Raw genomic sequence first — 461,373 nt, forward strand, 5'->3', positions numbered from 1 at the left:
CACTTCTAGCTTCGGCTCTCGATCGCCCATCAGTTGAAATAATTCGTCGAATCAAGATCTTGTGCTGGCTCATCTTTCGGTATCCTCAACTTTACTGCATTTGATTGCTATTTGTTCGACACACTGACATAGATCGAGGTGCTATTTGATCGCGCGATCGCGGTATTGTATTGCGCTGCGGCTAGCGCATAGGCATCTGCATTTGCATTGCTGGAATATAAATAGCCAACGTTATTAATCCGTGTGGATGTTTTTGTGGAAGTATAGGTCATTGAACCACTTGCACCTGCATTCGCATTCGCATAAGTAAAATTCTTCGTGCTGTAAGTTGTGGTACTGACGCTCACACTGACGCCGCCATGAATGCTCTCTTTCACAGTCGAGTCTACGCGATAGTCTAGATCAGTGATCATCAAACAAGTCATTCTTTTTCCTCCAATACTATGCAATTTGCACAAGCAATTTTGGTACGACAATATCGCCCTTAAATTTTTCAATTTAATCATTCGTGCAAAAAGCTTAAGGCAGAACAAAACAAATTAAGGTAGGGCAACAACGGAGAGATTCCATGGTTGCCCTACCTTAAACTAGTCACTCAATAATTAATTGAGTTCTAGTTGGAAGCAGAGATAGAAGTACCGCTCGAATAAGACGAGTAAGGCGTAGTTTTCGTGTAGGTGAAAATCTGAGCCAAACTGTCTTTTCCATAAGCTTCTGCATCAGATTCAGCAGTAGCGACGTTACCTTTCAGATTGACTTTCGAGTTGATGTATTTGTTGATTTTTACGGTTTCTTTGAAGGAGACAGAGGGATAAGTAAAGCCACCGAAAACTTCTGTTTGAGCGGTTTCTAAGTAGTTGAGATCAGAAATAATCATTGGATTTCTCCTTGGAATTTTTGTTTCTTAGTTGTTTCAACTCTGTTGTTTGAGTTGATATTTATAAGATAAAGGATGCGTTTTTTAGAGGTTGCCATTTTGGCAGTTTTGTTTGTGTTTTAGTAATTTTTTTCGACATTACATTTATGAGATTGAATTCTGCCAGAATGGCACATCGATACATTTTTTGATTGCTAAAATCCTTGGCGGCGGCAGAAATATTGATTGTTGATAAACAATTTCAGGAGAAACCAGATATGGAAGACATAGAAATTGACATTATTGATGATTTTGAAATGTTTCAGACGATTAGAAATACCTGGGAATCCATATACAATGCTGATCATCAGGCTCGATTCTTCTCATCTTGGATCTGGCTATCTGGAGTACTGAAACGGTATGATCAGTTTCATGAATCGTGGTTTATATTAGCAGCCAAATCAAGGAGCCGCGGTTCAGAGTATGTCGCATTTTTTCCGCTATACCTTACAGCACTTGAGAATCCAGATGGATCATTTCATAGTGAACTTGTGATGGCAGGAGTAGCTGATGCAGACCATGTTGGATTTATCTGTTTGCCTGAATATGAAATAGCTGTAAGCTCTGCGTTTGCTGCATTTCTTCAACAAGAAGAATGGTGGACTTTTGAGCTAGATAATATTGCGACGATCGAGGGAAGAATTAGCCTAATTTTGAAGGAGTTTCTGACAGAAGGATTTGAATTGAAGGAACGATGCTACGTTAGTGACTTAGATCATATCGACAATAACATTGTTCCATATATTGATTTGCCAGGCACCTGGGAACAGTATCTTCAGACCGTTGTTAGCTCAAATACTCGGCACAAAATCAGACGCTTTTTCAGAAAAATTGAGGATTCTTCTGAATTCCATTTGACCTATGCCAACGCAGATAATTTTGAGGATCATCTTGAGGTACTTTTGGAACTCTGGAGATCAAACTGGGAAAGCAGAAAAGGGGCGGATCAATGCCAGAAGATTTTGGATAAGATTGGGCATACATTGCGGCATTGCTTTGAACATCAAGCCTTGTCTTTGTCTGCGCTATGGCAGGGAGAAAAGCCACTCGGCGCGATCGCGAATCTCTTAGATTGGAGCCATAAAACGGTTTTGTTTTTGATCGGAGGACGCGACGATACTGTGAAAGATCTGGCTCCAGGAATCATTCTCCATGCGGACGCGATTCGGGATGCGATTCAGAAGGGGTTTCAAGTTTATGACTTTCTACTGGGCAATGAGGCGTATAAGTTTTCTTTTGGCGCAAAAGAGCGGCGAATTAAGATTGTTGCGATCGAGCGTAAGCACTTGCTCAATCCAATTCAGCCGCTAAATATTCGGCTGATTCCTAAAGCACTTCAAATTGCAGCAAGTTACCAACAGACGAATCAACTGAGTCAGGCTGAGCAAGCATACCGCCAGATTCTAAGGGTGCAACCTCAATATCCAGAAGCTCTGTATAACTTAGGAGTGGTGATGCATCACCAGGGAGATTATCCAACTGCCGAGGAGTGTTTTAGAAGTTTGCTACAGCTACAGCCGAACGATGTCAGAGCTTGGTTTAGTTTAGGAAACTTGTACCAAATTCAAGAGCAGTTACTAGAAGCAGAAAAGGTGTATCGGCAAGCTTTAATGCTTCAGCCTCAATCCTCTAATGTTGCATTTGCTCTCTATCACAATCTGGGCTATGCCTTACAGCAGCAGAACAAATGGGACGATGCGATCGCTTGTTATCAAACGGCTCGTGAACTGAAACCGGATTCGATTGAAGCAGAAGTGATTTGGGCGAATGCACTTTACGCTCAGGGCACATTACCCCCGGAACAACAGGAGCACTATGCTGTCATCAATGCTACTTTGGGCAACAAACGCCAACAAGCAGGCGACTTAAAGGTTGCGATCGCATATTACCAGCAGGCGATCACCATGAACCCAGAGTTAGCTGAAGCTTACTATACTCTGGGGCGTGCTCTACAAAAACAAGAGCGCTGGGAAGACGCGATCTCAGCTTATCAAAGAGCGCAGGAGCTTCAGCCGGAGGTGCGTGAAATCGCCGTTTGTCTAGCAAATGCTTTTTATGCTCAGGGGACGCTCCCATTAGACCAGCAGGTGCATTATGCAACAGTCAATTCTGAGCTAGGCGACGAGTGCCAACAGATGGGTGATGATAACGGCGCTATTGAGTGCTATCAGCAAGCGATCGCGATGAATCCAGCACTAGTAGAAGCTTACCTTGCTCTGGGGCTTGTCTTGCAAAAACAGAAAAGATGGGAAGCCGCGATCGCGGCTTATCAAAAAGTACAGACACTTCAACCTGATAATCTTCAAGCCGAGTTGGGTATCGCTGCTGTGCTTCATGCCCAGAACAAATTATCGATTGAAGATCAAGCTCGTTATGCTGCACTCAGCTACGAATTAGGGAATGCTCAGCGGCAAGCGGGTGATTTAAAGAGCGCGATCGAATCTTATCGGCAGGCAATTACTTTACGACCCGATTTAGTTGAGGTTCGCAATCATCTACGACTTGCATTGCAAGATCAGGGCAACGTCAAAATTAAGGTCAGTTGTGCAAAACAGTAGCAAAAAAGTAGGGGTGAGATACTCTCTACTCTCGCCCCTATCAAAATTAAAGAAAATCAAAAAGCTTGAGAGCTTGAACTGGGTAACTGACAAAACGTTGAACATCATCTTGGCTGCGTTTCTGTCCCGCACCAGATTCAAAACCCGGTGCTAACCATGCGAACTCCCTAAAGGGACTCCTGAACCCAGCTAATGGCTTAGGAATACAGTCTCTTCAGAGACTTCGTTCGATGAGCACGGGGTTTCAACCTCGTGCGGAGCAATGCGATCGCGTGCAAGCCATGCGAGATGAGAAAGATTTGTCAGTCAATCAGGAGCTTGAGACTAAGGTTTATCGATGACCAGGATTTTACCCTTAACAATCATCGTGTCTTTGTTTGAAAAGTATTTTACTTTTGTCTTCTCGATCACCTTGTCTCCCGAGCCAAAGAGATCAACTCCAGCCAGCGAATCGGTTCCGGTCGCAACTGCTATCCCACTGCCTTTTCCGATAGATCCTCCATTTCCCAATTCTTTCACTTTAGTTCTGGTATCAGTTAGGGTGAAGCTTGAATCTCCGGTAGCGGATGCGTCAGCCGTTACACCGACAATAACTCCTCCTGAAATTGTCTTGATGTCTAGAACATGTTCTAAATAGTTCAAATCGTTGATCTGCATAGGATGTATCTCACAGATAAAGCTATTTTTACAATCTAAGCAGGTGTTCGTTGAAACAAATTGCCAATTTGGCACATTCTACTCAATAGTCCACATCGAGAGAATGGCAAAGCTTTGTTAGCAGAATTAGCCAAAATGGCAACATCTAATTTTTTTCAATCCCTACACTAGCTAAAAAGCCTTATTTGATCGTTTAGCTTTATACATCTTCAGGGCTGCTTGAGTCTCAATCATCTCATTTCATCTCTTGTATAAACGATCATGAAAGCGATCGCGAATAATTCCGTCTCAATACACAATCGCCCTGCCTCCATCAGTCGGTAAAATTAATTCCTACTGTAGAAGGCTGGATAGATCCTTCAATTATTCTTTCAACTCTACAGGTTCAGTGATGTTTATTCAGATTGAAAACGGCATGGTTTCCTCGTCATACTCTTCGATTCAACCTGATGAGATTGTTGGTTACTTGAAGAAGAACCTGCAATTCAAAGAAGTGTGTCAGGCGATTTTCACTCAAAAAATTATTGATCAAACGGCTCGTGAGCGTGAGATTTTTGTCTCGCCTGAGGAAATCCAAGCAGAGGCCGATCTCATCCGACGTGACCTACGGCTAGAGCGTGCCACTGATACATTAGCTTGGCTGGCAGAGCAGCAAATTACAGTTGAAGATTGGGAAGCGGGCATCCGCGATCGACTACTCACCCAAAAATTAAAAGAGACGCTATTTGGGCAGCAAGTTGAAGGTTTTTTCGCCCAGAATCGCCTGAATTTTGAGCGGGTGATTCTGTATCAAGTTCTTGTTCCTTACGAGCATGTGGCTCGAGAAGTTTTTTATCAAACCGAGGAACGAGAAATTAGTTTTTATGAGGCGGCTCATCTTTACGATATGGATAGTAAACGGCGATATCAGTGTGGATATGAAGGAGCCGTATATCGTTGGAATTTGAAACCAGAAATTGCAGCGGCAGCATTTGGTGCGACCCCAGGAGAAGTGGTGCGCCCCATTCAGACTGACCAAGGGTTTCACCTTTTATTAGTCGAAGAGTTTATTCCCGCTCAACTGACTCCTGAAATTCGCGAAGAGATTCTCTCGACTTTGTTTAGTGAGTGGCTGAGTGGAGAATTAAATCATTGGCTGAATCAATAGGTTGTCAATGGTGAACTGGCTTTCTCAAGTGGCTTTCTCAGGGCTTCGGCAACCAGTGTCATCGATCGTGGATCAGTCACCATCCACGCATGAAGCGGAACTTTGATTTGAATCGCTTCTCCAACGGGAAGAACAGAGCTATTTGCTGGAACGATAATGCCATCCAAAGGTGTCCAAATCGAAGTGAAATTAATGCGATCGAGCATTTGCACATCTTGATTCAAATCACGCAAAAAAGAGCTATTCGGGCGCATCTGTATGCAGCCAGGACGTTGAGAAAGATAGGCTGCAAGTGTGCCATTGTGCGGTGTAGAAATCGTGATAAATCGCTGCACTCGGCTAATACCACCCAAGCGCTGAACGTAATAGCGACTGACCAGTCCACCCATGCTAAAGCCAACGAGATCAATCTGTTGATCGGCGGGAATGGTGGCTTCGATATAGGCTGCAAGTTGTTTTGCTAAGAGATCAAGGTGGCTATCTCCATTGGCTGGAATCAAGTCTAATCCATAAGTCTGCCATCCTGAACGCTCTAGGTACTGTGTCATCGGGTCGAAGAGAGCGAAGGTATCGGTGATGCCGTGAACGAAAATGACGGGATTGAGAGGCATGATTGAGCACTAGAAATGTCTTTCTTCTAGCGTAAATCGGTCAACCGTTTTTGGGATGATAAATTGGACAGGTGGTGGAATGTCCTACGATTACGGCGGAGAAACTCAGTGTGGATTTAACGACTCGGACAGAAACAGATAGTATGGGCGCGATCGCGGTCGAGTGCGATCGCTATTGGGGAGCGCAAACTCAGCGATCGCTCACGTATTTCGCAATCGGACAAGACAAAATGCCGACAGAACTGATTCGGGCATTTGGCATTTTGAAAAAAGCTGCCGCGATCGTCAATCAAGACTTAGGCAAGCTCCCTGCGGAAAAAGCAACATTGATGATTCAAGCCGCTGATGAAGTGATTGCTGGCAAGCTCAATGATCATTTTCCCTTGTCTGTCTGGCAGACCGGAAGTGGAACGCAAACGAATATGAATGCGAATGAGGTGATCTCGAATCGTGCGATCGAGATAGCGGGCGGAGAGCTGGGAAGTAAAACTCCCATTCATCCGAATGATCATGTCAATATGTCTCAATCCTCAAACGATACATTCCCAACTGCAATGCATATTGCCGCAGCAGAAGCGATTCATCAACGATTGCTCCCGATGATTAAAAAGTTGCGCGATGCGTTGCAAAGTAAATCCAATGAGTTTGAGGACATCATTAAAATTGGGCGGACTCATTTGATGGATGCTGTGCCTTTAACTTTAGGTCAAGAATTCTCCGGCTATGTGGCACAGTTGGAGCAAGCGATCTCCAGAATCGAAGCAACTCTCCCCGGATTGTATGAACTCGCCATTGGTGGAACCGCAGTTGGAACCGGAATCAATACCCATCCTGAGTTTGCAGTGCGATCGGCAAGTAAAATTGCAGAATTAACCGGACTTCCTTTTGTCAGTGCCCCGAATAAGTTTGCGGCCTTAGCGGCTCATGATGCGATCGTCTTTACGAGCGGAGCGATTAAAACGCTCGCTTGTGCGTTGATGAAAATCGCCAATGATCTGCGCTGGATGGGGTCAGGTCCTCGCTGTGGATTAGGAGAATTAGTGTTACCTGCGAATGAGCCTGGATCATCGATTATGCCTGGTAAGGTCAATCCGACTCAATGCGAGGCAATGACAATGGTCTGTGTGCAAGTTATGGGCAACGATAGTGCGATCGCGATTGCAGCAAGCCAAGGTAACTTTGAGCTAAATGTGTTCAAGCCTGTGTTGATTCATAATTTGATTCATTCGATTCGCATTCTTTCTGATGCGTGCTCTTCGTTTACCGATCACATGGTTGTGGGAATTGTGCCGAATCGCGATCGCATCAATCATTTTTTGGAAAACTCCTTGATGCTCGTGACAGCTTTGAATCCTAAGATTGGATACGATAACGCTGCCAAAGTTGCTTACAAAGCTTACAAGGAGAACTCTACTTTGCGTCAAGCTTGTATTGAACTCGGATTGCTCACGGGAGAAGAATTCGATCAATTCGTGCGTCCAGAGCAAATGATTAATCCAAGTTAAGTTCCCTCAAAAGCCTGTCTCGAATTGGCTGAATGTTCTTGTAAAGCTGCATTTCTGGCGACAGCGATCGCACATTCTCAGCAAGTCCCTTCGCCAATTCGGGATACGCTTTCAAAATCTTGATCGGATAACGATAGGTGCGAATCCCAAACAAAATACTATGCTCAAATCTTCGCAGAGTTTGCCGTTCAACCCGAATCCATAGATGCTCTCCTGTATTGTGTGACTCGCTTTGATATCCCAAAAATAGCTCTGGCGTATCCACAATGCTCCAATTCAATCGAACGCCAGGAAATTCAGGCTTTAAGCGATCGAAGAACCGATCGACCGGATGTTCTAACTGCTCTGGATAGTCAGGCACAGGTTGGTGAATCTCGACTAAAGGTCGTCCAAGTTTGTCTCTCAATCGCCATCGGGACGGAAAACAAAGTGATGCTGCACTCAGAAAATACTGATTCTCATGCTTTTGCATCACACACAGGTCTTCTTGAACTAAGCGACCGGCTAAATCTAAAGGATTTTCAAATTCAGAGATTTGCCAAGTTTGATCCGTAAGCCGAATTGTAATGCGATCGCCGATTCGCTGATAAAAATCAGGAAAGTAATGCAAGAGATGATCGAGTAAGCGATCGAGAACTTCCCGCTGTGCAGCCTCGCTCCCTGCTAAACTCGCGAATACTTCTGAATAGTTCGTTTCTAGTAACTTTGCTTTTCGCTGCAAATACGACTCAAACTGATCATCAATTTCGATCCAGTCTTCCACCCTGAGTGATTTCAAACCGAGTTTCAAAGTTCGGTTGCCCTCAAACGGCAAATAAATTCGTTGACTTCTACCCGTAAAATAAGAATTCAACCCCTTTCCTCCCCGCATCTTTATGTCCGGTGACTACCTAGAACGCATTCTCAATGCCCGTGTATACGATGTTGCACAAGAAACGCCGTTAGAATTTGCTCCGAATCTCTCTGCTCGGTTGAACAATCGAGTCTTGCTCAAACGCGAAGACATGCAGTCTGTTTTTTCTTTCAAACTGCGCGGAGCTTACAACAAAATGGCGCAACTCTCGCCAGAGATCTTAGCGCAGGGTGTCATTGCTGCCTCAGCGGGAAATCATGCGCAAGGTGTTGCTCTGGGTGCAAAGCGCTTAGGCACAACGGCAATCATTGTCATGCCTGTCACCACACCGCAAGTGAAAATTGATGCTGTGCGATCGCGCGGTGGAGAAGTCGTTCTACACGGAGACACCTACGACGATGCGTATGCGTATGCCCGTCAATTAGAAGCCGAAAAAGGACTGACGTTTGTGCATCCTTTCGACGATCCCGATGTGATCGCGGGACAAGGCACGATCGGCATGGAAATTCTGCGGCAGTATCAGCAACCAATTCATGCGGTCTTTGTCGCGATCGGTGGGGGCGGTTTAATTTCCGGAATTGCAGCTTATATCAAACGATTGCGCCCAGAAACAAAAATCATCGGAGTCGAGCCTGTTGATGCAGATGCGATGACTCAATCTCTTAAGGCGGGACATCGGATCAAATTGCCGAATGTCGGACTGTTTGCGGATGGGGTTGCCGTGCGAGAAGTGGGAGCCGAAACGTTTCGGCTGTGCCAGCAGTATGTGGATGACATGATTTTGGTCGATACCGATGACACTTGTGCGGCGATTAAAGATGTCTTTGAAGACACCCGATCGATTCTCGAGCCTGCTGGAGCTTTAGCGATCGCGGCAATGAAAGCCTATGTCGAACGCGAACAAATGACCGGACAGACTCTTGTCGCGGTCGCTTGTGGGGCGAATATGAACTTCGATCGTCTGAGATTTGTTGCCGAACGTGCAGAACTGGGAGAACGCCGAGAAGCCATTTTTGCCGTCACCATTCCCGAAGAACGCGGCAGTTTAAGAAAATTCTGCGATCTTCTCGGGGGAAGAAGTATTACTGAATTCAATTACCGAATTGCTGATGAGAAAATCGCTCACATTTTCGTTGGGATGCAGGTTTCAGGGCGCTCTGATGCGGCTCAAATGGTCACAACTTTTGAATCGAATGGATTCAAGACGCTGGATCTCACGGATGATGAATTTGCGAAACTGCATCTGCGGCACATGGTCGGAGGTCGCTCTGCTTTGGCAGAGAACGAGGTTTTATACCGATTTGAATTTCCCGAACGTCCAGGAGCCTTGATCAAATTTCTTACCTCAATGCGTCCAGACTGGAACATCAGCCTCTTTCACTACCGCAATCACGGAGCCGACTACGGGAGAATTGTACTCGGAATTCAAGTCCCACCGCATGAAATGGAAGACTGGCAAGCTTTTCTCGATACGATTCACTATCGATATTGGGACGAAAATCAAAATCCCGCCTACAAACTCTTCTTGGCGTGAACCGCTCTCCCCTACAATTCAGAATGGTAAAACTGTTTAGCTTGGAGAAACGCAGTGGATTTATCACGCATTCCCGCCCAACCCAAACCGGGCTTAATTAACGTCTTGATCGAAATTCCCGCAGGCAGCAAAAACAAATACGAATTTGACAAAGATCTCAATGCCTTCGCCCTCGATCGCGTTCTGTATGCCTCGGTCATGTACCCCTTCGATTACGGCTTCGTCCCCAATACCCTCGCGGATGATGGCGATCCGCTCGACGGCATGGTGATTATGGATCAGCCCACTTTCCCTGGATGCGTGATCGCAGCCCGTCCGATCGGCATGTTAGAGATGATTGATGGTGGCGATCGCGATGAAAAGATTCTCTGCGTTCCCGACAAAGATCCTCGGTACGCAAACGTCAAATCACTCAATGATATTGCCTCTCATCGTTTAGACGAAGTGGCAGAATTCTTTAGAACCTACAAAAATCTGGAGAAAAAAGTCACCGAAATTCTCGGTTGGCAAGATGTGGATAAAGTGATGCCACTGGTTGAAAAATGCATTAAAGCTGCAATCTAGATTCCGTAAATTTACGTAGATTACAAGGCTCAGGAAAATTCCTCAGCCTTTTTTTATATCTGCGTCTATAATTCATGTCAACTTGGTAGTCGTGAAAACCTGTTGGGTAGCTTAGAAGTAGGGACAACCCTCCCACCGTCAAATCATACGGTTCTGTCGCAAACTGCTTGTGGCAATCGACACAATAAAGATAGTTTTATCTGCCGAAGTCGAGTTCATGAGCGCTTGAAGTAAACGCAAATCCAGCAATGACCCAGTCTTCCGATTTTTTCATTCACTTTTGGGGTGTTCGAGGCAGCATCGCCGTTCCCGGAAAAGAAACCGTTCGCTATGGTGGCAATACATCCTGTATTGAAATGCGAGTTGGTGGCAAACGCTTGATTTTTGATGGCGGGACTGGGTTGCGAGTTCTTGGCAAGTCGATGCTCAAGCAGATGCCCGTCGAAGCCCACATGTTTTTCTCCCATTCCCACTGGGATCACATTCAAGGCTTTCCTTTCTTCGTTCCTGCCTTTATTCCTGGCAATTGCTTTCACATCTATGGTGCGATCGCTCCCAATGGCGCAACGATGCAAAAGCGACTCAGCGATCAAATGCACGACCCCAATTTTCCAGTGCCGATGCAGATCATGAAGTCCGATCTCAAATTCACCGATCTGATGGTGGGGGATGTCATTGACCTAGACGGCATTCGCATTGAGACCGGACCGTTAAATCATCCGAATAGTGCGATCGGCTATCGCGTCACCTATAACGGTAAAACTGTTGTTTATGCAACCGATACCGAACATTATCCCGATCGCATTGATGAAGATTTGGTCTATCTTGCTCGTGATGCAGATATTTTGATCTACGACGCTTGCTATACCGATGAGGAATATCACGATCCCAAAGCTCCGAAAATCGGTTGGGGACATTCCACCTGGCAAGAAGCACTGAAAGTCGTAGATGCGGCACGCGTGAAAAAAGCAGTGATGTTCCACCATGATCCGAATCACGATGATGACATGTTGGATCAGATTGAAGCAGATGTGAGATCGGTCTTTCCCAATAGCTTGTTAGCGCGTGAAGGAATGATTCTCCCCGTCGATTAAGGTCGCCCAAGAGTATCATTGTCCATCGTGCAATTGCGTTGAAAAAAGCCGCCTTCATTGAAGGCGGCTTTTTCTTAGGTAAAACGATCAGCTATTTCACAAACAGCATCTCTTGATAAGTCGGCATCGGCCACAGATCATCTGCGACCTCACCTTCGAGGGCATCTGCATACTCGCGCACCTTGTCCATTAAAGGACGAATGGTTTGAGAGCAGTACTGCATATGAGCCTCTACACTCTCAAAATCATGCTGGCTCATGGCTGTGCTCAATTTACTAACGTTATCCATCATCGATTGAATCAAAGCTGCCACTTTTTCAGCCGTGTCTTTCTCAAGCGTCAAGCCAATACCGCTAATTGCTGAGATCGAAGTTGCTAAATCTGTTAGATACCTGACTGCCGCAGGGTAAATGATCGTTTTCGCCATGGTTACGACGAGCTTCGCTTCAACCTCGATCGATTGAATATACTGCTCCGCATAAACATCAAAGCGGCTTTCAAGTTCAACGGGAGTGAGCACTCCAACCTTCTCAAAGAGATCTTCGATCGCCTTATCTTTCAACACCGGCAAGGCATCGGCAGTTGTCCGAAGATTCGGCAGTCCGCGCTCTTCCACTGCCATGCGATGCCATTCTTCAGAGTAGCCATCTCCTCCAAAGATGACAGCACTATGTTTGTCCATCACTTCTTTGAGCACAGTGAACACTGCTGCACTCAATTCGGTTCCTTTTGCCAGTTCAGCTTCCAGTTGGTCAGATACCCAGGACAGCGAATCTGCCAAGATCGTATTCATTGCGACCAAGGGACCCGAAACAGATTGACCCGAGCCAACCGCACGGAATTCAAAGCGGTTGCCAGTAAAAGCAAAGGGAGACGTACGATTGCGATCGCCCGGATCTTTCGCAAATATCGGTAAGGTATCGACTCCTAGATCCATCATTCCGCCGTGGGTCGAATCTTTGACTTCACCTTTGGCGATCTGTTCAAACACTTCTTCGAGCTGCGTGCCGAGATAGACCGAAATGATGGCAGGTGGAGCTTCATTTGCTCCGAGACGGTGATCGTTACTCGCCGTTGCCACAACCGCTCGTAACAGTGAGCCATAGGTATGAACCCCTCGAATCACTGCGCCACAGAACAACAGAAATTGGAGGTTTTTGTGCGGTGTATCACCTGGATCTAGCAAATTCCCTTGAGTGGGATTGCCGACCGACCAGTTTACGTGCTTTCCTGAACCATTCACGCCTGCAAATGGCTTCTCATGCAGTAAGCACATGAAACCATGCTTTTTAGCAGTCGTCTTGAGAATGGTCATGATCAACTGCTGGTGATCACTCGCAACGTTGGCTGCTTCAAAAAAGGGCGCAATTTCAAACTGCCCAGGAGCGACTTCGTTGTGTCGAGTTTTGGCGGGAATTCCCAGTCGGTATAGTTTCTCTTCCACGTCCTGCATGAAGACCTGAACCCGTTCTGGAATTGCACCGAAGTAGTGGTCGTCAAATTGCTGACCTTTCGCTGCAGGTTTGCCAAACAAAGTTCGACCCGTGAGCAGCAAATCTGGACGATTGTGGGCAAAGTGAGCATCCACTAAGAAATACTCTTGCTCTGCACCACAGCTTGAGTTGACAGGAGCAACTTCAGTGTAGCCCAGTAGTTTCAGGGCGCGAGTCGCAGCTTTATTCATTGCAGCGATCGAGCGCAGTAACGGCGTTTTTTTATCGAGTGCTTCGCCTGTCCAAGAGACAAACACCGTCGGAATGCACAAGGTCACGCCGTTATCGGTTTCCATCACATAGGCAGGACTCGTCACATCCCAAGCCGTGTATCCGCGTGCTGCATTGGTGGCTCGCAGTCCGCCATTCGGAAATGATGAGCCATCCGGTTCACCTTGAACCAGCACTTTGCCCGTAAATTCTGAGATCACAGACCCATCACTTTGTACGGAAATGAATCCATCGTGCTTTTCAGCCGTTGCATTCGTGAGTGGGTAAAAGACGTGAGCATAATACAGTGCGCCCTTCGAGATTGCCCAATCTTTCATGGCTGCCGCAACGACACCTGCGACAGAAACATCGAGTTTCCCACCGGTTTTAACTGTGCTTTGGAGTGATTTGAAGACATCCTTGGGTAAGCAAGCTTGCATCTTGCTCAAGGTAAACACATCGCTTGCCCAGATTGCTTCTAGACGAGCAGGAACTTTCGGAGGAAGGGGAACTCGATCGGTAACTTGAGAGATCGCTTTAACACGCAATTCGTGGCTCATAGGGATTGTCCTGAGAAAGTGGAAAACTTAGTAAACGTGGGGAACAAAGAACTGTTCGTTGCGAGGGGGACGCACATAGTCGTCTGGGGCAGCGCGGCGTGGAGGAAGTTCCAGCGCTTCGGGGGTCATATCGGTGTAAGGAACCTTGCTCAAAATATGGCTGAGACAGTTGAGACGTGCCCGTTTCTTGTCATCTGCCTCGACCGTGAACCAAGGAGCTTCAGGAATATTCGTATGAGCAAACATCGTATCTTTTGCTTTGGAATATTCCACCCAGCGATCGCGCGATTCGAGATCCATTGGACTGAGCTTCCAACGACGAGCCGGATCGACCGTTCGCGATTGAAATCGCCGTTCTTGTTCTTCGTCACTGACGGAAAACCAATACTTCAGCAGCATGATTCCCGATCGTACAATCATCCGCTCAAACTCTGGGCAGGATTGCATAAATTCGGTGTACTGAGCGTCGGTACAAAAGCCCATCACATGCTCAACGCCTGCTCGGTTGTACCAACTGCGATCGAACAAAATAATCTCTCCGGCTGCGGGCAAGTGTGCGACATAGCGCTGAAAATACCACTGTGTTTTTTCACGATCGGAGGGAGTCCCCAGTGCAACAATGCCACAACCGCGAGGATTAAGCGGTTCTACAATGCGCTTAATGGTTCCTCCTTTTCCAGCAGCATCGCGCCCTTCAAATAAGATCACGAGACGATAGCCTGTGTGCTTGATCCAGTACTGCATTTTGACCAACTCACACTGCAAACGTGCAAGTTCTAGCTCGTAAGCTTGCTTGCCGAGCTTTTTTTGCTCAGGAAGGTCACTTTCAAAAGGCTCTGATGGATTTTCAGCAGAAGGTGGATGGGTCTGATGTTTATTCTTTTTATGTTTCTTGTGTTTCTTTTCCTTACTCGATGACTGATTGTTTTCCTGTTGTCCAGCTAAACCATTTAGATTTTGGAATTCCATGACACTAAACCTCCGAGAAGCTAGGACTCAGAAAGGGAGAAACCTCTAGAACATTGTGAGCGTCTCTCCCTCCCTAATGCTTTCCAGTGAGGAAAGGTCTGAGAAGGGGACGCGAACTGTGAATCTGAATTGTATCAGCGCAATGGCCAAGACTCCGGCAACCCCTTGCGGGAGAGCCTTGATCGCACAGTTCCTTACAAATCAGCAGAAAGCACCTTTCAGACACAGCTAGATGCCCCAATTCGCGATCGTTAAACATGCCTATCGCGAATCTGCAATATGTTCAAACGTTTTCAAGATAAATCTGATAGATGTCATCAAGATCCATCCATCAAATTGCTTGAAATCAGCATTTGGATACTTGCAAAGGTTTAACCTCCGTCACATGGTAGGAACAGTCCCCTTAGAAATTTGTATCAGAAAATACAATCTGTAGGGAAAGTAAAAAACTTTACACAATTTAATATTTAACAGGATGATGTATCATTAATTATTATATAGCTTGAGCTTATCTAAAAAACCGAATTGCGATCGTATGCTTGCTAGCCATTTCATTTTGCGCTGTACTCATTGAGGCATCTAGACTGATGAGCGATTCTTGCAAATCATGATTCAATCCTTACTCTTCTTTGTTCTCGCAGCACTGTGTGAGATTGGTGGCGGTTATCTCTTTTGGCTTTGGCTCCGAGAAGGCAAAAGTTCGTGGTTAGCAGTGATGGGCGTGATCATTTTGGCGATTTATGGTGTGGTTCCAACGTTACAGCCTGCCAATTTCGGTCGCGCCTATGCAGCGTATGGTGGGATTTTCATCGTTTCATCTATCTTGTGGGGCTGGTTTGTCGATCGAGTTGCTCCTGATCGATACGATTGGCTTGGAGGCTGGCTCGCGCTTCTGGGCGTTCTAGTCATGATGTATGCGCCTCGAAGCTAAGCTGATTCTTCATACAGTGGGAGGCAGAATACTGTAATCGGAATAGAGCTAAAGAACGGGTGATCTATCGACTGTAGCAATTTCGACAGACCCTTCCAGTTCAGATTTTGCCGTAATACTCAGTCTTTAGATTGAAAAATATTTGATCCGAAAAGAGCTACAAAGAAAGGCATACTTTGCAGGCAAAAATAATTATGTCTAGAAGACTCTACTATCTACCATTAGCAGGATGTTTAGCGGCAGGAATCACGATTTCGCTAAATACCACTTCTAATGCTCAGCAGAATTCTCAAGGCAGCTTTCCTGACACTCAAAAGCACTGGGCACAGCCTTTTATTAATGCACTTGCTCAGCGTAATATTCTCCAGGGCTATCCAGATGGAACATTTCGTCCCACTCGTCCTGTAGAAAGAGATGAATTTGCAGCAATTATCCGGGAAGCATTTAACCAAAACCGAGAAAGACAGATTTCCAGTGGCAGTGCGTATCGAGATGTTCCGAGTGGGTACTGGGCGTCTCTTGCGATCGAAGAAGCTTATGAGATGGGCTTTATGAATGGCTATCCTGATAAGACGTTTCGCCCGAGACAATCCGTTACACGGGCTGAAGTTCTCACGTCACTTGCTCGAAATCTAGAACTCAGTCAGCGGGTTCCGAGTACTGCTACAACGGCGCAGCAAGCTCAAAATGCGAAGGCTCCCGCCCAACAAGCTTCTGCTCAACAAACTCCCAGACAGCAAACTCGGCGACCGATCGTACTGCCGTTCGCGGCTCTAACCTTGATGCAGCCTCTGATGAGTGCTGCTAAGACTGCAACTCCGTCTGCTAAGGCTGCAACTCCACCTGCTCAGCCTGCTCAATCCCAAACGGTTGCCAGTGCAAATTCTACTTCAGTTCCTGCTAGCCAGACCCTCAACAGTTACTATGATGATGCAGATCAAATTCCACAGTTTGCGAGAGATGCGATCGCATCTGTGACTCGTGCTGGGATTGTGGTGAATCATCCGCAGCAGCGTCTTCTCAATCCGAATCAGCCTGCAACTCGTGGCGATATGGCAGCTTTTATCCATCAAGCCCTCGTCAATAAGGGACAAGTGCCGCCTCTGAACAGTGAGGTTGCTGCTTCTCGCTATATTGTGGGACGGGAACCGAATCGCTCTACTCCATAGCTCGATTTGCATTGCGTTAGTGGCGAGGATACTGACGCAATGCTGAACTTTTGACAGGGCATTGCGATCGCACTTATTGTTGGTCTAGTCGGATTCATCCCCAGCCAACGCGATTATGATCAAGCGATATTTCTGTCTTGCTATTGTAGGTCTGATTTTACTAGGATGTAAACCAGAGGCTGAACTGCCCCCTACTCCTCAGTTGAAAACTGTGACACTCACAAACAGCATTAAAATTGCTAGAGGTCAAACGGTCTATGTCCCTGTCTACTCTCATATCTATTCGATAAGTCGTAGTCAGAAGATGGACTTATCAGTGACTCTGAGTGTGCGAAATACAGACCAATCCCACCCGATGATCATTACTTCTGTGTTCTACCACGATACAAATGGCAAGTTAATTCGGAAATATTTAGAGCAGCCTGTAGAACTGAGACCGCTTGCCTCAACCTATTTTTTTGTCGATCAAGCAGATACAGGTGGGGGTGCAGGAGCGAGCTTTTTAGTCGAGTGGGTCGCCCAGCAGAAAGTAACTGATCCAGTCATTGAAACGGTGATGATCAACACAATGGGCAACCAGGGAATTTCATTTGTGAGCGAGGGACGAGTGATTAAACGTCGAGAGGCAAGTACCTCGTCGAAGTAAATCTGACTTGAAGATTGATAGCGTTAGCCGAATCTAGCCATTCAAGGTTAAGATTGGTGTCTAAGCAGATTAAGGGCAGGTTTAAACTGTGCACTATGCGGACAATCGTAGTCGGCGATATTCATGGTTGTTATCGAGAACTTTTGCGGTTGCTTGAGAAAGTGCAACTGGCGGATGAGGACTGTCTCATTTCACTAGGAGATATCGTCGATCGCGGTCCTGATTCTGTCAAAGTGTATGATTTTCTCAGAAATCGCCCGAATACGATCGTCTTGATGGGCAATCATGAGCGTAAGCATCTGAAACAAACGTTGTCCTATTCTCAAGAGATTGTCAAATTGCAGTTCGGCGATCGCTATACGGAGTTTCTAGACTGGATTCGCCTGTTTCCCTACTATTACGAAACGCCTGAAGCGATTCTAGTTCATGCTGCGGTCGAAAATGGTATCGACATTGCACAGCAACGAGAAGAGGTACTGTGTGGCTGCACAGCAGGTGAGAGGTATCTAGAAAGGCAGTACGGTCAAGCCTATTGGACTCAGTTTTATCGGGGCGTAAAGCCTGTGATTTTTGGTCACCACGTGGTCGAAAATCGTCCTTTGGTCGTTGAGCAGAAAGCCTATGGGATTGATACCGGAGCGTGTCATGGGGGACGATTAACAGCACTGATTTTACCGAGCTTTGAGATTGTCCAGGTTCAAGCTGCAAAAGATTATTGGCGTGAGGAAATTGTCAAATGGCAATTACCTGTGCTGAAAGCCAAGCCTTGGAAAACGTATAAGTGGGAAAAGATCAAGGCAATGTGTGAGGAGAATCGCAATTCTTCGATTCCAGACCTGGCTGCGTTTACGATTCAGAAGGAGCGATGGATGAGCAACTTACTGGCTTTATCGACGATCGCAATTCCGAAAATCGAACAGCAACTGGCAACTTTAATTGCACAGTATGGGGTAGATGATTTCAAGAAGCAAGCCTGCCATTTCAGCTATGCTCCTTTGTTGTATAAGGCAAATTCCAGCCAACTCACGCTTGAATTTCTCAAACAAACTCTTCCGACCCCTGAGCGATGGCTTCAGGTGATGGCTGATCTCGGCATTGATATAGATACCTCAATCTAGAGTAGAAAATTCTGGTTCTAGCAGATAGTAAAGCCGTTGGTAACGATCGAATAACTTGTGATATTGCTGCGATCGCTCTAAGTTTGGCAGATGTCGATCGTGAATCCGAATCATCGACTGTACAGCTTCGAGTTTGACGATTTCCCCAACTGCATACATTGCAAGTACTGCTCCGCCGAATCCGCTTGCCTCATAGACTTCAGGTGCAAGAACTTCTATCCCAAATAAATCCGCCATCATCTGCCGCCAAATGCGCGATCGTGTCATTCCACCGGATGCCAAAATAGTCTGACTCGCGTCAGTCAAGTCACTCAACACAGTTGTAATACTATACGCTGCAAACAAAATCCCTTCTAAAACGGCTCGAACAAAGTGCGATCGCTGATGTTGCAAAGACATGCCAAAAAATACCCCCCGTGCATCTGCATTCCAGTAGGGCGCGCGTTCTCCAGACAGAAACGGCAAAAACAGTAATCCCTCTGCTCCGACTGGAATAGATTCGGCAAGCTGAATTAAGTGTGCATAAGCGTCTTGCTCGGGTTCGATTTCAAGCTGTCCAAAGGTATCGCGGAACCATCGCAGAACAATCCCACCATTGTTAGAAGCTCCACCAATCACCCAGTATTTCTCAGTTAAGGGATAGCAGAAGCTGCGACCTTGCTCGTCGGTAATTGGCTGAGAGACAACTTTTCGGACGGCGCTACTGGTTCCAACGGTGATCGCTAACTGATCCGATGCGATCGCGCCGACTCCTAAATTTGCAAGTACACCATCGCTTGATCCAACGACAACCGGAACGTTCGGATCGAGTCCCATTGCTGCTGCATATTCAGGCTTCATGCCTTGCAGAATATGAGTGGTTGGAACTAACTGGCTCAGTTGATCGACCCGCACTTGAGCGAGGTTAAGCACTTCTTGATCCCAGTTCAAAGCTTTGAGATTGAGCAATCCGGTTGCCGCTGCGATCGAGTAATCAACCACATATTGTTCAAACAACTGATACAGGACGTATTCTTTAATCGAGATAAACTTCACTGCTTTGTTAAAGCGATCGGGGTCACATTCTCGCATCCACAGCAACTTGGTTAAAGGCGACATCGGATGCAGCGGTGTGCCTGTCTTTCTGTAGATCTGAATTCCATGTGGGCTTTGCTTTAATGCTGCGGCTTGTGCCACACTGCGATTGTCTGCCCAAGTGATGCTCTGACTCAGGGGAAAATGATCTGCACCCATGACAATCAGACTATGCATGGCAGACCCGCACCCAATCGCCGCAATGTCGCGGCTAGATAAATTGGCGCGCTGAATTGCTTCTCGAACTGATTCTAGAACTGCGGAAAAAATCAGGTTGGGATCTTGTTCAGCAAATCGCGGTTGAGGGGAAAGCAACGGGTACTCTCGACTGGCAAGACCTTTCATTTCGCCGATCGAATTAACGACGATCGCTTTTGTGCTCGTCGTACCGATATCAATTCCAATAAAATGATTCATGACTCGATTTTAAAGCCCGTGACGAGGATTGAACTCGTGACCTCACCCTTACCAAGGGTGACAAAAATAATTAAATGCATGACTTTCAACTCCTGTTTAATTATTTATGCCAATTTTATGCCAATTTGTGTGATACAAATAGGGGAAACTTCCTATCTCCTTAAGCCAACTTTATGCCATCTGCAAAGTCATTCAAACCGATCGATAACAATGGATCGATCGCTGTCAGATTCACCTATCCCAAAGGTCAACGCCGCACGATCCCTTTAGGTGGCAGATATGGCGACCCAGAATCTATGAATCTTGCTCAAAAGGTCTGTGATCGCATTTATCGGGATATTGTTGCAGGCGAATTTGATTTTACAGAGACACGTTACAGGAACGTTATTGAACGTACTCAAGCAGACAGACGGAAGCGAGAGGAGTTAGATAGACTTAAGCAAGTGCGAGATGAAGAATCCAAAAGGCTAGCGCAAGAAGCAGAGAAATCCAGAAGGTCTGAGAAGGAACCCAGTTCTTGGGAGAAATCAATCAAGAGACTGGAAGGTATCAATGCCGCAATTGAAAGAGACAGAAAGCAGAAGCAAGAAAAGGAGAATCCTCACTTTCTGCCTCTGTGGGATGAGTGGGTTAAATCTCTAGAACTACCCGCTAGAACGAAAGAGAAGCACTATGATGCTATTCGTAGAATGGCTGAGAAGTCAGGAAATCCTAGACTAACTGAATTGGAGTGGTTTACAAAAGCCGAACTGAAACATACAACATTTAACCAGAGACGATCCTACCTCGTTAAGTTTGAAAGATGGGTTTTAGAGTCCAGAGGTATCAATCCCAAGTTCAATCTGAAGAGTAGGAAAGCTGAAGAGTTTGAGGAAGACGAAGAACCATTTACTAGAGAAGAGATGAAAGCTATTTTAGATGCTTTCAGAAAAGATTCTTTCTGTCCTAAGAAATCTGCATTCAAACATTCTCATTACGCTGATTACGTGGAATTCTGCATCTTGACAGCATCTAGACCACAAGAAGCGATCGGTCTTCGGTGGAAAGATATAGACTTTGCTCACCATAGATTAATTATTTCTACAGTGCTAGCTAGACAGGATAAAGGTGCAAGAAAAAGAAAAGAGCTTAAAGCAGGAAATATCAAAGTCTTACCATTAAAAGGCAGATTACTAGAGATTCTAGAGACTAGAAAACCTGAGAATGTCGAGCCTGAGTCTTTAGTTTTTCCTGGTACTAAAGGGAAACCCATTGATGATACAAATTTCAGAGATAGGCAATGGATTCCCATTTTGAATGGCTTGAAAATTGAATATCGACGATTTTATAACATTCGTCATTCCGTCTTAACCGCAGTGGTGAAAGAGACAGGAAACCTTATGGAAGCAGCTAAGCTTGCAGGACACAAAAATCTAAGAATGGTTCAAGAAAGATATGGTCATCTTGTTGGAGATACCCAAGCTTTTGAACTCTAGTTCTCCACTTCGCCTAAACTAATTGAATTTGATTCTATAAGTGTTTAATCATTAGATTAGGAGAGATACTTTAATTCTTCTAATCATCCAACTTGGATCATTTTTAGAATTCCTGGTTATCCTATTCCACACATACTTAAATAGGAGAGGAAGCCTATTATGTCTAAGAAAACAATTCAAGCCAATGATTTACCTAAAGTAGATGGACGTTCTAATGCTAGAGGAATCTTATTGAAGAACTTCTCAATCGAGGATATGACTAACAAAAATCCTGAGTTATATCAGCGATTATTTGTAACGTTTAAGCCTCTAGGAATTGAGGATAAGCCTAAATTACTTCATCAGTTAATTGATGATTTTGCGGTCTGGCAAGAAGCCAATAATGCTGAATTACAAGGCAGAAAAGCTTAAGGCACAATCTGAGGCAATAGAGAGAGCTAAGCAGTTACTCGCTAGGCAGGGTATTGATCCTAAGACTGCGTTCAATGATATCAAATAACCAAAACCAAAAGACCCCTGAAACTTAGCTCTCAAGGGTCTTTTTTCATACCTACTTAAGTCTCGTTCTTACCAATTGAATTAAACAATGAAATTGATTTAGGGAAGAGAGAAACAGGAGTAAGTAGCGGTTGGATAACGGTGCGCCTGAGCGGCTGCAAACAACCTTCGTAATACACCAGGATCTTTTTTCAATCCGCTCCAGCCGGATTGTTATGCGCCTGGTTCATGTGTAGATTCATAATTTCTTAAAAAACCTCTTGTGCAACTGGGGTCAAAAACTCTATTGGAGACAGTATGGAACCATCTCGCAAGACACTAATTGCACTATAGAAAGGTTGAATATCAGGAAACGTGTCAATTTCAGTAATCGAAGCCAATCCTCTCCGGGCTACCGAAGTCATAATACGAAAAATGGATTCTTCAACTCCAAAGAATGTCCCGGTTCCGACATCTAGCCTTAATGGATCTACTGACCTGAAGATAAACCGCCCACTTTGCTGTTCAAGTGCGAGCGTTCCTTCGGTGGATGGAAAGTAACCTCCAACAAAGCGTCTACCCTGAAGCGGATATCTAACACCCTGAACGGGAGAAGCTTGAAATTCCCACACTACAGCAGGAAAGCGAATTTCATCAGGAACGAGAAATCCTTCTGTAAGCGATGCAGCTAGAATTGGTTGTCTAAGTTTTGTCGCAATGTTGCCATAATGAATTGAAGCAACCATTGCACCAAGATTTCCATCAACATCATCATCATTGATACTGCCGGGAGTTCTGGGATCTTCGGCACTTATTCTTGATTTAACAGATTGCCTATTTTGCTCCGTTGCGAATCGTGTCCCGACAATAAATCCTTTAAGAGATACTGAATTATCAGATCTATCCTTCGCAATTACTCTACTAAATTGATTACGCCATGAGTCAAATTCACTACTATTAAAGCTAATAGAAGAATAACGCCCTTTTGCCTCTGCTATATAAGCTATTTGGGCATTTCTTGAGCATAAATAATCTGGCACATCGCCCTCAGAAATACGATCAATACGTAGATTGCAAAACTTTGATTGAAATCCTTTGTTAAGGACATGCTCTATGTGAGCAAAGTAAGTTACACCTAAATAATCGTGTAAAAAATAACGACAAAAAGCTTGACCTAATTCATTAGAACGATGGCGACGCGCTGCTGTTGATGCGCCAATACCATCACCTGCAAGACGAAAATCTCTAGTATTTGTTAAGAATCGCAAATACTCAAACTGAGCAGGATCAGGATTAGGCGGAGCCTGCCCATAACAATCAAGATAATAATGATGATATAGGGTGGCAAGGTTGATAGGGATTTGAGATTTTGGCGTTCTGGATGACGCTTCACACAACGAAGTGGGAATAGGTGAGAACTTATTTAATGCGATATTAATTATTTTGTTCATATCAGCTCAAACTGAATGACTAGGAAAGGGGCTGGAGGATAAGGCGTATAACGGCAGAACGCGGCGGCACATAACCTCAAACTCAGCACCGAAGCTTCAGCCCATCTGCTGCCGTAACGTGTTAGGCGAACTCACACTCTCCATTCTTGTTTCAGGCAGCACTTCTTATATTTTTTGCCGCTACCGCATGGGCATTTTTCATTACGCCCTATTTTCTTCGATTGTTTAGTCGTAGGGGCGAAATTAATCTTATTTTTCCTCTTAAGGTTTTGGGGCTTGGGCAAATCTCGCACTAATTCATCCATTTCATTGGACTGAACCCAGTCATATTCTTTATTTACGCCAAACCTTAGCCTTGGAACTTTTTGCCCAATACAAATTCCAAACCATGAACTTGCTTTATGTGCATACTTTCTTTGTTCACAGTGACTTTCTAAATGAGGTCCAGATATAGATTCGTGGTAATCGTTGCAATGAATAGTCAAACCTGATGTCTCTTCACTCATAACAAGAGTTAGATCATGATGCTGCCCATCCTTTCTGCCTCGCTTAATTAATTCAGCGATACCATCATTTATCATTTCAATAGTATTTTCACTCAGTGAGAGTAATGTAAATCCAAGATTAATTATTGCGGAGTGCTCAAGCTGTTCTATACCTCTTATTATTTGATCAAATGCCGTCCCTCTGTATTTTGTTAAAATCCCTTCTGGAATAGCTGCGCCTAAAACGCCATTTCGTCTTGCTTGCATCGCAATATCAAGATCAACGGGTATATCATCCGCAAGTGTCAGCATTGTATATTTATTATCTACCCACAAATTATTCTTCAAATGATAAGAAAGAATGGTTAGCTCATGAGTAGAATGGATCTTTTCACCGTAAGCTACCCGCCTATTTACATAGCTCAAGAAATGTAAGGGAGACTGTAACATTTCTGTCATTACATCAAGCAAAAAAACATCCATTACAAAGGGAGGTTTTATATTTTTGGTTTGCTGAAAAGTTAAAAATTGCCTTACTTGGAATGAAAGAGCTGGATAGTGCTCAGAAACTACACAAAAAGGATAAATTTCTCTATACTCTCGATTAATATTTAGCTCGTTTCCACTCTTGCCAACAAGCCTGTATTTTTTTTCGTTTAATAGCTCGGCACATGAAAAAGCCTGATCGTAAGCATCTTGAATAGCTTTCTTAAAATCAGACTGCAAACTGTTATCGTTACCCTTGCGTGAAGCAATAGTCAGCTTCTTTGATTTCGCTTGTAAAATTATTGCTCTGTCTGCAAAAGTAACTAATACATCAATTTCACCAACCTTGCGTTTAGAATCATAGATGTCAATATTCGAAAATACGCGATCCTCGCCAAATACAAGCTTCAATCTCTCAACAGAAAAGTTTTCAGTAAACTCACCCCTATGCTGCATCGCCGCCGCACGATAAGCTGCATCATCGTTAAACCAGAAAAATGGTGTTTCATATAGTGCCTGTGTCAAACTATAGAGCTGAAATAGTAAATACTCATCCTCTGAAAGCTGAATAATCGGATAGGCGTTTTTGGGGTTAAAGTCATCTAGAGAGTTGAATTCATCCATGCCAATGGGTGACACAAATGATTCGATGAGAAGCCTTACAATATCAATTTCAATATTTGAAATGTCACTAACTTCTTTAGCTGTAAACTTAAATACTGGAAGAAAGGTCCATTTGTCAGGATTTTCATTAGAGAGTTCTTGGAGTAAGTTATTAGCCTTATTGTTTTGTAGCAACTGTATTGACATCACAACATCAATAAGTTGCTGAGTAGAAAATCTCTTATTCTTTAAGAACCAATCATTATCCTTTTCGTATTTTATCTTTGAAAGGTCTATATATTGAAAATCATAGGCACTCTCTCCGCCGTAAAAAATCGGTTCCCGCAAGACTAAGCCATTTCTAAAGGGATTGAAATCCTGCTCGCCAACTTTACTTGAATCAAATATGTATTCTAGCTGCATCATAGACTGATGAATTTCTTGCAACAAAGAATTAGTTTTGTCAATGCATCTTTGCATTACTTCAGGCAATGGTAAGTCAATGTTTAGTCGCTTTTTGCAAGCAAGCCCTATAAGAGTTGATATTTCAGTTCTCACGCAAATATCCCCAGAGGACTGATAAAGCACGTCCTCTGGAGTTAATGTATCAACATATTGAATTAGGTTGTTCTTATAGCAAAGGTACGCAATTACATGAACATATCCTGGAGTAGCGCATATTTCAGCTAGCTCTGAAAAAATCTCGGATTCTTTTCTGACTGTCTCCCTCACAAATACTCACTCCAATACTTTTGAGCGCCTAACGTTCCGGTTGAGCGGCAACAGATCGACCTCAACGATAGACGAAAAGACAGCTCAATTGTCCGCTCCAACCAGAACGTCCTACGTCGTGCCTCTCAATGAATAGCTGACATAAAGCTGTAAAGCTATCTAGATTTGCTACGACTGCTTAACCGATTGACTAGATGCTTGTGCAACCCTTTGCTAATAAAGCCTTGAGATAGCAGATTGTCGTAAGCATCTCTTATGTAAGTTTTACTTTGAGAATTTGGCAACACCTCCTGAATCTGAGAGTTAGGGAAAGTACGAGAATTTTTCAAAGGAGAATCTTCAGACTTTAATCCGACTATTAATTTTTTCAGTAGATCTTCAACTTCATTAAATTGAAGTTGCTTTTCCTTTAACTCCTTTCTAAAGGAGAGATCAATAAGAAGGAGTTGTGTAATAGTCGGTATTAATACTTCAATGAGATTTTTATGGTCATCTCGTAGGACGTAACACAGTATGCCTATCAAAACTATTGCAAGTAAAAATCTTAACCACGATACACCGAGAATACTCATCTTTGCTTGAAATTCAATTAACTAAGTAAACGAATCACCAAATCGACTGGAAACTTCCTGCTCAACTCTTTTTGTCTCCTCCTTAAGTTGTTTCAAAGATATAGCGCCAACTTCTTCCTCATAAAAGTCTCGCATTCCCTGAAGTCCACGAGATTTTATGGCTAACTCAAGCATCGCAAACCTCTCATGAATAATCCTACGTTCGCCTTCATAGAGGCGCTGGTAGCGCTTACACATAGATTCAAGGAAATTATAATTATCTAATCTAACTTTTGCTGCTCTTCCGCTACTAAACGCTACCTCGGCATCTTGTAAAGTATCAGTATACTCATCCCAAATTTTGTATATGTGCGAACGTTCGAGAACATCTTTATCAAGTAACTTTGGCATGTTTTTTATGTCGAGATATGCCCATCTGATATCATCTATCTGATAGTCGATTGAAGGATTGCGTTCTATCAGAAGACCCTCGACAAATTCGATCTCTTCACGGCAAGTCAGTAGCATCGCGTCAATTCTTCGTGAACCTGCCTCTAAGTTCACAATCTCCGTAACTTCTGAGCCGATCGCGTTCTTCTTTTGATATTCAAAATCTATCTTAAGCCCCTTAACTAAGCTAATCATTTCGTCAAGGAGAGTAATAGATACTCTCTTAGAAGCGTCCAAATTTTCGATTATTTGTCTGCTAGCTTCTCTGCTTGCTTCTCTAAATTTTATCTCTCTCCTTTCTGCAATCCGACTATCAGCTATGTGACCTCTACCAGTGACATACAAGATTCGCTCGTAGAAAGTGGGTCTTTCCCGTTGTTCTGCTCGTCGATTTATCTCAGCCAATTTATGCTCAAAGTTCTCATATATTTGCTGGTATCTAGTAGATTGACGAATAATAGCGCCTGCATCTTTTTCACTTCTTTCTACTAAATTTTGATTTTTATCTTCAATGTTCATCTTAGAATCTCTCGATTTTCGAGTTTGAGACAGAATCTACAAAGTTAGCCACAAAAGCTAAATCAGAATTGCTACTCTTCAACAACTGAAGCCGTACAACAATTGTTTAGACTGACTCTTTCCGCCTAATCATCTAGCTCTAGACATTAGACCGAAAATAGTCGGCATAATATCCTAAGCTAGAATATCAGACTGACTCTTTCTGCCTAATTCGGAATTAGAAACATTAGACTGTCTCATTGTTCCGGATATTACCTGTCGGTAGGGTAATTAGACTGAAAACTTCAGTATTTCTTCCAGAAGAGAAGCTGTAATGGTTTGCCTAAGCGTCGGTTTAACTAGATTCAACTGATGAGCAGAGTTTCCTAGTCTTTTTCAGATCAATTGAATCGTTTAATTGAATTAAACAGGAGAAGATTTCCTATCTTTGTCTGAATCTAATGATTAGAACTAATCATCGGTCTAGGACAGACCCAATATAGGTGCGATCACTCTGTGGCAAAAGTACCTCTGCCTTATTTTCGGATTAATTCAATCGGTTGAGAGATAGGGTAAATCAGGGTTAGAAAGGGTATGAAGTGCTGAGACTGTGGCTATCAGAGGTATTAGAGCCTTTCAACGCAATCGCTCAATTCAGACAGCCTTTCTTCCATCCTGTCTATGCATTCCGTTGGATCGTAGTCCTCTAAGCTCATCCTGATATACGCTCCATTTTTGTTTTCCTCTACCTTCTCAATCTCATCTTTGAACTCATCTTTGGCAATCGCGGTTTCATTCTTAACGGAAACATCTGATTCAAGGGTTTCTCTATGCAGTGCTTCTCTTCTCAGTAGATCAGGACAGATATACCACTGCTTAGGAAAGTAGCGATCGGTTCCATTCTTCTTACATCTTGCCAGCAGTACTGGATCTGTACGCTTTGCAAAATAGGATGACAATTTCTAAACTCCTTTTTGAAAGGATCGATTAACTCGAAATAATGATCCGGAGGCATTGGAATATGATCGCCTGAAACTTTGCTGATTCCCAAATATATGCTTCTTACTAACTGTTTCTGATCGAATAATGTCTCTCTATTCTCATCAAGATAGAGAAGAAGAATGTTGATATCAAAATGAGGTTTACCAGTAGCAAGAGTACGGAATTTAGAAAGCTCAAACTTGAGTATCCAAGGCATTAATAAATCTGCTTCTTTTGCTTTATCTATGCCGAATATTTTCCTGTATTTGTTATTAATTGAATCTTTTATTTTCTTGCAAACTTCATTTAGATTGAGATGAAAATTCTCATACTGTTCTAAGGTTAGAGAGTCATACTTCATAATCATCCAAGCTAATCGTTCAGGATGCAAGCACCATAGATAACTAGCGAAATTATAAAGCTCTTGTTCCTGCTTCTCCCCTATTCCATTAGAGCCTTTGATTCTGACTGACTGTGCTAATCGATCGGTTTTGCGACAGTAAACCGATGTGTTTTTTGATTTCTTTCCTACCCTCAAATTGCCTGAGAAATCGGCACTGAAAGTCGTAATCTTCTCTGAGGATTTATCTCCAGAATCGGAATTTCTGTTAGTATTCATGTTGAACCTTTTGTGATTTTTGGCTGCTTCCCCTAACCGCAAATTAGGGGTCTATTTTTTTGGAATTATAAGCGACTACTGAAGAGATTTAACGTGAGGTGATTCACGAATAGAACCACAGAATAAAGATTCGCGATCAAAATCCTTTTGGCTTCCATTCATCTCTTACCTGAAATCAGTTTGATCTATCAATTGATTAAAAATTTCGGCTCAAATAGAGAACGAGAAATCAAGGGTTTCAGAGTTTTTTTCACGAATACAACATCTGAAAATCAAGACCGGGTATGAAAAAACCTCTGGTAGTCCTAAACAGGTAAGGATGCGTTGTAGTGATGAATGAAGTACCAGATCGCTCCAATGTGATTGTCCACCTTCTTGGATTGGAGAAAGACAAGGTTTTTCGCACCAGTCGAGAGATTCTTTGGCGCAGGGTGCAGTTGAATCGTTCAATCCGATTGGTCAAACCACTCTCCTTGCCAACTGCCCGATGCCGTTGACTGGGTAAGACTGCTGCATACGCTGCCCAGAAGTCGGTATAGCAGATGGCACATTGTCGGTAGACTGGCGGCAAAGATTGCCACAAGGCTTTAGCTCCCGCTTCTGAACGGTTTCCGATATGCACCCCCACAATTTCCCGTGTCTTTGCATCTATCGCTAACCAAACCCACTGCTTGTTTCCTTTGTGGTCAACGAACGACCACAACTCGTCGCACTGGATCGTTAATCGCCCCTTTTTTTAGCGCTCACGCTCACCCGTCGTGGCACAGCAGCATATTTGGCGTTCACGTAGCGTTGCAGCCATAACTCAGACACCCCGGTGACTCTCGCAATTCCTGCCAATGACAACCGCTCTAACAGCAACTTATCAATCAAGTCTTTAGTCGCTTGATTGATAAGTTTGTTCTGCGGGTCTTGCACGAACTGTCGTCCACAGTCCCGACAGCGATAGTTCTGTTTGCCGTTATGGATTCTGCCATTTTTGACGACGTGTTTTGACTCGCAACTGGGACAAGAAAGCATGACTGCGACACCAGGAAAACCTAAACATCGGTTTTCATTTTATCCTTACCTGTTTAGGACTACCAAACCTCTCTAGAACTGAATCTAGAGAGGCTTTGCTGAGGATTTCCCGATAAGTACAACGCAATGCCCAATACTAAAAACTTACTGCGCTTAGTTCTTACTCAAGACTAATGATTAAAATTAATGATTGAACTTGAACAAGGAAAAGAAGCACTTGAATCAACCGAGTAAGACAAGTTACTAGCTATTTATACTAAACGCAAAAGTAAACGCCATTAATTCACTTCCTGGAACATGTTAATAGGGATTCAGAACATGATGAGAGAGTATGTGTAAGAACTCCTCTGAATGCCCTCACACTAACAATTAGATATCAATCAGTATATTGTAGTATCCCTTGGGTTCTACGTTCTCTGATCAGTAACGCATACCTTTTTCCACAGATTGTCAAAGTTCTTCCAAGAACATCTTTGACAATCTGTGAATTTTGAGATGAATGAGACTCATTATGAGACTTTTACTTCACCAAGAATGATCTGTAAGGATGTCTGAAAGGGCTAAGAGTTTAGATATATCTTAAGTACTGAGAGGGGGTTAGAAGGGCAGATTTTAGGGTACTGACGTACTGAGAGGGAATGAAAAAAGGAGCAAGAATAAATCTCACTCCTTCCAGTTCAGAAAATGCGATCTCGCTTAGCTGGCAGTCGGAACTTTTTGAGGCAACCCAGTAGCTACATGAATCGCCATTTCATCGTTAGGGCATGACTCGTACAGCTTCATTACCTCATCTAAGCGATACTCAGAGTCAATCGACTGATTCGGGTCATGCTGTTCATCTCTCAACAGAACAAACAGTTTCAAGCCTGTCTCAGCTTCGATATAGCAGAGAAAGATCAGGTGTTCTAGGGAGAGACAAGAATACTTAGAACCGACTTCCTAGAATTGGCATAAAGTTAGAGAGATTTATGCCAATTTCCTAGATTCTCTACAGACCTCAGCCGATAGGAACTTTCTCTGTTTATGCCAATTTTATGCCAATTTTTTCCTAAATTTACCTAGGTTTTGGTTCAAAAGTACTGAAAATGAAGGAATAGAAAAAATAGAGAAAATAGCCGGAAGCTCCTGACATTAGTAGACTTTCAGCTATGCTTTCTAAAGCCCGTGACGAGGATTGAACTCGTGACCTCACCCTTACCAAGGGTGTGCTCTACCACTGAGCCACACGGGCAAAATGTGAATGGGCCGAGCTGGATTTGAACCAGCGTAGGCGTAGCCAGCGGATTTACAGTCCGCCCCCATTAACCACTCGGGCATCGACCCTTGTCATTCACAAGAATTTATCTTAGCACAGGTTCTTGAGGAAAGCTACATAAAAACTTAGTTTTTTTGGTGAGCAGCGATCGACGGGATTAAAAACTGGGTCAAGGTATGGGCATCAACACCAAGCTCCGTCCGGGTTTCAACGGCAAGAATCCCCGCTTGAGCATGCCACCACGCAGCAGTTTGAGTCATATCGAGAAGCGAAATTTGGCTCTGGGCGGCGATCTGTTGAGCCAATAATCCGCCCAATAAGCCCGTGAGCACATCCCCACTGCCGCCGCGTGCAAGCGCCGGAGTACTTTCTGGATTAATTCTTAGTTCTCCTTCAGGATTGGCGATCGCAATTCTTGCTCCTTTCAACAACACGATCGCTGTCGTTGCTGCTGCCGCTGCTCGAACTGCTGTAGCCCGACAGGTTAAATCAGCATTCGGAAATAATCGCTTGAATTCTCCTAGGTGCGGGGTCAAAATCGTCGCAGCTTGACGGGTTTTGAGCGTTTCTGCACCCAGTTTTGCCAGCGCATTCAGTCCATCTGCATCTAAAACTAAAGGTCGATCGCTGTCTAAAACTTGTCGCACAATGTCAGCCGCTTCTAACGTTAGACCCGGCCCACAGGCGATCGCATCAAAGGCAGTGAGATCGAGATCAAGCTGCGCGATCGCACCAGACTCAGTTTCAGGACAACCGATAACGAGAGCTTCTGGCAGGTGAGAAGACAGCATCGGCTTGAGAGAATTCGGAACCGCGATCGAGAGCATTCCTACCCCGCTGGCTCGTCCACCTAATCCAGTCAATAACGCTCCTCCTGCATATCGCTCTGAACCGCAAATCAGTAAGAGATGACCCATTTTGTATTTATGGGTCGAAGCGGGACGTTCTAGCGGCAACGCAGACATTGCCCACGTTGAAGTCACGCGCTGATTTTGGGGAGATTCGCCCAAAATCGCGAAAATATCAGCCAGCGGAATATCGAAATCAATTAACTCCGCTTTGCCAACGAATTCAAGGGCAGGTTCTTGCAGTAAGCCGAGTTTCCATAAGCCAAGGCAAAGCGTGTGCGTCGCTCGAATTGCGGTTCCTAAGGCTCGACCTGTATCAGTCTCTAATCCAGACGGGAGATCAATACTAATCAAGGGGATCTGCCAGGTATTCACTTGATGAATGAGAGACAGAATTGGATCTTCGATCTCTCGCGTTAATCCGAATCCAAACAAGCCATCAATGATCAAATCGCATGATTGCAAATCCTCAACACAAGGAATTCCTAGAGACTTTGCATATTGAAGATGGGTTGCAGTCAAATCCTTGAAGCGAGAGAAGGGACTGAAAACCTGAACTTCATATCCGCGAAAATGGAGTTCCCGCGCCACTACGAGAGCATCTCCGCCATTATGACCGGAGCCGACGAGAATGCCCACCTTACATGCTGGATACAGTTGAACAATACGATCGCTCAACTTTCCTGCGACTTTCTCCATCAGTGCCGCAACGGGCATTCCAGCCTCAAAAATGCGATGCTCGATCGATCTCATCTGATCAGCCGTTACCAGAATCCGGGAAAGGTGTTCTAATCTGGAATTCACGATCGCCCTGCCAATAACCGCACCTACAGCCTATCAAGAACTCTTCCCGGGTTCCATCAGCCGCAGATACAGAAATGTTGCAAAAAAGAAGAACGGCACAAAAAACCATTCTGGAGAATTGCGGTACACCCAAATCATCAGGATAAGCCAGCAAATCAAGCTCGTAATGGCGAGAAGCTCACGCATAGAATACCTCGGTGATTTCCAGGGGATTGTTTTACATATTTCAGCAGTCTCACCGAAACTTCAGGCAGATCAGCAGAAGAAGTTGATTAAGATTCCGTGAAGATGGGCAAAATCTCGCATTCATTGCCCTCTACGGCTTTGAGTCGAGACTACTGAACTCCGTAGAAACGCACATCTAACAGAAGAAAGATCTTATAGGTACGGACTCCCCCAAATCACACATGTCTCTAAAGCAGAATCGCTTCGCTACAATAAACGAAAACGAACCCTGCGCGAGGCTTGCTTGATGCAATCACCGACTCTTTTAATTTCTAAAGAGCTACCTAGCTTGACTTATACTTATGCTCCTGATCGATTTGATGAATCATGGGAAGCTCCATTGTCGATTCTGCTTGGACTCGGACGGGCAGCGGGGGCAGATTTTATTGAATTTTTCTTAGAGCGCGTCAACTACATTAGCTGCATGGCAGAAGATGATGCGATTACGAGCATTGCGCCTCGATTGGCAACAGGGGCAGGCGTGCGGGTGTTTCGAGGCAAGGCAGACTGTTACGTTTCGACGAATGATTTGTCGTTTAACGGGCTGAAGGCTGCCTTGGAAAAAGGCTTATCGATTATGGGCTTGCATTTGCCCGCACCCAATTCGTTTGTGCCTGAAATTCACTTAGAAATTCTGCGCGATTACGCCACTAAGAAAGGCAAAGAAGCTTGGCTCGGGCAGTCTAGTTCGATGCGGGAAATGGGCGATGTTTTATTGGCAGCGAATGGAGCGCTTTCTCAGAAGGCGAGTCACATTCAGTCGCGCCGCGCCGTGTATTTCCGCGACTGGCAAGAAGTGTTAGTAGCGGCAAGTGATGGAACTTTTGCGCGCGATATTCGCTTGACGCAATCTGTCGGATATAGCTTGCTCTGTGCAGACGGTACGAATCGATCGTCGATCAGTAAGCGGGTTGGCGGAACGAGTGCACCTGATTTTCTCAGAACGTGGAATTACGCGCATGACGCAGAAGAAGTGGCAGAATCGGCGGCGAAAATGCTGTACGCCGATTATGTCGAATCGGGAACTTACCCGATCGTCATGGCAAACGAGTTTGGTGGGGTAATTTTCCACGAAGCTTGTGGTCACTTGCTCGAAACAACGCAGATTGAGCGTAAGACGACTCCGTTTGCCGAGAAGAAAGGCGAGAAAATCGCGCACGAAAATCTCACGGCATGGGATGAAGGGATTACCTCGGATGCATTTGGCACGATCGATATGGATGACGAGGGAATGCCTGCTCAACGCACTTTGCTGATTGAAAATGGCATTTTGAAGAATTTCATTTCCGATCGCGCTGGCTTTATGAGAACCGGACATCCGAGAACAGGAAGTGGTCGTCGTCAAGGGTATACCTTTGCAGCAGCAAGCCGGATGCGGAATACGTATATTGCTCCCGGTGAGTATGAGATCGATGACTTGTTCGCGTCGATCGAGAAAGGAATCTATTGCAAAAAAATGGGCGGCGGCAGTGTCGGTGCGACCGGACAATTTAACTTTGCCGTAGATGAAGCTTATCTGATTGAAAACGGGAAAGTGACGAAGCCATTGAAGGGCGCGACCTTAATCGGGGAAGCAACTGAGATTATGGATAAGATCTCGATGTGTTCCAAGGATTTGGGGCTGGCAGCAGGATTCTGTGGATCGGTCAGTGGCAGCGTTTATGTCACGGTTGGACAGCCGCATTTGAAGGTGGATTCGATTACGGTTGGCGGACGATAGTTCGAGGTTTGTTGGTTTCGTTGCAGTAGGATCGCTGTTTGTTCAATCCTTTAGGTTTGGGGACGTTGAAGACCTTCAGGAATGTTCAGGGGTGAAACTGCTGACAACGAAGCGGAAACCATCGAATTCTCGTAAAGTGAGACATCTTGGAGCAAAGAGAATATGGCGAAAGTTCAGGAAATTGCGGCAGCAGCACAGAATGCTGCTCAGAAACTTGGGATTGAGAAGTTTGATATTTTTGGATCTGCGATCGACGAAACGAGTGTGCAAGTCGATCAGGGTGAACCCCAACAAATGAAGGCGTCTCAGCGCTCAGGTGTAACGGTACGAGTGTGGAATGAAGACAATAGCGTTGGCGTAACTTCCACGACCGATGTTGATCCGATTGGATTAGAACTCGCACTCAAAACGGCGAAAGAAGCGAGTTACTTTGGCGTGAAAGAGAATGCGCCAGATTTTAGCCCAGAAGCAACTTCAGCGATCGCTGAAGTCAAGCAAGAACATCTTCCGCAAGCTGCGGTTTCACAGTTACTAGAGACTCTGATTCAGGCAGAAAAACAACTCTTAGCAGCACATCCTGCGATTGTTGGTGTTCCTTACAACGGATTAGCTCAGCGAGATATCGATCGTTTTTATCTCAACAGTCAGGGTGCTTTACGGCATGAGGCACATTCTTATGCGTCAGTTTACTTGTACACCAAGACGGAAGAAGAAGGAAGAAAGCCTCGCAGTGCAGGCGCATTTCGGGTCAGTCCTGGTGTTGAAAAGCTCGACATTGAAGGCTGTTTGAAGGAAGCAGCCGAGAAAACCATCAGTCATCTGAACTACGACAAAGTCAAGACGGGAAAATACCGGGTTGTCTTTTCGCCGGAAGCGTTTCTAGGTCTGATTGGTGCGTTTTCTAATATGTTCAATGCTCAAAGCATTTTGGATAAGCAGAGCCTTTCGACTGAGGAATCTTTGGGAAGCACGATCGCATCTCCTCTGTTGTGTTTAGATGACAACGTGCTGCATCCAGACAACATTGGTGCGGAAGCATTTGATGGAGAAGGGACTCCCACTCGTCCAGTTTCTTTGATCAAAAACGGTGTGCTTTCTAGCTTCTTGCATAGTGCTGGAACGGCGAAACGCATGAATGTACAACCGACTGGACATGCCAACATGGGTGCGAAGGTCACGGTGAGTCCTCACTTTTTCCATGTGTATGCAGGAGAACCTGCGGCACAGGAATACAGTTTGGACGATGCAGACAACGTGATTTTGATCGATGATTTGAGCGCGCTTCATGCAGGTGTGCAGGCGCTGCAAGGCTCATTCTCGCTGCCTTTTGATGGGTGGTTGATTGAGAATGGCAAGCGCACAAGTATTGAATCGGCAACCGTTGCAGGTGACATTCGAGAAGTGTTGAAGTCGATTATCTATGTGGAGAAAGAAACGGAATTCACTGGCTCAGGGGTTGCGCCTAGAGTTTGGGTAGACGAACTCTCGATTACAGGAGAGTAAAGTGAAGTCTCGCGAACGGAGCCTTGGCGAATAGATTTCGCAGCAATAGGACAAAGCGCGTCGTCGTGCAGGAATAGCTATACAAACGGAACGAGCCAGTCATTGCTGGCTCGTTCCGTTTGTAGTCTAAGCCAATCAGTCCAAGCTAATCAGCAAGCAATTGTTGTGATCAATTTTTAAGACTAAGACGCTCTGTCTTTTGACAGCAGACTGGAAAAACCTCTATACAGATGATTGTCAGTGCCGCTTAAGTTCAAAGCCTGAAAGGCTGCTTAACTATGGCTTAGTCTCATAATTCTAATGAAACTCTCTTTATTTGGCATCGCGTTTCTCTCTAGCGCGGCATGGATTTGTGTGTTTACGCAATCAAGCTATGGTGCAGAAGCATCAGCTAAACCGAATCTGATTCCGTCTGCTATACCTCCTGATCAGTCTTTACCTGATACAGCAAGTTTAACCCCTGCTCATCTTCAAGACTTCCAAAAGCCGCTTACAGAGGCTCGTTTACTTCAATCAAACTCTGCAACGGTGAGCTTAGAGCGCAAGGCAACAGACATTGCACAACAAGAAGAACCTCTAGACTCATCACCAGAAGAAGAAATTGTTGGGGTTGAAAAGCTACAAAAGCCAACTTCAACTCCGGTTTACACAATCGAAGCGGATGAAATTCGCCGTGAGAGTGCAGATAGTTTAGCTGAGATTTTACGCGGATTGCCTGGATTCGCGGTCAATGATGTCGGCTTTGGTGCAGATATTCACACTGGAACCTTTTATCGTGGAGCTTCGATCAATCAATCTGTCTTCTTGCTCAATGGTAGACCGATCGGCACAAACGTCAATACCTATCATGGTGGCACCGATTTAAACTCAATTCCCACAGGTGCGATCGAGCGAGTTGAGCTATCGAGTGGAACGGCTGCAACCCTTTACGGTTCTGAATCAGTAGGGGGTGTCGTGAATGTTGTTACCAAGAAAGGAACGGGCATTCCGCAATTCAATGGCTTTGCTCAGTTGGGATCGTTTAGTTCCTCAAACTATCGAGGCAGCTATTCTGGTTCACTTGGAGCCGTTGATTATCTATTCAGCTATCAGCGTTTCAAAGCAGAGAATGATTATCGTGTCCCGGTTGGAGCCGCAAATCGGGGGGCAGATGGGCGATTGTTCAATGGGGATTCGACTCAAGATAATTACTATGGCAATTTGAGTTTAGATCTCAATGATCGTAATTCGCTCAGTTTAGATGTTTCAACTGTTACGAGTCGGCGCGGTCTATTGTACTTTGGATTCCCATTGCAGCGCGATCGCTTAGACCACGATACTGTAAATCTCGGGTTGACCTGGAAAGCGCTTGTAGGGAATGGAGAAGACTCCACGCTCAACACAACCTTATCGTTTAATCAAGATTACTTTAGTACTTACGGACCGACACAAGCGGTTTTCTTTCGACGCGGCATTTTGAACTCTCGCAGTTTCAATGCCAGAGTTGAACACGATTGGCAAACGAGCAAGACGAACAATCTACGTTGGGGCTTTGATCTACAAAATTCACAACTTAATGGAGAAGCTTTTAGTACACTGCCGCGACTAGCTCAATTAAATGGCGAGTTCGATCGCGATCGCTTTCAAGCTGCTTTGTTTGCCTTGAATACTTGGCAGATTACCAATAATTTCCAAGCAGAATTAGGTCTGCGCCAAAACTTTACGAGTGAATTTGGGAGTTATCTTAATCCGAGTGTTGGAGCGCGTTGGGCACTATCGCCCAATCTTGCCCTGCGGGGAAGTTGGGTCTCTGTGCATCGCAATCCAGGTCTGGATCAACTTTATGCGTTTGATACGGTGCATAATTGGTTGCCCAATCCGGATCTCAAGCCTGAAACCGGATCATCTTGGACGACTGGTTTTGATGTACAACTGGCTAAAAGTTTTACAACACAGGTTACTTATTTTGGGAGTCGGTTAAACGATCGTATCTCAGTTCAGTCCGGGCGATGGGCGAATATTGGGGTAGTCAATACGAATGGTATTGAGGCAGCTTTGCGCTGGCAGGTTTCTTCGCAGTGGTCTACCTTTGCAAACTATACCTACACCGATGCAAAGATTGGTAGCGGTGTAGAACGAGGATTGCAATTGAGTACAGTTCCCTTCTCAGTGGCGCGATTTGGCATTGGTTATGCCTCAAACGGATGGGAGGTAAATCTATATGCGAACTACTTCAGCGGTGCACGTCGTGCTTTATTTACGCTAGCAAGTGATAGTCCCCGCGACTTTTCACCCTCCTGGTTCAGCTTTGATCTAGGTTTGCGAATTCCGGTTACTCGTGGGCTTGGACTGACTGTATTTCTCGAAAATCTTGCCGATCGTAGCTACGAAAAAGCCAATCGCATTTACCAACCTGGGTTGACTTATCGAGTGGGCTTGGTTTCAGATTTCTAGTGCTGATTCACCGTACTGCCCGTGATTAGAAACCACGGGCAAGATGATCAAACAATTAGGGTAGATTAGTTTCGCCCATCAGATAGAGATCGCATTCTCTCGCCGCGCCACGACCTTCATTGAATGCCCAGACAACTAAACTTTGTCCTCGACGGCAATCTCCGGCTGCAAACACCTTGGGAATACTGGTCGTGTATCTACCGTATTCGGATTTGATGTTACTACGGGCATCGCGATCGAGTCCCATTGCATCGAGTAAAGGTTGCTCAGGTCCTAAAAATCCCATTGCGAGTAGTACTAACTGAGCCGGAATGATTTTCTCAGTTCCCGGAATTTGCTTAGGAATGAACTGTCCTTGTTCATTGCGTTCCCATTGCACCTCGACCGTGTGAACTGCTTTGACATTGCCCTGCTCATCGCCTTCAAAGTGCGTTGCCGTTCTCAGATAAGCCCGAGGATCACCTCCGAATTTTGCGGCAGCTTCTTCTTGTCCATAGTCCATTTTGTAGACTTTTGGATATTCAGGCCAAGGATTGTTGGGAGCGCGTTCTTCGGGTGGTTGAGGTAAGATTTCGAGTTGGACAAGACCGTTACAGCCGTGTCGAATCGAAGTCCCAACACAGTCCGTTCCGGTGTCTCCTCCACCAATGATCACAACATCTTTGCCTTGAGCGGTAATCGCTGGCTCGGTTTGGTCTAGTACAGCTTGAGTGTTCGCGGTGAGAAAGTCCATTGCGAAGTGAATGCCTTTAAGTTGGCGACCTTCGATCGGTAAATCACGCGGTTTCGTCGCACCTGTGCAGAGTACAACTGCATCAAAATCTCTCAGCAAGTCTTCAGCAGGCAGATCTTTTCCGATTTCAGTATTGCAAACGAATTTCACACCTTCGGCTTCGAGGATGTTTAATCGCCGCATCACGACTTCTTGTTTGTCGAGCTTCATGTTGGGAATGCCATACATGAGCAAGCCACCGGGACGATCAGCCCGTTCAAACACAGTTACCCAATGTCCGACTTTATTGAGCTGAGCCGCAGCAGAAAGTCCAGCAGGCCCAGATCCTACGATCGCAATTTTCTTACCTGTTCTTTTGGCAGGAGGTTCGGGCTTGATCCAGCCTTCGTTCCAGCCTTTTTCTGCGATCGAGTATTCAATGTTCTTGATCGTGACGGGTGGATTGTGAATGCCGAGTACACACGACCCTTCACAAGGAGCAGGACAGACCCGCCCAGTGAATTCGGGGAAATTGTTGGTTTTATGTAAGCGATCGAGTGCTTCTTTCCAGAGTCCGCGATAGATCAAATCATTCCATTCAGGAATGAGATTGTTGATTGGGCAGCCGCTCGCCATGCCGCTAATTAAGGTTCCCGTATGGCAAAACGGAATGCCGCAATCCATACAGCGCGCGCCTTGAGTGCGAAGATTTTCCTCAGGCATGGAGAGGTGGAATTCGTCCCAATTGCGAATGCGATCGAGTGGTGCGAGTTCGGAAGGAAGTTCGCGCAGATATTCGATGAATCCAGTTGGTTTTCCCATAGGTTAAGAATGTTTTTTAGGTAAAGGGTTTGAGAAGGTGGGGAGTGGGGGAATGGGGAGAAGCAGAAACTTCTTTACTGCTGCCTAGCTCCCTATTCCTCTATCTCTAACTTCCTCCTACACGGGCAACGTCGCGGGCATTTTCCTCAAACGCTGCTGTTAAAGCATCATCACCACTCAGGCCTGACTCTTCAGCTCGTCTTAGTGCTTGGAGTACTCGCTTGTAATCTTTTGGCATGACCTTCACAAACCGCGATCGCGCTTGCTCCCAGTTTTCCAGGATGTCTTTTGCCTTATGACTATGCGTGTAATTGGCGTGATTCTGGATCATCTGACGCACGATCGCAATGTCTTCGGGGTCTTCAAACGGCTCGATCGCAACCATCTGCATATTGCAACGGGTAGCAAAATCTCCGGCTTCATCATAGATATAAGCCGCTCCGCCGCTCATCCCTGCTGCAAAGTTCCGTCCAGTTGCTCCGAGAACTACGACAGTTCCGCCGGTCATATACTCACAACCGTGATCGCCAACACCTTCGACAACGGTATTCACTCCAGAGTTGCGAACACAGAATCGCTCCCCAGCAATGCCATTGATATAGACTTCGCCTTTGGTTGCTCCATACATTGCAACGTTGCCGATGATGATGTTCTCAGATGGATCAAACGAAGAAACTGCCGGAGGATAAACAATCAGCTTCCCGCCACTTAAACCCTTTCCGAGATAGTCATTGGCATCGCCTTCGAGTTCGAGGGTGACTCCTTTCGGCACAAATGCCCCAAAGCTCTGTCCCGCACTTCCTTGGAAATGGAGATGCACTGTATCTTCAGGCAAGCCATTCCAGTGTCGTTTTGTAATCTCATTGCCAAGAATTGTTCCGACCACGCGATTGACATTCCGAATCGGTAGCGTTGCTTTAACGGGTTTGCCTTCTTCGATCGCATCTTTACACAGATCGACTAGCACAGTTAAATCCAGCGACTTGTCTAAGCCGTGATCCTGCGGAATCTGGCAATACAAGCCAACAGAGGGATCAACATCAGGCTGATACAGGATCTTGGAGAAATCTAGACCTTTTGCTTTCCAATGTTCGACTGCTTGTTTTGCTTCTAAGATATCTGTCCGTCCGACCATCTCATTCAAAGTGCGGAAACCGAGCTGTGCCATGATTTCGCGGACTTCTTGAGCAATGAACTTCATAAAGTTCACTGTGTTGTCCGGATCGCCGATAAAGCTCGCGCGCAATTGAGGATCTTGAGTCGCAATCCCAACCGGACAAGTGTTGAGATGGCAAACCCGCATCATAATGCAGCCCAATGTGACGAGTGGAGCAGTTGCGAAGCCGAATTCTTCAGCACCCAGCAACGCTGCCATGACCACATCGCGTCCAGTTTTCATTTGTCCGTCAGCTTCGACAACAATGCGCGATCGCAAATTGTTTAACACTAACGTTTGATGAGTTTCAGCGAGTCCCAATTCCCAAGGTAAACCTGCATGTTTGATCGAAGTTTGGGGAGATGCGCCCGTTCCGCCATCGTAACCAGAGATCAAAACGACATCAGCATGAGCTTTGGAAACACCTGCTGCAATCGTTCCGACTCCCACTTCCGAAACGAGTTTGACACTGATGCGTGCGTCTCGGTTGGCGTTTTTCAAGTCGTGGATTAGTTCAGCTAAATCCTCGATCGAGTAAATGTCATGGTGCGGTGGTGGCGAAATCAAGCCGACTCCCGGAGTCGAATGTCGAACTTTCGCAATCCAAGGATACACTTTGCGTCCTGGAAGCTGTCCGCCTTCTCCAGGCTTTGCACCTTGAGCCATTTTGATCTGGATTTCTCTCGCCTGAGACAGGTAGAGACTGGTTACTCCAAACCGACCGGAAGCAACTTGCTTGATGGCGCTATTCTTAGAATCGCCTTGTTCATTGCTCCAAGTGTAACGATCTGGATCTTCGCCGCCCTCACCCGTATTGGATTTACCGCCGATGCGGTTCATGGCGATCGCTAACGCTTCATGAGCTTCTTTCGAGATTGATCCGTAGCTCATTGCTCCAGTTTTGAAGCGTTTCATAATTGCTTCAATTGGTTCAACTTCTTCGAGTGGGATGGGTTGGCGAGGCTTAAATTGCAACATGCCGCGCAAGGTAAAATGCTGCTGATTTTGCTCGTTGACTAACGCAGCATATTGCTTGAATAGCTCGTAATTTCCTTCTCGAACTGCTCTTTGCAGCGTGTGAATCGTTTGCGGGCTGAAAAGGTGAGCTTCACCTTCTTTACGCCATTGATATTCACCGCCGACTCCCAAAGTTTGTCCACTGGGTTGACGCTCTGAGAACGCTTGATGATGACGAAGCAGTGCCTCTTGGGTAATGACTTCGAGATCCACGCCTTCAATCCGAGAAGCAGTCCAGGTAAAGTAACGATCGACAACCGAACGGTTTAAACCAACTGCTTCAAAGATCTGTGCGCCTCGATAGCTCTGAATGGTTGAAATGCCAATCTTCGACGCAACTTTGACCACGCCTTTGGTTGCTGATTTAATGTAGTTCTTGCAAGCCGTTGCATACTCTAGATTCGGGAGTAAGCCTTGAGCAATCATCGATTCGATTGTCTCAAATGCTAAGTAAGGATTGATTGCGCCGCAACCATATCCAATCAGCATGGCAAAGTGATGAACTTCACGCGGTTCGCCCGATTCGAGTACTAAGCCAACTCTGGTTCTCGCACCCGTGCGGATCAAATGGTGATGTACACCAGCGACAGCAAGTAACGCCGGAATGGGAGCATTTTCAGCATCCACACTGCGATCGCTCAGAATGATGAGATTGATTCCAGCTTCAATTGCTTGGTCGGCTTGAGTACAGAGATTGTCGATCGCGCTTTCTAAGCCTTTTACACCGGATTTGGGATCAAATACGATCGCAATTGTCGTCGATTTGAAGCCTTGCTCATCGACCTGTTTGAGTTTTGCCAAGTCCTCATTGCTGAGAATTGGGCTTTTTAGCTCAATCAAATGACAGCTTTCTGGCAAAGGTTTGAGCAGGTTTTTCTCAGCTCCAATTGTCGTTTCGGCTGAAGTGATGATCTCTTCTCGAATGGAATCGATCGGCGGATTGGTCACCTGAGCGAATAGCTGTTTGAAGTAGTCATACAGCAGCTTGGGTCGATCAGAGAGAACAGCTAAAGGCGTATCTGCACCCATTGCTCCCACAGCTTCAACGCCATCTCGCGCCATCGGAGTGATCAACAAGCGCAACTCTTCAAACGTATAGCCAAATGCTAATTGACGCTGAAGCACAGTATTGAGATCAGACGAAGACGGAGGTGCATCTTTGAGATCAGCAAGGCTGACCATATGTTGATCAATCCAGTCTTGATATGGCTCAGCACTGGCAATTTGGTGCTTGATTTCTTCATCCGCTACAATCCGACCTTGTTCCATATCAACGAGGAACATTCTTCCGGGCTGCAACCGACCTTTTTGAGCAATCCGCTCAGGCTCGATCGGTAAAACTCCGGCTTCAGATGCCATGATCACCAAATCATCTTTGGTGACATAGTACCGAGACGGACGCAAGCCATTGCGATCGAGAACAGCTCCCATCATTCGACCGTCCGTAAATGCGATCGAAGCTGGCCCATCCCAAGGTTCCATCAAGCAAGAATGGTACTTATAAAATGCCTTGCGCTCAGGACTCATCGACTCATGGGCTGTCCAAGGTTCCGGGATCATCATCATCACGGCATGAGGCAGCGATCGACCGGATAGTGTCAGCAATTCCAAAGCATTATCAAAAATCGTGGAATCACTTCCGTCAATGTTAATAACAGGCTGTGCTTTTCTTAAATCGTCGCCAAATAAATCAGATTCAAACAAAGATTGCCGAGCGTGCATCCAGTTGATGTTGCCGCGCAGGGTATTAATTTCGCCATTGTGAGCGATATAGCGGTAAGGATGCGATCGCTCCCAACTCGGGAAGGTATTGGTACTAAAGCGAGAATGCACTAATCCCAAAGCACTTTGCAAATCGGGATCGCTCAAGTCAGGATAGTACTCTTTCACCTGCAAAGGCATCAACATGCCTTTATAAACCAAGGTGCGGCAAGAAAGACTAGCCGGATACCAGAACGGATCAATCCCAGTTTGGCGAATGGCACTATGCGATCGCTTCCGAATCACATACAGCTTCCGCTCAAATGCTAAATCATCTGCTAAATCCGCCGAGCGTTGAATAAAGACTTGCTGCATAAAGGGTTCACTGGCTTTTGCCGTTTCCCCTAAGGTCGAATTGTCAGTTGGAACGTCTCGCCAGCCGAGAACTTTTTGTCCTTCCTCTGCCACGACTTGCTCAAATATCCGCCGCCCTGCTTCGCGCTGAGCACGATCGGGAGATGAATAAACCATCCCGACCCCGTACTGTCCAGCATCGGGCAAAGTAATGTTCAATGTCGCAGTCACTTTCTGAAAAAAGCCATGCGGAACCTGCATTAAAATGCCTGCCCCGTCTCCCGTGTTCGTCTCAGCTCCACATGCTCCCCGGTGCTCCAAATTCGCCAAAATCGTTAAGGCTTGCTGCACGATCGAGTGAGATGGTTGTCCTTTCATCTGCACAATGAACCCAACTCCACAGGCATCATGCTCGAACTGCGGATCATACAAACCTTGCTTCGCGGGCAGTCCGTATCTAGTCATTATCATTACCCTAACAGTGGCAGAGAGAGTGTTCACTAGAGCTTCAATGAAGATATCTCTAGTACTTTTGAAATTCTCTAATACACTTCCGAGATCCCCTTCAGGTCTTAATAAAGATCTCAGATCTGTATCTCCAGAGCTTTCAATTCAGGATCTTCTATCTTGCGGCAGGTTGAATTTCTAGGGTTTAAAGTTGATAAAAATCAACAATTTTCCGGCAAATCTTGCGGCTTTGTAACATGATTCAACATCTTGCAGCGAATTTTCTGTCGAGAAAGTGCTAATTCGCTGGCATCAAACTCTTTCGCTTCCATATAAAAATAATATACAATAAATCGATAGGCTTACCGTACTTTAACAATTTAGGAGAAAAATGATGTCTACGAGTACGAACATTGACCGGACGACTGAGCAGCGCATCCGCATCCGCATTCCCCGGCACTACCATCAAGAGCCTGTGATTTCGCAACTCGTCTCGCAGTATCAGTTAACAATCAATATTGCTGCGGCGATTTTGGGTGCGAATGCGAGTGGAGACGGCTGGTTTGATCTCGTTCTAAAGGGACATCACACCAATATTCAAGCGGCTTTGAGTTACTTGGATGAGTTGGATTTGGAGGTTTGGCAGGGTGAGGAATCAGACGGGTGGTAAGCGCCGCGTTATACTCAATGTAAAGTTTTGTAAAAACAACTGATGATGAGTAAGGCAGCGCTAGTTGTAGGGGCGAGTCAAGGAATTGGGCTGGAATTTGCCCGACAATTGCTCGATCGAGTGGATCGGGTTTATGCGACTTATCGCAGTCCTGATTGCGATCTTTTTCAGCTTGATTCGCCTTCTCTAGAGCGGCTGCAACTTGATCTCACTGATGAGGCTCAGATCGAACGTACGATCGCCAAAATTAAGTCAGAAACGTCTGAATTGCACTACATCATCAACTGTGTGGGTGTATTGCACGATGGAGCGATGCAACCAGAGAAAAGCCTGCGACATCTCAATGGGGATCAGCTTCTCAAGTATTTTCAAATTAATAGTATTGGCGCGGTCTTGTTAGCCAAGCATGTGCAGCCGTTGTTGAAGCATCGCGATCGCTCCGTTTTGGCGACAATTTCGGCAAAAGTTGGCAGCATTGGAGACAATCAGCTTGGGGGCTGGTATGGTTACCGGGCTTCTAAAGCAGCGTTGAATATGTTCATGCGAACAACTGCGATCGAATATAAGCGGACTTGTCCGAATGCAATTGTGGTGAACCTGCATCCAGGGACAACGGATACAAGACTATCTAAGCCGTTTCAGAAGTCTGTGCCGCCAGAGAAATTATTTTCGGTCGATCGTACCGTTCGGCAACTGCTCGACGTGATTGATCAACTGGAAAATCATCAGGGTGGCGAGTTTTTCTCCTGGGATGGGACACAGATCCCTTGGTAAAGTTTTTCAGCCTCAACCTGGAGAGTGGTGTGATTTAGGTGAATCCTAAATTAGACCTACTTGTCTATTAAGAGGTTGAGGAAAAGCAATGAATCCGAATAAAGCTAGGGTGTTAATCTCGTTGGCATTGATGGTCGCAGGAGGTGTGGGCGCTTTAGTCGCACTGAATCAATCGCCGTCTGACATATCATCTTTTCAGACTCCGCCTGCACAACCTGAACCCGTGGTTGTGCAAAAAGTTGCTCAAAAACCGATTCAGCAAGCTCCGCAGCAAAGTCGATCGCAAGAAATTGCCACTCAGCTTGATCAATCGATGGCCGGACAATTTTTGAAGCAACTGTCGGGTCAAGCGGATGCGAAAGTAGAAGCATCCAAAAGCGCGATCGGGAATTTTATCAAGCAGAAAACTGACGAGCAGCGGCAGTATGTGAAGCAAATTGTGATCGATGCTTTAGAAGAAACGGTTTCAGGGGAAGTCAAAAAACAGACTGAATCGCTCAAAGCTGAATTCAAAGGCGTTCAACTTACCCCAGATCAGTCGGCTCAAATCCAGCAAGCTCGACGTGAAATGCAAGCTGAAATCGTCAAAGAACTGCAAGCCAATCCAGAATTGCTGAAACAGATCCAAACGGGCAAAGTCGATCAAACTTTATCGCAGCCGTTGAAAGACTATAGCCAGGTTGTGACCACTGTTTTAACTCCGCAACAGCGAGCACAATGGCGCAAGAATTTCAATGCGCTGCACTCTCAAGCTGTGAATCCCTAGTCGGTTCAAACAATCGCACCCCAGATAAATTCACTTTGACGCGCACTCGTGTGCCAATGTCTAACGCAGGCTTCACAGCGCTCAGGACTTTCAGGCGAGTCCCTGAGCTAGTTTGAATACAGTATCGATGCTCACGCCCTAAAAATTGACGATCGACAATCACAATCGATCCCGCTGGAGCAGGTTCTAACTTAATGTCTTGCTGTCGAATCATCACATCAGCTTGATGGGCAAATTCTCCAGAATCTTCCACCATTAATGTTCCGATCGCAGTTTTCCAACCTGTACCACTATAAGTCGCAGGTAAGAAATTTCCTTGAGTCACAAATTCTGCAACGAACCGGGTTGCAGGCTCGTCGTAAAGCGTCTCAGGAGTTGCTAACTGTTCTAATTTGCCTTGATTCATCACGGCAACTCGATCCGAAATGGACAACGCTTCTTCCTGATCGTGCGTGACAAAAATTGCAGTTGTTCCAGTGGTTTTGAGAATGGTGCGAATTTCTTGTCGGAGATGCGATCGCACTTGCACATCCAAGTTACTCAACGGCTCATCGAGCAGAATCAAAGCAGGCTGAGGCGCTAATGCTCGCGCTAATGCAACTCTTTGCTGTTGTCCACCGGAGAGTTCGTGCGGATAGCGTTTTTCTAACCCCGATAAGCCGACTTGCGCGATTGCAGCCGAGACCATTTCTTTTGCTTGCTGAGCGGGATAACCCGATCGCTTGCGTCGAGATTTTTTTAAGCCAAATCCCACATTTTCTGCCACATTCAAATGCGGAAACAGCGCATAGTCCTGAAAGACCATGCCAATATCTCGCTGTTCAGGAGCTTGCCAGTATTTCCCACCTGCAACTTGCTGACCTGACAATTCGATGGTTCCAGATTCAGGTCGCTCAAATCCTGCAATCAGTCTCAATAATGTAGTCTTTCCACAGCCCGATGCCCCTAGTAGGCTTAATAACTCACCTCTTCGCAGCTTTAGCGAAACGGCATCTACAACAGGCGTAGCGGAAAATCGCTTTGAAACCTGGTCTAATTGCAAAATGATCGAGTCAAGCATTAGAGTTCTTATAGCGGCAAACTTATTGAGACTAATCATCAACAATTTTGAAGCCCTAGTAAAGTAGTTTTACAAGATTTCTTGAGAGCATATGCAAATTTCGCGGGCGAGAGAGACTCGACGTTCTAGATTGAGTGCATGGACGATCGTTGTAATTGCGATCGCAGTTTTAATTGCATTCCCAATCTTTGCTGTATTGAGCGGATTATTTGCAGATGCCAGATCAGTTTGGCAACATCTCGCAAGCACAGTTCTGACCACTTACATCACGAATTCGCTCTATTTAATGCTTGCGGTGGCGCTAGGTGTCACGATCATTGGAACGGGCACAGCTTGGCTGGTGACGATGTGCCGATTTCCAGGAAGTAGAATTTTAACTTGGGCATTGCTGTTGCCGCTGGCTGCTCCGGCTTATATTTTGGCGTATACCTATACGGATTTGCTCGAATACTTCGGGATTGTGCAAACGACGTTGCGATCGTGGTTTGGCTGGAAAACGGCACAAGAGTATTGGTTTCCCAATGTGCGATCGCTTTGGGGTGCAGCAGTGATGCTGATTTTGGTGCTGTATCCCTATGTCTATTTGTTAGCGCGATCGGCGTTTTTATCTCAGTCAGTCTGTACTTTAGAAGCCAGTCGTAGCTTAGGCTGTAGCCCGTGGCAGAGTTTTAGAAAAGTGGCTTTACCTTTGGCACGTCCCGCGATCGTAGCAGGGTTGTCTTTAGCTCTGATGGAAACTTTAAATGACTATGCAACCGTTCAGTTTTTTGAGGTCAGCACGTTCACGACTGGAATCTATCGCACTTGGTTTGGTATGGGCGAACGGCTTGCAGCAACTCAATTAGCTGCATTTTTATTGATATTTATTTTTGTCTTGATCTGGTTAGAACAACTTTCAAGAGGACGAGTCCAGTACTATCAATCTTCCAATTCATCGCCTGTTCAGAAATATCAGCTTCGGGGCATCCGTGCGATCGTCGCGATTGTATTTTGTATCATTCCTCTATTTCTCGGCTTTTTGATTCCGGCAGGTGTGCTGCTCAATATGACGTTAGAAAATTGGGAAGATGCTTTTGATCAGAGATTTTGGGGCTTTGCAACGAATAGTTTAACTGTGTCCGGGATTGCAGCCTTGGTTGCGATCGTAGTGGGAATTATCTTGGCGTATGGGTTGCGTTTAGATCGCTCCCTGATGATGCGAGGGGCGACTTACATTGCTTCAATGGGTTACGCTATCCCCGGTTCTGTGATTGCTGTTGGGATTTTAGTTCCGTTGGGATTGTTTGATAATGCGATCGATGGCTGGATGCGATCGACGTTCAATTATTCAACGGGCTTATTGCTGAGTGGAACGATGTTTGCGCTGGTGTTTGCTTATTTAGTTCGATTTCTTGCCTTGTCGTTTAATAGTATCGATGCGAGTTTGGCAAACATTAAACCGAGTTTGGATGATGCGTCTCGTAGTCTCGGATTTGGCGCGACGAATACTTTATTCCGAGTCCATGTGCCGCTGTTATGGAAGGGAGTTTTGGCAGCAGCAATTCTCGTTTTTGTCGATGTAATGAAAGAATTGTCTGCAACGCTGATCATTCGTCCGTTTAACTTTGACACGTTGGCAGTGCATGTATTTAACCTTGCGTCTGATGAGCGACTCACGGAAGCCTCTGGATCAGCTTTAGCGATCGTACTGGTTGGCTTAATTCCCGTCATTCTTCTCAGTTGGCAAATGGAGCAGAAGCGGTAAGAAGATGAGTGAGAGCCGTATTGTTCCTCATCTCTCCCACTATGACTTTCAAACTAAAAAAGCTCCAAGTTTTTAGAAAGCTTGGAGCTTTTTTAAGTCGAAATCTTGCTACTTCGCTTCCGGCAAAGCATCCGTTGATCGACGAGTCACAATCCATTCGGTATTGCCAACAATGTGGTCATAAATTGCCGTAATCGCAATCACACTCTTAAACACACAGTAGAACGGAATAAAAAAGCAATAGACCAAGAAATCTCGTCCAGACTGCTTGATGGCATCAGTTCGTACAAGCCAAGCTGCCAAAGCTTGTAACGGACCACTTGCCAAAGTCAATGCTGTCATTGTCCAGATATATTCCGGTGCAATATCCGGTGCATTCTCTCCCGCTAAGGTCAGACTCAATGTAATTGGAAACGCTTGCAGGGCGACAAAATGGAATCCCGCACTGTAGACCAAAAGCAACGTCCAATAAAACTTTTGCCAGTTATCGAGTCTTAGCGATCGCGCAATCGTGCCTTGATATTTCAACGTCACTTCTAGCCAACCTTGTGCCCACCGCTTGCGCTGGAACCAGAACGATCGCACATCCACAGGCGCAAGTTCAGTTACCACGATCGTCGGATCATGGACGATATTATGTCCGCTCAACAGGGTTCTAAAACTCGCATCGATGTCTTCAGTCAACATCTTCGACGAGAAGCCAATCTTCTTTAGTACCTCAGTCCGCCAATATCCGTTTGCCCCACAGAACACGCCTGTATCGACTAAAAGTGACTTCGCCGGATGACTCACCCCATAAATACACTCAAACTCCACCGCAATCATGCGCGTCATGAAGTTCACATCCTGGTTGCGAATCACATTTCGTCCTTGTACCGCGCTGTAGCGATAATTCGATAACCAACGCCAAGCGCGAGTAAAGCTGTCTGGATTCGGGTGATGGTCTGCGTCCAAGATTCCAGTCACTTCGCCCGTGACGATTTCTAAGGCTGCATTAATGTTTTGCGCTTTCGATCGACTGCCTTCAACACAGAGCAATTTCAACTCCGGATGTTCTTCTGCCATCCGGTCTAATCGATCTTCGACCGGTAAGCGTTCTGGGCGGTTGTACGCCAGAATCACTTCTAATCCCCCTTCCGGGCGTTCCATCGTGCTGAGAATGTGATCTAGCGTATTGGTAATAATATGCTGCTCATTGGGCAAATAGGCTGCAACAATCAGCGAACACTTGGGAACCGCGCCCGGCGATCTCAACAGCGGATAAAGCGGTTGAGTTCTCGGCGATCGCATAAAGCGCTGCACCATCCCGAACTTCGGCATCTTGGCGGGGCGACCGCGACGATATGTAATTGCCGTCGAAACTGCCTCACCGATCACAACGATCGACGTAACAAAATACAAAATCGGAATCAAAACATGGAGAAACGACAAATTCCAACCATTCTCCAGAATGTAGTAGTAGAGCACCGTTGGTAGCCCAATTACCACAAAATGGGTCAAAAGAATTTTGTCCAGAATCGGACCGAAGAGGTTAACCGGTTTGTGCAGCAGTCCCTTACGCATAACAGTTTTTTAACAACCTAAAAGGGTTCTTCATAGATAGAAACCATGTGTTACAAGAAGTTGTCAAATCCTGAAACCGCCAATTCTGAGAAGAAGTCGCGGAAAGCCTTACTGCTTGCACCCTTCGGCAAATTAGGTAATATGGCTCAGGATTCAAACGATCCTGGTTTAGATTTCTCTCAGACACGGACTAATCCGGATCACAAGAAAACTTCACATGTTTTCGCTTGGATTACGGAATTTTGACAAATAAAAAGGTCTTGTGAACATAAACTTTTGCCCACAAGACCTTTTTTCGACAACTGATTAGTTTTATTAACCAATTTCGACTAGTTGTATATCAAATGTTAAATCTTCTCCAGCGAGCGGATGATTTGCATCCAGGGTGACATCAGCATCAGATACGTCCGTAATTACGACTGGAATCGATTGTCCAGTTGGCTGTCGAATTTCCAACTGTTGTCCGACCTCTGGCTGTAGGTCTGGCGGCATTTGAGCACGCTCAACGACTAAAACCATGGCTTCTTGATAAGCGCCGTACGCTTGATCTGCCGGAATGATTTCCGTTTTGGAATCGCCTGGACTCATCCCCATTACTGCATTCTCAAATCCAGGAATAACATTCCCTGCGCCCAACGTGAATTCTAGCGGATCAGCGTTGACAGAAGAGTCAAACACTGTCCCATCGTCGAGTTTTCCCGTGTAGTGAACTCGAACTGTATCGCCTAATTTTGCTTGTGCCATTTGAAAGTTTCTATTAGCGTTTCCTCAGTCTAAAGGGTTTTCCAATTTTGATCACCCCTTTTTCTACCGCTGCAAACTGCGCGGATCGAGCGCATCCCGCAAGCCATCGCCGAGTAGGTTAAACGCCAAAACCGTCAACACGATCAAAATAGCGGGAGGCCACACTAACCAGGGTTGCAGCACCAGAATTGAGGCATTCGTGGCGAGCGACAACATATTTCCCCAAGAGGGATCGGGCTGCTGAATGCCAAGCCCAATCAAGCTCAGAACCGATTCTGCAATGATAAAACTGGGGACTTGCAACGTCGCTGAAATAATCACATAGGTTGCGGTCTGAGGTAAAACGTGTCGAGTGATGATGTAGAGTGACTTTCCACCCATGGCGCGTGAGGCTTGAACAAATTCTCGTTCTTTGATCGATAACACTTGCCCCCGAATCACCCGTGCTAATCCTGCCCAACTGATAAACGAGGTAATAAAGACGATCAGTAGAAATCGCTGCGCGCTACTTAAGCCCGGTGGAAGGACTGCGGCTAATGCAACAAGTAAGTAGATGCTTGGGATCGTCATCAATACTTCTACAATCCGCATCAGCACCGCATCGACCCAACCTCCGACATAGCCTGAAATGCCACCAACGAGCATCCCGATCGGGAAAGACAACGCGATCCCGACGAGTCCAATACTGAGACTAATCCGACCACCGTAAAGGAGCCGACTAAACAGGTCGCGCGCTTGCTCATCAGTTCCCAGAAGATTAAATTTGCCCTCCCCTGCCGTGCCAAACAGATGCAGATTGCCTGGAATTCCAGAAAAAAGTTCGATTTCTTCAAACTTGGGATCGCTGAGTGAGAAGTTCGTTGGTAACGGTAAGCGAATTTGGAACAATCGATACGGTTCGCCTTGTACGAAGAGTCTGAGTGGTGAAGGCTTTGATCGATCAACTTGCAATTCGCGATCGCCCGTATTCACATCAATGGGACCTTGAGTGGTTGGGTAAACATGAGGTCCAATGAATTGATTATTTTGATCCGTCCAATAAATCTGAGTGGGCGGTAACAATGCGCCATCCGTTTGTGGTTTACAGGCTCCACTGGTAATGGAAGCCGTATCACAGGGGCTATAAGGAGCAACGAATTCTGCCGCAATCACGGCAACATAGAATAACGCTAGTAAGATTGCTCCAAACTTAGCTAACGGATTGCGTTTGAGCTTTTGCCACCAGTCCATAGGTCAGAAGAAATAAAGGATTAATGCGAATCTTTGACGATCACAGTAACATTCGGTTCGATATCGGGATCAACCGAAAGCATGGGTTCCAGAATACTATTTTCCACAGCTTCCGAGAAAATTGATCCAGCTTGTGGCGGGAGGTCAGGATTCATCAGGATTTCGACGATCGTTTTCACGACACTGGTCAAGGGAATTGCCAGAATCACGCCTAATAGTCCTGCTACTCTAGCACCCACTAGCAAAGACGTGAGAATAATCACGGGACTCAATCCTGTCAGCTCGCCCAAAATCCGAGGCGCGATCGCATTATCTTTGACCTGCTGAATCGCGATCGCGGTTCCTAACACTTCGATCGCCATCCACCAATCAATAAATGCCACTAAAATCCCAACCGTGGCAATTCCTAGCGATGCCCCAATAAATGGGATCACTTCCATCACCCCAATAAACACCGCAAACACGAGAAAGAATGGAACTTTTAACCACCAGAACGCCAATGAAAGCGCGATCGCCATAAACAGCCCTAACAGCAATTGTCCTGAGGCAAATCGCTGCAAACTATCCCGCATCGAATTCGTTAAACTCTCCTGAATCGGCTGAGAAAAGATGCCTGTGATCCCGCCCCAAATCTTCGCTCCGTCTAGGACTAAATAGAACGAAATCACCAGAATCAGGATCAGATCCAAAACCCAATTAAAGGTGTTCAGAACCAATCCGATTCCGGTTGATGCGATCGTTTTTGCTTGCCCTTGTAATTGAACCGAGAGTTGTTGTTCTAAAAACGAGAGATCAAAGCCTAAATGCCGAGATTCTCCCCACGTTTGAAAGTCTTGGAGTTGTTGCTGTCCCGATGCAATCAGATTCGGTAAATTTGCCGTCAGTTGTTGAGTCTGTTGAATAATAGGCGGCGCGATCGTCACGGCAACTACCGTTAAAATCAACCCTGCAAATAGATAGACCACTCCAGCAGCTAACGCCTTGGGCATAACTTTTCCCAATCTTGCCACCGGGTAATTCAGCAAGAAAGCGATTAATCCTGCCGTGACGAGTACGCTGATTAATTCTCCAAAGTAAGTGAGTGCATTCAGCGTCAGCCACCCTGAGACGAGAATTAACAGCCAGGTAATCAGAAATTGTTGAATCGGAGAGAAAAAACGATCCATACAGCAAACAGCGCGATCGAGTACCCCTCAATTTTGCCGTTAATCGCGTAATTTCGCCGTTCAATTCACGAGACACCGCTTTCTCTAACCGATTTCAGGTGCAATACTCGTCGGAGGGTTCATGCTCGACGACAAACACGTTTGAGTAGAGATTGGCAACGATTTGCTTGCCTTGTTGAGTTAAGGAGAGATAGTAGAGCGCCTGTTTGACATAGGGATAAACACCCTGCCAATAGAATTTTGGATAATTTTTTCGTAGATCTCCTGGATGGCGATAGCCTAAAGCTTTGTTCACCCCAGTTTCCTCGAATTCGTAATAGAGTGCGCTGATTTTCTTCAGATAACGCGGATCGCTGAGTTGTCCAATCAGATCAGAAGCGCGCACCAGTCCTGGATAATTGCTCGTGTCTTGATGGTCTTCAGCCGCAGGAACGGGGAAGCGGGTCAGTTCAATATTACGTTTGACCACTTCGACATCGATGAGTTTATGACCACCAAATCGTTCGTCAATGAAGAGTTTAGCGCGATCGACATGATACGGAGTCATGGCGGCATCAGATGAGCCAGGCGGTACTGAAACCATCGCGCCATCACGACCTGTGGCATATAGCCCGGTCTTATCTTGGCGGCAAACGCCTCGGACATACCCGATATCGTGGCAAACGAGCGAAACAATAAAGTGCAGCCAGTCCTCACACGACACCCCGCCGTCTCGAATATGCCGTCCTCGTAAGATCTCTTGACCCACCAGGGTGACTAAAATCGAATGTTCAACGTTGTGATAGAGCGCGTCACTGTTGGCAATATTTTCCATCGCCATCGACCCAACCCAACCAATAATGTCTTCGTAATCTGATTTCCAGCCGCCATAGGTTCGGTGATAGCCTTCTTTCAGTTGGCGAACAAAGTCATCAATGAGAAGTTCTGTGGCGTTAAACATGTTGGGGCGAATTTAGATAGAGGAACCCTCTTAGGTTTCCCGCCCAACTTTATAAAGTAAAGATAGGGCTTAATCTAATCTTTCAATTCAAGATAAGCCCTAAAAAATCAGCCCATTCTGACCAAGGCTGAAATTTTGGCAAGTTTATCGGCTGCCAATCCTTTGAGTTCATTGAGATCCAACCACTTTTCGCGGACGAGTTGGGCAAACACAAAAATCAAAACCGAGTCACGATAGTCATATTTCCCGTCGATTTCGTGCCGTCTGGCGCTCAAAAAATCGTGGAATTGCCACAGATCGCTGACTTCTGAGACCTGATTGGCTCGTTCAGCAACGTCTTGCATGAGCGCCTGAATCTCTCGTTGATACGCTCGATCGAATGCGGATCGAGAAATCTCTTGTTCGGTCTGAGTCCAATGAATTTCGCTCACTTGCTTCGTTTACTCACATCACAGTCTGCCAATATACAAATGAATGGACGCTCCTAAGATTCAGAACATCCATTCTTTGAGAATTTACGATCGCAAATTTATGCTTATCGCATTAGATTTAAAAGTTCTTTCGGCGAAGCGAGCAGGTCGATCGCAACAAAGAAAATTTTACCTTCAGGATTGAGCAGGAATCTCCACGCCATATTCATCCCAACTGCTGCACCAAACCAAGGTGTTTGAACTTTTCCAGTGACTTTGATTTGGGTATAGCCATCTTCTGCGGGTTCAGAAACGCCGCGTTCGGGCATCAAGTTGAGGTTCTGGCATTCTTCACGAAAGAAGCGCATCACTCCTTCTTTTCCAACGATCGGTTTTTGGAAAGGAGCTTGCAGTGCGCCATCTTCACTAAAGAGTTGGATCAGCGCATCGAAATCGTTGGCGTTCATGTTGTTCATGTACTGCGTCACGGTCTGATTGTCGATACCTTCAATCTTGACTTGAGTACGTTGAGCTTCTGCTTTTGGAGCGACGACGGGTTCAGAAACTCGGTTGTAGCTGCCCAGTTTATTGACGTCGTAGCCCATGTTGACGACTGAATTACGCAACACAGTAATTTGCTGACCTTGATCTAGACCTCTCAAGGATTGCAGCACCGCAGAAGCGTTGGCAGATAAGGTGTATCCGGTTGGAATGGGGGCGACGATGCCTTGCTCCATCCATTGTCCAAGCTGATACCAGAAACCAAGTTTGATGTTTGCCGACCAGGTGGAGTAGGTACGGCAAATCGGCGTGTCGGCATTGTTTGCTAAGTCACACATGACCTGAGTTTGCTCAGAAAACGGCATTCTCTTGATTTGCGCTAGGGTCGATTCTGCAAATTGCATGCTTGCAGCGCCGGGAGCCGCGATCGTGATCGTCTTGCCCATTTCGAGGAAGGCAAACCATGTCCAGGCGAGCTGGTCTTCTGCACTCAATTGATTGAATCGAGCAGTGAGGGCAGGTACAGCATCGGCTGCGAGAGTGTTGGGGAAAATACTACGCGCTGAGTCAATCGTAATCGCCATAAGAATACCTGCAATATTGGAGTGAATTCAGTGGGAAGTGTCACTCAGAACACTTGGGTCGCTCTGTTTCCTCACTAACCATTAGTCTACATCAAAGTTAACAATTCTCTTTATATTTATTTACATTTGTCTAATCTGGCGAAATCAATGCTGCATTTTTCATAAATATCGCCAATTCATCAGAAATCAAGGCATACAGTTCTTAGAATAGGGAGGAGAAGTCTTCATGTTTTGATACAAATCTAGGAGCGGTGGTATGACTTCTGCGGTACGAATTGAGAAATTACAGAAGCGCTACGGCTCAGTTGAAGCCGTGAAAGAGGTTGCGCTAGAGATTCAGCCTGGTGAGATTTTTGGTCTTTTAGGGCCAAATGGAGCCGGGAAAACAACGACGTTGCGGTGTTTGTGTACGTTGACGGAACCGGATGCGGGAAAAATCGAAGTGTCGGGAATTAGCGCGATCGACAATCCCCGGGCTGCGCGTCAAAAACTGGGCTACGTGGCGCAAGAAGTCGCGATCGATAAAGTTCTCACGGGTCGCGAACTGCTCGAACTGCAAGCCGCCCTTTACCATTTGCCAAAGCAATCGATTCAGGAACGAATTGCCGAGGTTCTCAATTTATTAGGACTCAACGAATGGGCGGATAAAAAGAGCGGTACTTATTCTGGAGGCTTGAAAAAACGGCTCGATCTAGCGGCGGGATTGCTTCATCAACCAGACGTACTGGTTCTGGATGAACCCACGGTTGGATTAGATATTGAAAGCCGAGTGGTCGTTTGGAATTTCCTGCGCCAGTTACGCGAGCAAGGCACGACCGTTTTAATTACGAGCCATTATTTAGAAGAGATTGATGCACTTGCCGATCGCGTAGCGATTATCGATCGCGGAGTGGTGATTGCATCGGGAACGCCTTCGGAGTTGAAAGATCAAGTGGGAGGCGATCGCATTACGCTACGAATTCGAGAGTTCTCTCCGCTTGATGAAGCAGAAAAGGCAAAGTCTTTATTAGAATCAATTCCGGTCGTTCAAGAAGTGATTATTAATAAGGCACAGGGGAATTCGTTAAATCTCGTTGTTGCGCCCAATAGTGATGCACTGATGACGGTGCAGCAAGCGCTTCAGCAAGCGGGGTTACCGACCTTTGGCATTGCTCAGGCTCGTCCGAGTTTGGATGATGTCTATCTTGCAGCAACGGGTCGAACTTTAATGGATGCAGAACTTGCCGCCGCCGCAAGCCGAGATCCAAAAGCAGAACGTAAACAAAGCATGAGGTAGTCAATTATGAGCACAACGATTACTCCTTCAAAACCTGCGTCAGAGCAGCAAATCGCGACCACTCAACCGAATTTGTTTGGCGAGTTTCTCCAAGAAACATTGGCGATGACGCGCCGCTTGTTTATTCAACTGCAACGCCGCCCTTCTACTTTGGTTGCGGGTATTGTTCAACCGTTGATGTGGTTGATTTTATTTGGAGCACTGTTTCAGAATGCGCCGCAAGGATTGTTTGGCAATCAGGTGAATTATGGACAGTTCCTCGGCGCGGGCGTGATTGTATTTACAGCATTTGGAGGAGCGCTGAATGCCGGACTTCCAGTGATGTTCGATCGAGAATTTGGATTTCTCAATCGGTTACTCGTCGCACCATTGGCTTCTCGGTTCTCGATTGTGATGGCTTCTGCAATTTTCATCACGACTTTGAGTTTGATTCAGACTGCGGCGATTATTGCGATGAGCGCATTTTTAGGCTCAGGATTGCCGAGTGCGATCGGGCTTGCGTTAGTCGCTTTGATCGTGTTGCTGTTAGTTGTTGCAGTCACAGCATTGAGTTTAGGATTGGCGTTTGCGTTGCCGGGACATATTGAATTACTTGCGGTGATTTTTGTCACGAATTTACCGCTACTGTTTGCAAGTACTGCGTTAGTTCCGTTGTCGTTTATGCCGACTTGGTTACAGGTTGTCGCAACTTTGAATCCGTTAAGTTACGCGATCGAGCCAATTCGCTATCTCTATTTGCATCCAGACTGGAATCTCGGCAGTGTGATCATGCACGCTCCGTTTGGCAATGTGACTTTGGGTGGAGCCTTGCTGATTTTGGTTGGACTTTGCGCGATCGCGCTGATCAGTGTTCAGCCATTGATGAAACGCCGCTTAGCTTAAGTGGGTATTTCTCAAAACAGATTCTTCGTTAGATTTAGGATTCGACTTCGCTCAGCTCTGGATATTACACCCCATCTCACACCAGGTTAGAAAATTAGAGAAAATCCCCGCGTATTTCGCTTTGTCTAAAATGCGCGGGGATTTTCGTTCCTTTCATAGATATCCAGAAAATAGTGCTTCTAGATGATCACGATCATCCCTCTTTAACTGTGCAAAAATTATGCCTACTAGCGCCTGTACTCTAACACTCACCGATCTGTACCAAAACTTCGGCATTCGGCTTAATTCCGGTAATCGCTTCTTTTCTCGCTGACTCAACCAAGCCACTCTGTTAACTGCTCCTTACAAATAGCATTTCTCACTCTAGAAAATAGGTTGACATCATGACGCTTACTATTCCAATCAAGGCGATTCAACTTGCTCCTGGCAGCACCGTCAGCATTCATAACGTTTCATGGCAAGACTTTGAAACGCTTCTCGCTGACTTAGGTGAAAAGCGAAACACGCGCATCGCATACTATCAAGGCACACTAGAAATCATGTCTCCACTGGCCCGCCACGAACGTCCTCACCGAATTATTGCGCATATTCTGACTGCCATTCTTGAATTACAGGGGCGTGATTGGGAAGATTTTGGTTCCACAACCCTTAAACGTCCTGAAGTCGCTGGCATTGAGCCTGATACTTGTTTTTACATTCAAAATGCTCACCGAGTTCAAGGCTGTACTGACCTCGATCTAGACATTTATCCCCCGCCCGATCTTGCGATCGAATCCGATGTCATCTCACTGACAACAGTCAGCGCCTATCAAGCCATGAAAGTTCCTGAAATCTGGGTGTACCGTAACCAGGCTCTAAAAATTAGCGTCCTTGATGGTGATCACTACGTTGACGCTTCAAGCAGTTCAACCTTCCCCGATTTACCCATCACAACTTTGATTTCTCAACTGGTACAAAGTGCGATCGATCAAGGGACGAGCCAAATGCTACGGAACCTTAGAACTCAATTCCGTCAATCTAATGAACCATGAGTGACTTCCACGTTCAAGATGGCTCTGCACCTTACTTCTCTAACTCGATGAGAAATCAAACTTAGAGAAAAGTCTCATCTCAGGAAAGCAAGTTTTAGCAGACAACTTTTTCAGGCGTTGCGCCGATCGGAGTTTGACCGGGCATACCCAAGCCGAAGCCTTGACCGAGGTTGACTCCAATCGATCGACAAAATTCGATGTCTTCTAGGGTTTCTAACCCTTCCGCCAAGACCGTAATTTCAAGCTCTTGGGCAGCTTGAACAAAGCTCTTGACCATGACTTGCTTCATTTCGTATCGGCTACAGCCGTGGACAATTCGACGATCGAGCTTAATCACATCTGGTCGCAACTCGGTACAGTAATGATCGAGCGCAACATTACTTCCCAAATCATCGAGTGCTAATCCGAACCCATTCGCCCGAATTTGGTGAATGACTTTATGCAGATTGGGATGATGGGTCAACGCTTCAACTTCGGTCAGTTCAAATACGATTTGCCCTGGATGCAGCCCTAAATCGAGAATCTGCTGAAAATTCTGTTCTAACGATTCGGGATTATGTGCGATCGCATTCGGTAAGACGTTAATAAAAAAGATGGGACGATCAGACTGATTCCATTCTGCTAGGGCTGTTAAGCAAATCGATCGTGCCAAATTATCAAATTCGCGCGTCAAGTTCATCGACAGCGCTGCATCGATCAATTGCTGTCCATTGAACTGTTGCCCTTGAGCATTGCGCGCTCTGGCTAAACATTCATGTGCGACCACCCGACGCGAATCGAGATCAAAAATCGGCTGGTAATTAAAAAATAATTGTTGCTTTGCCAGAACTTGGAAAAACCAGGCGTGTTTGACCAGCTTTGTCATTTGGTGCAGCGGCTGGGCTTTCAGAAATTCATGTAGCAAATGTTGAGCATCTAACGGCGATCGCGTCAGAACATAGCGTGACATCGCTTGACCAATCTCAGAAACTCGCTGGCAAAGCCCAACAAAGAGCGCAGAGAGTTCAAATTCGCTGACTGCACGATAGAGCAGTTGCGGCAAAGCTGCAACTTTCTGAAACCCCAATTGATACAATGCTAAATGCGTTTCTCGATCTCCCGGCTGGACGACTAAATTCAGCGAGGGATTGAATTGATTCTGAATCTGCACAAACAAACACCCTTTCCTTTGCAAGCTGAATGCTAATAATGCAATGGAGATGACCTGATACCCTTCTCAGCACAAGTCGCGAAAAATTTGCTACTTGATTTGGCGGATAAATAATCCGCATCTCCACGGTATCAAGGATTGATCGAATCTTGGGTCATTTGCCCATTACTTCATGTAATTTCCACAATTTGGGTGAAAAATCCGCAAGAAATCCGATGCATGAGATTATTTTAAAGCGCTATTTCGCCCTATATTTTCTATGATTTCCCCGACAATAGAGACTAATCAATGGTCAGAACTGCTTCAGCAAATTCTCGATCGAGATTCTTTATCGATCGAACAAGCTTCAACCCTCATGCAGGGCTGGCTCAATGATCAGATTCCGCCCGTTCTATCGGGTGCGATTTTAGCTGCATTACAGTCGAAGGGGGTTTCAGCCGCAGAATTGGCGGGGATGGCAACGGTTTTGCAGTCTCAGGCACACGTGAGCGATCGCCTGGCTTTCCCTGTGATTGATACTTGTGGAACGGGGGGAGATGGGGCTTCAACGTTTAATATTTCGACGGCAGTTGCTTTTGTGGCGGCGGCAGCAGGGCTGCGTGTGGCAAAACATGGCAATCGATCGGCATCAAGTCGAGTCGGCTCGGCAGATGTTCTAGAAGCGTTAGGTGTCAATTTGGCAGCATCGCCGGATCAGATTCAAGCAGCAATTTCTGAAGTCGGTATTACGTTTCTTTTTGCTCCGGGTTGGCATCCTGCGCTGAAAGTGGTCGCTCCGATGCGACGAATGCTGAAAGTCCGAACGGTGTTCAACCTGCTAGGACCTTTAGTTAATCCGATGCAGCCGACAGGACAGGTCATTGGTGTGTTTAATGCGACGTTACTCGAACCGATCGCGGAAGCTTTGAAAATGTTAGGGAAAGAATCTGCGATCGTGCTTCACGGTCGAGAAAAACTCGACGAAGCAGGACTCGGAGACCTAACCGATATGGCAGTTCTTAATCAGGGACAGGTTGAACTGACGAGCATTGACCCGCAGGAATTTGGTTTACAGAAAGCTGCGATCGAGTCATTGCGCGGCGGAGATGTGGATGAGAACTCCGAAATTCTCAAATCAGTGCTACAAGGAAAAGGGACGCAAGCCCAACAAGAAGCTGTGGCGTTAAATGCTGCATTAGCGCTCCGCGTCGGGCAAGCCGTGGATTCCTATCAGCAAGGCGTCGATCGCGCAAAAGAGGTCATTGCTTCTGGTGCGGCTTGGGACAAACTGAATCAACTGGTGGAATTTCTAAAATAACTATGGCTGCTCTTAGTTGGGAAGAACTGGAAGCTCTGACAGATTTTCAGATCGATCGAGTCAATGGCAATACCAATGCTCAGTCTCGATTGCGTCTGTTTGGCAAGTCCGAATCAGATGTCGGAGTGACGCTATATCGCGATCATCATGCGTGGTGTCCCTATTGTCAGAAAGTTTGGCTCTGGCTCGAAGAGAAGCAAATTCCCTATCGAATCGAGAAAGTGACGATGTTTTGCTATGGGGAAAAAGAGAGTTGGTATAAGCGGAAAGTGCCTTCGGGTATGCTACCTGCGATCGAGCTAGACGGACGGATCATTACCGAAAGCGACGATATTCTCATGGCGCTAGAGCGAGAATTCGGTGCCTTGGGTTGGAGTATGAATGATCCTAAGGTTGTTCCTCTGCGGCGTTTGGAGCGGTTGTTGTTTCGCGCCTGGTGTGCTTGGCTCTGTTATCCGGCGAATTCAGCCCGGGAAGACCAGCGCAATCGGGAGCAGTTTGTGCGGATTATGGCTCAGGTTGAAGCAGCATTGAGTCAAACGCCTGGGGCGTATTTCTTAGAAGACTTCGGCATTGTCGATGTGGTCTTCACTCCCTATGTAGAACGGATGAATGCCAGTCTTTATTACTACAAAGGCTATTCGATGCGAGAAGAGAATCCGCGCATGTCGGCTTGGTTTGATGCGATGGAAACTCGATCTACGTATCGCGGGACTCAAAGCGATTTCCATACGCATGCGCATGATCTACCGCCGCAAATGGGTGGGTGCTATGAGAATCAAGATCCTCAGACTCAGATCAATCAGTCCCGCGTCGATCGCGGAGCATGGGACGGTTTACCGGATGTGACTTACCCAGAGCCTGAAACGTCTCGTGCGGAGGCATTACATCGGGTGGTGAAGCATCATCAGAACATTATTCGCGTCAATCCGGCAGACGATCGCTTAATGGATGAAGCGCTGCGTTGTGCGTTGACCTTCATGATGACGGGTGAAATTTGTACGCCGCCTGCTGGGTCAGATGTGGCTTTGAGATATTTGCGCGATCGCATTAGTGTTCCGCGCGATATGTCGATTTATGCTGCAAAACGATTGAGAACTGCATTAGAAAAAACGGCGGCATTAGTCGGCAATCAACAGGGTACGCCCATTCCTAGTAGACATCGACGCGATCAAGATCCAGCGAATTTCGTCAGCTTGTAACGTGCTGCTTTCTCAATGAAGCATTACGATAGAGCGAGCAGCGATAAGTTCTGATCTTCATAGAATGATTTGATTGCGTTAAAGTCTCGTCTAGGCAACTGTTCAACATCGCAAGTTGAACAGTTGCCTAGACGAAGCCAAATCACTTTTGGGGGATTCCCAAATAATAAGCTCAGGTCATGCATGTCTGCATCTTTTGAGACAATCATCAAATCATTGTCTTTTGCATAATCCCAAACAATCGGATCGATTGTTGCTTTCATGCCCACATCTCGAACATGAAGCGAGTTTGGAAAAAGATCAATCAAACGATTCGGCAACTTGGGGGACAAGTTTTCATCAAAAAGTAACTTCATGCGGATCAGGGAGCGATCATAACTCGACGCTCACGATCGGCGGCATAAGCAATGCAAGCTTTTAAGTCTTCTCGCGTCAAATCTGGAAAATCCTCGAGAATTTCTGCTTCGGTCATCTCGGAGGCTAGATACTCAAGTACTTCATAAACTGTAATTCTTAAGCCACGTACGCAGGGCTTTCCACCACGTTTATTGGGTTCAATTGTGATGAAGTCTCGGTAATTCATAGTTTTAGTCATTCATCATTATTGGCATTTTGGAATAATTTTGTAGCAAGCTTAAAAACCATTGAATGTCTTGCGTGTAATAGCTTTAATCTCTTGCCCCAGATAACCTTTGTCTTTCACCGATCACTCAGCATCGTTTTGTGACAGCAAAATTATTATAAAGCGATCGCTGATTTAGTCGAGCTAGAAAATAATCCTAATTTCGTTAAGAGCCAGAAATTTCATTGCATTCTGCAGCAATATGCTTGTGATTGGCCTGTATTAGCTGCATTGCAGAGTGATCAATTCCCATACCATAACGCCATTCACCGTTGAGATATAACCAAGCTGGTACCTGACGCACGAGATTGCGATCGCCCTCAAAACAGATTGTCTCTTGCTGAAGGGCAAGCTTCAGAGGCGTATATCCCATCCAGACGTGGGTGAACACACTCAAATCAGCCGATATTAAGACATCGACTTCAAAGCCTGGATTTTTTTGACACACATCGACTTCTCCATCCTCGATTACCAGCCACCAACTGCGCCGGGTTTTGCGCTGTTTGGTTAATCCTTGAAAGTCAAACTGTAGGACTAGCTTTTGCGAGGGTACAGCCTCAAGGTTCACTCGCCGTCTCATTCCCCACATCAATAAGGCATCATCTAAATCTTCTGGGGCAATTTGTTCACTCCCCCATTGTTGTGCCCAAACACCCATTGCTTCAACGATCGGTCGTAGCGCTTCTCCGGCTGGCGTTAGCAGATACTCATACCCCTGCCCTGTTTCTTTTTCATGGCTCATGACAACACCCATCTTCTCAAGTTCTTTGAGCCGTTGAGATAAGAGGGCACGGGACATTAACGGCACACCTCGACTGATGTCATTGAAGTAGCGATTGCCATACAGCATTTCTCGCAGCACAAGGAGCGCCCAGCGATCGCCAACGACTTCCGCTGCCTTTGCTACCGGACAGAATTGCCCATACCCCTTTCTCATAATGCTTTGGGAGAGAATTGCCATCAGGTTCAGATATTGAACTTGTAGCACTTTATTCGCTCAATCAGAATGGGAGCATCACAAGACTTAAAGGAGCCATGATTTATGCCGGAACTACAAACTATATCGATGGTGCAGCAGCAAGTTGTGGATTGGGCATCCCTAGCAGAATCTTTAGGCAAACAGTTTGCAGCAAGAGAGACTGAAGCAGATGAAGCAGACTTATTTGTTGCTGATAATATTGCCAGATTGAAATCAGTTGGGCTGACTGCTGCGGGTGTTCCAAGTGAACTGGGTGGAGGGGGTGCTAGTTATGCTGATCTCTGTACTGTACTGCGTATCTTAGGACGCTATTGCAGTTCAACTGCGCTTGCCTTTTCAATGCATACCCATCAGGTGATGATACCGACTTGGCGATGGCAGCATCAAAATGCTCCAGTGGATGGATTGCTCAAACGAGTCGCGGCTGAGCAACTTGTGCTGCTGAGCAGTGGGGGTTCAGATTGGTTACAGAGTGCTGGTACGGCTGTCAAAGTAGAGGGTGGATTTCTAATTAGCGCTCGTAAAGTATTTGCGAGTGGTGCGCCTGTGGCGAATTTATTAATGACGAGTGCGGTTTATCAAGACCCAGAACTAGGATCTACAGTCTTACATTTTGGCGTGCCGATGACTGCCCAAGGCGTTTCGATTGAACCGACTTGGCAAGCAATGGGGATGCGGGGAACGGGTTCCCATGATGTGGTGTTGTCTGATGTGTTTGTCCCGGATGCGGCAGTTGCTCTACGGCGGGAACAAGGAAAGTGGCATTTTATTTTTCACCTGATCTCGATGATCGCGATTCCATTAATTTATTCCGTTTATGTTGGGGTTGCAGAAGCGGCACGCGATCGCGCAGTTCAACTCGCAATGAAACGTCATACCGATGAACATTGCTGCTATATGGTGGGAGGTTTAGACAATGAATTGATGGCGGCAAAGTTAGCGCTTCAGCATATGATTTCTACTGCTGTCGTCAGTCAACCTAGCTTTGAAACTACAAATCAGATCATGACGGGACGGACATTGGTTGCGAAAGCCGTTCTCAATGTCGCTGATCTAGCAATGGAAGCTGCGGGGGGAAGTGCGTTCTATCGCAAACTGGGGCTAGAAAAATTGTTCCGTGATGTGCAGGGAGCGCGCTATCATCCTTTGCGGGAAGAGGCTCAGCGCAAGCTGTCGGGACAACTGGCACTCGGGTGGGATACGTCTTCTTTATAGAGCAGTGTCTTTTGTGTAGAGCGATCTATTGTTTAGAGAGTAAAAAATAGATCGCTCTTTCCCTGCCAACTTTCTAAGTGAGCGGCGGCGAGTAACTTTGGCAATTCAATATCTTTCAACTGCTCCCTGCATTTGGATCGATGTTATGCGTCGTCATCGCTATCCACAACAGCAATATCGAAATGAAGGACATCTTCGCGTGTTCCAAGCTTGGTATAAAGTGCGATCGCAGGATCATCCACAAGGTCTGCCTGCACGAAAATAACATAAGCTGATCGCGCGACAGCAATCTTCTTCAGTTCCTGAATTAGTGCGGTGGCAATGCCTTCGCGTCGATGCGCTGCTGCAACAGCGAGATCGTAAATATAAATTTCACTACGCTCCTGCTCAAACTTCTGAAGTTCATAAGCAGCAAGACCTCCAACGACTGAACCATTCTTTAACGCTGCAAGCGCGATGAAATAATCGCTGCTGAGCAACCGCTTGAGATAGGTATGACTTGGGCGAAATGAGTTATAGGTATCAACTTCGTCGAAAGCCTCACCGAAGGTAGCCAATAAGTCTTCCATCAGTGTCAAGTCGTTGGAGGTAAGCTGACGAATGCTAATTGGCTCAGAAGATGGCGTTTTCATATCTATTGATTGGGGCAACGCAGAAAAATGATCGGTGAAAATGTATAATGTCTCGCTTTACTTGCTGCAAGGAGCTTTCGGACTTCAATAATCTCGGTTCTAAACGGCCGGGTGTGGGTTGTTGGACATAGCTACTATATCCTTCTCAAACCTTGATCTTTCTTAAACCTATCTTATTAGCGCCAATTGTCTAATACAAAAACGTCTACTCGATTGTAACCAGGCTCGTTTGGTCTCTGCATAACGACATCTACAGGTTCAGTGTAGAAAACGTTGAGCAAGCATCCTGGTATAGGCTGTCTCATGACTCGTATTCACTCCAGCAACTAGATGCAGCAGTTTTTGTACGGTCGGTGTGCAGAGGGAGTTATGGGTAGACAAGAGCAGTACCGGAATGATCAATTCCCACACCATATCGCTATTCACCCTTGAGATATAACCAAGTTGGCACCTGACACACGCGATCGCCCTCAAAACAGTGCCATAAATCACACGATGAGGGGAGCAAAACGATGCGTTGGCAGAAACGCTACATTGTGAAATTAGCCTCCTCACAGATTTGCGATCAGAATGGGCGCACCCGTATGTTTTTGAGGAGCATCGCTATCTTCAATTGTGACTGCAACTTTCGTCACCAGTTTTTTAGAACGGTAGGCTTTGGGAACTGAGAGCGTTTGGGAAAATTCGCTGCGATCATTAACCTGGAAAGCTTCTGTCAAGATTGCCTGTTTCTGGTCTGTAGTGAAGGGGGCATCTGGTTTCAAAACAGTCCATAACGCATAAACTTTGCCCGGGGGTAGAGGCGGTAAGTTCTTGACGACAAGCGTTGCTTCTAGTGTGTTTGGATTGACCACCATTGTTGCAGACCCCTGGTTACCACTCGTTGCATCTAGAATATAAGTCAGTGCCGCATAGCGCTGTGTTTCAGTTTGGCTAGTTTGTAAAGCTTGCCGCAACCCGTAATTGTTAATTCCTAACGCAACAATCAGGACTGCTGCCGCAACCTCCATTCCACTTCGCCAAGAAAGAGATCGACCCGGTCTGGAGACAGTCCGTATGCTGGTTTTAGAATTAGCTATCTGGGCATTCTCTAAAATCATGGAACGTAGAGAAATTGGAGGTGCCAACTCGGGTGAAACGTGAGACACTTCTAGAGCTTTTTGCATTTGGGTAATTTCTTCTGCGATCGCTGGCTCTCGCTCCAATAGACGCTCAAATTCTGCTGCCTCCTCTGGGCTGAGGTCACCTAGGACATAACCTGCAATGAGTAGCTGTAACTCTTCTGAAGGCATCGACATCGCCATCCCCATCAACTCTTTAGTTTAAACTTGTCAGCGCTTTGCGTAATTTGAGCAGTCCTGTTCTCGCTCTCCCTTTTACCGTACCCAGTGGAATCTCCAGTTGTTTAGCAATTTCTGATTGGCTAAGCCCATCATAGTAAGCCATTTTCAAAATTTGCTGTTGATCGTCTGACAACTGAGCTAAGGCGTTACGGACTTCCTGGGATTGCTCGTGTTGAAAGGCACGCTCAAGCGGAACATTCGGGGCGCTCTCAGCCTGTCCACCCAGTTTCCAACGATCGAGCGTTTGACGTGCACTGTTGCGCGATCTCAATCGATCCCGTGCCCGCGATCGCGTCAAAATTGCCAGAAAAGTACGCAGAGATCCTCGCTTTGGGTCGTAGGTTGTCCCTTTTGCCAGAGTTAGAAAGATGTCTTGAGTTAAGTCTTCAGCTTCTTGAGCATTGCCAAGGGTATTGAGTGCGATTCCGTAGACTAACCTGGCGTGGCGATCATAGAGCACACCGAGCGCAACAGTCTGACCATTGCTCAATGCCAGAATTAATTCTGCATCTGTCTGGTTCGACTCGGGGGAGGCTTGGTTAGCAGACGGCTCAGACGGCATACACAAAACAATTTGTTTTTGGGGACGAGGGCATAGAGTCGGAAGTTTGCAGAAAACGAATAAAGATGAAAAACACAGGCAATCTCAATCTCTGGTACGGCAAAAGCTACCGAATCCGTCCAAGAGGTTGCCCGTGAGTTGGTTAAATTATCCTTGCAAGTATACTACGCTGTTCGCAGAAGGCTACGCTTGCTAGATATCGTTATTGCTACTTTAGCCCTCATTTTGGTACGGTTCTCAATCAAAGCATCTGGATTAGAGTGCTCGAAAAATGCCGCGCAATTCTCCAGCCCGATTCTGCTTGGTGTGAATATCGACATAGAGGTTGCCTTCAGAGAGTGCCTGAAGCTGTTCAGCCGTCAGAGTATACTCTCCGGCAAATCTACCGCCCATTGCAGTATCGTTCAAGGTTACAGTTAGCGCATATTGGAAGGGTCCGTTCTGGTTAGGTTCGCCCCGATGGATGTGAACCGCAGAGGTGATGTTAGGATTCGGAGGATTAACGGGGTCTGCTGCATAGTCACGTAAACCACTAGATAGCCCCCCAAAGTCTCCCCGAACAATGAGACGATCTCCTGCCAATGCTGCGCCAGCTACACCCGTTGCAGAAGTTGAGGGTGCGTTCGGTACTACATTATTGTTCGTCAAGATGGCTGCATAGCGTTGCAAAGAACTGCTAGACATTCCTTGAGCCATGAGAACGGACTCAGCTTCTTGTAAATCTGCCATCAAATGCTGATTGATTGGATTCTGAATCTGGGTTGGTTGAGCCGATTGGAATGTGTTGAAGGATGGTGCAATTTTACTCAAAGAAGCTGCTGTTGAGAGACCAATTATCAATACACAGGCGATCGTGCCAAGCAGAAAATTGGAGAGTACTCGCTTTGTCTTATTCATCAGGACTAGCCTTAGTTAGTAGATTTCTAGCAATAGTACGAAGCAGGCGATGATTTGGATGTATGGGGATTCTAATTTTTTAGTTTTTAGAGAAGAGCATTCGTCGGCTTGCAAACAGAATCGGTTGGGAAAACAGCGTGGCTAAGCGTTCGATGGTGATTCTGTGCTCTCTTTAAAACAGTTCGACTAAGATTTCTGGCATTACGAATTGCCTATTGCACAGTTGAGTGTATCAACAGGTCTGATAAAATGTCGCCCTCATTTGAGTTGTGCGGAGTTGGCATATGCGGCATGACGATTATTTGGACTGAAAGATACTGAATTGTGTGATCTTCCGTTAGCTCTGTTTCAGCGATCGTAGTAATTCCCTTGGTCTTGCATCTCGAATCACAGAATATCGATCGAGGTAATTGACATAAATATAATGCTCGTACTCATACCAATTCATTTCAGCTTTTTCGCGATTACACTGCTGGCAAATCACCCAGAAGTTTCGGAAATCCATTGAGAGCCAAGGATATTGTGCGCGGGGCAATTTGTGATCGATCGTTCTGCCACTTTTGAACGAATATTTCTGATCACAAATCGGACAGTCTCGATCGGAATGTTCTTTGACCCAGGTTTGGCTCTCTAACGTCGTTCCACATTCACTATCCCCATTGACATATCGCCAATAGTCATATTTTCGATAGTCCTCAAAATCCTGAGCCGTCAGCTTGTGATATCGTTTGTTTCCAACGACAGCGGCGAGTTTGAAGAGTTCTTCTAAGCTTTTATCGTCAAGATTCATCGTCTGGGCTTGGGTTTAGAGAAGTCAATGATTTCAGGCTCAGTATCAGGAAATTGTCGATCGACTAATTCTCCGATTTCGGCAACTTCTTTGGCGAGCTTTTGATTAAATTCTTCAATCTCTTCTTGGGTTTGATATTTTTTGCCAATTCGATCGACTTCGAGAAAGAGTTCTTCGAGTGAGAGATCTTCAGAAACGCGATCGCTGTCGAGTAACTCCTGGATGCGCTGATACAACGCAATCACATTATCCCATCCAGTATTCTTGAGTCCGCTTGCTTTTAAGAGCTTCTGGCTCTCTTGACTAAGCTGCGATCGAATCTGTGAGTTTGCTTTTTGCAACTCACGATAGTTCATACCTTGAAAAGTTCGTTTCGCCATTATCCGAGCGTCCAACGAAACAACCGAATAATCGCTTTCCGAAGCTGACTATCTTCGTACTGCAACAGTTCTTTAGTATCTCTTGCTAATCGCAACTTGATCGCATCGACAAACGTTTTCAACGCTTTGTTATCTTTTTTCAATTGCTCATTTGCTCCAACCAGCTCAAGATTCTGCGAAGAGAGCGTTTCAACTTTTGTCGAAAGTTGTTGAACTTCAGTAGATAGCTTTGCGTACTCTTGTTCTAATTGTTGTTTACGATCGAGTAATTTCAATTTATCAGCTTCGATCGAGGAGATAGATGCCTCTAATTCTTGGTACTCAACTTGCAATGATTTGAGTTCAGCTTCTGCCTTACTTTTAAGTCTGCCATAGTAAGCATTATTGCTTCCTAAGCTAGAATTCTTGACTGCAAAGGACTCGACTAATTTTGCAGCGCTCGGCTCAAGACTTAACACATCTAACAAGCGTTCACACTCCTCTTTGCTCAACGCTTGACTAATATTTTTATTGATTCCGTATTTTGCTTTCAAAACACTTTGAAGCTGATCCTTTGATGCCATACTCGACCTCGTAAGCTTCACTTATTATACGAATTCAACGAATCCAGAAATAAGTCATACATAAAGTTATCAGTGTCAATGGCAACCCAAATTTCAAATGCTCCAAAAACGATAATCGATATCCTAATCTCCCCGCTGCTTCAATCATGATCAAATTTGCAACCGATCCAAAAATGGTCAAATTGCCTGCTAAGGTCGAACCTGCTGCAAGTCGTAACCAAGATTGAGAATCATTCTGTGCAATCAAAGGATGCAATAACAAAACGGCTGGAACATTAGAAACGAGATTCGACAAAATTGCAGTCACGCTGAGAAATTTAGCTGGATGATCAATCGCTTGAGTCAGTGGTGCAAATACATTCAAATCTTGGGTCGCTTTGGTGAGAATAAACAATCCCGAAAATAGAACAAGCAAATTCCAATCGACAGGTTGCAGTAAGCGATCAGGCTTTAACCTCCGAGTAATCAACAAAATACTAGCAGCGACCAAAGCAGATTCCGCTAAAGGCAATCCCACAACAAATGCAATCAACATTGCTGCCGTCACGCTCACAGTTTTGAACAACAAAGGTCGATAGACGCGAGGTTGAGGCAGCGAAAATTCTTGTGGAGTCGTCGATCTAACTTCGGGATACATCCAATACAGCAACACAAGTTGAACACATAAGCCAAAAATCGCGATCGGCGTGAGTGCCTTAGCAAAGTCCAAATAGCCGATTTTGGAAAATGATCCAATCAAGATATTCTGTGGATTCCCGCTAATTGTGGCAACAGAGCCAAGATTCGTTGCCCCTGCCATGGCTAGTAAATAAGGAATCGGATTGATTCGCAAAGTTCGCGCCAAATCCAAAATCAGCGGCGTGAAAATCAGCGCCATTGCATCATTCAGAAAGAAAGCCGATAATGCAGCGACTCCAAAAGTAAGAACGGTGAGTAACCCGAATGGACTATGGGTAATGTTGAGAAGATGAGCGATCGCCAGTTGAAAAAATCCAGCTTGGGACAAGCCTGCATTCACAATCATCGTGCTGAGCAAGAATACAATCGTGGTTACATCGATTGCGCGCCAAGCGTCTTGCAGATTCAATACGCCTAAAGCAATGAGAAATCCTGAACTTGCAAGTGCAATTGTGGCGCGATTCATGCGCAGTCCAGGGAAAGAACCAATCGCTAAGCCGAGATATGCGATCGCAATCACGAAATACTTCACCAATAGACGGTTTCTCCCCCTTCTTTAGACAGTTTTCCCCCCAAGACAGCTTCTCTAGGATTTGACATGATAGAAAGCATCAAGTGAGAGCACACCAAATTATGAAGCTTCCATTTTACGATTGGTATCGCAATCTCGTTCGCAACTCGAAATACCGTTGGTTGATTATTGCAGGAACCCTGGTTTACTTGTTTAGCCCGATCGACTTACTCCCTGACATGATTCCTCTGATCGGTCAGATTGACGATACCGTCGTTCTCGGCTTACTGGTTGCTGAAGTCTCTTCAATGCTAATGGATCGTCTCAAAGCCCAGAAGGGTACAACGACCGCAACGGTTGATGGCACACCTGCTGAAGCAGTCGATGTTGAAGCAAAAACGATCAGCTAAAAAAATTGGGAGAATGGGGGAGTTGGGAGAAGTGATTTCTTATCCCCCATTCCCCTAATTCCCCACTCCCCTAAGCACAAACTCAAGCACAAAAAAACGGGCTAACTACAAAAGCTAACCCGCCAGCTTGGGAACGCGCAGAGAAACTAATTTTGAACGACCAACTTCACGTTAGCGTTGTTCAAGCCAGGGCGCTTGACTTCAGCCAAGGTCTTGTTAACCGCATACTTCTGGTTGATCGAGTTGATCAATTCGGTTTGATTGTGCTTCTTCGCTACACCCCAAAGGTCAGCGATCAAATCGAAGGAACCATCAGCGTTCCGCGACCAGCCCAAATCATACTCGCCATCGAGAACTGCAACGATGTCAGAACGAACCCGCTGACCGTTGTAGCCGCGAACATCAGCTTCGGTCTTAACCGAGATGCCCAAATCGCGCAGAGAAGACTTGAGGATTTCTGCGTCGGTGATCTTGGTGCGAAGAGTGCTAAAGTGAGACATTTTAGGGTTTCCTCCGTGGAAAGTTGAAAACAACGACAACGTTTAGGTTTAGATGTTTTGAGGCTTACATGCTCAAAAAATGGTTTGTGCATTCAAGCTTTCAAAACGGTGTTCAAACTGCTGGTACTAGCCCAGCCCTTCATCCTGTTGGGAAGACAGGAGAAAGCCTTTTAGAACTCCAGTCGCTGATATTCAGCAACTGATGCTGCCGCAGGTCGCGCGCGCTGCCTAGCCCAATCCCGAAGGGCTGTTACCTGCTCAGTCATAGTCTTGGACAACGGCATTGTGGCTCTTGATGCCGCAATGATGTCCAATTGAGTAAACTCTCGATCTTGAGCAAAAGCTTCATACATCGCTGCAACTAATGCTTGCTCAATTTCAGCTCCAGAAAATCCATCACAGACGCTTGCTAACTGGTCGAGATCGAAGCGTTCAATTTCTCGTCGGCGTTTTGCAAGGTGGATTCTGAAAATTTCTTTCCGCTCTTCTGCATTCGGGAGATCAACAAAGAAGATCTCGTCGAATCGTCCTTTCCTTAAAAACTCGCCAGGTAAACGTTCAACTCGGTTCGCAGTTGCCATCACAAACACTGGAGAAGTCTTCTCTTGCATCCAGGTCAGGAATGACCCGAAGATCCGGCTTGAAGTTCCACCGTCTGAATCGGCTGATCCGGATGTTCCAGCAAATGCTTTGTCCATTTCATCAATAAACAAGATCGCCGGAGAAATCGATTCAGCAGTCTTCAAAGCATTTCGCAGGTTCGCTTCTGATCGACCCACCATCGAGCCATCATACACACGTCCCATATCTAATCTCAGCAAGGGCAATCCCCACAATCGGGAAGTTGTCTTGGCAATGAGAGATTTTCCACACCCCGGAACGCCGAGAATCAACATTCCTTTCGGCTGGGGTAATCCATACTCTCTCGCTCGCTCAGTGAAGGCGTTCGATCGCTGTTTTAGCCAGTGCTTCAATTCGTCTAAGCCACCAACTGCCTCAAGCGTCTCATCTTCTTCCATGAACTCTAGGATGCCGTTCCGACGAATCAGCTGCTTCTTCTCAGAAAGAACAATATCAACTTCTTCTTCGGTCAAACGCCCGTTCGTAACCTGAGCCTTACGGTAAACTTTTTCTGCCTCATCTCGCGTCAACCCTAATGCTGCTTTTAACAACTTCTCGCGGGTTTCAGTCGTAATGCGGCGATTTCGGATCTGATCTAATTGAGTAGTGAGAACCTGATTCAACTCAGTCATCGTTGGAAGTGGGAAGTCCAGAACGATAACCTCTTTCTCTAGCTCAATCGGAACCGTTTGAACCGGAGACATTAAGACGATCGCTTTTTGCGTGCCTTTGAAAGATGCGATCGCATCGCGCAGCCATCGATTCACAGCGGGCGAATCAATAAACGGATGCAAGTCTTTGAAAACAAAGAGTCCAGGCTCTCGCTGGCGCATCACCCACTCGATCGCGGCTTCGGGAGAAACCGTATTGTGCTGGGTCACACTGCGGGGCTGACCATACTCGACAATCCCGTGAGTCACCGTCCACAAATACAATCGCTTGGGGGGCTTGGTTTGGGCAAGCAGGGCAAGTGCTTGCTCTGCCCGTTCCTCTTCTGAGGTTACAAGATAAATTAGAGGATATTGAGCCTGTAATAGGATGTTTAACTCTTCTTGCATAACCGCGACCCACTAGAGTGTAAAGCGAACCTGTTCAGGCTGCGAACGCTACTGAGGATAAATCCTTAGCAGGGAACGACCACCTTTTCCTCACTGGAAGATCCGATCGAAACGGTCGATAGCTCATCTTCGAGAATGATGTCTGAGTTTTGCCCTAAAGCGGTCAGTTCACCATTCTTTAAAACAACCGGAGTGGTACAACTGGGACAGTCATAAATCCGGTGAGTTTGTCCATGAGCTTCCTCTTGCTCAACTACCTCCGGGTATGTGAGGTAAAAGCTGAGTGCCCTCTCTGCGAGGACGGACATTGCCTCTGAACTCATTGCAGCTTGGATTTTTAGCTTGCGGTGAAGTTCGGGCGGAAGATACAACGTAACTTTCTGCTTGTCTTGCATAGAACTTTCAGTCGTTTTACCCGGGTATGTGATTACGATATCTGCCTAATCTCAGGCTGTCAAGACAGTATGCCCGCATGACAGCATTATTGTTACAATCATTTACATTATGAAGCAAGGTTTGAGTTGGATTTTGATAAGTTTGATAGGTTTGACAGGGTGCAATGACTTGCCGTGGAGCGGTTCGCAGTCTCAGCAGGAGCGGCTTCCCGATCGCTGGCAGACCTATCGCAATGAACGCTATGGCTTTGAGTTTTTGCATCCAGAGGGATGGATTGATTCGATACCGCCAGAGGCTCAAGATGGGATTGCCTTTAGTGATCCGAGAAATCCCGGTGTAGAGATTCGGGGCTGGGCGGAGTTAAAGCGATCGACCGATAAAAAATCTCAGAATCCGAAGTCGAACTTTACAACTGATCAGGGGGTTCCTGCGCGTTTAGATATCGCGGTTGAGAATCAGTCGAGTGTGATGACGTTGACGATTCATCAGAAGGATGTGGAATATCACTGGCGGGCGACGGCTCCGACTGTGCAGTTTGGCAATTACTATCGATTCTTTGACTTTATTGCCAAGCGATATCGCGTCTCACAGTGATAGGATTCTGTTTTACAAATTTCTGTGCAGGTGGATGGATCTCCACTGAGATGTAGAGAAACGAAGATCGACACTTTTGTACAGAATCAATTCAAGAGGAAATCGGGAATGCTGGCGAAGCGAATTTTGCCTTGCTTGGACGTGAAAGCAGGGCGTGTAGTCAAAGGAGTCAATTTTGTTGATCTGAGAGATGCAGGCGATCCGGTGGAACTTGCACAGGCTTATAACGAAGCGGGTGCGGATGAATTGGTGTTTCTTGATATCACCGCGACTCATGAAGATCGCGACATTATTTATGATGTGGTGTATCGCACAGCAGAACAAGTTTTTATTCCACTGACGGTTGGCGGTGGAATTCAGAATCTCGACACGATTAAGAAATTATTGAGAGCCGGAGCCGATAAAGTCAGTATTAATTCGGCAGCCGTTCGAGATCCAGATTTGATTAATCGAGCCAGCGATCGCTTTGGAGTCCAATGCATTGTCGTTGCCATTGATGCGCGTCGTCGCCAAGATCCTGAAAATCCAGGTTGGGATGTTTACGTTCGAGGTGGACGGGAAAACACCGGAATTGATGCTGTCTCTTGGGCAAAAGAAATGGCACAGCGGGGTGCAGGAGAATTGCTGATCACCAGCATGGATGCGGATGGAACGCAAGCCGGATACGATTTGGATCTGACTTCAACGATCGCGTCTCAAGTCGAAATTCCTGTGATTGCCTCAGGAGGTGCAGGAAATTGTGAACATATTTATCAAGCTGTAACAGAAGGTAAAGCTGAGGCGGCTTTATTAGCGTCTTTGTTACATTACGGTCAGTTAAGCGTTCAACAAATAAAGACATACTTAAGCGATCGTGCAATCACCGTTCGAGCGACATAGAATGACGAGACTCAGAGCGGACGAGCATTTTCAAAATCGACTGATAAGAATCTGCTACCACCAAGATTAGAAAAATGCGATTCAAATCGTGTTTCTACAGGGATGCTCTTTTCTGAGCATCTGTTACAATGTGTAAACTATGGTGATAACAATCTTATTTATTGTCATTGCTCTTGTAGCTTGGGCATTGCACCTAATGCAAGAAGCGATCGAGCAGAAAGAGTTTTCCCTGATGCTGGCTGGCACATTGGTCGCAGTGGCAGCATCAGCACTGGTTGGTGTCTATTTTGTCATGGGCAATTACATGGGATACGTGAGTCATCTCTCTCCCCGTGAGACTGCCTTGAATCAAGAAGCCTACGAGTCGGTTGCCCGCTATTTAGAAGAACAAGATCAGATGTACATGAGTGCTTCGGCATCTCGCTCAATTTCTCAGGCTGTGCGAAACATTTCGCCATAAATTCGATTACGATAAACAAGTGTTATGAAATTTTGACAAATGGGGTAAGTCGTCTTACGCCATTTTTTAGTGGGATTTTTATGAGTTATTACATCGCTCCCCGTTTCCTCGATAAGCTTGCGGTTCATATTACAAAGAACTATCTGGCGCTGCCGAATGTGAAAGCACCTCTAATTTTGGGCATTCACGGGCGCAAAGGTGAAGGAAAATCGTTCCAGTGCGATCTGGTGTTTGAGCGCATGGGACTTGAGGCAGTTTATATGTCAGCCGGGGAATTAGAAAGTCCTGATGCGGGCGATCCAGGACGGTTGATTCGGCTGAGATACCGAGAAGCAGGCGAATTGGTGAAAGTTCGCGGCAAAATGGCGGTTCTGCTAATTAATGATTTTGATGCGGGTGCGGGACGGGTTGATCAGTTCACGCAGTACACCGTCAATACGCAACTGGTGCATGGAACGTTGATGAACATTGCGGATAATCCGACTAATGTTCAGCTTCCCGGCAGTTATGATGCCGAGCCGACGCAGCGGATTCCGATTATTTTGACCGGAAATGATTTCTCGACGTTGTATGCGCCGCTGACCCGTGACGGACGGATGGATAAGTTTTTCTGGGAACCTGATCGTGACGATCGCGTTGGAATTGTCAGCGGAATTTTTGAAATCGATCAAGTTGCACAGCGCGATATTGAACAACTTGTCGATCACTTTCCAGATCAATCGATCGATTTCTTTGGTGCATTGCGATCGCGGCTTTATGATGAGCAAATTCGCAGATTGATTGATGATGTCGGACTCGATCGTATTTCTCAGCGAGTGGTCAATAGTACAGAAAAACCGCCAGAGTTCCGCCGACCAGATTTCAGTCTGCCTCACTTACTAGAAGTGGGAGCGGCAATGGTGCGCGAACAGAAACGATTACAAGAATTGCGTTTGGTTGAGGAATACAATCAAACGATTAAGAATCGAGGATTGGGCGAAATTAAAATGACTCCCGACCCTGAACCTGAACCCGCTCGTAGCTATAGCGGCAGGCCTTCGAGTACGCGGCTTACTTCTGAAATTGTTGGAGAGGTGAATCGTATTTTGGGACAAGGACAGCGACTCGGCATTGAAGTCGTAGACGATCGCCGATTCAAAATGAATTCCTGGAGCTGTTATGGCATGTTTGAAGGAGATGGAGCAGCAGCAATTGCAGCGTTAGAGACTTGCTTGAATGAGCATCAGAAAGATTACATTCGATTAGTTGGAATTCGCGATCGTCAAAGAGTGACTGAAACGATCGTGCATCGTCCTGCTTACAATCATGCAGGCTAGGAATCTCAATGCTAAAGGAGTTTCATGCTCTGGCTAAGCAGCCATTTAATCATTCTCAATCTGGCAGATACTCAGAATTCAGTACTTGCTCAGGAAAATAAGGGCAATTCACGGGAAAAGTTTCTAACGGCAAACCCGTTTCGTCTGCTGCCTGCTCACGAGCATTCGCATAGCATTCCGCAAAAACCTCTTGAAAATAGGGAGTTAAGCTTGGTGAATCTTTCAAGTCATCGTTGACTCGCCGACGATGTTCTCGAATACTGCCCCGCCAACTTCCACTTCGCAACTCTGGTTGATGTTGCCATTTCAGCAGGTGAAGCAGAATCACCACGAGATTGCTTTTGAGGCTTTTCCGTTCCCGTCTCGACATATCTTCGATTTCTTCGATCAGGTTTTGCCAATCCACACAACTGTAGTTTTGAGATCGCAATTGCTCCACTGTCGTCTCAATCCATTGAACAAAATCGGCTTCATAAAGAGTTTTTTGACTGGCTTTCAGTTCAGTTGACATCGCTATGCCTCATGATTTTTTGGTTTATTGTCACTCAGATCGTTCGGAGTGCGATCGCACAAACCCCGCAATACTATCCACAAATTCCTGAGTCGATTCATAGGGCAATACATTTCGACCGGGAATGATGACACCTTCAGAATTCGGAAAATGTTCGAGGTAATCGGTTAAGCGATCTTCCACTTTCTCCCCTTTCCCTTCGCGGCTAATACTCGAAGCTTTATCTCCAAAAACTGCCAAAACAGGTTGCTGAATCTTTGTCATTCTGTCTGTGTAATCCTGCCGCCAAAAGCTCGATAAAAACGCAAACACCGCATGACGACTTTCTAAATCGTCTGATCCTTGTTTCAACGTCGATAGCCATTCAGAATCAACTTGAGTTTCATCCGCAAACAGTTGGCGAATCGAAAATCGTCTTAGGAATTCAGTGCGACGAGCATAGCGATAAAAGGCATTTCCAAACGGAGAATCGAACAGATTCCAGGCGATTCGATGGGAGGTTTCTGAAGTGTCTCGACTTAACAGCGACATTGCAGGAGAACCGCTCAGCACGATCGCTTTAACAAGATCCGGTTCGATATTGGCAAGCTCGATCGCGACTGGAGATAGCGCTCCTTGAGCAACCACGATCGCAGGCGTTTTGATCACGGTTTGCAAAAAGAATTGCAGTTGACGTGCCCAATCGATCGGCGCATAAGCAATTCGCGGCATATCAGAGTCGCCACAGCCGAGTAAATCAGGGTTGTAAATCGGATTCGGTCGCCAGGAATTGATGAATCGTTGCCAGAACTGACGCGAAAGACCAACCCCGATTGGATGAATTAACAGCAGCGGAACACCCTGACCTTCGTGAAAGTCATAGGCGCATCGATACTGATTCCATTGATAAAACTGGGTTTTGTTAAGTTGCTTCATCTCTCCACTTTAAAGGGAAATTCAGCATGAATTTGCCAGCGTTGCCCATCGTGTTTAAGTAGTGTCAGATGAGTCGCGTCAAATTCAAAATGTAACGGTTGCGCTTTAAATTCTTTCCAGGCAAGTTTAAAATTCTCTGGGGTTAGATCGCGAAATGCGACCGTCATATGGGGTGCATAGGGACGGGAGTTCTCTCTGGGATCACTAAGTTCGATTGAGGTTTCTAGGTGCTCAATCAACTTTTGATGGAGATTTAAGAGCGCATCAGAGCGATCGACATGAATAAAAATCACACGCGGTGGAAAAGCCCCGAAGCCATCTAGTGTAATAGAAATAGCAGGGTGTTTCGTCGTAAAAGTAGCAAGAGATTCAGTCAGTATATCTAAGCGCTGATGTCTCCATTTAAATGGGGGAAATAGCGTGATATGCGGAGGTGAGTTGAAAGCATGACGACTGTCATAGTACTGATCAAAATGGCATTTAACTTCGGTAGCATAGTTTTGAATTGCTTGTGGGGGTAGCAACGCAATGAAAAATAAGTGCTCTGCGTTCATAAGCTGCTCTACTTAGGAAAAAACTGACTCACGCCCCTTAAAGTCACGTAAAAACTTTACTCCACTGCTGTCGCGATCTTAAGCTACAGCATAGGTTCCCTTTGACAAAAATGATAGAGGAAAGCGGTCAATGCCTTGGTTCGTCAAAATTGAAGAAGGAATTGTCGATAAAGCGACATTTGATCGGTACGTGCCAGCCCATAAAGCATTTGTAAAAGATTTGATTGCGAAGGGCTATGAGGCAAAGACCGGGTATTGGGGTTGTTTTGGCGGTGGAATGTTGATGTTTAAGGCAAAATCGATGGATGAAGCCGAAAAAATCATTCTTGAAGATCCGCTGATTCGCAATCACTGTGTCCATTACAAGCTGTATGAATGGAAGGTGGTCGTGGAATAACTTCAGAATTTGTCATCGGTCTGTCACAGAGAGTGCTATGCTAGTAAATGACTCGGATCTATGCGATCGTAACGCCCAAACTTTGTCAGGACCGGAAGGTAGCAGCAATACGGGATGCTTATGGTAGGCGTAGTCTCCGGGTCACCTTCGTTTTAAAGGGTCGGTTCTCTTCACCTCGACTCGTCGGATTTTTCACTCTGGGCAATCGGTAGAATTCTGCGTATCTTGGAGGTAACGAGTACCAGGAGCACGATTGTTATGGGTTTGGGAGATATTGTACAAAAAGCGATGTATTTAGGGATTGGAGTTGCTTCCTACGCGGGTGAGAAAGCTGGCGAGAAGTTGACCGAACTGCGATCGCAGGTGCAAAAGTTGGCGGATGAGATGGTGGCACGCGGCGAGATGAGTTCAGAAGAGGCGCGCCGTTTTGTCGATGAGATGGTGCAGCGAGCGCAACAACCTAGTGTGTCTGCTCCAACTTCAGAGAGTGAAAAGCCGACTGAGCCGCGCAAAATCGAGATTTTAGATGATGATGAGCCTGCACCCACGCAGACGACAACAACAGTCGATGAGATGCGTCAACAGGTTGCAGATTTACAGGAAGAATTGCGGCGATTGAAGAAGAATTAGAGTAGGGTTCCTAGTCATCAGCAATTTTGGATTGGGGAGGGGGAGAGAATGCAAACTTAGATGGCTCCCCCTCTCCCTATCAATCGTGGTGAATTAGTAGAGATTTCTGAACACTCTACTTTTTGAAAGCCTTATTTTTTGACAGTGGTGGCAAAATCTTCAAACCAGCCTTTGCGTTTGAAATAGAAGACTAGCGCGATCGCGATCGACAACATGACTGCCCAGCAGACCGGATATCCCCAATACCAATTCAATTCGGGCATATTTAACGGCGACTTCTCCGGATTGAAATTCATTCCATAAACGCCAGCTACAAACGTCAAGGGAATGAAAATGGTTGAAATTACAGTGAGCACTTTCATGATTTCATTCATTCGATTGCTGACTGAGGAAAGATACACATCCATCAAACTTGCAGCCAGTTCGCGATAGGTTTCAACCATGTCTAGTACCTGAACCGTGTGATCGTAGCAATCACGCAGATAGATCTTCGCCTCTTCACTGACAAGATCATTGCTGCTATCTCGGATCAGAGAATTGATGGCATCTCGGAGCGGCCAGATCGATCGACGTAGCGTTAAAAGTTCTCGCTTGACGTGATGAATTTTTTCTAATGTCTGCCGACTTGGACTCTCAACGACTTCTTCTTCGAGTTCTTCAATTTCCTCTCCATAGACTTCGAGAATTGGGAAAAAGCCATCCACGATCGCGTCTAGTAAGGCATAGGCAAGATAATCTGCATTGCGTTTGCGAATCGAACCTTTTCCAGAACGAATGCGATCGCGCACGATACCAAAGCAGTCATGTTTCGATTCTTCCTGAACCGATAAAACGTAATGTTTGCCCAGAATCAAACTCACCTGTTCTGAATAAAATCCTTTGCCTGACTCTTTCAAAACGACCATTCGCGTAATAATGACCACCTGGTCGTCGTATTCCTCCATTTTTGGACGCTGCGGCACATTCACCACGTCTTCCAACAACAGCGGATGCAGACTAAAGACTCGTCCCAGTCGCAGCAAGATATCTTCACTCCCTAAGCCACGCACATCGACCCAAGAAACCGATTCTGTATCAAGGTAAGGTTGGCATTTTTCAGGTTGATCAATGGGCAAACGCACAGCATTTTCCTCGTTGTAATCGATCAGATCAATCACTGGAGGTTCTGCGTCTTTGGGAATTGTTAGCGTTCCAGGAACCGTTCCGGGAGCATCGTAGTGATATTCGATCGATTGATCGTCATCGTCCGGATCGACGACCAGACTCGTCAGTTGAATTCGCTTTCCTACCATGCTCAATCCCCTTACAATCAACAGAAGTCTTTCTACTGTAATCGAATCAAACTCAGCTATAACTAATACCTGATATGCTTCGATCGACTTTGAACAAGGGAGTGCCCTTTGACTGAATCGCCCGACAACTCTTCTTCTGCATTAGGACGATGGAGCCGACGCTTGATTGCCGCCATTTTACTGGGGGGACAAGTGATCGTCCATTTGTTGTCCCGTAAACTGAATCGTCGAAATACAGTGGAGCAGATGGCAGCCGTAGGCCCAGAATCGCTGTTGATTGCATTGTTGACGGCGATGTTTGTCGGCGCTGTATTTACGATTCAAGTCGCTCGCGAGTTTATTAATTTGGGTGCTGGAACGGCAGTTGGCGGAGTTTTGGCAATTTCGCTGTCCCGCGAGTTAGCTCCGGTTCTGACTGCGGTAATTTTAGCGGGACGGGTGGGGTCGGCATTTGCAGCAGAAATCGGGACAATGCGAGTGACAGAGCAGATTGATGCTTTGTATATGTTGAGAACTGATCCGATCGATTATCTGGTCATCCCCCGTGTGATTGCGTGCTGTTTGATGTTGCCGATTTTGACCTTGCTCTCTCTCGTAACAGGGATGACAGGGGGAATGTTTATTGCGGAATGGCTGTATGGCATCTCGCATAATGTTTTTCTGAATTCGGCAAAAAATTTCTTAAGTGTGTGGGATTTATGCAGTTCGCCGATTAAGGGATTTGTGTTTGGAGCGTTGATTGCGGTCATTGGTTCGAGTTGGGGACTAACGACAACCGGAGGCGCGAAAGGAGTGGGACAATCCACAACAACTGCCGTTGTCACGTCGCTGCTAGCCATTTTTGTCGTGAATTTCTTCTTGTCTTGGTTAATGTTTCAAGGCCCAGGACAGGCGCTTGGGCGAGGATTGTAGTTGTTTTCTGCAAAATTCATACGATTGATTGACAGTTTTTCTACTCAGAACGTCTGTACTTCTTGCAGATTTTTCTGTATCTTTATGGGCATCAGGGAAAATCTAGTCAGAAAGATCTTGACGCTTGACTATATGTAGTGTTTTATAGTGAAGCGGCTTGGAAAGAGACGCTATATCTAAATTCATTCGCCCTAATTTAGAGAGATAACCCCTATGGTTTCGCAAGTTGAGACACCGACGTTTGATGCACCACGATCGCGCAATCTGAGCGTGGAAGGATTGGTGCAGGTGTTTACCTCGTTTCATCGCAGTTTTTTTACTGGGGTGATGGCGCAGGCGATGCGGATTGCAGGGCAGGGCACACCTGTTTTGGTGGTGCAGTTTCTCAAAGGGGGCATCGGGCAGGGATACGATCGACCGATGCAGTTGAGCCAGAATCTCGATTGGATTCGGTGCAATGTGGTGCGGTGCATTGACACCCCTCAGATTGATCCACAAGAAGCGCGATCGCTGTTAGAGCTTTGGCAGCATACCCGCCGAGTTGTTGAGCAAAATCGTTACGACTTAGTGGTTTTAGACGAGCTAAGTTTAGCGATTCATTTTGGGTTTATTCCTGAGGTTGAAGTGCTTGACTTTTTGCAAAATCGCCCGCGTCATGTGGATGTGATTTTGACGGGACCTGATATGCCTGAAGCGATTTTAGATGTAGCCGATCAAATCACAGAACTGCGCCGCACTCACCAACCGTAGGATGATTTTGGCACCTGAATCCAAAATCCCGAATTCAAACTCCCCAATCTAAAACAAACAGCGTCATGATCAAGAACGACACCTGGATTTCGCAGATGGCACAAGAGGGCATGATTACACCTTTTGAGCCTCAGCTTGTACGCCGTGCTGAAGGGCTGCCTGTGATTTCGTACGGGTTGAGCAGTTACGGATATGATTTGCGCTTGTCGGCTTCTGAGTTTCGGATCTTTAAGCACATTCCAGGAACGGTGGTTGATCCGAAGAATTTTAGCGATGCAAATCTGGAACCTGCCCCCTTGCATCACGATGAGAATGGAAGCTTCTTTATTTTGCCTGCTCATTCTTATGGGTTGGGTGTGGCGTTGGAGCGGTTGGAAGTGCCGGATAATGTGACGGTAATTTGTATTGGCAAATCGACTTATGCGCGGATTGGATTGATTGCGAATTTGACTCCGGCAGAAGCAGGCTGGAGAGGGCATTTGACGCTTGAGTTCTCGAATTCGTCGAGTGCAGATTGTCGGATTTATGCCAATGAAGGCATTGTGCAATTGCTGTTCTTAGAAGGGTTGCCCTGTGCGGTGAGTTATGACGATCGACGCGGTAAATATCAAGATCAAGTTGAACGGGTGACCTTAGCACGAGTCTAAATTCTGGTTTGCGGATTTGCCAATTGAAGCTGTGGCGTTGTACAGGCGGGATATCCTGCTTGAGGTAGCGCCGCAGCTTTTTTAGGTTCATGGCTCTTGGTGCTTATGATGGATAGACCGCTGCATGAATGCCTTAGCAAATTTCATTCAGAGAGGATTTTCGATTCATCTCGTCATTGCTGAATGATGTCTTCTTATCCGTCGAATCTATTACACCGTTTCTTACAACTCGCGATCGTCAATATCATCTCGAATCTGCTCGTTCCGATCGCGGGCCTGCTCGATGTGGCATTTCTTGGACATTTGACTGAAATTCGTCACTTGGCAGGAGTCGCGATCGCGACTGTAATTTTTAACTATTTGTACTGGACGTTCGGATTTCTCCGCATGGGAACGACCGGGATGACCGCACAGGCGATCGGGCGCAATGATCCAGAAGCGGTCAGAATGATTGCGCTGCGTAATGGCGGAATTGCGATCGCAATTGGCATCTTGATTCTGATCTTTCAAACTCCTCTGCAAACGCTCGGGTTTGCCCTTCTCAGCGCGACTCCAGAAGTCAAAGCATCGGGGCAGGCTTTCTACAATGCACTGATTTGGGGTGCGCCTGCGACCTTAGTGAACTTTGTCTTGATCGGGTGGTTTTTAGGGCGATCGCAAAGTGGGAAAGTTCTGCTCTTGTCTGCGGTGAGCAACATTGCAAATGTCACTTTAGACTATCTATTTGTCGTCAAATGGGGCTGGGCAAGCACTGGAGCAGGCGCATCAACCGCTTTGGCTCAGTATTTGATGCTATGCGTCGGTTTGTTCATGAGTCGAGACATCTTTGGACAAGTTGCGATCGCGCAATTATTCGATCGGACTGAACTCAAAGCCATCTTTACCCTAAATCGCGATTTGCTGATTCGGACATTGGCACTGATTTCAACGTTTGCCATCTTCACGAATGTCAGCTCGACCTTGGGAACCACGGTTTTAACTGTTAATACGTTGCTGCTTCAGGTTGTCACGTTTTCGGCTTATTTCATTGATGGATTTGCTTTTGCGACAGAAACACTTGCCGGAACGTATTATCAATCGCGATCGCACTTAATCCGCTTGCTGAAAATCGCCGGCATTCATTGTGTCAGCGTTGGCATTTTGTTCGCGATCGTCTTTATTACATTTCCAACCGCTTTATTTCAGTTACTCACCAATCATCAATCCATTCTGGGCGAAATTCAGCACTTTACAGGCTGGCTCTTACCTGTCTTAGGATTTGGAGCAATTGCTTATTTATTAGATGGATATTTCTTAGGATTAACTGCCGGACGAAGTTTAAGAATCTCCTCACTTTGGGCGACATTCGTTGGATTTTTGCCAATTGCAGTATTCGCTACAGTTCTACGATCGAGCCATTTACTCTGGCTTGGATTGACGACTTTTATGTTAGTTAGAGCTGTGACCTTAGCGATACAAGTTCCATTGACCTTCCAATTGAAAGCTGCCAAGAATTGAAAGGATTTCTGTCGAGAATAGCCCGAATTTTAACTTCAAATTCGCGAAAGAAATTTCACCGTTTTTCATGTGGTTAGGATTTCACGAAAGCCTCATGAAGTCTAGGATTTCGGGGTTTATTTTTGCTTTAGATTTTAGCTTTGCTTTAGATTTACTTTACACTTAGAGACTCGGATTAAAGTAACTGCTCATGTGAATATTTCGCTACATTTTGAATCGCCACGAAACGTTAAATGATTCAGGAATAACCAAGTTCAATTGAAATTCATGACTACTATAGGTCGTAGAAAAGTAGGGGTAACAGGTTAACAATGGATACTATCCAAATTCAAATTAACGCTCTCAATAGCAAGGTTGATTCCCTGCATCAGATCATCGAAAATTTAGGGTCAAACGTCACACAAGCGCTGACTGAAATTCGATCTGACAACAATCAGGGAATCAGTCGATCGAGCTTTGGAACCTCGAATAGTCGGTTTAGCTATTCCTATGCGCGTTCTGGCAATGCTTCGCTCGAACACAAGGATGTTTTATCGGATGATCACACGGTTGAATCTACTTCTCAAACTGGCGAAAAATCTCTCTCGCCAGAGATCCAAATTCAACGCCTGACGGCTCAGTTGACGGCTGCTTACAATCGCATTGCAGCGTTAGAAGAACAACTTTTGGCACAGCGCATTCACTAGCCCAAAGAAGTGAGTTGATGAATGTATCGATGTGTTCATAACTCAATCGAATAGATTGGCTCTATTCAATCTGTTGGTTTCTCTGTTCAATAAGGTGTTCGATCGCGGCTAATAATTCAGCCTGTCCCCAGCTCTGGAAGACCGTTGCTGCGATCGCGCATCCACCCGCTCCTACACCTTCTTTGACAAAGCCTTGTTCATACATTTGCAGGGCTTTCCATCGCGACTCTGCAAAGCTTAATCGAGTCGCAATTAGAGAGACATTTTGCAAAGTTTTTGCTAATCCAATAGTATCCCCGGTCGGATCTTCTGCAACCCAGCGCGTTGTGCCGATGAGAATTTGCTCTGGATTCCACACGATCGCTTTGGTTTGCACAAGCGCTTCTGCTAACGCATAAACGGCTAACATCTGCGTGCCGCCTGCCAGCAATACGCCACAGATTCGGCTGGCTGCGATCGTCATTCCTGCTACGACAATTTGCATCGGATCACCAACTGCAGCAACGACTGCAAACGGATCACCCACCGAATCACAGTGTGATTGTCTCAGTCCTTGCTGCACGAGTTCCCATTTCTGCGTGTGATTGCAAACTGGGTGACTGCTGTTGATTTTTCCGATCGCATCGATTCCTAAGCCCGTCAGCACAGCGAGAGCCGTCGTTGTGCCACCGACGACACATTCTCCTAAAACTAGATAGTCTGCACTTTGTGCTAGCTTTTCGCCCCATTTCAAGCCTTGGTTGAATAAGTGATGCACTATTTGCAGATCGATCGCGTTTCCAGTACTCACACATCGAGCAGGAGCACCGCCTAAATCTACGGCTAGAATTGCAGGCGATCGCGGTAATCCCGCATTCAAAACAGTCACCGGAATCTTCAAAGCCTCAATCACTGCGCGAGAAATAAAAACGGGAGAAATTCCCACATGTAAAGGTGGCAGCGGAAATTCAGGATTCGGTTGAATGCCATTGACGAGAAATTCGGCATCGGCGATCGCTGTAAATTGGCGATCGTGCGGCGTTGCACCCGCAGCAGAAATTCCTGGAATTAATCCCGTGTCCGTAAATCCTAAAATGCAAGCAAAATGAGGCTTTTTCCCCTGATGCCGAGCGATCCAAGCCTTTGCTCGATCGACTTCTGTATAAATCGCGAGTGCATCAATCATTGTCAAATAGCACTTGCACCCAGTTCGGCGGACGGGGAATCGGAGAGTCTAAGCGATCCAATAGTAGCCATGCTACGAGATGAACGACCGAGAGATATATCGTATTGACTAACAGAATAGATACAAAGACAAACGCTTGAACCAACGCTAAGGAAGGCTGAACCATCAAGCCTACCAGCGTAAAAATCCAATCGAGAAAGTTCGTAATCTGAGCTGTACTGTAAAGCCACAGATCATCGCCAAGCAGCAGCGATACTAACCAAATTCGGAAAAACGATCCCAATACGCCGAGCAGCGTGCCGAGCGGAATCGAGACATACCAAGTCACCCGGCGATACCACAGCGCACCCAGTAAAACGCCCAAAAATCCATAGGGCATTACATATTGAATACTTCTGACCGGAGCCAATAAAACTGAGAGTAATAAAGCTGCGATCGCGCATCCCATCCAAGCTGCCCGACTTCCCCAACGTAGATAAATTAACGCGATCGGAATGGGGAAAAAGATCTGCAAAATTGGCCCCATTGGGAAATAGGTATTCACCAGCCAGACTAAACTGGCAGCACTCGCCATAAATGCAGTTTCGACCATAATGATCGGACTATCCGGATCGACTTGACGACGAACCGGACGGCGATCCTCAATATCGTGAGGGGTTGGATCGCTGTCCGGTATCCATTCTTCGTCGAGTTCAGTCGGATCAATTCGATCGTTTGGCAAATCAGTCATTGAATTTGATACTGGCGGGCTGATCTACTTTAGTGCAAATTCTCACAAGCGATCGCAGGAAGCTTTCAACCTGTTTTCGTTGGAAAACCGCAACCAAATTCGTGATCAGACAGAGACTGCCAAGACTCAACAAAATATAAGTCGGCATCATCACGACACCCACTAAAAACCAGGTGAGCACATGCAACACCATGACCCCTGAAAATAGCGATGCAAAACCAGCAGCAATTAAAACTTGGCGAGTGGGGCGACCTAGACCTGTCAGCGTCAAGGTCAAACCAGTGAGCAACAAATTGGTGGGAACCAGCACCGCGCAAATCCCGACACAATTTGCTCTAGAGAGTTCAAATAGTAAGTTTAAATCCAGCATTTTCTTAAAGGGTTGCAAGCCTCTCAATAGTCGCATCGGACTTTAAAGAATGCCGCATTTTTCAACTAAACTTTATGAAATTCTGTGTCAAAGGTGGTCTTGCAAGAAGTTGAGATCGAGGCTATCTTCCCACGGTGGCTCTGGATAAAGCAGCGCCAAATGATAGTCGATATCCCGTTCAACTTCGTTCATGTCAATGCGATCGAACCAACTTGACATAATGGCAAGATCTTGATCGCGCAGAGGCGAAATCGGGGCAGCATGATCAAACGGCTCTGCTCGATAGCGCCGCCGATTGACCGTCTTAACATAGCGCCACGGATTGACAGGAGGCGGATCAAGGCTGAGACGCTCCAGAGATCGAATCGGCGGCAGAGAGGGACTTTCATGAAGCGGAGTCTCGTCGATCGAGTCATGATCCGCGGGTGACACGTTTAACATAAGACAATCAGGCTGAAAGGCTGTGAGAGTAAACCCTGAGATCAAGCGCCCTGAAGTCAAGTCTGAGTTGAGAAATAAGCAGAATGCGTGGATCTACTGTATCGAGAAATAGGTAGAACCTCAATCGGTCTTTTGTCATGTGCAGTTCAGTCGAATCTCAGCCGCATCATTGTGCGATCGTCACAGTTTGACTGCCCCTTGTCTCAAGACTGCCCAGTCTTCTCCCGTCCATTTCACGACCGTTGAAGGTGTGCCAGATAAAGGTTCTGCTGATTCAATCGGCAACATAAGCACGTCTGGAAATTCGGTTGCGATCGCATCCATTGACAGTAAAGCGGGCTGTCCAGAACGATTAGCGCTTGTTGTCGCTAATGCCCCAGTTTGTGCCAAAATCTGTCGCGCCAGCGTATGATTCGGAACTCTTACACCGATCGTCGTGGGATCAGTGGGATTCATAATGGCTGGAACACGATCGCTCGATGGTAAAACGAGCGTTAAGGCTCCGGGTAAATATTTTTGGGCAGTTTCGTTCCAGATTTCAAGTTCTCGATCGCTGCCTTTGACGTATTGCCAGAGTTCGTCGATCTCACTTGCCATCAGAATCAGCGGTTTGTCGAGACTGCGTTGTTTAGCGGTGAAGATGAGATCGGCTCGATCGGGTTTGGCAGCGAGTGCAGGGACGGTATCGGTCGGGAAGCTAGCAAGATGAGTTCCAGCCCGAACGGAGGTAACTAGGGTCGCTAGGGAGACTTGAGGCATAAAAGAAAGTTGGAATGAATGTGGCTCTTGGATAGAGTTGCATGTTTGGGAAGATCCCAAGTGCTGAAAAATCAATTTAATACAACTTGGGATGCTTAATTTCCCAAGTCAGCAGAGGTAATAGAGCTAAGCCCCTAGTAGTATGCACACTTGTACATACTATAATTGAGATGGTTTACCAATGGAATAGAGACAAGGCAGCAGCCAATCTTCGCAAGCATGGTATTGACTTCGCTGATGCAGTATCCGTTTTCTCGGATGATCTGGCAATCACTATTCCAGATGAGCGGTTTGACGAAGAGCGATTTGTCACGATCGGTGTCGATGCATTTGGAAGAGTTTTGGTGGTTGTCTACACCTTGCGGGACGATGAAATCCGGGTTATCTCGGCTCGCAGAGCGACTCGGCAAGAACGGCAGCAGTATGAGGAAGGATAATTATGGAAGCTGAATACGATTTTAGCCAGGGGAAACGAGGGGCGATCGACCCAACACCAGCAGGAAAAACTCGGATCACCATTCGATTAGATGACGAGGTTTTAACATGGTTTCGTGAACAAGCTCACAGTGCAGGCGGAGGGAATTATCAAACGATGATTAACGAAGCTTTACGCCAGCACATTCAACAGAGCCATGAGCCTTTAGAAGAAACCCTACGTAGAGTTGTTCGTGAAGAATTAGAGCGTATTGAGCAGTGAGGTTTTACTGAGGGTTAATCGTTCGCGGTGACGGACAGACGAAAGATACTGATGCTGAGTTTAAGGCTATCTGCCGCCGCTGCTGTTTGCCGTTCTCAATCTTTCTGACAGCGATCGACCTGTTCCTCCCCGTCGCACCATAATCAACTCTGCACAGATACTCACGGCAATTTCTTCTGGCGTTAAGGCTCCAATCTCTAATCCAATCGGTGCGTAAATCGATCGTAATTTCTCCGGGTCAATCTCCAACGTCTGATAAACCTTTCTCACTCGCTTCTCGCTGCCGATCATGCCCAAATAGCGGCAAGGCAATTTTCGATTCAATAAAGCTTTTAATGCAGCAAGGTCGTACTGATAACCGCGTGTTACTAAAGCTGCATAGAGTTCCGTGTGATTCGCAAGTTCATCGACAACTTGCTCGATCGCACAATGAGCAACTCTTGCCTGCGGATACAACTCTGCATTTGCCCACTCTGCTCGATCGTCTTGCACAATTACCTGAAATCCAACCAAATCTGCAACCTTTGCCAACTGAATACCGCAGTGACCCGCTCCGACAATCAGCAGCGTTGGTGCAGGGTGCAGCGTTTCGATAAAGGCTTGCTCCGGGCAGTCTTGCGACAAATAAGGAAAGCGATCGTCAAAAGGAGTCACGATCGATACTGCCTGTCCCGATTCCAGCATCGTCATCATTTGACGAACTAGAGAAAGCGATCGCTCACCTTGCCAGCGTTCTAACCAAACTCGCATCATGCCACCACAGATTCCTTGAGTTTCTCGGTTTGGTGCACCTGTCAGATCGATCTCAACCCATTGTTTACGACCTGTTTCGAGAATGGCGCGAGCTTGCTGAATCACTTTCGCTTCCCCTGCACCGCCCCCAATCGTTCCCAAAATGCGACCATCTGCACAAATCAGCATCTTTGCACCCACTTCACGCGGAACAGAACCTTGGGTTTGAATCACGGTTGCGAGTACCGCAGGCATGGTTTCTAGAACTTGCGCAAATTGGCGATCGAACATGGACTATTCACATCCAAACTGACTTTGTTGACGGCATTGGCGATCGCCTTGAATCGTACCATTCAAGCTTTCTAGAGGCAGTATCGTGAAATGATAAAACTTTCGCCCGTCATTTGCTTCTTTGAAGGCAGTCGTGCGATATCCAAACTGCTTGCCGCGAAAATATCGATTTTCTACTGAATGATAGTCAACCTTCGCGATATATTGCGAGGCTCGAAAATCATTGGCGATCGCACTGCTATAAATCCGGCGAATCAAATCCAAATTTTGCCGAGTAAATCCAGCAAACGGCTCAGCCGTAGCGAATGCGATTGTTTCTCTTTGCGAAATTTTATCTTGACGATCCGGACTCATCGAAAACACAACCGTACCATTAGATAGCGTGGCTTGACTCGTATAGAATGGCAACCCACTTAACTCAGCAATCCCTCGACCTAACGGCGATAAAAGCGAATGTTGTTTCGCCCAATTTTTCACGGTTTGCACAGAATTACCCGGAACTGCGTGTGCAGAAGTATTGAAATTACACAGTAGAGAAAATCCGACACTCAGAATAATCAGATTGCGTTTCATAGATGGCGAGCAAGACAACACCGAATGCTACAGCATAAAATTCAGCGAATCCTGATGCATTCAAAGTTTTCCATACGGAAAAACTCAGTGCAAAAAACACACTCAAAATACCCAGATCTCCTTTAATATTCAATTGCCGAAATACTCGCACCTATGTTAGACAGTCGCCGTCCTAGTTCTCAATCTCCAAAATCTCGTCCTGCTTGGATCAACTGGTTCTACAACTTACCAATCGGGCGCAAACAACTTCTCGCCTTAACGCTGTGTGAATTCATTCCCATGGTGGGATTTGGGATTGGCTCGACCTTCGTGCTCACCAACAGTTTGAGAACTCAACTGCTGTCTCAAGCCAAATCCGAACTCGCGGTCACGGAAACGAACTACAACATCAAAGTCAATCAGATGGGATTCGGCTCTCGGGGGCAATCTGACAATTCCGCCGTGATCGCAGCGACTAAAAATCATCAAAACAATCAAGCTCCACCTGCGGACTTGCAAAAGATTTTGCAAAACGAAGTCAAAGCCCGCCGCATGGAATATGCCACGCTCGTCGGCAAGGATTTACGCATCATTGCCAGTGCCAATAATTCGCGATCGAAGGAAACGATCACTTCACCCAAACTCGTCGCCCTGATTCAGCAAGTTCTCAAAGACGGCAATCAAATCAAAGCCAACGAAATCGTCAGTGGAGACGAACTCAGCAAAGAAGCTCCACCGCTTCCAGACGGATTCAAACCTCAAGATGCTTTAATTCGCTATGTCGTCACGCCCGTCCGTGATCCTGATAACGAGAACGTTCTCGGCGTGCTGATTTTTGGAGACATTGCCAATCGCAAACTCCCGATCGTTGAAAATACCCTCAATTCATTTGGTGGCGGCTATAGTGCGATTTATCTACGCCGCGCAGATGGTAACTTTAGCTTAGCTACCTCACTCACAAAAGACGATTCCCAACAGTCTCAAATTGATGTCGCACTGGCTGATCCTGCGATTCTCCAATCCGCGATCGCGACCAACGGAGAAACTGTGACTCAACGACTTGAGATTAATGGACAAATGCATACTGTCGCGGTCAAAGCTTTGCCAAATCGAATTATCGAAACCCCAGAGCGAGCCGTTCGCATCAATGCGGATCAACCCACTGCGCTGATTGTCCGGGGAACTCCTGAAGGCGCTTTGAATCAATTGCTCTGGGAGAGTATGCAGCAACAAGGCATGGCGTTTGCGCTGGCATTCGTGACGATCGTGGCTTGGACGGCTCTGTTCCGTCGCATGGTCGTCAAACCGATTCAGAACCTTCAGCAAACGACAGAAGCATTTGCGGACGGGGATCGCACAGTCCGAGCCGAAATCTATGCGAAAGATGAAGTCGGGAAACTGGCGATGGCGTTTAATCACATGGCGGATAGCATTCGGTCTTCGGAAAGTGCGCTCGAAACGGAAGTTTCGCGTCAAGAAGAACAGACCCGAGAAGCCAGAGCCTTGAGTGAGATTACGGTGCGAATGCGGCGATCGTTGAATGCTGCTCAGATTTTGCAAACGGCAATCACTGAAACTCGGAATTTTCTCAAGCTCGATCGTGTGATTGTGTATCAATTCCAAAATCCGGAAACGCTTGATGCGCTGATCTCGAATGAATCGATCGGCAATGAAAGCTTTAGTGTCATCCATCAATCCATTCAAGATCCCCTAGGACTGCAACGCATTGAGCAATATCAGTTCCAGTCACCTTGGGTGATTCAGAACTCAGCTGCAGAACCCAACGATACGTACAGACAGCAAGCCGCAACCCTGAATACAAAAGCTGAACTGATCGTCCCGCTCAAGCAGAATGAGCAAGTTACAGGATTAGTGTGTGCTCAGATGTGTAATTCCCCGCACAAGTGGCAACAATCTGAGGTCAATTTCCTGTCTCAACTGGTGACACAAATCGGTTACGCGCTCGATCAAGCAAATCTGCTTCAAGAGCACCAACGCGCGCTACAAGATGCCGAAACTCGCAAAGATTCCTTACAGCGGCAAATCATTCAACTCTTAGGCGAAGTGCAAAACGTTTCCGCCGGAGATTTGACCGTGCATGCCAATACGAATGCTGGTGATTTAGGTATCGTCGCAGACTTCTTTAATGCGATCGTCGAAAATCTCCGCACGATCGTTGTCAAAGTCAAACAATCGTCTGCACAAGTGAATGACCTGCTCAGCCAAAACGAAGGCGAAGTCGAACAGCTTGCCGTGCAAGCGAGACAGCAAGCTCAGGAAACAATTCGGACGTTAGATTCGGTTGAGCAAATGACGCAAGCCATGCAAGCTGTAGCAGAACGGGCGCAAAAAGCTGCGATCTCTGCCGAACAAGCTGCGATCGCGGCTGAATCTGGCGAAACGATCATGGATTCAACCGTGACCAGCATTTACAGCCTCAGAGCAACCGTTGAAGATGCGACGCGCAAAGTCAAACAACTCGGCGAATCGTCTCAACACATTGGACGAGTCGTATCGCTGATTAATGATTTAGCAACTCAAACGGATTTACTCGCCATTAATGCCAGTATTGAAGCAACTCGCGCTGGCGAACACGGACGAGGATTCAGCATTGTGGCAAATGAAATTGCAGAATTAGCCTCTCGATCAGCAAATGCAACTCGCGAAATTGCTGCCATTATTGAAACGATCCAACAGCAAACGGGTGAAGTTGTAAGCACGATGACGCATGGTGCAACTCAAGCCGTCGAAAGCGCTCATTCTGCCCGCAATGCGAAGCAGAGCTTGCTGCATGTGGTTCAAGTCTCTCAACAGATGGATCAGCTCGTGAAATCGATTTCGGAAACGATGGCAGCTCAAGCGATGACTTCTCGCTCAGTCACGAGCTTGATTCAAGAAGTTGCCGAAGTGTCAAATCGCACATCTGATTCTTCGCTGCGAGTTTCAGATGCATTGCGGCAAACGGTTGGTGTAGCTGAAGAACTGCAATCCTCAGTGGAAATGTTTAAAATCCAGGCAGGCGATCGAGCAGATATATAGCGAACATTCAAAAGCGCGATCGATCTGCGAAGATAAGCATCCAATCTTGTTGAATCGTCATCATGCAATCCCCACTCAGGCGAATTCTCACGGGAGTCATCTTCTTTCTCATCACAGTTTTGGCGGCAACAGGCGGCTATATTTTAGCGGGCTGGTCGCCGCTCGATGCGATCTATATGGTTGTGATTACGGTGTTTGGGGTGGGCTTCGGGGAAGTGCAACCGATTAATACACCCGCTCTGAAGGTCTTTACCATTTTGGTGATCATTAGTGGCACATCTTCAGCCGTATATGCGGTTGGAGGATTTGTGCAGATGATTACAGAAGGCGAAATCAACCAGCTTTTAGGAAAACGACGTATGACGCGCACGATCGAAGGTTTGAAAGACCATGTGATTATTTGCGGCTTTGGGCGTATGGGTCAAATTCTGGCAAAAAGACTGACAGACTCGCTCGTTCCGTTTGTGGTGATTGATAACAATGCTGAGCGGATTGAGCAAGCCGAAACGTTAGGGTATTTGGTCTACACCGGCAATGCAACCGATGACACTGTGCTGTATCAAGTGGGTATCGATCGAGCAAGAGCTCTAACAACCGTTCTCCCAGATGATGCGGCAAACGTTTTCATTACGTTGACAGCCCGTGAACTGAATCCCAAATTAATGATTGTGTCGCGGGGTGAATTGCCTTCAACTGAAAAGAAATTACGTTTAGCAGGCGCGGATCAAGTGGTGCTTCCGGCTTCAATTAGTGCGTTCCGTATGGCACATATGATCACTCATCCAGCGACACTCGATTTCTTCAGCCAAGGCGATGAGCGCGCGACGTTGAATGAGTTACTAGGACAACTCGATATTCAAGTCGATGAATTGCTGATTGATTCAGCGTCTGGACTAATTGGAGCAACGATCGGGGATATTGAACTTCGGGGCAAAGGCACGATGATTATTGTGGCGCTGCGACGAGCGGACGGGACAACGGTGACGCATCCGTCTCAGTCTACTTTCTTGCATGAAGGCGATGCCGTGATTATCTTAGGTCATCAAGTGGATATGCCGCATGTGATGCGGAACTTAGGTGCGCGTCGAAAAATGCGGTATCGCGGCTCATCGCGAGTCTGGAAAGGCTAAAGCCCCAAATCAACAGCAACTCGATGCGCGCAGGCAAACCCCGAGAATGCCACTGCATTTAAACCTTGTCCCGAAAATGTGCTATCTCGTACACAGTAAAGATTCGCGATCGCGGTTCAAGATTCATCAGGTTGTACAGGCTTCAACATCTGCCAAATTGCTGCATCAACTTGCACCAGATATTCTGACTCTAGCTGTCCAATCTTGCGGATGATGCGTTTTCGATCGATTGCCCGCATTTGGAAAACCATTGCGACTGACGGTAAGGTCAACCCATTCTGCTTCGACGGCTTGATTTCTACCGTAAATGAGAAACGAAGCGCACCTAAAGAAGATGTGATTGGGATAACCATCAACATTGGGGAGTTTCCAAGATCGGTCTGTACTGCGATCGCAGGTCGGTTGCCTTTTTTTTCTCGCTTATCTGAATCTGGCAGACTGACCAGGAGAATGTCTCCTCTTGCCATCTAGTTTTCCTGAGATGCCAGTGTTGCGTCTAAATTGATCCAATCCTCATCGCTTGCAGCTTCCCAATCCGCAAATTCTTGTGCGAGAGATGAATCGTCGATCAAGGAAGCAAGCAGTGAGACAATTTCGCTATTGACAGATTTTCCTTGTCCCTGTGCCCGATGCGCGATCGCTTGATATAAGTTGATCGGCAACGTCACTTCTGTACTAATTGTGTCTGAAGCATTCATGACATCACTAATAATGAAGACGATTGTTTACATTATGACTTAGGATTAAAGCCCCAAATCGACTGCAACTCGATGCGCGCAAGCAAAGCCCGAAAACGCGACTGCATTTAAGCCTTGTCCCGGAAATGTACTATCTCCCACGCAATAAAGATTGGCGATCGCAGTCCGATTAAATGGCATTCCGAGCAATCCAGGCAATTTCCGTGCAGGAATCGGACCATAGGTGCCATTCTCCCGTCCTAAAAATCGTCGATGCGTTCTTGGGGTTCCGACTTCTTGGTAATCTAAGCCCTGAATTAAATTCGGGAAAAGTTGAGTTAAGCGATCGATTAATCGATTCGCTGCTGCCTCTTTTTTCGCCTTATATTCACTGGGTGAAAGATTCTCCCATTCCTGCATCCAACTGGGCGTAAAGGTATGCACAATATGATGTCCTTCAGGCGCTAAGCTCGGATCAAGCAAGGTTGGAATCGAAACAAAGATTGTGCCTTGTTCGGCTTCCATTTCATCCCAAGTTTCCAGCAAAATGTGATGACATTCTACATCCGCAGGCAATGCTTCAGCTTTGACTCCTAAATGTAGACTCAAGAAACTAGGAGATTGTTGATAGCGTTGTTGCCATTTTGTTTCTGAGTTGGGCTTTTGCGATGCAGGAAGTAACTTTTCAAACGTATCCCATCGTGTTGCATTTGAAACCACTCTCTTGGCTCGCAATGTTTCACCGGATGCGAGTTTCACGCCGACTGCGCGATTGTTTTCAATCAAAATTTCTGTGACGCGCGTCTTGTATTTAATCTGACTACCCGCCTTTTCTAACCCTTCAACTAGCTTCTGCGCGATTTGTCCAACGCCACCTTTGGGATAGTTAATTCCGCCGTAATGGCGATCGCTAAACACCATGCCCGCATTGATCATCGGCGTACGATCGGCTGGCACAACTGACCAGATATAGCACTCTGCATCGATGAACTTCAGCAATTGCGGATCGTGAATGTATCGGCGGGCAATATCTCCAGCATTCTGCGGCAAGTACTTAACTAACCCTAAACAAGCAAAAGGATGCTGGAAAAACACTCGCGTCAAGTATCCCAATTCTTCAAGCGAGAGTAGCTCCATGACATTGAGACAGTTAAACACTTTCCAGCATTCATCATAAAACTGCCGAATGCCTTTCTCTTCATGGGGAAAGTAAGCGATCAATTCTTGGAGAAACTTCTCATAGTCTTTGTGAACTTTGAGATCTAACCCATCGGGCAAATGATAGTGAACTTGTACCGGATCAGGAATTGTTTCGATCGACATTCCGACCCCATCCAATGCCCGAGTCAGTAAATTGGTTGTGCCTTTATCGCCAAATCCAAAAATCATGGATGCACCGACATCAAAGCGATATCCACTATCGCGATCGAAGTATCCAGCACTCCCACCCGGAATCAAATACCGTTCTAAGACTAAAACATTTGCTCCTTTTGCCGCGAGTTGGGAAGCGGTGACTAATCCGCCAATGCCAGACCCAATCACAATTACGTCGTAGTCGGTAGAACTCATGAAATTTAGCGATCGCTCAACTTTACAGTTCTTAGTGTATAGGGATTTGGGGACGAAGTGGGGAGTCCCCAAATCTTCTACCCAACCTTCCCCCCTCCCATCAAATACAACAACGCCATCCGCACCGCTACCCCACTCGTTACCTGCTGCGAAATCAAACTCAGCACCGGATCATCCATCAAATCCGAACTGATCTCAACGCCTCGATTCACCGGGCCGGGATGCAGCACTCTCACGTCTGGATTACACAGCTTTAAGCGATCGCGCGTGATCCCAAACTGTTGATGATACTCGCGCAAACTCGGCAACAGATGGCTGGTCATTCGTTCTTTTTGCAAGCGCAATGTCATGACAAAATCTGCATCAATTAGCGCAGGCTCTAATGTCCAATGAATGAACAATTTTCGAGAAATTTCTGGATTGCTTGTTTTAACAAAATCCGCGAACTCTTTTGGCAGCAATGTCGGGGGCGCAGCTAAGTGAACTTCTGCTCCACTAGCAGTCAAGCTCCAAATGTTGGATCGAGCCACCCGAGAATGCAAGATATCGCCCACGATCGCAATTTTTTTGCCTTCGAGTAATGTCGATCGCGGTTTTTCGACATCCATCAACGAACAAATCGTAAACAGATCGAGCAAGGCTTGAGACGGATGTTCATGTTGTCCGTCACCTGCGTTGAGTACGCCGACTTTGACATTTAAGCGATCCATTTCATCAGCGATCGCTTGTGGCACTCCGGCTTCTTTATGCCGAATCACCATCATGTCCGTTCCCATTGCTAAATATGTTTTAGCTGTATCGAGAATGGTTTCTCCTTTGGTAATCGAAGAAGTACTCGCAGCAAAGTTCAATGTATCAGCTGACAGACGTTTCGCTGCAAGTTCAAAACTACTGCGAGTTCGAGTCGAAGGTTCAAAAAACAAATTTGCCACGACTTGACCTTGCAGCGTCGGAACCTTTTTAGTACGACGAGTCAACACTTCTCGAAAACTACTTGCAGTCTGCAAAACAGTGTTATATTCTTCAACCGAAAAATCGGCAAGCGATAAAACGTGGCGACGATTCCAAGACATGACTGACACTCGACAATCAAAAAGCGTCCTAATGATACGTCATCATGAAGAGCATCCGATTTTTTTGAACAAATTAATTTGCCCAAATGTGCAACACTGTTTTTGCAAAACGATGATTTGCTTTAGACGGAAGCGTTGATTTTTAGCTGGCATGTACAGATGAATGAATTGCATTCAAAATTTCTTGAAAGAGAACGGATCGTCGCATGGGAAGTTTTTATTTTCACGAGAACAACTGCTTGAATGCTTTCAAAGCCTTTAAACTCCAAGCTTCAACACATTCAAACTGAATGTAATCAGAGTCAGGAAGGTAATAAAGCCGATCGTATCGAGCAATGTCGTCACCAATGGGCCACTCACCAACGCTGGATCAAGGTTCAATCGCTTCAAGCCCATCGGTAGCAGCGTTCCCAACGTCACAGCAACAATGCTATTTGATGCCATCACAAAGCCCGCTACAAATCCAACCCACCGTTCCTCCGGCTTTGTCCAAATCAACGACAGCAATAACATCGTCAATCCCAGCGCCAATGCCGTTCCAACTCCTGCAATCAATTCTTTTCGCAGAATTTTCATCGTATCTTTTGAAGATACTTCTCCAACGCCGAGCGATCGAATCGTCACCGTCAACGCCTGAATTCCGACCGTTCCGCCCGTATTCGAGAACAAAGGCATAATCACCGCCAAAACTGGAACAGCCGCGATCGTCGTTTGAAACGGCGCGATTGCACTCGACGCTCCAATATAAAGCGCCATAATTCCTAACAACCAAGGCAACCGATTGCGAAGTTTATCGATCGGCAGCGACAGCGAAGACTCATCGCCACCGCCACCGCCAAGTTTTTGGATATCCTCGGTTGCTTCTTGTTCGAGAATATCGACGACATCATCGACCGTGATAATTCCAACTAGACGATCTTCGCGATCGACAACCGGAACCGCTAGCAAGTCATAGCGCTTCATTAACTGCGCGACTTCTTCTTGCTGCATTTCAGTCCGGGCTTTGATCACACGATCGCTGCCAATGTCCTCAATTCTGGCATCCGGGATCGAAAATAATAATTGTCGCAGCGAAACCACCTGCTTCAGCTTGCGGTTATTATCCGTGACGTAAGCGTAGTAAATCGTTTCCTTATCTCGGTCAGCGAGTCGAATCTTACTCAACGCCTCGCCCACCGTCAGTCCTTCTCGCAAGCGGACATACTCGGTCGTCATCACCCGACCTGCTGTCCCCTCGGCGTACCCCAAAATTGTTGCCGTCGCCTGCCGTTCTTCTGGACTCAGTTGTTGAACAAGCCGTTTGACAATCCCCGCAGGCAATTCATCAAATAATTCTGCGCGATCGTCAGGACGCATCGATTCGACAATTTGACAAACCTGGATATTGTGCAGCGAACCGATCAGCGATTCGCGCACATCCGGTGGCAAATACTCGAAGACATCCGTTGCCTGAGTTTTATTTAATAAGCGAAATGTAATGGCTCGTTGTTCAGGAGCCAGGTCAGAAATATAGTCGCCTACATCGATCGCAGGCAGTTCGTTTAGCTCTAACTTTAAGCGATTGAGATCCGAGATACGATCGAGCGTTGCCCGACTGTCTTGAGTCAGCATCTAACTTTCCCTCCATAATCTTCCGCGCGCTGGAAGACCTCAGAGGGTAACCAGGCTAGGAAATGCGTGTTGTGTTGCCTAAATGGACGTCGTCCATGAAATTAAAAAAAATCAACATCAATACCAGTTGCAGGCATTGCTACGCTTATGCTACCCCTGAAACAGCAATTTCACAATCTGTACAAGCGCATAAGATAGAAAATCCTATCTTTAGTCGAAAGAGACGCAGCACGATGCTCTACCGAGATTGGTATAGTTTCTCTTTCCAAGTACGGAAGCAAAAACAGGAAAATCATACGACGATGATGCGCAATCTATTTCTCTTGGGTGCCGTATTGCTGACACTGAGTAGCTGTCGATCGCCCGACCCGATCAAACTCGAAATATCTCCTTCCCCAGTTGCAGCTTCTCCGGTTGCTAAACCCACAACGAAAGGAAAGACGCTGACGATCAACATCTATCAGATTGATAGCGAATGCAATAAATTCAAAACGACCAAGGCAACCGTTCCTGCGAGTCAGCCCGTGACTCAAGCGATCGCTCAAACTTTAGAAAAAGCAAACAGTGAAAGTTTGGATGTTGCAGGATATCGCGTTAAAGTCAAATCTAGAGTGGCGACCGTCGATTTCCGTCCGGTTCCAAATGCACGAAAATCCTTAACCACGCTTGCGAACTGCGAACAACTTGCTTTATTTGGCAGTGTGCGACGCACGCTCACGCAAAATCCAGCCCTGAAAATTAAATCAGTCCGATTTACCGATCGCGGACAATTGATTAAACCGCAATAGTCTCTCCTTGGGTAAATCTGTGATTAATCTGTGATTTGATAAACTTTCAGCAATCTGGCTCTAAAATCGTTCACAGTTCGTAGCATCACTTTGTATTGTTGCTCCTGTACACTCATAAATAAAAGATTCAAAAGGTTGTAAGCGATTATGGATGTAAAACTCGTCTTACTAGTTCTCAGCGTCGTATTTACCGTCGCTTGTCTGTTCTTTGGCACGCGCAATGGGTTTTATGATACCGATAACTATCACGGCAATGGTTCCGCACACTAATCTCCAGAAAGCAGAATTCTGAGTTGCCCAATCCGTTCTCGGAATTCCGCCTTCTCTCCGCCGAATTCTGAATCGTTTTAGGGTGAATTCGTGACGCAACTGGACTGTTTTCCCTACGGTGCGGGACATGGCGACGAGGGAGTCGCACTCTTAGTTCGGATGGGTCCCTATCGGATTTTGCTGGATTGCGGACTCCCCGATATTTCCGCGCTCTCTGATAGTGCAGCCCCGCTCCCGGCAGACGTGGTTCTCTGCAGCCATGCCCATCCTGATCATGCTCAAGGCTTGCTTGCCTTATATCGATCGTTTCCCAAACTGCCAATTTACGCCAGCGAAGCAACCACTCAACTGTTGCCGCTCAACTGGATGGATGAGGCGGACAAAGTGCCGCAATTTGTCCAGGCTTTGCCTTGGCGATCGCCAGTTGAGTTTCAAGATGGTCTGACGGCTGAACTGTTTCCGGCGGGACATCTGCCAGGAGCAGCAGCGATTTTATTAACCTATGCGCCGAGTACGGGAGAACGTCCTTGCAGTGTTCTCTATACCGGAGATTTTTTCCTGTCGAATTCTCGATTAGTAGAAGGACTGCGCCTGGAAGAATTACGCGGATTGCATCCCGATGTCGTGATTATTGAAGGAACTTACGGCACGGCTCGATTTCCCCATCGACGACAGCAGGAAAATCAACTTGCAGAAAGAATCAGCCGAGCATTAAGCGATCGACATTCTGTTTTACTGCCCACTCCGATGATTGGATTGGGGCAAGAGTTGCTGATGTTGCTCAGAAGCCATCATTCGTTTACAGGGCGGGATCTCGATATTTGGGTCGATGGCATGGTCGCGGCGGGCTGTGATGCGTATTTAGATTTGCTGCCTCATCTGCCTGCTTCTGTGCAAAACTTTGCGCGTCATCAGTCTTTGTTTTGGGACGATCGCGTGCGTCCGAGAGTGCGACGATTGCATCCAGAACAGCGATCGACGGTCAGCGCGTCTCCGTGCATTGTGCTGACCGATTTCTCAGTCAATTGGGATGAGTTCTTTGACGATCAGCCAGAACGTTGGCTCACTTTACTACCGCAGAACCTTGAAGGATCTGTCTTTAACATTCCTCAGAACTATGCAGTCGAAACCTACCTGCTCGCACAGCATTGTGATGGCGCAAGCACGACGCAATTTATTCACAATCTGCGCCCTCAACACGTAATTTTCGTCCACGGAAATCCGAGCTATTTGACAGATTTAACAGGACTCGATGAGTTGCACAATCGCTACCATCTGCATTGTCCTGCATCCGGCACGCTCGTTGAGTTACCGATCGGAGAAACATTCTTACAGCCTGTCTTGCCGGAGACAACTTACGAAGGAGAAATTACAGAACTGGCAACAGAAGTCATCGTCTCTTTACCCGAGGCAATTACGGCTGATCCGCGCTGGCGATCGCTGTCTGACACTGGATTAATCGAAGCGCGTTGGCAAGGACAGGATTTAATCTTGCGGGGATTGAATCAGCGAGAATTGATGAATCAAGATCGATCGTCGATTTGGTTAGAAGAAGCTGAAAGAGATAGCTGTTTTCGCTGTCGGCATTTCCGAGGGCAACGCTGTTGGAATCCAGCATCGCCCTTGTTTAATTTCAAAGTCACGCCGGAGGGATATTGTCCCGCGTTTGAGTCGGCGCGAACCGAGCTTGATCCACAGCCGACTCAACAAGATGCAGATCACGCACCGGGATAGCAGACTTTTGTACCACCTAAGCCACAGTAGCCATTGGGATTTTTAGCCAAATATTGCTGATGATAAGCTTCTGCGTAGTAAAACTCTGGTGCGTCCAGAATTTCGGTCGTGATGGCTTTGTAGCCTGCTTTCGCCAGTTCCGCCTGATAGGTTTTCAGAGAAGCCTCGGCGAACTGACGCTGCTCATCCGAATAGACATAAATGCCCGATCGATATTGCGTTCCCGCATCATTGCCTTGGCGCATTCCCTGAGTCGGATCATGGCTTTCCCAGAAGACCTTCAGAAGTTGCTCGTAGCTGATTTTTTTCGGGTCATAGACGACGAGAACGACTTCATTATGTCCAGTCATGCCAGAACACACTTCTTGATAAGTTGGATTCGGCGTGTATCCGGCTGCATACCCGACGGCGGTTGTGTAAACGCCTTCTTGCTGCCAGAATTTGCGTTCTGCACCCCAGAAGCATCCTAATCCGAAAACGGCGGTTTCCAGACCTGCGGGAAACGGCGCTTGCAAAGGATGACCATTGACAAAGTGCTTCTCAGGAACGGGCATCTTTTCCGATCGCCCTTTTAAAGCCTCACTCTGCGACGGCATCGCTGATTTTTTCCCAAATCCAAATAACACCATTGATTTTGACACTCACGTTATTTTCCTCGGATTCTAACGCGATCGCTGATGGGGATTGCAGTGTGGATTGCCGATGTATGCAGTATCATGCTTTGAATCGCATCGGCAAAATCTAGCCTGAAATTCAGAATTTTCAGAATACTAAGATTTGTGTTCATATCCTCAGCCAGACCTGCATTTTCAAGAAAAATCAGGTTAAATCTAAAGAAAGTATTAAGTTATTAAAATTTCGTCGTTTTTGCCCTGTTATCAAAGTGTTCTTATCGTTTAGGAGCGGTTTCAATGCAGCTAGTCCCCAGACCGTCTCACTCCTCCTTTCCGGAAAATTCTTCTTTAGGCAAAACTTCTCAATACAAACAACTGATTCCCTCTGATCCAGAAGAACGAGTCGTCATCCTGATTGATGGTGCAAACCTGTTTTATGCAGCGATGCAGCTTGGCATGGAGATTGACTATACTCGCCTCTTACAATGCCTAACCGGAGATCGATCGCTAGTTCGCGCCTATTTCTACACCGGAGTCGATCGCGCGAACGAAAAGCAACAGCGATTTCTCTTATGGATGCGCCATAACGGATTCCGGGTTGTCTCTAAAGAGCTAATTCAGCACCCAGATGGCTCCAAAAAAGCGGATCTCAACATTGAAATGGCGGTGGATATGATCACCCTTTCCCAGCACTGTGACACGATCATCTTGCTCAGCGGCACAGGCGACCTCACCTATGCCGTTGATCATGTGTCCTATCGCGGAGTCAAAATCGAGGTCGTTAGCCTACCGACGATGACCAGTGACAGCTTGATTCATGTGTCGGATCACTTTATCGATCTCACCCACCTCAAACCCAATATTGAGAAGCTCCGTCCCGCTCAAGAGCGAATACCCGACTGAACTCGCCACAAGGCAGCATAAACGCCATCATGAGCCAGTAATTCTTCATGCGTTCCTTGCTCCACAATGCGCCCATACTCCATTACATAAATGCAGTGTGCCTGTCGAATTGTCGAGAGACGATGCGCGATCGCAATCGTCGTGCGATGTTGGGTGATCGTATCCAGTGATCGCTGAATGGCTGCCTCAGTCTCGTTATCGACTGCAGAGGTTGCTTCATCCAAAATCAAGATAGGTGGATCTTTCAGAATGGCACGCGCGATCGCCAGTCTTTGTCTTTGCCCACCCGATAATTTCTGACCGCGTTCTCCAACGATCGTGTCATACCCTTGGGGTAAAGCTTCGATGAATTCATGCGCTTCAGCGAGTTTCGCAGCTTGCATAATTTCTGCACGACTCGCCTCAAAACTGCCATATGCAATGTTTTCCGCCACCGTTCCATGAAACAGGAAAACCTCTTGACTAACCCAACCAATACAGCGTCTCAGATCCCGGAGTTGCAGCTCTCGAATATCAATTCCATCAATCAGAATTTGCCCTTGCTGAATTTCATAAAATCGCAGCAGCAATTTGACTAAGGTGCTTTTCCCTGAACCCGTCGCGCCGACAATGCCAATCGTCTGTCCCGCCGGAAGATGCAGAGAAAGATTCGTCAAGGCAGGCGTGCGATCTGGGTATGCAAAAGTAATGTCTCGAATCTCCACTTCGCCTCGAACTTGATGGGTCGGAAAAGCTCGATTTCCAGTGGGAATTGCGATCGGTGTATCGAGCAAATTCATGACGCGGTTAATCGATGCCATCGCTCGCTGATATTGATCCAAGGTCTGTCCCAATTGCGTAAAGGGCCACAACAACCGTTGGATAATGAACACCATAAATCCATATGTTCCAACCGATAGCCGACCATTTGCTGCTTCCAATCCGCCGAGAAACAAGGTTGCAGTAAATCCAACCAGAATCACAAATCGAATCAACGGCACGAATGCAGCAGAAAGTGCGATCGCGTTTCGATTACTGCGGCGATACGCTTCACTCTCAATGCCAACTCGTTCGAGTTCATAATCCTCAGCCGTAAAGCTTTTAATCGTTGCAATCCCTGACAAGTTATTTGCCAATCTGGCATTGATCAAGCCTGACTTCTGTCGCACATCGGCATAGCGAGGGGCAAGCATTTTCTGAAACACCAACGTGCCCCAAATAATGAATGGAATCGGCAACATTGCCAGCCATGAAACCGAAGGTGCAAAGGCAATGAACGTTCCACCGACGAGCAATACAGTCGTGAAGAATTGCAGAATCTGATTGGCACCACTATCGAGAAAGCGCTCAAGCTGATTGATATCGTCATTGAGAATGGCAAGTAAATTGCCTGTTGTCTCAGTTTCAAAAAAGCTTAGCTCTAACTCTTGCAAATGCTGATAGGCATCGAGCCGCAAATCATGCTGCATGGTTTGGGCGAGATCTCGCCATTGTCGATCGTAGAAATATTCAAACAGGGATTCTAACCCCCAAATCAATAAGGTCAGAAATGAAATGACCGTTAACTGTCCTGGAATGCTTTTCACCCCAAGTTGAGCAATCCAAGATTGATCCCGCTTAACGACGATATCCACTGCAATCCCAATCAGATAAGGAGGCGCAAGGTCAAATGCCTTATTGAGAACAGAGTTGAGACTCGCTTGTAGTGCTTGAGAACGGTAAATGCGATCGTAGTTAAACAACCGTTGCAGTGGGTGAGGCTTCTTCTGAGTCATAGCAACGTGATTTTAGGAAATCTCACCATACTACAACTTGTGGTATCGCATTTCAACAAACAAATAGAGAGATGTAGCGCTTACATCTCTCTATAAAATATCCTCACAGAGAAAAATTGTAATTGACAATGCTATTGCTGCATGGAAGGAGCCGAGAAAATCCGGCTGCTCAATGGCACTCTGGTTTGGATCTTTTGAGCAACGGGTTTTTCCGCATCGGATTGTGACACGAGAACGGGCTGATCCTGCTTTGGAGCTTCTTTCTGCACGACAACCTGCTGATTCTCAGTAACAGGTTGCTGGACTTCAGGAGCCGTCTCAGCCACTGCCGGATTGACCATCGCACCTGCAAAACTCAAAAGAACAATCGAACGCAAGAGTGAAGAAGACATAATCAGCGTGAAAAATGGATGCTCACACCCTAGTCCTTCTCCCTAGTCGATCGCGTTGAGCACTTCTACTGATTTTCTTGTGAAGAACTGATAAACCTAGAATGCGAAAGTTGTCCGGACAACCCCTGTCACAAACGAATCGCTATCTGGTGTATGTCTAGGTTGAATGATCCAAATCAGTCCAGGGGTCACACTGATATTGTTATTCAGCTGCCAGCGGTAGAACGCTTCAACGTGTGTCGTCGTTCCAGGTTGTCCACCTGAGCGACCCAATCCAGTATTGAGTGAATCCGGAATATTACTCCCGATGGGTAAGCTACTCCGCGTAATTTTCGGTGGCTGTCCCACATACAGACCTCCCAGATTTCCTTTGCCAAACAGATCCAGGAAATTCAAGTAGACCATGTAATTCGTCGTCTCAACTCGGCCCGATTCGCCCGGAATGTAAGAGTTGGTATAGCCAAACCATCCTCCCAGATTTAGCCGCGGATTAATTTGCCAGTTTACCGTTCCCCCAAATGCATTGGTTTGAGTAGGAGCAGAACTTCCGCGTACCGGATCGATCGCTGTCAGTTGAGCATCCCCCACAAAACTAAGCAACTGACCATTCGGAGAATAGTTGTTGATGTAGTACAGGGCAACATCGACTTGATCGGTCGGAGTCACAGCAAGCTGGACACCTGCTGTATTGTGTCCTTTGCCGCCAATTGAGTTAGGGAAGAATCCAGGAATATTGGTGGAGTAAATAGCCTGCAAACTTGCCCGCTTGGCAAATTGCCAATCAAAAGCAACGCCACCTCGACCAAAGCCAATATTCAAGATCGGATTACGCTGAGCAAAGTAAGAAACCGGGCCTGTAAATGCTCCTTCAGCTCGATTAGGTCCTCGAAATGCCAAACTGCTGTAAATGCCTTCTGTTCCAACCATCCCGACCAATTTGTCCGTGACCATAAAGTGATATTTTAAGTCACTGATATAGAGGGGGAATCCACCAGCGTCATAGCCGACTCGAGCATCATTGGTGAGCCGAGGATCGCCACTTCCATTTTGTTGCCAGAATGCGAAGTAGAGAAAATCGCGCGGGCTGAACTGCGTGGTGAAAGACAGATAGTTGTTTGTGATGACATTAAAATTCGTTCCTGGATCATCGGTATCCCGTTGCCCATCTCTGGGATTACGATCGCCCCGATTGGGTGTCCTTCCCTGTACGCCAATGACCGAAAATCCATTCATTTTGGTCGTGGTCGAAAACTGTTGAGATTCGAGCTTTGCAGTGCGTGCTTCTAGAGTGTCAACCTTACCTCGAAGTGCAGTTAACTCCGATGAGAATTGAGTTTGCAGCGTTTTCAGTTTCTCTAAGTCTTCCTGCTTGACCAAATCAGCGGTGCTAGGCGCAATCAGTTCATTCACACGATCAAGACAAGCATTCAAGCCTGCTGCAAATTCGTACCGAGTCAGGGCGCGATTGCCGCGAAAGGTTTTGTCAGGATAGCCTGCAATACAACCATAGCGCTCGACTAGAGACTGCAATGCCTGAAATGCCCAATCGGTCGGCTGAACATCGGTTAACTGAGAAACAGAAGTGACCTGATCTAATTCTGTTGCTTCAGGTGCTTCCGGCTCTCCTGCGATTGCAGGAAACGAAATGAAGCTCAGCAATAAACCGACAAGCAGACGATCGCGCAAACGTTGAGACATGATTGGAGAAGAACTCAATGATGCTCATCAATCTACGGATTTCCTCAGGGTTTCAATCCGTAATCTTGCCCAGGATTTTTATGTTCGTAGAAAACGCGAGAAATTTTACGCAAAAAAAAACTCGCCCTCATTGAGAGCGAGTTGAATTGAAATTGATTTAGCCGCCAGCGATCGCCGGAATGATGCTGACTTCATCACCATCTTTCAGTGCCGTATTCTCGTTATCGAGAAAGCGAATATCTTCGCTGTTGACATAGAAGTTGACGAAGCGGCGAAGCTTGCCTTGTTCGTCTACGAGACGAGCTTTGATGCCCGGACAGCTCGATTCGAGCGATTCTAGCAATCCACTGATCGTATCGGCACTGCATTCAACAGTCGCTTGATCGTTGGTAAGTTTTTGCAAAGGGGTGGGAATGAGGACTTTGACAGCCATAGTTCAGAAAATGCGTAAAAAGAACAGAAATTAATTAAACCAAAACTTGTTGCCACTCTAAGCGATCGAGGGTGCGAGATCTTTCTAAAGCACGCTCAAAGCTTTCCAGCTTCGGCTCGATCGTTAAGGGTTCACCGACGTAACCTTGAACCGCTTCTTGCGTCTTCAAGCCGTTACCCGTGATGTAAACCACAGTTGTTTCATCAGGATTGATCTTACCGGCTTCAACCAATTTCTTCAGAACTGCGATCGTGGTTCCACCTGCGGTTTCTGTGAAAATGCCTTCAGTTTCAGCCAAGAGTTTGATGCCATCTACAATTTCCGCGTCGGTGACCGATTCGATATTTCCATTGGTCTTCCGAGCAATGTCAACGGCATAAACGCCATCTGCCGGATTTCCAATTGCGATCGATTTTGCGATCGTGTTTGGCTTAACCGGAGAAATGAAGTCTCTGCCTTCTTGGAATGCTTTTGCGATCGGAGAACAGCCTTCAGCTTGTGCACCACTAAACCGCACTGCTTTTTCTTCGACCAATCCCACTTCGACGAATTCGTTGAAGCCTTTGTAGATCTTGGTGAACAACGAGCCAGAAGCGAGCGGAGCCACAATATGATCCGGCAATTGCCAGCCGAGTTGCTCGATCACTTCGTAGCCCAAGGTCTTCGACCCTTCTGAGTAATAAGGACGCAAGTTGATATTGACGAAGCCCCAGCCGTGAGTGTTTGCCACTTCAGAGCAGAGACGATTCACTTGGTCGTAGTTGCCATGAACTGCCATCAGGGTTGGGTTGTAGATTAAAGTTCCAAGAACTTTACCCGCTTCTAAGTCAGAAGGAATGAATACACAGCAATCTAAACCTGCGTGAGCCGCGATCGCTGCTGTTGAATTTGCCAAATTGCCAGTACTTGCACAGGAAACCGTCGTAAAGCCCAATTCGCGCGCGCGGCTCAATGCTACTGAAACGACGCGATCCTTAAAGCTGAGCGTCGGCATATTAACCGCATCATTCTTGATAAACAGCTTTTTCAGACCTAACCGACGTGCCAAACGATTTGCTTGAACCAGGGGAGTCATTCCGGTTCCGACATCAATCACATTGTCAGTTTCGACAGGCAAGAACTGACGATACCGCCAAATCGAGTTCGGGCCTGCTTCGATCGTTTCACGAGTGACCGTTTTGCGGAGCCAATCGTAGTCGTACTTCACTTCCAACGGGCCAAAGCACAATTCACAAACGTGAGTCGCTTTCGGTTCATATTCTGCGCCACACTCTTTACACTTCAGTGCTTCAAACGCAGATTGGCTGGAACGGGTTTTAGAATACGTTGCGGTCATCTCTCGAAACTCCCTAACTGCAAGCTTTTTATCGTTTGACTGTGATTTCGTTTGAAATCGTAGCACGGCAAAAATACGGAGTCAAACATACCCGACAAATTTTATCGGGTATAGCTCAACCGCCGCTCACAGGCGGGATCAAGACAATTTCGTCACCATTTTGCACAACGGTGTCCGGTTCGACAAATTGCAGGTTTACACCGAACCGAGTAATTTCTTTGAATGCAGAAAGTTCTGGATGCTCCAGGATTAAGCGATCGCAAATCTGCTCCACCGTTTGCCCAGTCGGGATTTCCAATGAGAGTTCGGGTACGCCATACGCATCCTGATATGCCGCAAAAAGTTTCACGGTTACGGTAATTGAATTATTCATTTCAGCAAAATTTACAAACGCTTGTTCAAAATCAGGCAGAAAAGATCAATCTAAAGATGACGATCCTCGCCCTTCTCTGAGTATGACGTACTGTATTAACCCGGATTGCCCCCAGCCTCAAAATCCAGATGGACTAGACTCCTGCCAAACTTGCGGTACAACATTAATCGACCGCCTCAGAGGGCGCTATCGCATTCTCGAACCCCTGGGGCAAGGGGGATTTGGGAAAACATTTTTGGCAGCAGATGACGATCGTCTTGGAACTCGCTGCGTCATTAAACAATTTTCCCCGCAACTGAAGGGCACAAAAGGACTAGAGAAAGCGATTCAATTATTTGAGCAAGAAGCGGTTCGCCTGCATGAACTGGGCGAACATCCGCATATTCCAACTCTGCTGGCATATTTTGAGCAAGACCAACGCTTATACCTCGTTCAGCAATTTATTGAAGGATCAACGCTCTCTCAAGAATTGAACAAAAATGGTCCTTTCAGCGAACAGAAGATTCGCGAGGTGCTGGTACGGCTCTTACCGCTGTTGAAGTTCGTTCACGATCGCAATGTGATCCACCGCGATATTACCCCTGCCAATATTATTCGTCGCAACATTGACGGGCGGCTCGTTTTAATTGATTTTGGAATTGCGAAGGTGCTCTCAGAAGAGAATGCCAGCAAGCCTGGAACTAAAATTGGCACAGAGGGGTATGCGCCGATCGAACAACTTCGTAATGGCAAAGCTTATCCAGCGAGTGATCTCTACAGCTTAGGTGCAACTTGTCTCTATCTATTGACGCAAGTGCGACCTGAAGACCTGCATGATCCGCTTTCGGGTAAATGGTTGTGGCGTGAACGCTTAGCCAGTCATGGCGGCGGTATTAGTGAAAATATTGGACAGATTCTCGATCGCATGTTGAAGGATTTAGTCAGCGAACGGTACCAAACTGCTGATGAAGTTATGCACGATTTACGCATGGCACTCTCAAAACCTGCGGTCGGTGCGGCTCCTCAGACTTCAATCCCCAGCCGTGGCAGAAGCATTCATCTTTCGGCGATCGCGTATCCTGCAACTCAACCGCCTGCTGACCTCCCATCTCCCTTATCTGCACCGCAAAGAGTTTCAACACCCCCGCCCCCGCCGTCTCTGCCTCTCAGCGCGACGCGACACTCTGGGATTCCGAAACCTCAGCCAAGAAAATGCTTCTACACGCTGACAGGTCACACCTCATGGGTCGTATCGCTTGCCATCAGTCCTGATCGTCGCACGCTTGTCAGTGGCAGCTTAGACGATCGCATTATGCTCTGGGATTTAACCACGGGCGAACGCTTAGGAACTCTAACCGGGCACAAAAACTCGATTAATTCACTGGCTTTTAGTCCTGATGGGCGAACGTTAATTAGCGCGAGCGATGACGACTCGATTAAAATGTGGCGACTGCCCACTGGAGAAATGATTCGATCGCTCCAAGGTCATTTGCGCGATGTGAACTCGATCGCAGTCAGCCCGGATGGGAGCTTTTTTGCCAGTGGTAGCGAAGATCGCTCGATTGGCATCTGGCGAATGAATACAGGTGAAATGATTCACAGTTTTACAGGCTTGTCTGGCATGGTGAAAACCGTAGCAATTAGTCCGAATGGGCAAATTTTGGCAAGTGGTGGATTGAACAATCTCGTCAAACTATGGAATCTGATCACAGGGCAACCTGTCAGAGAATTAGCAGGACATCAAAATTCGATCACCTCGATTGTGATCAGTTCAGACGGCAAACATTTAGTCAGCGCCAGCAAAGATAAAACGATTAAAATTTGGGAACCCAATACTGGGCAAGTGGTGCAAACTTTAACCGGGCATTCGGACATCATTAACTCGGTCGCAATTACGCCCGATAGTAAGACGCTCATTAGCGGTAGCAACGATAAAACCGTGAAATTGTGGAATCTTAATACTGGTGATCTAATTTGCACTCTGACGGATCATTCTCATTCTGTAAATGCGATCGCGATGAGTAGTGATGGTCAATGGTTTGCCAGCGGCAGTTCTGACAATACAATTAAAGTCTGGCAAACATTTCCCTGATGCCAAAAATGAGACGTAGGGATGAGCACCGATCGCCTTGGTTTCGATTACGCTAAAACTATTCGCTTCGATTCCGATCCTCTTATCCTTTCCCGGAACTCTAAATCGATGGATGCAGCTAGAAGCCCGCTTCGACGAATTGACTACTTGTTGCGTAAGGCTGACTATGTGAATTGGCATCGCCAGCAGAGTAATCGCCAAATTCTGCGATCGCAACAGGGATTTAGTGATGTAGAACCGTCTCGCCCAAGAGCTTGCCGAGGCTGTGCAAATTATCACGGGGTTGCCTACGGCTATAGCCGCGAGAGCCGCACTGCATTAGTCTGCGGATTTCATCCCTATGGCTGGCTAGACAGTTCAGATTGCCCAGATTGGCAGGAAATTCGCTGATGGATAAAGTCGAAGAGTTGGTGTGCAAGTTCTAGTTTTGTACAGGGTGGAATCGCAACTTGTCGTCCAGTGCGATCGATGAACACCGCTTGATTCGTCTCGCTTCCAAATCCACTATTGGGCTGATCAATCGGATTTGCAACGATGACATCTAAGTTTTTACGGTGCAGTTTTTCGAGTGCAGGAGTCACAAAATCTCCGGTTTGCGCGGCAAATCCAATCAAGTGTTGATTCGGGCGTTTCAAGGTTGATAGCTCTGCCAGAATGTCAGGAATGGGAACGAGGTCTAACGTCTCTGGTAATTGACTTTTCGGCAACTTAGCATCGCTGTAAAAATTAGGTTTGACATCCCCGACCGCAGCAGACATAACAATATAATCTGCACTGCTAAAGTTCTGTTTCATCGCTTGCTGCATGTCTTGTGAAGTCGTGACCGGAATGCACTGAATCGAGCGGAGGGGAGCGAGTAAATGCGAGTCGATTGGCGCGTGGACGAGGGTCACTTCTGCGCCTCTGTGTAATGCTGCTTGTGCGATCGCAATTCCCATTTTTCCAGTTGAAGGATTGCCGATAAATCGCACTGGATCAAAGTGTTCTCGCGTTCCGCCTGCACTGACGAGAATCTGTTTGCCTGTTAAATCGCGATCGTGAGTTTGTAAGAGCGATCGAATTTGTAGCAGTAATTCTTCTGGCTCTGCCATGCGTCCCGTGCCGACACGATCGCACGCGAGAATTCCTTCTCCGGGAGCAGCAGAGTGATAGCGTGTGTCAGACAACAGTTCGCGCCAATTACGTTGAGTCGATCGCTGTTCCCACATGTCGGTATTCATCGCAGGAGCGAGCAATATCGGACAGGTTGAAGCGAGAACTGTATTCGTGAGTAAATTGTCTGCAAGTCCATAGGTTAACTTTGCTAGTGTATTTGCCGTCAAAGGTGCGATCAGAAACAGATCTGCCCATTCGCCTAATTCGATATGCAACGGACGAGGACTTGACGCATCCCAAAACATTTGATCGGTGTAAGCAGGATTGCGGCTCAACGTTGCAAACGTCAGAGGTGTGACAAAGGCTTGAGCCGAATCGGTGAGAATCACGCGCACCTCAATTTGCTCTTTAGCTAGGGCTGAAACCACATGACAGACTTTGTAAGCTGCGATTCCGCCACCCACACCGATTAGAACTCGTTTTGGTATCTCACTCATTTTGTGATGACTAATTGTGATGATTCAGTAGATGGGCGTAATTCAACATCTGCTCGGCATCTGCTCGGCAAGTTCTCTCGCTTCGTTGCTCACCCGCCCCGGAATGAATTCGGGGCTAGCGGTGCGAAGTCCGCTCCGGGACTAACAGCCAATGAAAACGCTTTCTTCAGTGGGTTTCAACCCAGTTCGCACGGTTAGCCCTGGAATTCTATTCCGGGGCGGGACACAGACGAGAGCGACTCTCTTCCCATTTCATCTTCCTAATTTATGTCCAGTCATCATCGTCCCAAACATCTGAAGTGGAGGACTGCGATCGCTGAGATTGAGGTTGAGATTGAGGTTGAGGCGCTTTCACTTCTGGTTTTGTTTTAACTTCTGGCTTCTTGGATGGTTCCATTTCCCAATCGTCCCAGGGATCAGGATCAGAAGAAGGTGCAGTATACGGCTCGGTTTCTTCCAAGGCAATTTCTTCGACAAATTCATAGGTCTGTTCGGCAACTGATAGCGCTTTTTCTTTTAATCGACGCGCTTTTTCACGTGCCAGTTCAGCTAGCGATTTTACTTCTTGGCTGACTTGTTGAGTGACTTGCGATCGCTCTTCTTTCAGGCGATCTTTCACCTTTGAGAATTTCTCCTGAACGCCACCTCGATACACTGCAAACGATTCGACCGACTCTTGAGGCACAAGCACCCGCTGATTGCCAAATCGCAGAATATAGTTTGCTGGCAACAGATAAACGCTGCCGACAATGCCGCCCCACCCATCCGATACATAGAGATAATGTTGAATCTCGCCCGTTTCGAGATCGAATAAATAATCCACAATTCGACCGACCTGATCGCCTCGATCTGTCCAAACTTCGGAGCCAACCAGCGATTCGAGCTTCTTCACTTTCTCGGCATCGGTTTCAACAGGCGCAGAATTGACCAAAACGCCGTTACTGCCGATCGTGTCCAACTGATCGAGATTAAACGCCGTTTTCTTACTGCCAAGCCAACCCGACTTACAAATAAACCCAAGCACCCGATGCACTTTCGGATACATCCAAAGCACTTCGATCTGTCCTAGCTCTTGCATCGAACCGCGATCGAGGACAGTCTGATTCAGAACCTCACTTTGCCGAACGATCTCCGCCATATCTTGCCAAAACGCTGCTATTTCTTAGAGTTTATCTCGCAAATGCCAAAAATGTCGCTTGACATAAACGTGTTACATTTTGCATACTAGTTAACTGGCTATTAATTCATGCTCGGATCAGGTATTGGCAACTGCGATTCTCGACGATCGCGACCTGTACGGCGCTTATCAGGATAAACTCATGGCTCACGCAATTATCGAAATCGCAGGACAGCAAATTCGGGTTGAACCGAGTCGTTTTTATGATGTGAACCGTCTCGTCGGAGATGTAGACTCGCAGCTCGAAATCGATCGTGTCTTGTATGTGAATAACGCAGGCGAAGTTAGCATCGGTGCACCCGTTGTAGAAGGAGCAACCGTTCAGGCAACGATTTTGCGTCACATGCGCGGACGTAAAGTTCTCGTCTACAAGATGAAACCGAAAAAGAAAACCCGCAAAAAACGCGGTCATCGTCAAGAACTCACCCGCATCATGATCGATTCGATCACGGTCGGTGGAACCGCAATTGATACCAAAGATCAGCCGCGCGGTTAGTCTAGTCAATACAAGCACGAATTTCAGAGGAAATCATGGCTCATAAGAAAGGTACAGGAAGTACAAGAAACGGACGCGATTCTAACGCTCAGCGCTTAGGCGTGAAGCGTTACGGTGGTCAGAAGGTTTTGGCTGGAAACATCTTGGTTCGTCAGCGCGGAACCAAAGTGCATCCAGGTAACAATGTCGGACGCGGTAGCGATGATACCCTGTTCGCATTGATCGAAGGTGAAGTGAAATTTGAGCGCTTGGGCAAGAGCCGCACGAAAGTGAGCGTTTATCCTGTTTCGGCATAGATCGAAATCTGAGGATATTGAAAAGCCGCCTAAATTTTAGGCGGCTTTTTTGGTGTTGATGCTGTCTAGATTCTAAACAGGTGCTGTGACTGCGGGGACAGCAATGATGGATAAATCTACTCGTTCGTTTGCGGGTTGAGTCACATCAACGCGGACATTTGGGCCGAAGAATGAAGTCATTTTTTCAATCTTTTTCTGCCACATTTCCAGGGTAATAAAGGGCGAATCGAATTCGAGAATCATGGCGTAGGCTCCGTCGATATTCTCTTCGCGGATGCCAATGATTGTGGGTCGATCGTCATCGGTCGGAGCAAGACCCAAAAATTTCAAAGCGCTGTCTAAATGTGCTTCTTGCCCATAGCGATACCGAGTCAGGTCATCAAAAATTTGCTTCTGAGTGTCGGTCGCTTGGGTCGCTTTGAGTGCTTCTACTTCGGAAGTTGTGGGAATCGTCAGAGGCACGGGGCGAAGTTCAGTAATTTTGAGCGCTACGCCGCCTAGGAGTAACGGAATTCCATAGAAGAAGCCAATCATGTTGAGCGCTGCATAATTGAGCGCGTAGGCGGTAAATCCGATGATTGTGATGATGGCTCCTCCACCGAGGCACAACGCAGCCAAAGGAGGCAATCGACGAAGTAGCGATGACATAAGACGAGTTTTTTGCAAAGTTTGTTAACTTTTATTATCACCGCTTTCGGGAACGTGCAGCAAAGCGGATTGATTCTCGATCGCAGATTTACACAGGTTTACGTTTCTGCCCTTCGGAACGCAGGATCTTTTACCCTAGAAACTGTATTCAAAATGATGATTTCAATATGACTCGTGCTGTAATTAAGTTCTCGTCTGAAGATTGCGGAATTTGCCACAAAATGTCGTTCTATGACCAGAAAGTGGTGGAAGAATTGGGCTTAAGCTTTGTGGATGTGAAAATGCAGGATACCGCGACTTATCGGATGTATCGCAAGATTTTGTTGGCGCAATATCCGGATAAGGCGGATATGGGATGGCCGACTTACATTATTTGTGATTCACCAGAAGCGGAATTTAAGATTTTGGGTGAAGTCAAAGGAGGGCATCCCAAAGGAGAGTTTCGCAGCCGATTGCAAGCGATTTTGGCGGAATCGAATTAGTTAGATTTCGGCTACGCTTAGGGGATGGTTTAGTTACGCTTAGAGGATGTTTAAAAGGTAGTCGTTGAGACGCATTCGCCCGCCCCGGAATGGAATTCCAGGGCTAACTGTGCGAAGTCCTTTAAAAGGACTGCATTGCTCAAGCCTCTGGTTAGTCCAGTTTAGGGGACTTCGTTTTGGTAGCCCTGAATTACATTGCGGGATAGCAAGGCGAGCGAAGAGGCTTTTTATACCTTTAAAGCATCCTCTCAAATCGCACAGCATCTCAAGTTTTTTGGATGCTGCGCGTCGTTGAAACGTATTTCAAGCTGTGTTTTAGAGCAATTCAAACGTTTTCACTTCGAGAATCTGTCCGACCATTGCAAAACTCATCACATCATCGCGAATCTCGCCGTCAACTTTGACTTTCAGACCTGCTTTTTGCAAGTCTTTCGGCGGTTTATGCAATTCGTAGGTTTTCCCGTCTTCGGCATCGATCGCCCAAGTTCCGGTTCCAAATCCTTTTCGCTGAATCACACCTGTGACTGTCATACCCATCGATCCTTCGGTTTCAACGCTAAGCGAGCTAAGCCAAAACAGAGCAGTGCATTGATGCTCAAATAAGCACGTCCAATCCATCCGTCACCAAGCCACATGACTTGCGGATCGACGATCGCGCTAATTCCTAAGCAAGCCGCAACACCGATCGTTGCTCCGATCGCGAACGGTTTCCCCCAGGAATGACCTAACAATAGCGCAAGCAGCAGAAATGGAATCAGCACACTGGCAGAAATCGGGTTTAGTGCTGCACTACCTTGAACAGCACTGCCTAACTCTGGAAGCGAACTTCCCAAAATCCGGAACGGAAATTGCGGCAAGTCAAATAAATAGAAGCCTTTGAGCAAGAACAAACCAGAGCTACCCGCGACTAAACCTGAACCCATTGCCCAACTCCAGTTGAAAGGGAAATAGACCCGCAGGAACCAGGCAAGTAGATAAGATCCAAGCACCATCGCAATTTTAGGCAACAGCGCAACTACGCCCCCATCAATCCAGAATCGCGGATTGAGATAGCCATTATCTCGCAACCATCGGAAGAAATCGTTAAAGGTAATTTTGCCGTGTAGTGCCAGCTTCACAGCCGCCGCCGCATCTAATTTTCCGGCTCCGTAATGATTGAGATCATCGGATTCTACTTTGCGTGCAGATTGCTTCAGAACTGCTAAGACTTCATCTGGATTGTCTACACCTGCTGCTTTGATCAAGGCTGCTACGCCTGCTGCATGAGGAGCGGCCATACTTGTGCCTTGGAAAGCCGCAAAGACAGATTCTCCTGTTTCTGGATTGAGTGTATTTTGCAGAATGCCACCCGATTCGCCTTGCTCAGTTGAGCCACCTGGAGCCGCAATATCAACGCCTGCACCAAAGTTAGAATAGGGGGCTTTGGCTCCCGAAGCATCGAGAGCGGCAACTGCGATCGCATGGGGATATCGCGCTGGATAATCGGCTGCATTACGATTCGAGTTTCCGGCAGCAGCGATGACGACGACCCCTTTACTGTGGGCATAGTCGATCGCATCTCGCATCACTACGCTTTCACCGCCTCCACCTAAACTGAGGTTAATCACATCTGCTTTGTTATCTGCGGCAAATCGAATTGCTTCGGCAATGTCTGCAACCGTTCCGCCTCCAAAAGAACTGAGAACTTTGAGCGGCATAATATTGGCTTCGTAAGCAATTCCAGCCACGCCAAAATTGTTATTGGTCGATTGTGCGATCGTGCCTGCTACGTGAGTTCCATGCCCGTTATCATCTGCGGCATTTTCTTGATCGTTGACGAAATCGAAGCCTTTGACAAAATTCGTTTTTTCTAAATCAGGAACTTTTGATACTCCGGTATCAATCACGGCAACCGTTACACCGCGCCCTTTTGTCTCAATCCAAGCTTGCTCAATTCCGATGTTATGCATATTCCACTGTTTGCTGTACATCGGATCGTTTGGAGCCTGACTTGCATTTGGCTCTGAGGTTGAACCGACCAATTTGCGAGATTCGCCGTCTGGGATGCGATAGATATAATCTGGCTCGATCGCTTCGGTATAGCGTTTCAGATCAGATTTTCTCAAAGCATCTAGCAGTGATTTATCACCTTTAACGATGTAGAGATGTTCTGGTTTAGAGAACTGGCTATTGAATTGAGGACGAACCTTATAAGTTTGTGCGATCGCGTTAAGCTGCTGCTGAATTGCTGTATCTGCAATATCTTCGCGAAAATCGAGAACAATCTGATCGTAATTTCCTTGCATTGCCAACCCAGGAAACTGTGCAATTGTCCACCCCAATCCAACCAGAAATAGGGCGATGATCAGGAGTTTTTTCATACTTAGAAATCGTGCTTGCGATCCAACGATAGCGAATCAAATCCGCCCTTGGGGAGACAAAATCGTAAAGAGTAGTAAAGCTGTGGCAGGATGAAGGGTGTCGATCGTGCGTTTACGTTATGATTCACGGACTGTTATGGTTTCCTTTACTTGCGGTATTCATCGGCTTGGCGTATGCCGGATGGAATGAATATCAAACTCTAGAAACGTATCGACGCTGGGCAGACCCGTTTCAACGGGCGAAGTATGATATTTATTCCGTTTTAGGACAGCAAGGCGATACGCTGATTTTCGGCAAGGCTTCTCGGAAAGAGATTCAAGAAATCGAAACGTTCTCACTCAAAGCAGTCAAAAGTATTCAATTGCAGGTAAACGGGCAAACGGTCGATATGGCAGCACCCCCTGAAAAAGGCAAGCAGATTGTGTTGGGGTTTAACTTGGGCGATCGAGCGATCGAAGTACCGTTTACCAATGTCAAACTAGCAGCAAAATGGGGCGAAGTTTTGACCAAAGATTGGCAGGACTTGAACTCTTAAATTTTGCATCACGAACGTTTATGAAAATGCTTGTGCTCTCGAATTTCTGCGATCGTACTTGCTTGCGAACTGATTACACTGGATTGATATCTTGAAACAAGAATCAGTATGACCGACACTACAGTTAATCCTCTCGCATACGATGTCGAGCAAGCGGTCTTAGAGCGCTATGAAGCCGGAGCACGACAGCCTGAAGCTGCGCTCTGTTGTCCGACCGATGGCTATGAGAGTCGCTATTTAGAGATTTTGCCACAAGAAATTATCGAGAAAGACTACGGCTGTGGAGATCCAACGCGCTATGTGAATGCAGGCGAAGTCGTGGTTGACTTGGGATCTGGGGCTGGCAAAAATTGCTATATTTTGGCGCAGAAAGTTGGTGAAAATGGGCGAGTCATTGGCGTTGATTTTAATGATGAAATGCTCAGCTTGTCGCGCAAATATCTTGCACCGATGAGCGAGAAGCTTGGCTATCAGAATGTGGAATTCGTGAAAGGTAAAATTCAGGATCTAGCATTGAACTTAGACTTAGTTCAAGCTTGGCTGGAAAAGACACCCATTACTTCGGTCGGGCAAATTGCAGCATTTGAAGCAGAATGCGATCGCTTACGCCAATCTCAACCGCTGATTTCAACCGATAGCGTTGATGTTGTCATTTCCAATTGTGTTTTGAATCTGGTACGTCCTCAAGATAAAAAACAATTGTTTCAGGAGATCTTTCGGGTTCTCAAACGCGGGGGACGAGCTGTAATCTCTGACATTGTTTGTGATGAAGCTCCGACAGCCAAGATTCTAAATGATCCTGAATTGTGGAGCGGCTGTATTGCTGGAGCCTTTCGAGAGAATGAGTTTCTCCAAATGTTTGAGCAGACTGGATTCTATGGCATTGAGATTTTGGCAAGGCAGAGTGAGCCTTGGCAAGTGATTGATGGTGTGGAATTTCGATCGCTGACAGTTCAAGCTTTCAAAGGGAAAGAAGGTGAATGTTTAGACCGCAATCAAGCGGTAATCTATCGTGGCCCTTGGAAAGCGGTACAAGATGACGATGGACATACGCTACAGCGTGGAGAACGCATGGCAGTCTGTGATAAGACTTTCCATATCTATACCAATCCAAAAGGGGCTTATCATGCCGATATTATTGCGATCGCACCTTATGAAGAAGTCCCATTAGATTCAGCACCGCCCTTTCCTTGTACAAAAGACATGATTCGTGATCCAAAGCAAACGAAAGGATTGAACTATAACGTGACGACCGAAAGCGGTGATTGCTGTAGTCCACAAAGCTGTTGTTGAATGAAATCACCTTAAGCAACCTTAATCGTTCAAGTTGGCTAGCTCTGCTCAGTTTAGCTCTGCTCAACGGCTGTTGTGAGCAGAGCTAAACTATCGCTTAATCCTGCTCAAATACTTTCCCCAATGCAGCAGGTGGAGTACTCCGAATCAATTCCGAAGCTGTGCGATCGAGAGGTGAAGGTAGAGCTTTCAACACTCTTTCCACCCATTCGCTCGAAGTCAAAACCAACAGCACAATCATCAGCAAAAATGGCGCAACAGTGAACACTTGCGTCGGAACATCAGGAATTGTACTTTGAGCGACCCCAGCTAGAGATTGCAAAATGCCAAACAGGTAGCAGCTAATCGCCACTCTTAAAGGATTCCAACCACCAAAAATGACGATCGCCAAAGCAACCCAACCATATCCAGCAGTATGTAACTGGCTCCAACCCGCTTTGAAATTCAGCGAGAATGCTGCTCCTGCAATGCCCATGAATGCACCGCCCACCAAAGTATAGATGTAGCGCATCAAAACAACATTTGTACCTCTAGCGAAGGCAGCATTCGGCTGTTCTCCGATCGCTCTCAGCATCAATCCGGCACGAGTCCGATAGAAGTAGATCCAGGCAAACGCGATCGCGAAATAGCTCAAATAAACGAGCCAATCACTCTGAAAGAAAAGCTGCCCAATCAAGGGAATATCTTGCAGCAATGGAATTCTAAAACTGGGAACAGTCGGTCCTGGAATTCGCACAAACGGATTCCCCAAAAATGACGATAAGCTCGCTCCTAACAGTGCCAACACAAACCCGATCGCAACTTGAGACTGTTTCAGCGTCAACGCTCCAAACGCAACAATGAATGCGATAGCGGCTCCAACACATGCCGCTCCTGTAAAGCCTGCGATCAAACTGGGAATTGTACCCGCGTCTTCGAGCGTTTTCGCCATCGCAAATCCGGTCATTGCACCCATTAAAATCGTGCCTTCAGCCGAGAGATTGATCACTCCCGCTCGTTCTCCGATCGTTTCGCCCAGGCAAGCAAAAACAAGCGGAGTAGAAGTCGCGATCGCAGTTGCAAAAATCGGAATCAGTTGAGCTGCATCCATGGATTTCAAACCTTTTTGCTCACTGTATCATCCTTTCAAAGTGTCACTTTGTCGTAAATTTCAGCAATCGACAAGGTGACATCAATTGATTTCAGTTTAATTTCAGTGTCTTGATCGTCAAACTGATCAATTTGCCAGTGTTTCGGTTGGGTTTTGTAGAAATGATCGATCGCGATCTGGCTTTGATCAATCAAGAGATATTCCTGAAAAGACGGAATCGATTGATAAAGTCTGAACTTATCTTCTCGATCAAATTCTTCTGTAGATTCCGATAAGACTTCAATAATAATCTGTGGATTTGTAACCGTTGTTTTGCGATTCTGATAGTATTCTGGTTCTCCAGCAGTCACCATAATGTCTGGATATCGAAACTTTTGGGAAGTTGGAACCCAAACTTTCAAATCTGAAATAAATACTTCAAACCTCTGTCCTCTTAACCCGATTGTTAAAGCAGTACAGAGATTCCGACAGATGCGATTGTGATTTGCAGTTCCACCTGTCGTTGGGGTAATCACTCCGTTATCGTATTCGCTTCTAAATTCAGCGTTTGTTTCTAGATCAAGATACTCTTCTGGTGTGTAAAGACGCTGTTCTTGTGCGGTAGCTCCGCTGTACGAAGTGGTCGCTTGAGTCATCAGAAATGCTCCAAATCCATGAATTGATTCTATCAATCACAAAGAGAATGCCTGCTAGATCGCTTGAACCTCTCCAAGCGATCTAGCAGGCATTAAATTTTGGTTCAAAATTCAATTTAGAACAAACCGAGCGTCAAACCTTGGCTGACGGGCATAATTGCACCAATTCCAAGCCACATGGTCACAAAGGTTCCAAACAAGAACACTGCCATCGCCACAGGACGACGGAAGGGGTTTTGGAATTTGTTGACGTTTTCGATGAACGGAACGGCAATCAAACCTAAAGGCACAGATCCCATCAAGACCACACCCAAGAGCTTGTTCGGCACGAGGCGCAGAATGTTGAAAACAGGATACAGATACCACTCAGGCAGAATTTCCAGCGGAGTTGCAAAGGGATTTGCAGGCTCACCATTCATTGAAGGGTCAAGCACTGCCAAACCGACACAAAGCGCGATCGTACCTAAAATTACGACCGGGAAAATGTAAAGCAAATCGTTGGGCCAAGCAGGTTCACCATAATAGTTGTGACCCATGCCTTTCGCCAACTTAGCGCGCAATTGAGGATCGCTAAGATCCGGCTTCTTAATCGTTGCCATTTAACGGAGGCTCTCCTAGTTCTAGAGATCAGCAGAGACAGAATTTAGACTTTGATTTCATCTTACGGTTGAATCCAAAATCCAAAATCTAAAATTCATTACAACGGACCGGAAATTCCTTGCTTCCGAATCATCAGGAAGTGCGCCAGCATAAAGACGGCGATCAACCAAGGTAAGACAAAGGTATGAGCACTGTAGTAGCGAGTCAGGGTCGATTGACCAACACTTGCACCACCGCGCAGCAAGTCTGCAATCAGGGTTCCCACAACTGGAATCGCTTCAGGCACACCGGATACGATTTTCACCGCCCAGTAGCCGACTTGATCCCAAGGCAAGGAATAGCCCGTCACACCGAAAGAAACGGTGATCACAGCCAAGATAACGCCCGTTACCCAGGTCAATTCGCGGGGCTTTTTGAAGCCACCAGTCAAATAAACGCGGAACACGTGAAGAATCATCATCAGCACCATCATGCTGGCAGACCAACGGTGGATGGAGCGAATCAGCCAACCGAAATTGACTTCGTTCATGATGTACTGAACAGAAGTGAATGCTTCGGCAACGGTGGGCTTGTAGTAAAAGGTCATTGCAAATCCAGTTGCGAACTGGATCAAAAAGCACACCAGAGTAATGCCGCCCAAGCAATAGAAGATGTTGACGTGGGGAGGCACGTACTTGCTGGTTACGTCTTCGGCGAGCGCACCGACTTCTAGGCGCTCATCGAACCAGTCATACACATTTGCCATAAAGCAAGCGTTCCTAAAAAATGATTGCTGTTCATAAAAAATGTAACATATGAGAACGCTTCATTTCATCGCGGAAAGAGTCAATTCGTCAGGGGTTTTACGGCTTTTTGGGATGTTAGGCTTTTATAAGTCTTCATGAAGAATAATTTCATTCTGAGAATTTTTTATCGGAACGTTCGATTTCTGGCAGAGTGAATCATGCTTGAATTGGGACACCGATTGACGCAATATTTGGCGCTACTATCACGATCGCTATGGAAAAACGATTCATTTGGGTTCGCTCTCTTACGATTGTTGGGTTGTCGATCGCGGCGGCGCTCCTGTTTCTTGCGGCTCCAGCACTGGCACTGACGGAAGAACAAAAGTTAATCAACGAGGTTTGGCGGATTATCGATCGCGGATATGTCGATCCAACTTTTAATCATAAAAACTGGTGGGCGCTGAGAGAAAAATATCTCAAGCAATCTTTGCCGAATCGAGAGGCGACGTATGGAGTGATTAGCCAAATGTTGGCAGTGCTTGACGATCCGTTTACCCGATTGCTCAAGCCCGATCAGTATCGCAGTTTGCAAACGAGTACGTCAGGTGAATTGACAGGCGTGGGTTTGCAGATCGCGCTGGATATGGAGACGAAGCGATTGAAGGTGATTTCGCCGATCAGCGGATCGCCTGCGGCAAAAGCGGGGATTTTGGCGGGAGATAGCATTCTTGAAATTGATGGCGTGACCACCGAAGGCTTGAGTCTCGATGAAGCGGCAGAGAAAATGCGCGGGACGATCGGAAGTCATGTGATGCTGACAGTCAAGAGAGAAACCGAAGAACGCGAATTTGATTTGGTGCGCGCTCGTGTGGAATTAAATCCGGTTGTGGCTGAATTGCGATCGCAGCCGAATGGATTGAAGGTTGGATATTTGCGGTTGAGCCAGTTTAATGCGAACGCAGCGATGGAACTGGGACATGCGATCGCGTCATTAGAGAAAAATGGAGCCGATCACTATATTCTCGATTTGCGGAATAATCCAGGTGGATTGTTGAATGCTGGAATTGAGATTGCGCGATTATGGCTGGATGAAGGCGCGATCGTTTACACGGTCAATCGCCAAGGGACATTAGGAAGTTTTGAAGCGACTGGGAAAGCCTTGACGCATGATCCGCTTGTTGTTTTGGTCAATCAAGGTACGGCAAGTGCCAGCGAGATTTTAGCAGGAGCACTGCAAGATAACGCACGAGCAACGATTATCGGAGAGAAAACATTCGGCAAAGGGTTGATTCAATCGTTGTTTGATTTGTCAGATGGATCGGGCTTAGCTGTCACCGTTGCCAAGTACGAAACGCCAAATCACACGGATATTAATCGGTTGGGGATTCAGCCCGATCGAGTTGTACCGATCGACCAAACGTTTACGCTGGAGCAGATTGGAACAGAAGCGGATCGCCAATATCAAGCTGCGATCGCGGCGTTTTCGGATTCGCTCGTAGCTGGGGCGAAGTAGTGAGTGAATTAGTTTTCAATAGTCATGGTTGAGCGCGTTTATCACGATCCGTTACATGGCGCGATCGCGCTCGATCAAAGCGATCCGACTGAGGCATTGTTGATTCAATTGATCGATACGCCTGCATTCCAACGATTGCGGCGGATTCGGCAGTTGGGTCCTGCCAGTTTGACGTTTCATGGCGCGGAAGGATCGCGGTTTACGCATTCTTTGGGCGTGTTAGCGGTCGCGAGACGGGCATTTGATCGGATTGCACGGGATTATCCGCAATTGCTTCCGCATCGCACGATCGTACTCTGTGCGGCATTGCTGCATGATATTGGACATGCGGCGTTTAGCCATACGGCAGAAGAGATTTTTGGCAGTGATCATGAGCTTTGGACGCGGCGGATTTTGCGGGAGTCAGAGCCAATTCGGCAATTGCTCGATCGGTTCTCGCCAGATTTGATTGATCAACTTGAAGCCGTTTTCTTGAAGAAATATCCATTGCCATTGGTTTGGCAGTTGGTTTCAAGTCAGTTAGATTGCGATCGCTTAGATTATTTGATGCGAGATAGTTACTTTACGGGCGCATCTTATGGACATATTGATCTCGATCGCATTTTGATGGCGATGCGCTACGATCCGGTCACTCAGCAGTTAGTGGTTGCGAAAAAGGGAATGGCAGCGATCGAGCATTATTTGATCGTGCGCTATTTTATGTATTCTCAGGTTTATAACCATCGTAAAAATATTGCTGCGACTTGGGTTTTACTCAAAACATTTCAGCAAGCTCGATATCAGTTGAAGCTTGGCAATCTAGAAGCCGATCAAAATGTTCGAGCTTGGCTGAATCAAGACGGTAATCAAATCGAATTAGACCAGTATTTAGCCGGAGATGATGGAGCTTTTCTCTATCATTTTCAGCAGTGGCGATCGCATAGTGATCCTGTTTTGGCGGATTTATCCCGGCGATTTCTCGATCGAGATTTGCTGAAATCTTTGGATATTTCCCAATTAGAAGAAAGCGATCGAGATTTACTGCTAGAAAAGGCTCGATATTGGACAACGCAAGCGGGATTTGATTCATCGACTTACTGCGGATTGAGAATCGCAGTGAGTCGAGGGTATACGTTATACGATCGTGGCATTCATATTCAAACAACAACCGGACTGCGAGAAATTGGAGAGCTTTCTGCTTTGGTACAAACGTTGACACAGCCAATTCAGAAAGTGTGGCTAATCTATTTGCGCGAGATTGATGACAAGATTAAAAGCTTTGTGGATAAAGCAGGCGAATTGCTGTGAAATTTGAGGATAACGCTTTGGATAGAGAGATCGACTGTTGAGAGATGTTCTAAGAGGATGCAAAAGACTCTTCGCTCACGTTTCCATCCCGCCCCGGAATGAATTCGGGACTAGTGGTGCGAAGTCCGCTCTGGGACTAACAGCCAATGAAAACACCTTCTTCAGTGGGTTTCAACCCACTTCGCACGGTTAGCCCTGGAATTCATTCCGGGGCGGGTGAATGCGTCTCAACGATTACTGTTCAAACATCCTCTAAACGACCAAATGATGTTCCATCGCAAATCGAACGAGTTCTGCTCGATTACTCGTTTCAGTTTTTCTCAGCAAACTACTGACATGCTTCTCAACAGTTCGCGCACTCAGATGTAAATGATTGCCGATTTGAATATTCGATAGCCCATCACTCAAGAGCGCTAAAACCTGTTTCTCACGATCGGTTAAAGCAATATCGATATCTGCGATCGGTTTTTCTCCAATCTCACCCGAAGCTTCAAAGCCTTGCCGCGATCGCCATTCTGTTTCGATCATCTGAGTGCGATCGAGTAAATTTCGCACGACCGCACCTAATTCAGACAATTCAAACGGTTTGGCAAGATAAACATCACAGCCAAGCTGATACCCTTTCACTCGCTCCGTTGTCTCAGTCCGTCCTGTGAGGAACACGATCGGCAAAAGCCGCAAAGCGGGACGGCGACGGACGTGGCGAACTAACTCGTAGCCATCAATTAAAGGCATCGAAACATCGGTCACGATGAGATGGGGTTGATGCGTGTCAAGCAGTGCGATCGCATCAGCCCCATTCTCAGCCGAGACCACGGAATAACCAGAACATTCAAGGTAGTCGCTGATCGAGAGTCGAGTTCCGACATCATCCTCAGCAACGAGGATCGTCAGGGGCATGAAACACAGGTTAGCAAGAACTCCAGATGCCGGAAATTGCGGCATATCGGATATTAAAGCGATTTATTATGCGGCACTAGGACGCAAAAATTCTTGGAGTTGGTGAGCAATATCTATATCGTAGGGGATTGGTCGGCGCATTGGACGATAATCTTGCTCGATCGCGGGTCGGTGACGCAGCACAGCATTCACTAAAACACAGGGCGAATCACTCAAGTTAATGGCTCCATGTGGCACTCCTGGCGGAATCTTGACCACTTGCGGGTAAGACTCACTTAATGGAATGTATTCATACTTACGATTTTGTAACACAACCAGGATAAAACTTCCCCGTACTACCAGCAATTGGTCGGTTTGAGTCCGGTGAACGAAAAGGTCATCGATCGTATTGGCGGGGACATTCACCAACATGGTTTCATGACTCGATTGCGGCGTGTAGAATTCTGCCATTCCGCCTTTAATCGATTGCAATTGAATGATCTCAATTTGCGTTGTGATACCCATACGAATCTCCTAGTGACGATCGCATTTTTTCTAATCTAATCGCTGCTCTGGGAAGCGGCTGTGCTTATTATTACAAAAGATAATAAATACTTCTAAAGTGTGACACTTTATGGTAAGCATCCCATTTTTACGTTTTTTGAACTTGCCTCTTGACTTCTGATGAATCGTACATTAATACTATTTATAGTACTTGCGTACTAAAGATTCATATGCCTTAGGAGCCGCGATGACAGAACTTAAAACAGAAAGTCAGTCTACTCGGATCGTTCAGACCCAACCGACTGCAAGACGACAATCTAAGAAATCAGCGATCGCGGCTGGCAAAGAATCCCCGTCTGAAGCGCCTGCTGAGTCTAACACTGAAGATATTGCGAAAAAAACTTCGCGCACCACGAAAACTAAAAAAACAACTCAAACCCGTCAAGCGGCAAGTAAGTCTACCAATCAATCCGCTTCTACCCGCGTGAAATTAACTTGGGAGCCGTCTCCTTCGATCGAAGCAAGCTTGCAACAATTCAATGAGCAATTAAATGCGACTTGGATGGCGATCGACGAACTCAAAGCTACCGTCGAACAGATGCAAATTCAAACGGCAAGACCCGCAAGCGTCCAACTGCCTTTAGAACCACCTAAGGCACAGATGAGCGATGTTGCACCTCACCAACCTGCACAATCTGTTCCAGTCCCGCGAACACGGGCACGTGTACCAGAGACAGCGCCGCAGTCTGCGATCCCACCCTTTCGCCCGACTTCTGGTTTTCCGACTTCGGTGCGAGTCCGTCGCCGCAAGCCGTTTGATCTGCTGATGCAGAGTGTCTTACGACTTCCGGTACAAAATTCTGGCATCGCGATCGATGCTGCCTTGTGGGTGATGGCTGCTGCCGGACTGAGAGTTGGCTTGAAATACGTCGTCATGGCATTTCCAGTGTTGGAACTTCCCGTGATGATTCTTGTGTTTGTGCCAGCATTGCTCGCTGCTTATGCTGCATTGTTTATTCCGAACGTCAATCGAATCGGGGTCTATCGACTGTTGCTTTTAGCCTTAGGACTGTTCGTTGGAGGACGGCTATGATTGATAAACTCAACTCGAATCAATTTTTAGCAAGCATCGCTGGTGTTCTCGCCATTGGGATTTTCATTCAAGCGATGGGCTTACCGTCTTTTGGAAGTAAAGAGGCGACTTTAGAGTGTCAGGGAACAGTGCGATCGGACTCTGCACTTGCGAAAGACAAAATCGCGAATCTGATTCAATTCAAAACAGGAGACACAAAAGACTCAGTTCGCAAGGTGCTTAAAGAGCCGTACTGTGTTCTGCCGAAAATTGCCATTCGCAGCGGGATGCAGACTGAGCGGGAAGCGTATCGGGTCGCATCCGATGCCCTAGAAAAATCAACTTCTCAAACGTTTATTGTGGTTTCCTATGAAGGTGATCAATATCTGGGGTATAAGTTCTGGATTCGTTAAGCTCGGAACTATTTTTTTGTTGCTGCTGCTGATTTCGGGTTGTACTTCTTCTCAACAGCCAAACCATAGCATTTCAGAACCGAAGTTGTACCAAAGTTGGCAACTGAAGCTCGGAGATCAAATTGCTGGATCAACTGTGATAGGAGGATTAGGAGATATTTCGATCGCATTAAACGGTAAGTCTGTCTACGCTCCATCGACAGGCAATGTTTATTTAGGTCAGCGAGGCTGTGTGTACTTTGCAGGGACAGATACTCCAGCCTATTTGTTTCGGCTCTGTGGATTAAAGTCTCCGAAGCTCGGAGCATTGAAAGCTGGAGACGCGATCGCGACTGGAGACATCTTGCAATTTGCAACGTTACTCAAGCAATCCGACGGAACTTGGGCACTCGTCGAGCCTGATAAAAGCCTATTGGAACGAACCCTGAAGCCACGATGAAGAAAATTGTTTCCCTGATGATAAGCGTGATTGTTCTCACCTTAAGTGGAGTACGATCGACGCAAGCTCAAGTACTGGAATTCACCCCAAACCTACCCAAATCTGAAGTAAAAAAATCTCCAAAGATTCAAGAAAGTACCCCGTCTGAGATTCAAGAGAGTCCCTCTTCTAAGACTCAAGCAAGTTCGCCTGCAATTCTCACTCCTCTCAAACCATCGAGTCCACCACAACCCCAACCGAAACCCCAAAACATTGATACTTCAACCGATGACACTCGCTTAGTTGCCGTTGCACCGGATGAACTCTTTGCAGGAGGATCGGATTCGCTCGTTGCAAGAGCAGTCGGAAGTGCTGAAGGAACTCGCACACCAGAAGGAGGAAAGACTTGGGCGTACTATGGACATGTTGATCCAGGTAATGGGGCTTGGAATATGGGAAGCTTTTCTTATCAGCATGGTGCTAGCTCTCCAGATGATGCCGATCGCCGACAGCTTGATCGCTTATGGCGGCAGTATCAGGTGATTCAAGAATCTGCGATCGCGGCTGGATTGCGATTAGGGTTAGAAGAACAACTCAATGGCATTGATTTAGCAAACCAAGCACCACTTGCAGCTTTGGATGAAGGAGGTTATGTCGATCGATTACGGCAAGCTTATGAGCGAGGTTTTCGCGGTTCTGAGGCAGTGTTGCAGGCTCGAACTTACTCTTACCTCAATCCTCGCACCAATCGATGGGAGGCTCCTGGATTGGGCAATACGCTAGAAGGGATTAGTCGAGATCAGGCGCGGCGGCAAGGAGCGATCGCAGAAGCAATGAGCTATCATCAGCAGAGCCAGGTTGCGCGATCGCGGACATCGGATGATGAGCGGGTTAGTGCGGTTCCGAAGTGAGAGTTTGTCTAGTCGTCGAGCATTTTGTGGAGTAGGGAGTAGGGAGTGGGGAGTGGGGAGCAACAACCATGATTTTAGATCTTCTACCTATCCCCCTATCAGATTAATTGTAGTGAACTACTAGGTCGAGACAAAATACATCGCATCTCGACCGGAAGTTTAACGATTCTACGATCGCAAATAATCAACAACCGCTTGAGCGATCGTAAGATTCCCATCTTTCGGCAATTTTTCAGATTTGCGTGGCGGATTCATTGGTTGACGAATGTTGCTCCAATCTCCGTTAAAAAATTCATCGAGTGACCAGATTTGATGTTCAGCGTAGTCTTGAATGCCTTCTAGTAAAATCGGAGATTCTGCAAAGCCTTCACGAGTCACAGTCATCACCGGAATTTCATAACGGCAGGCTTCAGAGAAAGTACTATATCCAGGCTTTGACAGTAAGCGACCGCAGATGGGCATTAAGTCGATCGGACGGTAAAATCGATCGTCTACTTTAATCAAATTGGGCAAGTCTGGAGCATTGTTATCAAAACAGAGAAACTGATAGTCAGACAGGTGAGTGAGATTCTCGTACGGAACTCGATCAAGTCCTAGTCCACCAAACGTTACTAGGATGATTTTTTCTTTTGGAGTATCCGTGAGGTTGAACTTTGCTAAAACTTCTGCTGCCTCGAATCTTGGAGCAACGCCAGTTAGACCGACATCTGTGACAGTTGGAAACGCTTGCATCGATTCGTGAAATGGCATTCTGAATAAGCGATCGCACTGTGAAAAACAATCGCTGATCCAATCTGCCATTTCTAGAAACTCACCACCCCAATCTCGATAGATAAAGTCCCACCCAAAGTTACTCATCATCCAACCTGGAACACCTGCTGCTTTGGCAATGGGAGCCGCTAAAGGTGGAATATCTCCAAGCACTAATCCGGCTTTGTTTTGCAAAATAAAATTCGCTTCTGATGCGATCGTTGCTTGTTGACGCGATCGAATTTCTCTTAATTTCTCTAGCGTTGCAGGCTTATCCATGATTAAACTGTCTTGCTGAATAATTCCCACGTCTAATGCTCTGGGGCGATGGATAAAATCGCCGGGAATGTAAGCTTCTAAGACCGAGCGTGGAGCCGTTGTCGCCAGGATTAAAACAATTTCGGGATCAAGGCGTTGAATTTCAGCCGCGATCGCTGCCGCGCGAGTTGCATGACCAAAGCCATGATTCGTAATTGCAAGATAGAGAATGGGTTGGGCCATAGGGAGTTTAGAGAAAGCAATCCGTAAACAAGCTTAAGCGATACCTATCAAAACGCAACAAGTTGTAGAATTTTACTCATTGAGCTTTTCAAGATTTTGTCTCAGGGCTTGTCTTAGTACCGAATTGATTGAGCGTGATGGTGCAAGTATAAGAGGATGTTTGACAAAGTATCGTTCATCGCATTTACCCGCCCCGGAATGAATTCGGGGCGAGATTGAACAGAGCGAGGAAACTGTTGATACTTTCAAAACACCTTTTGAGAGATGAAAAGACATCATCTCGAACCTTCATAACTTGCGCCAATCATTCGCTTATCTCCTACCCGGTTCAGATTTTCGCCTACAAAATTTTGCTCAAAGAGGGTTCCCAGATGGCTCGAATTGGTTGGATAGTCGGCTTGTTCTCCGGCATCACACTCGCATTTAGTCAAGCTTCGATTACACTTGCCAAAGCAGTTCTTTCTCCGTCTGAAATTCGCCAAACGGCTCAACCACTGACCGTTCAGATCTTAGGTTTTAGTCCAGAAGGAAGTCAGACGGGATCAGGTGTGATCATTGCGAAACAGGGCAATACTTATGCAGTGTTAACCAACCGCCATGTAATTTGCAATTTGGATTTCGCGGGACAATGCGATCGCAATTTAAGACTTCAGATTCGGACTGCCAATGGTCAGCGCTATCCAGTCGCAAATACTCATACATTTGAGCAGTTAAAAGGCATTCCTGACGTTGCAGTGGTTTTATTTCAATCTCCACAAAACTATCCAGTTGCAACATTCGGGGATTCAACCCAATTAGCTAAGCGGGATCTGATCTGGATTAATGGTTATCCAGGCAGTCCGCAGCAATCTCCTGGGACAGAGCCTGTTGCATTTCACAAAGGCTTTTTCACCTCTCAGGTGAATGATCCTCATAGTGAAGGTTACTCATTGATGTTTACAACGATCGCGGCTCCTGGAATGAGCGGTAGCCCGATCTTTGATGCAAGCGGGCGAGTGATTGCCATTTTTGGGCAATCCGGCGATATGGGCGTTTTAGCAGGCATTCCCTCGAATTTTGTCTCGGATTTATTGCAAAAATCGTCGAAGTTAAATCAGATGACACTGACTGTCGATCGCTCTGCTCTCACCGGAACTCGACCACAGTTGAGCACACCTCAAACGGCTGAAGATTACTTTTTGCGAGGAGTCAGTCAAATTGATCAACCCCAATCTGCACTCGCTGATTTGACAAAAGCAATTGAGCTAAATCCCAAGTTGATGATGCCGTATCGAACGAGAGCTACAATTCGAGCCAGAATGGGCGATCAACAAGGTGCAATGCGCGATTTTGAAACAGTACTGAAGCTCAATCCAGATCGCAGTGATGCGTTGTCTGCACGGGCACAAATGCGCATTCAATGGAATGATCTCACAGGCGCGATCGCAGATTACACCGAAGCCCTGCAACATGCTCCTCAGACCCCAAGTTTGCTCTTCAATCGAGGCATGACACACAGCCGACTGGGGAACTATCAAGCCTCAGTAGACGATTTTACAGCGGGAATTGTACTTCAGCCTAAAGATGCAGTTGCTTATCGAGAACGAGGACGTAGCTATCTCGGACTGCAACAATTACCGAGTGCATTGAAAGATCTCGATCGCTCGATTGCACTCGATCCTAGCTCAGCCGTTGCTTACGATCTGCGCTGCTTTATTCAAATGGGAATGGATCGTTATCAGGCAGCTTTGAATGATTGTAATCGCGCGATCGAGATCAATCCTACTTATGCGATCGCGTATGCTGATCGAGCATTTGCTTGGCTTGGCTTAAACAATCCTCAGAATGCGATTCAAGATGCGAAAACAGCGAGTCGGCTTGATCCGAAATTGAGCGAATCTTATACGGTGCAAGCGATGGCGTATGAGCGGATAGGAGATCTGCAAAATGCGATCGTTGCTTATGAGGCTGTGATGAACTTGTTGCGAGAGAATGGTCAGATCAATTCCAGAGCATATCAGGGAATTTCAGCGACGATCGCGCAACTAAGAAGCAAGGTAAAATCACAAGAATCTCGATAACGAGGTTTTTGTCGTGGGGATTTGATTTTGACTGCGTTTAAGAAGGCGTTTGTTAAGTATCAACCTTTCCTCGCTCCGTTCGATCTCGCCCCGGACTGAAAGTCCAGGGCTAACGGTGCGAAGTCCTTTGAAAAGGACTAAAGAGCTGATTCTGATTGGCTGTTAGTCCCTTGAGTGGACTTCGTTCAACTAGCCCGGAATTCCATTCCAGGGCGGGTGATTGCGATGAACGATACTTCTTTAAAATCCTCTAACCTCCGAGGACTCAGATTTGAATTTTTGAGCAAAGTCTCACCGCACCTTACCCCGTATTTCACTCAATTTTTCTTATGGCAAATCAGGGCTGGCAGTTTTGGATTGATCGAGGTGGCACATTCACTGATGTTGTTGCTCAACGTCCAGATGGCACGATCGTCGTTCACAAATTGCTGTCTGAAAATCCTGAATGCTATCAAGATGCTGCAATTCAAGGCATTCGAGATGTGTTAGGACTGACGAATGATCAACCGATTCCTTGCGACCAAATCGCAGTTGTGAAAATGGGAACGACTGTAGCAACCAATGCTTTGTTAGAGCGTCAAGGCGATCGCACTGTATTACTGATTACTCAAGGCTTTCGAGATGCGCTGAGAATTGGCTATCAAAACCGCCCCAACATCTTTGCTCAACAGATCGTGCGACCAGAAATGCTGTATGAGCGAGTGATCGAAGTAGAGGAACGCTTTAGCGCTCAAGGCGAAGAACTTTGTCCGGTTCAGATTACGGAGGAACTTATTCGATCGCTTACTGCTGCTTATGAGGACGGAATTCGAGCTTGTGCGATCGTGTTACTTCACGGATATCGCTATCCTCAACATGAACAACAGCTCGCTGAGATAGCTCAAAAGATTGGATTTACTCAAATCTCTGTTTCGCATCAGGTGAGTCCACTCATGAAGCTTGTGAGTCGAGGCGATACAACCGTTGTTGATGCTTATCTTTCTCCAATTTTGCGCCGTTATGTCGATCAAGTTTCAGCCGCGCTCAACAACACTGATTTGATGTTTATGCAGTCTAATGGGGGCTTAGTCAATGCTCAGCAATTTCAAGGGAAAGATAGTATTTTATCGGGACCTGCGGGTGGAATTGTCGGAGCGGTAAAAACCAGTGCACTAGCGGGGTTTGATAAAATCATTGGCTTTGATATGGGCGGGACTTCTACAGATGTTTCGCATTTTAATGGACAGTATGAACGCACCTTTGAAACTGAAGTCGCCGGAGTGAGATTGCGATCGCCAATGATGGCAATTCACACGGTTGCAGCAGGAGGCGGATCCATCCTTCGCTTTGATGGATCTCGGTATCGAGTAGGTCCGGAATCAGCCTTATCCAGTTCGCAATCCTCAGCAGAATATCGCTGATTTGCAAGCTCAGATTGCAGCGAGTGAGAGAGGATCACAGCAGCTTTTACAAATGGTTGATCGCTATAGGTTAGAAACGGTTCAAGCTTACATGCAGCATATTCAAGACAATGCTGAAGAAGCTGTACGTCAAGCAATTACAGTGCTGCAAGATGGCGATTTTACTTACGAAATGGATGATGGCAATCAAATCCAAGTCAGTGTCAAAATCAAAGACCACAGCGCGATCGTCGATTTTACTGGCACTTCTCCGCAGCAGTTATCGAACTTAAATGCACCGCTCGCGATTTGTAAAGCAGTTGTTCTCTATGTCTTTCGTACCTTAGTTCAAGATGATATCCCACTGAATGCAGGGTGTTTGAAGCCTTTAGAAATTATTGTGCCTGAAGGGTGCTTGCTGAATCCTCAATATCCGGCAGCAGTCGTGGCTGGCAATGTGGAAACATCACAAGCGATCGCGAATGCTCTCTATGGTGCATTAGGAGTTTTAGCAGCTTCTCAAGGCACCATGAACAATTTTACCTTTGGCAATGAGCAGTATCAGTACTATGAGACGATTTGTGGCGGGTCTGGAGCAGGCGCGACATTCGATGGGACAGATGCAGTTCAAACTCATATGACCAATTCGCGATTGACTGACCCTGAAGTGTTGGAATGGCGCTTTCCTGTCTTAGTCGATATGTTTGCAATCCGGGCAGGAAGTGGCGGTCAGGGGAAGCATTCAGGCGGAAATGGGGTGATTCGTCGGATTCGGTTTCGCGAGGCAATGACTGCTGCAATCTTGTCAGGGCATCGGCGCATTCAGCCGTTTGGATTAGCCGGAGGTCAAGCCGGAAAGACAGGACGAAATTGGGTCGAACGATCGAATGGAACGATCGTAGAAGTGTCGGGAAAAGCGGAAGTTCAGATGTTGCCGGGAGATGTGTTTGTAATTGAAACTCCGGGCGGGGGTGGGTTTGGGGAAGGCTAGTAGTTTGCCGGAATTTAGATGATAGGGAGTGGGGATTTTTAAGAGCTATGATGCGATCGCACTTTTTCGCTTCACGACAACCATTGAATCTCCTACGATCGGCGGTCGTGCTAGTAACACACCTCGCGGATCACGAACCTCTAATTTGGGAAGCTTGAACGTCTGAGATCGTGTCCACAATTCGTCTGCAAATCGGTCTTGCTGTTCAGCATTAAATCGATACCAGTCATTTGAAACCGTAACTTTCATCTGACCTCGTGTTTCGTTCTGCTCAACTGACACGACTAGACCATTGATAAAGCGATCGCTAATTTCTATCACTTGATCCTCGATCGCAGCGATGCGTTTCTCTTCAGGTGTCAATTCTGGTTGAGGAATAGCTGGTTCTGCAACAACTTCCGGCACTTCTACTTCTGGCGTTTCTACAATCGGTTCTGCTGCTTCAACTGGAATCTCTGCAACGACTTCTGGTTCGCTAACCGCTTCTGGTTCACCGACGACAATCGGTTCACTTACAACGATTGGCTCACCAACTACTTCTGGTTCACCGACGACAATCGGTTCGCTGACCACTTCTGGCTCACTGACGACAATCGGTTCACTCACTACTTCCGGCTCGCTCACCACAGGAGTCGTCACGGTTTGTGGTGCAGTGTCAGGAGTGGATAAATCAGAGGGAAAAGACGATTTTGTCTGATCTGGCAGAATCAGCGGGGGACGATTTGCGACTTGTGGGTGAGGGGGTTTCGAGGAAAAAAGCGATGTCGTGAACCAGAATAAAATCACGATCGCGCCTGCCAAAATCCTGCTTAAAGCGCGATCGCCTAATTTCTCATTCCATTCGGGCGAGAGTCGATCGCGTACCAGTTTTAACAACTGATTCCAAATCGGTAAAAACTTCTCCCACACGACAGAGAAGAACTTCAAAATCTTCGCAACCGTTGGATTCGGTTCTGACGAACCTTCTAGCGTATTGGCAGTTTTTTCGAGAAACTGAATCGTCGATCGTAAGAGCTTAATCGTGCCAGTTTTTAGCGAAAAAATAAAATCCGTTGTCTGAGACTGTGCCACACTAGACTGGGATTCTGGGGTTTGGTTTGAGTCTTGTGACATAGATGTGACCTCCTCGACAACAGAAATCTGTATGAATCCAGTAGAGTAAAGAGCGGTAAGATCTTCAATCTACCATCTGAGCGATCGCAACTGTTGTTAAGAACAAAGTCGTATGAGATTAAGTCGTCGTCAACTGCTGGTGTTAGGGGGAGTCGGTGCAGCCGGACTTGCCGTCGCCGGAAAGAGCTTTAGTCGGCAATTTGAGCCAATGCCACAAACGGTTTCTGAACCGCCTAAACCTGCAAGTCAAGAATTGATGCTGCGATTTGTTGCGGTCGCAGATTCAGGAGCAGGCGATCAAAATCAGTTTGATTCTGCGAATGCAATGGCAAACTATCACAAGAAGCATCCCTATTCACTCGTCACGCTCGCCGGAGATAATATTTACAACAGTGGCGAAATGGAGCGGATTGGCATTGCTTTCGAGCAGCCTTATGCACCTTTGTTGAAGCAAAATGTTCGCTTCCAAGCCTGCCTGGGCAATCATGACATCCGCACAGCAAACGGCGATCCACAAGTTCAATACAAGAACTTTCACATGACAGGACGGTACTACACCTACCGCGAAAAAGATGTGCAGTTCTTTGTGCTGGATACTAATGGCAATGCTGACTGGAAAGATCAAATGGCTTGGCTGAATGCTGAGCTAGGACGGAGTAATGCTCCGTGGAAAATTGTCTATGGACATCATCCGATCTATTCCTCCGGGCATTACGGAACCGATCGAGAGATGATCCGAAAATTTGCGCCATTGTTCAAAAAACATCAAGTGCAGCTTTATATCAATGGGCACGAGCATCACTATGAGCGATCGACATCCATTGATGGCACGACTTACTTAGTCACTGGTATTGGAGGCGCAAGTCTCCGTCCCGTCGGAACCTCAAAAACAACTGAATACTCCGTTTCTCGCTTTGGATTTAGTGCGATCGAAGTCTATCCGGATCGACTCCAAATCGAAGGCATCGGCACAGATGGGCTAGTGTTCGATCGCGGTATCATTGCTCGGCAAGCTCAGGTAGCAGTATGACAGATGCATCTACTCGCACCGTTCAACTCGCAACTGACTTCATCGGCAAGGGCGACCCCTTGGGATGGTTTGAAGAACTCTATGCGACTGCAAACGGAGATCCCACCACAGTTCCTTGGGCAAGGTTAACCCCGCATCCACTGTTTGTGGAATGGTTAAATCAACACTCGCTTGTCGGAAAAACGGCGATCGTCATCGGTTGCGGATTAGGAGACGATGCCGAAGAACTCGCAAAACGAGGCATGGAAGTGACAGCTTTTGATATTTCGGAAACCGCGATCGCTTGGTGCAAAAAACGATTTCCCGACTCATCTGTGAACTATCAAGTCGCTGATTTATTCCAGCTTGCATTGGGCAAATTCGACTTTGTTCTAGAGTCTTACACGATTCAAGCGATGCCGCCAGAATTGCGCGCTCAAGCGATTCCCAAAATCGCCGAACTTGTTGCAGAATCGGGACAACTGCTTGTGATTTGTCTCGGCAGAGAACCGGAACAGCCGTTAGCGACCGTGCCATTTCCGCTGACTAAAATAGAGCTATCTGGTTTTACTCAAGCTGGACTGCATGAAGTCAAGTTTGAAGACCTGAACGAACCAGAAACGGTCAGACGTTGGCGAGTGCAGTATCAAGGTTAATCCAATGGCAAATATGATTTGGATGGAAGACATCACGAAGACCTATCGCTTAGGTGAAGTCGATGTTCCGGTTCTCAAAGGGATTGATCTGGCGATCGAAGAAGGCGAGTATGTTGCGATCATGGGCATGTCCGGATCGGGTAAGTCCACTTTGATGAATATCATCGGATGTCTGGATCGCCCATCTGATGGCAATTATGTTCTTGAAGGTCGGAATTTAACCACCTTAGATAATGATGAACTTGCCTTTATTCGCAATCAACGCATTGGGTTTGTCTTCCAGCAGTTCAATTTGCTCAGCCGGGCAACGGCTTTAGAAAATGTGATGTTGCCGATGGTCTATGCAGGCGTTGCCCGATCGCAAAGAAAACGCCGAGCCGAAGAAGCTCTCACACGAGTTGGACTCGCAGAACGTTTATCCAACCGTCCCAATCAACTGTCTGGAGGACAACAGCAACGAGTTGCGATCGCACGAGCTTTGGTCAATCGTCCGGCGCTCGTCCTCGCTGATGAGCCAACAGGTGCTTTAGATACGCAAACTTCAGCCGAAGTGATGGCATTGTTGACTGAACTCAATCAGCAAGGAATTACGATCGTGATTGTGACGCATGAACCTGATATTGCCGCACAAACTCAGCGGACGATTCATGTGAAAGATGGGTTGGTCGTTGATGGGTGAGTACCCGAAGCATCGAGTTTCGAGGAAGTGATATGTAGCGATCCTGTCTGAGTTGCAACGGCTAGAAAAAGTGGGGAGTAGGGGGTAGGGAGTAGAGAGCTACCAAACAAACAACTCCCTACTCCCCACCCTAGCAATTAAGCAAACTTGAATGAGCATCCTCAACTTGCAGGCTTGACTGTCCCCGCCGATTGATTAAACAACAGTTCTCGTGCTTGTTCTGGGCTAATCTGATCTGCCTTAAACGCCTCTGCTTTCTCATAAGCTCGTACCGTTGCTGGACGAGATTGAATCGTCTCAAACCAGCGCTTCAAATTGGGAAAATCTTCGAGCTTTTGCCCCTGACGCTCGTAAGGCACAATCCACGGGTAGCAAGCAATATCCGCGATCGAATATTCGCCTGCTAAAAATTCGCGATCGCTCAACTGTTTGTTCATCACCGCATAAAGCCTTCCCGTTTCATTCACGTAGCGATTGATCGCGTACGAAATTTTCTCAGGCGCATACTGGCTGAAATGGTGATTCTGTCCTGCCATCGGACCTAACCCTCCCATCTGCCAAAACAACCACTGCAATGTATCTGCCCGACCTCGAAGATCACTTGGAATCAATTTGCCTGTCTTTTCAGCCAGGTAGAGCAAGATCGCACCCGATTCAAACAGAGAAATCGGCTCACCGCCGTCTGCTGGTTCATGATCTACGATCGCCGGAATCCGATTGTTTGGAGAAACCTTGAGAAATTCAGGTTGAAACTGATCGCCCTTGCCAATATTGATCGGCACAAGATTATAAGGTAGCCCTACTTCCTCTAGAAAGATTGTAATTTTATGCCCATTGGGTGTTGTCCAATAGTAGAGATCGAGCATGAGAGTTTGTGTTCCTGAGAATGTACTTCAATTGCACGATCGTAGCGAATCTCCGTCTCATCGATTTGCATTAAGATATCTAATTCTTATTCAAATCTGAATCAACTCTGCCGATGTCAAAAAGTTCCGGAGAGCAGGAATCCGTCACGTAATAGAGGAAATATTGGTATTTTTTATTACATTCTCTCTGGCTACGCAAGCGAATTAATACAAGAAAACAAACTAAAAAATTGTGATGGAAGAGTTTCAATGTAGGCATGTCTACAGTTCAGTCCCATGAAGATTGTTTGTTCTTGCTCAGCCCTCTAGCATAAGCAATTTATGTCGCCCTTATCTCAAGACACTTTTGCCCCTTTGAGTTCTCAAGATGACCTTGAGCTAGCCTTACTCCTATGCTGTGCCAGAACTCATCGCGATGCTACAACAGTGGCTCAGATTCATCAACTAGTACACCAGCCGATTCGATGGGAAAACCTCATTCCCCTAGCCGAGTGGCACAGTGTCCTGCCGCTGGTCTATCAAACCTTAAACACAGTCTGTCCAGAAAAGATTCCTCCTGAAATTTCTAAGCGGCTCCGGCAGTCCTTCTATGCAATCTCACTCAACAATCAACTGTTGATACAAACGCTGCTTATCCTATTAAAACAATTTGAGGATGCAGAGATTCCCGTTCTCGCTTTCAAGGGTCCATTGTTGGCGATTTCGTACTACGGCGACTTGAATTTAAGGCAATTTAACGATCTCGATCTGCTTGTTGCTCGAAATGATTTTGAACGTGCTCAAACCTTATTGCGGGAAAAAAATTACCAGCCTTATCAAGTATTAGGGTGGCAAACGGCTTTCGCTCATTCATCAAGTGGAGTAGGAATTGATCTCCACCGTGCCCTAACTCCACCCTATTTCAAATTCGATTTGCAGTTTGAAGAACTGCGATCTCGCCTTCAATCTTGTTCGTTCGACAATCAGCAGATCGCCTGTCTCTCCCCGATTGATATGTTGCTCATCCTCTGTGTGAGCTTTTGCCGCGATCGCCATGAACAAAAATCTCGGCTCATTCAACTGTGCGATATCGCTCAACTGATTCAAGCTTATCCCAATCTCGACTGGCATCAGGTTCTCAACCAATCTCGTCGATTCGGCATCCTACATATGGTTCTAGTGACACTAGCACTTGGACAGCAGCTTTTGCAGATTCCCTTACCGAAAATGATGCAAACTCAGATTCAACACAATTCAGCGATCGAGTCGTTGCTGCATCCACTTGCAACCAATCTACTTAAAACCAATTTACAGCCTCAGCTTCTACAGTTTGATTCAGAAACATTCTGCTTGGATCACACTTTCTATTTGGCGCTCAGAGAACGCTGGTCGGATAAAATCCCTTACTTTCTGAATTATGCTGCGCTGCCCGTTGATCATCTGCAACGCATCCAGTTACCCAAAGCATTCGATCATCTATACTTAATTCGCCGAACAATTGGACCGAAGACTAATCTATTTCGGCTGAAAGTATTGCTACACAGAGTAAAGCTTTTCTTGCGCCTTTCTCCACAAGACAGCATTCGTTTCATCTGTGCCTTAGCATTGTTTCCTTGCATCGCGATCGCACTACAGCATTGGAATATTGCACAGATTCAAGGTGTTCTCACTCGCTTATGCCGACCGCTCTCTCCTGCATCACCAGTTCAAGTAGCGCGAACAGTCAGATTAGTCGAAATTGCAGCACGGCAATACAGTTCTCGCTGGGCAAATTGTCTGAAGCGATCGCTAGTGCTCTGGTATCTGCTGCGCTGTCAAGGAATTGCGAGTGAACTCAGAATTGGGGTGCGCCGAGAGCAAGGGGAATTTCAAGCCCATGCTTGGGTGGAATGTCAGGGCAAAATCCTGAATGATATCCCCGATGTGCACCAATCGTTTGCTGCCTTTGACTCGACACTTATGCATAAGCTCTCATCTGACTAATCTCCGGATTGGAATAAATTGCTGTGGATACAGCAAAGCACTATTAACAACTATCACTTCTCAAACCAATGCTTAAACATCCTCAAATCACCCTAACAGATTCACTTCTTAATCAGCAGAAATACCAGATTGCGGATGATGTACTCTATCGCCAAGTTGATACTGAAGCAATCCTGCTCAGCATTTCTGGTGGCGCTTACTATAGTTTGAATGAAACCAGTATTTACATCTGGGACGCGCTCAAAAATCAGCAGCCGCTCGCCTCTGCGGTAGACCGCATTCTGGATGAATACGACGTTGAGCGGACTCAAGTTCTCACGGATTTGCAACAAGTACTCCAAGACCTATCAGCTTATGGTCTGATTTCTCCCGTTAACCTAGAGTGAGCTATGAGCGGAATTTTAGGAATCTGGAATAGCCAGCAGCCTAGCCCTTGGGAAGCAATGCTGAGCGATTTAACCGTGTTGGGAAGAGATGGACAAGGCAGTTGGCATGATCCATCGATTGGACTCAGTTTAGGGCGATCGCAGTTATTTAATACACCAGAATCTTGCTTAGAAGCACCTGTTGTTGAGCAAGATGGCTGTGTACTCGTTTGGGATGGGCGACTTGACGATCGAGAGACGTTACTCGCAGGGCGTACTCAAGTCCCAGATGCTCAATTGATTATTGAAAGCTATCGACGTTGGGGAGTGGATAGTCTGCGCCATCTCGTGGGTGAGTTTGTATTTATCCTTTGGGATGCGAGCCAAGACCTATTATTCGTCGGCTGTGATCCTGTCGGCAATCGTACGATCGCTTATGTCTGGGATGGCAATACTTTATTGCTTTGCTCACGGGTTTTGACTTTATTGCTTCACCCGCAAGTGAGCCATGAATTTGATGAAGGTTACATGGCTCATACGATCTGCGATGCCTGGGCACATCCTGCCGAAATTACTCCATTTCAGGCAATTAAACGGCTCCGACCTGGATACGGCTTAATCCTCCAATCAGGACGACTTCAGCAGCGTCAACTTGCAAAATTAGCACCGACAAGCTACGACTTACGGGACTCACCGGAAACCTACTTCGAGAAATTTTGGTATCTTCTCAATCAATCCGTTCGCGATCGCTTACGCAACTACCGTCCGGTATGTACGACCTTGAGCGGTGGGTTAGATTCTACAACGGTAACAGTTGCTCTCCTCAATCATCTTTCCAATCTTGAAGCATTCTCAGTCACTACAGAGCGTTATGCTGCAATTGATGAAAGCGAACCCATTCAAGCATTTCTCGATCGATATTCCCAAGTCAAATGGCATTCCATTAACTGTGATGATGCTTGGGTATTGAGTGAACCGTGGGAACAGTTACCGCTGCCTGATGATCCGTTTACGAGTTGTGTTGTACCAATGCATTTACGGATGATGCAAGAGGCTCAAAAATTGGGCTTTGGTCTGATATTTGATGGCGAGTGGGGCGATGAGTTTTGCTATATATTCTGGCGCGATCGCATTCAAGTGGGAGACTGGCAATTTCTGTGGCAACAGCTTAGAAGCCCAGGAAATCGTCGATCGTTTGTTTTGCAAGACCTCATTTTGCCCAATTGTCCAAAGCCCTGGCAAACTCAGTGGATGATGTCACGCCTGAAGCTCAGAAATCTTGCGCCGCAATGGATTCAATCCACCTATCTAGCACAGATACAACAGACTCAAGTTGCAGAACAGCTTGCGATGAAGTCTTTTGGATTAGATCGAGTTAAGGCTTTGAATCAAGAGATCGAAGATGCTAGTTTTGTTGGGACGATGCAAGTTCACCGATTGCTTCGATCTGCTCATCAATTAGAATATACTTCGCCACTACGCGATCAGCGCGTAGTTGAATTTGCAAATCGGTTACATCCTTCGCTACAACTGGATTCAAACTATCAAAAAGTCTTTTTGCGCCATGCAAACCGAACAACTTTACCAGATGCAGTTAGGTTACGTCCAAAAATCAACTACTTCGATCCATTGAAGTATGCTGGACTCGGTAGAGGAAGCCAAGCTCTTGAATTGCTAGAACAAGCAAAACAAAATTCCTATTTACAAGAAGCAATTGATTTCAAGCAGCTAGAGAATTCGCTCTTGTCCTATCGGCAGTCATACGAGCAAGATTATCGACCAGACGAACCTTTCCACGATGGAATTGCGAATCAGTTGATCAGCACACTTGGATTAGCCAATTGGTTAACGCAGTTGGATAAAAAATATCTTGCTAGAAAGGTAATCTAATGATGATTAAAATTCATAAGCAATCCTATCGTTATTTTTATCAATTGATTGACTTGCTCACGGCTTGTTTTGTTGGCTTCTGGTTAGGAGTGCTCGATCGCAATTCGATGTATCAAATTGATCAACAGTTTTACGATAGCGAAGCCATCTATCGAGATGAAGAATATAATCAAAGCGGTTTTTGGGAGTGGGAATTCAAGGCGATTCAAACTCATTTTAAAACCTGTAAAACGATTCTGCTTGCAGGCGCAGGAGGAGGACGAGAAATCTTAGCCTTGCATGCCTTGGGATATGAAGTAGATGCATTTGAATGTAATCCTAATTTTGTCAAATTTGCAAATGAATTTCTTCAGGAAAAGCAGATCAATTGCACAGTTCAAATCGCGGTGAGAGACACTTGCCCGGTTTACGAAGAAATATACGACGGACTAATTGTTGGTTGGGGAGCTTATACCTTAATTCAAGGGCGGCAAACTCGGATTGATTTTCTAAAACAAATGCGAGATCGTGTTAAGAGCGGATCGCCAATTCTCTTATCATTTCTGTACGCTTATAAGCCTGCAAAATATTACAAGATGATTAGTACGATCGCGAATCTTATTCGAGCAATACGATGGCAATCTAAAACCGAAATCGGCGACTTTATACTTCCAGAAAACTTTGTCCATTACTTCTCGAAAGAACAGATTTCCTCCGAATTAAAGGAAGCAGGATTTAGACTTGAGTTCTATTCAGAACTCAACTACGGACATGCAGTCGGAATCGCCGAATGATTGAAAAAGAATCAATCGATTACTCCTAATAATTTATGAATTGATGTTAGAAGAGTTTTCTATCAGCTCCTTCAAAACTGATTTTCAAACTCCTCATTTTTCTCATATATTTACTGAAACTTTATCTTTAAACTAATAGACTGAAACTAGTATATATACAGGGTGCGCTTCGTAATTTATAAGACCATAAGGAGGTCAATCACAATGAAGAAGACATACCTATCGATGCAGGTTTCGCAACTAGGAAGTCTTGCAGAACTGACTCAACAAGCGCAAGGGAATCCTAAATCAGGTCCATTTCAAGATGGAATTAACATGAGAGTCACCAATCCAGGTGGTTTTGATGGCAGCGAAAATATGCGCTAAACATCGATGTGAAGAGCATTGTTACAGTTTGCACACTTAGTAAGTAAAATTTGCTCAGTTCAGCAACTTAACAGGTGCTCAGATCATTCATCAAGGGAGCATTCCAGTTGACGGAATGCTCCTAGCAAGTTTATCAAGATTGACCCATGAAATTTCAGAGCATTCTGCAGGCTGCTACCGACGAACTCAGACATATCTCAAACACTCAACTAACCTTAGAGTTAGTTACCGAACTTCCCTTAAACTCAGGAGCAGGCTCTATATATAAGAATAGCTCTGCACAAAATACTTCACATCATTACTGGATTCCTTGGACAGAAGAGATGGGTGCATGGATTGATGCCAATGGTCATCATGCAATCCTTGTCGTGGTTGAATCAGCCCCAATCGAGAACATTCAAGGCTCTCCCGTATTGTGTTTTGCTGCTCATATTGCTGCTACTTGTTTAGGGTTACAGGGACAAATCGCACTTCATGCAAATGTTGTCGCTTTAGATGGAGTCGCGATCGCGTTTGCAGGATGTTCTGGAAAGGGGAAATCGACCTTAACTACATATTGTGTAAGCCGTGGTGCAAGCTTTGTCACCGATGATGTTTTAGTCGTCAATGACCAAGGGCAAGTTCGCCCTGGAAGTCCTCGGATTAAGCTGTTTCCTCATACGGGAGAAAGCTTTGGATTAGACGCTTCCGAAACAACAACCTACAAAATTCATTATGCAATAGAACAATTGGGGATAACTCCTCAGAACCAATCTTTCCCATTGGGTACCATTTACCTACTCGAAGAAAGCGATCGCATCTATATTGAGCAGCTTTCACCCAGCCAAGCCCTGCTCGATCTGCTGATTCATAGCTATCACGTGACCGAAATCATGCCCGATCAGCCGAGCTTGTTTTATGCCTACACCAATTTAGTGGCACAAGTCCCCGTCAAAAAACTGTTCTACCCACGATCATTCGAGAGCCTACCCAAGCTCTACGACTTCTTGCAAACCGAAACGCATTCTTTTACTCCTCAACTTCTATGAGCTATCTTCTTCTACAGGGGCAGCAGGTGATGACCCTTGATGCTAGACGCAATGCAGCTTATCTTCAGGCGATGCAAGCAGTCATCACCCCAGACAGTGTGGTGCTAGATTTAGGAGCAGGTCTAGGAATTTTTGGACTGCTGGCAGCTCAACTGGGCGCAAAACGAGTTTACATGGTCGAGCCAGAAGACATTATCAGCTTGACACAGCAGATTGTGAAAGCGAATGGATACAGCGATCGCATTCAGTGTTTACAAGGCAAAATCGAAGAAGTGACGATCCCTGAGCCTGTTGATGTGATTATTTCAGTCTTTACAGGGAACTTTTTACTCTCAGAAGATCTCCTACCTTCGCTATTCTACGCCCGCGATCGCTACCTTAAGCCAAGTGGCGTGCTCATTCCCTCAGCGGCAGTCATGGAGACGGTTCCTGCCTCTGTCCCCGCTTTCTATGAACGAGAGATTGCAGTGTGGTCAAATCCACATCTGAATTTAGATCATAGTCCAGTTCGTTCCTATGTGAGCCAAGCTATGTTCTTTGCACGTCAAGACCTTGGACAGGCTCAATATCTGGCAGAACCCGAAAAAGTCATGGCATTAGATTTCTATCAAGCCACTGATACGAATTGTCGTGCAGAGATACACCATACCATCACTCAAGCAGGCATCTGTCACGGTTGGATCGGTTGGTTCAAAATGCTACTTGGAGATCAGTGGCTTTCGACTGCGCCGCACGAACCTCCGCTCCACTGGTCATCTGCATTCATGCCGATCGATCCACCTGTTGCTTTTGAAGTAGGTGAGACTGTTACTTTCAAATTACAACGCCCGCCTTATGGGGACTGGATTTGGCAATTTAAGAGCCAGCAGACACAGCAACAGCGATCGACATTCTTCTCTGTGCCCAACACCCTAAAAACCCTGCAAAAGATGGCTCCTGCTTATCAGCCTAATCTAAATACCAAAGGCAAAGCCGTGCATTATATTTTGGCTCATGCCGATGGAACTCACTCTGTACAAGAACTCGCACAGCAACTCGTTTCGCTGTTTCCAGATACATTTGCGACAGATCAGAAAGCCACAAAATTTATTCAAACGCTCGTCAGTTGGTTGGCATAACGAATGTTGTCTCTCCGTTATTTGATTCGCAAACTTCAGGGTGCAAGCCATTTGCTTCCTGCACTGCGCTTTGTCTGGAAAGGTTCGCCGCGATGGACTTTAGCCCATGTGACGCTAATTTTCATTCAAGGGCTTTTGCCGATCGCATTACTCTATCTAACCAAACTCATTATTGATATCGTTACAAGTAGTATTGCGCTGCCTGATAAAACATTGCTGTTTCAGCGTTTACTTGTCTTACTTGGATTGATGGGTGCTGTTACCGTCATCGCTGCGATTCTCGCTGCTTTAGCCGAACTAGTTAACAGTGCCCAGACTCAGCAAGTCACTGATTATATGCAAGGCATTGTTCATGCCAAGTCACTAGAAATTGACCTAGAATACTACGAAAATCCAGACTATCACAATAGCCTACAACGTGCTCAACAAGAAGCTTTTTACCGTCCTAATCAAATCTTGGAGCACTTGATCCAGCTTGGTCAAACAATGATCACGTTAGTGCTGATGGTCGGCTTACTCGTTGCGCTACATTGGGGAATTGCAGGCATTCTCTTTGCGGCTTCGGTTCCATCCATTCTCGTTCGTTTGAAGTACGCCTCTATCCTACATGCTTGGCAACGTCGTCGAACTGAGATGCAGCGACAAGGAGAATACTTAAGCTGGTTACTCACAGGGGATTGGTTTGCAAAAGAGCTACGCCTCTTCGATCTCGGCAACCTTTTTAGTCAACGCTTTCAGCGGATTCGCAAGCAGTTGTATCAAGAAACTTTGCAGATTGGAACTCAGCGCGCGATCGCGAATGTTCTCGCCCAAAGCCTCTCTGCTCTGCTCCTTTTTTCTGCTTACAGTTTTGTGGTCTATCAAGCGTTTCAGGGTCAACTACAAATCGGAGATTTAGTCCTTTACCATGCTGCACTCCAACAAGGACAAGCTGCTTTGAAAGGGTTACTTGGAAGTTTGTCTGCACTCTACGAAGACAATCTCTTCCTGAGCAATCTTTATGAATTTCTAGAACTCCAGCCAAAAATCGCCGCACCCCTTCATCCTAAACCACTCCCTCGACCGATGCGATCGGGGATTGTATTCGATCGCGTGAGCTTTCAATATAGCAATACGCCCCGTTGGGCATTGAAAGACGTTAGCCTGACAATTCGCCCTGGTGAGGTCATTGCTCTCGTCGGCGAAAATGGTTCTGGAAAAACAACTCTGATTAAACTGCTCTGTCGGCTATATGAACCTACACAAGGCAAGATTACCCTCGATGGCGTTGCCTTAGAGCAATATGATCTCGTAGACTTGCGCCGACAGATTAGTGTAGTTTTTCAGGACTATGTGAAGTACTATTTCACAGCTTGGGAAAACATTTGGTTCGGCAATATCGAACTTCCACCTGGGGCAGAAACGGTGATGCAAGCTGCTAAACAATCGGGAGCCGATGCGGTGATTCAAACATTACCCCAAGGCTATGACACGATGCTCGGAAAATTATTTGAACAAGGCGAAGAGTTAAGCATTGGACAATGGCAAAAAGTTGCGCTGGCGAGAGCGTTTTTGCGCCAGTCCCAGTTAGTTGTCTTAGATGAGCCGACCAGTGCAATGGATCCGAAAGCAGAATATGAAGTTTTTCAGCAGTTTCGGCAACTGATTCAGAATCAATCTGCCATTTTGATTAGCCATCGATTATCTACGGTTAAGATGGCTGACCGAATTTATGTCGTCGATCGTGGAACGATCGTGGAACAAGGCACGCATACTGAATTAATGCAGTTAAACGGCAGATATGCTCATTTATTTGAAACTCAGGCTCAGAACTATCGCTAGGAATTCTTGAGCACTGTAGAGATATCAATGCTTTATCTCAGTCAGCAACATCTTCCCCAACTCTGATTTTCTAGAAAATCCCAAAGTGGCTGTTTTGTAAAACAAGTTGAATCTGGCGATCGCAGAAATCAAAGTCCCATCCAAACTATGCAGATTCGCAAGTTTCTCTACAAGTTCGGATTAGATTGAGGAAATCTAATCCGAAGCCGTTTATCAAAGTGGAGGGGCGGCTCCTGAGAAAACTGCGTTCCAAGAATTCTTGTGAAGCGATCGCTGCTCCGGATCTTCTCGGCTTGGGAGAGCGATTCTTTAAACTGCATAAGCGAGCAGGCTTGAACATATTAATTAATATCAGCCACAATCTGCGGAAGATTGGGTGTTGCAGTTCGCATTAGGTAGCAAAAAATGCGAACTAACCCCCTACGGTTGCTGTATCTATCGAGAGTACGTTGTAATCTTGATAGGGAGTATCGTCACATTTTCCGCGTTTTATGACAGAACGGACACATTCGTGTTGTTTCGCTTGAGGTCAAGAAATGCCCCCAGTCGGTGTTGGTGCGAGTCGATTTGCTTCCGCCTTAGAAACAGGTGAAGCAAAACTCTGGGTAATGATGCTTGGGATCAATGATTACCAAGATGCAACATTGCCAAAGTTACGCTATGCCGCTTTTGACTGTCAAGGGTTGAGCCAAGCACTCGCTGAAGCAACGCAAGCATTTCCGCAGAAAGAGTTTTTTATTCATCACGATCTGACTCCAGACAAACCGACGCTACAAGCAATTCAGGCGAGCTTAGACCGCATTGTTGCCTCGGCAAAAACGCAAGATACAGTTTTATTCTATTTTTCTGGGCATGGTGTTCTAGAACCGGAGAGCCAGCAAACCGTGTTATGTCTTGCGGACACACAAAAACAGCATCTGCTCAAGACTGGGCTATGTTTTCAAAATCTATTAGCGACTTTGGGCAACTGTGCGGCTCATAGTCAACTGATTTGGCTCGACGCTTGTCACAGCGGCAATATTTCCCTATCTGGTGCGCGTGGACACTTCTCTGAACCTGCTCTGCTCAATCCAACGCCGCAACTTTTAGAAATGCTGCGCCAAAGAGCAGCAAAGAGTCGCGGATTTTATGCTTTACTTTCGTGCGATCAAGGACAGCAATCTTGGGAGTTTCCCGATCTGGGTCATGGTGTATTTAGTTACTATTTAATGCGCGGATTGCGCGGAGAAGCGGCTGGAGCTTATGGCATTATCGATGCAGATGCTCTTTATCGTTATGTGTATCATCAAACACTTCAGTACATTGAGCAGACGAATCAGCAGTTGCGGTTAATCAATCAGCAGAAACGGAATAAAGGCGAAACAGATTTACATCCAGAGTATTCCCTGCAAACACCGAAGCGGATTGTTGAGGGGATCGGAGAGACAATTTTAGGACTTAAACCAACTCACACTGAAGTAGTGCAACAACGACAAGCTTTGATTGTGGACGGGCTGATTCATCATACAGTCAGTCCTGCCGTATCGGACGTTCTGCGTCAGGATGGTAATTTTGACCTAACTTACTTCCCTCAGCCCAGTGATGCTTGGTCGAATGTTCGATCTGAGATTGCAACATTTCTTCAGCAAGACATGACTGTGCCGGAACAGCGATCGTCCGGGTCGATTCAAACTGTGGCAACGCGATTGTTATATCTGCGAGGACGGATTGAATCTTCAGAGGATGGCGATTCCTGGTTATTTTTGGGAGATGGGGCTTGGCTGAGTCGAACTTGGCTGCGGCAAGAACTTCGGCGATCGCGCACGGCTCAGCAAATTGTCATTCTCGATTGTCCGGGCGCAACTTCTTTAGAAGATTGGGTCGAGGATCTCAAGTTTTCGTCGGATCATGGTCAGTGCATTCTTGCCTGTGCTTCGCCTCAAGATGAACCAGAATTGTTTGCTCAAGTCTTGCTCGAAGCATTGATTGCGGCTCCGGCTCAAACAGGGTTGTCGATGGCAGGATTGCTGGCAAAGCTGCAAACGAACTTAGATGGTTTGGGATTGACGTGCTACCTTTGGCTGTCTGGGACGCAGGGATTGATTGAAATGCTGCCTCCAGTCCTAGAGACGCAAACCGTTCAATCGGTTCAGTCAGACACTTCGCATGATTCGCAAGCGGCGAGTACTGAAATTCCGTTGGATGAATTCATCGCTCGGATTAAGCCCTTGTTGTTGAAATTAGTCGGGCCGATCGCGCCGAGTTTAATCGAGCAGGCAGCAGAACCGCTGCAAGAAAGCAGTCCTCAACTTTTGATTCGCGCCTTGTCTGCACTGATCCCCGCCAAGCATCGCACATATTTTGAACAAGAGGCAGGATCGCTGATCCAAGTTCCTGCTCAGCCTGAAAATGTCAGTGAAGCAAGAGCGATCGCTTTACCGATCCCCGAGCAAATTCAGCCACAAACTCATCCATCTATCCAGCAAAGCGTACCCCCTCAGCAACGCGACCAATTTGTCGATCAAACGGCTCCCCGTCTCACCGCAGAACAGCTTGCAAGCATTGAGCAATTTCTGATTGAACTTGTAGGACCGATCGCACCCATGCTCTTAGGGCAACTCTCTCCCGCAGCTTGTGATCCGATAGTCATGCAGGAAGAGTTAGCCGTGCATCTATCACCTGTGCAGCAGACAAAATTAGCGCAGCGCATTACTGCACTGATGCAGTTGCCTCCGAAATCACAGAGTCCTCGCTTGAGTACGGCAAAAGGGTATGGAGTTGCTGTCCGAGAGCCACAGCAGACTCAAGAAGCGCTGAGCGATCGCTTAGTCAATGCTCAATTAATTCAGGTCTGTGAGCAAGAACTGACCTGTTTGATTGGGCCGATCGCGAAGTTTATTGTGACAACGAAACGAGATTTAGAGAATCAGGTGTCTCTGACCACGTTTGTGGAGGAGTTGATCACAGAGATTCCCGATCGTCAGAAAGCAGACGAGTTTCGGCGGAAGATATTGAGAAATTAAGAGATTAGAATCGGCGCGAATTCGATTCGTCGATCGCTCATATGTTAATTAAACATCTCGGCGAACTTAGATTCATTGAGGCTGTATGAATTGGGTCTCGACTTCGCCCCAACCTGCGAAAAATCCTCAATTTTGAGCGGTTCGCGAAGCGCATCTGAGCGGGTGAATGAAAAGTTTTCGCTGATACGCGTTCACCCGCCCTGACTTCTACAGGAACGGGTGAACGCGATAAACAACAGGATTTTATTGAATCGTAAATCCTTTACTTGCGCTTGTTCAGCAAGTTCATTGAAATCTCCAGGCTCGACTTCATCCGATTAAAAGCTGCGGCCAACGCGCCAATCTCATCTTGAGTATCTTGCTCAAACTCCATATCCATTTGCCCCATACTGACTGCTTCCGCAGCATTCGAGATCCGACGAATCGGACGAATCACCGATCGTCTGAGCAAGGTGTTAATTAACAGCGCGAGCGCAATGAAGACTGCCGTTAAAATTGCCATCACGGTTAAGAGCGATCGCCAAGCGTTATTAATCACTTCACCTGCTGGTACAGCAATAATCTGAGTTGCAACAATCTCATTGAGATTCCAACCAAATCCACCCGCATCGCCATAGGTTGCAATTTGACTTTTCGGTGCTTTATCGGGGGTCGAATGGCACTCCAAACAGCTTTGCTTACTCACACTTAACGGACGAGCAATATAGTAAACCTGCCCACCCGGTAAATCGCGAAACCCAGAGATTTCCTTAGTGTTAGGTTCTTTTTGAAACCGCTCGACTAAAGAAGCCTCAAATACATCTGCCTTATCTCGCGGGTTAGTTGGATTCAAAGTGGCTTCTTTGTAAAAGAAATCTTTGTACTCGTTATTTTCACGAAACCGCTGAAAGACTTCGTTTGCAGAGTAAGCAGGAACCGTTTCAGCAATAAAAGTCGGCTCTGTCTCTAAACGCGATTTGAGCAACGGCTGAATCTTAGTACTCGTATAATCGCGCACTGAGTTCATGGATTGAATCAGAATCAAAGCTTTCGTCGTCACTTCTCCCCTAGCTCGATTTTCGAGCACCTGCGATAGTGCCAAACTACTCAACAGCAATCCAATTAAAAATGCGGCTGCTAACAAGACATTAAATTTAGCGCCAAGCTTTAGTTTCTTTAAAATCATGACTCAGACAACCTCGCGGGGATCAAGAAACATCAACAAATAGATGCTCATTCAGGCAGGGAAAAGGAGATCGAATCAATCTGTATGCTCTTCTTAAAAGTAGCGAATTTTGGGTCTTTTCCTATCAAAGCGCTACAAACAGTTACGGTTCACAAAACGTTAGGTAGTATTCCGAGCAAAACAAGACGAGCATCCGGCAGTATGAAACAATAACTAGCATTCATAAATTCATTCAGCAATGGATAGCAGAACCTCCCGGCGCTCATTTCTAATTCTGTTATTTCTATCGGGATGTGGCATCGGTTCACGTTCAGTTCAAGCAATTCAACTCACCATTGGAACGGTTAGCTACGGAGCCGCCAATTCTGGCAATCAGTACGATCGCTTTAAACAATATCTGGCTGAGAAACTGCAAGCGGTCATCCAATTTGAGCCTGCTTTTAATGAACGCAAAGCCTTAGAGCGCATCAAAGCACAAGCTTGGTCAATCGTGTTTGCACCTCCTGGACTTGCCGCGATCGCGATGTCGCAATATCAATACACGCCGCTGTTTCCCTTAGTCGGGGTGAACAATCTGCGCTCGGTTCTGGTCGTTCCCAAAGAGAGTCCTATTTCAGACTTGCAAGCCTTATCAGGTAAAAGGTTAGCAATCGGACAACCTGGATCAGCGACAGGCTATTACTTTCCCATTTTTAATCTCTATGGTTTGACACTCAAAGAGCTTCTGGTGACATCCACTCCCAAAGCAGTCTTAGAAGCGATCGCACAAGGAACAGCAGATGCGGGAGCGCTGTCCCTCGAAGAATTCAATCTTTACAAATCGCAACTTAGCTCAGCAGAGTTTCGCATTTTGTACAACGACCCGCACAAAGTTCCAGCGGGAGTCGTGCTAGTTAGTCCGAGTGTCGATCGCACACTGCTAGAATCGATTCGCAAAGTTCTGGGAGATACGCCTTCAGTCGTTGCCCAGGAAGCAGGATTTGTTCCGACGGGAACTGTTCCGGACTACAAATATATGATTTCGGTCGTCGATCGTGTGCGTGCAATTTTTCCGGCAGATCGCGCTGAAGGTGCAGCTTTACTCGCCCAAAAACCCGTTCGACTGTTTACAGATGGACAGCCAGCAGCGCCTCAAGCTGCTTCACCTGCTCCTGCTTCGCCCACTGCTTCGCCTGCGTCAGAATCTCCTGCATCAACACCTGATGCTTCACCGACCGCAAGCTCTTCTCCTGCTCCTGGCTCACCTTGAGCGATCGCCAATCATTCATCACCCACCTCCAAAAATTGCTTCTAGTCATTCTTACGACGGGGTGAAGAAGAATATGCAGTTCTGGTGCTTTTTCTAGAAAATGGATATAGTTTGAAGACTAGCTCTCGCTCAATCTGAACTCATGCGATCGCGACAAAGTATTCTTGAAATCTTTTCCACGTTTCTACAGTTTGAGAGCGATTCAGCGACTCGATGGGTTTCAGATGCTCGCCTGCGTCGGAGTATGCAACGCTGTCTTGAAGAATCCGATGAACAAGACCTTTCCGAAATGGTTTGGTCGCTGTATTGGCATCGGCTCTGGCAAGCCGACAGTCATCCTCTCGCAGTCGCTCATTTATCTGCTTATTTGCAAGAAGTCTGCTTTTGGTCAGCTCGAAAGCTGGCATTGAATATCGGCAGCAGTCAGTCGCTTGCGGATTTCTTTCAAATCGCGATCGTCAAAATTCACCGTGTCCTGCAAGGGTTCAATCCTCAACACAGTTCAGGTCTGAAACGCTACGCAAGTCTAGCGTTTAGCAATGTGATTAAAGATACATTGCGCCTGCGCCAAGAAGTCGATATCTGTACAGATTGGGCACTGATGCACAAGTTAAGTCACAAACGATTTGTCGAGTCGTTGCAGAATTTTGGGCTAGATGCTTCTGCGATCGCAGAGCGAGTCTTCGCTTGGCAATGTTTCAAAATCATCTACGCACCTGCTCAAGGCAAAGGCTTACGAAAATTAGCAAAACCTGACCTTTCGACCCTGCAAGCGATCGTCGATCTTTATAATCGCGATCGCGTTGCCACGTTAGGCGCAACTGCCCAACCTTGCAATCCAGCTTTATTAGAGCAATGGCTGACCACTTGCGGCAAGGCAGCGAGATCGTATCTCTACCCGTCTTTGATTTCGGCAGACACGCCGCAGCCGGGAGCCGAGAATACGGAAATGTTAGACAATTTTGAATCGACCTTTCAGGAGTCAAATCTCAGCCAAATTATTGAAGCAGAAGAGGAAGATCAGCGGAAACAAACGCGATCGCAGTTGAATGCGACCCTTTTGAAAGCCCTCGTCAAACTGGATTTACCCGCGCAACGCTTGCTGCAAATGTACTATGGGAAAGGCATGACGCAGCAAGAAATTGCGAAAGAATTAGACACAAAACAATACACAGTTTCGCGACGATTAACCAATCTCAAACAAAGCCTGTTACAAATTCTTGCAGAATGGAGTCAGACAACCCTGCATCAAACTCTCAACTCGAACGTAGTGTCTAATATGAGTACGATTTTGGAGGAATGGCTGAAACTGCACTACAGTCATCCAGACCTGCCCTCCTAAATATCGAGCGATATTTAGCGCGTTCTGAGGCAAGTCCTATGTCTTATCCTGGTACATCACCCATTATGATCGCTGACACCCCGCAACTTCAATTAGAAATTCCGAGCGATGCGTTGTCCCAGGTTTGGCAGCAACAAGCATTTACGACGGATGGAATTCATTGGCAAGCGGCACTCAATCAAGCGAGTCTCAAAACGCTCTTGCCCTGGGTACAAAGTTTTGCGCCGAATGCGCGAATTTGGGCAAATTCAGCCGCGCTTTCTAGTTTTTGGGAAGTGGTGAACGGCGGAGCGATCGAGTTTGAGAATCAGCGTTTAGTGGTGATTCCAACTGCTGCGATCGACGATCGTGAACTGCGAGTGCCCCAAGAGTGGGTGGATCTTCCCAGTTGGGCAGGGGATTATTATCTATCGGTTGCCGTCAATTTAGAAGACGATGAAATTCAGGTTTTGGGATACACCACCCATCAAATGCTCAAGCAGCGCGCTCAGTATGATCCTCTTGATCGAACATATTCGCTCAATGAAGCCGATCTGATTCCTGATACGAATGTGCTGTGGATTACGCGACGGCTTTGTCCGGATGAAGTTTTGCGATCGCAGCTTGCGCCTTTACCTGCGCTTTCCCTTCAGCAAGCTGAAAATCTACTTGCTCGGTTGGGAACTACGGATGTGGTTGTGCCGCGTTTAGCGATACCCTTTCAGCAGTGGGGCGCATTACTGGAGCATGGCGGTTGGCGGCAACGTCTGTATCAACGACGCTTAGGTCTACCCGAACAATGGTCAGTACAACAATGGCTTCAGAGCGGCATTTCCACGCTAGCAGAACAATTCGGCTGGGGAGCAACAGAGATGCAGTCAAATCTGGCTTGGGCGCGTGGGTCTGAGATTAGCTCACAAAAGGCATTGTTACGCCATTTGTCGATCGCTGGAAAACCTTATGAGTTGAGAGTGTTTCAAAAGAGCGATGATGTCTGGCGCTTTGAGCTACAAAGTACTTCTGGAGCATTAATTCCAGGTGGCTTTAAGCTGCGATTGCTTCTAGAAGATTTGATGCCGTTTGAAAATAACGAAGATGTCGCCATGAATGCGATCGAGTGTCTTTATCTAGAAGTGCGGCTTAGCCCTGGCGATACTTTAGTCTGGGAAACAGAACCCTTGCCAGAGAACTACGATCGCGAAATTCTTTGCTTTTAGAGGGTCTTTGAAATGTATCAACAGTTGCTCGCTCCGTTCTAGCTCGCCCCGGAATGAATTCGGGGCTAACCGTGCGAAGTCCTTTGAAAAGGACTGAAGACCCCATTCTTATTAGCTTTTAGTCCCTTGAGTGGACTTTGTTCAACTAGCCCGGATTTTCAATCACGGGCGGGTGAAGGCGATGAACAATACCTTTTAAACATCCTCTTAGTCCTCATCCAGGCAGCGATCGCGCTTCTGCTAAAAACACCTGAATCCGATCCCAAACTCGATCGACTAAATTTCCTGCATCCGCATCAAACCATTCCAGTTCCGGGACAGCTCGGAACCAAGTTCTTTGCCGTTTTGCAAACTGCCGCGTGTGCAGCACCGTCAACCGCTCCGCCTCTTGCAGAGAGATCTCTCCTCTCAAGTACTGCCGCATCTCTGCATAACCCAACGTATTCAACAGCGGCAGATCCTCGCCATACTTCTGGCACAGTCGTTCTACTTCTTCGACAAATCCCATTTCAATCATTTGTCCTGCCCGTTTCGCAATCCGCTGCTCCAACTGATCCGACTCCAATCCAATCTGCAAAATCGGATAATTCGGCGGATTCTCCCCTTGCTGTTCAGAAATCGGACGACCCGTCACATAAAAAACTTCCAACGCTCTCAACGTCCGCACCTGATCATTTGCATGAATCCGCTCTGCCGCAGCCGAGTCTACTTGTTGCAGCATTGCATAAAGCGTCTTCTGCCCGAGTGTTTCCAACTGCGATCGCAATTCCAACTGAGGCGCAACTCGCGGAATTTTCATCCCACGCGCGATCGCTTTAATGTAGAGTCCAGTTCCACCAACCAGGAAAAGGTGGGGAGTGGATCTACTCCCCACTTTCTCAATCAACCCATTCGCCCGCTCCTGATAATCCGCCACCGTCAACGTCTCCGTCGGCTCGCAAATATCAATCAAAAAATGCGGCACTTGATTTAACTCTCGCTGAGTCGGTTTTGCCGTTCCGATGGTAAACTCTCGATACACTTGGCGCGAATCGGCACTCAAGATGATAGACTGCGAGCGTTTTGCAAGCTCGATCGCTAAACCTGATTTGCCACTTGCCGTCGCGCCAGCGATTATAATAAGTACAGGTGTATTGCTTAATCTTTTTTGATCGTTTTGCGATTTATAAGCCAAAATAGACCGATCCATCCTACTTTCAAAATTCATCAGAGACTGTCCTAAAACCGCTCATAAGCCATTTGTGCTATAATTTTGGTGAAATTTGTCTCTCTCTTACTGATTTCGCTCCTTATTGCCCTAAAAGAACGCTTCCTATGACGACAAACTACGATGCGCAGCAGATTCAAGTCCTTGAAGGTCTTGAAGCCGTAAGAAAACGCCCCGGCATGTATATCGGCAGTACTGGACCTCGCGGACTGCACCATCTTGTTTACGAGGTTGTCGATAACTCCGTCGATGAAGCACTTGCGGGCTACTGTAAAGCGATCGATATTTCAATTAACGCCGATGGTTCTGTCACCGTAACCGATGACGGACGCGGCATTCCCACTGGAATTCATCCTAAAACCGGGAAGTCAGCACTGGAAACCGTGATGACGATTCTACACGCTGGCGGTAAGTTTGGCGGCGGTGGATACAAAGTCTCTGGCGGTCTGCATGGGGTTGGGATTTCAGTTGTCAACGCACTCTCCGAATGGGTCGAAGTCACCGTCTGGCGCGAGAAGAAAGTTCACCTGCAACGATTTGAGCGGGGAATTGCGATGGGGGAATTGCAAGTCGAGCCTTATCCTCAAGCGAGAACCGGAACATCCGTCACCTTTCTGCCCGATGCTTCGATCTTCACGGAAACCACGAAGTTCGACTACACTACCCTCTCTGGACGATTGCGGGAGCTTGCTTATCTTAACGGTGGGGTTCGGATCAAATTCGCCGATCACCGAGAAGGCTCTGAACGAGAAGATGTCTACTTCTACGAAGGCGGAATTCGTGAGTACATCTCTTACATGAACCGCGAAAAGCAACCGCTGCATGAAGAAGTCATCTTTGTTAGTGGGGAACGCAACGGCATTCAAGTTGAAGTGGCGCTGCAATGGTGTTCCGATGCCTACAACGACAATATTATTGGCTTTGCGAATAACATTCGTACCGTCGATGGTGGAACGCATTTAGAAGGCTTGAAAGCAGTTCTGACTCGCACCCTGAATACGATCGCGCGCAAGCGGAACAAGATTAAAGAAAACGAATCGAATCTTGCCGGGGAAAACATCCGAGAAGGCTTAACGGCTGTGATTTCGGTGAAGGTTCCTGATCCTGAGTTTGAAGGTCAAACCAAGACGAAATTAGGCAATACCGAAGTTCGTGGGATTGTTGATTCGCTGGTCGGTGAAGTGCTGACTGAGTATCTAGAATTCCGTCCGAACGTTTCGGATGCGATTATTGAGAAAGCAGTTCAGGCGTTCAAAGCAGCAGAAGCGGCTCGACATGCACGAGAAATGGTGCGCCGCAAGTCGGTTCTCGAATCTTCTACACTGCCTGGAAAACTCGCAGACTGTGCATCTCGCGATCCAAGCGAATCCGAGATTTACATTGTGGAAGGGGATTCTGCGGGCGGTTCTGCAAAACAAGGACGCGATCGCCGATTCCAAGCGATTCTGCCGTTGCGCGGTAAGATTCTCAACATCGAGAAAACCGATGACTCGAAGATCTACAAGAACACTGAAATTCAAGCTTTAATTACTGCATTGGGCTTGGGTATCAAAGGCGAAGAATTCGATGTGTCTCAGCTTCGCTACCACCGCATCATCATCATGACGGACGCAGACGTAGATGGAGCGCACATCCGCACCTTGCTACTGACCTTCTTCTATCGCTATCAGCGCATGATGGTCGATCAAGGCTATGTGTATATTGCTTGTCCTCCATTGTTCAAAGTCGAACGTGGACGCAATCACTACTATTGCTACAGTGAGCGAGAACTGCAAGAACGCTTAGCAACCTTCCCAGACAATGCGAGCTATAACATTCAGCGCTTCAAAGGGTTGGGTGAAATGATGCCACAGCAGCTATGGGATACAACGATGAATCCTGAAACTCGGACACTCAAACGAGTTGAAATCGAAGATGCAGCAGAAGCCGATCGCGTCTTTACGGTGTTGATGGGCGATCGCGTTGCCCCCCGTCGCGAATTCATCGAGACTTATGGCTCGAAGATGAATTTAGCAGACCTCGATATCTAATTGGTTTGCTATTTCAATTGTCTTGAAGCTCAGCTAGTTTAAAAGCACTAGCTGAGCTTTTTGTTGATGAGTGCAGCTTCTCCAAATCCGGATTGCATAAACTGTCGCCGCTGGCGTTCTGCCATCCAGCAGGTCACATCCCACACATCCGCGATCGGCATTTTCGTAAACGGCAAGGTCTGCATATAGCCATCCCATAGAAACTCTGGATTCATTGTGACTTGAGAGAATCCTCGTTGCCTTTGCGCCTTCCAAATGAGATCCCACCAGCGTTCATGCGCCGCCAAAGCTGCCGTATATTCGGGCGCTCGCGGATCAGGAACTTGAGCATGTTGAGCATAGCCGACTCGACAATGAATATGCATCGCTCGCTGAGCGCACTGCTCTAGAATTGCCCATTCACTATCGAGTAACCGTTCACAGACGACGCACCAATGGCTAAAATCACACGTCAATTTCATCTCTGGAAATTGTGCGAGTAAATCTCGCGTAATCCAAGGATTAAACAGCGATCGACTTCGATGCGTCTCAAAGCTAATTGTTACTCCTGACGTTTGCTCTAGTTCAAGCGCTTGTCCAAAAAAGTCCACATTCTGCTGCCATGACCAAGCATCATACCCACACATGGTCGAAACAAACATCGCTCCCATGTCGATCGCATGTTCGACAGTCCAGCGTAAATCATTGAGATGATCTTGAATTGTGCGATCGCGCTGAGGAATCCACCAATCTTCAGGTGTATCGGGATTCACCCCCGTCGTCGCTTCAGCAATGTAGACTAGTTGATGTTCAGCTAATTTTTGACGTAGCTTGTGGCGGTGTTCGATTTCGTTTGGAATCGGGCCTTCTAGCCCATCGAATCCGCCCTGAAGCGTCTGCTCGATCAGTTCATCGAGATCGGATGAACCTGACCAGACTGAACGTAGCATCAATAGTTTCATTGTGAATTGGCGCCTTGAATTTGCTGGGCTAGATATTTTTGAAATAACCAAATCGGCATTTCTAAATGTCCCAACGCTCCGGGTGAATAAACCGACGATCGCAATCCTCGCTGTACCGCAGTACAAACCTCAACATCTTCTAAGTGAAACTCTTTGAGTCCAGCAATCTCTCGTTCGAGAATCTGCGGAAACTCTGGCATATCCTTGCTTTCAGAAGTCACTAACAATGTTGTATGCAGCGTCATTTCACCTGCGCTCGTCGGCAGTAGCAAGTACCAATAAACGCGATCGGGTCCTGTAAACAATAAGAAATTCGGATTCCCAAGATAGACTGCATATTCATAATGATCTTGAGGCAGCAGATTCACTGGCGTTTGAAACACTGTCGGAGACTGCCCTGCGTTAATCCGTTCTACGATCGATTTTGCTAACGGTAAATGACAGACAACTCCGTTTAAGACTTCTGGCTCTGTCCATGTCTTTGCCGCAGGCAGCATCGGTTCAAAGGTTTTAGCGTGAGTCCCTAAATGATGATAGGGTTCCATAAAATTCTCAACTAAGACCTTCCAATTAAATTGGCAATTCCACTCTAGGTTCGCAACCATCTGCATTTCTGCAATGTTCCACCGTTCTAGATAGGGAGAGAGTGCAGCATAGTGAGTGCTAACCGATTCAATCTCAGGGTCGAAGGTGATAAAAATAAAGCCGTGCCAGATCTCAGATCGAAACTTGGGTAAACAAACTTTGTCCGGCTCAAACTGCTGACTCTGGTGCATTTCTGGCGCGCCGACGAGCGTTCCGTCTAATCCATACACCCAATGATGATACGGGCAGAGAAAGCTCCGACGATTGCCTTGTGCTGCATGTCCAAATCCTTCTGGCATCATGTCCATCCCGCGATGAGCACAGACTCGCGACAGCACTCGAATCTGATTATCTTTGCCTCGGACAATTACAAGAGGTTCATCGATTAGATCAAGGTTAATATAATCGCCGGGCTGAGGCACTTGTGAGCAATGCCCGACACAGAGCCATTGTCGTTTGAAAATGTGTTGAACTTCCCATTGGTAGAAGTCTGGATCAGTGTAAGTTTCTGCGGGTAGTGCGATCGCAGTTTCTAAAGGTCTACTCGCAGCTTCTAAGATCTTCTGTTGGAGTTCAACAAGCTTTTGCGGATGGGAACAGACGGTCATAAATGCAACTCCTTATTGATCGATCTAAGCTTGAATCCCTTTCAGAAAAGAGGTATTGACGACCGAATCAGCTTTAACAGTCTTCGTCATCAATCCTGCTTCTATCCAAACTTGTTGTGCTTTCGGAAAGCTTTCAAAGAATGGAGCAGTCCCATTTCCCTTTAAGCCAAAATAAGTGGCGTTCTCTTGGAGATCTGCGTACTTACACCCTTTGACCATTTCGCTGACTTCTTGCTCAGACACACCTAAACCTTTCGCAATCACAGCATTTGCTTGAGTTGGGTTCGCTTTCCAGTATTCAACTGCATCAAACCAGGCTTTAATTACCCCGCTCACGGCATCTGGATTTGTTTTGGCATATTCCTGATGAACAATCAACAAGTCGAGTAAAAGTCCTGGTTTTTCTCGGCTAGTGGTCAGGATATGAGCATTCGGGGCTTGTTTTGCAGAAGTGGATAGATATGGCTCCCAGGTTACAGCAGCTTTGGCACGCCCTGCGCTGAATGCGCTTGCCGCATCGCCTGCGGTTGGCATGTATATGGCTTGAACATCTTGAGCCGATAACTTAGCTTCTTTCATCAAAGATAGGAGAAAGAAATGAGAGGGAGAGCCTTTTTCAACGGCGATCGATTGTCCTCGCAAGTCGGCAACTTTCGCAATTTCTTTACTCGAAACAATGCCATCTGCGCCGTAAGAATCATCTAATTTGAGAATGCAGGATGCAGGGAGTCCCTGAGCCGCTTCGATCGCAAACCAGTCGAGTGTAGAAATCGAAAATTGCACTTCTTGCGAAGCTAAGGCACTGCGACGGGGGGCTGCATCTTCAATTTTGAGAATTTCTGCATCGAGTCCATACTTTTCAAAGAGTTTCTGGTCTTTCGCAACAAAGAAAGGACCATACCCAACCCAGGTCAAAATCGCAATTTTGATCGGTTTGAGAGAACTGGGTTTGTCTGATGATGAGGAGTTCGTTCGATTTTGACAGGCTGCGATCGCTGTTGTTGTTCCAGCCAGCAAACCATATTTCAGCAGTTGACGACGCTGTATCACTCTAGTCACTCTCCAATCGTTTTAGATGGAACTGTGTAGTCACTCAAAGGCACGACAAACAAGCGATAGGGATAAAATCATTGTCTAGGTTAGGAGGATATCTAGTAGAAAAATGTGTCTCAAGCAACAAAATTCGTACTTATGTGCCAAAATAATTGCGAATTTAGAGCCTCAAAGCTATTCAAATTTGTTTTAGCTACAAAATTCTGCCTATAACTGCGAATATCGAATTTAACTCTATCGAATGAGTTGCAGACATTCCGATGTATACTACGGGTTCCGTGCGATAAAGTTGGTGCTATGTCTGATGAACCCGCATCTCAAGGAGTCGAAGGCGCTCAGTCCAACTTAGATGAGTTGGACATTGAGATTGTTCAACTCCTGCACAAAGATGGGCGGATGCCGTTTACGGAAATTGCGAAGCAGCTAGGTGTGTCAGAAGCCACGATCCGCAATCGGGTTCAGCGTTTGACAAATTCTGGCGCAATTACGATTCAGGCTTACTTGAACCCGAATAAGCTAGGATTCCGCAGCATTGCGCTGATTGAATTGAAAATGGTTAATTTAGAGCGAGCACAAGCGATCGCCTCTGAGTTAGTCGAGCAAGATTCAGTGAGCTATGTTGCGTTTGTCGCAGGAAGCTATGATCTATTTGTAGAAGTTACTTACGATACGAATGAAGGATTGCTTGACTTTCTAACCGCGTTAAGAGCAAAACCTGGCATCATTAATTGTGAAACAGCCACAGTTCTGAAGCTACTGAAAACTCAGTATTCATTTCAGATACGATCGACGAAGAGTTCTAGCTTTTCATCTTAATTCTGCCTCTAAGAGGCTGTTTGAAACGTATCAACAGTTTCCTCGCTCCGTGCTATGTCGCCCCGGAATGAAATTCCAGGGCTAACGGTGCGAAGTCCTTTGAAAAGGACTGAAGACCCGGTTCTAACTGGCTGTTAGTCCCTTGAGTGGACTTTGTTCAACTAGCCCGGAATTCCATTCCAGGGCGGGTGAATGCGATGAACGATACTGTTCAAACATTCTCTAAGACTTGTAAAATCGCCTTCGGGAGCAATTGATCCTTAAACCAAACAATTCGAGCAGGTGTATCTGAGATTTTCACCCCTGCATTCTCTAAATTCAGTCGCTCTGAAACTGCCAAAATCAAATCATCCCGCCCTGATTGCCTAACTTGTGAAAACTTTTTCCGCAAATATTCAGGTCGCCAATATCCGACAATTTCTACTAGAAACGATCGACCATCTGGATGCACGACTCGAAAATCTGGAATCATCACACTGCCAGGAATCGGAATTAAATCAACTTCTCGTTCCAATCGCCATTCCGTCTTCGCTTTATTCCAGCGATCGACAAATCCTGCTTCTAGTAGACTATCGTAGGTCTTTCCAGGCGGATAGTGGCTGACCAATCCACATTCAGAATCTAGAGCAAATCGCCCTTGTCGCTTTTGACCTGAATAGCTATCGTTGATCTGCAATTCTGCTGCAAGGCTCCAGCGAGTTACATGCAGTAAAGCAGGAAGTAACTTTGCGATCGCAAGTCCATACCGAGTTGAAGGCTTAAACAAACTGGTCGGACCATCGATCGTCAACGTAAATCCATGATCCGCATCGCCTTCGATATACGTCATCAACTGAAACAATTTCATGTACCGAAACAAGAGCTTATACTGTCCCGGATCATTGCGGTGAGCATTGATCACCAGATGACTTGCCCGATAAAACACACCTTGCACTTGCGATAAATTGTAGCGATGGAGCAGTGCTTCTGGGGTTGGAGCTTCAAAGCTCGTTAGAATTTGATTCTCTGGTAAATCCGCATACAATCCAGCTTTTACTTGTTCTGGTAAGACTTCGCGATCGAGTTCTTGACCCAAATCATTGGCAATCTTCTCGATCGTCATCTGAGTTGCCTGAGCACTCGGAACACTTTGCGCGGACAATGCAAACACCCGCTCTCGTAACATCGGCGGATCAAGGGGACTCACAGTTTCAAAGGTACTAAATGAGCTATTGAGTAAATGCGCTAATCCTCGCTTGACTCGATAGTCCGTCTCTTCTCCTTCAAGCTCTTGCAGTTGCCGATTGAGTGCGCCTCTAGTTCCGTTCCGAGCTTCTTGAAATAAAGTGATTAAATCTTCAGCGATCGCTAAAACTTTCGCATCAAACTCTAACCGTTTTGGTGCAATTTCTTCTCCATTGAATCGATGAATTAATAACTCAGTCGGTAACATGATTGCAATACATTTCTCTATTTCTTAGAAGTAGCGGGCACATCACTACTCTAGCGTTAAGATTGAACACTTTGCGTACTATGGAAGTCAAAAACCACTGCATAATGGTGTCCAAAAGATTAGTTTTCGTATGCTGAAACCTCGTTGGCAAATTTTCGCGATCGCGGCTCTGGTCATTGCCTTAATTGTAGGCGGCATTATTTTAATCAATCGCCCCAAGGAACCGACTGGAACTCAACCCTTTCTCCCTCCAGTTGTCGGCAATGTTCATCTGACGATGGGGATTCCGAGCAAAGCAACTCGCGACATTCAAAATGCCAATGATTATTTAATTGACGACAATCAGCGCCCCTATGCACTGTCATACAACAACACCAAACGGATTCCCAACTGGGTGAGTTGGCAGCTCAATAAAAGCTGGTTAGGTACGGCTCCTCGTAGCAATGATTTTCGTGCCGATACCACTTTGCCCAAGGGTTGGTATCAAGTGAAATCAAGCGACTACAACGGTAGTGGATACGATCGTGGACATATGGCGCCTTCTGCCGATCGCGCCAAAGATATCGCGACGAATTCTGCAACTTTCTTGATGACCAACATTGTTCCCCAAACGCCAGATAACAATCGTGATGTTTGGGAGAGCTTAGAAAGCGAGTCTCGTCGATTGGCAAATCTGGGCAAAGAACTTTATATCATTGCAGGTGGAGTTGGGGAAAAAGGCACGATTGGGGCAGCAAAAATTTCGATTCCTGCTTCGACTTGGAAAGTAATTGTCGTTCTGGATAAGCCGGGGTTAAGGGCGGCGAATGTCACGAATAAAACGCGGGTGATTGCAGTCGATGTTCCCAATATTCAAGGCATTAAAGATAAGACTTGGCGAGACTTTCGAGTGAGTGTCGATCAGCTTGAAGCAAAAACAGGCTATAACTTTTTGACCAACGTACCGGAAGCCGTGCAAACCGCGATCGAGAGCCGAGTCGATCGCGGATAGCCAAAATTAGATTCTGAACAAACAATTCTCAGCGACAGCTTTTGTCTCGATCGCTCTTCCTCTGGTTAGACGAAGTTCGGATCCTGACTCTCTATCATCCGTCCAAGTGTTGTCTCTGCTTTCAGCCTGCCAACAAATGGCGAATGACATCGACTTCACGGTTCAGACAATAGAGGAACTTAGTGATGAAAGCTGTTGTGTTTCACGGAGTCGGTGATATTCGGTTAGATAATGTCCCTGAACCCAAGATAAAAGATCCCCTAGATGCGATCGTGCGCCTAACTGCCAGTGCGATCTGTGGAACCGATCTCCACATGATTCGCGGAACGTTTACAGGCATGAAGCCAGGAACAATCCTCGGACATGAAGGCGTAGGAATCGTTGAAGAAGTCGGCGCAAATGTGCGGAATTTGAACAAAGGCGATCGCGTCGTGATTCCATCTACCATTGCTTGCGGCTACTGTTCATATTGTCGATCGGGCTACTATGCTCAATGCGACGTTGCCAATCCCAATGGACCTGAGGCAGGAACCGCATTCTTTGGTGGTCCCGAACCCACTGGTCCAATCGATGGATTGCAAGCCGAGTATGCGCGAATTCCCTATGCTAGTACCGGACTCGTCAAACTGCCTCAAGGTGTGACTGACGACGAAGCAATTCTACTCTCAGATATTTTTCCAACCGCTTACTTCGGAGCAGAACTAGCAGAAATCACGTCTGGAGATACAGTCGCAATCTTTGGCTGCGGGCCAGTTGGACAATTTGCTATTAAGAGCGCACAACTCTTGGGTGCAGGACGAATTTTTGCGATCGATACGATTCCTTCTCGTTTGCAAATGGCAAAGGCACTCGGAGCCGAAATCATTGACTTTAATGTTGAAGATCCGGTCGAAACACTGAAAAGTTTAACGGGAGGAGCGGGAGTCGATCGAGCGATCGATGCTGTCGGTGTCGATGCTGTTGCGCCGCATTCAGGTGCCGCTGCTCAAAAAGCTCAAGCACAAATGCAGCAGTTTCAGCAACAAGTCCATGAGATTGCGCCTCAAATCAATCCGCAGAATGGGAATTGGCATCCGGGAAATGCTCCTTCTCAAGCGTTGGAATGGGCAGTCCAAGCACTAGCAAAAGCAGGAACATTATCGATTATTGGGGTGTACCCCCTGACGCATAAGTTTTTCCCAATCGGGATGGCAATGAACAAAAATCTCACGATCAAGATGGGAAATTGCAATCACCGCAAATACATTCCGCAACTGATTGATATGGTACAAAGCGGAATGGTAACACCCACACAAATTCTGTCGCAAATCGAGCCGATGACTTCGGTGCTAGATGCTTATAAATCGTTTGATCAACGTAAACCAGGATGGGTCAAAGTAGAATTAGTACCCGGAGCCACAGCTTAAAACTATTTCTAACAAATCCAGCAACGTCTAAGAGCAGAGTTTAGAACATTTGGCAGAAGTCTTCCTAAAGGTCAAGGTACTTCCTAAAACCCTGACCTAATCTCTTAGATGTGTTTCATTCACCAAACGATAAAGCCTTCTAAGAAAGTATTTTCATAAGCTAGAACAAGGGGACAAAATGTTTTTTCACAAAAAAGAATCTATCCATACTGTCAATGTTGACGACGCAAATCCAAAATTTGCTCAATTACTATTAGAACAATTCGGGGGTGCCACGGGTGAGTTGACTGCTGCTCTACAGTACTGGGTACAGTCTTTTCACTGCGAAAATCCTGGCATTCGAGATATGCTCCAGGACATTGCGATCGAAGAGTTTGGGCACTTGGAAATGGTGGGCAAACTGATCGAATCCCATACCAAGAATGTAGACCAAACCGAAGCTTACAAGAGTTCTCTGTTTGCTGTGCGCGGGATGGGACCTCACTTCCTCGATAGCCAAGGCTCAGCTTGGACGGCTGCCTACATTAACGAAGGCGGTGATGTTGTCCGTGACTTACGCGCTAACATTGCCGCAGAAGCAGGAGCGCGACAAACTTATGAGGCGCTGATTAAACTCGCTCCAGACAAAGGAACTGAGAAAACGCTAGTCCATTTGCTAACTCGCGAAATTTCGCACACCCAAATGTTCATGAAAGCATTGGATTCTATGGGCAAACTGACTGATCCGATGTTTGGTAATATTCAACCGGATGAAACCGTGGATATTTACTACAACCTCTCTCAAAATGGTCAAGATCAGCGTGGTCCCTGGAATTCAGAACCCACGTTTAAGTATATTGCTGACCCAATGTCACAACAATCATAACCAGATCTAAATTCTCTTTCATGCTAGGAGCCTTGAAGATCAAGGCTCCGTTTTGCTATATAACCTCATGGGTCCTCGTTACTGTTCTGCCTGTGCGATCGCCATTCTCGTCTTCAATACAGAATCAGGATTCAAGCTAATCGAATCAATGCCCTGCTGAACTAGGAATTTGGCGAACTCTGGATAGTCACTGGGAGCCTGTCCACAGATGCCAATCTTACGTCCACAGCGTTTCACTTTCGCGATCGCCAGTCCGACCATTTGCTTGACCGCTTCATTACGTTCATCAAACAAATGAGCAACCAGTGAAGAATCGCGATCGAGTCCTAATGTTAACTGAGTCAGATCATTCGACCCGATCGAGAAGCCATCAAACACTTCACAGAACTGAGTCGCTAACATGACGTTACTCGGCAACTCACACATAACATATTCCCTGAGCTTCTCTAAGTCAAGTAAGAATGTGAAAAAGTGCTTCTACCATCATTGTTAGATTCATTCTAGACATCACAATTCTATCGATTCTCAATCTGATAACTTCAGTAAGTTTAGAATCGAAAATCTAAATTACATTGAGTTTCATTCCTACATTCACACCATGACAAATGTCGCGTTCATGCTTGTGAAAGAATTTGCTGTGCTAAGGGTGACCCTTTTTGGTGCAATGCCAGGAGGTACTTGGCTTCATCATACGGAACTCGGTCTTGCCAGCAACGAAATAGAATCCGAATCCACTTAAACGCCAGTGCTCGAATTGCAGCTTGATGCGTCTTTCCAGCTTGTTTCTGAGCTTGATAGAATGCCTTTGCCCAGAGGGACGCTTTGCGCGATTCATTCGCCCACTCAATGAAGGTTTGGCGTAAGAATCTCGGTGCTCCCCAACGCCAATGTATCCAACACTTTTTCCCACTGCGTTCGGTTACCGGAGCAATGCCTGCATACTGCAACAAGTCTTGGGCAGTTTGATAACGAGTGCGATCTTCTCCAAACGCCAGCAGCAATCGTGGCGCGAGGTTAGTTCCAGCATGAGGGAGCGCCGCAAAGATCGCAGCATCAGGCAGTTGATTGAATTCGCGATCTATTTGGGCTTCAAACTGACGCACCGATGTGAGCAAGCTACGAAGTTGGCTGACCAAGGCTTGCACCATGAGTTGAGACGATTCGACGATCGCCGAATCTTGCGTGAGTGGAATACCGTTGCGTAAACACTCAATTCGACGAGCATTGCAGTCTTTGTAGCGAGAATGATGCTCACAGAAAAACTGCTGCAACTGTTCATCGCTGACTTGCTGCACCGCACTCAAAGTTGACCATTGTGTGAGAAAGTCACAGAACACCATCGTATCGCGATGCTCGAAACAGTCAATCGCTTGAGGAAAGTATCCTTTGAGCACATCGACGAGACGATTGGTCGTGCGTCCAATATCTTCAATCAGCGTGCGTCGCCATTCGACGAGTGCTTGCAGTTTTCTGAGCATTGGGCTGGCAGGTTGCCAAACCGTCAGTTTATCCCGGTGTTTCCGAAGAAGTTCAACCTGCAGTGCTGCATCCGTCGGATCATCCTTTGCACGACTCGGAGTAAAGACTTGACGATACTTAGAGACGGTTTGAGGATTGACGGGATAGAGGACAAGGAACTCGTACTTACACAATGCATAGATCAACGGTCCTCGTTTCTGTTCCAGGCAAACAGCAATCGGTTGTCCTCCATAGCGCACCCGCAATTGCATTGCCCAGGCTTCAATCGCTTCTGGTCGAGCGCCAATCACGCAATGTTCTTGAGTTTGAGCCGCACAATCATACAAACACACATCGTGCTTTTGGTCTGCCCAATCTAAACCAATCAAAGCCACATAAGGCATGTCAGTCATCTGAGTCCACCTCCGAAGGAATGTGTCATCATGAACTTGGTTTCAATCCCAGTCTTCAGGCGAAAGTATTATGGCAGACATAAAAATCTGTCCCTGAGGATTCGTTCATTGAGGACTAGGAAGCGAGGTCAGTGCGACAATATGTTAGAAGTCATCTGGCTGTCGCCCGTTGCATAGTCGTCACTGACCTTGCCTATTCTCAGGGCAATTCTGATCTCTTCGGTACTGCCCTTGTCTACCCATAATACACTTGCAGCCCATTTTCGCCACGAGTCAAACCGTATTTTGCCATCTCGGCTAGGACTCGTTTTCCTTCTTCGGGCGTTCGACAGAACGGAATCATCAGAATCACATTCGTCAATCCCATCTGATCTCGAACTCGCTTCATGGCTTGACATTCCAAGGCGAAGCCTTCTTGATACCGCTCATCATAGTAACGAGAAGCTCCACGCCAGCCAATCATCGGGTTTTCTTCGCGGGGTTCAAACTGCCGTCCACCAAGTAAGTTCGCATACTCATTGCTCTTGAAGTCCGACATGCGAACAATCACAGGTTTCGGATAGAACGCAGCCGCGATCGTGCCAATTCCATAGGCTAACTTATCGACAAAGAACTGAGATTTGTCGTCGTATCCGGGAGTGAGTGCTGCAATTTGAGCTTGGGCAACGCGATCGTCTAGCTCATCAAAGTAAATCAATGCGAGTGGATGCGTTTGAATTTGATTGGCAATGATAAACTCCAAGCGTGCTAGCCCAACACCATCGTTTGGAATGGCAGCAAGACTAAAGGCTTCCTGAGGATTGCCGACATTCATCAAAATGTCGGTTTTGGTCTGCGGTAAGGTTTCTAACTCAACTTCATTGATTTCAAACGGGATCATTCCCGCATAGACTCGCCCGGTTTCGCCTTCTGCACAACTTACGGTAATCGTTTGACCCGTATAGATTTGAGTCGTCGCATTGCCGCAGCCGACGATCGCTGGAATCCCCATTTCTCTTGCAATGATTGCCGCATGACAAGTTCGACCGCCTTGATTCGTCACGATCGCGCTTGCTTTTTTCATGATGGGTTCCCAGTCTGGATCAGTCCGATTCGTCACCAAAACATCCCCAGTTTGAAATTGATCAAGCTGATGCACATCAAGAATCACTCGTGCTTTACCTTGCCCGATCATTTCACCGACAGCCCGCCCCGTGATCATGGGTTCTGGAGGCGTAGCGACTAACCGATACGTGCGCAGAATTTGCTGAGTCTTTTGTGATTGCACCGTTTCGGGTCTAGCTTGCACAATAAACAGTTCGCCTGTGATGCCATCTTTTGCCCATTCAATGTCCATCGGCGTCGGAACGCCACGCACTTGTGAATAGTGGTCTTCAATGATGCAAGCCCAGTTTGCGAGTTGCAGAATCTCCTCATCTGCGATCGCAAATTGCTGCCGTTGTTCGAGTGAAACCGAGCGATTCTTCGTCGATTTAGTTCCACCGAGGTCATAGACCATCTTGATCTCTTTAGAACCCAGTCGTTTGTCTAGAATCGGACGATAGCCTTGTTTCAACGTCGGTTTGAAGACAACATACTCGTCAGGATTGACGGCTCCTTGCACCACGTTTTCGCCTAAACCGTAGGCTGCCGTGATCAACGCTGCATCTCTAAATCCCGTTTCAGTATCGATCGAGAACATCACGCCCGACGCAGCAAGGTCTGAACGCACCATTTTTTGCACCCCGACTGATAGTGCAATTTCTAAGTGATCAAAGCCGCGCAGTTGACGGTAAGAAATTGCGCGATCGGTAAAGATCGATGCAAAACATTTATGGCAAGCTTCCAGTAAACTCGGCAAACCATGAATGTTCAAATAGGTTTCTTGTTGTCCTGCAAAACTGGCATCTGGCAAATCTTCTGCGGTCGCACTTGAGCGGACTGCTACATCGGTATCTGTTCCATATTCCTCACAAAGCGTTTGGTAAGCATTCGCGATCGCTTGTTCTAATTCGACCGGGAAAGGAGTTTGGAGAATTAGCGATCTTGCTTTTCTGCCCCGTTCTTGCAAATTTTGCACATCTTCGACATTCAAATCCGCGAACAGTTGACGCAGTTGTGTTTCTAATCCTGCACCTGCAATGAAAGAGCGGTAAGCAAATGCGGTCGTCGCAAATCCATTGGGAACATTCACGCCTTTGGATGTAAGTTGTTGAATCATTTCACCGAGTGAAGCATTCTTGCCGCCGACGATGGGAATATCTGCAATTCCAACTTGCTGAAATGGCAACACCAGCGCTTGCGCTTTGGTGGATTCATTGATGAGGGAGTTCGATACTTGAGCTTCTAGCATAATTGCACTTCCCAACGGAATGTATCGGATAGGCTTCAAACCTGCTGAATTTATAGAAAAAAAGTTTGAGGAACTTGTGAGGAAAAAATCAGCAGCCCCTGTCCTACATACCTTGGGAATGAAAGACTTGCCACTGCACCTTATCTGGCTCGATTGTCATAGTGTGTTGATAATCCATAAAAGAGAACCCTTTTCCCAATAGATAGCTCATCACTAGACAAGTAACAGTTGTACTCAGAATCGATAGCAAATACGATACTGTAGAGTCAGAAATTAGAAGAATGGCAGGTTTTATGTCAACTACGTCTGAGATCGCATCCCCACAATTCGCGCTAGAGCACTTGCAATGGCGGTATGCTACGAAGCAATTTGATCCTGCTAAGAAGATTCCGACCGAAACCTGGAACGTCCTCGAACAGAGTCTAGTCCTCTCACCCTCTTCCTTTGGTTTACAGCCTTGGAAATTTCTAGTCATTCGCAATCTAGAACTTCGCCAACAACTGCTGGAGCATTCTTGGGGACAGAAGCAAGTTGTCGATGCCTCTCATCTCGTTGTATTCGCAATCCAGAAAAACATTGATGCCGCATACGTCGATCGCTATATTGTGCGGATGGCTGAAGTTCAACAAGTGCCTGTAGAGTCACTCCAAGGATTTGCTAAGGTCGTCAAAGGCTTCCTTGACCAGCGCCCCTCTCCTTCAGATGTGCAGGCTTGGGCTACCCGCCAAGTCTATATTGCCCTGGGGCAGTTTATGACGACTGCTGCAATGTTGGAAATCGATACTTGCCCAATGGAAGGATTTGTTCCAGCCAAGTATGACGAGGTGTTGGGATTGAGTGAACAAGGATACGCTTCCGTTGTGCTTTGTCCTACGGGCTATCGGTCTGCTGAGGATAAGTATGCAGCCAAACCGAAAGTGCGGTTTGCAACTCAGGAGGTTGTTCAAAACCTCGACTAGGAGAGCTGTAGCAGAACTGAGAATGCAATTGTTGAGAACACAATTCTAGGGTAAGAGACTTTTCAAATTTCCACCTTCTTGTTGCTTAGACGATAAACGGGTTCCTTGAAAAATTCGTTTTTATAGAGAAGAGATGTAGAAACGCGGGACGATAAGCTTCATTCTTCTCAATAGCGTCTATTTTTCGAGGTGCCCTTTCGTTTTCCAAGGCGGATTATGGCTGCACAATAAGAAGCAGTCCTAAACTTCGATCGAGTCCTGTGCAGTTAAAACAAGTTCTGATTATTCACAAATCCGGTGATGCGCTCAGCCAACGATGGGCGAAAAAGTGTGCTGAAGCGTTAGAAAAGCGGGGTTGCAACGTCCTCATGGGACCAAGTGGTCCGAAAGACAATCCCTATCCTGTATTTCTAGCCTCCGTGTCTCTGCCGATCAATCTCGCTGTCGTACTTGGGGGAGATGGAACCGCATTGTCTGCTGCTCGGAATTTAGCCTCTGATGGCATTCCGATTTTAGCGGTGAATGTTGGGGGACATTTAGGCTTTCTGACCGAATCACCCGATGATTTTGACAGTGAGACGATTTGGGATCGATTAGAAGCCGATCGCTATGCCGTGCAGACCCGAATGATGCTTCAAGCAACCGTACATGAAGGAAATCGCACAAATTTAGAGCCTGTCAGCGATCGCTTTCTCGCCTTAAATGAGATGTGTATTAAGCCTGCATCTGCCGATCGTATGATTACCTCAATTTTAGAAATGGAAATTGATGGAGAAGTCGTCGATCAGTATCAAGGCGATGGACTGATTATTTCAACGCCGACCGGATCAACGTGTTATACCGTTGCAGCGAATGGTCCAATCATTCATCCCGGTATGGCAGCGATCTCCGTTACGCCGATTTGTCCCCTGAGTTTATCTAGTCGCCCGATTTTGATTCCGTCTGGATCAGTCGTGAGTATTTGGCCTTTGGCAGATTATGACTTGAGTACAAAACTTTGGATGGACGGAGTGCTGGCAACTTCGATTTGGCCTGGACAGCGGGTGGATATTCGGATGGCAGCAGAAGAAGCAAGATTTATCGTGCTGCGCGAAAATTACTCTTACTACCAGACGTTACGCGAGAAATTACAATGGGCAGGTGCTAGAATTCACTACCACAATAATCATCGCAATTAGATTACTTCTAGATAGCGATCAACCGCTTGTTCAATACTGAAATCATCGGCGCGAAATTTTAGCAGTCTCGGTGAGATGGGATGTTGAATTGAATTTTTCATCGCAGCAGCCATTGCTACTGGATCTGCGATCGGAACAATTTGCCCAAACTCGCCGCCAGATAAAATCTCATCTACGCCTGATCGGCACTGAGTTGCAATCACTTGACACCCACATGCCATCGCTTCAATCAAGACGGTCGGCAGAGCTTCCCAGCGCGAGGATAAAACAAAAGCAGTGGCGCGACTCATATATTGGTAGGGATTATAAACAAAGCCTGGAAGCTCGACATCGGCTTGTAACCCTAAGGATTGGATTTGAGCTTCTAACTGAGATCTCAAAGCTCCATCTCCTAAAATCACCAATCGAGCTGGCATCTCTTGTCGCAAAATTGAGAACGCTCGAATCAGCGTCGTAAAATCCTTTTGCGCTGCGAATCTTCCGGCTCCCAGAAAGACCGGAATCTCATCGGATGCAAACCAGGGATGATCTAGGTCTGATTGCGCTTGTTCAGTGAGACGAGAATTGACGACCGCATTTGCGATCGCCAGCACATTCGTGAGATTGTACTTACTTCTCAATTCTGCACCGATTTGCTGAGACACAGAAATCACAGCATCCGCATGTGGATAGAGCACTCGAATCAGCAGTGGGAGAAGTTTACTGTGAGGTTCACCGTCATGTTCATCGGTAGAGAGGGCAAGATGCTCCACCAGAACCAGTTTTGGGGCTGGAAACGTGAGAAATTTGCTGAGGGTCACGATCGCATTTGCAAAACACAAATTCGAGATCAAGGTTTTGGGTTGAACACGCCGAAGGTAATGAAGCAACGGAAACAACAGCTTGATCATACTAGACGTGCGGGCGGTGACAGGAGTCTGCAGATCAATCACATTCACCTGCTTCGACAAATCTGATAAAACAAATTGCGCAGAAGATGCGAGCAGTAAATCAATTTCAAACCCTCTAGCAATCAGTCCTTCGGCTAAATTAAAGATAACTCTCGTGTCGCCAGTCATCTTATTACCGGCTAGCAAAATTGCAATTCGATCGCTCATGTCTTTCCCTCATTTCTCAGTCTAGAGAGTGCCCGAACGATCTCAGTATCTAAAACGTTCATGCTAAAAATCATGAATTGCAGAGCAGAACACTTGATTTATCTGATCAGAGCATTTGAGAATTAATGGACTGCAAGTTTAAGACAGAGATCTGCTGTGAGTGTTTTAATTCGATTAATTTTGGGGCTGATCTTCGCGATCGGGGGATTGTTTAGCTACTACGGCAATACTAGCCAAAACCCAGTCACAGGCGAAAATCAGCGAGTCCAACTCACTCCTCGACAAGAAATTGTGCTCGGACTGCAAAGCCGTCAACAAATGGCAGCCAGGCACGGTGGATTATTTCCTGACCAGGGCTTGCAAACTTATATGGATGAGGTAGGACAGCGGATTGTACAGCGCTCTGATGCGTCAAAATCGCCTTATACCTATGAGTTTCACCTCTTACGCGATCCGAAAACCGTGAATGCTTTCGCTTTACCGGGTGGGCAAGTTTTTATCACAGCAGCATTGCTTGGACAAATGAAGTCAGAAGCACAGTTAGCAGCCGTATTTGGACATGAGATCGGGCATGTCGTGGGTCGGCATGGAGCAGAACATTTAGCAAAACAGCAGTTAGGAAGCGCGCTAGTCACAGCAGTCGGGGTGGCAGCCAGTGGGGGACAAGATGGCGGACAGGGCGCAGCTGCAATCGCACAAGCCACGAACCAGTTAGTGAATCTGCGCTACGGTCGCAATGATGAATCCGAAAGCGATCGCTTAGGACTCAAGTTTATGCTGGACGCAGGTTACGATCCCCGTGGCATTTTAGAAGTGATGCAGATTTTGGCAAAGAGTGCAGGGAGTGGACGACAGCCGGAGTTTCTCAGTTCTCATCCCGATCCCGGCAATCGGTTGCAGGCATTAAAAGCAGCAATTCAGAAACAATTTCCACAAGGATTGCCGAGAGATCTAGAAGATGGGCGCGATCGATTTGCTCAGGCAGTCTTGCGTAGATAGGGCGAGTTTGGATAGGTCAGACGGAGTAAAACTATGGAATTGACAGTGCTCTATTGGATATTGGTGGCAGTAATGGTGGTCGGAGTCGTAGGAGCAGTCGTTCCAGGGATTCCGGGGCCGAGTTTAATCTTAGTGGCAATTTTGCTGTGGTGCATTGTCACGAAATTTGCGATTCCGCTGCTGCCGCTCGGATTGATTTTTGTCGCCTTGCTGCTCAGTTCGGTTGTGGAATGGCTGGGATCTTACTGGGGTGCAAAACAGATCGGCGCAAGTCGGTGGAGCCAGATGGGGATGTTTATCGGGATGGCGATCGGCTTTTTTGGATTGCTGCCTGCACTGCCGCTCGGTGGACCGATCGCTGGAATTTTAGTCGGCGGATTGCTCGGGGGATTTATCGGTGAGTTTCTGTATCGCAGCGATTTGCCGACTTCAGAGCGGCTGAGAACGGCTGGACGAGTCACATTGGGAATTGGCTTTGGCGCACTGATTGGAAATCTTATTGAATTGGTTCTGGCGATCGCTGCGGTGGCAGTTTTTGTTTGGGTAACTTTGCCGTCGGTAATGTGGACATGATTCTGGGTTTGCCGTCTGCTACTCCAAAAGCATCACGCGGAGGTTTGAAAAAACTACAGACGGCTTCAGCGGTTCCGTCTTGCTCAAACAGTTCTAAAACTTTGTTGTCTTGAATCGTTGTTTTCGATCGACAATCGTCAATCTGTAAGGGTTTGACTGCGCCATCGACTTTGACGATCGCTCGGTATTCCCAATAGTTTTTAGCACTGCGCCGAATTGAAACAATGCAGACTTCCTGATCGTTGACTGGGCGACAGCGTTCAGCAGCGTAGGCGGGAAATGCAATGCTCAACCATAAAAGCAACGCAATCAGAAATCTTTTCACGGTTCTCAGCGACAAGTTGGAATTTGCTCGATCGTACAGGGTGCGCCGCCATCAATTCAAGCTTGCCGGTCGGGATATCTTTCGTGATCGAGCGATCACCCACTGGCTAACTTATGAGCATGTCGGGTGGTTTCTGGCAATCGATATTTTGTTGTACAACCCATTACATACGCGATCGCACTTTCTAAACGAATGCGATGTCCAGATGAAATATAAAGCGGTTTCGTTCCTGGACGAGTTCTGAGAACGGCTCCGATCGTGTTGCCTTTATAAATCAGAGGAACCCAAGCCCCGCGCTGATCCGGCGGTTCTTCGTGCTTGCCCACCAATCGAGACTTGCCGACTCCGATCGCGGGAAGATTCGTCAAGATCCCCAAATGACAGGCAATCCCAAACCGTCTCGGATGAGCTAACCCTTGACCATCACACAGCAACAAATCCGGGCTTGTCTTGACTTGCTCCAACGCATCTAGCACGGCTGGAACTTCACGAAATGAGAGAAAACCGGGAATGTAAGGAAAAGTAGTAGGGCGACGCGCGATCGCATGGTCACAGAACTCTAATTCGGGATACTTTAAGATCGCGACAGCAGCACGGGTAATCGTTCCCTCTGCTTCAAATCCGACATCGATCCCCGCCACATAGTTCACTGTCCCAAACTGATCGTCTGTGATCACTTCTTGGGATAGTTCTTGTTGAATGACGATCGCGGCTTCTGCGGTCAACACCCATTCGTGACGCTGTTCAATTTTCATGACTGGATGTGCCTGAACTTGTCGATCGACCTACAATGCCATTATCGCTTTTCAGGGCTGCAATGCTAGGACGTATACTCGACGCACGGTACAAAATTCTTCAACCCCTTGGCTCTGGTGGCTTTGGGCAAACGTACATCGCCGAAGACACTAAACGCCCCGGAAATCCTCGCTGTGTTCTCAAACATTTGAGTTTTTCGAGTCAAGATGAAGCCATTCTACGTCAAGTGCGGCGCATGTTCTTTGCAGAAGCAGAAACCCTGGAACGCTTGGGCAGACACGATCAGATTCCACGGCTTCTCGCTTATTTTGAAGAAGATCAAGAGTTTTATCTCGTTCAAGAATTCATTCAAGGGCATCCGTTGAGCGAAGAAATCGGCGGAGATCGCAGACTTGCAGAAGCACAAGTCGTTGACCTGGTTGAAGATGTGACTCAGGTTCTAGGATATGTGCATGAGCAAGGCGTGATTCATCGCGATTTGAAACCCGAGAATTTAATCCGGCGCGATCGCGATCAGAAACTCGTACTGATCGACTTTGGAGCCGTCAAAACGATCTTAGAATCGTCGATCGCAACTGAACCCGTTGATCTCAGTGTTCCAATCTATACGTCTGGCTATGCCGCCAGTGAGCAATGTTTAGGTCAGCCCCGATATAACAGTGATTTCTATTCGTTGGGCATGATTGCCATTCAGGCTTTGACTGGAGTACGCCCGTCTCAACTGGCTTACGATCCTAATACTCATAACTTGCTTTGGCGAGATCGCGTCACGGTCAGCCATGATTTTGCCGCCGTTTTAGAGAAGATGACGCAGTTTCACTTCAACGATCGCTATCAAACTGCGGCAGAAATCTTAGAGGCGCTCAATCAGGTCAAGTCCTCGATTTTTACGCAGATGCCAATTTCCGAGGCAAAAAATCGACTGCGATCGCCACAACCTGTCTTGAACAAGCCGTTGAAAATGAGCGCGATCGCGGCCGGACTCACTGCGATCATTGGCGCTTCAGCTTGGACACTGACCCGCAACACTCCAACCCCGACCGACCCACCCGGACAACGCGGGCAATTTCTCAGCGTTGGACAAACGTTACTCAGTCCAAACACACCGCCACAACCCTTGAAACAAGCGGCAATCGACAAAATGAAAAGCGGCGAGTTTGCAGAAGCCGTCAGTTTGTTTGAACAAGCCCACAAAATCGATCAGAGCGATCCTGAAACGCTGATCTATCTCAACAATGCGCGAATTGGTTCCGAGCAGGCAAATACGATCGCTGTCGTTCTGCCGATTCGGACAAATCCAACCGCTTCGGCTGAAGTCTTGCGAGGAATTGCTCAGGCACAAGATCGGATCAATCAAACGAAAGCGATGAAATTGAAAATCGCGATCGCGTCTGATGATGCGAATCCGGATCTCGCTCGCCAAATTGCGACCCAACTGGTTCGCGATCCGACCGTCTTGGGCGTGATTGGACATGGAACGAGCGATACGACGCTGGCAGCAGGCAAGATTTACCAAGAAGGAGAACTGGTTGCAATATCTCCGGTGAGTTCAGCCAAGAATTTATCCGGATTTAGTCGCTATGTGTTCCGCACAATGCCAAGCGATGAACTGCCAGCCAAGCGGCTCGTAAGTTATATGACCAAACAATTGAAGAAGCGAAAAGCTGCCGTCTTTTTCAATTCCAAAAATCTCTATAGCAAATCGCTGACAGAAGCATTCAAAGATGCACTCTACTATGCGGATAAAGGTAAGGTCGTGCATGAAGTGGATTTGAGTAATCCTGCGATCGAAGTTGCAGAAAACGTTGCCCAAGCGATGAAAAAAGGCGCAGAAGTGATTTTCTTGGCTCCGAATGCAGAATTGCTCGATCGCACTCTACTTATCATTAATGCCAATCAGAAACGTCTGCCCATTCTCGCAGGAGATGCGTTGTACAATTCTCGAATTTTGACTGAGTTAGGAAGCGCAGCGAGTGAAATGGTTGTGGCGATTCCTTCGGCACAGACTCAGCTTCAGAATTCGCCCTTTGAACAGCAAGCGAAATCCGTCTGGGGGCGTGCCCCAGGCTGGCGATCGGCGTTAGGTTACGATGCGACGCAAGCCATGATCGCTGCACTGCAAAAAGCCCCAACGCGAAATGGTATTCGAGCGACACTTTCAACCCCAAGCTTTACCACAATTGGGGCAGTTCAGTCCGTCAGTTTTACCCCAGAAGGCGATCGTGAAACAGAAATTACGCTCGTGCGAGTCACAGGTGCGAAATCTGGCAAATTTATCTTTCAACCGATTCCGAAATAGCAGAGGGTTCGAGACTGCGTTCCTGTCCTGCACCGGGTTTTGAATCCGGTGCTAACTGTGCGAACTCCCTCAAGGGACTCCCGAACCTAGCTAATGGCTTAGAGATACAGTCTCTTCAGAGACTTCGTTCGATGAGCACGGGGTTTCTAACCTCGCGCGGGGTTATTTCAATGGCTGAACTAATTCAATGGCTGTACCACAGGCGCAGGTGCGACTTGAGGCTGAGTTTGCAGCATTTGGCGACGTTTATTGAGAAACTCTGCTGTTGCAGCGTCTAGGCTTTCTCGCTGCTGTTGACGAAAAGCTTCGGGATCAACGCTACCTTGCGAAACTCGTTGAATCAAGTCCATCAGACTGCTCGTTGCGTTATCGCCTCGGTTGTTGAATAAGTTGCTGAGCGAATCTTGAGATTGGGGATCTCTGAGCAGATCAGCACTGCTCGGAGCTTGTTGGGCATGTGAGGGAGCAGCGATCATTGCTATTCCAAACCCTGCAATCAAACCGAGCGCGAATTTTTTCTTAGACATGACACTGAACTCCACAGGATGGTTTTTGTAAGTTGCCCTATCGATATTTTACAAACGACGAAATCTTTTGAAAATTTCTCCTGAAAAATTGTTGAAACAGCGATCGACTTAATTTAGCGCTTCTCTATCAGTTCTAAATCAATTGTGAAGTGGGGAGTGGTTTTGGATCGCGATTTTAGAATTTCTCCCCGAATCCAAATTGGAAACGCCCTTCGCCTTGATCGTTAATTCCATAGCCTGCTCGAATTGTTCCCAGAGGCGACTTTAAGCGAATCCCTAAGCCAAACCCAAAACCAGTTCCCGGACGATTCCGAACAATGCCAGGTTCACCTAACACTGTATCTGCAGATCCGAGATCAGACGCAAAGTCGGCAAACACGGCTCCGCCAATGATGCTGTAAATCGGGAAGCGATACTCTGCCGAAGCTAAAACAAAACTCCGTCCGACTCCAACTTCTCCGACTCCATACCCTCGAACTGAATTGGGGCCGCCGAGCGTATAGGCATTGTAGGGCGGCAAATCTCCGATCGTGGTTCCTGCCTGCACATTAAATGCCAACACTTCTGGCTGTTGCTGCGTTTTTTCTAAATTAAAGAAATTTACTGGCATATACTGCGAGTAGTTCGCTTGCAGACGATTCGAGAGAATATTTCCTCGACCGATCGGAATCGATTGCTCGGTACTGAGCGTCAAAATCGAACCACTTGACGGATCGATCGCACTATTGCGCTGATCTCGAACGGCTGTAAAACTGAGCGTCGTCAGATCATCAATCCCAGTACCACTCCAGGAAAGCGGTGCGCCATTTGCATCGCGTCGCGCGACATCACCATCGCGATCGCGAATACTCACTCGCGTATAGTTCAAGCCCAACGTTCCATCCCAACCATTCCCAATTGGACGATTGACCGCAACGGTTCCCCCAAATCGACCTTCTCTTGGGCGATCGCCATTCGCTAATTCGCTCTGCTCGTCATCAAACACCCGCGACACCCCACGTCGCCGGAATCCGCTGATACTGTAGCCAAGCTTATCGGGTTCTGTCGCGCGATAAGGACTGACAAATCTGCCATCAAACTGTGCATCTTTTGTCCCGATCGAGGCATTCCCACTCAACTGTTGCCCAACTCCATTGAAGTTGTTATCGCTGTAGTTGAAGTTGCCAAAGATGCCTAAATCATCATTAAAGCCACCGCTGACATTTAAGGCACGACTGCGCGCCTCAGTCAGGTTATACACGACCGTGGTTTGACGGGCATCGCCTTCGAGTGAAACCCGCCCATTTGTAAACAGTCCTGTTTGCAAAATGCGCTGAAGATCTTGACGAGCCGCAGATTCTTGAAAGATCTGACCGGGCTTTAGTTGGATCTGATTGCGTAGAAAACTTTCGCGGGTTCTGCCGCGCACAGGTTCACCTTGATCATTAACCAGTCTGCCTTGCTCATCCGTAAAGCGAATTTGAATATCGCTCACTGCCCCTTCTGCAACTTCCAGCGTTAAGACTCCATCCCGACTCGGAACGACCCCAATCACACGCGCTAAAGTGAATCCATTCTGGCGATACCAAGCATTGATTTGACGAATGCTTTCATTAATTGCTGTTGGGCTGACGGGCGCGCCAAGTTGTGATTGGAAAAATTGATTAGCGATCGCAGGTGTCAACGCCTGAGCATTCACCAAATTCACTGTGCGTACTGTCGTCGGTTGCACTTGAAACGTCACACTCAATCCATTCGGATTCGCCTGAGTCGTAAAGTTTGCCGTACTAAACAGCCCCGTTTCTAAAATGGCGGCGATATCGCTCTCGAGCTGAGGAGTACTAACATTTCCGCCCGCTTGAGTGCGGATCTTAGAGCGAATGATCGATTGCAGTTCCGAATCTGCGCCCACGATTTGCACATCGGTTGCTGTGAGAACGAGATTAGCAGGAACCGGAGCCGGGGTTGCAGGAGTCGGGGTTGGACGCGGCGGAGTTTGGCGAGGAGCAGTTTGAGCGGTTGAGGCAGGCGAACGACTCGGAACGATCCACTCTTGCGTCGGAGAAACGGGTTGATAGGTCTGCTCAAATTGGGCTTGAGCAAGTTGGGAAGGGCGCGAAAATTCTGGAGCCGCGACAGGAGTTGCGATCGCAGGAACGAGTTGAGCGGAGCGCGAAAATTCTGGAGCCGCGATCGCTTGCTTAACAGCAGCACTCTTCGGACTCGGAGCGTCTGAAACGCTCTGCGTCTGAGTAGACTCAGCTTCAATCGGAACAATTTCATCGAGATTCGTCGCGCTCGTTGCTGCTGCTGTTTGCGCGAGATCTGATATGGAAATTAATCCGATCGTACAAGCCGTTAATGTAGAAATTCGCATTGCTAAACTCACAGAATTAGAGCACTCAATTCAACAATCAGAAGCCAAGATTTAAGAGTAGTTGTATCAGAAAATTGAGCTGATCTCACGGATGAATTCGTGATCCCTCGAACAGCTTTGTGATCAAAAGTTGTAGTACCTATTGAAGAAGAATTGAAACCTAGAGTTCCCCAAATATGAATGAGCCGATGTATCCACTCGGTCTTCCACCGAATGCCTGGTATGTGAATTCCACGATCGCAGATCTAACTCGATCTCCTATTCCTCCTCAAATCATTACGGTCGAAACCGCAACAAAAAAAATACGATTAGACCTAAACAAATCTGCATTGATTGTCATCGATATGCAGAATGATTTTTGTCACCCGGATGGATGGTTAGCCCATATCGGAGTGGATGTTACCCCTGCACGATCGCCAATTGTGCCGATTCAACAATTTCTACCGATCGCGCGACAAGTTGGTCTATCGATCGTTTGGGTCAATTGGGGAAACCGTCCTGACTTACTGAATATTAGCCCCGCAACACGATATGTCTACAATTCAGACGGACAAAGTGTAGGACTCGGCGATCCGCTCCCGAAAAATCAGGCTCCTGTTTTACAAAAAGATAGTTGGGCGGCAGCGATCGTCGATGAACTTCAACCGATAGAAGGTGATATTCAAATCGATAAATATCGAATGAGTGGATTTTGGGATACACCGCTGGATAGTATTCTGCGAAATTTAGGAAAAACGACGCTATTTTTTGCAGGCGTAAATGCAGATCAGTGTGTGATGGCAACTCTACAAGATGCAAATTTCTTAGGATACGATTGCATTTTGTTAGAAGATTGCACGGCAACAACTTCGCCGGATTTTTGTTGGCAAGCCACTCTGTATAATGTCAAACAATGCTTTGGATTTGTATCCAGTTCCATCTCTGTTTTGAATGGGATAAAATCCGGGGTTAAAGATAAAAATTAACTGATTAGCTCTCATCACTTTACATCTGCCTGCTGAATTCATGATTGAGTTCATCACGGAGTCCATCACTCTGATACTCAAGCAACGGAATTCCAGCGTGCCATCTTGTTGCTGAGTTCCTATGTGAGGAGAAGTATGACATTTTTTGATAGTTTGAATTCGTTCAAAGCACCTGATTTTAATGGAGATGGGCGGACTGATTTATTCAGTTTTGATCTCACGACACGCATTCCAGAAATTAATTTATCAGCCAATATCAGAACGAGTGCATCAAGTCCGATCTTCTTCATTCCAGAAGGTTGGCAGACTCCAAAATATGGCGACTTTAATCAAGACGGTAAAACGGATCTCGTTTGGCGAAATCCCAAAACTGGAGAAAATGCAATTTGGCTGATGGATGGAACTTCATCCTTGGATGCCCAATGGCTTGATTCTCTGCAAGGTACATGGACAGAAGTGATCGGCGATTTTGACGGCAACGGAACCAGCGATTTGTTTTGGTATAACTCTACGACTGGGGAGTTCCAGATCTGGGCAATGAATGGGGCGCAGCGTGTGAAACGCTCGATCGCTCAGATTGAACCGGGTTGGGAACCTGCTGCTGTAAATTTTATAAGTGATCATCGCCATGAATTATTCTGGCGCAATCCGTTGACAGGACAGAATGCGGTCTGGACAATCGATCCGCAGACGCTGAGTACTTCCGGAGAATGGATTGAGACGAAGTCTCCGACCTGGAACTATGAAATGATTGACTACAACGGAGATGGGCGCAGTGATCTGTTTTGGCGCGATCGCTTAACCGGACAAAACCAAATTTGGCTTTGGACAAGCGACAGTCTGCAACCTGATCCAATCGCGATCGATTTACCCAGCACAAGCAGGGATTTTGTGATCAAAACGGGCGATTTTGATGGCAATCACAAAACAGATTTTCTCGTTCGCAATCCAAGTACAGGCGAGAATCAAATCTGGCGCGCCGGAGACATCGAAGTGCAAATTTCCGATATTCCAGCGCAGTCTGCTACATTCTTTCCCGAAATTGGAGATTACAACGGCGATCGGTTTTCAGATATTCGTTGGGTCAGTGTGACGGGTCAGGAAAATGTGATTTGGTTCAGCGATGGGAAACTACCTCAGTCAATAGCAACCGAGTAAATCTGATGGGAGATAGGGCAAAGCTCTAAAATCATGGCTGTTTCTCCCCGTCTCCCCGTCCCACAAGATGGATGCAACCGATCGCTTAATACTTAAACAATCCAACCCCTTGAACTTTATAGCCCGTCGGTTCCAGAATTTTCTGAGCCGCCTGCTTGCCTGAAATCGTTGCACCTTCCATGCTATCGATATAGTCCTGTTGGGTGTAACTGCCTGCTAAGAAGAAATTCTCGATCGGCGTTTTTTGCGAAGGACGATAGGGATCTTTTCCGGGTTCTTCACGGTACAGCGACTGTGCTAGCTTCACCACGTTAAACCAGGTCATATTCAGTTCGCGCGAGGAAGGAAACAGATCATGAATTTGCTTGAGAGCATGTTGAGCAATGTCTTCATTACTCATTGGCACAAACGGATCACCCGGCGTGAGCACGACTTGCATCAAAGAGCCTTGACCTTCTCGGTAGTAATCTTTCGGACTCGTCAGCGCTAGATCTGCAAAACAAGAAAAATCTGCGTCCGAACTGTAGAGCAAGTTATCAATTCCTGCTGCATGGTCAACTTGCTTTCTCGCGGCTGGATCATTCATTTCTGTCACCCAGCCATCAAATCTCATTTGCACTGTTGCGACTGGAACTGCTTCGAGTTTGTAGATATTGTCAAACTCCTTGATACTGCGCCATTCCTGGGGAAGCAGTCTCTGAATTCCAGGAACATCACAGGCTGCAAGATAGGCATCAGCAGTAATAATCTCTTCTGTTTCACCATTCGCGATCGCAAGTCCAGTGACAGTCGTATTCGTCCCTTCACCTTCAAACAAAATGCGGCGCGTTTGTCTGCGGGTGTGAATCTTTGCGCCTCTCGCTTCCAAATAATCTACGATCGGCTTGTGCAAATATTCCGCAGGTGAGCCAGATAGCATGTTCAATTGCGACGCTTCTGTTTTCGCGGCGAACATCATAAAGATGGTTAACATGCAGCGTGCAGAAATATTTTCGGTATCGATGAAGCCGAGAGCGAGAGCGATCGGGTCCCACATTTTCTTCAAACTATTCTGAGAACCGCCATGACTGCGGAACCAATCAGCAAAGCTGACTCCATCCAAAGCGCGAATCATTTTCATCGCGGCATCGAAATTAATCAGCCCTGGAACAATCGGACTTGTGCCCAGCGCGATCGCGTTTTGCAATTTATCTTGAATCGTGAGTTGTCCGGTTGTAAAGAACGCCTTCAATCCGTGAAATGGCGCACCGACTAAGAAGCGAAAATCTAGCTTGCCAAGTTCACCGCCACGATTCACAAACGTGTGAACATGTTCTTTCGGCAGCAATTCTTGATATACGCCGACCTTTTTCATTAAGGCGAATAGATTCGCGTAATTGTTGAAAAACACATGCAATCCCATCTCAATGTGATTGCCATCCGCATCGATCCAACTGCCCACTTTCCCGCCGACAAACGATCGTGCTTCAAAGATTTCAACTTCGTGACCCGCATCGACTAATTCTACGGCTGCGGCTAATCCCGCTAATCCTGCCCCAACGATCGCAACACGCATTCGCTCATCTCACTGACATGACTTCATTAAGAAATTTTAACGCTGTTGTGTGATCAAATGTGGAAATTGAGGCATTCTAACGGGGTCGAATTTGTTCTCTGCTCATGGTTAAGGTTTTGTTACTCGTCGCAATGCTAGGATTTCTCACAAGCTGTACTCCTTTACCTACAAAGATCAGAGCCTACGTCGAGTCTCGTCCCGTTGATCCAACGCCCTACGAGAAACAAGGTTTGGTTGCAGTACAACCTGATGCACCCAAGCCTTCTGGATCTGAGATAAAGCTCCCGCCAACGGTCACAGTAAAACCGGGTCAGAAACTTTCTGAGGAAGAAATCAAGACTTTACTGACTCAAGCCGATGATAAAGCAGCGAGTGCTGCGAATCTTTCAAGAGTGGCGCAGTCGAAGGATGATTGGAGACTGGTGATCGATCGCTGGAAATTAGCGATCGATATTCTCAAACCTGCGGCGCAAATTCCTCGAATTCGCAAGCAATTGTCCGAGTATCAAACCAATTTGACAGCAGCACAGGTACAAGCCAGCACGAATCCAAGACAAATAGAAGCAACCGAGCGATCGACCAGTGATGGGATTCCCCTAACAATTCAAGCGCCTTCACCGTCGCCGTCGCCGTCTGCATCGCCATCTCCGACAGCATCTCCTTCATCGACAGCATCTCCGTCCCCATCTCCATCTCCCTAGAGTTGGTCAAGATTCTCACACTGTCAAACCTGCTCAAGCCGCAGCACATCAGTCTGAATTCAACAACAATTCAATCAACGCTTGCGTGATTGGAAATCCAGTCTGTTGTTCAAAGGCTAAGAAGGATGGATTGGGATTCGCTTCGAGAAAGAGATACTTGCCGCTCGGTGTTAATCTCCAATCAATCATCAGCCATTCCGCATCCAAGGCTTGAGCGATCGCAATTGCCTGCTGGCACATCGCTTTCGGAAAGATGATCGGAATGACTTTAACATCGTCATCCTCATGAAAATCCAATGCAGCACTGCAAATCTCGGCTGCATAAACCGTGTCACCAATGACATACGATCGAATATTCGCTCCGGCAATGTATTCGCACAGCGTCACAGGCGCAATTTTTAGACTCAATTTCAAGCGTTCAGGATTCAAGTGTTCTGCTGAAATGAGTTGGGTTCTAGCTCCGCCATAAATTGGTTTGAAGGTCGTTTTGGAATGTCGATAGACGAACTCTCGCACTGAAGTTGGATCATTCGTGACGATCGTATCGGGAAGGTTGACTCCTAATTGATGAAGTTTGCTGAGTTGCAGCGGTTTCTCGCGATGCAGTTGATACGCCTGTATGGGATTCACCCAGTGGATTGAAGGAATTTGAATCAGAGAGCGCACGAGCGCGATCGCATCTTGATACGCGGCTTTTTGCACCGATGCATGAGGTAATCTGGGCACTCGTACCCCGGCAAAATGTCGCCAGAACACACTGCGAATCTGGCTGACTGCTAAGTGCCGCCCATCTGCCAGACGCAATAAGCCTTCTTGAGATACGGGCGACCAAGTAATTTGTGCTTGGGTCGGAAACGTTGCCACATCCCAGTAGTGACAGACAATTCCCAATCGTTCTAAGGTTTGATACAGATGTGATGCATGAAGATCCGCGGCATGTCCCAAAATCAGCACGGTCATATAGATGTAAGTCAGAAGTTTGCCAGATTGAGAAGCAATCGACGGACAATTGATAGTTTCTATCTACGATCTTGTGACCCGAAATCAGGGTAATTTGGTACGTTAAGGATAACGTTGCACAGGAATGATCATGACGGCAGTAGTGACCCAACCCAATTGGCAAGCGATCGCACGCGAATTTGAAGCAGTTGTGGGAAAATCGGGGGTTGTGCAACGCCGCGAAGAACTTTTGGTTTATGAGTGTGATGGCTTGACGAGCTATCGAGAACGTCCCGCGATCGCAGTGTTACCGCGCACGACAGAAGAAGTCGCAGAAGTCGTGAAGATTTGCGCGCGCGCTTCGGTTCCCTTTGTAGCGAGAGGTTCAGGCACAGGACTGTCGGGTGGTGCTTTACCGATCGAGAACTGTGTCTTGATTGTCACCTCTTTGATGCGGAAAATCCTTCAGGTGGATTTGGAGAATCAGCGCGTGATTGTTCAACCGGGCGTGATCAATAGTTGGGTAACTCAGACGGTGAGTGGAGCCGGATTTTACTATGCACCCGATCCATCGAGTCAGATTATTTGTTCGATCGGCGGTAATGTAGCTGAGAATTCCGGCGGGGTGCATTGCCTGAAATATGGAGTGACGACGAATCATGTATTGGGTGTGAAGATTGTCACTCCCGAAGGCGCGATCGTGGATTTGGGCAGTGAGATTCCCGAATCGCCAGGATACGATCTCACCGGAGTGTTTGTTGGCTCAGAAGGAACGCTCGGAATCGCGACTGAAATCACGTTGAAAATCTTGAAAACACCGGAGTCGATTCGGGTGCTTTTAGCAGATTTTATGAGTGTTGAAGCAGCGGGAGCGACAGTTTCGGACATTATTAGTGCGGGCATCATCCCAGGCGGAATGGAAATGATGGATAACATGAGTATCAATGCAGTCGAAGATGTCGTCGCGACTGGGTGTTATCCACGTGATGCGACTGCGATTTTGCTGGTGGAAGTAGATGGCTTAGAAGTTGAAGCAGACTTGAACAGTCAGCGAGTCGCGGAGATTTGTAAAAAAAATGGAGCGCGAAATGTCACGGTAGCAACCGAGGCGGATGAGCGACTAACGATTTGGAAGGGACGAAAAGCAGCATTTGCAGCAATGGGTAAGATGAGTCCCGATTACTATGTGCAAGATGGCGTGATTCCGCGCACGAAGTTGGAATATGTGCTGCGTGAAATTGAAGCCTTGGGACAAAAGTTTGGCTACAACGTGGCAAATGTGTTTCATGCAGGCGATGGGAATTTGCATCCGTTGATTTTGTACAACAATGCAATTCCAGGCGCGTTAGAACAAGTCGAAGCGTTGGGTGGAGAGATTCTGAAGCTCTGTGTGAAAGTGGGGGGAAGTATTTCTGGAGAGCATGGCATTGGGGCGGATAAACGGTGCTATATGCCAGAGATGTTTTCGCCTGCGGATTTGGAGACGATGCAGTGGGTGAGATTGGCATTTGATCCACAGGGAATTGCTAATCCAACAAAGTTGTTCCCGACTCCTCGGACTTGTGGAGAAGCGGCTCAGGCGCATGGACAGAAGGTTTTTGAGGGCATTGAGCGGTTTTAGGTGAAGGTGCGATCGCAAATTGGAAAATAGCAATTGCCCTTCAGAAATGGCGCGCCAATTTTGAAGTCGCGTAAAATGAAATAGATCGTCTAAGTACTGCTTTATGAGAGCGATTGAAGTAACAGGCAGCGTGAATGAGGAAGGTTGTATCCAGATCGATCAACCGCTCCCTGCAGCAAAATCAACCAGATTTCGAGGGATTTTGCTCTTCCCTGACTCAGAGAGTTCTTTGAATCAAGAGTGGTCATCCTCTGCAGTTCAACCTTCTGTTCAGGATTGGTTAGATGATCCGGCGGAAGATATTTACACGTTAGAAGATGGCGAACCTGTGAGTGATGAAGCATAGGTATTGTCTTGATCGAGTTTCCTTAATGATGATCTTTCAGCTAGCAAGATTCGTCCTGCATATTGTCTCACTGACCCAATTGGAGAGAATCGCCATCTGATTTTTGCACTGATTACGAGTCGGATTCCGGCCATGCTACTCGATTCGGATCTCGTTCTAGATTTGTCTCACCCAGATTTTGTGATGAGTGGGTTGCGAAAGCCTTCTACGCTCCGTCTGAATCATCTGATTACGCTTCGTCGATCGATGGTTCAGCGTCGCTTGGGCGAATTATCTCTGCAGACTCATGCTGTATTAGTTGAGAAGCTCTGTAGCTTGCTAAATGGGTAATTGAGATCGCGCTTGGAAATTCCGCCGCTGTCTACGCTTTCTCATTTCGCAAGCGTTGGAGTGATTTTCAAAATTTCTACAGGCATTCAGTCAGCTCAATCCACTGAATTCTTTGATGCAGTTCTCCGGCTCTCTGCACCTGAGACATCCCCTAAGTTTTACAATTAAATCTGTGATGTATTGCGGATTGTCTCATGCAGGTCGCTTCTTCGATCGATACGGTTCCAGGACAGTATTGGAACTGGCGAAACGAGCCAGTTTACTATGTAAAAATGGGCGAACGGAACAATCGCCCCCCGCTGTTATTGATTCATGGATTTGGAGCTTCGACTGATCACTGGCGCAAAAACGTGATCGGATTGAGCCAAGAGTTTGAAGTGTGGGCGATCGACTTACTCGGATTTGGGCGATCGGCAAAACCAGACTGGAAATACAGCGGTGAACTGTGGCGCGACCAGATTCATGAATTCGTCACTGAAGTCATCGGTGCGCCTGCCGTCGTTGCTGGAAATTCGCTCGGTGGCTATGTTGGACTTTGTGCCGCTTCCCAACGTCCCGAATCGTCAGCAGGATTAATTTTGATCAATAGTGCAGGTCCCTTTACCGATATTCAAGGCACAACCAAGCCTGATCCGATTCGCCAAGTCATGGGAAGCTTTGTGATGAGCTTATTTCACCAGGACTGGGCAAGTTGGTTGCTCTTTCAGTATGTGCGGCAGAAATCAACGATCCGAAAAACCTTAGAAAAGGTCTACTTAGATCAAACGGCAGTCACAGATCGCTTAATTGAGGAAATCCAACGCCCTGCCTTTGATCAAGGCGCAGATAAAGTCTTTGCATCAGTCTTCCGCACTCCACAAGGAGAAAAAGTCGATGTATTGCTCGGACAACTAACGCGACCCTTGTTAATGTTGTGGGGAGAAGCTGACCCCTGGATTAACGCGCGCGATCGCGGTGCAAAATTCCGCAGCTATCATCCCCAACTGACCGAGCATTATTTGAATGCAGGACATTGTCCGCATGACGAAATTCCTGACCAAGTGAACGCACTGATTCGGACTTGGGTCACATCGGCAGTCAATTAAGCGATCGCAGCATCAATTCCAAAATCCCCAGAAAATCACCGTTCCGTTAATCAAGGATAACAGTGATTTTCTGGGGATTCTTTGTGATAATCAGCCTCACGCTAGCGCTCTACAACCATCACAACTTCCGACTTAAATCTCAATCACATTCACCCAGTCGCGATACGTCTCATTCCGATTTTCCGTTACCGCCGTCACCGCTTCACGCAGCTTATCCGTCACTGGACGATGCTTACTAAACTCAAACGTCTCAATGCGTTTCACAGGCGTTACCTTCGCTGCCGTTCCGCTTAAGAACACCTCATCCGCGATGAATAACTCTGACTTATCCACCGGACGTTCGATCGTTTTAATCCCCAAATCGCGCGCGATCGTCAACACACTATCCCGCGTAATCCCCTCCAAAATATCCTGGTCATATCCTGGCGTAATCAATTCCCCATTGCGCACCAAGAAAATATTCATTCCCGATGCTTCACTGACTTTGCCTTGCGAATTCAGCAAAATCGCCTCATCAAACCCACAAGACACCGCCTCTGTCTTCGCCAATGAAGACGTAATATAGGCTCCACTAATCTTGCCGCGCAACGGTAGACTGCGATCCTCCTGCCGATACCAAGAACTAATGCGGCAACTCACCCCATCCGGCGACAAATAATCCCCTAACTCCAGCCCATACACAAAGAAATCATGTTCAATATTGTGTAATCGCGGTGCGATCCCCAGATCCGAGGTATAGACAAACGGACGAATATAAAACGATGTTTTTGGCTGATTTTTCTTAACAAAATCCGTAATAATCGATTGGATCTTATCCGCAGGCAGCTCAAAATTCAGCAATCTTGCACTATTACTCAAGCGTTGACAATGGCGATCGAGGCGAAACAGCAAAATCTGATTTGGATTCTCTGGATTCGGAATCCCGCGTAATCCGCCGAACGCACCCGTTCCGTAATGCAGCGCATGGGTTGCGATCGACAAATTGGCATTCTCAAAAGGGAGAAATTGATTTTTGAAATAGGCGATGGGGAGGAAATTGTGCATGGGAGTGAGGATCAAAAACTAGAAAACGCGTCCCGATAAGACAGATTTCAAGATTACCTTGAAATTCGCGTTCTGGTTTGATTCACCTCCTGCTGAATCCTTTTCATCGAGGAGAAATTTTTATTTTGCCGCGTTCATCTCCTGACCTAACTATGGTTTAAATAAAACGTGGGCGATAATTCTCCACGATGAAAAATACATATGGCTTCTCACTCGCGATTTCAAATTCTGCTCCTGTCGCTACTTCCTCTTGTTCATCCGTCGCCTGCTCTCGCTCAGCGCGTTTTGCCAATTCCCCCACCTCAAGATTTACCCAGACCGCAACCGCCGCAGCCTTCTCCACCAGAACCCACTCCAACTCCACTTCCCCCACCTGATCAACTACTCCCGGGTCTAACTCCCCCCACTCCTGAACCTCCGGAGAATGTCTCAGACACGATTCAAATTAAACAAATTGAAATTGTCGGCAGTACGGTTTTTCGTCCGCAAGATTTCGCGGAGATTACTCGCAAATATGTCGATCGCAGGATCTCGTTTGCAGAATTGTTGCAAATTAGAACTGAAATTACTGAACTGTATATCAAACAAGGCTATGTCACCTCTGCCGCAGTTCTCCCACCTCAGGTTTTAACGGGTGGCACCGTTAAAATTCAAATCATTGAAGGTGCGATCGCGAGCATTGATGTCATCGGAACCCGTCGCCTTAATCCTGCTTATATCCGCAGCCGAATTGGGCTTGTGGCTCAAAAACCTTTGAATGTAAATCGGTTGCTAGAAGGCTTGCGGCTGTTACAGCTTGACCCCTTGATTGCTTCGATTTCAGCCGACTTGCAAGCAGGTACACGCTCAGGCACGAGTGTTTTACAAATTACGATCGCAGAATCGAAAACTTTAACTATCTCGCCTTTGCTTGATAATTCACGTTCTCCGAGCGTCGGCTCGTTTCGCAGACAACTCGAAGTCTCACAGGCAAATCTACTCGGCTTGGGCGATGCTCTTAGAGCAAGCTACACCAATACAAACGGGAGCAATGGTGTTGATTTGAGCTACATCGTTCCGTTAAATCCTCGTAATGGAACTCTACGGCTTGCTTATGGCAGCACTCGCAGTCGAGTGATTGAGGAGCCGTTTGATATTTTGGAGATTGAAGCGCGATCGCGTTACTACGAACTGACGCTAAGACAGCCGATTGTTCAGCGCCCAACGAATGAGCTTGCAATCGGTTTGACGTTCTCGCGCCAAGAAAGTCAGACCGAGCTTGGCATTGATAATATTGGACCTTTTCCCCTTTCTCCTGGCGCAGATGAGCAGGGACGCACTCGAGTTTCAGCCTTGCGCTTCTTTCAGGAATATGTGCAGCGCAGCGATCGCCAAGTCTTGGCCGCGCGATCGCAATTTAGCCTGGGCTTGAATTTCTTGAATTCAACCATCAACGAGCAAGCACCAGACAGCCGTTTTTTTGCTTGGCGAGGTCAAGCACAGTGGACAAGACTTTTAGCAAGAGACTCATTATTCCTAGTGCGAGGAGATATGCAACTTGCCGATCGTACACTCGTCCCCTTAGAACAAATTGGCGTGGGAGGACAAGAAACAGTTCGAGGATATCGACAAGATGCCCTGCTCACCGATAACGGTTTTTTGTTCTCGACCGAATTACGATTGCCGATTTTCAGACCGAGAAACGGACTGGTACAACTCACACCGTTTGTTGACCTAGGAACAGGCTGGAATCGCAGCGGAGACAATCCTGAAAAGAATACCCTCGTCGGAGCGGGTCTAGGGCTTTTGTGGCGGCAAGGAGAAAACTTTTCAGCGCGGATCGATTTTGGCTTTCCGCTCGTGTCGATCGAAAATGAGAAACGCACCTTACAAGAGAATGGAATTTATTTCTCGATTCGGTATAGCCCATCGTTTTAAGATGAAGAAAGATTTGAGAAAGGATGCAATCGGTGCAAGACATTTCAACAGATTCGAGAGAGCGATCGTGGTTCTATTGGTTTCTCCTCCCCATTTATCCCTATCGTCAGCGTCGAACCCTTAGAACTGAAGTTGTGAAAGATGCCGTTTGGACATTTGACCAGCTTCAAGGCATCTTTTATGTGGTCACACCGATTCGCATGACTGTGATTAAGCTCGATGAGGGTGGACTGTTAATCTATGCTCCGGTTGCCCTAACCCGCGAATGTTCAAGATTACTCGATGAGCTAGTCGCCCTACACGGCGATGTAAAATACATTGTTCTGCCAACGATATCGGGACTAGAGCATAAAGTCTGTGTTCCGCCTTTTGCGCGTCGGTTTCCTAAAGCTCAAATCTATGTTCCACCGAGCCAATGGAGCTATCCAGCCAATTTACCTCTGACCTGGTTGGGATTTCCAAAGCAACGCACTCATGTGCTAGATGGGCAGAATGTTTCTTTTAGTAACCAATTTGAGTCTGCAACTCTCGGCCCGATTGGATTGGGACTCGGCCCTTTTGGAGAGATTGCACTGTTGGATAAAAGCTCACGCACCTTACTGGTGACAGATTCCGTTGTCTCAGTTCCAGAAGTTGCTCCAGAGATTATTCAGCTTGATCCGTATCCGTTGTTGTTTCATGCGCGTGAGAGTGCTGTCGATCACATCGAAGATACAGAAGCCAATCGTCTCAAAGGCTGGCAGCGCGTGGCATTATTTACATTTTACTTTCGCCCTAGTGCGCTGGATATCGCAGACTTAGCTCCTTCGGTTCGAGAAGCAATGAAAGCTCCCGATCGCTCAAAGAAAGCTCTATTCGGCTGGTATCCGTTTCATTGGAAAGCGGGCTGGCAGCGATCGTTTGAAGCATTACGCAAGCATCGCTTGGTCGTTGCTCCGATTTTGCAGCAATTGATCCTCAATCGTGAACCGCAAAAGGTGATGGATTGGGCAAATCAAGTTGCAAGCTGGAACTTTGAGCGGATTATTCCCTGCCACTTCGATGCTCCTATTCCAGCAGATGCACAAGAGTTTCGATCGGCATTTAGCTTTTTGGAAAAAGAGAGCGATCGAGTTTTACCAGATGAGGACTTTGAATTGCTCAGAGAAATCGAGCAGGGCTTAGTTCAAACGGGAGTAACACCGCCTGCGCAAGAGAAACTTTAGTTGCTATCGTAGCCCTAAGTTGGGTGAGGAGTGGGGAGTTGCTTCCTTACTAGCTCCCTACCCCCACTCTTTGAGCATCTCCATCTCAAACAGACTCGTCTCAACTCGTTCGACGCTGCGGATTGAGAACCGAATCCATCGACTTCGAACTACTGGGCTGATATTCTGGAACCAAAGTTTTGAGCAGCGATCGTAGTTTAGTAGCATTTTTCTGATACGCCGCTAAGAAAAGCTGATCCAACAATGGCTCTAGCTGCTCCCACGGTATCATTGCCTCTCGTGCTGCAAAAATCTTAGGATGACTCGTCGCCATTGAATTTCCGCTGATGAGTAACTCCTCATACAACTTCTCGCCCGGTCGTAATCCCGTAATTTCAATATCAATATCTGCTCCGGGTACTAATCCACTCAGTTCAATCATCTGCACCGCCAGATCATAAATCCGCACAGGTTCACCCATATCGAGCAGAAAAACTTCACCGCCCTGAGCCATTGCACCTGCTTGAATCACCAGCCGTGACGCTTCTGGAATCGACATGAAATAGCGCGTCATTTCTGGATGTGTCAACGTAATCGGCTGACCTGCTGCAATCTGCTGTCGAAATCGGGGGACAACTGACCCGTTACTATTCAGCACATTACCAAATCGCACCATCACAAAGCGGGTGCGTGTTTTCGCCCGTGCTGCTAATGCTTGCAGTACTAATTCTGCAATCCGCTTCGTCGCACCCATCACATTGGTTGGACGCACAGCTTTATCCGTTGAGATCAAGACAAAAGTCTCAACTCTGCATTTTTCTGCGGTCTGTGCAGTCACCATTGTGCCATAGGCATTGTTGATGATTCCTTGCGCTGCATTGCTTTCAACCAAAGGAACATGCTTGTATGCCGCTGCATGATAGACCGTCTCAACTTGATGCTTCTCCAATACTTCCGATAAGCGATCGCCATCAGTGACCGAGCCTAAATAAGCAAAACGAGGCACATTGGGATACGTTTCTGCTAGCTCTGTTTCAATCGAATACAAAGCAAACTCATTCAGCTCATAGAGCACCAGAAGTCGAGGATTTTGCTGGGCAATTTGGCGGCAGAGTTCTGACCCGATCGAGCCGCCTGCTCCTGTCACCAGTACTGACTTATCAGTGATGTTAACTCGAAGCAGACTCGGATCGGGCAGAACTTCGGCGCGCCCGAGCAGATCAGAAATATCAACATTCCGAATTTTACCGATCGGCACATGACCTGCAACAATTTCACGCACCGAAGGAACTGTTTTGACCTTGACAGGCAATCCCTTCAAACTCTGAAGAATGCGACGCTTGTCTTGGGGACTCGCAGAAGGCACTGCCAGTAAAACCATCGTAATCTGGTACTGAGCAATCAGCGTTCTCAACAGAGTTGGACTGTAAATATGAGCGCGATCGAGCGATCTGCCATGAATTTCAGGATTGTCATCCACAAAAGCAATGACTTGGTATTCTGTTTCACGCAGCAGTGCCTGCGAAAGCTGAAAGCCAGCCGACCCTGCGCCATAGATGATAATTCGCTGTGACGTTGAATATGGCAGCGACTTATGGCGCTGACGCGATCGCACAGCAGCCGCATGAGTTGCCTGAGGTGCAGTATCGATCAGGACCAAAAAGCGCCGGATTGAGAACCGAATTCCGACTACTCCAATCCAAGTGATCAGCGCAGAAATAATTTGAACCGATCGAGGTAAAACCTGCACATGTAGCAGGGTACTGAATGCAACCAGTCCCGCTTCGCTCAAAATGACTGCCTTTAGTGCCAACCATAAGATTTCTGCCCCTGTATGCCGTAACAGAGGTCGATACATGCCTAATAAATAAAATATGCAGAATTTAATCGGAACAGTTAGCGCAAGAGATGCTTGGTAATACCAGAATTGGTCAATCAAAGGGGAATCTTCAAACCGCAGATTGAGCGCAATACAGGCAGCAATTAGAAAGATGATACTGTCGCCTGCGAACAAAATATAGCGTCGCAAGCGGCGGGGCAATTTAAGCAAGCCTGTGATGAATTGAAGGAGTAATCCAGTTTGAAAGAGCCGAAGGAAAGCCGCCGAAACAGAAAGCTTTTCACGCATAAGGAATCTCGTTCTTTACTCAGTCGCGTAATGCAGGACGAAATCAACTCAAAGTTCGGTAGATGTGAGTCTTGATTTCAAAAACAACCCTGTCCGTTCGATCAACCTGGTAGAAAACGCCTTGATTAAACGTGAAAAATGTCGCTCTAATTCACTTTCTCAAATTCACATGCGTGTCATTAGGTACACCCATGCAAATTTTTAGTCTGTCTCCACATAATGCAAAGTATTACGTACACCCTTAGTGAAAATACTACCTTCTTGAAGTCTCGCACTTAAAGAAATGAGCAAGGAATCAAATCGTTTATAAACTAGAGATAAATTTCAAAATCTGATGGATGCACTCAAGTTTTCAAGTTTAGTTTGTCTAGCTTTTGATTTAGTGTAAACAAACTGATGATTCTGAGAAAAAGCGAAGTTAAAGCTTCATGAATCCTATTTAGATTAAACGAGCCTGAACGCGATCGCTAAGCGTTCAAACACGCAAATCTCAGACAGATTTTCTGGTAAATTACACGGCTATGGCTTGCGCAAAATTTCAGGGTTATTACGGTAAAACTTGCGTCTAGACGTTCAAAACCGTTCAAGTTGCAGCAAGACCGCATATTTTCCAAGTACTTGTACGGATTAAGATCGAGACCGCTCCTGCGTATTCTCAAGGTGAAATTCGTAAAATCGTAGAGAACGAGCGTCAGTATGTATCAATTTTTTCTACTTCTGCGTGAACACTGAACTGTTCACCTTGCTCAGCGCGATCGCTGAATTGTTTTCAATAATACAGGTCAATAATATAAAGAAACAATAAAGATGCCCGAAATTGTACGGATGATCCACAGAGATCGGGGAAATTAGCTAATAGAAATCACTGAGGCGCAACATCAGCGTGTCGCAGTCGGTTCCCTGGATGTGATTAAGCAAAGCAAGCTGCCATGAAGTCAACGCATCAGGCTGTTAAAGTGTGTTTTACCCCAACCCTCAATCATGCTTCTCGCTTTCAAGCGTCTCGAAAGCCAGAGGTTGAAAGCAGGTGTCCCTCAAAGGTTTGGAGCGAGTTAAGTTGGTTCGGCGCGATCGCTCAGCAGAGTCAAGATTTAATCGGAGTCGTGTCCCTCGATCACGAGTGGATTTGTCTGAATCCGAGTGGAAAGACTTTACTTAAATCATTTGAGTTCAAGTTAGACGAAGCCCGGCAACAGGTTTGGAATGACACGATCTTGCCGAGACTTTATGAAGTTGGAGAGTGGCGAGGCGAGTTTGCACTCTTAAGATCGTCTGAATTGGTTTGGTTTGAAAGTCAGTGGTTTTTGATTCGCGATCGCGAAACCGATCAACCGATCGGATTTGCCACGATTAGCCACCCGATTGAATCACCGCAACCGACACAAGAATCGCCACAGCCGCAGACTCAATTTTTAGCAGATACCGCTCACGAATTGCGATCTCCCTTAACGGTGATTTCGACCTCGATCGATTTATTGCAAACGGCGACGGCTCCGCAGAGCGATCGTGCTCGCAAGCATTTTCAGCGAATTCGATCGAAGATCAAGCAGATGGCTCAGATGTTAGAAGATGTCCTAGTGCTGAGTCGGACAGAGCAGCCTGAATTTAAGGTCAGTCCGACCGAGGTGAACCCTGTACAAGTGTGTGCAGAACTGATCGAAGAAGCCCAGGCGAATACGTCTTGCCATGAGATTGTGTTTTCATCTGAAACGACGATGCCCGTGACCCAAATTGATGCCACTCTATTCCAGCGCATTGTCGTGAATTTGCTGTCGAATGGCATCAAGTATTCACCGAAAGGCGGCAAGATCGAATGCAATTTGCAAGTTCATTCCAGCCATCTGACCCTACAAGTTGCAGATCAAGGGATTGGCATTCCCGCATCTGAGCAATCGAAATTGTTTCAGTCGTTTTATCGCGCTCAGAATGCAAGTGCCATTCCCGGCACAGGTTTGGGACTCGCGATCGTCAAACGCTGCGTTGATCTCTTAGGAGGACAGATTGCGATTCAGAGCGCGGTTGGAGTGGGCACTTGCTTTACGGTGCAGGTTCCGATTTAAGGGTTTTGATCGTCAGTACTTGTGGTGGCGTGGCATCCGGGGGATAAAGAAAATCGAACTGCACGAGTCGTCGTTCTTGAGGTTGCATCTGCAAGGTGACAAGCGGCGCACCTTGTTGACCGCGACGTTGAACGAGGTGAACGTAATGAGTTTGGGGTAATCCTTGATCGTCGTTGAATCTCCAACGGACGGTGCCGCGAAAGTTCATCTGCGGTCCCGCAGGCTCAAGAAAGCGCAGTCCTTTGTCGGTGTCTTCTCGCTTCAGCGGGGTTTCGACCGTGAGAACAACGGTTTGAGGCTGGTCGCTGGTATTTTCCAGCGGCATCGTCAGACTATATTGAATGGCATAGTTTCCGTGGGCTTGATAGGCTGTATCAGGATAGCGGCGAATCATTTTAGCGCTTTGGTTTTGATTCGTGCCCAATGTGCCGCGATGCAGCGTGGCTAATCCATAAGAGAAGCCTGCCCCTGGTGCAGGAATGCTGAGAGAATCTCGGTTTGCATCTAAAATTCGTCCGTTCCATTGCGAGCCAACGGCGACCCCTGCAACTCGTCCGTAGATTAAAGTACCTGTGGTTTCTTCGATCGGGGTTGGCGTTTTATCGCGTGGTCCTGACAGATCTGCTGTATTGAGCAATGCTTCCCATTCTTCGACCGTGGGTTCGCGTTCTGTGCTGTCGGGATTTTGTTTGGCAAACATGCCTAGGCTTGCAAGATACACTTCTCCAGTGCTGCGCAGTCTCATCAAGGACGATCGACCATTGAGCGGTGGGGTGAGCGGCTTCACAGGAATCGGCAAGTTCATTAACATCCGGCTTTCCCCAGGTGGGATCACAACTTGAGCCGGAAAGATATCTTGGCGTAATCCGCGCAGGACTTCCCCGACAGCGCGACTGCCGGGACCTGCGAAAGTTTTGCCATCCTCATTGGCGATCGCGGGATCGAGTGAAATAAACGGCGCATCAGGTTGGCTCAGATAGCTCGCAGCTTGGAGAATGTCGATCGTTACCGCGGTCTTGCCGGGATTATGAGCAATCACACCGAGATAAAGCGTTCTCAAATCTTCTGGGGTGAGAGCTTTGGCAATGTGATGGGTGAAGATGTCAAATCTGCCGGAAAAGCTTTGATTGAGGTGCGCTGATGGAAATTGTTTGCCTGCTGCGGGAAATGTGGACAGTAAAATTCCTTCTTTTTGCACCACTTCTGGGCTGTTGCTGTTGAAGACGGGCACTGAATCTAATTCTCCCGGTAAAACGCGCATTTCTTGCGGTTCTACGATCGTTTGCTGTGGGGGAGGAGTGGGAGTCGGTGTCGGTGTGGGAGCAGGTGTTGTTTGTGACAAGATCAAACTGGAGAGAAGCGACAACATAAAGGAATTCAAGATCGAGAGCGGGATTGATCATACCGAAAAAGCGCGATCGCAGTTTGCTATTTGTCTCGTTGAATTCTTGACGATTTAGCGAAAAATGCGGCTGAGATCGAGTAAAAATCCGGGTAAAACGGTTTCGCCGGAGAGTGTGAGAGGGGATTGCAGCGTTTCAACAGGCTGACCTTGCCGATAAATTTTGACTTGTTCCGCTTGGGGGTCAATCAGCCAACCGAGGCGCACTCCATTGTCTATGTATTCCTGCATTTTGGCTTCTAGATCCACGATGTCGTCGGTGCGCGATCGTAGTTCAATCACAAAGTCAGGTGCGATCGGCGGAAAGCGTTCTTGCTGTTCTGAGGTTAGAGCATTCCAGCGATCGTGACTGATCCAAGCAACATCAGGCGATTTATTGGCTCCATTTGGCAACTTAAAGATCGTCGAAGAATCAAACACAACTCCTAAATCAGCCTGACGATTCCAAAGCCCAACATCAGTTGTTAGATCAGCATTCCGTTTTCCAGTTCTTCCTCCCACGGGTGGCGTAACAATTAGCGCTCCGGTAGCTGTGGTTTCAATTCGGAGGTTTGGATTCTGCTGACAGAACTTGTAAAACTCGTCGTCGGTCAGTTCGATCGTGGGACGGAGATTGATGACGATTGCAGTCATGGTATGCCTCGCTGAATCGATATTTTTAGAATGAGATTTCTGTGGGCAATTGTTACTGTCAGTTTTGCACAGGCAAGCTTTATATCAATCCATCGCACTGCGATCGAATGCGATCGAGAATGCTCAGAAAATCTTCAACGATCGCATTGTGATTTGCTGAAGTCAAAATTGGAACGTGAATAAACACACAGGGTTGATTTAGTTGGCAATGCTCTAGATATTTCAAAACGGAATAGTAGAGATAGTTACAAACGTAATCTCCTGCATCATGACTAATTTCAGTGGTAGTCGTTCCTTCGAGCAGAGTTTCTAGATTCAAGCGCGATCGCAGAATTTCGCTCTGAAATCTGCCATTAGATTCGATCGATAACTTTTGGCGCGATTCTGCCATTCCACAGCAAATAATGCCAGCAGGATTAAGCGTTTGAATTTGGGCGATCGTGACTTTCGGTGCGAGTTCAAAATCGACTGGGATGCTGCGTAGAAAATGACAGTCTTGGTGATCAGCGATCGCTTGAAGTAAATCATCCGATGAATTGGAGAGCTGGTGAGGCATCCAAGTCGAAAATGAGGTGAGGAGAATTTTCATCGTTCCAGATTGCTACTAGAATCTAAATATTAGATTGGAGGAATGAGCAATGCCCACGATCGCGGTCATCGATTACGATATGGGAAACTTGCACTCGGCTTGTAAAGGTCTGGATAATGCAGGTGCAACTACGATCGTGACGGACTCTGCCAAAGAAATCGAATCCGCAGATGCGGTCGTGCTTCCAGGAGTGGGATCGTTTGATCCGGCGATGCAGCATTTGCGATCGCGCGATCTCGTTCAGCCGATTAAAGATGTGATTGCGAGTGGTAAGCCTTTTTTAGGAATTTGTTTAGGCTTGCAAATCTTGTTTGAGTCGAGCGAAGAAGGCAAAGAAGCTGGATTGGGAATTGTGCCAGGAGTTGTTAAGCGATTTCATCATGAGCCTGATATCACGATTCCGCACATGGGCTGGAATCAATTAGAGTTCACTCAGCCAGATTGTGCCCTCTGGCAGCGCTTGGGTGAGAAGCCTTGGGTTTATTTTGTGCATTCCTACTATGTTGAGCCGACTGATCCGAGCATTCGGGCAGCAACGATTACGCATGGAACGCAAACTGTGACGGCTGCGATCGCGAGAGATAATCTGATGGCAGTGCAGTTTCATCCAGAAAAATCCTCTACGGCTGGCTTGCAGTTGCTCTCGAACTTTGTTGAGCTAGTGAATCAACGTCAGCTATTGCAGGTATGAGTTTGCGAATTTACGGCAATCGATCTCTGAAAACGCTTCCAGGACAGGCGACTCGTCCAACGGTAGCACGGGTGCGCGAGGCAGTGTTTAACATTTGGCAAGGTACGATCGATCAATGTCGTTGGCTCGATCTTTGTGCTGGAAGTGGTTCGATGGGGGCGGAAGCGCTGTGTCGGGGAGCCGCGATCGTAGTTGGGATTGAACAGTCTCCCAAAGCTTGTGCTGTGATTGAGCAAAATTGGAAACAAGTTGCTAAGCCAGATCAGTCTTTTCAATTGTTACGAGGGGATGTCGTCAAACAACTCAATCGCTTACAAGGGCAACAGTTCGATCGAATTTATTTTGATCCGCCTTATGCGAGCGATTTGTATGTTCCGGTCTTACAGTTGGTTGAGCAACTGAATCTACTTGCGCCCCACGGTGAGTTTGCGATCGAGCATAGTCCTGAGTATGAGTTACCAGATTCGGGATTTTCGATTGTTCGCCAGAAACGCTACGGTAACACTGCACTAACGTTTTATCAGCTATGAATTGGAAGCTTGTGACGTTGTTTGTTCTGACTGCTGCGCTGCCTGCCACGGCACTTCCACCGCCAGAAGATTTGCCTGAGGAAGTGGCGCGAACTGAGATTATTACAGAAGCGCGATCGCCGATTGATAATAAACGGCTAACGGCGGCTGAATATGCTGATCTTCAGGCTCAACTTCAACAACGTCCGCCTGAAAATCCACGCGATCAGGTTTCACCGGAACTCAGAAGAACGATCGGGCTTTTGCGGTTACGGAAGTTTATTAGAACGGTTTTTCCGTTTATCCCAATTCGCTAACCATCCGGAAACTGCCAGCAAGCGATATGTTCGACCTGCTTGCTTCCACATTGACAAGGTTCGGGCTTGGATGCAACCCATTCATAGTCACAGTCTCGACAATGACAGAGAATGTTATGTCGATCGGCTTCTGCAATTGCTAGCTGCCATTGATGCAATTCATCGGGTTTCAGTTGCCGTGGAATCTCTGGCATTGCGCTCTCCTGTTGCAAAAGCAGAAGCAGTTTCAAGACTATACTCCTACTTTTTCGCCAAATTTCAAAGTTCTCGATCGTAAGGTTATCTCGAAGGATAGCAATTAAGAATTGCAGTCTCGTTGACTTCTCAAAACCATTGAGTTGTTGTAGTTCTAGGCTTTTGGCAAACCTTCCAGGGTTTTCGCTCCCGCTTCGGTTTGCCAGAAAAATCACGCCCTGATGCTAAACCGCTAAGAACCGCTGTACCACCTCATTACTCAACTCACTCGTCGATCCAGAAGCCACAATCCCACCCTTCTGCATCGCATAGTACCAATCCGCCTGACGCACAAAATGTAAATGCTGCTCAACCAGCAACACCGAAATCCCAGTCGTCTCAATAATCCGCCGCACCGCAGCTTCAATCTCCAGAATAATCGACGGCTGAATCCCCTCCGTCGGCTCATCTAGCACCAGCAACCGCGGTTGACCCATCAAAGCCCGCGCGATCGCTAACTGCTGCTGTTGCCCACCGCTGAGATCCCCGCCCATCCGAGCCAGCATCGTCTTCAACACTGGGAACAACTCAAAAATCTCATCCGGAATGTCAGCCGTACGCTTCTTCGGTGGCAACGCCTCCATTCCCAACATCAAATTCTCCTTCACCGTCAGCCGAGGAATCACCTCCCGCCCCTGCGGCACATAGCCAATCCCCAACCGAGCACGCTGATCCGGAGTCTTCATCGTAATCGCCTCACCACCCAGATCGATCGTTCCTCGGCGCGGCTTCAGCAACCCCATAATCGACTTCAAAAGCGTCGTCTTTCCCACCCCATTGCGCCCAATCAGACAGACCATCTTGCCCGGATGCACCGTCATATCCACATCCCGCAAAATATGACTCTCGCCATAGTACACATTCAATCCCGACACCTGAAGCATCGGAACCGCAATGTCCATTCCCATTGGTTCTAACGTTGTATTCGTCATAGTAAATTACGCAGCGTGATCTTCTTGTTGCCCTAGATATACTTCAATGACTCGCGGATCGTTTTGTACCTCATCCATCGAACCCTCACACAGCACACTGCCTTGATGCAGCACCGTGACCTTTCGAGCAATCTGTCGGACAAACTCCATATCGTGTTCGATCACAATAATCGAATGACTCTCAGCCAGCGCCAGTAACAGATCCCCCACCTTCTCGGTTTCTTCATCCGTTAACCCTGCAACTGGCTCATCGACTAACAGCAAATCCGGAGACTGAGCCACCAACATGCCAATCTCTAACCGCTGCTTCTCTCCATGAGACAGCAACGCCGCCTTGATATCCGCTTTGAGATCTAGCCCGATCGTTTCGAGTAGCCCAGACACCGTTCGCCGTTCCGCAGCCGGAGTTTTTCCAACGATCGCATTCCAGATATTCTTATCGCGCGTACAAGAAAGCTCCAAATTCTCACGCGGAGTCAAATTTAGATACACCCTCGGCGTTTGAAACTTTCGCCCCACACCTAACCGCGCAATCTGGTGTTCTTTGAGACCTTTTGTGTTTCGACCTTGAAAGTAGACCGTTCCAACCGTCGGCTGCACCTTCCCAGTAATCGTATCCAAAAAGGTCGTTTTTCCGGCTCCATTCGGTCCAATCACCACCCGCAACTCGCCCGCATCCAGGTCAAAATTCAGGTCATTGATCGCCTTAAAGCCATCAAAACTAACGGTCAGATTTTCGATTTGCAAGATTTTCTCGCTCATATTGCACTTCCGGATCTTCTTCTAAACTTGGGTAGGTCATCAGGTAGCGTTTGCCAAGAATTCGCGATCGCACAAGCTCTAAGCCTTCATTGCGAATCCAGCCCACCAATCCACCCGGCAGCACCGTCACAACTGTGAGGAACAATGCACCTTGGAAAAAATACCAAACCTGGGGAAACTGTTCACTCAGCACGCTCTTAGCAAAGTTCACAATCAAAGCACCCAAAATCGCGCCGACTAAACTCGCCCGACCGCCGACTGCCACCCAGATCACCATCTCGATCGAGAAAGCAATGTCCATCGACTTGGGCGAAATGATCCCAGACTGCACCGTGAACAATGCACCTGCGACCCCCGCAAGTCCCGCAGAAATCGCAAACACCAACACCTTAAATGCCGTCGGGTCATACCCAGAAAATCGCAAGCGCGGTTCATCATCCCGAACTGCAACCAGTAACCGTCCCAATCGACCACTCGTGAGCCATCGACACAGTGCATAAGCGCCCACCAGCAACCAGACCGTCAGCATGTAGAACACCCACTGCACTTCGGGCGAACCTACCGCTTGTCCAAAAATAGTCGCCGTATCCGTCTTCAATCCATTCGTTCCATTGATCAACTTTTGTTGACCATTGAAGAAGTTGAAAAATACGATCAAAGCCGCTTGCGTCAAAATCGAAAAGTAAACGCCCCGAATCCGATTTCGGAACACCAGATAGCCTAGCACTGCCGCCACGACCGTCGGCAACAAGACGATCGCAAAGACCGTAAACGGCAGCGAGTAAAACGGCAACCAAAAAGCTGGCAGTTCAGTGACGCCATAGAGACTGAAAAATTCAGGAAGTTGTCCGGCGGGAATTTGCAACTGCAAATACATTGCCAAACTATAGCCACCGAGCGCAAAAAACAATCCGTGACCCAAGCTCAAAATGCCAGTGTAGCCCCAGATTAAATCAATCCCTAACGCCACAATTGCTAACGCTAAAAACCGCCCGAGCAAATTCACGCGAAAGGCTTGACCCACGCCGACTAACAAAGGCGGAATCACAAAGATCAGCAAGAGCGCGATCGCAATCACAAGTCCAACTTCGATTGCAAACGATTTCGTTTTCCACCAAGGAATTTCCCTTTTCACAACGTCATCCTCTTTTTAAGCATCCACCGTTCGACCCTTTTGCGGGAACAGTCCAGCCGGGCGGAACTGTAGAAACACAATAATTAATGCAAAGACCATCACCTTTGCCATGCTGATCGTTGAGAAGAACCGAAAGAATTCAGCCAACGGCGGAAAGAAACTAAACGCATCGACTAACAAGTTCGAGCCAATAATATAGTTCGCGGTTCCGATCGCCAGTGCTGCGATAATACTGCCGACTAACTTACCAACCCCACCCACGACGACCACCATAAAGGTATCGACGATGTAGTTCTGTCCCGTATTAGGACCAACTGATCCGAGCAAACTCACCGCACATCCCGCGACTCCAGCTAGCCCAGACCCGATCGCAAATGCCAAAGCATCCACTTTCTGCGTCGGAATTCCGAGACAAGCACTCATGCTGCGATTCTGCGTGACCGCACGAATTCGCAAGCCCCAGGACGTTTGATTTAAAAACCAATACACGCCAAACAAACACGCGATCGTCAAGACAATAATAAAAATCCGAGCATAGGAAAGCTGTGTGTCCGCGATCGACAATCCACCCCGCAACCATCGCGGAGCCGTCACATCCACGTTTTGCGCGCCAAACCACGGTTTGGTCATCAGCAGCCCATACGCTTGACCTAAATAATTTCCGAGCGAGAGCGCGATCCCAGCCGAGATCGGCAGTAAAAGCGCGATCGCCCACCCTCGAAATTGCTCAAAATTCGGGCGTTTTGCTAAAAACCACAGTCCCCCGAAGAAGAACGCACAGAAGACAATCAACCCAATTACAAATTGCCAACTCACACTGCGAACCAACTGCTGCAAGATCAAGCTCACACCCCACGTTGCCAGCAGCGTTTCCAGCGGTCGCCCATACAAATATCGAATCACCCCACGCTCTAGCACCACGCCAAATATGGCAGTCACAATAAACGCTGCGATCAAAGCAACAAAGATATAGGCATCAAACCAAATGCCACCCAACGGCTTCAGGGCATTTTGCACCACAAAAGTTGTGTAAGCGCCGAGCATCATTAACTCACCGTGCGCCATGTTGATCACACCCATGAGTCCAAAGACGATCGCCAGTCCCAATGCTGCAAGTAACAGTACTGAACCTAGGCTTAGCCCACTGAACAATCCATTCAAAAGTCCTGATAGCAAAATCTCCTCCAAGTCGGTATGACAGAAATGAGGAAGTAGGGAGTGAGGAGTGGGGAGTGGGAAACGGAATCGTACAATTCTTTCCCTACTCCCTACTCCCCACTCCCTACCTCTGTGACATGAGACAGAGCCATCAATCCCTAGGTTGTCAGCTTGAACTTCCCACCTTTCGCCGGATCAGACCAATCACAGGAGAAGCCTTTCGTTTCTGCAACAAACTGATTCCAAGGCAACGGTTTCACCGCTTCCTTGCCTTCGGAAACAATCTTGAACAGCGCATCATCTCCAACTTCACCAATCCGGACAAACTTCGACAAGTGGTGGTTCGAGTTCATGGTGACTTTTCCTTCGGGTGCATCGAAGGTCTGACCATACGCGGCTGCTTTCACTTTATCGAGATCATCAGCGGTTCCTGCTTTCTCAACGGATTGCTTCCACAGATAAACCATGATGTAAGCAGCTTCCATCGGGTCGTTCACGACTCGATCGTTGCCATACTTCGCCTTGAATGCTTGCACAAACTTTTGGCTAGCAGGTGTATTCACCGTTTGGAAGTAGTTCCATGCTGCATAGTGACCTTTGAGGTATTCAACCCCGATCGCTTTAACTTCTTCTTCTGCAATACTCACCGACATCGAAGGATACTTGTCAGGTGTCAAGCCAGATGCTTGCAGCTCTTTGAAGAATGCAACGTTCGTGTCGCCGTTCAAGCTGTTGTAGATCACGCCGCCATTCGGAAGCGCTTGCTTGATTTTGTCTACAACCGATTTGACTTCGGTGTTGCCTAAGGGAATGTAGTCTTCCCCTTTCACCGTTCCGCCTTGAGCTGCTAACTGAGCTTTGATGATCGTATTTGCAGTTCTGGGGAAGACATAGTCTGAACCCACCAAGAAGAACTCTTTGCCCTTGTTCTGCAACAACCATTCGACCGAAGGTTCGATCTGTTGGTTGGGAGCAGCACCCGTATAGAACACATTGTTAGAGCATTCTTGCCCTTCATACTGCACGGGATACCAGAGCAAGTGTTTTTTCGATTCAAACACAGGCAGTACCGCTTTCCGGCTTGCTGAAGTCCAGCAACCAAAGACCGTTGCCACCTTGTCTTGATCGATCAATTTCTTCGCTTTCTCAGCAAAGGTTGGCCAATCCGAGTTGCCATCTTCAACGACCGCTTCGATCTGCTTGCCTAACACACCGCCCGCTTTGTTGATCTCCTCGATCGCTAATTGCTCAGCATCGACGACACTCTTTTCAGAGATCGCCATCGTGCCAGAGAGCGAGTGCAAGATTCCCACCTTGATCGTGTTGCCCGATGCTGCGGTATTGGCAGCAGGAGAAGCAGCAGGAGAAGAACCTGAACTTGAACCCGTTGAAGCTGTGGGCGCTCCGCACGATTTCAACAAAATACTCCCTGCAAGAGTGGAGCCAAAAACAATAAATTCACGCCGTCCGAATGAGTTTGTCATAGTCCAAAGTAGTGACGTATTGAACCAAGCAAGAGCGATCGAACAATCCAAAAAAGATTGGCTCTGCGAAGGAGCGAGTCGCAGAGATGTCGCGATTTCAAGCTTCAGTAATATCTCTGAAATACTAGGGCTTGTGTTCTGGCAAGAATTGTATTGAGGACTACAATTTAAGGGTTATTTTGTTATTTTTGCGTCAGGTTCAGCCCTGCGTAAGTGGTCACAAAATCAACAATGGTGCCTAATCCAGCTTGTGTTTTTAAGTTTGTGAAGACAAAAGGTTTATCCCCTCTCATCAACTTTGCATCTCGCTCCATAACTTGCAGATCGGCACCGACATAGGGCGCTAAATCAATCTTATTAATGACCAATAGATCAGATTTTGTGATGCCGGGACCACCTTTGCGCGGGATCTTATCCCCGCCTGCAACATCAATTACATAGAGATTCAGATCAACCAGTTCAGGACTAAAGGTTGCAGCTAAATTATCGCCACCACTCTCGACGAAAATCAGCTCTAAATCCTGAAATCGCTGCTCAAGTTGCTCGATCGCAGCAAGATTCATCGATGCATCTTCCCGAATTGCTGTATGAGGACAGCCTCCCGTTTCGACTCCCAAAATTCGATTCGGGTCTAAAGCTTGCGATCGCACTAAAAATTTCGCATCTTCTTGCGTGTAAATATCATTCGTCACGACTGCGATCGCAAACCGATCGCGCAGCGTTTTACAAAGGGCATCAACTAACGCTGTTTTCCCTGATCCCACGGGACCTGCAATTCCGACTCGGAATGCGGTTGAAACTAATGTTTGTGTCATCGTGTACTTGCTGGCATTAATCCTAAAGCGGACAATAAGCGATCGCTGTCGAAATGAGCTTCAATCATTTGACAAATACATTGAAACTTAATTGGCTCCTGCAATCGCACTTCTCCAAAGGCTCGTTCAATAATTTCAACAGTTGTTAATGTATCTAAATCGACTGCAAGAATCGGCACTTCCAAATCCTCTGCGCGTGCCACAATCTCTTTCGTCGGGGCAATGTGCCCGGTCAAGATCAAACACTGTGTGGAAGTTTCCAGCGCTGCTAGCTGTAAATCCGTGCGATCGCCGCCTGTGACCACCGCCATATTGTGTCTCGCTCGAAAATACTTCAAAGCAGAATTGACATTCATCGCGCCGATCGTCAAACTTTCGACCATGAGATCTAAGCGATCAGGGCGACAGAGCACTTCTGCATTTAATTGATGCACTAATTCTGCAACACTGACGCTTCTTAACAACGTACTACTCGGCAACACCCCTAGCACGGGAATATTTTGCTGTTCTAGATAAGGACGGAGTGACTGATTGATGGAATTGAGCTGATCCGCCGGAACATCATTAATCAAAACTCCTAACAAGCGATCGCCTAATTGCTCTTTTGCACTCAAAATCTGGTCGAGCAAGAGTACAGAATGAAACCGTGTGACGAGCATTACCTGGGCTTGAATGGTTTCTGCGACTTGCAGCAATGAGAGATCGAACAATTTACCCTCACTGAGATTTCCAGGTCCTTCTAGAATGACTAAATCGCCTTTTTGCGCTTGCGATCGCTGCGCCAACAATTGTGGATAGTCCTGCTGATCAGTTCCACTAATCCGTCTTTCAACCGTATCCGTATCGAGGTTGAGGACGGGAGCCTGGAGCCGTTCTTGGGGCAGTTGTATCGCCTCTGCCACAAATTGAATATCACCATCATTATCTGCCATCTGAGTTTGACCCCAGCCGCCGCCTAGCGCTTTGCCGTAGGCAAGATCAATCCCTTTCGCTTTGAGTTGATGAGCAATTCCTAAAATGGCAGCCGATTTGCCACTGTAAGCTTCTAGCGAACCGATGACTAAATACTTGGCGGACTTTGGCACGCGCTTACTCCGGATAATGATGACTCAATGAACAGCCTTGTAGCTTTATGAATTTTATCGCAATCTTGGATACACTCAGTTCGGAACTACGGCAAAAGTCAGGGCGATCGTAGAATTCTACGATCGCCCTGACTTGATCAGAATCAGATGGAATTGAACCCTCTATTCGTCGATGCGCAACAGCTTGCGATAAAACGACTGGGAAAAATCAGAAAGCCGACTCCGCTTAAAATTAAGAATGACATCAATTAAGAAGTCAACAAACTCGAAGTTCGCCATCATGATCTCATAACTGAGTTCAGCATTGCCTTCAAATTGAATCCGACAACGGCACAAATCCGCAGGTAGGGTTGAAACATTCCAAGTCGCAATAAACGGAATACTTTCAGCTCCCTCAATTCTGCGTTCTCCTTCAAGCGCCCCTTTTTGATAGAGGCTAATCGCAAATGGAAGAAGTTGTTTTTTGGTTTGTTGAGGATAATATGGCGTGTAGACCCCGACTTGCTGCGTAGGTGCAGGTTGAAGTTTCTCAATGGACATGCTGGCTTCCTGTTTCGTCAATCCAAAGGGTGAATGTATCAGACAGAACCGTGAGTATCTTGGTGGGCGGATTCATTATGCCCAGGATGAGTAGAAAGCGCACAGGTCAGATTTTGCTAGGCTTTCGCGCGATGCTAAATCTAAATTCGTCATGAAGTTGAACCGTTTATTGCAATTTGTAAAACAACACTAAGAAATTGATTCTGAGCCTGACTCATCGGAGAGTTTTAGCCTAGTCTTGATAATTAAGATGCTCGACGCGATGCGCAATCGATGCACCTGTGAGTCCGATTGATTCGATGACTTTTCAATTGCAGCATGTCATGCAATGCTTCATTCAATTTCCCTCAATCCGGGGAAGAATGAACCGCTACCCTTCACTGCACTTTTAGAAAAACGATGCGATACAAACTACTAGGACAGAGCGGTCTCAGAGTCTCGGAATTGTGTCTCGGCACAATGACCTTCGGAGAGGATTGGGGCTGGGGCGGAGCGTATGAAGAGAGCCGCAAAATGTTTGATGCCTTTGCAGAAGCAGGCGGAAATTTCATTGATACCGCAAACCTCTATACCAATGGAACCAGCGAGAAGTTTGTTGGAGAATTTATTAAACGCGATCGCGAAAAGTGGGTACTCGCTACAAAGTACTCACTCAACATGGGCAACGGCGGGGTGAATGCTGCTGGCAATCATCGGAAAAACATGGTGCAAGCAGTTGAAGCAAGTTTGAAGCGCCTAGAAACAGACTACATCGATCTACTTTGGCTCCATGCTTGGGACTTTACAACACCTGTCGAAGAAGTCATGAGAGCATTTGATGACTTAGTTCGACAAGGCAAGATTCTCTATATTGGCATCTCAGATACACCTGCCTGGATTATTTCTCAGGCAAATACGATCGCGCAATTTCGCGGCTGGACTTCGTTTATCGGACTACAGATTGAGTACTCTCTGATTGAACGTACTCCCGAGCGAGATCTCCTGCCTATGGCACGAGCATTTGAGATTGGAGTAACGGCTTGGAGTCCGCTTGGAGCAGGAGTTTTAACGGGTAAATATAACAAGCCGGAACCTGTGGAAGGACGATTGAGTAATCCTGATACTTCGCGCCCGGTCACTGAAAAGCAACTCGCGATCGCTCAAACTGTGCTCGATATTGCTGCTGAAATAGGTAAGCTCCCGTCGCAAGTCGCACTGAATTGGATTCGTCAACAACCGGGTAGCATCATTCCAATCATTGGTTCGCGCAAGCTCGATCAACTCAAGGAGAACATGGATTGCTTAGGATTTGAACTCAGTTCAGAACAGCTTCAGAGATTGAATGATGTGAGTACGATCGAGCTTGGCTTTCCGCATGACTTTCTGGCAAGCGAGATGGTGCAAAATTTTGCATTTGGCGGAGTCGTTTCTAAACTCGATCGCACTCGTCAATAGCTTCTGCATTGAGCTTTCATCAATCAACTTCAGAAGTGCTAGCTATAGCAGTCCTGAATTGATCGTGAAAAGCATAGTCTGTCGTGCCCCCTAAGTCCCCCAAATTTCACAACTCAAATCGGATTGCTATAGCTGCATAAGGACTCACTTAACTGATTGAGATGTATCGTTAGCTAAAGTTTAATTTCAGCTAGCACATTGCCTTGCTATCTCATCCATGTAGAACAATCATACAAATAGGCTGTGCTTGGCTACAAAATTACTTCGTAGCTAGTAAAGCGAGTGATGATAGTTTTTCTTCTCCGCAAATTCGAGAATTCTGCCAACAAGCACTCGATTCATCGTTGATCATTCAGTGAAGTCATATCGGCTCAAAGTGAATATGAGTCACAAATTTTAGTGACTTCTTCGATGAAAGCTTCACGCCAGCTAAGATTGATCAGTTGGGAAAATCAATCGTGTGTTCTAACAGATCTCGAAGGCAAGAGATAGCACGATTTTATAGTCGGTGTTCGAGCTAGTAGTCTAAGTGCGATCGCGCTGACCTGGTTGTGGAGATAGGTTCGATGGTTCTACCAAAGTACACGCTGATCATTCCGATTTATGACGAGGAAGAGACGATCGCCGCGCTGTATGGTCGTGTGAGTGCGCTAATGGACAGGCTCGATGCCCCATCTGAATTGATTTTGGTCAATGATGGGAGCCGAGATCGGTCTTTGCAGTTAATTCGAGAATTACACGATCGCGATCCGCGCGTTTGTTATCTCAGCTTAGCTCGCAATTTCGGACATCAAATTGCCGTCACGGCTGGCTTGAACTATGTTCGAGGTCGCGTGATTGTCATCTTAGACGCAGACTTACAAGATCCGCCCGAACTGATTCCCGCCATGCTTGAGAAGTGGCGGCAAGGCTATCAAGTGGTGTATGCTCAGCGGACTCAGCGGCGCAAGGAAGGATGGTTTAAGCGCTTGACAGCTTTTGTGTTTTATCGATTGCTCAAACAGCTTGCGGATGTCGATATTCCAACAGATACAGGCGATTTTTGCTTGATGGATCGTCAAGTCGTGGATTTACTCAATGCAATGCCTGAGCGCAATCGTTACATTCGGGGCTTGCGATCGTGGGTTGGATTTTCTCAGACTGCAATCCAATTCGAGCGCGATCCTCGAATTGCTGGCGATGTGAAATACACATTTCACAAATCACTTGGGTTAGCCATCAATGGCTTAGTTTCCTTCTCGAAAGTGCCGCTGCGGATTTCAACCTATGTAGGATTATTTGCTGCTTTAGTTGCGATCGTGATGATGCTGCTGACGTTTTACTGGAGAATTGCTTATCCCGCTTCACCCTTGACTGGATTAACTATCATCGTAGTCGCTATTTTCTTCTTAGGTGCGGTGCAACTGCTCAGCATTGGAATTTTGGGAGAATACATTGGGCGCATCTATGAAGAAGTAAAAAACCGCCCACTCTATACACTATCTGAAGTCGCGGGATTCGAGCAACAAAAATTTTCTGTGCCCCAAGAACACTTCGATCGAGGTCACGATTGAAATCGGCAATTATCGAACACTAACAAACCGCTCTTGAGCGATCGCTCTAAGTCGCTGCACATCTTCACGCCGCGTAATCGAAAGTGGAACCGTCGATTTAATCACCTCTAACAATAGTGCAGTCTCTAACGGTTTATTCAAATACAACGCTTTATACAACGCTGTAATGACTGCTTGTTCAATCTCTGCACCACTAAATCCATCGGTTGCAGCAATCAAAGCTGATAAATCTAACATCTCTGGATTTTGGCGGCGGCGGGTGAGATGAATTTGTAGAATTGTCAGGCGTTCGCGATCGTCCGGTAAATCGACAAAAAAGATTTCATCAAATCGCCCTTTGCGTAACAGTTCTGGCGGGACTTGGGAGAGATCATTTGCGGTAGCAATCACGAAGACTTCGCCTGTTTTTTCTTGCATCCAGGTGAGAAATGATCCAAACATTCGCCGACTCAAACCGCCGTCCGCATCTCCACCATTGTTGCCTAAGCTTTTTTCGATTTCATCAATCCACAACACGGCGGGAGCCATCGATTCAGCAAGTGCGATCGCATGTCTGAAATTCTTCTCCGATTCACCAACATATTTGTCATACAGCCGACCTGCATCGAGCTTTAACAGGGGCATCTTCCAGGCGCGCGCGATTGCTTTTGCTGCCAGAGATTTTCCGCAGCCTTGAATCCCGACAATTAAAATTCCTTTGGGTGGTTTCAAATTCACGGCTTGAGCTTGCGGACTAAATCCAACCTTGGCATAAGCAAGCCATTGTTTGAGTCCGGTAAAACCGCCCAAATCAAGCGGCGTATCATCCATCGGGAAATACTCTAAAACGCCGCCTTCTTGAATAATCTGCGCTTTGCGTTGCAGAATTCGCTGCACATCTTGCGCCGTCAGTTTGCCATCTTCTAAAGCGGCATAAGCCACAACTTGACGGGCTTGTTTTAAGGTCATCCCGGTGAGCGATTTCACGAGCAGATGCAAGTCTTGATCTTGGACTTCGACTTGCACCCGATTTTTGACCCGCAGCGATCGCACAATGTCTTGAACAGCTTGCAGCAATTCATCTCGTCCTGGAAGTTTGAGATCATAAAAGCAAGCATCATGTGCAAGTTCGACGGGCAATGCAATCTCAGCCCCCACTAGAACAATCACCGATCGCGTTTGCCCAAACAATTGCACCAGTTCTCGAAACTGCCGGGCTGTCTTTGCATCTTCGAGGTGTGACGCAAAATCTTTGAGTAAAAAGACTCCTCGGATGTTTAAAGATTGAATTGTTTCGAGCAGCTTTAGCGGATCGCCTGAGTTTTCGTACCCAGAAGTAGTTTGTCCGGGCGGAGCATACTCATTTGTCCAGCGATCGCTCTGAGAGACACGAACTAATCCCTGAGTCATGCTCCACTCAAACAACGATAAGCCCATTTCTTGCGTTGCTGTTCTGAGCAAGTCTTGTACCCGCTCTTCTTCGACGGTTTCGATCGCGATGACCGGATGAAAAGACAGAATTAAAGTCTGAAGGTCTTGGAGATTTGACGCGATCGAAACGGAACGACTCATAGGGGGGTTCTGAAAAGTAACACTTTCCCAGAATTCCCTTTGAATACAGAATTAGCGCGAGTGACATCTTGAGGATTGGGTTTCGGCTGCGATCAATCCGCAAAGGCACTGGAACCTAAAGATCTTCAGCACTGAACGGTGAGCGTAGCCGAAACGCGGCAGTTCAATTAGGAATTCGAGATAACCTTCGCCGCTGCTGCAATTCCTGCCCCAGGCGTAAAGCTGTCATAGCCCAACTCTTGCAAGGTCGCTTCTAGCGCCGCGATCGCGGTTAATAAATCTCGATCGCTGACAAATCCCAAGTGCCCAATTCGGAAGATTTTGCCTTTGAGATGGTCTTGTCCACCTGCCAGCGCAATATCAAATCGTTTCCGCATCACAGAGCGAATTTGTTCTGCATCGACTCCGTTTGGCATCACCGCAGTAATCGCTGGACTGCCACACTCATCTGCTGCGTACAAAGGCATATTCAACGCTTTTACAGCAGCCCGTGCAGCTTGGCGCAGGCGTTCATGACGCGCAAAAATATTCTCCAAGCCTTCAGCTTTCATCATTCTCAGCGCGGCTTGCATCGCGTAGAACAAATTAATCGCAGGCGTAAACGGCGTGGTATCTTTTGCGCTCGACTTGCGATACTTGCCTAAATCCAAATAGTACCGAGGCAGTTTTGCCGTCTTGTAGGCTTCCCAAGCTTTTGCGCTGACTGCAACAAATCCCAATCCAGGCGGGATCATGTAGCCTTTTTGTGAACCTGATGCCACCACATCCAAGCTCCACTCATCCACGGGCACGCTGGTTGCACCGAGGCTGGTCACGGTGTCTGCCATCATCAGCGCTCCATGTGCTTTGACATAGCTGCTGATCGTTTTGAGATCGTTGATCACACCCGTTGAAGTTTCACTATGGGTAACAATGACCGCTTTGATCTGCTTGTCAGTGTCACTTTCCAAGCGTTGTCGGAATGCTTCTGGATCAAGCGGTTTCCCCCAATCTACTGAGAGGCGTTCGGTTTGCAAACCATAGGCATCCGTCACTTCTGCCCATCGTTCGCCAAATTTTCCATTCGTCCCGACTAAAACGCGATCGCCTGGGCTAAGAAAATTAATAATCCCGGCTTCCATCGCGCCTGTGCCACTTGCTGCGAGGATTAAGACATCATTTTGCGTTTGGTGGAGCCATTTGAGATTTTGCGTGACTTCTGCCACAATTTTGCCAAAATCGCCGCTCCGGTGTCCGATCGGATGCTTTGCCATTGCCGATAAGACCTGTTCAGGGACAGGAGTTGGTCCCGGAATCATTAACATTAACTTGTCGTCCATGATGGGTTCCTTAGAAAGCTAGAAATTTACGCATTGATCCAGGATTACACAGATGGTTGAAAATTCGGGTTTCAGCGTTCAGAATTTAATCATGTATCGAGATTGATCATGATGAGATTTGTTTCGGAACCCTCTACTGCACTCAAAATTCAAAAAATGCGGGAGCGGGTGCAGTGGAAAGCCCCTAGTTTGCGCGATCGCGGAATTGATCAAACCCGTTTTGTCATTGATGATCCGCGCGAACAAAATGCTTTTTCTTTCTTGGTGATTGGTGATAGTGGATCGGGACGACACCCTGGGCATTTTCCCCAACGCCAAATTGCTGAGCAGATGTTGCTTCATAAGGACGAATGTCGGTTTGTTTTACATACTGGAGATGTCGTTTATCTTGTTGGCTCTAGTGAATTTTATCCCCAAAATTTTATTGAGCCTTACCGAGAATTTTTAGTTGGGGGAGAAACACCGACCAAGATTAAGTTTGATCAAATGGTGTTTAACTTCCCATTCTTACCTGTGTTGGGAAATCATGATTATTATGATTTAACCCTATTTTATGGTGTATTAGCTCAGGTTTCTTATCCATTGAGACTGTTATTACGAAAAAAGATTGATCTCGATATTCGTTTTCATGGATCTTATCAAGGAAAAGCATTTGCCCAAGCGTTCATGGATACGTTGTGGCTGAAAGACCCAATGCATTTAGCCGAACATCTCGATCGACATTACACGGCTGAAACTTCAACAGGACGGTGCTTAAAATACGAGCCTGGGTTATTTACTCGTTTGCCAAACCGCTACTATACGTTCCGTTACGGCGGGATTGATTTCTTTGCCCTCGACTCCAATACATTTAATGAGCCGATTGTGCCTTCGAGTACTCAAGAAGACCGTGGGAAATTACTCGATCGTCGTAACGAGATCGAGCAAGAAATGCAGCAATTGCTACAAGAACTCTCTCGCTTAAATGTCAATCAACCCGAACAGTCAGACGCAGCAGATGATATTCGCGTCAAACTTCAACAACTTGAAGAGATTCAGCTTGACATTGATAAGCAATTGAATACAGAAGCATCGGTGACAGATTATGAGCAGTTAGACTGGTTACGCGATCGCTTAATTGCATCCCTCAATTCTCCTGACGTGCGAGGCAGAATTATCTATTTTCATCATCCCCCCTATGTGACCGAGGCGACGAAATGGTATCAAGCACAAACTCATGCGGTGCGCTATCGATTGCGGCAGGTTTTTGATGATGTAGCGAAAGCGGTTGATATCAAGGAGCGCTCTATTGTTGATCTTGTGCTTACGGGTCACGCTCATTGTTTTGAGTACCTTCGGACGGTTGAGACTGGACATGCAGATTCCAATATTAATTGGGTGATCTGTGGTGGGAGTGGCTATAGTTTGCGACGACAACGAGAGGAGGGAACCGAGATTGAAGAAGACGATCGCATTGTGGCGAAGTCTCAACTTTTTGTCGGACGAACTGGGCAAGGAAAGGACAAACAGCGTCCTTATTCTTTTCTACGAATTGACGTGATGGATGGTGAACCTGTGAAATTTGTTCTGCGTCCTTATGTTTCGGAATGGTCGCAGCGGCAATGGCACGATCGAGCATTAGACCCGATTGTAATCGGCTGATGTTTGATGTGAATCAGATCATTCTTTGGATCAGCTTGATGCGGATCATTTGAATCTTTTGGCAGAAGTCATCTTAGATCATCAGTTCTACAACAGTCATAGTAGATCAATTTATTGAGAAGTCTATGTCTGTCGAAGATTTGAGAAAAAGTGACATGATGGCGCATTTACTGGATGCGTTAGATGCAGGTGAAAATATCGAGCATTATGGGCGTTTAGTTTTCGCAATGGTGGCTCGACATTTTCTTTCGCAAGAAGAGGTGATTGAGTACCTTCTGAAAGATGAAGAATGCAGTGAAGCGGAAGCAAAATCGCTTTATCAGCAGGTTCAAGGCAAAGATTACAATCCACCGAAACGAGATCGTGTTTTAGATTGGCAGCAGCATCAAAACTTTCCAATTTGTCCAAATCCTGATGATCTCGATGCTTGTAATGTCTATCGAGATCTAGAGTTTCCGCAACATGTTTACGAGCATATTTCTAGCTACTACGAGCAAAAAGCTTAATTGATCTCGTCGGAAGCTCACAGGCTGTTTGTATGATTGTCTTTGGCTTCCGATGAAGGATACAAGTATTCCTCATAGTCAGGATTCTTGCCCGGAGACATCAAGTAGAAGCCAAAAGACCAAAGCGCCGCAAGCAGAAATGAGATACTCGCGAAGATATAAATCCAACCTGCTACCCAGAATGGTAAGGGTATAGGAATACTGTACCCATTCGTGCTGAAAAAGAAGGTCGCAAACTCCAGTCCTTGAAGCGTGGGGGTGAAACAGCAGTATGCCAATAATCCCATTAAGAGGCTGACGACTGTAAACGCAATCATTCCAATCTTGCCGATCTCTCTGTCGTCATCTAGCATAAAGACCCTTATAGATTCTCGATAAATTCATCGGTTGTGACTTGTGCTTGATTGAGAATTCCGCTGAGTGTTCCAACCTTCAATTCCCGATGCAGGGGAACAACACATCCTACAGTGCCCTTGTCCGTCTTTTTTTGCATCACAACATGACTACCCGTTTGACGAATCTGCTCAAACCTAAGTGCTCTAATGCCCGAATTGCTTCTTTGCTTGAAATTCGTGGCAGTTTAGGCATAACTCACTTCAATGCTAGTGATGTATTTGGGCGATCCGTCAGGTATTGGAAATTCTTCAAGATACAGACGGGTTGCCTCTTTCAGTCCGGCAACAGCTTGTTCGATCGTTTCACCTTGATCAACTGTGCCAACTTCTGGGCATTCGGCAATATACATGTCGTCTTCTTTAGAGATAATGACTGTAAAGCTACGAGTTTTCATCGCATTCCCAAAACTCTACCTACATTAGTCAGCATAGCAAAGCCTCGGAATTTAGATTAATTCCGAGGCTTTGCTTCATTAAAAGCTAGACTAACCGCCCATTCCAGGGATCAATCCACCGCCTAAACGCTTCAATGCACGGGTGGCTACATCTGCATAACGCAACTCACCGCACATAATTTTGCCCAAACGATCGGTTGCAGTCGGACGTTTCACACCCACCTTGTACCCGATCCCCGGAACTCGATAAAACAGATTTGCTAATCGTTGTGCCCAAACCATATCGCTGCCCCACTCTTGCTGAATCACGTTGGTATATTCAGCAAGCGCGTTTGCATTGCCGTTGAGTGCTTGATCAATCGCTTCTGCCGCTTTCATGCCGCTAAACATCGAAGGACGAATGCCTTCTGCGGTCATTGGATCAACGATCGCTGCCGTTTCTCCAGCAAGGACTGCATTCTGAGTATGTAAGACTTGATCCCCGTCCCAAAATACGATCGGATGGGTATAAATCTGTGCGCCGCTCGTATTGAATCCAGCCTCTTTTGCATAATTCGACAAGGCTTTATCAAAGTCGGTCTTATCGTTGCCTCTAAATGATGCAGTTCCGGCACTGAACCCTTCGGATTTCGGTAAATTCCAGATAAATCCGTTCTTCAACATGCCGAAATCAAATTGAGCCGTTTGCCCGATCGCATGAGGTGCTTCCATGACTGCACCCATTTGCGTCTTGCGCTCTTTGAATCCGAGCCATTTCGCCATCAGACCCTTTGCACCATCTGCTGCAATTAGATACTTTGCTTCTAGAGATCCGGCGGTGGTCTGGACGAGCCAGAGATCGCCTTTAAATTCGATCCCCGTTACCGCCGTTCCGTCTCGAACTTCTGCACCGACTTGCTGAGCTTGTTTGATCACAAATTGATCAAACTCATCACGGCGTACCATCCACATCGGTTCAGGCGTTTCCAGTGTCGCATCGACCGGATCACCGAGCTTCCAGGTATAGCGGATTGTATTGACTTTGCGAGAAATGACGGGGCTGAAATCAAACTCGAACCATTGCGCGATCGCAGGTGAAACTCCGCCGCTACAGGGTTTGTAACGAGGCAGAGCGTCTTTCTCTAACACTAAAACTGAACGTCCGCGTTTTGCGAGATGGTAAGCAGCAGTTCCGCCGGCGGGACCTGCTCCAACAACAATACAGTCAAACATAAAGCTGGAAGTTCACTCCTACGTCAACGCTATCTAGGTCATTCAAACTTTCTCACCGCGATCCGAACTGTTTTAAGAATCCTCATAAGTGTGCGAGGTGAGGAATGTCATATCACTTAGAGCAATGTAACCTGTTTTGGCAGATTTTACCCTATAGATTTTCTTAGCCCACATTATTCAGAAGAACTTTTTGTATTTAACAATTACATTAAGTTTGACGAAAGCTTTGCGAATTCGCTATTTCAGGTAATCAAAAAAGTGTTTTGCTTCTATATAATTCAGGTTTTAATTATTTAGTTTTATCCCTTTTGATTCATCAAATCTATGAGTTTTCTTGCGAAATAAAGCCATTAAGTTTGTCAAAACTTCATCCTTGAGCGGGAATAATCATGAAGTATTTAAAAACTTACCGGGAGTCTCTGTAGTCTCCTGTAAGGGTGAAATGAAGGCTCATCAATCATTAGTTATCAAATCTGTTTGAGTGGAGACGGATGTGTTCTTAGGTTTCTATTGGCTGCGCAATTTTTACCATGATGCGTATGACTACGGCTACGAGTTGTTTCGAGGGATCACTAAAAATCCAAATTGGCTACTGATGCGGAAGTTAGGACGGTTTGGTGCAGTGCGATCGCTGATCCATCGGTTCAGATCCCGTGCAAGCGTGATCGCTCGATTTTCAGGCGAGTCTGCGTTTCCCGAAACTGCTCCTGAGACAGTCGTGCAGTCTTTAGTCAAGGACGGAATTTACTTAGGTTTGAATTTGCCGCCGGATCTGCGCGAAGACATCATTACTTATGCAAAGCAGTACCCTTGTTATGGCGATCGTAAACCGGAATATGGCTTTCACTACACCCGCAAGCGAGAAGCGCAACAATGGTATCACCGGGCATTTGTCACGGCGCACTATTTCAATACGGTGGAGAATTGTCCTGCGATCGAGCGGTTGACTCAAGATCCCACATTGTTGTCGATCGCAGCAGAGTATTTAGGAACCGAGCCAGTTTTGATTAGTAGTCAGCTTTGGTGGAGCTTTGCAACAGAAGCCTCTTTACACGCTCGTCGTAAAGCAGCGCAACTGTTTCATTACGATCTTGATGATTACCGCTTTATCAAATTCTTTTTCTATCTCACGAATGTCGATTCACTCACGGGTGCTCATGCCTGTATTCAAGGCACGCATCGTCGAAAACGATTTGCTCACGAATGGGTGAGAAAGCGATTTAGAGATTCTGAGATTGTTGAGACTTACGGAATCGATAAATTAGTGACAGTATGTGGCAATGCAGGGTTTGGGTTTGCCGAAGATACCTTGTGCTTCCACAAAGGAATGCCCCCGATTCGCCACGATCGCTTAATGCTACAAATCGAATTTGCCACGCACGATTACAAGATGCAGTCGGATCAAGTCGATCCGCAATCGCTCTACGTTTACTCAGCTTATTTAAAGAGCGATCGGGCTTTGGATCGAATTGTAGATTAGTACAGCACGATCAATCTGATGGGAGATAGGGAGAGGGTCTGAAATTAAGGTTATTGCCCCGCATCTCCCTACTTTGCACAATGAATGCAGGTGACGAAGTCACCCTTTGATTAATCGTTGATCCTGCCCGTTAACGGCGAACTCGCACTTGCATACGCCTTGACCGGAATTCGACCTGCTTGATATGCCAAACGACCGGCTTCAGCCGCTAATCCCATTGCCCGCGCCATTGCTGCCGGATTCGCTGCTTGAGCGATCGCGGTATTGATCAACAATGCGTCCGCACCAAATTCCATCGCTTGCGCTGCCTCACTGGGAGTCCCAATCCCTGCATCTACTACGACCGGAACCTTGGCATTCTCGATAATGATCTGAATGTTTGCCGCATTCCGAATCCCTTGACCTGAACCAATTGGAGACCCCAATGGCATCACGGTTGCGCATCCTACCTCTTCTAATCGCTTGGCCAGCAGTGGATCTGCATTGATGTAAGGCAGGACGGCAAAACCTTCTTTCACCAATTGTTCAGCCGCTTCTAGTGTGCCAATGGGATCAGGGAGAAGGTACTTCGCATCAGGAATCACTTCGAGTTTGACGAAATTATTGTCTTCTTGTCCCAACAGTTTCGCCATCTCACGCCCCAAGCGTGCCACTCGAATCGCATCTTCGGCGGTTTGGCAACCTGCGGTATTCGGGAGCATCCAAATCTTGTTCCAATCGATCGCTTCCGCGAGTCCTTCATGTCCAGGAGCCTGCGTTTGTACGCGCCGCACAGCGACTGTGACAATTTCACAGCCACTCGCATCAATACTTTGACGCATCTCATCGAAATTGCGATATTTTCCAGTTCCAGTCATCAAGCGGGAGCGAAATTTGCGTCCTGCGATGATTAAACTGTCCTCTAAATTCTTGTCTAGGGGTTTTTCTAAAGTTTGCATAATGCTGCCTCGATCGCGGATTGCGGATATCCATTATGCCGAAAATTGCCCCCTCCCAAACCTAGAGAATCTATGAAAACCGCGAATAATGGAAAGCTTCTAGGCGAGAGTCAGACTTTTGCGTGAGGACAAATTGCGCGATCGCACTACCCGTAATCGGAGCCAGTAAAATGCCATTCCGGTAATGCCCAGTTGCCAGCGTCAAATTTGTATAGGGACTTTCGCCCAAAATCGGAAGTTCATCCGGCGTTGCAGGTCGGAACCCTGACCAAATCTCTTGCAATGCAAAGTTCTGGATCGGGGGGTAAAGTCGTATGGCCTTTGCTAACAACGTGTGAATGCCGATCGCAGTATTGCCTCTCTGAAATCCAACATTCTCGCTAGTTGCGCCGATAATAATGCGCCCATTCTGACGCGGCACAATGTAAGCGTCTCCAAACAACACATGTTGCAAGGGCAGCCTTGCAGGGTCGGGAACTTGCACCGCAAGCATTTGACCTTTTCTGGGAAAAACGGGAATCGGCAGCAGTTCTTGTGCCCAAGCTCCGGTTGCCAGAACGTAATGATCGGCTTTCCAAGTTCCCTGATTTGTCTCTAGATAATTAATGTTGGTATCAAATGCAAATCGCTCAACATTGATTCCGGTTTGAATTTCGACTCCTAGCTCTTTTGCTGCTATCCACAGCACTTTTGCTAGCGCGCGATTATCCACTTGCGCGTCGTGCGGGAACCAGTAGCCTCCAACGACTTCTTCACCAAGGTCTGCTTGATGCGCGAGTAGGCTGGCTCGATCGAGCCATTGATCATGGGCACTGAGTTGATACCGTGGTGCAAGAATGCCACAAGCCCAATATCCAGCATTCATTCCGGTTAAAGATTCGAGCTTATGAATCCAATCGGGGTAGCGCGCCCGACTCTCTAGACAAAAATCGAGCATCGGACTGGGCGGAAGTTCTTCTGCTTGAGGCGCGAGCATTCCTGCTGCTGCATGAGTTGCCCCTTCAGCAAAATCGCGGCAGAGAATGGTCACTGCCGCGCCTTGAGATTTAAGTTCGATCGCGATCGCGAGTCCGATAATACCGCCACCGATGATCAACACCTCACGTTGCATCGATTACCAAGCTCCTCGAATTGCGGGTCGTGTTGTGGCTCCGCTCGGTCTGGTTGTGCTGCCTGTCGAAGTGCCTGAGTTAGCAGTACTCGTTCCCGGAGCATTTGCCAAGTCTCCAATCGTGGAAGAACCATTCCCCGATGTTGTTCCATTCGGATTTAACGGCTGAGTTGTTGTCGGAGGGTTGAAGTTCGCGATCGTGGTGCGCGAGGCATCCAGATCTGAGATGGGAGGACGATCTTGGGGAACTTGTGCTGCCACTTGATTGATTGAGCGATCGCTAAAAGGTAAGGCTCCTGCAATTCGCAAAATCCATAACAATGCGATTAAGACCAATCCCCCACCCACAATTCTTCCAGTCGGATTCATAACACTTGCCTGACGTAATGTTTCTTTTCTAGAAAGCCCGATCGCGGGCAAAAAACGCTCTTTGTGTAAAGTATAGCGCTAGGGTTTGCGCCCCAATAATTGTACTGTTCTATGATTTTATCGCTCTAGCCAAATGGAGCGACTCTTCTAATCTTTTGAAAAGTCCAGGATAATGAGAAACCCGCCAGTTTGAGGATGCACTCACGCGCATAGCCTTGGCGGGTTTTGTTACTTCTACTGTGCTATTCAGTGATCATGATGTCAATTTATCGTTAACGCTGAAGCAGGCATTATTCCCATTGAATCGCGTCATCTTGTCCCCAAAATCCACTGTGTTTTGTAACCCGAATATCACCTAACACGCGAACTTGACAGGCTAAACGACGAGATTTTTCAGGATTGTGGGGTGGCAGAGAAAGGCGAGTTTTTTCGCGCCATTCCATCGGCGAAACTTCTCCTTCAATTTCAACTGAACAGGTTCCGCAAGTTCCGAGGCCGTGACAGTTAATCACAGTAGAACCGCCATTGTAGAGATCAATTCCGTTTTTGAGCAAAACTTGACGTAAATTTGCACCGGATTCACATTCAATCGTCTTTCCCTGGGCTGTAATTTGCGGCATTTCGCACCTCGTTGAATTAAGTTTTGCAAATGGTCACTCTGGAAGGTTTCTCAGTCTTTCAGAATAGGAAGCTGTCTTAATTTTTTTAGAGTCAAACGTATGACTCCAATCTCTTTATCGATTTACGATACAACATTGCGCGATGGTGCTCAGCGAGAAGGGATTTCATTTTCAGTCGAAGACAAGATCCGCATTGCGCGAGAACTCGATCGACTCGGGATTCCATTTATCGAAGGCGGATGGCCCGGAGCAAATCCCAAAGATGTGCAATTCTTCTGGCACCTCAAAGAGCAACCGCTGAGTCAGGCTGAAATCGTTGCGTTCTGCTTCACTCGCCGTCCTGGAAAGACGGCTGCAACTGATCCAATGTTGCAGCCGATTTTAGCAGCCGGAACAAAGTGGATCACGATTGTTGGCAAGTCCTGGGATTTGCATGTCACCGAAGGCTTACAAACTACGCTCGATGAAAATCTTGCGATGATTCAAGACACGATCACGTATCTCAGAAGCCACGATCGCCAAGTCATTTATGATGCAGAGCATTGGTTTGATGGTTATAAGCACAATCGAGAGTATGCGCTTGCAACCTTGAAAAGCGCGATCGCAGCAGGAGCAGAATGGATAACTCTCTGCGATACCAATGGCGGAACATTACCGCATGAGATTGAGCAGATTGTGAGAGATGTGAGAAATGCAGTTGGAGATGTGAAAATCGGCATCCATCCGCATAATGACTGTGATTTGGCGGTTGCAAATGCGATCGCGGCGGTCAATGCTGGCGCAACGATGGTTCAAGGCACGATCAACGGCTATGGTGAACGCTGCGGCAATGCCAATCTTTGCTCGGTGATTCCGAACTTGCAATTGAAATTAGGCTATGACTGTTTACCCGCTGAGCAGCTCGCGACGCTGGCTCAAGTCAGTCGCATTGTCAGTGAGGTCGCAAATCTTGCGCCAGATGATCATGCAGCATTTGTCGGATTGTCTGCATTTGCCCACAAAGGCGGATTGCATGTCAGCGCAGTGCAGCGTAATCCAATTACTTACGAGCATTTGCAGCCAGAACTGGTAGGGAACGGTCGGCGAATTGTGATTTCAGAGCAAGCCGGAATTAGCAACATCCTGGCAAAAGCAAAATCTTTGGGATTCAATCTCGATCGTCAAGATCCCACCTGTCGGGAGATTCTTGAATCGTTGAAGCATCTAGAGCAAGATGGCTATCAGTTTGAAGCCGCAGAAGCGAGCTTTGAATTGCTGATTCGGCAGGCTTTGGGAGAGAGAAATGCACCCTTTGAAGTTCGAGGATTTCAGGTGCATTACGACATGATGGCAGAGGCAGCCCCAACGCATAGTTATTGTGGACGCGCGCGATCGCTAGCAACGGTGAAAGTTGCGATCGCAGGCAAAGAAATTCTGGAAGCCGCAGAAGGGAATGGACCTGTTTCTGCTTTAGACGCAGCCTTACGCAAAGCCTTGATCACGGTCTATCCTGAGATTGAAACCTTTTACCTCACAGACTACAAAGTTAGAATTCTCGATGGTGCAGCGGGAACTTCCGCCAAAACGCGTGTGCTCGTTGAGTCAAGTAACGGTGTTCAACGTTGGGCAACGGTAGGAGTCTCAGGAAATATCCTGGAAGCGTCCTATCAAGCTGTCGTTGAAAGTTTAGAGTATGGGCTATTGTTGCAACAACGTGCTCAATCACCATTGCCTAGTAGACTTCTTGCATAGTTTGCTTTGGCGGATTTCATCCGCAGGGTCTAGATGCGAGGCTTTAGAACTTGCATAGACATATCCCTGTCAAGGGATTGCAACACGATCGATGCACCCTACGATCGACTATCTTGCTAAAATTGGAGGGCATCCAATTCTGGTTTCATAAGCAGTACAACTGCTTAGAAAATACGGGGCGCATCTTAATCTAGAAATAGATTCAGGGTAGATTTACGGATCGGGAAATCAAGAAACAATAAATTTCAATGCTTCCCGGTGTATGTACGGCAATCCGAAAGCGAATTGTTGAAACGACTTGTCAAAAACTCAAAAAAGTAAGCTAATATTAGTAGCTGGAATGGCAATGCGCCGTAAGAAACAGACACCTCCTCAGTGATATGTCTTCTGGCTGTAGCCCGTATGCAACATTTGTAAAACTCAATTGAATTTTGGTAAATCAAAGGTATGAACCTACAGGTTGCTCATCCGATGGAGAAGTTGCAGCGTCAAGTTCAAAAATTAGTGGACTCGAAGCTGCTGAAGCCAAATGATAGTCTTTGGAAAATCGCACTGCTTTATGGGGATGATTGGAGCTTTTGGAAACAAGAATTAGAAGCATTCGAGTTTTCAATGAAAGATCCGGTCAGTGAACTATTAGCGGTTGAAAGTTGGGAAGAAGACTAATTTGTTTGAAACGGGCGATCCATTTGAGTTTCCCCCGTTTTGCTATAGATATGATTTTGCAGATTGCAGATCAAATTCGATCGCGGTTTCAGTCTCCACCTTTTCTAATTGGCATCTCTGGCTTTGGCGGCTCTGGAAAAAGTACGCTTGCTAGAGAACTCGCTCAACAATTAGAAAGCGTTGAGACTGTTTCGATCGACGAATTCTGGCTTCCCGATTGCAATGTTCTATCCGAAGATTGGATTGTGTTCGATCGAGATCGACTCAGACAGCAAGTCATTATTCCAGCCCATCAAAATCAGCCCATTACCTATCAAGTCTTCGATTGGGAACAAGGCAAGTTAGGAAACTTAAAACAGCTTCCTGCCTCAAATTATTTGATCATTGAAGGCATCAGCGTACTCCATCCAGATTTATGCTCCTATTATGGGTTCACAATCTGGGTTGATTGTCCTTTGGAACTCGCTCAGGCTCGCGGTCTAAACCGGGGAAAGACAGAATACAACATTGATGAATCCGAAATTTGGATCAATTGTTGGACACCCAACGATCGTGCTTATTTCGAGAAATATCGTCCTGACTTAAAAGCAGATTATCTCTACCGCAACTGATCCAAATTGGGGCGAACCTTAGCTCGAACTGCGATCGCGGTAATATTGTCGTGCCCATTGTATTGATTTGCCAACTCAATCAAATTCGCGACACTCTGATCCAGATTGGTCTGCGAACTCAACATTGGGTCAATATGGCTTTGCCAATACGTTTCCAGCAGATCATTATCAGTTAAGCCATCCGATGCCAGAATGAGCACCATATCTTCGTTAATTTCAAAGAACTGCACATCTGGATTCACAAAATACTCGTCCCGTGGTCCTAATGCCTGAGTCAGTTGGTAGGCATCTGGGCGACCGTATGCGATTTCAGGCTCAACGCCTCGTAGAATTTCGCGTTGTCCCACTTCATGATCGAGCGTCACTTGTTGCAAACCGAGCTTGCGGGTATAGCGATACATGCGACTATCTCCGACATGCGCGACTGCGGCTTCCGTATCTTGAACCAGCAGCATGACTAGAGTCGTCCCCATTCTGCCACTGCCTGATTTTAGTCCTTCCTGATTGACGTTATAAATCGCCTTATTCGCCTGCTGAATCGCATCCCGAATGACATCTGCCGCAGGCAACTTGGCAGGAATTTTGCCTGCATCAATCTCGCGCCAATATTGCCGGAAGAATGCTCTGAGAGAATCCAGCGCCATTTGGCTTGCCACTTCTCCACTGGCATGTCCGCCCATGCCATCGCACAGGATGTACAGCCCACGTGCTTTCACTAATCTGCCTGTAGGAGACTGTACCTTATCAATGATTGCATCGATCCCGAAGCAATCCTCGTTGTGAGTTCGCTGCCGTCCAATATCGGTTCGACCTGCATCGTCAAGGCTAAACAATAGCATCGGCAGCACGATCGTAGGCATATCATCGCCTTCTGAATCTGGCTCCGAATCGGCAAATACCGTGACGATCTCTTCAGGTGGAACTTCGGAGTTGGGAATCGGAGCTTGGGGAAAATCGGGCACTTGTGGGTCAGACATGATCTCAATCTCAGAGTCAATTAAATCAGCTTGGGTTTCTTGGGCGATCGCTTTTAGCCGTGATCTTAATTGGTCAGGTGTGGAAACAGATTCGGTACAGAGATCAGCAATCAGGAAATGCAAAGACGCAGATTGAGTCTGAGTCAATTGAGCAAGCAGTGTTTGCCAGATTGTACCCAAGTTTCGCAGGGTCGGCGCAGTTGCGCTGTTGGGTAGCAGTTGTTCGAGACACAGCAGGTGATCTTCATCGAGTCGAAGATTGGGCAAACTCAGCAAGCTCTGAGTCAGGTGATGGGGTTCGAGAACTTCCCAGAGATCCACCATTTCATAAAACCAATGCAGAATTTGCAGCATCGGAATTTGCTTATTGTGCTTGAGAAAGGTAGCGAGTTGAGTGAACTGAGATCGCGCTTCTAACACCAGAAAGTCTCGCTCTTCCTCATGCCAGGCGTTGTAAAGCAAGGGCAGAATTTGATGTAAGTAGGGTTCTAATTCGAGATAAGGTATGGCACTCGTTGGCGGGACATCAATCATCGCAGGTTTGAGCGGTTCGCGATCGAGAACTTGAATCAGCGATTGGGTCGCGTCGAGAATTTGATAGCGTGACTCAAGTTGCCAAGTCCCTCCTGGAGGAATGACTGCTATCGATCGCACGGTTCCCGTAATCGCGCCGCATTTTGGGCATTCATAAGTACTCCAATCGACCAGTGCATCACAATTGGGGCAGGGTTTTTCAACTAATGAAGTTCCGCACGCCTGACAAAAGTTATGCTCTTCTGGGTTCTCAAATTGGCATTGAGGGCAAACCAGCATTCCAAATTCCTCGGTTCCCGATCGGGAAGTTTTCTCAATCTTACTCAGTCTTTTTCAGGGTGTAGCAATTTTAGCCTACGTTGTCTCGGTTCGGGTGGGGGGAGTGGGAGTGGGGAAGTAGGGGATAAATTCTTTTTCCTACTCCCCACTCCCTACTCCCTACCTCTTCTAAATCAACCTTCATCATTTAAAATGAATAAACCTTTTTACAGGCGTATGATTTGCCATGACTACTGCTGCTCCCGCTAAAACTCAGTATGAAGCGATTATCGGTCTTGAAACTCATTGCCAGTTAAACACTGAGACCAAGATTTTTTCCGATAGCTCAACCAAGTTCACCACTGATCCGAACGTCAATATCGATCCTGTGTGCATGGGAATGCCAGGGGTATTGCCCGTTTTGAATCAGAAAGTGCTGGAATATGCAGTTAAGGCTGGGCTAGCGTTAAATTGCCAAATTGCACCCTACAGTAAGTTCGATCGTAAACAGTATTTTTATCCTGACCTACCGAAAAATTACCAAATCTCACAATACGATTTGCCGATCGCAGAACATGGCTGGATCGAAATCGAACTGACTGACAACAAAGGCAAACCGCTGTTGGATGAAAACGGCAAAGCGAAGACAAAACGCATTGGGATCACGCGACTGCATATGGAAGAAGATGCAGGCAAACTGGTGCATGGAGGCAGCGATCGACTGGCGGGATCAACCTATTCTCTGGTTGATTACAACCGTGCGGGTGTGCCTTTGTGTGAGATTGTCTCGGAACCCGATCTGCGTACCGGATTAGAAGCGGCTGAATATGCGCAAGAAATTCGCCGGATCATGCGCTATCTCGGAGTCAGCGATGGCAACATGCAGGAAGGCTCACTGCGCTGTGATGTGAATGTGTCCGTCCGTCCGATTGGGCAAGAAGAATTCGGTGTGAAAGTCGAGATCAAGAATATGAACTCGTTTAGCGCCATTCAAAAAGCGATCGATTACGAAATTGAACGGCAAATTGCTGCGATCGAGAACGGTGAAAAGATTGTTCAAGAAACTCGATTGTGGGAAGAAGGCGCACAACGCACGATTAGTATGCGGATCAAAGAAGGATCCAGCGATTATCGCTATTTCCCGGAACCTGATTTAGGTCCGATCGAGGTTGCTCCGACGCAATTAGCAGAGTGGAAATCTCAACTGCCGGAATTGCCGAATCAGAAACGGCATCGGTATGAAGATGAGTTAGGGCTATCCGCTTACGATGCGAGAATCTTGACCGAGGACAAAGCGATCGCGGACTATTTTGAAGCAGCGATCGCAGCGAAAGCAAATCCCAAACTGGCAGCTAATTGGATTATGGGAGATATCAGTGCTTATCTAAATCAGGAGCGACTGAGTATTTCTCAATTGGCATTGCAGCCTGAAACCTTGGCGGAATTGATTGCCCTGATTGAAGACGGCACGATCAGTAACAAAATTGGGAAAGATGTCTTGCCAGAATTACTGACCACAGGTGGCTCGGCAAAGGAACTGATCGAGAAGAAAGGACTGATTCAAATTTCAGATACGGGCGCGATCGAAGCAGCGATCGATGCCGTTCTGGCAGCGAATCCGAATGAGCTAGAACAGTATCGCGCCGGGAAGACGAAGCTTTTAGGATTCTTTGTGGGTAAGGTGATGAAGGAAACCGGAGGACGGGCAGATCCAAAACTGACCAATCAACTCTTGGCAAAGAAGCTGAATCAAGGCTAAGGTGAAGTCGCAATTTGATCAGGCTCTAAGTGCGATTTGTACTCAGTAGACACATCAAACGCATCATTGTGCTTGCTTCACCGCAAAAACACTGATTTTTGTGAAGCCTTATCGAAAGATCCATGTATTTTTTACGAAGATCCGCTGAGAGGGGTTTTACCCCTCACCCCATTAATGGCATACTGTGATAAGTAGATGCACCCTGATGACAGGGGGGACTCGCCAACCGCGACCCTCCTTTTTTCTTTTTAAAGCCGAATTCCGAGTTGGCTTGCAAAGGAAATCAGAAAATGGAACCTGAGAGAAGCGTCTGATTTCCTCGCCAAAACACTAGCCTTCCATCATAACTCCCGATATAATCGCGGTTCAGGAATTAGAGAGAGGGCTACACTTCATGGCAGACTGGCAGCAAATCTCAGGCGGTATTACAGCACCTAAAGGCTACAAGGCAGCAGGAATTACTGCAGGACTCAAACCCTCCGGCTTACCCGATCTCACTCTCATCGTCTCAGAGGTAGACGCGATCGCGGCTGGAGTTTTCACTACAAGTCAAGTCCGCGCCGCTTGCGTCGATTACTGTCGAGAACGTCTTCAAACTAAATCCACCACTCGCGCGATTCTTTGTAATGCAGGACAGGCGAATGCTGCAACAGGCGCACAAGGCATGATCGATGCGCTCGAAAGCGCTCAAGCAGTCGCGCAAGCTTTAAATATTTCCTCGGATATGGTGTTGCTCGCATCAACAGGCGTGATCGGTCAACGCATTAAAATGGATGCGCTGAAATCCGGCATTCCGAATCTGGTTGCGAGTCTGAGTGAAACCGGAAGTGATGCGGCTGCAAAATCGATCGTGACCACAGATTTAGTCACGAAATCGATTGCTTTAGAAACCACGATCGGCGATCGCCCTGTTCGGATTGGTGGAATTGCTAAGGGATCGGGAATGATTCACCCGAATATGGCAACAATGTTGGCATTTGTCACTTGTGATGCTGCTGTGTCTTCTCATCTGTGGCAGCAAATGTTAAGTCGAGCTGCCGATCGCAGTTTTAATCAAATTACTGTGGATGGTGATACTAGTACGAATGATAGTTTGATTGCTTTAGCGAATGGTCAGTCAAGAACGCCTGCGATTACGGAAGCGGGAGCTGAAGCGGATAAATTAGAAGCGATGCTGACAGAAGTCTGTATTCATTTGGCAAAAGCGATCGCGAGAGACGGAGAAGGCGCGACTTGTTTGATTGAAGTTCAGGTATCGGGTGCAAGTGATGATGAATCGGCTCGGAAAGTTGCAAGAACGATCGCGGGATCTTCATTAGTTAAATCTGCGATTTTTGGACGCGATCCGAATTGGGGCAGAATTGCGGGAGCAGCAGGACGAGCAGATGTGATTTTTGATCAAGAAGAGTTGCAGATTACGCTTGGTGAGTTTGTGTTATTAAAAGATGGTCAGCCCCAATCGTTCGATCGCGTTGCGGCAAATGAATATTTGAAGCAACAGGCGGCGAAGAATTTAGACGGCGATCGCCAAGTTTTGGATCAGCCTGTGGTGATTGGAGTCAAGATTGGCAATGGTTCAGGCAGTGGAAAGGCTTGGGGTTGTGACCTGAGTTATGACTATGTAAAAATCAACGCGGAGTATACAACCTGATCAAAGGGTTCCGCAAATGGGCATTTCAACAATGGCACTTCCGAATGGCAAGCGAGTTTACTACTTGCGGAAACAGGAAGTGCCTGTTGTTTATGGACAGGTTCAACAATACGTTCGGAATGGGATTGAGCTACATCCAGGCGACATGTTGTTTGATGTTGGGGCAAATATTGGGTTATTTAGCCTTTGGGCGGCTGAGCAGTGTCAAAACGATTTACAGATTTATGCATTTGAGCCGATTCCAGAGGTCTTTCAAGTTTTAAAGCGCAATGCACAACTGCTGCCACAGAACAGGATGAAGGTGTTTGAGTGTGGACTCGCGCAAGCATCGAAATCCGTTGTATTTGATTACTATCCAAATCTAACCATTCTCTCGACGGCTTACTCTGACTCTTGGGAACAAACCCGATCGACGATTCGCCAAACGATCACGACTTCACTTGCCAACCCATCGGATGATGAACCCGCTGATATCACTCTGTTACGACGATTTCCATCTTTTTTGCGATCGCTGCTGGTCAATTTCAAGTTGAATCAGCTATTACGGGTCAAGTCGGTTCGTTGCCAGATGCGATCGCTGTCTGACATCATTCGCGATCACGACGTTCAACAGATTGATCTGCTGAAGATTGATGTTGAGGGTAGCGAATTAGATGTGCTCCTGGGAATTGAATTACAAGATTGGCATAAGATTCAGCAAATTGTAGTTGAAATTCACAATCGAGCGCAGCGAGTTGACCAAATTGCTACGTTACTCAAACAGCAGGGCTTTAGCAAAATTACGATCGAGCAAGAACCCATGTTTCAAGATACAGAGGTCTTTAATCTGTATGCTATTCGTTAGATTACTGCGATCGCAGTTGTGCTTCTAAGGCTTTGCCAATTCGATCTTGTGCTTCTTCTAAATGAGCTTTGGTGTAAATGTCTCGATCATTGACTTTCCGCATGGCTCGATCGATCGATTTCTGCAATTTTCTCAATTCATAGCGCGCGACCGTGCGAGCATCTTCAGGAACCTCAACTTCGCGCAGAATCATCGAAATCATGGCATTCATGTACTGCCGTTGCAGTGCCCGCCGCAATCCTGAGAGTTTGAGATTATCTTTGGGATTGGTCACTTCTCCCCAAATGCTCGATTGCAGACTGTCAAACAAGTCAGGAATCGTCAGTGTTGGTTGTCCTGCTTGCACTCGCAATTCGGAATCTCTGAGACGAGCTAAGCGATCGTAGTTCAGCAGGTCATACAAAACAATGCTCTGCAAAAACAGAATATTGTCATGAATCGGATAGTCCAGGTTCGAGGTTGGCTCACTGCCCCAATGTGCCCAGCGAGAAGGTGCTAGCTTATTCAGCAAATCCGGCGAAAATCGGAAAGGCTCTTCACTAAAAACATACTGATTAATCAAAGCTAAAGCTTGGCGTTGTTGCTCAACGGAGACTGGCTCAAAGGGTAATCTCCCCTTGGCATCTCCTGCTTTGAATCGGTTGAAATACTGTCCACCAATGTATTCTGGTAAAAAGAGCGAGTACTGGAAGTAGTAGTCAAGTACGGCATTAAAAGCAACCCGCACTTCATTAAAACTATCTCCTTCGACTGGAAATCGCTGGTTGACTCGATTCCACATTTCTCGCGCATTCGTTAGCTGCCACTGCGCATAAGTCAGTAAATCTCCACTGAGATCGAAGACGTTGACTTTTGGATCAAGCGTTGTCACGTCTTCATCGGTTGCATAGGCAAGCTCAGGAGTCGGAGCACGTTGAGCGATTTTATCGAGTTCGCGCTTTTCGGCTTGGGGAACTTTTGCATCGATCGGGGTGTAGCCGTATTCGATCGCCCATTCGTCGTAGGCTCCAACTCGATGGGTAAAGTAATCGCCTTGCTTTGTGCCGAGGGGCGCAAGATTCACAGGTGCGTAGTCCATCACAGAAGCTGTTAACCCGCGCTGCTGTGTAATTGCGGGATTGTTTAACTCTTCTGGTTTAAGCATTGCGCTCGCATGGAAATTGTGCCGCAGTCCTAGAGTATGACCGACTTCGTGAGCAATCAATTCACGCATGAATTCTTGAGCAAATGCTTTGCGCTCAGGACTGCTTGGCAATTCATTTTGCATAATTCCTAAAAACATATTGCCGACAGCAAATTGTTTAGCAGTATCGACGCCAAAACATAGGTCTTGATAGTTGCCGAGATGAGATCCGAATCGCAAGCGAGGAATCGGTTTCTTTTCTTGTGCTTTGGCTGTTTGCGCCAGTGATCGCGCTGCCATACCATAGTTACAGAGGTTAGCATTTCCGACTAATTGCGACACGAAAGGCGCTGTTCGCATTTGGTTTTGCTCAACCAAAGTCCGATAGTCTTCTTTCATGACCCGAGTAAAGTCGGCAGACACCATGATGTCGGCATCGAGAATCTCACCGGTTAGCGGATTGACGCGCGATGGTCCCATTGCAAAGATTGCATCATTACTATTGAACCAGCGAATCGTGTTGTATCGGACATCTGCCGGGTCCCAGTCGGCTTGATCAGGCATCTGTTTTACTTCGATCGCATCTTTAAATCCAGCTTTCTCAAAGGCTTGATTCCAGAACAATGCTCCATCTCGAACTGCATCGCGATACTCTAATGGCACGCTGTTTTCGATCCAAAATACGATCGGCTGTTTGGGTTTCGACACAGGAGCGGCTGGATCTTGCTTTTGTAAGTTCCAGCGATTGATATAGCGAACAAAAGGTCGTCTAGAATTGTCGTTTGTGAAATCTTTATAGGCAGTAATAAAGTAGCCGATGCGATCGTCAGCAAGCCGAGGACGATAGCCGTTATTTTCTGGCAGTTGAGACAAGCTATAGCGAACTCTCAGCGAAAAAGCTCGACTGTCCGGCAACGTGTTGATGTAAGTGGGTGCATCAACACCTTTATCTCCGCCTGTAAAGCCAAACACAGATTCGACTTCTACATTTTGAGGGAATGCTTTGACTGTTTCAAAGTACGAAGCGCTTGCTTCTGGACTGTAAGAGCCGCCTAATGTTGCAGAGAGAACGGGTAACAATCCAGGCAGATCAGAGAGGAGTAATGGATTGAGTTCGACTAAAAAGCTTTTGCGCTCGGCATGGATACTCCGAATCGACAAAGACTGTAGCACAGAGTCGCTAAACGATCGCTGAATCGATCGCTCAATCGGCAGACCGCGCTCGGCTCGGAAGTAAATATTGGGAACGACAAATTGAATATTGTTGTTGACTCGCCGGAAGGTGAAGAGAAAATCTCCGATCGGTAAACCGCTATAAATTCCACTCTGTCCGATGCCCGATTCGAGCGTCATCGTAGCCAGATAGTTGCGTTCTAGCTGATCGGGCAGGATTTCCGCAAACAGTTTCCCGTTTTTCTCATTGCGGTAGAGCGTGAATAATCCTTTGATCGTTTTTGTTTCTTTGATCACATCGTCAAACGGTCGAAGCTGCGATCGATCTGGCTCAGCAGTCGGTTTCTGGGCGGGTTTAGCGGAGGATTGACCCATACTTGGGACAATCCAGGGAATGCTAGCTGGCAACATCACTAACATTAACCCCAGCAGAAAAGCCAGGAACCTTGATGCTCGTTTCATTCGTGCGCTCTACTCTTCGGACAACCGTGGACGATGTTCGATCGATACTATCCCGCTCTTACGTACTTGAGTGGGATCAATCAAAAATTTAAGAGATTTTTAATCTCACTTACGATACACGGTTTAGCCCGGATTGAGCATGAACTTCTGAGCATTAACTTCCAGTTGAACAGTAATACCGCTCGCCAATTCGCCACAATTTGAGTGAGACCCCTAGGAAAATAAAGCCAGCGATTGGAGAAACATAACACACCCACAACGGGACTGAAAATTCAGCAGCTTTATTTAAAACAGCGAGCAGCGGAAAGTAGCTGACACAAGCGAGCGGAATCAAAAAAGTAAAGAATCGCTGGAACCATTTGCGATAGATCGAAAACGGATATTGCGCCGTTTCGACTCCGCCGTAAGTAAGGATATTCATGATTTCGAGCGATTCAATTGTCCAAAAGGTCAGCGTCGCCTGCACAATCACAATTCCAACAAATAGCGCAATACTGCCGAGCCAAGCGGTAAGGAGCAGCCATACTGTAGACAGAGATAAAGGAATCTGCAAAGTAGAGAGCGACCAACCTAGCACCGCTAATCCTTGGAGTAGGCGACCCATTCGCTTTAAGGTAAATTCCGTTCCGAGAAGTTGTAAAACCGTCGATCGCGGACGTAGCAATAAGCGATCGAATCCGCCGTCTCGAATCAGTTTGCCAAACAGGTCAAAACCTCGCGCGATCGCATCGGCACAGGCAAACGCAGTGTTAACCGTGCCATAGAACAGCGCAACTTCAGCCAGTGTCCAGGTTCCAAGTTGGTTGAAGCGATTGAACAATGTCCAGATAGCAAAGAACTCGATCGCTGTTCCACCGAATTGTCCGATCAGTTGCAGTAAGAAAGAGACTTTGTACTGCATTTGAGCTTGAAATGAGACAGAGATATATCGTAAGTAAAGCTGTAAAGCATTCATCTCTAGCCTCCTTGGATAATCAGTCGATTCACGCCTCGACTGACGAGAAATCGCCCTAATCCGATGAGCACAACAATCCAAACGGTCTGATGAAGCAAAACATTGAGCAGTGCTTCGGGCGGTAGATTGCCTGTAAACAGGCGAAAGGGCTTATCGAGCAAACCAGAAAAGGGCAGAATTGCCAAAATGGGCTTGAACCAATCTGGAAACAAGGGCAATGGCACAATCATGCCCGACAAGATGGTGACTAAAGTTGGAGCCATTTGATTCAGTCCCTCTCCAGAAAGTGTCCACATCATTGAAACGGTCAGCAGCATGGTGAGAGCCGCAGAAAGTAGAATTGCTCCCATGAAAGTCAGCAAGAAAGCACCCAAAGATGCAACCGAAGGAGGCGGAGCTAATGCCCATTCAGCCAGTCCAATTTGCGGGAATAGCACCATTGTCAGGATGAGTAAAGGCAAGGCACGCAGTACGATCGGAGCTGTTCGCATGGCTAAAGCACGAGTTAGCCAGAAGTTATACAGATCCGTTGGGCGCAGCAAATCATATCCGACTGCTCCAGAGCGAATCAGTTCTTGAATTTCGCGATCGCCCGACCAAGGCACGATCGCAAACAGAAAAGCTTGTCCGAGCCAGATATATCCCAATGTTTCTTGCAACGTGATCGGTTGAGCGGTCGTCGATTGCTGAAAAAAAGCTTCTAGTACCATGACTTTCAGCAATCCCCAGAAAAACTGAGTGCCAATTCCTGCCAAAGCTGCGGCGCGATATTGCAGTAAGAGCGAAAATCGCGCAACAAAGAGCGATCGATAAGCATTCATCTTGCACCTCTATACAGTTCAGCGACAATTTCCTCGATCGGCGGATTCTCAACAAACAAATCCTCAACCTCATAGCGCTCTGTGATTTTCTGAATCAAAGTCGCAGCAGAGATTTGCAACGGATCAAAAGCGAGTGTGATCGTATGACCTTCTTGATTTAAAACACTGACTCCTGGTGTTTCAAATTGAAACTGATCGGTTTTGAGATCAATCTTGAGATAGCGACGTGATGAAACTTGCGATCGCAGTTTTGCCAGCGACCCATCACAGAGAATCTCACCATTGCCGATAATGATCACGCGATCGCAGAGGGCTTCAATATCATCCATGTCATGAGTTGTGAGAATGGTCGTCACTTGATGCCCTTGATTCAGGGATTTGATAAATTTCCGTACTGATAATTTTGAAACTGCATCGAGTCCGATCGTTGGTTCATCGAGAAAGAGAATATCTGGTCGATGCAACATGGCAGCCGCAAAATCACAGCGCATTCTTTGTCCTAAACTCAATTGCCGCACGGGAGTATTCAGCAGGCTTTCTAAGTTCAAGAGTTCGATCATTTCTGCGCAGGTCGATCGATAAACCGATTCAGGCACGCGATAGATATCTCGTAGCAATTCAAACGATTCGATCACGGGCAAATCCCACCAAAGCTGAGTGCGCTGACCAAAGACAACGCCAATCCGCCCCACATGCTGAATGCGATCTTTCCAAGGAGTCCGTCCTCCAATCAAACAAGTGCCACCTGAAGGAACGAGAATGCCGCTCAAAATCTTAATCGTGGTCGATTTGCCCGCGCCATTTGGACCGATGTATCCCACGAGTTCTCCTGGCTCAACCGAGAACGAAATACCTTTTAAGGCTTGAACTGCTTTCGTTTTTCGATCGAACAGTCCCCGCACTGATCCCCAAAGTCCAGATGTTCGTTCAGATAAGTAAAAGGTCTTGCTGAGGTCTTTGACAACGATATGAGACATAAAGTCCAGCTAAAGACAGCAGAGAAATCATAAATCCTCTCTTATTCTGATGAGTGCAGTATTACAAATCCGCTATGAACCCACAGATTGAAGTTTTGTCTGATGTCCCTGCTTTAGTCGATCGTGCTCTCGAACTCGTTTTAGAGAAATTAAAAAGTGCGATCGCCGAACGGAATATTGCAACGATCGCGCTTGCAGGCGGCAGCACGCCCAAACCACTCTACGAAAAACTCGCTCAACAAGACTTGCCTTGGGAAAAATTGCACGTCTTTTGGGGCGATGAACGCTATGTTCCTGCCGATCATCCGGATAGTAATCAACGTATGGCAAGACTGGCATGGCTCAATCACGTCCCGATTCCGGCGGAAAATATTCATCCGATGCAGATGGATGCGATTGATCCGACGATCGCAGCCGATCGACACGAAGCAGAAGTCAAAAAATTCTTCAACTCAAAACCGGGAGAATTCCCTGCATTTGATGTGATTTTGCTTGGCATTGGCGATGATGCTCATACGGCTTCTCTGTTTCCGCATACTCAGGCGTTACAGGTCTGCGATCGCCTCATCACCGTGGGCAACAAAGACGGCAATCCTCGCATTACGTTCACAGTGCCGCTGATCAACGCAGCCCGCACCGTCATTTTCATGGTCGCAGGTTCAAACAAACACCACGCACTCACTCAGATTTTCGCCGATCAAGCTGATACGGATACTTATCCAGCGCGGCTGATTCAGCCTCAAGGAGAATTGTGGTGGTTATTGGATCAATCCACGAATTTCAGTAAAGAAAACTGAATATTGGAAGACTTGGGTTTACAATCGGCTTCATCGATTAGGAGTTGAATTGTATCAATGAGCAACCTGATTTCCTCAAACCGTCTGAAACTTGGACGCGCTTTATCCCTTGCTGCCGTCACTCTCACGGTTGGAATTCTGGCGGCTGCCTGCCAAGAATCCGCCCCGCCCACATCTCAAGGTCAAGGAGCAACGTCCGGAAATTCTACCCCTGCTAAAGGTCTCAAGATTGGTTCACTCCTACCTTCAACGGGGGATCTTGCGTCTGTCGGACAGCAAATGGTCGCTTCAGTGCCGATGCTGGTTGATACGGTCAATGCCTGTGGGGGTGTGAATGGTGAGCCGATGACGCTCGTGAGTGTCGATGATCAAACTGATCCCGCCGCAGGTGCAGAAGGGATGACCCGCCTTGCTGAGAAAGAGAGAGTTGCAGGCGTTGTCGGTTCGTTTGCCAGTAGTGTTTCGACTGCCGCTTTACCGATCGCGGTTCGTAATAAAGTCGTCTTGATTTCACCAGGAAGTACTAGCCCCGTCTTTACCCAAGCTGCTAAAGAAGGTAAATATCAAGGCTATTGGGCAAGAACGGCTCCCCCTGATACCTATCAAGCTCAGGCATTAGCAAGACTGGCGACCGAGCGCAAATTGGATACGGCAGGCACGATCGTGATTAATAACGATTATGGCGTTGGCTTTGAACAGGAGTTTGTTAAAGCGTTTGAATCGCAAGGCGGCAAAGTGCTGAACAAAGCAAGACCCACTCGCTATGATCCGAAAGCAACAACGGTTGAAACCGAAGCTGCTGCTGCCTTTGCCGGGAATCCGAAAGCTGTCGCCGCTGTTCTCTATGCGGATACAGGAAGCTTGATTGTCAAATCGGCGTATGAGCAGGGTAAACGATCGCAGTTTCTCTTGACGGATGGCGTTTATTCTCAAGATTTTGTGGATAAAGTTGGCAAAGGGCAAGACGGAAAATCGATTTTGACTGGGGCGTTAGGAACGGTTCCAGGGGCAAGTGGCAAGAGTTTAGATGCGTTTACAAAATTGTGGGAAGAGAAGCAGAAGCGCCCGTTAGTTGCGTATGCGGCTCATGCTTGGGATGCAGCAGCGATTCTAGCTTTAGCGGCACAGGCAGCGAAGTCGAATAGCGGTGAAGCGATGAAAGATAAACTCCGCGAAGTCACGAATGCCCCTGGAGAAGAAGTGACTGACGTTTGTAAAGGTCTGGCATTGCTGAAAGAGGGCAAAGATATCAATTACCAGGGTGCAAGTGGTGATGTCGATATCGATGCAGCAGGCGATGTGGTTGGCTCTTACGATGTTTGGACAGTCAAGGATGATGGTAAATTGGCAACGATCGGGAAAGTGAAACCGTAGTGTCAAGAGTGGGGAGTGGGGAGTGGGGAGTAGAGTGTGTATTTCCCCATCTCCCTATCTCCCCATCTCCCTGTAAGATCAGAGCAGTGTCGTTCTGAACCTTGAAATTATGACTGCTCAAGCATCTTCTTCAATTTATGATTTCTCAGCGAATAGCTTAGAAGGTCAGCCCGTTTCACTCAGCACGTTCAAAGATAAAGTATTGCTGATCGTGAATACTGCAAGTCAATGTGGATTTACACCACAGTATCAAGGCTTACAATCGATTTACAACAAGTTTGAGAATCAAGGATTTGCAGTTTTGGGATTTCCCTGTAATCAGTTCGGGCAACAAGAACCGGGAACCGCAAGTGAAATTCAATCCTTCTGTGAAACTCGCTTTGGCGTGACATTCCCCTTGTTTGAAAAAGTCGATGTCAATGGCAGCAATGCTCACCCGCTGTTTAAGTATTTGACCAAATCTGCACCGGGCATCTTTGGAACTGAAGGAATCAAGTGGAACTTCACGAAATTCTTAGTCGATCGCTCTGGTAAGGTCGTCAAGCGTTATCCGTCTACAACCAAACCAGAAGAAATCGAAAAAGATATTCAAGCGCTGCTCTAAGCGGGATCGTGTTCTAACTGACAGTAAGGGCGACTGTAGCTTAACGGTGGCTCCAGAGCGTGTTCAGCGAGTAAATCAGGATCGCTCATGACTTTCTCAGTCGAGCCATCATAAACGACTCGCCCTTGACTCAAAACGATCGTGCGCTTACACAGTTCCAACGCCAAATCTAAGCCATGCGTCGCAATTAACTGCGTCAGAGGCAAGCTATCGAGCAATTCGCACAGTTAGATCCGCGATCGCGGATCTAACTGTGCGGACGGTTCATCAAGCACCATAACATGAGTTATGGTGCTTGAAAATAAAGTGCCTGTCCGAACAAAAGAATCGCGATCATAATTCTGAGTGCCAGAATATTAAGTTCCTAAAAACTCGACTCCTGCGCCGATGAGCGATTTCGCAGCTTTGAGAATTGCTGCTTGAGACGACGAATCCCCAGAGGCAAAAATCCCCAGAGTGGGCAGAACGCAAATGGCACTGGAATTGCAGTAAAGCGAGTAATCGTACCATCTCGCTGCCCTGCCAAGAGCGAACCAGTACCATCCAAAGTAAGTCCTTCAATCTCTCCTGTTCCCAATGGGATAAGTGTTTGCTGCAAAACACCAGCCCCGTTAAATCGCTGTACAGAAGTAGCGGTTGATACTAAGACATCCCCTGTACTGTCAATAACGACATCAATAACTCCAGGTAAGCCTGAGACCAATGTTGATTGAAATACCCCGGCACTGTCGTATCGTGTGATTGAGTCAGATCCTCGGTTTGCAACAAGAACCTCTCCAGTCGCACTATTGATTGCTATTCCAAGTGGATTGCTTAGATTCGATGTGGTAAACGTGCCTAGGAAAGTTCCTGTGCTGCTGAATCTACCGATAGAAGGGGCAGAGTAACTTGAAACCAACACATTTCCACTGCTCTCGATCGCGATACCCCCAGGCTCATTGAATGGAGTACTTCCTAGTAGCACTCCACTACTGTTGTAACGCTGCAACTCATTAGCATTAAAGTTAGCAGCGAAAATTGTACCCGTGCTGTCTGCTGCAATTCCCCAAGGACCGTTCAAATTTGTTCCAAATTGGGACAGCAAGCCTCCGCTGCTGTTGTAGCGTCGAATCCAACCGCCATCATAACTTGTTGCAAGTATTTCACCAGTGCTTGTCAGTGCTAGATCACTGGTGGGCACTCCAGTGTTTGCAAAGAATACTCCAGTTGGATTGTAGGACAACGCCACTGCTGCTTTTGATGGGCTAAGGCTCAGCGTAGCTGTGAGAGCTACAGTGCCTAATCCAAGTCTGCATGACCTGAATGATGCTCGCTTTTTCGTGTTCGAGGATCGAATTATTCTACTCATTTGAATTGTCATCACAGAATCACCGACTTGAATCAATGGCTGCCCTATTCAAGCGGTTGTTGCGATTTTATTTCTTCCGCATTTTTTCGTGAAAAAATCGGATATGCACTTTCGTCGTAGCTATATTGGCGTAGCCTCAATATTCAGTCAGTGAGATGCAGTACTGGACTCAGCAAAAAGCTTTGCAGTCGAAATCGAAAAATCTAGCCAAAGGTCTTATTTAAGATCCTCTAGCTGGCAGTAAGGGCGACTATAGCTTAAAGGTGGCTCTAGTGCATGTTGAGCAAGCAGGTCAGGATCACTCATGACTTTCTCAGTTGAACCATCGTAAACCACTCGACCCTTACTGAGTACGATCGTGCGCTTACACAGCTCCAACGCCAAATCTAAATCATGCGTCGCAATCAACTGTGTCAGAGGCAAGCTATCGAGCAATTCGATCAGTTGTCTTCGCGATCGCGGATCTAACTGCGCTGACGGTTCATCTAACACGAGAACTTGCGGCTGCATCGCAAGCACACCCGCGATCGCAACTCGCTTTTTCTCTCCGCCTGATAAACCATTCGCGCTTCTCGATCCAAATAGCTCTGGATCAAGTCCCACACAGTTCATCGCGGTTGTTGCTCGATCGATTAATTCCTGCCCGTGAATCTCTTGATTTAGAGGTCCAAAGGTCACATCTTCCCAGACCGTTGGCATGAATAGCTGATCATCTGGATTCTGAAACACAATGCCAACAAAATTGCGAATCTGCTTAAGATACTGAGGCTCAACCGGAAGCTCACCCACAATGACCTGTCCCACTTGCGGTGTGATCAATCCATTAAAGTGCATTAAGAGCGTCGATTTGCCTGAACCATTTGCCCCCACAAGCGCAACTCGCTCAGTCGCACCAATTGAAATCGTAATTCCATTCAGTGCGCGATTGCCATCTGGATAGCAGTAGGAAAGGTTATAGATTTCAATCGGATTATGGTGCATGAAAAGTAATTGCTTGTCCGAACAAAAGAACCGAGATCATAATTGTGAGTGCTAGAATATCGCCCCTACCTCCGGACTGAGTTTCTGCCAGCGGAGGAAGACCTTGATATCCTCTCGCGAGCATCGCTTGATGGACTCGTTCTCCTCGCTCATAGGTGCGAATGAACAGCGAGCCAAACATATTGCCAACGATGATGCGTTGGCGCTTGGGATTTCCCATTAAATTGCGCGATCGTGCTGCTTTCTGCATCGAATGAAACTCATCGATCAGCACTGCAATATAGCGATACATGGATGCGAGAATTGCGACAAGCAACGGTGGCATTTTCAGTGCAGTTAATGCATGAAGCAATGCTGGAACCGAGGTCGTTAGAATTAAAGTATTCAATATCAGTAATGATAAGAACGCTTTAAGTGAGACACTCCCTAAAACGGTTAAGCCTTCAGTTGTAATTTGTATCCAACCCCATCGAAATAGGGTGTGCCCGCCGTCTCGAAACAAGGTTCCGAGCAGAACCACACCAATAAAAACAAATTCAACGGCAACGCGCCTGAATAAGACCCATAATCGAACACGACTCAAAAGCATAATCAGCCCGACTGCACCTGCATAAACTGCCCAAGTCAGCCAGCGACCATTGGGGGTAAGTGCGATCGCAAAGACTAAAAGTAAGGTGCACAGTAACCGCGACTTTGGAGTCAACCGATGCCAAAGCGTTTGATTTTTTTCAGCTTCCACAAGGTGCATTGCACCCAGGTGTAACAGGATCATTGAGATCTCCTAGACAAGTGTGGATCTCTGTTGAAAATAGTTAGAATCGCCCCCTAAGTTCCCAGAGTCAGGAATTTTAGGAGGCTAAAGGTCATGAGAACGCAGCAATTACTTCTCGCCTAGCGATCGCGAATCAAAACCTTCCCTGCACCCCATGCCAATCCAAAGGTCACTAATGTTCCAATCAATCCAGCCGCAGGAGTCGAAATTTGTTCTGGAACTCCTCGCAACTGATACTCTTCAAACATTTGATAAAACGGCAACTTATGCGCGATCGGCTCCTCTGCTGCCTTTTTCTCAAATCCTTGATCCTGAGCAACGCGATCGAGTCCATCCGGATCAGAACTAGCAAACGGCGACAAAAGCACTGCAACCAACAGCGCAACTCCCAATCCCGAAATCACAAACGCTCGATTTCGAGTCTGTGAAACTTGAGTCATACTACCCCCTAAATTACCGTGAAGAATAAGAACGATCCGGTTCCAAAGCTCCCAATCTTGGCGCTTTATAAATCAAATCTGGACGAGTCTTAAAAATATAGCTCACAGCAATCACCGTAATGATCGCTTCCCCGATTCCAATCATGACATGCCAAAATGTCATCGCTGATAATGCAACTGGTAACGGAACTGTTCCAGAAATTGCAAGCTGAACTGCACAGATGATTGCAGCCACAACCACACTTGTCCAACTCGCGATCGCGCTTCCGGTCAAAACCCCTTTCAAGGAATCTCTCCCCATCATGTAGCGAATGGTGCGGTAAAGGTAATACCCGCCAAATGTTCCAATCAACCCCATATTGAAGATATTTGCGCCGAGTGCAGTCACCCCGCCGTCTTGAAACAGAAACGCCTGTACGATAAACACGACCGACATCACGAGCGATCCCGCCCAAGGACCCAGTAATACACCCGCTAATGTTCCACCGAGCAAGTGTCCTGAAGTGCCGCCTGGAATCGGGAAATTAATCATCTGAGCTGCAAAAATAAAAGCAGCGCAAACGCCCATCAACGGCACAGCCCGCTCTTGATAATCTGATTGGACTTGTCTCAGGCTAATGGCGACGAGTGCAAGTGCACAGATCCAAGTAATTAACGTAACCGGTAGATTCAGAAAGCCATCTGGAACATGCAGGGCAAGCTGAGTCGAAACAAAAACCATATTTGCCTATCTCCAATACGACATTCTCGGATGAGAAGAAATGCTTAGGACAAACTTTGTGGAGGTCGGGGATGAACCCTCAGTAAAATTGACCCATCTGTGAGAATTCAATCCCCTCTAGGAGGATGACGGGCGGAATTTAAGCGAGACTTAAGAATTCAACAACTTTCTTGAATCTTCCTCTAGACAAAGTGCACGATCACGCGCTAAGATACGCGATTGTGAGTTTTGCAAGCCCTTTATGAACGCGCAAGAAATCATCCGCTCAATTGAAGCGGAACAAATAAAAGACAATCTCCCAACGATTTACATTGGGGATACGGTTCGCGTCGGCGTAATCATTCAAGAGGGCGATAAGGAACGGACGCAGCCGTATGAAGGCGTTGTGATCGCAAAAGGTAGTGCAGGTCTTACCCAGAGCATCACTGTACGTCGGGTTTTCCAAGGCGTAGGTGTGGAACGGGTCTTCCTGGTTCACTCCCCACGAATTGAAAGCATCAAAATCATGCGTCGGGCGAAAGTGCGTCGGGCTAAGTTGTACTATCTGCGCGATCGCGTTGGTAAGGCGACCCGCTTGAAGCAGCGTTTCGATCGTCCCTTGGTCTAGTAGTTAAAGTGCACTCGGTTTTTTTAGCTAGAATGCACAACACCTGGTAGACTAGATAAAGAACGCAATTCAGAGTCGTTCAGCATATGCGCTCTTAGTTCAGTTGGTAGAACGCAGGTCTCCAAAACCTGATGTCGGGGGTTCAAGTCCTCCAGGGCGCGCTGAATTACTCTGATTTTGCATGTAATAGGATTTTTTCGGTAGTGTGCCGCGATCGACAAAAATCATTATCATAAAAGTTCGGTCGAACAATGGAGCAGAGCAGTGGCAAAGAAAGGCGAGTCAGCTTTGGAGCAAAAATCAGGATTTAATCCGAACGAGTTCGCAAAAGAAACGAAGGAAGAACTCGACAAAGTTGTGTGGCCTAGCCGTCAGCAACTGATTGGAGAATCGCTTTCTGTGATTTTGATGGTCACGCTCTCTGCTAGCTTGATTTACTTTGTTGATCAGTTCTTTCATTGGGCACAAGTGAGAGTATTCGGATGACATTTACCTCAGACGAAACGCAGTACGACGATCGCTCCGAAGAAAACTTGGAGGCAGAGCTAGCCAAAGGTGCTCGATGGTATGCTGTCCAGGTCGCATCCGGCTGCGAAAAGCGCGTCAAAATGAATTTAGAGCAACGGATCGAGACGCTCGACGTTGTGAACCGGATTTTGGAAGTTCAAATTCCTGAAACGCCCATTCTCAAGCACCAAAAAGACGGACGAGCCAAGGAATCGGCTGAGAAAGTTTTCCCAGGCTATGTCCTCGTCAAAATGGTGATGGATGACGAAACGTGGCAGGTAATTAAGAACACCCCCAACGTGATTAACTTCGTCGGCGCGGAGCAAAAACGGCGCTACGGACGAGGCAGAGGTCACGTCAAACCAATGCCATTGGGGCATGGAGAAGTGGAACGCATCTTCAAACAGTCCCAAGAGCAGGAGCCTGTCAGAAAAATTGACATGGCGATGGGCGATAAGATTACGGTGCTTTCAGGTCCATTCAAAGACTTTGAAGGCGAAGTCATCGAACTCAGCCCTGAGCGGAACAAGCTCAAAGCACTTCTATCTATCTTTGGGCGTGAAACCCCGGTAGAACTAGAAGTGAACCAAGTGCAGAAAATTTAATCGGCTTTCAGAAAGTCAAGATCGATGGCAAAAAAAGTAACCGCAGTGATCAAGCTAGCGATCAACGCTGGCAAGGCGAATCCTGCACCCCCGATCGGACCTGCACTGGGTCAGCACGGGGTCAATATCATGATGTTCTGCAAGGAATACAATGCGAGAACTGCTGACCAAGCAGGGATGGTTGTACCTGTAGAAATCTCTGTTTACGAAGACCGTAGCTTCACGTTCATTCTCAAAACCCCTCCTGCCTCGAAGCTGATTGCAAAAGCAGCCGGAATCGAAACAGGCTCAGGCGAACCGAACAAAAAGAAAGTGGGCAAGATTACTCAAGCTCAACTCGAAGATATCGCGAAGACCAAAATGCCTGACCTCAATGCAAACGACATTGAAGCAGCTAAGAAAATCATCGCTGGAACCGCTCGTAACATGGGCGTAACCATCACCGACTAGTTCAATTTTTCGGGGGAGAGATTTTCTCGCCATTTACCCCAGGAGACACATGGTAAAGAAACTATCAAAGCGCACCAGAGAACTGCGTGCAAAGGTTCAAGACAAGGCTTATGCGCCGCTTGAAGCCTTGCAATTGCTCAAAGAAACAGCAACTGCGAAATTTCCTGAATCGGCTGAGGCGCACATTCGTCTCGGTATCGATCCCAAGTACACCGACCAACAGTTAAGAACCACCGTTGCACTGCCGAAAGGAACGGGTCAAGAAATCCGAGTCGCGGTCATTGCTCGTGGTGAAAAAGTAACGGAAGCAACGAACGCAGGCGCGGATATTGCAGGTTCTGAAGAACTGATCGATGAAATCCAGAAAGGACGGATGGACTTCGATCTGCTGATTGCAACTCCCGACGTGATGCCTCAAGTTGCAAAACTTGGTCGTGTGCTAGGTCCACGTGGTTTGATGCCTTCGCCGAAAGGTGGTACGGTGACCTTTGATCTGCCGCAAGCGATCGCTGAATTCAAAGCAGGTAAGCTTGAATTCCGGGCAGATCGGACTGGGATCGTCCACGTTCTATTTGGTAAAGCAGGTTTTTCCGCAGAAGATTTGTTGACGAACCTGAAAGCCCTGCAAGAAACGATCGATCGAAATCGTCCTGCTGGTGCAAAAGGACGCTATTGGCGTACAATGTATGTGTCGTCAACGATGGGTCCGTCCATTGAGGTCGATATCAACGCACTGCGTGACCTCAAGGTTGGAGATGCTGCTTAGACAAAAGTTTTTCAACTGAATATCCAAACCAAAGACAGCAGGTGGTTAAAGCCTTAATGTCCTGCCGAGGTTTGATTTTTCCAGACACTTTCGAGTGTTCTTTAGAAATCATGCGAACTCGGCTTTCTCTTAAAGTCGAGTTTTTTGTTTTTGGATATTCTCATTCGTCCCAAACCAGGAGGTGAGAAAGAGTGGGAAGAACGTTAGCAAACAAGAAAGAGATTGTTGCAGGTCTGAAAGAAACGCTCAGCGAATCACAGTTGATGTTCATCATTAACTACAGTGGTTTGACTGTTGCGGAGATTTCGGATTTACGGAATCGTTTGCGTCCGAAAGGTGCGATTTGTCAGGTGACAAAGAACACGTTTATGGAGAAAGCGACCGAAGGCGACGATCGCTGGCAAGCGGTGAGCGAATTACTGAAAGGTGATTCCGCGTTTGTGATGGTCAAAGACGACCTTGGTGGTGCGATCAAAGCATACCAAGAGTTCCAAAAGGCATCCAAAAAGACCGAGATGCGCGGCGGTGTGATGGATGGCAAAGTTCTCAAAGAAGCGGATCTTAAAGCGATCGCAGATCTACCTTCTAAGGAACAGCTCATTGCACAGATTGCTGGTGCTATCAACGGTGTCGCAACCAAGCTGGCAGTGGGTATCAACGAAGTACCGTCTGGTTTGGCAAGAGCGATCAAACAGGTGTCCGAAAAAGAAGCAGCGTAGTAATCTGCTTGGCAAATTTCAATTGATTTAGGAGTTAGTCCATGTCTGCTGTAACCGATGAAATTGTAGAGAAGTTGAAAGGTTTGACCCTGCTCGAAGCTTCTGAGCTGGTTAAACAAATCGAAGAAGTTTTTGGTGTAAGTGCTGCTGCTCCTGCAGGTGGCATGATGATGATGGCTCCGGGTGCTGGCGGCGGTGCTGCGGCTGAAGAAGTCGAAGAGAAGACCGAATTTGATGCAGTCTTGGAAGAAGTTCCTGCTGATAAGAAGATCGCCGTTCTCAAAGTTGTTCGCGGTATCACTGGCTTGGGTCTGAAGGAAGCAAAAGACCTCGTAGAAGCTGCGCCGAAAGCAATCAAAGAAGGTGTTGCTAAGGCTGAAGCTGAAGACATCAAGAAACAAATCGAAGAAGCTGGCGGTAAAGTGACGGTTAAATAGTCACTCGTTCGATTCTGATGATTTTGGGAGTCTCTTGCGAGAGGCTCCTTTTTTGTTGGTTGTGATTTCTTGTGGAGTGATTGGAAATCGATAGATGCAAAATGCTACTGCTTTGGAAGTTTGGATAGATATTTGTTTAAGAAGGCAGTGCTACATCTGAAGCGCTTTAATACTTCGGGTAAATCGCGTCGTCGGATTGCAATAAGAGTCCGAATCGCTTTTGTTTGTTCAGATTTGACCGTCATTTGACGAACTCGATCGAGACGTTTCTGGTAATCCTGTTTTGCGATTTCGTCGAGAGAAACATCATTTTGAAAATAGTTTTCTAGATAGTTCAGACCTTCGCTGATATCAGGCTGATTTTGGTTCAGATCGGCTTCAAAATCTGTCCAAAATGCAGCAGTTTCTCTGGTTTGGCTGGCCGCGATGCGATCGTAGGTAAATTGAGTGAGATATTTGTAAAACTTCTCGATATCGACTCCAAAAAAGCCAGTATCGACACGAGCATTGGCAAAAGCCGTGAAGATCAAGCCAAATGTAATTGCTTTGGTTACGAGATCTGCGTTGACGGTTGGTTTAGTGGGAATTGAATAGAGAAGCCAGAAAACGGTTGCAGGTAGAGCTAAATTCACCAAAATCCACCACCAAAATGCGATCGTGCTGAGTGGTTTGAAGAAGGGAAGAGATTGGCACTTATTCAGTAGTTTTTTGATGGAGATGGGGAGATTGATTAGTCCAGTCAGGAGCGCGATCGCGATGTACGGTTCCCAAGATTGCAGCCAATTCATCGGTTCAATGCCTCGGATGGACTGGCTGTGATAATCGGGTGCAGGAAGAAATAGCCTGTTGAGGTTAAAGCGAGTGGAATCTGTGGATCGAGTTGCTGTGCTTTCTTGCGTTGGGGAAATAGCATCGAGATAAAACTACTGGTAGCGCGATCGATGTATCCGCGTTTCCAGAGATTTTGGATAATACTCGATACCTGATTGATAGGGAGTCCAACTACATAGACTAAATCTTCGATCGAGGTCGGATGGTGTTCGATCGCTTTGAGGATTTTGATTTCGGTTTGCTCGACTGTGGCGATCGTGCGTTGCAAAGAATTGAGGTAAGGCTGAGTGTTTGCTGTCTGCTTAGATTTTGTTCGCTTGAGCAGATTTTTAGCTGTTTCGATGGGATCTGTCGATTGCAGAATGGGGAATGCGAGAGCGTCCCAAGTTAGAGTTGCCTCACTGGTCGGTGAATCGAAAAATCCTTTGGCACGTTCTTGGGTTTGGTAGGACTGTGCGAGGCGATCGTATTCTGAGTCGTAAATAGATTTGAGTTCGGAATCTTGATCGAGAAGTTGCCGGATTTGATTTACAGCGGATTGAGGTTGACGGCTGGCGAGGTCGCTAATGCTTTGTAGCGTGGGTTGCAGGGCTTCCAAGCGAGAGGGGTCTAGCTGAAGGAGTGTTAGAGAAAAGGCTTGAAAGGTAAAAGCATCGAAGGCATTAGCGATCGTCATAGTCCAGTGTGGGTAAAGGCTGCCCAGTAATAAGGATCGCGATACGGCGGGTCTGTTTCGTCTATTTTACATTCAATGCTTTGAATACAACTCCGAAGATATTCTTGAGCGCCGGGATCGCTTTCCGTTTTGGGGAGCAAGTCTTTGAGCCATTGGGCGAGTGCGGCATTTGAGCAGGTGCGGAGCCAGTTTTGGGCGGATCGAAGTGCGATCGCGCTTTCTTGACCCGCCTGCCAAAATTGGTAGAACCGGATCATCAGATAGGCGTTTGAGGCTTCTTCGACTGTCCAAAGGGTGCTGATGATGTGTGAAACTCCGGCTTGGAGAAAGGCGCTGGTTAAGCCGACGTATTCGGTATCGATCGATTGAGTCCCATTTAGTGCAGTTTCGCAGGCGGAGAGGATGACGAGATGATAGTTTTTCAGATCTAAACTACTGATTTCCTTGGCTGTGAGTGTGTCTGAGTTTTTGAGTGCGAGTTCGGAGTTTTCAGGTTTGCGATCGTTATAGTTGGCGTGTCCTGTGAAATGAAAGATGCCGTGATGTGTTTTGAGAGCGGATTCGACGGTTGCGCGATCGCTCTTTTCTGGTGGAATCGAGAAGGTGTTTGGGGCGAACATTGCTTTCAGAATCACCGATTCGAGTTGTGCGAAAGGCATTGAATTGCCGCGGTCGGGATCTTCAACATTGAGAAGGAAAGAAGTGCGATCGCTGGATCTCGAGTTTAGATTTAAGCCAATTTGGATGCTAGGAAGATAGCTGACAGTCAGACTTTCTGAGAATAGAGCGTGAAGGGGAAAACGATGCAAATCGCGATGGGGCAGGAGAATGAGGTTTTGAATGTTTGGGAGGTGAGATTCGATCGTTTGAATTTGCAGAAGTTCTTTGAGCTTTGTCAGCTGGGTTGATAGAGCTTTGCGCCAAGAATGATCAGCTTGATTGGCTTTCTTAGTGCGATAGTCGTTGTATTGAGTGTTCCAGGATTTGATCCAGGATTGTAGTTTTTTTGCTCGATCGTAGGGGAGCGGATTTTCTAGAACGATCGGGTCTTCTGAAGTTGGGGTAAGGATAAAGGTGGTGAGGGACTCATCGCTGAAATGCCAGTAAACGATCGCGGTTTGTGGATCGAGCAGTTGAAGTATTTCGGCATAGCTTGGGCTGATGACTTGTTCTTTCCATTCGTCGAGAATCCAAGTGAGACAGCGATTTTTGTAGCGTTCTGCGGTTTCGAGAGCGACGATAGTTTCGCCTTGAGCTAGTAGGCGATCGATAGCAATGCGGCTAAAGCTTGAGAACTTTGTTTCAAGATTGCGCTTTTGTAATGGTGTCGATTGGGCATTAAGCAATTGCCGAAAAACTTCTAATCCTTTGATACGCCATTGATCAGCAGTTTCGGAATCGCCTAAGCCAATATAAGTTGTAATAAGGTTTTGAATGAGTTCTAAATAGAACCTCGGAAATGATTCTAACGTCTGTCTTGCAGTGTTATAAACAGTGACTGCTTGACTGTAGTAGATTTTGCTAGTTCGAATATTTTGACTGTTCTGCGCTTGGTAGAAGTAGATGTTACCTTTTCCACGCTGAAGGTTCCCCCATCCTTCAGGGTTAGCTTCCTTTAGAACGCAGGTAAGTCCTTGATCATAGTTCGAGATCGCCTCTTCGTGCCGTCCTAGATTATCAAGTGAAATGCCGCGATTGAACCAAGCTTCGTAAAGGTCAGATTTGATGTCGAGGGCTTTATCAAGGCTTGTGATCGCCTCTTCGTACCGGTCTAGAATATTGAGTGAATTGCCACGACTCGTCCAAGCTGCATAATAATCCGGGTTGATGTCGAGGGCTTTATCAAAGCTTGTGATCGCCTCTTCGTACCGTCCTAGATCATGGAGCGAAATACCGCGACTGTGCCAAGCTGCATAATAATCCGGGTTGATGTCGAGGGCTTTATCAAGGCTTGCCATCGCATCTTCGTACTGATCCAGATTATGGAGTAAAATGCCGCGATTGAACCAAGCTTCGTGAAGGTCAGATTTGATGTCGAGGGCTTTGTCAAGACTTGCCATCGCATCTTCATGCCGTCCTAGATTATCAAGTGAGATGCCGCGATTGTGCCAAGCTGCATGAGAATCCGATTCGATGTCGAGGGCTTTATCAAAGCTTGCGACCGCCTCTTCGTTCCGTCCTAGATTGTGGAGTGAAATACCGCGATTGTACCAAGTTTGATAATCCGGGTTGATGTCGAGGGCTTTATCAAAGCTTGCGACCGCCTCTTCGTCTCGTCCTAGATTATGGAGTGAATCGCCGCGAATGAGCCAAGCTGTATGATAATCCGGCTTGATGTCGAGTACTTTATCAAAGCTTGCGATTGCATCTTCGTATCGTCCTAGATGATCGAATGCAATGCCACGAATGATCCAAATTTCGGGAAGATCCGGTTTAGTGTTGAGCACTTTGTCATAGCTTGAGATCGCACCCTCAAAATCCCCTGCACGGTAACACTCATTTCCTCGGTTCCACCAAGCCTCCGCTTCATCTTTCGGAGCCTGAGGACACTCTCGCTCCAACCGACCCCCAATCAATCCTGCGACTCGGCACAATTCACCTTCATCCAATCGCCCCAACCTCAACAACCGTTCTCCTAATTCCTGATGCTCTTCCCCACTCTGCAACCGTTCCCCAAACCCACGCAACCATTCTGCCAACGCCTCCCGCGTCACCCCTCGCAGTTCCAAAAATCCCCGAATCCATCCCCGACTAAACTCCGATCGCCGTTCCACCTCATCCAGCAAGGCAAACAACACCATTTCATAGTCAACCGAGGAACTTTGAGACGGAGAATGTTCGACTTCAGCCTTAGAACAATCGCCACTCTTGCGCCAGAAATTCCGAAACATCGATCAGAGCCTTGAAACAATCAGATTTATTCTACAAAGCGAAAAGTAGAGATTGGGGAACTCTAGCGATCGCTTTTATCCTTTGCTGTGATGGATACACGATCGCGAACCTGATACACTACACAAAGATTTTGATACATATGTATGAGCTTCGACAATCTTTGTAAGCTGCTAGCGGAAAAGCACCCGGAGCGATTTGCAGCTTGGTTACTCGGCGAAGAAGTGACAAGCACGATCGAAGTTCTCAAAACCGAACTGAGCATCGAACCCATTCGAGCAGACTCGGTGACATTTCTGAAAACGAGCGATCGCATTCTTCATCTAGAGTTCCAGACTATTTGGACATCTGATCCGCCCATCCCTTTTCGGTTACTAGATTACTGGGTGCGGCTGTATCGGTTGTATCGATCCTCCATTACTCAAATCGTGATTGTGCTGTTGCCGCCGAGTGAAGGAATGACGATCGAGAATTTCTTTGAAGAGGAATCAACTCGCCATGAATTTCAAGTTATAAAAATGTGGGAGCAAGACCCAGACCCATTTCTACACGATCCAGTTCTGCTGCCTTTTGCTGCCCTGACTCGAACTCAAAATCCAGATCAACTGCTCGATCGTATTGTCCAACAAGTTGCAGAAATTCCTGAAACCGAGGAACGGCGAGAGGTTTCGTCGTATGTGCAGCTTATGGCAGGTCTAAAGTACGATAAAGATAGAATCCACCGCCTATTTCGGGAGGACATGATGCGAGAATCCGTAATCTATCAAGAAATCCTTCAAGAAGGAGAAGAACGAGGACTCACACAAGGACTTTTACAAGGGCAACGATCGCTGATTCTCCGTATGCTGGAGCAAAAAATCGGGTCACTCTCGCAACAAGAACGTGATCGCATTTCCACACTCAACTTAGAGCAACTTGGAAACTTAGCGATCGCGCTTCTAAACTTCTCTTCTCAAACCGATTTAGAAGTTTGGCTAGCAGAGCAAAATTAGGTCAACTGCTTCTTCTTCAAAGTATTCTGAAGCAAAATCAGCAATGCGCCAACTGTGATAAAGCCCAATGCGAAAATATGGCTCTTTTGCTGTGCATAGGCAATGAGCAAAAGATTGAGTAAAACCGCGATTGCAGGAACGATCAGCGGAACCTGAAACCCAGAAATGATAGGCTCTCGGCGCTTAATCACTAGCAGAGAAAGATTGGTCAGAACAAACATAATGAGAATCAGCGTTGCGGTTGTTCCTGCTAGCAGTTCTCGTGTGCCAGCTAGAGCAATCACAATCACGATCGCTAAAATCACCAAAATTGCTCGATAAGGTGTTGCTCGTTCAGGATGTAATTTACCTGCCCAGGTCGGAATTAAGCCCTCGCGAGCCATCCCAAAAACTAATCGCGACGCAGTCACAAAGTTCAGCAATGCTGTATTCATCACAGCAAACAGAGGAATGAATGTGAAAATCAACTTCGGGAAACTTGGCTGAGCGCGAGTGACGACATCAAGCAAAGGCGCTTTTGAGCCAGCTAAATCTGTAGGACTCAGCACATTCACAGCCAGCCAAGCGATCGCGATATAAATGACTCCCGCGATCGCCAAGGACAAAACAATTGCTCTTGGCACATTCCGCTCAGGATTTTTGACCTCTTCAGCGACATTCACAATGTCCTCAAAGCCAATGAACGCATAGAACGCGATCGACGCTCCTCCGATAATTCCTGTCCAGCCTGTTTCAGGTTGAATCGCCACAACTGGAGCCGTTGTTGCTGCACCTCCGAATATATAAATGCTGGCAAGTAGAATCACGATCAAGAGTCCTGAAGTCTCGATCGCGGTACACACCAAGTTCAGTAACGAGGACTCTTTCATGCCTCGAAAATTGACATAGCCCAGTGCTGCAAACAGAAGAATGACCAGAAACCACTCGGGCAATACCGGGATCGAAGCCATCAGATAGCCAGCAAATGCCTTGGAAATCGTTGCCATTGAGACAATGCAGGTACAAAACATGACCCAGCCAACTAATGTCGAAAGCCAGTCAATCCGAAAAGCTTGCTGGACAAAATGCGCGACCCCTCCACACTTTGGCAATCGCCCTCCTAACTCGGCATAGCTCAAAGCCGTAAAAGCAGCAACGACGAGGGCAATGATAAATGAAACCCAAACCAGTGAAGCCGAAGGTTTCGTGATATCTCCAATCACGGCGTAAATTCCCGCCCCCAAGATGTCACCGACTCCATATATCACCAAGGCAGGTAGCCCAAACACTCGTTTGAGTGAGGTCGATTCTTCATTCGTTTCCATGTCAACTTTTTTACCTCTAACAAGGGTGGAAATCTATCACTTTCGCGATCGCTCACGGTCTAGCTTAAGGTTTACACGTTGCGATTGTCTCGCGGTATGCAATGATTGCAACACTCGAACATGTTTAGGAAATGAAGCTTATAGAAGCGATCGAGTTCTTGCAAGAGTGCAAGCTGATTAGCTTATTTCAAATCCAATAATCCTTCTTCTTTCAGCTTCGGATTAAATCGAATCTCAGCTTGAACGTTGCGCGCTTTGAGTTGCGTCATGATCTCCGACTCCACGCGGCGGGCAACGTTTTTTAATGCTTTCATTTGAGAGAGTTCATCGATCGCGCTTTCAAAGGTCGATCGCTCTTGAGCAGTCATGAATTCTTTTACCTGAATCGGCTGTGTCCACTGTGATTCATCGCTGAGTGGTGAACCATTTTCTTCAATCCAAGCGGCGCGAGTCGTTTCTAAAATTGTGCGATTTGGTCGATCGATTAAACTGACTTTCACCCAATAGCACTCCCGTGGACACCTCACCAAATGCTGTCTCAGGCTTAAAAAGACATCTCGCGAGAACCCAACAAATTTCAGGTTTTTCTCTTGATCAAAAATTGCATAGATGCCGATTTTGCCTTGAAACTGTTCTAGCAATTGACCAGCTTGATCAACGTAGGGAAGAAACTCTAACTCTGACAGCGATGGAATTTCGGACATTGGATTCACAGGGCGAAGTTGCTCGATCGTAGTATATTGAGCATTGCCGATCGCCAAATTTAACAATGACTCAATCTTCTCAGATCCCGAATTGCGCTTGGAAGCGTCCGATTGGAAAAGGATGGGAAAAGCCCTACACCGTACGCTATCCGAGCAATTTGGATGATGGGGCTTGGCATGGTGCACCGTTGGGAGGATTCGGAGCGGGATGTATTGGGCGATCGTCGAAAGGAGATTTTAATCTTTGGCATATTGATGGCGGAGAACATGTGTTTGAGTCGATGCCAGCATGTCAATTTAGCGTGTTTGAACAGGTCGGAGAAACCGTTCAGGCTTATCAGTTGACCACGGATCAGAGTGTAGAAAATTCATATCCTGAAAATGGTGGAACTTATTCAGCTTTGTATCCGCGGAGCTGGTTCCAGTACGAGAATGTGTTTCAAGCGCAGCTAACGTGTGAACAGTTCTCACCGATCATTGCTCAGAACTATCAAGAAACGAGCTATCCGGTTGCTGTCTTTCAATGGACAGCACACAATCCAACGGATCAGCCGATCACGCTCAGTATTATGCTGACCTGGCAGAATATGGTCGGTTGGTTTACCAATGCATTGAAATCACCGGAAATTCGCCTCAGAGATGATGGTAGCCCCGTGTATGAATATCAGCCTCGAATGCGGGAAAGCGCGGGGAATTTCAATCAGCTAACGGGTAACGAGAATCAATTAGCGATCGTTATGTCTCGCGCTTTCGATCAACCGACTGAAGGCGACGGACAATGGGCGATCGCAACGAATCTCAATCCTTATCTGTGGGAAGTCTTTTACGATACTCGCTGGCTTGAACATTCAGAGCTTTGGCAAAGCTTCTCGCAAGATGGATCGCTTCGGGATCGAGATGACGAAACCCTTTCAAACGGAGAAACGCTCGGCAGTGCGATCGCAGTTCGCTTTACTTTGAAACCTGGTCAAACTCTACAAATTCCCTTTGTTCTCAGTTGGGATTTTCCAGTCACCGAATTTGCTCAAGGAATTGAGTATTTCCGACGCTACACCGATTTCTTCGGTCGCAGTGGGAAGAATGCTTGGTCGATCGCTCGAACGGCTTTGAAGCATCTAAAATCATGGCAAGAAAAGATCCAAGCTTGGCAGCAACCGATTCTTGATCGAGCCGATCTCCCTGATTGGTTCAAAATGGCATTGTTCAACGAACTCTATGATCTGACTCAAGGTGGAACATTGTGGAGTGCTGCGGACGAGCGCGATCCCGTTGGACAGTTTGCTGTACTCGAGTGCATTGATTATCGCTGGTATGAGAGCTTAGATGTTCGGCTGTATGGCTCGTTTGGATTGCTCATGCTTTGGGAGAAGTTAGAGAAATCCGTCATGCTAGCTTTCGCGAGAGCCATTCCAGCACAAGACGATCGCACCCGCGTGATTGGTTACTATTACACGATCGGTTCCGAGAGTCCGATGGCACTGCGCAAAGTAAAAGGCGCAACTCCACACGATTTGGGCGCACCGAATGAGCATGTGTGGGAGAAAACGAACTATACCGCTTATCAAGATTGCAACTTGTGGAAAGATTTAGGCTCGGACTTTGTGCTGCAAGTGTATCGAGATTACTTACTCACTGGCGCAACCGATGTCGAATTTTTAGCAGAATGCTGGGATGCGATCTCTGAAACACTTCTCTATCTCAAACAGTTCGATCTCGATAATGATGGCATTCCTGAAAACTCTGGCGCACCCGATCAAACCTTTGATGATTGGCGATTGCAAGGAGTCAGTGCTTACTGTGGTGGTTTGTGGATTGCGGCACTGGAAAGCGCGATCGCAATTGGCAAAATTCTCGATCGTCCGGTCGAACTCTACCAAGCATGGCTCGCTCAATCTCGTCCAATTTATCAAGAGAAACTTTGGAATGGAACTTACTACCGCTTAGATAGTGAGAGTGGCTCTGATGTTGTCATGGCCGATCAACTCTGTGGACAGTTCTATGCGAAGTTGTTAAATCTGCCGGACGTTGTGCCAACCGAATGCACCGAGTCTGCACTCAAAACGATCTACGATGCTTGCTTCGTGAAATTCAATCAAAAGATGAATGTGGAACGTGCGATCGGCGCAGCGAATGGAGTTCGACCCGATGGCTCTCCTGAAAATCCGAATGCAACCCATCCCCTTGAAGTCTGGACAGGAATTAATTTTGGCTTAGCTGCTTTCTTGATGCGAATGGGCATGAAGTCTGAAGCTTGGGCGATTACAGAATCAGTTGTCCAGCAAGTTTATGATCATGGCTTGCAGTTCAGAACCCCAGAAGCGATTACCGCCGCAGGGACATTCCGAGCCAGTCACTATTTGAGAGCAATGGCGATTTGGGCGGTTTATCTGATGTGCGATCGCAATACTCCAGCCGAATAATTCACCGCATGAGGTTTGCAAGTGGGAGATGGGGAGAATCTAGGCTCAGATTATTCCCTATCTCCTCAATTCCTTGATCTCAAAGAGATCGATGCTTTTATCTCATCTATTCATCCAAATCCAAAACGCCTCGCGTTCTTTCCCGACGATTTTGATCTTTCGCCTCATATTTCGCAATGCAAGAACCTTTCTCAACCATTACGCAACTTAAATAATCTGTTGCTTCGATCAAGGCAGCACGCAGTGCTTTCCCAACCGGCGCACGTTTTGCCTGGGAGCGATCGCCACCCAAACTCACGCCACCAATACTCACACCCAAATCGCCCCCTCCCGCTTCTGAAGTTGCGCGACCTTCAATGGTTCGAGAATGGACAACTTCGCCTGTTGTCGAATCTACAACCCGCAGATCAACTGCAATGTAAGCTTGTTGCTTTTCTTGGCGTGCTCCTCCGCCTAATCGGATGCCACCAATATTAATTCCGCCGACTCTGCCCCCGGTCGATTCTTCAGCAACTCCTTCTTCATAAGAAGTCACTTGACCGACGACAATATACTGCGATCCCGTCAACTGTCCTCTCTTGGCTTCAGTCCCTCGACGGACTAATCCAAGCTCTGCTAATTCCTGCTCTGAAAGAACGGCTCCAAGTTTCTGACGCTCAACAACCGTAAACTTTCCAGTCGAACTTAATTCATTACTGAGTGCGTCAGCTAGCTCACGAGCTGTCGAACCGCGCCACCACCACCAATTTGTCTCATTCTTAAACTCTGGAACAGAGATGGTTAGTTTGGATTGCGCGAATGCTGCGGTTCCAGCGCTGAGACTGAAACCCAAGGCGACGATCGTTGCGGCAGCATTCAGACTGAGTGCTCGAAAGTTAGGTGAAATTTTCATAAGTGTGATTCATCCGAGTGATATGAGAGTTGTAGATGATCACCTTGATGAAATAAAACATAGTGCTCTATGCAACAGCATATCATTACACTCTACCTAGAATTATGTCGATACCGTGTAGATTTTGCTCGTTGACTGATTCTTCGACTAATGGCGTCGATCGTGATTTCCATAAAAAAACCGCCCCTCAACCAAAGAGGAGCGGTTTTAATTGAATCAAATTATCGAGCTAGCGTGCGACGTTTCGTGACCATCTTATAAGCCTCGATGGTATCGCCTTCGACCCAATCCTTGAAGTCATCCAGACCGATACCGCACTCGTAACCCGTATTCACTTCCCGCGCATCTTCTTTCATCCGCTTCAGTGAATCCAAAGTGCCAGAGTAGATGAGCTTACCACCGCGATGAATCCGAATCTTACAGTTCCGAATCAGCTTACCTGACTGAACATAACAGCCCGCAACAGCACCCCGTCCAACCGGGAATACTGCCCGCACTTCTGCTTGTCCAAGTGCCTCTTCAACCAATTCAGGTTCGAGCAGACCTTCCATCGCACCCTGAACATCATCCAACAAGTTGTAAATGATGTTGTAGTCGCGGACATCAACACCTGCTCGATCGGCGGCTTGACGCGCACCGGGAGCTAATGTGGTGTTGAAGCCAATAATGACTGCATCAGAAGCCGCTGCTAAGTCAACGTCTGTCTCTGAGATTTCACCCGGAGCTGAGAACAAGACCCGCACCTGCACTTCGTTCTGAGGCAACTGACTTAACGCACCCAGAATCGCTTCGATCGATCCCTGTACGTCCGCCTTCAAGACGAGATTCAGTTCCTTGAGTTCGCCTTCTTGCGCCTTCGCTGAAAGCGTATTCAAGCTCACCCGACGAGAAGACATCGCTGCCAACAGTCTCGATTGTCGTTGCTCATCGGCACGATCCGAAGCCGTTGCTCGTGCTTCCTTCTCATCTTGGAAGACTTGGAATTCATCCCCTGCGGCTGGAACATCGCTCAAACCGAGGACTTCCACTGCAAATGAGGGCGAAGCTTCTTGAACGCGATGACCGCGATCGTCAACCATTGCCCGCACTTTACCCAAGGCAGATCCAGCAACCAGCACGTCACCGACACGCAGCGTACCATTCTGAATCAGCAAAGTTGCAACAGGGCCTTTCGCCTTGTCTAAGTGCGCTTCAATCACGGTTCCTCTTGCAGGACGATCCGGATTTGCCGATAGATCCTCAACTTCAGAGACGAGCAGAATCATATCGAGCAGCGTATCGAGATTGTCCCCGGTTAACGCACTCACCGGAACCATGATCGTATCGCCACCCCATTCTTCCGGCACAAGGTTGTACTCGGTTAATTCTTGCTTAACGCGATCGGGCTGTGCCCCTTCTTTATCTACTTTGTTAATCGCCACGATGATCGGCACTTCTGCTGCCTTCGCGTGACTGATCGCTTCAACCGTCTGAGGCTGTACCCCGTCATCGGCTGCAACAACAAGAATCGCTACGTCAGTGACCCGTGCCCCACGTGCCCGCATTGCAGTGAACGCTTCGTGGCCCGGTGTATCCAAGAAGACGACCTGTTGCATCGCGTCGTTGTGCATGACATCGACGTGATATGCCCCAATGTGTTGGGTGATACCGCCTGCTTCTCCGGCTGCAACTTTCGTTTTCCGAATTGAGTCGAGCAGGGTGGTTTTACCGTGGTCTACGTGACCCATGATCGTGACGACCGGTGGACGGCGGTGCAGATAATCTAAATCATCCGCATCGATCATCTCAGTCAGTTTCTTGGCTGCTGCTTCTTTGGTACCGACTTCCACAAGGATGTCGTACTCTTCTGCCACCATCGTGGCAGTTTGAACGTCCAACATCTGAGTGATCGTTGCCGCGATGCCCTTCATAAAGAGCTTGGTAATGATCTCCGTTGGTGAAATTGCCAAGAGATTTGACAATTCTTGAACGGTTAACCCACCCGTTAAGGTAATGATTTCAGGACGCTCTTGTTTTTCGGGTTCGTTGTTCCGATTGCGGCGATCGCGGAAATTATTCCGTTTGCGCTGAGTCGGCGCTGCTGTTGCAACCGGGCGAACTTGCTGTTGTCCAGGCAGATTTTTCGGTTTGGCGGGACGAGCAAGCGAGAGGCTAACTTGAGCAGAACTCACTGCTCCCTCATCGTCATTGCCGAACAGATCGAGATCGTCGTCGTCGTCATCCTGAATTCTAGGCTGAGCGCGACGCTTGCCTTTACCCAACTTCGCGGCTTTTTCGACTTCTTGAACGTCTTCCTCTTCTTCCTCCCAGCCTTTTGTGCGTCTACGAGGAGGTGTAGGTTTGTTCAGTGTGAGATCCGGAGCGGGTGCGGTTGGATCTGGAGCAGCAGGCTTCACAGGGCGATTCCGCAGCACTGGAGCAGTCGCTCCTTCTGAGGCAGATGCGTCTTCAGCTTGCGCAGGTTTGGGTCTCCGCAGTTCCACAATTTGCTGCGGTTTTGGAGCAGCTTCTCCCGGCTTCACAGGTCCGCCAGGACGGCGATTGATGCTAGGACGCTGGGGTTTTTCGCCGCTGCCTTCTCTCGTCGGGCGACGATTATCAGAACTTCCTGCCTCACTCGCGGCTGGCTTGTCCCGCTTGAGTACAGGTTTGTTCACGAGCGAAGGACGCGCTGGTGCTGGAGTAGCGGGGCGCGCTGGCGCTGGAGTTTGCAGGGTTGGAACTGGAGCACTGGGCTGTACAGCACGTTCTTCCACAGGTTCTGCCGGAGCTACAGGAGGAGCCGAAGATACTTCAACTTGAGGTTCAGAAGCGGGCGGCTCAGTTGGGGTCGGTGCTTCGGTCAGGCTCGGCCCTGAAGGAGTCGCAGGGCGGCTCGGACGAGGAGGCTCTGCTGCGCGAGCAGAGGGCGCTTGGGGTGCAGTCGGTGATTGCGGCGGGCGAACCTCTGAGGCTTCCGCTGCGGCGGTCGATCGCGTAATAGGGCGACGGATTTCGAGAATTTGCTGTTTCTTCTGAATATTCAAGGGCGTTTTCTTTCGAGATTCAACAGATTGGGGGGTAGAACGGGGTGCGCTTTTTGCCGGAGATGGGTGGCTGGCAGCGTACTTTTGGGCAGCAGCGCGGATTTGTTCAGTTTCCGCTTCTGTAATCGTGCTGCTATGACTTTTAACCGGAATATTTAGTTGTTCGCAGATGGCGAGTATATCTCGATTGTCGAGATTTAACTCTTTCGATAGGTCGTAAATTCTAATTTTGCCGTTGTTCATCCACTCTTTCCCTCGTTCGATCGTTGGGTGTTACATAGTGACCTTCTGTTTTAACTAAAACGACAGGTTTTTTCGGGTTTTGATAGTATAATTGAACTATCTAAATTAATACTTGATGAAGACGTTACCCTCTTAGCGTTGCATGTTCTTAAAATTTTGTGGTCTTAACTCACAAGTTTTTAATGGTCTTTAAATAGAATGGTAGCTCAGAACGCAATTTGTCGCTGAGCAGTTTGATAAGTGCACAAGACTAGCTGAGCGATCGCAGATGGTGCGATCAATTCTTAGCAGTAATGTTGGTGAGTAGTCACCCTCCCCGCTGTACAGATCTGAGTTGCTCTGGGGCTGAAACTGAAGAGAGGACACAGAAGACTGACTCAGAGCAAGGGGCGGCAAATCTCCTAACGACAGGACAGGGAGACAAAAATAATTTGGACATTATCCCTAGTATATCGCAGGAGAAGAGTTGGAAAAGATGTTCTGCAAGTTTAGATTTTCGTTTTTGGCTGAAGCGAGGGTTGTAAAGTTTGGTAGATCTCAGGCGGGACGGGGGCTTTGAGGACGCGACTGAGGCGATCTTTTTTTTGAACTGCTTTGAGACAGTCTGCGGTCGGACAGAGATAGGCGGAGCGTCCTATGCCAGTATTGATCGCGATTTCATGCGATGGATGGAGACGAACGATACGCAAAAACTCGGCTTTTGGTGCGACTTTGCGACAACAGATGCAGCGACGGTAATTCGGGAGCATGAAAAACAACACAGGATGAGATCTCAATTTTAGCGATCTCATCCTGCATTTTTTCTAACTCGCTTAAAGTGAGCAGCACTCAATTTCTAGACTTGCTGTTCTTCGAGTTCGGGTTCTTCTTCGAGTTCGGGTTCTTCGTCAGGTTGTGGGACTGGAGGAGCGATCGCGACTTCCTCTTCTTCGTAGTCATCCTCATCGTCATACTCATCCATGGCGGGTTGAGATTGGCGACGTGCTTCGATTAGAGCCGAAATCTTCTCAGTTTCAGCCGCTTCATCATATTTACGGCTGTCTTTGATATCAATTTTCCAGCCCGTTAAACGAGCAGCAAGACGAACGTTTTGACCTTCTTTGCCGATCGCTAAACTCAATTGATCTTCACCGACTAATACATGCGCTTGCCGACCTTCGGGATCAACTAAGCGCACTTCATCCACTCGCGCTGGACTTAGTGCATTGGCAATATAAGTGGACGGATCGGGCGACCATCGAATGACATCGATCTTTTCACCGCGCAATTCATTGACCACCGCTTGAATGCGAGAGCCGCGCGCCCCGATGCAGGCTCCAACTGGATCAACATCTCGTTCTAAAGTATCAACAGCGATTTTAGTCCGAGGTCCAACATGGCGGGAAGGAGGGTTCGCTTCGCGCGCCACTGCAACAATCCGCACCACATCATCTTGAATCTCAGGCACTTCGTTTTCAAACAAGTAAACGACCAGACCTGCATCTGCTCTGGAAACGAGCAACTGTGGACCTCGATGCGATCCTTCACTGACTTTTTTCAGATAAACGCGGAACGTTGCATTGGCACGGTAATTATCGTTTGGCAGTTGATCGCGTTTGAGCAATTCCGCTTCGACTTCTGGCTGCCCAAACCCGCTCACGACTGCCATAATCACCGACTGCCGCTCGAATCGTAGAACTCGCGCTTGCAAAATTGTGCCTTCGAGGTCTTGGAATTCTTCTTGAACGAGTTTTCGCTGTTGATCGCGCAGCTTTTGCGCCAAAACTTGCTTGGTTTGGATCGCTGCCATGCGTCCGAAATCACCTTGATCGGGGGTGACATCCAGCACGACTGTATCGCCTGTTTGAGCTTCAGGTGCAACTTCTTGTACTTCGGTCAAAGAAATTTGGTGATCTGAATTATCGACTTCATCTACGATCGTTTTCGTAGCTAATACGCGGAAGCCTTCTTCTTCGACATCAAGTTCGACCTCGAAGTTATTGAAATATTCTTCGTCAAACCCATCGCCATCGATTCTCTGAGTGCGGCGAAACCGCTCGTATCCCTTCATTAGGGCTTCTTTGAGCGCGGCTTGGACTGAGTGCTTGGGTAAATTACGTTCACGGCTAATGCCGTCAATCATGTCTTTGAGTCCGGGCAAGGCGACCATTGACATAGGGAAAATCTCCGTAGGTACTAAATATTGAATTGTCAGGAAATTAGTCTTCTTCGCTTTCGGTCAGTTGAACGCTCGTGATCAGGGTTCGAGGAATCGAAATTGTACGTCCTTTTTTGCTGATGTAGACGTTGGTTTCGTCGCGTCGAATCAGATTGCCTTCCCAGTAGATATGACCTTGATAAGGTTCTGATGTCGTGACCATGGCGGGAAAGCCGCGGAAAGAAATGAATTCTCGATCGCTCGTCAGCAATTTAGAAATTCCGGGGCTAGAAACTTCCAGCACATACTGATCCGGAATCAATTCATCCAAAATCGGTTCCAATGCCCGACTCATCCGTTCACAATCCACAAGTCCCGTATCGGCTTGTTGATTACGCACATCAATTCTGAGGACAGGAGGATTCTGATTCGTGTGAAACACCGCATGAACCACTTCTAGACCGAGCGTCTCCGCGACTGGAGCCGCAACTTCTAAAACTTGAGGAATCAAAGGATGTGCCATCGAACAACTTCTCCAAATAAAAAAGTGGGACAATGCCCACTTCTCATGAAACGACTGATTTCATGGAGTTCGGTCAAACAGAGTTACTGTTCTTCCAACCCAAGTTTAGCGAAAAATTTCAGAGTCGCCCGTTTTTTATGTGGGGAGTGGGGAGTGGAGAGTAACCCAACGTTCCCCTATTCCCCACTCCCTACCCCCTACTAGAACGTAAAGGTCGTCCGAATCACAGGCACGATCGCTGTTCCATTCGTGCTTTGCCCTTCTGGATTGAAAATAGCAAACACTCCGGGTGTAATGCTCAGATTGTCGTTGACTCGGAAGTTGAAAAAGCCTTCAACCTGATAGGGGGTGCGATTTTCAGGATTGCTTGCAATGCCATCTGTGCTGACTCGCTTCAACGGTTGACCAAAAATCAGACCCGCTGAATTGCCCTTTTTGAGAATATCGGTCACATAAAGTCCGACCAACCAGGAGTTAAAGTTTGTTCCTGCATCGACATCGACGAGATCTGCAAAGATATGGCTGTAAGAGCCTGCTAAGGTGATGTTTTGCGAGAGGCGGAATGCGGCAGTTGCCCCCAGGGTGTTCATTTTGATCCCTTGGTTCAGATTTCCTAAGGTCAAACCGCCTGGTAGATTGACTGCGCCAATATCAGAACTGCTCAGACCCGTACCCAAAATATTGATTTGGTGATAACTATGAGCGTAGTTCAGTGCCACAGTGAACGCCTGACTGGGTTTTACCGTCAGTTGAGCCGCTGCAACGTAGCTTCCGCCGCCAACGCCTGCGCCCAGTGGAGTCCCACCGCCTAAGCCACGGTTGCCAGGAATGTTCGCGTTGACACTTCCATACAAAGCCCGGAAGTCGATCGCGTCGGAGATATTAAAGATCACCCCTGCTGCCGCTGCTAAACCTGTTTGAGAGGTTCCACCGGAAACTCGCTGAGCGGCTGGAAGCGACGCAAAGCGAGAGAGTGCGCCCTGTCCTTCACTTGCCCAGGGCAAGACGGATGGGAACGCGTCCGAAACTTCTGCACTCGTTCCAGCAAATGCGGTGACTTTGTCTGCAACGGGGAAGATGTAAAGCAGTTTGTAGAGAGACAGGCTGTTGTTTGCGCCTTTTCCAGTCAGCGTTGAAGGATCAACCGTGGGAAACTGAGGCTCATAAGAAAGTCTGACATTGCTGTTAGAGCCAAAGACGGGATCAGCATAGCCCAAGGTTTGAGCAATACTAGAGCCGCTACCCCCTGCAATTCCACTTGCACCGAAGTTTTGAGCCTGCAATCCAGTGATTAACAGGTCTTTTCCAGTGAAACTCGTGTTGAGATTGAGGCGGACGCGGTTGTTGAAGACGGTATTGGCATCATTTCCGGCATCGCCTGACTCGTAGCCATTTGCCACACTGAAAATTGCCTCTCCAGAGAGTTTGGTTGTTGTGGAGAATTGCTGTTTTTCCAGCGTTGAGGTTCTCGCTTCGAGAGAGTCCACGCGTCCGCGCAGTGTTGCCAGTTCTGCGGCAAATTGTTCTTGCAGTTTTTGTAGGGTTGCTAAATCTTCTTTCTTGACCAGATCAGCCGTTGCAGCCGCGATTAATTCGTTGACGCGATCGAGACAGGCATTCAATCCTGCTGCAAATTCGTATCGGGTCAAGGCACGATTGCCGCGATAGGTGCGATCGGGATAGCCTGCAATACAGCCATACCGCTCTACCAAGGATTGCAATGCCTGAAACGCCCAATCGGTCGGTCTGACATCTGAAAGCTGTGATACAGAGGTCACTTGTGACATTGTTGGAGCTGTTGGACGGCTCAACTCAGAGACGGAAGGGATTTGATTTAACTCGGAGGTAGGTTCAGCCGCGATCGCATTTCCGGCAGCTAAACTGATCGATCCCGCAACCAGGCTCGCTAGGCTCACCTGCATCTCAAATTTTAATTTTTTCACCTTCATCATCTCACCACGAATAAAAACGACGAATAAATCCTGCTGCCGCGTATTTCTTTTAGCGCAGTCTATTCTTAAAGCTATACGGTTAAGGGATCTCAGCGGGTAAAAGTGCCTTCGGGATTTGCCGGACATTATTATCGATTAAAGTCTATGCCCAACACATTTTCTGGTTTTCTGAACAATGTTAGAAAACTGAAATGGATCGAATTTGCCTAAATCTTTAAATTTGTAGTACGATTGACAACTGTGTCGAATTAGAGCAAACCCATGCCGAAGCTGAAAACCCGCAAATCTGCACAAAAGCGTTTCAAAGCAACTGGTGGCGGCAAGATCCAACGCCGTCGCACTCACGGAAACCACCTTTTATTCCATAAGAGTATGAGCCGCCGTCGTCGGATCGCAGGAGGCGATTTGGTGAACGAGCGCGATGCAGACAACGTTCGGTTGATGATGCCTTATCTCTAAGGGTTGACTGAGACACGATCGCAATATTAAAAATTAGTCAAGGATAGTGAAACATGGCACGGGTTAAGCGCGGCAATGTTGCTCGGAAACGCCGCAAGAAAATTTTGAAGTTAGCGAAGGGCTTCCGTGGCTCTCACTCTAAGCTGTTCCGCACCGCGAATCAGCAAGTTATGAAGGCATTGCGGAATGCATACCGCGATCGCCGCAAGAAGAAACGTGATTTCCGCCGGTTGTGGATCACTCGGATCAATGCTGCGGCTCGCATTCATGGCGTGAGCTATAGCCAATTGATTGGCAAGCTGAAGAAGGCTGATATTGTGATCAACCGCAAGATGCTGGCACAACTCGCAGTTCTCGATCCCGATGGATTTGCGAAAGTTGTCGAAAAGGCTGTTAAGGCTTAGATGCTGAAGCGATTCGTCGCAATCTGTAGTTTGTACGTTATGGGGGCGCAGTTGTTTGCGTCCCCATCTTTGTGTGCAGCCGAGATCGCCCAAAACCGTAAGCTGGTTGTTGCGGTGAAAGATAATGTTCGCCCGCTTGGATTTCGGGACGCTCAAGGCAGATTGCAAGGCTTTGAGATTGATATTGCGAAGCGATTAGCCGAGGAATTATTGGGAAGTTCAGCGGCGATCGAATTCCAACCCGTCTCGAATCGCGATCGACTGCAAGTGGTCATTGATGGAAAAGTCGATTTTGCGATCGCGCGGGTCACGGTAAACTCTTCTCGCGCTCGAATTGTTGCGTTTAGTGAACCTTACTACTTGGATGGAACAGGATTTGTGACTAAAAATTCTGCGATTCGGAGTGAGCAGGAGTTAACGAATCAGACGGTTGCTGTTTTGAATCATGCCAGCACTATTGCAACTCTGAAGTATCGATTCCCACAGCTTCAACTGGTTGGAGTGGATTCTTATGCAGCGGGAAAGCAGTTGCTTGAATCGGGAACAGTGATCGCGTTTGCCGCAGATGCGAGTATTCTCGCCGGGTGGGTGCAAGAATCTCCAGAATATCGAGTTTTGCCATTTCGAGTTTCAACTGAACCTTTGGCGATCGTTTTCCCGAAAGGGCTTGAGGCTGATCAACTTCGCCGCAGTGTAGATCAAGTGATTCGACGCTGGAAAGCTGAAGGATGGTTACAGCAACGAGCTAACTATTGGGGACTTCCTTGAGATACGCTGAAAAGATGCCTTTTAATTTGCGAACGATAGTCCTATGGATAGTGTAGCCTCTCCAATCCTTTACATCTCGCTTTTGCTCGTTTTACTGGGCAGTGTTGCGTTCTTTGTGGTTCGGCAAGTTCTGAAAACTCGTCGGATCGAGAGCGCTCTTTCTCGACTTCAAAGCAAACTGAACAAAGAAAAAGGCACTGCTGAAGAATATTACGAACTTGGGAGCATTTTGCTCGAGAAGCGGTTATTTACTCAAGCGATCGCTCAATTCCAAAAAGCGATCAAGCTTGAAACGCTCGAAGGTCAAGATCTTGCAGCGGTCTACAATGCTTTGGGATTTGCCTACTTTGCTCAAGAACAGTACGATCTTGCGATTAAACAGTACAAAGAAGCACTGAAGCTTTTGCCTGAGTATGTGACAGCGTTAAATAATCTTGGGCATTCCTATGAGCGCAAGCAACTCGCGTCGCCAGCATTGGAATGTTATGAGCAGGCTTTAGTGATCGAACCGAGCAATCAGACAGCAAAGCGGCGGGCTGAGTCGTTGCGGAAACGATTGGTCACTTCAGCATAAGTTTGATTGAGTTGAAAAAAGGAGGACGATTCAGCGATCGTCCTCCTTTTTTATTTGTGCCGCTCCTAGTTTGGGGCAGAGTTTTGAGTGGGAGTTGAATTCTGCGGGGGCGTAGAATTCTGGGGTTGAGGAGTTTCGACTGGAGTTGGAGTTGGGGCTTGAACTGGAGCAGTTGGAGCCGGAGTTTCAACTGGAGTTGAGGGAGTTTCAACTGGAGTTGAAGGAGTTTCGACTGGAGCAGTTGGACCTGGAGTCTCAACTGGAGTTGAAGGAGTTTCGACTGGAGTTGGGGTTGGGGCTTGGACTGGAGCAGTTGGAGCTGCTTGCTCTACAGGAGGGTTAGTAGGAGATTGGGTTGGCTCGACTACTGGTTGAGTAGGTGGAGTATTGATTGGATTTGAAACTTGATTGGTAGCTGGTGTAGTAGGTGAAAGGGGAGGAGTTTGGTTTTCAGGCGAAGCTTGAATAGCTCTTCCAGGGGGTGTTGTTTCTAGAATCTGGCGGGGCTGTTCAGGTTGGGAAGATTGCCCAGGATTCGAGTTTGCTGGGGGATTTGAGTTTGCTGGAGGATTCGAGTTTGCTGGAGGATTCGAGTTTGCTGGAGGATTTGGTGCAGGATTGTTTGAAGGCTTAGTCGATTCTCCTGAAGTTGGTGCAGGGTCTGCTGATCTGGGAGTCGCTGGTGCTGAATTTGCCGGATTTGGGTTACTGGGAGTGGAGCCAGATGGATTTGGAGTGGTGGACGTTGGATTTGAGTTTGAGTTTGGTTGATTTGAGTTTGAGTTTGGTTGATTTGAGTTTGAGTTTGGTTGATTTGAGTTTGAGTTTGGTTGATTTGAGTTTGAGTTTGGTTGATTTGAGTTTGAGTTTGGTTGATTTGAATTGGAGTTTGGTTGATTTGAATTGGGATTTGGCTGATTTGAGTTTGAATTGGGGCGATTTGAATTAGAGTTCGGTTGATTTGAATTAGAGTTTGGTTGATTTGAGTTTGAATTGGGTTGATTTGAATTGGAGTTCGGTTGATTTGAGTTTGAATTGGGTTGATTTGAATTGGAGTTCGGTTGATTTGAGTTTGAATTGGGTTGATTTGAATTGGAGTTCGGTTGATTTGAGTTTGAATTGGGTTGATTTGAATTGGAGTTCGGTTGATTTGAGTTTGTAGCGTTTCCAGCACTACCGCCCGTTGTACTCTCGGGAGCTTTTTGTGCGCCTCTGGTAGCATCAACTTCTACAGGTTCTCTACCGTTGTTCTGTTGGGAACCAGTTGAATTTTGATTGGTTGGAGTCGTGTTTCCTGAAGTTTGTCCACTGCTAGGTGTCCCTCCAGTTCCCGTGCTCGAATTTTGGGAAGGTGGGTTTCCGGTACTTGGTTGACTTGTGGCAGTATTGGTCGGGGAGGTTTGGGCTGACTGCTGACCCGTGCCAGTAGAATTTTGTGCAGGGGGATTTGGCGCAGGATCCGGAACTGGAGTTAGCTGCACCATTCGGGGATTTTCGATCACCGGTCCCGTTAAAGGTTTTTGCTCTTGTAAAGCTTGTGCTGTTTCTGCTTGTACAGCGGCAATTCCTGGTTCTGGATGAGGCTGTGCTTCTCGCCGCTGTAAATCAAGACCGCGCACCATATCGCTCGTTTCATAGAAGCGGTGCATGTCAAAATTGAAAAGCCGAACTCCTAAGGGATCAACGATCGCCATTTGTCCTGCTTCTAATGGCACCTTGCGCCCAGTTGTGTTGTCCACAATTTCCATTGGACCTGCTGGATTATTCGTCAAAGCGCCAACTACGGTCGTTTCAGTTTGCTCGTCATACCGAACAAATAACGCTGATCCGCGCACTCCAGTTGAAGCATTGGGAGTATCGATCGTCGTTCTTCCCTGCCCTGGCTTAATCAATAAGAGAACCGTTCCATTTGTGAGACGAAAATTTCGTGTTCCAGGCACAAATCGGAACACTGCCATCTCACCAACCCGTGCCCAAGAGCCATCGTTAAATCGTAAACCCACCCGTGACGCTCTCATCGTATGCAGCGCATCATCAGGGCGCAGAATTTCTGATAAGACGGCATCTCGCGGGCTTTGTCCCTTCGGCACAAACTGAACTCGCCTTACAATTTCCCGGATCTCGGCTGAAGTGAGTGGAGTTAAGGCATAGGCTGCCTTTGTGGAAACCACAGTACCAACTCCTAGGATCAGAGAGGCGATCGTGAGGAACAATTTACGGGACATAGACGCTCCAAGAACAAAAGGACGGAATGCGATGGCACGCATCCAGAGGCGGGTTAGCCTAAGCAGATTCAACCCAGTTCTACTCGTGTGAGATGATTAAGTGAAATTACACAATGTAGTCTTCATAAATACTTTACATGTCAAGCGAAAAATCTGGATTGTTTCTGCTCAAGCTTTAACTAGACTTTATACAAGATTAAGTGAAGATACGAGGCTACTTTTGTATATGCAACAAGAATTGAAGTTCTCCGGATTACTTGATCTAGAAGTCACAAAATTATTCTTTAGGACAAGCTGTCTCTACCGAATAGAGGGCACGTGAACAATTGGTGAACGATTGGTGAACGATTGGTGAACGACTGTGAGATGCTCGATTCTACGATTACCTAATGCTGTGAAATCTCTGCTTAAGGCTCGAAAACAAATTTGCAACAAGAAGCAATTATGTAAATTACGCTACCACTTATTGGGTCAAATTAGCGCCTCGCTTATCCTGGTTTTTACGGATAAAGCTCAGTGTAGTTTTATACCTAAAGAGGAGCTACCGCTAAAAGATCAGACTCCAGAACTTCAGACAGATGCATCGGAACTCCAGACTTCTGAAGCTGCCCTAAAGTTTCCTAGGACGCGATCGAATCTCAATTCTGTGTCGTATCAAGCGCAAGATCTTGCGCCGCTCCCGTCATTGACAGCACCCGCTGCCTCAGGGTTAGACCCAACTCAGGCGATCGCAGTGCTGCCTGCCCCCGCTGAAAAAGCGAGTATGACTCGTACCTTTTCAGATCAATCTTTTCCTTCTCCTCCTTTACCCTCTAGCCGTTGTTGGCGATCGACTGCGCAATGTTCTTATACGTCTAGTAAAGCTCCACTCCTGCCGATTCCTCCTACTGAAGGACAAGTCGATCCGGAGATTGGCGATTTGCGCCTCAGTCCGATTCCGAAGTCTGAGTTAGGAGAATTGAATATTCAGCCGATCGCGGTTGATCCCCCAGCGGGGACAAGTGATCCCGAACTAGGCACATTGCGATTGCAAGAGCGCACCGCCCCACAACCGTCGATCGCGATACCCAGTCGTCCGCGCCAAACTTCTGCTTTTCTCTTAGCAAGAGCGGACTACTTCAAAACCTCGAATGTCTTTTCAGAGCGTGATCCCGTCGATGATGGGCTAATTCGGACAGGGTTAACCTTCTTTTATGCGCCTCCGATCGGGCGGAAAACGTTTTTGATTACCTCGATCGATGCCAATCTCGTCCGCTATGCACAACTTGGGCGATATCGCGAGCGGTTCTCCGATGGGACGTTCACGGGCAATTTTCGATCGTTGAATTATGACGAATTGCGGTTTCGCGTGGGCGTTTTTCATCGAATTACGCCTCGCGTGTCCGGGGAGATTGGGTGGAGTCATCAGAAATTAGTTGAATCTAGCCGAGGGTTACAGCAGATCTTTAGTGGGAAAGAGTTTTTTAACGATCATTCACTTCGCTTAGAATTAAGCCGTCAAGATCAACTGTCTCCGCGATTGTCGCTGAATACGTTTTATCAATTTCGCTGGAGCATTGCAGACCCGGATCAGCGCAGTCGGATCCTTAATTCATTCATTACCACTTTGGGATATCGCCTCAACCCTCGGCTGCAAACGGCAATTGATTACCAATTTACTTGGTCGCATTTTACCCAGATAGATCGCGATGATTTGTATCATCAACTCGTCGCGCGAGTGACCTACAATGCTACGCCTCGAACTCAAGTGAATCTATTTAGTGGCTTTAGTTTTGGGAATTCCACAGAGCGAGGCATCAATTTCAACGGCTTTATTTTTGGGGCTGGCTTGGTGTTCAACTTACCCCTGTTCTAAATATGAGCACCAATCGCTCCAACTGCCGGGGTAGAGTTTTGCGCGATCGATGCCGCTTGCTGCTAAGGCCAACAAATTCACACAAGCGGTGACACCAGAACCGCAATATACGATCGGGTCATCTTTGATGCCTGACCAATGTTTTTTCAGGGCTTCAGGCGTTTTGAGAAATCCACGATCGTCGGTGACCAATTGCCAGGGATAATTCACGGCACCGGGAATATGACCTGCGATCGGATCGATTGGCTCACGTTCTCCCCGATATCGTTCTGCCTCTCTCGAATCGATTAAAGTTGACGTTCCGGCTTTGACGGCTGCAATATCGGCAATCCAATCGGACTGAATCTCAGGTGTAAAATTTCCGGCTCGCTCAGTCGGCACGATCGAGGTCACGGGATAGCCCAAATTTTGCCAATTCGCAAAGCCACCGTCGAGCACTCTGACATTTTCGTGTCCGAAGTAGCGCAGGAGCCACCAAAACCGCGCCGCAAATCCAAATCGCGAGTCATCGTAAGCAACCACTAAGGTTGAAGGCGTGATCCCCAGTTGCGAGAGCTTGTGGGCAAACTGTTCGGGATCAGGTAAAGGATGCCGTCCACCGTGTTTTTGTACGGGGCTAGAGAGATCTTGATTGAGGTCGAAATAATATGCGCCAGGGATATGCCCCTCTCTGTATTGCTGCCGTCCGAGTTCGGGTTGCATCAGCGCAAATCGACAATCTGCGATCGCCACATTGGGATCGTTGAGATGATCCGCTAACCATGCCGCTGTGATTGCAACTTTTACCATGACATTCTCCTGATCGGTCTTTTCAAATCCTACCTTCAGGAAGACGGCGATCGCCCATGATTACAGGAAAATCGGATTAACTCAAAAAATCGAAAATTAGAGACTTCTTATGAACTTCTTACGCTTAGTCTTCGCTATTGTCCTGCCTCCTGTCGCTGTTTTCATGACTTCTGGAATTAGTTCAGCATTGGTTATCAACATTCTGCTGACTCTACTCGGATGGGTTCCCGGAATTATTCACGCAATTTGGTATCTACAAAAGACCGAAGAACGACGTGGCGCTTACTAAATGAAAGCTCACAGGCTGACAAGAAAACCGCTCGATCGTAAGATCGAGCGGTTTTAACTAATGCGAAAAAATTAAAGATTAGCTGTTTGGAGTCTTGACCGTTTTTGCCATGTCCAAGAATGCACCCATGTTTGCGCCAGGACGGCGACGAGGAGTGGTGATGGTTGGCGCTGTGGTTGAGAAACTAGCAGTCGGCTGGGGCAAATTCAAGGTATTTGCTGAAACCGGCGGCTTCGATCCATTGGCTGAACCATTCAGATCAGCCGTTGCAGGCTTACTGACCTTTTCCGTTTTTGCAGGTTCTGGTTTCGCAACTTCTGCCTCAGTCGCGGCTAACTTCTGAGTTTCTTGCTTTGTCTCTTTCGGAGCTTCGGTTGCTGACAAAGGCTCAGCTTCCATGTAATAGCCACCCGATGACTTACCGCCGAGTCCAATCAAAGAAAGAATTCCGCTAAAGAGCTTTTTAATTAAGTTAATGACACCGCCCATTGAACAATACTCCTGGGTTAGTTGCTGAATCGTGGTTGCTGATCCGTTGAGATCAACAGATGAAAAGTAGTCCTATCTACGATTATCAGTCTGCGGTGGAACTCGACGCAAGCCTCTATCAAGATTTTCTATGCTTAGTATGTTCGATCCCTATTGGAGAACAATCCGAGCAGCGGTCCTAAAATTGCTCCAAACACAAATCCGCCTGCATGTGCCCAGTAGGCAACTCCGCCCCGCTCCATACCGATATTCGCAGGAACATTTAAACTGGCAACGCCGTAGAAGGCTTGTTGAATAAACCAAATGCCTAGATATGCCCAAGCGGGAACGCGAAATGGAAAGAAGAAGAACGGCGGAATAATCGTAGTGACGGCTGCGCCCGGAAAGCGCAGAATGTATGCCCCCATCACGCCCGCGATCGCGCCACTGGCTCCCAAGGATGGAATATTAGAGTCCATTGAGAAAAACCATTGAGTTGCGGCTGCCAACATGCCACAGCCGATATAAAAAATCAAAAATCGTAGATGTCCCAGTTTTTCTTCGACGTTGTTGCCAAAAATCCAGAGGAACAACATGTTGCCAAAGATATGGGCAAACCCACCATGCAGAAATTGCGACGTGATTAGAGTAATCCACTCTGGAAAAGGTTGATAGCGAAGAGAGGCTCCTGCAAGGTCTGCACTAAGTTCACGGGGAACAACTGCCCAAGTGTAGAAAAAATTGTCTAGTTCCGCAGGTGTAAGCGTTAATTGATAGAAAAAGACTAAAACGTTGACCGCAATAATTCCGTATGTGACATAGGGTGTAATGCGAATTGGATTATCGTCGCCGACCGGAAACACAGCTTATCCCCAATTAAATAATTTTAGTCAAAAGAGTAACTGATTTTTTCGATCGCTGTCTGTTGCTCTCTAGACAGATCTATGATGGCAGTCTGTCTTTGGAAGGAGAAGCGGAATGGAAGTGATCCCAGCAATCGATTTGCTCGGTGGTAAATGTGTGCGTCTGTATCAAGGCGACTATAACCAGTCGCAAGTGTTTAATGATGATCCGGTTGCGGTCGCCCGTCAGTGGGAAGCGGAGGGTGCAACTCGATTACATTTAGTCGATCTCGATGGCGCAAAAGTTGGACATCCTGTGAATCTGGATGTGATTCGATCGATCGTGGAAGCTGTGGAGATTCCGGTCGAGGTTGGGGGCGGTTTGCGCGATCGCGATGCCGTCGCCGCATTACTTTCGACAGGGGTAAGATGGGCGATTTTAGGAACGGTTGCAGTGGAACAGCCCGATTTGGTTGCGCAATTGTGTGGAGAATTTCCTGGTCAAATCATTGTGGGCATCGATGCGCGCAATGGTAAAGTTGCCACCAAAGGCTGGCTCGAAACTTCAGAAGTCTTGGCGACAGAGTTAGCGGAGCGGATGGCGCAACTGGGAGCCGCAGCGATTATTTATACTGATATTCATCGGGATGGAACCATGCAGGGACCAAACCTGGAAGCATTGCGGGATTTAGCAGCGATCGCGGCAATTCCGGTGATTGCTTCGGGGGGAGTTAGTTCGTTGACGGATTTACTCAGCCTATTGGCATTAGAACCGCAAGGAGTGACAGGTGCGATCGTTGGAAAAGCGATTTACACCGGAGATGTTTCTCTGAAAGAAGCGGTTCGAGCAGTGGGACAAGGGCGCTGGCAGGATATTCCTCCGGATTTTGGATCGTCAGCATTGGCATAGAGGACAGTTATGGGACATCACAAGAAAAAATTGGCGAAGAAGATTGCGAAGAAAGTAGTTCACAAGCTGAAGAAAAAACTTCCGAAGAAGTTGGCGAAGCAACTTGCTAAAGAATCTGCAAAGCGTCAAATTGAAGCACTGTTGCAACGCTAGATTTGTGCGAGTTTAGAACTAGCTATCCAAACTTTTGACGGGCGTGTGCGATCGCTGAAATTCGGCAAGACTCTTCGGAGATCGTTGTCCCCTTTGCGTCTTGCAGGACGTTCAAAGGGGCGCGTCAGGTCGGGTTGGATTGGTACAGATTGATACTCATACAAAATTTGGAGTTCCCGATGAAGAAGCAAGTTTTCCGGCAACGCTGGCGCTGGTACTTTCCAAGATTCGTCACAGTTTGTTGTGCAATCTTGCTTTTGATTCGCCCGATCGCATTTGCAATTTCTGCCAGTGCGACGACTCCAAGCCCGACTCCGACAGTTGAGAAGCCTACAGAGTCTAAACCTGCCGAGCCAAAGCCTGCTGAGAAGCCCGAAGAGTCTAAACCTGCTGAGCCGACCAAAACCCCGGAACAGCTAGAGCGAGAGAAGACATTGATCGAAGCCGATCGACTGTACCGATCCGGTGACAAAGCTCAAGCAGTCAAGCTTTATCAAGCAGTCAAGCCTCCTTTTCAGGGTGTAGTCGAAGCGAATCCTCAAGAAGTGATCACTGATCCTGCTCAGTTATCGACTGCGGGACAAGTGTACTGGCGCGAATCTGAAGCGGGACTGGCTCAGAATTTAGAAAGTCGAATTTTTGTCCCCTTGGAACTTTTAGTCAAAGAAATTCCGCAATTCGTTCCGGGACAGCTGCGATATGCGGAGGCGCTAGAGAAGTTTGGCAAAACCGAACAAGCGTTGGCGGTACTCGAAAAAGCGGCAACTCGCTATCCCAATCAGCCAGAGTTGATCAAAGCAAAAGTCGCAGCATTGGCAAAAAATGAGAAATGGATTGATGCGTCGATCGCGGCTCGACAATTTGCCTTACTCAACCCCAATCATTCCGAAGCCTCAGCACTGACAGCACTAGCAGATGACTATCAGAAACGCTATCAAAAGCAACTTCGTAGCAGACTTCGAGGCAATCTCGTTGGTGGAATTCTCACCGGGGCATTAGGGTACGCCCTCACTGGAAGCTTATTTGGTCCACTGACTTCGGTTCAGAATACTGCGCTACTGTTGCGAGGCGAATCTGCGGTTGGCGATCGCGTTGTTCGGCAAGCAAAACGTCAGCTTGATTTGGTTGAAGATAAAGAAGTCAATGACTATATAGCAGGCATCGGACAGAAGCTTGCGGATGCTGCTGGCAGGAAAGAATTTAAGTACGAATTTTATGTGGTCTTAGATGACAAGCTCAATGCATTTGCGCTGCCGGGTGGGAAGGTGTTTGTGAATGCAGGCGCGATTGAGAAAGCAAATTCCGAAGCTGAACTCGCTGGACTATTGGGACACGAACTCTCCCACGCGATTCTGTCTCATAGTTTTCAACTGATTACAGAAGGCTCCCTCACTGCCAATATTACGCAGTTCATTCCTTACGTGGGTGGCTTGATTACAGACCTGACAACACTGAGCTACAGCCGCGATATGGAACGTCAAGCGGATGTGCTAGGAACTCGGCTTTTAGCTTCAACGGACTATGCAGCAGATGGTTTGTACAATCTGATGGTGACGCTGCGTAAACAAGAAGAAGAGAAGAAGCGAGATCTTCCGCCTGCTTGGTTAGCTTCGCATCCTTTACCTAACGATCGAGTGAACTATCTGCAAGAGCTAATCACTCAGACGGGTTACAATCGCTATGCTTTTGAGGGAGTGGAGCAGCATTCAGCCATTCAGTCGAAAGTGAAGCAACTCCTGAAAGAACATAAAGAGCGGGAAGAGAAGAAGGGGAATCGACGCGATCGCAATTAACGCAGCTTATTAAATATTAAATAAAGGGGCGATCAGGTTTGAGATCGCCCCTTTATTCATTTTCAAACCCTACTTCGCCAAATACTAAGCTCTACGTTGCCACCGAGCTTATTGGTAAGATGCATCACAAGCAAAGTGAGCAGGACACCCGATAGCACGATCGTCCCATTCTCAGCTTCTACGGTGGCAAGTAAAGGGGCTAGGACAGTGATTTTTCCTATCAAAGGTTGGACTCAAAACCATCAATTAAGCAGTCTCTTTGAGGTAGACATGGCTCACAGCTTGCTCTAAGGCTGCGGTACGATCGCTGAAAAAATGGTCAGCATGAATGACATCGAACAGCCCCAACTTTTGCAAGCGACGCTGAACTTTCTCACTTGCCCCAACCAGGTAAATCGCTAAGCCTTTATCACTCGCATCCCGAATGACATTCTCGATCGCTAACGAAGCCGTTACGCCCATTGTTGGAACATCAGTCAGATCCACAACTAAGGCATCTGCCTCTTTCATAGCATTGTGTTCCCGCGCGATCGCTTTCGACAAGCCAAAAATCATGGGACCACTAAGGCTGAACAATAGAACACGTCCTTGTCCTTTATCGAGCAGTTGTTTTTGCTCCGCTGAGAGACGCGCATCATCATCCATATCTGAAATCAGTTTGACTTCTGACGATTGCATTTCACTCAGTCGCTCAATCGTCAGAATGTTAGCAATGAAGACCCCTACGCCGACTGCCACGATCAGATCCACAAATACCGTTAACAGCAGTACCCCGTACATAATCAGGGAACCTTTGAGCGAGACTTTATGCGATCGCTTCAAGAAGCTCCAGTCGAGAATATCAATCCCTACTTTCAGAGCAATCCCCGCGAGAACTGCCATCGGAATCGGTTCCGTGAGCCTTGCAGCACCCAGGACTACTACCAGAAGTACGATCGCACGCGTCAATCCAGAAACAGCAGTCCTCGCACCAGTTTGGATGTTGACCACGGTTCCCATCGTAGCTCCAGCACCCGGCAACCCTCCACACAATCCAGAGACAATGTTGCCAATTCCTTGACCGATCAGTTCTTTATCTGATTTATGTTCTGTGCGAGTCAGACTATCTGCAACAACCGCTGTCAAGAGTGTATCAATACAGCCCAGCATCCCAAGCATTACCCCATCCACAAACATGGTGGTCAGTTGACTTGCAGTAAAGGTAGGGAGTTGCAGCGGCGGCAATCCAACTGGAATCGAACCAATCCGACGAATATCAGCGCCTTGGAACACGGTTAACGAAATGATTGTTCCAATGATTAACGCAACCAACTGAGGCGGAACGAGTCGCTTCAGCTTTTTCGGCATTAAGAAGATGATTGCCAAAGTGACTGCACCGAGAATTGCTTCTGGTGTTTTGACATTGGCAATCAAACCTGGAATTGCCATCACTGTTCCAAGCACGCCACCTTTCGGAGCTGCCTGCCCTAGGAAGGGTGCAATCTGTAGAATGATCAGAATTACGCCAATTCCAGACATGAAGCCGGAAATGACGCTATATGGCATCAGCGTGACGTATTTTCCAAGTTTGAAAATACCGAACACGATTTGAAACAATCCAGCCAGCATGACGACCGTAAATGCCATCGCTAAGCCGTTTTCTGGATTGCTTGCGGTCAATCCAGCGACGATCGCGGTCATGACAACGGTCATCGGACCAGTTGGCTCAGAAATCAGTGTTGGAGTGCCACCAAACAGTGCAGCGAAGAATCCAACGCAGATTGCGCCATACAGTCCACCAATGGGACCGACTCCAGAGGCGACCCCGAAAGCGAGTGCTAGGGGCAATGAAACGATAGCTGCGGTGACGCCTCCGAAGATATCTCCTCGGAGATTATTAAATCGAATTAGATTGGTAATTGTCATAACCCAAGTGAATGAACGGTAAGTGAATCTCAATTTGAGACAATGCAACCCTGTCACCCTCTATCTGTACAAACAAAAGGTGTAGAAAATAGCTAGAAAACTCGCTATGTAGATAGAGTAAAACTAGGCTCTCCGACGAGTTCCTCTATAGAGTTCAAATTTTGGTAATAATTGAATTATTCCGATGATTTCACTGTACGGCACTCTAGGTGACGTTGCTCAAGTGAATCCGTCAGAAACAGGACTTTTTTCCATAGAAGCTTTCTATCTTTTCCATAAGGGTTGACCGAAAAAGCATAGAGTGCGGGATGTAATGCAGCGAAATCACCTCGATCGTACTCTATCAAGCTCAGTTGAATTGATGGATGGATATTGCGTTTCTTGGTTTGGAGAGCAGGTTTGTCCCCGCTCTCCAGTTTCAGGGTAATGTCAGCGTGATGATCGATTTCACGGTGTCATGGGTGACATTAGTTATTGACTGCATTCGCGACCTTTTTCATCGCAGCGTTTCTTATGCGACTTTCTGCGCTCTTACGAACACGATCACTCTTCCGGGTTCCGCCTGCCATTTCGTATTCGCGGCTGTCGTTGCCATAGCGGGCAGAAACGCCATTCAGCATTTCATCGCTGAGATCTCCGAGTTCTCTTTCAGACTCGTCAATTTCATTTTTTGCGGCATCTAGTAGTTCGATGAGGTTGTTGTAGTGGTTGAGTTTGGCTTGTAGTTTCTCGATTTTGGTGGTGAAGGTGGTCATGTTGCGATCGCGTCCGAAGTCCATTGCGGGGTCGATCGCTTTGAGTTTCATGGCTCTGAGCTGTGCTTTTTCGAGAATGCGTGAGGTTCTTTGTGAGCGTGCCATTGGTAGATACTCCCTGAGTGCTAGTGTGTTCTCATTCACAGTTTGGCTTGAGCGATCGCGCTGTGAGATGGGTGATTCGCACAGAGAAGTGTGTTGCTTTCAAGAAGAATTTTTTGGGGCACTTAAGGATTTTTGAAGCGTTTGTAAGCAAAGCTGACAAGATTACGGAGTTGGTTGCACGATTCGTTGTGAAGGTCACGAAATTCGTGGGTAAGGTTGAAAGATTACTGACGAATGACGCGATTGTCGTTGTGACTGTCACACGATTTGTGGGGAATAAAGCGATCGACACAAAGACGGATGGAATTGTCATTGTGAATGAGTTGAGCGAGGTTGAGACAGATTGAGAGGGTGCGATTGAGCTTGTAAAAGATTCTGTAATTTTGCGGGAAGTGGCACAATCGAACGGAAGAATTAGCTACAACAAGAATGTATTCTTCCGTAGGTGGCTTATGTTGGAGATGACTGGGGCAGCGATCGCGAAAATTGCTTTTGATGAGTTTGTAAAGTCGAGTGCGGGAGAAGTCGCAAAAAAAGCGGTCGGCGGTGCGATCGAACAATTGCGATCGACAATTAAGAACCGATTTAAGGGGAATCAGAAGGCGGAAACGGCGATCGAGAAGATTGAAAAAGAGCAGTCACCCGAAGCGCTGAATAAGTTATCGGTGTATTTGGATGATGAAATGGAAGACAAGGTATTTGCTCAAACCTTGCAGCAGCTTGCCGAACAGATTACAAATGTGCAAAATACCGCAGAGCGGCAATATAACAACTACGGGCGTGATCAGTTCAACATTGAAACGATTAATGGTGATCCAAAATTGGGTGGGTCTTAGCGATGTCGCGTCAATATGAGAGTCACGGGCGCGATCAGTTCAACATTGAGACTCTGAAAGGAGATCTCCAAGTTGACAATCGTACTAACGCTCAGCAGAACATTGAGGTTTTGCTGAAAGGTACGATCGCGCCAAAGCATTCTTCTGAGAAGTGGGTAAAGCGTCAACAGGTTGAAGCCGAACTGATGCGACGGTCAGAAGCTCAGGTTTTATTAGAAATGCTTGGACAAGGCGGATTTGGTAAAACTGACTTAGCAGCGTGGCTATATGCTCAGAAGAAAGCAGACTTTGAGCGATCGCTGTGGGTGGATGCGGCGAAAGTGGAATCGTTTAATCAGTTTGCACGATGGGTTTTGCAAGAACTCAGGTATTTGATTGATCAGCGCTGGGATGATGAAGCATTGGTTCATGAGTTAGCGCGGCGATTGACAGAGCATCGCTGCTTGCTTGTGGTCGATCAGGCTGAGCAACTGACGGAAAGCGCGATCGCATCCTTTGATCAGTTTGTGCAGTATTGGCAAGAGCGGGGTGAGCGGAGTTTTTTATTAGTGGCGACTCGCCGTAAAGTCGTAACAGATGAGCGATCGCGGTTGGCGATTTCTGGCTTAACGGATGCGGAAGGGGCGGAGTTTTTGGCGAAGCAGGGGATTTGCGCGATCGCAGAACGAGGATTTGAGCGATTGACGCAGTTGGCGAATGGGCATCCGTTGTTGTTGGGGTTGGCGGCGAGTTGGTTGCGGCAAGAGGCGGAGGGGAGTCTAAGCGAAAGGGATTTGGACTTCTTTGAGCAGTTGTTTTGTCACTATCAGGGTGATTCGGAAGCGAAGGTCGAGGAGATCTTTACGGTCTTGTTTGCGGAGTTGCCGGAGCGGTTGAGATCGCTTTTACTCGGTGTGGTTGTGTATCGAGATGCGTTTGGGTTAGAGATGGCTCAGGCAATGCTAGAGGATGCGACGATCGAGGATTTGCAGACGTTGAGCGATCGGGCGTTTCTACGGCAGGAGTCGGAGCGATGGACGCTGCACCCGTTGATGCGGGGGGTGGTTGAGCAGGAATTGAAGAAGAGCGATCGATATCGGAAATCGCATGAGAGAGCGATCGCGTATTTTGCTGCAAACATTCAGCTTTGGACAGGCTTACTGTCTGACTGTGCTGCACAACTCGAAATCTTTCATCATCACTGTGAATTGGGAGAGTACGCCCTTGCAGATCAAATTATGGATACCTGCTTCAATGGCTTAGACCGACACGGCTACTATCTTGCTTTGCTGTCTATCTATGGGCGGCTGACTCAAGAGTGGACGGCTGCGGAGCCTGACAACGTAGAGGAGCAACGAAACTTAGGCTGGGCATGGATACAGTTGGGAGACTTGTATCAGTCTGTGGGACAATATCAAGCTGCTATCGTCGCTCACAGTCAAGCCCAAATTCAATTTGCTCAGATTAATTTTGCTCAGGGCAAAGCGGCTTCTCTCGGCAGTTTGGGATTTGCTTACGTTCTGTTAGGACAGTACGCCTGTGCGATCGACTGTCATCAACAGTCCTTAGAGATTGAGCGCGAGATTGGTGACCGTAGGGGTGAAGCTTCTTCCCTCCGTATGTTAGGACTTTTTTACAATGCTCTAGGACAGTACGCTTGTGCGATCGACTGTCATCAACAGTCCTTAGAGATTGAGCGCGAGATTGGTGATCGTAGGGGTGAAGCTTTTTCCCTCAGTAATCTGGGCAATGCTTACGGTTCATTAGGACAATATGAATGCGCGATTGATTATTATCAACAGTCCTTAGAAATGGCGCGTGAAATTGGTGATCGTGGGGGTGAAGCCAATTCTCTCATTGGTTTGGGATTTGTCTACAATGCTCTAGGACAGTACGCCTGTGCGATCGACTGTCATCAACAGTCCTTAGAGATTGAACGCGAGATTGGTGATCGTAGGGGTGAAGCTTCTTCCCTCAGTAATTTGGGCAATGCTTACGATTCATTAGGACAGTATGACCGTGCGATCAACTGTCATCAACAGTCTTTAGAAATGGTGCGCGAAATTGGTGATCGTGGGGGTGAAGCTTCTTCCCTCAGTAATCTGGGCAATGCTTACGGTTCATTAGGACAGTATGAATGCGCGATTGATTATTATCAACAGTCCTTAGAGATTGAGCGCGAGATTGGTGATCGTAGGGGTGAAGCGTATTCTTATTTTAGCTTGGGACATGCTCTAGCAAAGCTCAGCCGGAAGAAAGAATCGATCGAAGCATACCAAAACGCTCGCCGTTTATATCAAGAAATGGGACTTGCTCAAGACGTTGAGGACTGCGATAAAGCACTCCGACCGCCTCGCCGCAAAATCAATTGGATTCTCTGGTTCTGCGTTGGAATCGCGATCGTCCTTCTCATCGCATGGCTCCGCAAATAAGCAATGTGGAATCAGCGATCGCAGTAAACTATCGAAGGCAATTCATCGATCGTAAAGGCATCCACTATGACCGACAAACCGATTCACTGGATCGGTGCATCACGTGAAGAAATCCAATCCTTTCCTGACGAAGCGCGAAAAGAAGCCGGATTTGCACTTCGGGCTATTCAGCAAGGCGAAGAACCCCCTGATTTCAAACCGATTTCAACTGTCGGCAAAAGCGTTCAAGAAATCCGAATTCGTACAGAAGATGCCTATCGAGTTTTTTATGTTGCTAAATTTAAGGAAGCAGTCTACGTCCTCCATGCCTTCCAAAAGAAGACCCAAAAGACCTCCCAAAGAAACATTAAACTGGGACAACAGCGCTACCAACAAATGCTGCAACATCGCCAAACCTCAGAGGAACTCAATCATGACTGACAATCTCACGACGATCGGAGAGCCAAATGTTTTTGTAGATTTAGGGTTTCCTCCCCAAGAAGCTGAAGAACTCCGCATTCGTGCCGATCTCATGCTCAACCTCAAAACCTTGATTCAAGACCGCAATTGGACGATCGATCAAGCTTCACAAATCCTTGGAGAATCCCCAGACACTATTCAAGCCCTTCTGCAAGGTAAGATCGGTCAATTTCGGATCGACCAACTCATCCTCATGCTGACTCGCGCAGGTATGACGATTCGTATCGAAGTTCTTCCCAACGTCGCCTAGACCCATCGCAATCGTTCAGCAAATGCGTAAAGTCTACTTCTCACAAACTCGACAATCTTCCTTCTCATCGCATGGCTCTGGTCAAAATAGCGCGATCGATTTTCTGCCCCGACTATAATGACAGACACAACCATCCTGGCTTACCCACCCATGGTCACCCACGTCACCCTACCCGAAGCCACCGCCAACATTACCCAACTCCTCGATCGGGTGATCCAAGGCGAAGAAATCATCATTTCCCAAGATGGACAAGCGGTCGCCCATATCTCTCCTGCAAACCGCGATCGTAAACCTCACTCCCCAGAGAATTCACCTCGTGTTCCTGGACAATACGCAGGCAAACTGATCATCCCAGACGACTTTAACGCCCCCTTACCAGACGATATCTTAAACAGCTTTCTCAATCCCGCCGACCCTCAGTAGACCATGCGTGCTTTACTCGATACCCATGCTCTACTCTGGTGGGTTACCAACAACTCTCGACTCTCTGTACCCGTTCAAGACATCATTTCAAATCCTGAAAACACGCTTTATCTCAGCGTTGCCAGCAGTTGGGAAATTATCATTAAATCCAACATTGGCAAGCTTCCCCTTCCAGAACCTCCGACCCAATTTATTCGATCTTGCCTAACGGCTAACCGTTTTGAGAGCCTGACCATCAATCTCGCCCACATTCTGCAAGTGGATAGCCTTCCCGATCATCACAAAGATCCATTCGATCGAATTCTAATTGCCCAAGCTCAGGTCGAAAACATCCCGATTCTGACGATTGATCATCTCATCGCTCAGTACCCCGTACAAACCATTTGGTGAAGCATCGCGATCACCATGATTCTCTATTCTTTCACCTAAAATCATCGATTTTGTTCTATTCACTGCATCAACACATCGATCCCTCACATGCCAGCAAGATTGATTCTCAAGCGTGCAACGTCTGTGTACGATAGAGTGTCAGACCCATTACAAGACGCAGCAGGTGTAAGTATGACCGCAGTGACAAACCCAATCTCGACCAAACCCGCTTTTACAGAAGGGATTCAATACTTCAGCGACGAGTTACCAGGGTTTGAGACATATGGCAAAACATCAGCGATCGCCGACGGCAAAACCGCGATCACTGACCCAACCGACCCGGCTGCGGGCTATCAAACACTGCTCGCTGCGGACGCACTGCGCTATTTGATTCTGCAAATGACAGCCAGTAAAGCCTCTGGACACCCCGGTGGATTTGCCAGCCAAGCCGAAGCCTATGCAGCCTTTGTCATGTTAGGGCATAAAAACATCATCACCGAAGTCGGACATCACGCGCCCGGATTTTATAGTGCCATGTTCCTCGATCGCTCTCTTGAAGATATGGGCATCGAAACCGTACAGCAATTGCGCGATCGCTTCCGGGAAAAGCATGGACTCTTAGGGCACTTGTCCGGTTTCATTCCGGGAATTTTGGCTCCGGCAGGGCCTTTGGGGCAAGGGCAGCATTTTGCAATGGCAGCATCTCTCCTGCATCGCGATAAATTGTTCCCCTTTACTGTCGGGGATGGTGGATTAGGTGAGCCATACATTATGAGTTCGATGGCACACTTCAACACCGCATTTCCAGGGGTGACGAACTTCTTGCCGATCTTGGTTTGGAATGGCTACTCGCAAGAGCATCACAGCATGGTGTCGCTCAAAACCAATGAGCAAATGATCGACTTCTGGAAAGGGAATGGATTCGAGAATGTTGTCCTAGTCGATGCGAAAGATTTTGACGATCGCAATCAGCCCAGCGAGTACGTTGATAGCACCGTGTTCTCTTTGGAGAATCGGATTAAGTTTACAAACGCAGTCTTAACCGCCGCAGATCAAGCCGCGAAATCGGCATTGGGCGGTCAGTTAACCGTCTTCATCATCAAACAGCTCAAAGGTGCAGGGGTTCACGCAAAAGGCTCGAAGTCTCACAACCTCTATGCTCAACACACGCTAGAAAATGAAGACATCATCACCGCATTGAAAGCGCGGGCATTGACTCCTGAAGCTTGGGCATTAGTGCGATCGAACTGTGAACGTGCAGGCGGTGGTTCTGCTAGCAAAACGGTTGTGACTGAATTCGAGCGGGCTTTACCCGATTTAGGACAGTTGCCGCTCGAAGAATATGCCGTGGGCGGAGATGCGAAAGTTTCGACGACTGCAATGGGTCGATTGGTGGGACATGTTGGACAAAGCGATCGCGCTTTCTTAGTGACCAACGCAGACGGAAACGAAGCCTCTGGGATTGCCAACATTAACCAGGCATTGAAGATCATTCACCCGACCGAAGATTCGCTCTATAACCAAGCCCCCAACGGTCAAGTCTATGAGCCTTTGAGCGAAGATGCTTGTGCGGGATTAGCAGCAGGACTGGCATTAATGGGATGTCGATCGCTGTGGTGTTCTTATGAATCCTTCGCCATTAACGGACTACCTATCTGGCAAACCGTAACGCAAGCGATGGCAGAATTGCGTCGTCCCACCCCTTCGACCATTACATTGTTTACCGCTGGAGCCTTAGAGCAAGGACGAAATGGCTGGACTCACCAACGTCCTGAAGTTGAAGCGTACTTTGCCGCAATGCTCAGAAATGGCAACGTGTTCGCACTATTCCCACCCGATGCGAATAGCATTCAAGCTTGTTATGACTGGGCACTGACCACGAAAAACAAAGGCGTTGTGATCACAGCGAGTAAATCCCCGTTGCCGATTCGGACAACCTTAGAACAGACGCGACAAGCGATCGAGCAAGGTGGCATCATTCTGCATGAAAGCACTGGATCGAAAACGATCGTATTTGGTGTCATTGGCGATATGACTTTAGTGCCTGTGTTTGAAGCAGCATCGAGTCTAGAAGCTCAAGGATATGGGGTAAGAATTGTCTCGATCGTCAATCCTCGCCGCTTATATCGTGCATCCGATGTAGCTTGGGACACCTGCTCTGAGCCGGATGGTGGATTTATTGATGATGCAACGTTTGACACACTGTTTGGTGGCGATGCCTTAATCGGTGTCACCGGTGGCGCAAGCGGAATGCTAGAGCCAATCATGCTTCGGAGTACCGCAAAACGCGATACCTTTGCTTGGAGACGCGGTGAGACGACTGCAACTGCAGGCGAACTGATGGCATTTAACAGCATTACCGCAGCAGGTATGGTGAACCGAGCGATCGAGCTTGCTCGCTAAGACGAACAGGACTCAAAGTTCTCGAAGAACTTTGAGTCCTCAACCCTCACGCACGACAAAGCAATGATTATCCATCTCACTGCCGAACAGATTGATACAGTCGATCTCAGTCAAGTGATCGACCGCATCGAATCTCTCAAACCCAACCTCCGTGAACATGAGCAATCGATTCAATTTAAAATTGACTACCCTTTAGACCCTAGCGATCCGCGTGAATATTCAGAGATTCCAGAGATCCGATTGTGGTTTATCCGGCTCGATGCGACCTATCCTTGGATGCCATTTTTACTGAACTGGTCGGAAAAGGAACTGGGTCGCTATGCTGCCATGCTCGTTCCGCATCAAATTCAGAAAGATGGGATTGAATACAACCCGGAAGCCTTAGAAATCTTCGTCATGCAGAAAACGTTTGTGATGCTGAATTGGCTCACCGAACAGCAAATTGAAGCTCGATCGCGGGTCAAGTCGATGACGAAGACGTTAGGGTATGAGTTAGATGATGCCTTTTTCTTGATGCTAGAAGGACGCTAAGATAACTTTGCGTTCTAAAGGTGAGTGCATGAGGAATTGGGGAGGACGGATTGCAGAAGTTTGGCAGCGTGGATCTCGCTCGCTTCAGGGACGCGATGGCACATCTGCCATTCTTCAAACCTTGCTTGCTCGATTTCTGATCATTTTTCTCAATGTCGCAACCGGAACCATCACCGCAAGGCTGTTGGGTCCAAGTGGTCGGGGAGAACAAGCTGCAATGGCGATTTGGCCCCAATTTTTTGCATATTCTTTGTCGTTCGGCTTACCGAGCGCCCTACTTTACACGCTCAAAAAATATCCGACTGAGCGATCGAAAAGTTTCTCAGCCGCTATTCTCATTGGCGTGATCCTGAGTACTATCGGTGCTGTGATTGGAATTTTTACGATTCCAATCCTTCTGAGAAAATACTCAGTTGATACAATTCATTTTGCACAAGCGCTGATGTTAGCCGTTCCGATCGCAATGTTCACAGAAATTCTGCGATCGTCTATGGAGGCAAGTGACGAATTCGCGATCGCGAATCAAATGCGCTATGTTTTCCCACTCGGTACTTTAGTCATGCTAGTCGGACTGGCGCTCTTGGGAAAACTGACTCCATTTACGGCAGTGATTTCTTACTGGCTACCTGGAATCCCGATTTTGGTTTGGATGATCGCTTGTACTCGGCGGTTTTTTACAATTCGATTTGAGCGGGTTCGACGATCGACCAAACGACTGCTCAGCTATGGCTTGCGGGCTTATGGGATTGACCTCGTTTCTACTTTAGCGGGACAACTCCAGCAGGTCTTAGCTGTCAGTTTGTTAGTTCCGGCAGCAATGGGGCTATTTGCGATCGCGTTTAGTCTCTGTCAATTGCTGTATGTCGTTCAAAGTTCATTTGTCACCGTGCTATTTCCCAAAGCGGCGGCACGTCCTACAGAAGAAGTTTTACAGATGACAGGTCGAGCGGCTCGAATTGGCGGATTTTTAGCAATTGTAATGGCAGCTTTCATGATGATCTGTGCACCGCTCGTTCTGAACTTACTCTATGGAAAAGAATACTTAGCAGCAATTCCGGTCTTTCGAGTGTTAGCGCTTGAAACGGTTGTGAGCGGGACTTCGGTGATTCTAGCGCAAGCGTTTATGGCACTTGATCGTCCGGGGATTGTAACTGTGATTCAAAGCTTAGGGCTAGGCTTGGGCATCCCGTTAATTTTATGGTTGACTCCGAGCTACGGATTACTAGGTCTAGGTCTAGCTTTACTCTGCTCAGCGCTCATTCGATTAGCTTCAACATTAATCTGCTACCCAGTCGTGCTAAAAACTGCTCCACCTAGCCTATGGTTTGTCCCGCAAGACATTGAGTTCATACGGGACAAACTCTATCGGCGTTAGAGATGCAGGAACTGTTTGGCTGACAAAACCGCCTGAACATTAGCTTGACTGCGTTTCTGTCCCGCACCGGATTGAAAACCCGGTGCTAGCCGTGCAAACTCCCTCAAGGGACTACAGAACCTAGCCAATGGCTCAGAAAGACAGCCTCTTTAGAGACTTTGCCCGGACGAGCACGGGATTTCAACCTCGTGCGGGACAAGTAAAACTTGCAAGTTTTACTTTAACAAGGTCTCTTTGATAAACATGATGGTGGAATAGAACTGAAAATCAATATTTCTCTTCTTTGAGAATCCATGACCTTCATCGGTTGCCATCAGATACCAAACCGGAACATTGTTCTTTCTCACAGTTTTTACGATCTGTTCTGCTTCATTTAATGGAACTCTTGGATCGTTTTTACCATGAATGACAAAGAGAGGTTTCTTGATTCTTTCCGCATTATTTAACGGAGAAATCTTGAGCAGAAATTCTCTCATTTTTGGATCGCGTTCGTCTCCATATTCAACTCGGCGTAAATCCCGACGATAGCCTTCCGTCCGCTCTAAGAAACTGACAAAATTCGAGATTCCGACAATATTAATTGCAGCACGAATACGATCGCTATAATTCGTCGCCACCGCCAATGACATATATCCGCCATAACTGCCGCCTGTGACTAAAACTCGATCCTTGTCTAACCCCGGTTGAGTCGCAATCCAGTCTAGCAATGCGCCAATATCTTTCACAGAATCTTCGCGTAGATAACCATTATCTAGCTTCAAAAATGTCTTGCCATATCCAGTTGATCCCCGCACATTTGGGAAAATTACGGCAACACCTAATTCATTTAAGTAATAGTTGATGCGTCCTAAAAAGCTAGGTCTGGATTGCCCTTCTGGACCTCCATGAATATTGATAATGACAGGACGTTTGCCTGTGAATTTTGCAGGCGGACGATAGAGAAACCCAGAAATTGTACGATCGTCAAAACTCTTCCAGCGAACCAATTCTGCTTCTGAGAAATTCGCAGTATTTAATCCACCTGTTTCACTCTCTGTCCAGCGATCGATTTTGTTCGTCACTGTATTCAGCGAATATACATCTGCTGTTGAGCGCGAAGAAACTAAAGTAAATCCTAGATCTTGATTATTGCGATGCCAGATAATTCCGCTCACTTGTCCGATCGGCAACTTTGGCAAAGCTTTCTCTTGATTTGTCGCCGTATCTAGCAAATGCAGCACGCTAATGCCATCTTCATTGGTCACAAACGCAAGCTGTTTGCCATCGTGAGACAAATCAAAATCTTCAACATCCCAAGGAATTTGAGTGCTGAGGTAAGTATGCTTGAAGGTTGCTAAATCGATGTAGGCTAAGCGTTGAAATTCCGATTCTCGATCGGTAATCACATACAATCCTTTGCCATCTTTACTAAACACACCGCCTTGATAAGAAACCTTATCTTTTTCACCTTTTGGCGTGAGTAGCTTTTTCTCACCCGAAGTCGTATCAAATAACCAAAGATAGCTCTCATTGATCGAGACGTATTCGATGACTAAAAGCTGTTTATCATCGGGTGACCAATTTAATCCACCCCAACCGCCGCCTTCAACTTCAGCCAGTAAGCGATCGCTCTTTGGATCGGTTGGATTAATCGTATAAAAATCAGTATCCTTTCCAGTCCGCCGGGTCGAAGTATAAATCATGCGATCGCCTTGATTCGACCAAACCCCGCCGCTATTCTTCGACTTGCCATCTGTGAGTAACGTAATATCGCCTGTTGCAAAATCATAGCGATAGTTCTGGCTAAACTCATTGCCGCCTGTATCTTTACTAAACACAAAGTAATCCCCTTTCGTCGGCTGATAACTTGCCCGAAACACAGGTTCAGTAAAGAAAGTCATCTGCTGCCGACTTCCCAGTGGAAAAGCAACGCGGTGGATTTGAGGCGCGTCTCCGAATCGCGTCACAATCAAGGCTTCGCGACGTTCAGGATGCCAACTCACAAATCCTGCGGAACGGAACTGAGTATAGCGATCGACGGTTTGTGCCAACGATTCAGGAATAGGTGGAATGCCTTCGGCGACGAGGTTATCGCCCGGCGTAATGTTGGTTGTCTGCGCTACTGTCATAGATCCAGAGATGAGAAGAACCGCGAGAACTGCGGCAAAAAAACGTGTAAGAAATCGCATTTCCTCATGATACGAGAGATCTTCGATCGTGATTCGCTCTTTTGCAACCTGCAACTATCTAAGGTGTTGCATTTTCGGTATCACTCTATTGCGAATCGAATCGCTTTGAAATTCCTGATCGCGTAGTTTCGGATCAATCCTTAACGGGCTTTCTTGCTGAGCTGTAAATCGCCGTTCTAAAAGTCGAATTTCGCGCTCTAGTTGGTTGTGCCCAAGATTGAAAAATTCTTGTGAGTTTGAAGGAGTGAGATCGCGGCTGAGGCGTTGGCGATCGCGCACAGATAAATTTGGAATGGATTGAGCTTGAACAGCAGAACTGATCAGCAGCAAGGGAACGATCAGAAACGCAAATTTAAGCATAGTGACCTCTTTAAAATGCAATTCGCATCCTAGACTTCAATTATAGGAAGGACTGAGCAAAGTCGGAGGTTCTGCTTGAATCGTCATCTTTTCTTTGCTAACAGGATGAATCAACCCGACAGTATACGCATGAAGTAAATAACCACAATCTCCAGGCACTGAGTTTTGATTGATAGCGACTCCTCCCACTCCATAAAGCGGATCACCCCAAAGTGGATATCCTGCTGCCGCTAAGTGAATCCGAATCTGATGCGGTCTTCCGGTGGGAATTGTAACTTCTAGCAACGTGGCATTCGGAATGCGATCGCGCTCTAGCACCTGGCAATGGCTGATGGCTTCTTTCCCGGTTTCCGTTGCGACATACAACTCTCCAAGCTGTGGATAGGCAACCTTGCCAATTCGGTGAGTGACAGTGAACTGATCTGCATCAGGAATTCCAGTAACGAGCGCCCGATATCGTTTTTCAAACGTACGATCGCGCAAATCCTTCGATAACTGAGATCGTGCTAGCTCTGTTTTTGCTAAAACAATCACTCCCGAAGTTCCTCTGCCTAATCGGTGAATTGGAACTGGAGGAGTCGCATACTCGCGGCGTAGCCATCCCCACAATGTATTTTCCAGAAAGCCTGCGCCGGGTAAGACAGGCAATCCAGACGGTTTGGATAAAATAAGCAAGTGCTCATCCTCGTATAGCGATTGAATCTCGAATGAAACATCTGGCTCGATCCAAGGCGAGCGCTGATAAGACAGCAGTTGACCAGGCTGCAATGGCATTTCGGGATCGCTGACTGGAATATCATTGATCGAAATTGCGCCAGACTGAATGCGATCGAGCCAATCTTGTCGAGAAGAATGCGGATAACGCTCAGCATAATAATCTAGTAACGTCCTTCCTTGCCGATCGATTCGATCTGTGTACACCCAACCCTGATTGAAATGACTCAAAAAAAGATTCTCCAAATTCAACTCGATTTTGACGGATTACCAGACGGATCAACCTTGCTGCCTGCTGCTTATCTCGATGTGGGTGAAGGCACTCCCATTGTCATGCTACATGGGTTTATGGGTAGCGCAGCCAATTGGTTGCCGCTGATCGAACTGCTCAAACCAAATTTTCGCTGTATTGGCATTGATTTGTTCGGCTTTGGAGCTTCTGCCCGTCCTATCATTCGCTATGACATCGCCAAAGAAGTCACATTCTTACGCCAAGTCGTTCAAGCCTTAGAACTAAACTCTTTTTATTTACTCGGACATTCTTTTGGCGGATGGGTTTCGGCTGCCTATACGTTGCAATATCCTGAATCGGTGAAAGGTCTAATTCTCGCGGCTCCCGCTGGAATTCGCGATGATAGTTTCTGTGGACGATATGATCATCTGCGTCCTCTCCTCTGGCAAACTCCTGTGATTGATTGGGCATTAGCCTTGATTAAACCGATCACAGTTCAGATTGGACAAGAAAAAACAATTGCTCAAATTGCTTGGATGCGGCAAGAATTAAATGCCCAACCTGCCGCCCGATCCTTTTTAGTCGATCGCTTAAGACCCGAAGATGCGATCGATACGGTTGAAAAAGAAATTCACCAAATCACCACACCGACTTTAGTGATCACAGGCGATCAAGATGAAACGATTCCACTTTGGCATAGCGAAACGTATGCTCGTGAAATTCCAAACGCCAAGTTCTCTATCCTGAAGGATGCCGATCATAGTCTGCCACAAAATCATTTTCCCGAACTTGCCTCACTCATCTCTCAGTGGCGTTCACTCCATCCTTAACGTTCACTCATCTCTGATCGTGGGCAGACTGAATCTATCAATTTCAGTTGGATTTGTGCTGCTTTTATTAAGCAAAACTTAGCGATCAACTTCTATAGATTAAGCGTGGATAAAATTATCCATTTGCAGTTAAGCTTTATCGCCTTCAACGTGAACTTCTTAATGAGTGTCAATTTCCAAAGGTAAGCAGGCATGGCAAAGTCGATCGACCTGGAGACATCTCGCACTCCAAGCACAGCAGTAGAGCCAAATCGTCCTGCAATGCTCAGAGAAGCCGATTGGCTCTTGCAGACTGTGGTCGAAAATCTCAATGATGGCGTTGTGATCACAGATTTGCAGGATGAAGTGCTGTATGTCAACTCGCGTTTGGCGAAATTAGTCGGCTGTTCTGTTGCCGAAATGGTGGGGCGACCCGCCCATCAATTTTTTCATGAAATCGAAGGATGGTTAGAATTTCAAGGCTCCGCCGATCAATCTCAGCCGTTTTATGGCTGGAAGGAAGGACAGCTTCGCCGCAAAGATGGCAGAAAGTTCTGGGCGGAAGTCAACTCCACGTTACTCTGTAACGCCGTGGGAGAAGCCAGCGGAACGTTAATCACGGTCAAAGATATCACAGAACGCAAATGGCTTGAGGAATATCTCCGACTGCTTGAATCGGTCGTGGTCAACGCAAATGAGATCGTCATGATCTCGCAGACGGAAGAAGCGATCGACGATCCCCTGGGTTTGAGAATTGTTTATGTCAATGATGCCTTTTCCCGAGCAACAGGCTACTCTTCTGGTGAAGCGATTGGAAAGTCTGCTTTGCTTTTGCTAGGTGAAAAGACTTCGATCAGTGAAGTTGATCGCATTCGAGATACGCTCAATGCTCATGAACCCGTTCGAGCCGAAGTGATTCTCTATCGCAAAGACGAGTCTCATTTTTGGGTCGATGTCAACATGGTTCCGATTCGCAACGAGCAGGGGCAAGTGACTCATTTTGTTTCGGTCATGCGGGAAGTAACAGAACGCAAGATAGTTGAAGAACAACTGCGTCGGAATGCGTTTCACGACTCTCTGACTGGTCTGCCGAATCGGCTTCTCTTCATGGAACGGTTGAGTCAGACTGTTGAGCGTGCCCATGAAGATCCGAACTATCGATTTGCGCTCTTGTTCTTAGACCTCGATCGCTTCAAAGTGATCAACGATAGTTTGGGGCACATGATTGGGGATCAACTGTTAATTGCGATCGCCCGACGACTTGAATCTTGTCTGAATAAGCATGACACGGTTGCCCGACTGGGTGGAGATGAATTCACGATTTTGCTGGAAAACATTAAGAGTGATGCGGACGCAACGAAAGTTGCAGAGCGAGTTCAGAAAGCTCTCTCTACCCCATTTAATCTCAGCGGTCATGAAGTGTTTACTTCAGCCAGTATTGGCATTACGCTCTCTTCAACTGATTTTGATCGCCCAGAAGATTTGCTCCGCGGTGCAGATATCGCCATGTATCGTGCTAAAGCGCAAGGAAAAGCTTGTCATGAAGTCTTCGATCACGATATGCATACGCATGTTGTGGCGTTGATGCAGCTTGAAAATGATTTGCGTCGAGCGGTTGAACGCCAAGATTTTGAATTGTACTATCAGCCGATTGTTGCTTTAGCGACGGGGCGGATTATGGGATTTGAGGCGTTAGTGCGCTGGCAACATCCAGAGCAAGGCATTATCTCACCTGCAAAATTCGTGCCGATCGCAGAAGAAACTGGCTTAATTATTCCATTAGGGCAATGGGTACTGCGTGAAGCCTGTCGGCAATTAAAACAGTGGCAAGATGAATTTTCATCAGAACCGCCCTTGACAGTGAGCGTCAATCTTTCGAGTCGGCAGTTTTCGCAGCCAAGTTTGATTAATCAAATTCGCCAGATTCTGGTAGAAACTGGGATTGATGCTCACTGCCTAAAGCTCGAAATTACTGAGAGCGCGATCATGGAGAATACTGAATCTGCGATGGATATGTTGCTACAGCTTAAAGCGATGGGCATTCAGCTTTCGGTAGATGATTTTGGCACAGGATATTCTTCGTTGGGCTATTTGTATCGATTTCCGATGGATGTACTGAAAATCGATCGCTCTTTTGTGAGCCGGGTCGATGTCGATGGTGAAAAGCTAGAACTCGTTCGCACCATTATTACACTGGCTTGGAATTTGGGGATGGATGTAGTCGCAGAAGGGGTAGAAACGACGAAGCAGTTAGCGCAGTTGAAAGCGCTGAAATGTGAGTATGGGCAAGGGTTTTTATTCTCGAAGCCATTGCCTCGACTTGAGGCTGCCAAGTTAATTCCTCAGCCCCATCCGTTCTTACATTTGATTCAGACTTGATCTGGATTTCGCCTTTAGCGGATAACGTGAAGACAGAACGAGCTTGTTTTCAGTTGATGAAGTGGGATCGCTCAATTGTCTGCATCAAGCTTGAGAAATTCCTGGCTGCCTTAAAGTTCAGTAAAAATGTCAAGTTGTTGGGCTGGTTCTTTCGCTCGCTCTGATGGCTTGGCTTTGCCTTTACGCAGTCCGATCGCGATTTTGCTATGTTTCTCGATTTGGGTCATGACTTGCCGGGCACGATCGATGACTGAACTCGGCAGTCCTGCGAGTCGTCCAGCTTCAATGCCATAAGAGCGATCGGCTCCTCCAGGTTGAACTTTATGCAGGAAAATAATTTGCTCGGGCATTTCTCGCACTGTGACTTGATAGTTTGCGACATTCGGCAAGATCGAAGCGAGTTCATTCAGTTCGTGATAGTGCGTTGCGAAAATCGTTCTGGCTCGAATCTCAGTTGCGAGATGTTCGGCGACTGCCCAAGCGATCGACAATCCATCAAACGTCGCAGTTCCTCGTCCAATCTCATCAAGTAGCACGAGCGATCGCTCTGTTGCATGGTTCAGAATATTCGCCGTTTCATTCATTTCAACCATGAATGTCGATTGTCCAGTTGCCAGATCATCGACTGCACCGACCCGCGTGAAAATGCGATCGCAAATGCCAAGTTGTGCGGATTCAGCCGGAACAAAGCTCCCAATCTGTGCCATGAGTTGAATTAAACCAATCTGGCGCAGGTAGCAGCTTTTACCACTTGCATTCGGACCAGTCAGAACAATCAGATCGGGTGCAGGAGAACCCAGTTCTGCGGAGTTTGGTACAAAGAATCCTGAGGGAATCGATTGTTCAACAACCGGATGACGACCTTCCACGATCGCAATTTCTCGTCCTACTGACATTTGAGGGCGACAAAAATTTTGATAAACGGCTAGCTCTGCCAGTCCTGCTAAAGCATCTGCTGCTGCGACTGCATGAGCCACTTTACGAATGACTTCGGCTTGTTCTCCTACTTGCGATCGCAGTCCCGCAAAAAATTCATACTCTAGCTCCCCGATTTCTCGCCGAGCGTTCATCACCCGACCTTCTCGAACTTTTAGTTCTGGAGTCACAAAGCGTTCTTCATTCGTTAAGGTCTGCTTGCGTTCATAGCCTTCGGGACATTGATCAGCTTTGGCGCGAGAGATACTAATGAAGTAGCCAAAGGCTTTGTTATAGCCAACTTTTAGCGTTTGAATGCCGGTGCGATCGCGTTCTTTTTTTTCGAGTTCGGCTAACCATTTCTCGTCGTCTACAGCTTGCTGGCGCATTTCATCTAGCTGCGGCACAACGTTTTCACGAATCAAACCGCCTTCTTTCAGACCTAGTGGTGGACGATCGACTAAATGCGCCTGAAGATGTTTGCCAAGCTGCTCCAGAATCGGTGGAACATGCTGCAATGCTTTGAGATAGGGAGATTTTGCCTGAGCGACAAGCCTCGCAAGTTCGGGTAGTTTACTCAACGACTCAGCTAAATTGACTAAATCGCGCGGGTTGGCAGTTCCCGATCCGGCTCGACCTGCTAAGCGCTCCAAGTCATAAATCTGATTGAGCATGGCTTTGAGGTCTTCGCGAAGGATGCCATTGCGGACGAGTTCTTGAATCGTGTCGTGTCTGGCTTCAATGTCGTCAATGTTCAGCAAAGGTTGCAAGAGCCATCGTCTCAAAGCACGGCTTCCCATCGACGTTTCAGAGCGATCGAGTGCCCACAGCAATGAGCCATGAAATACACCATCTCGAACGGTTTGCGTGATTTCTAGATTGCGCCGAGTCTGGGGATCAATGGTGAGATATTCACTGATGGTGTAAGTACAAATCGGTTGAAGTGGGACTTGAGTGAGTTCGGGTGTTTTTGATTTGGTTGTATCAATCACACTGCGCTCTGAAGTAGTTTCGAGATATTCGAGCAATCCTCCTGCGGCGCGAACTGCTAAGGGGAGATGTTCACAGCCTAGACCTTCGAGCGATCGCACTTTGAAACGTTCGAGCAATCGCTGTCGAGCTTCATGTTGATTAAAGGGAGCTTGCGATCGCAAGGTATAGCAAAACTGGGTTGGCAAGCTTTCTGGAACATGGGGAGAGCGCTCTCCGGGTCGAAGTAACCCGCCTAAATCAGGTGCATTGGTTGGGATCAGAACTTCCGCAGGCTGCAATCGCATTAATTCGCTACAGAGCTGATCGAGTCCGGTGGCTTGCGTCGTTAAGAATTCTCCAGTTGAAATGTCCGCATAGGATAATCCCCAATGATTTCCAGCAATCACAATTGCAGCTAAGAAGTTATTTCGCTTCGCATTCAACATTCCTTCTTCAAGAATGGTGCCGGGCGTAATCACACGGGTAATTTCTCGCCGAACTAATCCTTGTGCTTCGGCAGGATCTTCAACTTGATCGCATACTGCGATCGCATATCCTCTTTCGACTAACGTTGCAGAATAGCGATCGAGCGCGTGATGAGGAATGCCTGATAAGGGTACGCGCCCAACTTCTTTGCCGCCGTCTTTGGAAGTGAGAACAATTTCTAGTTCTCGCGAGACAATCAGTGCATCTTGGAAAAACGTTTCATAAAAGTCCCCGACTCGATACAGGACAATTGCATGAGGATATTGATCTTTGAGATCCGCGTAATGTCGCATCATGGGAGTGAGATGCTCCCGCTGGACAGCACGATGATCCGCATATCGCACTGAATGTTTGATTAAGCGATCGGGAACTCCATGAGTCGGATCGGGCTGAGTCGAGGGAACAGTCATGAAAGAATTAGTACTCTTTTACTAAATTTTAGCCTGCCTCAATTTATTATGCGGGTTTACGATTCAAAGTGGGGAAAGATTATGCGATCGTAAACTTTCCCTAGGATTTACCGCAGGCTAAAATTTCTCGAGACTAAGGTAGGATGCCATGCGCTAGAACCAGGCTATCGAGTTTGCCAGACCGCTGCCTTACTACCGCACACTCACTTCGTAACTCATTTCCACCGCAGATTTCGGTGCGATCGCTCGATCAAACACCCAACGGAGATGGCTGTAAGTATCAGCAGGCGCAGGCTGCATTCCCGTTCTACCATCGGGCAAAGTGATCAAAATCATTGGATTTTCAGAAAATGTTTTGCCGCCATCAATGCTGTAGGTTAATTCTGCATCCCCTTTGACTGCGGAGTTGAGGCTATAGATTGTTCCTTTCGGAATCGGTTGAGTCACGACTAATTTTTCAGCCGGACGATCGCTTGTATTTTTGCCGATAACCTGAAATCGCAGCACCGTACCTTTTTTCACCATCGTATCTTGTTTAAGCTCGTTCCAAATGACTTGCTCTTTGCCTCGTGCATCTTTCTGCACTTGCTTTTGCTTAGCAATCAGCTTCAATTCAACTTCTGTTTGATGGATGGATTGTGCGACAGATCTGCCCTGCTCAAAAAAACGAGCCGCAGCAGGGGTTCCATCGACTGGGATCATGGCGATCGCAGCTGCAATTCCCAAGCCAAATACCACATAGCGACGTGTCATTGTTCTCTCCTAGGGGTTAGTGAATCTGACAACGGAAGAAGAATGTTCTAGCAGCGTCGATCGCAGGCTGAAAGTCGGTTAGACTACTTCTGAGTAGAGAACTTGCGGCTAGGAACTGATGCAGATTTTTCATGATGAGCAAGGGTGAGTGAGCGAGAACATAGCTCGCAAAACTCGTCAGCAGAACAACACTTTTTACATTTAAGAGAGTCCCCAGGTTTTTGTAATCTTTATCAAACTCTTGGAAAATTCCGTTAGAACACGGAAGAGATTGCGCAAAACTTTGGGGTAGTTGCGCTCGGTTAAGTTCGCTGATTGATCTGAGGCTGAAACTGATCTCAACCGTTCAATCACCGAAAGTCTGAATAAAAAACCGTGACAAAAAAAAAGGCGGTGCTAAAACGGTTTAGCGAATTGTGTGATGCAAGCCTATGCGAGTTTTGCTAGTAGAAAATGATGAGCAAGTTTCTACAGCGATCAAAGCGGCGTTAACCAAGCAACTTTACACGGTTGATATTGCGATCGATGGTCAAGCAGGTTGGGAACTCGTCGAAGCGATCGAATACGATTTGATTTTGCTGGCTGTGATGCTTCCTAAAATCGATGGCATCCAATTTTGCAAGCGCTTACGAAATCGAGGTCATTCAACCTTGGTGATGATGATTACTTCCAAAAGTGCGATCGCAGATCGAGTACTAGGCTTAGATAGTGGTGCTGATGACTATATTGTGAAGCCGATTGCTCTAGCAGAGCTAGAAGCTCGAATCCGGGCGTTGTTTCGACGTAAAACAGCCGCAATTTCAACGATTCTACGCTGGGGAAAATTGCAGCTTGATTGTCATACTCGCGAAGTTCTTTATGATCAGACTCGGTTAGATTTAACCTCTAAAGAATTCGCGCTGCTAGAGCGATTGCTAGAGGGTCGAGTATATAGTCAAAGCGATCTAGTCGATCATCTCTGGTCGCTGGATGAAGACCCGCGCAAGGAAGAAGCCGTTCGGGCATTGATTAAGCGATTACGACAGAAATTGAAAGCGATCTACGCAGAGGAGCTGATTGAAACGGTGTATGGACAGGGATATCGCCTCAATCCTGAGTTACGAGAACCGATTCGATCTTTATCTGTCAAAAGTGAAGTTTCTGCAACGCTCAAGCCTTATCGAGTACAACAGCAGCCCCAAGTCTTAGTCGTCTTATCCGATCAGCACTTGCTCGATCAAATTATTCAAGAATCAGATCTGTATTCCATTCAAGTGACGGGTGCTCCGACAAGCGCGATCGCCCAGATACGACTTCAGCATCAACGCTTTGATCTCATTGTGCTGGACTGCGATCTGGTTCTGCCTGAATCATCGATTCAGAACACGCCCGTTTTGCTGCTCAAAAGACTGAATCCAGAGTGTGAACAAAACTTGTCTACTCAAATCCGAGGCAGCTTGTACTACCCGATTACACCAACTGAGTTGCTCAAGGCGAGTCTAGATCGGTTAGAACCGTCGCAACCTCTGATGCAGCGGGTCATGATTATCGATGACGACCCTATGGTGGTTCGTTTAATTAAAGGAATATTGGAGGACTGTAGCATTCAGGTCAACGCCATCACGAATCCTTTAAGACTCTGGGAAGAACTTGAGTCTTTTGCGCCTGATTTAGTCATTCTTGATGTCAAATTGCCGCATATTGACGGACTTCGTTTATGTCAGGCAATTCGCGAGGATGTGCGGTGGTCTTGGCTACCCGTTTTATTTCTAACAGGTCTACATAATCTTGATATCATTCGAGAAATTTTTGCAGTCGGGGCAGATGATTATGTCAGTAAACCCATTGTTCCGGCTGAATTAATCGAGCGAGTCTCTAAACGATTAACTCGAATGCAGCATATTCGGCATCAGGCTGATGTTGATCCATTAACCAATTTGCCGACGCAACAGCAAGCCCGAGGAATGCTCAGACAATTATTGCATCTCGCCCATCAGAACCAACAGGTGCTATGCTTTGCTGTTCTCAGGCTGAATGACTTGCAAACCCTAAATCAGCAGCACGGATATCGCTATGGCAATCAAGTTTTACAGCAAATTGCGACTTCTCTTCGGAAATCATTTCGTATCGAAGATGTGATTGCTCGTTGGAGTGGATCAGAATTTGTGGTTGGAACCTACAATCTGACGCAAGGTGAGGTCGGAGATTGGCTCGCACAGATGCTAGAGTCCCTACACCAGACAGAATTAAGATTGCCTATGGGTTCGATTGCGATCACATTCAGGGCAGCAGTTGCCGAGTATCCCAAGGATGGAGTCGATCTTTCCTCACTTTATCAAGCCGCGATCGCCACACTAGAGCAAACAAAAGCTGACATGATCGATCGTGTTCTACCTGCGGGCTGGCAACCTGATGCAACAGATCGGGATGTCATTTTGCTGCATCGACCCTCCACGTTTGCTGAGGAGATGGTGCGCGCGCTCTTGACGCGGGGCTATCGGATTCGATGGCTCCAAGATGGTCGATCGGGATTAGAAGAATTACAAGCTGAAGGCGCAAGCAAACAAGTCCTGCTTCTTGAAGCACAATTACCTAAATTAAACGGGATCACACTGCTACAGCGTTTGAAAAAGCAGAAGTTTTTGCAAACTACCCCCGTTATTTTACTGGCTACCCAACCTGCAGAAGCAGAAATGGCAAGGAATTTTGGCTGTTTTGATTATGTGATTATGCCTTGTGCAATCCCACTGCTGATGCAGAGTGTATGCAAGGCGCTGGACTCGATCCGTTAATCTGCAAATGCAAGTGAGAGAAGACACAATTCTTTGTGATTGCAATCACTCAATCTCGCACTTTCACGGAAGATTTTGCGAAGCTCAACTTAAAATCAAGAATCTTACTGAGTATCTTTTTTTACAATCAGGATTTTTGTCACAACTTTGTCACAACTTATTGCCTAAACTCCTACTTGAGCTAGATGCTGACTGGATATATCTACCAAATTCAGTATTCGGCAATTCAATTAGAGATTCATTTTATACTCGCAATTTAAAAGGGTGAGCATTCAATGAGTCCTACAGGGTATTGCATATGAAATTGCCTATCTGCCTAGATTGCCCGTAACCGATAACGCGGAGCGGTTTGGCATAGGTTCAGCAGAGTTTGTCACTTATTTAATTGGTCAATCATGCAACCACGACGCACCCCCCGGCGAGCGAGTCAACTGCTTGCTGCTACATTTTTACTCACCACTGGATTCCCTCTCGCACCTGTATTTGCAGAAGGAACTCAAGCCGGTACTTCGATTAGTAACACCGCCAATGTTACCTACCGTTCTCCCAGAGATCCGGGAACGACCATCAATGCAACCTCGAACACTGTCTCAGTGCAAGTTGCAGAAGTGGCGGGGATTACGGTGACAGCCTCAGGGGTTACAGATGTTGACGGTGGACAGGTTGAGGTTGGAGACACCCTTTACTACACCTACAGCTTGACCAACGTTGGTAACGATCCAACGAGCTTCCGGATTCCAAACTTGGCAAGAGTGACTGGCCCAGGTACACCTGGCACCCTAGAGTACAGCATTGATGGGGGAGCGACTTGGACTGCGTTTCCAGGAAGTGAATTGCTCACCAACACAATCCCAAGCTTAGCGAACGGGATTGTGCCGGGCGGTTCAATTCTAGTACGTGTGCCTGTGACGATCGCAGCTGGGGCACAGGCGAATGATGTGGTTTCTGTCACCTTAGGGGATACTCCTGGAGATGCCCAAAACCAAGCCCGAAGCCCGAATGGAGGCGACGTTTATACCGTCGATAATCCAGACGGAACGCCAGGCGGAGAAGTGACAGGCGCACCTGTCAACGGCGTTCGAGAAGCGAGCAGTACAGCACAAGCAACGGTCAATCAAACGGCAAGAACCTATGCGTTAGCAACATTGCTGAAGACCCGGACAGGCTATACCCCCACTGGAGCGCCGGGTCCCGGTGATGATCAAATCTCCTATGGATTGAGCTTGCGAGTTGAAAATACTGATCCAACCGGACTTGGAATTACGCCTGCGCCTTTGGCTGGAACGACAGTCAATGGTGTAGCTGGCTCAAATATCTTAGTCTCGGATGCGATTCCTCTAGGCACAACGTTTGTCAGTGCTGTTGCTCCACTGGGTTGGCAAACAGTTTACACTAGCTCTGCGATTTCAATCGATGCAAACCAAGCGACGTGGAGCACAACTCCGATCGCGAATCCAACCCGGGTTGGTTTTGTCAGAACGGGCACGATTGCGCCTGGAACGACAGTCACCGGATTCCAAATCACCGTAGCCGTAGCAGGAACTCCTGCGTCTATTACAGTTGCAAACATTGGCCAATTGTTCGGTTCGACTCCAAGCCAAACGGTTGGACAACCTGGTGTACCAGTTTACGACGAATCTGGTGACCAGAATCCAAGTAACTACAGCGACGATGGAACTCCTCCTGGAACAGATTCAAACGGCGATGGTGTGCCTGATGCTTTGCCTGATACAGACATTGACGATGGTTTCGTCAATACTCCAGCTAGCCCTGAAACAGGTATCGATTCCGGCAACAATAATTCGGGTCAAGACAGCACCCCAACTGAAGGGGGTGGTGAAGCCAGTGTTTTCACCCTAAACACGCCTGTCCCGGCTGCTGTGAGCAATGGTCCCGATGGCGCACCCACCGCAACGGGTCCTTCTGGTACAGACAATGACGACTTTACGAATGCTTCGTCTCCTGTTCCACCGAACCTCGTTGCTGGAACTAATGCAACGCTTGACCCTGCTCCTGTTGCCTTTACAAACACGGTGCTGAACAGTGGAACGAGTCCTGGCAATATTGTGCTGACTCCACAACCTCCAGCGACTCTGGATCATCTTCCTGCAAATTCTACGGTGACGATTACGGCTGGTAGCAGTTCTGTGACTTATCAGTATGACGGTGCAGGGAACTACACGATCGTATCGAGCAACACAGGTGGAAACCCGATTCAAATCAACAATGTTCAACCGGGTCAGCAGGTGAACTATGGGGTTGAGGTCAATCTTCCGCTGAACACGCCGCTGTCAACCGATATCAATCGAGGTTTCCCGGTTCCAATTCAGGCAGGGATTGATACAGATAGTAACATTGCGACGATTGAGGCGACGAATTTGACCATCGATCGAGTCTATACAGGCTACCTCAGAACGGTCAAAGAGAGCCGCATTCTGCCGGGTACAGGTCCAGCACCGACAGCTGCGGATTCCACGTTCAGCACTACCCAAAAAACGCCTGCTCCAGGCAACGTCATTGAGTATCGGATTACCTACACCAACATTTCAGAACCGCAATCCGGCACAGGCAACATCATCCTGGAAGCTGAGCAAGTGGTGATTGATGAAAATGGCGTATCCGGTGCAAACAACACGAACAACTGGGCAAGAGACAATGATGGCAATGGCATCATTGACACGAGCAACATTGTAGGAAGTGCAGCGGATTCTGGTGCTTCGACGGTTAATTTCTTTAGCGGCAATCCAGCAACGACTGGGGCTGTTGATCAGACGGGAACGACGGCAACTACTGATGTGACGCGATATGTGAACACGGTAACTGGCATTGTTGCACCTCAGCAATCTCGAACCTTCACGTTCCGCCGTCGCGTGAACTAAGCTCAGTAGCCTTTTTGCAAGGAGTGATTTTCTAACGCTGCTCCTTGCAAAAGGTCTGATTGTTCATCCCATCATCTGCATTCATTTTTTACCGGAGAACCTTTATGAAACGTTGGTCTATTAGTTTAGGTGCAGTAGCTCTCATTGCTGCAACATTGCCATTCCTCAACGGTACGCCTGTGATGGCAAGCCTGCAACAGGCAGGAGCCGCGATCGCAGAGCGCCTACAACGCCCAGAAGTCAAACTCAACCTTGCAGTTGAGAAGCAAACCGTCATGGTCAATGAGCAAGGGCAAAAACAAGTGAAGTGGAATGCTCTGCAAGGCAAAGCTCTGGTTGAACCCGGGAATGTTCTGCGGTACAGCTTGACCGGGAAAAATGCGGGAGATCTGCCTGCTCAAGGCATTGAATTGACCCAACCGATTCCGAAAGGCACAAAATTTGTGTTGAACTCAGCCACAACAAACAGTGCAGGACAGATCACTTACAGCATTGATAACGGCAAAACTTTTGTGGAAGCACCGACGGTGACGGTGACCTTAGCAGACGGCAAGACGGTCGAACGTCCTGCACCTGCTGAAGCTTATACCCATGTGCGCTGGAACCTGGCTAAAGATTTGAATCCTCAAGCTGCCCTGATGGCTGCTTACCAAGTCGAAGTCCGCTAGAGCGAAGTTTGGACTAGAGGGAAAGAGCGAGCTTAGAAATAGAGCGCTTCTATCGGTTTCTTTTCCCTCTTTTTTTCATACATTCAATTTTTTCAACTGTTATAGCTTTATTCCCCCAAGAGTTAGGGACTAAGAGGAGCCTCGTGAATCGTCCTCAGATGAGAGAAAAAATATATCGAACTTGGCAGAGTGTGCTGTTAGCGATCGTTGCTAGTGGAGTCACAGCCCCTGCTACGTTTTCCCAAAGTCGTCCTCTCTTAAGCAATCAAGCCGAGTTACGTTATGTCGATCGGAGGTCGCAGCGCCCCTATAGTCTCATTTCTAATTCCTTGGGAACGGTTGCTAGTGGACTTGTTGATCCATTAGGACGGGTGCTTGGGTGTAATGGTGAATTGCTGCCAGACTATCGCGGATTCTCGGTCGCTCTATATGAGCCAGATCCAAGCGATCCGACAGGGACAGAGCTGGGTCGGTTAGTTGATCTGACTCCTACTGAGAGTCCCGACATTCCGGGGAATGGAATCCGTCCAGGACTGGCACCCAATCTGAGTAACATTAATCCTTTCTTTCTCACGAATGGCGAGGGCGGTCGATATAACTTCCTGTTTGACCCAAATCGTGGTCAAACAGATCCAGGAAAAACTTACATCCTTGTGATCAATCCGCCTGCCAATTCAATCTATCGACAACGCCGCATCAAGATTGAAATTCTCACACCTACTGGAACAGTCAATAACAGCATCGTCCGCTATCTGGCAACGTCGCTTGATGATCAACCGATCAGTACGACTGGCGGAACGAATATTACAAGTACAGTCGTGTTTGTTCCAGATGCTGAGCAAGTTGGCTTAGACCTTTTATCGTTGCAGTTTAACTCTTTGCTTTGTCAGTCTGAGCAAATGCAATTAGTCAAGAGTGGCGATCGCGCAACCGCAGAGCCGGGGGACTCTGTGATCTATCGATTGTCGATTCGGAACCAATCAGATGCAGGCTTAACTCAAATTCAAGCGACCGATACTTTGCCAACTGGGTTCAAGTTCTTAGCGAATTCAGTGCAGGCAGAAGTCGGCGGGCAGATTGTGCCTGTCACGACTGAAACACAAGGTTCGACGGTGATTTTCCGCTCGACTGCGACGATTCCACGGGGCAGTGTCATGAACATTGCTTATGCAACACAGCTTACGCCTGATGCAATTCGAGGATCGGGACGCAATAGCGCGATCGTCAATGGGCAACGAGTGGATAACGGGTTTGCTGTGAAAGATGGCCCGGCAACTCATCAACTCCGCATTCGTCCGGGGATTACTTCCGATTGTGGAACCATCATTGGGCGAGTGTTTGAGGATAAGAACCAAGACGGAGAACAGCAGAAGGATGAACCTGGAATTCCTAATGCTGTAATTTTCCTTGATGACGGAAATCGAATTACGACGGATAAAGATGGATTGTTTTCGGTCGCGAATGTTTTGCCTGGAAGCCGATCTGGTGTTTTGGATCTCAGTAGTATTCCGTCTTATACCCTTGCACCAACTCCCACGTTTAGAGAGCGCCGGAGTCAATCTCGGCTAGTTCGTCTTGCTCCGGGCGGACTGGTACGAATGAATTTTGGTGTCGTTCCAGTCTCGCGTAAAGAGGGCAAGTCATGAAGTCGCAGTTTTTCTTGTATGTCTCTCTCTTCTTGGCGGGAGTTTTGCTCGCTCCAGTACAAGCTCAGGAGGCGAATTCTAAACAGCAATCAACCCCGACATCTCTTGAATCAGTTGATGCAGCAAAACCGAGTTCAACCGCAGTTGAGGTAAAGCCTGAACGGCAACCCAACCCGGAATTCTCTGCGCAAAGCACAACTGATGAGGTCAAGATTCTTTCACCTGCGATCGATGCGGTTATTGATGTGCCTGCTGCAATGGTTGTTGTTCAAGCTCCAGAAGGTAAGCAGGTCGAACTGCGAGTCAATGGTGTACTTGTCTCTAATCAACTGATTGGACGAACCGAGACGGATCAAAAATCAGGTCAGGTGCTCCGAACTTACTATGGTGTTTCGCTGCAACCAGGTAGCAATACAATCTCTGCGCAAATCATTGGTGCTAGTCAATCAGCGCAAGTCACCGTACAGGTACGTGGGGAAGCTGAGAAACTCTCTGTACAAGCCGCAGAAGCCAAAATTCCTGCAGATGGACGATCGACTGCGGCGATTCGAGGCGAGCTTCTGGATGGACAAGGCAATCGATCGAATCGAGACGCATTAATCACGCTTTCAACGACCGCAGGCGAATTCCTAGATACAGATGCAGCAGCGGATCAGCCTGGCTTTCAAGTCAAAGCAGAGCGAGGACAATTTACGGCGCGATTGAGATCGGGATTAGAAGCAAGGACGGTGACCATTCGCGCGGCTGTTGGAAAGCTAGAAGACTTTACTCAATTGCAGTTTGAGACGAACCTGCGTCCTTCGATCGCGACGGGGGTGATTGATTTACGATTCGGTAGACAAGGCACGGATTTTTACAGAAGCTTCCGTGATTTTCTGCCTGTGAATCGGGATAACAACTATCAACTCGATTTCGGTGCAGCCGTTTTTGCGACGGGGCGCATCGGAGATTGGTTGCTCACAGGTGCATACAACAGTGCTCGTCCTTTGAATGAGACGTGTGATGGCACGAATAGTTTGTTTCGACCCAATGACCAATCCTGTGATCAGAACTATAGTGTTTATGGAGATAGCTCTGAATCAACGATTCTCACGCCTTCGATCGATAGTCTTTTCCTGAAGCTAGAACGCACCTCACCTGTTGCTGGAGCCGGGACAGACTATGCCATGTGGGGTGATTACACCACTGAAGAATTTGCGACGCGATCGCAAGAATTCAGTGCGACAAATCGCCAGCTTCACGGCTTTAAGACGAACTACAATTTCGGCAATCTCCAAATCACAGGACTGTTTGCGAACAATATTCAGGGATTTCAACGCGATACGCTTGTTCCTGATGGCACAAGCGGATTTTACTTTCTCTCTCGTCGGTTGCTCGTTGAAGGGAGCGAGTCGATTTTTCTGGAACTCGAAGAACTCAATCGACCCGGAACCGTGCTCAAACGTCAGCAACTGAGCCGTGGAAAAGATTATGAAATTGATTACGATCGAGGCACGATTTTATTTCGTGAGCCGATCACTCGAACTGATGTTGGAGAGGTTGGAGAAACGCTGGTTCGTCGTATTGTTTCGACCTATCAATACGATACGCCTGGCTCAGATTCTCGGATGTTTGCGGGTCGAGTGCGATATCATTTCGCCCGTGGCTTAAATCGTGAAAGTTGGCTAGGTGCGACTTATCTTCGAGAAGATCAAGGCACGAGAGATTTTGAGTTGTATGGAGCCGATGCGTTTGTTTCCCTCGGTCAGAATAGTCATGCTTTAGCAGAATATGCTCGATCGACAAATCTCTCTGATGTGCTGGGATTAGTCAGCGGGTCTGCTTATCGGTTTGAGCTAGAAAGCAAACTTTCGCAAGGCATTGATGCGCGTGCCTACTATCGTCAAGCTGATACAGGCTTTGCAAACAATGCAACGGTTAGTTTTGTTCCAGGTCAAACTCGCTATGGGACTCAACTGACAGCACAAGTTGGTAAAACGACAAATTTACGATTTCAATATGACCATGAGGATAATCGCGGCATTGCACCGCGTCCGTTAACCACACTCGAAGATCTCTTTAGTCCTCGAACAGAGCCACTCCCAGGGACACAGGTTGACAATTCGCTCACGACGATTTTGGCAGGGATTCAGCAGAAAATTGGCACAGCGGATTTAACCGTCGATTGGATTCATCGCGATCGCGAAGATCGGCTGAATTCTGGTTTGGATAGTAACTCGGATCAATTGCGATCGCGCCTCAATGTCCCGCTGACTCGCGACTTGACGTTTATTGCTCAGAATGAGACGACGCTTTCTCAAGAAACAGATGCGATTTATAGCGATCGCACGTTACTGGGTCTAAACTGGCAAGTTGTTTCTGGTATCAATGTTCAGTTAGCCCAACAATTTTTCACTCGTGGGCAATTTGAAGGACAATCGATCACTAGCTTAAATGTGATTGGCGACTATAAATTGGCGCGAGACACGACGTTGAGAGGGCGCTATACGCTCTGGGGCGGTGCGAACGATTTAACGATGCAGGGCGCAATTGGAATTAACCAAGGCATCGTGATTTCTCCTGGGTTACGGCTTGACTTAGCATACGATCGCATCTTCGGCGATTTTCTTGGTCGAAGTGCTGCTGGTTCTCGATTTGCTCAGCCTTTTGCGTTTGGACAAGGTGCTTCGGCGCTTGGACTTGAAAGTGGTGATAGTTATAGCGTTGGGCTTGAATACACGGGTAGTCCAGACTTTAAAGCGAGCGCTCGCTATGAGCATCGCTCGTCTTCACAGAGTCGCAATACAGTAATTTCAGCCGCAGCGGCTGGAAAAATTAGTCCTGAGCTAACCGCGTTGCTGCGATATCAGCAAGCGAATAGCGCGAATCAGACCTTGGTTGGGTTGCCAGACACAGCGAACTTGAAATTTGGTTTAGCTTATCGCAATCCACGCGACGATCGATTCAATGCCCTACTACGGTACGAATACCGCAAAAATCCTGCGACGATTCCTGACAGTATTTTATTCAGCACTGGCACTGGCACAAAGGATCATCTATTTGGACTCGAAGCAATCTATGCCCCGGATTGGCGATGGGAATTTTATGGTAAATTTGCTCTGCGGAATAGTCGCTCTTATTTAGCAAGTGATTTGGCAGGAACAAGCACTGCAACGTTAACTCAGATTCGCGCAACTTACCGTTTTGCAGAGCAATGGGATATAACGGGTGAGGCTCGTTGGATTCATCAAACTGCTGGATTTAGTGAAACTGGCTTAGCGATCGAAGCGGGCTACTACCTCAATCCAAATCTTCGGCTTGCCGCAGGCTATAGCTTCGGGCGTGCCCACGATCGAGACTTAACCGGATCGCGTTCTGCTGGAGGAATCTATCTTGGCTTAACCATGAAAGTGAATGAACTTTTCAACGGCTTTGGATTGCAAAAAGTGCCACCTCCACAAAATGTCAAAGAGGATCAAGTCACTACCCAACAAGCCACACCAGCAACGCCGCAAGCAAATTCCTCTACCGATACGCCACGTTAAACTATCGCGATTCTTCTCACTCTGCCCCGAAACTGAGCCAGGATGTTACCCATGTATTCCTTTCTACGATTCTTTAGAGCATTGCGTCGCGCCTTTCAGAAGCAACGGCGAAACATAAAATATCGAAAAACGATTTATCCAGTATTATCACTCATTGCCTTCTTATTCTCATCATTTGCGTCAGTGGCAAATGCCCAAGTTACGCTTAACAGTACCAACGTCTATGCTGTATGGGGAAGTACTGCGGGTACTGCAAGGAATATTAGTACTCTCAATGTAACAACGGGTGCACTTTCTTCACCACCATTTACTTCATCTAGGATTACGGCTACAGCAGCAATGGCGTTTGATCCGAATGGATCTGCCTTATATTACTCCGATCGTACTACTAGTCCTAATAACCTCATTCGGTACACTAGTGCTGGTGAATCAGCTAGCCTTGGAACATTTCCAGGAAGTGATAGCAATGTGCCAATCTTACGCATGGGATTTCGTGGGACAACAGGATATGCAATTTCTAGTAACAATACAATCTATACCTTTACAACAGGCACTCCATCCACAATTACAAACCTAGGAACAGTCAATTTTCTTGGAACTTCTCCATCAGGAACGACAGCTAGCGGTGACATTGCTTTTGATGGTTATGGTAGAGGGTGGGCAATCTTTGGAAATTCTTTGTATCGCCTGAATATGAATGTTACTCCTCCTGAAGCAATTCCGATCGGGCAAGTTTCGGTTGGGGGAACACCTCTTGCGACTAGCTTCATAACGATTGGAAGTATTGCGTTCGACAGTAATGGTAACTTATTAATTGCTGGTTCCCTTACGGCAGGAGGTGCTAACGTTTACAGGGTTAGTATCAATGATGCATCGGCTGTACAAGTTGGCTCAACCTTGGTAAATATATCTCTTCCTGATTTAGCAAGCGGTAATTTTCCGCTGATTGATCCCCAGATCCAGGCGACGAAAACGGTTAGTCCTACAGGGTCAGTGCTACCGGGTGCAACATTGACTTATACGATCGAAGTCGAAAACATTGGGAGTGCGCCTGCGGTCAACCTCGACTTCATTGATCCGCTTCCTGCGGGAACCACTTATGTTGCCAACAGCGCAACTTTGAATGGCACAAACCTGAACGCGGCAACCTACCCCTTCGCAAGTGCTTATCGAATTACAGGTCGTAATGCTTCTAACGGCACCTTGAAAGTTGGTAATGCGAACCGTGCCACTCTCACATTTCAGGTTACGGTTAACACTACAAACTTGCCCTCTAGTATTACAAACCAGGGTACGATCGTTTATCTGGATAGTCCCATCAGTGGCGTTTCCACTACCAATGCCACAACAACTATTACATCGCCTGTATCTGGCTACAAGTCAGTGAGATTAACCACCGACGCGGATGGCAGTGGTACTGTCACTCCTGGCGATACGCTGACTTGGACGATTTCTTATCGCAACAATAGTACTGCTGCCGTCTCTAACGTTCAGATCAATGATCAATTACCGACTGGCTTGACAACTGCGACGGGTTCTCAAACCGTTACCGTATCGGGTATCGGAACCAGTGCTACAAGAAACAGTGCCTACACAGGTGCCTCTGCGGGTGCGGTCAGCAACTTGCTCAACACGGGGGCAACGCTTGGCGCAAGTGGGGTGATTACGGTGAGTATTCCAACGACTGTGAACAGCGGATTTAGCGGAACCCTTAGTAATCAGGCAAATGCAACAGGTTCTAGCATTCCGGGAAGCGGCACACTCACAGATAACGTAGATAATACGAGTTCCCTGCCTTCGGGTGTTACTGTTCCTGCTGGCAGTATTACGCAAATCCAAAATTCCACGATCGATCCTACAACCGCAACTGTTGTTACTCCTGCTGTTATTAGCATCAGCGGAACTGTTTGGAATGATGCAGATAATAGTGCAAACAATACCTTCAGTAATATCAGAACTGGGTCTGAACCTGGAACCAATGCAGGTGGACTGAATGCAATTCTGGTAAATAGTGCCGGAAATGTCATTGCAACTACTCCCATTGCTGCCAACGGTACTTACACTTTCAACAATATTACTGGCAATCAAAGTAACGTCACGATTCGCCTGAGTACCATAGCTGGAACTGTTGGGAATACTGCTCCTACTGCATCAATTCCCGTAGGATGGACGAACACGAGTCCTTTAACCACGGCTGCTTTTAATATTAGTGCAACCAACCTCACTGGACGCGATTTTGGGATTGAACAACTTCCAACCACCAATCCTGTGAGTGCGAGTCCCCAAATAAATCCCGGCGGAACGAATACTGTTCAGGTTCCGACGCTTTCGGGAACAGACCCTGAAGATGGAGCTTTAGGTAGCGGCAATAACTTTAAGATTGTGACGTTACCGAGTAATGGCACACTTTACTACGATGGAACCCAGATTACGACTTCTAACTTTGTCATCAACGCTTACGATCCGGCTAGGCTGAGGATCGATCCGAATGATGGCACATTAACGGTGAGCTTTACCTATGTCGCGATCGATGCTGCTGGAAAGGAATCTCTCACTCCCGCAACCGTAACCATGCCCTTTACGGCTGCTCTAGTTTCGATTTCTGGTACCGTGTTTCATGATCACTCGGCAAACGTGGTTTTCGATAATGATCTGGGAAATGATATCGGAACGAATGCAGGCTCATCCAGTTTAACCGTGTATGCAGTGAATTCCTCGGGTCAGGTCGTAGATAAAGCGACCGTTGCAGCGAATGGAGCATATACGTTGAATGTTCCTCCGAATAGCACAGTCACATTGCGCCTTTCTAACAATGCAAGTATTGCGATCGGTGATCCTGCTCCAACTGCCCCCAGTCTTCCTAGCGGTTGGTATCACACAGGTGAAAACCTCAATGGCACAATCGATGCGGTCATCTCTACTTTGGGAGACATGGCGATTACAACGGCGACCAGCGCTCTGCCCAATCACAATTTTGGAATTCGTCAAGGCTATGTAATTGCTCCCGATCCTGCTCCTACCACTTGTAATCCTGATTACACAGGAGCTTTAACAACTGGAATCAGTTCTACGGGTGGTCAACTTTCTCCTGGAAACTTTGATCTGAACTGGTCAGTCGAGTGGCTCAATGCAAGTCTGGGAGCAATTCCCTATGCGCCTGCTCGTCCAGTTGGACCCATGCCTGCGGTTGTTGTTGGAAATTTAGCCCCAGGCGCATGGATCAATGAGCCATCGAATGCTCGATGGATTAGTTATCCGTTCCGCCTGTCGAACAATAGCAATGGTAATCATCAAAACGCAGATCTGGATGGGATTGTCGGTGAGATTGCGACCCCCGGATCGTATACAGGCACGTCAGACACGATCCGTCTCAAGTACACAGCGAGTGTTACTTTGCCTGCAAATGCAAACGCAATTAGCGTCTCTTTACCGATCGGGGTTTCAGTTGACAACCAATTTGTGAGCGTTAGAGTCAATGGTGTAGAAAATCTATCGCCTTTGCCAGCACAAGATCCGCAAACAGAAGATTATCGTGCGACGCGAACTGTCAATATGACCCAAGGTTGGCAGCCAGGAGTCAATATCATCGAAATCATCACAGATTCAGGATCACCTTTGACAGGGTTTTTCCTAAGAGTAGAGGCTGCGACGATTCAGGTCTGTGCTTCACCTAATGTATCTGTTGTAAAACGCATTACAGCGATTAACGGTCAGACTAGCACTCAAGGCGGAGACAATCTGAGCTTGTATAAAGATGAGGCGAGTAATCCCTACGACGATAATACGATTACGATTCCCACTCAGCCAAATCCCACCGATCCACCCAAAGATACGGATAAATGGCCAAATCTGAGCACTTTCCTAGTAGGAGGGACAAACGGCGGATTTACCAAACCCGGTGATGAGCTTGAGTATACGATCTACTTCTTATCCGCAGGAGACGGAGAAGCTCAAAACGTTCTCTTCTGCGATCGCGTTCCCACGAATGTCACATTTAATCCGACTGCATTTAACACAGGCGTGCCTGCTGATCCAAATGGAATCAGTACAGCAAATCGCGGCATTGTGGTGAATGTTGGAGGCAATAGCCTAGCACTAACAGGTGTTGCCGATGGCGATCGTGCTCGCTATTTTCCACCCGGAGTTGAACCTAGCTTGGTTCCTGAATTCAGCGGAATTAATTGTAATGGAGCCAATACTAATGGTGCAGTGGTTGTCAATTTAGGCAATTTGAACAGCGCAACGGCTCCAGGTGTCCCTGCTGATTCTTACGGGTTTGTTCGCTTTCGAGCAAGGGTGAAGTAGGCGAATCCAGCACATTTGACGGGAAGATAGGGGATAAGCTGCATCTGAGTTCTCCCCCTTCTCCACTCGAATGTGCTGGACAGATTAAATTTATAATCCTTAGGAAAATGGCAAGAGGAGGTCAATGATCTTAATTGCAATAAAAGGCGCAACAATGCCACCCAAGCCATAAAGCAATATATTGCGTTTGAGCAGTTGATCCGCTGTCAAAGGGCGGAATTTTACCCCTTGTAGAGCTAGTGGAATTAAAGCAGGAATAATCAGTGCGTTGTAGATCAATGCTGACACGATCGCTGATTGTGCGCTTTTGAGTCCCATAATATTCAATGCTCCAATCCCCGCCGAAGCAAACAGTGTAGGGATAATTGCAAAATACTTGGCGATGTCATTCGCGATCGAGAACGTCGTCAATGCACCTCTAGTCATGAGAAGTTGCTTTCCGATCGTGACCAAATCGATCAACTTGGTCGGATCAGAATCCAAATCCACCATATTTGCCGCTTCTTTTGCTGCTTGAGTTCCAGAGTTCATTGCTAAACCGACATTCGCCTGTGCTAGAGCCGGAGCATCATTTGTGCCGTCTCCTGTCATTGCAACGAGCTTTCCCTGCGATTGTTCTTCGCGAATTACATGGATTTTGTCTTCGGGCGTTGCTTCTGCAATAAAATCATCGACTCCTGCTTCTTGAGCAATCACTGAAGCCGTAATCCGATTATCTCCCGTCAGCATGATCGTTTTCACACCCATGCGGCGCAACTGATCAAACCGCTCTCGAAGTCCTGGTTTGACAATATCCTTGAGATAAATCACGCCATAGATTTCATCATCTTGGCAAACCCCGAGCGGCGTTCCGCCTAACCGTGAAACTCTTTCATAGGCTTGCTCTAGTTCCGAAGAAATCTGACCACCCCTAGAACGTACAAAGCCCCGAATCGCTTCAATCGCCCCTTTTCGGGCTTCTCGCCCATTCGGAAGATTGGTGCCACTCATACGAGTTCGAGCCGAAAACTCTACCCCGCTTGCATTGTCCAAATCGAAGTCCAATCTTGCGCGACTTTGTTCAGCTAATTGCACAATCGATCGACCTTCTGGCGTTTGATCAAACACGCTTGCAGCAAGAGCGACTTGAGCCATTTCCTCGATCGAATGACCATGAATTGGAATAAGCTGTGCTGCAAGGCGATTTCCTAAAGTGATTGTTCCAGTTTTATCTAGCACCAATGTATTGATATCACCGCAAGCTTCAACGGCTCGTCCTGAAGTTGCAATCACATTAAATTGAGCGACTCGATCCATTCCCGCAATCCCGATCGCACTTAACAATCCCCCAATCGTGGTTGGAATCAAAGCAACTAACAATGAGATCAAAATTGCGACACTCGTACCTGCTCGTAACTGATTTGCAGCAGTCACATCTTCAATGCCTCTTGCAACAGAGTGAACTAGAGGGGAGAGCGTCGAAACCACAATCAGAAAGACTAACGTCAGAACAGCGAGGAGAACAGTGAGGGCAATTTCATTCGGAGTCTTCGATCGCTCTGCACCTTCGACTAATGAGATCATACGATCGATAAATCCCTGCCCTGGATCAGAAGTAATTCTCACCACTAACTCATCCGAAAGTAGCCTTGTCCCCCCTGTTACTGAGCTTGAAATATCTGTTCCAGGTTGTTTCAGAACAGGTGCAGATTCGCCTGTAATCGCTGATTCATCAACTGATCCGAGTCCTTGAATTACTTCGCCATCTGCCGGAATCAGATCGCCTGCAACGACTCGAACTTCATCGCCTTTGCGTAAGCTCGTTGAACTCACTTCTTGCACTGTGCCGTTGATGATTTTTTTCGCAATCGTATCTGACCGCGTTGCTCTCAATGCATCTGCTTGAGCTTTCCCCCGTCCTTCTGCGATCGCTTCCGCAAAGTTAGCAAAGAGCACAGTAAAAAGCAGAATCACTGTGATCATGCCATTCAGCAATCGCTGTTGAGTCAGATCAGCTTGAATCGTTCCAAATAGATTCGGATCAAGAGTCACCAGTAAAGTCACGATCGTTCCGACCCAAACGATAAACATCACCGGATTTCGCACCGCAACACGAGGATCGAGCTTCACAAATGCGCCTCGAATCGCTTGCTGATACATCCTTTTGCGAGCAGTATTTCTCTTCATGACTCATCTTTTTCCAATTTGGAACGCTTCGGCAACACATCCTAATTCCAGCCTAGAGAAGAATGCCAACGCATTGAGACTTAAAATAACACTCCTGTAAGCAAGTCTGTATCGAGGCTTCGAGGCGCATTTGTGACGTGTAGCGCTCGGCTGTTGAGCGAATGCGATAAAATCAGCAATCGTAGATGCAGCGCGTCAATGCAAGTTATTTTTACCGCTTCTCCTGAGTTTGCTCAAACTGCACTGGCTGAGCTTCAGAGAATCGATCGTCAATCCAAATTTCTCCACTGGCTCGATCAAGGCATCGGATTGATCGAACTAAATGAAGTAACTTTCTCTGCGCTCGCTTCCCAGATCACAGCAACTAAAGCTGCATTCATTCGGCATCTCTGCCCTGTAATGGAGGTATTGCCCGTCGAAAGGTTGCAAAGCGCGATCGCATCTCAGATTCCTTTGTTCGATCGCACTCAACCCCTCTCTGTTCAGATTCGCTCAAATACTAAAGCGATTAATCGCACTGAGCTAAGAAATCTTTTAGTGGACGATTTGGTAGCAGCAGGCTTAACCGTAGCAGTGAAAGATCCAGTGCAGATTATTTCAATTTTCTGCGATAGTTCCAAGTCTTATCTCGGGTTCTCCAATGCCACTGAAAATTTGAGTAATTGGGCAGGCGGAATGCATCGGTTTGCCCATGAAGATGACCAAATTTCTAGAGCAGAATTTAAGCTACTAGAAGCGATCGCAGTATTCAATCTCACGCTCCCAACTCAGGGACTCGCGCTGGATCTAGGTGCAAGCCCTGGTGGTTGGACAAGGATTCTAAGAAAGCTCGGTTTATCCGTTGTTGCCGTTGATCCGGGAAATCTCGCTGACTCGCTGCAATCTGATCCGAAAGTTTCGCACTATCGCCAACTGGTGCAGCAGTATGTCCCAAACTGTCGCGATCGCTTTGATCTGATCGTGAATGATATGCGAATGGATGCTACGGACTCTGCAAAAAATATGATTGCTGCGAGTCCAGTTCTTAAAGCTGGAGGACTCGCAGTGATGACGCTCAAACTCCCAAGTAAAGGTGTAAAGGGAGTGATCAATCAAGCGATCGCGATTCTGGAGAACAAGTACGAGATCATCGGGATTAGAAATCTGTTTCACAATCGTCAAGAAGTTACGGTCGTGATGCAGTCTTCGGCAAAGTGAGAATAAATGCAGTTTGATCGATCTGACTTGAATCCAGTTTGAGATCCCCATGATGCGCTCGCACAATCTCGCGCGCCAAACTCAAGCCCAATCCAATCCCTTCGACTTTGCGAGTTCGAGCCGGATCACCACGATGAAACCGATCAAAAATGCGATCGCGATCCTGTACTGGAATCCCTTTAGAAGCATTCGCGATCGTCACTTGAATGGCAGTCTGACTTTGCCTGGCTCGAATCCGAATCCACCCCTTTTCAAGGTTGTACTTAATCGCATTACTTAAGAGATTCTGCAACACTTGTTTGAGCAAATCACGATCGCCTTGAACACTTAACCCCGGAGCAATATCAGACTGCACAGTCAAATGTGGTGCTAATAGCTCAATGTCTTCTAGCATTTCAAACAACAGTTCGGACAAATTCACTTTCACGCGATACAAGCTCATCTGCCCCGCATCAGCTAGGGAAAGTAAAAGTAACTTTCGCATGATGCTACTGAGTCGGCGTACCTCATCTAGTAAGCTACTTAATCGCTGCTGTACTTCTGAGCCAGGTTCTACTTGCTGAAGCGATCGCTCTAATTCCCCTTGTAAAATTGTCAACGGAGTTTTGAGTTCATGAGCGGCATCTGCACTAAATCGAGAGGCTTGCAGAAAGCTCCGCTCCAACCGTTCTAGCATTTGGTTAAAGACTTGAATCAGTTGCACAAATTCAACATCAGTTGTGCCGATGGGAATGCGTTGATCGAGTCCCGTGACAGTGACTTTCTGAATCACGCCCGTTAATTGTCGAACGGGACGAAGCGCCCGACCTGCGACAATCCACGCACCCCCTGCGACGAGAAGTAACATGCCTGGAATTGAGATCAGAAAGATATTGCGAATCCCGTCCATTTCTTGATCGATCGCGTGTAAGTTGATTGCGATCGCGACTTGAGTCTCTGGAAAGTTAAGCGCTCCGATTCGCCAAGTTCCTGTTGGCGTTTGTCCAGTCACAAGCTGCGGGCGAGGTGGAATCGGTCGAATGGGTGGGAGTTCTCGTCTAGAAGGCGCAGGTGGCGCAAGCTGAAGATTCCGCCGTAGGAGTTGCTCTAATTTCTGATCGGACAACGCCGCACTTTGATAACGTACGTTCCCTTCTGAATCGAGCACTAACAGTCCTATGTTTGGATCATCTTCTAAGAAGCGTTGTTCACGATCGCGCGGGCGGCTAGCTCGCATCAGTTGATTCAGCAAATCCGCATCTAATCGATTCACTTTCGCGTTGTAAATCTGTATCCAAGAGATTGCCCCAAATCCAAGCAGTGCGATGCCTGCAAGGGTCGCTGAGAGTAACGCAATCCGCAGTCGGAAAGAACGCATTCTCATCATTCAGGCTTGCGAAATCGATAGCCTACACCGCGAATGCTCTCAATCCAAACGGCTTGATCCAGCGGTTCTATCTTTCTGCGAATTCTTTGAATGCAGACATCAACCACATTTGTATTCGGATTAAAATCGTATCCCCAAACATGCTCTAAGATTTGAGTCCGAGTAAACACTTGTCCGGGAGAACGCATAAGATATTCCAGTAAATTAAACTCTCGGCTCGTTAGCTCGATCACCTGTTGATGGCAAGTTACTTCGCGTGTGATGCGATCGAGCTTTAAGGTTCCGACTGATAGTAAGTTCTGCCGTTCTCCAACGCTCCGCCTGACCACAGCATGAATTCGTGCCCCTAATTCTTCGACAAAAAATGGCTTAGCAATATAATCATCGGCTCCAAGGTTCAATCCTTGTAAGCGATCGTCGAGTTCATTCCGCGCAGTGAGTAAGATCACGGGCACATTTCGCCCTGCACTTCGCAACTGTTTTAGAATCGCTAATCCATCTTTGCCAGGAACCATGATGTCTAGCACAATCACATCATAATCATTGTGAAGTGCCTGCATATAGCCATCATCGCCGTTGTCGAAATAGTCCACTACAAACCCTTGTTCTTTCAAACCAGCCCGAACAAAGTCAGCAATCTTGATTTCGTCTTCGACAAATAGAACGTTCACGGGTATGTCATGTGACTCGAATCTTTTTATTCTAGGCTCAATTTCTCCAAGCAAAAATGACAAAACTGTAATTTAGAAAACGGGTGGTTTGTCATTTTAACGAACTGAATTAGAACAGTAACCGTTTAGAGGTAGCACGATGAGCCTTCGGAAAATTTTAGCAACAACTGCAATTTCTGTTCTCGCTGGTACATTAGGGGTGAGCGCTGTGAGTTCCCTAGCAACAGCACATTCAGCCCGCCAGATCGCTCAAGCTTCCCAATCTCCCAATGGTCAGCAAGAAAGACAGCGCCGTCCCCGAATTGATTTCGCTGCTGCTGCTGCAAAATTGAATGTAAGTGAACAGCAATTGAAAGACGCGCTCGGTGTTCCTGCCAATCCACCCGGTCAAGGACAACGTTCCCCGCGTCCTAACTTTGCTGCCGCTGCTGCAAAATTGAATGTAAGTGAACAGCAACTGAAAGATGCACTCGGTGTTCCAGCTAACCCACCTGGTCAAGGACAACGCCCTCCACGTCCTAACTTTGCTGCTGCTGCTGCGAAATTGAATGTAAGCGAACAGCAATTGAAAGACGCGCTCGGTGTTCCAGCTAATCCGCCCAGTCCCGGACAACGCCCTCAGCGTCCTGACTTTGCTGCTGCTGCTGCGAAATTGAATGTAAGCGAACAGCAACTCAAAGACGCACTCGGTGTACCACCTCATCACCAACACGATCGCTCTAATCAAAATCAATAATTGATGGTGTAGCAGGATCTCTCATTGAGATCCTGCTGAACATTGTTTTCTATCTACCGCTCAGATTCTACCCATGCAAAGGTTTCTCAAAGCTCAATTCAGTCGTCGGACTGCCTTGATTGTTCTACGATCGACTGCTACTGCGCTTTTAGTGGGCTGTCTTCCCAGGCGAATGAGTTCTGCACAATCTTCGCCTCCGGCTTGTACGGTTCGACCGCAACAAACAGAAGGCCCCTATTTTGTCGATGAAAAGCTGAATCGCTCTGATATTCGCTCCGACTCGAAAAGTAGCGCAGTCAAAGCAGGGGTTCCCCTGCAACTAAAGCTCAATATTGTTCAGGTCAGCGATCGCAGTTGTACGCCTATTTCAAACGCGATCGTCGATATTTGGCATTGTGATGCGAATGGCGTTTACTCGGATGTTCGTGATACGACTGGACAGAATTTTCTCCGGGGCTATCAAACCACTGATGCGGCTGGAAATGTTGAATTTCTAACGATCTATCCAGGCTGGTATCAAGGTCGAACTGTGCATATTCATTTCAAAGTTCGTACTCCAACGGGGGCAGAATTTACGTCCCAACTGTATTTTGACGATGCGCTCACGGATCAAGTTCATGCAGGGCTTCCCTATGCCAGCAGAGGACAGAGATCGATCAAAAACGCCGAAGACGGGATCTTTCAAGAGGGTGGGAATCAGCTCCTGCTGTCTCCGACTAAAACCACTCAAGGCTATGCTGCAACCTTTGAGATTGGACTACAAACTGCGTAAAGCGCGACATTAGTATGGCTTGAGGACTTCCCAATCAATCGTTTATTCCGAGAATGTCGCTCGACTTAAATCCTTGATTGAGGCATATGAATCCAAAATGAGAAAGGCTTTAATTATCGCTGCCGATGCGGCTTTGGGATCGGCTCTAACAAACTGGCTCGCTTTAGATGAATTTGAGACGATAGTGGCTTGGGATAGTTTTATTGGCTTGAGACTTGCCCAGGATCACCAACCCGATCTGATTCTTTGTGATGTGAGTATGCCAGAACTCGATGGCTTTGGTATTTTGGATGAATTGCAGATCAATCCAGCAGAAAAGAAACCTTGGATTGTGCTGATTGGGCAATCTGATGATGCTTCACGGGCGTTTGCTGCCGGGGCAAATGGTTTTCTGTTCAAATCGACGGCATTGAGCAATGTGTTGCGATCGATGCAGTCATACACTTGCAAAATCCAGCAAGATTCTGAGCCAAAATAACGAAACCTCCCTTGTTGACGGAACAGGGGAGGCTGTCAAATAGATATTCAATTGCCGCGGAGAATATCGATTTTGAAAAAAATTCTAAGCTTGACGTGAGTAGTACTCAACGACCAGCAGTTCGTTGATCTGAAGTGCGACCCACTCCCGATCGATGACACCATTCACCTTACCCGTCATCTTGTTCTTATCGAATTCTAAGTGACTCGGTAAGTTTGACAATCCTGGATATTGCAGGTTAGCTTCGACTAATTTGCGAGAGCGATCGCGATCGCGAACTGCAACCACATCACCCGGACGACAGTTGTAGCTTGCGATATCTACAACTTTTCCATTCACAGTGACGTGACCATGATTGACCAACTGACGTGCGCCTGGGATTGTCGGAGCCATGCCCAGACGGAAGACGGTATTATCCAACCGCATTTCCAACAATTGCAGCAGCACTTGTCCGGTTGAACCTGCTGCACGACGCGCTTTACGCACATAGCGAAGAAGCTGCTTTTCGCTCACACCATAGTTAAAGCGGAGCTTTTGCTTCTCTTCCAAACGCACTGCATATTCAGAGCGCTTTTTACGGGCTTGCCCATGTTGTCCAGGCGGATAAGCCCGACGAGCAGATTTACGGGTTAGTCCAGGCAGTTCTGTTCCCAGACGACGAACAATTCTAAGGCGTGGACCTCGATATCGCGACATTGAAAGTTCCTCGTTTGACTCGAAGATTTAAACAACTTTTCTAGTATAGGTTGCCTCACGGCGTTTTAGATCGAATTTGTGTGACTAAATGCACAATTTCCGGCAAGATTAATTTTTCCAGGGCAAGCTTGACAGCATTGGTCGATCCGGGCAGTGAAAAAATTAATTTATTCGCAGATACACCTGCGATCGCTCTCGATGCGATCGCTCTTGAGCCAATCTCTGCATAGCTCAGTGCCCGAAAAATTTCCCCAAATCCGGGCAGTGTCTTTTCTAATAATTGCTCGATCGCGTCGTAAGTCGTATCTCTCGGTGCGATCCCAGTTCCTCCGTTGAGAATGACGGCATCGAGTTCGGGTAAATTCGCGAGTTGATGACGGATCACATCCGGCTCATCCGGCACGATCGCATAATGCGCGATTGTATGTCCTGCATGGGTTAAAAGCTGTTGAATCAGTTGACCACTGCGATCGGTTTCAGCAGTTCGAGTGTCGCTGACCGTGATGACAGCACATGAGACTGCGATCCCGCCAGAGTCAGGATGAGGCTGATGAGACATGAAGTAAGAAAGCTAAGTTCAATCTGCCGTTAGGTTTCGACTTCGCTCAACTCCCGATCTCCGGGGGCTGAGCGTTAAACGGAGCCGAACCGTATTGGATGAGCATTTTGCCGATCGACTTATGATTTGGTGAATCCTAAATCATTTGATTCAGCGTAGCGATCCATAAACCGCATGAAGCGATCCCATGCTTCTACCGATTTCATCACATACAGGGCTTCTAAGGCAGCAGGCTGACCATTAATAAATTTTGCTTTCACTTCACGAGTGACCAGTTCGCCTTCCTCATCAATCATGTACATGCCCGTGATGCTATCTGTATTCTCAGCCTCAAGCGCTTTCGGTTTTTCAAAGATAAAGGTTGCAGTCCCGTTTGACCCGTCTTTCGATCGAGTTAAGCGAACATCGGGAATCACTTCTTCTGCAATGCCTTTTGCAAATTGAATTTCTGCCATGATTTTTTCGTGCGATTTACTTCTAGATAGATTTTCTCTATTCTCCCATCTTTGCGGAACGTTACAAAATCTCTCATTTTACCGATTGACTCGCAACCAAATTTCTAAAGTCACGAGTAACCACAGTTTCAATCCGTAGCGATGCCAGACTTGTCCGCGATAGTCGAGCCAATCTTTGACGATCGCTTGATTGATATACGGTGCAATTTCAGCCTTGCGGTCTAACAATAATGCTCTCGCTCGTCGTCGCCAAATGTTGCGAAACCATTGCTGCATCGACATGATCATGCCGCTTTTCGGACGATTCACAATCACATCGGGAAGCAAATCTGCCACTGCTGCTTTCAATACGGCTTTTTCTTCTGCTCCTGCCAGTTTGTACTGGGGCGGAATCTGTAAGCTCAGTTCCACCATGCGCGGATCAAACAACGGCGATCGACCTGTAATTCCCGCTGCTGCGGTTAACGCATTAACTTTGGTCAAAATGTAATCCGCACCTTTGAACTTAAGATTGAGCAACATCAATCGATTTAAATAAGCCACAGGTGCATTCAGATCCGATTCAAACACCGAAGGAGCTTGTGCGATCGCGGCATAAACCTCCGGCTTCAACAAGGTCGGCAAGTCTGAAAAACATTTTTGAAACGAAGTCAGATAAGCCTCAACATCACGTTTACTCCCACCAGAGCCATAAAGCTGATTTAACAACATTGGCTTATTCTTCGGACCCGCGAAACAGGGATCGCCGCCTTCTCCATTCAGCACGACATTCACCGATTCTTTCGCCGCGCGCGCCAGTACCAAATTTGGAACGGTCAGCCCTTCCCCAATCGGATCATCCAAACTTGCTAACGTTTCCGGTAACATCTGCCAAATCATCTCTGGCGAAATCTCTAAAATATGATGCTGAGTGTGACAATGTTTGGCGACGAGATTGGCAAACTCTAACTCACTGGGATACGGTGCGCCAAAGTGAATCGAGTACGTATGCACCGCTCGATCGTGTAATTTTGCAGCAAGTGCCGTCACACAGCTTGAATCAATCCCACCCGAAAGAAATGCCCCAACTGGCTCTCCCGACGGCAACATTTCCTCAATTAAGCCTTCGAGCAGCGATCGTACTTTTTGCCCATGCCATTCGAGCGATGCATCTAGGTTGTGAATTTGCTCTTGCGGCGACCAATAAATCGTTTCTTCTTGAAAATTCCGATACGTTCCGGGTCGTACCTCGCGCACCTGCTGCCACAAGGTCTGAGATCCAGGCACAAAGGCACAAGAAAGATAATCTCGCAGTGCGACTAAATCCAACTCACGCGAATGATAAGCATTCAGCGATCGCAATCTCGGCGAAATCCAGCGAGTTTCACCAGTTCGCGTGTAGTAAAGCGTCTTCTGACCCACACGATCGCGAATCATCCAAATTTGTTGAAGTTGGCGATCCCAGACGACAAAGGTTTTATCAAGCCGATCGAGCGATTCAAATCCTGTCCATTCGCACTCTTCACCGATCACGACATAACGTTCACCAACCGAAAAAGCTGCATCGACGATCGCAATTCCCGCTTCTTTCCAAGTGGCTTGAACCGACTCAACGTTCCCAACTGCGATCGTCCACGACATAAGCGATTCACCTGAAAAAATATCCCCTTTTCATGATGAAGAGGGGATATCTGAAGATTAAATCACAGTTATTCACGTTTCGAGGCTGTGATACCTCTCGGATACTCTCGACCGTTCTCGATCGCACAGCGTTAGTCTTTCTTGTTCTTCTTCTTAGAACGACGGCGCTGCATTAGAGCGGCAAACCCAACGGCTGCACCTGAACCCATGATGGTCAACGGTTCGGGAATCGGCTCACCGCCGCCGCCGCCACCGCCACCGCCGCCACCGCCGCCACCGACAGCACCACCACCGCCGCTGTCGCCGCTATCCCCACTCAAACCGACCGCTAAGCCCGCGATCGCACCTGCGCCTAACAAGGCTGGCAACAAGAACGAACCGCCCGACGCAGTAGGCACAGCGGCAACAGGCAACTGACCCACAGGTGTGCCACCCGGACCGACTGGAGAAACCACTGGTGGAGGCTCACCCCCCCCAACCGGACAAGCTGTATCCCGCATCCGCACAATGAAATCGTCATAATCTCGATCCTGTGCATCCCGGTTGCGAACAATCCTAGAGCCAGTATCATCCCAGCCCAACGTCATGCCGCCTGATTCACACAGAGAATTGATGTTCCCCGTAAATTTTACGTGCTGTTCAGAATTGGGGTTCAAGCTATCCGTGGAATACAAAATCCCAGTCGGTCGCCCGTTATATGAAGACTCTAGATAAAACACGTAATCATTATTCGGCTGAAACGTGTATTGCTTGCTCGGTTCAGGAACCGCATTCCCAGGAGTGCCTGGAAAATCTAACTCACTTCCCGCGTCATCAATTTTGGTCGATGGGCGGAAAATTGTGTCTGGACTATCAGCAGGCTTTGTTTCGACCAAGAGAGGAGTTTTTTCCTTCGTGGTTAGGTTGATGACACCAAAGGTAGATTGGTAAGCACCATGCGACTCAACAAATTCTGATTGCAAGGTTGTGTTTTTGTTCGCCCGAATGCCTTCGTTCCCGATCGACATATCAGCAGCGCGTGCAGGCAGCACTAAACTACTCGTCAACCAACCGAGCGAAAGACCAAATGCGATCGAGGAAATCCGGCGATGCGGACGATTCGATTTCAGGTTCTCCTCTGGAGAACAGCAGGATGAAGGCTGTCTCCTCACACACTTGCTTGAGGTGGAAATATCTTCTGGCACCATCTAAAGCTGAACTCTACGAAAGGACTGAATAAACTAACCTCTGGCGCACCCATTTTATTACACTCAAGCAATTTATTACACTCAAGCAATAAAACAACCGAATCTCAAAGCGATTCAGACAGAATCTCCCTAGCTTGGTTGGTGAGAGCGCAATTATTATGTTCCGCTAAGCATAAAAATCTTTGAGCAGAATCCACATCAATCCTACGGGAGATCAGATCTGATTTAAGGATTATGCCGCTGGAACTATCCAAGTCAATTCTGAGTAGTTAATAAGAACCATGTGCCAAAACTAAGCAGAACCCAAGCTTTCTGAAACCATTTCGCCAGTTGAAATTGAACATTTCACCCTGGATCTCAATGAATTACCCCGCACTGCTTAAGTTGAGATTGGCATAGTGTCAATAGTTTAGAGAGATCCGAATGCGATCGCATCTGTCAATCGATAGGCATTGATAGATTTTTGTTGAATCGGAATCTAGTTGTGCGGGTGATAATTTGGAGAGATTACGTTTGAGGAGACGAAATTAAAATTATGGATAAAATTCAAGCGCAATTTGCGAAGCTGTGGAAGTTGCTGACTGCACCTGAAACATTTGATACCTACAAGTCAGCAGTGGTCATGACTTGGACCATCATCAAAGAAACGGCATTGCTGGTTTGGCTAGTGCTTTGCCTCGTATTAGTATTTGCGGACTGGTTCTGGAAAATTTCTGTGGGAGCCGGACGAAGTACACGCGCCTGGTTTAATGGGCTAGAAGGTTCGAGCGAACAGATTGCCTCTGAGACGGGAAGAGCACTCCTGAACGCAGGCAAGTCAAGTTTAGATTACACGCTCAATCAGGCAAGAGCACAGTTAGGATTTGAGATTCCGGCTCCTGCACCCGCAAAGGTTGAGCCTGTCAAAACTGAACCTGTCAAAGCTGAGCCTGTCAAAGCTGAACCTGCAGTGACGGCTCCCCCTCCAGTAGTGACCAAAGCAGAAGCGATCGCAGACGAGTAGAGGGATAGGGAGAGATAGGGAGATAGAAAGGTCATTCCTGTCTCTCCCATCCAATGTCACGACGAAGTGTAACGATTTGTCAAGCAAAATGAGAACTTCCTCTTTCGCATCGTCCCCGAAAGTCGGTACACTACAAAGTGAATTCTGAGATACCGCAATATAAACATGAGCGTAGTTAGCCAAGTTATCCTACAAGCCGACGACGAGCTTCGTTATCCAACGAGCGGCGAATTGAGTGGCATAAGAGAATTTTTTCAAACCGGAGAGCAACGGACTCGAATCGCCGCGACTCTGTCTGAAAGTGAGAAAAAGATTGTTGAGCAAGCGAGCAAATTGTTGTGGCAGAAGCGTCCTGATTTCATTGCCCCAGGCGGCAACGCTTATGGCAATCGGGAGCGGGCGCTATGTTTACGCGATTATGGCTGGTATTTGCGATTGGTAACGTATGGGGTACTGGCCGGCAGTACTGACCCGATCGAGAAGATTGGGGTGATCGGGGCGCGGGAAATGTATAACGCGCTCGGTGTTCCGGTTCCTGGAATGGCGGAAGCAATCCGCTGTTTGAAGGAAGCTTCTCTTGGTTTGTTAAACAATGAGGATGCAGCAGCAGCAGCTCCTTATTTCGACTACATCGTTCAAGCAATGTCATAGAGACACTGGAAGTTTTTGAGTTCCCCGCTGTTTGCGGAGATGCGGTAGAGTTTGCGGCATTTCTGAAAACGGCGGGGAATTTGTTTTTAAATTATTCCGAAATTTTACGGAACCCATTGGGAGAAAGATTTATGAATACAGCAGAAGTGTTGCAGTTTTGGTTTGGAGAAACGCTCGAGCGGCGGGAGGCTTGGTTTAAGAAAGATCCTGCCTTTGATGCAGAGATTCGCTCCCGGTTTCTCTCACAGTATGAACAAGCGGCTTTAGGCGAATTGGAGGATTGGATGAATGCGGCTGAAAGCAGTTTAGCGTTAGTGATTGTGCTGGATCAGTTTCCGAGAAATATGTTCCGAGGAACGCCGCGATCGTTTGCCACCGATGCAAAAGCGTTACAAGTGGCTCAATGTGCGATCGCTCAGGGATTTGATCAGCACCTCCCACCGATGCAGCGCTTCTTTTTCTACCTGCCGCTAGAACACAGTGAAAATCTGGATGACCAAAATGAATCGGTGCGCTTATATGAGCCTTTCAGGGATATTCCTGAATTAGCAGATACGTACGACTATGCCATCCGGCATCGCGATGTGATTGCACGATTTGGACGGTTTCCCCACCGCAATCTAATCCTCAATCGACCTTCGACCCCCGAAGAACTTGAGTTCCTGAAACAGCCTGGATCGTCCTTTTAAGACCTTTTCGAGTAGAGAATCTGTATGAATATTGCTGCTGAAACGATCCCAACTCTTGAGCAAATTAATCAAACTAAATCTGCGATCGACGCGCATATTGCGAGCCTAAATCAGCACCCTGATCGGCGAGAAGGGGCAATGCCGTACTATTTGTTTCATGAACCTGGAAGACCGATTCGCGGCACAGTCATGATATTCCACGGGTTCAGCGCAAGACCCCATCAAATGTGGCGTTTAGCAGATTATCTCTTTCAGAATGGCTTTAATGTATATCAGCCTTCGATCGCAGGACATGCCTTGATGTATCCCGATCGCAACTGGGCGCAAGTCGATCTCAAACCTGAATATGCAGAGCCGCTCAAAGACAAAGTTCAGAAAGATCCGGTACTGCAAACTTTTCTCCAAAATTTTGCGCATAATCCAACGGCAACCCGTCCAGGGTTTATGCAGCAAATGGGATTGATCGCCCGCTTATTACTGATCGAACCGCAGTTGTTAGATATTGTGAAATCCTTGGAATCGAATAATGATCCTGATTTCGATCGCTATTTCACGTCTTCGCATTTGCGCTATCTGACTGAAGCTCAGGCGAGATTCGCAGAATTAGATGCGATGCCGGGAGCCATTTTCACAGTCGGTTTATCAGTGGGAGGCGCGGTGGCTCTGGGCTTGGCAGCATCGCGACCTGAGCGGGTGCGTGGAGTAGTCGCGTATGCACCGTTGCTGAAGATTTATGGAGAACAGCGGCGGCGATATGTGAATTTAGCAGGTCCTTTGGATATTAGTGAGTTGGGCTGGGATGAGAAGTTGCGGTTTCCAGTCGGCTGTTTGACGGCTGCCGATCGCTTCGGCTCTCAAGTCGTGATGAGTGATGAATCTGTGCGATCGCTGTCGAATATTCCGACGTTTTTAGTGCTGACTGAGAATGAAGATGCAGCGGATATTGAGACGAGCCAGGATTTTTATCAGCGGATTGGAGGAGAGGGAGAAGGGCATCGGTTCTTCTTATATCCGAGTGAGGATTTAGTGCCACATCCGATGGTTGATCCAACTGAGGTCAGCCAGAACATGAGTAATCGATTTTGGCAAAGTTTGTATCAGGAGACGTTCCGATTTTTGACGACTGGGCGGGCGAATATGACGAATCTGGGTCGGATTGAGCAAGATCCAGGTTTACCGATCGTGCCTGGGGTGTAGCAATTCTGCGGGAATTCTTCCAGGATTGACGTTTTCTCTGACTCAAAGATTTCTAACGGATAGGTGTCCACATTCGATCGAGTGAGTATCATGAATTACTTTCTCGTATTCCTGGAATTGTCTGTTTCGTGTTTGTTTCAGACCCAATAGCATTTATCACAAAGCTCTGACGTTATGGTTCAAGTAAGCTCCCCTGTTCTTTATGTCAATCCTGCAAGCGGCAATGATAGCGCTGCTGGAACTCAAGCCGCTCCCCTCAAAACAATCGCCCGCGCGCTCCAACAAGCAAGATCTGGGACAACAATCCAACTTGTTCCCGGAACTTATAATGCCGCTAGCGGCGAGGTGTTTCCGCTGTTCGTTCCCGCAGGGGTGACGGTTGTCGGTAATGAATCGACAAAAGGCAAAGATATTCTCGTACAAGGCGGTGGAACTTACCTGAGTCCAACTTGGGCAGGGCAAAATGTGACTTTCCGACTCGATACCAATGCTCAGCTTCGAGGCGTGACCGTGACCAACCCGAACACTCGTGGTAGTGGAGTTTGGTCAGAATCGACTGCGCCGACGATCGCAAATTGTACGTTTACTTTATGTAAGCGAGAAGGCGTTTTTGCGACCGGAACTGCAAACCCGGTCGTATCAGATTGCGTTTTTCTGCAAAACGATGCCAACGGAATTGCAATTTCTAGAAATGCAAAAGGTGAATTGCGCCGTAACGTCTGTCAAAACACAGGCTACGGGATTGCGGTTGGCGACAATGGCGCACCCTTGATCATTGAGAATCGATTGTTTGAAAACCGCTCTGGAATTGTTGTGAGTAATTCAGCACGTCCAGTGTTGCGTGGTAATACGATCGAGCGAAATACCGATTCTGGACTGACAATCGTGGGCAGCGGTTCGCCTAATTTAGGCAGCAGTCAAGACCCAGGCGGAAACATTATTCGCGACAATACAGAGATTGATGTCGAAAACGGAACGAATGTGTCGATCGCTTCTGTTGGCAACCAAATCAATCCCTCTAGAGTCCGAGGCGTAATTGATTTCATTGTCAGTCAAGTTCCGACTCCCACACCAACCCCGACTCCAACTCCCACACCGATACCAACTCCAACACCGACTCCCACACCAACCCCGACTCCAACTCCCACACCGATACCAACTCCCACACCAACCCCGACTCCAACTCCCACACCGATACCAACTCCAACACCGACTCCCACACCAACCCCGACTCCCACACCAACGCCAACGCCAACTCCCACACCAACGCCAACGGCTGGAGTTACGGATATTCGGGGGCATTGGGCTGAGGCATTTATCCAGTCATTGGTAGCTCGCAATCTGATCACGGGCTTTCCAGACAATACGTTTAAACCAGAAAGTCCGCTAACTCGTGCTCAATTTGCAGCGATCGTGGCAAAAGCATTCAATCTGCCCCTCAAGCAACCTGCCACGAATTTCTCAGACGTGCCCTCGAATTTCTGGGCGGCTGAAGCGATCGCCAAAGCAAATCGCATGGGCTTTATTACTGGCTTTCCGGATGGAACCTTCCGTCCTGGCTTGAATTTAACCCGTACTCAAGCGCTCGTTGCATTAGTCAGCGGGCTAGGCTTTACAGGTGGAACTCCAAATACTCTGGCACTGTATAGCGATCGCGCTCAGATTCCGAGTTTTGCGAGCGAGCGAATTGCGGCTGCAACTCAGCGGCGATTAGTCGTGAACTATCCGAATGTTTCACAATTGCGTCCATTGCAGGAGATTACGCGGGCTGAGGTCACGACTTTTATCTATCAAGCTTTAGTCGCGACAAATCAGGCACAAGCGATCGCGTCTGCTTACATCGTCAATCCTGATACTGCGACGACTGCCTTTGTTGATGTCACGAATCACTGGGCAAAGGATTTCATTTTGGGCTTATCTGGTCAGAATTTTATCCAAGGATTTGCCGATGGCACATTCAAACCCGATGCCCCAATGACTCGCGCTCAGTATGCAACTGTCATTGCGAGAACCTTTAACCCGGCTCCGCGCCGCGATTTAGCCACTTTCCCAGATGTGCCTGGGGATTTCTGGGCAAAAAGCGCGATCGAGCAAGCGTATCGAGCAGGCTTTATTTCCGGGTTCCCAGATGGCACATTTAAGCCGAATCAGAACATTACACGGCTTCAGTTGGTGCTATCTTTGGTCAGCGGATTTAACCTCTCTCCTGCAAATCCGAATGTGCTAGCAGTGTTAGACGATCGCAATGCAATTCCACAATCGTTCCAAGATCGAGTAGCAGCAGCGGCTCAAGCAGATATGATTGTGAACTATCCGAATCAAAAGCAGTTCAATCCAAATCGTGAAGCAACACGGGCGGATGTCTCAGCCATGGTTTATCAAACCTTACTTCGAGACGGGCGAGTAGCAGCAGTAGATTCGGGGTATATCTTGACAGCCTAGAACCGCAGAGCGAATTTGATGGGGAATAGGGAGCAATCCGAGCCTGGGTTCTCCCTACTCCTTACTCCCCACTATCAATGCCGTTTAACGACTAGATCGACTTAGAAAAAGTTTGAGCTTTCCGATCGCCTAGATAGGTATCAAACACCGCTGCAATATTCCGAATGAGTAACCGTCCAACTGGCGTAATCTCAATGCCATCACTCCAACGCTTGAGCAGTCCATCTGCTTCGAGCGCATCTAGACGTGAGAGTTCATCCGCGAAGTAATCATTGAAATCTTGATCGAATCCCAAATGATATTTTGCTTCTAAGTCTGCTGCTGAAAGTTGGAACTGACACATCAGTTCCATAATCACAGTGCGTCGGATCAAGTCATCTTGGCTTAAGAGCACTCCTTTCTCAATCGGAAGCTCAGAAGCATCGATCGCAGTGTAGAAGTCTCTTAACCGCTTGTGGTTCTGGATATAAACATCTTGCAACATACTGATAGAAGTAATGCCAAAGCCGAGTAAATCTGACTCAGGCTTTGTGGTGTAGCCTTGGAAATTCCGATGCAGTTGTCCGGCTTGTTGGGCGATCGCTAATTCATCATTGGGCTTCGCAAAGTGATCCATGCCAATAAACACATAGTTACTTTGTGTAAGTTGAGCGATCGTGTTTTGCAGAATCTTGAACTTTTCAACAGTACTAGGCAACGCCGATTCTGGCATCCGTTTCTGAACGGGTTTGAGCCAGGGAATGTAGGCAAAATTGAACACTGCAATGCGATCGGGATTAAGCGCTAACGTTTTCTCAACTGTTTGCTGAAACGTGGCTGAAGTTTGGAATGGTAAACCATAGATCAAATCGACGTTCACACTTTCAAATCCAGCTTCCCGAATCCAATCCATCACATCAAAAAGCATTGCTTCAGGCTGTACCCGATTGATTGCGACTTGCACTTCAGGATTGAAATCTTGAATTCCAAAGCTAATTCGGTTAAAGCCGAGTTGCCTTAGAGAATGAATGTAATGACGATCGACATAGCGCGGATTGATCTCGATCGACAGTTCGGCTGTGGCATCGAATCGAAAATAGCGATGGAAGCGATTCCAAAGAAATTCAACCTGTTGTAAGTCAAGGTAGTTTGGTGTGCCGCCACCCCAATGCAATTGATGAACTTGACGGTCAGAACTGACCGATTGAGCAACTTGGCGGATTTGACGGGCAAGGTAACCTAAGTAGGGTTCTGCGACTTCTCTACGTTGAGTAATGATCGTATTGCAGCCACAGAAATAACAGGGTGTTTCACAGAAAGGGATGTGACAGTATAGGGATAAGGGCGTTTTTTTGTGATTGCCGAGGTCGATCGCTCGGTCGAAGAAATGAGGATCGAAGTCGGGACTAAGTTCTGTAGCAGGCGGATAGCTGGTATAACGGGGAAGGGGCAGGTTGTACTGGTTCAGGAGCGCCGCGTCAAACTCGACCGTTTGGGATAGTTGTTTCATTGGAAAGGATTTTTAATGGGTTTGGATGGGCGAGCCGTTTTGCAGCAGCAGGGTTGAGGGACAAAATTGCCTCTGTTAGCGCGAGGTTGCGACTTTGCACAACAATCGTTGCGGGTTGTGCAAGTTGAGCATTTGCTTAGAGGATGCTTTAAAAGTAATCGTTGAGACGCATTCACCCGCCCCGGAATGGAATTCTAGGGCTAACGGTGCGCAGTCCTTAAAAGGACTGCATCGCTCAAACCTCTGTGTAGTCCAGTTTAGTGGACTTCGTTTTACTAGCCCTGGAATTCCATTCCGGGGCAGGAGGACAACGTGAACGAAGAGGCTTTTTGTACTTTTAAAGCGTCCTCTTAAGCAATCGAAACTCCACGCATCAAACAATTCTTCAAGTTAAGGAGCTAGGACAGGTTCACGATCGCTACCATGAGATCGTCGTTCTGTACTTCCAGGACGATCCTGCCGAGTGAGTAAATCAAAGGTATGTTCTCCGATTGCTGCTTTCACATCGGGTTCGAGTTCATGCATCACATCTTGATTCAGCACAAAGGCAAGGTTTGCTTCGGCAACAATCCGTTCGATTGTGTTCTCGTCTACAGGCAGGCTATCTAGCATCTGACGATAGCGCTCTTTGAATTCTCGTCTAGCTTCAGGAGTTGAGATTTGCTCAAACTCATAAAAATTCGTTCCCTGATTCGGAGGCAAAGACAATGCAGATCGAATCACATTTTTCAAACTCTGTCCTCCTGATAAATCGCCCATATAGCGGGTGTAAGCATGGGCAACCAGCAAGATTGGATCAGTAGCAGCGAGCGTTTTAATTCGAGCGCAGTATGCAATTCCCGCAGATGATGCAACGATCTGATTTTGCCAGTCTTCACCGTAGTAGAATGCGAGATCGCGCGCCAGATTCGCAGTTCGATTCAACCCTGGGAAGTAGAATGCACCAAACACTGGATCTTGAGCGTGCTGCTGTAATGCTGCTTCTAAAGTGCTGTAAACAAAGTACAAATTTGCAAACAGTTTCCGTAGAGGTTCGCGTTCTACAATACCTTTCACAAAGCATTTCATAAATGCAGTGTTTTCTGCTGTGGTGTGAGAGCGTTGGGTTCCTTCTCGTAAGCGGACAGATAAAGTACTCATGAAATTGTTTCCTAATGAATGACAGGACGAGAGGCTTCTGCATCAATTGCAGGTAAGAAATAGAGGCGGAGAAGTTGCCAAATGATCACAGCAATCCAAGGCAATTTTTGAAGCGTTTGAATGAATTTCGGGCGCGACTGACTCGAAATCTCTGCTAGTTTCTGATTCGCGATCGCGCATTTTTCGAGCCGAGGGAAGAACTCTGGATGATCCGTATCAAGCACGCTCGGAAAAGCCCGTTTCGAGGTTTCATTCGTGTTTTGAATCACCGCTTTGTTGTACTCTTGCGGATCAATGCCAATCGAGTCGTAAAACGTCGATCGTTCTAAAACAGTCAAGGTGTGAGTTGCAAAGACAGTCAGCAGAAAGAATCTTGCCCACAGTCTTGCTTTCCAGCAATTCCAGAGTTTGGGCTGCGATCGCAAGAGTGCTTTAAAGAAATCTCCGTGTCGATTCTCATCTTGGCACCAACTCTCAAAGTACCGAAACAGAGGATAAAACCGATGTTCTGGATGCTGTTCTAAATGGCGGTAGACCAAAATATAACGCCAGTACCCAATTTTTTCCGAGAGGTAAACGGTGTAGATCACCCATTCTGGCGGAAAGAAAGTATAGGTTCGATTTTTCGTCAGATAGCCCAGATCAAGAGTCAAGCCAAAGTCTGCCATTGCTTTATTCAAGAACCCGGCATGACGAGCTTCATCGCGCGCAAGTAAATGAAACGCTTCTGATAGTAAAGGTTGCCGATTTTTAAGCTTGCGAGAGAGTTCTTTAAAGAGCAAAAAGCCCGAAAATTCTGAAGTACAAGAGCGCTCTAGAAAATCAATAAACGCGTGCCGGGTTTCACCATCAATCTTTTCCCAATCTTGCTGAAACTCTTCATTGCGAACAAAATGGTGACGATTATAGTCTGCTCGCAATTCCGCGACGACCGCTTCTAGTTCTGCTTCATGCCCGGATAAATCCATTTGGGCAACCGCATCAAAATCAGTGATGTAAAACCGAGGAGTTAAGAGCGTTTCTTGAACAGGTTTTTTAATGCCAGGCGATTGTTCTGGCAGGTCGGATCTCGAAACTGTGCTGACCATAGAGCGAATGATAACGACTGAAATTACTTTCCCCGAATCTGCGATCGCGGCACAAGTGAGTTACCTGCTCTGCTCTATAGTTACCACAAGTAAAACATTGAGATGAGCACAAGGTTAGAGGGCTTTCTAACAAATTGTTAAAACATCCGCTGAGATTGAAGCAAGGCATCACTCCTAGAAGCCTTCCACCTTTCATCACTTAAATTTGCAAAAGATTTTGCTTTCTCTCATTCTGCTTGTCTACTCTTGCAGCAATCATTACTAGCTCAAATGAAAAGCTCGATCGTAAGTGCTGTTTGCTTTACTAGGATGTCTACTTCGAGGTTAGAGCCAGTAGTTACTGCTCAAGTTAGTTTAGGATCTGAATCGGTTCTGTCTCGCTCCTAAACTGCAAGCTAGAACAAGACAGAACACGGATTTTTTTGCGCTCACCCTATCAAGAAGAACGAGTTCAGACGCTCAGCGAGAATTCTGGACGGTTAGCGAACCGCATTCTACTTATACCTTCGTATGCGTCACTTCTACTACGGTATGCACATTTCCTCGGGGCGTGTAGTCCGCCTTAATCGAGATTTCTAACGGATCACACGCTGCCACAATGTCATCTAGAATTTGATTCGCCGCTTCTTCGTGAGAAATATAGCGATCGCGATAACTATTGATATACAGCTTAATTGCTTTCAGTTCGACGACGCGCTGATCCGGAACATAGCTCACATAGATCGTCGCAAAATCGGGATAGCCAGAAAACGGACACTTACAGGTAAACTCTGGCAGCGTAATATTGATCGTGTAACGCCGTCCGGGTCTAGGATTCGGGAAAGTAATTAGACTTCCCTCTTCGATCAGGCGTTCGCCATACTTTACTTCGGGATGGTCTTGCGCTTGCGTCATAGCCTATGAAATTGAATGAACTGACTGATCTTAGCAATCGAATTTGCACGGAGGCACGATCGCGTCTCAAGTTTTTTGAGTACTTGATCTCCGCAATCCCCGAAATTCGTTCACAAAATCGTTTCTTTTTGAAAAAATCTTGACTAAAAATGCGTTGCTTGATTCAATTGCAGCTATTCTGAGGGCATCACAATTTCTCGCTGTTTTGTCAGATTACTCTCGCTGTTATGAACCCCATGATGCAGAAAACACCTAATCGATCGATCAATTTGCCGCCTCAAGCTCCTGCAACCGGATATGCCCCTTCTGTACCGATTTCAGTCTACCGCGAGGTGATTGCTGAGCTTCAAGCTACAAAGAACTCGGTGGAAGCCATGAAGATTCAAAACCAGCAATTGGCAAAACAGAATCAGCAATTGCGGCAAGAAATTGAACGCACGGTACAAGCAGCACTCCAACTCCGCCAAGTCTCCAATGCAATGCCGGGAATTAATCCTGCTGCACCACCCGCACCTCGTCTCGACTTGATGCCCGAAGTCGAAGCTGCATCCTTCCAAATCCCGGTCATGCCACCCCGCATCCCCGTTGCTCCCAAACCAGAACCCGTTCCATCGAGTCTCGAATTTCCTGAAGAGAAGCTGGTAATCGAAGAAGATAGCAAGCCCCGGCGCAAAATTAAGCCAGAACAAGACACTCATTTTGAACTCAGCGGTTGGATGTTGGGCTTAGTCATCGCTTTGATCGTCGTGACTGCTTTCGGCGCTGGCTTCTTGCTGGTGCGTCCTTTGCTGAGTCCTTCATCAAAATAAATTCTCGAATGTAACCAATAGCAACCCGAAATTACGAATTACAACTGATGAATTCCGATTTTGAGTGGCTCATGCGACACTCAAAAATACTATTACAATCGGCGAGGCGGGTAATGATCGGTAGCGATCGTTACAAAATTCTCTTCACCAGAAATGATAGATAGTCTCATGCCCGAATTATAGAGATCACGATTAAGGAGTGTAAGCGCTTGAAAAAGGTTGAAGCGATTGTTCGCCCATTTAAACTCGACGAAGTCAAAATTGCATTAGTCAATGCTGGAATCGTGGGAATGACGGTTTCTGAAGTCCGAGGCTTTGGACGGCAGAAAGGTCAGACCGAACGGTATCGCGGTTCTGAATATACGGTTGAGTTTTTACAGAAGCTCAAAATTGAAATTGTGGTGGAAGATGATCAAGTAGACATGGTGGTTGACAAAATCATTGTGGCGGCTCGAACCGGAGAAATCGGGGACGGGAAGATCTTTATCACACCTGTTGAACAAGTAGTTCGGATTCGTACCGGCGAAAAGAACTTTGAAGCGGTTTAAAAACACGAACCTTCCGAGTTTTTGAAACACTCAGAAGGCTTGCTTCGCTGTGAAGGCGATCCGAATCTGGATCGCCTTTATATTTATTGAACGGGTTTCAGCCGAGTCAATTTCAACTTAAAGGGGCCGCCCGCCGTTTCTCCGAAAGCTTTGACTCGAACGATGTAATTCGCATTGCGCGTGATGCGAGTAAATAAGAGCGAATTCGTTGTCCCATCTGGACCATCATCATTCTCGGCAACGGTTGTCCCTTGTGAGGTCATCAGCGTGACGATCGTATCAAAACTATCCGAAGACAAATCGATCGCCACTTGTTCTCCCGCCTGCAAAGTCACCACATAATCGCGTGCGAAATTGCCTTGCCCGGTGGGAATATCGGCATCCGTTAAGCGATCGTTAATCTCTTTTCCAGGGGCCAGCGGGATTGGCGCATAGGAGCGAGTCGATTGAGCCATTGCGGCGGTCGTCATCAAAACCGCAATTGGAGCCGCACAAAGCCAAGCCATCCATCCTTTCATAACCGTTCCTTTCCTTACTGTGCTTGGTTTAAGTTTTTCTCTAAGGTAGCAAGATCGACTGCCCCTGAAAATGCACGACCATTCATGGCAAAGAACGGAGTACCAGAAATTCCAAGCTGTTCTGCAAGTTGAAGATCTTTTTCAATCGTGGTTTCTGCCGCTTGAGACGCGCGATCGCGATTAAACTTCGCCACATCCAACCCCAGAGTCTTGGCAATCTCTGGATAAATCGCCTCATTCAGCTGTTTCTGCTGCGCAAACAAAGCATCATGATATTGCCAGAATTTGCCCTGTTGCTGAGCCGCCCAAGCCGCTTTTGCTGCCGGTAGGGCTTGATCATGAATACTCGTCAGCGGCAAATGTTTATAAACCAGAGTGACGCGATCTTTGTACTTGTCTACAAACTGGCTCACCGTGCCTGCTGCTGCTTGGCAGTAAGGACATTGAAAATCAGAAAACTCCACCAAGACAGCCTGACCGTTGCCTTTCGTGGGAGACTGAGCGATCACCGATTTTGGATTCTGCTGGAGATCGCGGAGAAACGACTGTTGAACTTGTTGTTGTTCTTGTTGTTGTTCGCGTTGATAAGCTTGCACCGAATCCAGAATTGCCTGGGGATTTTTGCGAATCACTTGCAGGACTTGTTCTTCAAATTTTGGATCAATCTTGCTATCTGCCTGCACTGGCAAAGAGCAACTGATTAACATCAGACACAATATAACCAAGCCCGCGAATTGTTTCAGCCTTCTCATCACGATTCCGTCTCAAATCTGTCCTCGCACTATAGCTTAACTTCAGACTTCCGAGACGCATGAACCCGCAAAAGTTCGAGATTCAATGTGTCATTAGGCTCAACTTGAGTAACAATAGTAAAGGTGCGATCGCATTGGCGGTCAGGCTGTCGTGTAACTATGAGCGACGCTCGGCCTGTCAACATGTTCGTACAGGCGCTTTTCGAGACTTGAAATTCCGAATCGATTGATTTTGGTCAACTTCGGGAGTTTAACCTCATAGAGCCAATGCTAAGTGCGCAGCTTCCTATCTGTTAAAACTGGGAATCGGCTTGTTGATTAATCGGAACTGATTCGAGCTTCGGTTCCGGTGAAGTGACGACTTCAGAGCCATTTGCACACCCCACGCAGAACACACGAGGACAAATCGCTTCATGGAATTCTCGATCGCTGAGTTACTCGCTAACTTCACAGATGATAAATTAGTGGCTCCAAAAGCTCTCGAAAAAAAGCTGGAATGCCATGATGAACCGAGCCTAAGACGCTTACAGATCGCACTAGACGCACTCGAAAAAATCGGAGTGCTCGTGAAGGAACGGGGCAAATATCGTCGAGTGCCAGAAGAAGGCGTAGTGGAAGGAAAGTTACGCTGTTCAAGCAAGGGATTCTGCTTCGCGATTCAAGATGTCGAAGGATCAGAAGATATCTACATTCGCGAAAGCCAACTGAATCATGCTTGGAATGGCGATCGCGTTTTGGTGCGAGTGACGAAGGAAGGCAGTCGTCGTCGCAGTCCAGAAGGCGAAGTCAGATTAATTTTAGAACGGGCAAATCCCTCGGTTCTGGCACGCATTAAAAAGAGCGAAAGTGGAGAATTTCGAGCCGTTCCCCTCGACGATCGCTTATTGTTTGAACTGCAAGTCAATGAAAATGGCATCCAACTCGATAATGCGATCGATCATTTGGCACATGTGCAGGTCAAACGCTATCCGATCGGGCAACATGCCCCCCTCGGTAAAGTCGCAAAAGTCTTAGGCGCAGATGATGACGCAGCCGATATTGATATTGTCTGCTGCAAACACGATTTGCCGCGCGAATTTCCTGAAACGGTTTTAGCCGCAGCAAAAGAGTTGCCGACTAAATTGACCAAAGCGGAGTTGAAAAACCGCGTTGATTTACGCAATCTGACCACGCTGACGATCAAATCTAGCGACGAAGATAGCGCCGATGATGCGATTACCTTAGAGAAGACGAAAGCAGGCGGAAACTGGCGCTTGGGCATTCATATTGCAGATGTCGCGCACTATGTTGGATCAGGAGCGCCGCTCGATCGCGAAGCTCAACGTCGAGGCGCTTCGGTCTATCTGAGTGAATTAGTCGTCCCGATGCTGCCCGAACAGATCACCGATAATCTCTGTTCGCTTCAGCCCGGAAAAGATCGACTTGCCGTTTCAGTGCTGATTACACTCGATGATCAAGGTGGCGTGCTGGAATTCGAGATTCAGCCCACAGTGATTAATGTCGATTACAAGTTGAGTTATCACCAAGCAGAAGAGATTCTCAAAGACAATCACACAGAAGAATTGAAGCAGTTTGAGCCGATTTTTGAACTGTTGGCGCAGCTCGATAAGCTGAGTCATGCGATCAAAGACCAGCGACGACAACGAGGCGCATTTGAACTGAACCTGCCAGAAAAAATTTATGCGCGTCCTGACGGTTCAGAATCGCCAGAAGAAACGGATAAATTTACGTTTAGCAAGTTTCACTACGATGATGAAGGCGTATTAGGTGCAGTGGTTGTTTCTGCAACGCTCCCGATTCACTCGATGATCGTTGAACTGATGTTGCTGGCCAACCAGACCGTTGCATCTCATTTGATTGCTCTGGGAGTTCCTAGCGTTTACCGCGTGCATCCCACCCCTGATCCAGAAGAGGTGCAGGAATTGGTGAAGTTAGCAGTCAGCATGGGCATCGAACTGAAGCTAGAAAACGAAGAAGAAGTTCGCCCACAAGACTATCAGAATTTCACACATGCCTTTGCAGAATCGAATGCAGAACGAGTTTTGACTTACTTGTTGCTTTCGACCATGAAACCTGCATTCTACAGTTCTCAGCCGAAACCACATTTTGGCTTGGCATTAGAGCAAGGCTATACGCACTTTACGTCTCCCGTGCGGCGCTATCCTGATTTGCTCGTGCATCGCGCCTTACATGCGGTCTTTGAAGCAGGACGCGATCGTCGATCTTCTCGTGTGAAAGATAGTGTTGATTTACGCCATAGCTCTTGTCATGGAGAGATCAATTGGAATGTGCTGCCGACCGATGTGCATCAAGAATTGGAAAGCCATTTCGGTGCAGTCGTTGTGCATGTGAGTGAACGCGAGAAAGTGGCTCAAGACGCAGAAAACGACCTCGAAGGCTTGAAGAAAGCCGAGTTGATGAAAGAGCGCACAGGCGAAATCTTCCACGGATTGATTACGGGTGTTCAATCATATGGATTGTTTGTCGAACTCGAAGAATTGCTCGTCGAAGGTCTCGTGCATGTGAGTTCGCTCAAAGATGATTGGTACGAGTTTCGATCGCGCCAGCAAACCCTGGTAGGACGAAAGAATCGCAAGCAGTATCGACTTGGCGATCGCATTGAAGTTCAAGTCAAGAGCGTCGATTACTACCGCCAGCAGATTGACCTGATTGCAGTCGGCGGTGGCAGTGAGGCGACCGACGAAGAATTTGAATCCGAAGAGCGATCTGAGTTTCAACCTGAACCTGCCCTCCCCGATGAGGAGTTTAGTGAGGAATAATAAGAGATGCGGGCATGTCCCGCATTTTTTATTTAGGTATTCTCTGTGGTCAATCGTCCTATCATTCTTGGTGTTTCTGGGGCTTCAGGCTTAATTTATGCCGTCCGAGCTTTGAAGTACCTTTTGTCAGCAGATTACGCGATCGAGCTTGTCGCATCGAAAGCAACTTACATGGTGTGGCAGGAAGAAACGGGAATACGGATGCCACCAGACCCAATCCAGCAGGAGCAATTTTGGCGCGATCAAGCGGGAGTCGAAACTGCTGGAAAATTGAACTGTCATCCTTGGGGAAATGTCGGTGCGAATATTGCCAGTGGGTCGTTTCGGACATTGGGCATGTTGGTTATGCCTTGCAGTATGAGCACCGTCGGAAAATTAGCGACGGGGTTGAGTTCCGATTTGCTAGAACGCGCAGCCGATGTGCAGTTGAAAGAGGGACGTAAGCTAGTCATTGTGCCGAGAGAAACCCCGTTTAGTTTGATTCATTTGCGGAATTTGACGGCTTTAGCAGAAGCAGGAGCGCGGATTGTTCCGGCAATTCCAGCTTGGTATCATCGTCCGCAGACGATCGAGGATTTAGTCGATTTTGTGGTGGCACGGGCGTTAGATCAGTTTGAGATTGATTGTGTACCACTGGAGCGGTGGAAGGAAGAGGGTGGGAAGTAGGGAGTGGGGAGTGGGGAGATTGTGCAAGAACAGTTAATTGTTTTCACTCGGTATCCTGAAGCGGGCAAAGCTAAAACTCGTCTCATTCCAGCACTCGGAGAAGTTGGAGCTGCTGAACTGCATCGACAAATGACCGAAAGAACGATCGAGAAATGCCGTAGCCTCACGTGCCAGCTCTGCATTCATTTCACAGGTGGGACTTTAGAACAGATGCAAGATTGGCTTGGATATGATCTTTGCTATTACCCACAGCATTCTGGAGATTTAGGCGATCGCTTAACTCATGCATTTCAAACGGCATTTGATCAGGGTGCAAAATCAGCGATCGCGATTGGCACAGACTGTCCTAACCTCACATCCGAAATCTTAGCGCTAGCATTTTCCAATCTAAAAACTCATCCGATCACGATCGGTGGTGCAACCGATGGCGGATATTACTTGATTGGATGCAATCGGTTTGTACCTGATGTGTTTCAAAATATTCAATGGAGTACAGACATCGTATTTCAGCAAACGATAGAAATTGTCAAACGATTGGGATTGTCGATCGCTGAACTTCCCATTTTGCACGACATCGATCGCCCCGAAGATTTGCAATATCTGACATGAAAATCTCGATCGTCATTCCCGTTCTCAACGAAGCTCGTCACCTGCCAAACACGCTATCGATCCAAGCGACAGATATCGAAATGATTATCGTAGATGGAGGTAGTCAAGATGAAACCGTTGCCATTGCTCAATCTTTTGGGGTGAAAGTTCTCCAATCTAATCTCGGTCGTGCCACTCAAATGAACGCTGGAGCGAAGGTCGCATCGGGCGAAATTCTGCTCTTTCTCCATGCAGATACCAGGCTTCCAGATGGCTTTGATCAAATGATTCGAGACGCTTTAAAGACGGCAATTGCAGGAGCATTTCAACTCAGCATTGATGCCCATCAACCCGGAATTCGTTGGATTGAGCAAGGCGTAAATTGGCGATCGCGTTATTTACAACTTCCTTACGGCGATCAAGCACTCTTTTTAAGAACCGAAACCTTCCACAAAATCAGCGGCTTTCCTGACCTACCCATTATGGAAGACTTTGAATTTGTCAGGACGCTGCAACAATTGGGAAAGATTGTGATTTTGCCTAAACCTGTGATTACATCGGGACGACGCTGGCAGAAACTTGGCGTTTTCAGAACCACGATCGTCAATCAAATCGTAGTTTTTGCCTATTTGATCGGCATTTCACCCACGCGAATTCAAGCTTGGTATCGATCCGGTCTGAGAACAATTCGCTAAACTAAGCACCAGTAGCGTTGTTTGCACCTATGCCAGTTCGCAAAGATACCCTGTTTGAGCAGTACCTTGCCCCGATCGCTCGTCTCTTCATCGATGAAAAAGAGATGAAACGCCTTCACGACAGCATTGATTGGAAAGCAGGTTGCGATCGCTTGACCGATCCGAACCTGAGCTATCCCAGCTATTACAAAGACCAGAATTTTCATGGTATCGAAGGCGGCTATCTCACGATCGGTGCAGCAACCTCTTACGATCCGATAACGCAATACGCCTTACCGCCAAATGAAACCTGGGTGCGACAAGCCGCGATCGATGCGATTCAAGGCGTGCCGTCGAGAATTCTCGATCTTGGTTGCGGCACTGGCTCAACGACACTCATGCTAAAACAAGCATTTCCGACCGCAGAAGTGATTGGATTAGACCTGTCGCCCTACATGTTAACGATCGCCGATTACAAAGCGAAACAAGCGAATTTAGACATTCAGTGGCGACATGGAAAAGCAGAAAGCACGAATTTTGCAGAGGGTTCCTTCGATCTCGTGACTGCATCGTTATTGTTCCACGAAACCCCCACGCAAATTTCCAAACGCATCTTGCAGGAATGCTTTCGATTATTGCGAACAGGTGGAGAAGTTCTGATTCTAGACGGCAGCCAGAAGACCCTGCGACAAACTGAATGGCTAACACAGATTTTTGAAGAGCCTTATATCCAAGATTTCGCAAACGACAGTATTGAAGCATGGATGGGAGCCGCCGGATTTGAGGCAGTGCAAAGCCATGACTTCTGGTTGATCCATCAAATTACGCATGGAGTCAAACCGTTACCTCATACTGAATCTGAAAACTTCAGCGATGTTGAACAATCGGCTTGGGCGATCGCTTGAGCAAGCTTGGGTGTAAGGTAAAAGATGCGAGAATCATCTCTACGTGTATGCTGAAAGCCGTTCTGTTTGATTTCAATGGAGTGATCATCAATGATGAACCACTTCACGATAAGCTTCTCGAACAAATCCTCATTGAGGAAAATCTGCGTCCTAAGTCTGGCGAATTTCGCGAATTGTGCTTGGGACGGAGCGATCGCGTGTGTATTCAAGAGTTGCTAGAACGGCGCGGACGAGTGATCACTGATGAATATCTCGATGAATTAGTTGCTCGTAAAGCCAAAGCTTATGTAGCGCAGATGAGTAGCTTAGAAAGGCTCCCTCTCTACTCTGGCATTGAAGATGTAATGTTCAAACTGCCCAATTGTAAGTTTGCGATCGTCAGTGGTGCTTTGCGATCTGAAATCGAGCTAGTTCTAGAACGAGCAAATTTACGATCGCGCTTCCACGTGATTGTATCGGGCGATGATTTAACCGTGAGTAAGCCTGAACCAGATGGATATTTACTCGCGATCGAGCGCTTAAATCAGACCTTTCCTGACCTTCAATTCACTGCAGAGAACTGTTTAGCGATCGAAGATACCTTTGCTGGAATTCAAGCAGCAAAAGCTGCAAAAATTCCAGTCGTTGGGGTGGCGAACAGCTATCCGTTTCATATGTTGCAGCGGTGTGCAAATTGGACAGTCGATTATCTGATTGATTTGGAATTCGATCGCATTCAGGAACGCTATCAAGCTGCAATGGTTTAAGGTTGATTGACTATCCCTGAAATTGTTCGGCTCCTAAATCGCGCAGCTTAAATCGCCTGCTCTTTGCGTAAATCGTAAATTCTCCCGATAATCGATCGGGCAATCAATCACCGCCGGAACCTCTTGCTCTAGCGCCTCTTTCAAGGTCGGAATTAACTCCTCCGCTGATTTGATACGATAACCCTTCAATCCCATGCTCTCGGCAAATTTGACAAAATCGGGATTCCCAAACTTGATAAACGAGGAATGCCCAAAATGATTTTCCTGCTTCCACTCAATCAAGCCATAGCCCCCATCATTAAAAATGATCGTGACAAACGGAGTACCGACCCGCAGCGCTGTCTCTAACTCCTGACAGTTCATCATAAAACCGCCATCTCCCGTGACTGCTACAACCTTGCGATCGGGATGCACCAATTTCGCCGCGATCGCACCCGGAATTGCAATCCCCATCGCTGCAAATCCATTTGAAATAATGCAAGTATTCGGACGATGACAATGATAGTGCCGCGCCATCCACATCTTATGTGCCCCGACATCTGAGATCACGATATCTTCTGCGCCCATCACTTGCCGCAAGTCATAAATTAGCTTTTGTGGCTTAATCGGAAACTCTTGATCATCAGCATATTGCGCATAGTCACTGCGAATATCCGCCCGTAAATGCAGAGCTTGCGGTTCCGGTTTACCATCGCGATCGCAGCGATACAAAATCTCTTGCAATGAATCTGAAATATCTCCTACAACTTCCGCGATCGGCACATAGCTACTATCTACTTCAGCCGGAGTACTTCCAACATGAATCACAGGGATCGTCCCTTCTGGATTCCATTTTTTCGGCGAATACTCGATCAGGTCATAGCCGATCGCAATCACCAAATCTGCCTGGTCAAACCCACAGCTAATATAGTCTCGCTGCTGAAGCCCTACCGCCCAGAGGGCTAAGGGATGCGGATAAGGAATCACGCCTTTTCCCATAAACGTGTTCGCGACAGGAATATTTAATCGAGTCGCAAATCGGGTGAGCATCTCACTGGCATCGCAGCGAATGGCACCATTTCCGACCAAAATTAATGGATTCTTCGCCTCATTAATGGCTGCCGCCGCCTTCTCAATACTCCGAAACGAAGCAAAGGACTTTTCAATGTTGTCAGGACGTAAGGGACTGCCCTCTACTGCCATCGCAGCAATGTTTTCAGGCAAGTCAATATGGACGGCTCCGGGCTTCTCAGTCTGAGCGATCTTGAAGGCTTTACGAACAATCTCAGCGGTATTACTCGGGCGAACAATCTGAGCATTCCACTTGGTCACAGGCGCAAACATTGCCACCAAATCGAGATATTGATGCGATTCAATATGCATCCGATCGGTTCCCACTTGTCCCGTAATAGCGACTAAAGGAGCGCGATCGAGATTTGCATCAGCCACACCCGTCATCAAATTTGTCGCCCCTGGTCCTAACGTAGACAGGCAGACCCCCGCTCGTCCAGTCAATCGTCCATACACGTCTGCCATGAAAGCTGCACCTTGTTCATGGCGAGTCGTGATAAACCGAATTGATGAGCCTTGTAATGCTTCTAACACATGGAGGTTTTCTTCTCCTGGCAGGCCGAAGATATATTCAACTCCTTCAGCCTCCAAACATCGAACGAGTAACTCTGCTGTATTCACCGATCATCCTCCTCAGTAGTTTTTGACTTGTTATTGATAGCTCAGATTGATCGATTTAATTTACTTCACCCAAACCGATTTGACATTGACAAACTCCAAGATGCCTTCGCGTCCAAGCTCCCGCCCAAAGCCCGATCGCTTAATTCCCCCAAATGGCATCCGCACATCCGATTTGACCATACCGTTGATAAACACAGCCCCCGCTTCAAGCTCTGAAATAAATCGATCTTGCTCGGTTTGATCCTGTGTCCAAGCACTCGCACCTAGCCCAAAAGGTGAATCATTTGCCCGCGCGATCGCACTCTCTAAATCCGGCACGCGAAACACCAGTGCGACGGGTCCAAAAAACTCATCATGCTCAGCCAGACAGCCTTTCGGAATCTCACTCAGAATGGTTGGCAGGTAGAAATTACCCGGTCGATCGCGCAGCGCATGACCCCCAATCAGGACTTTTGCACCTTGTTGCACTGAAATCTCAACTTGCTGATCCAAGTCTTGCAAAATTCCAGGAGTAGCAAGCGGTCCAATGTCAGTATCCATTGACATTGGATCACCAATTTTTAGCTGCTTGTATTGTTCAACTAAGCGATCGATAAATTGATCTGCAATTTCTTCGGCAACAATAAACCGCTTGGCTGCAATACAAGACTGACCGTTATTGATCATCCGCGCCGTTACCGCAGTTTGAACCGCTTGATCCAAATCAGCACTCGGCATCACAATGAACGGATCACTGCCCCCGAGTTCGAGAACAACTTTTTTAATTTGCTTTCCAGCAGTAGCAGCGAGACTTGCGCCAGCAGGTTCACTTCCGGTTAAAGTCGCGGCTTTCACGCGATCGTCTTCAACAATCGCAGCAACTTTGTCAGCACCCACTAACAAAGTTTGAAACGCTCCTTCCGGGAAACCAGCACGAGTAAAAATCTCTTCGATCGCTAAAGCTGACTGCGGCACATTAGAAGCATGTTTGAGCAGTCCCACGTTCCCAGCCATCAATGCAGGAGCCGCAAACCGAAACACTTGCCAAAATGGAAAATTCCAAGGCATGACAGCTAAAACGATACCCAACGGCTGATATTTGATCAGACTCGTTGTGGCATCAGTTTGAACCGAAACATCCGCTAAATATTGCGCCGCATGTTCCGCATAGAACCGACAGACCAGCGCGCACTTTTCTACCTCTGCAATGGCTGCCTTCAAAGGTTTTCCCATTTCTAGCGTCAGCAGTTTACCAAAGCGATCGCGCTCTTGCTCTAAGATAGTTGCGGCTTCGGATAACCACTGCGAACGCTGACTCAATGAAATCGTTCGATACTTCAAAAATTGCGCCTGTGCCAAGCTAAGCTTCTGTTCGATCTCAATATCACTCAAGGCTTGAAATGTCTTCACTGTTTCCCCAGTGAACGGGTTAACTGTAGCGATCGCCATACGTTCCCTCCTACAAGTCGTGACTTCTTTTACGACTTGCACAACATATTCTGCTTCAGTTCTAACAGATTGATGCAGCGATAATCACTTCCGCACTGAAGAAGCTATTTATTATTCTGTGATCAGAAGCATTCTCCGATACATTAAGTTTTGTACTTATTGTTGCAAACTAAATATACTCAATCAATATAAATTTGGAATTCCCGCCAATCTAAACCTCATGTAACTAAATATTATCGTTCATGCATTTTTCGCTATCATGAGGACAGCGACAACCAGATTAATAAAGCGCCCTTTCATTGCCGCTTTAGAAATGCTTCACTCAGCGCTTAGGAATGTCTAAATCAGTAGAATTTTGCCGTGGCGTGAGTTTCGTTCAGTCGTAACTTACGAGTTTTGAGGGCTGAGCGCAGTCGCAGCCTGCTCCACCAGGATTCTCTTGAAGTGAGCTTTTCTTACGGTTACAAAAGAAACCTGAGTTGGACACCGTTTTTCATGAATTCATCAAAATTTTCCGAACAGCCGATCGTGCTTGCTGTGGATGACAGCATTGACAATCTGACTTTGATGGAGTGCCAGCTTGAAGCCGTTACGTCTTGTGCAGTCGTCACAGCCACAACAGGTCAAGCTGCCCTTCAGCTAGCACAGCATCAATTGCCTGATTTAATTCTGCTCGATATTTTACTGCCTGACCTGAGTGGGATTGAAGTCGCTCGCCAGCTTCGTCAGTTTGCACTGACTGCTAAGATTCCGATTGTGGCGCTCACCGCCCTCGCCAGAGACGAAGATCGCGATCGTATTCTTTCCGCTGGGTGTAATGACTATCTCAGCAAACCTTATGACTTAGACGATCTCTTCGAGGTCGTTACTCGTCACTTACCCCAGCATTCTCTTCTCTAGAGCGTTTTGGCTGTGATTCTCGTAGCTGCGGAGCTTCTTCTAACACTACAATCGTGCCACTGCGCCCCGTATCAAACGTCGCATCGCTGAAGATATCCACAACTTTAATGCCAACGATCTCTTGAATCATCGTACTCAACTGCGGATGCAGTGCTTTATCGAGGTCACTTCGTACTTTTTCTGCAAGTTGCTCTTGTCCGTTTTCCATTAGCAACTGTTCAGGCTTGGTAATCGAGTCTTCTAGCACGATCGTAATTTTGCCGTCTGCGATATAACATTGGACTCGACTGGGCTGATGTCCTAACTGAGTCCGATAAAACGCCTGAACTCGCTGCGATAGTGTCCTTTCTAACTGCCCGCGCGTCGGTAAAGCCGAAGAATTCATAGTTGCTAAATGTAAACGATCAAGGTCTGCATATTAGTCATTATTCTGATCTTGATCGCTTTACTAATCTCTCTAGAGAAAGGTTCTTATCGAACTTCGATCAACCCATTCACGATCGTCAAAATAATCGACAGGAAAATCAGAATCCACAAAACGAATCCTGGCAAGAAGGCAAGAAGTCCAATACCGCGCAAGATCCATACGATCGCGGTCATCGCTAAAACTACGATATAGACTGTTGCTCTAGAGTTACTGGGTTGATTCATCTTCGTTCGGGGGAGAATTTTTACAATCTTTATAGAGTTAATGCACTTATTTTATGCGTTGCCTGTTATCGTAACGAGTGATCGATCCTTTGGTGTGGGAGTGACGCTCATGATGACGTTAACACGCGACGTAGTTGCCCTGATGCGCGGCGAAATTTTGCTAGAGACTCGCGCTCATTCGGCTTGGGGTGGAGCGGTGACGGCACAGATGTATTTACCGATCGCATTACCTCAAGTGTGGCAGCAGGTGACTGATTATCCACGTTGGACGCAATATTTTCCGGACGTGACCCGGAGTGAGATTCGTCAAGTGTTGTCTCGCCAAGGTGTAAAACGGCTGTACCAAGTGGCAAGTAAGGCATTTATGATGTTTACGGCTCAGGTCGAGATTTCGCTGAGTGTGTTAGAAACGCAACAACAACGGATTCAGTTTTACTTAGAATCTGGTAGCTTTAGCGAGTTTCATGCCGATTTGAAACTACAGCCGCATGGAGAAGGAACGATCCTGACTTATTCAGTGCAGGCAATTCCAACGATTCCAGTTCCGAGTTTTCTGATTGAGCAAACGATTAAGCTTGATTTGCCCACAAATCTACGGCAAATGCGATCAGTCATCTGCTCAGGACAATCTTAGAAAACATTGGCTCTGACGAAGTTAGGCACAAACCAGCAACCGATACAATGTATCTCTCTGTGCATAAGGTCGATCGAGAGAACGAATTGCAGTCTGCAACGTCTCTACCTCCATACAAGTCCCTCCGATCGCTCCTGCCATTGTCGTGATATGTTCCTCCATCAAAGTTCCGCCAATGTCATTACAGCCCCATCTCAGCGCCTCAACCGCTCCTGCCAGTCCTAGCTTCACCCAGCTTGGCTGATGATTCGGAATCCAGTTGCCGAGAAAAATTCGAGCAACAGCCGTCAGTAACAGCGCATCAGCAAGAATCGGCTGATCATGTCCAACTCTGCGCCGCAAAGGTTTCGGAGCCTCTTTCCCGACAAACGGCAACAAAATAAATTCAGTGATCCCAGTCAATCCAAGCTGCTGAGCCGACTGTTGAATCGATCGGAGTTTCTCTAAATGCTGAATCTGTTGTTCTGAAGTTTCAATGTGTCCTGATAGCATCGTGCTAGTCGTGGGAATTCCTTGCTGATGAGTGGTTTGAACAATCTCAATCCAAGTTTCAGCATCGATCTTTTCCGGACAAAGAATCTTACGCACCTGATTATCTAGAACTTCCGCAGCAGTTCCCGGCATCGAATCGACACCCGCATCTCTCAACCCAACAATGACTTCGGCAATTGTCGATCGATCTTCTCGCGCAATAAATTGCACTTCTTGCGGCGAAAACGCATGAATGTGTAGCTCAGGAAACTCAGACTTAATCGTCTCAACTAGCTTTTGATAGTACTTTAATGAACTCTCTTGAACCTTTGCTGTCGGATTCAACCCGCCTTGCATACAGATCTCAGTCGCGCCTCGCCGGACTGCATCGGTTGCTTTTTCTAGAATCTGTGACCAATCTAGCCAGTAAGATCCTTCGTCGCTTTCATCTCGTCGAAAAGCACAAAAGCTACAATGCTGCTCACAGATATTGGTGTAATTAATATTACGGTTGATCACATAAGTCACTGTCTCGCCTGCCTGTTTTTGTCGCAAGCGATCGCTACTCTGCCGAATCTTCTCAATCACATCCACATCTGTCTGCTTCAGCAGTAAAACCCCCTCATCCACAGACAGATCTAACCCAGATTCTGCTTTGTCTAAAATTGCATCAATCATCCTTCAGCCCTTCATTCAAAGCACCTAAAATTTTTAAAACTCGATCGACATCCTCCAAATTCCCCACAATGCGACGAACCGGAGGCGGATATACCTTTACCAGTGTAGGCGTTGCAGAAACCTGATCAGCTTCTGCCTGCTCGGGATGCTTAAAAATATCAATCACTTTCAACGTGTAAGGATGTTCCAAGGAATCTTCTAGTAACTCATGTAAATTCTGCAAAATCCTTGCTGTTGCAGCGCTGTAGCCAGAGACAAACAAGCGCAACACATAACCTTGCGGGTAAGGAGAAGCAGGCTGCTGCACCGTGACAGGCGGAGTGGGATCACATCGCATCACCAGATCATGATTCTCCCAAAGTTCGGGAAACCGATGACGATACGTTTCTAAAACCATCGGATCACAAATCTCTTGAGAAGGCGCAACCTGCCAATGCAAATCACCCGCCTCGAACACCGTATTCAATAATGCTCGATATCGAAATACAGGCGGATACGCTTCTGCAAAGATCCGAATTTGATTCGTTCTCGCATCAAACCAGCGATCGAGCGTTGCCGTATAGCAAGGAACTAGAAAATGAGGCGGTTCCGAAAGCTCTAAAACCTCTTGCAGCGCCATACACAAGTTAAGATGCCAGCGCCCTTGCTTGTCGGGATCGATACAGTAGAGCAGATCACCGCCTGGCGTGAACAGCGCAATGCCCTTAAAAATGCTAGGAATCGATCGATGAAAGTGAGGATTCAACACGAAGCCACTGATCGAGAAGATTGCCCTCAGTGTATCGCTGTTTGCCAGAAATCACCATCGAATCAACTGCGCCTGTGCATTGAAGAACTTTCGCCAAATTCCGGATGTCACAAGCAAGGTAACAAGCAGTGTCGCAAACAAAACCATAAACAGAATCACAATCTGAAATGCGATCGCTTGAATCGGTTCCGCACCGCCCAACAGTTGCCCACTCACGATCTCTGGAATCGTTGCCAAACCCACGATCGACATTGCATTGATCACAGGCAACACTCCCGCCCGAATTGAGTCTTTCCGATACGACTCAATTGCCTGTGCTGGAGTCGCCCCCAAACTCAATCGCGTCTCAATTTCTAAAGAATTCGACTTTAATGTATTGAAAAGACGTTCTCCCGAAATCGCTGCTGCATTCATTGCCTGAGACAGCACGATCGCCCCTAACGCAATCAAAAATCTCGGTTCATACCAAACTTGAGGCTGAACCACAATCAATTGAACATACGCTACTGTAACAAGCGTTGTGATCAATAACGATCCAACAATCCCTGGCAATGGCAATTTCTGGCTAATCCGATTGCGCGTCACGATCGCGCTAATCATCACCAACACCCCCAATACAAACAAAATCAAAATCGGACTGAGCGGTGGCGCAAAAATGACAGCCAAGACATATCCGACCACAGCAAGTTGAATCACCGCTCGTCCTGCCGCCAAAATCAGACTGCCTTCGAGTCCTAATTTTTGCCAAGACGAGAGCGCAAATGCCGCCCCAACTAGCCCGATCGCCCAAACCGCCTGCGTCGCAAAATTCATTGCCCGATTTTCCCCTTGCCTGATATCTTTAGATCCAATTGAGAAACCAATCTCAATCCTTTCCGGTCTAAAGCATAAGACCAAATTAACTACAGGTGTGGTAAAGCTGAGTGAATACAATTCCCCCGTTTGATCTGTCTGAACAATTTAAAGCGATCGGTTCAGAAATTAATCAAGCTGTTTTAGAGGTGCTGGCTTCCGGTCGATACATTGGCGGAGCAGCGATCGAGAACTTTGAAAAATCATTTGCTCAATATATAGGCTCTGATATCGCGATCGCGTGTAATTCCGGTACAGACGCTCTATTTCTCGCACTCCGCGCGCTCGACATCGGCGCGGGCGACGAAGTAATCACCACACCTTTTACCTTTATCGCGACCGCAGAAACGATCAGCGCAGTCGGTGCAATACCTGTCTTTATTGATATCGATCCACAAACCTTCAATCTAGATCTCAATCAAATCGAAGCAGCCATCACTCCAAAAACGAAAGCGATCATTCCCGTACATTTGTTTGGTCAGCCTGTAGACATGACAAAGCTGATGGCGATCGCAGATGCCCATCAACTCAAAGTCATCGAAGATTGTGCTCAATGCACTGGGGCAGAATGGGCAGGCAAACGTGTGGGTAGCATTGGACAGATTGGCTGTTTTAGCTTTTATCCCACAAAGAATTTAGGCGCATGTGGAGATGGCGGTGCGATCACCACGAACGATCCTGAAATTGCTTCCAAGCTAAAAATGCTTCGAGATCATGGACGCTACAGCGGTTATTACCATGAAGCACTCGGGGTGAATAGCCGTCTCGATGCGGTTCAAGCTGTCATTCTCCAAATCAAACTTCGCTATCTCGACTCTTGGAATCAGAATCGGACGAGAATTGCCGATCGCTATTTCTCTTTCCTCTCTTCAATTCCTGGCATTACACCTCCACAAGCGCTCGCAGGTGGTCAGAGTGTTTGGAACCAATACACGATTCGAGTTCACGAAAACCGCGACCAACTCAAAGCTGATTTGCTCTCGAAAGGCGTGAATTCGATGATTTATTATCCAATCCCGCTACACTTGCAGCCCGTTTATAAATCGTTAGGCTATCAACCCGGACAACTTCCCGAATCCGATCGAGCGGCTGCCCAAGTCTTGTCACTCCCCATGTTCCCAGAACTGTCTGAAGAGCAGCAAGATCAAGTCATTTACAGTTTGAAAGACTGCTTGATTCGATAACGGATGCCTGAAAAGACTACAGAATCTAGATTACAGCCGCTCACAATAATCAAATTTTGGGCTGTAAAGATGTAGTTTTGTATACTAGAATAGGAGCAAATAACAAAAATCGTAATCATCACAGGGCAGCTAAGCCAGCGGAAAATCCCGGAACTTCCAACAATTTAATGTTGTTAAGAAGCGGAACAAAGACGATGATATTGCTGCAGGTGGTTGCGTTTCATCGATCGAATCAAGAGGCTAAAAAACTGTGGGTCGAACTCCGCTTTTTCAACTCAAACGTTACGACTTCAACGCGATCGCAAATCATTACCGCTTCCGCCCCTGGCAAGTCATCTGGCGAGCACTGCAAGTCACACTGCTATTTACGGGATTTGTCTTTGGTCTGAAATGGGACGACTGGCGAGGCGTTGCAGACCGCAACAAATTTAAGCGCGCCGCTCAAATTCGGCAAATCTTGACTCAACTGGGACCCACGTTTATCAAAGTCGGTCAAGCCCTTTCGACCCGACCCGACTTAATTCGTCAAGATTACCTGGATGAACTGATCAAGTTACAAGATCAGTTGCCCCCCTTCCCGACTGAACATGCCTTTCGCATCATCGAAACTGAACTCGATGCAGACATCGATGAAATTTTCGCGCAAATCTCTACAACTCCGGTCGCAGCAGCTTCTCTCGGTCAGGTTTATCGCGCTCACCTCAAAACAGGCGAAGAAGTTGCCGTCAAAGTTCAACGTCCCAATCTTCTCCCCACATTAACCCTAGATCTCTACATTATGCGCTGGGCTGCGGGCTGGTTAGCCCCGTGGCTCCCATTAAATCTAGGGCACGATCTCACCTTGATCGTCGATGAATTTGGAACCAAGCTCTTTGAAGAAATTGATTATCTTAACGAAGGACGCAACGCCGAGAAATTCGCTACGAATTTCCGCAATGATCCTTCCGTCAAAGTTCCTTCAATTTATTGGCGTTATACCTCGCAGCACGTGCTCGTCTTAGAGTGGATTAACGGCTACAAATTAACTGACGTAGAAGGCATCGAAGCGGCTGGAGCCGATCCAAACGCCATCATTCGCATCGGAGTGACATCCGGGCTGCGCCAACTCTTAGAATTTGGCTTCTTCCATGCCGATCCTCATCCTGGCAATCTGTTCGCTGTTCCTACCGAAAATGGCGGACAAATGGCATACATCGATTTCGGAATGATGGATCAGCTCGAAGAAGAAGCAAAAGAGACGCTAGTCGATGCGGTCGTTCATTTGATCAACAAAGATTATGTTGATCTCGCTCACGATTTCGTCAAACTTGGCTTTCTATCGCCTGGAACTGATATCTATCCGATCGTTCCCGCCCTTGAATCTGTACTTGGAGACATCATGGGCGAGAGTGTTGGCAATTTTAACTTCAAAACGATTACCGATCGCTTTAGCGAACTGATGTATGACTATCCCTTCCGGGTTCCAGCCAAGTTCGCATTGATTATTCGATCGCTCGTCACCCAAGAAGGCTTAGCCCTCACGCTCGACCCCAATTTCAAAATCGTTGAAATTGCCTATCCGTATGTCGCGCGCCGCTTGTTAACCGGAGAATCCCCTCGCTTACGTCGCCGCCTGATTGAAGTTCTCTTCAAAGATGGCAAGTTCCAATGGCATCGGTTAGAGAACATGATTTCTATTGCTCGATCGGATTCGAGCTTCGACATTCTTCCAACCGCCCAACTCGGTCTACAGTATTTGCTATCCGAAGAAGGACAATTCTTACGGCAGCAAATTCTAATCGCTCTCACAGAAGACGATCGCTTACATACCGAAGAAGTTCAGCGCCTGTGGGAACTCGTCAAAGACGATATCAAACCGGCTCGAATCTGGACAGCAGCGCTAGGAGTCGGAGCAGCACTCTTGCCGAAAGCGATCGCAGACTTATCCACCGCAGGGACAGCTGCCTTAATTCCAACCGTCTCTTCTTTGACGGGCATCAAGCTAGGACGGTAGGATATGGGGAATTAGCGAACTTTGAACCCGTCCTAAAAAACTGTGCAATACTTATTTCCCCAACCTCCTTACCTCTTATTGATCGTTGCTCTCCTAGCAAGCCTTGCTTCTGGGTCAGCCTTTCAAGCGGTTTTAAAACAATCGGTGAAAGAATGGTCAGAAAACAAATCGACTCGCAGCTTAGCGACGATGCGTGGATTATCTTTATTCACCCCGTTTCTAGGAATGGCAGGCGGTGCGTTTTTCTTTCTTTCAGCAGGTGTTGAAATCTTTGGTTTTCCAACTCGATTAGCCTATGCAATTTCGCTTCCTTTAACGATTGGAACAGCATGGCTCGTCTGGTGGCAACTCGGTAAAATTCTCACCCAAATCGAAGAAGGCGGTTCAGCCGCGCTCGACCTCGATTCTTGGGGCTAATTTCTTCGTAATTAAAAAAGCGCTTGATCCAACCAACGGCATCAAGCGCTTTTTCATTGAAACGATAGGATATCAAGTTTTATTACGCTACTTATTTGGTCAAGGCTATAAATCTATCTCAAGATATACTTCTACAAAATCACGCCTGTTGTAACAACATATTGCTGATTCTGTAGGAGAATAAATAACCCGTGCAAGATCATACTAGCTTAGACCTTGAGCAAGAATTGAGCCGTTTAGCCTGTGCATTTGCCACTCGAAATACTGAAATCGGCAAAGCAGTCATTGCGAATTTGAGGAGCCGTCTCACCCTCCGTGATGTAGCAGGAATGGTGATTGTAAGTCTGGAACGCTTAGTTTGGATCGATCCGCTTGCATTCTGTTGGGCGATCGAGAATGTGATTCCAGGCTACGTGATGCGTGAGATTCGCCGAATTACCTCTGTAACGCTCTACCGCCGTCTGATCACTCAAGGTTATGAACCCGGACACGACTTTAGTATGGATGGTAAAGGACAAGTTCTTCTAAACGAGCAAGCAAAAAGCGCAATGTTTGCCGGATAGCTTAGTCAAGCCACAGTTAGTAAAATAATCTGACTGTGGCTTGAGCAATATCACTTCTATGAATGATCAATCAACAAACATTTGGCAATACAAACCTTGGTGGTGTCAGCCTTGGTCAATTCTACTCACAGGAATGTGTATGATTGCTGGCAGTTGGTTTGTGTTCACAAAACTATGGCTGACCACTCTCGTCGCAGTTCCAATTTTAGCCTGGATAATTTTTTTCTTGATTATCTATCCTCAGCAGATGCAGGCTTACTTAAGCAAGATCAATAGCTCGGATGATAGTTCAAACTAGCCTAGGCAAAAGCTTATCCCTGTTTTTGGGCACCTTTTTGGGCACTTTAGGGATGTCATGCTTCTGAATTAGGCAAGCCCTCTATGGTACGGATAGATTTTACAGTCGCGATTCGAGCGTACAATGCTGCTCAGCGTTTGCCACTTTTGCTTCAAAAATTACAATTACAGCAAAATACTGAATCAATTCGATGGGAAATTTTAGTCGTTGATAACAATAGCACTGACAATACTGCTGAAGTCGTGCAAACTTATCAATCGCAGCTGAGCCAGCTTCGCTATATTCTTGAGACTCAGCAAGGAGCTGCGATCGCTCGAAAACGAGCCATTACTGAAGCCCAGGGTACTTGGATCGGCTTCCTTGACGATGACACCTTGCCCGCTCCAGATTGGGTTGCACAAGCTTACAAATTTGGACAAACGCATCCGAAAGTAGGAGCGTTTGGCAGTCGAATTCTTCCTGAATATGAAATTGAGCCACCGAAGAACTTCGATCGCATTGCTCACTACATGCCCATTATGCTTAAAACGCAGTCCTTCTGCTATGACACTCATCTCAAAGGAATGCCTGTTGGTGCAGGTCTGGTGATTCGCAAACAAGCTTGGCTCGAAAGCGCGATCGGCGACCAAATTATCCAAGGTCCAGTCAAACAAGGATTTGCCCTGAAAGGCGAAGAAACAGAAGTCCTTTGGAAAATGAAATCATTCCATTGGGAAATCTGGTACAACGCCGAAATGACAATCGCTCACAAAATCCCGCAATGGCGGCTAGAAAAAGACTATTTATTGAACTTTCTAAGTGTGATCGGACTAAGCCAGCATCGCTTTCGGATGCTTCGCTACCCAATTTGGAAACGCCCGATCGCTTTCCCTTTTCTCCTCATTAACGATTTACGCAAAGTCGTCCTCTCCTGGCACAAACATCAGCGATCCAACGATCTGATTGATGCCTGTGAACTCCAGTTCTTTATGGGTAGACTTCTCAGCCCTTTTTATATCTGGAAGACACTTCTCCTCCAGCATCTTGCATCGAAACAAGAGCATTTATCCTAGAGAATTTTCGGATAATGCAAGGACACGCTTCATCTCTAGTAAAAAGATGGCTAGCGTTGCCTTGCCTTGAGGTAAAACCACAACATGGCTAGCAATACTTAAGGGATGCCCCTGACGATAGGGAGCAGGCAACTGCCGAATCGCTGCCGCATCAATTTCGATCAAATCTGGGGGTGCATCGACTCGAAGCGCGCAAAGCTCCGTTTCAACCTGTGTCACCACTAAAAATTCTGCTTGCGATCGCGTGCTCACTGCCTGCGTTTGCCCTTGTGTCATACTCAACTGCGATCGCAAATTCAGCACAGTCAGAGTATACTCACCTACCGGCACCACCTCCAACATCCCAGAAGCGCTTGATTTCAATTCTTCTGGCACATTCACAACTCGCAAAATGCTCTCCAGTGGTAGCCCGAATCGATATCCAGCAATCGTAAAAACAACCAACCGCATCATCTGCCGCGTCGTTTGAGAATGCTCTATCACTTGAGTCATCGCACCACCTTTCCTGCCATCAATTGATGAACGAGTTGAACTAATTGATCTGAATCAAACGGCTTCGTTAAATAAGCTGCTGCACCCAATTGCTTTGCTAATTGTTGATGTTTCTCATTACTGCGCGAAGTCAGCATCACTACCGGAACGTGAGGAAACTGAGATTCCTGCTCATACCGCATGAGAAACTCGAACCCGTTCAAGCGTGGCATTTCTACATCACAGGTAATTAACTGAATCTCAGGATGACATTGCAATTGTGCGATCGCATCGAGTCCATCCTGTGCCTGCACAACTTGGAATCCTGCATCTTCTAAAGTCATAGCTAATGCTTGCCGAACTGTGATCGAATCATCAATGACTAAGACTGATTTGAGGGATGTCTCTTTTTGAGCAGGGGGCGAAATTGCAACCGGGGCTGAAAGTTTACCTTGATTCTGCTCGACTAAGGTCACAGCATCGATCGCGAGGAGTGATCGACCATCTCCCAACACACTGCAACCATACACGTATCGAGGTGCAGCGATCGTACTTCCCATCGGGCGCAACACTAATTCCTGCTCACCCAGCACTCGATCGACCTCTAGCCCAATCCAATGCTTTTGACGACGAATGATCAGAATTGAAGTGGTCAAGGTGGGAGCAGCTCCGAAAGTTTCAGGAGATTGGGCTTGCATCCCGAACAACCAATTCGTATAAGTCACCAACTGCCCCAAGCTGTGAATCGTAATGGTGTGTTCTTCTCCTTCATATCGCCAGCGTAATGTGCGCTGGTTGCCAATCTGATCAATCTCAGCAGCATCTAATGTCACAATCCGCTCAACGTCATCTGAGGGAAATCCATACGTTGCCGAACCTGCCTGACAAATGAGCAACCGAGTACTCATCAACGTTAAAGGCAATCGCAAAGAAAATGTTGTTCCCTGGGTTGGAACTGAATCGACCGTGATCTCGCCTTTCATCGCTCTGATTTGCGATCGCACAACATCCAACCCTACCCCTCGCCCTGACAATTCTGTCACTTGCTCGGCCGTCGAGAATCCAGGCTCAAACAAGAGATCCAGTAAGTCAGGATTAGAGATTTGGTCGATTTGGTTAGAAGACAATCGATGTTGTTCAAATCCACGTTGACAAATCTGCTCTAAATCTAACCCTCTGCCATTATCCGACACTTCAATCAAGGTTCGATTGCCTTTCTGATAAGCTCGAATCTCAATTTCTCCAATGCCTTTTCCTTGTTGTTGGCGAATTGCGTCACGCTCAATTCCATGATCGAAGGCATTACGCACCAGATGGAGCAATGGATCGTAAAGCTTGTCTGCCAATGCTTTATCAATCATCACCTGCGTGCCAGTCAACTTCAGATGAACTTTTTTCCCATAGGTTTCACACAGCTGCTCAACAACTGGTGGGAAGCGATTTAGAACTGTTCCGATCGCGATCATCCGCACATTCATCAAATCATCGCGCAGATTCGTCAATAATCGACCTTGTTTGCTGCGCGATAGTCGTGACTCCCTAGCTAAAAAGTCGATCGCCTCAGTCGATTCATCAATCCGTTCTGCCTGTTCTACGAGTGTTTGTAGCAGTACATGCAAGTCATTGTATCGATCCAGTTCCAGGGTATCGAAGTTCTGTTTCAAGTCGTTCTCAACAACGAGAGAACCGCTTCTTCTGGAGAATCGCTCTGGAGCGAGCAATGACCACTCACGCAACTGTGCTAGAGCACGCTGATGTTGCTCTACCTGATGCAGCAATTCTGCTAGCATCATTTGGAGTCGCTCATCTTGCAAAAGTTGCTGGTTTTGATGAATGAGCAGTTCACTGGTGATAAAGTTGAGCGATTCCAAGTGGGTAAGCTTGACTCGAACTGTATCCTGAGCAGGCTTTTGAGACACGTTTTGCGCTGACTCTTTCAGGTGTAAAGGCTCAGATGGTGGCTCAATCTCGGTTTCTGTAATCGGGGTATCCCATAATTCAAATCCTAGATCTGCCTTGGCTTCAGGCAATTCGGTCTGCCATGCCTCAAACTGATCCGCCAATGCTTCAATCTCAGGATCAACCGAAAACACCGCTTTCGGTTCGTCAAAGCTTTCGGCAACTTGAGGTTCAGAGAGTTCATTTCGTGAACGCTGGAAGAAGTTTTTGATCTTTCTCCAGGCGCGATGAGAGAGTTGCTGGCTATTTTGAATCGAATTTGATTCTACAAAGCTCTGGAGTGTGGATGACACCTTTCCACCTGAGACACGATCTCCTGACAACACTGCAATTTGCCCTTGTCTAAAATCAGCTAATGCAGCTTGAGCAATGTCACGAACCTGATGAGGCTTCTGCTTCATTGCCTTTAATGCCGTGTGTGCAATTTCCCCAAATCCCGGCAAATTAAGCGACTCTGCTAATCCCAGAAATACCTCGGACTGAGTATGTAGCGTCAGCGCGATCGTGTCGTCATCGTTTTGAGAAATTGCGATCGCTAATTGTTCTAGTCGCTCCGTCACTCCCGTTTCAAACAGCGATTGAGCAATATCAAATCCCAAATCTGCTGAGGTTGGCAAAGCTGCACCTGGATCAAAGTGTTTGCCTAACTTGTTCCGAATTTTAGAAAAGATAATTTCAGATCGATCGAGCACTTCCGCATCCTGAGACTTTACTCCTGAGACAACAGTTGTCAAAGGTAAGCGTAAGCAATCATATCCCTCATACAGTAAGGCTTCTAACTCCGCATCAATCTCAACTTCTGGCTTGTAGAACGCCTTGAAAACATCCTCAAATGCATGTGCCATTGATTTCATGCTATCAAACTGAACGCTGGCTGCTGCACCCTTCAAGGTATGTGCCGCACGCATCAGTTCATGCACTTTCGCCGCAGAACGCTCTTTGCGCAGAGACAGTAAATTTTGCTCGATCGTTTGCAGCAAATCTTCAGCTTCAGCTAAAAAATAGGAATAAGTTTGTTCGCGAAGTTTAGCATCAGAAATCATAGGGAACTCACAGAATTGCAGATGGACAAAACAATTCAAGGCATTGAGGTTCAAGCCGGATTTGGCTCAGACCTCCCACCTCATATTTCCTAGCTGACTTTGAATTGTCCAACACTCGTTTGCAGTTGTTGAGCTGTATTGAGTAGCTCTTGGAAAGATGCAGAGATTTGACTCGACTGAGCAGAGTTCTTACTTGCTAGTGTTGCCACGTCTGTCATTGATTGAGTCACGAGTTTCGACTGCTGCGTCTGTGCTAGCGTTGCCTGGGTAATTCCTTGTACCAGTTGGCTAATCTGCGCGGTTGCATTGATAATCTCAGTCAACTGCTGACGAGTTTCATTCACCAGCCCTGTTCCACTGACAACCTGTTGAATTCCTGTATCCATGGCTGCCGCAACAGCACTCGTTTCCGATTGAATCTCTTGTGCAAGTTTCTCAATTTCACGCGTCGCGTCTGCCGATTGTCTCGCGAGCGATCGCACTTCATCCGCAACGACTGTAAAGCCACGTCCATACTCTCCCGCACGCGTTGCCTCGATCGAAGCATTCAGCGCTAGAAGTTGCGTCTGTGTTGTAAAGCTTCCAATCAAGCTAACGACCTTAGAGATCTTCTGAGAAGATTCACTTAAGCGTTTAATCTTCTGACTGGTCTCTGCAACCGTTTCCCGAATCGCCAAGATTCCATCGACCGTCCGGTTCATAGCAGCATCTCCAGATCGAACCGTTTGATTCGCCTGCTGAAGTGCAGTTTCAACTTGACGCGCATTTGTCGCAACTGCTTGAGTTGAACTGACCATTGCTTGGAGCTGATCCAAAGCCCGAGTGACTTCCTGCAACTGCTCTTCTGCTTGTTGTGTCAGCTTTGCGATCGCACCACTACTATTCTTAGAAGTACTTGCAACTTTGGTCGATGTCGCTTGGACTTGAGTTACAATCTTCCGCAAACTTTGAATTGTATTGTTGTAGGCATCTGCGATCGTTCCAACTTCATTTTCTACGACTGGAACTCGGATGGTTAAATCTCCCGAGAATACAGGTTTAATTGCACCCAACAGTTGAATCACCTGCATTTGCAATTGTTCTTTCGCAGTTTTCTCACGTTGAGCCGCTTGAGCAAGCTGCTCGGACTGTGTTCTTAACTGTTCAAGTGAATCCACTTGTTCTAGGGCAACACCCAATTGTCCTGCAATCTGATTCAGCAATACAACCTCTGCTTCTTCCCAGTGACGGGTACTTCCATTTTGGTAGACTGCCAAAATTCCCCAAAGCTCTTGGTGCTTAAAGACAGGAACAAGCGCATAAGCTTTCGCCTCAAACTGTTCTAGAAGCTCAACGTGACAAGGGTCATGACCCGCATTGTAAATATCATCGATCGCTAAGCTTTCTCGATTGCGATATCGTCCACCCTGGGTTTCCCGCAGATACGTATCTTTGACATTGGTACCAATTTCAGTGCCAACCAGCTTACCCCATCCACTATTAATCGATTCATAAATGAAGTCGCCACTCCAGTCTGGATTGAACCGATAAATGGCAGCCCGATCGACTTTCAGAAGTTGCCGAATATCTTGCGTGATCACTTGGAAAACTGAACTGATGTCAGCAGATTGGCGCACAAAGTCGATCGATTGACGAATTCGATCACTTACTTTTGCCAAGACTTTCTCTCGGTCAGCTTGCCGTTGAATCTGAGAAACGTAATCAGCTTGCTGAATTGCAACCCCTAACTGTGCTGCCAACTGAGCGAGAAGATTCACTTCTGACTCTTCCCACTGACGCGGAGCCGAGTTTTGATAAGCACCCATCAATCCCCAAAGCTTCTGCCCCGAAAAAATTGGAACAATCGCATAAGCTTTAACTTGAAACTGCTCCAAAATTTCAAGGTGGCAAGGCAAATGCCCAACCTGATAAATGTCATTCACAACAAAGCGTTCATTATTTCGGTATCGCCCGCCTTGAGTCTCTTGTAGATGAGTATCGTCCCAAGCGGTTTTGACATCTGCTCCAACTAGGCGCACCCAACCTGGGGCAACTGACTCTGAAACAAATTCACCTCCCCAATCTTGATTAAAGCGGTAGATGGCAATGCGATCGGCTTGCAAGAACTGACGAATCTGCTGAGTGGTTTGACCAAAAATCGTTTCAGTACTTTCAAACTGCCGCATCCGCTCTAGCACTGATTTATTCACCTGGTCAATCACGCGAATAAAGTTCCGTTCCCGCGCCGCTGATTTTGTCAATTGCTCAGCTTGATTCTCAACTTTCTCTAGATATTCAGCTTGCTGGATTGCAACTCCAAGCTGGGTTCCGATTTGAACCATCAAAGAAATTTCTGACTCTTCCCATCGACGCGCCTCAGAGTTTTGATAAGCTGCCAGCAGTCCCCACAGCCTATCTCCTTGCATGATGGGAACGATGATATACGCTCTTGCCTGAAACCGCTCCAGTACACCGAGATAGCAGGGAGAAAAGTTTGCTTTATAAATATCCTCAACGGCTCTAAAGGTTTCTCCTCGCGTATAGGCTCCACCTTGAGTTTGTTCCAGATACGTGTCGATCGATTTTGCAGATTTACCCATCGATCTGATGGTGCAATCGCTCGCATTCTCTCGAAAACTTGAATCGCTGAGTTGCTCTTCCATCACTGAACGCCAACCCGCTGTCACAGATTCCGCAATAAATTCGCCGCTCCAATCTTGCTCAAAGCGGTAGACCCCTACTCGATCTGTATTTAATAACTGTCGAACTTCTTGGGTCGCAGTTTTGAAGATGGTATTGAGATCCAATGAAGTGCGGATCTTTTCGATCACTCGTGCGCCTGCTCTTTCACGTTCAGTCACTTTTGCAAGTTGCGCTGTACGGGATTTCAATTGATGTAAGTTCTCAGCTTGCTGAAGTGCAACTTCTAACTGAGTTCCAATCTGCATCAGCAGGGCGATTTCTGCTTCTTGCCACTGCCGTGGACCTGAGTTTTGATAAGCTGCAAGCAATCCCCAAAGCTTCTGATTCTGTAAAATTGGAATCATCACGTACGCTCTTGCTTGATATCGCTCCAGCATCTCAATGTAGCAAGGCGAAAATCCGGTTTGATGAATATCAGTTACAGCTCTAAAATTGACGCCTTTCGCTAATCTTCCGCCTTGAGTTTGCTGCAGATAAGTATCTGTTAGCTTTCCTAGCGATCGCACACTACATTCGCTAACATTCTCTTTCAAAACAGGATTATCAATTTGCTCTTGGAGCAGCGAAGTCCAACCTGGTGCCGTGGATTCTGCAACAAATTCACCACTCCAATCCTCTTCAAACCGATAAATGCTCACCCGATCCGCTTTCAGCAATTGTCGAATTTCTTGGGTAGTAGTACGAAAAACAACATCTAAATCCAGCGATCGACGAATCCGATCGATAACTTTGAAAACGGCTTTTTCAGTTTCACCTTGCTGAGCCAGCCTTAATGCAAAGTCAGACTGCTGAAGATTGATCGTCAATTCTAGGCAAAGTTGATACAGTAAGTTAATTTCAACTTCTTGCCAGAGGCGCGCTCGAGAACATTGATGAACCACGAGCAATCCCCAAGCCTCACCAGCAACACGAATCGGTAAGCTTAAGCTCGCTTTAACTTGAAGCTGATCCAGAAGCTGATGTTGATAAGGCATCAAATCGACGCGCGTGATATCTTCGATGACGACGACTTGATTCTTGACATAATCTTCAGGCTGATCAAAGCAAAAGCAAGTTAACGCCGGCGCTTCCCCAAGTGCTGGAGTCCATCCACGCTGAACCGATTCTGCCACGATCGAACCGCCTTCTTGTGCACCAAAGCGATAGATGATGGCTCGATCGACTTGCAAGGTTTCGCGCGCGACTTTGACAAAACCTTTGAGCAAAGCATCTAAGTCAGGCATTTGGCGCATTTGAGCAGAGATTGCGTTTAATTGCTTCCGCTGATACCGAAGCTCACGCGATGCACCTTGCTGGTTCGTTTTTTTGGGTTGAGTCGCAGCAAATTCAGCAACTTGACGGAATAGATTTTGGACATTCGGCTTGTCCAGAAGTCCAGCCCGTTTGAGTTCTGATTTTAGACCTGTCAAAGCAGTCACAACTTGCTGAATGTCTCGCCCTGCCTCTTCAGGTTCTGAACGACTGACCCCATTACCATTGGAGTAGCCTGGAGATTCGGAAACCTCGATCGATAAATCCGCACCGTTGCTTGATATCTCAACGGGAGTTTCTGAAAGGAAAGCAGTAAATTCCTCAAGAGTGGGTTCTGAAGACATCATAGAAGACATATCAAGCGTGGGTTCAGTACGACGCGATGCGGACATAGGGAATCTCCTGGAGGCAATAGAAAAAGAAAATTTATCAAGAATTGAAATGATGCAATTGTAAAGACGGATCTTGTACAACCGCCGCCGCATCTAAAACCAGGCTGCGATCATGCTTAAAATATCCTCTTATAAATGGAAAAAATGGGTTCGTCTGAAGATCAGCAGGAGGATTGAGCAACATTTTGGGGTTGTATTCCTCAATTTCGTAAATCTCTGGAATAACAAGACCGAGAGTGTTGTCATTAATTTGCACCACGATCGTGCTTAAGGTGGTGAGCTTTTGCATCCGATTCAAGCGAGTTTGAACTCCCAGTTGTTGTGCGAGATCAACAAGCCAGAGGGAGTCTCCGCGCCAATTTGACATGCCTAAAATACAAGCATTCATCTGGGGCACAGGCAGAATATCTGCGATCGCAAGGGTCTGAACAGCTGCAATACCCTCCACTGCAAGGAGCATCGATTGAGTTCGATCCAGGCGAAATCGCAGAAATTTCTGCATCGGTTCAGTGCCAGCAGGCGGACTGAGAAGAGATGCCAAACTAGTCAGTGAAGCCGTTGCAATTGGAGTTCGCGTGAACTCAGACAATTTGGTCATAGTTCCTCCGAGCCTAATTCACCATCAACTGGCGAACCGTGTTGAGGAGTTCTGTCTGATCAACGGGTTTTGGCAAATATGCATTTGCACCGAGCAAGTTGCCCCACATCATATCGACATCTGTGCCTTTGGTAGAGCAAAGGACAACTGGAATCTGGCTGGTTTTGGGGTCAGCTTTCAATTCTCGACAGAGTTCAAAACCACTCTGACCTGGCAAAATTACGTCTAATACAATCAGGTCAGGCGTTTGGGTCGAGAGTTTCGTTTGGGCTTCTTCTCCACTAGTTGCACTGACGACTGTCAGCCCAGCTTTCTGCAGATAGCCTGTGAGAAGTTGCATCTCAGTGATGCTATCTTCCACGATGAGTACGGTTTTCATATGTTCCTCCGGGTTACTGAGATGAGAAGCTTTTAATGATTTAGTCAAGAATCGGTAGCATCTTTCGCGCGATCGCTAACACGCGATCGGCATCGACTGGCTTTGCGAGAAACCCTGATGAACCCACAAATTTTGCGCGAACCCGATCTATGATTCCGTCGTTACTCGTCAAAATAACAATCGGAACGTCTTTGAAAGTAGACACCCGACGAATTTGGGCACAGATCTCGTAGCCATTCGCAATTGGCATAACTAGATCGAGAAAAATTAGTCCTGGCTTTTTCTCAATGAGTGTCGGTATTGCCTGCACAGAATCTTGAACGCCGACAAACTGATACCCCGCTTCAGTCAAAATGCGTTCCATAATTTGACATTCGCGGAGACTATCATCAATGCAAGCGACGACGGGTGCCTGATTTGAACCCGTTAAGGGGAGAGAAGGCACGATCCCAGAAACAGGTGCCCCAGAGATCGGTGGATCAGAAGTGTCAGAGATGGGAGTGCTGCTTGATCGGGATGCACCCGGAGGGGGTAAGTCAGGAATTTTAGTTAAGCCAATCAGTCCTTTCCGATACAGGGGAACGAGAACGCGCGTCATCTGAATGAGGTCTTGCTTCATCAGCATTGCTAAATCTCGTAGAGTGCGCCGACCATCAACGAGTGATACCAGCATTTTGTAAACTTTCTCAGGCGCATACTCTGGAAGTTGTTTAGGATTGCGTAGAACTGGGGCGAGATTTGGAGAATGATCGGCAAGTCCAAGCGATCGCCAAGTATTCCACTGCTGTTGAACCTCTGCAAGGAGTTGTTCAGCATTCAGAAGCGCTAACGATGCCTCCAACATCGCTGAGGCATCCGAGCGGAAAGCAACAGGCTTAGTTTCCTCCTGTTGGATAATATCGAATAAGACATCAATAACGGTGCTCCGAATCACTGCAACTGCGTGTTCAGGGCTAATTTGCTGACGTTTTACTAAGACCGCTAAAGCATCATAATCCTGGCATGGATTTTCATCCGAGGGAGGAAGCGTGAGCAGGTTGGGGCTGAGGTGTGGGCAGTGCTGGGTTAAATAGCGATGCCAGCGGCGGCGAGGATGAGGACCACCCGTTGCCCAAATCAGCCGACCCATATAAAGATATAAGCTCCATTGCTGTCCACGGGTCGAAACGTCCAGCCGTCCACTAAAGTGCATCCGACTACGGAGACCTAACAGACCACTAGGAGAATCGGTTGAGGAATCGTCAACTAACATTTCCTAAAGTTCCTTAGATTTGGGCTTTGAGCATTTACCCAGGTTTTTCTAAGGTTATCTTTCCCATGCCGAAATGAATCTTCACTATCTCCAAGCAAGAAATTTCATGCACGATTCAACGAATGCTGACGATTCAGCCTACCAGAATCTGATTGATGGGCTAAATTCCTAGATTGGGAAATTGATAGAGTGATCTACGGGACTGACGGGGCTCGAACCCGCAACTTCCGCCGTGACAGGGCGGTGCTCTAAATGGCTCTAGGATTTTTGTGATAAGCCTTTCACCCCTTATTTGTCTTCAACCTGTTCGGATTTAGGACAGATTTAGGACAGGTTCATGAGAAGCATAAAGCCAATTAATAATCACGGGGGAATTCAATTAAAATTTTCTATCGCTGGAAAGCGTTATAGTTTTCACCCGATTCCAGGGGGGCAATTCGCAGACAGAAGAGATCTGGCAACTGCCCAAGCGATCGCCACGCGAATCGAGAATGCCCTTTTATCGGGGCATTTCGATCACACTCTACAAAGTTATCGACTTGCCCCTAAAACGGCTGCATCTGACCCTTCACCCGTTCTATACGGCTTAATGTTGGAATTATGGGACGCTTGGGTAAATACCCTGAGTCTCTCTGAAGAAACCAAAGCAGATCACTATGAAATGATCCGCCGCATGATCGCCAAACACTCCCCCCTGGTAACTCAAACCGATTGGTTAACCAGTGCCAAAATTGCCCCTTCCACTTTTAACAAGCGCTTAGGGTATCTCAAATCCTGCTTCAAATGGGCAATGAGCCAGGGGGGTGTAGAGAATGACCCTATGCAAGCCATCAAGACAAGGAAAGTCACTAAACCCGAAATCAAACCCTTTTCTGCCAGGGAAATGACTCGGATTCTTCAGAGCTTCGAGCAGATTTGCCCACACTACACCCCCTTCGTCCGTTTTCTATTCCTTACAGGTTGCCGAATTAGTGAAGCGATCGGCTTGCAATGGCTCCATGTGGACTTTGAACAGAAACTTATAACCGTCTCAGAGTCCTTATCCATCGATCGAACGGGCAACGGCTATAAACGCAAGCGAAAATCCACTAAAACTGGGAATGTCCGATTACTGCCGTTCAACACCCCCCTGGAAATCCTACTGAATCATCTAAAATCCTCAAGTTGCCAGGGGGGAGATTTAATTTTCACTACAGTGAAAGGATGTGTCATTGATGCAGGAAATTTCAGAACTCAATATTGGATGAAGGCGCTAGAACATGCTCAAGTCCCTTATCGGAAGATTCACACATCTCGACATACCACAGCCAGTTACGCAATTTATGAAGGGATTCCAATAACTGCGATCGCTTACCTTCTGGGTCACAAAGATCCCCGAATGGTCATGCAAACCTATGGGCACTTGATCAATAAACCGGATCTACCTGACATGCCCATCTGATCCCCCTGGAACCTGTTGAGAACCCTTGAACTATTCCAGGGGTGATAATCAGAAAGTGACTTTTAGCAAACCCCCTGGAAACTCCTAATTTCCCCTCACAACTTCTTGAAATCGGCTGATCGCATTTAAGTAAATCCCTGGGTCATTCTGGGATTTGGCAATCTGCCACATTGAGAGCATGTAACGGTTAAAGACGATCGCGCCCATCTCGGAAGTTTGGAAGTAGACAACACCCTTTAACCATCTCCACTCATCCTGATCTCTCTGTTGGCGACTCATGAAGCTCTGAAGGGTTGGTTTTGCCCATCCTAGAAGCTTTGCAGCCTCATCTAAAGAAATCTGCTGACAAACATTTTCTAGGAGTAAAGTTGATTTCTTAGGCATCTTGGGTTTACCTCAGAATCATTCAGTCAAATCAGATTACATTAGAAACCCATAAAATCAATCAGATTCATACAAAATCTTACAAAACAAAGTAACGCTATTTTGATTATCAAATTAACTACTTTTGAACACGCATAAAAATACTTTTGAGATCTCTAAAACCTTCTCTATAATTGATCTAGAGAATTCCTAGACAAATGCGTGATATCCAGCTAGCAACTTTCGAGATTAACTTTGAAACTTGGCAAGAATTCAAAGACAAAGCTTCTCAAAATCATCGGAGTGCTTCATCAGTGCTTCGAGAATTTGTAGATGCTTATCTCCAAGGTGATTCACATTCTAGAAGCGTCTCAGACAGTGATGAGGATTTGGTGAATCTGATCCAGGGGATGATCCGAGAGTCTTGCAGCGATCGCATAGATGCCCTTGAAAATCGCGTAGATGCGAATGAGAAAGTCTTAGGTCAACTTGGAGATAAATTCGTAAAAATTTTGAATGTTTTGAAGATAACTAGAGGAGCCTGAAAATGCTTGGAGCCGTTCGATCAACTGTACCCGTTTCAACCGCAACTACACCCCCCTGGATCACTGCTAATCTCCAAAACGGTTGGACTAGCTTTACCGATCAAAACACCGTGTATCCCCCTGTGTCCTACCGAAAACACCTAAACGGTATGGTTGAGCTTCAAGGGATGGCTACTAAAAATTCTCCAGGGGGTTCAAACGTTCTTCTAAACCTACCTGGAGAATTTCGCCCGAATGTCGCAAAACGCTTTCCGGGATCTGATCCGAATCCCTTCTCACTCATCATTTATCCATCAGGGGATCTACAGTTAACCTATCTCACCGCAACCATATCGAGCATTGCTTTTATCCCCCTGGATGTGATCCAATTCTTTGCAAATTAATCAAAGCTCAAAAAACCGGAAAAGCTAACTGCGGAAGAGTTACAAGCAATTAAAACAACCCCCTGGAACTCTTAGAAGGTTCCAGGGGGTTAAAGTATCAAGCACCCTTTGGGTGAATCGTCAGATCCAAGGGTTTACCTCTCAGTTTTCTGTTGATGCCCTCTTGAGCGATCGCAACCATTTCTAGAAGTCCCGAATCATCAAATCTTGCAAGCCATAAGTAACCGTCTAAATCGCTTCTACCGAGTGCTCTAAAAGCTTCTAGGAGGTTCTTACGGCAAAGCTCGGGATCACCATCACCACTCCAACCGAGAGCAGTTGAAATTAGTCCGCTTGCAACCCCCCAACTATTCAGAGTTTTGCCTTGAATGCCACTTGCCAGGGGGTGCATAAAAATTGTGGATCGATCGACTCCAACCCCCTGGAAATTCTCAACCACTTTAATGGGTGAGTCAGAACTTGGAAAAAACTCCAGTACGGCACAAGCCCCGACAGTGAGATATACACCACTATCCGAGACTCTTACAGCATTCTCTAAGGGCACTTTGAGGGATGTCAGCCGCTCTGCTAGTAGCGTCCCTAAAGCGTGTTGATAGTGCTTCTGAATGCCCCGATTGATATGCTTGAGAATCTTTTGAATGAGTGCTGGGTGTGCTTCGGTATGTTGGAGCAACCAAATTCCACAGTAGCGATCGCCAAACTCATGAATCACTTTTTGGGCAACCTGTAGAGCTTGAGCAAAGTCCTTACGTTTTGCAACTCGCTGAAAGTGGTTGTTGATCCGGCTTAGAAGTTTTATGCCAGCAGGCTTAAGGGCTTTCTCGAATTTTTGATTATCTTGCTTCATCTTTTTAGGGGGTGTTGCGAGTGTTTTCATGGGGTTTTGGTGATTCGCTAGTACGCGATTATGAACGAGTTTTCAAGGGTTTCAGAGGTTTAGAGGTTGTCACTAAATGATCTGAATTTTCAAAACCCCCCTGGAGCACTTTGGAGCAATTGTGAAAGCTCGAAAGCATTGAGGGGATTTCACTTTTGATCGTTTGACCATCTAGAAAATCTCTGGGAGCACTACATTAGTTTTGATAGAGGCTCCATAGTGTTCGTAGATCATCTTGATCGATGTGCGGGTCATCTTAGCGATCGTTGCGGGGTCTTCTCCCTGACTCAGCCAAAAACTAATCAGAGTAGATCGAGTACTGTAGGGTTTCCGGTACTCGATTTTTGCTTTTCTGAGGATCACTATCCAAGATTCGCGGAACGTCTGATCGCTAATTTCAGACCCTTGACGACTTGAGGGGAATACCAGGGGGTTATCAGAGCATCTTGAGAGTTTTCGACGCTTTAAGACTGCTTGTAGGTTGTTTGGTATGTTTATCCATCCGGTCTTGTCATTCTTTGTTGTGGGGCTAGTTTCACCCCTGGAGAATGACTTATGAAAGTGAATACGATCGCAATCTTCTGAAAGATCATCCCAGGTTAAACAAGCCACTTCACCAAACCTTGCACCCGTCCCCAAAAGCACCTTCACTAAATCGGCATAGAACGAATAATAGGGGTCACTTTGGTAAGTTGCGATGACTACAGGGATCTCTTCAGGGGTCAAGGGTTTTGGCTGAGACTTTTGTTTTTTGATCGTTCTACTCGCACGTTTCCAGGGGTTTGATTTGAGGATCTTCTCATCTTCTGCCCAACTCCAACAGCTTGAGAGGATTTGTAATCGTTCTTTGATAGTCACGTTAGACAGGGGCAACCCCCTGGAGTTCTTCAGAGTCTTCAGCCAATCTCGAAACTTTGCAGCGGTTTCTAAATCAATTTCAGAAGCCCTTTTAGTGGTGCTGAAATACTGTTGAACCCGTGCCAGAGTTGCATGATATTTCTGCAATCCCCTGGGGTTTGTTTCATGGGATTTAACGGTAATGAACCGCTCCATTAGAGCGATTACCGTTAAATCTTCGGTTTGTTTTGGTGAGCTTTCTTGATAGCGTTCCAGGGTGTGATCGTAAGTGCCATTAATAATTTCTCGCTCGATCCAAGTGGCTTTCGATTTAGCAATATTCTCAGATATCGCAGTACAACCCCCTGGAATATACAGAGTATTTCGTACTCCTTTGGGGAATGTCCAACGCAGTCTAAATTGAACGCGATCGATCTCTACTTTGACTCGAACCATGCCAAGCTCCAGGGGTATCTACGAGTTTTCAATGGTTTCAGAGGTTTTCTGAGTGGTTGTTACCATGTCTCCACACTTCAACCAATTTTCAATGAATTTTCAAGGGTTCCGGGGTGTAAGAGGTTGTCACCATGACTCTGAGTTTCCAGGGGGTATCTACGAGTTTTCAATGGTTTCAGAGGTTTTGTGTGACTCCAGACTCCCTGATCTGGCTTTTCGATTTTTTGACAACCCCCTGAAACCCTATTGCTGGACTCTAGAACAGTTTTAGAGCTTGTCAGGGGGTGTGATAGGACTTCTGGAGCTTGTTCGGAGCTTGTTCGGAGCTTGTTCGGAGCTTGTTCGGAGCTTGTTCGCAGGTTGTTCGCAGGTTGTTCGACATGGGGGACGAACAAAAATATTAAGAAGCTTGTGCAGTAAACGTTTTAGCCATCGAACACACACCGAACACACACCGAACACACACCGAACACACACCGAACACACACCGGATATCCCAGGGGGCTACCCTAAGCTGTGACGGGGTTTTCAAGCCACTCTGATAGCACTTCGAGCAGGTAATGAGCCTCTTGCACGTCCGCTTCAGAGCACCAATCAAAATCGAGAGCTAACTCTGAAAGATGGCATGTGATTGTTAACATTACTGAATCACCGTTATCAAAGAAGTACTCCCCAGAAATCTCATCGCTCTCAAACTCAGTTGCATCTTCTGAAGAGAGAAACTGATGTAGCTTTTCTAAGTAGGTTCGAGAGCACCCAGAAAATACTTGAAAAGCGACTTGACGGACATGAATTTTAGGATCGATAAGTGTTTGAGGCATAATTAAGAAAAACTCCATGATGTTTGTGAATCCCCCCTGGAGCTTTGCCGAGTCCAAGGGGTTATTTTTTGGTTACTTCTGAGGGGTTGGTAACGCTGGGAGGTTGAGTGTAGGGATCTTGAGCGAAACCCCAAAGCTTTGGGATAGCCAGGGGGTGATTGAACTATCGAAGTAGTTCCGAGAAACCCGACCAAACCCAATAGAGCGAACCCGAAGCGATTCAAGCATCTGCAAAGCTTCTAGAAAGTCTTGCCAGATTTGCTGATAGTTAATCGACATCTGCCAAACCCCTTGGTTATTGCAGATTTTGATTCGTTGCGCTGCATAGGCTCCCAAGAAAGCAGTAAAAATGAGAGTGAGCATTTTGGGAATCTCCTGTGAAATTTTTGAAAGTGGTTTAGATGCTCCAGGGGGGAGCAAAAGCACATCTCAGAATCGGACTGAGAACCCCTACGGTGTTGCGGGGTGAACCATCTGTGCTGTGCAGTTCCGCTTAATCACGTTAAATAAGGTCACTGCCAACTCAATACGCTCAAGCCCTAACACTTGAGAGGAACACCCGTGAGGGCTGTTTTTGAAGGTTTTTCGGTAGCCCTTCAACCGTCCAGGAGTGCTATGGTCTAGCGGTTCAACCCGCTCCACTGCTGTTGAGTCCTGTCGTCCCACCTTCCAACATTCGGGGGTCGGTTCCTAACCCTTAACCCTGGGTGCTAGGTTTGAATCAGAAGCTTAATCTTCGTTCCCTAGCTTTCTTTATCTGAGTCAGAAAAGCCGTTTTCATCGATTCAGAGTTCTTTAAGAACCCCTTAGATTAAGCAGTAATGGTTGTGTTCAAGGCGGTTGCAATCCCGCTTTATACTCCTTTACCAGACACCCCGGAGTTTTAGATTTTCTCAGGCTTGGTTAACCTTCCGCTCCATTGTTTCGGCTTTCGCCCCCCGGTAGGAGTCCCCCGGTCGCCTTCGGGGTTGTCTCTCCCCTCGACAAATCTAATATAAATCAAAATTTCAAAAAGTACAACACTTTTTGATTAATATAAACAGGACTGATTTGGTTTTGCAGGATCATCTAGCTCACTTATAATTCAAAAAGTGTTGCACTTTTGATTAAGCCAGACTATATTAATTAGGACAGACATCTAACAAGGAGTACTATGTACGCATTGCACCGTAACGACCCCTGTATTTCGATGCCCACAAGACTAAAGCGAATTAGTGTTGCACTGGATGATGAAGCCTACGCAAAACTGGAAGAACTAGCACTATCCAGTAAAAGACCGATATCAAGTATGGCAGTAGTCCTACTGGAAACCGTACTGTTCCCAGGGGGGCGAGTTGTGACCCCCAAGAAGAAACCAAAGGAAGACCGTAGAGGGGGTAAACGTGAAGGTGCAGGTAGACCTCGAAAAAAGCAATCGAATACTACAAACTCAGGGGAATCTTCAACAGAGCAAAAAGATTCCGAATAATTGACAACCCCCTGGAACCCTACTAAACCCTTCAAAGATCCATTAATGCTTAATCAGCTACCCCGCGATCGCTCTGGGTGCTCCAGGGGGTGTATTTTTGACGGGCATTTTTAGCGATCACTCTCAAAGATCTCTTGAGTATTTCCTAATAGTTTCAAAGGAGTTTGTTGACAAATTTATCAACGGTTTTAACCCACTTATTGACAAATTTATCAACGGTTTAAGGTCAATAAATAAGTGTTTGACATATCAATAAGAATTGCTTATCATCGAAGTTAATGCAGCAATATCTAGATTGTCTCAAACAATTTTAGGAGTTGAAAGATGGCAAGACCGGGAAGATTTATCAACGCAAATTACGAGAGAATCACCATCGCTTTTACATCGGCTGAGTACGATGCTTTGATCGCTAAAAAACCTCAAAATATGCCCGAAGCAACCTTTGTGAGACAGGCAGCTTTTGAGCGCTTGGGAATTGACCCTAAGACGGTAAATCAAACTGTTCAAGCAGCTTAGAGCAAGATCCAGAGAACATCTTAGGAATTCTCTAAAGCCCCAAAAGTCACTTTTTGATTTGGTGCAAGATCAAAAACCCCCTGGAGATTCTCTAAGGCTCCAGGGGGTGATCAAAAATAATTTCAGGTCGTGTGTGTCTGTTTTTCATAAACCCTTGAGAAATTTGCGGTTTCTCAAGATTCACCTTCAAATATGAGGTCAAGTCGATGAAAGAGATCGAACAGGATTTGTTGTCTCAAGCCACTGAAGCCAACGAATCAACCAACAATCAAGCCGACAATTCAACAACTAGCTCAACCAACAATTCAATAACTAACTCAATCAACAATTCGATGTTATCAAATATGTCAACACTTTTCAAGAAATCCGACGAAACCCAAGCAGAAGTTACCGGAGTTTCTAACAATGGGTCAGGAAATCCGAGAGATTTAGCGATCGCTGATAGTGCTTCTGAAACTCCTATGATTGCTCCAGGGGGGACTAAACCCAATCACCGTCAGGAAGTAATCGGGTTTGCAAAAAAATTACCGAAAGATTGTGAATTGACTCCCTATCGGAAACCCACGGAGGAAGAGGAGCCAGACAGGAAACCCGCTTGTGTGCATCCTAGAAAAGCGAATAAAGCAACATATCATAGTGACCCTCTAACACCTGACACAATCCAGACTGCACCTCAAAGCATGGTTGGAGTGGGCTTGAATCTGGGAACTCGTTTTACCTCAATTGATGAGGATTCCCCACTAGCAGCAGAATGGTTAGAGCGTTTCAGAATTGAGCATAATCTTTCTGAGTTGCCTGAGACTTTTACAGTGAGGAGTGGGAGAGATGGGAGACGGGCAAGACTCTTCAGGCTCCCCCCTGGAATTTCTCTCAAACTCAAGCAAATTTTTGATAAATCGGATTCTGCACACCCAATTCTGGAGTTTCTAGCAGGCAAGAAGTATCAGAACTTGTATGGGTTTCACCCGATCACAGGAAGTTACCAGAACAATGGCTTAGAGAAAGATGGAGTTTGGCATTTTGAGACTCTCCCCCTGGATTGGTGTGGAGCGATCGCAAAGCTCCAGGGGGGTAAATCTCAATCCTTTGAGAAACCCGAAAGTGCTTCTGAAAGTAGCTTTTCATCAACGGTCTACTATGAAACCGATGTAGCTTCTAAGTTGGCTGAGGTTACGACGAAACTTAGCTTTTTACAGTTTGCGGATGGCTGTGAAGAGTTCAGACCTGAATGTGAACATGCTTGGGCTAACGTAGGGCTGATGTTCAAACAGATGACCAAAGACTACCCAGAAGCAGATGAGGAAATCTTTCAGGCTTGGGTCGAATGGTCGAGAACGGCTAAGGACTTCAAAGACGAACCTGAAGACACCTATCGAGAAAAATGGAATGCTTGGGGCATCAAACCAGAAGGAGAAGCAAAAACAATTGGAAGCATTCTATGGAAATTCGATCAGGTGTTTCCAAAGATTCAGCAAACTCACTCAGAGAAAGCCGCAGAGGTTCAAAAGCGGCTGAAAGAAATTGAAGCAAAGCGAGGTGTCCCCAGCTTTGCAGAGAAAGTTCAGAAACTCGCAATTCAGATCATGGGTCAAGACTCCTATGAAGCGTTGGAGGAGAAAGATGATCCCACAAAGCTTTTAATGTCGCTCCCTGAATACTGGAGATCAGTACCAGAGCAAGACATAGACAGGGCAAAAGCAGATATCCTGAAACTCGCGGTTTTGTACCTCAATAAGAAACAAATTCATTCATGCAGTCGTCCAGGGTTTGAATTCGATGATCAGGATTTAGGGAGCCTTGTAGCGAAAGAGATTCGCATCTTACGATCACAAGGAAAAACCGAAGAAATCCTAACCCTTTCAGGTGCATTGGTTTGGGGATGGCTGAAAAAGGATGATCCCATCTTCTACGATTACTTGATGCTGCTTAAGAAGTTCGGGGAACGTCTGAAATACAACGAACTTAAGATGCGCGTTGAGTTAGATGGTCAAGAGTTGAGTCTGGAAGCGATCAAAGCGGATTTGTCGATCGATCATAACTTTAAGCCTGCATCTCGAAATAAGGACGATATCAGGGATGCAGTGATCAAAGCGGCTAAAGCACACTCTTATCACCCAATTGTTGACTTCCTTGAAGGAGTACATCAAAAGTATGGGGATGATACCTCAATCCTCCAGGGGGTTGCTCAAAGATATTTCGGGCAAATTAAACCCATCTACAACACGATGATCATTAAGAGCATGGTTGCGGCGGTTGCTAGAGTATTTGAGCCAGGATGCAAAGTAGATACTATACCCATTCTCCAGGGGGGTCAGGGTATAGGTAAGTCAACTTTTTGGACTGTTCTAGCAGCTAGAGATGATGCTTTCATTGACTCCCTGAACAACTCAAACCCGACAGATGAAATTGCTAAGATGCACAAGCACTGGTTCTGTGAATATGCAGAATTTGAAACAGCTTTTTCTCGCAAAGCGCTATCAGCAGTAAAAGCTTTCATCACAAATCGAACAGATGTGGTTCGATTGCCCTATGCCCGTGCGGATCAATCTATGGAGCGTAGATTCGTTTTAGTTGGCTCCACAAACGAAACAGAGTTCCTGATTGACCCTACGGGGAACCGTAGATTTTGGATTATCCCTGTATCGGGCAAAGTTGATATTGCTCTGTTGAAAGAGGAAAGAGATCGATTATGGGCAGCAGCAGTAGCACTTTACAAAAGTGGGTATCAATGGCATCTAACAGAGGATGAAGAACGAGAAGCAGGAATGATTGCAGATCAGTTTCAAACAACAGACCCTTGGGAAGAGTCGATCAAGGCTTCTTTGCAAGGTAAAGACATGGTTTCAATTGAAGAGATCCTTTCGTCTGATTTGCTAATTCCAACCCATATGCAGGGACAAAAAGAGCTGAAAAGAGTTTCAAAAATCTTGACTCAATTAGGGTGGGAGAAAAAGAATAAACGCATTGATGGGAAACAGGTTAAGCGTTGGGTTCCTAGCAATGAAGTGAAAGCTGAATATCAGGGGAACCAGGGGGGGACACAAGCCCAAGTAGAGCCAATAACCCAAGTAGAGCCAACGATCGAAGACCTTTTAATCTTCCAAGAATCCCTGATAGCGGATGAGTTCGTCAATCAAACTGAAATCAGAAACAAACCACTTCCTAGACTTTGGGATGCCAAGATAGGCGATCAAGTATGGGTTTCTGATAGCGGGAAATGGAAAAGTGCAACCGTTGTAAAAGAACCTCAAGAAGACATCATGGATGTCTGTCAACGCTGGACAGTGGAAATCCATTGGACTGGAAGACAAGTGGTAATTACAAATCGCGCAAAGATGAAACCGATGGAAGTCGTTTAAGCCATTTGAAACGAAATCACACAACCCCCTGGAACCTTTCAAGCGATCTCAGAGATCTCTCAGGGTTCCAGGGGGTTTCCTCTTTTCAACGAATTTTCCTTGCTACCCCTTGCTACCTCTGCTACCCCATGCTACCCCTAGTTTCTAATTAGGGGTAGCACCCTCAAACTACCAGGGGGTAAGGCTTTCAGCCTACTGCTACCCCTGCTACCCCTATTTTCAATAAAAAGTACAAATAACTTGTTCACAGGGGAGTACCCCCCCTGGTGCTGTTGAATATTTCAAAGTTTTGAAAACGGGGTTTTAGGGGTAGCAAGGGGTAGCAGCCTCCCCAAAACTCTTTCAGCATAAGGGTTACAGACTGCTACCCCTAGGGGTAGCACGGCAAAATCTATAGACTTAGGGGTAGCAATAGATTTTTATCTATGAAAATCCCTCAAATCTTTACAAAGCAAGTATTACAACGCATTGAGATCTCTAAAAGCCATTTGCAACAGGATTTTTCAGGCATTTCTCTTGATGCTTTTGTAGAGATTAAGCAAAGTCATGATAAATACTTGATGAGCTTGCTGATGGCGAAATTAGTAGTCTGTAGGGTGTAGAGCGTTATACCCCCTTAACTCCCATGATTTCACTGATTGGTCTAGTCATTGCGACCTACACGGTTCCCCGTCTGCTGACTGAAGTTCTTAACGACAAAAACTCCAACGTTTCCAGGGGGGTCTTCACTCTATTTTTTACACTCAACCTAGCCGCTAGTGGTTTTTTAGTTATCAAGGTGTTTGAATCTCAGAAGGCTCCAAACAACCCCCTAGGAATTGAAAGATTACCGATGAATTCTTGATTTTCGCCCCCTGGAATCTAAAGGATCATGCGATCGCTCTAAAAACCGCTCTAGGGGTCAAAAAGATAACTGAATTCCCAAGGGGATTTATAGGGGGGGGTGACACCCCCCCCCTGGCACTCTGTAAGACAACCCAGATATCCCTCAGAAATCTCTAGAGCACTTAATCAATCTATGTATCAAATATCCTCTCTGAGTGGTCTAAGTGGCGATTCTAGCCCTTCTCTTCAATTAATCCCTAGAATCCCTAATTGAGATCCCTTAGCCCTTTACAGGGCATTCTAGAGGGATGTATTGATTTATCAACAGTGTCCGAAAGTGACTTTTTGCAGAGTGACCCCCCTGGAGATCTTGATAGGCTCCAGGGGGTAATTTGGGTTCGTTTAGGGGCTACCGGGGGAGCATGTATTCATACTCTGGGCAAACCAACTTTAGAGCTATCAAATCGCTCGAAACTAATAAATCAATCAAAACGGCTTTTTCTATTTGGCTCATTTGGTTCAATCTGGCACGTCTTACAGCCATTAAGCCATCTAGCGACCCTTCATTTTTTGCAGTGCGGCAAGTGCGGTTAACTGCATCTGCGATCAGTTCTTCACTCGCATAATACTTTCCATAATCGTATGTTGAAATTCTCCGAATTTCTGCGATTTGCATTCGAGTAGCTTGAAACTCCCTAGCTTCTTGTGCAGCGATCGCGGGGGCTGTGAGACCGATTGCCAGGGCAGCGAGAGAGAACGATAGTTTGGGTTGCATGGTCGGGTTAGTCCTTTGGGTTAGTTGATGGTTGGTTTAAGGGTTGTTAGGTGAGAATTTGCAAGAGCTTAGTGGTTCTGTGCTATTTACTCACAAAACTCTTATTTGGCAGCAGTTCAAAACCTTCTGGGCACTTGCACCATAGATTTGATGTTGCCCTCTAGAGCACAGAATTAACCCCAGAAATGGTTCCGGTTTTCTCACAGGTAAATAGATGAAAATCTCGCTTTGGTCTAGGTTGATCCAGCGTATTTAAGCCTAATAAAGCCCTCATCTCCATTTACAGGGCATCCTAGAGAGATGTATTAGTTGCTCAACACCTAAAAAGTTACTTTTAGAATTCTGATCACACCTAAACCCCCTGGAACTTTGAGAACCATTGCGATCTCTCTCAAAGTTCCAGGGGACGCTCTACCATTTTGTTGTATATCCGTGTGAGGCTGCAAACTGCTTTAGGGTAGCTCTTGTTACGCTCCCCCCCTGGGAATTGACCCAATTGTGATAAGCCTTGTGGATATCTTCACGGATAGCAATCAAGTTTTTCGGGTCAGTTGCTAGATTCGGTTGTTCACTAACACCTTCAATATGGTGAACGTGGCACTCTACACCTTGTCCAAATGGTGTCCCAGACAGTGCACAGTGAGTCGCCTTATTTCTTACAGCCTGCATAGCGCTGATCTTTTTCCGGTCTAATTCTTGTCCTGTCAATTGAGCATCCTTGAAGACTTCAGGGTTATTGGCTAACCAGGCTGAAATATAGGCTCTAGCTGCAAGGTATTGAGTCTTCTTCTTTGGACTCTCCTCACCGAGTTGTTCTAGAAGAATGTCTATCCCAATATGCTTTAGATACTGATCATCATTTTCCTGCCAAATGTACGGCTGAACGAATCTCAGGTGAGCTTTGATGATGTTCAAAGCGTTTTGCTTACTATGTGTTAGTAAAACACCATGCATTTCACTTGTAGGAAAATAGGCTTTTCCATCTCTTAGCTGCATCTTGGCAAAAAGGCTTTTGAATTTGTTTAGTTGCCCCGGACTTAGATCAGTCTCTATTTGAATAACGGAACTCACTTATCCAATCCCCCGTTGGATTTTACGAAGGTTCTGCCAACTTCATAGGCATTGATAAGGTTGTTCATTTGAGCTTCAGAACCCCCGTTGTCAGGGTGATAGCGTTTCGCTAAGCGATAATAGCGGCGTTTGAGAACCGATTCAAAGTATGCCCAGTCATCTCTCCCTGTATCTTCTGGCTCGTTTTCTAGCGCTTCAGGAGACTCGAAAACTTCATCAGACCCGACCCCCCGTGGATAAACTAAGTCAGTTAGTAGTACATCTAAATCACTTTTCGCTGATGCTTTGGACAATTCAGACCGCAGTGCTTTAATTTCAGTTTCGAGTTTACGTATTTGTGCATCTTTCTGAGACTCTGCATTTAATTTGTCACAGAGTTTCTGCCAACTTCCAGCCTTAATCTGGAAATGATCCTTAGCCTCAGAAAATTTCTTATATTTACTCTTCAGGTCTTCAACGGTATACATTTTTATGCCTAAACTCCTACATTTTGGGACAGTGCAATGTCTAAAAGCCAGTCAAAAATAACTAGACTTTGTATCTGAGGGAACAATTTCTGCTCTATCTTTCACAAATAACTACAGAAATTATTCCCATAACAAGGGGATCTCAAGAAGATTCTCTGAAGCTCCAGGGGGTATTATGATTCCCCTAATTCCCTTCCCCCAATTCCCACCCCTAATTCGCGATCGCTTCTCCGGAGTTTGTGCTGATCGCCACGATCACTGGCGAAACCTCAAAAACGTTCAAAGGTTTCTCAAATCGGCTCCAGAAATCATTACTAAGCAACAGCGGGTCAGGTGTAGGGATTTGAGGGGTGTTATCAGAGGGTGTGATTGCTCCAGGGGTCATACTGCTAAGGTCAATAATCGAAGCGTTACCCCCTGGAACCCATGAGGGGGTTGAAGGTTGATTTTTGGGTTTGAAAAACTCATCGGCAGCTTTTTGGATCTCAGGGTCGATCGGTGTGGTTGGAAAGAGTTCTTCCCCAGGGGGTAGAGTGGATTCAACTCGGGTCGCTGTACTCCAATCAAACGGTGTGGGAGTTCCTAAAGACTCCCACCAATTACCCGATGGTGGGGGAGTCTCCGGAGCAATTTCTAAAATCGACGGAAGCACTCTACAGAAAGGCTCAAGGTTTTGTTCTGAATCCTCAAAGCCCCCTGAAATCACGTCAATTGGATTAGGGGATAGTGGGGTTTCTGAAGGGGTGTATCCCCCCTGGTAATAATCTGGAATTGTGTTCGAGGGTATGTTTACAGGGTTATAGATTCCTCCAGGGGTTGGTGTGTGGTCTGGAGGAACCATAGCCCGTTGAGGATCTACCTTCTCAAAAACACGACCCTGCAAGTCCATTTGGAGCGTCACGAATTCTTTATCAGCCAAGTCAAAAGCTCTCAGGCTCCCCCCTGGTTTTAAACCCTCACTTGGTAAACCACTGTAAGCAGCCCCCAGGGCATAATCCGTAATGTCTTTAACGCTACTCGCTTTTATTGTGAAGTTCCATTGGGAGTCATAAGCGCTTAGAGAATAATCTTGAAAAGCTCTGGCGAGAATAACTCGACCGTCCTCATATTCAAACTTATAGTTCTGGGCATTGCGATCAGCTGTAGGGGTTCTTATGAGATCCCTAGAAGTCATCTTTCCATGTATCGAAGAATCCGAGAGAGTGAAATCAAAGGCACTCTTGAAGCTGCTCAAAGTGATTTGAGATTCGATTAGAGATGCACTTCTTGAGTAACCTACGCCAGGGGTAAAACTATCGCTCATAAGACACTACAAACTTCTGTAGAGCATTTTTAACACTCTGTCAGTGTTTACCCTGAACTGTTAGGAGCGGATTCATACAATCTTCATACTCATAAAGAATCGTTAGAGTGCGTTATATTTATCGCCCCCTGGAGCATTTAAGCAATTACAAGAAACTTTGATAAGGCTCCAGGGGGTGTCTTTGATTACTCTCGATTCCCAAAAGTTACTTTTGATTACCCGAAATTTTGATACCCCCTGGTGTAGAACGCAAATAAAGTTCTTTACCGAAATCGTTGACAGTCTTTATTTTTCTATATTTGCTTCAAAAGCGTGAAAAAATAAAGTCCCAGATTCTCAAAGTTTTAGTCCAGATGAGTAAGCAACCTCCGGCTGAGCCGGAGGCTTTAGCGTATGTGCGCCGCTCAAAGCGCAGATTTGGGACTGTAGTTCAATGGTTACACTCTCGCCAAGATAATGCGGCTGATCTCTAACAGCCCTCAAAGCGTTGTAAAATCTGTCAACGCTTAGGACAGTTTTAGGACAGCTTTGGGGTGATTTTCTGGATTCTTCTCGAATCTTCTACGGGACTGACGGGGCTCGAACCCGCAACTTCCGCCGTGACAGGGCGGTGCTCTAACCAATTGAACTACAGTCCCAGATTTGCGCGTTTGGTGGCGCGATTTCTATATTGCAGTGTTTCAGTAGATTTGTCAAACAAATTACAAAGATTTTTTTGACGTGCTTCTTCAACCTCAATAAAAATTTCTGCCCCGATCTCAAATTCCCTTGTTATTACTGAAGTAGGAAGATTGACACGAGCTAGGCACAGGTGATGAAAGAAATAAAATCGGGATCTCGTCCGACTGGGAGAGTTGCACTGCAAGTTGCTTTGGCTGCGATCGTTTTGATCGGAATTGTGGGCGCGGTTCTGATGAAATTATTTGCAATCGAGATTTCGATCACGCCCGCTGCGCCAAATTCTGTGCCGATGATCACAACGGATGAATCTCCTTCAGGTGAACTAGTTACACCTGTAAAAATTGAGAAGCCTGACGCGACAGCAATTGCTGCAAAACAAGGCAATCTTAGAATTCGCAATCGATCAGATTATCCGATCCGAGTTGCGCTGCTTTCGCGACAACCAAAAGAGGCAAATCTCAAGTCGGGTTCACCGCAGAGCGGTTTTGCACTTCCGGCGCACTGGGATTTTGCGCCGCAAGAAGGCAGCCAAACCGGATTATTAGTGTCGTTGCCGCAGCGATCAATTCGACTGAAACGAGGTGATGTCGTGGTTGCCTTCGCTCAGGATGGCTCACAAAGGTATTGGGGGCCGTTTGTCGTCGGAGAGACTGAGCGACCCGATTGGAATGCTCAGGCAGGAGAATGGGAGCTTGTGATTGAGAATTAAGCGTAGAGGGTCATGACCTCGGATAGTGGCAAACGGGACTGTGCTGCGATCGCAAAGTCTGATGTATGCCCCCGATCAAAATGCTCCGCTGCGGCACATCCAATCATGGCAGCGTTATCTGTACAGAATTTCATCGGCGGAAATAAAACTTTAATCTGATGCGGTTCAGCCGCCGCTTGAAGTTCTGCTCTCAATCCTCGATTGGCTGCAACACCCCCGCCGACTGCAATTGTGTTTAGTCCGTAATTTTTAGCGCAGGCGATCGCTCGTTTCGTCAAGGCTCGTACCACGGTTGCTTGAAAACTAGCCGCGAGATCGGCAATGGGGATCGGTTCACCAGTTGCCTGCAATTTTTGAGTCAGCCGCAAAACCGCTGTCTTTAAGCCGCTAAAACTTGAATCATAAGGATGAACGCCACCTTCAGGTAAAGAGATCTGACCTTCAGGTAGGGCAAAAGCGCGTGGATTGCCCTCTGCCGCCAACCGATCAATAACTGGGCCGCCTGGATAGCCCAGATTCAATAAGCGAGCAACTTTATCAAACGCTTCACCTGCGGCATCGTCCCGGGTCTGCCCTAACACTTCATATTTGCCGCAGTCTTTGACGTAGATTAGGCTGGTATGTCCGCCAGAGACGAGAAGACAGAGAAAGGGCGGTTCGAGATGGGGATCACTGAGGTAGGAGGCGTAAATGTGCCCTTCTAGGTGATGTACACCAATAAAGGGCTTTTGATGGACGATCGCTAAAGTCTTGGCGGCAGTCAATCCCACTAAAAGTGCACCGACGAGTCCGGGCGTACAAGTGCCCGCGATCGCATCGATTTCTGACCAGGTTATGCCGGATGCTTCAAGGGCTTGAGCGATCGCTAAATTGACCATTTCCACATGTTGCCGTGAAGCAACTTCAGGAACAACCCCGCCGTATTTCTGGTGAATCGCGATTTGAGACGACACAATGCTGCTGAGAATGTGACGATTTTTTACGATTGCCACCGCAGTTTCGTCACAACTTGTTTCAATTGCTAAGACCGTTGCCATTTGCTGGTAGGTTTTGGGAGTAGGTGACTTTAGCAGTCGCTCGAATTAGAGTGAGCTAAGCTGATTTCCTAGTTTAGCGCTCTGTTGGATTCACCCCCATTTGTGGAAAAATCAACTTCGTTTTTGACACAACTTTTCTTTGTAATTCGTAAATAAAGGGAAACAATTCCATGCAACGATTGTTTGCTCTAGTTCTCGTTCTTTTCCTAGGATTGGGCTTTGCCAACCCTCAGCCTGCTCACGCCTACAATTTGACTCGGTGTGGCGACAATCCTGTGTTCGTTCAACGAATGAAAGATTCGACTAGCGCCAGCGCGCAGCGTCGTTTTGAGCAGTATTCCGATTTGCTATGCGGTAAGGATGATGGTCTACCTCACTTGATCACGGATGGCAACCTGGCACATGCTGGCGAATTCACCATTCCTGGCATTCTGTTCTTGCTGATTACGGGCTGGATCGGTTGGGCAGGTCGCTCTTATCTCCAAGCCGTTAAGAAGACAGGTAAGCCTGAAGAAAACGAAATCATTATCAATGTGCCTTTGGCAATCTCCTGCATGTTGGGGGCTGCTTTATGGCCTTTATTGGCAGTGAAAGAGTTGCTGAGCGGCGAATTGACCGAGCGTGACGGAAATGTTCCAGTTGGAGCAGATTCTGTCCTATTGGCTCAAGCGAATAAGCAAGCACCTGCGGCTTCACAAAACCGAGCACGCTAATTTTCTTCACGTTTTGGAGGTTCATCCATGTCTGGTCTTCTGAGATATCTTTCATCGGCTCCTGTAGCGACTGCACTGTGGTTGACTTTTACTGCAGGTCTTTTGATTGAATTTAATCGGTTCTTCCCTGATTTGCTGTCTCATCCGAGATAAGCGGATTTGGAACTTTTTTGAATGCGCGATCGACTTCTGTGATCGCGCATTTTTGTTAAATCTATCCATTAGTAGAGTGAGGGGTCTTCATTGGGTTGATGATTCGTAGTCGCAATTTTTTTAAGGTGTAAGCGTCCTTAATATATTGGAGCCGCTTATGTCTTCTGGTTTTCTCAGATTTCTCTCGCTTTCCTCAATTCTAGGGATTGCAACTGTTAGCTTCTTTTTGACTTTATTTATTTTGATTAACTGGGTTTCGCCTGATCTGCTGTATTTGATGCATTAGAAACTTACAGGCAATACGCTGATTCGCTTATACTTTGAGGCGTGTCGCGTATTGCCTGCCGTTATGAATCCTGAGCTTGAGATTAGACGATTGTTAGACGTGATGCCTGCATCGGGTCGGATGTTTGTCAAGTTGGTCAGTAAGCCAGATCAGCGATCGTTCATTGATACTCCTGCACCGTTACCCTGGGGCAGGGATCGCCCGGTTTATATTAATTTCGACCTTTGGAGTCGGTTGTCGCGATCTCAGCGTGACCTCCTGATCTTGCGAACGGTCAGTTGGAGTAGCAATATTAAATGGTTTCAACCGACCCCAATGTTAGGACTGACCGCATTAGGTGCGATCGGATTGGGGGTTGAACTTGCTCAGCAGGATTTTGTGGGAGTTGCAGCGGCAAGTGGATTAAGCGCGATCGCACTCTTTCAAATTTGGCGGAATAACCGCAGCTCGCGGATGGAACTCGAAGCGGATGAACAAGCGCTGAAAATTGCTCAACGACGAGGCTATACAGAAACTGAAGCGGCACGGGCTTTGTTGAGTGCGATCGAAGCTGTCGCCCAAAATGAAGGGCGCATGTTGAGTTTTGTGGAATTACTGCGATGTCAAGGTTTGAGAGCCATTGGGGGACTTTCTCCCGTTGGCATTCCTGACGAGTTGAGAAGCGAATGATCTACCCAATGACTGGGAGAGTTAAATTGCGGTGAACTCCGGGAAATCACTTAGGAATTTGAGATCGGGGCAGGGAACTTTAGCAATACGACCCCACTGGAAATAAAGACTTCATGATTGAAGGCATGAATTCACGGACTGCTCCGAATTCAAAGTTTCTGGATACTATGGGTTTGTTGCGGAAATGACGGACAATCGCGCCGTCAGTGACCCACGATCGCAGGGCAGCATATTTTATGTCTCACATGGCAACCCAAACTCCACCCTCTCGCAGCATTGATGTCAGCTTAGATGTCGAGTTGCGAAACGTCACCAAAGTTTATCACGGTGAATCTGCGGTTCGCAGTATTGATTTGGGCATTCGGCGCGGCGAGTTTTTTAGTATCTTAGGGCCGTCTGGTTGTGGTAAAACGACGACGCTGCGGATGATTGCGGGATTTGAGCATCCGACCTCGGGCGAGATTTTGATCCGCGATCGCTCGATGTCGAATGTCCCACCGTACAAACGTCCTGCCAATACAGTCTTTCAGAGCTACGCCCTGTTCGGTCATATGACCGTCGCAGAAAATATTGCATTTGGGCTGAAAATTCAGAAATGTTCGCGATCAGAAGTTCAAGATCGAGTTCGAGATGCGTTGAAATTAGTCAAGCTCGAAGCGCTTGCCAATCGATTTCCAGCGCAGCTCTCCGGTGGACAACAACAACGAGTCGCCGTTGCCCGTGCTTTAGTCAATCGCCCCGCCGTTCTGCTGCTCGATGAACCGCTAGGCGCATTAGATTTGAAGTTACGCAAAGAGATGCAGGTTGAACTCGCAACGTTACATCGAGAATTAGGCATGACCTTTGTGATGGTGACGCATGATCAGGAAGAAGCGTTGTCATTATCCGATCGCATTGCCGTGATGAACTTGGGGAAAGTTGAGCAAGTGGGAACGCCTGAGCAAATTTACGATCGTCCACGCACTTCATTTGTTGCAGATTTCATTGGGGATACGAATCTATTTCGCGGCAAGATTGAAGGCGCACATCCTGAGACGCTTTGGATTAGAACCGAGACGGGTATCAAAATGACCGTCCAGCAGGATACTGCCTCGAAATCCCTGACTTCTGGCTGGGTCACGGTGAGCGTACGTCCTGAGAAAATCCAGATTAGTCTAGCTCCTCAAGCAGCAGCAAACTGCTTTGAAGGCAGATTGCAAGATGTGATGTATCTGGGAACTCATGTCTATTGCGTGATAGCCCTGAACTCTGGCGATCGTGTGATTGTGCGTCAGCCAAAATCACCTAAACTTCCAAACGCAGACGCTCCACTCTATGTGTCTTGGGATGCAGCCGACAGTTTAGCGTTATCTGAGTTGTAAGGAGGCAGTTATGTCCTATTGTGCCTCTCGTCGCCGATTCATCAAAACTGCAGCCGCAGGAGTTTCAGGGTTTGCGCTGTCAAGTTGTGGTTGGACATTAGCAAAAGTTCAGACTGATCAGGCGATCGTGCAGTCTTCCGATGAACTCAATATCTACACTTGGTCGAATTACATTGATCAAGAACTCGTCGATGCATTTCAAGCCAAGACAGGGATCAAAGTTAAGTTTGATGTGTTTGATTCTAACGAGACGATGTTGGCAGCTTTCCAAGCCGGAAAAGCAAAAATCTATAGCGTCATTTATCCATCGGACTATAAAGTGACTCAGATGAGTAAGCTCGGCTATTTGAGCCAGCTTGATCACTTACGGTTAGAAAGCCTCCGTCATCTGATTCCGCGTTTTCAAACCTCACTGCATGACCCCGGCAATCGTTACAGTGTGCCGATGAGTTGGGGAACGACCGGATTGATCTATAACAGTGAAAAAATCAAGGATGCACCCAAAGATTGGAACTATCTGTGGGAGAACAAAGAGAAGTTGATGCGACGCATGACCTTGATGAATGATGTGCGGGAAGTGTTAGGAGCAACGTTACGATCGCTTGGATTCTCCTACAATTCCACCAACCCAGCCGAATTGAAAAAAGCATACGATCGGCTACAAGAATTGAAACCTGCGATCGCGACTTTCACAACCGATGCCTGGCGGGATCAATTAATTGCTGGAGATTTGTCGATCGCGATGGCTTACTCCTCAGATGCGGCACTGGCAATGAAAGACAATCCAAAGTTGAAATATGTCATCCCGAGCAGTGGCACTTCTCTCTGGACAGATACGATGGTGATTCCCAAAACGGCTCCCAACCCTGATGGAGCTTACGCTTGGTTGGAGTTTATGCTTCAGCCTGAAGTCGCCGCCAAAATGACAGAACGGTTATCCTTTGCAACGACCAATCAAGCTGGCATTGCTCAACTCCCTGAAGCGATTCGGTCAAATTCTAGCTTGTTCCCCGCGATGGAGTTGTTGAATAGATCCGAATCGATCGCACCCGTAGAGCGGGAAACGCTAGAAGCCTACGAACGATATTGGACGAAACTCACGAGTAGCTGAGGATATTAAACTATGAAAGCGCCCTCGATTTCTGAATCCTCTACCTCTAGCTCTCCTCGCTGGTTGCAGCCAGTCTTGATGCTCTCGCCTGCGGGACTTTGGCTATTGTTGCTGTTGATTGTTCCGACCCTGATTATTTTCCAATTGAGCCTTGTTCCCAACATCAAACCGGGCGATGTCGTGAATCCATCAGGATTGGAGAATTACTTGCGAATTTTTCAGCCTGAGAGTTTCCCTGCTCTTTGGCGATCGTTCCTCTTCGCATCGGGAACGACGATCGCTTGTCTTGTCCTCGGCTTTCCCGTCGCGTATTGGATTGCTCTCACTTCTCCCAAACGCTGGCAAAATCTCATCTTAATGGGCTTTACATTGCCTCTTTGGACATCTTCGCTGTTGCGATCGTATGCCTGGATTAGCATTCTGCGTCGAACTGGCGTACTCAACAGCTTTCTGATGAGTCTCGGTTTACCGACCTTAGATTTATTAAATCAACCGATCGCAGTCCTGATCGGCATGACCTATGGTTTATTGCCTTACATGGTTCTGATTCTCTATGCCTCGTTAGAAAAGCTCGATCGACGATTGTTAGAAGCCGCCGCAGACTTAGGCGCAACCCCTCAACAAGCGTTCTGGAAAGTGACTGTCCCCCAATGCTTTCCGGGCATTATTGCTGGAGGTTTGCTGGTATTCATCACGGCGCTAGGAGACTTTATCAATCCAGAGCTATTAGGCGGAACATCGAGCCGAACTGCGGCGCGTGTCGTTTATGACCAATTCCTAGGTGCAACGCAGAATTGGGGATATGGCTCAGCTTTGAGCATGATGCTGATTTTAATCGTCAGTATTGCGATCGCACTGCTCATTAAATACGGAGATCAGAATGCAAAGTCAATTTAGAAATCGCATCTCAGCAGGGTTTACCTTGCTGATGTTTGGCTTTATGTATTTACCGCTATCAGTGCTCGCGTTCTACAGCTTTAATCAAGCTCCAAACAGTGCTCAGTGGACTGGATTTACATTATCTTGGTACATCAAATTTTTCCAAGATAGTCGAATTCTTTCAGCGCTTCGAGATAGTTTGTTAGTTGCAAGTTTGGCAACTGCGATCGCAGCTGTCATTGGAACCTTACTGGCGATCGGGCTTGCAAAATATCAGTTCTTTGGCAAAAAGTTATTTCAAGGTGCAGCTTATTTGCCGTTGATTATTCCTGATATCGCGATCGCAGTTGCAACCCTTGTATTTTTAGCAGTCATTGCAGTACCCCTGAGCCTTTGGACAATCGTGGCTGCCCATGTCGTTTTCTGCCTGGCTTACATCGCGTTAGTCGTTTCAACACGACTCGTCAATCTTGACCCGCATCTGGAGGAAGCAGCGTTAGATTTGGGTGCAACTCCGATGCAGTCATTGGTGATGGTATTGCTGCCGCAGTTAATGCCCGCGATCGTCTCGGGCTGTCTCCTGGCTTTCGTGTTGAGCATGGATGATTTTCTCATCGCAAGCTTTACCGCAGGTGGAGGGATTACAACTTTGCCGATGGAGATCTTCAGCCGAATCCGAACCAGTGTAAGACCGGATATGAATGCATTGAGCGTCGTTTTGCTGGTGATTTCAGGTGGACTCGCTCTACTGGCTGAAGGGATTCGCTACCAGGGTGAGAAGAAGCGATTCACTTAGGTCGGTTCTAGTACAGTCCGCCGAAGCTGCATTCGGAATGAAGGGTCGAGATATTTTTCTTGTTGCGATCGCCATTGCTGCCAAGCGTTGATGATTTTCTCTTGCAGGCGATCGGCAAAAATCGGACAAGTTTTCTCGATCGCTTGCTTCAAGCTGCTCTCTAAGAACTCCTGCATCACAACGCTATCTTGAATCTCTCCCAAACTCTCTTGAATCGCTTTGAAATCCTCGACTTGAGCCTTGTAAGCCTCTCCATAGAACTCGGTGAATAGCTCAGTTTGATAGCGCACCCGTTTCATTTGCTTCCGTAAATCGTGGAGCGATGCGTTCTGCCGCAATTGTTCTCGAATCGATTCGGCTGTAATCGGGGCAAATCTGCCAGATTCTTCTCGTCCAATCAGCCAAGCGGGATGCAGCAGAACGCCATGAATCAGAGGCATCAAGACATCGGGTAAGACGGATTGAATTGGGAGTTGCCCAATCACCCGATAATGTGGCAACGCTAACCAATTCTCCATTTCTTTCCGAAATGCCTTGTATTCGTGCGATTTCAACGCCTTTTGCAGTTTTTTGAAATCTCGCGATCGCTGTTTCTGGAGTTTCTTCAACGCCCGTTTTAATTCTTTCTGCTCTGATTCTGGCAAAGTGGGCGACTTCAATTCAAGCTGCAACACATCTGCATCTCGCACTGCACCTAAAATTTGAGCAAACTTACGGATTTTTGCTTCACTCGCGGCTTTTGGCAGATCTGCTACAAATCCAAAAACCTGAATTGCGGTTCTCAGTCGCCGCAGTCCGACTCGCATTTGATGCAGTGCCTCTGGATCTTGATCCGCTAAAACTTCTTCTTCGTGCTTCATCGCTTTACGGAAATGTTTCTCGATCGCACGATAAGCAAAGTGACTCAGCGTTTCTGATTGCAGTGGGATATGGAGATTCATGGCGAGTTTTTATCAAGGGAATACACCTCTATTCTGAGTCTCTGTCACTCCCAGAATAGAAACATCTCACTTAAGTTAATGATTGCGGTTCTGACGCATTCAGTGGTGTTTTAGAGATATTTCGGAATCCTTAATTTCAGCTTCTTTCATAAAGGAATCTCTTGGATCTCTGCCAAGTTTAAGAACACTTCCGCATTGACTGCTTCTGTCGATCGCTGACATCGCACCGCAAAACTACATCCGCTACATTCTTCGGTTTGTGGAATTTGCGGGAAAGGCTGATTTTTGGTCTCATAGCGATCGAGCCATTCATCCAACTGGGCTAACAATTGCTGCAAGCTTTGCCGCGTTTCCTTATGCTGTTGCGTACTGTAAGCGAATCTCAAGCTCTGAGGAGATTCAGCGGCTCCCTGCGCTTGGAAAAACCAATACGTCATCGAAATCTGCTCTGGTGCATATTCACTCGTCTCCGCCAAAACAAATGGATAGAGGCGAGACTGCCAGTTTTGCGATAAGTCCTTTCGCGCTGGTTTTGGATAAGTCTTCCAATCTAAAATTTGCGCTGCTGAATCTGTTAAAAGTAGCAAATCATAGACCACAGTCAATAAATGCCCATTGAATTCGAGCGTCCGAAGATGCTCACTCTCCCGAAAGCTAGGACGCTCAATCTGAAGAATTGTCGGAGCAGCACCCGTAAAAGCGTGAAACCATTGGCGAAGTTGCGGATCTTCTTGCAGGAAAGGCTCGATCGGTAAATCCATTTCCCACTGTTGCATCAGCGCATGAAATCGACTTCCTGCCGCAAGTCGCTCTCGCTGCTCGGGTGAATTCGCTGATCCCAACTGCTCTATATAAGTGTGCTGAAATTTGCGCGGACACAATTCAAGTAAATTCAAATGTCCTTGAGAGATTCGCATTAGTTCTTCGTTAAAACAAACACACTGCCTTCATTGCCGCGCCCAATCCGCAAATCCTCATCAAGATAAGTCACATCCAGCCATCCTTGTTGATCCCGGTCTTTGATCTGAAAATCGATCGCGGCAAACTTCTTCTCGGATTCTAGCTGTTGAATAAAGTAACTGGGAGATTGGTAATCGATTAAGCGTTGCAGACCAATGAACGATCGCTCAAATTTCACATCGACTCGGCGATCCGTCATCCGACGAAAGCGAGCAACCACTGCCACAATTCCTTCTAAAAACGGCACACCCGAAACTTCCGCAATATTATAGAGTTTCGCTTCGGGAGCGTGAATACACTGATAAACCTGCCCCAATTTGAGCAACGGAAATTGATCAATCCCCAAAATGCCGCGACTGGTCGTGTAAATTAACCGCCAATCACCATCAAGTAAGTGAATTGCTTCAAGTGGGCGAGGGGTAGGATTGCGATCTTCGAGTTGAGCGATCGCCGCTAAAATTGCCTGTTTTTCGGACTCTGAGGCGAGAATGCCGCGATTCGTTCCCGCGATCGCTTCGAGTAAAGCAGCTTTCCCGATCATGATGCGCTCCTAGCGTAAACAGAATTAATCGTAATCGCTCTCCACGGCTCTGCTTCAGATTCAAAAAGTTTCTTAAATTCAGTCTTGATCCAAAAAATCCGAAATTCCGAAATTATTTACTTGACAATTTCAGAAAAACGTAGAAAATGCATTGAATCTAAACCGTATATTGCTAATTTGCGAAAGCAAAAGCAAATTCAATGTGCCAGCTATACCCGTAAGTGTTACACTCTGGGTGTTTCGGTCGATCTAAGATAAAGTAGAAGCTCTCTACTGTTGGAGTTACAACCGCTCAATGATTTACAACCCCTCTCTACGTCAAGAACCTCGAACCCAACGTGCCGCTGTGATCCCGATGCAGCAGGAATCATCGATCCTCGACTGGTTAGAAAGCACAGGGCGACTTCTGGCACGCGACAATGCAGATTTCGACTATCTAGACGATGAAGAAGAGATCAATGAACTGATGGATGGCGAAGGCAGCAGTGCCTTTGACACAGACGATGACGATGATGATTTAGATTTAGAAGATTAGACGATGAGGCGCGAGATTCTTCTGAATCTTGTGCCTGATTTGATAATTAAGTGGTGAAATGTGCGGAGTGAATTGAGAAACCTGTGGACGCAAAACTTTTTACAGGAAGAGCCTTAAATTTTTCGGGTACGAAGCTATTTCTTCTACTCACGATTGGCATGACGATCGCAGCAATCTCGCTGGATCATTTTAGTGGACGAGTTTGGAGCCAGAATACATCACTGACGTTCCCCATGTGGATGAGTGGACTGGCAACGGCAGGGATCGGCTTTTGGGCTGTGCCTTTCCTCAAGGCACTGAAAGCTGGACAGATTATTCGCGAAGATGGCCCACAATCGCATTTGAAGAAGGCAGGAACCCCGACGATGGGAGGAGCCTTCTTTGTTCCCATCGCGGTTGCACTGGGTTTAATTTTGTCTAATTTTTCGGGCAATGTAATTGCCGTTTCAGCATTGACCATGGCGTACGCTGCGATCGGCTTTCTCGACGATTGGCAAATCATTCGCCGCAAGTCCAACAAAGGCATTTCTCCGCGGATGAAAATGGGACTGCAAATCTTCTTTGCAGTTGCGTTTTGTCTCTGGTTAGCCCTGACAAATCCGAGCGTCACTTCGATCGCATTGCCGTTGGGTCTAGTGCTGCCGTTGGGATCGCTCTTTTGGGCGTTGGCTTGTTTCGTTTTAGTTGCAGAAAGCAATGCGACGAATCTGACTGATGGAATGGATGGATTGGCAGGTGGAACAGTCGCGATCGCGCTGTTGGGATTGGGTGCTTTGATCGCACCTGAGCATGCTGATTTAGGTATCTTCTGTGCGTCCCTAAGTGGAGGTTGCCTCGGCTTCCTGGTTCACAATCGCAATCCGGCAAAAGTCTTCATGGGAGACACTGGATCGCTGGCGTTAGGTGGCGCATTAGCGGCAGTTGGATTACTAACGAATTCCCTGTTCGCGTTGTTGATTCTGAGCGGCTTGTTCTTCTTAGAAACTCTCTCTGTCATTGCTCAAGTGACGTATTACAAAGCCACAAAAGATGCAAATGGCATCGGCAAGCGTTTGTTCAGGATGTCTCCATTCCATAACCATTTGGAATTGACGGGCTGGACAGAAACACAGGTTGTCGGTTGGTTTTATACGATCGCGGCTGTCCTGGCTGGATTCAGTCTTGCAATTCACTAATTTCTCAAATCCGCACAAAAAACTGTGATCGAGTCACAAAAAGCTGTTATGATGTGACTCGACAACTCTGGAGAGATGGCTGAGTGGTCGAAAGCGGCAGATTGCTAATCTGTTGTACGGTCTTGAACCGTACCGAGGGTTCGAATCCCTCTCTCTCCGTTCTAAAATCCCGTAATCAACCGATTTAAACTTGTATCTACTGCAAGTTACGAACGCGGCTGAAATTTTTAGCAGCTATCATTAAATTCACCTTTGATCGGAACCTGTCGAAATGATTGTCTGTCCCAATTGCAATCATGCTAATCCTGACGGTGCAGTGCAATGTGAAGCGTGTTACACGCCTTTGCCCGTCTCGATCGCCTGTCCAAGCTGTGGCACGACCGTGCAAGCGGATGCCAGTTTCTGTGGACAGTGCGGCTATCACCTGAAATCTGTGAGCGCTCCTATGTTATCGACTCCTGAATCTTCGCTGCCTGATCCCTTAGAATCGCCTGAACCGATCGTGCCTGAACCTTTGGTTCAGCCCGATCCGATTCTTCTACCGACCCAAGCTGAAAGAATCCCTGAAGCTGCCGCCATTCAGCCTCCAGTCTTGGCAACTCAGCTTCAGCAATCCTTCGCCCGTTTGTTAAATCTACAAACCAGCACGGTAGTAGAAATCCCGCCAGGTCTAACTGTGGTGCATATCGGAAAACCCAACGATCAAATTCCACCCGACATTGATGTTTCGGGGTTTCCAAACTCGGAGATCGTTTCGCGGATTCATGCCGACATTCGCGTCGAAGGTGAAACCTACTACATTGAAGATGTCGGCAGTTCTAACGGAACTTATATTAATAATTCGCCCCTGCCGATGGGCAATCGGCATCGATTAAGACCGGGCGATCGCATTTCACTCGGCAAAGGCGATAAGATTTCGTTTCTCTTTCAAACCTAATCCATCCTCACCGTTTGCCAGTCACGATATAAGCCACCCGTTTGCCAATATTTGCAGCGTGATCTGCCATTCGTTCTAGATGGCGGATCACCAGGATTTGCAGCACAATTGGCTCGATAATGCCTTTTACGTCTTGCTGACGCGCCAGTAGGTTGTAAAGCGTTTCATAGTCAGAATCGACCGCATCATCTCGCTGGCGCACATCCATTCCGGATTCTGCATTCAGATCAGACAACGATTCTAGACTCAACGCCAACATTGCACGACAGCGATCGAACATTTGCAAAATCTGACCCATGTAAGGTGATTCTGCATAGGGAAATAGTTGCACTGCGACATCCCCTAAGTTTTTGGCATAATCTCCAATTCGTTCTAGATCTCGGACTAACTGCATCAGAGCACTTAACAGCCGCAAATCCTGCGCGACCGGAGACTGGAGCGCAATTAAATTCACACAATCGAGTTCGATTTGTTTATAGAGACGATCGATTTTTTTATCTTGTTTATTAATTTGCTCAGCCGCTTCAAGATTGCGATCGAACAAAGCTTCTCTTGCTAGACAACAGGAGCGTTCAACTAACGCGCCCATTCTCAAAACATCACGCTGAATGCGTTTAATCTGACGCTCGAAGTGAACACGGATCGGTTCCTGACCTTCTGGCACATTTCTATACAGCATCAATTAGAGGGATAAATTTTGGACACACAACCGAGTATCGAATGAACATCAGGAACAGCGGTTAATTTCAGCCGCCTCAATATAACAAGAGAAATTTATCTTGACAGGTATTACACAAAACGTTTTGACTCTTTTTCTATTGTAGAGTGATCGATCTGGAGAGAGATCCTGTAACCTATAAACTTTCATGGTCGCGGCAGTTTGCCCTTCTTCCTACAATAGATATGATTGCGAACCTCACTCCTGTTATGTTCTCTTCCTCTGAAGATTCTCTCAATTTGGCATCTCACTCCCAAGGACATAGTTTATTTGCTCAGTTGCGGAGCCGATTTCCGCAAGGAGCGCTGATTTCAGAACTGGTGCAGGTGCAGGATGGGCAATTTGTCGTTCGCGCGATCGTGCAAGTCGGAACGGCGATCATGGCAACCGGAATGGCTGCCGCCGAGAAGATTGAAGTCGCAGAAGATCGAGCCAGAGTCAGAGCGATGGAAGTTTTGGGAATTTCACCGACGGGGGGTGCCGCGACATTTGATGTGCCATCTAGACCAATGGTGGAAGCGCCAAAAGAAGTGGAACCCAGCTTAGACCCCATTGCTGAAATTCCGTTACCCCCTGTTGAAGAATTGGTTCCTGAAGGGATTGCACCGAAAAAGCCTGCGCGCAAAAAGAAAGAAGATCCGATCGCCCCTGCGCTTGAATTTTCCGTGCCAGACTTCGATCTTCCCGAGATCAAATCTGAACCTCTTGAATTTACTCGCGAACCTGTGCCGCCTGTAGCAGATTTTGCACCCGATTTTGAGGAAGATGATTTTCCAGCACCCGAACCCATCGACTTATCCGATGCGATCGCTCAGATTGGAACTGAGATTGAGCGCATCGGCTGGACGAAAAAACAGGGCAGCACTTACTTGCAAGATACATACGGCAAGAAAACCCGTGCGGAGCTTGATGAGGATGAACTGATCGAGTTTCTGCATTACTTGAAAGCCCTTCCCAGTAAAAATAGCCAAATTCCCTTCTAAACCTTATGCCTTCGATCGCCGCACAGCCTTACGAATACGAACTTCCGAGTGATTCCCAAGTCGCGTTAATCGTGATCGATATGCAGCGCGATTTCCTGGAGTTAGGCGGATTTGGTGAAGCCCTTGGCAATGATGTGAAACTCGCTCAAGCGATCGTGCCCACCGTGAAGCAACTGCTCGAAGGATGTCGATCGCTGCACCTGCCGATCTTTCATACTCAAGAAGGACATCTGCCGGATCTCTCTGACTGTCCGCAATCGAAGCTCAAGCGGGGAAAAGGAAACCTGACCATTGGCGATCAGGGCAAGTTGGGGCGGATTCTGATTCTGGGTGAACCTGGAAACGCAATCATTCCTGAACTTGCTCCCTTACCGGGGGAAGTTTTGATTCCCAAGCCCGGAAAAGGAGCGTTTTACAACACTGATCTGGAGATGCAGTTGATCAATCGCAATGTTACCCATCTTTTGATTGCAGGCGTAACAACCGAAGTTTGTGTGCAGACCACGATGCGAGAGGCAAACGATCGAGGATATGAGTGCTTACTCGTCGAAGATGCCACTGAGAGTTACTTTCCACAATTTAAACAAGCGACGTTAGAGATGGTGCGGGCACAAGGGGGCATTGTGGGATGGACGGCAAACACAGAGGCGGTGTTACAGGGTTTACGATCGTGGAAAGCCGGAGAATGATAAGTTAAGTCCAGTGCATCTCGATCAATACTTTCATCATTATTCCTTGCGTTTCGGGTGGCGGTTTGTCACCCTTTTTGTTGCCCTCTTTGAATCGGGAACTTGAGGCGCTACAATGTGACGGTTGAATTCGGCACCCCTACCTTGATTGAGCGTTACACCCTGCCTGAGATGGGCGATTTGTGGACAGATCACTACAAATTTAAAACCTGGCTCCAAGTTGAAATAGCAGTGTGTGAGGCGCAAGCCGAGCTAGGTTATATTCCGGCTGAAGCGGTTGAAGAGATTAAAGCGAAAGCGAAATTTGATGTGGCGCGGATTTTAGAAATCGAAGCGCAGGTTCGTCATGATGTGATCGCGTTTTTGACGAATGTGAATGAATATGTAGGCGATGCGGGTCGCTATATTCATTTAGGCATGACCAGTTCGGATGTGCTGGATACCGCTTTAGCCTTGCAAATGGTCGCCAGTTTAGATGTGATCATGACGCATGTAGAAGCGTTGATTCAAGCCATCCGATATCAGGCCCAACAGCATCGCAATACGGTGATGATTGGTCGATCGCATGGAATTCACGCCGAGCCGATCACATTTGGATTCAAACTGGCAGGCTGGCTCGCTGAAATGTTGCGTCATCGCGATCGCTTATGTCAACTCAGAAAATCGATCGCAGTCGGTCAAATCTCTGGCGCAGTGGGAACTTACGCCAATATTGATCCGCGCATTGAGGCTCTAACTTGTCAGAATTTAGGACTTGAACCGGATGCCGCTTCAACCCAGGTAATTTCTCGCGATCGCCATGCCGATTATATGAATTGCCTCGCTTTGTTAGGAGCTTCGATCGAGCGGTTTGCGGTTGAGATTCGCAATTTGCAGAAAACGGATGTTTTGGAAGTTGAGGAATTTTTCTCAAAGGGTCAGAAAGGATCGTCTGCCATGCCCCACAAACGCAATCCGATTCGATCGGAGCGTTTGACCGGAATGGCAAGATTACTCCGAGGCTATGCAACCGCTGCATTAGAGAATGTTGCGTTATGGCATGAACGCGATATTTCTCACAGCTCCGTTGAGCGAGTTGCATTACCCGATGCATGCATTTTGACGCATTTTATGTTGGTTGAAACGACGGACTTGATTAAACATCTGCTGGTTTATCCAGAGAATATGGCTCGCAACATGAACGTGTATGGCGGGGTAGTGTTTAGTCAGCGGGTGATGCTGGCATTGGTGCAGAAGGGATTGAGCCGAGAGGATGCTTATGCGATCGTGCAATCTTGCGCCCACCAAGCCTGGAATCGGGAAGATGGGAATTTCCGTCAATTGCTGAGTGAAGACGATCGCGTGACCAAAACGCTATCGACTACCGAATTGGATGAGTGTTTTGATCCACAGGTGCATCTGAAAAATCTCGACCAGGTTTATCAACGGTTAGGGATTTAATCGGGGAATGGGGGAATGGGGAAAGTAGCAATGGTTATGCTGATTTCCCATTCCCCTAACGTGCCTCGACAGACACTCCGTATTCATATCCTTTGAAGTTCGATTCAAAAATAACTGCATAATCTCCGGTCGCAGCAACCTCACCCGTCCAAGATTTTCGGTCTTCTCTGTACTCAACCAAATCTTTCCCATCCGGCGCAACAATTCTGGGAAAAACCTGGCGATCGCGCGTCACCGTCAATGTCTGACCTTTGCTCAAATTGAAGGAATAGGTGTGACTGCCAGTTCCAATGAAGCGATCTCTAATTTCAATGTTGTCTTGTCCTCCAGCAAATTCGATCCGCTCAACTTTTTCACCACAGTTATTTTCTGTTCTAGATTTCGCAATCCAACCTGGCTTCTCACCCGTGATTTTGAACCAGCCGTCTTGTTCATTCTCAACATCGACAAACGTTCCATTTGGCAACTGTCCCAAAATCTGTGAGGAAGCATTGGGACTCGATCGCACATTCAGAGGTGACTCTGGATCGTTGACTTTCGCCATACGAATCACACATTTTTCGACGGTTCGAGCCGCTTTTGATCCAGAGGGCTTAGCGTCAGAAGCAGCATCCGATTTTGGGGATTCGGGCGACAGTTGAGGAATCGATTGAGGTGCAGCCGTGGGAGATTCAGTCGGTTTTGCAGGAGATTGAGGCGCTGCAGTCGGAGAGCTTGCACTTGGGGCAGAAGATTGAGGCGCAGAAGAACAAGCCGCCATCATCGCTAACAAGGTTGCACAAGTGCTTGAGCGGAACCAAATCAATGCTGAGGATCTAAAAGGCATATGTCGTAGAGAAGCTTGGGATCAAGAAATTACTTCAATACTTGCAAATTCAATCACGGAATGGTTCAGTGAATTACAAAAAACCTCCAGACTTGAAAAAGCCTAGAGGTTTCAATTCAATTTTCGCGTCGGGTTGAGTTTCGGCTATGGTGAACCCGCACTGACCTTGACTGTGCAAAGACCTACTGAAAGTCTTGAGCATTGTACAAAGCTCAATGTGACACCTTACTGAACATCTCTATCTGAACCGGAAAAATCGTGTTGCATCTGGATCGCCCGTTTTACAATCGGCGTGAGTTTCTCTCTCCAGTAGCGAATATCGGGATAATTCGTCGCGATCTTGAGAATATCGCTCCAACGGTTCTGTTCTTCTGCTGCTAGCGCCGTTGAATATTGAGTCACAGCTTTATCCCAGGATTTGGGCATCGTCTTGAGAGCCGATTGAGCTTGGGGATAGGCGGCGCTGTTGGCTGGCACCGCTTTTGCAAGTGCGATCGCGCCATCTAAATTTCCAGCTTGGAAATGCGAAAGTGATTCACGGTAGAGGCGGCTGCCTGGATCATTCGGCAAACTCGCTAAAGCTGGATCATTCGCTCGTTTCCGATTGAGCGTTGCAACAGGACCATCACTTTCACAGGTTTTCCGAGTTAAATTCTCATAAATCCAGCCCACAACAGGTTGGCTAATTTGTAACCAGCCATCTCTGCGCCCAATCACGGTAACAACAATACCATTCTGTAGCGACCCCACAATATTTCCGACCTTCTCGATTGGAGCCGATCTCACATTCAATGGCGGCTTATCGTCAAAGACGATCGTTTGACAATCCTGCGCGACCGTTTGAATGACATTCGCCGATTCTGTACTGTTAATCGTCGCCTTGGGTTTCGCTACCGCATACAGAGTTCCAGACACGGTCATGACTGCGGTAATACAAGCTCCAACTGCCAAAGGAGATTTCAGAATCGTCTTCACGTTAACCGACATGGTGATGCCTCATGCTGATCCAAAATTGAGAATTCAAACTTTACAAGCGCTTGTTCAGTTCCGCGACTCGTCTTCACTCTTGTAGATTGCCCTAAAATTCATGCAAATGCGTTCAGGAGTCCCAACAATCCTAGAAAATTAACTCTTCTCAATTCATCGTGTTCTCCCACTTGACAAAATAATCTGGGTCAGACCCATGAGGGGTAATACCCCTCGACATTTGATTCTGTCTTGTCAGCAGCTTAATAAGACGCAACATCCTGGTAAACTTTTGGATGGTCAAGTATCAGAAGTGGCAATGGAAATTGGTCAAAAAGTGCGCGTTCGGCGACTGCGCGATCGTGTCCCCCAAGATGTGGTTAAAAAGCTCGGAGCAACTGGCGTTATCAGCCAATACAAAGTGGTTGATGGCAAAGGCATTGGTTTACTCGTCCAGTTTGAGGATAAATACTCAACCTGGTTTTTTGAGGATGAGTTGGAAACGATCGGCTAATCGAGCTAAGAATTCGACCAGTCGATACCATAGGGGTTAGGGAATCAAGCAGTTTGCCTTTTTCCCTGACCCCTCTTCTCATGAATCGCCCCTTTTTGCGGATTTGGATATGGCTTTTATATTGACGTTTTTAGGTAAAGGCGGAACCGGACGGACAACTTGCGCGATCGCGGCTGCCAAAAAGTTTGCCGCTCAAGGAAAGCGCGTTTTACTGGTCGGACAAGATCCGACTCCGGCTTTTGGTTTAGCACTCGGAACAACGGTTGGCGTTGATCCACAAGAAATTTCTGCCAACTTCAGCGCCGTTCAACTTCAGACAACAACGCTGCTCGAACGCAGTTGGGAAGAAGTGAAAAAGTTGGAGGCGCAATATCTCCAGTCGCCGATTCTGAAAAATGTGTTTGGTCAGGAATTAACGATTTTTCCAGGCTTGGATCAGCTGCTCGCTTTGAATGCCCTGCGAGAGTTTGATAGCCGCTATGACGTAATTATCTACGATGGTGCAGGCAATCAAGATACGCTGCGATTGTTAGGAACGCCTGAGACACTGAGTTGGTATATTCGTCGATTCCGTCAGGTCTTTATCGATTCAGATTTAGGGAAAACGGTTTCGATGTTGATTCAACCGATCGCTGCTGCAATTTTCACGAACAACAATTTCGTCGGGGATAACTTTGCCCAGCCGACTCGTCAAGCCAATGATCTGTTAGATCAAGGGAAGCAAGCGGTGAATGATCCGAAACGCATGGCGGCTTTCTTAGTGACGACTGAAGATGAAGCTGCGATCGCGAGTGCAAAATATCTCTGGGGCAGCGCGCAACAAATTGGCTTAACCGTTGCAGGCGTTTTGTGTAATCGTTCCAGCGATGCTTCTGCGGTCAGCGAAGCATTTCAGCCTTTGCCAATTTCAGCGATTCCGGTTCAGCCCGTGAATGACTGGCAGTCCCTGATCGATGCATTGCCAGAACTCGATCACACTTCTGAAGCCCCGAGACCGATCGCGGTGAATGTCGCCGAAAGAAAAGTAAGCTTATTCTTGCCGGGATTTGATAAAAAGCAAGTCAAACTGACCCAGTATGGGACAGAAATCACGATCGAAGCGGGCGATCAGCGGCGCAATATCGACCTGCCTGCGCCATTACGCGGGCAACCTGTGACAGGCGCAAAATTCCAAGACGGCTATTTAATCATCTCGTTTTAGCGTGTCTTAGTCGTCCGCGATTATTCAATTCACGACCCTAACCTTATGACTGAATCTTCTGAACTTCAAACCGAGCGCTCTGCCAAAACTCGCCAGATTCTGGGGATGAAAGGCGCAGACGTGAAAGAATCTTCGATCTGGAAGATTCGGCTGCAATTGATGAAGCCGATTACCTGGATTCCGCTGATGTGGGGAATTCTCTGCGGTGCGGCTTCGTCTGGAAACTATCATTGGGCACTCGAAGATGTGCTGAAATCTGCGGCTTGTATGCTGCTGGCAGGACCACTGCTCACAGGCTACACGCAGATTATGAACGACTACTACGATCGCGAGATCGACGCCATCAACGAACCGTATCGTCCGATTCCATCGGGTGCGATCCCTCTGAACCAAGTTGTGATCCAAATTTGGTTCTTGCTCCTCAGCGGTGTGGGACTTGCCTATGTTTTGGATCGTTGGGCAGGGCATGAATTTCCAACGATTACGGTACTGGCGATCGCCGGATCATTCTTGTCTTATATCTACTCAGCACCCCCTCTCAAACTCAAACAAAATGGCTGGCTAGGCTGTTATGCGCTCGGTGCAAGCTATATTGCGATTCCCTGGTGGACAGGACATGCTTTATTTGGCGATCTGAATCCGACCATTATTATCTTGACCTTGTTCTACAGTTTTTCGGGCTTGGGAATTGCGATCGTCAACGATTTCAAGAGCGTCGAAGGCGATAAAGCGCTAGGACTCAAATCACTTCCGGTCATGTTTGGAGTAACAACAGCGGCTTGGATTTGTGTAGCAATGATTGATGTTTTTCAAGCAGGAGTTGCAGGTTATCTGATGACCATTCATCAAAATCTGATGGCGACGCTGCTGATCTTGTTAATCATTCCGCAGATCACCTTTCAAGATATGTACTTCCTGCGAGACCCGATCAAGAACGATGTTAAATATCAAGCCAGCGCCCAACCCTTTCTTGTGTTTGGCATGTTGGTGACGGCGTTAGCATTAGGACATGCAAATATTTAGCCTTGATTTGCGATCGCTAACCCCGGAATCAAAGGGATTGCGATCGCAAAATCCTGAAAGTCTTGTAGACTAAACGTCAGTAATTCTTCAAATTCGGTCATGATTCTGACCCCGCAGCAGAGATCATCCGTTTGAAGAACACGGTTGACGTAAGAATCGCTTTCCGTCAATCTAACAGAGATGAATTCCCTGGTTTCTGCGGATCTTTTCTTCTGCTTTGTGATAAGAGGCACAATCGTGGCACAGCATCGCTCAAAACGTAGAGAAAAACCGACTCGGATGGATCAATCTTCAACAGGGCTGGACTCTATGACAGACGGAACAGGAAAGAAGCGCCAAGTGAAGCCAAAATCTAGACGAGAACGCGCCCGCAACCCTTTATCCGCAGGAGTAACGAAGCTCATGGAGCATCCTCGGATGGCAGGGGTGCGAAGGTTTTTAGATGTTACCACTCGTCGCCTTGAAGCACTAGACCATAAGATACCTGCACCGATCAAAAATCCGGTGGTACAAAAGCGAGTCGCGATCGGGATTGTCATTTTGGGCGGAGCTGGACTATTCCGATATGCTGCGATTCAAGTCGATCAAAGCTTACCTGACCCGGCTGAATTAAAGACATTTGCTCGTCCCGGAACACTGACCATCCGAGCTTCCGACGGATCAGTTTTACATCAATTGGGTCCCGCAACGCGCGATCAAGTGGCGGTTGATCGGATTCCGAAGCGATTGATCGATGCATTTGTTGCTTCGGAAGACCGTAGATTTTACGACCATAACGGGCTTGATCTTCAGGGAATTGGGCGGGCAGTCTTTCGCAACCTGACTTCGAGAGATGTAGTTGAGGGAGGAAGTACGCTCACTCAGCAACTTTCACGAGTGGTCTTTCTCGATCAAGACGATCGCTCTCTCGGTCGCAAGGTTCGCGAAGCCCTGATTGCTCAGAAACTTGAGCGCACGATCGATAAAAAGCAGATTCTCGAAAAATATCTGAACTTTGTTTATCTTGGCTCTAATGCTTACGGTGTAGCAGATGCAGCGTGGATCTATTTTAGTAAGCGCCTCGATCAGCTAACGCTAGGCGAGATGGCAATGATCGCGGGATTGCCTCCTGCGCCCAGTTTATATTCCCCATTAGTGAGCTTAGAAAAAGCTCAAGAGCGGCGAAATACAGTGCTCGACAAAATGGTGGTGGCTGGTTACATCAGCGAAGCAGAATCTCAGGCAGCCCAGGCTGAGAAATTGGTTGTGAAGCCCAGTATGCCGAAAAATCTTCAAAGTACGTCGCCATACTTCACATATTACGTTCAGCAGCAGCTTGAGAAACTTGTACCGAAAGACGTACTTGCAGCAGGTGGCGTGACCGTTGAGACGACTCTGAATGCGAAGTGGCAAAAAGTTGCAGAGCGATCGATTCGAGAGGCGATCGGCGTAGACGGAAATGCTGAAGGCTTCAAGCAAGCCGCACTCGTTGCTATCGATCCGCGCAATGGTGAAATTCGATCGATGGTCGGTGGATATGACTTCTACAAAGATAGTCAATTCAACCGAGTGACCCAAGCTCAACGGCAACCTGGATCGACATTTAAGCCCTTTGTCTATGCCACTGCCATTGCAACCGGCAAGTCGCCTTATCAATCCTATTTGGATGAGCGTTTTAGCGTCGATGGCTATCAGCCGAAGAACTACAGCAATAAGTATTCTGGCTGGTTGAACATGAAAACGGCACTGACCAATTCAGTGAATGTGATTGCCGTTAAAGTGCTGATCGATGTCGGATTTGAGCCTGTGATCAAACTAGCGCAGGGCATGGGAATTCGATCGAAGATGGAACCCACTTATTCATTAGCGCTAGGCGCATATGAAGTGAATCCATTAGAACTGACCAGTGCGTATGGCGTGTTTGCTGCTCAGGGAAATTATGTTGAACCTCATGCAATTCGCAAAGTGATCGATCGTAAAGGCAAGGTTCTCTATGATGCAAACTACAAACCAAAACGAGTTTTAGATGCAGAAACGGCGGCAATTACGACTTGGATGATGCGTGGAGTCGTTTCAGATGGAACAGCACGGGCAGCCCGACTCGATCGACCCGTGGCAGGAAAAACTGGAACTTCAGAAAACGCGCGTGACCTTTGGTTTATTGGCTATGTCCCACAACTGGTTACAGGTGTATGGCTCGGCAACGACGATAATTCCCCCACTTGGGGAAGCAGTGGAACGGCTGCTTTTACCTGGCATGAATTCATGAAAGAAGCTGTGGCAGGAATGCCGACGCAAAAATTTGCTGAGATTCCAGAGAATTTGGACGATCGCAAAGGCACGATCAAGGCTCAGCCTGTAAAACCGAATCGGCTCCGAGCACTGGGCACAGCTCCAGATTCCCCTGAAGAACAACCTCGTCGTCGATATGAGGAAGCTCCACCCGAACCAACTTACTCAGAACCACGCTATTCTGAGCCAGAGCCTCCTAGATCTGCTCCACCTGAACCTGAAGCTGCTCCACCTGAACCTGAAGCTGCTCCACCTGAACCTGAGGCTGCTCCAGTTGCGCCACCTCCTGCTGATCCTGCTCCCGCCGCTGCTGATCCTCTACCTCCTCCAGGGAATTAGCAGAAAGTACCTAATTCTGTAACAACGGATCGAACTGGCGAAAGATGCCCTGCTATGATGACTTTGTTAGTCTGGATTCCACAGTAGAAAATTTACAGGAGCAGTTTAGATGAATCTTCTATTAGAAGTGGCAACCGAAGTAGCAACAAAGCCTGGAATGCAGTTTCCGACCTCGTTCACGTTAGTTTATGGGGTTGGGTTTGTGGCAGCCGTGACGATTGGGTCAATCGCTTGGTACAACTCGAAACGCCCGGTCGGTTGGGAAGATAAAGAGCGTCCTAATATCGTGCCAGAAGTTGAAAAAGAAGAAACGCCTGGTATTTAGGCTTAAACCAAGCTCTGGATTACGATTCAGAGCTTTTCAATTTTTTGGAGTCCATGCTGATAGAGCTTACGCAGCGCTGAGACAACCTTGGTTTGCAGGGTTGGGACAGGTTCAGATTCGAGAATTTGCAGGCGAGTGAGAAGCTTGGCTTCCTCGCTGTCGATCATGCCATCGGTATAGATAATTTCACTAATGGCTTCGATGAGATGATGGCATTCTTCAGAGGTAGGATGCTCGCCCAGATAGTCTTGTATCCATTGGTAGCATTCCTCTGATCGAACCGCTCGAAGTTCGTGCAGGATAGGTTGAATTTCTGGATCTTTTGCCACTCCTTTTTCGATCGCAATTCGCTGTAAGTACGTTCTTTCTTCCGGCTGAATTTTCCCATCTAACCAAGCGACACCGATCAGAATTTTTACTAAATCTTTGACATCGTTTTTCATATTTGTTTGAGTCGAACCATAAAGAATCCGTCCATATTGTGGCAGTGCGGGAGGACTTTGATCCACCCTTGTTGGGAAGTGAGTGTGATCAAAGCTGGATGCGTAGGGTGTTCGATCGCCCAATTTGGATGCTGATGGAGGAATTTCTCAATCACGGATTCGTTTTCGAGCGGATTCAAGGTGCAAGTTGAGTACACAAGCACGCCTTGAGGTTTTAGCCAACTTGCAGCTTCGGTGAGAATTTCTTGTTGCAGTTGAGCAAGTGCTGTTGCGCTTTCAGGGGTTTGTCGCCAGCGTGCATCGGCATGACGATTCAGCGTTCCTAAGCCTGAACAAGGTGCATCGACTAAAACCCGATCGCATTTCCCTTTCAAACTGGGAACGTCTCGGCTATCACTTGTCAAAATCTGAATCGAAGTGACCCCTAAGCGATCGATGTTTTGCTGAAGCTTTTTCAATCGAGAGGCGGTTTTGTCGATCGCCCACACGGTTCCTTGATCTTGCATCAATTCTGCCAGGTGCAGAGTTTTGCCACCGGGAGCCGCACAAGCGTCTGCAACAATCTCTCCAGGTTGCGGATCGACTAAGTAACTGACGAGCTGAGCACTACTATCTTGAACAATCCACCAGCCTTCTGCATAGCCTGGTAAGTTCTGAATGGCTCCAGCGTTGCTAGGTAATCTCAGTGCATTTGGCACGTTGGGAATGCACTGCGAGTCTGGAATTGCAGATTCAACTTGCTCGATGTTGGTCTTTAAAGTATTCACCCGCAGATCAATCCGAGGGGGTTGATTCATCCATTCACAGAGTTTAGCTGTATCGTCGATTCCAAATTGCTCTAACCAAACTTGAATGATCCAATCGGGATAGCTATGTAGCGTTCCAAGTTGTTCGACTGGATCATCGCAAAGTTTTAATGGGTCAGCGTGAAGAATCAGTTGCGATCGCAGATACTGCCGCAAAATCCCATTGACGACTCCTGTGAGTCCACTCAGCTTATTTTTCTTCGCAAGTTCAACACTCGTATCGACTGCGGCGGATTCAGGAATTTGATTGAGATAGCGTAGTTGATACAGTCCCAATTGCAGAATCAATCTGAGATCAGGGGGTTGATCTTTCTTTTTCGCAAACTGATCAATCAGCGCGTTTAAGGTTCTCTGACGACGAACGGTTCCGTAAACGAGTTCGGTAAACAATCGTCGATCGAGGAGATTCAGATCAGATTGATGCAGCACTTGATCAACTGCAACATCAGCGAAGGCTCCTTTCTGAATCGATCGGAGTGTCGTAAAAGCAAGCTGGCGAGAGGACTGATTCAAAGATCGAGGAAATGCGAGAGTGGCTTATCTAGGATAACAATCGGTTGATCGATTTCAGTTGAAAGTGACATTGCTCAATGTCTCGATCGCTGCAAGAAGCATATAGAGATTCAATCATCGTGAAGCGTTCCGCAGTACGATTAAGAATGCAAAAAGACTTGTTGTGTTTGTGACTATGCCGAAAGCTTACGTAATTGGTTTGGGAAGATCTGGCAATGCTGCCGCCCGACTTCTGAAACGTCAAGGATGGCAAGTCATCATCAGCGATCGTGGGTCTTCCGAATCTCTCCACTCTCAACAGCAAGCCCTGATCGCAGAAGGCATTGAAGTACGGTTAGGGGATAACTTTGACCCTGAATCAGCCCGCCCAGATTTAATCGTAGTCAGTCCCGGTGTGCCCTGGGATATTCCCAGTTTAGTCAAAGCGCGATCGCTCAACATCGAAACTATTGGCGAAATGGAACTCGCTTGGCGATCGCTCAATTCTTCTCCTTGGGTCGCTATCACCGGAACCAATGGCAAAACGACAACTACGGCATTGACTGCAGCAATTTTCCAGAAAGCCGGACTTTATGCTCCTGCTTTTGGCAACATTGGCTATGCCGCCTGCGAAGTTGCATTACTCGACCAAAAACCCGATTGGGCGATCGCGGAAATTAGCAGTTATCAGATCGAATCGGCTCCTTCACTTGCACCTGAAATCGGCATCTGGACAACCTTCACGCCCGATCACCTCGCCCGCCACAAAACCTTAGAAAACTATTACAACATCAAAGCGAGTTTACTCAATCAAACTAAGCAGCAGATCTTTAACGGCGATGACCCCTATCTTCGGAAGATTGGAACAGCCCATGGTTATCCAGTTCAAGAGACTGCCTGTTGGACAAGTGTCAAAGGACGGTCTGAGTTGATTGGAAATCCCGCATTCGGAGCGTATATCGAGAACAATTGGGTCTTTGTCCGAGATGAAAAAATCGTCCAAGCAGATGCGCTAAAAATGCCCGGAGCGCACAATCTACAGAATTTACTAGCTGCTGTTGCAGCCGCACATTTTGCAGGCATTGAGAAGAGTGCGATCGCCGAAGCCGTTGCAGAATTTCCTGGAGTAGAACACCGTTTAGAATTCATCTGCACTTATCAAGGGGTCGATTACATCAACGACAGCAAAGCAACGAACTACGATGCTGCCGAAGTTGGACTCTCTGCCGTCAAAGCTCCAGCAATTCTGATTGCAGGTGGAGAACCGAAAATTGGCGAAGATCAAGCTTGGCTGAATGTCATTCAATCCAATGCTGCCGCAGTGCTATTAATTGGAGAAGCAGCCCCGACCTTTGCGAAGCGCTTAGATGAGATTCGCTACTCGAATTACGAGATTGTCGAAACCATGGATCGCGCGATCTCACGATCACCCCAACTCGCAAAACAACATTCCGCTAAAGTCGTGCTTCTCTCTCCCGCTTGTGCGAGTTTTGACCAGTATCAGAGCTTTGAGCATCGCGGCGATCACTTCCGTCAACTCTGTCTAGAATCCTTCCAATGAAGCCACCTGAAGAATGCCAGAACATGACTGAGATTCGATCTGAGATTGATGCTCTCGATCGACAAGTCATCCAACTTCTTGGTCAACGTTTCGCTTATGTGAAAGCTGCGGCTAAGTTCAAAACCGATGCAACCAGCGTCAAAGCACCAGAACGATTTCAATCGATGCTGCAACAGCGGAGAATTTGGGCAGAAGTAGAAGGATTAAACCCTGATGCGATCGAAAAGCTATACCGAGATCTCGTCAATCACTTCATTCAGGAAGAACTCCAGCAATGGAAAACCCAACACCCAGATTAGTTAATCTCAACCAAAGAAACTTCAGGAATTTCTAAAAGCTTTGGTTCATCCGATTTTGCTATTTCCGAGTTCACATCTTTCTCTAGCTTTGCTCCGATTTCTAAAGGAGCTTCCTGTGGAGCAGGCAACCCATCTAGCGGAGTTGGAGTTGGGACAGGCGCAGAAGCAGAAAGCGGCGTTTTCACCAAACGATCAACTGCCTGTTTGACAAACATCTGCATAAACGGCAATCGTCGATTCTGCTCAAAGACTTTCTCCATAATCTGTTGCAGAATGTCAGGCTTAATCTCTTCTGATGATTCCCCTTCAAAATATTCAATCAACGTTAATCCAGCTAATCTGGTCAAATACGCTGCACTCACGCCCTGAATCAATCCACCTGCGACAAAGGTGATCGCATTCGTTTTCATAATTGCCGCGATCGCTTGTGTAGAAACCTCCACTAGCCCCAATTTCACCATCACACCTGCCATCGTCGCAGCGACAGTCTTCGCTTGTTCTAACGTGAATTTGCGCTGATACAAATTACTCAGATCCATTACCATCTGACCGTTGATAGCAGCAGTTGCTAACAGATCCAATGCTGGAAATGGATTGGCAAATGCTGTACCTGCCACAATCCATTGCGCTTGATCAATTCGGGGCATTGCGCGATCGCGTCGAATTCGATTTAACGCTGATTTCGCTTCTGCCTGAACCGCAGTCACATTGCTAAGAGAACTAGACAAAACAAGTTGCTTCCCTTCCTGGATGAGAATTTGATTTAACCGCTCCAGTAAGGGCAGAATCTGCGGTTCGACTTTCTCCATCCATTCCTTGAATGTGCCGTCTGATCGATGTTGTCGGATTTTCAAAGATTTTGGATTGGTTGCAATTCCAATGACATCTTGTGGGCTGAGAATGCCATCAACTCGTTCACGCAATTGCTCTAAAACGATTTTTTGCTCCTCTGGTAAGTACTGATCCTGTTTGTTGAATACCAAAACTAGCCGTTTACCCACAGAAGTAATTTTTTGAATGGCTTGAAATTCCGTTGCTGTCAAATCACCCGTGGTCATAAATAAAATGACATCTGCCGATCGCGCTAATTTCCACGCATCCCGCTCTGCAATAATTCCGCCTTCCGTTGCCGCAAAGAGTTCAGGTGTATCCTGCAAAATTAGCTTTTGTGAAATGCCTCTTGCCCATTTGATCTCTAGCAAATTCATCAGCATGGTTTTGCCAACTGATTTACCGCCCATCACGGCAAATCGAATTTCATCACGCTTCAGGTCTGCTGTGATGTTTTGAATTTGCGATCGTAGATCAGACAATTGCTGAGCACTGCCATCAATCGATAAATCTTGCGACTCGATCGCGAGCTGATCTAATAATCCTTTCGCTTCAACTAATTCAGTCTGAACTTTATTGAGCGAAACTGGCTCGACTCGAATCTTAGGTGTATCGCTCTGTTGAAATTTTAGAACGACCCAAGCAATTCCACTCCCAATGACAATCGCGGGCAGCCAATCTCCCAAGGTATGCGTCAAATTTTCGAGGAACCAGAGTGAAAGCGTTGCGCCGACACCCCCTAAGATTAACGATCGCTGCCACGAACTAGTCATTCTTAACCCACTCTTGCAAATCTCTGACTCCCAGAATAGATCAAAGTTTCTGCTTTGACTTGTACTCAGAGTCATTTTGTTCAAACCCGTTCGTACTTATAAAATAATTCAGAACCAGATTTGAGAGTTCTAGCGTTGAGCCAAGATTCTACAGCACAAGACTATATTTATGACGTTTTCATTAGTTACCGTCGTAAAGGCCCTTCAGGAGATTGGGTTAGAAATCACTTCTTTCCTCTTCTGGAGGCTTGGTTACCAGAGTCTTTACCCTATGAGCCTAAGATTTTTATCGATAAAACGGAAATTGAAACCGGAACAGATTGGGAATTTGTTCTTGAGCAAGCGCTCAGAACTTCACGCTGTTTAATTCCGATTTGGTCGCCCAGTTATTTTCGATCGACATGGTGTCTTGCAGAATGGCAGAGTATGAGAGCTAGAGAGCAACAATGTGGTTTCAAAACAGCAACGAATCCAAATGGACTAATTTATCCAATCGTGTTTCACGACGGTGAGCATTTTCCGCCCGAAGCAAAAGCAACGCAACAGAAAGATCTCAAAAAATGGAATAGCTCATACCCTTCTTTTATTGAGACTAGAGGTATTGTTGAGTTAGAGCGAGAAGTTCAAGTCATTTGTGCAGAAATTGCGGTCATGTTGGAAACTGCTCCGCTTTGGCAGAATGACTTTCCAGTCGTCACTCCAAATGTCGATTCAACCATAAACGTTCAATTGCCGAGGTTGAAATGAATAAAGGCAATATTGTTACCTTCTACTCATACAAAGGAGGGGTAGGTCGGACTTTCGCCCTAGCTAGTATTGGAGTACTCTTGGCTCAATGGGGATTTAAAGTTCTCTGTATTGACTGGGATCTTGAAGCGCCAGGACTTCATTTATATTTTTCACCATGGATTAAAGACCCTAATCAATCTGGCTTAACAGAATTGATCCAAGCTCATGTAAATGAAGAAAATCCTAGATGGCAGGATTTTGTCACAACCGTTGATCTCCCTGATGCACAACATCCCTTATCGCTTGTCACAGCAGGACTTCAAAATGATTCTTATCTTCAACGGATGCAGCAATTAGATTGGGATGCTCTTTATCAAGCTGAAGATTTAGGAATTTTCTTGGAAGAATTACGTGAAGACTGGAAACAGCAATTTGATTTTGTGTTGATCGATAGCCGTACAGGAATAACGGATATTGGCGGAATTTGCACAATTCAAATGCCAGATTTTTTAGTCTTGTTGTTTACAGCAAATGTCCAAAGCCTTTATGGAGCGATCGACGTTGCCCAACGAGCGAAACGGTTAAGAGACCTTTTGCCTTTCGATCGCTCGAAACTCTTAGTTCTTCCAGTTGTTACTCGGTTTGAATCTAGAGTTGAGTACGAACTGGCACAAGAATGGCTAGAAATTTTCTCAACCCAATTAGCTCCACTATTTGAAGACTGGATTAGCCGAGAAGTTACCACATCTGAATTATTAAACTTTACAAAAATTCCATATGTTCCTTATTGGAGCTTTGGAGAGAAAATCCCAGTCATTGAAGAAGGGACAAAAGATCTAGAAAGTATTGGATTTACCCTTGAAACTCTAGCCGCTCTTTTAGGAGGCGAACTTGGTGAGACAGAACAACTCGTGAAGAATCGTAGTTCTTATATTAATCGCATTCAACAGGTTCAAAACACAGCAATCATCAGCAAGTCTCCACCAAAAAACGACCTCCGTCTCTTTTTTAGTTACTCTCATCGGGATGAAGAGTTAGCAAAAGAACTCATGGTACATCTTCAAGCTCTAAAACGGCGAGGCATTATTGATACATGGCATGATAGAGAAATTACTCCAGGTAGCACATGGCTGCGAGAGATTGACGAACAGATGAATGAAGCTGATCTTATTCTCTTATTGATTAGTCCTTCATTCCTAGCTTCTGACTATCCATATGAGAAAGAAATTGAGCAGGCAATAATGCGTCACCAAAGAGGAGAGGCTGTAGTGATACCTATCATTGTCCGTCCCGTCGATTGGCAAGCATCACCTTTTGCCAACCTACAAGCTTTACCTAGAAATGCTCAACCAATTACAACGTGGTCAGACCAAGATGAGGCGTTTTTAAATATAAGCATGGGTATACGAAAAGCAGCAGAACACTTAATAACAAGAAAGAGCAAAATCTAGATAAAAGCAGGAATTAAAAACTGAAAAAGCCCCCCAGAAATGGGGGGCTTCATTTTGCTCAAATCAGTTAAAGATTAACCGTTGATTGCAGGTGCGCTCATTGCAACAGGTGCAACTTCACCAGCAGCCAAGTCGAGCGGGAAGTTGTGAGCGTTACGCTCGTGCATTACTTCCATACCCAGGTTCGCACGGTTGATTACATCAGACCAGGTGCTCACCACACGACCTTGCGAGTCGATGATCGATTGGTTGAAGTTGAATCCGTTCAGGTTGAACGCCATCGTGGACACGCCCAATGCGGTGAACCAGATGCCGACGACCGGCCATGCACCCAAGAAGAAGTGCAGTGCGCGAGAGTTGTTGAACGATGCGTATTGGAAGATCAACCGTCCGAAGTAGCCGTGTGCTGCAACGATGTTGTAGGTCTCTTCTTCTTGTCCAAACTTGTAACCGTAGTTTTGGCTCTCAACTTCAGTGGTCTCACGTACCAACGAAGAAGTGACCAACGAACCGTGCATTGCCGAGAACAAGCTACCACCGAATACACCAGCTACGCCCAACATGTGGAACGGGTGCATCAAGATGTTGTGCTCTGCTTGGAAGACCAACATGAAGTTGAAGGTTCCAGAGATTCCGAGGGGCATACCGTCGGAGAACGATCCTTGCCCAATCGGGTAGATCAAGAAGACTGCGGTTGCTGCTGCAACAGGTGCAGAGTATGCAACACAGATCCAAGGACGCATGCCGAGACGGTAGGAAAGTTCCCACTCACGTCCCATGTAGCAGAAGACGCCGATCAAGAAGTGGAATACGACGAGTTGGTAAGGACCACCGTTGTACAACCACTCATCTAAGGATGCTGCTTCCCAAATTGGGTAGAAGTGCAAGCCAATTGCGTTCGAGGAAGGAACAACTGCACCAGAGATGATGTTGTTGCCGTAGAGCAAGGAACCTGCAACAGGTTCACGGATGCCGTCGATGTCCACAGGAGGAGCAGCGATGAAGGCAATGATGTAGCAGATGGTTGCAGCCAGCAAGGTGGGGATCATCAATACGCCGAACCAGCCTACATACAGGCGGTTTTCGGTGGAGGTGACCCAGTTGCAGAACTGCGCCCACAGGTTTGCGCTTTCGCGTCTCTGTAAGGTCGTTGTCATGATTCTGTATGAGTGCTTGATTTGTTTGCTCAAAGATTAGATTGAAATTTCAATCTATGAATCTAGATTAAGTGAATCGTTTCATTTTGTAAAGAGGTAAATTAAGTTTTTACTCAGGTTTTGTAACAGAAAGTTCACAAAATCGGCATTGAATCCCTGCAAAGCCTGACACAGAGCTTATTGCGAGGCGTCTCCGATTCTGAGATTTGAGAGTGCCCGCTGCATATCAGTTTCTAAGAAACGATCGATTGCGCCATGAATCCAAGCAAAGGAACGCTGACTGTCTTCACAAATTCGCTCAAATCCTAGAATTCGACGTAACTCTTCGTAAATTGGGTGAACGATTAATGTGTAAAGGTCACAGCTTTCCGGATAATCCTCACGCATCTTAATTAAGGTCTGCTGAGTATCTTCTAAGAGCTGGCAGAGCGATGTGATCGTTAGATACGGTTGATCAATCACCCAAGCCCGAATGTAAATCGAGACGCAGGTCTTATCGCCTGGCTGAGCCATGATGAATGGATCAACTGGATTGTCCGTTGTGAGATAAAAGCTTTTACTCGGTTGCTGAAAGAAGTACTGGTCGGATTCTGCGGCGACTGGATACAGAACACAAGCGGCCACTACATTATGATTATCTGACCGCCGAAGTACCCGCATTCCTTTGCCGTACTGTTGTGACCATAATCTGAGAACTTTAGCAAGCTTAGCCATCGCTGCACCATCTCGAATCATCGGTGCATAGTTTTTGGTGTATAGCGTTGAGATAGTAATTGCGTCAGTTCGAGGATTAAACATATCAGCAAAAAGCTCGACAGGCTCTTCGCTGGGAGGAAGTTCAATTTCAGGAAAGGTACGTATTTTGAGTGCGAGAGAATTCCCGTCATATTGTTTGTCGAGTAATCCTAACGCAGCAAGACGATCGATCATCATTCCCGCCGCACGATCGCTACCTTTTTCCTGATCTCGGTAAAACAGCTCAGCTGCTTCACGATGAGTACAGTTGACTAATCCTTCTGGAGCACGAAGTTCTTTTAAGCGAGTTGGAATACCGCCATGTAATTCTTCTTGCTGTTTCAGCAAGAGATACGCCCAGAGGCGGACAAAATATTCTGCCTTGCGCCGAGTGAGTCCGCCTCGGCGTTGAATCAGAGCGATGTAAGAACGTTGAACCTCGATTGGAAATAAGCGATCGACCAGATCTGGAAGCATGGCAAAGGTGGGGGCTAAAGAGAGTTGATAAAACAACCTGAATGGGTGAAGCGAGATAATGCTTGGATCAGCAATAGTTTAGAGTGCGAGACATTTGCACAAGTGAAATTGCTGGTGCATCGTTAGTCAATCCAAGCAGAGATAGCCCTGCATCAGTTCGGTCATGCAGCGCAAAACTCCTGTTGTTCTTACGATTATGACTAACTGTTTTTCCTCTGGGATGAAAAAGCCCTAAATCTTTAAATTATTTCAGCCTTGTTCACCTTTGTTCGGCATTCTTCGGGGAGCTTCTGTGCGCTCATTGTGACTTCGGACGTACGATGTTCACAATCATGAAATTGCTTGAGGATGTCACATTATGACTGCCCGCCTTTTTTCTGTTTCATCGGATTCTCAGTTTGTATTCACGCCTAATCTGCAAAAGAGATCGTCTCGGCGTTCTCAGAGAAAACAACTCAATACTAATAAGCAGCAGCGATTACGATCGGTTGAATCACCCGATTTCAGTCGTAATTTCATTAGCCAGGATGCACTATGGGCAGTTTTGTTAGATACGATGCCAGTGGGGATGATGGTGCTCACCGATGAATTACAAGTGTTTTACTGCAATGAGTCAGCAAAGCACTTATGTCATCGTTTAGAACCCAATAACTCTATACCAGCGTTAGTTCGTTCGCTCTGTGAACGATTGCTAGCAGAAGGATTTGTCATACCAGACCCCCTCATAATGGAGTATCAAGATGGAGCCAATAAACTCTTTCGATTACAGGTTCGCTGGCTAAATTTAGCTGAACGGACATTCTTTCTCGTTCATTTAGAAGACTGTTTTGCCTTGTTACAGGAAGAATTGACGATCGAACAAGTAAAATACGATTTCACCGAACGAGAAGCCGAAGTTTGGTGTTTGTTGCGGCAAAAGTATTCATATCAAGAGATTGCAGACTTTCTAAAAATCACATTGAATACGGTCAAGACCCACGTTAAGAATATTTATGCAAAACGCAAGAGCATAGGGAACCAACAGCAAATTTGGTATTCCAGATAGACAAATTGAGTCGAGCATCCCGTCAGGGTTGGGTTTCGACTATGCTCAACCCGGCGTATGATGGCTCTATTGCCTGATAGCAAGTCTTCTTGGATCAATGAAAGCGATTACCTATAGTTCGGCTTACACGATTGTTCCAACCTACGAATGTTTTAATCGCTGTACGTATTGCAATTTTCGTACTGATCCGGGTCAGGATGAATGGATGAGTTTGGCACAAGCCGAGCATATTTTGCAACGATTAGACCATGTTGTCGAACTACTAATCTTGAGCGGCGAAGTCCATCCAAACAGTGCAAGACGCGCTTCTTGGTTCGATCGCATTTTCGATCTTTGCAAATTAGCGCTATCGATGGGATTTCTCCCGCATACCAATGCGGGAATTCTCAGCTTTGATGAGATGGCAAAGCTAAAAACCGTCAATGTTTCAATGGGGCTAATGCTAGAACAAATGACCCCAACCTTACTCGAATCTGTCCATCGCCATGCACCGAGCAAATTACCTGAGGTGAGATTGCAGCAGTTAGCCTGGGCTGGTGAATTGCAGATTCCGTTCACAACTGGGTTATTACTCGGGATTGGGGAGAGTGAACGCGATCGCATTGAGACATTAGTCGCGATCGCGAACATTCACGAACAATACAAGCACATTCAAGAAGTCATTCTCCAGCCTTACAGTCCTGGACAAAAAGAGAGCCTTTCTCAAGCTGCTTTTCAGCCTAGGCAGCTCATTCAACTGATTAAAATTGCACGATCGATCTTGCCAGATACAATTTCAATTCAGATTCCACCGAACTTGGTCGCAGAGGATTTGATTGCCTGCTTAGACGCAGGTGCGCAGGATTTGGGTGGGATTAGCCCGCATGATGAAGTTAATCCCGATTATCCGCATCCTAAAGTTGAGGCGCTGAGACAACAGCTTGAGCCGCAGAGCTATCACTTAGTGCAGCGCCTGCCCATCTATCCGCAGTACGATCGCTGGTTAGCTGACGACCTCAGAGCCGCAGTTGAGCATCATAGAACGGCTGGACTTGAAACCTCTAAGAACTCAGTCACATACCGCAAATAAGTTGTTGGGTCTTCCAACATCGGGAAATGAGCCGTGTTCGGAATCACAACATGCTGAATGTGGTCGCTTAATGCTGCCGCCTGTCTGCCCATTTCAGCCGGAATAATTTTGTCGTATTCTCCTGAGATTAACAACGTTGGAACGGTAATTCGAGAGAACTCCCCTGGCATTGTCTCCGCTGCTTCTTGACTCACCGCAGAAAACATCGTTCCGAGTGCAGCAGGTTCGTCTGCCATTAAGAAATCGTCTAGAAATGCTCGGCTCATTTCCCTGGGCACAGACTGATGGAGAAAGCGCTGCATAAAGAGTCGATCAGTGAAAGGCAAACTATAGAGCCACGGATAGCGAAATTTCACAACGTAGCCGCCAAATTTATGAAATGCTTTGAACGCTTTTTCTTGGTATTCAAAAATGCCGCTACAGGTGAGAATTGCTCGATCGACGAATTCCGCATACCGATTCAGGAATAAAACGGCGATTGACGAGCCGGTCGAATGCGCATTCAGACTCACTTTCTGAAGCCGCAGTGCCACGAGTAATCCTGCTAAATCTCGAACATAGATATCTAGTTCATACGTTGATTCAGGCGCATCGTCCATTCTCGATCGCCCAAATCCGCGCATATCGTATAGCAAACAATCGAAATGCGGACAGAGCGATCGAGCCGTACTTTCCCAATAGCGCGCCGACCCTCCCCAACCATGCACAAAAACTAAAACAGGCTTACCGCTCGGCTGATTTCCCGATTCAGTAAGCCATTCGTAGTAGTGATTAAAACCGTTTACAGAGATGTAAGCCATGAGCGGATTGAAACATGTCCAGAACTTAGGGTAGCACTGGAATTTCAATCCGCTAAGAAGCTTTAGGCTGATTCCGGTTTTGGTAAAGAAGATGGGTGTAGCAGCAATTCAGCCGTCGATCGTTTCTCAACCATTTCGCGAGTAATCGTGCAGCGAGTCACATCTTTACGCGAAGGCAACTCGTACATAATGTCGAGCATCATTTCTTCGACAATGCTGCGAAGTGCCCGTGCTCCTGTCTTCCGGCGATATGCCTCTTGAGCGATCGCGGTCACCGCATCCGGCTTAAATTCAAGCTGCACATTGTCCATCTTCAGCAATTTCTGGAACTGCTTGACCAGCGCGTTCTTCGGCTCGGTGAGAATCTCAGACAGTGCTTTCTCATCGAGTGGATCAACGACTGCCATCACGGGAATACGACCGATGAATTCAGGAATCAACCCAAATTTCACCAAATCATCTGGCTCTAAATGCTGAAGCACATCAGCGGTTCGCTTCTCTTTCGATTGTTCGCCCGCTTGGACAAAGCCCATCGATCGCTTGCCTAAGCGTTGCTCAACCGCTTTATCCAATCCAACAAATGCACCACCGCAAATGAACAAGATATTGCTGGTGTCGATTTGAATGCAGTCTTGATACGGATGTTTGCGACCGCCTTGCGGAGGAACATTCGCGATCGTGCCTTCCAACATCTTCAGCAGAGCTTGCTGAACCCCTTCGCCTGAAACATCACGAGTAATCGAGGGATTTTCGCTCTTGCGGGCAATCTTATCAATTTCGTCAATGTAGATAATGCCGCGTTGCGCTTCTTCAACATCGAGATCCGCAACTTGTAGAAGACGCAGCAAAATGTTTTCAACATCTTCGCCGACATAACCTGCTTCGGTTAGGGTCGTCGCGTCAGCAACCGCAAACGGTACATCTAAAATCTCAGCCAAGGTCTGAGCCAAGAGCGTTTTACCGCACCCCGTCGGACCAATCAGCAAAATATTTGACTTCTGCAACTCAACCGAATCATCAGGCGATGACTTACCGCTATTTTTCGCTTGTAAAAAGCTCAAGCGTTTGTAATGGTTGTAGACCGCGACCGAGAGCACTTTTTTCGCCTCGTCTTGACCGATCACATGCTCATCCAGATATTTCTTGATCTCGCGGGGTTTCGGCAACTGATTGAGAGAGATATTGGCTGAGCGCGATCGACGTTTTTCAGGCGCTTGTTCTCGGCGCGGCACAGGTTGTGGAGCAGCGCTGGAGTCAAACAACTCCTCATCTAAAATCTCGTTACACAAATCCACGCATTCATCGCATATGTAAACCCCAGGTCCAGCGATTAGCTTGCGGACTTGCTCCTGAGACTTGCCACAAAAAGAACATTTCAGATGGGAGTCGTACTTTGACATAGCTGCCTCTTATCTTGCTGCGGCGACAGGTTCTCCAGCTTTGGGAAGGTTCTGCCGGGAAATCACTTGGTCAATTAAGCCATATTGCTTTGCTTCGTCAGCAGACATAAAGAAGTCGCGCTCCGTGTCTGCTTCAATGCGCTCAAGCGGCTGTCCGGTATGTTGAGCTAAAAGCTCATTGAGCTTGCGCTTATGATAAAGGATTTCTTTCGCCTGGATCTCGATATCCACTGCTTGCCCTTGAGCACCGCCGAGCGGCTGGTGAATCATGATGCGAGAACTGGGCAAAGACATCCGCTTACCGGGTGTTCCACCTGAGAGGAGAAACGCTCCCATACTAGCAGCAAGCCCAAAACAAATGGTCACAACATCACAGCTAACTTGCTGCATGGTGTCATAGATTGCCATTCCTGCCGTGACTGACCCGCCCGGAGAATTGATATAGATCTGAATGTCTTTTTCAGGATCTTCCGCTTCGAGAAACAGCAATTGCGCGACTAGAGAATCCGCAACGCTATCGTCGATCGCGCTTCCTAAAAAGATAATGCGCTCCCGCAACAGACGGGAGTAGATGTCGAAGGCACGCTCACCGCGCCCAGACTGCTCCACCACCATCGGAACGACGTTAGTTGGGGCAGCTTTAGAGACGACATCCAGCGTGCTGAGATTTTGAATTGCGTAGTCGAAAGACTGAGAGTTATACATGAGGCAGGCGGCTTACGTTCCACAAGTTCAATTCTAGCCAACAAACGCGAAGTTATCCGGCACACATCCGAATGCTTACAGATTTGTGGATGGACTTTAGATCTCGACAAAATTGAATTCCGGTTGTGGAGCAGGCATCTTGCCTGCAGTGGGGCAAAATATTCTGCCCCACAATTCATTCTGTCGCTAACCTATTCGACCACTTCAACTTCGACTGCTTCCGCTTCGGTTTCGTCGTCGTCAAAGCCGTCTTCATCGGGTTCGTCTTTTTTCAACGTGCCTTCTGGGACAAGCTCGATCGTTGAATTTGCAATCAGCCAATCCATGATCTTTTCTTTCAGCAGGTCTTCTTCAACCGCGCTTCTGAGCCGATCCATATCAATGTCGCGCCCCGCCAATTCTGTCAGAAGTTCCTGAATTTTGGTATTCAGTTCGTCTTCTTCGACTTTGAGCGATTCTTTTTTGGCAACTTCTCCCAAGGCAAGAGTGCGTTTGATTCGCTCGATCGCATCCGGTCTAGAGCGCTCTTTCAACATTGGGATGGTGTCTTTGTTGAGCAGGCGCTTGATGTCGATGCCTTGCTGCTGAAGCTGCATCGCGGTTTGAGTCACCATGTATTCGACTTCACGTTCGATCATGGTTTCAGGCAGATCAGCTTCAACTTGATTCAACAATTCGTTGAGCAGTGCTTCTTCTTTGTTGGTTTTGGTCTGCTGTTCCGCTTCGTCGTTGAAACGCTTTTCGAGGGCTTCACGCATTTCAGCGATCGTTTCATACTCATCGCCACTCGCTTCTTTGGCAAAATCGTCATCGACTTCAGGAAGTTCTTTTCCTTTCAGTTCTTTGAGGGTAATTTCAAATTTTGCGGGTCGTCCAGCCAGTTGTTCTTGAGGGTAATCTTCGGGGAAGGTGACGGAGATTTCCTTTGTTTCGCCAGGCTTCATACCGAAAATTCCGTCAATAAAGCCTTCGATAAAGCGACCATCTTCGAGTTCAAGTTGGAAATCTGATGCTTCGCCGCCCGGAACTTCGATTTCTTCTTCACCCTCTGCCGGAGTAAAGCGACCTTTAAAGTCGATCACGGAAACATCGCCTTTCTGAGCAGGACGATCTTCGATCGGGATCAAGGTTGCTAGCTGAGTGCGGTAATTTTCGATGACAGAATCCACTTTTTCTGGATCGGGTTTCACTTCTTCTGCTTGAACCGTGAAATCCTTATATTGCTTGAGGTTCACTTCCGGTGGGACATCAACAGAGGCGGAGAAGGTCAAGGCTTCGCCTGGTTTGTAGTTTCCAACCAGTTCATCAAACGACGACTTCAGTTGGAAGTTGCCCAATGCGTCGATTTTTTCTTGTTTGATGGCTTCTTTCAGTGCAGTATCAACCAATTCCTCCACAACTGATGCATTGATGCGCAACGAGCCGATCCGCTGAATCAGCACCTGTTTCGGCACTTTTCCTTTACGGAACCCAGGAATATTTAGCGATCTCGTGAAGTCTTGAAGGACTCGATCGTAAGTTTTCTGAGACAGTTCTGGCGTAACTTCAATTTCTAACCCGACCTGACTGGCGGGAAGCTTTTCCTGGGTAACTTTCATCGGCGTAAGTGACAAAAAATGCGAATTTCTACCAAGCAGTAAGCTATACTAACCGATTCTAGTCACGGTTGCGCGATTCGTTTCGGTGAATCTTTAGATTTTAGAGAGTCCAGATTGTTATAAAAGCCCGCCTGGAGAAGAATATGAGGCTGTATGCTTCGTTTCCATTTGCCCCACATTGCAGCGATCGGGCAAACAGTGCAGGTGATATCTATAAACATCGACGCTCTGCAATAATAATTTAAGAAATACCAAGGATCAAAACCTTGTCGGATCAGCTACTTGAATTCGGTTCAAAAGCACGCTAGTCTCTGAAAGAAATCAGAAGCAACCGAAAGTCTTTATATTTCAGATTATTCGTATTACCGATTCGTATTCAAACAAAATCTTATTGAAGCTTTTGAGACTTTAGTCATTCACTGTGGAGGAATTTATTTTGGGTCAATCCTATCGAGTAGCGATTTTAGGGGCGACAGGGGCGGTTGGAACTGAACTACTGGAACTGTTGGATCAGCGTAATTTTCCCGTGTCTGAGTTGAAGCTGTTAGCCTCTCCACGATCGGCAGGCTCAACCGTGATGTTTCAGGGCGAAAGTTTAACGATCGAAGCCGTCAACGAGTCGTCATTCAATAATGTCGATATTGTTCTCGCATCAGCAGGCGGATCAATTTCCAAGCAATGGGTGAAAGATATCGTTGCGGCTGGAGCCGTGATGATTGATAACTCTAGCGCGTTTCGGATGCAGCCAGATGTACCCTTGGTTGTGCCAGAGGTAAATCCAGAAGCGGCAGCAGCCCATCAAGGTGTGATTGCGAATCCAAACTGCACCACGATTTTGATGTCGGTTGCAGTTTATCCGTTACATCAAGTCTTGCCGATTCGGCGGATTGTCGCATCGACGTATCAATCCGCTAGTGGTGCAGGTGCGCGAGCAATGGAAGAAGTGAAAAAACAATCGATCGCGATTCTACAAGGGCAAGAACCAAAAGCCGAAATTTTGCCTTATCCATTAGCGTTTAATCTGTTTCCACACAATTCAAAACTCGAAGCTTCCGGGTATTGCGAAGAAGAGTTGAAAATGGTGAATGAGACGCGCAAGATTTTTGGGGCGCCGGATCTGCGGATCACCGCAACCTGTGTACGGGTTCCTGTCTTGCGGGCACACTCGGAAGCGATTAACCTAGAGTTTGATTCTCCTTTTGCAGTCGAGAAAGCGCGCGAACTCCTGATCCAAGCTCCTGGAGTCCAGCTAGTCGAAGACTGGGACGCAAACTATTTCCCGATGCCGATCGATGCTAGCGGCAAGGATGATGTTTTAGTGGGGCGGATTCGTCAAGATATTTCCAATCCCAATGGTTTAGAGCTTTGGCTGTGTGGCGACCAGATTCGCAAAGGCGCCGCACTCAACGCGATTCAAATCGCTGAACTCTTGATCGAGAAGAATCTCTTGAAACCAGCTTTAGTCGCCAACTCATAGGATTTATAGGGAGTTTAGATAGAGTGTGATAAATTTTGGAAATGTTCTGACCGCAATGATTACGCCCTTCACAGCAGATGGGGAAGTCAATTATGCTGTGACCGAAAAATTAGCGGTTCATTTAGCAGATCATGGTACAGATACGATCGTGGTCTGCGGCACAACCGGGGAATCCCCGACACTTTCTTGGGACGAAGAATTTGAATTATTCCGAGTCGTAAAAAGTGCTGTGGCAGGTAAGGCAAAAGTCATGGCAGGAACGGGATCAAACTCGACAGCAGAAGCGATCGAGGCAACTCAAAAAGCCGCTAAAATGGGGTTAGACGGTTCGTTACAAGTTGTGCCCTATTACAACAAGCCACCACAATCGGGATTGTATCAGCACTTTAAAGCGATCGCGGAATCTTCCGATCTGCCGCTGATGCTGTATAACGTACCAGGGCGCACCAGTCAGAATTTGCAAGCCGAGACAGTTGCTCGACTTGCGAAAATTCCAAATATTGTTGCAATTAAGGAAGCGAGTGGCAATCTAGATCAAGTAAGCCAAATTCGACGGATGACCCCGCCAGAGTTTGCAATCTATTCTGGAGACGATTCCTTGACACTGCCGATGTTAGCGATTGGAGCAAAAGGCGTTGTGAGCGTAGCGAGCCACTTAGTGGGAGATCGCTTACAGCAGATGATCCGAGCTTTCGAGAGCGGTCAAGTCCAGAAAGCAACCCAAATTCATTTAGAGTTGTTGTCCTTGTTTAAAGTTCTATTTGTCACAACAAATCCGATCCCAGTCAAAGCTGCTATGAGCCTGCAGGGCTGGCAAGTTGGGGATTTGCGCTTACCGCTCTGCGCACCTGACGACGCTGTGCGAGATCAAGTCATGCAAGTCATGAGTGAACTGAACTTGCTGAATGCTGCACATGTCTGACAAGTTTCTGCACAACTGAATAGCTCCATTTTTTAGTCAGCGACTTGAAAACTTGCTCTGCTGACTTTTCACTAAGTTTTTTTCGTAAACCTGAAGGATACTGATGACTCAAAATAACTCTTCAAACGCGCTCAAAATCATCCCGCTTGGCGGATTACATGAAATTGGTAAAAATACCTGCGTTTTTGAATACGGCGATGAGATTGTGCTTCTCGACGCTGGACTTGCTTTTCCGACCGATGGGATGCACGGTGTGAATATTGTGCTGCCGGACATGACCTATTTGCGGGAAAATCGCGAAAAGATCAAGGGTATGATTATTACCCACGGTCATGAAGATCATATCGGTGGCATTGCTTTCCACTTGAAGCAGCTAGATATTCCAGTGATGTATGGACCTCGTTTGGCTCTGGCATTGCTCGAAGGCAAACTCGAAGAAGCTGGCGTTGCCGACCGCACAGAACTCAGAACGGTTCGCCCACGCGACATTATCCGCATTGGTTCTCATTTCTTTGTCGAGTTCATTCGGAATACTCACTCGATCGCGGATAGTTTCACCGTTGCGATTCATACGCCTGTCGGGGTTGTGATTCACACAGGCGATTTCAAATTCGATCACACTCCAGTTGATGGCGAGAAGTTCGACATTCAGCGCTTAGCGGAGTACGGCGAAAAAGGTGTGCAATGTTTGATCAGCGATTCAACGAACTCTGAGATTCCAGGTTTTACTCCTTCGGAACGTGCTGTATTCCCGAATCTCGATCGAGTGTTTACACAAGCTCAAGGTCGCTTACTGATCACGACGTTTGCTTCTTCTGTGCACCGGATCAACATGATTTTGGAACTGGCAGAAAAGCATGGTCGTGTGGTTTCGGTCTTAGGTCGATCGATGCTGAATGTGATCGCTCACGCGCGAACTTTGGGATATATCAAATGCCGCGATGATATTCTTCAGCCGTTGCATGTGACACAAAAGATGCCCGATAAAGATGTCCTGATTTTGACGACTGGATCGCAAGGTGAACCGATGTCAGCGATGACTCGAATTGCCAATGGAGAACATCGCCAGGTCAAGATCCGGGAAGGTGATACCGTTGTTTTCTCAGCGAATCCGATTCCAGGAAATACGATCGCGGTTGTCAACACGATCGACAAGCTGATGATGAATGGCGCGAAGGTCGTTTATGGAAAAGACCAAGGCATTCACGTTTCAGGTCACGGTTGCCAAGAAGATCAGAAATTGATGCTGGCTCTGACTCGTCCGAAGTTCTTCTTACCCGTTCACGGTGAGCATCGGATGTTAATCAAACATTCTCAAACGGCTCAAAGCACGGGCATTCCGGCTGAGAATATGGTGATTATCGACAATGGTGATGTTGTTGAATTGACCAAAGATTCGATCCGCAAGGCTGGCAAAGTGAAAGCTGGAATTGAGTTAGTCGATACTTCGCGATCGGGCATGGTGGACGATCGCGTTCTGAAAGAGCGTCAGCAGTTAGCGGGTGATGGTGTTGTAACCGTTGCTGCGGCTGTGACGAATGAAGGGCGCTTGTTCAGTAAGCCCGATGTGCATTTGCGTGGGGTTGTAACTTCGGTGAATCCAGAGCAATTGAGAACGAGAATTCAAGACGCGATCGAGGCGGTGTTAAGCGATCGCTGGAAGGAGTTTTACAGCACGTTTGAGGGTCGCATTGAGATCGACTGGGCTGGTTTAGAAGTTCAGATCGAGCGTGAGATTCATCGCTTGCTGCGTCGTGAGTTGCAAAGCAATCCGTTGTTAGTGTTCTTGATGCAAACTCCGGATGCGCCTGTGGTGAAATCGACTCCAGGAAGAACGCGATCGACTGCAAGAGTCGCGTCTTAAGAGACTAGAATTCGGAATTAAGGAATCCTTAAGTTCTTTCGTTCCGAATTCTTGCTATACTCACAAGAGTATTGCGAGGGCATGTAGCTCAGGGGATAGAGCACCAGATTCCGGTTCTGGGTGTCGCAGGTTCGATTCCTGCCATGCTCGTTAAACTGATCTCCTGAAAGTTAATAACTTTCAGGAGATTTTGTTATTGAAATACCGACCCTTTTTGATAGATGGGTTCAATGCAAGTTTAAGACGAATGCTGAGTATCGCTTTATAGTTGACAGAGCAATGTTTTTACTGTCCTACTAGACCGTTTTCTCATGAAGCGACTTACCTCTTCAGTGCCCACTTTCGACACAATGCTTTTACCAACAATTCAAGCTCTACAGACCTTGGGTGGTTCTGGCACAACTGAAGAAATCTATGACAAAGTAGTGCAACTTCTCAATTTACCAGATACGGTGTTAGAGATTTTACATGGCACCACTTCACAAACTGAAGTTGAATACCGATTGGCTTGGAGTCGAACCTATCTCAAGAAGTATGGCTTACTGCAAAATTCAGCCCGTGGAGTTTGGTCTTTAGTTTCAACCTCTATTAATCTCGATGATCTTGATGCAAAAGAGATAGTCAAAGCGGTTCGAGATACTCACAAAAACAAAGCAACTCAATCAGAATCGACAGATGCAGATGTAACGGTTGAATCTGAAACATTAGAAGAACTGACTTGGCATCAACAACTTCATAAGTTGTTGCTTTCGCTTACTCCTGCTGCTTTTGAACGATTGGCACAACGTCTCTTACGTGAATCTGGTTTTATTCAAGTACAAGTTACAGGTAAGTCTGGAGATGGTGGTATTGATGGAGTAGGAATTGCTCGAATCAATGGTTTTTTAAGTTTTCACGTTTTGTTTCAGTGCAAGCGGTATCAAGGTTCTGTATCAGCAGGTCAAATCCGAGATTTTCGTGGAGCAATGCAGGGGCGTACAGATAAAGGATTATTCATCACAACCGGAACTTTTACGAGAGATGCAATCAAAGAAGCAACCCGAGATGGTGCACCTCCAATTGATTTAATCGATGGAGAACAGCTAGTCCAAAGATTGAAGGAGTTAGGGCTAGGAGTCAAAATTACAATGATTGAATCAGTGGAAGTTGATACAAACTGGTTCACAAAGATTTGATCTACTAATTTTTAAGACGGCAAATTTTTCATTCTTTTAGAATTGTATTGAGTGCTGTAGAGAAAAGATTGTGTCGATCGAGATTACTCTAAACCCAGAACTAGAAGAGCAGTTACGCAAAAAGGCAACACAGCGGGGGCAAGATATCAGCCTTGTTGCCACTAAGCTTTTGGCAAGTGTTCTGGAATGGGAAGCCCAGGATTCAGAAGAAGCAATTCAAGGTATTAAGCAGGGATTGAATGATTTTGAAGCAGGCAATTTTCGCGGTTTTGACGAATTCGCTGCCGAACAACGCCGTAAATACAATTTGCCCGCATGAGCTACCGGATTAAGATTTTGAGTGTTGCGGAAGCAGAGGCAGACAGCATCTACAGACGAATAATGAATAATAAGTGAGTTTAGTCCGCTACTAACTCGCTTGGTTCACCCGGATAAAAGCGATCGCTCAATATCTCTTCCAAGTTGTAAGGACAATCGATCGGAAAAGTAGAATTCGGTAAATCTGTCTCTCTCACCGCAAGTTCAACTCCTCTCAAATAGGCTTTACAAAGCGCTTCTTCGATGTAAGGCTTCAAGCTAGGATTCTCGTCAAGTAGATCATTAATATCTAAACGCTGAATTCGCAGCGTTGACAACCAGCTACGGCTACGATGTTGAGGCTGATACTGCCATTTCAGCAAATGCCCAATTAAAATACTGAGACGATTCCGAAGTTCTTGGCGCTGCTGCTTTCCCAAAGATTCGATTTCCTCAATGATATTTGGCAGATCAATCTGCTCCCACTGCTGACTGTGCAGAAGTCGTACTTGCTGTTGTGTCCAACCGTAGAAATCAGCTTCGTAGAGATCCAATCCAGAAACTGTATGCTTTGCTGTCTCGGAATCCGCTTCTGGCATGTTCATCAGCTTGCCCCGATTGTGATGTCTCATTATAAAAATAAAATACTTATTCCTGGCGCTAAGCGATTCAAAACTTGAATATTGAAAAAAAAGGAGCGATCGCTATTTCTGCGATCGCTCCTTTTTTTCATTAAGCCGAGACAGCTACCTTCTCAACATCTGGATTTGCTTCCGGCGTGTCCTTCTCAGACGGCGGAACCACCTGCCAGAACTTCGGCAAATACTCCGACCAGTTCGCCAAAACAGCCTTCGCTTTCGGGCTACCCGTATGCTCAACATGAGCCTCAAGCAGTTCTTTTAACTGTTGCTCACCCGCAGGTGCGACAACTCGCTGAACTTTGACAATCTCAGGATTGACTTTCTCTTGGAAGCTGCCATCTTCATCTAAGAAGTAAGCTAATCCTCCGGTCATCCCTGCGCCAACGTTCCGACCTGCTCGACCGAGAACAACGACCACACCGCCTGTCATATATTCACAGCAGTGGTCACCCACACCTTCAACCACAGCTTCAGCCAGAGAGTTACGAACTGCAAACCGTTCCCCAGCTTGACCATTCGCAAATAGTCTGCCGCCCGTCGCACCGTAAAGGCAAGTATTACCAATGATCACATTCTGAGATGGATCATACGTTGCTTCAGGAGAAGGTTTGATAGCAATCTCACCGCCATGCATTCCTTTACCGACGTAATCGTTTGCTTCTCCAACGAGATTCAACGTCATACAAGGTAAGTTAAACGCACCAAAGCTTTGACCCACCGCTCCGGTAAAGTTTAGAGTGACCTGACCGCTGAAGCCAGAGTTACCATATTGTTTCGCGATCGCTCCTGAAATCCGAGTCCCAACCGTTCGATCCGTGTTAACGACTTCAACGGATTTGGTCACATCGCCTTGATTTTGAATCGCAGCTTGAAGATCTGGATCACTGAGCAATTGATCATCCAGAACAGCACCATTGCTATGCACAGTTTCGTGATTCAGCCAAGTGCGATCGCTGCGAGTATCCGGCAACTGAGTCAAACAATCTAAGTTCAACAGTTGAGTCTTGGTCAGATTCACAGCTTCTCTGGGCTTGAGCAGATCAGCACGTCCAATAATTTCATCCAGAGATTTGTACCCTAAGCGAGCCAAGAGCGATCGTACTTCTTCTGCGATGAACAAGAAGAAATTCACAACATGCTCAGGTGTGCCAGGGAAGCGTTTGCGAAGTTCTTCCTTCTGACTCGCAACACCGACTGGACAACTATTGGTATGGCAAATCCGAGCCATGATGCAGCCTTCCGCGATCATTGCGATCGAGCCAAATCCATATTCTTCAGCACCCATCAACGCGCCCATGACAACATCCCATCCCGTCTTGATACCGCCATCAACACGCAGAATCACACGATCGCGCAATTGATTTTCCATCAAGACTCGATGCACTTCGGTTAAGCCCAATTCCCAAGGACTTCCAGCGTGTTTGATTGAGCTGAGAGGAGATGCACCTGTACCGCCATCATGTCCAGAAATTTGAATGATGTCAGCATTCGCTTTGGCAACCCCAGCGGCGATCGTACCGATTCCTACTTCTGCAACCAATTTCACGGACACTTGAGCCAGCGGATTGATTTGGTGCAAGTCGAAAATCAGTTGGGCAAGATCTTCGATCGAGTAAATGTCGTGATGCGGAGGTGGAGAAATCAGCGTTACTCCAGGCTTCGATCGACGCAGGAGAGCAATGTAAGGACTGACTTTTGGCCCAGGTAATTGTCCACCTTCACCCGGTTTTGCACCTTGAGCCATCTTGATTTCGATTTGCTTCGCGCTCATCAAATACTCAGGCGTAACTCCGAAACGTCCTGATGCGACTTGTTTAATCGCAGAGTTTGCAGTGTCGCCTGTTTGCAGTCCTTTGAGATGCGGCAAGAGCGGGGATGTCCCGTTCTCAACTTCATTCAGGATCTTGTATCGAACTGGATCTTCGCCACCTTCTCCAGAGTTAGACTTACCGCCGATTCGATTCATCGCGATCGCTAAGACTTCATGCGCTTCACGAGATAAAGCACCAAGAGACATTCCGCCTGTGCAGAAGCGTTTCACAATGTCGATCGCGGGTTCTACTTCGTCAATCGAGATAGCCGCGCGATCGCTCTTGAAATCGAGTAAATCTCTCAATGCCGTGAGCGGACGACCGGCTAAATGCTTCTGATAGAGATCGTAATGATCCGGATTCTTCGTTCTAACCGCCTGGTGCAAGTGCTTCGCCATCTCTGGACTGTTCATGTGATACTCGCCGCCTGGACGGTATTGCACAAAGCCAAAGTTTTCCAGCTTCTTGGTTGTCAGCTCAGGGAATGCCTTGCTATGGAAGGAGAGAATTTCTTGAGCCAGTTCCGCTAAGGTCAAACCACCCAAGCGTGAAGCTGTTCCGAAGAATCCAGTATTGAGTAAATCGCCCCCGATTCCGATCGCTTCAAAAATCTGTGCACCTTGATAGCTCGAGAGCAGTGAAATTCCCATTTTTGAGAGAATCTTCAGCAAACCATCTTCGATCGCTTTTCTAAAGTTCGCTTGAACGGCTGCAATGCTAGCAGATTTAATTTTTCCACGTTCCATCAGCGCTTGAGTCTTAGAATCCGACCACCACTGACGCACAGATTCCAATGCCAAGTAAGGACAAACCGCACTTGCACCATAGCCAATTAAGCAAGCGAAATGATGCGTACTCCAAGCCTGAGCCGTATCGACGACCAGAGAAGCTCTCATCCGTAAGCCTTTCTGAATCAAATGATGGTGAACAGCTCCCACTGCCAACATGGGCGGAATGTAGCTGTAGTCCGCATTCAGTTGAGTTGGATTGCCAGATTGATCTAAGCGATCGCTCAAGACCAAAATCTTGCTTCCGGATCGCACTGCTTCCGTCGCCTGCTCACATAAGCGAGCCACCGCAGCTTTCAAACCTTCTGGGCCTGCTGCGACTTCAAATAAAGTCGAAAGATTTGCAGTCGCCAAACCCGATTCACGAATCTGATCTAACTCAGGTTCAGTTAATACTGGAGAATCAAGTAAGAAGAGATTTGCGCCATCTGAATTAATTTTCAGCAGATTTCCGCGCTCACCTAGCTGCATCGTCAACGACATGACGAGTTTTTCGCGCAGTGGATCGATCGGCGGATTCGTCACCTGAGCAAAGCGCTGCTTGAAGTAGTCATACAACAAATGCGGACGCTCAGACAGCACAGCAAGAGGAATATCATCCCCCATACAGAAAGTTGGTTCTTTACCTTGAGCCGCCATGTCTTGGATGACCATTTCCAAATCTTCCAAGGTGTAGCCAAAGGCAGTTTGATGCGTCAGCAGCGATTTTGCATCCAATGCCGTTGATTCCAAGAAAGCATGAGATTTCAGAGTTTTACGATTTTGCTTCAACCACTCTCCATAGGGATGAGCGTTGGCAATGCGTTGCTTGATTTCCCAATTTTTCAGCACTTCACGAGATTGCAAATCGAATGCAATCATTTGCCCTGGACCAAGCCGCCCTTTCTCAATGATTTCGGATTCTGGCAGATCTACAACACCCGCTTCTGAACCGACTACAAAGTAGCCATCGCGCGTAATGCTGTAGCGCGCTGGACGCAAACCGTTCCGATCGAGAGTTGCTCCAACAATTTTTCCGTCACAAAATGCCAGCAGTGCAGGACCATCCCAAGCCTCTTGAACACCGCTGTTGTACTCGTAAAAATTGGTGATTTCAGGGTGATCTGCTAGTTCCGGCTGGTTCTTGTACGCTTCTGGAACCATCATCATTAGCGCTTCGACCGGGCTACGTCCAGATCGCACTAACAATTCCATCACGTTGTCCAAATTCGCGGAATCACTGTTGTTGGAATTCACAGTTGGTTTGAGCAGATCAATGCGATCGCCCCAAACCTCATGCGCTAAATCCGCTTCTCGCGCTCTCATCCAGTTGACATTGCCCAACTGGGTGTTAATTTCGCCGTTATGACCGAGCAATCGCATCGGCTGCGCGAGTTGCCACTTCGGCATTGTGTTGGTACTAAACCTGCGGTGATACAGCGCGAAGGTGGTTTTGTATTCTGGATTTTGCAAGTCAAGATAGAACTTGCCTAAAATCTCCGATCGCACCATGCCCTTGTACACGATCGTCCGCGTCGAGAAAGAGCAAACATAAAGCTCATCAAATCCGGCTTCAGGTCTTACTGCAAGTGTGCGATGAATGCGTTTGCGAGCAACATAAAGCTTGCGCTCTAATTCTTCATCGGCAACTTCAGACTGCACAATTAACTGTTCAATCAGCGGCTGATTGTCTCGAGCTTGAACGCCTAAAACTTCGGGTTGGACTGGAACGCTTCGCCAACCTAAAAGGGTCAGCCCTTCTTCAGCAATAATTTTCTCTGCGACCTGTTTTGTTTCAGCCGCGATCGCAGAGTCTTGTGGCAAGAAAACCATGCCAACTCCGGTATAACCGGGCTTGAGCGTCACACCGCGATCGCTTGCCCATTGATTCAGAATCTCCCAAGGAATTTCTGCCATCACACCCGCGCCGTCTCCGGAGTCTTGATCCGCGCTGCATCCGCCCCGATGCTCCATACAAGACAGGGCAATCAGCGCTTTGGACATCAGATCATGACTGGCTCGACCTTGCTGATCGACAATAAAACCAACTCCACAGGCATCGCGTTCCTCGACTAACCAGCGCTGCCCTGCATATCCATTCGAGATTGACTGAGATTCATTCGGAGACGGAACACTTGCTTGACTCATGGGTGGATTGATTCGATTCATTTCAATGAGAATTTGAGGGTTAGAACGGAGAGCGCTGGGACTTGAGAAACTTTTATGAAGAAAGGAGAAGAACGATCACATAAACTTAACAATCAAGGAAAAGATTCTGCTCGTCAAGCAGTTCTGTAGCCACGCTTACCTGTGACGAAGGCATCGTAAAAGATCTATCACAACAAAACAGCCAAATCTGTTGCCAAACCTCAAGTCTGAGAAACCATTCACTCGTTCATGGTGATGTCAGATTTATCAGAGCTGAACTAGCCAGCCTATACCCAATCGCCGAAGAGATCTTAGCTTGACTGAATTTTTATAAAGACCGGATTAAGAATATTATAGAAAATTTTGACTTCTGACAATCCCTGTAAAATTGCGGTTTCAACTGAAATAGACTGACGTTCTCAGCCCAATCGCTTTGCTGAGCCAGTAGATTCCCATAAAGTCCCCTGAGGAAAGTTATGGTTTGTTGATAGTTTCACCTTTGGACGATCGCAGTAAAATACCGCAGGTATTGCGGAATCTCTTTCACGAAATCTTGTCTAGATGACTTCTCCCAAATTTGGTTTCTACGTCCTAGCACTTCTCTCTTTTTCACTTCCTGCTCGGGCTGATGCCCCTGCAGCTCTTGATTTTAACGTGGCGCAACAATCCGTTCCCCAAAGAGTTCCTGCTTTGAATTTCAATGTTCCAACGGCTCAAGGTACTCAAATTAATTTGAATGGCGTAACCATCAGCGGAAATTGGATGCAATGGCAGGGAAATCGCGTCGGAATCAGTGATGCCATCATTCGTTCTCAATTCGGAGCGGAGCTTCTCAGTACAACCGATGCTACTCGCCAACCTGTGCAATGGTTCTCTGAAGCCGTTTTACCAACTCGACTCACACCACCCCTGCGATATTTGGATGTTACAGATCTCGCCCAAAAGTACGGGTGGCAACTGCAAATTAGCGGCAATATTCTCCAGATTTCGACTCCAAAAGCAAACCTGACAGCGATTCAGCAAGAGCAACTGGCTGGAAACGTCGATCGCATTACAATTTCGCTCGATCGCCCAATTACCTGGCAAGCTGATCCGCAGTCGAATGAACTTGTTTTAACATTCGATGCTCAGGCGGATCAGAACCGGATTCAAGCGTTTAAGCCGACGCCATCTTTTCGACTTCGTTCTCTCAAAGTCGAACCGACTCCAAACCGAACAACGGTTCGGCTCGGTATTCCCATTGGGTTCAGACCTCGAATTACCACGCTTTCCAATCCCGATCGTATCGTCATCGATATCGGTTCCAACTTTCTCAGTGACAGAGATATCCTCTGGACAAACGGCTTATTCTGGCGGCAAAGATCCTTAACTGTACGATCGAATCAATTCCCGATCGTTTGGTTTGAAGTGAATCCACGTCAACCGGGTCTCAGCATCCGCCCGATTTTGCCCAATACTACAACATTGACGGGAACCCTACCTTTATTCACCACGGCTCAACAGTCCCTCACTTCAGCAGCCATCAACGGTGGATATTTCAATCGCAATAATCAGCTTCCTCTAGGTGCAATTAAGGTAAATCAGCGATTTGCTTCTGGTCCAATTTTGAATCGGGGGGTTGTCGGCTGGGATGCAGCGGGAAATTGGAAGTTCGATCGCTTAAGACTTCAAGAAACTCTCATTCTCAGTTCGGGTCAACGCTTTCCTTTAACTGTTCTAAATTCTGCTTATGTTCAAGCTGGGATTGCCCGGTACACCGCTGATTGGGGCAGCACTTATACGACTTTAACCGACAATGAAATTCTGCTCACTGTCCAGAATAATCAAGCGGGAACTCAGCAAACCGCAGAAAAAGCGGGAACGGTCATTCCGTTGCCAACGACTGGATATCTGCTCGTTTTTCGATCGAATCGAACTGCTGCCGCATCTTTCCCACCCGCAACGCCAATTCAACTAGAAAGTATCTTTACTCCTTCTGACCTCGCTGCTTTTCCCAATCTGATTGGCGGTGGACCACTTCTCATCCGCGACGGTCAAATCGTTCTCGATGCTCGACTCGAGCAATTTAGTGATGCTTTCATTCGAGAAACGGCAGCTCGAAGCGCGATCGGACAAACTTCTGACGGCAGAATCCTCATTGTTACTGCTCAGAATAATGTTGCAGGTTTAGGTGCGACACTCAGTGACATGGCAGACATCATGCAGCAATTAGGTGCGGTCAATGCGTTAAATCTCGATGGAGGAAGTTCAACCACGCTTTATCTAGGAGGACAGTTGCTCGATCGACCTCCTCGTACTTCTGCCCGTGTTCATAATGGAATTGGCGTTTTTATCCAGCCCTAACGCCTCTTCGCCCTTCTTCACCGATTAAGCAATTTAAGTCAAGACTTCGTGAAATCTTCGCAAATCGTCCACTATAGACAAGCGAGTTCTAGATTGGTCTGTTAGGCTTCTTGGTTGGTAATCCAATCGGTGAAGTCAAGCAGTACGACTTCGTTCCTAAGTTTTAGAGGAGGAAAAACGGTGGCTCAGGCTCAAGAAAAGACCCCAACCCTTACTTTATCGCCAACTGCTTTAAAGTCGGTGGGTGCTTCCGAACTCCGTCCTTGGGGTTCGTTTACAGTTCTGGAAGAAGGTCGTGGCTACAAGATTAAGCGGATCGAAGTCAAACCTGGTCATCGTCTTAGCTTACAGATGCATCACCACCGCAGCGAACACTGGATTGTAGTCTCCGGGACAGCAAAGGTTGAGTGTGGCGGTGAAGAAATTACCCTCAGCAGTAATCAATCGACCTATGTGCCTCAATGCACGACCCACCGCTTAGAAAATCCTGGCGTCATTCCTCTAATTCTGATCGAAGTTCAAAACGGCGAATATCTTGGCGAAGACGACATCGTAAGATTCCAAGACGACTACTCCCGCGCTAACTAAATCTTATTTATTTTCTAGAGGGGCAATTCTACCGGGATTGCCCCTCTATGTTTTTGGAAATTCCAATCGCGGTACGATAGGAACACAAAATTTTGCATCCAATGTCGTGCCAGTTCTATAAAGTCCCAGTTCAAGGACAATCACCCTAGAAATGTAGTGAACTGGTGCGGGTTGTTAATTCTAGGAAATTCCATGATCAACTTAAGCCCTTCGGCGATCGCCGAAGTCCAACGCCTTCGCACCCGCCACTCTACTCCTGACGCTCTTTTCCGTCTCCAAGTCATTCCAGGCGGATGTGCCGGACTTGCTTATGAAACGAAATTCGATCTTGAAAGTAGATCCGACGATCGCATTTTCAATTGTCACGGCATCCAAGTCGCGATCGATCCACAAACCGCCACTTATTTAACTGAATTAACGATCGACTTTTCAGAAGACTTAATGGGCGGCAGTTTCCGCTTCCATAACCCCAATGCTAAAAAAAGTTGCGACTGTGGGGTCTCCTTCTCGGTAAACGAGAGCTAGAATAGATAGGCTTTACATTCCGAAAATGTCGATCGTTCTGGATTTCCCAAAAAAAGGGTTTGACAGGCGTATCGATCCATTGGTATGTTTAGTGATCGTTGAAAGTCGGAGCAGTCTCGAAACTGCATTCTCCAATACATTTTAGAAGATGCCCACCATCCAGCAACTCATCCGAGATGAGCGCAGTAAAGCTAAGAAGAAAACCAAATCCCCGGCTCTGAAGAGTTGCCCTCAGCGTCGTGGAGTTTGCACACGGGTTTATACCACTACGCCGAAGAAGCCGAACTCGGCTCTGCGTAAGGTGGCGCGGGTTCGTTTAACTTCAGGATTTGAAGTGACAGCGTACATTCCCGGTATCGGTCACAACTTACAAGAACACTCCGTTGTGATGATTCGGGGCGGACGGGTAAAAGACTTACCTGGTGTCCGTTACCACATCATTCGCGGAACTCTTGACACGGCTGGTGTAAAAGACCGCAAACAAGGTCGTTCTAAGTACGGCGCGAAACGTCCGAAACCAGCGGCTGCTAAATAAGCACGCTAAAATTATCTGCTTAATAAAGAACCTCGTCGCTCACATCTATGAGTCAATGAGGTTCGTTTGCTAGCGATCGAAGGTATTGATAGAAAACATCTCACGGCTTTCTGTTCTGCGATCGCGCTTTTGTCGGTCAACTATGCTGGTTGAACCTCAATCCATCGTTGTTTTTCTTGAAGGCTCATTATGTCTCGTCGCGTCGCAATCAAAAAGCGTCCCATTCCTGCGGACTCGGTACACAATTCCCGTCTCGTCACCATGATGGTGCGGCGGATTATGAAAAGTGGCAAGAAATCTCTCGCCACTCGCATTGTTTATGATGCGTTTGAAACGATCAAAGAGCGCACTGGCGCTGATCCGCTCGAAACCTTTGAACGGGCTGTAAAAAATGCAACGCCGCTCGTCGAAGTGAAAGCGCGTCGGGTTGGTGGTGCGACTTATCAAGTTCCGATGGAAGTGCGAACCGATCGAGGAATCGCGTTGGCCTTGAGATGGTTAATTCAATTCGCACGGGCGCGGGCAGGAAAGTCCATGTCAGCGAAACTGGCGAATGAATTGATGGATGCTGCAAATGAAACCGGAAGCGCAATTCGTAAACGCGAAGAAACGCACCGGATGGCAGAAGCAAATAAAGCATTCGCGCACTATCGCTATTAAAAAGTATAGAATCTTAACAGACGCACAGACGCAGTAGTGTGATTTAAACCCAAGACCCTTTTCACAGATGCTAAGGAGGTAGCTGTGGCTCGTACCGTCCCGCTCGAAAGAGTAAGAAACATCGGGATCGCCGCGCATATTGATGCGGGCAAAACAACAACAACAGAACGGATTTTATTTTACTCCGGCATCGTCCATAAAATTGGCGAAGTGCATGAGGGGACAGCCACAACGGACTGGATGGAGCAAGAGCGGGAGCGGGGAATCACAATTACCGCTGCTGCAATTAGTACTCAATGGACTCGTCGCGACGCAGACAAGCCGAACCAGCCCGGTGAAGGCGAACTCGAACACAAGATCAACATCATCGACACGCCTGGACACGTAGACTTCACGATTGAAGTTGAGCGTTCCATGCGAGTTCTAGATGGCGTAATTGCTGTGTTCTGTTCCGTGGGTGGCGTTCAGCCCCAGTCCGAAACTGTGTGGAAACAGGCGAATCGCTATAACGTTCCCCGCATGGTGTTCGTTAACAAGATGGACAGAACTGGCGCAGACTTCTTTAAGGTCTACGGTCAAATTCGCGATCGTTTAAACGTTAAATACGCTGTTCCAATTCAAATTCCGATCGGTGCTGAAGATCAATTCAAAGGCATCATCGATTTGGTTCGGATGAAAGCGTACATCCACAAAGACGATTTAGGTCGTGAAATTGAAGTCACCGATATTCCTGAAGATCTCAAAGAGAAAGCTGAAGAATTCCGCACGATTCTGATCGAATCCGTTGCAGAAACCGATGAAGCTCTACTTGAGAAGTACTTCGCTGGTGAAGAACTGACCGAAGAAGAAATTAAAGCTGCAATTCGCAAAGGCACGATCGAAGGAATCGACGGAGAATTTTTTGTTCCGCTGCTTTGTGGTTCTGCCTTTAAGAACAAAGGCGTTCAGCAGATGCTCGACGCAGTCTTGGATTACCTTCCTTCCCCGATCGATATTCCGCCGATCCAAGGAACGATGCCGGATGGAAGCCTTCAAGCTCGTCCGCCGAAAGACGATGCACCTTTGGCTGCACTCGCTTTCAAAGTCATGACCGACAAGTTCGTGGGTCGCTTAACCTTCGTTCGCGTATACTCTGGTGTGCTTGCGAAAGGAAGCTACATCTACAACTCGACCAAAGGTAAGAAAGAGCGCGTCTCTCGTTTGATCATCTTGAAAGCAGATGAGCGGATTGACGTAGACGAACTCAGGGCCGGTGATTTGGGAGCGATTCCTGGATTGTCCGACACGCTCACGGGTGACACTCTTTGTCCTGAAGGCGACAACATTGTGCTTGAGTCGCTGTTTATTCCTGAGCCTGTGATTTCGGTTGCAGTTGAACCGAAAACCAAAGGCGATATGGAAAAACTTTCCAAAGCGCTCAAGGCACTGTCTGAAGAAGACCCGACGTTCCGCGTCAGCATTGACCAAGAAACGAACCAAACTGTAATTGCCGGAATGGGCGAATTGCACTTGGAAATTCTCGTTGATCGTATGCTTCGCGAGTTCAAAGTTGAAGCAAACGTCGGTGCGCCTCAAGTTGCTTACCGTGAAACGATTCGCAAAGCTGTCAAAGCTGAAGGCAAATTTGTCCGTCAGAGTGGTGGTAAAGGTCAATATGGTCACGTTGTGATCCAGCTTGAACCCGGCGAAGTCGGAAGCGGATTCGAGTTTGTCTCGAAAATCGTAGGTGGTACAGTTCCGAAGGAATATGTCGGGCCTGCTGAGCAAGGGATGAAAGAAGCTTGCGAAAGTGGGATCGTTGCGGGCTATCCATTGATTGATGTGAAAGCAACACTCGTCGATGGTTCGTACCACGATGTAGACTCTTCTGAAATGGCGTTTAAGATTGCTGGATCGATGGCGATCAAGGATGGCGTTATGAAAGCCAGCCCGGTACTCTTAGAACCGATGATGAAGGTCGAAGTTGAAGTGCCAGAAGACTTTCTTGGCAGTGTAATGGGGAATCTGATCTCGAAGCGTGGGCAAATTGAAGCTCAAGGTGTCGAGCGCGGAATCGCCAAAGTCACCACCAAGGTTCCACTGGCAGAAATGTTTGGATATGCTACGGATATCCGATCGATGACTCAGGGACGCGGTACTTTTACAATGGAATTTAGCCATTACGAGGAAGTACCTAAGAACGTCGCTGAAACCATCATTGCGAAAAACAAAGGGAACGCTTAATCAGGAAAGAGGAATTGTAATTCATGGCACGCGCAAAGTTTGAACGGACTAAACCCCACGTTAACATCGGCACGATTGGTCACGTTGACCACGGTAAAACGACGCTGACGGCTGCAATCACGATGACCCTATCAGCTCTGGGTCAAGCAGCGGCTCGGAAGTATGAAGACATTGATGCAGCTCCGGAAGAAAAAGCACGGGGTATCACCATCAACACCGCTCACGTGGAGTATGAAACTGAATCCCGTCACTACGCTCACGTAGACTGTCCTGGACACGCTGACTATGTGAAGAACATGATCACGGGTGCGGCTCAGATGGACGGCGCGATCCTGGTGGTATCGGCGGCTGATGGTCCCATGCCCCAAACTCGCGAACACATCCTCTTGGCTCGTCAGGTTGGCGTTCCCCGTCTGGTTGTCTTCTTGAACAAGAAAGACATGGTGGATGACGAAGAACTGCTCGAACTCGTAGAACTTGAAGTTCGCGAACTTCTCAGCTCTTATGACTTCCCCGGTGACGAAATTCCTATCACCGCTGGTTCTGCTCTTCAAGCAGTTGAAGCGATGACTGCGAACCCCAAAACCAAGAAGGGTGAAAACGAGTGGGTTGACTGTATTTATGCGTTGATGGATTCCGTTGACGAATACATCCCAACTCCTGAGCGTGATGTTGACAAGCCTTTCTTGATGGCGGTTGAGGACGTATTCTCGATTACAGGTCGGGGTACGGTTGCAACGGGTCGGATTGAACGTGGAAAAGTCAAGGTTCAAGACGAAGTTGAACTCGTTGGTATTCGTGACACTCGCAAGAGTACTGTAACGGGTATCGAAATGTTCAAGAAATCCTTGGATGAAGGGGTTGCTGGTGATAACGCTGGTATTCTTCTCCGTGGTATTCAGAAGGCTGACATTGAGCGTGGGATGGTCTTGGCTAAGCCAGGTTCGATCAAGCCTCACACCAAGTTTGAGTCTGAAGTTTACATTCTGAAGAAGGAAGAAGGCGGTCGTCACACTCCGTTCTTCCCTGGCTATCGTCCTCAGTTCTACGTTCGTACAACCGACGTAACCGGAACGATCAGCGACTTCACGACTGACGAAGGTGGCGCAGCAGAAATGGTGATGCCTGGTGATCGCATCAAAATGACGGTTGAATTGATCAACCCGATCGCAATTGAAGAAGGAATGCGTTTCGCAATCCGTGAAGGCGGCCGTACTGTTGGTGCAGGTGTTGTTGCTAAGATCCTCAAGTAAATCTTAGTTGACTAACTTGAAGCCCCCAGTGGAGAGATCCACTGGGGGCTTTGTTATTTCCAAGTACAATTGAAAGTTTTTGAAATCTCGATCAAACTAACCCGATTCGAGTTTCCTCGATCAGTTCAAGCTAGATTGCAGTTTTTGCTCGATCAATTAAGATAAAAGTCACGAGCTATCTCAAGCTGAACGACAAGGAGAAGGCTTAGCAGAATTTTTGTCTTTGCTATGTTTATGCTCGAGACAATCAACAAAGTAAGCAAGAGCAATATCCGATTCAAGTTCTTATTCCATCCAAAACTTGAATCGGATATTTCTTGATTTGACTTTGCTTAAAAAGCTTGCAAACCGTTCAAGATCTTGAATGATAACTGCTACTGATTCATCGTTGTTGTGAGTCCATAAATGAGTAAATAGGTTGGTGTTGATTTGTAAAGATTCAACTAATTTCTGCATTGTCCTAATTGCAATATCAGCATCAGTAGAACTGAACCAGTCAGGTTGTCTTGAAAGTTGTTGCAAGCTCTCCTGAATCTTCTGCATAAGTTCATCACGTTCAGGATTGTCTAATTCTTCAGCAGCTTCCAGAGCTTCTTCATAATATTCAGGGTCGTCGATAAGGAAGTGGCTTAACTTTGTTAACCCATTCTCTTCAGCGATTTCCTCAAGTTTCTCCCAAACTCCTCTAATAGTTAGATTCTGACTGGGGAAATTTTCTGGGAGGGATTGCATCCACTTCTCACTCTCTAGAGCGATTCCAAACGCGATTGACACTACTTAGGCTCCACAACTTTCAATCTTATCTGTAGTTCAAAACACCTATACAAGCGACAGGCTTTCTCCGTTGATCCTGTATAGCTCTCTCAAAGCTGCCTCTAAACCTACAAAATCTCATTGATGAGCACTGCACTACCATGGCAAAAATCAATACCAATCTGTGCATCAGCTTGTTTTGCCATTTATGATCTTCAGCTTTTAGACAGTTATCAACTGCCGCACATCAATTTGAATGTTCGGAAAAGACAATGGGCTGATTACTCCAGAAGTGACACTAACTTCTGATTGGTACTCTCCATTCACTGGAGTGCGAAAAACAATCAATTTCTTGTCACGCAGATTAATCACCCAATACTCAGCAATGTTTACTTCTGCATAGATTTTGCGTTTAATCTCCAGATCTTTCGTCAAGCTTGACTGGGCATATTCAATGACCCAAAATACATTTTCTGGATAAGGATGATGCGCTAGATAAATTTGATCAAGGGGTTGAACGATCGCAATATCTGGTTCTGGCTCTGATGCATTCGGCAACGTGATCGGTTTTGCCTCTCTGACATAAGCGAGTTCAGGAAGTTCCAATAATCGTCTGAGGTAACGAGCGGCTCTATCACTGTAATAAGCATGAGGTGTCCCTTCAGGCGACATCAGAACCAATTCTCCTTTCAACAATTCGATCGCTTGATCCTCAAACACGCCAGCTTCTACCGCTTGATGGTAACGGTCGATCGTCCATTGGTAAGTTGCGATCGTCATCTGCCTCGCTCCACTTGAACCTGGTTCTATTTTACTGAGAATTCACTGACCGTATGTTGCTCACTGCTGATCAAGTCAGTCGATCAAGGTTTCTTGAGAAAAGAGCGAGTCTGAAGCGTTTTTAGCGCTACAATATTTTACTGGCGCGATCGCGCGTCCACATCTGAACCATTGACAACTTGGGAACTTAACTTCAAATGGCAACGATTCAACAGCAAAAAATTCGGATTCGTCTGAAAGCGTTCGATCGACGTTTACTCGATACATCTTGTGAAAAGATCGTCGATACCGCAAACCGCACGAATGCCACTGCAATTGGTCCTATTCCGCTCCCGACTCGCCGTAGAATCTATTGCGTTCTGCGTTCTCCCCACGTTGATAAAGACTCGCGTGAGCATTTTGAAACTCGCACTCACCATCGCTTGATCGATATCTATCAACCTTCTTCTAAGACCATTGATGCTTTGATGAAGCTTGACCTTCCGGCTGGTGTTGATATTGAAGTCAAACTCTAGAACTTTGAAAGGATGTGAGTGATCACATCCTTTATTTTTTTAAAGATGTTTACATTTCTCAATAACAGATCCGTTAGAGTAGAGTAAGCACCCTCAATCACAAGTTTGCAGAGCATGACATCATCGATCGCGGTTCGTGAACTCCCCCTGTTTCCTCTTCCCGACCTGGTACTTTTCCCAGGTCGCCCCCTTCCTCTTCACATCTTCGAGTTTCGCTACCGCATGATGATGAACACGATTCTGGAAAGCGATCGACGATTTGGAGTATTAATGTGGGATCCCGTTAAGGGACAGCCTGCTCCGGTGGGATGCTGTGCTGAGATTGTTCAGTTTCAGCGGTTGCAAGACGATCGCATGAAAATTCTCACACTTGGACAGCAGCGATTTAGAGTGTTGGAATATACTCGCGAAAAGCCATATCGAGTTGGTTTGGTGGAGTGGATTGAAGATCATCCTCCCGCGATCGATCTCAGACCTTTAGCAAAAGAAGTCAATCAACTTCTGCATGATGTGGTTAGGTTGACTGAGAAGCTTTCTGGACAAGAGATTGATCTGCCTGAAGATATTCCAGAGCTACCGACTGAGCTTTCCTACTGGATTGCTAGTAACTTGCACAATGTTCCAGACGAGCAGCAAGCATTGCTTGAGTTGCAAGATACGGAAGCTCGCCTAGAGCGAGAGTCTGAGATTTTAACTTCAACTCGGAACCATTTGGCAGCTAGAACGGTTTTAAAGGACACCTTAAAAGACGTTGCTGAATAGTTGAAGAATCAAGCGAATGAAGAAGCGATCGTTTGAATCTGCAAGCATTTAACCGATCGCGGGTAAAACGTCATAGCTTCCGAAGATTTTCAGAGTCTCGGTGCAATGCTCTAACTCAGCGAGTGCAGATTGAATCGCATCTTGTCGGGTATCGGCTTCTAAATCGACAAAGAACACGTAATCGCCGAGCGATCGCTTTGTTGGGCGCGATTCAATTCGGCTCAGGTTAATCCCTTTTTCTGCAAAAATCTGCAACGGTTTAACTAATACTCCAGGCTGGTTCGCACTGACACTAAACGCGATCGAAGTTCGACTTCCACCGGGTGAAGGATCGAGACTGACAACAATAAATCGCGTGCAGTTCTCTGGATGATCATTAATTGGAGACGCAAGAACGGGCAGGCTGTAGAGTTGTGCTGCTCTTTGTGAGGAAATCGCTGCGATCGTTTGATCTTCACCTAAATGCTGTAATGCCTCAGTTGTAGAATTTGCGGCAATGACTTGCGCCGAAGGTAAATTGCGATCGAGCCAATTTTGACATTGAGCCAGCGCTTGCGGATGAGAATAGACCGTTTGAATTTCGCTGAAATCAGATGCGATCGACAACAGTGCATGATGAATCGGTAATACGATCGCATGTTGAATTCGCAAGGTATCAAGCCGCCAGAGAGCATCTAAGGTCATCGTGACACTTCCTTCGATCGAATTCTCGATGGGAGCTACGGCAACCTGAACTTCTTCCTTTGCCACAGCTTCTAAAGATTGCGTAATACTGGGATAAGGACACAGCAACGCAGCTTGATCGTGGCTTTTCGTGAACCAGTTGAGATATTTCAGTGCAGCCGTTTCTGCATAAGTTCCATGCGGTCCTAAATGTGCGATCGAAATAGTCATCGCCTTTTTCCAAAAATGATTCAGTACTCTATATACTCTGCTGAGTTTTGTAAAACAATAATCTTTTGTATAAGTAATTATGTTTATATTTCAGTAAGATGACTTACGTGACTGAGAAGCCCTTAAAATTAGTTCATAATTAGATCAAACCTTCCCTAAATCTTTGCGAATGGATACTCGGTTTTCCGCCTCTCTGGGAGTTGAAATGGTTGTTCCAGAGCAGCCCATTCATATTACGAATTACTTGCGCCAGCCGCAACGGGTTGTCAATGCACTCGCCGCTTCTAGTCAGATTGAGCGGTTGGATTCAGACCTTTATCGGCTGAAAATGCGATCGCTTAATTTTATGACCCTGAGCATTCAACCGATTGTCGATATGCGCGTTTGGGCAAATGAGGAAGCAGCGATTAATATTCAATCGGCTGCCTGCGAATTGCGCGGAATTGAGTATGTTAATGACAAGTTTTTATTCGATTTGAAAGGACAATTATCACCGTGTCAGCAGCATGGTGAAACTTATTTGAAAGGCTTGGCGAATCTTGCGGTCGCAGTTGAACTTCCGCCACCTCTGACCTTTATGCCACGCCCCCTGATTGAGACGACTGGAAACGGTTTGCTGTTGAGTGTTTTAACCAC

The 461,373-nt window shown here is 47.0% G+C and carries 430 protein-coding genes, 6 tRNA genes, 1 other RNA gene, 2 pseudogenes and 1 other annotated feature (2 of these 440 cut by a window edge); of the genes and pseudogenes, 225 read left to right on the forward strand and 214 right to left on the reverse strand.

The window, feature by feature from the left end; all coding sequences use genetic code 11:
• The 3 genes from LEPBO_RS42280 to LEPBO_RS0110975 all read right to left on the reverse strand — a co-directional run.
• Positions 1-73: the beginning of a hypothetical protein gene (locus tag LEPBO_RS42280; protein ID WP_071596156.1), read on the reverse strand. 131 nt of this gene lie to the left of the window's left edge; the window shows 73 of its 204 coding nt (coding positions 1-73); the start codon lies at positions 71-73; its stop codon lies off the left edge, out of view.
• A gap of 34 nt (positions 74-107) precedes the next feature.
• Positions 108-425: a hypothetical protein gene (locus LEPBO_RS0110970; protein ID WP_017287611.1), complete on the reverse strand. Its 318-nt coding sequence runs from the start codon at positions 423-425 to the stop codon at positions 108-110.
• A 188-nt stretch (positions 426-613) separates the two neighbouring features.
• Positions 614-877 (reverse strand): hypothetical protein, encoded by a 264-nt coding sequence (locus LEPBO_RS0110975; RefSeq protein WP_017287612.1) that lies wholly within the window; start codon positions 875-877, stop codon positions 614-616.
• Between the two features lie 257 nt (positions 878-1,134).
• Here LEPBO_RS0110975 and LEPBO_RS0110980 point away from each other — a divergent pair, with 257 nt between their 5' ends.
• On the forward strand, positions 1,135-3,474 hold the full coding sequence (locus tag LEPBO_RS0110980) for a GNAT family N-acetyltransferase (RefSeq protein ID WP_017287613.1): 2,340 nt from the start codon (positions 1,135-1,137) through the stop codon (positions 3,472-3,474).
• A gap of 324 nt (positions 3,475-3,798) precedes the next feature.
• On the opposite strand, the gene LEPBO_RS0110985 is transcribed toward LEPBO_RS0110980, so the two are convergent.
• Entirely contained in the window at positions 3,799-4,131 is a 333-nt protein-coding gene (locus tag LEPBO_RS0110985; RefSeq protein ID WP_017287614.1) for a hypothetical protein, read from the reverse strand.
• A 391-nt stretch (positions 4,132-4,522) separates the two neighbouring features.
• Between LEPBO_RS0110985 and LEPBO_RS0110990 the strand changes: the two genes are divergently transcribed.
• A complete protein-coding gene (locus LEPBO_RS0110990; protein ID WP_017287615.1) occupies positions 4,523-5,278 on the forward strand; it encodes a peptidylprolyl isomerase in 756 nt (251 codons plus the stop codon).
• Here the strand turns inward: LEPBO_RS0110990 and LEPBO_RS0110995 are convergent.
• The gene (locus tag LEPBO_RS0110995) at positions 5,272-5,889 is read right to left on the reverse strand and encodes an esterase/lipase family protein (RefSeq protein WP_017287616.1); all 618 of its coding nucleotides are present in this window, start codon (positions 5,887-5,889) and stop codon (positions 5,272-5,274) included. The genes LEPBO_RS0110990 and LEPBO_RS0110995 overlap by 7 nt on opposite strands.
• 71 nt (positions 5,890-5,960) lie before the next feature.
• On the opposite strand from LEPBO_RS0110995, the gene fumC reads away from it, so the two are divergent.
• A complete protein-coding gene (fumC, locus tag LEPBO_RS0111000; protein WP_017287617.1) occupies positions 5,961-7,394 on the forward strand; it encodes a class II fumarate hydratase in 1,434 nt (477 codons plus the stop codon).
• On the opposite strand, the gene LEPBO_RS0111005 is transcribed toward fumC, so the two are convergent.
• Positions 7,381-8,247 carry a heme-dependent oxidative N-demethylase family protein gene (locus LEPBO_RS0111005; RefSeq protein ID WP_026148558.1) on the reverse strand — a complete coding sequence of 289 codons (867 nt, stop codon included), beginning with the start codon at positions 8,245-8,247 and terminating at the stop codon, positions 7,381-7,383. The two genes, fumC and LEPBO_RS0111005, sit on opposite strands and share 14 nt — an antisense overlap.
• Positions 8,248-8,269: 22 nt before the next feature.
• Between LEPBO_RS0111005 and ilvA the strand changes: the two genes are divergently transcribed.
• The 3 genes from ilvA to LEPBO_RS0111020 all read left to right on the forward strand — a co-directional run bounded on the left by ilvA (position 8,270) and on the right by LEPBO_RS0111020 (position 11,439).
• Entirely contained in the window at positions 8,270-9,781 is a 1,512-nt protein-coding gene (gene ilvA / locus LEPBO_RS0111010; protein WP_017287619.1) for a threonine ammonia-lyase, biosynthetic, read from the forward strand.
• Positions 9,782-9,835: 54 nt separating this feature from the next.
• Positions 9,836-10,345: an inorganic diphosphatase gene (locus LEPBO_RS0111015; RefSeq protein WP_017287620.1), complete on the forward strand. Its 510-nt coding sequence runs from the start codon at positions 9,836-9,838 to the stop codon at positions 10,343-10,345.
• A gap of 248 nt (positions 10,346-10,593) precedes the next feature.
• Positions 10,594-11,439, forward strand: a complete 846-nt coding sequence (locus LEPBO_RS0111020; protein ID WP_017287621.1) for an MBL fold metallo-hydrolase — start codon at positions 10,594-10,596, stop codon at positions 11,437-11,439.
• Between the two features lie 91 nt (positions 11,440-11,530).
• Here the strand turns inward: LEPBO_RS0111020 and LEPBO_RS0111025 are convergent, their stop codons facing one another.
• Complete coding sequence (locus LEPBO_RS0111025) at positions 11,531-13,702, reverse strand: glutamine synthetase III family protein (RefSeq protein ID WP_017287622.1); 2,172 nt, start codon at positions 13,700-13,702, stop codon at positions 11,531-11,533.
• 27 nt (positions 13,703-13,729) lie between these two features.
• Entirely contained in the window at positions 13,730-14,671 is a 942-nt protein-coding gene (ppk2, locus tag LEPBO_RS0111030) for a polyphosphate kinase 2 (protein WP_017287623.1), read from the reverse strand.
• A gap of 607 nt (positions 14,672-15,278) precedes the next feature.
• Here ppk2 and LEPBO_RS0111035 point away from each other — a divergent pair.
• The 4 genes from LEPBO_RS0111035 to LEPBO_RS0111050 all read left to right on the forward strand — a co-directional run bounded on the left by LEPBO_RS0111035 (position 15,279) and on the right by LEPBO_RS0111050 (position 18,535).
• A complete protein-coding gene (locus LEPBO_RS0111035; protein WP_017287625.1) occupies positions 15,279-15,602 on the forward strand; it encodes a YnfA family protein in 324 nt (107 codons plus the stop codon).
• Between the two features lie 194 nt (positions 15,603-15,796).
• Positions 15,797-16,771, forward strand: a complete 975-nt coding sequence (locus LEPBO_RS0111040) for an S-layer homology domain-containing protein (protein ID WP_017287626.1) — start codon at positions 15,797-15,799, stop codon at positions 16,769-16,771.
• A 115-nt stretch (positions 16,772-16,886) separates the two neighbouring features.
• The gene (locus LEPBO_RS0111045) at positions 16,887-17,417 is read left to right on the forward strand and encodes a DUF3124 domain-containing protein (RefSeq protein WP_017287627.1); all 531 of its coding nucleotides are present in this window, start codon (positions 16,887-16,889) and stop codon (positions 17,415-17,417) included.
• A gap of 95 nt (positions 17,418-17,512) precedes the next feature.
• Entirely contained in the window at positions 17,513-18,535 is a 1,023-nt protein-coding gene (locus LEPBO_RS0111050) for a metallophosphoesterase (RefSeq protein ID WP_017287628.1), read from the forward strand.
• Here the strand turns inward: LEPBO_RS0111050 and LEPBO_RS0111055 are convergent.
• On the reverse strand, positions 18,527-20,026 hold the full coding sequence (locus LEPBO_RS0111055) for a gluconokinase (RefSeq protein WP_017287629.1): 1,500 nt from the start codon (positions 20,024-20,026) through the stop codon (positions 18,527-18,529). The genes LEPBO_RS0111050 and LEPBO_RS0111055 overlap by 9 nt on opposite strands.
• Positions 20,027-20,199: 173 nt before the next feature.
• Between LEPBO_RS0111055 and LEPBO_RS39990 the strand changes: the two genes are divergently transcribed.
• Entirely contained in the window at positions 20,200-21,501 is a 1,302-nt protein-coding gene (locus LEPBO_RS39990) for a site-specific integrase (RefSeq protein ID WP_017287630.1), read from the forward strand.
• A gap of 159 nt (positions 21,502-21,660) precedes the next feature.
• Positions 21,661-21,912 carry a hypothetical protein gene (locus LEPBO_RS0111065; RefSeq protein WP_017287631.1) on the forward strand — a complete coding sequence of 84 codons (252 nt, stop codon included), beginning with the start codon at positions 21,661-21,663 and terminating at the stop codon, positions 21,910-21,912.
• Positions 21,913-22,247: 335 nt separating this feature from the next.
• Here LEPBO_RS0111065 and LEPBO_RS0111070 read toward each other — a convergent pair whose 3' ends face one another.
• From LEPBO_RS0111070 to LEPBO_RS42875, 10 genes and pseudogenes are all read right to left on the reverse strand, one after another.
• On the reverse strand, positions 22,248-23,429 hold the full coding sequence (locus tag LEPBO_RS0111070) for a hypothetical protein (protein WP_026148560.1): 1,182 nt from the start codon (positions 23,427-23,429) through the stop codon (positions 22,248-22,250).
• A 131-nt stretch (positions 23,430-23,560) separates the two neighbouring features.
• Positions 23,561-25,735, reverse strand: a complete 2,175-nt coding sequence (locus tag LEPBO_RS0111075; RefSeq protein WP_017287633.1) for an SEC-C metal-binding domain-containing protein — start codon at positions 25,733-25,735, stop codon at positions 23,561-23,563.
• A 593-nt stretch (positions 25,736-26,328) separates the two neighbouring features.
• Positions 26,329-27,255 carry a hypothetical protein gene (locus LEPBO_RS0111085; RefSeq protein ID WP_017287635.1) on the reverse strand — a complete coding sequence of 309 codons (927 nt, stop codon included), beginning with the start codon at positions 27,253-27,255 and terminating at the stop codon, positions 26,329-26,331.
• Between the two features lie 826 nt (positions 27,256-28,081).
• Complete coding sequence (locus LEPBO_RS0111090; RefSeq protein WP_017287636.1) at positions 28,082-28,834, reverse strand: hypothetical protein; 753 nt, start codon at positions 28,832-28,834, stop codon at positions 28,082-28,084.
• Positions 28,835-29,139: 305 nt separating this feature from the next.
• A pseudogene (locus tag LEPBO_RS41735) lies at positions 29,140-29,854 on the reverse strand (IS1 family transposase).
• Positions 29,855-30,550: 696 nt separating this feature from the next.
• Positions 30,551-30,718: a PB1 domain-containing protein gene (locus LEPBO_RS42870; RefSeq protein WP_154660827.1), complete on the reverse strand. Its 168-nt coding sequence runs from the start codon at positions 30,716-30,718 to the stop codon at positions 30,551-30,553.
• Positions 30,719-31,013: 295 nt separating this feature from the next.
• Positions 31,014-31,085: transfer RNA gene (locus LEPBO_RS0111100), tRNA-Thr, on the reverse strand.
• Positions 31,086-31,095: 10 nt separating this feature from the next.
• A tRNA-Tyr gene (locus tag LEPBO_RS0111105) sits at positions 31,096-31,177 on the reverse strand.
• A 57-nt stretch (positions 31,178-31,234) separates the two neighbouring features.
• Positions 31,235-32,761, reverse strand: a complete 1,527-nt coding sequence (locus tag LEPBO_RS0111110) for a bifunctional ADP-dependent NAD(P)H-hydrate dehydratase/NAD(P)H-hydrate epimerase (RefSeq protein WP_036044539.1) — start codon at positions 32,759-32,761, stop codon at positions 31,235-31,237.
• A 33-nt stretch (positions 32,762-32,794) separates the two neighbouring features.
• Positions 32,795-32,947: a hypothetical protein gene (locus LEPBO_RS42875; protein ID WP_017287639.1), complete on the reverse strand. Its 153-nt coding sequence runs from the start codon at positions 32,945-32,947 to the stop codon at positions 32,795-32,797.
• Between the two features lie 286 nt (positions 32,948-33,233).
• Between LEPBO_RS42875 and LEPBO_RS0111120 the strand changes: the two genes are divergently transcribed.
• The 3 genes from LEPBO_RS0111120 (at position 33,234) to LEPBO_RS0111130 (ending at position 38,642) form a co-directional block, all read left to right on the forward strand.
• Positions 33,234-34,706, forward strand: a complete 1,473-nt coding sequence (locus tag LEPBO_RS0111120; protein ID WP_017287640.1) for a TldD/PmbA family protein — start codon at positions 33,234-33,236, stop codon at positions 34,704-34,706.
• Between the two features lie 162 nt (positions 34,707-34,868).
• Complete coding sequence (locus tag LEPBO_RS0111125) at positions 34,869-36,209, forward strand: TldD/PmbA family protein (protein ID WP_017287641.1); 1,341 nt, start codon at positions 34,869-34,871, stop codon at positions 36,207-36,209.
• Between the two features lie 300 nt (positions 36,210-36,509).
• Entirely contained in the window at positions 36,510-38,642 is a 2,133-nt protein-coding gene (locus LEPBO_RS0111130; RefSeq protein ID WP_017287642.1) for a TonB-dependent receptor plug domain-containing protein, read from the forward strand.
• Positions 38,643-38,697: 55 nt separating this feature from the next.
• On the opposite strand, the gene gltD is transcribed toward LEPBO_RS0111130, so the two are convergent.
• Both gltD and gltB (LEPBO_RS0111140) read right to left on the reverse strand, forming a co-directional pair.
• Positions 38,698-40,176, reverse strand: a complete 1,479-nt coding sequence (gene gltD / locus LEPBO_RS0111135) for a glutamate synthase small subunit (RefSeq protein ID WP_017287643.1) — start codon at positions 40,174-40,176, stop codon at positions 38,698-38,700.
• 106 nt (positions 40,177-40,282) lie between these two features.
• On the reverse strand, positions 40,283-44,869 hold the full coding sequence (gene gltB, locus LEPBO_RS0111140) for a glutamate synthase large subunit (protein ID WP_017287644.1): 4,587 nt from the start codon (positions 44,867-44,869) through the stop codon (positions 40,283-40,285).
• 373 nt (positions 44,870-45,242) lie between these two features.
• Here gltB (LEPBO_RS0111140) and LEPBO_RS0111150 point away from each other — a divergent pair, with 373 nt between their 5' ends.
• The 3 genes from LEPBO_RS0111150 to LEPBO_RS0111160 all read left to right on the forward strand — a co-directional run bounded on the left by LEPBO_RS0111150 (position 45,243) and on the right by LEPBO_RS0111160 (position 47,061).
• Positions 45,243-45,521 carry an NIL domain-containing protein gene (locus LEPBO_RS0111150; RefSeq protein WP_026148562.1) on the forward strand — a complete coding sequence of 93 codons (279 nt, stop codon included), beginning with the start codon at positions 45,243-45,245 and terminating at the stop codon, positions 45,519-45,521.
• Positions 45,522-45,563: 42 nt separating this feature from the next.
• The gene (locus LEPBO_RS0111155; RefSeq protein WP_017287647.1) at positions 45,564-46,295 is read left to right on the forward strand and encodes an SDR family NAD(P)-dependent oxidoreductase; all 732 of its coding nucleotides are present in this window, start codon (positions 45,564-45,566) and stop codon (positions 46,293-46,295) included.
• Positions 46,296-46,383: 88 nt separating this feature from the next.
• Complete coding sequence (locus LEPBO_RS0111160) at positions 46,384-47,061, forward strand: hypothetical protein (protein ID WP_026148563.1); 678 nt, start codon at positions 46,384-46,386, stop codon at positions 47,059-47,061.
• Here the strand turns inward: LEPBO_RS0111160 and LEPBO_RS0111165 are convergent.
• Positions 47,027-48,121, reverse strand: a complete 1,095-nt coding sequence (locus tag LEPBO_RS0111165; protein ID WP_017287649.1) for an ABC transporter ATP-binding protein — start codon at positions 48,119-48,121, stop codon at positions 47,027-47,029. The two genes, LEPBO_RS0111160 and LEPBO_RS0111165, sit on opposite strands and share 35 nt — an antisense overlap.
• Before the next feature lie 91 nt (positions 48,122-48,212).
• Here LEPBO_RS0111165 and LEPBO_RS0111170 point away from each other — a divergent pair, with 91 nt between their 5' ends.
• Positions 48,213-49,865, forward strand: a complete 1,653-nt coding sequence (locus LEPBO_RS0111170) for an ABC transporter permease (protein ID WP_017287650.1) — start codon at positions 48,213-48,215, stop codon at positions 49,863-49,865.
• Between the two features lie 108 nt (positions 49,866-49,973).
• Here the strand turns inward: LEPBO_RS0111170 and LEPBO_RS36800 are convergent, their stop codons facing one another.
• The 7 genes from LEPBO_RS36800 to LEPBO_RS0111210 all read right to left on the reverse strand — a co-directional run bounded on the left by LEPBO_RS36800 (position 49,974) and on the right by LEPBO_RS0111210 (position 57,003).
• Positions 49,974-51,365 carry a glycosyltransferase family 2 protein gene (locus LEPBO_RS36800; RefSeq protein WP_172410464.1) on the reverse strand — a complete coding sequence of 464 codons (1,392 nt, stop codon included), beginning with the start codon at positions 51,363-51,365 and terminating at the stop codon, positions 49,974-49,976.
• A 378-nt stretch (positions 51,366-51,743) separates the two neighbouring features.
• Entirely contained in the window at positions 51,744-52,172 is a 429-nt protein-coding gene (locus LEPBO_RS0111185) for an FKBP-type peptidyl-prolyl cis-trans isomerase (protein ID WP_017287653.1), read from the reverse strand.
• 63 nt (positions 52,173-52,235) lie between these two features.
• A complete protein-coding gene (locus tag LEPBO_RS0111190) occupies positions 52,236-53,402 on the reverse strand; it encodes an ABC transporter permease (RefSeq protein ID WP_017287654.1) in 1,167 nt (388 codons plus the stop codon).
• Between the two features lie 20 nt (positions 53,403-53,422).
• On the reverse strand, positions 53,423-54,568 hold the full coding sequence (locus LEPBO_RS0111195; protein ID WP_017287655.1) for an AI-2E family transporter: 1,146 nt from the start codon (positions 54,566-54,568) through the stop codon (positions 53,423-53,425).
• Between the two features lie 94 nt (positions 54,569-54,662).
• On the reverse strand, positions 54,663-55,508 hold the full coding sequence (locus LEPBO_RS0111200; RefSeq protein ID WP_017287656.1) for an Npun_R2479 family HD domain-containing metalloprotein: 846 nt from the start codon (positions 55,506-55,508) through the stop codon (positions 54,663-54,665).
• A gap of 107 nt (positions 55,509-55,615) precedes the next feature.
• Positions 55,616-55,939 carry a hypothetical protein gene (locus LEPBO_RS0111205; RefSeq protein WP_017287657.1) on the reverse strand — a complete coding sequence of 108 codons (324 nt, stop codon included), beginning with the start codon at positions 55,937-55,939 and terminating at the stop codon, positions 55,616-55,618.
• A 104-nt stretch (positions 55,940-56,043) separates the two neighbouring features.
• Complete coding sequence (locus LEPBO_RS0111210; RefSeq protein WP_017287658.1) at positions 56,044-57,003, reverse strand: orange carotenoid-binding protein; 960 nt, start codon at positions 57,001-57,003, stop codon at positions 56,044-56,046.
• Between the two features lie 256 nt (positions 57,004-57,259).
• On the opposite strand from LEPBO_RS0111210, the gene LEPBO_RS0111215 reads away from it, so the two are divergent.
• From LEPBO_RS0111215 to LEPBO_RS0111225, 3 genes are all read left to right on the forward strand, one after another.
• Positions 57,260-58,279: a daunorubicin resistance protein DrrA family ABC transporter ATP-binding protein gene (locus LEPBO_RS0111215; protein WP_017287659.1), complete on the forward strand. Its 1,020-nt coding sequence runs from the start codon at positions 57,260-57,262 to the stop codon at positions 58,277-58,279.
• A 6-nt stretch (positions 58,280-58,285) separates the two neighbouring features.
• Positions 58,286-59,161: an ABC transporter permease gene (locus LEPBO_RS0111220; RefSeq protein ID WP_017287660.1), complete on the forward strand. Its 876-nt coding sequence runs from the start codon at positions 58,286-58,288 to the stop codon at positions 59,159-59,161.
• Positions 59,162-59,544: 383 nt separating this feature from the next.
• On the forward strand, positions 59,545-60,192 hold the full coding sequence (locus LEPBO_RS0111225) for a Uma2 family endonuclease (RefSeq protein WP_017287661.1): 648 nt from the start codon (positions 59,545-59,547) through the stop codon (positions 60,190-60,192).
• Positions 60,193-60,286: 94 nt separating this feature from the next.
• Here the strand turns inward: LEPBO_RS0111225 and LEPBO_RS0111230 are convergent, their stop codons facing one another.
• Positions 60,287-61,342 (reverse strand): EAL domain-containing protein, encoded by a 1,056-nt coding sequence (locus tag LEPBO_RS0111230; protein ID WP_017287662.1) that lies wholly within the window; start codon positions 61,340-61,342, stop codon positions 60,287-60,289.
• Positions 61,343-61,601: 259 nt separating this feature from the next.
• Between LEPBO_RS0111230 and trpD the strand changes: the two genes are divergently transcribed.
• Together trpD and LEPBO_RS0111240 are read left to right on the forward strand one after the other, a co-directional pair.
• Positions 61,602-62,639 (forward strand): anthranilate phosphoribosyltransferase, encoded by a 1,038-nt coding sequence (trpD, locus tag LEPBO_RS0111235; RefSeq protein WP_017287663.1) that lies wholly within the window; start codon positions 61,602-61,604, stop codon positions 62,637-62,639.
• Positions 62,640-62,641: 2 nt separating this feature from the next.
• On the forward strand, positions 62,642-63,841 hold the full coding sequence (locus LEPBO_RS0111240; RefSeq protein ID WP_017287664.1) for a glutathione S-transferase family protein: 1,200 nt from the start codon (positions 62,642-62,644) through the stop codon (positions 63,839-63,841).
• Between the two features lie 23 nt (positions 63,842-63,864).
• On the opposite strand, the gene LEPBO_RS0111245 is transcribed toward LEPBO_RS0111240, so the two are convergent.
• The 3 genes from LEPBO_RS0111245 to LEPBO_RS0111255 all read right to left on the reverse strand — a co-directional run bounded on the left by LEPBO_RS0111245 (position 63,865) and on the right by LEPBO_RS0111255 (position 65,424).
• The gene (locus LEPBO_RS0111245; RefSeq protein ID WP_017287665.1) at positions 63,865-64,197 is read right to left on the reverse strand and encodes a DUF5615 family PIN-like protein; all 333 of its coding nucleotides are present in this window, start codon (positions 64,195-64,197) and stop codon (positions 63,865-63,867) included.
• Between the two features lie 5 nt (positions 64,198-64,202).
• Entirely contained in the window at positions 64,203-64,424 is a 222-nt protein-coding gene (locus LEPBO_RS0111250; protein ID WP_026148565.1) for a DUF433 domain-containing protein, read from the reverse strand.
• A gap of 205 nt (positions 64,425-64,629) precedes the next feature.
• Positions 64,630-65,424, reverse strand: a complete 795-nt coding sequence (locus tag LEPBO_RS0111255) for a winged helix-turn-helix transcriptional regulator (RefSeq protein WP_017287667.1) — start codon at positions 65,422-65,424, stop codon at positions 64,630-64,632.
• Positions 65,425-65,505: 81 nt separating this feature from the next.
• Here LEPBO_RS0111255 and LEPBO_RS0111260 point away from each other — a divergent pair, with 81 nt between their 5' ends.
• Positions 65,506-66,657, forward strand: a complete 1,152-nt coding sequence (locus LEPBO_RS0111260; RefSeq protein WP_051077790.1) for an acyl-CoA dehydrogenase family protein — start codon at positions 65,506-65,508, stop codon at positions 66,655-66,657.
• A gap of 143 nt (positions 66,658-66,800) precedes the next feature.
• On the opposite strand, the gene LEPBO_RS0111265 is transcribed toward LEPBO_RS0111260, so the two are convergent.
• From LEPBO_RS0111265 to LEPBO_RS0111300, 8 genes are all read right to left on the reverse strand, one after another.
• The gene (locus LEPBO_RS0111265; protein WP_017287669.1) at positions 66,801-67,289 is read right to left on the reverse strand and encodes an AAC(3)-I family aminoglycoside N-acetyltransferase; all 489 of its coding nucleotides are present in this window, start codon (positions 67,287-67,289) and stop codon (positions 66,801-66,803) included.
• 551 nt (positions 67,290-67,840) lie between these two features.
• Positions 67,841-68,587 carry an anti-sigma factor gene (locus LEPBO_RS0111270; RefSeq protein ID WP_197693273.1) on the reverse strand — a complete coding sequence of 249 codons (747 nt, stop codon included), beginning with the start codon at positions 68,585-68,587 and terminating at the stop codon, positions 67,841-67,843.
• A 19-nt stretch (positions 68,588-68,606) separates the two neighbouring features.
• Positions 68,607-69,194, reverse strand: a complete 588-nt coding sequence (locus LEPBO_RS0111275) for a sigma-70 family RNA polymerase sigma factor (RefSeq protein ID WP_017287671.1) — start codon at positions 69,192-69,194, stop codon at positions 68,607-68,609.
• Between the two features lie 255 nt (positions 69,195-69,449).
• Positions 69,450-70,091 carry a CHRD domain-containing protein gene (locus tag LEPBO_RS0111280; protein ID WP_017287672.1) on the reverse strand — a complete coding sequence of 214 codons (642 nt, stop codon included), beginning with the start codon at positions 70,089-70,091 and terminating at the stop codon, positions 69,450-69,452.
• Positions 70,092-70,428: 337 nt separating this feature from the next.
• Entirely contained in the window at positions 70,429-70,881 is a 453-nt protein-coding gene (locus tag LEPBO_RS0111285; RefSeq protein WP_017287673.1) for an HNH endonuclease, read from the reverse strand.
• Positions 70,878-71,261, reverse strand: coding sequence for a hypothetical protein (locus LEPBO_RS43620; RefSeq protein ID WP_017287674.1), 384 nt, complete (start codon positions 71,259-71,261; stop codon positions 70,878-70,880). The genes LEPBO_RS0111285 and LEPBO_RS43620 overlap by 4 nt, the downstream gene beginning before the upstream one ends.
• Positions 71,261-71,824 carry a hypothetical protein gene (locus LEPBO_RS0111295; protein WP_017287675.1) on the reverse strand — a complete coding sequence of 188 codons (564 nt, stop codon included), beginning with the start codon at positions 71,822-71,824 and terminating at the stop codon, positions 71,261-71,263. Before LEPBO_RS0111295 ends, LEPBO_RS43620 begins: the two co-directional genes overlap by 1 nt.
• Before the next feature lie 34 nt (positions 71,825-71,858).
• Positions 71,859-73,034 carry an anion transporter gene (locus LEPBO_RS0111300; protein WP_239741342.1) on the reverse strand — a complete coding sequence of 392 codons (1,176 nt, stop codon included), beginning with the start codon at positions 73,032-73,034 and terminating at the stop codon, positions 71,859-71,861.
• Between the two features lie 101 nt (positions 73,035-73,135).
• Here LEPBO_RS0111300 and LEPBO_RS0111305 point away from each other — a divergent pair, with 101 nt between their 5' ends.
• A complete protein-coding gene (locus LEPBO_RS0111305; RefSeq protein WP_017287677.1) occupies positions 73,136-73,423 on the forward strand; it encodes a YkvA family protein in 288 nt (95 codons plus the stop codon).
• A 146-nt stretch (positions 73,424-73,569) separates the two neighbouring features.
• On the opposite strand, the gene LEPBO_RS0111310 is transcribed toward LEPBO_RS0111305, so the two are convergent.
• The 3 genes from LEPBO_RS0111310 to LEPBO_RS0111320 all read right to left on the reverse strand — a co-directional run bounded on the left by LEPBO_RS0111310 (position 73,570) and on the right by LEPBO_RS0111320 (position 75,997).
• A complete protein-coding gene (locus LEPBO_RS0111310) occupies positions 73,570-73,923 on the reverse strand; it encodes a DUF1257 domain-containing protein (RefSeq protein ID WP_017287678.1) in 354 nt (117 codons plus the stop codon).
• 170 nt (positions 73,924-74,093) lie between these two features.
• The gene (ycf46, locus tag LEPBO_RS0111315; RefSeq protein ID WP_017287679.1) at positions 74,094-75,602 is read right to left on the reverse strand and encodes a stress-responsive protein Ycf46; all 1,509 of its coding nucleotides are present in this window, start codon (positions 75,600-75,602) and stop codon (positions 74,094-74,096) included.
• A 65-nt stretch (positions 75,603-75,667) separates the two neighbouring features.
• Complete coding sequence (locus LEPBO_RS0111320; protein ID WP_017287680.1) at positions 75,668-75,997, reverse strand: type II toxin-antitoxin system HicB family antitoxin; 330 nt, start codon at positions 75,995-75,997, stop codon at positions 75,668-75,670.
• A gap of 109 nt (positions 75,998-76,106) precedes the next feature.
• Between LEPBO_RS0111320 and LEPBO_RS0111325 the strand changes: the two genes are divergently transcribed.
• From LEPBO_RS0111325 to LEPBO_RS0111340, 4 genes are all read left to right on the forward strand, one after another.
• Complete coding sequence (locus LEPBO_RS0111325; RefSeq protein ID WP_017287681.1) at positions 76,107-76,592, forward strand: hypothetical protein; 486 nt, start codon at positions 76,107-76,109, stop codon at positions 76,590-76,592.
• Between the two features lie 108 nt (positions 76,593-76,700).
• Positions 76,701-77,471: an imidazole glycerol phosphate synthase subunit HisF gene (gene hisF / locus LEPBO_RS0111330; protein WP_017287682.1), complete on the forward strand. Its 771-nt coding sequence runs from the start codon at positions 76,701-76,703 to the stop codon at positions 77,469-77,471.
• Between the two features lie 139 nt (positions 77,472-77,610).
• The gene (locus tag LEPBO_RS44400) at positions 77,611-77,931 is read left to right on the forward strand and encodes a hypothetical protein (RefSeq protein ID WP_017287683.1); all 321 of its coding nucleotides are present in this window, start codon (positions 77,611-77,613) and stop codon (positions 77,929-77,931) included.
• 80 nt (positions 77,932-78,011) lie between these two features.
• Positions 78,012-79,247: an AAA family ATPase gene (locus LEPBO_RS0111340; RefSeq protein ID WP_017287684.1), complete on the forward strand. Its 1,236-nt coding sequence runs from the start codon at positions 78,012-78,014 to the stop codon at positions 79,245-79,247.
• A 55-nt stretch (positions 79,248-79,302) separates the two neighbouring features.
• Here the strand turns inward: LEPBO_RS0111340 and LEPBO_RS0111345 are convergent, their stop codons facing one another.
• From LEPBO_RS0111345 to LEPBO_RS0111355, 3 genes are read right to left on the reverse strand one after another with little or no spacing between them, the layout of a single operon-like run.
• Positions 79,303-79,758: a DUF29 domain-containing protein gene (locus LEPBO_RS0111345; RefSeq protein WP_017287685.1), complete on the reverse strand. Its 456-nt coding sequence runs from the start codon at positions 79,756-79,758 to the stop codon at positions 79,303-79,305.
• A 30-nt stretch (positions 79,759-79,788) separates the two neighbouring features.
• Positions 79,789-80,673, reverse strand: a complete 885-nt coding sequence (locus LEPBO_RS0111350) for an alpha/beta fold hydrolase (protein WP_017287686.1) — start codon at positions 80,671-80,673, stop codon at positions 79,789-79,791.
• Positions 80,670-81,227 carry a 2'-5' RNA ligase family protein gene (locus LEPBO_RS0111355; RefSeq protein ID WP_017287687.1) on the reverse strand — a complete coding sequence of 186 codons (558 nt, stop codon included), beginning with the start codon at positions 81,225-81,227 and terminating at the stop codon, positions 80,670-80,672. Before LEPBO_RS0111355 ends, LEPBO_RS0111350 begins: the two co-directional genes overlap by 4 nt.
• 130 nt (positions 81,228-81,357) lie before the next feature.
• On the opposite strand from LEPBO_RS0111355, the gene LEPBO_RS0111360 reads away from it, so the two are divergent.
• The 3 genes from LEPBO_RS0111360 (at position 81,358) to LEPBO_RS0111365 (ending at position 82,254) form a co-directional block, all read left to right on the forward strand.
• Entirely contained in the window at positions 81,358-81,624 is a 267-nt protein-coding gene (locus LEPBO_RS0111360) for a YciI family protein (RefSeq protein WP_017287688.1), read from the forward strand.
• 49 nt (positions 81,625-81,673) lie between these two features.
• Positions 81,674-81,770: signal recognition particle sRNA small type (gene ffs / locus LEPBO_RS40935), an RNA gene on the forward strand.
• Between the two features lie 112 nt (positions 81,771-81,882).
• Positions 81,883-82,254, forward strand: a complete 372-nt coding sequence (locus tag LEPBO_RS0111365) for a phasin family protein (RefSeq protein ID WP_017287689.1) — start codon at positions 81,883-81,885, stop codon at positions 82,252-82,254.
• Positions 82,255-82,385: 131 nt separating this feature from the next.
• Here LEPBO_RS0111365 and corA read toward each other — a convergent pair whose 3' ends face one another.
• A complete protein-coding gene (gene corA / locus LEPBO_RS0111370) occupies positions 82,386-83,546 on the reverse strand; it encodes a magnesium/cobalt transporter CorA (protein WP_017287690.1) in 1,161 nt (386 codons plus the stop codon).
• Between the two features lie 108 nt (positions 83,547-83,654).
• Here corA and LEPBO_RS0111375 point away from each other — a divergent pair, with 108 nt between their 5' ends.
• The 5 genes from LEPBO_RS0111375 (at position 83,655) to LEPBO_RS0111395 (ending at position 88,038) form a co-directional block, all read left to right on the forward strand.
• Positions 83,655-84,458 (forward strand): MlaE family lipid ABC transporter permease subunit, encoded by an 804-nt coding sequence (locus tag LEPBO_RS0111375; protein ID WP_017287691.1) that lies wholly within the window; start codon positions 83,655-83,657, stop codon positions 84,456-84,458.
• A 213-nt stretch (positions 84,459-84,671) separates the two neighbouring features.
• Positions 84,672-85,208, forward strand: a complete 537-nt coding sequence (locus LEPBO_RS0111380) for a P-loop NTPase family protein (RefSeq protein ID WP_017287692.1) — start codon at positions 84,672-84,674, stop codon at positions 85,206-85,208.
• A 65-nt stretch (positions 85,209-85,273) separates the two neighbouring features.
• On the forward strand, positions 85,274-85,855 hold the full coding sequence (dcd, locus tag LEPBO_RS0111385; RefSeq protein WP_017287693.1) for a dCTP deaminase: 582 nt from the start codon (positions 85,274-85,276) through the stop codon (positions 85,853-85,855).
• A gap of 183 nt (positions 85,856-86,038) precedes the next feature.
• Complete coding sequence (gene gntT / locus LEPBO_RS0111390; protein WP_026148569.1) at positions 86,039-87,352, forward strand: guanitoxin biosynthesis MATE family efflux transporter GntT; 1,314 nt, start codon at positions 86,039-86,041, stop codon at positions 87,350-87,352.
• Between the two features lie 311 nt (positions 87,353-87,663).
• A complete protein-coding gene (locus LEPBO_RS0111395; RefSeq protein ID WP_017287695.1) occupies positions 87,664-88,038 on the forward strand; it encodes a hypothetical protein in 375 nt (124 codons plus the stop codon).
• A gap of 61 nt (positions 88,039-88,099) precedes the next feature.
• Here LEPBO_RS0111395 and cobT read toward each other — a convergent pair whose 3' ends face one another.
• The 5 genes from cobT to LEPBO_RS0111420 all read right to left on the reverse strand — a co-directional run bounded on the left by cobT (position 88,100) and on the right by LEPBO_RS0111420 (position 91,503).
• The gene (gene cobT, locus LEPBO_RS0111400) at positions 88,100-89,203 is read right to left on the reverse strand and encodes a nicotinate mononucleotide-dependent phosphoribosyltransferase CobT (RefSeq protein ID WP_017287696.1); all 1,104 of its coding nucleotides are present in this window, start codon (positions 89,201-89,203) and stop codon (positions 88,100-88,102) included.
• A complete protein-coding gene (locus LEPBO_RS0111405) occupies positions 89,196-89,933 on the reverse strand; it encodes a DUF2232 domain-containing protein (RefSeq protein ID WP_017287697.1) in 738 nt (245 codons plus the stop codon). The genes cobT and LEPBO_RS0111405 overlap by 8 nt, the downstream gene beginning before the upstream one ends.
• Positions 89,926-90,303, reverse strand: coding sequence for a hypothetical protein (locus LEPBO_RS36815; protein WP_051077856.1), 378 nt, complete (start codon positions 90,301-90,303; stop codon positions 89,926-89,928). Before LEPBO_RS36815 ends, LEPBO_RS0111405 begins: the two co-directional genes overlap by 8 nt.
• Positions 90,304-90,390: 87 nt before the next feature.
• Positions 90,391-90,744, reverse strand: a complete 354-nt coding sequence (locus LEPBO_RS36820; RefSeq protein ID WP_017287699.1) for a hypothetical protein — start codon at positions 90,742-90,744, stop codon at positions 90,391-90,393.
• A gap of 180 nt (positions 90,745-90,924) precedes the next feature.
• Positions 90,925-91,503, reverse strand: coding sequence for an L-threonylcarbamoyladenylate synthase (locus LEPBO_RS0111420; protein WP_017287700.1), 579 nt, complete (start codon positions 91,501-91,503; stop codon positions 90,925-90,927).
• 170 nt (positions 91,504-91,673) lie between these two features.
• Between LEPBO_RS0111420 and LEPBO_RS0111425 the strand changes: the two genes are divergently transcribed.
• Both LEPBO_RS0111425 and LEPBO_RS0111430 read left to right on the forward strand, forming a co-directional pair.
• Positions 91,674-91,940, forward strand: coding sequence for a BrnT family toxin (locus LEPBO_RS0111425; RefSeq protein ID WP_017287701.1), 267 nt, complete (start codon positions 91,674-91,676; stop codon positions 91,938-91,940).
• A gap of 2 nt (positions 91,941-91,942) precedes the next feature.
• Complete coding sequence (locus LEPBO_RS0111430) at positions 91,943-92,200, forward strand: BrnA antitoxin family protein (RefSeq protein ID WP_017287702.1); 258 nt, start codon at positions 91,943-91,945, stop codon at positions 92,198-92,200.
• 66 nt (positions 92,201-92,266) lie between these two features.
• Here the strand turns inward: LEPBO_RS0111430 and LEPBO_RS0111435 are convergent, their stop codons facing one another.
• On the reverse strand, positions 92,267-93,223 hold the full coding sequence (locus LEPBO_RS0111435) for an XdhC family protein (protein ID WP_017287703.1): 957 nt from the start codon (positions 93,221-93,223) through the stop codon (positions 92,267-92,269).
• Between the two features lie 3 nt (positions 93,224-93,226).
• Positions 93,227-93,796: a hypothetical protein gene (locus LEPBO_RS0111440; RefSeq protein WP_144056187.1), complete on the reverse strand. Its 570-nt coding sequence runs from the start codon at positions 93,794-93,796 to the stop codon at positions 93,227-93,229.
• 153 nt (positions 93,797-93,949) lie between these two features.
• Between LEPBO_RS0111440 and LEPBO_RS36825 the strand changes: the two genes are divergently transcribed.
• On the forward strand, positions 93,950-96,814 hold the full coding sequence (locus tag LEPBO_RS36825; protein ID WP_017287706.1) for a methyl-accepting chemotaxis protein: 2,865 nt from the start codon (positions 93,950-93,952) through the stop codon (positions 96,812-96,814).
• 62 nt (positions 96,815-96,876) lie between these two features.
• Positions 96,877-97,944, forward strand: a complete 1,068-nt coding sequence (locus LEPBO_RS0111455) for a potassium channel family protein (protein WP_017287707.1) — start codon at positions 96,877-96,879, stop codon at positions 97,942-97,944.
• A gap of 116 nt (positions 97,945-98,060) precedes the next feature.
• On the opposite strand, the gene LEPBO_RS36830 is transcribed toward LEPBO_RS0111455, so the two are convergent.
• From LEPBO_RS36830 to mgtE, 5 genes are all read right to left on the reverse strand, one after another.
• Positions 98,061-98,411 carry a type II toxin-antitoxin system PemK/MazF family toxin gene (locus tag LEPBO_RS36830; protein WP_017287708.1) on the reverse strand — a complete coding sequence of 117 codons (351 nt, stop codon included), beginning with the start codon at positions 98,409-98,411 and terminating at the stop codon, positions 98,061-98,063.
• Positions 98,412-98,642, reverse strand: coding sequence for an Arc family DNA-binding protein (locus LEPBO_RS0111465; protein WP_017287709.1), 231 nt, complete (start codon positions 98,640-98,642; stop codon positions 98,412-98,414).
• 45 nt (positions 98,643-98,687) lie between these two features.
• Complete coding sequence (gene crtH / locus LEPBO_RS0111470; RefSeq protein WP_017287710.1) at positions 98,688-100,190, reverse strand: carotenoid isomerase; 1,503 nt, start codon at positions 100,188-100,190, stop codon at positions 98,688-98,690.
• Between the two features lie 77 nt (positions 100,191-100,267).
• Positions 100,268-101,263 carry an aspartate carbamoyltransferase catalytic subunit gene (locus LEPBO_RS0111475; RefSeq protein WP_017287711.1) on the reverse strand — a complete coding sequence of 332 codons (996 nt, stop codon included), beginning with the start codon at positions 101,261-101,263 and terminating at the stop codon, positions 100,268-100,270.
• Positions 101,264-101,521: 258 nt separating this feature from the next.
• On the reverse strand, positions 101,522-102,874 hold the full coding sequence (gene mgtE / locus LEPBO_RS0111480) for a magnesium transporter (protein WP_017287712.1): 1,353 nt from the start codon (positions 102,872-102,874) through the stop codon (positions 101,522-101,524).
• A gap of 302 nt (positions 102,875-103,176) precedes the next feature.
• On the opposite strand from mgtE, the gene LEPBO_RS40000 reads away from it, so the two are divergent.
• The 3 genes from LEPBO_RS40000 to LEPBO_RS36845 all read left to right on the forward strand — a co-directional run bounded on the left by LEPBO_RS40000 (position 103,177) and on the right by LEPBO_RS36845 (position 105,666).
• On the forward strand, positions 103,177-103,662 hold the full coding sequence (locus LEPBO_RS40000) for a GerMN domain-containing protein (protein ID WP_144056188.1): 486 nt from the start codon (positions 103,177-103,179) through the stop codon (positions 103,660-103,662).
• A gap of 147 nt (positions 103,663-103,809) precedes the next feature.
• Entirely contained in the window at positions 103,810-103,932 is a 123-nt protein-coding gene (locus tag LEPBO_RS44405; RefSeq protein ID WP_036044547.1) for a hypothetical protein, read from the forward strand.
• Between the two features lie 90 nt (positions 103,933-104,022).
• Complete coding sequence (locus tag LEPBO_RS36845) at positions 104,023-105,666, forward strand: MBL fold metallo-hydrolase (RefSeq protein WP_017287714.1); 1,644 nt, start codon at positions 104,023-104,025, stop codon at positions 105,664-105,666.
• Here LEPBO_RS36845 and msrA read toward each other — a convergent pair.
• Complete coding sequence (gene msrA, locus LEPBO_RS0111495) at positions 105,651-106,295, reverse strand: peptide-methionine (S)-S-oxide reductase MsrA (RefSeq protein WP_017287715.1); 645 nt, start codon at positions 106,293-106,295, stop codon at positions 105,651-105,653. The genes LEPBO_RS36845 and msrA overlap by 16 nt on opposite strands.
• A 282-nt stretch (positions 106,296-106,577) precedes the next feature.
• Between msrA and LEPBO_RS0111500 the strand changes: the two genes are divergently transcribed.
• Complete coding sequence (locus tag LEPBO_RS0111500) at positions 106,578-107,183, forward strand: LabA-like NYN domain-containing protein (protein WP_017287716.1); 606 nt, start codon at positions 106,578-106,580, stop codon at positions 107,181-107,183.
• On the opposite strand, the gene LEPBO_RS0111505 is transcribed toward LEPBO_RS0111500, so the two are convergent.
• The 6 genes from LEPBO_RS0111505 to LEPBO_RS0111535 all read right to left on the reverse strand — a co-directional run bounded on the left by LEPBO_RS0111505 (position 107,162) and on the right by LEPBO_RS0111535 (position 113,169).
• Entirely contained in the window at positions 107,162-108,937 is a 1,776-nt protein-coding gene (locus tag LEPBO_RS0111505) for an ABC transporter ATP-binding protein (RefSeq protein ID WP_017287717.1), read from the reverse strand. The two genes, LEPBO_RS0111500 and LEPBO_RS0111505, sit on opposite strands and share 22 nt — an antisense overlap.
• Positions 108,938-109,068: 131 nt before the next feature.
• Positions 109,069-109,329 (reverse strand): hypothetical protein, encoded by a 261-nt coding sequence (locus tag LEPBO_RS0111510; protein ID WP_017287718.1) that lies wholly within the window; start codon positions 109,327-109,329, stop codon positions 109,069-109,071.
• 96 nt (positions 109,330-109,425) lie between these two features.
• Complete coding sequence (locus LEPBO_RS0111515) at positions 109,426-111,027, reverse strand: iron uptake porin (protein WP_017287719.1); 1,602 nt, start codon at positions 111,025-111,027, stop codon at positions 109,426-109,428.
• Positions 111,028-111,184: 157 nt separating this feature from the next.
• Positions 111,185-111,460, reverse strand: coding sequence for a MoaD/ThiS family protein (locus LEPBO_RS0111525; RefSeq protein WP_017287720.1), 276 nt, complete (start codon positions 111,458-111,460; stop codon positions 111,185-111,187).
• A gap of 34 nt (positions 111,461-111,494) precedes the next feature.
• The gene (gene thrC, locus LEPBO_RS0111530; RefSeq protein WP_017287721.1) at positions 111,495-112,796 is read right to left on the reverse strand and encodes a threonine synthase; all 1,302 of its coding nucleotides are present in this window, start codon (positions 112,794-112,796) and stop codon (positions 111,495-111,497) included.
• Between the two features lie 115 nt (positions 112,797-112,911).
• Positions 112,912-113,169: a MoaD/ThiS family protein gene (locus LEPBO_RS0111535; protein WP_017287722.1), complete on the reverse strand. Its 258-nt coding sequence runs from the start codon at positions 113,167-113,169 to the stop codon at positions 112,912-112,914.
• Positions 113,170-113,251: 82 nt separating this feature from the next.
• On the opposite strand from LEPBO_RS0111535, the gene LEPBO_RS0111540 reads away from it, so the two are divergent.
• Positions 113,252-115,240 carry a serine/threonine-protein kinase gene (locus LEPBO_RS0111540; RefSeq protein ID WP_017287723.1) on the forward strand — a complete coding sequence of 663 codons (1,989 nt, stop codon included), beginning with the start codon at positions 113,252-113,254 and terminating at the stop codon, positions 115,238-115,240.
• 108 nt (positions 115,241-115,348) lie between these two features.
• On the forward strand, positions 115,349-115,630 hold the full coding sequence (locus LEPBO_RS0111545) for a hypothetical protein (protein WP_197693272.1): 282 nt from the start codon (positions 115,349-115,351) through the stop codon (positions 115,628-115,630).
• Here the strand turns inward: LEPBO_RS0111545 and coaBC are convergent.
• Both coaBC and LEPBO_RS0111555 read right to left on the reverse strand, forming a co-directional pair.
• Positions 115,579-116,832 (reverse strand): bifunctional phosphopantothenoylcysteine decarboxylase/phosphopantothenate--cysteine ligase CoaBC, encoded by a 1,254-nt coding sequence (coaBC, locus tag LEPBO_RS0111550; protein WP_017287724.1) that lies wholly within the window; start codon positions 116,830-116,832, stop codon positions 115,579-115,581. The two genes, LEPBO_RS0111545 and coaBC, sit on opposite strands and share 52 nt — an antisense overlap.
• A gap of 265 nt (positions 116,833-117,097) precedes the next feature.
• Positions 117,098-117,970 carry a PRC-barrel domain-containing protein gene (locus LEPBO_RS0111555; RefSeq protein WP_017287725.1) on the reverse strand — a complete coding sequence of 291 codons (873 nt, stop codon included), beginning with the start codon at positions 117,968-117,970 and terminating at the stop codon, positions 117,098-117,100.
• Between the two features lie 124 nt (positions 117,971-118,094).
• Between LEPBO_RS0111555 and rplU the strand changes: the two genes are divergently transcribed.
• Both rplU and rpmA read left to right on the forward strand, forming a co-directional pair.
• Complete coding sequence (gene rplU / locus LEPBO_RS0111560; protein ID WP_017287726.1) at positions 118,095-118,505, forward strand: 50S ribosomal protein L21; 411 nt, start codon at positions 118,095-118,097, stop codon at positions 118,503-118,505.
• A gap of 35 nt (positions 118,506-118,540) precedes the next feature.
• Positions 118,541-118,801, forward strand: coding sequence for a 50S ribosomal protein L27 (gene rpmA, locus LEPBO_RS0111565; protein WP_017287727.1), 261 nt, complete (start codon positions 118,541-118,543; stop codon positions 118,799-118,801).
• Positions 118,802-118,873: 72 nt separating this feature from the next.
• Here rpmA and LEPBO_RS0111570 read toward each other — a convergent pair whose 3' ends face one another.
• On the reverse strand, positions 118,874-119,449 hold the full coding sequence (locus LEPBO_RS0111570) for a DUF2854 domain-containing protein (RefSeq protein ID WP_017287728.1): 576 nt from the start codon (positions 119,447-119,449) through the stop codon (positions 118,874-118,876).
• A 167-nt stretch (positions 119,450-119,616) separates the two neighbouring features.
• Between LEPBO_RS0111570 and LEPBO_RS0111575 the strand changes: the two genes are divergently transcribed.
• Positions 119,617-119,931, forward strand: coding sequence for a hypothetical protein (locus LEPBO_RS0111575; RefSeq protein WP_026148573.1), 315 nt, complete (start codon positions 119,617-119,619; stop codon positions 119,929-119,931).
• A gap of 315 nt (positions 119,932-120,246) precedes the next feature.
• On the opposite strand, the gene LEPBO_RS0111580 is transcribed toward LEPBO_RS0111575, so the two are convergent.
• Together LEPBO_RS0111580 and LEPBO_RS0111585 are read right to left on the reverse strand one after the other, a co-directional pair.
• Positions 120,247-120,462: a hypothetical protein gene (locus LEPBO_RS0111580; protein WP_017287730.1), complete on the reverse strand. Its 216-nt coding sequence runs from the start codon at positions 120,460-120,462 to the stop codon at positions 120,247-120,249.
• On the reverse strand, positions 120,459-122,291 hold the full coding sequence (locus tag LEPBO_RS0111585) for a DUF5942 domain-containing protein (protein WP_017287731.1): 1,833 nt from the start codon (positions 122,289-122,291) through the stop codon (positions 120,459-120,461). Before LEPBO_RS0111585 ends, LEPBO_RS0111580 begins: the two co-directional genes overlap by 4 nt.
• 119 nt (positions 122,292-122,410) lie before the next feature.
• On the opposite strand from LEPBO_RS0111585, the gene LEPBO_RS0111590 reads away from it, so the two are divergent.
• Positions 122,411-122,827, forward strand: a complete 417-nt coding sequence (locus tag LEPBO_RS0111590) for a hypothetical protein (protein ID WP_017287732.1) — start codon at positions 122,411-122,413, stop codon at positions 122,825-122,827.
• A 108-nt stretch (positions 122,828-122,935) separates the two neighbouring features.
• Positions 122,936-124,120 carry a methyltransferase domain-containing protein gene (locus tag LEPBO_RS0111595; RefSeq protein ID WP_017287733.1) on the forward strand — a complete coding sequence of 395 codons (1,185 nt, stop codon included), beginning with the start codon at positions 122,936-122,938 and terminating at the stop codon, positions 124,118-124,120.
• Positions 124,121-124,217: 97 nt separating this feature from the next.
• Here the strand turns inward: LEPBO_RS0111595 and LEPBO_RS0111600 are convergent, their stop codons facing one another.
• The 4 genes from LEPBO_RS0111600 to petB all read right to left on the reverse strand — a co-directional run bounded on the left by LEPBO_RS0111600 (position 124,218) and on the right by petB (position 127,190).
• Positions 124,218-125,210, reverse strand: a complete 993-nt coding sequence (locus LEPBO_RS0111600) for an ABC transporter permease (protein ID WP_017287734.1) — start codon at positions 125,208-125,210, stop codon at positions 124,218-124,220.
• A gap of 35 nt (positions 125,211-125,245) precedes the next feature.
• Positions 125,246-125,845 carry a Uma2 family endonuclease gene (locus tag LEPBO_RS0111605; RefSeq protein WP_017287735.1) on the reverse strand — a complete coding sequence of 200 codons (600 nt, stop codon included), beginning with the start codon at positions 125,843-125,845 and terminating at the stop codon, positions 125,246-125,248.
• A 116-nt stretch (positions 125,846-125,961) separates the two neighbouring features.
• Positions 125,962-126,444, reverse strand: a complete 483-nt coding sequence (gene petD, locus LEPBO_RS0111610) for a cytochrome b6-f complex subunit IV (RefSeq protein ID WP_017287736.1) — start codon at positions 126,442-126,444, stop codon at positions 125,962-125,964.
• 98 nt (positions 126,445-126,542) lie between these two features.
• Positions 126,543-127,190, reverse strand: a complete 648-nt coding sequence (petB, locus tag LEPBO_RS0111615; RefSeq protein WP_017287737.1) for a cytochrome b6 — start codon at positions 127,188-127,190, stop codon at positions 126,543-126,545.
• 254 nt (positions 127,191-127,444) lie between these two features.
• Here petB and ctpA point away from each other — a divergent pair, with 254 nt between their 5' ends.
• Complete coding sequence (gene ctpA / locus LEPBO_RS0111620) at positions 127,445-128,683, forward strand: carboxyl-terminal processing protease CtpA (protein WP_017287738.1); 1,239 nt, start codon at positions 127,445-127,447, stop codon at positions 128,681-128,683.
• Between the two features lie 24 nt (positions 128,684-128,707).
• Positions 128,708-129,970: an HD domain-containing protein gene (locus tag LEPBO_RS0111625; RefSeq protein WP_017287739.1), complete on the forward strand. Its 1,263-nt coding sequence runs from the start codon at positions 128,708-128,710 to the stop codon at positions 129,968-129,970.
• Positions 129,971-130,222: 252 nt separating this feature from the next.
• On the opposite strand, the gene LEPBO_RS0111630 is transcribed toward LEPBO_RS0111625, so the two are convergent.
• Together LEPBO_RS0111630 and LEPBO_RS0111635 are read right to left on the reverse strand one after the other, a co-directional pair.
• Entirely contained in the window at positions 130,223-130,870 is a 648-nt protein-coding gene (locus LEPBO_RS0111630) for a response regulator transcription factor (protein WP_017287740.1), read from the reverse strand.
• Between the two features lie 66 nt (positions 130,871-130,936).
• Positions 130,937-131,374, reverse strand: a complete 438-nt coding sequence (locus tag LEPBO_RS0111635; RefSeq protein WP_017287741.1) for a cupin domain-containing protein — start codon at positions 131,372-131,374, stop codon at positions 130,937-130,939.
• Positions 131,375-131,600: 226 nt separating this feature from the next.
• Here LEPBO_RS0111635 and LEPBO_RS0111640 point away from each other — a divergent pair, with 226 nt between their 5' ends.
• The 4 genes from LEPBO_RS0111640 to LEPBO_RS0111655 are packed head-to-tail and all read left to right on the forward strand — an operon-like array spanning position 131,601 to position 134,167.
• Positions 131,601-132,446 (forward strand): hypothetical protein, encoded by an 846-nt coding sequence (locus tag LEPBO_RS0111640; protein ID WP_017287742.1) that lies wholly within the window; start codon positions 131,601-131,603, stop codon positions 132,444-132,446.
• The gene (locus LEPBO_RS36850) at positions 132,443-132,838 is read left to right on the forward strand and encodes a hypothetical protein (RefSeq protein ID WP_017287743.1); all 396 of its coding nucleotides are present in this window, start codon (positions 132,443-132,445) and stop codon (positions 132,836-132,838) included. The genes LEPBO_RS0111640 and LEPBO_RS36850 overlap by 4 nt, the downstream gene beginning before the upstream one ends.
• A complete protein-coding gene (locus tag LEPBO_RS0111650; protein WP_026148575.1) occupies positions 132,795-133,277 on the forward strand; it encodes a hypothetical protein in 483 nt (160 codons plus the stop codon). Before LEPBO_RS36850 ends, LEPBO_RS0111650 begins: the two co-directional genes overlap by 44 nt.
• Positions 133,274-134,167, forward strand: coding sequence for a hypothetical protein (locus tag LEPBO_RS0111655; protein ID WP_017287745.1), 894 nt, complete (start codon positions 133,274-133,276; stop codon positions 134,165-134,167). Before LEPBO_RS0111650 ends, LEPBO_RS0111655 begins: the two co-directional genes overlap by 4 nt.
• A 168-nt stretch (positions 134,168-134,335) precedes the next feature.
• Here LEPBO_RS0111655 and LEPBO_RS0111660 read toward each other — a convergent pair whose 3' ends face one another.
• Positions 134,336-135,418, reverse strand: coding sequence for a hypothetical protein (locus tag LEPBO_RS0111660; RefSeq protein WP_017287746.1), 1,083 nt, complete (start codon positions 135,416-135,418; stop codon positions 134,336-134,338).
• Between the two features lie 371 nt (positions 135,419-135,789).
• Between LEPBO_RS0111660 and LEPBO_RS0111665 the strand changes: the two genes are divergently transcribed.
• From LEPBO_RS0111665 to LEPBO_RS45055, 3 genes are all read left to right on the forward strand, one after another.
• Complete coding sequence (locus LEPBO_RS0111665; RefSeq protein ID WP_017287747.1) at positions 135,790-137,478, forward strand: serine protease; 1,689 nt, start codon at positions 135,790-135,792, stop codon at positions 137,476-137,478.
• 329 nt (positions 137,479-137,807) lie between these two features.
• On the forward strand, positions 137,808-138,878 hold the full coding sequence (locus tag LEPBO_RS45050; RefSeq protein ID WP_017287748.1) for a hydantoinase/oxoprolinase N-terminal domain-containing protein: 1,071 nt from the start codon (positions 137,808-137,810) through the stop codon (positions 138,876-138,878).
• 1 nt (position 138,879) lies between these two features.
• On the forward strand, positions 138,880-139,848 hold the full coding sequence (locus LEPBO_RS45055) for a hydantoinase B/oxoprolinase family protein (RefSeq protein WP_017287749.1): 969 nt from the start codon (positions 138,880-138,882) through the stop codon (positions 139,846-139,848).
• Between the two features lie 45 nt (positions 139,849-139,893).
• Here the strand turns inward: LEPBO_RS45055 and LEPBO_RS40005 are convergent, their stop codons facing one another.
• Positions 139,894-140,961 carry a hypothetical protein gene (locus LEPBO_RS40005; RefSeq protein ID WP_017287750.1) on the reverse strand — a complete coding sequence of 356 codons (1,068 nt, stop codon included), beginning with the start codon at positions 140,959-140,961 and terminating at the stop codon, positions 139,894-139,896.
• A 112-nt stretch (positions 140,962-141,073) separates the two neighbouring features.
• Between LEPBO_RS40005 and LEPBO_RS0111685 the strand changes: the two genes are divergently transcribed.
• Genes LEPBO_RS0111685 through LEPBO_RS0111695 form a run of 3 tightly spaced genes read left to right on the forward strand, consistent with a single transcriptional unit; the run spans position 141,074 to position 143,305 of the window.
• A complete protein-coding gene (locus LEPBO_RS0111685) occupies positions 141,074-141,991 on the forward strand; it encodes a metallophosphoesterase family protein (RefSeq protein WP_017287751.1) in 918 nt (305 codons plus the stop codon).
• Positions 141,988-142,626, forward strand: a complete 639-nt coding sequence (locus LEPBO_RS0111690; protein ID WP_017287752.1) for a class I SAM-dependent methyltransferase — start codon at positions 141,988-141,990, stop codon at positions 142,624-142,626. Before LEPBO_RS0111685 ends, LEPBO_RS0111690 begins: the two co-directional genes overlap by 4 nt.
• A gap of 4 nt (positions 142,627-142,630) precedes the next feature.
• Complete coding sequence (locus tag LEPBO_RS0111695; RefSeq protein ID WP_017287753.1) at positions 142,631-143,305, forward strand: ABC transporter ATP-binding protein; 675 nt, start codon at positions 142,631-142,633, stop codon at positions 143,303-143,305.
• 161 nt (positions 143,306-143,466) lie between these two features.
• Here LEPBO_RS0111695 and LEPBO_RS0111700 read toward each other — a convergent pair whose 3' ends face one another.
• Complete coding sequence (locus LEPBO_RS0111700) at positions 143,467-144,171, reverse strand: glutathione binding-like protein (protein ID WP_017287754.1); 705 nt, start codon at positions 144,169-144,171, stop codon at positions 143,467-143,469.
• Between the two features lie 321 nt (positions 144,172-144,492).
• Here LEPBO_RS0111700 and LEPBO_RS40010 point away from each other — a divergent pair, with 321 nt between their 5' ends.
• The 9 genes from LEPBO_RS40010 to LEPBO_RS0111750 all read left to right on the forward strand — a co-directional run bounded on the left by LEPBO_RS40010 (position 144,493) and on the right by LEPBO_RS0111750 (position 156,496).
• Positions 144,493-146,133: a lasso peptide biosynthesis B2 protein gene (locus LEPBO_RS40010; protein WP_017287755.1), complete on the forward strand. Its 1,641-nt coding sequence runs from the start codon at positions 144,493-144,495 to the stop codon at positions 146,131-146,133.
• Positions 146,134-146,201: 68 nt separating this feature from the next.
• Positions 146,202-146,519, forward strand: a complete 318-nt coding sequence (locus LEPBO_RS0111710; protein ID WP_017287756.1) for a PqqD family protein — start codon at positions 146,202-146,204, stop codon at positions 146,517-146,519.
• A 3-nt stretch (positions 146,520-146,522) separates the two neighbouring features.
• On the forward strand, positions 146,523-148,388 hold the full coding sequence (locus tag LEPBO_RS0111715; RefSeq protein WP_017287757.1) for an asparagine synthetase B family protein: 1,866 nt from the start codon (positions 146,523-146,525) through the stop codon (positions 148,386-148,388).
• Positions 148,388-149,161 carry a class I SAM-dependent methyltransferase gene (locus tag LEPBO_RS0111720; RefSeq protein ID WP_017287758.1) on the forward strand — a complete coding sequence of 258 codons (774 nt, stop codon included), beginning with the start codon at positions 148,388-148,390 and terminating at the stop codon, positions 149,159-149,161. The genes LEPBO_RS0111715 and LEPBO_RS0111720 overlap by 1 nt, the downstream gene beginning before the upstream one ends.
• Positions 149,162-149,365: 204 nt before the next feature.
• Positions 149,366-149,527 (forward strand): hypothetical protein, encoded by a 162-nt coding sequence (locus LEPBO_RS42880; protein ID WP_154660828.1) that lies wholly within the window; start codon positions 149,366-149,368, stop codon positions 149,525-149,527.
• A gap of 146 nt (positions 149,528-149,673) precedes the next feature.
• The gene (locus tag LEPBO_RS0111730) at positions 149,674-150,555 is read left to right on the forward strand and encodes a hypothetical protein (protein ID WP_017287760.1); all 882 of its coding nucleotides are present in this window, start codon (positions 149,674-149,676) and stop codon (positions 150,553-150,555) included.
• Entirely contained in the window at positions 150,552-151,673 is a 1,122-nt protein-coding gene (locus tag LEPBO_RS0111735; RefSeq protein ID WP_017287761.1) for a 50S ribosomal protein L11 methyltransferase, read from the forward strand. Before LEPBO_RS0111730 ends, LEPBO_RS0111735 begins: the two co-directional genes overlap by 4 nt.
• A 3-nt stretch (positions 151,674-151,676) precedes the next feature.
• Positions 151,677-153,494, forward strand: a complete 1,818-nt coding sequence (locus tag LEPBO_RS0111740) for an ABC transporter ATP-binding protein (RefSeq protein ID WP_017287762.1) — start codon at positions 151,677-151,679, stop codon at positions 153,492-153,494.
• Between the two features lie 536 nt (positions 153,495-154,030).
• Positions 154,031-156,496 carry a caspase family protein gene (locus tag LEPBO_RS0111750; RefSeq protein ID WP_017287764.1) on the forward strand — a complete coding sequence of 822 codons (2,466 nt, stop codon included), beginning with the start codon at positions 154,031-154,033 and terminating at the stop codon, positions 156,494-156,496.
• Between the two features lie 262 nt (positions 156,497-156,758).
• Here LEPBO_RS0111750 and LEPBO_RS0111755 read toward each other — a convergent pair whose 3' ends face one another.
• Positions 156,759-157,661 carry a c-type heme family protein gene (locus tag LEPBO_RS0111755; RefSeq protein WP_017287765.1) on the reverse strand — a complete coding sequence of 301 codons (903 nt, stop codon included), beginning with the start codon at positions 157,659-157,661 and terminating at the stop codon, positions 156,759-156,761.
• Positions 157,662-157,899: 238 nt separating this feature from the next.
• Here LEPBO_RS0111755 and LEPBO_RS0111760 point away from each other — a divergent pair, with 238 nt between their 5' ends.
• The 3 genes from LEPBO_RS0111760 (at position 157,900) to LEPBO_RS0111770 (ending at position 161,448) form a co-directional block, all read left to right on the forward strand.
• On the forward strand, positions 157,900-158,910 hold the full coding sequence (locus LEPBO_RS0111760) for a phosphate/phosphite/phosphonate ABC transporter substrate-binding protein (RefSeq protein ID WP_017287766.1): 1,011 nt from the start codon (positions 157,900-157,902) through the stop codon (positions 158,908-158,910).
• Between the two features lie 142 nt (positions 158,911-159,052).
• Positions 159,053-160,252, forward strand: coding sequence for a sigma-70 family RNA polymerase sigma factor (locus LEPBO_RS0111765; RefSeq protein WP_017287767.1), 1,200 nt, complete (start codon positions 159,053-159,055; stop codon positions 160,250-160,252).
• A 38-nt stretch (positions 160,253-160,290) separates the two neighbouring features.
• Positions 160,291-161,448: a DUF1822 family protein gene (locus tag LEPBO_RS0111770; RefSeq protein ID WP_144056189.1), complete on the forward strand. Its 1,158-nt coding sequence runs from the start codon at positions 160,291-160,293 to the stop codon at positions 161,446-161,448.
• 214 nt (positions 161,449-161,662) lie between these two features.
• Here the strand turns inward: LEPBO_RS0111770 and miaA are convergent, their stop codons facing one another.
• A complete protein-coding gene (miaA, locus tag LEPBO_RS0111775) occupies positions 161,663-162,637 on the reverse strand; it encodes a tRNA (adenosine(37)-N6)-dimethylallyltransferase MiaA (RefSeq protein WP_017287769.1) in 975 nt (324 codons plus the stop codon).
• 125 nt (positions 162,638-162,762) lie between these two features.
• Here miaA and gyrB point away from each other — a divergent pair, with 125 nt between their 5' ends.
• The gene (gene gyrB / locus LEPBO_RS0111780; RefSeq protein WP_017287770.1) at positions 162,763-164,685 is read left to right on the forward strand and encodes a DNA topoisomerase (ATP-hydrolyzing) subunit B; all 1,923 of its coding nucleotides are present in this window, start codon (positions 162,763-162,765) and stop codon (positions 164,683-164,685) included.
• A 47-nt stretch (positions 164,686-164,732) separates the two neighbouring features.
• Here gyrB and LEPBO_RS0111785 read toward each other — a convergent pair whose 3' ends face one another.
• Genes LEPBO_RS0111785 through LEPBO_RS36870 form a run of 3 tightly spaced genes read right to left on the reverse strand, consistent with a single transcriptional unit; the run spans position 164,733 to position 167,869 of the window.
• Positions 164,733-165,614, reverse strand: coding sequence for a sugar phosphate isomerase/epimerase family protein (locus LEPBO_RS0111785; protein ID WP_225885699.1), 882 nt, complete (start codon positions 165,612-165,614; stop codon positions 164,733-164,735).
• Positions 165,615-165,622: 8 nt separating this feature from the next.
• Entirely contained in the window at positions 165,623-166,819 is a 1,197-nt protein-coding gene (locus LEPBO_RS0111790; protein WP_017287772.1) for an aromatic ring-hydroxylating oxygenase subunit alpha, read from the reverse strand.
• A gap of 24 nt (positions 166,820-166,843) precedes the next feature.
• Positions 166,844-167,869, reverse strand: a complete 1,026-nt coding sequence (locus LEPBO_RS36870) for an ABC transporter substrate-binding protein (protein WP_017287773.1) — start codon at positions 167,867-167,869, stop codon at positions 166,844-166,846.
• Between the two features lie 300 nt (positions 167,870-168,169).
• Here LEPBO_RS36870 and LEPBO_RS36875 point away from each other — a divergent pair, with 300 nt between their 5' ends.
• Positions 168,170-168,688 carry an Lrp/AsnC family transcriptional regulator gene (locus LEPBO_RS36875; RefSeq protein ID WP_017287774.1) on the forward strand — a complete coding sequence of 173 codons (519 nt, stop codon included), beginning with the start codon at positions 168,170-168,172 and terminating at the stop codon, positions 168,686-168,688.
• Between the two features lie 211 nt (positions 168,689-168,899).
• On the opposite strand, the gene LEPBO_RS0111805 is transcribed toward LEPBO_RS36875, so the two are convergent.
• A complete protein-coding gene (locus LEPBO_RS0111805; protein ID WP_017287775.1) occupies positions 168,900-170,120 on the reverse strand; it encodes a DUF790 family protein in 1,221 nt (406 codons plus the stop codon).
• A gap of 130 nt (positions 170,121-170,250) precedes the next feature.
• On the opposite strand from LEPBO_RS0111805, the gene LEPBO_RS0111810 reads away from it, so the two are divergent.
• The 3 genes from LEPBO_RS0111810 (at position 170,251) to LEPBO_RS0111820 (ending at position 173,382) form a co-directional block, all read left to right on the forward strand.
• Positions 170,251-171,111: a DNA/RNA non-specific endonuclease gene (locus LEPBO_RS0111810; RefSeq protein ID WP_017287776.1), complete on the forward strand. Its 861-nt coding sequence runs from the start codon at positions 170,251-170,253 to the stop codon at positions 171,109-171,111.
• A gap of 185 nt (positions 171,112-171,296) precedes the next feature.
• The gene (locus tag LEPBO_RS0111815; protein ID WP_017287777.1) at positions 171,297-172,517 is read left to right on the forward strand and encodes a zinc-dependent alcohol dehydrogenase; all 1,221 of its coding nucleotides are present in this window, start codon (positions 171,297-171,299) and stop codon (positions 172,515-172,517) included.
• Positions 172,518-172,695: 178 nt separating this feature from the next.
• The gene (locus LEPBO_RS0111820) at positions 172,696-173,382 is read left to right on the forward strand and encodes a manganese catalase family protein (RefSeq protein WP_017287778.1); all 687 of its coding nucleotides are present in this window, start codon (positions 172,696-172,698) and stop codon (positions 173,380-173,382) included.
• Positions 173,383-173,460: 78 nt separating this feature from the next.
• Here the strand turns inward: LEPBO_RS0111820 and LEPBO_RS0111825 are convergent.
• From LEPBO_RS0111825 to ppsA, 3 genes and pseudogenes are all read right to left on the reverse strand, one after another.
• A pseudogene (locus tag LEPBO_RS0111825) lies at positions 173,461-173,811 on the reverse strand (putative PEP-binding protein); the annotation flags it as partial.
• Positions 173,812-173,996: 185 nt separating this feature from the next.
• Complete coding sequence (locus tag LEPBO_RS0111830; RefSeq protein ID WP_036044552.1) at positions 173,997-175,253, reverse strand: IS110 family RNA-guided transposase; 1,257 nt, start codon at positions 175,251-175,253, stop codon at positions 173,997-173,999.
• 235 nt (positions 175,254-175,488) lie between these two features.
• A complete protein-coding gene (ppsA, locus tag LEPBO_RS36880; RefSeq protein WP_144056190.1) occupies positions 175,489-177,585 on the reverse strand; it encodes a phosphoenolpyruvate synthase in 2,097 nt (698 codons plus the stop codon).
• Between the two features lie 293 nt (positions 177,586-177,878).
• Here ppsA and LEPBO_RS0111845 point away from each other — a divergent pair, with 293 nt between their 5' ends.
• Positions 177,879-178,544, forward strand: a complete 666-nt coding sequence (locus LEPBO_RS0111845) for an NAD(P)H-dependent oxidoreductase (protein WP_026148580.1) — start codon at positions 177,879-177,881, stop codon at positions 178,542-178,544.
• A 260-nt stretch (positions 178,545-178,804) separates the two neighbouring features.
• Positions 178,805-179,722, forward strand: coding sequence for an NAD(+) kinase (locus LEPBO_RS0111850; RefSeq protein ID WP_017287781.1), 918 nt, complete (start codon positions 178,805-178,807; stop codon positions 179,720-179,722).
• Here the strand turns inward: LEPBO_RS0111850 and LEPBO_RS0111855 are convergent.
• Positions 179,719-180,819 (reverse strand): glycosyltransferase, encoded by a 1,101-nt coding sequence (locus tag LEPBO_RS0111855; RefSeq protein ID WP_017287782.1) that lies wholly within the window; start codon positions 180,817-180,819, stop codon positions 179,719-179,721. The genes LEPBO_RS0111850 and LEPBO_RS0111855 overlap by 4 nt on opposite strands.
• A 156-nt stretch (positions 180,820-180,975) precedes the next feature.
• Here LEPBO_RS0111855 and LEPBO_RS0111860 point away from each other — a divergent pair, with 156 nt between their 5' ends.
• Positions 180,976-181,818, forward strand: a complete 843-nt coding sequence (locus LEPBO_RS0111860; RefSeq protein ID WP_017287783.1) for a M48 family metalloprotease — start codon at positions 180,976-180,978, stop codon at positions 181,816-181,818.
• Positions 181,819-181,851: 33 nt separating this feature from the next.
• Positions 181,852-182,391, forward strand: coding sequence for a DUF456 family protein (locus LEPBO_RS0111865; RefSeq protein WP_017287784.1), 540 nt, complete (start codon positions 181,852-181,854; stop codon positions 182,389-182,391).
• On the opposite strand, the gene LEPBO_RS36885 is transcribed toward LEPBO_RS0111865, so the two are convergent.
• A complete protein-coding gene (locus tag LEPBO_RS36885) occupies positions 182,315-182,716 on the reverse strand; it encodes a hypothetical protein (protein ID WP_017287785.1) in 402 nt (133 codons plus the stop codon). The genes LEPBO_RS0111865 and LEPBO_RS36885 overlap by 77 nt on opposite strands.
• A 95-nt stretch (positions 182,717-182,811) precedes the next feature.
• Entirely contained in the window at positions 182,812-183,471 is a 660-nt protein-coding gene (gene nfi, locus LEPBO_RS0111875) for a deoxyribonuclease V (RefSeq protein ID WP_017287786.1), read from the reverse strand.
• A 62-nt stretch (positions 183,472-183,533) separates the two neighbouring features.
• On the opposite strand from nfi, the gene LEPBO_RS41745 reads away from it, so the two are divergent.
• A complete protein-coding gene (locus tag LEPBO_RS41745) occupies positions 183,534-185,771 on the forward strand; it encodes a bifunctional serine/threonine-protein kinase/ABC transporter substrate-binding protein (RefSeq protein ID WP_051077791.1) in 2,238 nt (745 codons plus the stop codon).
• Positions 185,772-185,950: 179 nt separating this feature from the next.
• On the opposite strand, the gene LEPBO_RS0111885 is transcribed toward LEPBO_RS41745, so the two are convergent.
• Positions 185,951-186,298: a hypothetical protein gene (locus LEPBO_RS0111885; RefSeq protein ID WP_017287788.1), complete on the reverse strand. Its 348-nt coding sequence runs from the start codon at positions 186,296-186,298 to the stop codon at positions 185,951-185,953.
• 175 nt (positions 186,299-186,473) lie between these two features.
• A complete protein-coding gene (locus LEPBO_RS0111890; protein ID WP_017287789.1) occupies positions 186,474-188,654 on the reverse strand; it encodes a BamA/TamA family outer membrane protein in 2,181 nt (726 codons plus the stop codon).
• Between the two features lie 176 nt (positions 188,655-188,830).
• On the opposite strand from LEPBO_RS0111890, the gene LEPBO_RS0111895 reads away from it, so the two are divergent.
• Positions 188,831-189,619 carry a cysteine hydrolase family protein gene (locus tag LEPBO_RS0111895; RefSeq protein WP_017287790.1) on the forward strand — a complete coding sequence of 263 codons (789 nt, stop codon included), beginning with the start codon at positions 188,831-188,833 and terminating at the stop codon, positions 189,617-189,619.
• A gap of 135 nt (positions 189,620-189,754) precedes the next feature.
• Positions 189,755-190,777: an FG-GAP repeat domain-containing protein gene (locus LEPBO_RS36895; protein WP_017287791.1), complete on the forward strand. Its 1,023-nt coding sequence runs from the start codon at positions 189,755-189,757 to the stop codon at positions 190,775-190,777.
• A gap of 85 nt (positions 190,778-190,862) precedes the next feature.
• Here LEPBO_RS36895 and zds read toward each other — a convergent pair whose 3' ends face one another.
• Entirely contained in the window at positions 190,863-192,332 is a 1,470-nt protein-coding gene (zds, locus tag LEPBO_RS0111905; protein WP_017287792.1) for a 9,9'-di-cis-zeta-carotene desaturase, read from the reverse strand.
• A gap of 104 nt (positions 192,333-192,436) precedes the next feature.
• Here zds and LEPBO_RS0111910 point away from each other — a divergent pair, with 104 nt between their 5' ends.
• Entirely contained in the window at positions 192,437-193,033 is a 597-nt protein-coding gene (locus LEPBO_RS0111910) for a hypothetical protein (RefSeq protein ID WP_017287793.1), read from the forward strand.
• A 48-nt stretch (positions 193,034-193,081) separates the two neighbouring features.
• Here the strand turns inward: LEPBO_RS0111910 and LEPBO_RS0111915 are convergent, their stop codons facing one another.
• A complete protein-coding gene (locus LEPBO_RS0111915) occupies positions 193,082-193,993 on the reverse strand; it encodes an MvdC/MvdD family ATP grasp protein (protein WP_017287794.1) in 912 nt (303 codons plus the stop codon).
• A 130-nt stretch (positions 193,994-194,123) separates the two neighbouring features.
• Between LEPBO_RS0111915 and glcD the strand changes: the two genes are divergently transcribed.
• From glcD to LEPBO_RS0111935, 4 genes are all read left to right on the forward strand, one after another.
• Entirely contained in the window at positions 194,124-195,593 is a 1,470-nt protein-coding gene (glcD, locus tag LEPBO_RS0111920; protein ID WP_017287795.1) for a glycolate oxidase subunit GlcD, read from the forward strand.
• 103 nt (positions 195,594-195,696) lie between these two features.
• On the forward strand, positions 195,697-195,939 hold the full coding sequence (locus LEPBO_RS36900) for a hypothetical protein (protein WP_017287796.1): 243 nt from the start codon (positions 195,697-195,699) through the stop codon (positions 195,937-195,939).
• A gap of 132 nt (positions 195,940-196,071) precedes the next feature.
• Positions 196,072-196,269 carry a hypothetical protein gene (locus LEPBO_RS36905; RefSeq protein ID WP_017287797.1) on the forward strand — a complete coding sequence of 66 codons (198 nt, stop codon included), beginning with the start codon at positions 196,072-196,074 and terminating at the stop codon, positions 196,267-196,269.
• 194 nt (positions 196,270-196,463) lie between these two features.
• Positions 196,464-197,354, forward strand: coding sequence for an alpha/beta fold hydrolase (locus LEPBO_RS0111935; protein WP_017287798.1), 891 nt, complete (start codon positions 196,464-196,466; stop codon positions 197,352-197,354).
• A 132-nt stretch (positions 197,355-197,486) separates the two neighbouring features.
• On the opposite strand, the gene LEPBO_RS0111940 is transcribed toward LEPBO_RS0111935, so the two are convergent.
• Positions 197,487-198,398 carry a branched-chain amino acid transaminase gene (locus LEPBO_RS0111940; RefSeq protein ID WP_017287799.1) on the reverse strand — a complete coding sequence of 304 codons (912 nt, stop codon included), beginning with the start codon at positions 198,396-198,398 and terminating at the stop codon, positions 197,487-197,489.
• A 201-nt stretch (positions 198,399-198,599) separates the two neighbouring features.
• Here LEPBO_RS0111940 and LEPBO_RS0111945 point away from each other — a divergent pair, with 201 nt between their 5' ends.
• Positions 198,600-200,315: a ShlB/FhaC/HecB family hemolysin secretion/activation protein gene (locus tag LEPBO_RS0111945; protein ID WP_017287800.1), complete on the forward strand. Its 1,716-nt coding sequence runs from the start codon at positions 198,600-198,602 to the stop codon at positions 200,313-200,315.
• A gap of 23 nt (positions 200,316-200,338) precedes the next feature.
• On the forward strand, positions 200,339-201,520 hold the full coding sequence (locus LEPBO_RS0111950) for a DUF4336 domain-containing protein (RefSeq protein WP_017287801.1): 1,182 nt from the start codon (positions 200,339-200,341) through the stop codon (positions 201,518-201,520).
• Between the two features lie 100 nt (positions 201,521-201,620).
• Here the strand turns inward: LEPBO_RS0111950 and LEPBO_RS0111955 are convergent, their stop codons facing one another.
• A complete protein-coding gene (locus LEPBO_RS0111955) occupies positions 201,621-203,627 on the reverse strand; it encodes a polysaccharide biosynthesis protein (RefSeq protein WP_017287802.1) in 2,007 nt (668 codons plus the stop codon).
• A gap of 929 nt (positions 203,628-204,556) precedes the next feature.
• On the opposite strand from LEPBO_RS0111955, the gene LEPBO_RS40020 reads away from it, so the two are divergent.
• Positions 204,557-205,687, forward strand: coding sequence for a sensor histidine kinase (locus LEPBO_RS40020; RefSeq protein WP_017287803.1), 1,131 nt, complete (start codon positions 204,557-204,559; stop codon positions 205,685-205,687).
• Here the strand turns inward: LEPBO_RS40020 and LEPBO_RS0111965 are convergent.
• From LEPBO_RS0111965 to LEPBO_RS0111975, 3 genes are all read right to left on the reverse strand, one after another.
• Positions 205,665-207,056 (reverse strand): DUF3370 domain-containing protein, encoded by a 1,392-nt coding sequence (locus LEPBO_RS0111965; RefSeq protein ID WP_017287804.1) that lies wholly within the window; start codon positions 207,054-207,056, stop codon positions 205,665-205,667. The genes LEPBO_RS40020 and LEPBO_RS0111965 overlap by 23 nt on opposite strands.
• 87 nt (positions 207,057-207,143) lie before the next feature.
• Positions 207,144-207,722, reverse strand: a complete 579-nt coding sequence (locus tag LEPBO_RS0111970) for a Uma2 family endonuclease (protein WP_017287805.1) — start codon at positions 207,720-207,722, stop codon at positions 207,144-207,146.
• A gap of 79 nt (positions 207,723-207,801) precedes the next feature.
• On the reverse strand, positions 207,802-208,311 hold the full coding sequence (locus tag LEPBO_RS0111975) for a pyroglutamyl-peptidase I family protein (protein ID WP_017287806.1): 510 nt from the start codon (positions 208,309-208,311) through the stop codon (positions 207,802-207,804).
• 49 nt (positions 208,312-208,360) lie between these two features.
• On the opposite strand from LEPBO_RS0111975, the gene hisH reads away from it, so the two are divergent.
• Genes hisH through LEPBO_RS0111990 form a run of 3 tightly spaced genes read left to right on the forward strand, consistent with a single transcriptional unit; the run spans position 208,361 to position 209,828 of the window.
• Positions 208,361-209,002, forward strand: coding sequence for an imidazole glycerol phosphate synthase subunit HisH (gene hisH / locus LEPBO_RS0111980; RefSeq protein WP_017287807.1), 642 nt, complete (start codon positions 208,361-208,363; stop codon positions 209,000-209,002).
• A complete protein-coding gene (gene rsmD, locus LEPBO_RS0111985; RefSeq protein WP_017287808.1) occupies positions 208,999-209,532 on the forward strand; it encodes a 16S rRNA (guanine(966)-N(2))-methyltransferase RsmD in 534 nt (177 codons plus the stop codon). The genes hisH and rsmD overlap by 4 nt, the downstream gene beginning before the upstream one ends.
• Positions 209,529-209,828, forward strand: a complete 300-nt coding sequence (locus LEPBO_RS0111990; RefSeq protein ID WP_017287809.1) for a hypothetical protein — start codon at positions 209,529-209,531, stop codon at positions 209,826-209,828. Before rsmD ends, LEPBO_RS0111990 begins: the two co-directional genes overlap by 4 nt.
• Here the strand turns inward: LEPBO_RS0111990 and LEPBO_RS0111995 are convergent.
• The 9 genes from LEPBO_RS0111995 to ebsA all read right to left on the reverse strand — a co-directional run bounded on the left by LEPBO_RS0111995 (position 209,825) and on the right by ebsA (position 217,973).
• A complete protein-coding gene (locus tag LEPBO_RS0111995) occupies positions 209,825-210,022 on the reverse strand; it encodes a hypothetical protein (protein WP_026148584.1) in 198 nt (65 codons plus the stop codon). The genes LEPBO_RS0111990 and LEPBO_RS0111995 overlap by 4 nt on opposite strands.
• A gap of 225 nt (positions 210,023-210,247) precedes the next feature.
• Positions 210,248-210,994 (reverse strand): urea ABC transporter ATP-binding subunit UrtE, encoded by a 747-nt coding sequence (gene urtE / locus LEPBO_RS0112000; RefSeq protein WP_017287811.1) that lies wholly within the window; start codon positions 210,992-210,994, stop codon positions 210,248-210,250.
• A gap of 6 nt (positions 210,995-211,000) precedes the next feature.
• On the reverse strand, positions 211,001-211,756 hold the full coding sequence (urtD, locus tag LEPBO_RS0112005; protein WP_017287812.1) for an urea ABC transporter ATP-binding protein UrtD: 756 nt from the start codon (positions 211,754-211,756) through the stop codon (positions 211,001-211,003).
• Complete coding sequence (gene urtC / locus LEPBO_RS0112010) at positions 211,716-212,891, reverse strand: urea ABC transporter permease subunit UrtC (protein ID WP_017287813.1); 1,176 nt, start codon at positions 212,889-212,891, stop codon at positions 211,716-211,718. Before urtC ends, urtD begins: the two co-directional genes overlap by 41 nt.
• Before the next feature lie 15 nt (positions 212,892-212,906).
• Complete coding sequence (urtB, locus tag LEPBO_RS0112015) at positions 212,907-214,067, reverse strand: urea ABC transporter permease subunit UrtB (protein ID WP_017287814.1); 1,161 nt, start codon at positions 214,065-214,067, stop codon at positions 212,907-212,909.
• Between the two features lie 140 nt (positions 214,068-214,207).
• Positions 214,208-215,533: an urea ABC transporter substrate-binding protein gene (urtA, locus tag LEPBO_RS0112020; RefSeq protein WP_026148586.1), complete on the reverse strand. Its 1,326-nt coding sequence runs from the start codon at positions 215,531-215,533 to the stop codon at positions 214,208-214,210.
• A 182-nt stretch (positions 215,534-215,715) separates the two neighbouring features.
• A complete protein-coding gene (gene ureG / locus LEPBO_RS0112025) occupies positions 215,716-216,348 on the reverse strand; it encodes an urease accessory protein UreG (RefSeq protein WP_017287817.1) in 633 nt (210 codons plus the stop codon).
• Complete coding sequence (locus tag LEPBO_RS0112030; protein ID WP_017287818.1) at positions 216,345-217,433, reverse strand: phosphotransacetylase family protein; 1,089 nt, start codon at positions 217,431-217,433, stop codon at positions 216,345-216,347. The genes ureG and LEPBO_RS0112030 overlap by 4 nt, the downstream gene beginning before the upstream one ends.
• 162 nt (positions 217,434-217,595) lie before the next feature.
• Positions 217,596-217,973, reverse strand: coding sequence for a type IV pilus biogenesis protein EbsA (gene ebsA / locus LEPBO_RS0112035; protein WP_017287819.1), 378 nt, complete (start codon positions 217,971-217,973; stop codon positions 217,596-217,598).
• A 399-nt stretch (positions 217,974-218,372) separates the two neighbouring features.
• Between ebsA and LEPBO_RS0112040 the strand changes: the two genes are divergently transcribed.
• Together LEPBO_RS0112040 and LEPBO_RS0112045 are read left to right on the forward strand one after the other, a co-directional pair.
• The gene (locus LEPBO_RS0112040) at positions 218,373-219,407 is read left to right on the forward strand and encodes an aldo/keto reductase (protein WP_026148587.1); all 1,035 of its coding nucleotides are present in this window, start codon (positions 218,373-218,375) and stop codon (positions 219,405-219,407) included.
• Positions 219,408-219,973: 566 nt separating this feature from the next.
• Positions 219,974-220,960 carry a glycosyltransferase family 2 protein gene (locus LEPBO_RS0112045; RefSeq protein WP_017287821.1) on the forward strand — a complete coding sequence of 329 codons (987 nt, stop codon included), beginning with the start codon at positions 219,974-219,976 and terminating at the stop codon, positions 220,958-220,960.
• A 9-nt stretch (positions 220,961-220,969) separates the two neighbouring features.
• Here LEPBO_RS0112045 and LEPBO_RS0112050 read toward each other — a convergent pair whose 3' ends face one another.
• Together LEPBO_RS0112050 and LEPBO_RS0112055 are read right to left on the reverse strand one after the other, a co-directional pair.
• On the reverse strand, positions 220,970-222,511 hold the full coding sequence (locus tag LEPBO_RS0112050) for an AAA family ATPase (RefSeq protein WP_017287822.1): 1,542 nt from the start codon (positions 222,509-222,511) through the stop codon (positions 220,970-220,972).
• A 167-nt stretch (positions 222,512-222,678) separates the two neighbouring features.
• Positions 222,679-223,830, reverse strand: a complete 1,152-nt coding sequence (locus tag LEPBO_RS0112055) for a pyridoxal-phosphate-dependent aminotransferase family protein (RefSeq protein ID WP_017287823.1) — start codon at positions 223,828-223,830, stop codon at positions 222,679-222,681.
• A 108-nt stretch (positions 223,831-223,938) separates the two neighbouring features.
• On the opposite strand from LEPBO_RS0112055, the gene LEPBO_RS0112060 reads away from it, so the two are divergent.
• Both LEPBO_RS0112060 and LEPBO_RS0112065 read left to right on the forward strand, forming a co-directional pair.
• The gene (locus tag LEPBO_RS0112060; protein WP_017287824.1) at positions 223,939-225,471 is read left to right on the forward strand and encodes a metallophosphoesterase family protein; all 1,533 of its coding nucleotides are present in this window, start codon (positions 223,939-223,941) and stop codon (positions 225,469-225,471) included.
• 125 nt (positions 225,472-225,596) lie between these two features.
• A complete protein-coding gene (locus LEPBO_RS0112065; protein ID WP_017287825.1) occupies positions 225,597-225,977 on the forward strand; it encodes a hypothetical protein in 381 nt (126 codons plus the stop codon).
• 17 nt (positions 225,978-225,994) lie between these two features.
• Here the strand turns inward: LEPBO_RS0112065 and LEPBO_RS0112070 are convergent, their stop codons facing one another.
• The 4 genes from LEPBO_RS0112070 to LEPBO_RS0112085 form a co-directional block, all read right to left on the reverse strand.
• The gene (locus LEPBO_RS0112070; protein ID WP_017287826.1) at positions 225,995-226,330 is read right to left on the reverse strand and encodes a hypothetical protein; all 336 of its coding nucleotides are present in this window, start codon (positions 226,328-226,330) and stop codon (positions 225,995-225,997) included.
• An 8-nt stretch (positions 226,331-226,338) separates the two neighbouring features.
• Positions 226,339-226,470 carry a type II toxin-antitoxin system HicA family toxin gene (locus LEPBO_RS45060; protein ID WP_017287827.1) on the reverse strand — a complete coding sequence of 44 codons (132 nt, stop codon included), beginning with the start codon at positions 226,468-226,470 and terminating at the stop codon, positions 226,339-226,341.
• Between the two features lie 87 nt (positions 226,471-226,557).
• On the reverse strand, positions 226,558-226,767 hold the full coding sequence (locus LEPBO_RS0112080) for a type II toxin-antitoxin system HicB family antitoxin (protein WP_017287829.1): 210 nt from the start codon (positions 226,765-226,767) through the stop codon (positions 226,558-226,560).
• A gap of 90 nt (positions 226,768-226,857) precedes the next feature.
• Positions 226,858-227,979, reverse strand: coding sequence for a geranylgeranyl reductase family protein (locus tag LEPBO_RS0112085; RefSeq protein ID WP_017287830.1), 1,122 nt, complete (start codon positions 227,977-227,979; stop codon positions 226,858-226,860).
• Between the two features lie 493 nt (positions 227,980-228,472).
• Here LEPBO_RS0112085 and LEPBO_RS36920 point away from each other — a divergent pair, with 493 nt between their 5' ends.
• Positions 228,473-229,459 (forward strand): hypothetical protein, encoded by a 987-nt coding sequence (locus tag LEPBO_RS36920; RefSeq protein WP_144056191.1) that lies wholly within the window; start codon positions 228,473-228,475, stop codon positions 229,457-229,459.
• A gap of 110 nt (positions 229,460-229,569) precedes the next feature.
• Here LEPBO_RS36920 and LEPBO_RS45065 read toward each other — a convergent pair whose 3' ends face one another.
• From LEPBO_RS45065 to LEPBO_RS0112110, 4 genes are all read right to left on the reverse strand, one after another.
• Positions 229,570-230,397, reverse strand: coding sequence for a thiazole synthase (locus LEPBO_RS45065; protein ID WP_017287832.1), 828 nt, complete (start codon positions 230,395-230,397; stop codon positions 229,570-229,572).
• A gap of 70 nt (positions 230,398-230,467) precedes the next feature.
• Positions 230,468-231,508, reverse strand: coding sequence for a glycine oxidase ThiO (thiO, locus tag LEPBO_RS45070; protein ID WP_017287833.1), 1,041 nt, complete (start codon positions 231,506-231,508; stop codon positions 230,468-230,470).
• A gap of 3 nt (positions 231,509-231,511) precedes the next feature.
• Positions 231,512-231,877: a hypothetical protein gene (locus tag LEPBO_RS0112105; protein ID WP_017287834.1), complete on the reverse strand. Its 366-nt coding sequence runs from the start codon at positions 231,875-231,877 to the stop codon at positions 231,512-231,514.
• Between the two features lie 290 nt (positions 231,878-232,167).
• Entirely contained in the window at positions 232,168-232,497 is a 330-nt protein-coding gene (locus LEPBO_RS0112110) for a 2Fe-2S iron-sulfur cluster-binding protein (protein WP_017287835.1), read from the reverse strand.
• A gap of 99 nt (positions 232,498-232,596) precedes the next feature.
• Here LEPBO_RS0112110 and cimA point away from each other — a divergent pair, with 99 nt between their 5' ends.
• The 3 genes from cimA (at position 232,597) to LEPBO_RS0112125 (ending at position 235,505) form a co-directional block, all read left to right on the forward strand.
• Positions 232,597-234,228 carry a citramalate synthase gene (gene cimA / locus LEPBO_RS0112115; RefSeq protein WP_017287836.1) on the forward strand — a complete coding sequence of 544 codons (1,632 nt, stop codon included), beginning with the start codon at positions 232,597-232,599 and terminating at the stop codon, positions 234,226-234,228.
• 447 nt (positions 234,229-234,675) lie between these two features.
• Positions 234,676-234,894, forward strand: a complete 219-nt coding sequence (locus LEPBO_RS0112120) for a DUF4327 family protein (protein WP_017287837.1) — start codon at positions 234,676-234,678, stop codon at positions 234,892-234,894.
• Between the two features lie 50 nt (positions 234,895-234,944).
• Positions 234,945-235,505, forward strand: coding sequence for a uridine kinase family protein (locus LEPBO_RS0112125; RefSeq protein WP_017287838.1), 561 nt, complete (start codon positions 234,945-234,947; stop codon positions 235,503-235,505).
• On the opposite strand, the gene LEPBO_RS0112130 is transcribed toward LEPBO_RS0112125, so the two are convergent.
• Positions 235,493-237,295 (reverse strand): serine/threonine phosphatase, encoded by a 1,803-nt coding sequence (locus tag LEPBO_RS0112130; protein ID WP_017287839.1) that lies wholly within the window; start codon positions 237,293-237,295, stop codon positions 235,493-235,495. The two genes, LEPBO_RS0112125 and LEPBO_RS0112130, sit on opposite strands and share 13 nt — an antisense overlap.
• Before the next feature lie 226 nt (positions 237,296-237,521).
• Between LEPBO_RS0112130 and gatB the strand changes: the two genes are divergently transcribed.
• The 3 genes from gatB (at position 237,522) to LEPBO_RS0112145 (ending at position 241,528) form a co-directional block, all read left to right on the forward strand.
• Positions 237,522-239,033 carry an Asp-tRNA(Asn)/Glu-tRNA(Gln) amidotransferase subunit GatB gene (gene gatB / locus LEPBO_RS0112135; protein WP_017287840.1) on the forward strand — a complete coding sequence of 504 codons (1,512 nt, stop codon included), beginning with the start codon at positions 237,522-237,524 and terminating at the stop codon, positions 239,031-239,033.
• Between the two features lie 394 nt (positions 239,034-239,427).
• The gene (argJ, locus tag LEPBO_RS0112140; RefSeq protein WP_017287841.1) at positions 239,428-240,684 is read left to right on the forward strand and encodes a bifunctional ornithine acetyltransferase/N-acetylglutamate synthase; all 1,257 of its coding nucleotides are present in this window, start codon (positions 239,428-239,430) and stop codon (positions 240,682-240,684) included.
• Between the two features lie 16 nt (positions 240,685-240,700).
• Positions 240,701-241,528 carry an FkbM family methyltransferase gene (locus tag LEPBO_RS0112145; RefSeq protein ID WP_225903960.1) on the forward strand — a complete coding sequence of 276 codons (828 nt, stop codon included), beginning with the start codon at positions 240,701-240,703 and terminating at the stop codon, positions 241,526-241,528.
• 1 nt (position 241,529) lies between these two features.
• On the opposite strand, the gene LEPBO_RS0112150 is transcribed toward LEPBO_RS0112145, so the two are convergent.
• The 4 genes from LEPBO_RS0112150 to LEPBO_RS0112165 form a co-directional block, all read right to left on the reverse strand.
• Positions 241,530-244,286: a zinc-dependent metalloprotease gene (locus LEPBO_RS0112150; protein WP_036044560.1), complete on the reverse strand. Its 2,757-nt coding sequence runs from the start codon at positions 244,284-244,286 to the stop codon at positions 241,530-241,532.
• A 154-nt stretch (positions 244,287-244,440) separates the two neighbouring features.
• Positions 244,441-245,241: an ABC transporter permease gene (locus LEPBO_RS0112155; protein WP_017287844.1), complete on the reverse strand. Its 801-nt coding sequence runs from the start codon at positions 245,239-245,241 to the stop codon at positions 244,441-244,443.
• A 2-nt stretch (positions 245,242-245,243) separates the two neighbouring features.
• Positions 245,244-246,062, reverse strand: coding sequence for an ABC transporter permease (locus tag LEPBO_RS0112160; protein WP_017287845.1), 819 nt, complete (start codon positions 246,060-246,062; stop codon positions 245,244-245,246).
• A complete protein-coding gene (locus LEPBO_RS0112165; protein WP_017287846.1) occupies positions 246,059-247,039 on the reverse strand; it encodes an ABC transporter ATP-binding protein in 981 nt (326 codons plus the stop codon). The genes LEPBO_RS0112160 and LEPBO_RS0112165 overlap by 4 nt, the downstream gene beginning before the upstream one ends.
• A gap of 74 nt (positions 247,040-247,113) precedes the next feature.
• Here LEPBO_RS0112165 and pgl point away from each other — a divergent pair, with 74 nt between their 5' ends.
• The 3 genes from pgl to LEPBO_RS0112180 all read left to right on the forward strand — a co-directional run bounded on the left by pgl (position 247,114) and on the right by LEPBO_RS0112180 (position 249,814).
• Complete coding sequence (pgl, locus tag LEPBO_RS0112170) at positions 247,114-247,836, forward strand: 6-phosphogluconolactonase (protein WP_017287847.1); 723 nt, start codon at positions 247,114-247,116, stop codon at positions 247,834-247,836.
• Between the two features lie 57 nt (positions 247,837-247,893).
• On the forward strand, positions 247,894-249,210 hold the full coding sequence (locus LEPBO_RS0112175; protein ID WP_017287848.1) for an ABC transporter substrate-binding protein: 1,317 nt from the start codon (positions 247,894-247,896) through the stop codon (positions 249,208-249,210).
• A gap of 109 nt (positions 249,211-249,319) precedes the next feature.
• Positions 249,320-249,814 (forward strand): glutathione peroxidase, encoded by a 495-nt coding sequence (locus LEPBO_RS0112180; RefSeq protein ID WP_017287849.1) that lies wholly within the window; start codon positions 249,320-249,322, stop codon positions 249,812-249,814.
• Here the strand turns inward: LEPBO_RS0112180 and LEPBO_RS36925 are convergent.
• The 6 genes from LEPBO_RS36925 to cbiM form a co-directional block, all read right to left on the reverse strand.
• Positions 249,811-250,020 carry a hypothetical protein gene (locus tag LEPBO_RS36925; protein WP_239741155.1) on the reverse strand — a complete coding sequence of 70 codons (210 nt, stop codon included), beginning with the start codon at positions 250,018-250,020 and terminating at the stop codon, positions 249,811-249,813. The genes LEPBO_RS0112180 and LEPBO_RS36925 overlap by 4 nt on opposite strands.
• A gap of 158 nt (positions 250,021-250,178) precedes the next feature.
• The gene (locus LEPBO_RS0112190) at positions 250,179-251,042 is read right to left on the reverse strand and encodes an NHL repeat-containing protein (protein ID WP_017287851.1); all 864 of its coding nucleotides are present in this window, start codon (positions 251,040-251,042) and stop codon (positions 250,179-250,181) included.
• 336 nt (positions 251,043-251,378) lie between these two features.
• Positions 251,379-252,143, reverse strand: coding sequence for an energy-coupling factor ABC transporter ATP-binding protein (locus LEPBO_RS0112195; RefSeq protein WP_017287852.1), 765 nt, complete (start codon positions 252,141-252,143; stop codon positions 251,379-251,381).
• On the reverse strand, positions 252,133-252,915 hold the full coding sequence (gene cbiQ, locus LEPBO_RS0112200) for a cobalt ECF transporter T component CbiQ (RefSeq protein ID WP_017287853.1): 783 nt from the start codon (positions 252,913-252,915) through the stop codon (positions 252,133-252,135). Before cbiQ ends, LEPBO_RS0112195 begins: the two co-directional genes overlap by 11 nt.
• A 119-nt stretch (positions 252,916-253,034) precedes the next feature.
• Positions 253,035-253,355: a PDGLE domain-containing protein gene (locus LEPBO_RS0112205; protein ID WP_017287854.1), complete on the reverse strand. Its 321-nt coding sequence runs from the start codon at positions 253,353-253,355 to the stop codon at positions 253,035-253,037.
• A gap of 13 nt (positions 253,356-253,368) precedes the next feature.
• Complete coding sequence (cbiM, locus tag LEPBO_RS0112210) at positions 253,369-254,076, reverse strand: cobalt transporter CbiM (protein ID WP_017287855.1); 708 nt, start codon at positions 254,074-254,076, stop codon at positions 253,369-253,371.
• 241 nt (positions 254,077-254,317) lie between these two features.
• On the opposite strand from cbiM, the gene rplS reads away from it, so the two are divergent.
• The 8 genes from rplS (at position 254,318) to rplL (ending at position 258,167) form a co-directional block, all read left to right on the forward strand.
• Positions 254,318-254,683 (forward strand): 50S ribosomal protein L19, encoded by a 366-nt coding sequence (gene rplS, locus LEPBO_RS0112215; protein WP_017287856.1) that lies wholly within the window; start codon positions 254,318-254,320, stop codon positions 254,681-254,683.
• Between the two features lie 88 nt (positions 254,684-254,771).
• Positions 254,772-254,844 (forward strand) — tRNA-Trp (locus LEPBO_RS0112220).
• A 103-nt stretch (positions 254,845-254,947) separates the two neighbouring features.
• Complete coding sequence (gene secE / locus LEPBO_RS0112225) at positions 254,948-255,169, forward strand: preprotein translocase subunit SecE (RefSeq protein ID WP_017287857.1); 222 nt, start codon at positions 254,948-254,950, stop codon at positions 255,167-255,169.
• Positions 255,166-255,795, forward strand: a complete 630-nt coding sequence (nusG, locus tag LEPBO_RS0112230) for a transcription termination/antitermination protein NusG (protein WP_017287858.1) — start codon at positions 255,166-255,168, stop codon at positions 255,793-255,795. Before secE ends, nusG begins: the two co-directional genes overlap by 4 nt.
• A gap of 24 nt (positions 255,796-255,819) precedes the next feature.
• A complete protein-coding gene (rplK, locus tag LEPBO_RS0112235; RefSeq protein WP_017287859.1) occupies positions 255,820-256,245 on the forward strand; it encodes a 50S ribosomal protein L11 in 426 nt (141 codons plus the stop codon).
• 49 nt (positions 256,246-256,294) lie between these two features.
• Positions 256,295-257,011, forward strand: coding sequence for a 50S ribosomal protein L1 (gene rplA, locus LEPBO_RS0112240; RefSeq protein WP_017287860.1), 717 nt, complete (start codon positions 256,295-256,297; stop codon positions 257,009-257,011).
• Positions 257,012-257,021: 10 nt separating this feature from the next.
• Positions 257,022-257,167, forward strand: a sequence feature (ribosomal protein L10 leader region).
• A gap of 35 nt (positions 257,168-257,202) precedes the next feature.
• Positions 257,203-257,730 (forward strand): 50S ribosomal protein L10, encoded by a 528-nt coding sequence (gene rplJ, locus LEPBO_RS0112245; RefSeq protein WP_017287861.1) that lies wholly within the window; start codon positions 257,203-257,205, stop codon positions 257,728-257,730.
• A gap of 41 nt (positions 257,731-257,771) precedes the next feature.
• A complete protein-coding gene (rplL, locus tag LEPBO_RS0112250) occupies positions 257,772-258,167 on the forward strand; it encodes a 50S ribosomal protein L7/L12 (protein ID WP_017287862.1) in 396 nt (131 codons plus the stop codon).
• A gap of 104 nt (positions 258,168-258,271) precedes the next feature.
• Here the strand turns inward: rplL and LEPBO_RS0112255 are convergent, their stop codons facing one another.
• From LEPBO_RS0112255 to LEPBO_RS36930, 3 genes are read right to left on the reverse strand one after another with little or no spacing between them, the layout of a single operon-like run.
• Positions 258,272-258,955 (reverse strand): hypothetical protein, encoded by a 684-nt coding sequence (locus LEPBO_RS0112255; protein ID WP_017287863.1) that lies wholly within the window; start codon positions 258,953-258,955, stop codon positions 258,272-258,274.
• Entirely contained in the window at positions 258,952-259,674 is a 723-nt protein-coding gene (locus LEPBO_RS0112260; protein ID WP_017287864.1) for a winged helix-turn-helix domain-containing protein, read from the reverse strand. Before LEPBO_RS0112260 ends, LEPBO_RS0112255 begins: the two co-directional genes overlap by 4 nt.
• Positions 259,671-262,565: a CHAT domain-containing protein gene (locus LEPBO_RS36930; protein ID WP_017287865.1), complete on the reverse strand. Its 2,895-nt coding sequence runs from the start codon at positions 262,563-262,565 to the stop codon at positions 259,671-259,673. Before LEPBO_RS36930 ends, LEPBO_RS0112260 begins: the two co-directional genes overlap by 4 nt.
• Before the next feature lie 144 nt (positions 262,566-262,709).
• Between LEPBO_RS36930 and LEPBO_RS0112270 the strand changes: the two genes are divergently transcribed.
• Positions 262,710-263,555, forward strand: coding sequence for a DUF4351 domain-containing protein (locus LEPBO_RS0112270; protein WP_017287866.1), 846 nt, complete (start codon positions 262,710-262,712; stop codon positions 263,553-263,555).
• Here the strand turns inward: LEPBO_RS0112270 and LEPBO_RS0112275 are convergent.
• Both LEPBO_RS0112275 and LEPBO_RS0112280 read right to left on the reverse strand, forming a co-directional pair.
• Positions 263,552-264,859: an APC family permease gene (locus tag LEPBO_RS0112275; RefSeq protein ID WP_017287867.1), complete on the reverse strand. Its 1,308-nt coding sequence runs from the start codon at positions 264,857-264,859 to the stop codon at positions 263,552-263,554. The genes LEPBO_RS0112270 and LEPBO_RS0112275 overlap by 4 nt on opposite strands.
• Before the next feature lie 182 nt (positions 264,860-265,041).
• The gene (locus LEPBO_RS0112280; protein ID WP_017287868.1) at positions 265,042-265,629 is read right to left on the reverse strand and encodes a GIY-YIG nuclease family protein; all 588 of its coding nucleotides are present in this window, start codon (positions 265,627-265,629) and stop codon (positions 265,042-265,044) included.
• On the opposite strand from LEPBO_RS0112280, the gene LEPBO_RS0112285 reads away from it, so the two are divergent.
• Positions 265,629-267,983, forward strand: coding sequence for a GH116 family glycosyl hydrolase (locus tag LEPBO_RS0112285; RefSeq protein WP_017287869.1), 2,355 nt, complete (start codon positions 265,629-265,631; stop codon positions 267,981-267,983). The two genes, LEPBO_RS0112280 and LEPBO_RS0112285, sit on opposite strands and share 1 nt — an antisense overlap.
• A gap of 106 nt (positions 267,984-268,089) precedes the next feature.
• On the opposite strand, the gene LEPBO_RS0112290 is transcribed toward LEPBO_RS0112285, so the two are convergent.
• The 6 genes from LEPBO_RS0112290 to LEPBO_RS0112315 all read right to left on the reverse strand — a co-directional run bounded on the left by LEPBO_RS0112290 (position 268,090) and on the right by LEPBO_RS0112315 (position 276,756).
• The gene (locus tag LEPBO_RS0112290; RefSeq protein WP_017287870.1) at positions 268,090-268,875 is read right to left on the reverse strand and encodes a CsgG/HfaB family protein; all 786 of its coding nucleotides are present in this window, start codon (positions 268,873-268,875) and stop codon (positions 268,090-268,092) included.
• Between the two features lie 221 nt (positions 268,876-269,096).
• A complete protein-coding gene (infB, locus tag LEPBO_RS0112295) occupies positions 269,097-272,144 on the reverse strand; it encodes a translation initiation factor IF-2 (RefSeq protein WP_017287871.1) in 3,048 nt (1,015 codons plus the stop codon).
• A 488-nt stretch (positions 272,145-272,632) separates the two neighbouring features.
• The gene (locus tag LEPBO_RS0112300) at positions 272,633-272,935 is read right to left on the reverse strand and encodes a YlxR family protein (protein WP_017287872.1); all 303 of its coding nucleotides are present in this window, start codon (positions 272,933-272,935) and stop codon (positions 272,633-272,635) included.
• A 44-nt stretch (positions 272,936-272,979) separates the two neighbouring features.
• Complete coding sequence (nusA, locus tag LEPBO_RS0112305) at positions 272,980-274,299, reverse strand: transcription termination factor NusA (protein WP_017287873.1); 1,320 nt, start codon at positions 274,297-274,299, stop codon at positions 272,980-272,982.
• A gap of 43 nt (positions 274,300-274,342) precedes the next feature.
• On the reverse strand, positions 274,343-274,804 hold the full coding sequence (gene rimP / locus LEPBO_RS0112310) for a ribosome maturation factor RimP (RefSeq protein WP_017287874.1): 462 nt from the start codon (positions 274,802-274,804) through the stop codon (positions 274,343-274,345).
• A gap of 200 nt (positions 274,805-275,004) precedes the next feature.
• Positions 275,005-276,756, reverse strand: coding sequence for an iron uptake porin (locus tag LEPBO_RS0112315; RefSeq protein ID WP_017287876.1), 1,752 nt, complete (start codon positions 276,754-276,756; stop codon positions 275,005-275,007).
• Between the two features lie 261 nt (positions 276,757-277,017).
• On the opposite strand from LEPBO_RS0112315, the gene rpmI reads away from it, so the two are divergent.
• Genes rpmI through LEPBO_RS0112335 form a run of 4 tightly spaced genes read left to right on the forward strand, consistent with a single transcriptional unit; the run spans position 277,018 to position 278,961 of the window.
• Positions 277,018-277,215: a 50S ribosomal protein L35 gene (gene rpmI, locus LEPBO_RS0112320; RefSeq protein WP_017287877.1), complete on the forward strand. Its 198-nt coding sequence runs from the start codon at positions 277,018-277,020 to the stop codon at positions 277,213-277,215.
• Between the two features lie 53 nt (positions 277,216-277,268).
• Entirely contained in the window at positions 277,269-277,619 is a 351-nt protein-coding gene (gene rplT, locus LEPBO_RS0112325; protein ID WP_017287878.1) for a 50S ribosomal protein L20, read from the forward strand.
• The gene (locus LEPBO_RS0112330; protein ID WP_017287879.1) at positions 277,620-278,387 is read left to right on the forward strand and encodes a transporter substrate-binding domain-containing protein; all 768 of its coding nucleotides are present in this window, start codon (positions 277,620-277,622) and stop codon (positions 278,385-278,387) included.
• 43 nt (positions 278,388-278,430) lie between these two features.
• Entirely contained in the window at positions 278,431-278,961 is a 531-nt protein-coding gene (locus LEPBO_RS0112335) for a tetratricopeptide repeat protein (RefSeq protein ID WP_017287880.1), read from the forward strand.
• A gap of 65 nt (positions 278,962-279,026) precedes the next feature.
• Here the strand turns inward: LEPBO_RS0112335 and LEPBO_RS42885 are convergent, their stop codons facing one another.
• Positions 279,027-281,186 (reverse strand): FecR domain-containing protein, encoded by a 2,160-nt coding sequence (locus LEPBO_RS42885; RefSeq protein ID WP_017287881.1) that lies wholly within the window; start codon positions 281,184-281,186, stop codon positions 279,027-279,029.
• Between the two features lie 394 nt (positions 281,187-281,580).
• Here LEPBO_RS42885 and LEPBO_RS40030 point away from each other — a divergent pair, with 394 nt between their 5' ends.
• Complete coding sequence (locus tag LEPBO_RS40030) at positions 281,581-283,041, forward strand: hypothetical protein (RefSeq protein WP_017287882.1); 1,461 nt, start codon at positions 281,581-281,583, stop codon at positions 283,039-283,041.
• Here the strand turns inward: LEPBO_RS40030 and LEPBO_RS0112350 are convergent.
• A complete protein-coding gene (locus LEPBO_RS0112350) occupies positions 283,027-283,830 on the reverse strand; it encodes a sulfurtransferase (protein ID WP_017287883.1) in 804 nt (267 codons plus the stop codon). The genes LEPBO_RS40030 and LEPBO_RS0112350 overlap by 15 nt on opposite strands.
• Positions 283,831-283,939: 109 nt before the next feature.
• Between LEPBO_RS0112350 and LEPBO_RS0112355 the strand changes: the two genes are divergently transcribed.
• Positions 283,940-284,119, forward strand: coding sequence for a YqaE/Pmp3 family membrane protein (locus tag LEPBO_RS0112355; protein WP_017287884.1), 180 nt, complete (start codon positions 283,940-283,942; stop codon positions 284,117-284,119).
• Between the two features lie 78 nt (positions 284,120-284,197).
• On the opposite strand, the gene LEPBO_RS0112360 is transcribed toward LEPBO_RS0112355, so the two are convergent.
• On the reverse strand, positions 284,198-284,608 hold the full coding sequence (locus tag LEPBO_RS0112360; RefSeq protein WP_017287885.1) for a hypothetical protein: 411 nt from the start codon (positions 284,606-284,608) through the stop codon (positions 284,198-284,200).
• Between the two features lie 134 nt (positions 284,609-284,742).
• Positions 284,743-285,450, reverse strand: coding sequence for a rhomboid family intramembrane serine protease (locus LEPBO_RS0112365; RefSeq protein WP_017287886.1), 708 nt, complete (start codon positions 285,448-285,450; stop codon positions 284,743-284,745).
• Between the two features lie 115 nt (positions 285,451-285,565).
• On the opposite strand from LEPBO_RS0112365, the gene hisA reads away from it, so the two are divergent.
• Together hisA and LEPBO_RS42890 are read left to right on the forward strand one after the other, a co-directional pair.
• Positions 285,566-286,339: a 1-(5-phosphoribosyl)-5-[(5-phosphoribosylamino)methylideneamino]imidazole-4-carboxamide isomerase gene (hisA, locus tag LEPBO_RS0112370; RefSeq protein ID WP_017287887.1), complete on the forward strand. Its 774-nt coding sequence runs from the start codon at positions 285,566-285,568 to the stop codon at positions 286,337-286,339.
• Positions 286,340-286,348: 9 nt separating this feature from the next.
• Positions 286,349-286,492 carry a hypothetical protein gene (locus LEPBO_RS42890; RefSeq protein WP_017287888.1) on the forward strand — a complete coding sequence of 48 codons (144 nt, stop codon included), beginning with the start codon at positions 286,349-286,351 and terminating at the stop codon, positions 286,490-286,492.
• Here the strand turns inward: LEPBO_RS42890 and LEPBO_RS43975 are convergent.
• The gene (locus LEPBO_RS43975) at positions 286,489-286,683 is read right to left on the reverse strand and encodes a hypothetical protein (protein ID WP_148668930.1); all 195 of its coding nucleotides are present in this window, start codon (positions 286,681-286,683) and stop codon (positions 286,489-286,491) included. The genes LEPBO_RS42890 and LEPBO_RS43975 overlap by 4 nt on opposite strands.
• Here LEPBO_RS43975 and LEPBO_RS36945 point away from each other — a divergent pair.
• A complete protein-coding gene (locus LEPBO_RS36945) occupies positions 286,672-288,285 on the forward strand; it encodes a M48 family metallopeptidase (protein WP_051077794.1) in 1,614 nt (537 codons plus the stop codon). The two genes, LEPBO_RS43975 and LEPBO_RS36945, sit on opposite strands and share 12 nt — an antisense overlap.
• A gap of 246 nt (positions 288,286-288,531) precedes the next feature.
• Here the strand turns inward: LEPBO_RS36945 and bicA are convergent, their stop codons facing one another.
• Positions 288,532-290,190, reverse strand: a complete 1,659-nt coding sequence (bicA, locus tag LEPBO_RS0112385) for a bicarbonate transporter BicA (protein ID WP_017287889.1) — start codon at positions 290,188-290,190, stop codon at positions 288,532-288,534.
• 467 nt (positions 290,191-290,657) lie between these two features.
• On the reverse strand, positions 290,658-291,050 hold the full coding sequence (locus LEPBO_RS0112390; protein ID WP_017287890.1) for a hypothetical protein: 393 nt from the start codon (positions 291,048-291,050) through the stop codon (positions 290,658-290,660).
• A 23-nt stretch (positions 291,051-291,073) separates the two neighbouring features.
• Between LEPBO_RS0112390 and LEPBO_RS0112395 the strand changes: the two genes are divergently transcribed.
• The 10 genes from LEPBO_RS0112395 (at position 291,074) to LEPBO_RS0112440 (ending at position 300,107) form a co-directional block, all read left to right on the forward strand.
• The gene (locus tag LEPBO_RS0112395) at positions 291,074-291,397 is read left to right on the forward strand and encodes a hypothetical protein (protein ID WP_026148595.1); all 324 of its coding nucleotides are present in this window, start codon (positions 291,074-291,076) and stop codon (positions 291,395-291,397) included.
• A gap of 105 nt (positions 291,398-291,502) precedes the next feature.
• On the forward strand, positions 291,503-291,886 hold the full coding sequence (locus tag LEPBO_RS36950; protein ID WP_017287892.1) for a hypothetical protein: 384 nt from the start codon (positions 291,503-291,505) through the stop codon (positions 291,884-291,886).
• Positions 291,887-291,888: 2 nt separating this feature from the next.
• A complete protein-coding gene (locus LEPBO_RS36955) occupies positions 291,889-294,297 on the forward strand; it encodes a tetratricopeptide repeat protein (protein ID WP_017287893.1) in 2,409 nt (802 codons plus the stop codon).
• Between the two features lie 66 nt (positions 294,298-294,363).
• Positions 294,364-294,717, forward strand: a complete 354-nt coding sequence (locus LEPBO_RS0112410) for a type II toxin-antitoxin system RelE/ParE family toxin (RefSeq protein ID WP_017287894.1) — start codon at positions 294,364-294,366, stop codon at positions 294,715-294,717.
• Positions 294,710-295,006: a helix-turn-helix domain-containing protein gene (locus LEPBO_RS0112415; RefSeq protein ID WP_017287895.1), complete on the forward strand. Its 297-nt coding sequence runs from the start codon at positions 294,710-294,712 to the stop codon at positions 295,004-295,006. Before LEPBO_RS0112410 ends, LEPBO_RS0112415 begins: the two co-directional genes overlap by 8 nt.
• Positions 295,007-295,123: 117 nt before the next feature.
• Positions 295,124-295,429: a type II toxin-antitoxin system Phd/YefM family antitoxin gene (locus LEPBO_RS0112420; protein WP_017287896.1), complete on the forward strand. Its 306-nt coding sequence runs from the start codon at positions 295,124-295,126 to the stop codon at positions 295,427-295,429.
• A gap of 3 nt (positions 295,430-295,432) precedes the next feature.
• Positions 295,433-295,819, forward strand: coding sequence for a type II toxin-antitoxin system VapC family toxin (locus LEPBO_RS0112425; protein ID WP_017287897.1), 387 nt, complete (start codon positions 295,433-295,435; stop codon positions 295,817-295,819).
• A 135-nt stretch (positions 295,820-295,954) separates the two neighbouring features.
• Complete coding sequence (locus tag LEPBO_RS0112430) at positions 295,955-298,201, forward strand: phosphoketolase family protein (protein WP_317135181.1); 2,247 nt, start codon at positions 295,955-295,957, stop codon at positions 298,199-298,201.
• Positions 298,202-298,264: 63 nt separating this feature from the next.
• Entirely contained in the window at positions 298,265-298,732 is a 468-nt protein-coding gene (locus tag LEPBO_RS0112435; protein ID WP_017287899.1) for a CRR6 family NdhI maturation factor, read from the forward strand.
• 28 nt (positions 298,733-298,760) lie between these two features.
• A complete protein-coding gene (locus LEPBO_RS0112440; protein WP_017287900.1) occupies positions 298,761-300,107 on the forward strand; it encodes an oligosaccharide flippase family protein in 1,347 nt (448 codons plus the stop codon).
• 215 nt (positions 300,108-300,322) lie between these two features.
• On the opposite strand, the gene LEPBO_RS0112445 is transcribed toward LEPBO_RS0112440, so the two are convergent.
• The 3 genes from LEPBO_RS0112445 to LEPBO_RS0112455 form a co-directional block, all read right to left on the reverse strand.
• Positions 300,323-302,215 carry an alpha/beta hydrolase family protein gene (locus tag LEPBO_RS0112445; RefSeq protein ID WP_036045785.1) on the reverse strand — a complete coding sequence of 631 codons (1,893 nt, stop codon included), beginning with the start codon at positions 302,213-302,215 and terminating at the stop codon, positions 300,323-300,325.
• A gap of 114 nt (positions 302,216-302,329) precedes the next feature.
• Positions 302,330-302,635, reverse strand: coding sequence for a hypothetical protein (locus tag LEPBO_RS36960; protein WP_017287902.1), 306 nt, complete (start codon positions 302,633-302,635; stop codon positions 302,330-302,332).
• Between the two features lie 36 nt (positions 302,636-302,671).
• Complete coding sequence (locus LEPBO_RS0112455; protein WP_017287903.1) at positions 302,672-303,580, reverse strand: RluA family pseudouridine synthase; 909 nt, start codon at positions 303,578-303,580, stop codon at positions 302,672-302,674.
• Between LEPBO_RS0112455 and LEPBO_RS0112460 the strand changes: the two genes are divergently transcribed.
• Complete coding sequence (locus LEPBO_RS0112460; protein WP_017287904.1) at positions 303,572-304,411, forward strand: alpha/beta fold hydrolase; 840 nt, start codon at positions 303,572-303,574, stop codon at positions 304,409-304,411. The genes LEPBO_RS0112455 and LEPBO_RS0112460 overlap by 9 nt on opposite strands.
• Before the next feature lie 192 nt (positions 304,412-304,603).
• Complete coding sequence (locus LEPBO_RS36965) at positions 304,604-306,769, forward strand: sensor domain-containing protein (RefSeq protein ID WP_017287905.1); 2,166 nt, start codon at positions 304,604-304,606, stop codon at positions 306,767-306,769.
• A gap of 110 nt (positions 306,770-306,879) precedes the next feature.
• Here LEPBO_RS36965 and mutS read toward each other — a convergent pair whose 3' ends face one another.
• Positions 306,880-309,552, reverse strand: coding sequence for a DNA mismatch repair protein MutS (gene mutS, locus LEPBO_RS0112470; RefSeq protein ID WP_017287906.1), 2,673 nt, complete (start codon positions 309,550-309,552; stop codon positions 306,880-306,882).
• Between the two features lie 192 nt (positions 309,553-309,744).
• The gene (locus LEPBO_RS0112475) at positions 309,745-310,305 is read right to left on the reverse strand and encodes a hypothetical protein (protein WP_017287907.1); all 561 of its coding nucleotides are present in this window, start codon (positions 310,303-310,305) and stop codon (positions 309,745-309,747) included.
• 431 nt (positions 310,306-310,736) lie between these two features.
• Here LEPBO_RS0112475 and LEPBO_RS36970 point away from each other — a divergent pair, with 431 nt between their 5' ends.
• The 6 genes from LEPBO_RS36970 to LEPBO_RS0112505 all read left to right on the forward strand — a co-directional run bounded on the left by LEPBO_RS36970 (position 310,737) and on the right by LEPBO_RS0112505 (position 326,098).
• Positions 310,737-313,076 carry a response regulator gene (locus tag LEPBO_RS36970; RefSeq protein ID WP_017287908.1) on the forward strand — a complete coding sequence of 780 codons (2,340 nt, stop codon included), beginning with the start codon at positions 310,737-310,739 and terminating at the stop codon, positions 313,074-313,076.
• 395 nt (positions 313,077-313,471) lie between these two features.
• Complete coding sequence (locus LEPBO_RS0112485; protein ID WP_017287909.1) at positions 313,472-315,955, forward strand: DUF7925 domain-containing protein; 2,484 nt, start codon at positions 313,472-313,474, stop codon at positions 315,953-315,955.
• Positions 315,956-316,059: 104 nt separating this feature from the next.
• Positions 316,060-316,623 (forward strand): DUF11 domain-containing protein, encoded by a 564-nt coding sequence (locus LEPBO_RS0112490; RefSeq protein ID WP_017287910.1) that lies wholly within the window; start codon positions 316,060-316,062, stop codon positions 316,621-316,623.
• Between the two features lie 143 nt (positions 316,624-316,766).
• Positions 316,767-318,269: a DUF11 domain-containing protein gene (locus LEPBO_RS0112495; RefSeq protein WP_026148599.1), complete on the forward strand. Its 1,503-nt coding sequence runs from the start codon at positions 316,767-316,769 to the stop codon at positions 318,267-318,269.
• Positions 318,266-321,793: a hypothetical protein gene (locus tag LEPBO_RS0112500; RefSeq protein ID WP_017287912.1), complete on the forward strand. Its 3,528-nt coding sequence runs from the start codon at positions 318,266-318,268 to the stop codon at positions 321,791-321,793. The genes LEPBO_RS0112495 and LEPBO_RS0112500 overlap by 4 nt, the downstream gene beginning before the upstream one ends.
• 51 nt (positions 321,794-321,844) lie before the next feature.
• Positions 321,845-326,098 carry a beta strand repeat-containing protein gene (locus tag LEPBO_RS0112505; protein WP_172410463.1) on the forward strand — a complete coding sequence of 1,418 codons (4,254 nt, stop codon included), beginning with the start codon at positions 321,845-321,847 and terminating at the stop codon, positions 326,096-326,098.
• A 99-nt stretch (positions 326,099-326,197) separates the two neighbouring features.
• On the opposite strand, the gene kdpB is transcribed toward LEPBO_RS0112505, so the two are convergent.
• Complete coding sequence (gene kdpB, locus LEPBO_RS0112510) at positions 326,198-328,264, reverse strand: potassium-transporting ATPase subunit KdpB (protein WP_036044575.1); 2,067 nt, start codon at positions 328,262-328,264, stop codon at positions 326,198-326,200.
• 198 nt (positions 328,265-328,462) lie between these two features.
• Between kdpB and LEPBO_RS0112515 the strand changes: the two genes are divergently transcribed.
• Entirely contained in the window at positions 328,463-329,461 is a 999-nt protein-coding gene (locus LEPBO_RS0112515) for an SAM-dependent methyltransferase (protein WP_017287915.1), read from the forward strand.
• Here the strand turns inward: LEPBO_RS0112515 and LEPBO_RS0112520 are convergent.
• Positions 329,430-330,818 carry an ATP-binding protein gene (locus tag LEPBO_RS0112520; RefSeq protein ID WP_239741161.1) on the reverse strand — a complete coding sequence of 463 codons (1,389 nt, stop codon included), beginning with the start codon at positions 330,816-330,818 and terminating at the stop codon, positions 329,430-329,432. The two genes, LEPBO_RS0112515 and LEPBO_RS0112520, sit on opposite strands and share 32 nt — an antisense overlap.
• Positions 330,819-330,823: 5 nt before the next feature.
• Positions 330,824-331,498: a response regulator transcription factor gene (locus tag LEPBO_RS0112525; protein ID WP_017287917.1), complete on the reverse strand. Its 675-nt coding sequence runs from the start codon at positions 331,496-331,498 to the stop codon at positions 330,824-330,826.
• Between the two features lie 139 nt (positions 331,499-331,637).
• Here LEPBO_RS0112525 and LEPBO_RS0112530 point away from each other — a divergent pair, with 139 nt between their 5' ends.
• The 3 genes from LEPBO_RS0112530 to LEPBO_RS0112540 all read left to right on the forward strand — a co-directional run bounded on the left by LEPBO_RS0112530 (position 331,638) and on the right by LEPBO_RS0112540 (position 333,484).
• Positions 331,638-332,234 (forward strand): hypothetical protein, encoded by a 597-nt coding sequence (locus tag LEPBO_RS0112530; RefSeq protein ID WP_017287918.1) that lies wholly within the window; start codon positions 331,638-331,640, stop codon positions 332,232-332,234.
• Positions 332,235-332,307: 73 nt separating this feature from the next.
• Positions 332,308-333,006, forward strand: coding sequence for an intradiol ring-cleavage dioxygenase (locus LEPBO_RS0112535; RefSeq protein ID WP_017287919.1), 699 nt, complete (start codon positions 332,308-332,310; stop codon positions 333,004-333,006).
• Positions 333,007-333,103: 97 nt separating this feature from the next.
• The gene (locus tag LEPBO_RS0112540) at positions 333,104-333,484 is read left to right on the forward strand and encodes a response regulator (RefSeq protein ID WP_017287920.1); all 381 of its coding nucleotides are present in this window, start codon (positions 333,104-333,106) and stop codon (positions 333,482-333,484) included.
• Between the two features lie 84 nt (positions 333,485-333,568).
• Here LEPBO_RS0112540 and rpsD read toward each other — a convergent pair whose 3' ends face one another.
• The 5 genes from rpsD to LEPBO_RS45075 all read right to left on the reverse strand — a co-directional run bounded on the left by rpsD (position 333,569) and on the right by LEPBO_RS45075 (position 337,965).
• A complete protein-coding gene (rpsD, locus tag LEPBO_RS0112545) occupies positions 333,569-334,180 on the reverse strand; it encodes a 30S ribosomal protein S4 (protein ID WP_017287921.1) in 612 nt (203 codons plus the stop codon).
• 55 nt (positions 334,181-334,235) lie between these two features.
• Entirely contained in the window at positions 334,236-334,739 is a 504-nt protein-coding gene (locus LEPBO_RS0112550; RefSeq protein ID WP_017287922.1) for a MogA/MoaB family molybdenum cofactor biosynthesis protein, read from the reverse strand.
• Positions 334,740-334,858: 119 nt separating this feature from the next.
• Positions 334,859-335,194 carry a photosystem II reaction center protein Psb28 gene (gene psb28, locus LEPBO_RS0112555; protein WP_017287923.1) on the reverse strand — a complete coding sequence of 112 codons (336 nt, stop codon included), beginning with the start codon at positions 335,192-335,194 and terminating at the stop codon, positions 334,859-334,861.
• Positions 335,195-335,272: 78 nt separating this feature from the next.
• The gene (locus tag LEPBO_RS0112560; RefSeq protein ID WP_017287924.1) at positions 335,273-336,814 is read right to left on the reverse strand and encodes an asparagine synthetase B family protein; all 1,542 of its coding nucleotides are present in this window, start codon (positions 336,812-336,814) and stop codon (positions 335,273-335,275) included.
• A 131-nt stretch (positions 336,815-336,945) separates the two neighbouring features.
• Complete coding sequence (locus LEPBO_RS45075; RefSeq protein ID WP_172410462.1) at positions 336,946-337,965, reverse strand: PEP-CTERM sorting domain-containing protein; 1,020 nt, start codon at positions 337,963-337,965, stop codon at positions 336,946-336,948.
• A gap of 571 nt (positions 337,966-338,536) precedes the next feature.
• Here LEPBO_RS45075 and LEPBO_RS0112570 point away from each other — a divergent pair.
• The 5 genes from LEPBO_RS0112570 (at position 338,537) to LEPBO_RS0112590 (ending at position 343,983) form a co-directional block, all read left to right on the forward strand.
• Entirely contained in the window at positions 338,537-339,004 is a 468-nt protein-coding gene (locus LEPBO_RS0112570) for a hypothetical protein (RefSeq protein ID WP_017287926.1), read from the forward strand.
• A 165-nt stretch (positions 339,005-339,169) separates the two neighbouring features.
• Positions 339,170-339,655 carry an allophycocyanin subunit alpha-B gene (locus LEPBO_RS0112575; protein WP_017287927.1) on the forward strand — a complete coding sequence of 162 codons (486 nt, stop codon included), beginning with the start codon at positions 339,170-339,172 and terminating at the stop codon, positions 339,653-339,655.
• Positions 339,656-339,786: 131 nt separating this feature from the next.
• Positions 339,787-340,344: a DUF924 family protein gene (locus LEPBO_RS0112580; protein WP_017287928.1), complete on the forward strand. Its 558-nt coding sequence runs from the start codon at positions 339,787-339,789 to the stop codon at positions 340,342-340,344.
• A gap of 24 nt (positions 340,345-340,368) precedes the next feature.
• Positions 340,369-341,541 carry an alpha/beta hydrolase gene (locus LEPBO_RS0112585; protein WP_017287929.1) on the forward strand — a complete coding sequence of 391 codons (1,173 nt, stop codon included), beginning with the start codon at positions 340,369-340,371 and terminating at the stop codon, positions 341,539-341,541.
• A gap of 174 nt (positions 341,542-341,715) precedes the next feature.
• Positions 341,716-343,983 carry an S-layer homology domain-containing protein gene (locus tag LEPBO_RS0112590; protein ID WP_017287930.1) on the forward strand — a complete coding sequence of 756 codons (2,268 nt, stop codon included), beginning with the start codon at positions 341,716-341,718 and terminating at the stop codon, positions 343,981-343,983.
• 91 nt (positions 343,984-344,074) lie between these two features.
• Here LEPBO_RS0112590 and hemN read toward each other — a convergent pair whose 3' ends face one another.
• The 4 genes from hemN to queF all read right to left on the reverse strand — a co-directional run bounded on the left by hemN (position 344,075) and on the right by queF (position 348,594).
• Positions 344,075-345,472, reverse strand: coding sequence for an oxygen-independent coproporphyrinogen III oxidase (gene hemN, locus LEPBO_RS0112595; RefSeq protein ID WP_017287931.1), 1,398 nt, complete (start codon positions 345,470-345,472; stop codon positions 344,075-344,077).
• A gap of 390 nt (positions 345,473-345,862) precedes the next feature.
• Positions 345,863-346,612 carry a biliverdin-producing heme oxygenase gene (locus LEPBO_RS0112600; RefSeq protein WP_017287932.1) on the reverse strand — a complete coding sequence of 250 codons (750 nt, stop codon included), beginning with the start codon at positions 346,610-346,612 and terminating at the stop codon, positions 345,863-345,865.
• An 11-nt stretch (positions 346,613-346,623) separates the two neighbouring features.
• A complete protein-coding gene (gene acsF, locus LEPBO_RS0112605) occupies positions 346,624-347,700 on the reverse strand; it encodes a magnesium-protoporphyrin IX monomethyl ester (oxidative) cyclase (protein ID WP_017287933.1) in 1,077 nt (358 codons plus the stop codon).
• 498 nt (positions 347,701-348,198) lie between these two features.
• Positions 348,199-348,594 (reverse strand): preQ(1) synthase, encoded by a 396-nt coding sequence (gene queF / locus LEPBO_RS0112610; protein ID WP_017287934.1) that lies wholly within the window; start codon positions 348,592-348,594, stop codon positions 348,199-348,201.
• 236 nt (positions 348,595-348,830) lie between these two features.
• Between queF and LEPBO_RS0112620 the strand changes: the two genes are divergently transcribed.
• Positions 348,831-349,403, forward strand: coding sequence for a hypothetical protein (locus LEPBO_RS0112620; protein WP_197693271.1), 573 nt, complete (start codon positions 348,831-348,833; stop codon positions 349,401-349,403).
• A 209-nt stretch (positions 349,404-349,612) separates the two neighbouring features.
• The gene (locus tag LEPBO_RS0112625) at positions 349,613-349,951 is read left to right on the forward strand and encodes a P-II family nitrogen regulator (RefSeq protein ID WP_017287937.1); all 339 of its coding nucleotides are present in this window, start codon (positions 349,613-349,615) and stop codon (positions 349,949-349,951) included.
• An 83-nt stretch (positions 349,952-350,034) separates the two neighbouring features.
• On the opposite strand, the gene LEPBO_RS0112630 is transcribed toward LEPBO_RS0112625, so the two are convergent.
• A complete protein-coding gene (locus LEPBO_RS0112630; protein WP_017287938.1) occupies positions 350,035-350,469 on the reverse strand; it encodes a PPC domain-containing protein in 435 nt (144 codons plus the stop codon).
• 14 nt (positions 350,470-350,483) lie between these two features.
• Positions 350,484-351,176 carry a DsbA family protein gene (locus LEPBO_RS0112635; RefSeq protein ID WP_017287939.1) on the reverse strand — a complete coding sequence of 231 codons (693 nt, stop codon included), beginning with the start codon at positions 351,174-351,176 and terminating at the stop codon, positions 350,484-350,486.
• Positions 351,177-351,634: 458 nt separating this feature from the next.
• Here LEPBO_RS0112635 and LEPBO_RS0112640 point away from each other — a divergent pair, with 458 nt between their 5' ends.
• From LEPBO_RS0112640 to LEPBO_RS0112665, 6 genes are read left to right on the forward strand one after another with little or no spacing between them, the layout of a single operon-like run.
• Positions 351,635-354,001 carry a ribonuclease R family protein gene (locus LEPBO_RS0112640; RefSeq protein ID WP_017287940.1) on the forward strand — a complete coding sequence of 789 codons (2,367 nt, stop codon included), beginning with the start codon at positions 351,635-351,637 and terminating at the stop codon, positions 353,999-354,001.
• A gap of 45 nt (positions 354,002-354,046) precedes the next feature.
• Positions 354,047-354,667 (forward strand): flavin prenyltransferase UbiX, encoded by a 621-nt coding sequence (locus LEPBO_RS0112645; RefSeq protein ID WP_017287941.1) that lies wholly within the window; start codon positions 354,047-354,049, stop codon positions 354,665-354,667.
• A gap of 21 nt (positions 354,668-354,688) precedes the next feature.
• The gene (locus LEPBO_RS0112650) at positions 354,689-355,276 is read left to right on the forward strand and encodes a TIGR04282 family arsenosugar biosynthesis glycosyltransferase (protein ID WP_036045804.1); all 588 of its coding nucleotides are present in this window, start codon (positions 354,689-354,691) and stop codon (positions 355,274-355,276) included.
• Complete coding sequence (locus tag LEPBO_RS0112655; protein ID WP_017287943.1) at positions 355,273-355,950, forward strand: TIGR04283 family arsenosugar biosynthesis glycosyltransferase; 678 nt, start codon at positions 355,273-355,275, stop codon at positions 355,948-355,950. The genes LEPBO_RS0112650 and LEPBO_RS0112655 overlap by 4 nt, the downstream gene beginning before the upstream one ends.
• A gap of 29 nt (positions 355,951-355,979) precedes the next feature.
• Entirely contained in the window at positions 355,980-356,834 is an 855-nt protein-coding gene (locus LEPBO_RS0112660; protein WP_017287944.1) for a class I SAM-dependent methyltransferase, read from the forward strand.
• A gap of 47 nt (positions 356,835-356,881) precedes the next feature.
• Positions 356,882-357,580 (forward strand): HAD family hydrolase, encoded by a 699-nt coding sequence (locus LEPBO_RS0112665; protein ID WP_017287945.1) that lies wholly within the window; start codon positions 356,882-356,884, stop codon positions 357,578-357,580.
• Positions 357,581-357,613: 33 nt separating this feature from the next.
• Here LEPBO_RS0112665 and LEPBO_RS0112670 read toward each other — a convergent pair whose 3' ends face one another.
• Positions 357,614-359,251 carry an acetolactate synthase large subunit gene (locus LEPBO_RS0112670; RefSeq protein ID WP_017287946.1) on the reverse strand — a complete coding sequence of 546 codons (1,638 nt, stop codon included), beginning with the start codon at positions 359,249-359,251 and terminating at the stop codon, positions 357,614-357,616.
• 60 nt (positions 359,252-359,311) lie between these two features.
• On the reverse strand, positions 359,312-360,679 hold the full coding sequence (locus LEPBO_RS0112675) for an NAD-dependent succinate-semialdehyde dehydrogenase (protein ID WP_017287947.1): 1,368 nt from the start codon (positions 360,677-360,679) through the stop codon (positions 359,312-359,314).
• A gap of 495 nt (positions 360,680-361,174) precedes the next feature.
• Here LEPBO_RS0112675 and LEPBO_RS0112680 point away from each other — a divergent pair, with 495 nt between their 5' ends.
• On the forward strand, positions 361,175-361,579 hold the full coding sequence (locus LEPBO_RS0112680; protein WP_017287948.1) for a response regulator: 405 nt from the start codon (positions 361,175-361,177) through the stop codon (positions 361,577-361,579).
• Here the strand turns inward: LEPBO_RS0112680 and LEPBO_RS0112685 are convergent.
• Both LEPBO_RS0112685 and LEPBO_RS0112690 read right to left on the reverse strand, forming a co-directional pair.
• Positions 361,545-361,964 carry a Na-translocating system protein MpsC family protein gene (locus LEPBO_RS0112685; RefSeq protein WP_017287949.1) on the reverse strand — a complete coding sequence of 140 codons (420 nt, stop codon included), beginning with the start codon at positions 361,962-361,964 and terminating at the stop codon, positions 361,545-361,547. The two genes, LEPBO_RS0112680 and LEPBO_RS0112685, sit on opposite strands and share 35 nt — an antisense overlap.
• Positions 361,965-362,050: 86 nt before the next feature.
• Positions 362,051-362,230, reverse strand: coding sequence for a hypothetical protein (locus LEPBO_RS0112690; RefSeq protein WP_017287950.1), 180 nt, complete (start codon positions 362,228-362,230; stop codon positions 362,051-362,053).
• 109 nt (positions 362,231-362,339) lie between these two features.
• Here LEPBO_RS0112690 and LEPBO_RS0112695 point away from each other — a divergent pair, with 109 nt between their 5' ends.
• The gene (locus LEPBO_RS0112695; RefSeq protein WP_144056192.1) at positions 362,340-362,864 is read left to right on the forward strand and encodes an SRPBCC family protein; all 525 of its coding nucleotides are present in this window, start codon (positions 362,340-362,342) and stop codon (positions 362,862-362,864) included.
• Between the two features lie 21 nt (positions 362,865-362,885).
• Here the strand turns inward: LEPBO_RS0112695 and cofH are convergent, their stop codons facing one another.
• From cofH to LEPBO_RS0112710, 3 genes are read right to left on the reverse strand one after another with little or no spacing between them, the layout of a single operon-like run.
• Entirely contained in the window at positions 362,886-364,013 is a 1,128-nt protein-coding gene (gene cofH / locus LEPBO_RS0112700; protein ID WP_017287952.1) for a 7,8-didemethyl-8-hydroxy-5-deazariboflavin synthase subunit CofH, read from the reverse strand.
• Complete coding sequence (locus LEPBO_RS0112705; protein WP_017287953.1) at positions 364,006-364,761, reverse strand: circadian clock KaiB family protein; 756 nt, start codon at positions 364,759-364,761, stop codon at positions 364,006-364,008. Before LEPBO_RS0112705 ends, cofH begins: the two co-directional genes overlap by 8 nt.
• A 51-nt stretch (positions 364,762-364,812) precedes the next feature.
• Positions 364,813-365,574 (reverse strand): ABC transporter permease, encoded by a 762-nt coding sequence (locus LEPBO_RS0112710; RefSeq protein WP_017287954.1) that lies wholly within the window; start codon positions 365,572-365,574, stop codon positions 364,813-364,815.
• 110 nt (positions 365,575-365,684) lie between these two features.
• Between LEPBO_RS0112710 and LEPBO_RS0112715 the strand changes: the two genes are divergently transcribed.
• The 6 genes from LEPBO_RS0112715 to hpsE all read left to right on the forward strand — a co-directional run bounded on the left by LEPBO_RS0112715 (position 365,685) and on the right by hpsE (position 371,120).
• On the forward strand, positions 365,685-366,797 hold the full coding sequence (locus LEPBO_RS0112715; RefSeq protein ID WP_017287955.1) for a DegT/DnrJ/EryC1/StrS family aminotransferase: 1,113 nt from the start codon (positions 365,685-365,687) through the stop codon (positions 366,795-366,797).
• A 250-nt stretch (positions 366,798-367,047) separates the two neighbouring features.
• A complete protein-coding gene (locus LEPBO_RS0112720; RefSeq protein WP_017287956.1) occupies positions 367,048-368,790 on the forward strand; it encodes an ABC1 kinase family protein in 1,743 nt (580 codons plus the stop codon).
• A gap of 42 nt (positions 368,791-368,832) precedes the next feature.
• Positions 368,833-369,207: a hypothetical protein gene (locus LEPBO_RS0112725; protein WP_017287957.1), complete on the forward strand. Its 375-nt coding sequence runs from the start codon at positions 368,833-368,835 to the stop codon at positions 369,205-369,207.
• A gap of 191 nt (positions 369,208-369,398) precedes the next feature.
• Positions 369,399-369,770: a hypothetical protein gene (locus LEPBO_RS0112730; protein ID WP_017287958.1), complete on the forward strand. Its 372-nt coding sequence runs from the start codon at positions 369,399-369,401 to the stop codon at positions 369,768-369,770.
• A gap of 58 nt (positions 369,771-369,828) precedes the next feature.
• On the forward strand, positions 369,829-370,068 hold the full coding sequence (locus tag LEPBO_RS0112735; RefSeq protein ID WP_017287959.1) for a DUF6737 family protein: 240 nt from the start codon (positions 369,829-369,831) through the stop codon (positions 370,066-370,068).
• Between the two features lie 83 nt (positions 370,069-370,151).
• Positions 370,152-371,120, forward strand: coding sequence for a hormogonium polysaccharide biosynthesis glycosyltransferase HpsE (gene hpsE / locus LEPBO_RS36980; RefSeq protein ID WP_017287960.1), 969 nt, complete (start codon positions 370,152-370,154; stop codon positions 371,118-371,120).
• On the opposite strand, the gene LEPBO_RS40040 is transcribed toward hpsE, so the two are convergent.
• The 6 genes from LEPBO_RS40040 to LEPBO_RS0112770 all read right to left on the reverse strand — a co-directional run bounded on the left by LEPBO_RS40040 (position 371,112) and on the right by LEPBO_RS0112770 (position 381,147).
• Complete coding sequence (locus LEPBO_RS40040) at positions 371,112-371,612, reverse strand: chemotaxis protein CheW (RefSeq protein WP_017287961.1); 501 nt, start codon at positions 371,610-371,612, stop codon at positions 371,112-371,114. The genes hpsE and LEPBO_RS40040 overlap by 9 nt on opposite strands.
• Complete coding sequence (locus tag LEPBO_RS0112750) at positions 371,609-374,593, reverse strand: hybrid sensor histidine kinase/response regulator (RefSeq protein ID WP_017287962.1); 2,985 nt, start codon at positions 374,591-374,593, stop codon at positions 371,609-371,611. Before LEPBO_RS0112750 ends, LEPBO_RS40040 begins: the two co-directional genes overlap by 4 nt.
• Positions 374,594-374,682: 89 nt before the next feature.
• Positions 374,683-378,918, reverse strand: coding sequence for a GAF domain-containing protein (locus tag LEPBO_RS0112755; protein ID WP_197693270.1), 4,236 nt, complete (start codon positions 378,916-378,918; stop codon positions 374,683-374,685).
• Positions 378,919-378,955: 37 nt separating this feature from the next.
• A complete protein-coding gene (locus LEPBO_RS0112760) occupies positions 378,956-379,516 on the reverse strand; it encodes a chemotaxis protein CheW (RefSeq protein WP_017287964.1) in 561 nt (186 codons plus the stop codon).
• Positions 379,517-379,529: 13 nt separating this feature from the next.
• Entirely contained in the window at positions 379,530-379,895 is a 366-nt protein-coding gene (locus LEPBO_RS0112765) for a response regulator transcription factor (protein ID WP_017287965.1), read from the reverse strand.
• Positions 379,896-379,935: 40 nt separating this feature from the next.
• Entirely contained in the window at positions 379,936-381,147 is a 1,212-nt protein-coding gene (locus LEPBO_RS0112770) for a response regulator (RefSeq protein WP_026148603.1), read from the reverse strand.
• Positions 381,148-381,484: 337 nt separating this feature from the next.
• Here LEPBO_RS0112770 and LEPBO_RS0112775 point away from each other — a divergent pair, with 337 nt between their 5' ends.
• On the forward strand, positions 381,485-382,588 hold the full coding sequence (locus LEPBO_RS0112775) for a tyrosine-type recombinase/integrase (RefSeq protein ID WP_017287967.1): 1,104 nt from the start codon (positions 381,485-381,487) through the stop codon (positions 382,586-382,588).
• Positions 382,589-382,672: 84 nt separating this feature from the next.
• Here LEPBO_RS0112775 and LEPBO_RS0112780 read toward each other — a convergent pair whose 3' ends face one another.
• Positions 382,673-382,972, reverse strand: a complete 300-nt coding sequence (locus tag LEPBO_RS0112780; RefSeq protein ID WP_017287968.1) for a hypothetical protein — start codon at positions 382,970-382,972, stop codon at positions 382,673-382,675.
• A 197-nt stretch (positions 382,973-383,169) separates the two neighbouring features.
• On the opposite strand from LEPBO_RS0112780, the gene LEPBO_RS0112785 reads away from it, so the two are divergent.
• Both LEPBO_RS0112785 and LEPBO_RS36990 read left to right on the forward strand, forming a co-directional pair.
• A complete protein-coding gene (locus LEPBO_RS0112785; protein WP_017287969.1) occupies positions 383,170-383,496 on the forward strand; it encodes a hypothetical protein in 327 nt (108 codons plus the stop codon).
• A gap of 2 nt (positions 383,497-383,498) precedes the next feature.
• Positions 383,499-383,879, forward strand: coding sequence for a hypothetical protein (locus LEPBO_RS36990; protein ID WP_036044586.1), 381 nt, complete (start codon positions 383,499-383,501; stop codon positions 383,877-383,879).
• Between the two features lie 97 nt (positions 383,880-383,976).
• Here the strand turns inward: LEPBO_RS36990 and LEPBO_RS0112795 are convergent, their stop codons facing one another.
• From LEPBO_RS0112795 to LEPBO_RS42300, 5 genes are all read right to left on the reverse strand, one after another.
• The gene (locus LEPBO_RS0112795) at positions 383,977-384,726 is read right to left on the reverse strand and encodes a hypothetical protein (RefSeq protein WP_026148605.1); all 750 of its coding nucleotides are present in this window, start codon (positions 384,724-384,726) and stop codon (positions 383,977-383,979) included.
• Positions 384,727-384,927: 201 nt separating this feature from the next.
• A complete protein-coding gene (locus LEPBO_RS0112800; RefSeq protein WP_017287972.1) occupies positions 384,928-386,049 on the reverse strand; it encodes a site-specific integrase in 1,122 nt (373 codons plus the stop codon).
• A gap of 509 nt (positions 386,050-386,558) precedes the next feature.
• Positions 386,559-386,870 carry a hypothetical protein gene (locus tag LEPBO_RS0112805; RefSeq protein WP_026148606.1) on the reverse strand — a complete coding sequence of 104 codons (312 nt, stop codon included), beginning with the start codon at positions 386,868-386,870 and terminating at the stop codon, positions 386,559-386,561.
• A 72-nt stretch (positions 386,871-386,942) separates the two neighbouring features.
• The gene (locus LEPBO_RS0112810; RefSeq protein WP_017287974.1) at positions 386,943-387,233 is read right to left on the reverse strand and encodes a hypothetical protein; all 291 of its coding nucleotides are present in this window, start codon (positions 387,231-387,233) and stop codon (positions 386,943-386,945) included.
• An 87-nt stretch (positions 387,234-387,320) separates the two neighbouring features.
• A complete protein-coding gene (locus tag LEPBO_RS42300) occupies positions 387,321-387,512 on the reverse strand; it encodes a hypothetical protein (protein ID WP_190711063.1) in 192 nt (63 codons plus the stop codon).
• A gap of 547 nt (positions 387,513-388,059) precedes the next feature.
• Between LEPBO_RS42300 and LEPBO_RS45320 the strand changes: the two genes are divergently transcribed.
• The 3 genes from LEPBO_RS45320 (at position 388,060) to LEPBO_RS40045 (ending at position 392,213) form a co-directional block, all read left to right on the forward strand.
• Entirely contained in the window at positions 388,060-388,338 is a 279-nt protein-coding gene (locus LEPBO_RS45320) for a ribbon-helix-helix domain-containing protein (protein ID WP_190711064.1), read from the forward strand.
• 324 nt (positions 388,339-388,662) lie between these two features.
• On the forward strand, positions 388,663-388,854 hold the full coding sequence (locus LEPBO_RS0112820; protein ID WP_017287976.1) for a hypothetical protein: 192 nt from the start codon (positions 388,663-388,665) through the stop codon (positions 388,852-388,854).
• A 344-nt stretch (positions 388,855-389,198) separates the two neighbouring features.
• Positions 389,199-392,213, forward strand: coding sequence for a VapE domain-containing protein (locus tag LEPBO_RS40045; protein WP_172410461.1), 3,015 nt, complete (start codon positions 389,199-389,201; stop codon positions 392,211-392,213).
• 1,234 nt (positions 392,214-393,447) lie between these two features.
• Here the strand turns inward: LEPBO_RS40045 and LEPBO_RS0112845 are convergent.
• From LEPBO_RS0112845 to LEPBO_RS0112865, 5 genes are all read right to left on the reverse strand, one after another.
• Positions 393,448-393,813, reverse strand: a complete 366-nt coding sequence (locus tag LEPBO_RS0112845) for a hypothetical protein (RefSeq protein ID WP_017287981.1) — start codon at positions 393,811-393,813, stop codon at positions 393,448-393,450.
• Between the two features lie 411 nt (positions 393,814-394,224).
• Positions 394,225-394,884 carry an HNH endonuclease gene (locus LEPBO_RS0112850; protein WP_017287982.1) on the reverse strand — a complete coding sequence of 220 codons (660 nt, stop codon included), beginning with the start codon at positions 394,882-394,884 and terminating at the stop codon, positions 394,225-394,227.
• Positions 394,881-395,351 carry a J domain-containing protein gene (locus LEPBO_RS0112855; RefSeq protein ID WP_017287983.1) on the reverse strand — a complete coding sequence of 157 codons (471 nt, stop codon included), beginning with the start codon at positions 395,349-395,351 and terminating at the stop codon, positions 394,881-394,883. Before LEPBO_RS0112855 ends, LEPBO_RS0112850 begins: the two co-directional genes overlap by 4 nt.
• Positions 395,352-395,562: 211 nt before the next feature.
• Entirely contained in the window at positions 395,563-396,525 is a 963-nt protein-coding gene (locus tag LEPBO_RS0112860; protein WP_026148607.1) for a hypothetical protein, read from the reverse strand.
• Between the two features lie 693 nt (positions 396,526-397,218).
• Positions 397,219-397,292, reverse strand: a tRNA-Asp gene (locus LEPBO_RS0112865).
• A gap of 176 nt (positions 397,293-397,468) precedes the next feature.
• Between LEPBO_RS0112865 and LEPBO_RS0112870 the strand changes: the two genes are divergently transcribed.
• On the forward strand, positions 397,469-398,044 hold the full coding sequence (locus LEPBO_RS0112870) for a hypothetical protein (protein WP_017287985.1): 576 nt from the start codon (positions 397,469-397,471) through the stop codon (positions 398,042-398,044).
• Here the strand turns inward: LEPBO_RS0112870 and tsaD are convergent.
• On the reverse strand, positions 398,041-399,081 hold the full coding sequence (tsaD, locus tag LEPBO_RS0112875; RefSeq protein ID WP_017287986.1) for a tRNA (adenosine(37)-N6)-threonylcarbamoyltransferase complex transferase subunit TsaD: 1,041 nt from the start codon (positions 399,079-399,081) through the stop codon (positions 398,041-398,043). The two genes, LEPBO_RS0112870 and tsaD, sit on opposite strands and share 4 nt — an antisense overlap.
• 170 nt (positions 399,082-399,251) lie before the next feature.
• Here tsaD and LEPBO_RS37000 point away from each other — a divergent pair, with 170 nt between their 5' ends.
• From LEPBO_RS37000 to LEPBO_RS0112915, 8 genes are all read left to right on the forward strand, one after another.
• The gene (locus tag LEPBO_RS37000; protein WP_017287988.1) at positions 399,252-399,794 is read left to right on the forward strand and encodes a hypothetical protein; all 543 of its coding nucleotides are present in this window, start codon (positions 399,252-399,254) and stop codon (positions 399,792-399,794) included.
• A gap of 27 nt (positions 399,795-399,821) precedes the next feature.
• Entirely contained in the window at positions 399,822-399,947 is a 126-nt protein-coding gene (gene psaJ / locus LEPBO_RS40955) for a photosystem I reaction center subunit IX (RefSeq protein ID WP_071596157.1), read from the forward strand.
• A gap of 157 nt (positions 399,948-400,104) precedes the next feature.
• Positions 400,105-400,233 carry a hypothetical protein gene (locus LEPBO_RS45325; protein WP_017287989.1) on the forward strand — a complete coding sequence of 43 codons (129 nt, stop codon included), beginning with the start codon at positions 400,105-400,107 and terminating at the stop codon, positions 400,231-400,233.
• Between the two features lie 63 nt (positions 400,234-400,296).
• On the forward strand, positions 400,297-400,902 hold the full coding sequence (locus LEPBO_RS0112895) for a DUF3318 domain-containing protein (RefSeq protein ID WP_017287990.1): 606 nt from the start codon (positions 400,297-400,299) through the stop codon (positions 400,900-400,902).
• A gap of 236 nt (positions 400,903-401,138) precedes the next feature.
• Positions 401,139-402,263, forward strand: coding sequence for an ABC transporter ATP-binding protein (locus LEPBO_RS0112900; protein ID WP_026148609.1), 1,125 nt, complete (start codon positions 401,139-401,141; stop codon positions 402,261-402,263).
• A gap of 10 nt (positions 402,264-402,273) precedes the next feature.
• Positions 402,274-403,374, forward strand: a complete 1,101-nt coding sequence (locus tag LEPBO_RS0112905) for an ABC transporter substrate-binding protein (RefSeq protein ID WP_017287992.1) — start codon at positions 402,274-402,276, stop codon at positions 403,372-403,374.
• A gap of 12 nt (positions 403,375-403,386) precedes the next feature.
• Positions 403,387-404,271, forward strand: a complete 885-nt coding sequence (locus tag LEPBO_RS0112910) for an ABC transporter permease (RefSeq protein ID WP_017287993.1) — start codon at positions 403,387-403,389, stop codon at positions 404,269-404,271.
• Positions 404,255-405,049, forward strand: coding sequence for an ABC transporter permease (locus LEPBO_RS0112915; RefSeq protein WP_017287994.1), 795 nt, complete (start codon positions 404,255-404,257; stop codon positions 405,047-405,049). Before LEPBO_RS0112910 ends, LEPBO_RS0112915 begins: the two co-directional genes overlap by 17 nt.
• On the opposite strand, the gene LEPBO_RS0112920 is transcribed toward LEPBO_RS0112915, so the two are convergent.
• The 3 genes from LEPBO_RS0112920 to LEPBO_RS0112930 all read right to left on the reverse strand — a co-directional run bounded on the left by LEPBO_RS0112920 (position 405,046) and on the right by LEPBO_RS0112930 (position 407,491).
• On the reverse strand, positions 405,046-405,990 hold the full coding sequence (locus LEPBO_RS0112920; protein ID WP_017287995.1) for a CHAD domain-containing protein: 945 nt from the start codon (positions 405,988-405,990) through the stop codon (positions 405,046-405,048). The genes LEPBO_RS0112915 and LEPBO_RS0112920 overlap by 4 nt on opposite strands.
• A gap of 146 nt (positions 405,991-406,136) precedes the next feature.
• Positions 406,137-406,907 (reverse strand): PD-(D/E)XK nuclease family protein, encoded by a 771-nt coding sequence (locus LEPBO_RS0112925; RefSeq protein ID WP_017287996.1) that lies wholly within the window; start codon positions 406,905-406,907, stop codon positions 406,137-406,139.
• Positions 406,907-407,491 (reverse strand): PAP/fibrillin family protein, encoded by a 585-nt coding sequence (locus LEPBO_RS0112930; protein WP_017287997.1) that lies wholly within the window; start codon positions 407,489-407,491, stop codon positions 406,907-406,909. Before LEPBO_RS0112930 ends, LEPBO_RS0112925 begins: the two co-directional genes overlap by 1 nt.
• A 295-nt stretch (positions 407,492-407,786) precedes the next feature.
• On the opposite strand from LEPBO_RS0112930, the gene LEPBO_RS0112935 reads away from it, so the two are divergent.
• The 4 genes from LEPBO_RS0112935 to LEPBO_RS0112950 all read left to right on the forward strand — a co-directional run bounded on the left by LEPBO_RS0112935 (position 407,787) and on the right by LEPBO_RS0112950 (position 410,138).
• Entirely contained in the window at positions 407,787-408,026 is a 240-nt protein-coding gene (locus LEPBO_RS0112935) for a DUF3134 domain-containing protein (RefSeq protein WP_017287998.1), read from the forward strand.
• An 83-nt stretch (positions 408,027-408,109) separates the two neighbouring features.
• Complete coding sequence (gene mraY / locus LEPBO_RS0112940; protein ID WP_017287999.1) at positions 408,110-409,201, forward strand: phospho-N-acetylmuramoyl-pentapeptide-transferase; 1,092 nt, start codon at positions 408,110-408,112, stop codon at positions 409,199-409,201.
• 69 nt (positions 409,202-409,270) lie between these two features.
• Positions 409,271-409,360: transfer RNA gene (locus LEPBO_RS0112945), tRNA-Ser, on the forward strand.
• A gap of 112 nt (positions 409,361-409,472) precedes the next feature.
• Complete coding sequence (locus tag LEPBO_RS0112950; protein ID WP_017288000.1) at positions 409,473-410,138, forward strand: FHA domain-containing protein; 666 nt, start codon at positions 409,473-409,475, stop codon at positions 410,136-410,138.
• A gap of 7 nt (positions 410,139-410,145) precedes the next feature.
• On the opposite strand, the gene phoU is transcribed toward LEPBO_RS0112950, so the two are convergent.
• Complete coding sequence (gene phoU / locus LEPBO_RS0112955; protein WP_017288001.1) at positions 410,146-410,817, reverse strand: phosphate signaling complex protein PhoU; 672 nt, start codon at positions 410,815-410,817, stop codon at positions 410,146-410,148.
• Positions 410,818-411,065: 248 nt separating this feature from the next.
• Here phoU and LEPBO_RS0112960 point away from each other — a divergent pair, with 248 nt between their 5' ends.
• From LEPBO_RS0112960 to purB, 3 genes are all read left to right on the forward strand, one after another.
• Complete coding sequence (locus LEPBO_RS0112960) at positions 411,066-411,839, forward strand: hypothetical protein (RefSeq protein WP_086371025.1); 774 nt, start codon at positions 411,066-411,068, stop codon at positions 411,837-411,839.
• Positions 411,840-411,844: 5 nt separating this feature from the next.
• Positions 411,845-412,528 carry a cysteine hydrolase family protein gene (locus LEPBO_RS0112965; RefSeq protein WP_017288003.1) on the forward strand — a complete coding sequence of 228 codons (684 nt, stop codon included), beginning with the start codon at positions 411,845-411,847 and terminating at the stop codon, positions 412,526-412,528.
• A gap of 117 nt (positions 412,529-412,645) precedes the next feature.
• Positions 412,646-413,968, forward strand: a complete 1,323-nt coding sequence (gene purB / locus LEPBO_RS0112970; protein ID WP_017288004.1) for an adenylosuccinate lyase — start codon at positions 412,646-412,648, stop codon at positions 413,966-413,968.
• A 55-nt stretch (positions 413,969-414,023) separates the two neighbouring features.
• Here the strand turns inward: purB and LEPBO_RS40050 are convergent, their stop codons facing one another.
• A complete protein-coding gene (locus tag LEPBO_RS40050; RefSeq protein WP_017288005.1) occupies positions 414,024-414,794 on the reverse strand; it encodes an SH3 domain-containing protein in 771 nt (256 codons plus the stop codon).
• A 225-nt stretch (positions 414,795-415,019) separates the two neighbouring features.
• Positions 415,020-415,781 carry an SH3 domain-containing protein gene (locus LEPBO_RS0112980; protein WP_017288006.1) on the reverse strand — a complete coding sequence of 254 codons (762 nt, stop codon included), beginning with the start codon at positions 415,779-415,781 and terminating at the stop codon, positions 415,020-415,022.
• A 196-nt stretch (positions 415,782-415,977) separates the two neighbouring features.
• Between LEPBO_RS0112980 and petP the strand changes: the two genes are divergently transcribed.
• The 5 genes from petP (at position 415,978) to psb35 (ending at position 421,433) form a co-directional block, all read left to right on the forward strand.
• Positions 415,978-416,274: a cytochrome b6f subunit PetP gene (petP, locus tag LEPBO_RS0112990; RefSeq protein WP_239741164.1), complete on the forward strand. Its 297-nt coding sequence runs from the start codon at positions 415,978-415,980 to the stop codon at positions 416,272-416,274.
• A 109-nt stretch (positions 416,275-416,383) separates the two neighbouring features.
• Positions 416,384-417,475: a Get3/ArsA fold putative tail anchor-mediating ATPase NosAFP gene (locus tag LEPBO_RS0112995; protein ID WP_017288008.1), complete on the forward strand. Its 1,092-nt coding sequence runs from the start codon at positions 416,384-416,386 to the stop codon at positions 417,473-417,475.
• Positions 417,476-417,520: 45 nt separating this feature from the next.
• Positions 417,521-418,498: a chlorophyll synthase ChlG gene (gene chlG / locus LEPBO_RS0113000; protein ID WP_017288009.1), complete on the forward strand. Its 978-nt coding sequence runs from the start codon at positions 417,521-417,523 to the stop codon at positions 418,496-418,498.
• A gap of 237 nt (positions 418,499-418,735) precedes the next feature.
• Positions 418,736-421,108, forward strand: a complete 2,373-nt coding sequence (locus LEPBO_RS37010) for a transglycosylase domain-containing protein (RefSeq protein ID WP_197693269.1) — start codon at positions 418,736-418,738, stop codon at positions 421,106-421,108.
• A 109-nt stretch (positions 421,109-421,217) separates the two neighbouring features.
• Positions 421,218-421,433 (forward strand): photosystem II assembly protein Psb35, encoded by a 216-nt coding sequence (psb35, locus tag LEPBO_RS0113015; protein WP_017288012.1) that lies wholly within the window; start codon positions 421,218-421,220, stop codon positions 421,431-421,433.
• 26 nt (positions 421,434-421,459) lie between these two features.
• Here the strand turns inward: psb35 and LEPBO_RS0113020 are convergent, their stop codons facing one another.
• Both LEPBO_RS0113020 and LEPBO_RS0113025 read right to left on the reverse strand, forming a co-directional pair.
• The gene (locus LEPBO_RS0113020; RefSeq protein WP_017288013.1) at positions 421,460-421,876 is read right to left on the reverse strand and encodes a tellurite resistance TerB family protein; all 417 of its coding nucleotides are present in this window, start codon (positions 421,874-421,876) and stop codon (positions 421,460-421,462) included.
• Positions 421,873-423,195 (reverse strand): 16S rRNA (cytosine(967)-C(5))-methyltransferase, encoded by a 1,323-nt coding sequence (locus LEPBO_RS0113025; protein ID WP_017288014.1) that lies wholly within the window; start codon positions 423,193-423,195, stop codon positions 421,873-421,875. Before LEPBO_RS0113025 ends, LEPBO_RS0113020 begins: the two co-directional genes overlap by 4 nt.
• 175 nt (positions 423,196-423,370) lie before the next feature.
• On the opposite strand from LEPBO_RS0113025, the gene murD reads away from it, so the two are divergent.
• Both murD and LEPBO_RS0113035 read left to right on the forward strand, forming a co-directional pair.
• Complete coding sequence (murD, locus tag LEPBO_RS0113030; protein ID WP_017288015.1) at positions 423,371-424,735, forward strand: UDP-N-acetylmuramoyl-L-alanine--D-glutamate ligase; 1,365 nt, start codon at positions 423,371-423,373, stop codon at positions 424,733-424,735.
• Positions 424,732-425,034, forward strand: a complete 303-nt coding sequence (locus tag LEPBO_RS0113035) for an isochorismate lyase (protein WP_017288016.1) — start codon at positions 424,732-424,734, stop codon at positions 425,032-425,034. The genes murD and LEPBO_RS0113035 overlap by 4 nt, the downstream gene beginning before the upstream one ends.
• On the opposite strand, the gene LEPBO_RS37015 is transcribed toward LEPBO_RS0113035, so the two are convergent.
• Positions 425,031-426,638, reverse strand: a complete 1,608-nt coding sequence (locus tag LEPBO_RS37015; RefSeq protein WP_017288017.1) for a slr1306 family protein — start codon at positions 426,636-426,638, stop codon at positions 425,031-425,033. The two genes, LEPBO_RS0113035 and LEPBO_RS37015, sit on opposite strands and share 4 nt — an antisense overlap.
• Positions 426,639-426,773: 135 nt before the next feature.
• On the opposite strand from LEPBO_RS37015, the gene LEPBO_RS0113045 reads away from it, so the two are divergent.
• Positions 426,774-427,385, forward strand: a complete 612-nt coding sequence (locus tag LEPBO_RS0113045) for a toll/interleukin-1 receptor domain-containing protein (RefSeq protein WP_026148613.1) — start codon at positions 426,774-426,776, stop codon at positions 427,383-427,385.
• Complete coding sequence (locus LEPBO_RS37020) at positions 427,382-428,818, forward strand: KGGVGR-motif variant AAA ATPase (RefSeq protein WP_017288019.1); 1,437 nt, start codon at positions 427,382-427,384, stop codon at positions 428,816-428,818. The genes LEPBO_RS0113045 and LEPBO_RS37020 overlap by 4 nt, the downstream gene beginning before the upstream one ends.
• Before the next feature lie 74 nt (positions 428,819-428,892).
• Here LEPBO_RS37020 and psbA read toward each other — a convergent pair whose 3' ends face one another.
• Entirely contained in the window at positions 428,893-429,975 is a 1,083-nt protein-coding gene (psbA, locus tag LEPBO_RS0113060; RefSeq protein ID WP_017288020.1) for a photosystem II q(b) protein, read from the reverse strand.
• Between the two features lie 177 nt (positions 429,976-430,152).
• Positions 430,153-431,187, reverse strand: a complete 1,035-nt coding sequence (locus LEPBO_RS0113065; protein WP_017288021.1) for a hypothetical protein — start codon at positions 431,185-431,187, stop codon at positions 430,153-430,155.
• Between the two features lie 358 nt (positions 431,188-431,545).
• Between LEPBO_RS0113065 and LEPBO_RS37030 the strand changes: the two genes are divergently transcribed.
• Together LEPBO_RS37030 and cofG are read left to right on the forward strand one after the other, a co-directional pair.
• On the forward strand, positions 431,546-432,232 hold the full coding sequence (locus LEPBO_RS37030) for a helix-turn-helix transcriptional regulator (RefSeq protein ID WP_017288022.1): 687 nt from the start codon (positions 431,546-431,548) through the stop codon (positions 432,230-432,232).
• Between the two features lie 97 nt (positions 432,233-432,329).
• Positions 432,330-433,301: a 7,8-didemethyl-8-hydroxy-5-deazariboflavin synthase subunit CofG gene (cofG, locus tag LEPBO_RS37035; protein WP_017288023.1), complete on the forward strand. Its 972-nt coding sequence runs from the start codon at positions 432,330-432,332 to the stop codon at positions 433,299-433,301.
• Here cofG and LEPBO_RS0113080 read toward each other — a convergent pair.
• The 4 genes from LEPBO_RS0113080 to tig form a co-directional block, all read right to left on the reverse strand.
• Complete coding sequence (locus LEPBO_RS0113080) at positions 433,247-434,101, reverse strand: alpha/beta fold hydrolase (RefSeq protein WP_017288024.1); 855 nt, start codon at positions 434,099-434,101, stop codon at positions 433,247-433,249. The genes cofG and LEPBO_RS0113080 overlap by 55 nt on opposite strands.
• Before the next feature lie 62 nt (positions 434,102-434,163).
• Positions 434,164-435,501: an ATP-dependent protease ATP-binding subunit ClpX gene (gene clpX, locus LEPBO_RS0113085; RefSeq protein ID WP_026148614.1), complete on the reverse strand. Its 1,338-nt coding sequence runs from the start codon at positions 435,499-435,501 to the stop codon at positions 434,164-434,166.
• Between the two features lie 9 nt (positions 435,502-435,510).
• The gene (clpP, locus tag LEPBO_RS0113090; protein ID WP_017288026.1) at positions 435,511-436,206 is read right to left on the reverse strand and encodes an ATP-dependent Clp endopeptidase proteolytic subunit ClpP; all 696 of its coding nucleotides are present in this window, start codon (positions 436,204-436,206) and stop codon (positions 435,511-435,513) included.
• Positions 436,207-436,397: 191 nt separating this feature from the next.
• Positions 436,398-437,804, reverse strand: coding sequence for a trigger factor (gene tig / locus LEPBO_RS0113095; RefSeq protein WP_017288027.1), 1,407 nt, complete (start codon positions 437,802-437,804; stop codon positions 436,398-436,400).
• A 436-nt stretch (positions 437,805-438,240) separates the two neighbouring features.
• Between tig and LEPBO_RS0113100 the strand changes: the two genes are divergently transcribed.
• The 6 genes from LEPBO_RS0113100 to LEPBO_RS0113125 all read left to right on the forward strand — a co-directional run bounded on the left by LEPBO_RS0113100 (position 438,241) and on the right by LEPBO_RS0113125 (position 443,561).
• Positions 438,241-439,281 carry an aspartate-semialdehyde dehydrogenase gene (locus tag LEPBO_RS0113100; protein WP_026148615.1) on the forward strand — a complete coding sequence of 347 codons (1,041 nt, stop codon included), beginning with the start codon at positions 438,241-438,243 and terminating at the stop codon, positions 439,279-439,281.
• A 25-nt stretch (positions 439,282-439,306) separates the two neighbouring features.
• Positions 439,307-440,203 carry a 4-hydroxy-tetrahydrodipicolinate synthase gene (gene dapA / locus LEPBO_RS0113105; protein ID WP_026148616.1) on the forward strand — a complete coding sequence of 299 codons (897 nt, stop codon included), beginning with the start codon at positions 439,307-439,309 and terminating at the stop codon, positions 440,201-440,203.
• A 103-nt stretch (positions 440,204-440,306) separates the two neighbouring features.
• Positions 440,307-442,067: a ribonuclease J gene (locus tag LEPBO_RS0113110; RefSeq protein ID WP_017288030.1), complete on the forward strand. Its 1,761-nt coding sequence runs from the start codon at positions 440,307-440,309 to the stop codon at positions 442,065-442,067.
• Between the two features lie 77 nt (positions 442,068-442,144).
• Positions 442,145-442,217: transfer RNA gene (locus tag LEPBO_RS0113115), tRNA-Arg, on the forward strand.
• 200 nt (positions 442,218-442,417) lie between these two features.
• A complete protein-coding gene (locus LEPBO_RS0113120; protein ID WP_017288031.1) occupies positions 442,418-443,242 on the forward strand; it encodes a restriction endonuclease in 825 nt (274 codons plus the stop codon).
• A gap of 70 nt (positions 443,243-443,312) precedes the next feature.
• Positions 443,313-443,561 carry a hypothetical protein gene (locus LEPBO_RS0113125; protein WP_017288032.1) on the forward strand — a complete coding sequence of 83 codons (249 nt, stop codon included), beginning with the start codon at positions 443,313-443,315 and terminating at the stop codon, positions 443,559-443,561.
• A gap of 79 nt (positions 443,562-443,640) precedes the next feature.
• Here LEPBO_RS0113125 and LEPBO_RS0113130 read toward each other — a convergent pair whose 3' ends face one another.
• Together LEPBO_RS0113130 and gltB (LEPBO_RS0113140) are read right to left on the reverse strand one after the other, a co-directional pair.
• Positions 443,641-444,144 (reverse strand): DUF29 domain-containing protein, encoded by a 504-nt coding sequence (locus tag LEPBO_RS0113130; protein WP_036045839.1) that lies wholly within the window; start codon positions 444,142-444,144, stop codon positions 443,641-443,643.
• Between the two features lie 127 nt (positions 444,145-444,271).
• Positions 444,272-448,906 (reverse strand): glutamate synthase large subunit, encoded by a 4,635-nt coding sequence (gltB, locus tag LEPBO_RS0113140; protein WP_036045840.1) that lies wholly within the window; start codon positions 448,904-448,906, stop codon positions 444,272-444,274.
• Between the two features lie 561 nt (positions 448,907-449,467).
• On the opposite strand from gltB (LEPBO_RS0113140), the gene LEPBO_RS0113145 reads away from it, so the two are divergent.
• The 7 genes from LEPBO_RS0113145 (at position 449,468) to tuf (ending at position 457,033) form a co-directional block, all read left to right on the forward strand.
• Positions 449,468-451,249 (forward strand): phosphodiester glycosidase family protein, encoded by a 1,782-nt coding sequence (locus tag LEPBO_RS0113145; protein WP_017288035.1) that lies wholly within the window; start codon positions 449,468-449,470, stop codon positions 451,247-451,249.
• Positions 451,250-451,429: 180 nt separating this feature from the next.
• Entirely contained in the window at positions 451,430-451,837 is a 408-nt protein-coding gene (locus LEPBO_RS0113150; RefSeq protein WP_017288036.1) for a cupin domain-containing protein, read from the forward strand.
• 192 nt (positions 451,838-452,029) lie between these two features.
• Positions 452,030-452,362: a HesB/IscA family protein gene (locus LEPBO_RS0113155; protein WP_017288037.1), complete on the forward strand. Its 333-nt coding sequence runs from the start codon at positions 452,030-452,032 to the stop codon at positions 452,360-452,362.
• A gap of 148 nt (positions 452,363-452,510) precedes the next feature.
• Entirely contained in the window at positions 452,511-452,897 is a 387-nt protein-coding gene (gene rpsL / locus LEPBO_RS0113160) for a 30S ribosomal protein S12 (protein ID WP_017288038.1), read from the forward strand.
• A gap of 189 nt (positions 452,898-453,086) precedes the next feature.
• A complete protein-coding gene (rpsG, locus tag LEPBO_RS0113165; protein WP_017288039.1) occupies positions 453,087-453,557 on the forward strand; it encodes a 30S ribosomal protein S7 in 471 nt (156 codons plus the stop codon).
• Between the two features lie 84 nt (positions 453,558-453,641).
• The gene (fusA, locus tag LEPBO_RS0113170) at positions 453,642-455,780 is read left to right on the forward strand and encodes an elongation factor G (protein ID WP_017288040.1); all 2,139 of its coding nucleotides are present in this window, start codon (positions 453,642-453,644) and stop codon (positions 455,778-455,780) included.
• Positions 455,781-455,803: 23 nt separating this feature from the next.
• Positions 455,804-457,033, forward strand: coding sequence for an elongation factor Tu (gene tuf / locus LEPBO_RS0113175; protein ID WP_017288041.1), 1,230 nt, complete (start codon positions 455,804-455,806; stop codon positions 457,031-457,033).
• A gap of 285 nt (positions 457,034-457,318) precedes the next feature.
• Here the strand turns inward: tuf and LEPBO_RS0113185 are convergent, their stop codons facing one another.
• Both LEPBO_RS0113185 and LEPBO_RS0113190 read right to left on the reverse strand, forming a co-directional pair.
• A complete protein-coding gene (locus LEPBO_RS0113185) occupies positions 457,319-457,807 on the reverse strand; it encodes a hypothetical protein (protein ID WP_017288042.1) in 489 nt (162 codons plus the stop codon).
• Between the two features lie 201 nt (positions 457,808-458,008).
• Positions 458,009-458,566 carry a Uma2 family endonuclease gene (locus LEPBO_RS0113190; protein WP_017288043.1) on the reverse strand — a complete coding sequence of 186 codons (558 nt, stop codon included), beginning with the start codon at positions 458,564-458,566 and terminating at the stop codon, positions 458,009-458,011.
• Positions 458,567-458,763: 197 nt separating this feature from the next.
• Between LEPBO_RS0113190 and rpsJ the strand changes: the two genes are divergently transcribed.
• Together rpsJ and LEPBO_RS0113205 are read left to right on the forward strand one after the other, a co-directional pair.
• The gene (gene rpsJ / locus LEPBO_RS0113195) at positions 458,764-459,081 is read left to right on the forward strand and encodes a 30S ribosomal protein S10 (RefSeq protein ID WP_017288044.1); all 318 of its coding nucleotides are present in this window, start codon (positions 458,764-458,766) and stop codon (positions 459,079-459,081) included.
• A gap of 114 nt (positions 459,082-459,195) precedes the next feature.
• Entirely contained in the window at positions 459,196-459,843 is a 648-nt protein-coding gene (locus LEPBO_RS0113205) for an LON peptidase substrate-binding domain-containing protein (RefSeq protein WP_017288046.1), read from the forward strand.
• Positions 459,844-459,891: 48 nt separating this feature from the next.
• On the opposite strand, the gene pheA is transcribed toward LEPBO_RS0113205, so the two are convergent.
• On the reverse strand, positions 459,892-460,737 hold the full coding sequence (gene pheA, locus LEPBO_RS0113210; RefSeq protein WP_017288047.1) for a prephenate dehydratase: 846 nt from the start codon (positions 460,735-460,737) through the stop codon (positions 459,892-459,894).
• 169 nt (positions 460,738-460,906) lie between these two features.
• Between pheA and LEPBO_RS0113215 the strand changes: the two genes are divergently transcribed.
• Positions 460,907-461,373, forward strand: partial view of a DUF1997 domain-containing protein gene (locus LEPBO_RS0113215; RefSeq protein ID WP_017288048.1) — the 5' portion only. The gene runs 112 nt beyond the window's last position; 467 of the gene's 579 nt are visible here — the first part of the coding sequence; it begins with the start codon at positions 460,907-460,909; the stop codon falls past the right edge of the window.

The sequence above is a fragment of the Leptolyngbya boryana PCC 6306 genome (assembly GCF_000353285.1).
Taxonomy (GTDB): domain Bacteria; phylum Cyanobacteriota; class Cyanobacteriia; order Leptolyngbyales; family Leptolyngbyaceae; genus Leptolyngbya; species Leptolyngbya boryana.

Excerpts from the sequence above, each read along its gene's own strand:
- LEPBO_RS0110970 (WP_017287611.1), bottom strand. The coding sequence starts at position 425 with ATGACTTGTTTGATGATCACTGATCTAGACTATCGCGTAGACTCGACT.
- LEPBO_RS0110975 (WP_017287612.1), bottom strand. The coding sequence starts at position 877 with ATGATTATTTCTGATCTCAACTACTTAGAAACCGCTCAAACAGAAGTT.
- LEPBO_RS0110980 (WP_017287613.1), top strand. The coding sequence starts at position 1,135 with ATGGAAGACATAGAAATTGACATTATTGATGATTTTGAAATGTTTCAG.
- LEPBO_RS0110985 (WP_017287614.1), bottom strand. The coding sequence starts at position 4,131 with ATGCAGATCAACGATTTGAACTATTTAGAACATGTTCTAGACATCAAG.
- LEPBO_RS0110990 (WP_017287615.1), top strand. The coding sequence starts at position 4,523 with ATGTTTATTCAGATTGAAAACGGCATGGTTTCCTCGTCATACTCTTCG.
- LEPBO_RS0110995 (WP_017287616.1), bottom strand. The coding sequence starts at position 5,889 with ATGCCTCTCAATCCCGTCATTTTCGTTCACGGCATCACCGATACCTTC.
- ilvA (WP_017287619.1), top strand. The coding sequence starts at position 8,270 with ATGTCCGGTGACTACCTAGAACGCATTCTCAATGCCCGTGTATACGAT.
- LEPBO_RS0111020 (WP_017287621.1), top strand. The coding sequence starts at position 10,594 with ATGACCCAGTCTTCCGATTTTTTCATTCACTTTTGGGGTGTTCGAGGC.
- LEPBO_RS0111025 (WP_017287622.1), bottom strand. The coding sequence starts at position 13,702 with ATGAGCCACGAATTGCGTGTTAAAGCGATCTCTCAAGTTACCGATCGA.
- ppk2 (WP_017287623.1), bottom strand. The coding sequence starts at position 14,671 with ATGGAATTCCAAAATCTAAATGGTTTAGCTGGACAACAGGAAAACAAT.
- LEPBO_RS0111035 (WP_017287625.1), top strand. The coding sequence starts at position 15,279 with ATGATTCAATCCTTACTCTTCTTTGTTCTCGCAGCACTGTGTGAGATT.
- LEPBO_RS0111040 (WP_017287626.1), top strand. The coding sequence starts at position 15,797 with ATGTCTAGAAGACTCTACTATCTACCATTAGCAGGATGTTTAGCGGCA.
- LEPBO_RS0111045 (WP_017287627.1), top strand. The coding sequence starts at position 16,887 with ATGATCAAGCGATATTTCTGTCTTGCTATTGTAGGTCTGATTTTACTA.
- LEPBO_RS0111050 (WP_017287628.1), top strand. The coding sequence starts at position 17,513 with ATGCGGACAATCGTAGTCGGCGATATTCATGGTTGTTATCGAGAACTT.
- LEPBO_RS0111055 (WP_017287629.1), bottom strand. The coding sequence starts at position 20,026 with ATGAATCATTTTATTGGAATTGATATCGGTACGACGAGCACAAAAGCG.
- LEPBO_RS39990 (WP_017287630.1), top strand. The coding sequence starts at position 20,200 with ATGCCATCTGCAAAGTCATTCAAACCGATCGATAACAATGGATCGATC.
- LEPBO_RS0111065 (WP_017287631.1), top strand. The coding sequence starts at position 21,661 with ATGTCTAAGAAAACAATTCAAGCCAATGATTTACCTAAAGTAGATGGA.
- LEPBO_RS0111070 (WP_026148560.1), bottom strand. The coding sequence starts at position 23,429 with ATGAACAAAATAATTAATATCGCATTAAATAAGTTCTCACCTATTCCC.
- LEPBO_RS0111085 (WP_017287635.1), bottom strand. The coding sequence starts at position 27,255 with ATGAACATTGAAGATAAAAATCAAAATTTAGTAGAAAGAAGTGAAAAA.
- LEPBO_RS0111090 (WP_017287636.1), bottom strand. The coding sequence starts at position 28,834 with ATGAATACTAACAGAAATTCCGATTCTGGAGATAAATCCTCAGAGAAG.
- LEPBO_RS42875 (WP_017287639.1), bottom strand. The coding sequence starts at position 32,947 with ATGCGTGAGCTTCTCGCCATTACGAGCTTGATTTGCTGGCTTATCCTG.
- LEPBO_RS0111120 (WP_017287640.1), top strand. The coding sequence starts at position 33,234 with ATGCAATCACCGACTCTTTTAATTTCTAAAGAGCTACCTAGCTTGACT.
- LEPBO_RS0111125 (WP_017287641.1), top strand. The coding sequence starts at position 34,869 with ATGGCGAAAGTTCAGGAAATTGCGGCAGCAGCACAGAATGCTGCTCAG.
- LEPBO_RS0111130 (WP_017287642.1), top strand. The coding sequence starts at position 36,510 with ATGAAACTCTCTTTATTTGGCATCGCGTTTCTCTCTAGCGCGGCATGG.
- gltD (WP_017287643.1), bottom strand. The coding sequence starts at position 40,176 with ATGGGAAAACCAACTGGATTCATCGAATATCTGCGCGAACTTCCTTCC.
- gltB (WP_017287644.1), bottom strand. The coding sequence starts at position 44,869 with ATGACTAGATACGGACTGCCCGCGAAGCAAGGTTTGTATGATCCGCAG.
- LEPBO_RS0111150 (WP_026148562.1), top strand. The coding sequence starts at position 45,243 with ATGATGTCTACGAGTACGAACATTGACCGGACGACTGAGCAGCGCATC.
- LEPBO_RS0111155 (WP_017287647.1), top strand. The coding sequence starts at position 45,564 with ATGATGAGTAAGGCAGCGCTAGTTGTAGGGGCGAGTCAAGGAATTGGG.
- LEPBO_RS0111160 (WP_026148563.1), top strand. The coding sequence starts at position 46,384 with ATGAATCCGAATAAAGCTAGGGTGTTAATCTCGTTGGCATTGATGGTC.
- LEPBO_RS0111165 (WP_017287649.1), bottom strand. The coding sequence starts at position 48,121 with ATGCTTGACTCGATCATTTTGCAATTAGACCAGGTTTCAAAGCGATTT.
- LEPBO_RS0111170 (WP_017287650.1), top strand. The coding sequence starts at position 48,213 with ATGCAAATTTCGCGGGCGAGAGAGACTCGACGTTCTAGATTGAGTGCA.
- LEPBO_RS0111185 (WP_017287653.1), bottom strand. The coding sequence starts at position 52,172 with ATGGCACAAGCAAAATTAGGCGATACAGTTCGAGTTCACTACACGGGA.
- LEPBO_RS0111190 (WP_017287654.1), bottom strand. The coding sequence starts at position 53,402 with ATGGACTGGTGGCAAAAGCTCAAACGCAATCCGTTAGCTAAGTTTGGA.
- LEPBO_RS0111195 (WP_017287655.1), bottom strand. The coding sequence starts at position 54,568 with ATGGATCGTTTTTTCTCTCCGATTCAACAATTTCTGATTACCTGGCTG.
- LEPBO_RS0111200 (WP_017287656.1), bottom strand. The coding sequence starts at position 55,508 with ATGTTTAACGCCACAGAACTTCTCATTGATGACTTTGTTCGCCAACTG.
- LEPBO_RS0111210 (WP_017287658.1), bottom strand. The coding sequence starts at position 57,003 with ATGGCGATTACGATTGACTCAGCGCGTAGTATTTTCCCCAACACTCTC.
- LEPBO_RS0111215 (WP_017287659.1), top strand. The coding sequence starts at position 57,260 with ATGACTTCTGCGGTACGAATTGAGAAATTACAGAAGCGCTACGGCTCA.
- LEPBO_RS0111220 (WP_017287660.1), top strand. The coding sequence starts at position 58,286 with ATGAGCACAACGATTACTCCTTCAAAACCTGCGTCAGAGCAGCAAATC.
- LEPBO_RS0111225 (WP_017287661.1), top strand. The coding sequence starts at position 59,545 with ATGACGCTTACTATTCCAATCAAGGCGATTCAACTTGCTCCTGGCAGC.
- trpD (WP_017287663.1), top strand. The coding sequence starts at position 61,602 with ATGATTTCCCCGACAATAGAGACTAATCAATGGTCAGAACTGCTTCAG.
- LEPBO_RS0111240 (WP_017287664.1), top strand. The coding sequence starts at position 62,642 with ATGGCTGCTCTTAGTTGGGAAGAACTGGAAGCTCTGACAGATTTTCAG.
- LEPBO_RS0111245 (WP_017287665.1), bottom strand. The coding sequence starts at position 64,197 with ATGAAGTTACTTTTTGATGAAAACTTGTCCCCCAAGTTGCCGAATCGT.
- LEPBO_RS0111250 (WP_026148565.1), bottom strand. The coding sequence starts at position 64,424 with ATGAATTACCGAGACTTCATCACAATTGAACCCAATAAACGTGGTGGA.
- LEPBO_RS0111255 (WP_017287667.1), bottom strand. The coding sequence starts at position 65,424 with ATGGCAATTCTCTCCCAAAGCATTATGAGAAAGGGGTATGGGCAATTC.
- LEPBO_RS0111260 (WP_051077790.1), top strand. The coding sequence starts at position 65,506 with ATGCCGGAACTACAAACTATATCGATGGTGCAGCAGCAAGTTGTGGAT.
- LEPBO_RS0111265 (WP_017287669.1), bottom strand. The coding sequence starts at position 67,289 with ATGAAAACGCCATCTTCTGAGCCAATTAGCATTCGTCAGCTTACCTCC.
- LEPBO_RS0111270 (WP_197693273.1), bottom strand. The coding sequence starts at position 68,587 with ATGTCGATGCCTTCAGAAGAGTTACAGCTACTCATTGCAGGTTATGTC.
- LEPBO_RS0111275 (WP_017287671.1), bottom strand. The coding sequence starts at position 69,194 with ATGCCGTCTGAGCCGTCTGCTAACCAAGCCTCCCCCGAGTCGAACCAG.
- LEPBO_RS0111280 (WP_017287672.1), bottom strand. The coding sequence starts at position 70,091 with ATGAATAAGACAAAGCGAGTACTCTCCAATTTTCTGCTTGGCACGATC.
- LEPBO_RS0111285 (WP_017287673.1), bottom strand. The coding sequence starts at position 70,881 with ATGAATCTTGACGATAAAAGCTTAGAAGAACTCTTCAAACTCGCCGCT.
- LEPBO_RS43620 (WP_017287674.1), bottom strand. The coding sequence starts at position 71,261 with ATGGCGAAACGAACTTTTCAAGGTATGAACTATCGTGAGTTGCAAAAA.
- LEPBO_RS0111295 (WP_017287675.1), bottom strand. The coding sequence starts at position 71,824 with ATGGCATCAAAGGATCAGCTTCAAAGTGTTTTGAAAGCAAAATACGGA.
- LEPBO_RS0111305 (WP_017287677.1), top strand. The coding sequence starts at position 73,136 with ATGAAGCTTCCATTTTACGATTGGTATCGCAATCTCGTTCGCAACTCG.
- LEPBO_RS0111310 (WP_017287678.1), bottom strand. The coding sequence starts at position 73,923 with ATGTCTCACTTTAGCACTCTTCGCACCAAGATCACCGACGCAGAAATC.
- ycf46 (WP_017287679.1), bottom strand. The coding sequence starts at position 75,602 with ATGCAAGAAGAGTTAAACATCCTATTACAGGCTCAATATCCTCTAATT.
- LEPBO_RS0111320 (WP_017287680.1), bottom strand. The coding sequence starts at position 75,997 with ATGCAAGACAAGCAGAAAGTTACGTTGTATCTTCCGCCCGAACTTCAC.
- LEPBO_RS0111325 (WP_017287681.1), top strand. The coding sequence starts at position 76,107 with ATGAAGCAAGGTTTGAGTTGGATTTTGATAAGTTTGATAGGTTTGACA.
- hisF (WP_017287682.1), top strand. The coding sequence starts at position 76,701 with ATGCTGGCGAAGCGAATTTTGCCTTGCTTGGACGTGAAAGCAGGGCGT.
- LEPBO_RS44400 (WP_017287683.1), top strand. The coding sequence starts at position 77,611 with ATGGTGATAACAATCTTATTTATTGTCATTGCTCTTGTAGCTTGGGCA.
- LEPBO_RS0111340 (WP_017287684.1), top strand. The coding sequence starts at position 78,012 with ATGAGTTATTACATCGCTCCCCGTTTCCTCGATAAGCTTGCGGTTCAT.
- LEPBO_RS0111345 (WP_017287685.1), bottom strand. The coding sequence starts at position 79,758 with ATGTCAACTGAACTGAAAGCCAGTCAAAAAACTCTTTATGAAGCCGAT.
- LEPBO_RS0111350 (WP_017287686.1), bottom strand. The coding sequence starts at position 80,673 with ATGAAGCAACTTAACAAAACCCAGTTTTATCAATGGAATCAGTATCGA.
- LEPBO_RS0111355 (WP_017287687.1), bottom strand. The coding sequence starts at position 81,227 with ATGAACGCAGAGCACTTATTTTTCATTGCGTTGCTACCCCCACAAGCA.
- LEPBO_RS0111360 (WP_017287688.1), top strand. The coding sequence starts at position 81,358 with ATGCCTTGGTTCGTCAAAATTGAAGAAGGAATTGTCGATAAAGCGACA.
- LEPBO_RS0111365 (WP_017287689.1), top strand. The coding sequence starts at position 81,883 with ATGGGTTTGGGAGATATTGTACAAAAAGCGATGTATTTAGGGATTGGA.
- corA (WP_017287690.1), bottom strand. The coding sequence starts at position 83,546 with ATGGTAGGAAAGCGAATTCAACTGACGAGTCTGGTCGTCGATCCGGAC.
- LEPBO_RS0111380 (WP_017287692.1), top strand. The coding sequence starts at position 84,672 with ATGGTTTCGCAAGTTGAGACACCGACGTTTGATGCACCACGATCGCGC.
- dcd (WP_017287693.1), top strand. The coding sequence starts at position 85,274 with ATGATCAAGAACGACACCTGGATTTCGCAGATGGCACAAGAGGGCATG.
- gntT (WP_026148569.1), top strand. The coding sequence starts at position 86,039 with ATGATGTCTTCTTATCCGTCGAATCTATTACACCGTTTCTTACAACTC.
- LEPBO_RS0111395 (WP_017287695.1), top strand. The coding sequence starts at position 87,664 with ATGGATACTATCCAAATTCAAATTAACGCTCTCAATAGCAAGGTTGAT.
- cobT (WP_017287696.1), bottom strand. The coding sequence starts at position 89,203 with ATGATTGATGCACTCGCGATTTATACAGAAGTCGATCGAGCAAAGGCT.
- LEPBO_RS0111405 (WP_017287697.1), bottom strand. The coding sequence starts at position 89,933 with ATGACTGATTTGCCAAACGATCGAATTGATCCGACTGAACTCGACGAA.
- LEPBO_RS36815 (WP_051077856.1), bottom strand. The coding sequence starts at position 90,303 with ATGCTGGATTTAAACTTACTATTTGAACTCTCTAGAGCAAATTGTGTC.
- LEPBO_RS36820 (WP_017287699.1), bottom strand. The coding sequence starts at position 90,744 with ATGTTAAACGTGTCACCCGCGGATCATGACTCGATCGACGAGACTCCG.
- LEPBO_RS0111420 (WP_017287700.1), bottom strand. The coding sequence starts at position 91,503 with ATGCCTCAAGTCTCCCTAGCGACCCTAGTTACCTCCGTTCGGGCTGGA.
- LEPBO_RS0111425 (WP_017287701.1), top strand. The coding sequence starts at position 91,674 with ATGGTTTACCAATGGAATAGAGACAAGGCAGCAGCCAATCTTCGCAAG.
- LEPBO_RS0111430 (WP_017287702.1), top strand. The coding sequence starts at position 91,943 with ATGGAAGCTGAATACGATTTTAGCCAGGGGAAACGAGGGGCGATCGAC.
- LEPBO_RS0111435 (WP_017287703.1), bottom strand. The coding sequence starts at position 93,223 with ATGTTCGATCGCCAATTTGCGCAAGTTCTAGAAACCATGCCTGCGGTA.
- LEPBO_RS0111440 (WP_144056187.1), bottom strand. The coding sequence starts at position 93,796 with ATGAAACGCAATCTGATTATTCTGAGTGTCGGATTTTCTCTACTGTGT.
- LEPBO_RS36825 (WP_017287706.1), top strand. The coding sequence starts at position 93,950 with ATGTTAGACAGTCGCCGTCCTAGTTCTCAATCTCCAAAATCTCGTCCT.
- LEPBO_RS0111455 (WP_017287707.1), top strand. The coding sequence starts at position 96,877 with ATGCAATCCCCACTCAGGCGAATTCTCACGGGAGTCATCTTCTTTCTC.
- LEPBO_RS36830 (WP_017287708.1), bottom strand. The coding sequence starts at position 98,411 with ATGGCAAGAGGAGACATTCTCCTGGTCAGTCTGCCAGATTCAGATAAG.
- LEPBO_RS0111465 (WP_017287709.1), bottom strand. The coding sequence starts at position 98,642 with ATGAATGCTTCAGACACAATTAGTACAGAAGTGACGTTGCCGATCAAC.
- crtH (WP_017287710.1), bottom strand. The coding sequence starts at position 100,190 with ATGAGTTCTACCGACTACGACGTAATTGTGATTGGGTCTGGCATTGGC.
- LEPBO_RS0111475 (WP_017287711.1), bottom strand. The coding sequence starts at position 101,263 with ATGTCTTGGAATCGTCGCCACGTTTTATCGCTTGCCGATTTTTCGGTT.
- mgtE (WP_017287712.1), bottom strand. The coding sequence starts at position 102,874 with ATGCTGACTCAAGACAGTCGGGCAACGCTCGATCGTATCTCGGATCTC.
- LEPBO_RS40000 (WP_144056188.1), top strand. The coding sequence starts at position 103,177 with ATGATGCGCAATCTATTTCTCTTGGGTGCCGTATTGCTGACACTGAGT.
- LEPBO_RS44405 (WP_036044547.1), top strand. The coding sequence starts at position 103,810 with ATGGATGTAAAACTCGTCTTACTAGTTCTCAGCGTCGTATTTACCGTC.
- msrA (WP_017287715.1), bottom strand. The coding sequence starts at position 106,295 with ATGGTGTTATTTGGATTTGGGAAAAAATCAGCGATGCCGTCGCAGAGT.
- LEPBO_RS0111500 (WP_017287716.1), top strand. The coding sequence starts at position 106,578 with ATGCAGCTAGTCCCCAGACCGTCTCACTCCTCCTTTCCGGAAAATTCT.
- LEPBO_RS0111505 (WP_017287717.1), bottom strand. The coding sequence starts at position 108,937 with ATGACTCAGAAGAAGCCTCACCCACTGCAACGGTTGTTTAACTACGAT.
- LEPBO_RS0111510 (WP_017287718.1), bottom strand. The coding sequence starts at position 109,329 with ATGTCTTCTTCACTCTTGCGTTCGATTGTTCTTTTGAGTTTTGCAGGT.
- LEPBO_RS0111515 (WP_017287719.1), bottom strand. The coding sequence starts at position 111,027 with ATGTCTCAACGTTTGCGCGATCGTCTGCTTGTCGGTTTATTGCTGAGC.
- LEPBO_RS0111525 (WP_017287720.1), bottom strand. The coding sequence starts at position 111,460 with ATGGCTGTCAAAGTCCTCATTCCCACCCCTTTGCAAAAACTTACCAAC.
- thrC (WP_017287721.1), bottom strand. The coding sequence starts at position 112,796 with ATGACCGCAACGTATTCTAAAACCCGTTCCAGCCAATCTGCGTTTGAA.
- LEPBO_RS0111535 (WP_017287722.1), bottom strand. The coding sequence starts at position 113,169 with ATGAATAATTCAATTACCGTAACCGTGAAACTTTTTGCGGCATATCAG.
- LEPBO_RS0111540 (WP_017287723.1), top strand. The coding sequence starts at position 113,252 with ATGACGTACTGTATTAACCCGGATTGCCCCCAGCCTCAAAATCCAGAT.
- LEPBO_RS0111545 (WP_197693272.1), top strand. The coding sequence starts at position 115,349 with ATGGATGCAGCTAGAAGCCCGCTTCGACGAATTGACTACTTGTTGCGT.
- coaBC (WP_017287724.1), bottom strand. The coding sequence starts at position 116,832 with ATGAGTGAGATACCAAAACGAGTTCTAATCGGTGTGGGTGGCGGAATC.
- LEPBO_RS0111555 (WP_017287725.1), bottom strand. The coding sequence starts at position 117,970 with ATGGCGGAGATCGTTCGGCAAAGTGAGGTTCTGAATCAGACTGTCCTC.
- rpmA (WP_017287727.1), top strand. The coding sequence starts at position 118,541 with ATGGCTCATAAGAAAGGTACAGGAAGTACAAGAAACGGACGCGATTCT.
- LEPBO_RS0111570 (WP_017287728.1), bottom strand. The coding sequence starts at position 119,449 with ATGTCATCGCTACTTCGTCGATTGCCTCCTTTGGCTGCGTTGTGCCTC.
- LEPBO_RS0111575 (WP_026148573.1), top strand. The coding sequence starts at position 119,617 with ATGACTCGTGCTGTAATTAAGTTCTCGTCTGAAGATTGCGGAATTTGC.
- LEPBO_RS0111580 (WP_017287730.1), bottom strand. The coding sequence starts at position 120,462 with ATGACAGTCACAGGTGTGATTCAGCGAAAAGGATTTGGAACCGGAACT.
- LEPBO_RS0111585 (WP_017287731.1), bottom strand. The coding sequence starts at position 122,291 with ATGAAAAAACTCCTGATCATCGCCCTATTTCTGGTTGGATTGGGGTGG.
- LEPBO_RS0111590 (WP_017287732.1), top strand. The coding sequence starts at position 122,411 with ATGATTCACGGACTGTTATGGTTTCCTTTACTTGCGGTATTCATCGGC.
- LEPBO_RS0111595 (WP_017287733.1), top strand. The coding sequence starts at position 122,936 with ATGACCGACACTACAGTTAATCCTCTCGCATACGATGTCGAGCAAGCG.
- LEPBO_RS0111600 (WP_017287734.1), bottom strand. The coding sequence starts at position 125,210 with ATGGATGCAGCTCAACTGATTCCGATTTTTGCAACTGCGATCGCGACT.
- LEPBO_RS0111605 (WP_017287735.1), bottom strand. The coding sequence starts at position 125,845 with ATGACTCAAGCGACCACTTCGTACAGCGGAGCTACCGCACAAGAACAG.
- petD (WP_017287736.1), bottom strand. The coding sequence starts at position 126,444 with ATGGCAACGATTAAGAAGCCGGATCTTAGCGATCCTCAATTGCGCGCT.
- petB (WP_017287737.1), bottom strand. The coding sequence starts at position 127,190 with ATGGCAAATGTGTATGACTGGTTCGATGAGCGCCTAGAAGTCGGTGCG.
- ctpA (WP_017287738.1), top strand. The coding sequence starts at position 127,445 with ATGGAAAAACGATTCATTTGGGTTCGCTCTCTTACGATTGTTGGGTTG.
- LEPBO_RS0111625 (WP_017287739.1), top strand. The coding sequence starts at position 128,708 with ATGGTTGAGCGCGTTTATCACGATCCGTTACATGGCGCGATCGCGCTC.
- LEPBO_RS0111630 (WP_017287740.1), bottom strand. The coding sequence starts at position 130,870 with ATGCCCCTGACGATCCTCGTTGCTGAGGATGATGTCGGAACTCGACTC.
- LEPBO_RS0111635 (WP_017287741.1), bottom strand. The coding sequence starts at position 131,374 with ATGGGTATCACAACGCAAATTGAGATCATTCAATTGCAATCGATTAAA.
- LEPBO_RS0111640 (WP_017287742.1), top strand. The coding sequence starts at position 131,601 with ATGACAGAACTTAAAACAGAAAGTCAGTCTACTCGGATCGTTCAGACC.
- LEPBO_RS36850 (WP_017287743.1), top strand. The coding sequence starts at position 132,443 with ATGATTGATAAACTCAACTCGAATCAATTTTTAGCAAGCATCGCTGGT.
- LEPBO_RS0111650 (WP_026148575.1), top strand. The coding sequence starts at position 132,795 with ATGAAGGTGATCAATATCTGGGGTATAAGTTCTGGATTCGTTAAGCTC.
- LEPBO_RS0111655 (WP_017287745.1), top strand. The coding sequence starts at position 133,274 with ATGAAGAAAATTGTTTCCCTGATGATAAGCGTGATTGTTCTCACCTTA.
- LEPBO_RS0111660 (WP_017287746.1), bottom strand. The coding sequence starts at position 135,418 with ATGGCCCAACCCATTCTCTATCTTGCAATTACGAATCATGGCTTTGGT.
- LEPBO_RS0111665 (WP_017287747.1), top strand. The coding sequence starts at position 135,790 with ATGGCTCGAATTGGTTGGATAGTCGGCTTGTTCTCCGGCATCACACTC.
- LEPBO_RS45050 (WP_017287748.1), top strand. The coding sequence starts at position 137,808 with ATGGCAAATCAGGGCTGGCAGTTTTGGATTGATCGAGGTGGCACATTC.
- LEPBO_RS40005 (WP_017287750.1), bottom strand. The coding sequence starts at position 140,961 with ATGTCACAAGACTCAAACCAAACCCCAGAATCCCAGTCTAGTGTGGCA.
- LEPBO_RS0111685 (WP_017287751.1), top strand. The coding sequence starts at position 141,074 with ATGAGATTAAGTCGTCGTCAACTGCTGGTGTTAGGGGGAGTCGGTGCA.
- LEPBO_RS0111690 (WP_017287752.1), top strand. The coding sequence starts at position 141,988 with ATGACAGATGCATCTACTCGCACCGTTCAACTCGCAACTGACTTCATC.
- LEPBO_RS0111695 (WP_017287753.1), top strand. The coding sequence starts at position 142,631 with ATGGCAAATATGATTTGGATGGAAGACATCACGAAGACCTATCGCTTA.
- LEPBO_RS0111700 (WP_017287754.1), bottom strand. The coding sequence starts at position 144,171 with ATGCTCGATCTCTACTATTGGACAACACCCAATGGGCATAAAATTACA.
- LEPBO_RS40010 (WP_017287755.1), top strand. The coding sequence starts at position 144,493 with ATGTCGCCCTTATCTCAAGACACTTTTGCCCCTTTGAGTTCTCAAGAT.
- LEPBO_RS0111710 (WP_017287756.1), top strand. The coding sequence starts at position 146,202 with ATGCTTAAACATCCTCAAATCACCCTAACAGATTCACTTCTTAATCAG.
- LEPBO_RS0111715 (WP_017287757.1), top strand. The coding sequence starts at position 146,523 with ATGAGCGGAATTTTAGGAATCTGGAATAGCCAGCAGCCTAGCCCTTGG.
- LEPBO_RS0111720 (WP_017287758.1), top strand. The coding sequence starts at position 148,388 with ATGATGATTAAAATTCATAAGCAATCCTATCGTTATTTTTATCAATTG.
- LEPBO_RS42880 (WP_154660828.1), top strand. The coding sequence starts at position 149,366 with ATGAAGAAGACATACCTATCGATGCAGGTTTCGCAACTAGGAAGTCTT.
- LEPBO_RS0111730 (WP_017287760.1), top strand. The coding sequence starts at position 149,674 with ATGAAATTTCAGAGCATTCTGCAGGCTGCTACCGACGAACTCAGACAT.
- LEPBO_RS0111735 (WP_017287761.1), top strand. The coding sequence starts at position 150,552 with ATGAGCTATCTTCTTCTACAGGGGCAGCAGGTGATGACCCTTGATGCT.
- LEPBO_RS0111740 (WP_017287762.1), top strand. The coding sequence starts at position 151,677 with ATGTTGTCTCTCCGTTATTTGATTCGCAAACTTCAGGGTGCAAGCCAT.
- LEPBO_RS0111750 (WP_017287764.1), top strand. The coding sequence starts at position 154,031 with ATGCCCCCAGTCGGTGTTGGTGCGAGTCGATTTGCTTCCGCCTTAGAA.
- LEPBO_RS0111755 (WP_017287765.1), bottom strand. The coding sequence starts at position 157,661 with ATGATTTTAAAGAAACTAAAGCTTGGCGCTAAATTTAATGTCTTGTTA.
- LEPBO_RS0111760 (WP_017287766.1), top strand. The coding sequence starts at position 157,900 with ATGGATAGCAGAACCTCCCGGCGCTCATTTCTAATTCTGTTATTTCTA.
- LEPBO_RS0111765 (WP_017287767.1), top strand. The coding sequence starts at position 159,053 with ATGCGATCGCGACAAAGTATTCTTGAAATCTTTTCCACGTTTCTACAG.
- LEPBO_RS0111770 (WP_144056189.1), top strand. The coding sequence starts at position 160,291 with ATGTCTTATCCTGGTACATCACCCATTATGATCGCTGACACCCCGCAA.
- miaA (WP_017287769.1), bottom strand. The coding sequence starts at position 162,637 with ATGGATCGGTCTATTTTGGCTTATAAATCGCAAAACGATCAAAAAAGA.
- gyrB (WP_017287770.1), top strand. The coding sequence starts at position 162,763 with ATGACGACAAACTACGATGCGCAGCAGATTCAAGTCCTTGAAGGTCTT.
- LEPBO_RS0111785 (WP_225885699.1), bottom strand. The coding sequence starts at position 165,614 with ATGCTACGTTCAGTCTGGTCAGGTTCATCCGATCTCGATGAACTGATC.
- LEPBO_RS0111790 (WP_017287772.1), bottom strand. The coding sequence starts at position 166,819 with ATGACCGTCTGTTCCCATCCGCAAAAGCTTGTTGAACTCCAACAGAAG.
- LEPBO_RS36875 (WP_017287774.1), top strand. The coding sequence starts at position 168,170 with ATGTCTGATGAACCCGCATCTCAAGGAGTCGAAGGCGCTCAGTCCAAC.
- LEPBO_RS0111805 (WP_017287775.1), bottom strand. The coding sequence starts at position 170,120 with ATGTTACCGACTGAGTTATTAATTCATCGATTCAATGGAGAAGAAATT.
- LEPBO_RS0111810 (WP_017287776.1), top strand. The coding sequence starts at position 170,251 with ATGCTGAAACCTCGTTGGCAAATTTTCGCGATCGCGGCTCTGGTCATT.
- LEPBO_RS0111815 (WP_017287777.1), top strand. The coding sequence starts at position 171,297 with ATGAAAGCTGTTGTGTTTCACGGAGTCGGTGATATTCGGTTAGATAAT.
- LEPBO_RS0111820 (WP_017287778.1), top strand. The coding sequence starts at position 172,696 with ATGTTTTTTCACAAAAAAGAATCTATCCATACTGTCAATGTTGACGAC.
- LEPBO_RS0111830 (WP_036044552.1), bottom strand. The coding sequence starts at position 175,253 with ATGACTGACATGCCTTATGTGGCTTTGATTGGTTTAGATTGGGCAGAC.
- ppsA (WP_144056190.1), bottom strand. The coding sequence starts at position 177,585 with ATGCTAGAAGCTCAAGTATCGAACTCCCTCATCAATGAATCCACCAAA.
- LEPBO_RS0111845 (WP_026148580.1), top strand. The coding sequence starts at position 177,879 with ATGTCAACTACGTCTGAGATCGCATCCCCACAATTCGCGCTAGAGCAC.
- LEPBO_RS0111855 (WP_017287782.1), bottom strand. The coding sequence starts at position 180,819 with ATGAGCGATCGAATTGCAATTTTGCTAGCCGGTAATAAGATGACTGGC.
- LEPBO_RS0111865 (WP_017287784.1), top strand. The coding sequence starts at position 181,852 with ATGGAATTGACAGTGCTCTATTGGATATTGGTGGCAGTAATGGTGGTC.
- nfi (WP_017287786.1), bottom strand. The coding sequence starts at position 183,471 with ATGAAAATTGAACAGCGTCACGAATGGGTGTTGACCGCAGAAGCCGCG.
- LEPBO_RS41745 (WP_051077791.1), top strand. The coding sequence starts at position 183,534 with ATGCTAGGACGTATACTCGACGCACGGTACAAAATTCTTCAACCCCTT.
- LEPBO_RS0111885 (WP_017287788.1), bottom strand. The coding sequence starts at position 186,298 with ATGTCTAAGAAAAAATTCGCGCTCGGTTTGATTGCAGGGTTTGGAATA.
- LEPBO_RS0111890 (WP_017287789.1), bottom strand. The coding sequence starts at position 188,654 with ATGCGAATTTCTACATTAACGGCTTGTACGATCGGATTAATTTCCATA.
- LEPBO_RS0111895 (WP_017287790.1), top strand. The coding sequence starts at position 188,831 with ATGAATGAGCCGATGTATCCACTCGGTCTTCCACCGAATGCCTGGTAT.
- LEPBO_RS36895 (WP_017287791.1), top strand. The coding sequence starts at position 189,755 with ATGACATTTTTTGATAGTTTGAATTCGTTCAAAGCACCTGATTTTAAT.
- zds (WP_017287792.1), bottom strand. The coding sequence starts at position 192,332 with ATGCGTGTTGCGATCGTTGGGGCAGGATTAGCGGGATTAGCCGCAGCC.
- LEPBO_RS0111910 (WP_017287793.1), top strand. The coding sequence starts at position 192,437 with ATGGTTAAGGTTTTGTTACTCGTCGCAATGCTAGGATTTCTCACAAGC.
- LEPBO_RS0111915 (WP_017287794.1), bottom strand. The coding sequence starts at position 193,993 with ATGACCGTGCTGATTTTGGGACATGCCGCGGATCTTCATGCATCACAT.
- glcD (WP_017287795.1), top strand. The coding sequence starts at position 194,124 with ATGACGGCAGTAGTGACCCAACCCAATTGGCAAGCGATCGCACGCGAA.
- LEPBO_RS36900 (WP_017287796.1), top strand. The coding sequence starts at position 195,697 with ATGAGAGCGATTGAAGTAACAGGCAGCGTGAATGAGGAAGGTTGTATC.
- LEPBO_RS36905 (WP_017287797.1), top strand. The coding sequence starts at position 196,072 with ATGCTACTCGATTCGGATCTCGTTCTAGATTTGTCTCACCCAGATTTT.
- LEPBO_RS0111935 (WP_017287798.1), top strand. The coding sequence starts at position 196,464 with ATGCAGGTCGCTTCTTCGATCGATACGGTTCCAGGACAGTATTGGAAC.
- LEPBO_RS0111940 (WP_017287799.1), bottom strand. The coding sequence starts at position 198,398 with ATGCACAATTTCCTCCCCATCGCCTATTTCAAAAATCAATTTCTCCCT.
- LEPBO_RS0111945 (WP_017287800.1), top strand. The coding sequence starts at position 198,600 with ATGGCTTCTCACTCGCGATTTCAAATTCTGCTCCTGTCGCTACTTCCT.
- LEPBO_RS0111950 (WP_017287801.1), top strand. The coding sequence starts at position 200,339 with ATGCAATCGGTGCAAGACATTTCAACAGATTCGAGAGAGCGATCGTGG.
- LEPBO_RS0111955 (WP_017287802.1), bottom strand. The coding sequence starts at position 203,627 with ATGCGTGAAAAGCTTTCTGTTTCGGCGGCTTTCCTTCGGCTCTTTCAA.
- LEPBO_RS40020 (WP_017287803.1), top strand. The coding sequence starts at position 204,557 with ATGAAGTCAACGCATCAGGCTGTTAAAGTGTGTTTTACCCCAACCCTC.
- LEPBO_RS0111965 (WP_017287804.1), bottom strand. The coding sequence starts at position 207,056 with ATGTTGTCGCTTCTCTCCAGTTTGATCTTGTCACAAACAACACCTGCT.
- LEPBO_RS0111970 (WP_017287805.1), bottom strand. The coding sequence starts at position 207,722 with ATGACTGCAATCGTCATCAATCTCCGTCCCACGATCGAACTGACCGAC.
- LEPBO_RS0111975 (WP_017287806.1), bottom strand. The coding sequence starts at position 208,311 with ATGAAAATTCTCCTCACCTCATTTTCGACTTGGATGCCTCACCAGCTC.
- hisH (WP_017287807.1), top strand. The coding sequence starts at position 208,361 with ATGCCCACGATCGCGGTCATCGATTACGATATGGGAAACTTGCACTCG.
- rsmD (WP_017287808.1), top strand. The coding sequence starts at position 208,999 with ATGAGTTTGCGAATTTACGGCAATCGATCTCTGAAAACGCTTCCAGGA.
- LEPBO_RS0111990 (WP_017287809.1), top strand. The coding sequence starts at position 209,529 with ATGAATTGGAAGCTTGTGACGTTGTTTGTTCTGACTGCTGCGCTGCCT.
- LEPBO_RS0111995 (WP_026148584.1), bottom strand. The coding sequence starts at position 210,022 with ATGCCAGAGATTCCACGGCAACTGAAACCCGATGAATTGCATCAATGG.
- urtE (WP_017287811.1), bottom strand. The coding sequence starts at position 210,994 with ATGACGAATACAACGTTAGAACCAATGGGAATGGACATTGCGGTTCCG.
- urtD (WP_017287812.1), bottom strand. The coding sequence starts at position 211,756 with ATGAGCGAGAAAATCTTGCAAATCGAAAATCTGACCGTTAGTTTTGAT.
- urtA (WP_026148586.1), bottom strand. The coding sequence starts at position 215,533 with ATGACAAACTCATTCGGACGGCGTGAATTTATTGTTTTTGGCTCCACT.
- ureG (WP_017287817.1), bottom strand. The coding sequence starts at position 216,348 with ATGACACAAACATTAGTTTCAACCGCATTCCGAGTCGGAATTGCAGGT.
- ebsA (WP_017287819.1), bottom strand. The coding sequence starts at position 217,973 with ATGTCCATTGAGAAACTTCAACCTGCACCTACGCAGCAAGTCGGGGTC.
- LEPBO_RS0112040 (WP_026148587.1), top strand. The coding sequence starts at position 218,373 with ATGCGATACAAACTACTAGGACAGAGCGGTCTCAGAGTCTCGGAATTG.
- LEPBO_RS0112045 (WP_017287821.1), top strand. The coding sequence starts at position 219,974 with ATGGTTCTACCAAAGTACACGCTGATCATTCCGATTTATGACGAGGAA.
- LEPBO_RS0112050 (WP_017287822.1), bottom strand. The coding sequence starts at position 222,511 with ATGAGTCGTTCCGTTTCGATCGCGTCAAATCTCCAAGACCTTCAGACT.
- LEPBO_RS0112055 (WP_017287823.1), bottom strand. The coding sequence starts at position 223,830 with ATGGACGACAAGTTAATGTTAATGATTCCGGGACCAACTCCTGTCCCT.
- LEPBO_RS0112060 (WP_017287824.1), top strand. The coding sequence starts at position 223,939 with ATGATGAGATTTGTTTCGGAACCCTCTACTGCACTCAAAATTCAAAAA.
- LEPBO_RS0112065 (WP_017287825.1), top strand. The coding sequence starts at position 225,597 with ATGTCTGTCGAAGATTTGAGAAAAAGTGACATGATGGCGCATTTACTG.
- LEPBO_RS0112070 (WP_017287826.1), bottom strand. The coding sequence starts at position 226,330 with ATGCTAGATGACGACAGAGAGATCGGCAAGATTGGAATGATTGCGTTT.
- LEPBO_RS45060 (WP_017287827.1), bottom strand. The coding sequence starts at position 226,470 with ATGCAAAAAAAGACGGACAAGGGCACTGTAGGATGTGTTGTTCCCCTG.
- LEPBO_RS0112080 (WP_017287829.1), bottom strand. The coding sequence starts at position 226,767 with ATGAAAACTCGTAGCTTTACAGTCATTATCTCTAAAGAAGACGACATG.
- LEPBO_RS0112085 (WP_017287830.1), bottom strand. The coding sequence starts at position 227,979 with ATGTTTGACTGTATTGTTGTTGGAGCAGGTCCCGCCGGCGGAACTGCT.
- LEPBO_RS45065 (WP_017287832.1), bottom strand. The coding sequence starts at position 230,397 with ATGCAAACTTTAGAAAAACCCCTAGACAAGAATTTAGAGGACAGTTTA.
- thiO (WP_017287833.1), bottom strand. The coding sequence starts at position 231,508 with ATGCAACGTGAGGTGTTGATCATCGGTGGCGGTATTATCGGACTCGCG.
- LEPBO_RS0112105 (WP_017287834.1), bottom strand. The coding sequence starts at position 231,877 with ATGAATCCGACTGGAAGAATTGTGGGTGGGGGATTGGTCTTAATCGCA.
- LEPBO_RS0112110 (WP_017287835.1), bottom strand. The coding sequence starts at position 232,497 with ATGCCGCAAATTACAGCCCAGGGAAAGACGATTGAATGTGAATCCGGT.
- cimA (WP_017287836.1), top strand. The coding sequence starts at position 232,597 with ATGACTCCAATCTCTTTATCGATTTACGATACAACATTGCGCGATGGT.
- LEPBO_RS0112120 (WP_017287837.1), top strand. The coding sequence starts at position 234,676 with ATGAACCTACAGGTTGCTCATCCGATGGAGAAGTTGCAGCGTCAAGTT.
- LEPBO_RS0112125 (WP_017287838.1), top strand. The coding sequence starts at position 234,945 with ATGATTTTGCAGATTGCAGATCAAATTCGATCGCGGTTTCAGTCTCCA.
- LEPBO_RS0112130 (WP_017287839.1), bottom strand. The coding sequence starts at position 237,295 with ATGCTGGTTTGCCCTCAATGCCAATTTGAGAACCCAGAAGAGCATAAC.
- gatB (WP_017287840.1), top strand. The coding sequence starts at position 237,522 with ATGACTACTGCTGCTCCCGCTAAAACTCAGTATGAAGCGATTATCGGT.
- argJ (WP_017287841.1), top strand. The coding sequence starts at position 239,428 with ATGGCAGACTGGCAGCAAATCTCAGGCGGTATTACAGCACCTAAAGGC.
- LEPBO_RS0112145 (WP_225903960.1), top strand. The coding sequence starts at position 240,701 with ATGGGCATTTCAACAATGGCACTTCCGAATGGCAAGCGAGTTTACTAC.
- LEPBO_RS0112150 (WP_036044560.1), bottom strand. The coding sequence starts at position 244,286 with ATGAAACGAGCATCAAGGTTCCTGGCTTTTCTGCTGGGGTTAATGTTA.
- LEPBO_RS0112155 (WP_017287844.1), bottom strand. The coding sequence starts at position 245,241 with ATGAATGCTTTACAGCTTTACTTACGATATATCTCTGTCTCATTTCAA.
- LEPBO_RS0112160 (WP_017287845.1), bottom strand. The coding sequence starts at position 246,062 with ATGAATGCTTATCGATCGCTCTTTGTTGCGCGATTTTCGCTCTTACTG.
- LEPBO_RS0112165 (WP_017287846.1), bottom strand. The coding sequence starts at position 247,039 with ATGTCTCATATCGTTGTCAAAGACCTCAGCAAGACCTTTTACTTATCT.
- pgl (WP_017287847.1), top strand. The coding sequence starts at position 247,114 with ATGAACCCACAGATTGAAGTTTTGTCTGATGTCCCTGCTTTAGTCGAT.
- LEPBO_RS0112175 (WP_017287848.1), top strand. The coding sequence starts at position 247,894 with ATGAGCAACCTGATTTCCTCAAACCGTCTGAAACTTGGACGCGCTTTA.
- LEPBO_RS0112180 (WP_017287849.1), top strand. The coding sequence starts at position 249,320 with ATGACTGCTCAAGCATCTTCTTCAATTTATGATTTCTCAGCGAATAGC.
- LEPBO_RS0112195 (WP_017287852.1), bottom strand. The coding sequence starts at position 252,143 with ATGCACCATAATCCGATTGAAATCTATAACCTTTCCTACTGCTATCCA.
- cbiQ (WP_017287853.1), bottom strand. The coding sequence starts at position 252,915 with ATGATCCTGTTACACCTGGGTGCAATGCACCTTGTGGAAGCTGAAAAA.
- LEPBO_RS0112205 (WP_017287854.1), bottom strand. The coding sequence starts at position 253,355 with ATGACTCAAGTTTCACAGACTCGAAATCGAGCGTTTGTGATTTCGGGA.
- cbiM (WP_017287855.1), bottom strand. The coding sequence starts at position 254,076 with ATGGTTTTTGTTTCGACTCAGCTTGCCCTGCATGTTCCAGATGGCTTT.
- rplS (WP_017287856.1), top strand. The coding sequence starts at position 254,318 with ATGAACGCGCAAGAAATCATCCGCTCAATTGAAGCGGAACAAATAAAA.
- nusG (WP_017287858.1), top strand. The coding sequence starts at position 255,166 with ATGACATTTACCTCAGACGAAACGCAGTACGACGATCGCTCCGAAGAA.
- rplK (WP_017287859.1), top strand. The coding sequence starts at position 255,820 with ATGGCAAAAAAAGTAACCGCAGTGATCAAGCTAGCGATCAACGCTGGC.
- rplA (WP_017287860.1), top strand. The coding sequence starts at position 256,295 with ATGGTAAAGAAACTATCAAAGCGCACCAGAGAACTGCGTGCAAAGGTT.
- rplL (WP_017287862.1), top strand. The coding sequence starts at position 257,772 with ATGTCTGCTGTAACCGATGAAATTGTAGAGAAGTTGAAAGGTTTGACC.
- LEPBO_RS0112255 (WP_017287863.1), bottom strand. The coding sequence starts at position 258,955 with ATGAATTGGCTGCAATCTTGGGAACCGTACATCGCGATCGCGCTCCTG.
- LEPBO_RS0112260 (WP_017287864.1), bottom strand. The coding sequence starts at position 259,674 with ATGACGATCGCTAATGCCTTCGATGCTTTTACCTTTCAAGCCTTTTCT.
- LEPBO_RS36930 (WP_017287865.1), bottom strand. The coding sequence starts at position 262,565 with ATGTTTCGGAATTTCTGGCGCAAGAGTGGCGATTGTTCTAAGGCTGAA.
- LEPBO_RS0112270 (WP_017287866.1), top strand. The coding sequence starts at position 262,710 with ATGAGCTTCGACAATCTTTGTAAGCTGCTAGCGGAAAAGCACCCGGAG.
- LEPBO_RS0112275 (WP_017287867.1), bottom strand. The coding sequence starts at position 264,859 with ATGGAAACGAATGAAGAATCGACCTCACTCAAACGAGTGTTTGGGCTA.
- LEPBO_RS0112285 (WP_017287869.1), top strand. The coding sequence starts at position 265,629 with ATGACTCAATCTTCTCAGATCCCGAATTGCGCTTGGAAGCGTCCGATT.
- LEPBO_RS0112290 (WP_017287870.1), bottom strand. The coding sequence starts at position 268,875 with ATGAAAATTTCACCTAACTTTCGAGCACTCAGTCTGAATGCTGCCGCA.
- infB (WP_017287871.1), bottom strand. The coding sequence starts at position 272,144 with ATGAACAACGGCAAAATTAGAATTTACGACCTATCGAAAGAGTTAAAT.
- LEPBO_RS0112300 (WP_017287872.1), bottom strand. The coding sequence starts at position 272,935 with ATGAGATCGCTAAAATTGAGATCTCATCCTGTGTTGTTTTTCATGCTC.
- nusA (WP_017287873.1), bottom strand. The coding sequence starts at position 274,299 with ATGTCAATGGTCGCCTTGCCCGGACTCAAAGACATGATTGACGGCATT.
- rimP (WP_017287874.1), bottom strand. The coding sequence starts at position 274,804 with ATGGCACATCCTTTGATTCCTCAAGTTTTAGAAGTTGCGGCTCCAGTC.
- LEPBO_RS0112315 (WP_017287876.1), bottom strand. The coding sequence starts at position 276,756 with ATGATGAAGGTGAAAAAATTAAAATTTGAGATGCAGGTGAGCCTAGCG.
- rpmI (WP_017287877.1), top strand. The coding sequence starts at position 277,018 with ATGCCGAAGCTGAAAACCCGCAAATCTGCACAAAAGCGTTTCAAAGCA.
- rplT (WP_017287878.1), top strand. The coding sequence starts at position 277,269 with ATGGCACGGGTTAAGCGCGGCAATGTTGCTCGGAAACGCCGCAAGAAA.
- LEPBO_RS0112330 (WP_017287879.1), top strand. The coding sequence starts at position 277,620 with ATGCTGAAGCGATTCGTCGCAATCTGTAGTTTGTACGTTATGGGGGCG.
- LEPBO_RS0112335 (WP_017287880.1), top strand. The coding sequence starts at position 278,431 with ATGGATAGTGTAGCCTCTCCAATCCTTTACATCTCGCTTTTGCTCGTT.
- LEPBO_RS42885 (WP_017287881.1), bottom strand. The coding sequence starts at position 281,186 with ATGTCCCGTAAATTGTTCCTCACGATCGCCTCTCTGATCCTAGGAGTT.
- LEPBO_RS0112350 (WP_017287883.1), bottom strand. The coding sequence starts at position 283,830 with ATGGTAAAAGTTGCAATCACAGCGGCATGGTTAGCGGATCATCTCAAC.
- LEPBO_RS0112355 (WP_017287884.1), top strand. The coding sequence starts at position 283,940 with ATGAACTTCTTACGCTTAGTCTTCGCTATTGTCCTGCCTCCTGTCGCT.
- LEPBO_RS0112360 (WP_017287885.1), bottom strand. The coding sequence starts at position 284,608 with ATGGGCGGTGTCATTAACTTAATTAAAAAGCTCTTTAGCGGAATTCTT.
- hisA (WP_017287887.1), top strand. The coding sequence starts at position 285,566 with ATGGAAGTGATCCCAGCAATCGATTTGCTCGGTGGTAAATGTGTGCGT.
- LEPBO_RS42890 (WP_017287888.1), top strand. The coding sequence starts at position 286,349 with ATGGGACATCACAAGAAAAAATTGGCGAAGAAGATTGCGAAGAAAGTA.
- LEPBO_RS36945 (WP_051077794.1), top strand. The coding sequence starts at position 286,672 with ATGAAGAAGCAAGTTTTCCGGCAACGCTGGCGCTGGTACTTTCCAAGA.
- bicA (WP_017287889.1), bottom strand. The coding sequence starts at position 290,190 with ATGACAATTACCAATCTAATTCGATTTAATAATCTCCGAGGAGATATC.
- LEPBO_RS0112390 (WP_017287890.1), bottom strand. The coding sequence starts at position 291,050 with ATGGCACGCTCACAAAGAACCTCACGCATTCTCGAAAAAGCACAGCTC.
- LEPBO_RS36950 (WP_017287892.1), top strand. The coding sequence starts at position 291,503 with ATGTTGGAGATGACTGGGGCAGCGATCGCGAAAATTGCTTTTGATGAG.
- LEPBO_RS36955 (WP_017287893.1), top strand. The coding sequence starts at position 291,889 with ATGTCGCGTCAATATGAGAGTCACGGGCGCGATCAGTTCAACATTGAG.
- LEPBO_RS0112410 (WP_017287894.1), top strand. The coding sequence starts at position 294,364 with ATGACCGACAAACCGATTCACTGGATCGGTGCATCACGTGAAGAAATC.
- LEPBO_RS0112415 (WP_017287895.1), top strand. The coding sequence starts at position 294,710 with ATGACTGACAATCTCACGACGATCGGAGAGCCAAATGTTTTTGTAGAT.
- LEPBO_RS0112420 (WP_017287896.1), top strand. The coding sequence starts at position 295,124 with ATGACAGACACAACCATCCTGGCTTACCCACCCATGGTCACCCACGTC.
- LEPBO_RS0112425 (WP_017287897.1), top strand. The coding sequence starts at position 295,433 with ATGCGTGCTTTACTCGATACCCATGCTCTACTCTGGTGGGTTACCAAC.
- LEPBO_RS0112435 (WP_017287899.1), top strand. The coding sequence starts at position 298,265 with ATGATTATCCATCTCACTGCCGAACAGATTGATACAGTCGATCTCAGT.
- LEPBO_RS0112440 (WP_017287900.1), top strand. The coding sequence starts at position 298,761 with ATGAGGAATTGGGGAGGACGGATTGCAGAAGTTTGGCAGCGTGGATCT.
- LEPBO_RS0112445 (WP_036045785.1), bottom strand. The coding sequence starts at position 302,215 with ATGACAGTAGCGCAGACAACCAACATTACGCCGGGCGATAACCTCGTC.
- LEPBO_RS36960 (WP_017287902.1), bottom strand. The coding sequence starts at position 302,635 with ATGCTTAAATTTGCGTTTCTGATCGTTCCCTTGCTGCTGATCAGTTCT.
- LEPBO_RS0112460 (WP_017287904.1), top strand. The coding sequence starts at position 303,572 with ATGACTCAAAAAAAGATTCTCCAAATTCAACTCGATTTTGACGGATTA.
- LEPBO_RS36965 (WP_017287905.1), top strand. The coding sequence starts at position 304,604 with ATGGCAAAGTCGATCGACCTGGAGACATCTCGCACTCCAAGCACAGCA.
- mutS (WP_017287906.1), bottom strand. The coding sequence starts at position 309,552 with ATGACTGTTCCCTCGACTCAGCCCGATCCGACTCATGGAGTTCCCGAT.
- LEPBO_RS0112475 (WP_017287907.1), bottom strand. The coding sequence starts at position 310,305 with ATGACACGTCGCTATGTGGTATTTGGCTTGGGAATTGCAGCTGCGATC.
- LEPBO_RS36970 (WP_017287908.1), top strand. The coding sequence starts at position 310,737 with ATGCGAGTTTTGCTAGTAGAAAATGATGAGCAAGTTTCTACAGCGATC.
- LEPBO_RS0112485 (WP_017287909.1), top strand. The coding sequence starts at position 313,472 with ATGCAACCACGACGCACCCCCCGGCGAGCGAGTCAACTGCTTGCTGCT.
- LEPBO_RS0112490 (WP_017287910.1), top strand. The coding sequence starts at position 316,060 with ATGAAACGTTGGTCTATTAGTTTAGGTGCAGTAGCTCTCATTGCTGCA.
- LEPBO_RS0112500 (WP_017287912.1), top strand. The coding sequence starts at position 318,266 with ATGAAGTCGCAGTTTTTCTTGTATGTCTCTCTCTTCTTGGCGGGAGTT.
- LEPBO_RS0112505 (WP_172410463.1), top strand. The coding sequence starts at position 321,845 with ATGTATTCCTTTCTACGATTCTTTAGAGCATTGCGTCGCGCCTTTCAG.
- kdpB (WP_036044575.1), bottom strand. The coding sequence starts at position 328,264 with ATGAAGAGAAATACTGCTCGCAAAAGGATGTATCAGCAAGCGATTCGA.
- LEPBO_RS0112515 (WP_017287915.1), top strand. The coding sequence starts at position 328,463 with ATGCAAGTTATTTTTACCGCTTCTCCTGAGTTTGCTCAAACTGCACTG.
- LEPBO_RS0112520 (WP_239741161.1), bottom strand. The coding sequence starts at position 330,818 with ATGCGTTCTTTCCGACTGCGGATTGCGTTACTCTCAGCGACCCTTGCA.
- LEPBO_RS0112530 (WP_017287918.1), top strand. The coding sequence starts at position 331,638 with ATGAGCCTTCGGAAAATTTTAGCAACAACTGCAATTTCTGTTCTCGCT.
- LEPBO_RS0112535 (WP_017287919.1), top strand. The coding sequence starts at position 332,308 with ATGCAAAGGTTTCTCAAAGCTCAATTCAGTCGTCGGACTGCCTTGATT.
- LEPBO_RS0112540 (WP_017287920.1), top strand. The coding sequence starts at position 333,104 with ATGAGAAAGGCTTTAATTATCGCTGCCGATGCGGCTTTGGGATCGGCT.
- rpsD (WP_017287921.1), bottom strand. The coding sequence starts at position 334,180 with ATGTCGCGATATCGAGGTCCACGCCTTAGAATTGTTCGTCGTCTGGGA.
- LEPBO_RS0112550 (WP_017287922.1), bottom strand. The coding sequence starts at position 334,739 with ATGTCTCATCAGCCTCATCCTGACTCTGGCGGGATCGCAGTCTCATGT.
- psb28 (WP_017287923.1), bottom strand. The coding sequence starts at position 335,194 with ATGGCAGAAATTCAATTTGCAAAAGGCATTGCAGAAGAAGTGATTCCC.
- LEPBO_RS0112560 (WP_017287924.1), bottom strand. The coding sequence starts at position 336,814 with ATGTCGTGGACGATCGCAGTTGGGAACGTTGAGTCGGTTCAAGCCACT.
- LEPBO_RS0112570 (WP_017287926.1), top strand. The coding sequence starts at position 338,537 with ATGGATAAAATTCAAGCGCAATTTGCGAAGCTGTGGAAGTTGCTGACT.
- LEPBO_RS0112575 (WP_017287927.1), top strand. The coding sequence starts at position 339,170 with ATGAGCGTAGTTAGCCAAGTTATCCTACAAGCCGACGACGAGCTTCGT.
- LEPBO_RS0112580 (WP_017287928.1), top strand. The coding sequence starts at position 339,787 with ATGAATACAGCAGAAGTGTTGCAGTTTTGGTTTGGAGAAACGCTCGAG.
- LEPBO_RS0112585 (WP_017287929.1), top strand. The coding sequence starts at position 340,369 with ATGAATATTGCTGCTGAAACGATCCCAACTCTTGAGCAAATTAATCAA.
- LEPBO_RS0112590 (WP_017287930.1), top strand. The coding sequence starts at position 341,716 with ATGGTTCAAGTAAGCTCCCCTGTTCTTTATGTCAATCCTGCAAGCGGC.
- hemN (WP_017287931.1), bottom strand. The coding sequence starts at position 345,472 with ATGAAACAACTATCCCAAACGGTCGAGTTTGACGCGGCGCTCCTGAAC.
- LEPBO_RS0112600 (WP_017287932.1), bottom strand. The coding sequence starts at position 346,612 with ATGAGTACTTTATCTGTCCGCTTACGAGAAGGAACCCAACGCTCTCAC.
- acsF (WP_017287933.1), bottom strand. The coding sequence starts at position 347,700 with ATGGTCAGCACAGTTTCGAGATCCGACCTGCCAGAACAATCGCCTGGC.
- queF (WP_017287934.1), bottom strand. The coding sequence starts at position 348,594 with ATGACGCAAGCGCAAGACCATCCCGAAGTAAAGTATGGCGAACGCCTG.
- LEPBO_RS0112620 (WP_197693271.1), top strand. The coding sequence starts at position 348,831 with ATGATGCAGAAAACACCTAATCGATCGATCAATTTGCCGCCTCAAGCT.
- LEPBO_RS0112630 (WP_017287938.1), bottom strand. The coding sequence starts at position 350,469 with ATGAAAGGATGGATGGCTTGGCTTTGTGCGGCTCCAATTGCGGTTTTG.
- LEPBO_RS0112635 (WP_017287939.1), bottom strand. The coding sequence starts at position 351,176 with ATGTTAATCAGTTGCTCTTTGCCAGTGCAGGCAGATAGCAAGATTGAT.
- LEPBO_RS0112640 (WP_017287940.1), top strand. The coding sequence starts at position 351,635 with ATGGAATTCTCGATCGCTGAGTTACTCGCTAACTTCACAGATGATAAA.
- LEPBO_RS0112655 (WP_017287943.1), top strand. The coding sequence starts at position 355,273 with ATGAAAATCTCGATCGTCATTCCCGTTCTCAACGAAGCTCGTCACCTG.
- LEPBO_RS0112660 (WP_017287944.1), top strand. The coding sequence starts at position 355,980 with ATGCCAGTTCGCAAAGATACCCTGTTTGAGCAGTACCTTGCCCCGATC.
- LEPBO_RS0112665 (WP_017287945.1), top strand. The coding sequence starts at position 356,882 with ATGCTGAAAGCCGTTCTGTTTGATTTCAATGGAGTGATCATCAATGAT.
- LEPBO_RS0112675 (WP_017287947.1), bottom strand. The coding sequence starts at position 360,679 with ATGGCGATCGCTACAGTTAACCCGTTCACTGGGGAAACAGTGAAGACA.
- LEPBO_RS0112680 (WP_017287948.1), top strand. The coding sequence starts at position 361,175 with ATGAATTCATCAAAATTTTCCGAACAGCCGATCGTGCTTGCTGTGGAT.
- LEPBO_RS0112685 (WP_017287949.1), bottom strand. The coding sequence starts at position 361,964 with ATGAATTCTTCGGCTTTACCGACGCGCGGGCAGTTAGAAAGGACACTA.
- LEPBO_RS0112690 (WP_017287950.1), bottom strand. The coding sequence starts at position 362,230 with ATGAATCAACCCAGTAACTCTAGAGCAACAGTCTATATCGTAGTTTTA.
- LEPBO_RS0112695 (WP_144056192.1), top strand. The coding sequence starts at position 362,340 with ATGATGACGTTAACACGCGACGTAGTTGCCCTGATGCGCGGCGAAATT.
- cofH (WP_017287952.1), bottom strand. The coding sequence starts at position 364,013 with ATGATTGATGCAATTTTAGACAAAGCAGAATCTGGGTTAGATCTGTCT.
- LEPBO_RS0112710 (WP_017287954.1), bottom strand. The coding sequence starts at position 365,574 with ATGAATTTTGCGACGCAGGCGGTTTGGGCGATCGGGCTAGTTGGGGCG.
- LEPBO_RS0112735 (WP_017287959.1), top strand. The coding sequence starts at position 369,829 with ATGAATGATCAATCAACAAACATTTGGCAATACAAACCTTGGTGGTGT.
- hpsE (WP_017287960.1), top strand. The coding sequence starts at position 370,152 with ATGGTACGGATAGATTTTACAGTCGCGATTCGAGCGTACAATGCTGCT.
- LEPBO_RS40040 (WP_017287961.1), bottom strand. The coding sequence starts at position 371,612 with ATGACTCAAGTGATAGAGCATTCTCAAACGACGCGGCAGATGATGCGG.
- LEPBO_RS0112750 (WP_017287962.1), bottom strand. The coding sequence starts at position 374,593 with ATGATTTCTGATGCTAAACTTCGCGAACAAACTTATTCCTATTTTTTA.
- LEPBO_RS0112755 (WP_197693270.1), bottom strand. The coding sequence starts at position 378,918 with ATGTCCGCATCGCGTCGTACTGAACCCACGCTTGATATGTCTTCTATG.
- LEPBO_RS0112760 (WP_017287964.1), bottom strand. The coding sequence starts at position 379,516 with ATGACCAAATTGTCTGAGTTCACGCGAACTCCAATTGCAACGGCTTCA.
- LEPBO_RS0112765 (WP_017287965.1), bottom strand. The coding sequence starts at position 379,895 with ATGAAAACCGTACTCATCGTGGAAGATAGCATCACTGAGATGCAACTT.
- LEPBO_RS0112770 (WP_026148603.1), bottom strand. The coding sequence starts at position 381,147 with ATGTTAGTTGACGATTCCTCAACCGATTCTCCTAGTGGTCTGTTAGGT.
- LEPBO_RS0112775 (WP_017287967.1), top strand. The coding sequence starts at position 381,485 with ATGAGAAGCATAAAGCCAATTAATAATCACGGGGGAATTCAATTAAAA.
- LEPBO_RS0112780 (WP_017287968.1), bottom strand. The coding sequence starts at position 382,972 with ATGCCTAAGAAATCAACTTTACTCCTAGAAAATGTTTGTCAGCAGATT.
- LEPBO_RS0112785 (WP_017287969.1), top strand. The coding sequence starts at position 383,170 with ATGCGTGATATCCAGCTAGCAACTTTCGAGATTAACTTTGAAACTTGG.
- LEPBO_RS36990 (WP_036044586.1), top strand. The coding sequence starts at position 383,499 with ATGCTTGGAGCCGTTCGATCAACTGTACCCGTTTCAACCGCAACTACA.
- LEPBO_RS0112795 (WP_026148605.1), bottom strand. The coding sequence starts at position 384,726 with ATGAAGCAAGATAATCAAAAATTCGAGAAAGCCCTTAAGCCTGCTGGC.
- LEPBO_RS0112800 (WP_017287972.1), bottom strand. The coding sequence starts at position 386,049 with ATGGTTCGAGTCAAAGTAGAGATCGATCGCGTTCAATTTAGACTGCGT.
- LEPBO_RS0112805 (WP_026148606.1), bottom strand. The coding sequence starts at position 386,870 with ATGCCTCAAACACTTATCGATCCTAAAATTCATGTCCGTCAAGTCGCT.
- LEPBO_RS0112810 (WP_017287974.1), bottom strand. The coding sequence starts at position 387,233 with ATGCTCACTCTCATTTTTACTGCTTTCTTGGGAGCCTATGCAGCGCAA.
- LEPBO_RS45320 (WP_190711064.1), top strand. The coding sequence starts at position 388,060 with ATGCCCACAAGACTAAAGCGAATTAGTGTTGCACTGGATGATGAAGCC.
- LEPBO_RS0112820 (WP_017287976.1), top strand. The coding sequence starts at position 388,663 with ATGGCAAGACCGGGAAGATTTATCAACGCAAATTACGAGAGAATCACC.
- LEPBO_RS40045 (WP_172410461.1), top strand. The coding sequence starts at position 389,199 with ATGTCAACACTTTTCAAGAAATCCGACGAAACCCAAGCAGAAGTTACC.
- LEPBO_RS0112845 (WP_017287981.1), bottom strand. The coding sequence starts at position 393,813 with ATGCAACCCAAACTATCGTTCTCTCTCGCTGCCCTGGCAATCGGTCTC.
- LEPBO_RS0112855 (WP_017287983.1), bottom strand. The coding sequence starts at position 395,351 with ATGTATACCGTTGAAGACCTGAAGAGTAAATATAAGAAATTTTCTGAG.
- LEPBO_RS0112860 (WP_026148607.1), bottom strand. The coding sequence starts at position 396,525 with ATGACTTCTAGGGATCTCATAAGAACCCCTACAGCTGATCGCAATGCC.
- LEPBO_RS0112870 (WP_017287985.1), top strand. The coding sequence starts at position 397,469 with ATGAAAGAAATAAAATCGGGATCTCGTCCGACTGGGAGAGTTGCACTG.
- tsaD (WP_017287986.1), bottom strand. The coding sequence starts at position 399,081 with ATGGCAACGGTCTTAGCAATTGAAACAAGTTGTGACGAAACTGCGGTG.
- LEPBO_RS37000 (WP_017287988.1), top strand. The coding sequence starts at position 399,252 with ATGCAACGATTGTTTGCTCTAGTTCTCGTTCTTTTCCTAGGATTGGGC.
- psaJ (WP_071596157.1), top strand. The coding sequence starts at position 399,822 with ATGTCTGGTCTTCTGAGATATCTTTCATCGGCTCCTGTAGCGACTGCA.
- LEPBO_RS45325 (WP_017287989.1), top strand. The coding sequence starts at position 400,105 with ATGTCTTCTGGTTTTCTCAGATTTCTCTCGCTTTCCTCAATTCTAGGG.
- LEPBO_RS0112895 (WP_017287990.1), top strand. The coding sequence starts at position 400,297 with ATGAATCCTGAGCTTGAGATTAGACGATTGTTAGACGTGATGCCTGCA.
- LEPBO_RS0112900 (WP_026148609.1), top strand. The coding sequence starts at position 401,139 with ATGTCTCACATGGCAACCCAAACTCCACCCTCTCGCAGCATTGATGTC.
- LEPBO_RS0112905 (WP_017287992.1), top strand. The coding sequence starts at position 402,274 with ATGTCCTATTGTGCCTCTCGTCGCCGATTCATCAAAACTGCAGCCGCA.
- LEPBO_RS0112910 (WP_017287993.1), top strand. The coding sequence starts at position 403,387 with ATGAAAGCGCCCTCGATTTCTGAATCCTCTACCTCTAGCTCTCCTCGC.
- LEPBO_RS0112915 (WP_017287994.1), top strand. The coding sequence starts at position 404,255 with ATGCAAAGTCAATTTAGAAATCGCATCTCAGCAGGGTTTACCTTGCTG.
- LEPBO_RS0112920 (WP_017287995.1), bottom strand. The coding sequence starts at position 405,990 with ATGAATCTCCATATCCCACTGCAATCAGAAACGCTGAGTCACTTTGCT.
- LEPBO_RS0112925 (WP_017287996.1), bottom strand. The coding sequence starts at position 406,907 with ATGCGAATCTCTCAAGGACATTTGAATTTACTTGAATTGTGTCCGCGC.
- LEPBO_RS0112930 (WP_017287997.1), bottom strand. The coding sequence starts at position 407,491 with ATGATCGGGAAAGCTGCTTTACTCGAAGCGATCGCGGGAACGAATCGC.
- LEPBO_RS0112935 (WP_017287998.1), top strand. The coding sequence starts at position 407,787 with ATGATTTACAACCCCTCTCTACGTCAAGAACCTCGAACCCAACGTGCC.
- LEPBO_RS0112950 (WP_017288000.1), top strand. The coding sequence starts at position 409,473 with ATGATTGTCTGTCCCAATTGCAATCATGCTAATCCTGACGGTGCAGTG.
- phoU (WP_017288001.1), bottom strand. The coding sequence starts at position 410,817 with ATGCTGTATAGAAATGTGCCAGAAGGTCAGGAACCGATCCGTGTTCAC.
- LEPBO_RS0112960 (WP_086371025.1), top strand. The coding sequence starts at position 411,066 with ATGTTCTCTTCCTCTGAAGATTCTCTCAATTTGGCATCTCACTCCCAA.
- LEPBO_RS0112965 (WP_017288003.1), top strand. The coding sequence starts at position 411,845 with ATGCCTTCGATCGCCGCACAGCCTTACGAATACGAACTTCCGAGTGAT.
- LEPBO_RS40050 (WP_017288005.1), bottom strand. The coding sequence starts at position 414,794 with ATGCCTTTTAGATCCTCAGCATTGATTTGGTTCCGCTCAAGCACTTGT.
- LEPBO_RS0112980 (WP_017288006.1), bottom strand. The coding sequence starts at position 415,781 with ATGTCGGTTAACGTGAAGACGATTCTGAAATCTCCTTTGGCAGTTGGA.
- petP (WP_239741164.1), top strand. The coding sequence starts at position 415,978 with ATGAGGGGTAATACCCCTCGACATTTGATTCTGTCTTGTCAGCAGCTT.
- LEPBO_RS0112995 (WP_017288008.1), top strand. The coding sequence starts at position 416,384 with ATGGCTTTTATATTGACGTTTTTAGGTAAAGGCGGAACCGGACGGACA.
- chlG (WP_017288009.1), top strand. The coding sequence starts at position 417,521 with ATGACTGAATCTTCTGAACTTCAAACCGAGCGCTCTGCCAAAACTCGC.
- psb35 (WP_017288012.1), top strand. The coding sequence starts at position 421,218 with ATGAATCTTCTATTAGAAGTGGCAACCGAAGTAGCAACAAAGCCTGGA.
- LEPBO_RS0113020 (WP_017288013.1), bottom strand. The coding sequence starts at position 421,876 with ATGAAAAACGATGTCAAAGATTTAGTAAAAATTCTGATCGGTGTCGCT.
- murD (WP_017288015.1), top strand. The coding sequence starts at position 423,371 with ATGCCGAAAGCTTACGTAATTGGTTTGGGAAGATCTGGCAATGCTGCC.
- LEPBO_RS0113035 (WP_017288016.1), top strand. The coding sequence starts at position 424,732 with ATGAAGCCACCTGAAGAATGCCAGAACATGACTGAGATTCGATCTGAG.
- LEPBO_RS37015 (WP_017288017.1), bottom strand. The coding sequence starts at position 426,638 with ATGACTAGTTCGTGGCAGCGATCGTTAATCTTAGGGGGTGTCGGCGCA.
- LEPBO_RS37020 (WP_017288019.1), top strand. The coding sequence starts at position 427,382 with ATGAATAAAGGCAATATTGTTACCTTCTACTCATACAAAGGAGGGGTA.
- psbA (WP_017288020.1), bottom strand. The coding sequence starts at position 429,975 with ATGACAACGACCTTACAGAGACGCGAAAGCGCAAACCTGTGGGCGCAG.
- LEPBO_RS0113065 (WP_017288021.1), bottom strand. The coding sequence starts at position 431,187 with ATGCTTCCAGATCTGGTCGATCGCTTATTTCCAATCGAGGTTCAACGT.
- LEPBO_RS37030 (WP_017288022.1), top strand. The coding sequence starts at position 431,546 with ATGACTGCCCGCCTTTTTTCTGTTTCATCGGATTCTCAGTTTGTATTC.
- cofG (WP_017288023.1), top strand. The coding sequence starts at position 432,330 with ATGAAAGCGATTACCTATAGTTCGGCTTACACGATTGTTCCAACCTAC.
- LEPBO_RS0113080 (WP_017288024.1), bottom strand. The coding sequence starts at position 434,101 with ATGGCTTACATCTCTGTAAACGGTTTTAATCACTACTACGAATGGCTT.
- clpX (WP_026148614.1), bottom strand. The coding sequence starts at position 435,501 with ATGTCAAAGTACGACTCCCATCTGAAATGTTCTTTTTGTGGCAAGTCT.
- clpP (WP_017288026.1), bottom strand. The coding sequence starts at position 436,206 with ATGTATAACTCTCAGTCTTTCGACTACGCAATTCAAAATCTCAGCACG.
- tig (WP_017288027.1), bottom strand. The coding sequence starts at position 437,804 with ATGAAAGTTACCCAGGAAAAGCTTCCCGCCAGTCAGGTCGGGTTAGAA.
- LEPBO_RS0113110 (WP_017288030.1), top strand. The coding sequence starts at position 440,307 with ATGACTCAAAATAACTCTTCAAACGCGCTCAAAATCATCCCGCTTGGC.
- LEPBO_RS0113120 (WP_017288031.1), top strand. The coding sequence starts at position 442,418 with ATGCTTTTACCAACAATTCAAGCTCTACAGACCTTGGGTGGTTCTGGC.
- LEPBO_RS0113130 (WP_036045839.1), bottom strand. The coding sequence starts at position 444,144 with ATGAACATGCCAGAAGCGGATTCCGAGACAGCAAAGCATACAGTTTCT.
- gltB (WP_036045840.1), bottom strand. The coding sequence starts at position 448,906 with ATGAGTCAAGCAAGTGTTCCGTCTCCGAATGAATCTCAGTCAATCTCG.
- LEPBO_RS0113145 (WP_017288035.1), top strand. The coding sequence starts at position 449,468 with ATGACTTCTCCCAAATTTGGTTTCTACGTCCTAGCACTTCTCTCTTTT.
- LEPBO_RS0113155 (WP_017288037.1), top strand. The coding sequence starts at position 452,030 with ATGATCAACTTAAGCCCTTCGGCGATCGCCGAAGTCCAACGCCTTCGC.
- rpsL (WP_017288038.1), top strand. The coding sequence starts at position 452,511 with ATGCCCACCATCCAGCAACTCATCCGAGATGAGCGCAGTAAAGCTAAG.
- rpsG (WP_017288039.1), top strand. The coding sequence starts at position 453,087 with ATGTCTCGTCGCGTCGCAATCAAAAAGCGTCCCATTCCTGCGGACTCG.
- tuf (WP_017288041.1), top strand. The coding sequence starts at position 455,804 with ATGGCACGCGCAAAGTTTGAACGGACTAAACCCCACGTTAACATCGGC.
- LEPBO_RS0113190 (WP_017288043.1), bottom strand. The coding sequence starts at position 458,566 with ATGACGATCGCAACTTACCAATGGACGATCGACCGTTACCATCAAGCG.
- rpsJ (WP_017288044.1), top strand. The coding sequence starts at position 458,764 with ATGGCAACGATTCAACAGCAAAAAATTCGGATTCGTCTGAAAGCGTTC.
- LEPBO_RS0113205 (WP_017288046.1), top strand. The coding sequence starts at position 459,196 with ATGACATCATCGATCGCGGTTCGTGAACTCCCCCTGTTTCCTCTTCCC.
- pheA (WP_017288047.1), bottom strand. The coding sequence starts at position 460,737 with ATGACTATTTCGATCGCACATTTAGGACCGCATGGAACTTATGCAGAA.